Below are 415,065 nucleotides of genomic sequence, written 5' to 3'. Positions count from 1 at the left end.
CAAGGGGGCGGAGCTCACAAAGACGAGCGAAATCCCTGCGATCCCGCCCCATCCAAACATCCCCGGTTACTGCGCAACAGGCCCCTTGTGGGAGAAGGTGTCGCCGAAGGCGACGGATGAGGGGTGTTCCAGGGAACGCCAGCCTCTCACTCCGCTGGAACGCCCCTCATCCGTCTCGGCGCTGCGCGCCGATCCACCTTCTCCCACAAGGGGAAAAGGGAAGGCGCGCCAAGGCTATGCCAACCCCTCGCTGTGGCTGATCTCGACGCCATGCTCGGCGGCAGCGTCGAGCATCGTGTGCCACAGGCTTTCCGCGAATGTCGCGAACACCAGAAGATTGAACACCGCCTGCCCATCCGGCCGGTCATTGCCACGCCAGAGATTGATACTGGTGTGATCGACCGCGGTCGCCGCAGCGGTGCCGGCCGGGAACGCCGCCGGGTGCAGGTCTAGTGACAACAATTTCGCCAACATCGAGCGCGCCTTGGCTCCCGAGACGCTGATCAAGGCGCGCGCATGCGACTGATCGGAAAGCGAGGCGGACTGCGAGAACGCCTGGCTCAGCTTCTCCATCGCGTGAATGCCGCCCTTCGACAAGACGAGGAACTGATCCGGTCCCGACCAGATCAGCGTGGCGTCGGGAACTCGGACCGTGTTGGGCGCATTCGGGGCGGCAACGCCGAAGCGGGTTTCGGCAGCCTTCGCCAGTTCTGCCGCCTTGCCGCGCCGCGCCATCACCTGGATCAGGTCGAAATTGCGGATCTCGGTGAGCGATACGCCGGCCGCCGTGCCGCGCGCGCCGTAGCCGCCGACAACAAGCGCTTTCTCCAGCGGACTGCGGGCAATCCAGGAAAACTCAGCCACGCTGGCGCCCTCCATCCGGATCGTAGAAGACAGGACTGCAGAGCTCGACATCGTAATCTTCGCCACGCAGCGGATCGTGCGCATGGACGATCTCGCCGATGCGCTCGCGGCCGCGCTCGACCAGCCCAAGCCCGATCCACTGGTCGAGCATCGGCGAAAAGCAGACCGAGGTGACATAGCCCTGGTCATTGTCGGGACCGGGCGTCTCGCCCTTCGGGATAATATGCGCGCCGGAACGCAGGCGGCGCGTCTTGTCGACCGGCTTGATGCCGACGACGACCTGGCGGTCCGGCGCGACCAGCGCCTCGCGCCCGGCCATGACGCGGCCGACGAAGTCTTTCTTGGTCGACATCATCTTGCCGAGGCCGAGGTCGGCGGCGGTCGTCGTGCCGTTCAACTCCGGTCCGGCGACATGGCCCTTTTCGATGCGCATGACGCCGAGCGCCTCGGTGCCGTAGGGCGTAACCCCGAATGGCTTGCCGGCCAGCATCAAATTGCGCACCAGCGCGTCGCCATAGCGGGCGGGAACCGAAATCTCGAACGCCATTTCGCCGGAGAAGGAGATGCGGAACAGCCGCGCTCTGATGCCACCGCGCAACGCGACTTCGCGCGCCCCCATGAACGGGAAACCTTCGTTCGACAAATCCTCGGATTCATCAACGACCTGTTTCAGCAACTCCCGCGCGCTCGGCCCGGCGATCGAGAATTGCGCCCACTGGTCGGAGACCGAGGTCAACTGCACGTCGAATTCCGGGAACAGCACCTGCCGGCAGAATTCGAGATGCTGCATCACCAGCCCGGCCTTGGCCGTGGTGGTGGTCAGGAAATAGTGGTCCTCGGCCAGCCGTGACGTCGTGCCGTCGTCATAGACGATGCCGTCCTCGCGCAGCATCAGCCCGTAGCGGGCTTTGCCGACGGCGAGACTGGAGAAGGTGTTGATGTAGACGCGGTCGAGAAAGGCGCCGGCATCCGGGCCGTGCACGTCGATCTTGCCGAGCGTCGAGACGTCGCAGAAGCCGACGCCTGAGCGCACCGCCTTGACCTCGCGCGTCACCGATTCCAGCCAGTCCTTTTCGCCGGCGCGCGGATACCATTGCGCCCGCTTCCACAGGCCGGTGTCGACGAACACCGCGCCCTGTTCGGCTGCCCAGTGATGCGACGGCGTCAGTCGTGTCGCGTGGAAGTTTTCGTCGCGATGATGGCCGGCGAAGGCGCCGATGGCGACCGGCACATAGGGCGGGCGGTAGATCGTCGTGCCGGTCTCGGGAATGGACTTGCCTGACAACGCAGCCATGATGGCGAGGCCGGCGACATTCGAGGTCTTGCCCTGGTCGGTGGCCATGCCGAGCGTCGTGTAGCGCTTGAGATGCTCGACCGATTCAAAACCTTCGCGCTGCGCCAGTTCGATGTCGGACGCGGTGACATCGTGCTGGTAGTCGACAAAGGCCTTGCCCTTGCCGGCGACGTGCCAGAGCGGGGTCAGCGAAAAGGCTTCTTCGTCGGCGACCGGCGGCGTGCCGGCATTGCCGCCGCGGCCGGCGCTTTGTGCTGCTGCGGATCCGGCGGCAAAGCCCTGGCGCAGGCAGTCGCCTAGGCCGAAGGCGCCGTTGGCGGCGCCGGCGGCCACCATGCCGGGCGGCGCGCCGTCCGGCACGAAGGCTGCGATATCGTCCTGCCATTTCGGCCGGCCGCGATGATAGGAGGTCAGCCCGACCGCCGGATTCCAGCCGCCCGAGACGGCTAGCCCGTCGGCCTCGACCTCGGCGCGCGCCCCACCGGTGAGCGATACCGCGATTTTCCGGACCCCGTCCTTGCCGCCCTCGACCCCACTGACGAAACCGTTGAGCACGGCAAAGCCGCCTTTGGCGGCAAGCGCGCGACGTTCGGCGGATACGTCCGGGCGTGCATCGACGACCGCTGCGATCTGCAATCCGGCGCCAAGCGCGGTCTCGACCGTGCGCCAGCCATCCTCATTATTGGTGAACAGCGCGATCCTCTTTGCAGGGGTAACCGCGTAGCGCGCGACATAGGTCCGCATTGCCGAAGCCATCATCACGCCGGGCGTGTCGTTGCCGGCAAAGACGATCGGCCGCTCGATGGCGCCGGCGGCGACGACGCAGCGCTTGGCCACGATCCGCCACAGCCGCTGGCGCACCTGGTGCTCGGGCGGCGAGTGCAGGTGGTCGTTGACCCGCTCGATGGCGCCATAGGTGCCGCCATCATAGACGCCGAACAATGTCGTGCGGGTCATGATGCGGACATCGGGCAGTGCGGCGAGTTCGGCCAGCGTGCGCGTAATCCATTCGGCCGCCGGCGTGCCGTCGATCGTGCCGCCGTCGGCAAGCAGGCGGCCGCCAAGCGCGAAATCTTCCTCGCACAGGATGACGCGGGCGCCGCCGCGCCCGGCCGCCAGTGCCGCAGCCAGCCCGGCCGGGCCGGACCCGGCGATCAGCACGTCGCAATGCGCCCACGCCTTGTCGTAATGGTCGGGATCGGCGACGCCTGCAGCGCGACCGAGGCCGGCGGCGCGGCGGATCGCCGGCTCGTAGACCGCTTCCCAGAATTTCGCCGGCCACATGAAGGTCTTGTAGTAAAAGCCGGCGACGAAGATCGGCGCAAACAGCTGGTTGACCGCCATCAGATCATGGCGCAGCGACGGCCAGCGGTTCTGGCTGGCCGCTTCCAGACCGTCATAAAGCTCGGCCGTGGTCGCCCTAGTGTTGGGCTCGCGTCGCGCTCCGCTGCGCAGTTCGACCAGCGCGTTGGGCTCCTCCGAACCAGCGGTCAGGATGCCGCGCGGCCGATGGTATTTGAACGAGCGGCCGACCAGCTTGACGCCATTGGCGATCAGCGCCGAGGCCAGCGTGTCGCCTTGGAAGCCGGCAAAGCTCTTGCCGTCGAAGCGGAAGCCCAGTGGCGCGGCGCGATCGATGAGACCGCCTGATACGAGACGATAGGGCTGGCTGGAGGTCACGATCGCCCGCCTTCCGTCGCTGTGGCCTGATGAGCGCTGACCTGGACAGAATTCATCTTGCAGCCTGCTTCGCACCAACGCCGGCCGCCGGCCCGACGGAGGAAATCTCATGCGTAAGCGTGTTGCGGGCGACCTTGAGCCAGGCCCGGCAGCCGCCGCCATGGTACCAGTATTCGCTCATCGGCCCGGCGATGTTGTCGCGCAGATAGACGTAGTCGAACACCTCGTCTTCGGAGGCGCCGGCTGCCGGGCGCGCCGGCTTGGCGTCGCCGAGATAGGTGAACTCGCCGAGTTCGCGTTCGCCGCAGAAGGGACAGACAATGCGCATGCTTCTTCAGCCAGCCTTCAATGCAGGTTCGGTTGGGCGCCCTGGCCCTTTTCGTCGATCATGGCACCTCGCCGAAAGCGGTCGAGGCGGAAGCGGGCAGCCTCCTTGTGCGGCTCGTCGCGCGCCAGCAGATGGGCAAAAACCAGGCCGGAGCCGGGCGTCGCCTTGAATCCGCCATAGCACCAGCCGGCGTTGAGATAGAGCCCGTCGACCGGTGTCTTGTCGATGATCGGCGAGCCATCCATCGACATGTCCATGATGCCGCCCCACTGACGCAGAAGCCGTATCCGGCCGATCATCGGCATCAGCGCCATGCCGCCTTCGCAGACATCTTCTATGACAGGCAGATTGCCGCGCTGGGCGTAGGAATTGTAGCCGTCTATATCGCCGCCGAAGACCAGCCCGCCCTTGTCGGATTGGCTGACGTAGAAATGGCCGGCGCCGAAGGTCATGACATTGGGGATCAGCGGCTTGATCGCCTCGGAGACGAAGGCCTGCAGCACATGGCTTTCGATCGGCAGCCGCATGCCGGCCATCGCCGCGACGCGCGACGAGGAGCCGGCGACCGCCATGCCGACCTTGGCGGCACCGATCCTGCCGCGCGATGTCTCGACGCCGGTCACCTTGCCGCTGCCGTCGCGAACAAAGCCGATCACCTCGCAATTCTGGATGATGTCGACGCCGAGCGCGCTCGCCGCATGCGCATAGCCCCAGACCACGGCGTCGTGCCGTGCCGTGCCGCCGCGTCGCTGCAAAAGCCCGCCCTGCACCGGAAAGCGCGCATTGTCGAAGTTCAGGAACGGCATCATCTTCCTGACCGCGGCGAGGTCGAGCAGTTCGGCATCGATGCCGTTGATGCGCATGGTGTTGCCGCGCCGCGCATAGGCGTCGCGCTGCGCGTCGGAGTGGTAGAGGTTGATGACGCCGCGCTGGCTGACCATGGTGTTGTAATTGAGGTCCTGCTCCATCCGCTCCCACAGCTTCATCGACAGCTCGTAGAAGCCTGTATTGCCGGGCAGCCCGTAATTGGAACGGATGATGGTGGTGTTGCGGCCGGCATTGCCGGAGCCGATCCAGCCTTTTTCCAGGACGGCGACATTTCTGATGCCGTATTCGCTGGCGAGGAACCATGCCGTCGCCAGGCCATGGCCGCCGCCGCCGATGATCACCACGTCGTAGTGGCTCTTCGGGGTGGCGTCGCGCCAGGTGCGCTGCCAGTTCTTATGGCCGGAAAATGCCGCCCGGGCGAGGGAGAAGATCGAGTATTTCATGAACCTGTTTCGCGCGGGCGTGCAACAATCCGGATCAGATGTCGAGCGTGTGGTCGCGCTCCCACTGGGTGAAGTGGGAAGCATAGGAATTCCATTCCTGCTGCTTGAGCTTTAGATAGGCCGACGAGAATTCCTCACCCAGCGCCGCCTTGAGCGATTTGTCGTTGTCAAACTCGCGCAACGCGTCGAGCAGGTTGAGCGGCAGCTTCGGCGCGCCCTCGACCGTATGGCCGAACTGGTACATGTCGATGTCGTAGCGCCTGCCGGGATCGGCCTTCGAGCGGACGCCGTCAAGGCCGGCGGCGATGATGACGGCCTGCAGCAGATAGGGGTTTGCCGCGCCGTCGGGCAGGCGCAGCTCGAACCGGCCTGGCCCAGGCACGCGCACCATGTGGGTGCGGTTGTTGCCGGTCCAGGTCACCGTGTTCGGCGCCCAGGTGGCGCCGGAGATGGTGCGCGGTGCGTTGATGCGCTTGTAGGAATTGACCGTCGGGTTGGTGATCGCGGCAAGGGCGGAAGCATGTTTCATGATGCCGCCGAGGAAGTTCCGGCCCTTTGCCGACAGGCCGAGCTCCATCGCATTGTCGGCAAAGACATTGGTCTTGCCGTCCCTGTCCCACACCGAGATATGCGCATGGCAGCCATTGCCGGTCAGGCCCTGGAAGGGTTTAGGCATGAAGGTTGCGCGCAGGCCGTGCTTTTCGGCGACCGATTTCACCATGAATTTGAAGAAGGAATGCTTGTCGGCGGTCGCCAGCGCATCGTCGAAGGCCCAGTTCATCTCGAACTGACCGTTGGCGTCCTCGTGGTCGTTCTGGTAGGCGCCCCAGCCGAGCGCCAGCATGTGGTCGCAGATCTCGGCGATCACATCGTAGCGGCGCATCACCGCCTGCTGGTCGTAGCAGGGCTTCGACGCCGTGTCATATTCGTCGGAAATCGTCTTGCCGTCCGGCGAGATCAGGAAGAACTCGGCCTCGACGCCGGTCTTGATGTGCATGCCGTCGCCAGCGGCCTCGGCGATCAACCGCTTCAGCGTGTTGCGCGGCGCCTGCTCGACCGATTTGTCGTCCATGATGCAGTTGGCGGCAACCCAGGCGACTTCGGGCTTCCAAGGCAACTGGATCACCGAGGCCGGATCCGGCACCGCCAGCATGTCGGGATGCGCCGGCGTCAGGTCGAGCCAGGTGGCAAAGCCGGCAAAGCCGGCACCGTCCCGCTGCATGTCGGCGATCGCCTGCGCCGGCACCAGCTTGGCGCGTTGCCCACCGAACAGGTCGGTGTAGGATATCATGAAATATTTGACGCCCTTTTCCTTGGCGAAGGCGGCGAGATCGTTCCCCATTATAGTTCCTCGCTTGCTGGCATTTGGTTTGTTTTAGAAGCCGTTCTTGCCCGGTATCCAATTGGTGCCGGCCAGCGGCACGCCGGCCATGGCTGCGGCTTCGATCGTCAAGGCCACAAGATCCTCGGGCTCGAGATTGTGCAGGCTGTTCTTGCCGCAGGCGCGGGCGATTGTCTGAGCCTCAAGTGTCATCACCTTAAGATAATTCGCCAGCCGTCGTCCGGCCGCAATCGGATCGACCCGTTTCATTAGCTCGGGATCCTGCGTGGTGATGCCGGCCGGGTCGCGTCCCTCATGCCAGTCGTCATAGGCGCCGGCGGTGGTGCCGAGCTCGTTGTATTCCGCCTCCCAGCGCGGATCATTGTCACCGAGCGCGACAAGCGCTGCCGTGCCGATCGACACCGCGTCGACGCCGAGCGCCAGCGCCTTGGCGACGTCGGCGCCGTTGCGTATGCCGCCCGAGACGATCAGCTGCACCTTGCGGTGCATGCCGAGGTCCTGCAGCGCCTGCATCGCCGGCCTGATGCAGGCAAGCGTCGGCTGGCCGACGTTCTCGATGAACACTTCCTGGGTTGCCGCGGTGCCGCCCTGCATGCCGTCGACGACGACGACGTCGGCGCCTGCCTTCACCGCAAGCGCGGTGTCGTAATAGGGCCGGGCGCCGCCGACCTTGACGTAGATCGGCTTTTCCCAGTCGGTGATTTCGCGCAGTTCCAGGATCTTGATCTCGAGATCGTCCGGCCCGGTCCAGTCGGGGTGGCGCGAGGCCGAGCGCTGGTCGATGCCTTTCGGCAGCGTGCGCATTTCCGCGACGCGGTCGGAGATCTTCTGGCCGAGCAGCATGCCGCCGCCGCCTGGCTTGGCGCCCTGGCCGACGACAACCTCGATCGCGTCGGCACGGCGCAGATCGCGCGGGTTCATGCCGTAGCGCGACGGCAGATACTGGTAGACCAGCGTCTTCGAATGGCCGCGCTCTTCCTCGGTCATGCCGCCGTCGCCGGTGGTCGTCGAGGTGCCGGACAGCGTCGCGCCACGGCCGAGCGCTTCCTTGGCCGGGCCGGACAGCGAGCCGAAGCTCATGCCGGCAATAGTGATCGGGATTTTCAATTCGATCGGTTTTTTCGCGTAGCGCGAGCCGAGCACGACGCTGGTGTCGCAGCGCTCGCGATAGCCTTCGAGCGGATAGCGCGAGATCGAAGCACCGAGGAACAGAAGGTCGTCGAAATGCGGCAGCTTGCGCTTGGCGCCGGCGCCGCGGATGTCATAGATGCCGGTCGCCGCGGCGCGGCGGATCTCGGAAAGCGTGTAGTCGTCGAAGGTCGCGGATTTGCGCGGCGTCGTCGGCGGGTTGCGATAGGTCATTGAGCCTCAATACGCGTCGGCGTTGTCGATATTGAAATTGTAGAGGGTACGAGCCGAGCCATAACGCTTGAACTCCGCCGCCTTGACGCCGGTCACGCCGGCGCGGTCGAGTAAGCCTTGCAGCAATTCGAGATGCTCGGGCCGCATCTCCTTGGCGATACAGTCGGCGCCGAGGCTTTCGACCTTGCCGCGCACGAAAAGCCGCGCCTCGTAGATGGAATCGCCGAGCGCATCGCCGGCATCGCCCAGCACCACCAGATTGCCGGACTGCGCCATGAAGGCCGACATGTGGCCGATATTGCCATGGACGACGATGTCGATGCCTTTCATCGAAATGCCGCAACGCGATGACGCGTTGCCTTCGATGACCAGCAGCCCGCCGCGGCCGGTGGCGCCGGCATACTGGCTGGCATCGCCTTTGACGACGATCTGGCCGGACATCATGTTTTCGCCGACGCCGGGCCCGGCCGAGCCATGCACGGTGATGGTGCCGCCGTCGTTCATGCCGCCGCAATAATAGCCGACGCTGCCGCGCACATCGATGGCGACCGGCTGGTCGAGGCCGACGGCGACCGAATGGCTGCCTCGCGGGTGGAGCACCTCCCAGGCGGTCTCGTTCGAACCGGGCGCCAGATCGTGCAGCGCCTGGTTGAGCTCGCGCAGCGACATTTCGGCCAGGTCGAAGACCCGCGATGCCTGGCCCGGCTCACGCGCCGCCTTGGAGAGGTTGATTGCCGGCATCAGCTCAATGCTCCCAGAAATAGACGGTTGCGGGCTCGGGTTCCCAGACTTTCGCACTGTCTATGCCGGGCAGTTTGGTGAGCGCACGATATTCCGAGCCGAAGGCGACATACTGGTCGGTTTCGGCCATCACGGCGGGCTTGCAGGCGATGGGGTCGCGCACCACGCCGAAACCGTTCTTGGTGCCGACGACGAAGGTGAAAAAGCCGTCGAGATCGCTCAGCGTGCCTTCCAGCGCCTCGCCGAGGTTCTTGCCATGCGCCATCTGCGAGGAGAGATAGGCGGCGGCGACCTCGGTGTCGTTCTCGGTCTCGAATGTCATGCCTTCACGGATCAGCTCGCGGCGGACATTGTTGTGGTTGGACAGTGAGCCATTATGCACCAGGCACTGGTCGGCGCCGGTCGAGAACGGATGCGCGCCCATCGTCGTCACCGCCGATTCGGTCGCCATGCGGGTATGGCCGATGCCGTGCGTGCCGGTCATCTCGCGGACGCCGAAACGGTCGACGACCGCTTCCGGCAAGCCGACTTCCTTGTAGATCTCGACGACGTCGCCGGCGCCCATGATGCGGATGTCGGGGCGCAGCGTCTGGATCGCCTCGCGGGCTTCTTCGATCTTGGCAGGCATCGTCCGGACCACGGCATGCGTCGACTTCGCAGCAATGCTCACCGGCGCGCCGATTGCCTTGGCGAGTTCGGCGTCGAGGCCGCGGAAATCGCGCTCCGGCTTGGCCGACTGGATGGTGATCTTGGCTTCACTGGAGGGCGCGCCATAGATGGCGATGCCGGCGCTGTCGGGACCGCGATCGCTGAGCGAGATCAGCATCTCCGACAGCATCGCGCCAAGCTGGGGCTCGAGCGACTTGTCCTTCAAAAACAGTCCGACGATTCCGCACATGTCAGGCTCCGCGAGTTTGTTCCTCCGAGATGTATCGAATGAGTCCCGGGAATTCAATTGGTATGAAAAAAATTTTCCTGTCGTTATATATCGGTTGAGGCGCCGTCGGCCGCACTATCGCTACGCTGGCCGCCATTGTGAAGCCATTTGGCATAGCGGATGCGGGCGATCTTGTAGGCATCCAGCATCGACAGGGCATAGATCAGGACGCCGCCGGCATGGCGGCCGATGAAGCTGGCATCGGGCGGCGCGATCTTGGCGGTGACCCAGGCCAGGACCACCATGAAGAACAGGAATTGCAGGCCGCGCACCGGCACGCCGAGCACGACATGCCCGCTCGCCGGCAAGACGATCGCAGCGCCGAGAACCAGATAGGGGCTCGGTGGTGCGGGGGAGGTGCTGATCTGGCTGGTCATGCCGCCTGCCGTTCGCTTTGATTGATGGCATCGCGCAGCGCCGAAGCCGACGACAGCAGCCTCTCGATCAGCCCCGGATCGAGCCTGACCGTGCCGAATTCGGCTTGCCGGAATACGCCGTAGCGCGCCCGCTCGGCCTCGGCCAGCAGCCAGACGATGCGCACGCCGTTTGGTGTGATCAGCAGTTCCTTGGCGCGCTCCTCGGCAAAGATATCGAGGTGGTCGGCGATGACGGCTTCGGGGAAGCGCACGCCCTTGCGGTCGCTCCGCAGCACCGCCTCGGCTGGAAATCCGGCGGCCTTCGGCAGTGTATGGACGAGATGATCGAAATTGGAAAAAGTCGTCGGCGATCCCGGCCGCATCATCATGTCGAAAGTGCCTGGTATCACGACCTTTTCGGTGATCGAAACGCTCAGCCAGCGCGCCGGCAGCTTCCTTATCGCCAGCGTGTCGACGATGGTCCGCACCTGCACCCGCCGGCCGTTCCACGAGCCGGCGAAGGTGACGACGCCGGTGGTGCCGTCCGAGGCGTTGGCCGCGTCGGGGATGACGGCGCGGACGTCGGCTTCGTCGGCGGCAAGCCCGGTCGAAGCCTTGGCGCGGCTGGCCCGCGCAAGCCAGGTTATGTGGAGGACGAGAGCCAGGGCAACCGCCCCGGCGAGCAATGCTGAGATCACCTAACGCACCTCGTCACGCAAATGCCTGCCCAGACCGGGCGCGCCGTCAGTACCCCTGTGGTTTCGGCCACGGCATGGTGAACTGGGCACCGCGGCGCACGAATTTGTAGCGGTAGAAGTGGAACCACAGCGAAATCAGGAAGTAGAAGGCGACCATGGCGATCAGCTGCGAGCCGAAGCCGAGGAAGATCGCAAAGAAGGTGACCACGCAAAGGCAGAACAAGACGATCGCCGGCAGCGGATGGAAGGGATGGGTGTAGCCGCGGCGGATCGAGCCGAGCGGCCACTTCTTCCTGAACATGATGATGTTGATGCTCATGAAGGTGTATTGCAGCACGCCTGACAGGATCGAGAAGGTGATCGCCTGGTTGAGGTCGGCGATGAAGGCGAAGGCGAGCGCGATCGGCAGCAGGAACAGGATCGAGCGGTAGGGTGTGCGGTATTTCGGATGCACCGCCGAGAACCAGGTCGGCAGATAGCGGTCGCGGCCGAGCGAAAACCAGGCGCGCGCGGCGTCGTTGATGCAGCCATTGGCGGAAGCAAGTGCAGCAAGCAGCGTCGCGATGAACAACAGGTTCTCCAGCAGCGCACTGCCGGTCAGTTTGCCTGCGTCCCACAGCGGATAATAGGTGATGCCGAGATATTCCCAGGGCATCAGCGAGGCGCAGACATACCAGGTCATGGCGGCCGCGATCAGAAGCGTGATCATGCCGGCCATCGTGCCGTAAGGCAGCGAGCGCGCCGGCGAGCGTACTTCCTCGGCCGCCTGCGTGGTGCCCTCGATGCCGAGATAGTACCAGATGCCGAACTGGAAGGCGGCGATGACGCCGATCCAGCCATAGGGCAGGGCGTTGCCGGGGGTGACCAGCTCGTTCAGCTTCAGCACGGCGCCTTGCGTCCACGGGCTGACCGAGAAGAACAGGATGACGATCGAGACATAGGCGATGGCGGTGATGACGAAGTTTACGTTGAGCGTCATCAGCACGCCGCGATAGTTCAGCCATGCCAGCACCACGATGGTCGCGGCGATGAAGGAATTGTGGTTGAGTCCCTCGACGCCGGCCTTGGCGACAATGGTGTCGCCGAGCAGGATCGCGTCCGACACTTCGAGCATGGTATAGGCAAAGACCAGGAAAAGCGCGACGTTGAAGGCCATCAGCGGCCCGACAATGTGCTTGGCCTGCGCATATTGGCCGCCGGCGGCGGCAACCGTCGAGGTGACTTCGGAATCGATCATCGCGACCGATGTGTAGAGCAGTCCGACGATCCAGCAGACGATCAGCGCCGCCAGCGCGCCGCCCTTGTCCGCCGCGAAATTCCAGCCGGTGAATTCGCCGACCAGAACGATGCCGACACCGAGCGCCCAGACATGGGCGGGGCCGAGCACCCTGAGCAGTGAAACCCTGTCGCCTTGCACTTGCACCGCTGGTTCAGCCGCGATCGTCATCGTTCAATCCCCCACTCAGATCCGGTGTTTTTCGGACACGGCTTCAAGTTCGCCTTCCCTGGACGAGGTCAGCATCTCTTCGGAATAGGTCGTGTCGATCTTGAACCAGTCGTAGAGCATCCACAGCGCGAGCACGATCGAGATGCCCCAGCATGCGTAAGAGAGTGCCACCCACATGACGATGCTTCCCTATCTATTTGTCGCCGAACTTTTCGTCGATGACGTCGCGGTATTCGCGGTCCGATGCGCGGAACAGAAAGATGAAATAGCCGATCAGTACCGCGGCCATGATGATCAGCGTCGGCCAGTCGATGATGTAGTGGAACCGGTTCTGGATGATGTCGTGCGCGGTTTCCGGCGTGTAGCCGAGCTTTTCCCAGATCGAGGCCATGGTCGGGTTCTGGCCGAGCGCTTCCCACGTCTTGGCGTCGAGCGCGTCGATGGATTTTGCCGCCCCTGCCAGGCCTAGTTTCAGCGGCAGCCACAGCGCGACGAAAATTGCGACCACGACGACGGCGATATCGAAAACCTGTCCGGCCTTGCTCTGTTCGGGCGGTGTATAGCGGGCCATGCGTCTCCCCCCTCAGGACTTGCGGTTGCGGTAGGCGTCGGCATTCTTGATGTCGAGGCCGTAGATGAAGTCCTTGTCTTCCTTGTAGTGATTGACCATCGCCAGGATGGCGGCCGTGTTGAAGATCAGCACGGCGGCCGCGGCGACCGCGACGACGAGCTTGATGCCGGCATCGGGGATGTATGGCCATGTCATGAACAGGACAAAGAGGATCGTCGCCCACAGGCAGACGATCAGGAGCATCGATCCACGCACGTCGGAACGGTACAACGCTTCCACGCGCTGTTGCAGGTCGGACATCGGCTTTCCCCTTTTTCAACGCCGGTCCGGACTGGCCGGTCATTGCCCTCTTTCAAGAGAGTGAAATTTTTTTCATAAAATCCGGCCGAATTCTGGAATTGTCAAGACGATTTTACGCGACGTTAACTGTTTGTTTGATCCGCCGAATTTTGCCTGACAATGAAATTATTTGCTTGCGGGTATTGCAGGCTCCCGGCGTTTGCGATCAATATTCGGGCAACGCTCCCGCCGCTGTGCAGGGAGCAGGGGAAGCAAACGTTTTTCGAAACGGAGGACAAGCGGATGACGGCATCCTGGAGATTTTCGGCGCTTGCGGACCGCCATCGCGCGCTCGGCTCGAAGCTCGAGGACTGGAGCGGCATGGGCACCGCCTGGACCTACGACAAGGACGCCGACGAAGAGTACATCGCCATCCGCACCAAGGCCGGGCTGATGGACGTGTCCGGCTTGAAGAAAGTCCACATCACCGGGCCGCACGCCTCGCACCTGATCGACCTGGCGACGACGCGCGACGTCGAAAAGATCTATCCCGGCAAGTCGGCCTATGCCTGCATGCTCAACGAGGCCGGCAAGTTCACCGACGACTGCATCCTCTACCGCACCGGCCCGAATTCCTGGATGGTCGTGCATGGCTCGGGCACCGGCCATGAAGAGCTGCAGCGCGCTTCCGTCGGTCGCGACGTGTCGCTGCGCTTCGACGACAATCTGCACGACCTTTCGCTGCAGGGGCCGCTAGCCGTGGATTATCTGGCAAAGCATGTGCCCGGCATTCGCGACCTCAACTATTTCCACCACATGCAGACGCAGTTGTTCGGCTTTCCGGTGATGATCTCGCGCACCGGCTACACCGGCGAGCGCGGCTACGAGATCTTCTGCCGTGGCCAGGACGCCGGAACGATCTGGGACAGGATCCTCGACGAGGGCAAGAGCGCCGGCATCATCCCGTGCCGCTTCACCACGCTCGACATGCTGCGCGTCGAGAGCTACCTGTTGTTTTACCCCTACGACAATTCGCAGAAATATCCGTTCGAGAATGAGGGGCCCGGCGACACGCTGTGGGAGCTTGGTCTCGACTTCACCGTCAGCCCGGGCAAGACGGGCTTTCGCGGTGCCGAGGAGCACTACCGCCTGAAGGGCAAGGAGCGCTTCAAGATATTCGGTGTGCTGCTCGAAGGCAGGGAGCCGGCCGACGAGGGCGCACCGGTCTATCGCGACGGCAAGAAGGTCGGCGTGGTGACCTGCGCCATGTATTCGCCGCTGGTCAGGAAATCGATGGCCATCGCCCGGCTCGACGTTGACTGCGCGGTCCAGGGCACCCGGCTCGCGATCCGCAACAGGAGCGGCGCCATCGGCGCAACCGCCGAGCCGCTTCCGTTCGACGACCCGAAGAAGACCAAGCGCACGGCGAAAGGCTGAGGCATACTGCGGGTATGGCAGCAAAAAGCATCATCAGCCGCCCGGTCTATGGGACCCTGTCTCCACAGCCCGGCAAGCACCATCTTTTCGTAGCGGACGCAGAGGGAGCGCTGGCGATTACCGATCTGGCTGCCAAGGCACCGGCGGATTTCTTCGGCGGCGCCCACATCATCTTCATTCCCGGCCGCGACGGTAAATACGCCGAGGCGGTCGAAGCACTGAAGCCGGCGCAGCTCTACCTCGGCCATTCCTTCGCCAGTGCCCTGCCGCGGCTGAAGCAGACGCTGGCCAACGCCCATATGGGCCTCAGGCTCTACCTTGCCGGCACCGAAGGGCTGATCGGCCAGGCCATGCAGGCGGCGCTCGAAGCCGGCATCGACCACACCTCGATCCAGACCGAGCATCGCGGCTCGCTGGCGCGCCGCGTGCAGTGCGTCCATTGCAAGGGCATCACCGAGAACGTCACGACGCAGCCGGCAACCTGTTCGCATTGCGGCCTGCTGCTTCTGGTGCGCGACCACTATTCGCGGCGCCTCGCCGCCTTCCAGGGCGTCTGCATCAACGCCGAGGACCGCAGCGAAATTCCTCCGATCGAGGAGGTCTTTCGATGAGCACCGGCACCACCAAACTCGATGTCGTCGTCAGCGATGTCGTCCCGGTCAACGAGTTGGTGACGCGCTTTCATTTCCGCAGGCGCGACGGCCAGCTTTTGCCGACCTTTTCCGGCGGCGCCCATGTCGTCGTCGAGATGCGCGATGGCGAACGTACCAGGCTCAATCCCTATTCGCTGATGGGCTCACCGCTCGACACCCGCGAATACACCATCTCGGTGCGCCGCGACGATGCTGGTCGCGGCGGCTCGCTGTTCATGCACAGGCAGGTCAGGCCGGGCACGGAGATGGTGGTGAGCTACCCCGTCAATCTGTTCTCGCTCGATCTTCGGGCCAGGAAGCATCTGATGCTGGCCGGTGGCATCGGCATCACCCCGTTTATGGCGCAGACCGCGCAGCTGGCGGCGCAAGGCGGCAATTTCGAATTGCATTACACCTGCCGCACCGCCTCGCTCGGCACCTATGCGGACCTGCTGAGAGAGCGCTACGATCGCCGGGTCAGGCTCTATCACGACGACCGCGACGAGCGCGTCGATCTCGACCGGCTGTTGTCGTCGCAGCCGCTCGGCACGCATCTCTATGTCTGCGGGCCGTCCGGCATGATCGGCTGGGTGCGCGAACGCGCCGCTGCCCTCGGCTGGCCGCCAGAGACCGTGCATTTCGAGCATTTCGCCGCACCCCAGCCCGGCGCGCCCTTCGACGTGACGCTGGCGCTCAGCGGCAAGACGATCCGTGTCGACGAGCAGCAGAGCCTGCTGGAGGCGATCGAGGCGGCCGGCGTCGATCCGCCCTATCTGTGCCGCGGCGGCGTCTGCGGCCAATGCGAGACCAACGTGATTTCGCATGACGGCAAATTCATCCACAACGACCACTGGCTGAGCGAGGAAGACCACCGTTCGGGTTGCAAGATCATGCCTTGCGTCTCGCGCTTCGAGGGCAGGTCGCTGGTGCTGGAAAGATAGGAGGCGAGCTTGGGCATCACCTTTCGCAAGGAAACGTTCCGCGACGACTTCACCTTCAGGAACAGCCCCGAACACATCAGGCGGTTCCCGTTCCCGTTCCATGAAGACAGCTACATGTATGCGGTCAACATCGAGCCGCATGTCGTCGGGCCGAGGGGCAGCGTGCTGGAGAATTTGATCGACGTCGACGAGCACTATGTCGCCGAGATGCAGGACCGCGCTTTGGTGCTGACCGAGGATCCGCTGCGCTGCCAGTCGCTGCCGCACATGACGCTGGCCGGCTGGGATCTGCTCGAACTCCTGATGGAGCAGCAGGCGCTGGGCTATCCCGAGCATTTCACGCTGATCCGCGACGGCGATCGCTGGCGCTGGATCAACCGGCCGCTCGGCATCGACGACAGCTTCACCTTCGGCGACGTCTCGACGCTGCCCTATGGACCGATGGAATATATCACCCGCCAGAGCCAGGGCGATTTCTGCATTCTCGACCAGCGCGACGGCAATCTGTGGATGGATGCCGGCATGGTCACCACCCAGGCCGACTGGTCGCTCGATTTCGACATCGGCATGAACTTCTTCGAATGGCACGCGCCGGTGCCGCTGGCGCATGAGAAGGGGATCTTCGTCCGGGCGCTGAAATTCCTCACCAACATACAGCAGGGTAAGCCGGCGCGCCGGCTGAACTGGACGATGACCATCAATCCGCGCCTCGACACCAGCCCGGAAAATTACCACAAATGGGGTCCGGACCGCGCCACGGTGACGCCGGAAAACGTTGGCGAAAAAGTGCATCTGCGCGTCGAACTGCAGAGTTTCTGGCGGCTGCCGCGCTCGAATGCGATCGTCTTCCCGATCCGCTGTTACCTCATCAAGATGGACGAACTGGTGACGCAGCCGAAATGGGCACGCCGCCTGCACCGCGTCATCCGCGACCTGCCAGACGAACTCGCCAATTACAAGGGCCTGACGCGCTATCGGCCGACGCTGGTCGAATGGCTGTCGAAATTGGATGATGGCAGCTCGACAAGCCCAGGCTTTGGGCCGGATTAAAGCTGCCCGCGAAGCTGCTAATCTCCCCCACGAGGGGGGAGATTGGCCAACTCACCCCGCGCTCTGCGGGTAGCAGATGATCGACAGATAGCGCATCGGCAGAACGCTCAGCACTTCCGGTCCGTGCGGCGCATCGGCGTCGAAGAACAGGCTGTCGCCGGGCTTCATCGGATAGAGATTGCTGCCGTGCCGGTAAACCACTTCGCCTTCGAGCATATAGAGGAATTCCATGCCCTCGTGCTGGAAGGTCGGGAACACGTCGGAATCCTCGGTCAGCGTGATCAGATAGGGTTCGACGACGACGCCGCTGGTGTTGGAGCCGATATGGCCGAGCAAATTGTACTGGTGGCCGGCGCGCGTGCCGCGGCGTTCGACGTCGAGGCCTTCGCCGGCCTTGACGAAGACGGCACTGCGCTCCTCCTCGAAACGGCGGAAGAAGGCGGTGACCGGAACGCCGAGCGCCCGCGACAGCGCCTGCAACGTGGTCAGCGATGGCGAGGTGATGCCGTTCTCGATCTTCGACAGCATGCCGAGCGAAATGTCGGTGGCGGCAGCCAGATCGGCGACGGTGATGCCGAGCTTTTTGCGGAATGCCCGCACCTCGCGGCCGATCGCGACCTCAAGCACTTTTTCGCGGGTGTCGCGAATGGCGTGAGGGTTCTGGGTGAGCGGCACGCGTATCTTGCGCGGCTCGATCGCGGCGGGTTTGGCTTTGCCCGCCACGGCGCCGGCATCATGCTTCAGACTGGATGCTTTTTTCGCCATTTCGCCACCCCGGACCTTGCCGATTCATTTCACTCACGGTGAACATATTCGGTGCCGATACAGAAGCGCAACTCTCACGACAAGCCGAATTGCGCAATGACCGGATTTCGCCCGAGCTTCCACGTCGTTTAGAAATCCAGCTCGGCGAAGCGCGGTTTCGCGACAAGCCCTGTTGACAGCATCGAAGGGGCAATTACTGTCCTGTCAGTGAAATTTGTTTCGTTAGAGAAATGAGATTGGGAGGCCCGCATGAAAGATCGTGTTGCCGTCATCGGAGCCGGGCCGTCCGGCATGGCCCAGCTCCGGGCCTTCAAGTCGGCCGCCGACAAGGGCGCCGATATTCCCGAGATCGTCTGCTTCGAAAAGCAGTCCGACTGGGGCGGCCTGTGGAATTACACCTGGCGCACCGGCCTCGACGAGCACGGCGACCCGGTGCATGGCTCGATGTACCGTTACCTCTGGTCGAACGGGCCGAAGGAATGCCTCGAATTCGCCGACTACACGTTCGAGGAGCATTTCGGCCGGCCGATCGGCTCCTATCCGCCCCGTGCCGTGCTGTGGGACTACATCAAGGGCCGCGTCGAAAAATCGGGTGTGCGTCAATGGGTGCGCTTCAACAGCCCGGTGCGCATGGTCACCTTCTCCGACACGACGAAAAAATTCACCGTCACCGCGCATGACCGCACCAACGACGTCACCTATTCGGAAGAGTTCGACAATGTCGTCGTCGCTTCGGGGCATTTCTCCGTGCCCAACGTTCCCTATTTCGAGGGCTTCTCGACCTTCAATGGTCGCATCCTGCACAGCCACGATTTCCGCGACGCGATGGAATTCAAGGGCAAGGATATCTTGATCATCGGCCGCTCCTATTCGGCCGAGGACATCGGCTCGCAATGCTACAAATACGGCGCCAAATCGATAACCTCGAGCTACCGCTCGAAGCCGATGGGCTTCAAATGGCCGGAGAACTGGAAGGAAGTGCCGCTGCTGCAGAAGGTCGTCGGCAAGACCGCGCATTTCAAGGATGGCAGCACCAAAGACGTCGACGCCATCATCCTGTGCACCGGCTACCTCCATTCCTTCCCGTTCCTCACCGAGGATTTGAAGCTGAAGACCGCCAACCGTATGTGGCCGGACGGGCTCTACGAGGGCGTCGTCTGGGAGAAAAACCCGAAGCTGTCCTATATCGGCATGCAGGACCAGTTCTACACCTTCAACATGTTCGACGCGCAGGCCTGGTTCGCCCGCGACGTCATCATGGGCCGTATCGAGCTGCCCTCGGCCGAAGCGATGGCGGAGCACGGCCGGAAATGGCGGGCACGCGAGGAGACGCTGGAAGACGCCGAGCAGATGATCTGGTTCCAGGGCGACTACACCAGGGAGCTGATGGAGCAGACCGACTATCCGGGCTTCGACGTCGAGGCCGTCAATCGGACCTTCATGGAGTGGGAGCACCACAAGGCGGAAGACATTATGGGCTTCCGCGACCATGCCTATCGCTCGCTGATGACCGGAACGATGGCGCCTTTGCACCATACGCCGTGGCTGCAGGCGATGGACGATTCGATGGAGAGCTATCTCGAGGTGAAGGGCGTGGCGGCGGAGTAGCAGTCAGAACGGCGATGACTTGCCTCAGACAACCTCCCGCGCCGGATCGGCTGCCAGCGCCAGGGAATTTGCGGCGTGCTCGAGGTACTCCTCGCTCAGGATGCTGGTCGCGACGCGCACGGCGCTGGTCTTTCCGGTCGAAAACTTCGCCCCGGCATGGGCCGCGATGCCGTGGGCGGCCAGCGTGACCATCGCGTAAGGTTCCGAAGCAACCGGAATGAGGACGCTGAGACCGTGTCCGGCGTCGATATCGACATTGCGTTTGGCCAGTTCGCCGGCGAGCCGTTCGCGACGGCCGCGGTATACCTCCTTCGCCTGCTCCACCAGGGCGGCCGTGGCCGGGTCTTGCAGCAGCCAGGCGGTGGCTGCCTGCAGGATGCGGCTGGTCCATCCCGAGCTGAAGCTGCGGTAGGACTGGATCTGCTCGACGATCGTCGCCGATCCGGACAGCACGGCGAGCCGCAGATCCGGGCCATGGGTCTTGGAATAGGACAGGATATGGATGACGCGATCGGGAAAACGCCGGCCAAGCGAAATGCGCGACGCCGAGGCAATATCGCCGACGCCGTCATCTTCGACAATCAGCACGTCGGTGCCGGCGAGCAGGTCGCCGATGACTTCCAGCCGCGCCGACGACATGCAGGCGCCGGTAACCGAATGGACGCGCGGCTGGAACAGGAACGCGGCGGGCCGCTGCCGCAGAGCGTTGGCAAGTGCATCCGGCAAGGGACCGTCGCTGTCGCAATCCACGGGGATGATCGGCACGTCGAGATCCTCGAGAATGTCGAGCAGGCGAAGCGCCGTCGGGTTCTCGATGGCCACCGGCGCCCCCGGCGGGACCAGCGCATGCAGCAAGGTGTAGATGGCGTTGTAACCGCCATTGGTGGCCAGGAACGCGCCGGGATCGTACGGCCATGACGGGCGCACTGCGGCCTCCAGCTCGGGCAGGATGCGCACCCGCTCGTAGCTGTTGAGCTTTTCGGCGCGCGCACCATGCGCCAGCGCGATGTCGAGCGGCGGCAAGAGCCTCACATCGGGCTCCGCGATCGCCAGGTTCAGAATATCCTGTCCGTAATTGCCGCCGCTCATGTGGCGCTCGGGCCGGGCGGCAAAGCGGTTGCCCATGATCCAGGTGCCGTTGCGTCCGCGGCCGCCGATGATCTTGTAGCGCCGCAACTCGCTCCACGCCTGCGAGACCGTCGCCGGGCTGACGCCAAGCAAATAGGCCAGATCGCGCACCGGCGGAAGCTTTGCGCCGACAGGCAGCGCGCCGCTTCTGATCAGCGCACTGGTCTCGCGCGCGATGCCGCGCATCGTGCGGTCGCCAAGGCGATCAGCGAACCATCCTGCATCGAAATCCATCGGCACCCGCGACCATTAAAGCTAATGTTCAATAACATAATAACATTTGATCGGCCAAAATTAAACATTTACCAATCGCCGGTCAAACATAGCGTTGAAGTTCATGCCGATGCCCGTTTCCATCACTGTAGCCACCCGCGATTGGGACTATCTCACCCCTTTGGTGCTGGGTGACGTCACTTCGAGCCGCTTGTCGGTGAAGGTTGATCGCGTCGCCACGCTCATTCCGGACCTCGGTACCGATCCGAACTACGATGCGGCGGAGGTCTCATTCAGCCGTTATGTGTCGGCCATGGCTTCGGGCGTCGATACCGTGGTTGGATTACCGTGCTTCATCATGCGCGGCTTTCGCCATCGCTGCATCATAACGGTCGAGACCAGCCCGCTGGAACGGCTTTCCGACCTTGCCGGCAAACGCATCGGCGTGACCGGCTGGCGCGATTCCGGTAACACATGGACGCGCGCGGCGCTTCGCCGGGTAGGCGTCGGCGTCGAGGATGCCTATTGGTTCGCCGGCAGGCTGACATCGGGGCACCCGATCGCCGACCGCCTCGACGGATTCGGCAGGCCGGGGCGCATCGAAGCAGCACCGGGCGAGCGCCCGATGATGGAGTTGCTGGCGCAAGGCGAGCTCGATGCCGTTTTCACGCCCTTCATGCCGGACGGCTTTTTCGGCCCGGCTTCCGGCTTCCGGCAAGTGCTGCGCGATTTTCGCGCGGCCGAACGCGCCTATTTCGCCGACGTCGGTTATATCCCGGGCATGCATCTGGTCGCCGTCAAGGCCGCCCTGGTCAGGGAGCACCCCTGGCTGCCGCAGGAACTCGCCAGGCTGATCGACGAAAGCCAGCGCGTCTGGACGGCAAAGCGCCGAAAATATGCCGATACCTCGCCCTGGATCCTCGAGGAGCTGCTTCATGCGGGGCGCGACCTGCCTGCCTCCTGGAACGCCAGCGGCCTGCCGGCCAACCGGCGCATGATCGAGGATTTCGTCACCGAGCTCCATGCCCAGGGCATTCTGGCGGAACCGATTTCCGCCGAAGCCTTGTTTCCTTTCGAGGCCAGATCGCGGGCCACCGCAGCCTGACAACGCACAACGAAGAACACGAAGGAGAATGCCATGAGGACAATCAGCTTCATATTCGCCTCGCTCGTCACCATGCTGGCGCAGGCCAGCTTTGCCCAGGATATCCAGAAGCAATCGGTGAACGAGGATTTGCAGGCCCGGCTGCCGGAAGAGATCCGCACGGCGGGAAAGATCACAGCCGTCAACAACGGCTCGTTCCCGCCCTATGAGATCGTCACCGGCACCGAACTGTCGGGGGCGACCAGGGACATTTCCGACGCCATCGGCCAGCTGCTCGGTGTCGAGATCGATCATGCCTCGGTCGCCGGCCTGCCGGCTTTGCTGAGCGGCATCAATGCCGGCCGTTATCAGTTCGCGATGGGGCCTGTCGGGGACTATCCCGACCGGCAGAAATCCAACGACTTCATCGATTGGGTGCGCGAATACGTCGTCTTCGCCGTCGAGAAGGGCAACCCGCAAGGCATCACCTCGCTCGACACCGCGTGCGGCAAGCGCATCGCCGTCATGTCGGGTGGCTCGGCCGAAAAGGTCATCAAGCAGCAGGCGCAGAAATGCACCGAGGGGGGCAAGCCGGCCGTCGAGGTGCAATCCTTCACCGACCAGCCGAGCTCGATACTGGCCGTCCGGTCGAAACGCTCCGACGCATTCTTCTCCTCGCAGGCGCCGCTGACCTATTTCGTCGAGCAGGCGAAGGGCCAGCTGGAACTCGCCGGGGTCGGCCAGGCCAACGGCTTCAAGGACATCTACCAAGGCGCCGTCGTCAAGAAGGGTTCGCCGCTGGGCGGCGTGCTGCTCGACGCCTTCAAGATCCTGATGAAGAACGGCACCTACGCCGCGGTGATGAAGAAGTGGGGCCTCGAGAAGAACATGATCGACGCGCCCGGCATCAACCAGGGCCAGTAGAGGCTGCCATGACCGACGCGACCGCTGCCTACGCGGCCGGGCTGCCGCGACGTCCCGACGACGCGCTGCGCGACGTCAAACGAGCCCACCGGCCATTCCCGCTCGTCCGGCTGGCGCTCTGGGCATTCACCGTCGCCGTCGCCGCCGGCTTCGCCTATATCGTCGCGGTCAACCCGAATTTCGGCTGGCCCGTGGTCGCCCAGTATTTCTTCGATCCGACGGTCATGCAGGGGCTTTCCGTAACGCTCGGCCTGACGGTCGTGGCGATGATCCTGGGCATCGTGCTCGGCCTGCTGCTCGCCATCGCGCGTATGTCGAACGACAGGCTGGCATCCTTTCTCTCCGGCCTGTTCATCTGGTTCTTCCGCGGAACGCCGCTGCTGGTGCAATTGATCCTGTGGTACAACCTTTCGACGCTGTTTCCGCGCATTTCCCTCGGCTTCGCCAGCTGGAATACCAACGACCTGATCACGCCTTTGACGGCCGCCGTTCTTGGTCTGGCGCTGAACGAGGCCGCCTACATGGCCGAGATCATTCGTGGCGGGCTGCTGTCGGTGGACAAGGGACAGGCCGAAACGGCTGAAGCCTTCGGCATGACGCGCGCGCGGGCCTTGCGGCGAATCATCATCCCGCAAGCCATGCGGTCGATCGTGCCGCCGACCGGCAATCAGCTAATCAGCATGATCAAGGCGACGTCGCTTGTCAGCGTCATCGCCATGGCCGACCTGCTCTACTCGGTGCAGTCGATCTACAACCGCACCTTCGAAATCATTCCGCTGCTGATGGTTGCAGTGCTGTGGTACCTACTGATCACCTCGGTCCTCAATGTCGCGCAAGGCGCGATCGAACGCCACTACAGCCGCGGCGACCGCGGCGCGCGTGAGAAGACGGCGACCGCCACACTGGAGGCCGCCAATGAGCGCGCATGACACGCCCCTGGTCAGGGCGCGCAACGTTCACAAGGCGTTCGGCCCGCTCGAGGTGCTGAAGGGCATCGACCTGGACGTCGCGCCTGGCGAGGTGGTGGTCATTCTCGGACCGTCCGGCTCCGGCAAATCGACCTTCCTGCGATGCATCAATCATCTGGAGGCGATCGATCAAGGGTCGATTGAGGTGGACGGCGAGCAGATCGGCTACCGGCTGCACAACGGCCGGCTCGACAAACTCTCCGACCGGGCGATCGCCGCGCAGCGGCGCAAGATCGGCATGGTGTTCCAGCAGTTCAATCTCTATCCACACATGACGACCCTGCAGAACGTCATCGAGGCTCCGGTCGGCGTCCACCGGGAGAACCGCAAGGAGGCGATCGGCTACGCCCGCGAACTGCTGACCCGTGTCGGTCTCGCCGACAAGATCGACGCCTATCCGCGCCAGCTTTCAGGCGGCCAGCAGCAGCGCGTCGCCATCGCCCGCGCGCTCGCCATCCGCCCGAAATTGATGCTCTTCGACGAGCCGACGTCGGCGCTCGATCCGGAACTGGTCGGCGAGGTCCTCGCCACCATGCGCGATCTCGCCAGGCAGGGCTTGACCATGATCGTGGTCACGCATGAGATCGGCTTCGCGCGCGAAGCCGCGGATCGGGTGGTGTTCATGGACGACGGCAATGTGATCGAGGCCGGGCCTCCGGACGAGGTTCTGGCTAACCCCAGGCACCCGCGCACGCGGGCCTTTTTAAGCCGTTTCATCTGACAGCAAAGCCGGCACGATTACGTGCTCGGCAAAGGACCTTCGATGCCAAAGACCTCCAACCAGTTCGCCGACATTTCCGACTTCGCCGACAAGGCCGCCGAGCTTGCGGCGGTTCGCCAGCACCTGCACGCGCATCCCGAGCTTTCATTCCAGGAGCACGAAACGGCTGCATACGTTGCCGAACGGCTCGAAGGCTGGGGCTACGAGGTGACGCGCAATGTCGGCGGGCTCGGCGTCGTCGGCCGCTTGCGCCAGGGCAGCGGCCGCAGCATCGCCATCCGCGCCGACATGGACGCCTTGCCGATTACCGAAGCGACCAATCTCCCTTATGCCAGCCAGGCCAGCGGCAAGATGCACGCCTGCGGCCATGACGGCCACACCACGATGCTGCTCGGCGCCGCCGAATACCTGGCGCGCACGCGGCATTTTAACGGCACCGTGAACCTCATCTTCCAGCCGGCCGAGGAAGCCGGCAAGGGAAGCGGGGCGCAGGCGATGATCGCCGACGGCCTGTTCGAGCGCTTTCCCTGCGATGCGATATTCGGGCTGCATAACCATCCGGGCGCGCCGACGGGTTCGTTCCTGATGCGCGCCGGGCCGCTGATGGCGGCGAGCGATACCGTCACGATCAAGATAACCGGGCGTGGCGGCCACGCCTCGCGTCCGCACCTGACGGTCGACCCGATCGTCGCTGCCGCCAACACCGTCATGACCCTGCAGACGGTGGTGTCGCGCAACGTCAACCCCATCGAGACGGCTGTCGTTACCGTCGGCACGATTCACGGCGGCACGGCCTCCAACGTCATCCCGGAACACGCCGAAATCACGCTGAGCGTCCGCTCTTTCTCGGCCGAGATTCGCGACACGCTCGAGCAGCGTATTCGCAATATCGCAGCACTTGTGGCGCAGGCGCATGGCGCAACGGTCGAGATCGATTACGAGCGCGGCTACCCGGTGGTGATCAATTCCGAGGGCGAGACGTCCTTCGCGACAGACGTCGCTGTCGAGCTCGTCGGTCAGGACAAGGTGTCTGTCTGCCCGTTGATCCCCGGCAGCGAAGATTTTTCTTATTTCCTCGAACACAAACCCGGTTGCTTCCTGCGCCTCGGAAACGGCGAGGATTCAGCCATCCTGCACAGCCCGAAATACGATTTCAACGACGGCAATCTGACCGTCGGCGCAGCGCTCTGGGCTCGACTGACCGAGAGATTCCTGGCCGTGTGATCCATACCTGCGGCTTGGATTGTCGATCGGCCGGTCTAGCATAATTGGGCGACCGGCCGCGCGACTATCGTGCACGAACTCTCACCGCATTCCAGCTCCTTCGAAAAGGGTAGGTGTTCATTCTCTCAGACGAACAAAAAGTCACTTGTTGTCAGCGTGTTCGTAAAGTTTGCGAGAGTAACTTGATCGACTCCCGCGGTAATGATGGTGTCGGTTCCAGTTTGCGCAATAGTGAGATCATCGAACGATTGCACGCCCTCCACGCCACTAAACACGATAGTGTCGCCTTGGGTCTGGCTGAAATCGTAGATGGTGTTTTGGGTTCCGACCGTCATGGAACCATCGTCCTTGAATATGAATTGGTCTCTGCCGCCCTGAGCGAACTCGCTCAGTTGCCCGTCGCCCCACATGTCATTGATGACCGTGCAGCCGGGTGCCGCGCTCCCGGCGTACAGGGTATCGTTTCCGCCCTTGGCCGAACCGGACATTTGCACAGCGTCGCCGCACAGGAAGTTACGGACCTGGCCGCTTTCGCTGTTGTGGCCCCCGGTAAGAATGTCGTTGCCCCCCTGGGCGGAACCGGACATAGAGCGCGCGTCGCCGTATAACTCGTTTAGAACATCAGGAAAGGCGCTTTTGTCCCCGCCAGTCAGGGTATCATTGCCGCCCACAGCGCTGCCGAGCATCGTGACCGCATCGCCATACCCCAAATTATGAGTGCCTTGCAGCACGGCCACGTCGTCGCCCCCCAGCGCGTGGTCGAACATACTGCCGCCCGCGTCCCCGTAGAAAGTTATCTCCGAGCCACCCGCGCTCGTGAAAGTGTCGTTGCCGCCCGCGGCGAAACCGGAAAGATCACCGCCCGCATCGCCATAAAGAGTTTTGCTCCCGATCTCCCCACCCAGGTCCGTATAGTGGTCGTCGCCGCCCTGAGCATGGTCAGACATGTTGCCGCCGGCGTCGCCGAAGAAAGTGTTGGTGGAAAAGAAGCCACCCGTGAAGGTATCGTTGCCACCCTTGCTGTAGGCCGACATATCGCCGCCGGCATCGCCGTAGAAAGTGTTGAAGGAGTCGGTCCTGCTCGTGAAATTGTCGTCGCCGCCTTGCGCATTGCCGGACATGTTGCTGCCCGCGTCACCGTAGAAAATGTTATTGGCTTCTATCGAGCCCTGGAAGGTGTCGTTGCCGCCCTTGCCATGGTCGGACATCTCGCCGCCCGCGTCACCGTAAAAGGTGTGATCGGCTCCTTGTCGAGTGCTGGTCACGAAAATGTCGTCGCCGCCTTGAGCAAAGCCGAACATGTTGCCGCCGGCGTCACCGTAGAACGTGTTGTCTACCCGTCTACCCACTTCACTGCTCAACGTATCGTTGCCGCCCTTGCTGTGGTCCGACATATCGCCGCCGGCATCGCCGTAAAAAGTGTTGAAGGAGTCGCCCTCGGCTCTAAAACTGTCGTCTCCGCCCAGAGCATGAACGAACATGTTGCCGCCGACGTCACCGTAGAAGACGTAGGTGCCCAGCGAGGCGCCTGTGAAACTGTCGTCGCCGCCCTTGCTGTGGTCCGAGCTATCCTCGCCGGCATCTCCGTAAGCAGTGGTGGTGGAGGATGGCGATCCCGTGAAGATGTCGTTGCCGCCCCTCGAGAAATCTAGCAGGCTGCCGCCAGCATCGCCGATTAAGGTGTTTGTATTTAGATCGCCTGCGAGGACGTCATCGGTGCCCCGTTGACGATCTACTAGATCACCGGGAGTAAAGGGAACGCGTATAGCCATTGTTCGCTCTCCTGTTAAGCCTGCCCGTCCGATGACAGCCGTACGATGTGAGGTAACAGCGAGCAATCATCCCGAATGGCTATATCTTTAGGCGTAGGGATCGGTGCCTCGTTAACGGCGCGCTTGGCGGCAGCTTCCTGAGGCCGTCCTATTCCGGACTATCCCAGCCTTGCGCGAGCCTTCGCCGTCCAGGCGTTGAACAGCCGGTCGGCGACGATGCCGATGAAGGCAATGGCCAGGCCGGCGACGATGCCGCGGCCGGAATCGGCCTTGGACAGGGCGATGAACACCTCCTGGCCGAGATCGCGGGTGCCGACCATGGCGCAGATGATGATCATCGCCAGTGCCATCAGGATCGTCTGGTTGACGCCAAGCATGATCTCTGGAAGCGCCAGCGGCAGCTGCACGCGAAAGAAGGTCTGGCGCCTGGTGCAGCCCGAAACCTTCGCCGCCTCGATCAGCGCCGGTGGCACCTGCCGGATGCCGTGATTGGTGTAGCGGATCGCCGGCACCACGGCGAAGGCGACGGTGGCGATCATCGCGGTGACGTCGCCGACCCTGAACAGCATCACCACCGGAATGATGAAGCAGAACGACGGCAGCACCTGCAGTGTGTCGATGACCGGCGTGACGGTCTTTTCGAAGCGGTCGCTGCGCGATGCCATCAGCCCGATCGGAATGCCGATGAGGCAAGCGATAAAGGCCGAGATGCCGCACAAATAGACCGTCGCCATGGTCTTTTCCCAAAGGCCGGTGACGGCGCAGAACGCTGTCAATGCCGCGACCAGGGCGGCGAGGCGGAAGCCGCCGAGCTGGTATCCGGCAAGGCCAAGGAGACAAACCGCGCCCAGCCACGGAAAGCCCTCGCAGAAGGCGCGCACCGGGTTCAGCACGTTGAGGATAAGCGCCACGCGGAACGCTTCGATCGTGTCGAAGAAGTTGATGGTGATCCAGTTCACCGCCGCCTTCCACAAAGGCGCGGTGGTGAAGGTGATCGCTTTCGGCACCGCGGCGAAGGCCGGCACGAACAGGCCGAGCAGCGTGGTGACGGCGAGAATGGCGACGGCCAGCGTCAGGTTGGGATAACGCCGCCAGAAGCTGGTGCCGGCCTGATGGCGGACATTGCCCTTGGCGTGATTGTGCGCGATCGCCTGGCTCAGCCGGTCGAGTGCAATCGCCAGTGCGACGATGGCGAGGCCAGCTTCCAGCGCCTCGCCGACCTTGAGCGCGCGCAACGCCAAAAGCACATCATAGCCGAGCCCACCGGCGCCGATCATCGAAGCGATGATCACCATATTGAGCGCCAGCATGATGACCTGGTTGACGCCGACCATCAATGTCGGCCGCGCCGACGGCAACAGCACCCGCCACAGCTTCTGCCGTGCCGTGCAGCCGGCCATCTCGCTGAAATCGTCGATCTCCGACGGCACCCGCGACAGGCCGAGCATCGTCGCCCGCACCATTGGCGGCGTCGCGAAAATTGCCGTCGCGATCATTGCCGAGACCGGGCTGTTGCCGAACAGAAGCAGCATCGGGATGAGATAGGCGAAGGTCGGGATCGTCTGCATCAGATCGAGGGCAGGGGAGATCAACAGCCTCTCCGCCCAGGGCTTGCGCCATGCCCAGATGCCGGCGAACAGCCCGGTGACAATGCAAAACGGCACAGCGATCGAGATTAAGCCCAGCGTCAGCATGGCGCTGGTCCACTGCCCGAACAGCGCGATGTAGAGAAAACAGCCGCCGGCCAGCGCACCCAGCTTCCAGCCGCCGGCGGCGCGTCCGGCAAGGTAGGCGGCAGCGCAGACGCCGACCCAGGACAGGCGCGGCAACACGACCATATCGGCGCCATGGCCGATCTTGAAATTCTTGGCCAGAAGAGCGAGCGCGAAATCGAGCGGCACGCCGAGCACCGCGGTGATCGAACGGGTCAGCCAGGAGAAATTCGACTTCACCCAGTTCATCAGTGCACCGACCCAGTCTGCGACAGGAACGATCGCGCCGGCCGGGTAATCGACCGCCCAGGGCAGGCTTTCCTGCAGCAGGAAGACGACAAGCACGGCGGCGAGCGCACAGGCCCAGATCGCCAGCCAGGTTTGAACCGGCCGGGGCCTCGCTGCGCTGGCGCTTGCCGTGACGGTCATGCGCCGGCCCCACGACGTTCTATGCCGGCCAGAAGATCGATCACCGCCTGCGGTGTGACTAAGCCGATCGGCTTGCCGGTGCCGTTGACCACCGCGAAGGGCTTGCCGGCAGAGACGATATCAGCCGAAAAACTTGATATCTTGGCATCGGGCGCGACCGTGCCGCCGTACTCGGCGCCGTCGCAGGCGCGCATCAGGCTGCGCGCCGATATCACCTTGGCGCGATCGACATCGCGGGTGAATTCGGCGACATAGTCGGTCGCCGGATTGACCACCAGCTCTTCCGGCGTGCCGATCTGGATGACCTCGCCGTCCTTCATGATGGCGATCCGGTCGGCCAGCCGGATGGCCTCGTCGAAATCATGGGTAATGAAGACGATCGTCTTGTGCAGCATGGTCTGCAGCCGCATCAACTCGTCCTGCATCTCACGGCGGATCAGCGGATCGAGGGCCGAGAACGGCTCGTCCAGGAACCAGATTTCCGGCTTCGTGGCGAGGCTGCGGGCGATACCGACACGCTGCTGCTGTCCGCCGGAAAGCTCGCGCGGATAGAAATGCTCGCGGCCGCGCAAGCCAACCAGCTCGATGACTTCACGGGCTCGCTTCTCGCGCGTCGGCCGGTCCTGCCCCTGGATGCCCAAGGGAAAGGCGATGTTCTCCAGTACGTTGAGATGCGGCAGCAAGGCAAAATTCTGGAACACCATACCCATGCGATGGCGTCGCAGCTCGATCAGCGCGGCATCGGAAATCTTGAGCAGGTCCTTGCCTTCAAACTCGACCTTGCCGTGGGTCGGCTCGATCAGCCGCGACATGCAGCGCACCAGCGTCGACTTGCCTGACCCCGAAAGTCCCATGATGATGAAGATCCCGCCCTGGCGGATTTCGAGATCGACGGCGCGCACCGCCCCAACCAGTCCGGCCGCGGCGATGTCCGTCATGCTGGCCTTGCCGTCGCGCCGGCGGATGAAATTGGCCGCGTCCGCGCCAAACAGCTTCCAGACATTGCGGCAGGCAAGCTTTATCGGGCGTGCATCGTTGCCCGCTTTCGCCGCCTGTTCAATCGTATCGCTCATTCAATCGTCCTTCTGGAATAGGGGACCGAGACCCGGCCCTGAATGGCCGGGTCGTCGCGTTTCCAGTCAGACGGTCACTCGGCCCAGGCTTTCCAGTCGGCTTCGTGGGCGGCGATCCAGGCGGCGGCGACATCTTCCGGCGTCTTGCCTTCGAGATCGATCTCGCCGCTCATCTTGTTGAGCTCGTCGGTATCGACCGTGTAGTTTTTCGCGACCTTGTAGGCGACCGGCCATTTGTCCTTCATGCCGGCCCAGGAATATTTCCAGATCTCGCCATGCGGCTTGCCGCAGTCATATTTGGCGTCGGGGTTCACGCCCCATTTCGGGTCGTTGTAGCATTCCGGCGTATAGTCGGGGAATTCGACCCATTCGCCCTTGTATTTAGCCGGCGCCCAATGCGGCGAATAGATCCACAGCATGATCGGCGCCTTGCGCTGATAGGCCGAGTCCAGTTCGGCGAACATCGCCGCATCGGTACCGGCATGGATGACGGTGAAGGGCAGTTTCAGCGCCTCGACGCGTTCGTCGTCAAAACCTTCCCATGTTACGGGGCCGCCGAGATAACGCCCCTTCGGCGCGGTTTCGGCGGTCGAGAATGCTTCGGCGCATTTCGGGTCTTTCAGCGCTTCCCAGTTCGGCAGGACGGGGCATTTCTCTTTCATATATTCGGGAAACCACCATTCTTCCTTGGCCTTGGGTCCGAGCTTGCCGAGGCGTTCGGTCTGGCCGGTCGCGTCCGAGGCCTTCATCGCCTCGCCGGCCGTCGTGTCCCAGAATTCCAGGCCGACATCGATGTCGCCATTGGTCAGGCCGGTGGTCAGGCTGGAGAGATAGTCGGCGGTCGGATACTCGACGGTGTAGCCGAGCTTTTCGAGGATGCCGCCGAGGATCTTGGCGTTCAGATTGACGCTGGTCCAGTCGAACAGCGCGATCTTGATCGGGTCGTTGGATTCCGGCGCTGCCGCATGGGCCGAAGACGTCAGCGCGCTCGCCGCGGTAAGTATTAAGGCTCCCATTGAGAAACTCGAAATCATGTTCCGAAGTGACATGCTTGTTCTCCTGTCAAGCTCTGGTGAAGTTATCGTTCGTTCCCTTCTTGCGTCTTTTTTTGATTGTGTTGGAAAAGCTGGTCGTTGCGCAAGGGCGTTGGCGCCAGATTGCTGCCGGCGCTGAAGCGGCGCAGAGCGGATGATGCCCAATTTTGTGAAGATGTGCCGGAGGGGACCGTGTCATGGCTGCTGATGGATTGCTGCCAAGGCAGTCCGCGGATCGATCGCCGGTCTGGCGGCGCTCTGAAAGGTGCGAGCCATCAAGGTCCCATGATCTCAGCTGTCGGCCTGGCGAACCCATCTCGCCAGAGCCGTTTCATGGGATGAAATTATATATACCAACATTCATGTCTCGCAACGCGTAATGCCGTCACGGTCATGCAATTCGGACAGGGCACTGGCGCCCGAGTATCCTCACGACATGATCAGGCCGCCATCGACATTGATGGTCTGCCCGGTGATGTAGGCTGCATCGTCGCTGGCGAGAAAGCTGACCAGGCCGGAGACATCCTCGCCGCTGCCGGCGCGGCCCATCGGGATGTTCTTCACCCATTCGGCCATCAGTTCGCCGGGCTTGTAATCGCCCATCAGCTTGCCCCACGCCGCGTCGTTATAGGCCCACATGTCGGTGTCGATGATGCCGGGGCAGATCGCGTTGACGGTGATCTTCTCCTTTGCCACTTCCTTGGCCAGGCTCTGGGTGATGCCGACGACGCCGAATTTCGAGGCCGCATAATGCGGCGTGTAGATAAAGCCCTGCCGCGCCTGGCCGGATGCGGTGTTGATCAGCCGGCCGCCGTCGCCGTGCTTGCGGATGCGCGCGATCGCCTCCTGGCAGCACAGGAACACGCCCTTGGTGTTGACCGCCATCACCTTGTCCCATTCGGCCTCTGTCATCGCCTCGATCCTGGCGATGGTGATGACGCCGGCATTCTGCACGGAGATGTCGACGCGGCCGAACTCTTGCTCGGCCAGGTCATAGAGGGCGACGACCTCGTCCTTCCTGGTCACGTCCATGCGCAGCGATGCGACCCTGGCGCCCGCAGCCTTCAGGTCGGCGGCAACCTCATCGACGCGCGCGTCGATGGCGCTGACGACGACCGCCGCACCTTCCGCGGCGAAGCGCCTGGCCATTGCCGCCCCAATGCCGCCGCTGGCGCCGGTGATGACCGCCGTTTTTCCCTGGAATCGCTTCTGCATCTTTTCTCCTACCAGCAGACGAAGCCGCCATCGACGATCAGGTCGATGCCGGTGACGAAACTCGAGGCGCGGCTGGCCAGGAACACGGTCGGGCCGACCATTTCTTCCGGCGCCGCCATGCGGCCCATCGGCGTGTCGCGCTCGAAGATTTTGACCTGGTCGGCGACCTCAGGTCGCTTGTTCATCGGCGTCAGCGTGTAGCCGGGGCTGACGACATTGACGCGCAGGCCGCGATCGGCCCATTCCATGGCCAGGCTCTTCGACATGTGGATGACCGCGGCCTTCGACGAATTGTAATGCGCCTGGGTCAGGCCGCGATTGACGATCGAGCCCGACATCGAGGCGATGTTGATGATCGAGCCTTTGCGCCGCGTCAGCATGGCGCGGGCCTCGGCCTGGCAGGACAGGAACACGCCGCTGACATTGACGTCGTAGAGCTTCTGCCATTTCTCCAGCGACAGCGTCTCGGCCGGCTCAGCTCCGGCGACGCCGGCATTGTTGACGGCGACCGTCAGCGCGCCGAGTTCCTTCTCCGTACGCTCGATCGCGGCCGCAAGATCGGCCTCTGAAGTCACCGTGCCGTTCAGCACCAGCGCCTTGCGGCCAAGTGCCGTGATCCGGTGCGCGGTCTCCTCCAGCCCGCCTTTGGAGGCGTGGCCGAAGCAGGCTATGTCGGCGCCGGCCCCGGCCAAGCCGATGGCGATTGCTTGGCCGATGCCGCTGCCGGCGCCCGTAACAAGTGCCACGTCACCATGAAGTTCGAATAGTTTCATCGTCGGTCCCTCTGTTCCAACCGCCGTCCTCCGGAAATAAAGGGGCGCCAACTCTGTTGCTGGCGCCCCGCGCGGTCTGGTGCCCGGGAGGATACCACCTGCTGCGCTTTGTTTCGATGGGCCGTCCTAGCTCGTGGCGAGTTCCATCACGGCGACATTGCTCGCTTCGCTGCGGTCGAGAATGCCGCGTTGCCGGCCGCGGCTCAGCACCAGCACGCGATGCGACAGGCCGAGCACTTCCTCGAGATCGGAACTCACCACCACCACCGCCATGCCGGAACGGGCAAGGTCGGCGATGACATCATAGATCGCGGCGCGTGCACCGACGTCTATGCCGCGCGTCGGCTCGTCCAGGATGAACACCTTGGGCGGGCGCGACACCCATTTGGCGATGATCACCTTCTGCTGGTTGCCGCCGGAGAGCTTGCTGACCGCCTGGTTCGGCCGGCCCTTGACGCCGAGCCGGCGAATGCCGGCCTCGGCGAATTTCTGCACCGCCTTCGGGAACACCCAGCCATTCGGCGCGACATGGTCGAAATTGCCGATCGCCAGGTTCTCGCCGATCGTCTGATCGAGCACCACGCCTTGCGCCTTGCGGTCTTCCGGTACGAGAACGACGCCGGCCTTGATCCCCGCCGCCGGGCCATTGAGGTGCACCGGCTTGCCGGCGACGCGCACCGAACCCGATGAGATCGGATCGGCACCGGCGATCGCCCGCACCAGCTCCGTGCGTCCGGCGCCGATCAGCCCGGCAATGCCGAGGATTTCGCCGGCCCGCACTGAAAAGCTGACATTTTGAAAGCTGCGTTCCGGCGAGGACAGGTTCTCGACTTCGAGCAGCGTGTCGTTGCCCGGCGCCGATACCGTAGGGAACATCCGCTCGACGCTGCGGCCGACCATCTGCTCGACCACGGTGCGCACCGGAATGTCGGCGCGCTCGTGCCGGGCGACGATGCGCCCGTCGCGCATCACCACCACGCGGTCGGCGATTTGGGCGATCTCGTCCAGCCGGTGGCTAATATAGATGAAGGACATGCCTTCCGCCTTGAGCTTGCGGATTTGCTGGAACAGGAGCTCCGTTTCGTCGCCGCCAAGGGCGGCCGTCGGTTCGTCGAAGATCAGCAGCTCGGCATTGAGCGTCAGCGCCTTGGCGATTTCGACCTGCTGCTGGGCGGCGATACGCAGCGTGCGCACTTTGCGCTCGGGCGGGACATCGAGGCCGAGGCGCTTCAACTGGGCCGATGCCCGTGCATTCATTGCCGCGCGGTCGATGCGGCCGCCGCGCATCGGCAGGCGCCCCACATAGACGTTTTCGGCGACCGACAGATCGGGCAAGAGCTTCAGCTCCTGGTGGATCATGCCGATGCCGGCGTCGATCGCCGCGGCAGGATTGGCGGGGGAATAAGGGTTCCCCCGCCAGGTGATGGTGCCGGCATCGGGTTTCGTCGACCCGGCGATGATGTTCGAGACGGTCGACTTGCCGGCGCCGTTTTCGCCAAGCAGCGCCACGACCTCGCCCGGCCGCACCTCGAAGCTCGCATCGGCCAGGACCTGCACCGGCCCGTAGCTCTTGCAGAGGCCGCTGACGACGAGCCCGTTATGGGGGCTGTGCGTATGGCGAGGATCGGTGGACATCGTTGCGCTCGTTGACTGCCGGACTGGTCTCAATCAGGGATGCTTGGCGATGAACTGCTCGACATTGTCCTTGGTGGTCAAAGTCGCATCCTGCAGCTGTTCGGCGGGAATGGTCTCGCCGGCCACCAGCTTGATTGCCGCGTCGACGGCAAGCCGGCCCATGCCTTGCGTCTGCTGCGTTGCCGTCACGTCGAAGACGCCGTCCTTCAGTGCCTTGAGCGCCGCCACGTCGCCGTCGAAGCCGGCAACCCAGACCTTGTGGCCAGGATTGGCGACCTTTACCGCCTGCGCCGCACCGAGCGCCAGCGCGTCGGCCTGGCCGATGACGATCGACACATCCGGATGCGACTGCAACAGATCCTGCGTCAGCTTGAAGCCTTCGTCCTGGTGCCAGCCTTCGCTCCACAATTCGCCGACCACCTTGATGTCGGGATAGCCCTTCAACGCTTCGCCGCAGCCCTTCGAGCGATCGACCTCGGGCGTCGTACCCTTCTGGCCGTGGATGATGATCAACTCGCCCTTGCCGCCGGCCTGCTTGGCGATGTAGTCGCAAACCGCCTTGGCCGATGCCACGCTGTTGGTGGCGATGAATGTGTCGCCGGGTGCGCCGTCGGCGTTGCGATCGACATTGATCACTGGGATGCCGGCCGCCTTGGCCGTCTTGGTCGGCACGGTGGCGGCGGTGGCGCCGGCCGGAATGTAGATCAGCGCGTCGATGTTTTGCGTGATCAGGTCCTGCACTTGGCTGACCTGGGTCGCCGAATCGCCCTTGGCATCGACGGTAACGACCTCTATGCCCTTTTCCTTGCCGTAGGCTTCGACGGACTGCTTGATCTGGTTGAAGAAGTCGGCCTGCAGATTGGCGACGGCGAGGCCGAGCTTCTTGGCCTCCTTGGCCGAGGCCATATCGGACAGGCCAAGCAGCGGGATGACGGCCGCGGCGGCAAGCAGCAATGAACGTTTGGTCAGCATGTTTATTCCTCCGTTGATGTTCAATCTGTCCTGCCCGCGCATCGCGGCGCCCCTTGGCCGAACAACTCCCAGTTTCGGATCACCGATCCGTTTTCGCCCGAATATCAGGGCGAATCTCATTGAGCCCAATTCTTCATTGTGCCCATTCTTCATTGTGCCCATTCTTCATTGTGCTCGGCGCCGCCAGGTGTCGGTGGCCACCGCCAGCGCGATCACCACGCCGATAACCACTTGCTGGATGAAGGGCGAGACACCGAGCAGGTTCAGCCCGTTGCGCAGCACGCCGATGATGAGGACGCCGATGGCGGTGCCGCCGATCGAGCCGACGCCGCCCGACAGGCTGGCGCCGCCGATCACTACCGCCGCGATGGTGTCGAGTTCGTAGCCGAGGCCGGAGCTCGGCTGGACGGAATCGAGCCGCGCGGCAAGCACGATGCCGGCGAGGCCGGCCAGCACGGCGCAGATCGCATAGACCCAGTTCGTCAGCGACTTGACCGGTATGCCGGACAGCCGGGCGACTTCGGCACTGCCGCCGATTGCGTACAGGCTACGGCCGGTGGCGCGGTAGTTCAGGAAGATTGCGAAAATGACGGCAAGCACGATCATCAGCCCGACGGTGATCGAGAGGAAGCCAAAATGGCGGATGATCGACAGGCTGGTGAACCAGTCGGGAAAGCCGACGATCTGCGAGCCGTCGGTGATCATGTTGGCGAGACCGCGCGCCACCGACATCATCGCCAACGTGGCGATGAAGGGTGGCAGCTTGGTGATCGTGACCAGCAGGCCCGAAACCAGGCCGCAAAGACCGGCGACGACGAGGGCCGCGGCGATGCCGGCGGGCAGGCCGAGATTGAGATAGTCCGGATGGGCGACGAAGCCCATCACCATGGAAGCCAGTGCCAGCACCGAGCCGACGGACAGGTCGATGCCGCCGATCAGAATGATCAGCGTCATGCCGATCGCCATGATGCCGAGCACGGTGACCTGGTCGAGCACGTTGAGGATGTTGCGGATGGTCAGGAACGTGTCGGTAGTCAGCGAGAGCGCCAGGCACAGCAGAACCAGCCCGATCAGCGGACCCATGGTTCCGGCAAAGACAGCTGAAAACCTTGCGCCCGCCGTAGCCTGCGCGCCAGAGCCTGCCTTCAACTCGCCTGCCTTCAAATTGCTTGTGTCGTTGCTCACAGCCACTTTGTCTCCTCCACAGCAATCCGGCGCTGCATCACCGCGCCACTTTGCTCACCAGGCTCCTCCCTGTGAACAATTTATCTTTAACATGCAATTTTGTTCAGCTAAACTGTTCGTGGGAAAATTGTCAAGGCCTGCCGCTTCATTCGAGGACGGGTTTGCGCTGTCCGCCGGTTTGGCTTACGCAAGGTCTCCGAAATCTTGGGCATTTCGAAGTCGCCGCATTGGAATTTCATGAGCAGAGCCGGCGGCTGCGGCAAGGCAAACAGATGACGATCGTGGAGAACGAAAGAGCCTCGCGCTTCCCCGACGCCGAACTCAAGGCCCGCGCCGCTTGGCACTATTACGTCGAGGGTCTTACACAGGAACGGATTTCCGAAATTCTCGGCGTCGGCCGCATCAAGGTGCATCGCATTCTCTCCGCCGCCCGCGAAGAGGGGGTCGTCCAGTTTCGCATCCGTGACAGCGTCGTCGAATGCGTGATTTTGGAGGAAAGCCTGAAGCAGCGGTTCGGGCTCAGCCAGGCCGTGGTCGTGCCGTCGGCAGCCGACCGAAGCAATGCGCCGCTGATGATCGGCCACGCCGCTGCCGCCTACCTGGCCGACCATGTGAATGCCGGCGATGTCATCGCGCTGGGCTGGGGGCGGACACTGAAATTCGCCATCAATGAATTGCCACGGCGGCCCATCGCCAGGACGACGGTGGTTTCGATGCTTGGCGGCCTCACCCATGCCCAGCCGCTCAACCCGACAGAAAGCGCCTGGGATTTCGCCGAAAAGATCGGTGCGGAATGCTTCCTGCTGCCGGTGCCGGTCTATGCCGACAGGCCGGAGCAGCGCGACGCCTTCATGAGCCAGCGCAGCGTTCAGGACGTCGTCTTCCGCGCACGCCGGGCAAACATCGCCGTGCTCAGCGTCGGCTCGTTTTCCAACGACAGCCCGATCGCCAATTATGGCTTCATCAAGCCAAGCGAACTGGAGGAATTGCAGGCGGCCGGTGCCGTCGGCGATATTCTGTGTCATTTCATCGACGCCAAGGGCCGCCCGGTCGACCACGAGGTCAACCGCCGCGTCTGCGCCTATCCGCTGCAGGATCTGTCGGATATCCCGAGCATCATCCTGGTGTCGGGAGGCAGCGAGAAGGTTGCGGTGATGCGGGCTGCGCTCGCCAACACCAAGGTATCGGTTCTGATTACCGACGAAGACGCGGCAAAGGGGCTGCTCAACCGCTAGATTTCGCGGAGAGCGCCGAGGCGGGCGTGGATATCGCGCGTCGCCTGGTAAAGGTCGCGGTAGATTGCCTTGCGGTCGCGATAGGCGGCGACAAGCCCGTCGACAGGATCGACATGCCTGGCGGGAGCGGCAGCCATTGCCTGCGCGGCGGCTTCCGGCGAGGCAAACCAGCCGACAGCCGCTGCCGCCAGCATGGCAGCGCCGAGCGCGGCGGCTTCGTTGACCGGCGAGACCGAGAGCGGCCGCTCGAGCACGCTTGCCATGATCTGCATGAGCAGCGCGCAATTGGTGCCGCCGCCCGCGGCAATCATCGCCGCCGGTCCGCCCGCCCGGGCTTCCATGGCCTCGGTGGCGACGGCCTGCTCGAACGCGATGCCTTCCAGGACAGCGCGGAAGAGATGCTCCGGCCGGTGGTCGAGCGACAGGCCGACAATGGCGCCGCGCGCCGCACCGTCCCAATAGGGGCTCATGACGCCGGCCCAATAGGGCATGATGAGCAGGCCCTCGCTGCCCGCGGCAACATCCAGCGCAGCCTTCTCCAGCGCTGCCACCGACGGCGAACCGGTCGTGCGAACGATCCAGTCGACCAGCTGCATGCCCGAGCGCAGCACGGTCTCGAGCATGAAACCGGAGCCGGTCGGCGAGACCAGCGTTCGAAAAGCGTCCGAGGTTTTCACCTTGCCGGAATAGCAGCCGCTGACCACGCCGGAGCCGAGCGAGAGATAGCTCTTGCCCTCGCCGTAGACGCCCATGCCAAGGCCCATAGCTTGGCCGTCACCGGCGCCGGCAACAACCGGCGTGCCGGCCTTCAGGCCGGTCAGCTGCGCTATGCTTGCGGAAAGATTGCCGCAGACCACGCCCGGCGCGACCAGCTCGGGCAATTGCTCCAGTTGCAGCCCCGCCGCCGCAACGAGCTCTGGACGCCAAGTGCCCTTCTCGACGTCGAGCAGCCCGAGCGGATCCGCACTTGCGGTGCTGGTGACCAATCGCCCGGTCAGCCGCTGGACGAAGAATCCATGCACGTCGACCAGCGCCGCTGCTTGGCGAAGCACTTGAGGCTGGTGCTCGGTAAGCCAGGCGACGGCGTAGAGTGCCGGCGTCGGGTCCGGCGGCTTGCCGCTCCAGTCGCGGATCGCCTCGCGGCCGAGTTCGGCCGAAAGCCTGATAACCTGCGGACGGGCGCGTTCGTCCAGCCACAGGATCGCCGGGATGAGTGCTTTGCCGGCGCTGTCCACCAGCGTGAAGGTCTCGCGCTGATGAGCGATGCAGATCGCCGCCACCCGCGCAGCGCCGACCGCCTCGGTGACCTGCTTCAATGCGCCAAGCAGCGCCGTCCACCAATGTTCGGCGTCCTGCTCGAAATGGCCGGGCTTCGGATTTGAAAGCGGGTACGGCTCGCGCGCCTGGAACAGCTCCTCGCCGTCGCGCGAGAAGGCAATTGCCTTCACGGCCGTGGTCGAGGCGTCGATCCCGATTACGACATCTTCCATCAGGCGGAGATCCGGCGGGGTCAGGCCGCGTTGGTGGCGAACCGTCCGTCTGACTGGTCGAGACGGCGGCGGATCTGGGTTATCACCATCGAATCGTCGGGTACACAATTTTCATAGGTCAGGAAGTCGCCGGTCTTGAGCGGCTTGACCACCTTGGCGCGTTCAGCAAGGCCGAGCGGCAGGGCGCCGCGGGCGCGCGCATCCTCCCAGGTCATGGCGAAGCCACGATAGTCGTTCTCGCCGATCATGCCGAGAGATTGGCCAACGCCGAGATCGCTCTTGGCAACCGCCACCGCCTCGGCGACCGGATGGTCGAGCGGCTCCATGTCGGCACGCTTGTAGACGACCGCGCGCGCCGCCGACAGCGGCACTTCCAGGCTGGTCAGATGATAGGGCCGGAAGATCGTGAAATAGGGGCCTTGGCCGACCTTGAGGTCGATCATGCGCTCCAGCACACGCGGATGCCGGGTCTCGATGATGCAGAACACGCCGGGCGCCACACCCTTGCCGATCGAGTAATCGACAACGCCCTTGCGGTGCAGCACGCCGCCATCCTCGCGCGGGCAAAGCACGCTTGCCAGCTCCTCCAGCGTCGCGGTCGGGCCGTGCATGCCCGGCACATCGGGCACCAGGCCGGTCGCATTGGCGATTGCCACCATTTCGATCGCCGTCTTCGAGCCGTCGACGAATTCGACCAGCATGCGCGCATTCATGTTGCGCTCGGCCGCCTCCTTCTCGTAGTCGGCCGGCATGGCGTCGATCTTCAGCGGATTGTTCTTGCCCTTGCCGGCGGCGATGATGTTGAAGCCGAGGCTTTTAGCAAAGCCGATGATCTCCAGCGTGCAGGCGGGCTCGTCGCCGGCGGCACCGGTATAGACGACGCCGGCCTTGCGTGCCTCCTCCTTCAGGAAGCGGCCGATGGTGATGTCGGCCTCGACATTGAGCATTACGATATGCTTGCCGTTCTTCATTACTTCGAGCGCAAACAGCGTGCCGATATTGGGATTGCCCGTTGCGTCGATGATGACGTCGATCCGGCCGGCCGCCGCCAGCGCATGCAAATCTTCGGTCACCGCGATCTTGCCCGCCTCGATGGCGCGGTCGATCGCCGCGGCATTGCCGGCCTGAACGATGTCGGAATGGTCATGGCCAGCGAGCAGCGCCGCGTCGATCGCTGCCTGCGGCCTGACTTCAGAAATGGCGCCGATCCGCATGCCCGGCATCAGCGCGACCTGGACGACGATGTCGGTGCCCATCTGCCCGGCGCCGGCAAGCCCGATGGTGATCGGCCCCTGCTGTTCAGCGCGCTGCAGAAGTTCCGCTGCAAATTGCGGATGGGACATGTCGCTTCCTCCAGTTCCTGACGCGCCGCAGCGTCCAAATCAACGTTTTGAACATTTCTATTTGCAAATGAAAAATATTTCAACCGGCAATTGGGCATTGCCGCTCTGCAATCGGTCGAAGACGATTGGATGAGCGGTCAATCCACACGGCCGTGCCTCCGCAGTCAGAAGGACGCGGCATATTCAGGTTGATTCGGTGCAGCCTTATTGCAGTTCAGCTGCCGATTTCGAAGAAGGGCGCACCGAGCAGGCCGGGAACGACATCGATGCCGAGGCCCGGCCCATCCGGAATGCCCATACGGCTTCCCGAAACCGGCGGCATGTTGGATGCGGTGCGCACCGTCACCCATTCGTGAAAGGCGATGGCGTGCAGCCGGCGCTCCTCCGGCGTCGACAGCGACAGATGCGCCATGGCCGATGTGTCGATCTCGGCGCCGCCAGTGTCCTCGACCGTGATCATGAAGCCGAGGTCGACGGCAAGGTCGCGGATCTGGCGCGTTTTGGTGACGCCGCCAAGGCGTGAGATCTTCAGCGTCAGCCCGTCGGCGGCCCCCTTGCGATGGATGTCGAGCATATCGTCCAGCGAGGCGACGGATTCATCGAGCACCATCGGCTTGTCGAGCGAGCGGCGCACCGACAGGCATTCGTCGATCGTCGTGCAGGGCTGCTCGAACGTGTAGTCGATGTTGCGCGTCGCATCGGCGAACTGGCGCGCCTGGTAAGGCGTCCAGCCGGCATTGGCGTCGCAGAAGATGACGGTGCCCTTCGGCACGGCGGCGGCGACGGCTGTGACGCGTTCGATGTCGTCATGGACGTTGCCGCCGACCTTGACTTGCAGCCGATGAAAACCGTCGTTGACGATGCGCTTGGCGAGTGCGGCCATCGCGTCGACGGTGCCGTGGGTGACGACCCTGTAGAGTTCGGCCGTCTCGCTCTCGCGTCCGCCAAGCAGCGTGACCAGCGGCACGTCGGCGGCGCGCGCCGCGAGATCCGAGCATGCCATGTCGAGCGCCGACTTGATGTAGGGATGGCCCTTGAACACCGTATCCATCAGCCTGTTGATACTGGCAAGCCCGCGTGGGTCATGGCCGATGAGATGCGGCGCGATCTCGACGACGCCGGCGCGCGTGCCGGCGGCGAAGGCAGGCGAATAGAAGTTGCCGAGCGGCGCCATCTCGCCCCAGCCGGTGAGCCCGCTATCGGTGGTGACGGCGACGATCACCGCGTCGAACGCATCGGCGACGCGCCCCTTGGACATGCGGTAAGGCCCGTCAACGAAGGGCTGGACGACATGGTAGGCCTTGATGGTTTTGATCTGCACGTTTTCTGTCCGTTGCCTATTTTCCGGGATGACCACCAGAATTGTCTGGCTCAACGGCCTTTAGGCGGCCGGTACGATTGGCGTCGGCGCCCTTTGAGCCCCGTTGTTCCAGCCCGCGCGCATAGGCGAGCAATGCCTCGAAATCGAAATCGATGTGCTCCTTGGCGTGGCGCTGGGCAGCGCGCATGTCGCTGCCCTTGAGCAGCCGCACATAGGTCTCGTGAGCATCTTCGGCAGGCACCGGCTCGTTGCGCGCCCGCTGGTGCAGCGCGAAATACATCTGCAGCCGGCTGGTCAGCCGCTGCCAGGTTTCCAGGAGCACCGAATTATCGGCCCATTCATGGATCAGGCCATGCAGTTGCAGCGCCGTTTCGATCTGCCGCGTCGTGTCCAGTTCGCGCGTCGCCTGCTTCACCGCCGCATGGCGCCGGTCCAGCTCGTCGAAGAAGCGCTGGTCGCGAAGCGGCCAGGTCCGCGCGATGGCGAATTCGTCGAGCACCTTGTTGAGCGAATAGACATCGTCGATATCCTTCGCGGTAACGTCGATGACGAAGGTTCCGGCGTAGGGGATGCTGGTCAGGATGCCTTCCTGCACCAATTCGCGCATCGCCTCGCGCAGCGGCGCGCGGCTCACCCGCATCTGCTCGGAAATCCTGAGTTCGTTGAGTTTCTGCCCCGGTTCCAACTGGCCGGTCAGGATCGCCCGCCGGAGCAGCGCCACGATCTCGGCGCGTCTTGTGGTGTCGGCGATCGGACTGAAATCCAGCGTTGCCATTCCGGCTGCTCCAGCAAACCGAAAGGAAAAACAGATTGTCGACAATCTTACAAGAGGCGGGTCGTGGATTTCTTGACTTCCGCTTGGCCGGCGGCTTGCGGCGCAGGCAAGGCCGTCAGGCCGCACGGCCGCAAAAACCGACCCCGCTGAACATCACGCCGGCTTCTCGAAGCCGGCGTATGTAGCGCTTTCCCCAAGGAATTGCGTAAAACGAAACATAGCAAAACGGCGCCCTTGGCGTGGGAGCCGAGGGCGCCGCGGGACCGGACCTGATGGGGGTTATCAGGTGGCCGGTTTCTCGGGCAGCGGCGAGACCGGCATTCCCGGGCCGATCTTCTGCAGATTGCCGGTAATGACCCGGTCGCCTTCGGCCACACCGCTCAAGATGGCGACCTGATCGCCATTGGTCGGTCCGAGCGAAACGATACGCTGGTCGACCGTGTTGTCCTTGCCGACGACATAGAGGTATTTGCCGAGCTGGCCTGAGCCGAGTGCCGTCTGCGGTACCATCAGCGCATCGGGCTGCTCTTTGACGTGCAGCCGGACGCGAACATATTGGCCGGGGAGCAGCGTGAACTTGGCGTTGCCGATCGTCGCACGTGCCGTGATCGTGCCGGTCGAGCGATCGATCGTGTTGTCTACGAAGGTAAGATCGCCCTTCTGGCGCGGTTCCGTTTCACCGGGAAGCAGGACGTCGACGCTGATCGGTCCTGCGGCCCGGGCTTCCTCGATCTGTGTCAGGTCCGTTTCGCTCGGATTGAAGGTGACGTAGATCGGATCGAGCTGCACCAGCGAATTGAGCACCGTGCCGGCAACGCTGACCAGCGTTCCAACGGATGCTTGGCTGCGTCCGATGCGTCCCGCGAACGGGGCGCGGATTTCGGTATAGCTCAAATTGAGCTCGGCGGTCCGCAAGGCGGCCTGGTTCACGGCGAGCGAGGCCTGAGCCTCACGCAAGGTGCTGGTGCGCTGGTCGAACACGTCCTTGGCGAGATAGCCGCTTTTGGCGAGCTCGCTGCCGCGCCCGAGATTGGAGCGCGCATAGTCGAGTGTTGCCGTGTCGCGTTGGATAAGCGCCTTCGCCTGCTCAAGGGCAGCCTGGAAATCCTCAGGGGCGATCTTGTAGAGAAGGTCGCCCTTCGCAACGTCACTGCCGTCGATGGCGACCTGCTCCTGCAGGTAGCCCGGCACGCGCGCCTGCAGCGTGATGCTGCGGATCGGCTCCACCCGGGCGGCGTAGTCGAGATAGATCGGGATCGTCTTCTTGACGACGCTCACCACCGGCACCGGCATGACGAAGGCTTCCGGCTTGGGTGTTGCCGCCCCGGCTGTGCCGGCGTTGAGGCTGAGGCTGCCCATGTCGAGCAGGTGAACGCTCGCCACCGAAATCGCCCCAAGGGCGACGGCCGTTCCCAGCGCGATTTTCCATTTACGCATGATCAATTCTCCAGTCCTATTCAGCCGCTTCGGCCAGGGGCTCGAAGGCGGGTTCGGCAGTTGGTTGTTCGGTCGCTTCGGAAACCGGTTCGCTCTCGCTGCGGCGCTCGCGCAGCTGCTCGATCACCGCATAGAAGACCGGCACGAACACCAGCGACAGGATCGTCGCCGCGACCATGCCGCCAAAGACGGTGGTGCCGATCGACTGCCGGCTTGCGGCACCCGCACCTGTGGCGAACATCAGCGGCAGCACGCCGAGGATGAAGGCGAAGGCGGTCATCAGGATCGGTCGCAGCCGAAGCCGCGCCGCTTCCATTGCGGCGTCGACGATGCTGAGGCCTTCTTCGCGCCGGCGCCGGGCAAACTCCACGATCAGAATCGCGTTCTTGGCCGCCAGTCCGATCAGCATGACGAAGCCGATCTGCGAATAGACGTCGATCTGCATGCCGCGCAGCCACAGCACGACGAACGCACCGAACAATGCGAGCGGCACCGCCAGCAGCACCATGAACGGCATCGCCCAGCTCTCATACTGCGCGGCGAGGATCAGGAAGACAAAGACGATTGCAAGGCCGAAGACGACGGATGCGATCGATCCTGCCTTGAGCTCCTGATAGGTGATGCCGGTCCATTCGTAGCCGAAATCTCTCGGCAATGCCGTGGCAGCGGCACGCTCCATTGCCGCCACCGCCTGGCCGGACGAAAAGCCGGGGGCGGCGCCGCCATTGATCAGCGCCGACGCATTGTTGTTGTAATGCGGCACGGTCTCGGGGCCGACGATCGGCACAAGCTTGCCCAACGTGCTCAACGGCACCATGCCACCCGACGCATTGCGGACATAGAGCCGCGATATGTCGGCCGGACCGGCGCGAGAGTCCTTGTCGGCCTGGATCGTCACCCGGAAGGTGCGGCCGAACAGGTTGAAATCGTTCACATAGAGCGAGCCGAGATAGATCTGCAGCGTGTTGAAGACGTCCGGCAGGTTGAGCCCGAGCAGCTTCGCCTTGGCGCGATCGAGATCGTAGTTGAACTGTGGCGTCGAGGTCGAGAACGACGAGAACAATTGCTGCGGGTTGAGCTCCGGCTGCTTGCGCGCCTCGGCAATCACGGCTTGCGTCGCATCGTTGAGCGCCACGCTGCCGCGGCCGGTCAGGTCCTCGACCTGGAACTCGAAGCCACCAGTGGTGCCGATGCCCGGGATCGACGGCGGGTCGAAGCTCAGCGCAAAAGCCTCCGGAATTTGCAGCAGCTTGTTGCGCACCTCGGCGACGAGCTTCGAGGCGCTCTGGTCGGGGCCGCGTTCGTCCCATGGCTTCAGGATCGCGAATTCGACCGCCGAATTCGACTGCGCGGCACTGGTCAGGAAATTCAAGCCGCTGATCGAGCCGACGATGTCGACGCCGGGCGTGTTTTGCAGGATGTCGCGCGCCTTTTTCGCCACTGCATCGGTGCGTTCCAGCGAGGCCCCGTCGGGGAGCTGGATGACGACGAAGAAATAGCCCTGGTCCTCGACCGGAAGGAAGGTCGACGGCAGGCGCTGCCAGACGAAATAGGTCGCGACAAGTCCGGCCGCGAACACGCCGAGCATGATCCAGCGCAGGCGGATGAGAATGCGTACGCCATTCGCATAGGCATGCGCCAGCCGTTCGAAGCCTGTGTTGAACCAGCGGAACAGCACGAACTGGGTTTCCGGCCGGTGGCGCAGGAAGGCGGCGCTGAGCGACGGGGTAAGCGTCAGCGAGACGAAGGCCGAGATGCCGAAGGAGATCGCGACGGTCAGGGCGAACTGGTTGTAGAGTCGGCCGGACACGCCGGGAATGAAGGCGACCGGCACGAACACGGCCATCAGCACGGCGGTCGTGGCGATGATCGGGCCCGTGACCTCGGCCATCGCCGTGCGCGTGGCAGCCAGAGGTTTGAGGCCGGCCTCAAGTTGGCGTTCGACATTCTCGACGACGACGATGGCGTCGTCGACGACGAGGCCGATCGCCAGCACCATGCCGAGCAGGCTGAGCATGTTCAGCGAGAAGCCAAGCATATGCATGACGGCCAGCGTCGTTACCAGCGACACCGGAATTGCGATCGTCGGGATGATCGTGGTGCGCCAGCTTTGCAGGAAGATGAACACCACGGCGACGACCAGGACCAGCGCTTCGCCGAGCGTGATCAGCACGTCGTGCATTGAGGCCGAAACGAAACGTGTCGTATCGTAATGCATGGCGTAGCTGACGCCCTTCGGGAAACGGGCCGACAGCTCCTGCATCTTGTCCTTGACGCGCTGCTGCAGATCGAGCGCGTTGGAGCCCGGCATCTGGTAGACCGCGAGCACCACCGTCGGGTCCTTGCCGAAGAAGGCCGACGACGAATATTGCAGCGCACCGAGTTCGATGCGGGCAACGTCGCGCAGCCTGACCAGCGAGCCGTTGGCGGTATTGGCCCGTACGACGATGTCGCCGAACTCCTTGGGATCGCTCAGCCTGCCGACGGCGTTGACCTGCATCTCGAAGGCAGTGCCGGCCGGAGCCGGTGATTGCCCGATCTTGCCGGCCGCCACCTGGACGTTCTGCTCGGCGACGGCGTTCTGCACGTCGACGGCAGTAATGCCGAGATTGGCGAGCTTGTCGGGGTCGAGCCAAATGCGCATCGAATAGCGCCGCTCGCCGAAGATCTGCACGTCGCCGACGCCGGGCAGGCGCTTCAGCGGATCGACCACCTGCAGATAGGCGAGATTGCTCAGCGCGACCGGATTGACGGAACCGTCCGGCGAGGTGAGGTCGACGATCAGGACGAAGTTCGGGTTCTGCTTCTTGATCGTCACGCCGCCCTGATTGACGATGGCCGGCAACGAGGAAGCCGCCTGCGAAACGCGGTTCTGGACGTCGACGGCCGCCGTGCTCAGATCGTAGCCGACGTCGAAGGTGATGGTGATCGTCGACGAGCCGTCATTGGAGCTCGACGACGACATATAGATCATGCCTTGGACGCCGTTGATCTGCTGTTCGAGCGGTGTCGTCACCGTGTCGGCGACGACCTGCGCGCTGGCGCCCGGGTAGTGAGCGCTGACCACGACCTGGGGCGGCGTGATGTCGGGAAATTGCGAGACCGGCAGAAGAAAATAAGAGATTCCCCCGGCGAGCACCATGATGATGGCGATCGCCGACGCAAAGATCGGACGATGGATGAAGAAGTTTACCATGAGATGCATGCCTCGCCCGATGCTCTGGCCCGGCCGAAGGCCTTGGCCACCCTGGACAGCCGCCGGCTGCGCGTTGAGCCGGAATCTTCGAGAAAGCCGAAATCTTGCAGGGGACGACGCGGCGCATTGCGGCGCTCGGCCTGCTCGTCCGCCAGCGCACGCAGCATCGCCTCGAAAGACCGCGGGTCGACGCGGTCGGCTTTCATCAGCATGCGGATCATCGGATCCCTCACGACTTCATCGATCGTCAGATCATTGCGCTGCGACATCGAAGCGGCTCCTGGTTTTGACGATCCGCGGCAAGCCGCGGATCTGGTGTTCTCTTGCTCGCCGGCCGAGGCCGTGAGGTGCGGTTCGTCCCCTTGCCGATCGGGGCGGGGCTGATGACCGGCACTTGCGAATTTGACATAATGCAATGCGGGTGTTACAGGTAAGTAACATCTCTAACGTTACAGACCGGTAACACCCTAGTCAAGAGGTGCACCGAGGGAATTTCGGAAACGCAATCACGGAGGTTTTGATGACAGACGGTGTTGTGGAGCGTGTTCGCCCCCGGGACAGGATCCTGGAGACGGCACGGGACATGTTTCACAAGCATGGCATTCGCGGCGTCGGCATCGACGCCATCACCGAGGCCGCCGGCACCAACAAGATGACGCTCTACCGGCATTTCGAGTCCAAGGACGACCTGATCATCGAATGTCTGCGGGCGACCGCCTGCAGCGCCAACGCGATGTGGGAGAAGTTCGAGGCGGAGAATCCGGGCGACAAGCTGGCGCAGCTGCACGCCTGGGTCCGGATGGCGGCCGATTGCCTGATGTCGGATCGCCGCGGTTGCGACATGGCCAACGCCGCCATCGAGCTGAGCGAGGCCGATCATCCGGCAAGGCAAGTGATCAAGGAACTCAAGGAAGCGCAGCGCGAGCGTCTGGTCTCGCTGTGTCGCGATGCGGGTATCGGACAGGCCGAGCTTCTCGCCGATACGCTGTCGCTTCTGCTCGAGGGCGCCCGCGTCAGCCTGCAAAGCGTCGGCGCCGAGGGCCCGAGCGCGCAGTTCGTCCGCATGGCGGAAGGCCTGATCACTTCTTTCAGGGCCAGATAATCTCGCAAGCGGCGAAACGATCCGCGGCGTTTCGATTGCGCGCCGTGCCGCCGCGTGATGTCTCGTCCCATCGCGATGTGCCATCTCGCGTCTCCCTTGCCGATCCTCCGCAGCAGCATTGCTGGCGCGGCGTTGTTTGCTGGTCGCGAGGCAGGATAGGGCCGCTGGCGAACCGGTGAGAGTGACAAGTGTGACAGGATTCCGCCCCGATAAGCCGCGGCAGTCGCAGCGAAGCTCATCGATCCGCGGATCAGCAATCGTGTGCGGTGCCAGTCACGATCCCAGCATCGCCCGCTATCCCGGCGCCGGAACAAAAAAAGCCCGCTGCCGGGAGGAGGTGGCAGCGGGCTCGATTTCGAATACGGCACGGGAGGAGGTGTACCGCACTCAGCGTCGGCATCGCATCTGGGAGGAGTAGATGGCCGACACCTGCGAAACTATCAATTGCCCAATGATTCGGCAACCAAAAAAGTTGCATAGGTGATGTGCAGATTTGCGGTATCAACCGAATCTTAACGATCGAGGCCCGAGCGACCATCGCCCCCGCACGACATCACTGCACCGGGACATTTTCCTTGAAGATCAGGCGCGGCTCGATGAATTTCCGCGTCAGATAGGGCGCCGACGAGGCGATCGAGCCGAGCAGGCGAATGACCGACTGTTCGGCGATCAGCCGCGCATTCTGGTCGATGACGACGTCGAGCAGATCGTCGACCAGATAGCCGCGCGTCTCGCGCGTCAGGTCATGGCAGATGAACACCGGCTTCGTCCGCGGCCTGGCTTCGAGCAATGCTTTTGCCACGCCCGAGCGCCCGGCGCCGATACAGTAGATGCCGAGCAGCTCCGGCTCGTTGTGCAGCGCCTTCATGGTCGCGGTATAACTGACCTCCGGCTCGTCGTTGATCTCGACGGCGCTGGTGACGGTCAGATTGGGGAACTCCTCGCCGAGCACTGAGCGAAAGCCCATTTCGCGTTCCTCGTGGCCGCGATAGGAACGTGAGCCGACCACCATCGCCAGATGGCCCTGGCGGCCGCCGAGGAACCGTCCCATCAGCAGCGCCGCGGTGCGGCCGGCCACTCTGTTGTCGATGCCCACATAAGCTGAGCGCGGCGCGCCGGGAACGTCGGACACCAGCGTGACCAGGCGGATGCCGGCCTCGACGATCTCGCGCAAGATGTTGCGCGTTCTCGGATGGTCGATGGCGATGACGCCGACACCGTTCGCCTTGAGAGAGAGGTTTTCGACGGCCGTCTGCAAGGCACTCGGCGAGATGCCGGCGAGCTTGTGGATGCGGCAGGAGGCGACCAGCGGCAGGCGCGCCGCATAATCCTCGATGTGCCTGGCCAGATCGGCCATGAAGGCATTGCTGCCCATCGGCAGGAAGAATTCGAGATGTGCCGGCCGCGAGGGCAACGCGACCTGGTCGACGACCGGCAGATAGCCGAGCTGCTTGGCCGCCTCCATCACGCGCTGCCGGTTGGCGGCACTCGCCCCCGGCCGGTTGTTGAGCACACGGTCGACCGTCGCGGTCGACAGGCCGCAGCTCCTGGCAATATCCGAAACGGTGGCTTTCATGTCGCAACCATGTGGCGATGCGATCCAGTGCCTCGACGATAAGCCCGGCCCGGCTGCTCACCCGGGCCGTTGCGTGCCCTCGGCCAGCGCGTCACGGATCTCCTTGTCCGACATGCCGGTGATGACGCGCTCGACTTCGGCGACGCTGGTCTTCTTCGGGTCGATATCGTCGGCGACCACCTTGCCGCGGCGCATGACGACGATGCGGTCGACCACCTGGAAGACATGATGGATGTTGTGGGCGATGAAGATGCAGGAATGGCCGGAATCGCGGGCACTGCGCACGAAGCTCAGCACCCCTTGCGTTTCGGCGACGCCGAGATTGTTGGTCGGCTCGTCTAGGATGATAAGGTCGCTGTCGAAATGCATGGCGCGCGCAATCGCCACCGCCTGCCGCTCGCCGCCGGAGAGTGAGCCGATCGGCGTCGTCGGCGGGATGTTCTTCGAGATGCCGACCTGCTTGAGCAGGTCACGGGCAACCACGTTCATCGCCTCCTGGTCCATGCGGTTGAGGAAACGCGGCGGCTTGATCGGCTCGCGTCCGAGGAACAGGTTACGGGCGATCGACAGCTGCGTCACCAACGCGGAATCCTGGTAGATCGTCTCGATGCCATGGGCGATGGCGTCGCTGGTACTGCGCAAATTCACCTTCTTGCCGCCGATAAAGATGTCGCCGCTGGTCAGCGGGACCGCGCCCGACAGCACTTTGATCAGCGTCGACTTGCCGGCGCCGTTGTCGCCGAGCAGTCCGACGATCTCTCTTTCGTTGACATGGAAATTGGCATCAACCAGCGCCTGCACGCGCCCATAGGACTTGCGGATATTTTCCATGCGGACAAGCGGTTCGGCCATGGTTCAAGTCCCTGCCTGATGCCGGCGTTCCAGCCATGAGTGGAGCGCCATCATGCCGAGGATGATGGCGCCGATGAAGATGTTGTACGCAAGGCCCGGCACACCGATCAGCACGATGCCGTTGCGCATCACGCGCAGGATCAGGATACCGAGCACCGTGCCGATGATTGTGCCGCGCCCGCCGGTCAGCGCCGTGCCGCCGATCACTACCATGGCGATGACTTCGAGCTCGTAGCCGGTGCCGCTGTTGGGGTTGGCCGCCGAGGTACGCAGCGAGGAGATGACGCCGGCGAGCGAGGCCAGGATCGACGACAGGATGAACAGGCCGATCTTGACGCCGCTGACATTGACGCCGCGCGCCCTTGCGGCACTCGGGTTGCCGCCGGCCGCCTGGATCCAGTTGCCGGTCCGGCTCTGCGTCAGCACGTAGCCGAGCGCGATTGCGGCGGCGATGAACCAGAACAGCGACATATAGATACGGAACGGCCCGATGAAGAAATCGCCGACCAGGGCTTCCGCCAGCCAGCTGCCCTCGGCGCTCCAGGTCCGCTGCGGAAACCCGCTGGTGACGAACAAAGCGGTGCCGCGCACCACCAGCAGCATGCCAAGCGTCACCAGGAAGGACGGGATCTTGAGCTGCGTCACGAACCAGCCATTGACCAGTCCGATGAAGGCAGCGACCACCAGCGCAACGACGAAGGCGGCTTCGAGCGAGGCGACGCCGCTGTTGAACAAGGTCCACATCAGGACCGGCGATAAGCCGAACACCGAGCCGACCGAGAGGTCGAATTCGCCTGATGTCATCAACAGCGTCATCGCCAGCGCGATCAGCCCGAGTTCGACCGTGAAGGCCAGCGTGTTCGAGATGTTTTGCGGCGACAGGAAGTCGTGGTTGATGCCCCAGAACACGGCGATCTCGATGACGAGCAGCACGAACGGCCCGAACTCAGGCCGCGCGATCGAGCGTTGGATAAGAGAACGATTTTCCACCTTGGACCCGCGATAGGATTGGATTTGGCCGAGACCGCAAGCGGTTCGGCGGAATGATGAGACGGTCACGGCCGCCGAAGCGGCCGTGACCAACTCGATCGCGGACCTATTTGCCGGACAGGATCTTGTCGTATACCGCGGCGGTGTCCTTCTCGTAGAGCGCGCCGGTGATCACGTCGAAGCCTGGCGGGATACCGCTTGCCGCCATGTTGGCGAGCGAGAGCGCGACGTAGCTGGTCGCCTGCGGATCCTGCCACTGCGCGGCATTGACGTAGCCGTTCAGCACTTCCTGAGTGGTGTCGAGCGAGTTGCCCCAGCCGACGACCGGGATTTCGCCCGGCTTGACGCCGACCTGGTCGAACACTCGCTTGATCGAACCGGTGACCAGGTCGCCGAGGCCGATAACCGCCTTGACCTTGGCCCTGTTGGCGGTGAGGTAATCGACCATGCGGTTGATCACTTCGGCCTGGTCGAGCGTCGCTTCGGTGATTTCGTAGGTGATGCCGAGCGGCTCGAACACGCTCTTGATGCCTTCCTCTTCCTGGACGCCATAGGTGGCGCCGGGAATCTCGACCGGCATCCAGACGAAGTCGCCCGTCTTCACCAGGCCCTTGTCGACCAGATACTGCGCCCAGTGCTTGCCGAAGGTGACGTTGTCGCCGCCGACATAGGCGTTGAAGTCCGCCTTCGGGTCGGGCGTGTTGAAGTTGATGATCGGGATGTTCGCCGCCCGCGCTTCCTTGACGATCTCGACAAGGCTGCCCGGATCAGGGCTGGTCGTGGTGATGCCGTCGGCCTTGGCGGAAATCGCGGCGCGAATAGCCTCCTGCTGCGACGCCACGTCGCCATTGTGGAACGATGTGTTGACAGTGTTGCCGGTGTCCGCCGCCCATTGCTTGGCCCCGGCAAGGAAGTAGGTCCAGACCGGATCGGCCGGGCCGCCATGCGAAATCCAGTAGAACGTCTTGGCCTGTGCCGCGGCCGGAATGGCCAGCGCCACTACCAAGCCAAGTACAAGCAGTCTTAGCCTCGTCAGCATGTGATTTCCTCCCATTTGAACCGAACTCCTCCTCCGACGACGATCACCGCGAAAGGCCGTGCGCGGCCAAAACGGTGGTGCGCATTTTGCCAGCGTCGACCTGGGCGCATTAGAGCATTCCCTTTTTCGATCGATGGCAAGCCTCCATCCGCCAATGGACGTTGGCGCAATGCACGACGCCATCAGCAATCCCATCAGATTGCATCAGTTTGGCTGATATTTTCCAGGCGGCCGACGATCGGCCCTGCGACCGTCACGCAATGCCGCGCGGCGGCGCGCCGAGCACGGATTGCTCTAGGTCGATAAGCGTCCCGGTCATCAGCCCGGAGGCGTCGCTGAGCAGGAACAGCGTTAGCTGGGCGACTTCGTCCATGGTCAGCAATCGACCAAGCGGCAGGCCGGCGGCGGCGATCTTTGCCCAGTTTTCGCCCTTGCCCAGCGTGCGCGCCTGCATCTCTTGTTCGGCCGGCGTCGCTACCCAGCCCATGTTGATGCCGTTGACGCGGATGCGATCGGAAAGATGCGCGTTGGCAATGTTTCTGGTCAGCGTCGAAAGCGCGCCCTTGGTGGCGGAATAGATGGCAAGGTCCGGCGCACCGCAATGCGCATTCACCGACAGTATGTTGACGATGGCGCCCGCCGCCTGCCGTGTCTTCATGTCGGCTACGGCCGCTTGCATGAGGAAGAACGGCGCGCGCGCATTGACGGAAAACAACCTGTCCCAGTCGTCGATTGTGCCAGTTTCCAGCGAGGCCCGGTCGGTGAGGGCCGCAGCGTTCACCAGACAATCGATGCGGCCGAGTCTTTTGATCGCTTCCGCCATGACAGCTGCAGGCGCGGCCGGATCTCCAAGCTCGGCCTGGATGAAGACGACGGGCCGGCTTGGTCGTGAAAGCTCTTCGGCGATGCGTGCGCCACGCTCGGCATTGCGGCCGACAATGGCGATCCCTTCGCCGCCGCCGGCTGAGGCCAGCCGGGCGATGGTCTCGCCAAGCCCTTGCGTCCCGCCGGTAACGACAAGGGTCTTGCCCTCAAGAGCGACGATCAATGGACTCTCCCGAATGCCGACGAGCAGGTAATTTCCAATCAGAGAATTCTAGATCTATCGGATGTGAGGCTGGGGGACTAGATGAGGTCGGCCCTTGCGAGGTCACGCATCAGATGGCTGGCGCCGTAGGTCCAGTGTGGGCAGTCGGGTGACAGCCGCACGCGGTTGACCAAGGCACCGAACTTCTCCGACGATATGGTGACGATGTCGCCGACCTTGTGGGTAAAGCCTTTGCCTGTTTCGCCGCGATCCTTCGACGGCACGAACATCGTGCCGAGATAGAGTGCCAGCCCGTCCGGGTATTGATGATGTGGCCCCATGGCGGCGGCGACCAACTCTTCTGGCGAGCGGCTGATCTCGGCCATCGAACTGGCGCCCTCCAGCGAGAACCCATCCTCGCCTTCGACTTTCAACCGTACGATCGCCTGCTTCACGTCGCCGATGGAAAATGTCTCATCGAACAGCCGGATAAAGGGGCCAAGTGCTGCCGAAGCGTTGTTGTCCTTGGCTTTGCCGAGCAGCAGCGCCGAGCGCCCCTCGACGTCGCGCAGGTTGACGTCGTTGCCGATCGTCGCCCCGACGATCCTGCCGCTGCTCGCAGCAATCATGGCGATCTCCGGCTCCGGATTGTTCCATGTCGAAACCGGATGCAGGCCGACATCGGCGCCGAAGCCGACCGAGGCCATCGGCTGGCATTTGGTGAAGATCTCGGCATCGGGGCCTATGCCGACTTCCAGATATTGCGACCAGGCGCCGCGCGCAATCAGCTTGGCCTTGATCTCCATCGCTTCCGGCGAGCCGGGCTTGAGCTTCGACAGGTCGTGGCCGATCAGCCCGGCGATGTCGGCGCGAATGGCGTCGGCCTTTTCCGCCGAACCGCGCGCCTGCTCCTCGATCACCCGTTCGAGCAGGCTGACGACAAAGGTGACGCCAGACGCCTTGATCGCCTGCAGGTCGACGGGGGACAGCAGGTACGGTTTCCCCGGATCGCGCGCTGTCTCGAAACTGTTGGCCGCAATGGCATCGAGCGGGCCGATCGGCCGCCCCTTTGCCGAGCGGACGTGCGCTGCCGGATCCGGCAATTCGCAAACGTCGCGTACGGTCGGTGCCACATTTGACATGATGTCGAAGACCGTGCCGTCACGCACCGTGACCACCAGCGGATGGGAAGCATCGCTCGCCCGGGCGCGGCCCACGAAGAGGCCTTCGGCGGGCAAATGTGTGGCGTTCGTCATGGCTTGTATTTCCTGTTGTCTTGTCCTTCGGCCGCGGCACTTTCAACAAATTCCCGCCAAAGGTCTATCCCGCTTGCAGGGCGAGCTTTGTCAATTCTTTGGGTCTTCGCATCGCTGGACCTTGATCGAGCCTGACGTGCGCCAACGGCGACGGAAAACGCTCTTTCAAAATAATGAAACCGTCGCTAGGGTTTTTCACCTACTGAAGTCTCCAGGTGACGCTTGCTCTTACGGTTTTCCGACCCAATCTGGCAGAAGCCGCGGACAGCCACCGCGTTCCAGTCGCTTTTTCCAGCCGGCCAATGCGTCGATGTCGTCATCGTCGGCGGCGGCATCATGGGGCTGTCAACGGCCTTGCACGCTGCCCGGCTCGGCCTTGCGGTCCAGGTGCTGGAGGCCGGCGAAATTGGCAATGGCGCGTCCGGTCTGAACGGCGGTCAGGTTATTCCTGGCCTGAAATACGATCCGGACTGGCTGCTGGAGCATTTTGCTCTCGAACGCGGTGAGGCGCTCGTCAACTTTGCCGCCTCGACGGCGGACGCCGTCTTCGAATTGATCCGCGACGAAAAACTGGCGGTGCCGTTCGTTCGCAATGGCTGGATTCAGGCCGCGCACACCGAGACCGCGCTGATAGCGGCGGCGAATCGGGATCGGCAGTGGCGGGCGCGGGGCGCCGATGTCCGGTTGCTGAGCGGGACGGAGATCGCGACGATGACCGGCGCGCAAGGCTATCTCGGCGGCTGGCTCGATCGCCGTGCCGGCGTCATCGATCCGCTCGCCTACACGTCGGAACTGGCGCGCGTCGCTGCAGCGGCAAGCGTAAAGATCGCCGAGCGCCAGAACGTGATGCAGATCAGCAAGGATGCTGGTATTTGGCACGTTGCCACGGAAAGCGGCGCCGAACTCAAGGCCAGGGCGGTCGTCCTGGCGACCAACGCCTATACTGGCGGCCTGCTTCCCGGCCTCGCCGAGACGATCGTCCCGCTGCATTCCTTTCAGATCGCGACAGCGCCGCTATCGTCCAATCTCGCGGCGGCGATCCTGCCGGAGGGGCAGGCGGTTTCGGATTCGCGCCGCATCCTCGTCTATTACCGCAAGAGTGCCGATGGTCGGCTGGTGCTTGGCGGACGCGGCCGCATGGCCTTGCCGAACGGCCCGGCCGACTGGGCGCATCTGGAACGCGCGCTGCTGCGACTCTACCCGGCGCTGTCCGACGTGGCCATTGAAAAGCGCTGGTTCGGCCGGGTTGCAATGACGCCGGACCATCTCCCGCATATCCACGAGCCAGAGAAGGGTCTGCTGGCGGTGGTTGGCTGCCAGGGCCGCGGCATCGGCCTGATGACCGCCCTTGGCGAGCGCATCGCCTCCTACCTGTCGAGCGGCGACACCAGGCAATTGCCGTTCCCGATCTCGCCGATCCGGCCGATTCCGTTTCACGCCTTTCGGCAGGTCGGCGTTGCCGCGACCATCGCCTGGTACCGAATGCTGGACGCCTTCGAACGCTGACGTTCATTCCCGAACGTGAAACAGCTTGACAGCTTCACGAATATGAAAAAAGCTTAGTCGATTTCAAATACCATAGGCAGTCGATGTCGACCATCGCCGCAACCCAGCCGCTGCCGGAAACCCGGTCTTCGCCGGGTTTCCGTTTCGCCATGCTGCTGCCGGGCGGGCTCGTCACCTTTGTGCTGATCCTTTTCGCCCTTGGCCTTGTGTTCTTCCTCGCCTTCCGCGGCAATGACGGCTCGCTGCTGGGGGCTGGTTTCACCCTTGCTAATTTCGTCACCGTGGCAACCGATCCGCTGTACTGGACGGTGACGCTGCGCTCGCTGGGTATCGCCGGCGTGGTGACGCTGGCAACGGTCGTCACGGCGTATCCTGTCGCCTACTATCTGGCCTTTCATGCCGGGCGGCGACGCGGGCTGCTGCTGTTCCTGCTGACCCTGCCGTTTTGGACCAGCTATCTGCTGCGCGTCTTCGCTTGGAAGATCGTGCTTGCCTATAATGGCGTGCTCAACTCGGCGCTGATCGAAAGCGGCATCTGGTCGGAGCCGACATTGGCCTTTCTCAACACACCGGCAGCGGTCGTCGTCACGCTTGCCCACGCTTATGCCCCGTTCGCCATCCTGCCCATCTATGTGGCGCTGGACACGATCCCGAAATCGCTGCTCGAAGCCGCTTCCGATCTCGGCGCAAAACCGTTCACCAGCTTCCGCCGCATCGTGCTGCCCAATTCGATGCCGGGCGTGCTGGCGGCGGCCCTCGTCGTCTTCGTGCCGACCGTCGGCGACTATGTCACCCCGGCGTTGGTCGGCGGCCCGGCCAGCACCATGATCGGTACGCTGATCCAGGCCGAGTTCGGCAAGGCAAATGACTGGCCGTTCGGCGCCGCACTCGCCGTCGCCGTCATGCTGGTCATTCTCGCCGTGGTGCTGGTGGTGCGCTTCGCCGACCGCCGATACGGCAGCCGCACATGAACACGGCGCGTATCGATGCAAGGCAGGGCGGCGGCTGGCTGGGAGCCTACGTCCTTGCCTATCTGGTGTTCCTGTATCTGCCGATATTGCTGATCCCGCTGTTTTCCTTCAACGATTCGATCCAGGCGGCGTTTCCGCTGCAAGGCTTCACGCTTGAGTGGTACGGCACGCTTTACGGCAATTCGGCGCTGTCCAGCGCGCTTGCCACCAGCCTCGTCATCGGCGCAACTGCTGCCACTGGCGCAACACTCTGCGGCGTGACCGTGTCCTATATGGACCTCTACGGCCGCTCGCCGCTGGCCGCCACGATCAGTGCTATAGCGCGGCTGCCGATCCTGATCCCAGGCGTCATCGTCGGCATATCGCTGCTCATCCTGGTCAACCTCGCCGGCTTGGGGCCGTCGCGCATTGCCATTGTGCTCGGCCATGTGTTGGTGGCGCTGCCGACGACGGTGGTGGTCATGCGCAGCCGCTTCGCCGCCATCCCGAAGACCATCCGCGAGGCAGCGCTCGACCTCGGCGCTTCCGACTGGACGACCTTCAGACGGGTGATGCTGCCGCTCAGCCTGCCGGCCATTATTTCGGCGTTCATGCTGGCCTTCCTGACCTCCTTCGACGAGTTCATCGTCGCCTTCTTCCTTGCCGGCACCGAGCCGACGCTGCCGCTTTATATCTGGAGCCAGCTGCGCTTCCCGAAATCGCTGCCGACCGTCATGGCGCTCGGCACCGCGATCCTGGCCGTGTCGTTTCTCATCGCCGCACTCGCCGAAATGCTTCGCCATCGCGGGCTTGCTGCCACCCGGCGGTCAGCGCGCGCCAACCTGTCAAAACCAGAAGAAACCGAAGGAGGAGAACTGCAATGGCATTCGACCTGAAATCGATAACGGCAAAGACAGCGAAAACCGGACTGGCTGCCTTCGCGCTGGCGCTTGCGTCGACTGTCGCCTTTGCCGGGGACAAGCTGCAATATTTCACCTGGTCGGGTTATGAACTGCCCGACTTCAACAAGAGCTTCCTCGCCGCGCACCCCGATGGTGTCGAAGCTTCGATGTTTGGCGACGACGATGACGCTTTCACCAAGGTCAAGGCCGGCTTCCGCCCCGATATCGCGCACCCATGCTATGACAAGGTGGCGCGCTGGAACAAGGAAGGCCTGCTGCAGCCGATCGACACCAAGCGCATCAAGAACTGGGATTCGATCTTCCCGGTCTTCAAGAACCTGCCCGACCTGCAGGCCGGCGACGGCAAGGTCTGGATGGTGCCGTGGGACTGGGGCAATACCGCGATCCTCTATCGCACCGATCTGGTGAAGAACCCGGAAGCCAGTTGGAACCTGCTTTGGGACAAGCAATATGCCGGGCGGATGGCGACCATCGATGCCGTCCACGACACACCGGTGGTGGCGGCCCTTCTCGCCGGCGTCAATCCATTCGACATGACACCGGAACAGATGGACAAGGTGGCAGAAAAACTTCGCGAGCAGCGCCCGCTGCTCTCGAACTACACCACCGACATGACCTCGGTCGAGCAAGCATTGGCGAGCGGGCAGCTGGTCGCGGCCATGACCTGGAACGCCTCGGCCACCTCGCTGAAGAAGCAGGGCGTGCCTGTCGAGTTCATGAAGCCGAAAGAAGGCATGCTGACCTGGGCTTGCGGCTTCGTCATGCTCAAGGACGCCAAGAACGTCGACCTAGCCTATGACTTCATCAACAGCCGGCTGGAGACGGATTCCGGAAAGTATCTGATCCAGGCCTACGGCTATGGCAGCTCGATCAGCTCGGCTTTCGCCGCCGTGCCGAAGGAGGAGTTGGAGAAACTGCAGCTGCCTTCCGATCCCGAGGTGATGCTGAAGACCACGATCTTCACCGGGCCGATGAAACAGAATGACGAACTCGCCAAGATGTTCGAGAAGGTCAAGGCGGGCGGCTGAGTTCGTACTTCCTTCTCCCCTTGCGGGAGAAGTGTCGCCGAAGGCGACGGATGAGGGGTGTTCCAGATGGCACCGACGGCACTCCGGCCAACACCCCTCATCCGTCTCGGCGCTTCGCGTCGATCCACCTTCTCCCACAAGGGGAGGGAAAACCTTACCAAATAAGGACGAACGAATGGACATGCTGGACGAAGCGGCTGAGAAGCCGAAGGATGACGCCGACGTCAGGGTCGGCCGGCGCGTGCGGGCGCTCAGGCTGGAGCGCAATCTCTCCCTGGCCGAACTCGCCGCCAAAGCCGGCGTCTCGATCGGTGCGCTGAGCCAGATCGAGCGCGGCATGTCGTCATTGCGGGTGCGAGTGATCTGGCCGCTTGCCGCCGCCCTCGACATCGAGCCGTCGGCGCTGATTGTTGATGGCAACGATGCCGGCAACGATCTGTATTGCGTTCGCGCCAACAGCCGGCGTCAGATCCCGGTCAAGTCGGAAGGCATCGCCAAGGCGCTGCTGTCGCCGCCGGCTGCCACGCTGACCGGGATGCTGGTGACGGTGGAAGCCGGTGGCGGCACCGCCGAAGCCTACGCCCATGCCGGCCATGAATTCGGCTTCGTCCTGTCGGGCGAGGTCGAGCTGGTGGTCGATTCGACCAGATACGGGCTGAAGGCCGGTGACAGCTTCGCCTTCAAGAGCACCTTGCTGCATGCCTTCCGCAATCCGGGCAGCGAGCGCTGCCAGATCCTGTGGGTCAACACCACCAAGCCGTCCGAGGTTCGTGATGGCGCCTGATCCGCTCGTCCGGCTGGACAAGGTCTCCAAGATTTTCCCCGGCGGCATCGTCGGGCTCGACACTGTCGATCTCAATATTTCGCGCGGCGAGTTCCTGACCCTGCTCGGACCGTCCGGCTGCGGCAAGACCACCAGCCTGCGGGTCATCGCTGGTTTCGAAGGCCCGTCGAGCGGCAGGGTCCTGCTCGAAGGGCGCGACATCACGGGGCTCAGGCCCTTCGACCGCCCGGTCAACACCGTATTCCAGGACTACGCGCTGTTTCCGCACATGAACGTCGCCGAAAATGTCGGCTTCGGCTTGTCGCTGCGCAAGCTCGCCGGTGCCGAACAGGCGAAGCGCGTCGGCGCGGCGCTCGACATGGTCGGCCTTGCCGACAAGCTCGGCGCCCGCGTGTCCGAACTGTCGGGTGGCCAGCGCCAGCGCGTCGCGCTTGCCCGCGCCATAGTCTGCGAACCGCGCGTGCTGCTGCTCGACGAGCCGCTGTCGGCGCTCGATGCGCATCTGCGCGAACAGATGCAGGTCGAGTTGAAGCGCCTGCAGTCGCGCCTCGGCACCACTTTCGTCATGGTCACGCACGATCAGACCGAGGCGCTGTCGATCTCTGACCGCATCGTCGTCATGAACAAAGGCCGCATCGAGCAGACCGCGCCGCCGGCGACCCTCTACGACCGGCCCGCAACCAAATTCGTCGCCAGCTTCATCGGCACGATGAACCTTCTGCAGTCGCGCTTTGTCGGCCGCGACGGCGAGCGCTTGCGGTTCGCCGCCGGCGCCCTGCCGCTGGAAGCGGTTTCGGAGACGGGCGAACTGCCTGGCGAGGGCACGGTGCGCACCATCGGCGTGCGTCCGGAGGATCTTTTGGCGACGACCGAGGCCACGGCCGGCACTGTACCGGTGCGGGTGAACAGCATCGTCTTCCACGGCCGCACCTTGCGCCTTCATGCAGAGCTGGGGCAGGGGACACAGGTGGTGATCGACGCGCCACGCCCGACAGAGGGTTCTCAATTCAGCGTCGGCGATGTGGCGCATATCAGCCTGCGCCGCGGCGCCAACTGCCCTATGCTGCCCAGCTAGTCTGATTTTCAACTTCCAGAAAACCGGAGTGTTCCCACACTATCGGCAACGGGGCGCAGAGTTCGAATTCCTGCTCGGCAGGGCTTCCTCGACAGCTGAAATCGCGGGTGTTGGCGCGGAAAGCATTCAGCGCCCGTTGCGTTTCCATTTGACGAGTTCTCTGTTTGTTCTAAATTTCTCGGTCGGATACAATTTGCCGGACGAGAGATCAATTATGAGTGGGCAACCTGCATTCGGAGCCGCGAACAACGGCCAGACCTTTTTCCGATGGGAGCGGTCCAAGCGACGTTTCGACGACCGCATATTCTTCGCCATCTTGGCTGAGAGCGCGGTCGCTGGTCCCTTGGCGCGAAAGGCTATCGCCTTGAATCGAGAGTTAGGGCTGCAAGGCTGGTTTGTTCCGGAAAAGCACATCCATATCTCGCTCGTCGGCCTCGGTGACCATGATGGGTATCCGGAAGAGCTGGTTGAAATCGCTCGGCATATCGGCTCGATGATCGTTGCAAAACCGTTCGATGTTTCTTTCGATCGCCTGACGGCTTTTGGTGGTGGTTCGCTGGTTCTGCGCAACGGTGACAGCAATCCAGCGCTCCAAGAATTCTGGCGCAATCTCACCGCTCTGATTTCCGACAGCCCGCTAAAGCTCTTTCTCACGAAGTCCATTGAACCGCATGTTACGCTGCTTCGTGACGAAGTCCGTGTCCCCAGGATTTCGCGAACGGTCGATTGATCCAATTGGCTGGACAGTCCGGGATTTTGTGCTGATCCACAGTGTAATCGGCAAGGGGATTTACCGCGAGCGCGCACGTTGGCAATTGAACGGCCAAGACGATGCCTTGGCCGGGATGTAGAGCCCCCGCACGATATTCATCATCCTGACATGGCATGTCAGCTGTCTCGGGATTGACGATGGCAGGCCAGCACGCGACCCGCTACTTCCAATGCGTCTTAACAGGAGGAACCCCCATGACGATCACGGAAATTGCCAAGGATTTCACCGAGCTCCTCAAGCAGGGCGATCACCAAGGTGCTGCTGAGAAGTACAATGCCGACGACGTCGCCAGCTACGAAGCCATGGAGGGGCCGATGGCCGTCTCCCGTGGCAAGGAAGCTCTGAAGCAAAAGAACCAGTGGTGGCAAGAGAACAACGAAGTGCATGGCGGTTCGGTCGAGGGCCCATATGTCAACGGCGACCAGTTCGCAGTGCGCTTCAAGTTTGACATAACGCCCAAAGCTACCGGCGAACGTGCCACCATAGATGAGGTTGGTCTGTACACGGTCAAGAACGGCAAGATCACAGAAGAGCGGTTCTACTATTGAGGCCGGAAATACCACCGGCTTCCGGGAGCCGCTGCAAGGTTGAACAATAAGCATGGCGGCCGGGAGGATGACCTGGCCGTCTTCGAGAAGCTCAGATCGTTTTGACGTAACCCGCCAACTGATCCGCCACCGTGCCCCAGCCGTCGTAGAAGCCCATCTCCTCGTGGCTGTTGCGCGTGGCTTCGTCGCGGTGGATGGCGGTCGCGGTGTAGCGCGTCGCCTCGCCCCGCGATTGCAGCGATATGACGGCTGTAATGAACGGGTCGCCTGACGGCCGGTAGCCTGGCAGCAGCGCATCGGTCCACACCAGCCGCTCGTCCTGGACGATCTCGAGGTAGCAGCAACGCCTGTCGTTGACCTCCTTGCCGTCGGGCGACTGCATGCGGGTGCGGAACAGGCCGCCGGGCCGCAGGTCGATCTCGCAATCGGTGATGATCCACGGCTTCGGCGTGAACCATTGGCGGACATGCTCGGGCTTCGTCAAGGCCATCCACAGCAGTTCGCGCGGCGCCTCGATCGACCGTTCGAGCACGAGGTCGAGCTTCGGATCGGGTTGGAACAACGGAGCCATGTTCATCTGTCTTTCTCCTTGAGTTTCAGCACGTAGTCGTCGAACTGGTCGAGACGGCGCTCCCACAGCGCTCGCTGCTCGGCCAGCCAGTTTTCCGCGAGCTTCAGCGGCTCCGGCGCGAGCCGGTAGGTCCTGACGCGGCCTGCCTTCTCCGAATGCACCAGCCCGCAGCCTTCCAAAACCCTGAGATGCTCGATGAACGATGGCAGGGCCATCTCGAACGGCTGGGCAAGCTCGCTGACCGAGGCGGGGCTTCGGTTCAGTCGCTCGACCACGCGTCGCCGGGTCGGATCGGCGAGCGCCCGGAAAATGCCGTCGACGGGCGGGGGGCTTTCGGTCTGCAGGCTCGTCATAGTCGTTTCCTTGCCTCGGCCATTCCGCGTGACCAGAGTTGGCTTAGAAACACTTAGGGAAATTCCTTACTATTGGCAAGGGCGAAAATCATGGATGCCCGGCAAGGCCGCTGGAAAACTGCGAGGTGCGGTTTTAGGGTGCCGTCAGATTCGACCGGTCCGAGGATCCGTTTTTGACGATCACCATGTATGGCATCACCAATTGCGATACGATCAAGAAGGCCCGTTCCTGGCTGGCGAGCCATGATGTTGCCTATCGCTTTCATGACTACAGGGTCGACGGGCTGGATGCGGATCGGCTGAACGGCTGGTCAGGCAAAGTCGGCTGGGAAATTCTGCTCAACAAGGCGAGCACGACGTTTCGCGAACTGTCGGGGGAGGACAGGATGGGCCTGGATGAAAGGAAGGCCAAGGCGCTGATGCTGGCAAAGCCGACGATGATCAAGCGTCCGGTGCTGGAACTTGGCGATCGCATACTGGTTGGCTTCAAGCCTGATGTTTATCAAGAGGCGATCGGTAGGAAGTAGAACCGACCGACCGCGATCCGTCGCGCCCCCCTCTGTCCTGCCGGCATGAATATCGATCGTATCAGACGCTTGTGGTTTTCCCATGCAAATAGCTCGCCAGCGCGACCGCATTATTATGGGCCTCGTCATGCGCGCCGTAGAGCAGCGTCACCTTGCCCTCACGCAGCAAGGCGCGCAGTTCCGCCACCGCCTCGCCGTTCCGGTCGAGCTCATCGCTGTATCGCCGCTGGAACTCCGCCCAGCGCGCCGGCTCATGGCCAAACCATTTGCGCAACGCGTCGCTTGGCGCGATGTCCCTCAGCCATAGCGTCAGCGCCGCGTCCTGCTTGGCGATGCCGCGCGGCCATATGCGGTCCACCAGCACCCGCTGCCCGTCATCGGGCGACGGCGGCTCATAGATGCGCTTGACCGCGAGTTCCATTGCCAACCCCGCATGCGTCACCGGCGCGGCTGCGTGCTGGTGCTCTTAAACCCACTCGCCCTTGCGCATCACCGGCACGCGGCTGCTGTCCTTGTGGACGCCGTCTATATCGATCTTGTCCGAGCCAATCATCCAGTCGATGTGGATGAAACTCTTGTTGCCGCCGCGCGCCGCGATCTCGTCCTGGCTGAGCGAGGCGCCGTCGACAAAGCACTTCGAGTAGCACTGGCCAAGCGCGATGTGGCAGGCGGCGTTCTCGTCGAACAGCGTGTTGAAAAACAGCAGCCCGCTCTTGGCGATCGGCGAGGAATGCGGCACCAGCGCCACCTCGCCGAGACGGCGCGAGCCTTCGTCGGTATCGAGCACCTTCTGCAGCACATCCTCACCTTTCGAGGCCTTGGCCTCGACGATGCGGCCCGCCTCGAAACGCACCGCAATGCCGTCGATCAGCGTGCCCTGGTAGGACAGAGGCTTGGTGCTCGTGACGTGGCCTTCGACGCGCCTTGCATGCGGCGTGGTGAAAACCTCTTCGGTCGGGATGTTCGGGTTGCAGGTGATGCCGTTCTTGGCGGTCGAGGCGCCGCCCATCCACTCGTGGCCGTCGGCCAGCCCGACGGTCAGGTCGGTGCCGGGGCCGGTGAAATGCAGTGCGTGGAAATTGTGGCCGTTCAGCCATTCGGTGCGGCTCTTCAACGCCGCATTGTGCGCCGTCCAGTTGCCGATCGGGTCTTCGACGTCCACCCGCGAGGCGGCAAAGATGGCATCGGCGAGCTTGGCCACGGCGACGTCTTCGGCATCGTCCGCGAAAACCTGCTTGGCCCACGCCTGATCGGGATAGGCCACGATGTTCCAGTTGATCTCGAAGCCGGTGATCTTCTCAAGCGCCGGCTGATAGGCCATCGAATTTGCCTTGTTGGCACGCGCCACCTTTGCCGGGTCCTGAGACGAAAGCAGCGAGGGATCCTCGCCGCGCACGGCAAGCCTCGCCGCATTGTCGGCGAAGGCTTTTGCCATGCCTTCATAGAGCCAGCCGGCGGCGCGGTCAAAACCGGCGTCGGCGCCGTAGCGGAAGCGCGCGAGAGTGATCTCGTCGTCGTTGAAGATCGGCGTCACCAGGCCGGCACCTGCCTTGTAGGCGTGCTCGACGATCCGCCGCGTCAGAGGCAGCGCGGCGATAGACGAGGTCAGCACCAGATCCTGACCCGGCTGCAATTGCAGCCCGACCTTGACGGCGACCTCCGCCAGCCTGTCGAGCTTCACCGGGTCGATGGTTGCGGAAACGCCGCGCGAATGTGTGGTCATGATCCTGCCTGCCGTGATTGGGGACTGCGTCTTACATAGACCGGCGTTACCGACCTTTCCACTCTGATGACGCCGGCAGGTCTAGCTGACGCTCTCGAGCGACCTGAACTGCGCCATCGTCGCCTCGATCTCTTCGCGCACCCAGATCTTGAAATCCCTGACCTTGCGGCTTTCGCCCTTGCTGGCCGAAGTCACCAGCCAATAGCCGAGCCCGCTCTGGGCGCGTATGCCGAACGGCGCAACGAGACGGCCGTCGACCAGCGCGTCGGCGGCCAGCAATTGCCAGCCGAGCATGACGCCGTGACCGGCAATCGCCGATTCCAGGCACAGCATCGGATCTGTGAAGCGCGCGCCTTTCATGAAGGTGACCGGCTCCACCCCGGCCGCTTCGAACCAGCTCTCCCAACTGATCATCGATCTTTCGTCTGTGATCGCACAAGTCAAAGCAAGGTCCTCGATCGATTTCAGCTTGCTGGCGATCACCGGTGCACAGACCGGAAACACCTCTTGCGCCAGCAGCAATTCGGCCCGCCCGCCCGGCCATTTGCCGTCGCCGAGCCGGATGGCGACGTCGATGTCCGAACGATCGAAATCGGCAAGCCGCACCGAGGCATCGATGCGCAGGAGCACGTTCGGATGCCGGGCAAAATGCCGCGATAGCCGCGGCAGCAGCCATTTCGAGGCGAACGCCGGCGCCACCGAAACCACCAGCGTGCACTCCGAGCTTTCATCGGCAAGCGCCACCGCCTGTGCGAGTTCGCGAAACCCGGCGCTGAGCCGCGCGGTAAAGACGGCACCGAATTCCGTCGCCACCAGGCCAGCTGGCGTTCGTTCGAACAGCGCCCGGCCGAGCTGCTTTTCTGTCCGGTTGATCTGCTGGCTGACGGCGCTGACCGAGACGTTGAGCTCGCCGGCCGCCGCCGCAAGCGAGCCCAGGCGGGCAACGGTTTCCACGGCGCGCAAGCCGTTGAGATGGACGCGGTTCAGAGTAGCCATACAGTTTTTCTAAACTCGAGCGGCGGAAATCTCAATTGCCAGACGCTAACGAACGGCGGATTCTAAGTGGGTTACGCAGAGTGAGGAGGCAAATCCGATGAAGATTTTATCATGGCTCGGCGCCTTTTCCTCGATCGGGACGCAGCCACACCGGCACGACAGCGAGGCCATCAGCTGGGTGACCGATCCGCTGTCGCATCCGGTGCTCGACACCATGTCGGAGCGCGAACTCGCCGACATGCCGTTCAGGCTGACCGCGCGTCGCACTCGCTTCGAGACGGCCTCGACAAGAACCTGCTGCGGTTGAGTCTCCTGAAGAAGCACCTCGGGCGAGCCAACCGCCGACGCGGCTGCGCAACCCTTCTGGCCCAACAAAAGGCGGATTGTCTCACCGGCAGGCGCACTTATGGTGCACTGCAATGAACATCGCTTCGCCCTTGCGCCTGGCAATCGCCGGCATGATTGCCCTGGCCGTCGCCATGGGCATCGGCCGCTTCGTCTATACGCCGATCCTGCCCGGCATGATGGAAGAGCTTCGCCTGTCGCCGGCCGATGCAGGCTGGATCGCATCGGCCAATTATCTCGGCTACCTCGTCGGCGCGCTTGCCGCCACCGGCGGCTGGGCGCAGGGCCGGGAGCGCCAGCTGATGCTGGCCGGCCTTGCCGCCACCGCGATCCTCGCCGGGCTGATGGGCCTGACCGGTACCATGACCGGCTTTCTCCTCATCCGCTTTCTTGCCGGCCTCGCCAGCGCCTTCGTGCTGGTCTTCATGACCAGCATCGTTTTCGGTCATCTCGCCGCGGCCGGGCGAAACGACCTGCAGGCGCTGTATTTCGGCGGTGTCGGCCTCGGTATCGCGGCATCCTCGGGGCTGTTGGCGCTCCTTGTCACCGAACACGCCGGCTGGGCGGCGGGCTGGCTGTGGTCCGCGGCGATTTCGGCCTGCGGCTTTGCCGCCGTCGCCTTGCTGGCTGCCGGCACCTCGACCGCGAACAGCGTTGCCGGGCCCGAGCCGGCACTGCCAAAAGACCGGTCGCTGGTGAAGATCATTGTCGCCTACGGCCTGTTCGGCTTCGGCTATATCGTCACGGCAACATTCCTGGTCGCCATCGTCCGCCAGGGCGGCGGCGGCCGGATCTTCGAGGCCGTGGTCTGGATGGTCACCGGCCTTGCCGGTTTCCCCTCGGTCTGGCTGTGGCAGAAGCTTACGGCCAGGATCGGGCTCTATGCCACCTATGCCCTGGGATGCCTCGTCGAAGTGATCGGCGTCAGCGCCAGCGTCGCCATGGGCGGGCGCACCGGGCCGCTGCTCGGCGGCCTTCTTGTCGGCGGCACCTTCATTGCCATCACCGCGCTTGGCCTGCAGGCCGGCAGGCAGCTTGCTCCGCAAGCACCACGCCGGATGCTGGCGGTAATGACGGCCGCCTTCGGCCTTGGCCAGATCATCGGCCCGATCGTCGCCGGGCTGCTCGCGCAGGCCTCAGGTAACTTTTTCCTTGCCTCGATCGTTGCCGCCGCCGTCCTGCTCGCTTCCGGCGCGATCGCCTGGTCGGCTGCGCCAAAATCGCCATGATTATGGTCTTGCTCGGCGCCGGGCGTCGGGCACGGGCATTTTCTTTCCCACTAATGTGTGACTTTATGCCCGCTGACCAACGCCGCTGATTTGCGCCGACCGAGGATTTCGCCACAGTGTTCGTATCGTTTTTTCCGCAGCCGAAGCTGTTTTTCACCTCGGTCGCCGTCTGGAGCCTTCTGCTCGTTGTTCTTTGGTTTTTCGGCGGCGAACACCTCGGCACGATGCTTGGCATGCCGCCAGTCGATCCGCAGGCAGCGCCTGTCATAAGCCCAGTGAGATTCCTGACGGCGTCATTCCTCTGGTTCTACGGATATTTCTTCGCCGGTATCGGCATATTTTACCTTTTTTGGGCGCTGTACGCCCCCCATCCCTGGCAGAATTGGTCGATCCTTGGTTCTGGTTTGGTTGTTTTTGTCACTAATTTCATCGTCCAGATAAGTGTGGCGCTGAACGATTGGCGTGGCATGTTCTACGACATGGTGCAGAGGGCCCTGACCACACCCGGCTCCGTCACGCCTGCCGAGCTTTACTACGGAGTGTGGCAGTTCCTCTCTTTGGCGCTGGTCTATATGACCATCGCGGTTTTGAACGTCTTCTTCGTCAGGCACTATGTCTTCCGCTGGCGGACGGCCATGAACGACTATTTTACCGCCTATTGGCCGAGGCTACGTCATATCGAAGGGGCGTCGCAGCGCGTTCAGGACGACACGATGCGCTTCTCGAGCACAATGCAAGGGCTGGGAGTGAACTTCATCGATTCCGTTATGACCCTCATCGCATTCCTGCCCTTGCTGGCAGCTCTGTCTCGTCATGTCCCAACCCTTCCTATCGTCGGAGCGATTCCCTATCCACTGGTAATCGCCGCAATCGTGTGGTCGTTGTTCGGCACTGGGTTGTTGGCCGTGGTCGGGGTCAAGCTTCCTGGCCTGGAATTTCGAAATCAACGGGTTGAAGCCGCTCTGCGCAAGGAACTTGTCCTTGGTGAGGACGATATGGCAAGAGCGCAACCGCCAACCCTAGCTGAGCTGTTCGCGAATGTTCGGAAGAACTATTTCACCCTCTACGCTCATTATGTCTACTTCGACATGGTCCGGTATCTCTATCTCCAGGTAGACAACGTTTTCGCCACACTTATTCTTGTTCCGACTCTCGCTGTAGGCAAGATAAGCTTCGGCATTTTTCAGCAGGTCGTCTCCGCCTTTTCCCAAGTCGCCAGTTCGTTCCAGTATCTCGTCAATTCCTGGCCTACTATCGTCGAGTTGATTTCTATCTACAAACGTCTGCGCGCGTTCGAAGCGACCCTTGAAGGGGCACCGCTGCCGGTAATCGATCAGCACTATCTGGAACGGGAGCAAGCTGGCCTGCGCCCTGAGGATCAGCCAGCAAGCTAAGAAAATCGGGTGGCGAGCGCTTCCGCTCAGCCGCCCACCGCCGCCTGCCGTTCGCCTCGCTGCGATAGATAATCGCGAAAACTGATGCACTCGACGTCGGCCTTGATGCAGACCTCGCCGGCAAAGCGTTCCAGCGCGTTCCAGTAGGCGCCGTCATTCATCAGCGTGAAGTGGAAGCCGAGCTCAAGCGGAATGCGCTTGCCCCGGTATTGCGCATCGAAGGCGGCGCGGAACGCGTGATAGGTCCGGTCAGCGAACTCTTCCGCCATGCTCGGCCGCTCGAAGCCGCCGGAATGCCTGACATAGAGATTGTAGTCCATGGCGATCACCCGCCTTGAGCTCGGCCCTTCCGGGATCTGCGGCAGCGAAAAGCGCGTGATGCCGCTGACGGTCGGTGGCTCAACCGGCTCACGCGAGACGCCGCTTGCGTCGAGCAGGAAACCGGCCGCGGGCAGCGCCTCGTAGAGCGCCTTGTTTGCCGACAGGTAGGGCGCGCGAAACCCGACCACCGATTTGCGGGCGAAATCGCGCCAGTCCTTCGGTTCAGGAGCAATGCCGTTGATCGAATAGGCGTTTTCGAGAATATGCTTGAACGAGCCGAACTCGCTCAGCCAGTCGGCTTTGCTCCAGTCCTTGCCATCGAAATGACCACAGCCATGGCTGCCGATGTCGTGGCCTTCCCTAGCGGCGAGGTTGATCTGCTCGAGCCGCTCGGCGACTTCCTGTTTGGAGGCAGCGAAGCCGATATTCGATTTGCCTTCTGTCTTGCCGGGCGCGGTGTATTGCTTGCGTGTCTCGGGCGACAGCAGGAACACGCAGGAGACAAAATAGGTGAAATGCGCGCCTGTGCGCCGGGCCAGCGCCCGGCTGCGCTGCCACTGCGAAATGTCGCGGGCGCTGTCGAATGAGATGATGACGATCTGCTTCGGTTTTGTCGGCGGCGGCGGCGGGTCGGCAAATGCCGCGCCGGTAGCAAGCGCGGCAATCGAAAACGCAACAACGCGGGACAAACGGGGCAAAGGCATCTGACCGGATCAAGGAATGTAGAAGCGACGCCTACCGCTGAAATATGGCACGGGTACGATCGACCTGTACGGCCGCCGTTGGCGGCGACTGCCTCGTGAATAGGCGATTTTCCTGCCGAACCCCTTCCATGCCGGCAAAATTTCGCTAAAACGCGGGCTCATCAACCGCCCCGCCCGGGGCATGAATGGTTTTGATCCATGTCGGACGACAGTTTTATCCGCGAAGTCAACGAAGAGATTCGTCGCGACCAGGCGCATGCGCTGTGGGACCGTTTCGGTCCCGCCTTGCTCGTGCTGGCCGTGCTGGTGGTGCTCGGCACTGCTGCTGTCGTCGGCTACCGCTATTGGGACGAAACTCGCGCCAACCGCTCGGGCGATGCTTTTTCGCAGGCGCTCAAGCTTGCCAATGACGGCAAGAACGACGAGGCGCTTGCCGCTCTGGAGGCGTTGGAGAAGGACGGCTACGGCGCCTATCCGCTGCTCGCCCGCATGCGCGCGGCAACCGTCAAGGCGGACAAGGGCGACGTCGACGCCGCCGTCAAGGATTTCGACGAGGTCGCCGCCGACACCAAGATACCCTCCGGCATTCGCGACATGGCTCGGCTCAGGGCAGCGCTGCTTCTGGTCGACCACGGCTCTTTCGCCGATGTCTCCAGTCGCGTCGAGGCGCTCACCGCCGAGACCAACACGCTGCGCCATACGGCGCGCGAGGCGCTTGGCCTTGCCGCCTGGAAGGAAGGCAAGGCGGCGGATGCATTGAAGCTGTTCGACCAGATCGCCGCGGATGATGGCGCCCCGCGCAACACGCGCGAGCGGGCGACTTTGATGTCCGAGCTGATCCGCGGCTCGGGCGGCGTGTCGTGATAGTCCATGACCTTCAAAGTCGCCATCATCGGCCGGCCTAACGTCGGCAAATCGACCCTTTTCAATCGGCTGGTGGGAAGGAAGCTGGCGCTTGTCGACGATACGCCGGGCGTCACCCGCGATCGCCGCGTCCATGCCGCAAAGCTCTACGACCTGCATTTCGACGTCATCGACACCGCCGGCTTCGAGGATGCGGCTGCCTCGACGCTGCCCGGCCGCATGCGCGCCCAGACCGAGATCGCCATCCGCGAGGCCGACCTGATCTTTTTTACGATCGATGCCAAGTCCGGGCTGATGCCCGACGACAAGACCTTCGCCGAGATCGTGCGCAAGTCCGGCAAGCCGGTTGTCGTCGTTGCCAACAAGGCTGAGGCGCGCGGCGCCCAGGGCGGCATGCTGGAGGCCTGGGAGCTCGGCCTTGGCGAACCGATCCCGGTCTCGGCCGAACACGGCCAGGGCCTGCCCGATTTGCGCGACGCGGTGATCGCAGCACTTGGCGAGGCGCGCGCCTTCGGCGAGGACGAAGAGGCCGGCGAGGATGAGGTCGCCGCCAGCGAGGTGCTAATCGGCGAGGACATCACCGACCCGGACGCCGAGCCGAGCTATGACGACACCAAGCCGATGCGCATCGCCGTCGTCGGCCGCCCCAACGCCGGCAAGTCGACGCTGATCAACGCACTAATCGGCGAGGAGCGGCTGTTGACCGGCCCTGAGGCCGGCATCACTCGCGATTCCATCTCGGTCGACTGGGACTGGCATGGCCGCCGCTTAAAATTGTTCGACACCGCCGGCATGCGCCGCAAGGCCAGGATCCACGAAAAGCTCGAAGTGATGTCGGTGCAGGACGGCTTGCGCGCCATCCGCTTTGCCGAAATCGTCATCATCGTGCTCGACGCCACCATTCCCTTCGAGAAGCAGGATCTGCAGATCGCCGACCTGATCATCCGCGAGGGCCGTGCCCCGGTGATCGCCTTCAACAAATGGGACCTTGTCGATCATCCCCAGGAGTTGCTGGCCGAGCTGCGCGAAAAAACCGAGCGGCTGCTGCCGCAGGCGCGCGGCATGCAGGCGGTGCCGGTGTCGGCCGAGACCGGGCGTGGCCTCGACAAGCTGATGGATGCTGTCATCAGGACGCATCGAGTTTGGAACAGCCGTGTGTCGACCGGCAAGCTCAATCGCTGGCTGGAAGGCATCCTGGCGCATCATCCGCCGCCCGCTGTCGCCGGGCGTCGGCTGAAGATCAAATATGTCACGCAGGCCAAGACGCGGCCGCCGGGCTTCGTCGTCTCCTGCTCACGGCCGGATGCGATGCCGCAATCCTACGTCCGCTATCTCTCGAACAGCCTGCGCGAGGCTTTCGACATGCCCGGCGTGCCGATCCGCATCGCCTTGCGCACCTCGGACAATCCTTTCGCCGGCAGGGCGAAGAAGCGCCGCTGAGCTGCGCGTCTTCTGGGCGCCAGCATCAGGCTACGCTCGGCAGGCCGCTCGCGGGCAGCGCCTGCACATTTTCGGGAAGGCGATTCCACCGACACCTGCAGCAGGATGTCGGCAAGTCGCGCCGCCACCGGGTCTGGCTCGGCCTTCCTTGCGATGCGGCAACAGGCCCATCTCAGGCAGTGCGGGCAGCCCGGCGATCTCCGGCGTCATCGCCCTGACGGTGGCCGGCGCGAGTGGGGCAGCCTCTGCACCTAATGGGCGGTGTAAGCTCCGTCCACCAGATGGTAGCTCCCAGTGATAAAGCTGGCCTGGTCGGACAAGAGGAAGCATACAAGAGCCGCTACCTCTTCTGGTTTCCCGCGCCTGCCCATCGGCTGAAGACCTGCCATGCGCCGGCTGGCTAATGCCTCCATTTGCTCCGACAAAAGAGGCGTTTCGATCCAGCCGGGGCCGACTACATTGATCCGGATGCCCATCCTGGCATATTCGATCGCCGCAACTTTGGTTAGTCCAACGACTCCGTGTTTCGCTGCCGTGTATGCGGACGCAGTTGGCAAGCCGACGGAACCGAGGACGGAGGACATGTTCACGATGGCGCCTCCGCCTCGATCCAGCATCGCGGCGATTTCGTACTTCATGCTGTAGAAAACGCCATTTAGATTGACGTTTATCAGCTTGTGCCAGTTGTCGAGCGGATAGTCTGCCGTGGCTTTTCGAATGCCGTCGATACCTGCATTGTTTACCGCCATATCCAGTCCGCCGCATTTCTGGACAGTGAACTCGATCAGCTTTTCCACGGCTGCCGCATCCGTGACATCTACCGCAAAGTCGTAGGCCCTGCCGCCTTGCGAGCTTATTTCGGCGGCTCTGCAGTGCGCGGCCTCGGCATCAAGGTCGGCGACAACAATCTCGGCTCCTTCTTGCGCGAGTTGCCGTGAAACAGCCGCCCCTATTCCGGAGCCTGCGCCGGTCACAATCGCGACTTTACCATGGAAGTCAGGCTTCATCGTCTCTGTCCTATGCCAATTTTGACATAACCGAACAGAGGCAGACGGTTATCGCAAGAAGTTTCGCTCCAATTCGCTTGTCAATCCTGTGAATTCATTTTGCCACCACACAGCGAGACTTGGCGCGCAGGCCTTGGAATGGTAGAGACGAGGGCGGCGGTAGATGACCAGTTTCCTAGCAGGTACAAATGGAAGAACACCACATTGCGCGCCGGGGGCTCGTGCTGGGTAGTCTGGCTCTGATGGTCTCCGGATGTACGTCGATTTCATCCGCGTTCGGACCAAGGCGTGGCCTGAATCCTCGTTACCGACGACAGCACGTGCGGTACGACGGAAACGAGCCGGCCGGAACGATCGTCGTCGATACTTCGCAACGCTTTCTCTATGCCGTCGAGACGGACGGGTGGGCGACGCGCTACGGCGTTGGCGTCGGCGAGCAGGGACTTTCGTTCAAGGGTACAGCGACCGTCGGCCGCAAGGCGGACTGGCCGTCGTGGACACCCACCGCCAGCATGATGCAGCGCAAGCCGCGCCTGGTGAAGTATGCAGGGGGGGTCCCTGGCGGACCAAACAACCCGCTTGGTGCGCGTGCCCTTTATCTCTATCAAGACGGGCGCGACACCCACTTCCGGATACATGGTACAAACGAGCCATGGACGATAGGCACAGCGGTATCGAACGGGTGCATCCGTATGATAAATGACGACGTCATTGACCTCTACGACCGTACTCCTTTGGGCACGACGGTGGTGGTTGTTTGATGGTGGGCAGGCCTGATCTCCGTTGCATGGTGAACCCTGCCAGCACGTCACCGCAAAGGTGCCGCCGGCAACTGGATGCCAACTGTGTCATTTCTGCACTAGGCGTTGGTGTAGATCGCAGCTAACTTGGTGGGGCTGCATATCGTTTTAGTTGTGGCGATTCTATAGGCTATTCCGCCCCCGGGGAAAGGATTGCTTGATGAACAGGATATTGGTTGCAATGGTTGCTGTGCTCGCCGTTGCCAGCCTGAGCGGCTGCGCGAACGACTGGATCGGCAAAGGAAAGGGTAAGGCTCCGGCACCCGCTCCGGTAGAGGAACCAGTGATTAAGTAAGGACCGGCTTGTATGGGGAAGGGGTGCCAAGCCCTTCCCCATACATACGCAGCCGGGGCTTTGGCCGGCTTCATAGCGTCCGGCGCGGTTGGCGGGCATAGGCCGTTATTAGGTCTGTGCATTGTGAAGTTCGGGAATGGACGCGGCGATGACGCTTGTAAGTAGCCGTCTCTTGCTTGTGGCATTGGTGGCCCTCCCGGCAGCGGCATGTCAGACGAAAGACCTGCCGCCCCAGCCGAATTTCGTATCTTATGCCGATGGCGGAGCTGCGCCTAAAAAAAACGACGAGCGGTACTTCATCGAGTTCCGCTCCCGCTACGCCCTAAGCTACGGCCACACCTACGCAGTTTTTGGGCGCCTGGACCGGGCCGGGAGAATGATCGATCCCCAAGTCGCGGGCCTTCACCCGGCTTCGAACAGTGCGGTTCCCTATGTTCTGGGCCATATCGTGCCGGTGCCAGCCGAAACCGGGTGGAGCGACGGTGATCTGGAAGAACCATACAGATCCGCAAGCTGGCGAATCATATTGACCCGGGCCGAATACGACAAAGTCGTTGCCTACATCCGCAAGCTGCAGGCGAGCTCGCATGTCTGGCAGGCGACGGTCTTGAACTGCAACGGCTTCGTGGCGGACATCGCTCATTCCATGGGATATAAGACTCCCGCCATTCAGCTCCGGCCGCAACAATTCATAACCGAGCTTCGGGAGATGAATACATAACCAAGATTCGAGGGATGAATGGGACCGAATGCGATCGGTACTGCCCCTCCGGCTTTCGCGTGTGCGGACTAACTCGGAGAGGATCGCTGCGCCTGAAGGTAGGCCGGTGACGAAATCGAGGCGATGGGTGAAGTGGCCATACTCAGGGGCAGCTGCTACAGTCGCGATCGCAGAAAGGGCGCTGGTGACCTGAAGTGACCATTGCTTTAGCCTCACTTGGCGAGATCATATGGGTGATCGGCATCGTCGCTTGGTACGTGATCCGGTATCCCTTCGAGCGCCGGGCAAGGCGCGTGCGAATAGTAGCTGGCGGCCGCTCAAGTTCCGACACCGTCGGGCTTGCATCGGCTCTCCTTGGCCTGGCGATCCTGCCTGGCTTCTATGTCGCCACCGGCATCCCCGCAGCGGCTGATCATCCGGCCAGCGTGTGGTCGGTGGCGCTCGGAACCATCATCTTCTGCTCAGCGCTGTGGATTTTTCGCTTATCCCACAAGGAACTTGGCCGTAACTGGTCGATTACGCTCGAGATTCGCGAACGGCATGAACTGGTCAGCGCCGGGCCATACGCCTTGGTCCGTCACCCTATGTACACCTCTTTCCTGCTTATGGGGCTCGGCCAGCTCTTTCTGCTGCCGAACTGGGTTGCGGGCATATCGGGTTTGGTTGGTTTCGCAGTCCTTTTCCTGCTGAGAGTGGATAAGGAAGAGCGTATGATGCTGGAGAATTTAGGCTCGCAATACCGTGTCTATATGGAAAGGACCAAGCGAATATTCCCTTATCTTTATTAGAGGTCGTTTTATGCGAGGCCGAGCCCTCAAGCTTTCCGCGCCCCGGCGCCTTGTTGGCGACCTGATGAGGTTTTCGATCGGCGTGCCACGGGTCGCGGTGCAGCGTCAGATGAATCTCGGCCCACTCGTAAGGGCTAGAATGGCGCAGCAGACCAGGCCCTCGTGGACCGCGATCTTCCTGAAAGGGTATGCGCTTCTTGCCCTAGAGACCCCGGAGTTGCGGCGCGCCTATGTCAAGTTGCCCTGGCCGCAGCTTTACGAGTATCCGGCAAGCGTAGCCTCGATTGCCCACGAGCGCGAATATGATGGCGAGCCGGCCGTTCTGCTGAGCTGCATCAAATGCCCGGAGCGCTACTCCATCACGGAACTTGAGCGATCCATCCACGCGGCTCGATCACGGCCGATCCAGGAGGTCCCGGAGTTTCGGCGTGCCTTGCGGATGGCAGGTGCGCCCGCGCCAGTCAGGTGGCTGCTTATGTGGCTAGGGTTGAACATCGCCCGGCAAAGGGCAAATTACTTCGGTACCTTCCAACTGTCCGTCTATTCTGGTCTCGGTGCGGAATCACTCAACCCGCTGACACCACTGACCACCCTTCTAAACTACGGTCCGATCGGCAAAGACGGATCGGTGAATGTCCGCATCCACTACGATCACCGGGTCATGGATGGAGCGAACGTCGCACGAGCACTGGAGAGATTCGAAAAGATTCTGAACGGCACTGTCGCCAATGAAGTGGTGCTGCTCGGTCAAGGTGTTTCCGCTCCTGCAAGACAGAGGAATGCGAAGTGATTTCGCACTGTGAATTCCGGCCAGCTATCGTCGTGATTGGCGGCTCGGGTGGAATTGGCCGGGCGATTGCGAGCGTCGCTGCAAGGGAGCGCGGTGCGGTTGTGCTGGTTGCCCGCTCACCTGAGGGTTTGGCCGCCGCGGCGTCTGAGGTTAGGGAGGCGGGCGGCGAGGCATTCACGCTCGAGTTGGATCTCGTGGCAGGCGATGCGCCAACGCGCCTGGAGGGCTTTCTGTCCGCACACGGCCTGGTCTGTGATGTCCTGGTCAACAGCGCCGGGTACGGCCTGCGGGGCGCGACGACGGCGCTGCCTATTGATGGTCAACTCGGCATCATCGATCTCAATATACATTCCCTCACAGAACTGACCCTTCATTTTCTGCCGGGAATGGTGGCACGCCGACGGGGCGGGGTGCTCAATCTCAGTTCCGTGGCCGGGTTCGTTCCCGGGCCTTATATGGCTCTGTACTTCGCTAGCAAAGCTTTCGTGCGCTTCTTCTCAGAGGCGCTTCACCAGGAATTGCGCCGAACCGGTGTGACGGTCACATGCGTTGCACCAGGCCCGGTGTCCACGGAGTTTCTCGCAAGATCAGGCGCCAATCAGACGGTGCTCTTCAACATCTTGCCCAAGGTGGATCCGAAGTATGTGGCCGAACAGGCGTGGCGAGCGTTCAAATCCGGTCGTCGCCTCGTCGTACCGGGAATCTCGGGTAAGTTGGCTGCCCTTGTGGCAGCGCTCCTGCCTTCCGCGGCGCTGCTGCCCCTGGTCGGCCGGCTGCAACGCGGCGGCAATGATCAATGTCCTTGCGGTTCAGGTATGAAGTTCAAGAAATGCTGCGGTACCCGCCAGATTCAGCTACGCCGGGGCCCTCGGGGAATTATCCCCTGACCGGACCAGCACGTCACCGAAAAACCTCATTGAAACAAGAGACCGCTCGCCGATGACGGGCGTAAAGTAAGCATGTTGGTAGCATAGAGGCGAGGCTTTCGATATGCCCGGCGCGCCGATCCGCATCGCTTGCGCACCTCGGACACCTGTTCGCCGGCCGGGAGAGATTGGCCGTTCCCTCCGCTTTTAGCCAATCTCCGACGCCGAAAGACGGGTGGGACGGCGAAGCTGCTAATCTCCCCCTCGAGCGGCCCTCGAGGGGGAGATATCCGGCAGGACAGAGGGGCGCGCGAGGGATCGCCAGCATTACTGCTTCTTCGACCGACTAAGTTATGGAGCGCCCTGCGCCCCTTTCGGCTCGTCTGCGCTAAGCCGCTTTCCTCAGACCATCCGCGTCGCCACTTCCCGGCAACGCTTCCAGCGCCGCCTGCAGCAGGATGTCGCCAAGCCGCGCCGCTATCGGATCGGGCTCGGCCTCCTTGCGGTGCAGGAACAGCGCCATCTTGGGCAAGGCGGGCAGCCCGGCGATCTCCGGCGTCATCGCCCTGACGCTGGCCGGCAGGCCGATATCGGTGCGGATCGTCAGTCCGAGCCCGGCGGCGACGGCTGCCCAGATGCCGCCAAGGCTGGGGCTGGAGAAGGCCATCCGCCATGCCAGGCCGGCGCGGTCCAGCGTTTCGGTCGCCACGCTGCGCAGCAGGCACGGCGCTTCGAGCGCCACCAGCGGCAACGGCTCGCCATCGCGCAGGCAGGTCTCGATCTGTTTTGCCGGGCCGATCCAGCGCATCTGGACGTCGGCGAGATTCCGGCTGTAGGGCAGCGTCGCGCCATTGTGCCAGGCAAGCGCGATATCGACGCTGCCCGAAATGATCCTTTCGGCAAGCTCATGGCTGCGCGCGATCCTGGCCTCGATCTTGACCTTGGGATGGGCGCGGGCGAAGCGCCCGAGCACATCCGGCAGCACCGCCTCGCCGAAATCCTCCTGTAGCCCAAGCCGTACCCAACCCTCCAGCTCGACATCGTGGATGGCGGAGGCGGCCTCGTCATTGAGCTCGATCAGCCGGCGCGCGTAGCCGAGCATGGTCTCGCCCGCGTCCGTCAGCGCCAGGCCACGCCCAGATTTGCGGAAGATCGGCGTCGCCGCCTGCTCCTCCAGCTTCTTCAATTGCGCACTGATTGCCGACGTCGAGCGGCCGAGCCGGTCGGCGGCCTTGGCGAAGCTGCCCAGCTCCATGCCGGTAATGAAGCTGCGCAGAACTTCGAGATCGAATGTCACGCGTCGCATAGCGATAATCCTGATATTTAGGACATTATGTGAAAAACTTCCTGATATTCAGTACGAAGTTATGGCGGTAGAGAGAGCGCGTCAAGACCCGAACGCAACCAGCGCATGCAGGAGCTGAACCATGTCCGCTGTCGACACACGAGCAGATTGCAAACCGCTTCGCCCGGCCGCCGTTACCACCCTGTCAGAGGCGGCGGTGCTTCGACCCAATCATCGCTGGAAGGTGCTGGGTATCGGCGTCGCCGCCAACGCCTGCTTCTCCGCGACATTCTCCGGCATTCCGGCCACGGCGGTGTTCCTACGCTCGGGCTATCATCTCTCCAATGGCGAGCTCGGTCTGGCGCTTGGCCTTCTCGGCTTGGGCGTGGCGCTGAGCGAATTGCCGTGGGGGCTGCTGACCGATCGCTGGGGCGACCGCCGCGTGCTGCTGACCGGGCTCGGCGCAACCGCGTTGTGGCTGCTCGTCATGGCCGCGCTGGTCGTGCCGTCACCAGCCCAAATTCCCGGCGTCGCGCTTCTCGCCGCTGCCCTGCTGGTCACCGGATTGCTCGGCGGCAGCGTCAACGGCTCCAGCGGCCGCGCCATCATGGCCTGGTTCGGCGAAGGCGAGCGTGGCTTTGCCATGAGCATCAGGCAGACGGCGGTGCCGCTTGGCGGCGGGCTTGGCGCGCTGGTGCTGCCGTCGCTCGCTTCGGCCCATGGCTTCACGGCGGTCTTCGGACTTCTGGCGGCTGCATCCGCCGTCTCGACCTCACTCGCCTGGCGCTGGCTGCATCAGCCGCCGGCGCAGGACCATGCCCATTCGAGCAGCGCGGCAAAGCCGGCCGGCCCCGCGCCGCTGCGCAACCCGGCCGTCTGGCGCATCGCGACAGCCATCGGCCTGCTGTGCTTCCCACAGGTGGCCGTGCTCACCTTTGCTTCCGTCTTCCTGCATGATTTTGCCGGCATGGGAACAGCCGTGATCAGCGCCAGCCTGGGTGCCGTGCAGGTCGGCGCCATGGTCATGCGCGTCTGGAGCGGCCGCTATACCGACCGTCACGGCAACCGCCGGTCGTTCCTGCGTCTGTGCAGCATGCTGAGCGTGGCCGCCTTCGCCGTGCTTGCGGCGCTCGTCTTGTTTTCGGCCCAATTCTTGTCAGGCCAAGCGCCGATGCTGTCGCCGGCGATCGTTGCGATGCTCGTCGTGGCCGGCATCTGCGTCTCCTCCTGGCACGGCGTCGCCTACACCGAGCTTGCGACGCTGGCCGGCGCCAGCCAGGCCGGAACGGCGCTCGGCCTTGCCAACAGTCTGGTCTTCATTGCCTTTTTCCTGGTGCCGATCGCCATTCCGGGGCTTCTCGTGCTCTGCTCGTGGCCAGGCGTCTGGCTGGGTGCGGCTATTTGCGCGCTGATCGCCTGGCCGATCTTTCTTCCGCCAACGGACAGCCGCAAAAGCGCCTGACTTCGACACGAGATGGGAAAACAAGGTTCTAAGCTGTTAACGCCCCATCAAGGTTAATGCATCATTGTAGCTCTCCAGTGGGGTCCGTTGCGTTTCTGGAGAGTTCCGTGCATCGACGTGTTTTGACGCGGCTTGTCGCCGCCGCCGGTGAGAAAAAGCGTTCCTTCCTGTCTCCGTTTATTATTGGCCTTGGCATCTGGATCGGCTTTCCGAGTGTCGTTGCCTATCAGGACATGACAAGCCTGGTCTCCGGTCTTGAGGCGCCGAGCGTCCGCTGGAACGCCTATGTCGAGAAATCCGTCGCCGGCTCCGTTCACGCCGCCGAAATGCCCTTCCTCGATTCCAGCAGCACCGGCTCGCTCTCCGGCTCCGGCGTCCAACTGCCCGGCATCGGCGCCGTCTCGTTTCGCGGCAAGGGCGGCATCGCCGGCACGACGCCGGACGAGAACCGTATCACGCGTGCCGACAAGAAGGGCCGCATCATCGAGGTCTCGCCCGTCTCGCCGCCGAAGAACTTCAACGCCGGCTCGATCTTCGAGCGAACCTCCTCGCTGCTGCGCCCAAGCATGGACAGCGGCCTGAGGATGGCCTTCGCCAAGCCCGAGATCAAAGGCAAGGAAATTCAGATCGCGGCCTCCTTCCACACGCGCGTCGACAAGAAGCCGGATTCCGGCGTGCCGGCGATGCTTGCCGCGCTGGTCAACAACGATCATCCCGACGTGCTGGCGACCGCCTATGCCTCGTCTGCCCCCGATTACGCCAAGGCGTCGCCTTTCGAGGCCTTGCTGCAGGACGAGGACCCGAACGATGGCCGCTTCATTCCGCCCCTGAGCAAGGGCGATCATTCTTGGATGCAGACGCCGCTGCCGGCGAGCGTCTTTTCCAAACCGGAGCAGGCCTGTCTCGCCAACGGCATCTATTTCGAGGCGCGCGGCGAGTCCGTGCGCGGCCAGGCCGCCGTCGCCCAGGTCATCCTCAACCGTGTCCGAAACCCGGCCTATCCGAACTCGATCTGCGGCGTTGTCTACCAGAACGACAACTGGTTCAACCGCTGTCAGTTTTCCTTCGCCTGCGACGGCAGGAAGAAGCGGATCGACAACCCCGCTGCCTACAAGACCGCTCAGGATGTCGCCATGGCCGTCACAGCCGGCAAGATCTTCATTCCGGAAGTCGGCTCGTCGACCCATTATTACGCCAACTACGTCCATCCGGGCTGGGCGCGGACGATGCAGAAAATGACCAGGATCGGCCTGCACATCTTCTACCGCACCTATGGCGGCGGCTGGAGCTAAGCGCTCTGGCGGCCCTTGCATCTTTCCCGCGAGAGCGGCCGATGGAAGACGCATCGCCGTGGGGATTCGGCCGCAGCCCGCCGGAGACCGCGTCGGGCACGATGTCGCACCCAGGCAAGTAGCTGATTCATAACGAAAAAATACTTGAGCTCGAAGGTCCGCCCGTGGCTTGACGGGCGCGGACCCTCTAACTATGTTGCCGGCGACTTTAAGAAGCGGACGGACGGTAACGGTCTGACCGGGCAGGGGGGGTTGCGTGGCCGACAAGAATGGGCCAGACGGAACCGGCAAAACCGGCCGCGGCAAGCAGCATGAAGCCGACATCCGCGACGACGATCTTGAGCGCCGCCGGCGCGACCTTGAAGCATCGCTTGCGACAAGGCGGCCGGATCGGCTCGAGGGGAAAGACGACGCGAAAACGGGCAGTGTGGCCGGGTACGGCCAGGCGCTCAAGCTGTCCAGCGAGTTCATCGCCGGGATAGTGGTCGGTGCGGCTCTCGGCTGGTTTATCGATCGCGTGGCGGGGATATCGCCATGGGGTCTGATAGTCGGGCTGCTGCTGGGTTTTGGCGCCGGCGTGCTCAATGTCCTGCGTTCAGCCGGGCTTGTGTCGGAATTCGGAACGGGCGACAAACCGCGCGATCCGAAAGAATGAATTGAGGCGCCGCATGCCGGCGCATTGAACAGAATGCTGAAGCCGTCTGCGGCTTTGATGGGGATTTAAAGTGGCTGCTGACAAGGTCGATCCGATCCACCAGTTCCAGATCCATCCGATCATTCCGATTCACATCGGCGGCTATGACCTGTCTTTCACCAATTCGGCTCTGTTCATGCTTGCGACGGTTGCCGTCGCGGCGGCGTTTCTCTATCTCAGCACATCGAGCCGCAGCCTGGTTCCGGGCCGCCTTCAGTCGGTCTCGGAAATGGCCTATGAATTTGTCGGCAATATGCTGAGGGACGCCGCGGGCACGCAGGGCATGAAGTTCTTCCCCTTCGTGTTCTCGCTGTTCATGTTCGTGCTTGTCGCCAACCTGCTTGGCCTGTTCCCGTATTTCTTCACCGTCACCAGCCACATCATCGTCACTTTCGGCCTCGCCGCGCTGGTGATCGGAACGGTTGTCGTCTACGGCTTCACCAAGCACGGCGTTGGCTTCCTGAAGCTGTTCGTCCCGCATGGCGTGCCGGTCTACCTGCTGCCGCTGGTGGTGCTTATCGAGGTGATTTCCTTCGTCTCACGTCCGGTCAGCCTGTCGGTTCGTCTGTTCGCCAACATGCTCGCCGGTCACATTACGCTGAAAGTGTTCTCGGGCTTTGTCGTCAGCCTGAGCGCGCTCGGCGCGGTCGGCGTGGCGGGTTCGGTTCTGCCGCTGGCGATGGCCGTGGCGCTGACGGCGCTTGAGTTGCTGGTCGCGTTCCTGCAGGCCTACGTCTTTGCCGTGCTGACCTGCATGTATCTCAACGACGCCCTGCATCCCGGGCACTAACTAGGTTCCGGCATTGCCGCCGGATCGAATTTGCAACGGAATTTTAGATCCAAAGGAGTTGAACAAATGGACGCAGAAGCAGCAAAGTACATCGGCGCCGGCATCGCATGCCTCGGCATGGGCGGCGCGGGCGTTGGCCTCGGCAACATCTTCGGCAGCTATCTGGCGGGCGCGCTGCGCAACCCGTCGGCCGCCGACGGCCAGTTCGGCCGTCTGATTTTCGGCTTCGCCGTGACCGAAGCGCTGGGTATTTTCTCGCTTCTCATCGCGCTTCTCGCCCTGTTCGGCTGAATATTTGTTCGGCTGAACATTGGGAAGAATTGAACAGGCCGGCCGCGATCCTGCGGCGGGACTGAATTTCGGGGATAGTCCATGTTCGTGACATCTGCCTTTGCGCAAGAGTCCGCGCCCGCCGCAACGGAAGCCGACGCGCACGCCGCCACCGGCGTGCCTGCCGAGGCGCACGGCACGTTCCCGCCATTCAATCCGGCAACGTACCCGTCACAGCTGGTGTGGCTGGCAATCACTTTCGGGCTGTTCTACCTCTTCTTGAAACGGGTAGTGATGCCGCGCGTCGGCGGCATCATCGACGTTCGCAACGACCGCATCACGCAGGATCTCGATCATGCTGCCCGGTTGAAAAGCGAGGCCGATGCCGCCGTTGCCGCCTATGAGCAGGAATTGGCGGAAGCCAAGGGCAAGGCCAATGCGATCGGTCAGCAGGCCAACGATGCGGCCAAGGCGGAAGCCGAAGCTGCCCGCAAGACGATCGAGGCAGCGCTTGACCAGAAGCTTGGCGAGGCCGAGGCGCGTATTTCTTCCATCAAGGCCAATGCCATGAAGGAAGTCGGCACGATCGCCGAGGACACCGCTTCGGCCATCGTCGAGGCGCTTGTCGGCGGCAAGGCCAGCAAGGCCGAAATCGCGGCCGCGGTCAAATCCGTGGCCGGGTGAGGAGCGCATCATGGACGCCACATCTCTCGCGACGCTTTGGGCAACGGTTGCCCTCGTAATCTTCCTCGGCATCGCCATCTACATCAAGGTGCCGGGCATGATCGCCAAGGCGCTCGATGCGCGGGCCGACAAGATCAGCTCCGAGCTCGAGGAGGCGCGCCGGTTGCGCGAAGAGGCACAGCAGCTGCTTGGCCAATACCAGCGCAAGCGCAAGGAAGCCGAGCAGGAGGCGGCGGCCATCGTTGCCGCCGCCAAGCGTGAAGCCGACATGCTTGCCGCCGAGGCGCACCAGAAGACCGAGGACTATGTCGCCCGGCGCACCGCCTTGGCCGAGCAGAAGATCGGCCAGGCCGAGCGCGAAGCGATCGGCGAAGTGCGTGCCAGCGCTGTCGACATTGCGGTCGAAGCCGCGCGCGCGCTGCTGGCCGGCAAGATCGACGCCAAGGCCGGCGCCGACCTGTTCAACGCCTCCCTGCAGGATTTGAAGTCGAAACTGAATTAAGCGACTTCGTCGAGAAATTCATCGGAAGCCGCCGGGGAAACCTGGCGGCTTTTTTGTTGGCGAAAGCGGCAGAGCGCATAATCTCCCCCCTTGAGGGGGAGATGTCGCCAAAGGCGACAGAGGGGGGCGGTACGTCCTGGCGCGACGCCACTGGGACGAAAGAGAACGTTGACGCTTCACACGAAGGCGACCCCCTCTGGCCTGCCGGCCATCTCCCCCTCAAGGGGGGAGATTGCGCGCTCAGCCGCTTTCGCCAATCTCAATCCAAACCCGAAAAACCCTCTTCCTCCAGCACCTCGGTGCCGCCGAACCGGAACGGCGCGAAGGAGGCGCGGTGCAGCCGCGCCACCGGCCCGTGCAGATCGATTGCCGTGCGATGGCGCACAGTGGCGTAGCCCATATGCAGTTCGAAGCCGTAACGCGCATGATGGCTGCCGCAGCCGCACATCATTCGGTCGCGCAACACCTTGGCGACGATCGAGGCTGCGGCGATCGACTGCGAGCGCTGGTCGCCCTTGATCAGCGCTTTGCCCTCGCAGGGCAGGCCGGGCGGCACGTCGCGGCCGTCGGCCAGTGCCAGCTTCGGCCGGATTGACAGGCCGGCCACTGCACGGCGCATCGCCTCCAGGCTGGCCCTGAGAATGTTGGAGGCATCGATGCCTTCGGCGCTGACCGAGGCCATCGACACGGCGAGTGAGGAGCCGAGGATTTTCATGAACAGCGCCTCACGCTGCAAATGCGTCAGCCGCTTGGAATCATCGAGGCCGTCGGGGATGTTGGCGGGATCGAGCACCACCGCTGCCGCCACCACCGGCCCGGCGAGTGGGCCGCGGCCGGCCTCGTCCATCCCTGCCACCGGCCAAAGGCCTTCGGCCATCGCTCTCGTTTCGAACGAGAAGTCGGGTTTCTCGACGATTTCGAAGAGAAGCGGAGAATCGGAACGCGGGCGAGCCATGGTGCGGCGAGGTTCGCATCGGCTCCGATTCTCCGCAAGTCCCCTCCGGGTCGGGCGGGGCACCGGACCAGGAGGGGGCTACCGTCTGCAAGCCCGGGGACAGGACAGGCCGGACGGGATTTTTCGCCTTCTGCGGCCGCTTCAAAGCGGCTGGCGCGAGACGCTTTGTCACAGCAGCATCAGCTGCTCGGTTGCCTTGGCAGCGGGGACGAACTGGTCGGTCCTGAGCGAGCGCCGTTCGGCATTGAGGCCGAGCCGTTTGGCGGCGATCTCGAAACGCCGGCCGATCTGCCAGGCATAGGGGCCGGAGCCTTTCATGCGCTTGCCCCATTCCGAATCGTAGTCCTTGCCGTCGCGCATCGAACGGATCAGCGACATGACGTGGCGATAGCGGTCGGGATAGTGGCGCAGCAGCCAGTCCTTGAAGATCGGCGCGACCTCCAGCGGCAGGCGCAGCAGCACATAGCCGGCTTCACGCGCGCCCGCTGCCTGCGCCGAATCGAGGATGCGCTCCATTTCCGGGTCGGTCAGTCCGGGGATGATCGGCGCGACCATCACCGAGGCCGGAATGCCGGCGTCCGAAAGCTGTCTGACCGCCTCCAGCCGCTTGGTCGGCGTCGACGCGCGCGGCTCCATCGTTCTGGCCAGCATCCTGTCCAATGTCGTCACCGACAGCGCCACCTTGGCCAACCCTCGCTCGGCCATGCGCGACAGAATGTCGATATCGCGGATCACCAGTGCCGATTTGGTGACGATGCCGACCGGATGGCCGCGCGCCTCCAGAACTTCGAGGATCTCGCGCATGATCCGGTATTGCTTCTCTATCGGCTGATAGGGATCGGTGTTGGTGCCTATGGCGATGGTGCGCGGCTGGTAATTGTCCCTGGACAATTCCTTGTCGAGCAACCGCGCCGCATCCGGCTTGGCAAACAGCTTCGATTCGAAATCCAGCCCCGGCGACAAGCCCATGAAGCTGTGCGTCGGCCGCGCGAAACAATAGACGCAGCCATGTTCGCAGCCGCGATAGGGATTGATCGAGCGGTCGAAGGAGATATCGGGCGATTCGTTGCGGGTGATGATGGTGCGCGGCTTCTCGACCTGTACCTCGGTCCTGAAGGGCGGCAGCTCCTCCAGCGAATTCCAGCCGTCATCGAACACATGCCGGCTGACCGGCTCGAAACGGCCGGACGGATTGATGCCCGCCGACCTGCCGCGATTGCGGTCCGGACGGACGCGCATGCCGCTCTGCTCGATCATCGCATTCGCCATCTCGGCCCTGCCAGCGCCGAAGGCGGCAATGTCGGCACGCACGATCTGTTCCATTTTGGCCCTTTCCCAGGGACTATCCGCCCGCTGTCGAATCGCTCTGCTCATGAATGTATTCCTATCGCATCGATGAGAACAAAGCAAGAACTTTCTCGCGGCGCGCCGCAAAAACTGGCGCTGCCCACCGCTTTCCGCTATTCGGCTAAACATGCTCAGCGTCCTGATCGAAACCCTGAATGACGAGGAGGGCCTTGCCCGCACGCTCGCCTCGCTGATCGGCGGCGCGGTCGAGGGCGTGGTGCGCGACGTTCTCGTCTGCGACACCGGCTCGACCGATCAGACGCACCGCGTCGCCGAACATGCCGGCTGCCACTATGTCAGCGGCGGCATCGCTGCGGGCATCAGGCAGGCCAAGGGCGACTGGCTGCTCTTGCTGGAACCGGGCGCGCGGCTGGGGGAGGGCTGGATCGACGAGGTCGTCGCCCATACCGCCAGGCAAACCATGGCGGCGCGATTTTCGCGGGCACGCGGCAGCCGCGCGCCCTTCCTGTCACGCGTCTTTGCCGGAAATCGCGCTCTCGCCGAAGGCTTGGTGATCAGCAAGCGTCAGGCCGCCGCGCTATCAAAGAGCGCCCGCAGCGCCGAAGCGATCGCCCGCGGCCTGGCGACCAGGAGGCTCCACGCCGAGATCTGGGTGGCGCCGCGGAAGTGACGGCTTACCATCCCGGCCTAGGGAATGCCGCCCAAGCAAATTTTCTGGCGGGTCGTCGCTTATTGTGCATTGCACAAAATCTGGCCGGGGGTTACCATTCCCTGCGAAACGGGCGAATGGGTTTGGGGTGTGCCGGAGCGGCGGCGACGACTATCGTCGATGCTGTTCCATCGACATTTGAGGACCCCGATGACCCTTTCAAGCCCCGACAAGTCCGGCGCTGCAAGCCTCGAGGCGATCGCACGCAACGGCGGTACGCTGCGCCGCATCGCCGCCCGCATCCCGACCTATCTTTCCGACCTTCGCGAGAATCCGGCATGGCTGCCGATGTTCATGCTGGCCCGCACCATGCCGGCGCGGCGCCTGCACTGGCGCGGTGCAAAGCCCGTTCCGCCGGCGCGCAATGTCGGTGAAACGATGTTCGCCGGCGTCGATCGCGATGCCGTCGTCGGCGCGCTGCGGACGGAGGGGCTCTATTCGGGCCTGATGCTGCCGGCCGCCATCCATGAGGAGATTGCCCGCTTCGCCGAGCGCACGCCATGCTTCGGCAATTTCGACCGCCGGCTGGAATTCCTGCCCGAAAAACACGCCGATGCCGAAAAGCATTTCGGCCGCCCGCTGCTCAGCGGTCACTATTTCGAACGGGTCCTCGACTGCAACGCTGCGGTCGCCGTGCAGCGCGATCCGCTGCTTCTCGATATCGCAGCGCACTATCTCGGCAGCCAGGCCAAGCTGATCACCACCCGCGTCTGGTGGAGCTTTCCGACCGGTGGCGTCTCGGACGCCGACAAGAACATGGCCTCGCTCGGCAAATACCATTTCGACCTCGATGACTGGCGGATGCTGAAGTTCTTTTTCTACCTGGTGCCGGTCGACAACGACACCGGGCCGCATGTCTATGTCCGCGGCTCCCACAACCGCCGCATCCTGAAGCATCAGCTGACGCTGCTTGTCGGCCATTCGGCGGAGGAGGTGCTGGGCGTCTATGGCGAGCAGAGCCCGGTCACGCTGACCGGGCCGGCCGGCCTCGGCTTTGTCGAGGACCCGTTCGGCTTCCATATGGGCACCGTGCCGACGCGCACGCCGCGGCTGATGATGGAGGTCGGCTTCGGCGTGTCGCCGCCCTCGCGCCGCCGTTTTCACGGCGAGCCGGTCATTCGCTAAACCGAGGTCGCTTGGCTGATACCTTGGCTCGCCTCAGCCGCGCCGCAAATGCTCGTCCAGCCGCGGCATGATCTCGACGAAGTTGCAGGGCATGTGCCGGTAGTCGAGCTGCGGCTTCAAGATGCCGTCCCAGGCGTCCTTGCAGGCGCCGGGCGAGCCCGGCAGCACGAAGACGAAGGTGGCGTTGACGACGCCGCCGGTTGCCCGGCTCTGGATCGTCGAGGTGCCGATCTTGTCGTAGGATATGCGGTGGAACACTTCGGAAAAGCCGTCCATGCGCTTTTCGAAGATCGGCTCCAGCGCTTCCGGCGTCACGTCGCGGCCGGTGAAGCCGGTGCCGCCGGTGGTGATGACGACATCGATCGCTTCGTCCCTTGACCAACCTAGGACCGTGTCGCGGATCTTGTCGCGGTCGTCGGTGACGATGTCGCGGGCGGCGAGGATGTGGCCGGCCTCGGCAATACGGTCGGCCAGCGTCTGCCCGGATTTGTCGTCGACGAGGCTGCGCGTATCGGAAACGGTCAGTACCGCGATGCGCACGGGAACAAAGGGGCGGCTCACGTCAATCCTGGCCATGGGCATCAGCCTCCGATCTCACGCTTCGCGTCGCCGCGACAAACCAGTCGGGATGGCGGCCGCGGATATCGACGGCCGCGCGCTTGGCCACGTTGCCGGTCTCGAACAGCCCGAAGCAGGTGGCGCCGGAACCCGACATCCTGGCAAAACCGGCTCCGGCCTTGTTAAGCACGGAAAGCGCCTTGCCGATGGCGGGCTGGATTGCACGCGCCGCAGGTTCGAGATCGTTGCGGGTGATCTCCAGCCAGTTGCGGATGCTGTGGAAGTCGAGGCTGTGCGGCAGCGGCGGCAGCGCCGCATTGTCGCGGCGGCCAAGCGCCTCGAACACGTCGGCCGTCGAGACGGCAGTGCCGGGATTGACGAGCACCAGACCCAGCGCCGGGAAATCCGGCACGAGTGTCAGCTCGTCGCCGACGCCGCGGGCTATCAGTGGCTTAGCAGCGAGGCACATCGGCACGTCGGCGCCGAGCGACAGGCCGATCCGCGCCAGTTCGGCATCGTCAACATCAAGTCCCCAGGTCTGGATCAGGGCGCGCAGCACAGCCGCCGCGTCGCTCGATCCGCCTCCGACACCGGACGCGACCGGCAGGTTCTTTTCGAGCCGGATGGCGACAGCCGGCGCGTGTTGGGAACCGGCCTCGCGACGCAGTGCGTCGCGCGCTCTCACCACCAGATTATTGTCGTCGACCGGCACCGCGGAGGCGTATTTGCCGGACACGGAAAACCCATCGCTGTCGGCAAGTTCTGTCTCGATGCGGTCGCCGAAGCGCGTGAACACAGCCAGGCTTTCGATCATGTGATAACCGTCGGCGCGCCGGCCGGTGACGTGCAGCGCGAGATTTATCTTGGCGTGCGCATGCAATGCCCGGAGGCTGGCCTCGGCGTTGATTGGCTCGGCCGCGAGGGGGACGACGGTCAATCCTTGGCCAGACGGTATTCGCCGGTCTTCGGATCCTTGACCAGTGTTCCCATCGTCCCGTTGGCCGTCTGCTTTTCGGCCCGACGTACCTTGGCGGTCACCCGCTCGGCTTCCCTGACGAAGGAGCGGTAGCCGAAATAGGCGGCAATGCCGACGACGGCGAAGAAAATGATCTGCGGCATGTCAAACTCCTCCCTCGCAAGGCCGGCAAGGCCGCCGGTCGGGTCGGTTGATGATTTATGCTAGACGCTTTCACCGGCTTTTCAAAGCCCGAAGCGCGCCCACAGCGCGCGCTCTTCCGCCGCATCGATGACGCCGCTTGCCGCGGCGGCAGCGATGTCGGGCGCCGACAAGCTCGAGCCGAACAGGCCGAAGCGGCCGAACAGGCCGCGCGGCGCGGTGATCAGCTTGAGCTGGGTTTTCGGCCCGAAACGGCTCTTCAGCACGCTGCGCATGTCGCCGAGCGCATCGACCAGCCCGAGTTCAAGCCCCTTCTTGGCCGTCCAGAACAGGCCTGTGAACAGGTCGGGATCGTCCTTGAGCTTGCTGCCGCGCCTGTCCTTGACGAGGTCGATGAAGGTCTCGTGGACCTCCAGTTGCAGCGCCTTCAGGCGCTCGACGTCCTCCTTCTTTTCCGGTTTGAACGGGTCGAGCACCGCCTTGTTCTGGCCGGCGGTGTGGACGCGGCGCTCGACGCCGATCTTCTTCAACAGCTCCGGAAAGCCGAACGAGGCCGACACCACACCGATCGAGCCGACGATGGAGGACGGGTCGGCAAAGATCTCGTCGCCCGCGACCGCAATCATGTAGCCGCCCGATGCCGCCACGTCCTCGACGAAAACCAGGACTTTCTTGTTCTTCTCGCTCGCCAGGTCGCGGATGCGCCTGAAGATCAGCCGCGACTGCACCGGCGAGCCCCCTGGCGAATTGATCGAGATGGCGACCGCCGGCGCATCGAAGGAAAACAGCTTTTCGAGAAGACCGGCGGTGGAAGCGAGCGACAGGCTCGGCCGGAACTGGCCGCCGCCGGGCATGATCGTGCCGTGCAGCCGGATGACCGGAATGGTGACGACGGTGGAGCGCCAGGATTTCGGCAGCAGGCGGTTGAAAAGGCGTTTCACGAGGGGGCGGTCTCCGGTCGATTTGCTTGAGGCATGTAGGAATTCGCCGGCCAACGGCAATGCCGTCACCCCGGCAATCAGAATGGATCAGTCTCCGAACAGCGACGCCAGCCCGTTATTGATCAGCTCTGCCCGCTCCGAAGGGCCATTGCCTGAGTAGGCATGCAGCATCAGCGGTGGCTGGATCGACAGCTTGCCGCGTGCGCCGAGTGCTGCCCGGACGACGATGCGGATCGCTGCCGCCTCGGGGCGAGGATGGACGGCCAGCATCTCGGCGTCGCCGAAGCGGCCGGCAACGGCATCGAGGATGGCGCCGAGCTGTTCCGGCCGGGCGATGACGGCCAGCCCGCCGCCCGGCCTCACCACCGCGGCCGCGCTGCGGATCCAGCTGTCGAACAATCCATCCTCCGAGACATGCGCGGCCTTTCTCAGCGGATCGGGCGTCGCGCGATCCTCGGCGGCATTGAACGGCGGGTTCATGATGACGAAATCGAAGCTGTTGTCCTCGAGGCCGGCGGCCGTTCGCGCCCGGCCCGACAGCGCGACATCGGCGACGAGCACCGAGGCGCGGTCGCTGAGATGCGCATTGCCGGGATGGGCAAGCGTGGTGGTGGCGAAGGCCGCCATTTCCGGGGAACGCTCGACAAGCACGGCCGCGGCAGCGGGGCAGCGCGACAGCACCGCCAGGCCCGCGGCACCGGCACCCGCGCCAAAGTCGGCCAGCCGCCCGGCGAAGGAGGACGGCACGGCAGCCGCCAGCATCATCGCATCCATGCCGGCGCGGTGGCCGGCCTTTCTCGGCTGCACCAGCCAGAAGCGACCACGATGGAAGGCATCGACCGTGTGAGTCGGCATGTCCGGGACAAGGGCAGCGGGCGACGCGGACATTATTTTTGGCGGATCTCGTTGGCGATGCCGGCATCCGTCAGGATGCGCCGTGCCGCATCGGCCTTGTCGGCGTCCACCATGACACGGCGGGGCAGGATGCCGATCGAGCCGTCGAGCACGCTCATGTTCTGGTCGGCGACGAAACAGCCGATACCGGCATCGCGCATCAGCGATTCGACAAACGAAATGATGACAGCGTCGTTGGTGCGGATGAGCTCTATCATCGGATGAAACTCGCAGTTTGCGGCGTTGATGTAAACGTAGGCGTGATCATGTACCAGAGCCGGCGCGCCAATTCGCCTCTTGCCGCACCGGTGGGTGACACCCTAGAGTCTGTCCAGGGACCATGTTGCCGTCGTGCATATCGAGGTTGGGAGTTTTGCCGTGGGTGTCGTTCTCAACATTGAAAACGGGAAGCGCGAAGCCGCCTCGATAAAGGACCTCATCGACCTGACCGCGGCCGACATGGGGCGCGTCAACAAATTGATCCTGTCGAAGGCCGGCTCCGATGTCGAGATGATCCCGGAGATCGCCAACCATCTGATCTCGTCCGGCGGCAAACGGCTGCGGCCGATGCTGACGCTCGCCGCCGCCCAGATGTTCGGCTATTCCGGCGACGGCCATGTCAAGCTCGCCACATCGGTCGAATTCATGCACACCGCGACACTTCTCCACGACGACGTTGTCGACGAAAGCGGCATGCGGCGCGGCAAGAAAACGGCGCGCATGATCTGGGGCAACCAGGCCAGTGTTCTGGTCGGCGATTTCCTGCTCGGCCAGGCCTTTCGCATGATGGTCGATGTCGCCTCGCTGGAAGCGCTCGACATCCTGTCGAGTGCGGCCTCGGTGATCGCCGAAGGCGAGGTGATGCAGCTTGCCGCCGCCAAGAACCTCGAAACCACCGAGGACGAGCATTTCGCCGTGATCAAGGCCAAGACCGCGGCGCTGTTCTCAGCTGCCGCCGAGGTCGGCCCGGTCATCGCCCAGGCGACGCGCAACGATCGCGCAGCACTCCGCTCCTACGGCATGAATCTCGGCCTTGCTTTCCAGCTGATCGACGACGCGCTGGATTATGGCGGCACCAGCAAGGATCTCGGCAAGAATGTCGGCGACGATTTCCGCGAGGGCAAGGTAACGCTGCCGGTGATCCTCGCCTATCGGCGCGGCACCAAGGCCGAGCGCAGCTTCTGGAAACGCGCCATCGAGGACAATGCCGCCGACGATGCCGGGCTGGAAAAGGCAATCGGCCTGATGCTCCGCCACAGGGCGATTGCGGACACCATCGGGCGCGCCCGCCATTTCGGCGAGATCGCCCGCGACGCCCTGGCGCCGCTCGAAGCGACGCCGCAGAAGTCTGCACTGATCGACGTCATCGATTTCTGCATCAGCCGGGTGAATTGACAGCCATCGGCGCCCGCGCCGTTCTCATCGCGCCTTTGCCGGAAGAACCATTGCTGCGAGCAGGCTGACGACGATGCCCGCCGCCGCGAACCAGAAGGCGACCTGGATGCCGTCGGCGACGGCAATTTTCAACGCATCGCCGGACAATTCGCCGATTTGGCTGTTCGCAATCGCGATCAGCACGGCCATGCCGATGGCGTTGCCGACATTGAGTGTCGTCGAAGCCATGCCCGAGGCGACGCCTTGCTGATCATGGGCAACGCCGGAAGCGGCGGCAATCCACATTGCGGTCCAGACGATGCCTTGTCCGACGCCGGAGACGATCAGGCCGGGTACGAGGGACAGATAGCTGCTCTCCGCGGTTGCGCCTGATACCATCAATGCAGTGCCGACCGCGCCGACGATCATGCCGCCGACCAGCGTGCTGCGCGTGGAAAAGCGCGTCGCCAGACGCTCGCCGGCTTGCGTGCCGGCGGCGATGGCGACCGACGGCACGAGAAAGGCGAGGCCCGTCTGCAAGGCAGTGAAACCGTGCACGTTCTGCAGCAGCACGGTGAGGAAGTAGGGCAGCGCTCCGAAAGTCGCCATGTAGAGGAAGGTTATCGTCATGCCGGCGACGAGGCTGCGGTTGTAAAACAGGCGCAGCGGCATCAGCGGATCGGCGCTCTTCGCCTCGATCATCGTGAAGGCGATCAGGAAGAATGCCGCCAGTGCTGCGCTGACGATAATTGCGGTCGATCCCCAGCCATATTCAGGCCCCTGAACCAGGGTGAAGACAAGCAGCGTCGCCCCGGCGGTGACGGTCAATGCGCCCGGCAGATCGAAGCTACGGTGCTCGTGCCGCTTGCGATCGCGCGGGATGATGGCGAAAGCCGCGATGATGGCGATCCCGGCCAGCAGCACGTTGACGTAGAAGACCGACGGCCAGCCAAAGGCGCTGGTCAGAAACCCGCCGGCAAGCGAACCGAACGTCAGGCCGCTGGCGCCTGCGCCGCCCCAGACGGCGAGCGCCCGGTTGCGTTCCGGTCCTTCGGCGAACAGACGGTTGATCAGCGACAGCGTCGCCGGAAACAGGAATGCGGCGCCGATGCCTTGGACCGCGCGTGCCGCAATGATGATTTCCGGTGACCATGCCAGGCCGCCGACAAGCGAAGAAAGCGCGTAGAGCCAGAGTGCGAAGATGAAGACGCGGCGCTGGCCGATCAGGTCGGCGGCCCGGCCGCCGAACAGCAGGAAGCCGCCGGTAAAGACCGTGTAGGCGCTCACCACCCATTGCAGGGTCTGACCGGAAAATCCGAGGCCGGCGCCGATCTCCGGCAGCGCCACGAAGACGATGTTGAGGTCGAGCGAGATGATGAGCTGCGCGAAGGCGAGCAGCGCCAGCGTTACGCCGCGCTTCACACCGGTCGTCCCTTGCGCTGCGATTGCGCCGAGCGGCGCGCGTTGATCCAGTGAACTCATGTCGGTCTCCTTGTCGACTATTATTTAATGATCGACAAAGAATCGGGATTTGCAATCCGAAGTCAAGAGGATTATTTGTTGATCGACAAAAATTGGAGGTCGCAATGGCGGGAAGGCCAAGGGAGTTCGACCGCGACCAGGCGCTGGAGAAAGCCCGGGACGCTTTCTGGAGACGTGGCTACGAGGGCACCTCGATGGCCGATCTCGTTTCGGCGCTTGGCCTCGCATCGGCGCGCATCTATGCCGCCTTCGGCTCGAAGGAGGATCTGTTTCGCGAAGCGGTGGCACTTTACGAGGCCAATGAGGGCGGCTTTGCCACGCGCGCGCTGCAGGAAGAACCAAACGTCCGGCGCGTCATCGAGCGCATGCTTCGCGACGCCGTCGAAATCTATACGCGGCCGGGGCAGCCGCAGGGCTGCATGGTGGTGACGGCCGCCACCAATTGCGCCGTCGAAAACGACGCCGTGCAGCAATGGCTGGCGGAGCACCGGCTGGCGCGTACCGCATCGATCGTCGAGCGGTTGAAGCAAGCGGTGCGCGATGGCGAATTGAAGCCGGGTACCGACGCCGAGACGTTGGGTGATTATTACGCCACGCTGATGCACGGCCTTTCGGTGCAGGCACGCGACGGCGTGCCGAAAAAGCGGCTGCACGATCTTGTCACCGTCGCCATGCAGGCGCTCGACGCAAGCCTTTCGCAAACGTCCTGAGTTCCAGGCCGTGACGCCGGTTTCCCATTGTCGGATTGTCGCAATGCGGTCGTACGACCTCTTTCGGCATGGTTTATTAGTTGCTTGACCCGATTGTGAATTCGGGCCGGGTTGAAGCGTGACCCCAAAAAGGCCATGCTTTACCTGTAAAGATCGAGTCTACGGCGATCCCGCTGACGCGGAGATGGCGTTTGGCTGAAAGGGATATGATGCGGCAAGGATATGCGCGCTGGCTGACGGGGCTGGCAATCGCGACGGGCATGGCGATCTCGGCTTTGCCGGCGCATGCCAGACAGACCGCCGAGCCGGTCAGGATCACATCCTTCTCGGGAGCCTATCTCGCGGCGCGGATTGCCGAAGGCGACAACGACCTCGACAGCGCCATTTCCTATTACAAGCAGGCGCTTGCGTTCGATCCGAACGATACGGGACTGCAGCAAAGCCTGATGCTGTCGCTGATCGCGCAGGGGCGCTTCGACGAGTCCCTGGTCTATGCCGACAAGCTCAAGGCGATTCCCGACGTCGAGCGCTTCTCGCGCCTGGCGCTGGCCATCGATACCTTCCACAAGAAGGATTTCTCCAAGGCCGAATACTGGCTCAAGCTTTCGCTCGAATCCGATCTCGACCGGCTGATCTCCGGCGTCATGACCGGCTGGGCCAAGCAAGGTGAGGGCGACGCCGGCGAGGCCATGGCTTCCATCGACAAGCTGCAGGGCCCCGACTGGTTCAGCCCGTTCAAGTCGTTCCACCGTGCCTTGATTGCCGACGCCTCAGGCCTGCCCGACAGGGCGGATGCGCTCTACACCGCCACCCTGCAAGACACGGCCGCTGGCGGTGCGGCCCCCGAAACGTGGATGCGCAACGCGCAGGCCTACGCCTCTTTCCTCGCCCGCAGAGGCGACAAGGCCAAGGCGCTGTCGGTGCTCGACAAGGCCGAGGCGTTTGCGCCCGGCAAGGTCGAGATTGCATCGCTTCGCGACAAGATCAACAAGGGCGAAAAGATCGAACCATTCGTTGCCGGTCCCTCGGACGGCGCCTCGGAGATCCTGCTCGATCTCGCCACCGCGCTCAACCGCGGCGGCGGCGAGCCGTTCGTGCGGCTCTATCTGCGATATGCCCTGGCGCTGCGGCCCGGCAACGACGCGGCGCTCGTTCAGCTTGCCGCCGTCGCCGAGCAGTTGAAAGACGGCGAGGGCGCCATCGCGCTCTATCGCCGCATTCCCGCCGGCTCGCCGCTGAAGGAGCTTTCGGACCTGCAGCTTGGCCTCAACCTTGCCGATCTCGACCGCAATGACGAGGCGATCGCTCACCTCAAGGCCATCGTCGATGCGCATCCAGACGACATGCGCGCCTATCTGGCGCTCGGCGGCGTCTATTCCGCGAAGGAGGACTTCCGCTCCGCCGCCAATCTTTACGACAAGGCAGTCGAGGTGCTGAAGACGCCGACCGCCGCCAACTGGAACATCTTCTACCAGCGTGGCATCGCCTATGAGCGACTGAAGGAATGGCCGAAGGCCGAGCCGAATTTCCGCAAGGCGCTGGAGCTCTACCCCGACCAGCCGCAGGTCCTGAACTATCTCGGCTATTCCTGGGTCGACAAGAACATGAACCTCAAGGAAGGCCTCGCGATGATCCAGAAGGCCGTCGACCTGAGGCCGAGCGACGGCTACATCGTCGACTCGCTGGGCTGGGCCTATTACCGCCTTGGCCAGTTCGAGGACGCGGTGCGCGAAATGGAACGCGCCGTTTCGTTGAAGCCGGAGGATCCGGTGCTCAACGATCACCTCGGCGACGCCTACTGGCGCGTCGGCCGCAAGCTGGAAGCCACCTTCCAGTGGAACCAGGCCCGCGACCTGAAGCCGGACCCGGATGTGCTTGCCGCCTTGCAGCAAAAGCTGATGAAGGGCCTGCCGCCGATCGAATCCAACACGGCGCAGGAAACCCCCAAGGTGAAGCCCGAGCCGGCGCCCGCCCCGAAGGGGTGACCCCATCGCCTTGACGGTCGCCGAGCGGCACTCTACGAGGTGCCGCATCCCGCCGGAGGCCGCCGTGACCGTTGATATTCCTGCCGACATGCATCCCAGCCGCTCGTTCCAGGGGCTGATCCTGACCTTGCATAATTATTGGGCGGACTATGGCTGCGTCGTCCTCCAGCCTTACGACATGGAAGTCGGCGCCGGCACATTCCACCCGGCCACGACATTGCGCGCGCTCGGCCCAAAACGCTGGAACGCCGCCTATGTCCAGCCCTCGCGCCGCCCTAAGGACGGCCGCTATGGCGAGAACCCGAACCGGCTGCAGCACTATTACCAATACCAGGTGATCCTGAAGCCCAATCCGCCCAATCTGCAGGAGCTTTACCTCGGCTCGCTGGCCGCGATCGGCATCGATTCGCTGCTGCACGACATCCGCTTCGTCGAGGACGACTGGGAAAGCCCGACGCTGGGCGCCTGGGGGCTGGGCTGGGAGTGCTGGTGCGACGGCATGGAGGTGTCGCAGTTCACCTATTTCCAGCAGGTCTGCGGCATCGAATGCGCACCGGTAGCGGGCGAGCTCACTTACGGGCTGGAGCGGCTGGCCATGTATGTGCAGGGCGTCGACAATGTCTACGACCTCAATTTCAACGGCCGCGAAGGCGCCGATAAGGTGACCTATGGCGACGTCTTCCTGCAGGCCGAGCAGGAATATTCGCGCCACAATTTCGAATTCGCCAACACCGCGATGCTACTGCGCCATTTCGAAGACGCCGAAGCCGAGTGCAAGGCGCTGCTACAAGCCGGCGCCCCTGTCTCCCCCCTTGAGGGGGAGATGCCCGCGAAGCGGGCAGAGGGGGTCATCTCAGAAGGCACCTCAAGTCAAGCGTCGAGCACTGTGCGGGCGACCCCACCCGGCCCTTCGGGCCACCCTCCCCTCAAGGGGGAGGGTTGTCACCGCATGGTATTCCCAGCCTACGACCAGTGCATCAAGGCCAGCCACGTCTTCAACCTGCTCGACGCACGCGGCGTCATTTCGGTCACCGAGCGCCAGAGTTACATCTTGCGGGTGCGCAATCTGGCCAAGGCCTGCGGCGAGGCGTTTCTGCTGACCCAGGCGGGCGGAATGGCGGCTTAAAGCGCGTCGCGTTCGACCGGCCTCATGCGACGCGCTTTAAGTTCTTGTTTTGATGCATGTCGTTATCGCAAAACCGCTGCACACTTTTGCGCGACATGCACATTAGCTCCAGGCGATTTCGACAGGAGCGCTGATTGGCAACGTACCTTGGCCGCTTGCACCGGCTATTGTCCGCAGCGCTTGCCTGACGCCGGGCATCGAGAACGTGCCATGCACCTGTGCTGTAAAACAGGCGCTGAGCGCGAGGATCTGCAGGAATGTCGATGCCGTTTTCATTCGTTTAGCCAATAGTTCTCTGCCTGAGCGTCGGTCGCTTCAGCGCTGCGTTCGGTTGATGGAAATCTTTGACCCAAGGACGGGCGGACCGCTTCGTGTCCGACAGGCGGATGAATTTTTTCGGAAATCGCCGTTGGATGCCGCGATCGTGCAGGCCCGACTTTGCTGGGAAGGGTGACAGCGGCCGGCCGAGTTGCTATGCCCCGCCCGGACCATTTGCCGCGTGAGCACACTCAATGCCCGACCTGCTTTTAGAACTCCGTTCGGAAGAGATTCCTGCTCGTATGCAGAGAAAAGCTGCCGGCGACCTGAAGAAGCTGCTGACCGACGGTCTGGTCGAAGCCGGGCTGACTTATGAGGCGGCGCGCGAATATTGGACGCCGCGCCGGCTGGCGCTCGACATCCGCGGTCTGACCGCCCGCTCGAAGGACATAAACGAGGAGATCAAGGGCCCCTCGACCAAGGCGCCCGAGCAGGCGGTGCAAGGTTTTCTGCGCAAGGCCGGCCTTGCCTCGATTGCCGACGCGCATGTTCATTCCGATCCGAAGAAGGGCGACTTCTATGTCGCCCATATTGCCAGGCCGGGCCGGCCGGCCGAGCAGATCATCGCCGAGCTGGTGCCGGGCATCATCCGCAACTTTCCCTGGCCGAAATCGATGCGCTGGGGGCCGGCTTCGGCCAAGCCCGGCTCGTTGCGCTGGGTGCGGCCGCTGCAATCGATCCTGTGCACCTTCGGCCCCGAAACCGAGGAGCCGGTGGTGGTCGATTTCGAGATCGACGGCATCCGCTCGGGCAATGTCACCTACGGCCACCGTTTTCATGCGCCGGGCGCCATCACGGTGCGCCGCTTCGACGATTATGTCGCCAAGCTTGAGGCGGCCAAGGTCGTGCTCGATGCCGACCGACGCAAGGAGATCATTCTTGCCGATGCCAGGAACCTCGCCTTCGCCAGCGGGCTCGACCTCGTCGAGGACGACGGGCTGCTGGAGGAAGTGTCGGGCCTGGTCGAATGGCCGGTCGTGCTGATGGGCGAATTCGAGCAGGACTTTCTGACCATTCCGGCCGAGGTGATCCGGCTCACCATCCGCGCCAACCAGAAGTGTTTCGTCACGACGCGCCAAATCTCCCCCCTCGAGGGGGAGATGTCGCCGCAGCCGACAGAGGGGGTCGCCTCGCGTGGATCGGCGGCATCCCCTGTCCGCGATAGGGAGTCGCGTCAGGTTGTGCCGACCCCCTCTGGCCTACCGGCCATCTCCCCCTCAAGGGGGGAGATCAGCCAGTCGCCGCTCTCCAACCGCTTTATCCTGACCGCCAACATCGAGGCCAAGGACGGCGGCAAGGAGATCGCCCACGGCAACGGCAAGGTGGTGCGCGCGCGCCTGTCCGACGCGCTCTATTTCTGGAAGACCGACCAGGGCGACCTGCCGGATCTCGACCAGTTGCAGGCATCGGCGCAAAAGTTCGGACTTGATCTCAAAAAGCCGCTCGACCAGCGCATGGCCCGCCTCGACCACCTCAATGTAACGTTTCATGCCAAGCTCGGCACGCAAGGCGAGCGGGTGGAGCGGATTGCCAGGTTGGCCGAAGAACTGGCACCAATCGTGGCGCAGTCGATCTCCCCCCTCGAGGGGGAGATGGCCGGCAGGCCAGAGGGGGTCGCCTCGCGTGAAGCGCCGGCGTCCTCTGTCCAAAATAGGAAGCCGCATCAGGACGTGCCGACCCCCTCTGTCGCCTTCGGCGACATCTCCCCCTCGAGGGGGGAGATTACCGCGCTCGCACGTCGTGCTGCCGTCCTCGCCAAGGCCGACCTCACCACCGAGGTGGTCGGCGAGTTCCCGGAACTGCAAGGCGCCATGGGCCGCAAATACGCGCTGCTGCAAGGCGAGCATCCTTCGGTCGCCGCCGCGATCGAGGAGCACTACAAGCCGCAGGGCCCGTCCGACCGCGTGCCGACCGATCCGGTATCGGTCGCCGTGGCGCTCTCAGACAAGCTCGATACGCTGGTCGGCTTCTGGGCGATTGATGAAAAGCCGACCGGATCGAAGGACCCCTACGCGCTGAGAAGGGCGGCGCTGGGGGTGATCCGGATCTTGGTCGAGAATGAGGTGAGGATAAGCCTTTTGGCGTCGTGGCACGACAACTGGCTTGCAATTGCTAAGCACCTATACGGCAATAAGATTGGCCATGAGTTTGAGGCTTTGAGATCGACCGGATCGTTCCTTGAGCCACGAACACTTCGTCGGACCTTGAACGAGTACATCGCAACAAAGAGATCTGAGATTGCGGACGCCGCGCCCGCGTTGGGCGAATCTTTGACGAACAAAGAAGATAACCTCCTCGCCTTCTTCCACGATCGCCTAAAGGTCTATCTCCGCGACCAGGGCGCGCGGCATGATCTGATCGACGCGGTGTTGGCGGCAGGTTCGCGCCCAATCTCCCCCCTAGAGGGGGAGATGTCGGCGAAGCCGACAGAGGAGGGCGCTGTCCCGCCAGCCTCTCATTCTGTCGCGCCCCCCTCCGCCCTGCCGGGCATCTCCCCCTCTAGGGGGGAGATTGGCCTATCGCAAAACGACGATCTCCTGCAGATCGTCCGCCGTGTCGAGGCCCTTGGCTCCTTCCTCGACACCGAGGACGGCAAAAACCTGCTTGCCGGCACCAAGCGCGCGGCCAACATTGTGGCTGCCGAAGAGAAGAAGGGGACGGCAATCGCAAGCCGCGTTGAGCCGGCTCTGTTCCGGGAGAACGCCGAGAAAACCTTGTTTGCGGCGGTCAATCAGGCCGAGAGGCAAGCCGGCGAAGCAATTCAAAACGAAGACTTTTCCGCCGCCATGCTGGCGCTTAGCGTGTTGCGCGAGCCAGTTGATTCATTCTTTGAGAAAGTCCTGGTAAACGATGAGGACCAGGCGGTGCGCGCCAATCGCCTGGCATTGCTCGCCCGCATCCGCGCGGCGACGGACCGGGTCGCCGATTTCTCGAAAATAGCCGGCTGACATCCGCGAAAAAATCATCGCTTGTGCTTCAGGCCCTATTTGGGCTGGTCGGGAGCTCCTGGCGGCGCAGGCTGCGGCGCGGCCGGCTCAGGGGTTTTGCTGGCGACCTTTGGATCGGCCTTGCTGTTCGCGGCGGGCGCGGTAGCGGTGGCCGGCGCGGCTTTGGGCGCGGGCGTTGCAAAGGCATCGCCGACGATACCGCCGCGAATGATCATCGGGCTTCCGTCGAAGCCATGACTCGGCTGGCTCGGGATTGCCGCGACCTTTTCATCGGTGACGTTTTCATTGACGTCAGGCAACTTCTCGCCGAGCGCGACGATCGACGGTGTTTTCGCCCGTTCGAGCGCGCTGGCACTTACCACCGACGGCGTTGCCGTCGTCTGCCCGACAAAAACGAGCGATGAAGCCTGCGCCGTGCCGGCCATAACCGCCAGGCCAAGCGCACCAACGATACGCATCGAAAGCATGATAGTTCCCCTTGTCCAAGAAGACGGCACCCTAGCCGAGGGCAATTGATGCCGGCTTGCGAGGAAACATAGCATTTTAGCGATTTGCGATTCGCCGACGCCTGGGCTTGCCCGCCCGGCGTCGCCGTATTAGGCACCCGCATCCGTGAGGTGGCGACAGTGGCTGAAATTCGTGCCGTGGGCGAGGCGATGGAAAGGGCGTTGGCGCTGCTCGAGAGCGGCGATGTCGTCGCCATCCCGACCGAAACCGTCTATGGGCTGGCCGGCGACGCGACCAACGGCGTTGCCGTGGCTCGTATCTTCGAAGCCAAGGGCCGACCTCGCTTCAACCCGCTGATCGCCCATATTGCCGATCCGGCGATGGCCGAGCGCATCGCGCTGTTCGATCCGCTGTCGGAAAGATTGGCGCAGGCATTCTGGCCGGGGCCGCTGACGCTCGTCCTGCCGCAACGGCCCGGCAACGGCATTCATCCGCTGGTCACCGCAGGGCTGGACACCATCGCGCTGCGCATGCCGAAAGGCTTTGGCGGCGAGCTGATCGCCAGGTTCGGTCGCGCGCTGGCGGCGCCCAGCGCCAATTCCTCGGGCAGGATCAGCGCCACGACGGCGGAAGCCGTGGCCGCCGACCTCGGCCCCAGGATCAAGCTGGTGGTCGATGGCGGCGCGACGACGGTCGGGCTGGAATCGACCATCCTCAAGGTCGAAGCTGGAAAGCTGCGGCTGTTGCGGCCGGGCGGTATTGCCGCCGAAGAGATCGAAGCAGTCGCCGGGGTGAAGTTGCTGCGCGGCGCTTCGGCCGTCGAGGCGCCCGGCATGCTCGCCTCGCACTATGCACCAGGTGCGGCGGTACGGCTCAATGCTGCGGAGGTCGCACCGGGCGAAGCCTTGCTGGCCTTCGGCCGCAGCCGTGCCGAAGGCTGGCACGATGCAGCCGCACTGCGCAATCTGTCGGAGACCGGCGACCTGCGCGAGGCAGCAAGCAATCTCTTCGCTCATCTGCAGGATCTCGATCGCAGCGGCGCCAAAACCATCGCTGTCGAGCCGATCCCGTTCGACGGCTTGGGCGAGGCGATCAACGACAGGCTTTGGCGCGCCGCCGCCCCGCGTGACAAGATCGCCCCTCGTGACAAGATGGATTGGGCACCATAGTTTCCACACATGAATGACATTTCCCCAGGTCTCGACCCCGCCGTCGTCGCGCGCTTTGCGACAATCGTCGGCGACAAATATGCGCTGCGCGACCAGCAGGACATCGCGCCTTACCTCGCCGAGCGGCGCGGACTTTGGCACGGCAGGACGGCGCTGGTGCTGAGGCCGGGGACCGTCGAGGAGGTCAGCCGCATCATGCGACTGGCGACCGAAACCGGCACGCCCATCGTGCCGCAAAGCGGCAACACCGGGCTAGTCGGTGCCCAGGTGCCCGATGCTTCCGGTCGCGAGATCGTGCTATCGCTGTCGCGGCTGAACCGCATCCGCGAAATCGATACGCTGTCCAACACGGTGACGGTCGAAACCGGCGTCATCCTGCAGACGCTGCAGGAAGCGGCCGATGCCGCCGACCGGCTGTTTCCGCTGTCGCTTGCCGCGCAAGGCTCCTGCCAGATCGGCGGCAATCTCTCCTCCAACGCCGGCGGCACCGGCGTGCTTGCCTACGGCAATGCGCGCGAGCTGTGCCTCGGCGTCGAAGTGGTGCTGCCGACCGGCGAAGTGTTCGACGATCTGCGCAAGCTGAAAAAGGACAATACCGGTTACGATTTGAAGAACCTGTTCGTCGGCGCGGAAGGCACGCTCGGCATCATCACCGCCGCCGTGCTCAAGCTTTTCCCCAAGCCGAAGGGGCGCGAGGTGGCGTTTGCCGGCCTGTCATCGCCGGAGGCGGCACTGTCGCTGTTCAGCCTGGCGATGGATCGTGCCGGGGCAGCGCTCACCGCCTTCGAGCTGATCGGCCAGAGGCCCTACGACTCTACGCTTGCCCACGCGCAAGGCGTGGTGCGGCCGCTGGCCGGCGATTGGCCGTGGTATGTGCTGATGCAGATCTCGTCGGGCCGTTCGGCCGACGATGCCAGGGCCCTGATCGAGGAGGTGCTGGAGGCAGGCCTCGAGCAAGGGATCGTCGGCGATGCGGTGATCGCGGCAAGCATGGCCCAGGGCGACGCGTTCTGGAATTTCCGCGAGGTGCTGCCCGAGGCGCAGAAACCGGAAGGTGCCTCGATCAAGCACGACATCTCGGTGCCGGTAGCATTAATCCCGCCATTCATCGAAAGCGCCGCCGGCGCCGTGCAGTCGGTCAGTCCCGGCGCACGCGTCGTCTGCTTCGGCCACATGGGCGACGGCAACCTGCACTACAATATCTCCCGGCCGGTCGACGGCGATGACGAGGCGTTTCTCGGCCTTTACCACGTCATGAACAAGGCCGTGCACGACGTCGTGCGCTCGTTTCATGGCTCCATCTCGGCCGAGCACGGCATCGGCCAGTTGAAGCGGGACGAATTGATCGCGACGGCGCCGCCGATGGCAATCGAGCTGATGCGCAGGGTGAAGGCCGCGTTCGACCCGGCCGGCATCATGAATCCCGGTAAGGTTATCTGATCCTTTCGCCGGCCTGCGCCGGTTCGCAATCCGATAACCATCCGCCCCGGATCAGCAAAATTTAACCGACTTTCTTAAGCGCGAGGATAAGAAGCTCGCGCTAATGTTTCTCCACAACGAGGCTGGGAAAACCGGCCCGGAGAACCGGAAACACCGGCTCTCAGGAGAAACAGGAAAGGCACAATATGAACACTGGACTGAAGCCAGTCTGGGCCGGGCGCAATATGCGCCTTGATCCATTCCGCCTGCCGCAGGTGGTGAGCTACGCCACGCGCGACGACTATGGCGACGTTACCTTCACCATCGACCAGCGCGGCGCGTTTATCCGCCGCACGCTGGAGATGAGCGGCGTGCCGGCGATCATCGCTCTGCCCGCCAACGCGTTTCGCGGCGTCGCCGCCCGCGCCATGGAGGATCCGGATGGCAATGTCACAGTGACACTCGAGCTTCTGCACAACGACCCGATGCTGTCGGTGCCGCTGCTGGTCGCCGACGATCTCGATGACGTCGCCGCCGACTGGCGCGCCTGGGCCGACGCCTACCGCCTGCCCATGCTGCTGATCGAGGCCGACGGCATTGCCCGCACGCTGGAAGAATCGCTCGGCGCCGCCATCAAGGCGCTGCCGGCGCAGGACCGCCGCAAGGGTCGCGTCTCGACCATGCGCCGCCCGCGCTTCCTCGCCCGCCGCCGCGCCGGCGATCTCGGCCTCAGGCTGGTCATCGGCGGCGAGGAGCTTATTTCGCGGGAGTAGCTAAACCAGCGGCTTCAGCGTCACCCAGGCCGCGCCGCCGATCAGGCCGAGGAAGATCAGCCAGCCGACCTGGTTGTTCGATCTGAACAGCCTTAGGCACTGGTCCGGATTGTCGATGTCGAGCACGGCGATCTGCCGGGTCATATGCGCGCCGGCGGCGATCAGCCCGGCGAGCGCCGGCACCGGTGCCTGCGCCGAGGCAAAGGCAATGGCGAAGCAGACCAGCGCTCCGCCATAAAGCCCGGCCAGCCAGGCTCTGGTGTTATCGCCGAACAGGCGCGCCGTCGAGCGCACGCCGACGATGGCGTCGTCTTCCTTGTCCTGATGCGCATAGATCGTGTCGTAGCCGATCACCCACAGGATCGAGCCGATGTAGAGCATGATTGCCGGCCCATCGAGATCGCCGAACTCGACCGCCCATCCCATCAGCGCTCCCCAGGAAAAGGCAAGGCCGAGAACCAGTTGCGGCCAATTGGTATATCGCTTCATGAACGGATAGATGGCGACGATGGCCAGCGAGCCGATGCCCAGCGACATGGCAAAGCTGTTGAACTGCAAAAGCACGGCGAGGCCGACCAGTGCCTGCAGGGCAACAAACATCCAGGCCTGTCGGCGCGTGACCTTGCCGGCCGGCAGCGGCCGCGAGCGCGTGCGTTCCACCTGGTTGTCTATGTCCTCGTCGACCAAATCATTGTAGGTGCAGCCGGCGCCACGCATGGCGAACGCACCGAGAAAAAACAGCAGCAGGTACCACGGCGACGGCAGCAGCGAGAGCAGCGGATCCGTCGGACGCGGATAGGCGCTCGCGGCAAGTGCAGCCGACCACCAGCATGGCCACAGCAGCAATTGCCAGCCGATCGGCCGGTCCCACCGGGCAAGCTGCGCATAGGGCCACAACCCCCGCGGCAGCGCGCGATAAACCCAGTGGCCGCTCGGCGCATCGGCGACGCGGCCTTGGGCCGCTTTCGACTGGACGGTTTCCATTTTGCTGAAGTGGCAGCAGAGGCGAATGCCGTCAAGCGTCAAGCAGCCCCCGCAGGCTCGCCACGCGCAATCGGCGCTTCGGCAGCCAAATGTCTTGACCCGTCGGGCGCGGCGCAATAGCGCAGTCCTGGTCTTGGAATGACGAGGAATCTGGGCATGCGTGTTTTACTGATCGGCTCCGGCGGACGAGAACATGCGCTGGCATGGAAGATGGCGGCGTCACCGCTGCTGACCAAACTCTATGCGGTGCCCGGCAATCCGGGGATCGGCCGCGAAGCCGAGCTGGTGAGGCTCGATATTGCGGATCACACGGCGGTGGCCCGGTTTTGCCGCGAGAATGAAATAGACCTCGTCGTGGTCGGGCCGGAAGGGCCGCTGGTCGCCGGCATTGCCGACGACCTGCGCGCCGAGGGCATCCGCGTCTTCGGCCCGTCAAAGGCGGCGGCACGGCTGGAAGGATCAAAGGGTTTCACCAAAGACCTCTGCGCCAAATACGGCGTCCCGACCGCCGCCTATGGCCGCTTCGGCGATCTGGCTTCGGCCAGGGCGTATGTCGAGAAGACGGGTGCGCCGATCGTCATCAAGGCCGACGGCCTAGCTGCCGGCAAGGGCGTCACCGTCGCCATGACGCTTGACGAGGCGCGGACCGCGCTCGACGCCTGTTTTGATGGCTCTTTCGGCCAAGCCGGCGCGGAAGTGGTGGTCGAGGAGTTTCTCGTCGGTGAAGAAGCAAGTTTCTTCTGCCTGTGCGACGGCACCACCGCGCTGCCCTTTGGCACGGCGCAGGACCATAAGCGCCTCAGTGACGGCGACACCGGCCCGAACACCGGCGGCATGGGCGCCTATTCGCCGGCGCCGGTGATGACGCCGGAGATGATCGACCGAACCATGCGCGAGATCGTCGAGCCGACCATGCGCGGCATGGCTGAAACAGGCGCTCCGTTTTCCGGCGTGCTGTTCGCCGGGCTGATGATTACTGACAAGGGGCCGAAGCTGATCGAATACAACACCCGCTTCGGCGACCCGGAATGCCAGGTGCTGATGATGCGGCTGAAGGACGATCTGCTCGTCCTGCTCAACGCCGCCGCTGACGGCCAACTGGCGCACACCTCGGTGCGCTGGCGCGACGACGCGGCGCTCACCGTGGTGATGGCGGCCAGGGGTTATCCCGGAGCGCCGGAAAAGGGCTCGGTCATCCGCGGCGTCGAGGCGGCGGCGGGCGAGGGCGTCGAGATATTTCATGCCGGCACCGCCATAAACGGCGGTGCACTCGTCGCCAATGGCGGTCGCGTGCTCAACATCACGGCGACCGGCCGCACCGTCGGCGAGGCGCAGAAGAGGGCTTACGCCGCGCTCGACAGGATCGACTGGCCGCAAGGCTTTTGCCGCCGTGACATTGGCTGGCTGGCACTGGCGCGCGAGCAGTCGAACTGACGCTTCAGGCGGCCTCCGGCTTCAGTGCAGGCCGCGGTCAAATTCGGTCGAGACGGTGCTGACCGCACCGGCGGTGGGGGCAATTGCGGACACCGAGGCCGCACGCTTTTCGTTTCGCATCCAGGCGACATATTCGGCAATCCCGCGGGGAAGGCTCGGCGTCGTCTTCGCAGCCGGCATTTGAAAGCCGCTGCTGAAGCTGGCCAAGCGCGCCCTGAGTACCGCGACCAGTTGCTCGAGGCTCGGGGGTGCTGCCACGGTGGCGTAGGTCATGGCAGTGCCGGCGAGCCCCGCCTCGCGTGAGAGCGGCACCGGTATCAAGGCGAGATAATCCGGCTGCACGTCGATCAGGCCGCCGAACGGCCACTGCGCGCGCAATTCCGTCGCGTTCATCGGCGCGACGCTGACGTCGATATCGTTAGGTGTGCCCGCGACCCGGTAGGGACAGCGGAACCGGCCGCAATTTGCTCGCGCCGAAAACTGCCAGAGCGCATACCCCTGCCAGTTGCCCATCGGAAAATGCAGGCCGATGTCTGGCTTGTAGCGCGCATACCACAGCGGCAGCCGGGACAGGAGCGGGTATTTATACTTGTTGTCGGCGATATGCCGGGCTGTCGTGCCGTTGGTGTAGAGCACCGGAAAGCGGCCAACCCGACGATGCACATGGCGCACGAATTCCTCGGCATCCTCGAGCGACATCCATTGGGTGGGATCATCGTCCTCGATATCGAGGGCAAGCAGGTCATCCGGCCCGGGTTTCACGAAATTGATGAAATTATTGGCCTGTCCCACGGGGTTGCCGGGGCGGGCGAGATGATAGGCACCCCATTTCAGGCCCAGTGCCTTGGCCACCACCTTGCGCGTCTGGAACAGTTCCTGTGCCATCGCATGGCGTTTCCAGAGCGTCTTGCACAGCCGCAGCTCGGTCTCGTCGCCGAAACAGAAATAGGGTGGCGGCATTCCGTCCGATGCCTTGTTGATGAAGCCGACAAGACGCTTGTCGTCGGCTAGCCGGGTCCAGTCGATGGAATTGTATTCGTAGGCGTCGACGACCAGTGCCCGGTCCGCATCCTTCCACGGTTCGGAGAAATCCGAGGCCTTTGCCGGCTTCAGCGCCAGGGTCATCGCGGCCGCGACAAGGAGAAGCGCTGAGCGGACAAGGGGGCGCGCCGGCGTCTTCAAACAGCAGATCCTTGCTGGCCAAAGCCATATCCTGAACGGCCATGGTTAAGGAAATGCTCTCGATCGCGGCCCGGGGACGCCACGGCTCGGACAGCTTCTCCGTCGATGGTTTTGATGGTCGTCAATGTCGAGAGCGGGTTTGAAACGGGTCGGGCGCCGGCACTTGCGACAGCGTTCCCGCCGTCTCGCGCTTACGGTGACGGGCGAGCGAGCATTGCGGCGAGCACAATATGCCGCGATCAGACCAATAGCCTGCTCCGTTCTCCATCTTACCTTCGTGATAGCAAAAACCGGTCGCCCGGTAGGGCAGGCCGCATTCGATGCAGCGATAGGCGTCAGGTCTGGCGAGCACGGGCGGTCCGATCCGGTATTCCTGATTCCGCCGGTCGAACTTATCCCGGCTTTTGGCGAATTTAGCCTGCGTCGCAGCAATTGGCAAAATCCGCGTGACAAAGTTTGACGTTTACGTAAAAAGAAGATCGCCAGGGAAGCCGAAAGCAGATGATTTTGCCTCGGCACGGGTCTTAAGTAGACCTTCCGGACTGAGGGCGGCCGGACGGAGGAGGAGCGAGCGCCATGTATCGGGCACCGGTCGAGGAAATCGCCTTCACCCTGAAGCATGTCGCCGGCTTGAAGCCGGCGCTCGATGCCGGCACCTTTGGCGAACTCGGTGAGGACCTCGTTGACGCCATTCTGGCCGAGGCCGGCCGCTTCGCCAGCGAGGAGGTGGCGCCGCTCTACACGATCGGCGACCAGCACGGCGCGGTGCTCAACGGCGCTGCCGTCACTACCCCGCCGGGCTGGAAAGAACTTTATCGCCGCTGGATCGGCGGTGGCTGGAATGCGCTGTCGGCGCCGGAAGCGTATGGCGGCCAGGCGCTGCCGGCCATGCTCGGCGTCGCCGCGCTTGAAATGTGGAACTCCGCCTCGATGGCGTTCGGCATCGCCCCGACGCTGACCATGGGCGCGGTCGAAGCACTCGACAAGCATGGCTCGCAGGCGCTCAAGGCCAAATATCTGGAAAAACTGGTCTCCGGCGAATGGATGGGCACCATGAACCTGACCGAGCCACAGGCAGGCTCGGACCTGAATGCCTTGCGAACCCGCGCCGAACCGGTCGGCGACGGCAGCTACCGCATCTTCGGGCAAAAGATATTCATCACCTATGGCGAGCACGATTTCACCGACAACATCATCCATCTGGTGCTGGCGCGGCTGCCGGACGCACCGCCCGGTACGCGCGGCCTGTCTTTGTTCCTGGTACCGAAATTCCTCGTCGGCGACGATGGCGCGCTGGGCGCACGAAACGACGTCTTCTGCTCCGGGCTGGAGCACAAACTGGGCATCCACGCTTCGCCGACCTGCACGATGATCTATGGCGATGGCTTCGAAGGCGCTGCGCCCGGCGCGATCGGTTGGCTGGTCGGCGAGGAGAACAAGGGCCTCGCCTGCATGTTCACCATGATGAACAACGCGCGCCTTGCCGTCGGCATGCAGGGCGTGGCGGTCGCCGAGGCGGCGATGCAAAAGGCGCTCGCCTATGCAAACGACCGCCGGCAAGGCAAGGCGGCGAGCTATCGCGGTGCCGGCATGGCGCCGATCGTGCATCACCCCGACATCCAGCGCAGTCTTCTGACCATGAAGGCGCTGACCCAGATTGCCCGCGCCATCTGCTATTCCTGCGCCCACGCCATCGATCTCGCGTCGCGGAGCGAGGATGCAAAGCACTGGCAGGAGCGCGCCAATCTCTTGACGCCGCTGGCCAAGGCGTTTTCCACCGATGTTGGCGTCGAGGTCGCCTCGCTTGGGCTGCAGGTGCATGGCGGCATGGGATTCATCGAGGAGACAGGGGCAGCGGCGCTTTATCGCGACGCGCGCATTGCACCCATTTACGAAGGCACCAATGGCATCCAGGCGATCGATCTGGTGACGCGCAAGCTGCCGCTCGGCGGCGGTCAGCATGTGCATGGCTACATCGCCGAGCTCAAGGCCGTCGCCGATGCGGTGCGAGCGTCGAACCTTGAGGGCTTTGGCCGCACCGCCGATCGCCTCGACCAGGCGCTTGATGACCTGTCACAGGCGAGCCGTTCCCTGCAAGACCTGCAGGCCGAAGGCCGTCCGGACCAGGCGTTGGCCGGCGCCACACCTTATCTCAGGCTGATCTCGCTTGCCGCCGGCGGCGCCTATCTGGCGCGCGGCGCGCTTGCCGACCAAAGCCGCATCGCGCTGTGTCGGTTCTTCGCCGAGAACCTGCTTGGCGAAGCGGGCGCGCTCAAGGAGCGCGTCATCGGCGGCGCCGACAGCCTTGCCGTTGCCGGCAAAGCGCTGATTTCAGCCTGACGTTCGCACGCGCCGAAATTCACAAAGGCCCGAAATTCACAAAGGACCAATCCGTGACAGACCACATCCTCGTCGAACGCCAGGGTGCCATCCAGATCATCCGCATGAACCGTCCGGACAAGAAGAACGCCCTGACCCGCGCCATGTACGCGACGATGTCGGCGGCTCTTGCCGGCGGCGACGCCGATCCGGCAATCCGCGTCCATGTCTTTCTCGGCGTGCCCGGTGCCTTCTCGTCCGGTAACGATCTTGCCGATTTCATGGTCGTCGCCTCGGGCGGCGAAGGCGGTACCGAAGTCTGGGATTTCCTGATGGCGCTGGCCAAAGCGGAGAAGCCGATGGTTTCCGGCGTCGACGGCATTGCGGTCGGTATCGGCACCACGCTCAACCTGCATTGCGACCTGACCTTCGCCACGCCGCGCACAATGTTCCGGACGCCCTTCGTCGATCTCGGCCTTGTGCCGGAGGCAGGATCGAGCCTGCTCGCACCGCAGATCCTTGGCCGGCAAGGCGCCTTCGCGCTGCTTGGCCTCGGCGAGGGCTTTTCGGCCGAGCGCGCCAAGGCCGCCGGGCTGATCTACGAGGTGGTCGAGGAAGAGGCACTCGAAGCATCGGTATTGGCGGCGGCGGGCCAGATCTCGGCCAAACCGCCGCAAGCGCTAAGGATCGCGCGCGACCTGATGCGCGGCTCGCGCGACGACCTTGTCGAGCGCATCGGCAAGGAAAGCCAGCATTTCCGCGAGCGGCTCAAATCCGAGGAGGCCCGCGCAGCCTTGACGGCCTTCATGGCCAGGAAAAAGGCCTAGACCCTGGCCTTGTCTCGCATCGTGGACCCGCCGGCAGCGACCGGCGGGCGGTTTCGCCACGCTCTCTTTGTCACATCGCCATTTTCTTACATTCGGCCTGAGCCTTTGCCGAAGACGTGTCGATCATGAATGTCTTGCCTTTGGCGTCGGTCATCAACATCATGCAATGCTTGATCGGTTTCGCCATTTTCATCATTTCGGCGCTCATCTTCGCGTCGGGCATCATGGTGCCCATATGCCCATCGGGCATGATCGCCATGACCTCCCCACCCTTCATCATCGTCATTGTCCCCATCGTGTCTTCCGCAAAGGCCTGCGAAGCGAAAAGGCCGACGAGACCGGCCATCGTGACCAACCTGAGTGAATGCATTGCGTCCTCCTGAATTTGCGCCAGCGGCGCGTTGAGCCCTTTCCTGGTTCGTTGCGGCAAGCTGGAACGTTTCACGCACACGAGATCGTGATCGTGGGATTGGAAACGCCAGGTCTCTATAGCCCGGCATGGGTCGCGCAGGAGCCTGATCTCCTGTGTCTCGATGCGACTTACATGGCCTGCGGCTAGCGCTGCGCGGCGTGCATGACGGTGAGGATTTCGACAGTTTCGCCGTCGATGGGACAAGGGACGATATACGGCACATCGACCAAGACGAGTTCGCGTGTCCCCTTGATGCGCCCGATGCGCCCCATCGCCGGCTGTTCGGTGAGATGTTCCGCCGCCGTTACGATGCGCGCAATGATCCTCGCGGCCGCCTCGGGATTGTCTTTCTCAACATGCGTGCCGATTTCATCAAGCCGCCGCAACGCCCGCTTGGTCCAGCGGATTCGCTTATGGCTCATGCCTGGCGGGTGGATTTAACGTATTTTCTAACGACAGCCTCTACGTCGCTGGCACCCGCAAAATCGCCTTGCGAGGCTTCAGCCAATCCTGCCTCTATCTCGGCGAGTTGCCATTCCTCACGGGCTACAAAATCCTCAATGGCCTTCGCAGCCACGTAGGAGCGCGAGCGGTCGAGCTTCTCGGCAAGCCGGTCTAGCCGGTCTGCAGTTTCGTCACGAACGCGCACGGTAAAAGCCGTCATGGCCACATTCCTCTGGTTCACTATGATTATTAGTGAACCAAAGTGGTTCGTCAAGGATTGCCGCATCGTCCTCTACGGATAAAGCCTCACCTTGTCCCAGCCGCCCTCGGCGTTGCGCGAAAAGACGACACGGTCGTGCAGCCGGAACGGACGGTCGTGCCAGAACTCGATGGTCTGCGGCACGATGCGGAAGCCCGACCAGTGTTTTGGCCGCGGGATGTCGCCGATCGCGTGGCGCGCCGTGTATTCGGCGACCGCCTTTTCCAGCGCGAAGCGGCTTTCCAGCGGCCGCGACTGCTTGGACGCCCACGCGCCGATGCGGCTGCCGCGCGGGCGCGTCGCGTAATAGGCATCGGCTTCGGCGTCGGTGACGATCTCCACCGGGCCGCGCGCCCGCACCTGCCGGCGCAGCGATTTCCAGTGGAAGCACATCGCCGCTTTCATGCTGCCCAGGATCTCGCGGCCCTTGGCGCTCTCGAAATTCGTGTAGAAGACAAAGCCGCCCTCATCGAAGCCCTTGAGCAGCACCATGCGCACATTCGGCATACCCTCGGCGTCGACCGTCGCCAGCGCCACGCTGTTGGGGTCGTTGATCTCGCTCTTCGTCGCGTCGTCGAGCCACGCCGCAAAAAGCCGGAACGGCTCCGCTGCCTCGGTAAAGTCACCGCTTGTTAACCCGGTTTCGCTCATAGTTTTCCCAAATTTGTCGCCGGCTGGGGAGATTGCCGATTGTCGCGTATCGCGCAAGCTTTTGACAGTGGGCAATGGAGCGTTATCGCTTCGGCCAGTGCCAAAGCCATGATCGTGACAATCATCCTGCCGCTTGCCGCCTGTGGCGGGGGCGGCTTCAGCCTGGAGCAGACGGAGGTCGACCGCTCGATACTGACCTCGAGCACGCCGGTCTCGGTCACGCCGCTCGATCAGGACCGCGCCTCCGACCAGGCCACGATCCGCAACGCCGTGTCCTCCGCCGACGTTGAGCAACTGGCCGGGCAGGCCGTTCCGTGGGCAAATGCCGATACCGGCTCGCGCGGCTCCATCACCGAGCTCGCGGAATTCAGGGCTAACGGCGAGACATGCCGTCGCTTCACCGCTTCACGCGAGAGCTTCGACGGCGTCGCGCTGTTCAAAGGCGAAGTATGCCTGGCCGGCGGCAGCGCCTGGCGAATGCAGGATTTCAAGGCGCTCTGATTTTCCGCCGGAGACATAGTGGTAAGCCACTGGAATTTCTTCCTATGCAAGCGCATATAGGAGGCGATCATGGAACCACTCCTTCTCCAGGGCAGTAAGCATGCGCGACCCCTATGAGGTGCTGGGCGTTGCCAAGAACGCATCGGCCAAGGACATAAAATCGGCGTACCGAAAGCTCGCCAAGAAGTATCATCCGGACCAGAATCCGGATCCCAAGGCAAAGGAGCGTTTTGCCGCCGCCAACCAGGCTTACGAGATCGTCGGCGACGAGAAGAACCGGGCGGCTTTCGATCGCGGTGAGATCGACGCCGAAGGCAAACCGCGGTTCCAGGGTTTCGAGAGTGCGGCCGGCGGCGCCGATCCTTTCGCCGGTTTCCGCCGGCAGCAAGGGCCGGGCGGCGCGCATTTCGAATTCCGCACCGGCCGTCCCGGCGGTGATCCGTTCGACGGCAACAGCGACATCTTCAGCCAGATCTTCGGCGATGCTTTCAGCCAGCAGCGCGGAGCCGGCATGGGCGCCGGCCGCCGGATGCCGACCGCAGCCGACCTCAACGTCACGCTGGACGTGACCATCGAGGAGGCCGCAACCGCCGAGAAAGTGACGGCGATGTTCCCCGACGGCCGCAAGATGGCGGTCAAGTTGCCGGCCTATGTCGAGGACGGTCAGACCATCCGGTTGAAAGGCCAGGGTGAGCAAGGACCGGGGCAGCCGGGCGATGCACTGGTCAAGATCCGTTTCCGCCGGCATCCGCGCTACCGCGTCGAGGGCCGCGACCTGCATGTCGACCTGCCGGTGGAACTGGCCGATGCGGTGCATGGCGCCAAGGTGGCGGTCGAAACCCCGACCGGCAGGATTGCGGTCAACGTCCCCCCTTGGTCGAGCTCGGACAAGGTTCTGCGGCTGAAGGGCAGGGGCCTGCCGGAAAAGGCCGGCGGTCACGGCGATCTCTACGCGCATGTGCGGCTGATGCTGCCGGAAGGCGGCGACGCCGAGCTAGAGGCGCTGATGCGCCGGCGAAAGAGCTGACGGTCGAAAAGGCCGGCGCTTGATACCATGTGTGAAAAGCGGGCATGAGTGGTTTCATGCCGTCGGTTATCGACATGAAACGAGCAACCAGCGCCACTGGGCTGGCCGACCACAACTCGCGATCGGCCATGCGCGCACTAGACTAGCGTCTATCAGTCGCCAAGTCTTCCCCCGCGGTGCCCCATCATCATTCGGGACGCGTACATTGTGGGCGAGCTTTTGCCCGGTAGATTCGCGTCAAGAACAATCTGCTCGACGAAACCCTGATTCACTTCAATCTCCACGCATTTGTCGAGCTTATCAACGATCCAGACGGCGTATCCTTCACTCTCCTTGGATTTATAGTTGGAGTCGTCTTCAGGAATATCTGCCTCCGGATTTGCTGGAATTAACATTACCTTGGGCTTCGGGAGATCATAAGTATGACCCTCGTAGGCATATCCAAATATTATACCGCAACTAAGTATTTCTTTATCACCATTTGCTGGGTTTATATCAATCGCCCCAAGCATAAGCATAAACCTATTTACGATCGAATTAACAAACACATAACTGCTATTGTTAGGTGGGGTTTTACTAAGATATTTCTTAAACCGTAAAATTCTTTTGTCATCAGGATCGCCGTCATCAAGTATCTTTGCTATTATTATAGAATGATTCTTGTATTTTCCTGTTATTGGCTCCAGTGTCTTTTTCTTTTTGCTTGATATAGGAAGACCAAGACCAGGTATTCCATAGAGGCGCACTTGTGTGGCGTTAAATGCTCCATGGGGATCTTTCGTGGTGTAAGTCGGTCGATGAAAATCGTCGCTCATGTTGTTACCCTCCGTTGCAATCACCAATTCATAAAATTTCCCGCCACCTGAAATTCTCTTCGAAGCTTGCCGCTATGGCCGGGCGGATGCGGTCGGACACTTCGATGATGGTGGAGGCTGCGACTGCGAATGTGAGATGATCGGCATCGAGGCGTGTCCACGCGCGCGCAAGCCCAAGCGCGACATCGTCGCGCGCCTTGATTAGCTCGGTCTTAAAAAGGAACGGACGGGCCCGGAATGCATCGCCCGTGAAGTCGGAGATGTGCCGCATGTCGGCTTCGCCAACCTGCCTGATGTCGAAGCCAAGCAGGCGCTCGTCGGCCAAGCCCTGCCGCACCAGGCCGGCATGGTAGAGATCGACCAGAGTATCGAACACCGCTCCCGTGAATGGGCGAGACCGGTCATGAATCTCTTCGGTCACTTCCGTCATCTTGCGCGAGTTACTGGCAAGGCGGATCTGGCGGTCGCCCGTCAGTTCGGCGATGCGGTTGAGCTCGTTGAGGACAAGCAGGTTTGCCTGGCTGTGCCGTAACAATCGATCCATCCCGCTGTCGAAATGCAGGAACGAAAGCAGCGAAATAAGATCGGCGTTGGCTTCGTGGAACGGCCCGAAGTCGCCGTCCTGCAGGCCTTGCGTGGGCACTCCGAAGAGAGAAAAGAGTATGGCGTGACCCATTTCGTGCGCGATCACGTCGAAGTTGAGGGCGTACGGATGGCCGCGCCCGTCGGCTCCACGCTCGCGGCCAAGCTCCAGATATCCAAACCCCGATTGCGCATTCTCCCAGTCAAGCCAGGGAATGATCTCAAGCCGCTCGTATGTTTCGGCGAAGTACCAGACAATCGGCTTGCCCAGATAGCTTTCCCAGATGTCCAGCACCCGGCTCGCGGCCGCGAACGCATGCGCTGCCAGGAACTGGCGCGACTGAAGAGAGAGGTGGTCGAAATGACCATCAAGGCCGGGTCCGGCTGGTGGGAAATACGCGCCAACAAAGGGCGGCAGGTAAGGATACTCGTACGGCTGCTTGTCCAGCACGGGATCACGCACATATATGCGATGATCCTCCGGGCCCGGATGGATCAAACCAGGCGATGTTGAAATCCAGACCGCCTCGGGTTTCTCGTACCCAGAAACGTGAGGCGCTTGTGGGTATAGCAGGAAGCGCGTTCCAGCCGACATCCCCGCCCGACCGGCGACATCGAGCGCGTTCAACTGCGCGGCCCCTCTCATAGTCGGCAACACTAGCACGAAGCCTGCACTTCGTAAATTGCACCAGGTATCACCGGCAACTCTGTCGTCAGATTGCTAAGCCGGCGTCCTCCAAATCCTGGACAAACGCGACCGTCATTCTGAAATTCTTCAATTCCGCCGGCACCAATGCCTTTTCTCTCATAAGTTGCAGAGCCGACAGTGCGTCGCGTTTCTTTTGCTGAACGAAAGCTCCTGCGAGAATTTGCCGGCAGGCTTCGATATCATGGTCACCGGCTTCCGGTAATGTCTCGCGGACCATTCGCGACAGCGTACGTTCCCTAAAATTGAGGTTCCGGGCCGTATTCCCAAGCTTTCCTGACAAATCGGTGGAGATCAGGTTCCGCCTCCAAGCGGCGCGGACGGTTATTCGCAAATCAACCAAAGCGTGCGTTAGTGGCGAAAAATTCACCGCCTTCGGACCGTACAGCACTGCCACTGCGTCATCAGGCAGGAAAGCGAAGCGGCGATACCATCGATAGATAAGGCCAACGCCGTGCATGTACGGGTAAAGCTCGGCGGCTCGCAAGGCTCCCATGCTTCCCGCACCAATTACCGGGATGGCCTGGCTGATCGCCCACAGTATCTCCTTGTGCCTCACTGCCGGCTCAGCCTGGAAAGCGCCGTCTATGATGACAATTGCAGCCGGGTCATAACGCTGCACCGCGGCTATGATCGAGCCTTGTACCGCGGGCGCCAGGCAGATCACGTCGGCCACCTGCTGTGCCTCTGGATGCGATAGCGTGGGGCCGGTGAAAACGAGCCGAGGTCGCATCCGGTCACTCCACTAAAGGGTACAATTGCGGGATAACTATCCTGACGGCCGACAGTCGGTTCCAAGGGCTGGTGTTGAGGCGGATCAGATACACCGCGCTGATTCCGCTTTCCTCCAGTCGTGCGAGAAGGCTGCCACGCAAGGTCTGCCCGCTCGCCGCTCGATCGGCAGGCTGGCGGGCGAAACTCACGTCCTTGCGGCCGCCGGTGATCAGCTGGCGGTGCGCCTCGATAAGCTGCCAGTCGGGATATTTCGGATAAGACGCCCGGGTCATGTCGTCGCGCGCACCCGAGATCGCCGCAAGCCGCGCCTGCGCCGCCTCATGGATCGCTTGGACGGCAGCTGCCGCCGGATCGAATGCAGCGGCCGAGCCGTCGGCCGGCAGATGGAGCAATGCCGTCTCTCGAGGATTGCTCTCAATCAGATGGCACCAAATCACAGGCAGGCCAACAGGCGACGGCGCGAGCCAAAGGCCGACGATCATGTCTTTTCGTGCGAGTTCATCCAATAAAGCCAAGACCCTTGCGTCATCGATGGTCGCTGGATCGATTCGCTGGTGTTGCAGAAAACCATGCGTCTTGAGAGCGCGGGCGATCGCATCGCGTTCGACGCATTCCAATATGCCGTGTGTGATGGCGTCTGCTTCATCAAGCGCGGCCGCCAGTCCGGTTGTGGTTGGCGTGAAAATTCCGTCACAGGGGCTGGGCGGTACGAGATAGGCCGTGTGCACCAATTCCAGCGGAACGAAGTCGCGGCCGCCGCCCAGCAGGTTCTCCGCCTCCATCCAAGCGATTTTTCGGCCGCGCCAATCAGCAGGGGCGGGCTCTCGCAGCCACGTCTCAAATCGCCCGTAGGGTATGCCGAGTAAAGTGGCCGAAGCGTAAGCTGCATCAAGATATTCGATGCGCTCGGCGAAAAAGCTCTCAGCGGATTCCAAAATGGCCGATATGGCAGCGCGAGCCAGGCTGGCACCCTTTCCCTGCGCGACCGCGTTTGAAAACGAGAACGGCCTCGTTGCCTGCACGACCGGGATGCCGACACGGTCCAGGCCGGTAATGTCCGCAATACGGGTGATGCCCAACGCTTGTCGCATCGACATCAGATACGTCAGCGCTTCGTCTGCCGGAGGACCAAGGCGCTCATATTGTTCCACTATCGGCTGGCCCGCAGTTCCGGCTCAGGGTTGACGATCAGCGGTTCGCCGGGCTCAACCGACTTCCTTGCCGCTTCGATACGGTCGTTGTAGCTCCGAAGCAGGACGGGCGAGAGATTTGACACGCTGAGCGTCTCGTAGGCCGCGATGAGGATGGGCACGGCATTTTGCTCGGCTGCAGTATTGAGGCTCTTCTCAAGGGCAGCTGCCACCTGGCCAGCTGCCGCGCCGTCAAGGACGAGAAGTTGTGCAATTCGCCGATGTAGTTCCGCCAGCCAATATCGACTGCCACCCGCCTCGGCCTGCGCCACCGCCGAATGAAGCAGGGCAAGCGCGCCACTGATCTCACCCGAGCGCGCGAGAAGTTCCGCCAGCATGCCGCAATAGACGGCCTCGTCCTCAGGTGTCTGCACTTGTCCATGCAGGCCGAGGGCCTCACGCATCTTGTCCTTGCCCCGCTCGAGGTGGCCAGCGTTGCCATCGCACCAGCCCTCGAAGATTTGTGCCGAGACGACTAGCGAAGGCAGGTGATGAAGCGCGGTCAGCTGCCGCAGATCCTCAATCACGTCACGCAACGAAGCGAAGTCGCGGCGATAGCAACTCAGCATCGCGCCGTTGATACAGGCATGCGCGATGCTGCTGACATGGCCAGTCTGCTGAGCCCAGCGGCGGGCCTCCGACATGGAGCGGAGAGCGCTCGTTGCACGTCCCGAGAACCACAGCGACAGTGCACGATGCGCCAAGCCGCACACGCGCGCGTCGTGCCCCCCAAAACGCGTGGCATTCGCGTGCCCCTGGCCCACGTCATAGTGCGGCAATCCAGCATCAACCGCGGCTATGCATCCACCATGGTCTCCGCGATTGAAATCGACTGCCCACAAGCAGTGCCTAGCCTGAAGCTGAATCTCGGGGTCGTTAACCTCCTTTAGATCACTGACGACGGCCTGCGCCCGCTCGCCATCAACGACCGAACCCGTGAACCACCAACCCCAATAGATCGGGAACCACTTGGCGCGCTCCGCTATCGGCCGACGCCGTGCGATATTTACGCCTTCGTCGTAGAGCCTGCGGGCGTGCTCGGAATTTGGCCCTTCGACAGCGGTCAATATCGGCCCGAGCGCCACCATCGCCGAGAGCCGCAGCGCATCCCGTTTGTCATGATCAGAAACCTGCCCGCAAAGCGCAATGGCATGCTCGAGCAGCTGCCTTGCCTCAGCCATAGCCGAGCGGGACGAGCTTTCCATGCCGGCATTGACGAACTCGCCGATCGCTTCGTCAAGCAGGCCACCTCGCTCAGCATGATCGGCAAGAGCTGCCGTTGTTAGCCAGCCAACGAGGCTGCGGTTGCCACTAGCCACCGCATAAAGACGCTGATGCAGGGTCCGGCGCCGTTTCCGTAGTGTTCCACTATAGATCGTTTCTTGGATAAGCGCATGCCGAAACGCGTACACTGTTGCTGCTGCATGCCTGGCGCGTACGAAGCCAGCCTCGGCCAGGGCATTGAGCGCCGCAGAGATTGTGCCCGGGTCAAATTCCGGCAAGAGCGCCGACAGCAAGTCCAGGCTGAATCTGTTGCCGGCGACGGCGGCCGCGCGCGCCACCTCGCGGGCGCGGCCGAGAGGCTCGAGCCGGGCGTCCAACACTGTTTCCAACACCGCCGCGCGGCCGAGCGAAACACCCTGTGGCAGGTGCTCAGTACCGCTAGCGGCATTCTCCGCCATCCATTGGCAAACCTCCTCGATGAACAGGGGTACACCGCCGGTGACGCGCTCGACCAACTCTATCAGCTCAGGCGCGGGCGCTCGCTTGCCCTGAGGCCACATCGTCGCGATTGCCCGCAAGGTGTCGGCATGCTCAAGGGGAGCGAGCAGGACATGCTTGCTTTTTTCATCCAGCCAGTCGCCAGATCCCGGCCTCGTCGTTGCGATCAAGAGCACGGGGCAACTAGGAACCAGTTTTGCAAGTTCACCCAGCAGTTGCTTCGACGTAAGGTCGATCCAGTGAATATCCTCAGCGATCAAGATCACTGGGCCACTGGCGCACGTTGCTTGTAACGCATGGCGCGCAGCCCAACCGGCTTTCTCTCGGATCACTTCCGGATCCATCTCATGGAAACCGGACCTCGCGCCTTCCACGCCGAGCAGAAAAGAAAAGATGTCGACGACTTCGGCGTCGTGAATGTCATGTGCTGCGAACACCTCTGCTACAAGCGCAGGGGTGAGTGCACGCTCGCCGTCGTCGAAATTGCCCAGCATCGCCTGCCGCAGTGGATACAGCGTCGAACGCGAGTCGCCTGGCATACATTGGAAGAGGAGCAACCTGTTGCGTTGGAAGCGCGTTCGCCGGCGCACCTCGTGTAGGATGCGCGACTTGCCAATGCCGGCCTCGCCCTCGATCACTACGACTTGGCCACGTCCCGAAACGGCCTCATTCCAACATTCGTGGATCAGCTCGGCCTCATCCGTACGGTCGACCAAGGGGCTGGTGAGGCGTCCGAACGCGGAGAAACGGTCTACCCCCCGCTTGTGACTCAGCGCCTGCCAGACCTGCTCGGGTTGCGCGAAGCCTTTGATGACGTGAGAACCGTAGAAGCTAAATACGTGTGAGCGCCGTGCCAGATTACGCGTCTCGTTGCACACGACGACGGTATCCGGCCGGGCAATTGCCTGCAGCCTGGTTGCCAGCGCAAATGCAGGGCCGGTTACCGTGTCCTGCGCTACAGCGGTGTCGCCCTTCAGGATTAGCGTCATCGAGGTCGCCACGCCTACCCTTACATGCAGGTCGCTCCTCCCTTTCTCCGCGGCAAGGAGCTTGCACGCCCTGACGATCCCAAGCCCGGCGCTGATCGTCAGCGACGCCGCATCCTTCGCACCCAGATCGACTGGGAACACAGCGACGCCGCCGTCGCCGACCTCGACCGTCACGGTTCCGGAGCACGATACAATCGCTTCCTTGGCGGCCATTTGAAACGCCAAGATAAGTTCCTCAAAATCTTCGATGCCGAGCAGGCCCAGCAGCTCGGTGGAGCCTACGAGATCGTAGCAAAGAGCGGTTAGTATGCGCCGTTCGTGACGGGTCTCGACACCGTCATCCATCAACCCTTTGCCGATCGGAAGGCGCGAGCCAGTCCCCGCCTTCGGAACATCAACTCGGCTCTTATGCGACATGTCACCCTCGCTGACAGGGCATACTATCAAAAGTATGACAGAGCACAAATTACTGAGCGGCGATCGCCGGAAGGTGCGACGGCTGCTCAGGACCTCTCGCCTGTGGGTTGGCGGACTCAACGTCAAATTTTTTGTCCAAAGGCAGACATTCGACGGCCTAAGCCCAGACGTCCGCTCCCGGCGCACCGCAAAGCGGTCGTCCACGGCCCAAAGTATGGAAGTCGGCTCGGGGTCATGACCGTGGCTTCGGCCGCCGGCCAACGAAACTTCTGCCAAAGGGTCATCTTCCGCCGTGACACCGATACTGGCGTCGGATTTTTCCACTGGCCCGCCACTCCAAGGTCAAAGCGCTACAGCGTCCTTTGCGCGCCCAAAAGGACTCGCGGCTCTGTAGACCAGCGGCTTTGTCCCCCGAACTGTCCGCTTTGAACGCTTGAAGGGGCACTGTGGCTGTGCGATAGGCACTCCACAAAGCAGAGAACCTTGCGGAGAGCGCTGACATGGCGGGTGAACGGGGCCTTATGGCCGGCAAGCGCGGCCTTATCCTTGGCATCGCCAACAATCGCTCGATCGCTTACGGCATCGCCAGGGCCTGTGTCGATCACGGCGCCGAGATCGCGCTGACTTATCAGGGCGAGGCGTTCAAGAAACGTGTCGAGCCGCTCGCGGCGGAACTGGGCGCGCATGTCGCCGGCCACTGCGATGTGACCGACCCGGCCAGCCTCGATGCGGTGTTCGCCGATATCGCCAGCCATTGGGGCAAGCTCGATTTCCTCGTCCACGCTATCGCCTTTTCCGACAAGGACGAGCTGACCGGCCGCTATGTCGAGACGACGCGCGATAATTTCCTGCGCACCATGGATATTTCGGTCTATTCCTTCACGACCATTGCCAAACGTGCCGAGGCGCTGATGACCGACGGCGGCTCGCTGCTGACGCTGACCTATTACGGCGCGGAAAAGGTGATGCCGCACTACAACGTCATGGGTGTCGCCAAGGCGGCACTCGAAGCCAGCGTGCGCTATCTGGCCGTCGATCTCGGCGCCAAGAAGATCCGTGTCAACGCGATCTCCGCCGGCCCGATCAAGACGCTTGCCGCATCCGGCATCGGCGATTTCCGCTATATCCTGAAATGGAACGAATACAATTCGCCGTTGAAGCAGACGGTCACGCAGGAGGAGGTTGGCGATTCCGGCGTCTATTTCGTGTCCGACCTTTCGCGTGGCGTCACCGGCGAGATCCATCATGTCGATTCCGGCTATCATGTTGTCGGCATGAAGGCGGTCGACGCGCCGGATATTTCGACGGTCAAGGACTGACGCCACCGCCTGACCTCCTCCGGAAGACCTGATGTACCCGCTCGTCTATATCGTGCGCCACGGCCAGACGGCGTGGAACGCCGAGGCCCGGCTGCAGGGGCAGGCCGATACCGACCTCGACGAGCTTGGCCGCGAGCAGGCTAGCCGCAACGGGCGCAGGCTGGCCGAACTCATCGACAAGCCCGAAGATTTCGACTTTGTCGCCAGCCCGATGCGGCGCACGCGCGAGACGATGGAGCGCCTGCGCGCGGCGATGAAGCTCGATCCGCACGCCTATCGTACCGAGCCGCTGCTCGTGGAATTGAGCTTTGGCGACTGGCAGGGTTTCACCTTTGCCGAACTCGAGGCGAACAATCCTGGTTCGACCAGGCGCCGCCGGCTCGATAAATGGAATTTCCAGCCGCCCGGCGAAGGCGCCGAAAGCTATCAGATGCTGCTCGAACGGGTGAAGCCGTGGTTCGACGCGCTCGATCGCCAGACGGTCTGCGTGACCCATGGTGGCGTCATGCGCGTAATGTTCCGCTTGGTACTGGGGATGTCCGAACAAGATGCGGTCAGCATGGACGTGCCGCAGGACCGCGTGCTCAGACTGGACGGCCGGCGCCTGGAGTGGCTTTGAGACCGATGACGCAGCGTATGTTGAGATCAGGTCGGGCCGGCATCAGCTGAATGTCGACGCGTCCTACTCGGTCGATCCGGTGTCCGGCAGTTCCATATCGGTGACGACATTCTCGCCATTCGTCACGTCATAGGCGAGGACGATGTCCATGCCTGGCTTCAGCGCATCGAGGTCGGTTTCGGCGTTCAGCTTGTAGGACTTGCCGTCGTCCAGCGTCAGCGTCAGCGCATCCTTGTCGACCTTCTTGATCAGGCCTTCGGTCTGGCCGGCGAAGGCGGCGGTGGAAATCAACAGCGTGGCGGCAACAGCGCCAATCAGGATACGCATCATCGTCCTCTTTAATCATTGCCGGTACAGCGGCTCGGTCCAACGGAACGGAACTGAGCAGAAACCAATCGAATGTGTCAAAACTAAATCCGCCGGATCACAGTTTGACCACTGTGGAAAACGCCAATAGAAGGCAGGCGACAGCGCCGCGCGTCCTCCTGGACGCGCAAAGGACGCTGTAGCACTTTTGATTTTGTGCATGATCCTTTCCGAAAATCGCTCCGATTTTCGGGGTTATGCGCTAGGCCGGCTCCGACGCCGGCAGGGCTGGTTCCATGTCGCACAACACGTTCGGCCATCTTTTCCGCGTCACCACCTGGGGCGAAAGCCACGGGCCGGCGTTGGGCTGCGTCGTCGACGGCTGTCCGCCAGGCATCCGCTTCACTCGCGACGAGATCCAGGCCGAACTCGACAAGCGCCGCCCCGGCCAGTCACGTTTTGTGACGCAACGTCGCGAACCGGATGAGGTGAAGGTCCTGTCCGGCTTCGTCCTCGATGAGGACGGCGAGACGATGATCACGACCGGCACGCCGGTGTCGATGCTGATCGAGAATGTCGACCAGCGCTCGAAGGATTATGGCGACATCGCCCGCCAGTTCCGGCCGGGCCATGCCGATTACACGTACGAGGTCAAATACGGTCTGCGCGACTACCGCGGCGGCGGCCGCTCCTCGGCGCGTGAGACGGCGGCGCGGGTGGCGGCCGGAGCGCTTGCCCGGAAGGTCGTGCCCGGCATGGTGGTGCGCGGCGCGCTGGTGTCCATGGGCGATAAATCGATCGATCGCGCCAATTGGAACTGGAATTTCGTCGGCGACGCCGAAAACCCGTTCTTCACACCTGATCCGGCGTCCGTCGCCGTCTTCACCAAATATCTGGACGGCATCCGCAAGGCGGGCTCCTCGGTCGGTGCGGTCATCGAGATCGTCGCCGACGGCGTTCCGGCCGGGCTTGGCGCGCCGATCTATGCCAAGCTCGACCAGGACATCGCCGCCGGCCTGATGTCGATCAACGCCGTCAAGGGTGTCGAGATCGGCAACGGTTTCGAGGCCGCCCGCATCACCGGCGAGGAGAATGCCGATGAGATGCGCATGGGCAATGACGGCAAGCCGGTCTTCCTGTCCAACAATGCCGGCGGCATTCTCGGCGGCATCTCGACCGGCCAGGCGATCGTCGCGCGTTTCGCCGTCAAGCCGACCTCGTCGATCCTGACGCCGCGAAAGTCGATCGACAAGGACGGTAACGACGTCGAGATCATGACCAAGGGCCGGCACGATCCGTGCGTCGGCATCCGCGCTGTACCGATCGGCGAGGCGATGGTTGCCTGCGCCATTGCCGATCATTATCTGCGTCATCGGGGACAAACGGGAAGGCAGTAGGGAGTAGAGTAGGGGAGTAGGTTACGCAGCTCCCACGACAGCATTTTTTCCTTTTCTCTACTCCCGTACTGCCCTACTCCCCTATTCCCTGCGAGCGAAGCGAGCACTTATGCCTTACGACCAGAAGAAGATCGTCGAAGCCCTGCGCGCCTTCGAGCGCGGCGAGATCGTCGTCGTTATGGACGATGACGGCCGCGAGAACGAGGGCGACCTGATCGTAGCCGCCGTCCATTGCACGCCGGAAAAGATGGCGTTCATCGTTCGCAACACGTCGGGCATCGTCTGCACGCCGATGCCGCGCGAGGAAGCCAAGCGGCTCAACCTGTCGCCGATGGTCGCCGACAATGATTCGGCCCACACCACCGCCTTCACCGTCAGCGTCGATTTCAAGCACGGCACCACGACCGGCATTTCGGCGGACGACCGTACTCTGACTGTCCGCAACCTCGCCAACGGCAATGTCGGCGCCTCCGATTTCGTCCGGCCCGGTCACATCTTTCCGCTGATCGCACGCGAAGGCGGCGTGCTGATGCGTTCGGGCCATACCGAGGCCGCTGTCGACCTCTGCAAGCTCGCCGGCCTGCCGCCGGTCGGCGTGATTTCCGAGCTGGTCAACGATGACGGCACCGTCATGCGTGGCCCGCAGGTGCAGGCCTTCGCCGAAAAGCACGGGTTGAAGCAGATCTCGGTTGCCGACCTCATCGCCTACCGGCAGCGCAAGGAAACGCTGGTCGAGCGTGTCGCCTGTTCCGACATTGAGACGGCAGGCGGCAAGGCACAGGTCTTCACCTACACGCTGCCCTGGGATTCGATGCATCATGTAGCGATCGTCTTCGGCGACATCCGCGACGGCGAGGAGGTGCCGGTGCGCCTTCATTCCGAGGACGTGGTCAGCGACGTGTTCGGCACCAGCCACAGACTGGACGCCATCATGAAGACGATGGGCGAGCGTAAGCGCGGCGTCATCGTCTATCTGCGCGAAGGCTCAGTCGGCGTCGCCCATCAGGAGCGCAAGCGCCCGGCTGCCGGCGACCGCGAGGATCACGAAGAGGCTCGCCGCCGCGAAAACGAATGGCGCGAGATCGGCCTCGGCGCGCAAATCCTCAAGGATCTCGGAATTTCCTCGATAAATCTGATCGCCTCGCGCGAGCGCCATTATGTCGGCCTCGAAGGTTTTGGCATCCACATCGCCAAGACCGAGATTCTTTAGGCCATTCTCACGGTGCTGGTATGCGTCCGGCCCCGGCTCGGGGCCGGACGCACCGGAAACTATTCCGCAGCGACCGCGGCTGCGTCGCATGCCGCCATGTCGCAGTTCGGCGCGGCAAGGCTGCGCTGGCCGGCGAGCACGATGGCCAAAGCGATTGTGCCCGATGCCACCGATACCCAGAACCCGTTCTGCGCGCCGAAAGCGTCCACCACCCAGCCGGCGGCGAAGGAGCCGAGCGCCATGCCGATGCCGATGCCGGTCATCACCCAGGTCACGCCCTCGGTCAGCACCGCCTCCGGCACGCGCCGCTCGATCAGGCCGAATGCCGTGATGAAGGTCGGCGAGATTGCCACGCCGCTGACGAAGACGGCCAGTGCCAGCAGCGGCACGGTGTCGGCGACGAGCAGCGGCAGCGTGGTGAGCGCAATGATGGCGATTGCGATGGCAAGCTGAATCTGCAGCGGCACTTTCAGGTTCAGGGCGCCGATGACGATGCCGACGACGAACGATCCGAGCGCGTAGACGCCGATGACGAAGCTGGCGGCGCCCGGCTGGCCAAGCTCCTTGGTGATCGCCACGGTGCTCACCTCCGTGGTGGCGAAGGTCGCGCCGATGAAGATCAGGGCCAAGGTGATGATCTGGACCGGCCGCAGGCGGATTGCCGAGCCGCCCGAACCGTGTTCCACCGGTCGCGCTCGCGGTTCGGTCGAGCGCTGCAGGATGAAGGCCGTCGAACCGAAGGCCAGGAACAATGTGCTCGCGAGCACTCCCGCTTCCGGGAAAAGCGCGACACTCAGTCCGACCGACAGCGATGCGCCGGCGATGTAGACCAGTTCGTCCGCCGCCGACTCGAAGGCGAACGCCGTGTTCAACTCGGGGCGGTTGCGGAAGATTTCGGTCCAGCGTGCGCGCACCATTGCCGGGATGCTGGGCATGACGGCGGCGAGCAGCGCCGAGACGAATAGCGTCCATATCGGCCAATGCTGATTGGTCGCTGCAATCAGGATCGCGAAGGCGAGCGCGGAAATCATGGTGGTCGGCACCACAATCCGCGTCTGGCCGAGGCGGTCCACCAGTCGCGATACCTGCGGGGCGACGAAAGCGTTGGCCAGCGCATATGTCGCGGAAACGGCACCGGCCAGCCAGTATTGGCCATCGGTCTGCGACAGCATTGCGACGATCCCGATCGGAGCCATGGCCATCGGCAGCCGGGCAACGAACCCGGCGGCAGCAAAGCCCTTGGCGCCCGGCGCGCGAAAGATCTGGGAATAGGGATTTTGCATGGTCTGGCTCCTCGACAACGGCCGGTTCGGCGATTACATACGTAGCGTATGAGTTTAAATAGATCATACGTGGCGTATGTCAATTGGCATGCGAAGCGTATGTTAATAGGGCCAGTGCATGCACAAACCACGCAAGGAGATGATTGCCGAGACCCGCGCCAAACTGATTGCCGCGGCGCGCCAGGCCTTCGGCACGCTCGGCTATGCCGAAGCCTCGATGGATAACTTCACGGCATCGGCCGGGCTGACGCGCGGTGCGCTCTATCATCACTTCGGCGACAAGAAGGGCCTGCTCCAGGCGGTTATCGCCGAGATCGACGCCGAAATGGCAGCCCGGCTGAAGGTCGTTTCGGCCAAGCCGGACAATCTCTGGCAGGGCTTTGTCGACGAATGCACCGCCTATATCGAGATGGCGCTGGAGCCGGAGATCCAGCGTATCGTGCTTCGCGACGGGCCGGCGGTGCTCGGCGATCCATCGCAATGGCCAAGCCAGAGCACATGCATCCGCTCGATGACAGAGAGCCTGCAAAGACTGAGCGACGAGGGGACAATTCTCGCCGTCGATCCCGAAGCCGCGGCAAGGCTGGTCAGCGGCGCCTCGCTGCATGCGGCGCAGTGGATCGCAAATTCGAACGATCCCGAAGCGACGTCGAAGAAGGCAGTGAAGGCGTTCAAGGTTCTTCTGGAGGGGCTGCTCAATCGCACCGGCAGGCTGCATCAACCTGATCGACCGTCAGCGATGCAGCCCGAGGTTGACCGATCACCGGCCTGAGATCATCTTTTCGCCAATCCCAGGCGGCTCGCGGTGGGCTCGGCCGACGCCGGTTGCCTAAACCCTGTTGAACATCGCGTCACCAGCGCGCGAAAACATGGCCAAAGCGGTAAGGCGCGCCTATATCGGGGCATGGTCACGAGACTTTACACGCATCCGATTTTCCTCGAGCACATAACACCGCCCGGTCATCCGGAGCGGCCGGACCGTCTGCGCGCCATAGAGCGTGTGCTTGACGACGAGGCCTTCGCGGCGCTCGATCGCGTCCAGGCGCCTGAAGGCGACGAGGCAACCATTCTCTACGCGCATCCGCCCGAATTCGTCGAACGTGTCCGTGCAGCGATACCGGACACCGGCATCGCCCGTATCGACGCCGATACCACCGCCAGCCCGAAGAGCTGGCAGGCTGCCGTGACCGCGATCGGAGCTGCCAACGCCGCGGTCGATGACGTCTTCACCGGCCGTGCCGAGAACGTCTTCGTCGCCGCACGGCCGCCCGGCCATCATGCCGAAAAGACCACCTCCATGGGTTTTTGCCTGTTCAACACCGCGGCGATCGCGGCACGCTACGCGCAGAAGAACCATGGCGCCGGCCGTGTCGCCGTCGTCGACTGGGATGTGCATCACGGCAACGGCACGCAGGACATCTTCTGGGACGATCCGTCGGTGCTCTATTGCTCGACACACCAGATGCCGCTTTACCCGGGAACCGGCGCCGCGAGCGAAACCGGCGCCGGCAACATCGTCAACGCGCCGCTGGCGCCGCAGAGCGGCAGCGATGTTTTCCGTGACGCCTTTCTGTCACGCATCCTGCCGGCGCTCGACAATTTTGCGCCCGATCTCATCATCATCTCCGCCGGTTTCGACGCCCACCACCGCGATCCGCTGGCCGAGATCAACCTGACCGAGGATGATTTCGACTGGGCGACCGGCCAGTTGCTCGAACGAGCCGGGCGCCATAGTCGCAACCGGCTCGTCAGCGTTCTCGAGGGCGGCTACGATCTGCAGGGATTGGCATTTTCGGTCGCCGCCCATGTCGGGCGGCTGATGAAGGGATAGATGATGGCTGGTGAGACCAACGAGGACGTCAAGGCGATGAGCTTCGAGCAGGCGCTCGAGGCGCTGGAACGGATCGTCGACGATCTGGAGCGCGGCGACGTGCCGCTCGACCAGTCGATCCGCATTTACGAGCGCGGCGAGGCGCTGAAGGCGCATTGCGACCGGCTGCTGAAAGCGGCCGAGGACAAGGTCGAGAAAATCAGGCTGTCGCGTGACGGCAAGCCGGTGGGGACAGAGCCGCTGGATGCGGACTGAGGCGCGGCCTCGAACGACGATTGTGCTTACCGGCTTTGGACATCATCACGATTGAGGGTAAAACTCATCCCGTTTGAAACGGCTCCAGGACGAGAGGAGATTGCGAACGATGTGCAGAAACATCAAAACCCTGTTCAATTTCGATCCGCCGGCAACCAATGACGAGGTCCGCGATGCCGCACTTCAGTTTGTCCGCAAGCTGAGCGGAACGACACGGCCGTCGAAACAGAACCAGCATGCGTTCGACCATGCCGTCGAGGCCATTGCCGCCTCGGCGCGTGAATTGCTCGACAGCCTCGAGACGACGCAGCATCCGCGCAATCGCGAAGAGGTGGCGGCCAAGGCGAAGGCCAAATCTGCACTTCGCTTCGCCTGAGGGGACCGCGTGAGCTTCTTTCCCGGAAACGATCCGCAGATGGGCGATGCCTTCGCCAGCGATCAGATCGAACTGATGGTCATTCCGAATGCCAAGGACATCGGCGGATTTCAGGTTCGCCGCGCCTTGCCGACGGCCAGGCGCCGGCTGGTCGGACCCTTCATCTTCTTCGACCGCATGGGTCCAGCCGTTCTGCGGGCCGGCCAGGCGCTCGACGTGCGCCCGCATCCGCATATCGGCCTGTCGACGGTGACTTACCTGTTCGACGGCAAGATCAGGCACCGCGATTCGCTCGGCACCGAGATGGTGATCCAGCCCGGCGACGTGAATTTGATGACCGCCGGCCGCGGCATCGTCCATTCGGAGCGCACGCCGGAAGAACTGCGCGGCTTGCCGATGTCGGTTTCCGGCCTGCAGACATGGCTGGCGCTGCCGGACGGCAAGGAAGAGGTCGCGCCGGTCTTCGAAAACACCGCGGCCCTGCGCCTGCCCGAAATCGATGCAGAGGGTGTCAGCGGCCGTATCGTCATCGGTGCATTGTCCGGGCTGCGCTCCCCGGTCGCCACCGCTTCGGACACGCTCTATGCCGATCTCAGGTTGGCGCCGGGTGCCAGCGTGAAGATCCCGGCCGACGCCGAGGAGCGCGCCATCTATACGCTGGCAGGCGAGGTTTCGATATCCGGTGACCGCTTCCCGGCCGAGCGGCTGCTGGTTTTCCGGCCCGGCGATGAGATCGTTGTTTCATCGGAGGGCGGCGCCCATTTCATGCTGTTTGGCGGCGCTTCGCTCGGTTCGAAACGTTATATCTGGTGGAATTTCGTATCGTCCTCAAAGGAACGCATCGAGCAGGCGAAAGAAGAATGGAAGACGGGCCGCTTCGATATCGTTCCTGGAGACGAGCAAGAGTTCATCCCGCTGCCCGAAAGCTGATGCGCGTTACCGCCACATTTACATTCGCCGGCCAGCGGCATATTTCACGATGAACAGAAAATCTGACCAGGCTCGCAAACAGTGAACGCAAAGCCCGATACGCCGCTTCTCGACAAGGTCCGCGTCCCAGCCGATTTGCGCACGCTTGCCGAAGCCGACCTGCCGCAGCTGGCGTCAGAGCTTCGCGCCGAACTGATCGACGTCGTTTCCCACACCGGCGGCCATCTCGGCGCCGGCCTCGGCGTGGTCGAACTGACTGTCGCGCTGCACTACGTCTTCAACACGCCGGACGACCGGCTGATCTGGGACGTCGGCCACCAGGCCTATCCGCACAAGATCCTGACCGGCCGCCGCGACCGCATCCGCACGCTGCGGCAGGAGGGCGGCCTGTCCGGCTTCACGCGTCGCGTCGAGAGCGAATACGATCCGTTTGGCGCAGCCCACTCCTCAACCTCGATTTCAGCCGGCCTCGGCATGGCGATGGCGCGCGATCTGTCCGATGGCCGCAACAATGTCATTGCCGTCATCGGCGACGGCGCCATGTCGGCCGGCATGGCCTACGAGGCGATGAACAATGCCGGCGCACTCGATGCCCGGCTGATCGTCATCTTGAACGACAACGACATGTCGATCGCCCCGCCGACCGGTGCGATGAGCGCCTATCTGGCGCGGCTCGCCTCAGGCAAGACCTATCTTGGGTTGCGCGATTTCGGCAAGAAGCTGACGTCCTATCTTGGCGAGCGCGCCGATCGCGCCATCAAGCGCGCGGTCGAGCACGCGCGCGGTTACGTCACCGGCGGCACGCTGTTCGAGGAGATGGGTTTCTACCACATCGGTCCGATCGACGGTCACAACCTCGAGCACCTGATCCCGGTGCTGAAGAACGTCCGCGACAATGCCGACGGCCCGGTGCTGATCCATGTCGTGACCCAGAAGGGCAAGGGCTACGCCCCGGCCGAGGCCGCGGCCGACAAATATCATGGCGTCAACAAATTCGACGTCATCACCGGCGCCCAGGCCAAGGCGCACGCCAATGCGCCGAGCTATACGAAGGTGTTTGCCGAAAGTCTGATCCAGGAGGCCCGAGAGGACGACCGCATCGTCGCCATCACCGCCGCCATGCCGAACGGCACCGGGCTTGACCTGTTCGGCGAAGCGTTTCCGGCGAGGACCTTCGATGTCGGCATCGCCGAGCAGCATGCGGTTACCTTCGCCGCCGGCCTTGCCACGGAAGGCTTCAAGCCTTTCGCCGCGATCTACTCGACCTTTCTCCAGCGCGCCTACGACCAGGTCGTCCACGACGTGGCGATCCAGAAATTGCCGGTGCGCTTTCCGATCGACCGCGCCGGCTTCGTCGGCGCCGATGGTGCCACCCATTGCGGCGCCTTCGACACGACCTTCCTGGCGACGCTGCCCGGTTTCGTCGTCATGGCCGCGGCCGATGAGGCCGAGCTGCGCCACATGGTACGCACCGCTGCAAGCTTCGATGACGGCCCGATCGCCTTCCGCTACCCGCGCGGCAACGGCGTTGGCGTCGAGATGCCGCAACGAGGCTCGGTATTGGAGATCGGCAAGGGCCGGATCGTCAGGGAAGGCACCAAGGTTGCGCTGCTTTCCTTCGGCACCAGGCTGCAGGATTGCCTTGCCGCGGCCGAGGAGCTTGGCGCGGCCGGGCTTTCGACCACGGTCGCCGATGCCCGTTTTGCCAAGCCGCTCGACGAGGACCTGATCCGGCGGCTGGCCCGTTCGCACGAGATCCTGGTGACGGTGGAAGAGGGCGCGGTCGGCGGCTTCGCCAGCCATGTGCTGCAGTTCCTGGCCCATGAAGGGCTGCTGGAGAGCGGCTTGAAGGTGCGCCCGCTCGTGCTGCCCGACGCCTTCGTCGACCATGCCAAGCCGGAAAAGATGTATGCCGATGCCGGGCTGGACAGCGCCGGCATCGTGCGCACTGTGTTCGTGGCGTTGGGGCATACCGCGCAGGCCCAGCGCGCCTAGTTTTTAGACGCATGTCCCGCGACGCCGAAGCGATTCAACTTGGCTGCAAGATGCCGGTCTGAATCAAAATCTCAACTGCTTGAATCAAATTGCCGGCGAACAGTCGTAACGTGCTGTTTACGCTGCTGGTTTCCGGCCGCGCACGCAGGTGTCCGGCGACAGCAGCGACGGTCTGACGCCGGCCGTCGAACGGCGGGTTTCGCGGAAGATATTCTAAAGCATGATCCCGAAGAGACTCTAGAAACTAGAACCACATATCCCGCACGCAGCGACCATCTCTCGGCAAATCCTCGAATGTATCGAGACCATCGAAATGGTCGATCGGGAGATCGGCGACGGCCTCGGGCGGCGCAAGCCTCACATTGACGGCGATGCGGTAGCGCCCAGCCGCATCGGGACGCAAACCGCGCCAGGCCAGGACGCAAGCGCACGTTGGACAGAAGAGAATCTCAAGTGAAGGATGAGCCTTTCCGACGCGACTATAGGCGCTTACGGGCCCGGCAAGGCGGATGCGTTCGTCGATATAGTCGTAAGCCCAGAGCGTGCCGTAGCGGCGGCAAAGTGTGCAGTTGCAGGCAGTGACCGAACCGGGATCGCCCTCCAGGGTCCAGCGGGCGGCACCGCAGTGGCAGGTTCCCGTCAGCATTTCCTCCTCCGCGTTTCGACCACAAAACGGCATCTCGTTCTTAGCATTGCGTCGCGCCTGGCGCGAGGTTCGACTGGTAGCGGAGCGGCTTGATGCGTTCACCGCTTTTCCAGCCATGCCTTGTCTCATCGCCAATATCCTTGCCATCATCGTTGGCATTCGCCATGAAGGCCGATGACTTCCCTTCCGCCAGCCAGCATACGCCAGAGGCTCGACGAATTGCTCGTCCACCGCGGCCTGTTTGCCAGCCGCTCGCGTGCCCGCGATGCCGTGGCGCGCGGCACCGTGACGGTCGATGGCATCGTCGCCCGCAAGCCAAGCCAGGCCGTTCTGCCTGAGTGCAACATCGTCGTTGACGATCCGGCGCAAGGTTACGTGTCGCGCGCCGCACTGAAGCTGAAGGCTGGTCTCGACCATTTCGGCCTCGACCCCACCGGCAGCGAAGCCCTCGATGTCGGCGCCTCGACCGGCGGCTTCACGCAGGTGCTGCTCGAACGCGGCGCGGCGCATGTCACGGCGATCGATGTCGGGCACGGCCAGATGCACTCCGATGTTGCCGGCGATCCGCGCGTGACGGTAATTGAAGGCCTGAATGCGCGCGAACTGTCGGCAGCCGATCTCGGCGGCCGTGTGCCGGATTTCATCGTCTCGGACGTCAGCTTCATCTCGCTGAAACTGGCGCTGCCGCCGGCGCTTGCCTTGGCCGGGAACGGCGCAAAGGCTGTGTTTCTGGTCAAGCCGCAGTTCGAGGCCGGCCGCGAGGCGATCGGCAAGGGCGGCCTGTTGAAGGACCCCTATGATGCGGCGCGCATTGCCGGCCTGATGCAGGACTGGCTCGATGCCATTCCCGGCTGGCGCTCGCTGGGGCTGCATCTGTCGCCGATAGAAGGCGGCGACGGCAACCGCGAGTTCCTACTCGGCGGCATCAAGGACGTCGAGACCCAGAAGCGATGAGCACCCGTTTCACGATCGCAAGGTTGGGCTCGCAGGGCGACGGCATCGCCGAGACGGAAACCGGCGAGGTTTTCATTCCGTTCGCGCTGCCGGGAGAGGTCGTCACCGCCGCGCGGGAGAAAGATCGCGCCACCTTGATGTCGGTCCTTGAGGCTTCGCCGTTGCGGGTCGATCCGCCGTGCCGGCATTTCGGCGCATGCGGCGGCTGCGCCGTCCAGCATCTCGAGACTGAAGCCTACCACCGGTGGAAGCGCGAAAAGGTCGTGCATGCGCTGAAGAGCAAGGGCATCGCTTGCGATGTCGGCGCGCCGGTGCCGTGCGCGCCGCACACGCGCCGCCGCGTCGTCTTCACCGCCGGGCGGAGCGAGGCGGGAATGCAGTTCGGTTTCGTTCGCGCGCTGTCATCCGAGATCATTTCGATCGAGGAATGCCCCATCTCGCTGCCGCAGATCGTCGCTGCGCTCGACCGTTTGAGGATGCTTGCCGGACTGATCTGCGCCACGACCAAATCGTTCCACATGGCGGTGACGGTGACCGGTTCCGGCCTCGATGTCGCGGTTCACGATTCCGGCAAGCTCGGCGAGAACCAGCGCCGCGTCGCGTCCAACTTCGTCGTGGCCGAGGGGCTAGCCAGGCTGTCGATCGACGGCGAGATCATTATCGAACCAAAGAAACCGGTCGTCCTGTTTGATGGCGTCGCCGTCGCAGTGCCTCCGGGCGCTTTCCTGCAGGCAACCGAGGCTGCCGAACAGGCGATGGCCAACATTGTCGGCCAGCATTTCGCGCGCGCCAAAAAGGTCGCCGATCTCTTCGCCGGCTGCGGCAGCTTCGCGCTGCGCCTGGCCGCAAGATCGGAGGTTCACGCGGTGGAAGGCGATGCGGCAGCACTCGCGGCGCTCGACCGGGCATTCCGTTTCGCCAGCGGCCTGAAGCGGGTGACCGGCGAACGTCGCGACCTGTTCCGGAGGCCGCTCACATTCAAGGAGTTGAATGCCTTTGACGGCGTAGTCTTCGACCCGCCCCGCGCCGGCGCCGAGGACCAGTCGAAGCAGATCGCGCGCTCCGACGTGCCGCTGGTCGCCGCGGTGTCCTGCAATCCGGCAACGCTGGCGCGGGATCTTCGCATCCTCCTCGATGGCGGTTACGCCCTGAAGAGCGTAACCCCGATCGACCAGTTCCTGTGGTCGCCACATGTCGAGGCAGTGGCATTGCTGGAGAAGCCCAAGAGAAGGCGCTAGCAGCATTTATCGGGCGTGAAATGCGCACTAAAAAAGCGCATTTGAGCGTACGCCGGTCAAATATTCTAGGAAATTTATAATGAGCCAAAGCCTTTGATATTTCGGCATCGCGCTGCGGCGAGGAGCGGACGCCGTTTCTCTCGTCGAAGCGGATGGCTGAACTGCTCGGGAACTGGCGGGCCTGAGCGGCATCGCCCGCGACACGTTTGCCGCTAAGACCGGAGCGCGCAAGGTCGACGCCGCATTGAGCCCCATCATTCGTATTCTGGCGACGGCCGGCGAGATGACCGGCGATCAAGTGCGTGCAGCGATCTGGTTCAAACATCAGCCGATCCCGGCTGGGTGGGAAAGACCGCCTATGATCTGGTTCGCGAAGGCAAGACGGATAAGGTTCTCGCTTACCTGCAGGCCGCTCGTTCCGGTATCTATGCCTGAACGGTCGCCTTCATGCCAGGCTGGGTGGCCATAAACTGCTATGCTTCTTGCACGCCGTCATATCCAGCCGCCTGCGCTGCCGTGACGAACTTACGATCAAAAGTCGCGAAGCCAACGCAGTGAGCAGATTTGCCCAGATGCAGCGCATCAGCGAAATCCAATCCCCTTTCCGAGAGGTCGAGCGCGGACGACACGACCGTCCCGTCTTCCACCTCTACCGTAGGGAGCCCGCTAAACGCCCGTAGCGTGCGGGCGATTTCGAGCGGTGCCAAACCGTAGGCGCTGCGCAACACCCACTCGACCTCCAGCATTACCGTGACGGCGACAAAGACTGGCTGGCTATCGATCAACGCGCGGGCGCGGGAAGACTGAGTCGGGTGATCGTCCGTCAGGTAGCGGACGATCAGGTTGGTATCAATCGCGAGCATGGCGCCGCCGCGCTTCGGCGAGCACGCCCGCGTCCATTTCTTCCAACGTCTTCGGTCTGCCGCTATAGCGCAGCGATCCAAACACGTCCTCTGGCCGCGTCTCGGCGAAGACTGGCGCAGGCTTCAGTAGCACTCCCTCCGGGGTATCTTCGACCAGAAGGCGTGTGCCGGCGTCCCATTCTCTCCGTTTCCGGATCGAACTGGGCAGGATGACCTGTCCCTTGGTCGAGACGGTGGTCACGAGCTTTTCCGCGGCAGCCATGATGGCGCTCCTCTGGATGTAAGACGAACGTAAGATAAGTGAAGATCGCGCCCAATTCAAGGCTCGAATAGCTCAATGGGACGACAGGACGGACAGGGTGTTCGAAACAGCGATGCCGGACCGCCGGCCGCATCAAACCCTGGTGCCGCCGACCGTCATCTGGTTCATCCTGAGATGCGGCTGGCCGACGCCGACCGGCACGCCCTGTCCGGCCTTGCCGCACATGCCGATGCCGGTGTCGAGCGTCATGTCGTTACCGATCATCGCCACACGATGCATGGCATCCGGCCCGTTGCCGATCAGCATGGCGCCCTTGATCGGCTGCGTTACCTTGCCGTTCTCGATCATGTAGGCCTCGGTGCAACCGAACACGAACTTGCCCGAAGTGATGTCGACCTGGCCGCCGCCGAACGACACGGCATAGATGCCGTTCTTGACCGAGGCAATGATTTCCTCCGGCTCCATGTCGCCTGCGGTCATGTAGGTGTTGGTCATGCGCGGCATCGGCTCGTGTGCGTAACCTTGGCGCCGCCCGTTGCCGGTGGCTTTCATGCCCATCAGACGCGCGTTCTGGCGGTCCTGCATGTAACCGACCAGCTTGCCATCGTCGATCAACACGTTGTGGGCAGAAGGCGTGCCTTCATCGTCGACGGTCAGCGAACCACGCCGTTCGGGAATGGTGCCGTCGTCGACGACGGTGACGCCTTTCGCCGCCACCTGCTGGCCAAGCAGGCCGGCGAAGGCAGACGTCTTCTTGCGGTTGAAATCGCCTTCCAGCCCGTGGCCGACGGCCTCGTGCAGCATGACGCCCGGCCAGCCGCTCGACAGCACGATGTCGAAAGTGCCGGCAGGCGCGGGAACCGCTTCGAGATTGACCAGTGCTTGCCGCAGCGCCTCCTTGGCCGCATGCTTCCAGCTGTCCTCGATCAGGAACTCGCCAAAATCCTTGCGCCCGCCCATGCCGTAGGAGCCGCTCTCCTGGCGGTCACCGTCGCCGACCACCACCGACACGTTGATCCTGACCAGCGGGCGGATGTCGCGGACCATCTGGCCATCAGCGCGCACGATCTCGACATGCTGCCAAGAGGCGGCGAGCGACGCCGTCACCTGCCGGACGCGCGGGTCCTCCGATCGCAGCCAGGCATCGATTTCCTGAAGCAGCTTGGCCTTGGTCTCGAAGGAAGGCGAGGGGATAGGGTTTCCGTCACCGTAGAGATGGCGGTTGGTGCGGGCGGGAGCCGCAGCAAGCCTGCCGGAATAGCCGCTCTTCACCGTCGAAACCGCGTCGGCGGCGCGCAGCAGCGAGGCTTCGGAGAGATCACTGGAATGGGCGTAGCCGCTGGCCTCGCCGGCGACTGCGCGCAGGCCAAAACCCTGGTCGGTGTTGAAATTGGCGGTCTTCAGCTTGCCATTGTCGAACATCAGCGCTTCGCTTTCGCTGTATTCGAGAAACAGTTCACCGTCGTCGGCGCCGTTTATAGTCTCGGCGACGATCTGCTTGATGCGATCGTCGGAAATGTCGAATTGGCCGATCAGGCTGTTCATGGCGCTGGCCTCTTGAGAAGTGATTTACGGCATGTAGGCGCCTGGGCGCCGTTCGGCAACTTCACGGTGGAACACCACGACCTAAGTCAAGCGGCGTGCCATCATGATTTCGTCGATCTCCCTGCCTTCATGAAGAAAGCCGGCCGGTATGCAGCCTACTTCGTGAAAACCTTCTCGTTGATAGAATCGTATGGCCGCTGGATTTTCAGCACTTACAGCCAGCTCGACCTGCCTTATGCCCAATGCTCGGGCGTGATCGAGCAGCAGATTGAGCATCTTGACGGCGTATCCGCCGCCACGCTCGCTGCCGCGCAAATAGACCATGACGATCGTCGCGCGGTGCGCCATCTTGCTGGCCGGCTGGCGCATCAGGCCCATTATGCCGACAGGTTCCCCGCTCCGAAAGCTGACGACAACCAGGTTGTTCGTCAGGCGCCGCCGCCATTCCTCGTCGGGAAGTTGCTCCCATTCCGCTGCGCTGCTGGCGAAGGCTTCGGGCGCAGCGCGCAAAGCCTCCAGGCGAATTCGCCTGAATATCTCGAAGTCGTCCGCATCGAGCAGTTTCAGCGTCAACGTGCAGCCTCAAGGCAGGGCGGCAAAGCCGTCGGCGAAACCCTTGAGGTCGACGGGAATGCCGATGCCCTCCTCCGGCGTCTGGAAGACGATGAAGGTGGCGGACGTACCGGTCTTCAGCGTGTCGAGCAGCGGCTTTTCCAGGATGACCTCGGCGTAGCAGCCGTCCTGGAAACAGCGCACGAAATAGGCGCGGCCGATATCCTTGCCGTCGACATTGAGGCCGAGCCCGTTGGGCAACAGCACGCCGAGCGGCGCCAGCACGCGAAGGATTTCGGCCTTATTGTCGGCTGTACGCAGCACGACGACGGAAAGACCCATTTCCGGGCGGTCCTCGGCGACGACGTTCTGCATCATCACGCATTGTTCGGACGTAGCACCGGCCGGCGTATCGCAGATGATCGACCACGCCCCATGCGTCGACTTCACCGTGCCGCTTGGCTGCGCGGCATTGGCCAGGCCGGCGCCGGGCAAGGCTATTGCGGCGGCAACAAGGATGACCTTCGCCAAGGTTCTCGAAAGCCAAGGGTTCATGACGGCTCCATTGCGAATCACGGCACTTTAAGCCGCACTAAACCCAAGTAAAGGACGAGACCCCGGCGATCTGCCCCGACACAGGCGACAATGCGCTTTTCAGTGCCAATTTCGCCCTAATTGCGACGGTTCCGCGCGCCGCGCGGCTCATTCTACTCGGATGCCGCTCTGGTGATTCGCGGCGAGCCATCACCGCACGAAGCCAGCGCCGCGCTTGCGCGCAAAAATGCCGCACGGGTTCCGGCGCTCCTTTCTTGCGGAGGCAAATAGAGTATGGTTTGAACCAGCCTTGAATTGTCCGGGATTCCCGTCCCGGCATTGTTCGACATTCTTGCGGTCCGATCGCGAGGAACTGGGAGATAACGAGGGCGATGAGAAAATTCCTGGCAACCGCCAAAATCGTAGCTAGTGCCGCCGCCACGTTGTTTGCCGCTGCATCGGCTCGTGCAGCCCAGCCCCAGCCTTGGGAAACCAGTTTTCAGCCTGCGGCGACCGACATTATGAGGCAGATCGAGTGGTTCGGGAACTACTCGTTCGCGTTCATCATTGTGATCACCGCCTTGGTGCTTTTCCTGATCGCCTACTGCATTTTGCGGTTCCGGGCGAGCGTCAACCCGACCCCGTCGCGCACCAGCCACAACACGCTGATCGAGGTCATCTGGACTGTCGGTCCCGTCGTGATCCTGCTCTGTCTCGCCATTCCCTCGTTCCAGCTGCTGACCGCGCAGTACACGCCGCCGGAAGAAGCCAAGCTGACCGTCAAGGCGACCGGAAATCAGTGGAACTGGGACTACGAATACCAGGTCGACAATACGCTTTCCTTCAATTCCGCGATCCTTCAGGATGCCGACAGGGCTGCTGCCGGCAAGGAAGATCGCGCCGCGTATCCGCGCCTGCTCGCCGTCGACAATGAGATGGTGGTGCCGGTCAACACCATGACCCGGGTGCTGGTGACGGCGACCGACGTCATTCACGCGTTTGCCATGCCGTCCTTCGGCATCAAGACCGATGCGGTGCCGGGCCGCATCAACGAGGTGTGGTTCAAGGCCGACAAGGAAGGCCTCTATTATGGCCAGTGTTCCGAACTCTGCGGCAAGGACCACGCCTTCATGCCGATCGCTATTCGCGTCGTCTCCGATGCGCAATACAAGACCTGGCTGGCGGCAGCCAAGACCGACCTTCCCGGCGCCAACAAGGCGCTGATGGCCGAGGTCGATGGCACGAACAAGGTAGCGGCCGCCGGCAACTGATGCCGCGACCAGAAAAGATTCAGGGAACGGAGCCGATCATGGCAGACGCTGCAGTTCACGACGACCACGACCACAAGCCGTATCATGGCTGGGTCCGGTGGGTGTATTCGACCAACCACAAGGACATTGGCACGCTTTATCTGATCTTCGCGATCATGGCGGGCTGCATCGGTGGCGCCTTGTCGGTCGTCATGCGCATGGAATTGCAGGAGCCGGGCATCCAGATATTCACTGGCCTGGCGCAGATGGTCTACGGCATGAATGGTGACGCCGCTATCGACGGCGGCAAGAGCATGTACAATGCTTTCACCACGGCGCATGCGCTGATCATGATCTTCTTCATGGTGATGCCGGCGCTGATAGGCGGTTTTGCCAACTGGATGGTGCCGATCATGATCGGCGCGCCGGACATGGCCTTCCCGCGCATGAACAACGTCTCGTTCTGGCTGCTGCCGCCGGCTTTCATCCTGCTGATTATCTCCGCCTTCGTCCCGAGTGCGCCCGGCGCCTACGGCGTCGGCGGCGGCTGGACGCTTTATCCGCCGCTATCGACATCGGGCCAGCCCGGACCGGCCATGGACCTGGCGATCCTTTCAATCCACATCGCCGGCGCCTCCTCGATTCTTGGCGCCATCAACTTCATCACCACCATCTTCAACATGCGCGCGCCCGGCATGACCATGCACAAGATGCCGCTGTTCGCCTGGTCGGTGTTGATCACCGCCTTCCTGCTGCTTCTGTCGCTTCCAGTGTTGGCCGGCGGCATCACCATGCTGTTGACCGACCGCAATTTCGGCACCACCTTCTTCGCCCCGGACGGCGGCGGCGATCCGATCCTGTTCCAGCACCTGTTCTGGTTCTTCGGCCATCCGGAGGTCTACATTCTGATCCTCCCGGGTTTCGGCATCATCAGCCACATCATCTCGACCTTTTCGAGGAAGCCAGTGTTCGGTTATCTAGGCATGGCCTATGCGATGGTTGCCATCGGCGCAGTGGGCTTCATCGTCTGGGCCCACCACATGTACACGACGGGCCTGTCACTCGACACACAGCGCTATTTCGTCTTTGCCACCATGGTCATCGCGGTGCCGACGGGTGTGAAGATCTTCTCGTGGATCGCCACTATGTGGGGCGGGTCGATTTCGCTCAAGACGCCGATGCTGTGGGCGATCGGCTTCATCTTCCTGTTCACTGTTGGCGGCGTCACCGGCGTGCAGCTGGCCAATGCCGGCCTCGACCGCCCGCTGCACGACACCTATTTCGTGGTCGCGCACTTCCACTACGTGCTGTCGCTGGGCGCGGTCTTCGCCATCTTCGCCGGCTGGTACTACTGGTTCCCGAAAATGACCGGCTACATGTATTCGCCGGTGATCGCCAACACCCACTTCTGGGTCACTTTCGTCGGCGTCAACCTGGTTTTTTTCCCGCAGCACTTCCTCGGCCTTTCCGGTATGCCGCGTCGCTATATCGACTATCCGGATGCCTTCGCCGGCTGGAATATGGTGTCGTCCTACGGCTCGTACATCTCGGCTGTCGGCGTCGTCATTTTCCTGTTCGGCGTCTTCGAGGCGTTCCAGAAGAAGCGTGTCGCCGGCGCCAATCCTTGGGGCGAGGGTGCGACCACGCTGGAATGGCAGCTGCCTTCGCCGCCGCCGTTCCACCAGTGGGAACAGTTGCCGAAGATCAAGTAGGCGGTTGCCTCCTTTAATACGGAACCGCCGGCCGACCGGCGGTTTTGGCCAACGGAATGATGGACTTTAAGTACGCATGGCCCTTGCCGAAGACAGACTGATTGACGAGCCAGGCTTCCGCATGTCGGAAGCGACGGCGGGCGATTTCTTCGCCCTGCTGAAGCCGCGCGTCATGTCGCTGGTGGTGTTCACCGCGTTTGTCGGCATGGTCGCCGCTCCGGTGACCATCAATCCGCTGCTGGCGGTGATCGCGATCCTGGCTATTGCCATTGGTGCTGGCGCGTCCGGTGCGCTCAACATGTGGTACGACGCAGACATCGATGCGGTGATGACGCGCACCGCCGGCCGTCCCGTGCCGGCCGGCCGCATCCGGCCAGGCGAGGCATTGAGTTTCGGGCTGGTGCTTTCGGTTCTGTCGGTGATGACGCTCGGCGTGCTGGTCAACTGGTTGGCCGCATCGCTTCTGGCCTTCACCATCTTTTTCTATGCTGTCATCTATACGATGTGGCTGAAGCGCCGGACGCCGCAGAACATCGTCATCGGCGGTGCTGCCGGCGCCATTCCGCCGGTCATCGGCTGGGCGGCGGTAACCGGATCGGTCAGCCTCGAAAGCTTGGTGCTGTTCCTGATCATCTTCCTGTGGACGCCACCGCATTTCTGGGCGCTCGCGCTGTTCAAGTCGGAGGACTACGCCAAGGCAGGCATTCCGATGATGCCGAATGTCGCCGGCCATCCCGCGACCAGGCGCCAGACCTTTGCCTATGCGCTGGTCCTCGCGCCAGTTGGCGTGCTGCCATGGGTTCTTGGCTTCACCACGCCGGCCTATGGCATCGTTGCATTGCTGCTCGGCGCCGGCTTCGTCTGGTATGCGTGGAAGGTGCTGCAAATGGCCGATGACGACAGGGCGATGAAGCCGGCCAAGGCCTTGTTCGGCTATTCGCTGCTTTATCTCTTCGCTATCTTCGCCACCTACCTTGGCGATTGCGTCGTCGCGCGCGCGCTGACCATCGGCGGAGCATGAGCATGGCCGAAAAGCAGCTTGAACTGGTCACACTGACCGAACGTCAGCAGAAGGCGCGCCGCAATCGCTCGGCCGCAATCGGTTTGGCGCTGGCGGCGCTGGTCGTCATATTCTACGTCGCGACCATCGTGAAATTTGGCCACAGTTTCCCTGGCTCGATGTGAGCTGACGATGACCAGGCAAACAGTCACCGATCCTACGAAGAAGAATACGAACCGCGTCGTCGCTGCCGTCTGCATCGCGTTCTTCGGCGGCATGATCGGCATGGCCTACGCCGCGGTGCCGCTCTATGCGATGTTCTGCCAGGCGACAGGCTACGGCGGCACCGTCAAACGGGCGACCCAGCAATATGCCGATCGGGTGCTCGACCGCGACATCACCATCCGCTTTGATGCCAACACCGCCGGCGTTCCCTGGCAATTCCAGCCGGTCGACCGCTCGATCACCATCAAGATCGGCGAGACCGCCGAGGCGCATTTCAGCGCGACGAACAAATTCAGCCGGCCCATCACCGGACGCGCCACCTTCAACGTGCAGCCGGAACTGGCCGGACCTTACTTCAACAAGGTCGAGTGTTTCTGCTTCACCGACACGACGTTGAAGCCGGGCGAGACGCTGGACATGCCGGTCGTGTTCTATGTCGATCCCGACATCGTCAACGCGCCGGAATTGAAGGATTTGAGGACGATTACCCTGTCCTACACGATGTTCCCGGTCGACAAGACCAAGCCGGTCGCATCATCGGTGCCGGCCGACGGCCGCCGCAACAAGATTTCAGATACCGAAGCAAGCCTCGGGGGTTGATATGGCAGACGCACACGCAAAACCACAGCATGACTATCATCTCGTCGACCCGAGCCCGTGGCCTTTTCTGGGCTCCGTCGGGGCGCTGGTGACCGCGATCGGCGGCGTCTGTTACATGCAGTATCTCAAGGGCGGCGATTTCCCGATCTTCGGTTTCAACATTGCCAATCCGTGGCTGTTCTTCATCGGCCTTTTGATCGTCATCTACACGATGTTCGCCTGGTGGTCCGACACCATCAAGGAGGCGCATGAGGGTCGCCACACCCGCGTCGTGTCGCTGCATCTGCGCTACGGCATGATCATGTTCATTGCCTCCGAGGTGATGTTCTTCGTCGCCTGGTTTTGGGCCTTCTTCGACGCCAGCCTGTTTCCGGGCGAGGTCCATCAATACGCCCGCACCGCCTTCACCGGCGGCGTCTGGCCGCCCAAGGGCATCGAAGTTCTCGACCCCTTCCACCTGCCGCTCTACAACACCGTCATCCTGCTTCTGTCGGGCACCACGGTGACATGGGCGCATCACTCGCTCATCCACGGCGACCGCAAAGGCCTGATCAATGGCTTGGTGCTGACCGTCGGCCTCGGCATGCTGTTCACCATGGTGCAGGCCTACGAGTACATGCACGCGCCGTTCGGCTTCAGGGATTCGATCTACGGCGCCACCTTCTTCATGGCGACCGGCTTCCACGGCTTCCACGTCATCATCGGCACGATCTTCCTGTTGGTCTGCCTGATCCGCGCCATGAAGGGCGACTTCACGCCCAAGCAGCATTTCGGCTTCGAGGCCGCCGCCTGGTACTGGCACTTCGTCGACGTGGTGTGGCTGTTCCTGTTTGCCTCGATCTACGTCTGGGCATCGAACGGCGCGATGATCGAACCGCATTGAGATCGACCTGAGGAAATCGACAAGGCGGCTGCGGCGACGTGGCCGCCTTATCTTTTGCGGCAAATGCTCCTAGGATGATCCGATGAGCGACGACAAGGCGATCTGGCCACCAATCGATCCGATCCCGGCCGGCCTGCATGGCCGCTGCCCGCGCTGCGGCGAGGGCAAGCTGTTTTCTGGATTCCTCACGGTCGGCAATCGCTGCACCAATTGCGGCCTCGATTATTCCTTCGCCGATGCCGGCGACGGGCCGGCGGTGTTCGTTATCCTGATCATCGGCTTCATCGTCGTCGGCCTGGCGTTGTGGACGGAGGTGACGCTCAATCCGCCGCTCTGGCTGCATCTGCTGCTGTGGATTCCGCTGACGCTGGTGCTTTGCCTGGCGGCGCTCCGGCTGATCAAGGGCGTGCTGCTGACGCTGCAATACCGCAACAAGGCGGCCGAGGGCCGGCTGGACCGCGGCGAATGAGCGAGGCATCAGGTTTGGTGGCCGGCCGGTCGCGGCCCAAGCGCGCATTGGCACTCGGCCTGGGTATCATCGTGTTTTTGATCCTGCTGGCGCTCGGCACCTGGCAGGTTCAGCGCCTGCACTGGAAAGAGGGCCTTCTCCAGACGATAGACCAGCGCACGCATTCGGCGCCTGTGCCATTGGCCGAGGTCGAAAAGCGGTTTGCTGCCACCCGCGACGTGGACTACACGCCGGTAACGGTGACCGGCACTTTCCTGCATCAAGGCGAGCGGCATTTCCTCGCCACCTGGGAAGGCCAGTCCGGTTTCGATGTCTTCACGCCGCTGCAACTCGACGATGGCCGTTTCGTACTGATCAACCGCGGCTTCGTGCCTTACGATTTCAAGGACCCAGCCAAGCGGCCGCAGGGGCAGGTAACGGGCGAAGTGACGGTGACGGGGCTCGCCCGCAACCCGCTGCCGGCCAGGCCCTCGATGATGCTTCCCGACAATGATCCGCAGAAGAACATCTTCTACTGGAAGGATCGTGATGCGATGGCCTCGAGCGCCGGCCTGCCGGCAGGTGCGGCGCTGGTGCCGATCTTCATCGATGCGAACGCCACGCCCAACCCCGGCGGGCTGCCGGTCGGCGGCGTCACCGTCATCGACCTGCCGAACAGCCATCTGCAATATGCGATAACCTGGTACGGCCTTGCCGCCGCCCTTGCCGGTGTCCTTATCTCCTGGCTCCGCCGCCCGGCGAAAGACCAATGATCGCCGCCACTACCCTTGACAGGGCAGGGCCGCGCACCTCATTTCGCGCCTAGAGCTCAGAAGTCACAGTCCGATCAACCGGCCTACAATCAGCGTAAGATGCAATCATGCTTCACACAAAGCCACCGCTGACCATCCGGCTTTGCCAGCCGCGCGGTTTCTGTGCCGGCGTCGACCGTGCCATCCAGATCGTCGTGCTGGCGCTGAAGAAATACGGCGCGCCGGTCTATGTCCGCCACGAGATCGTGCACAACCGCTACGTCGTCGAAGGGCTGCAAAGCCTCGGCGCGGTGTTCATCGAGGAGCTCTCCGAAATCCCGCCCGAGCATCGCCAGAGCCCGGTCGTCTTTTCGGCGCATGGCGTGCCGAAATCGGTGCCGGCCGACGCCCAGTCGCGCAACCTCTTCTATCTCGACGCGACTTGCCCGCTGGTTTCGAAAGTCCACAAGCAGGCAATGCGCCATCAGCGGCTTGGCCGCCACGTGCTTTTGATCGGCCATGCCGGGCATCCCGAGGTGATCGGCACAATGGGCCAGTTGCCGGATGGCGCGGTCACTCTGATCGAGACCGAAGCCGACGCCGCAAGCTTCGTGCCTGCAGACCCGCAGGCGCTCGGCTTCGTGACCCAGACGACGCTGTCGGTCGAGGACACCGCCGGTATCATTCGCGCCCTGCAGCAGCGTTTTCCCGAGCTGCACGCGCCGGCGGCGGAATCGATCTGTTATGCCACCACCAATCGCCAGGAAGCGGTCAAGGAAACAGCGGCCGGCGCCGATCTCTTCCTCGTTGTCGGCGCACCTAACTCCTCCAACTCGCGGCGCCTGGTCGAAGTGGCCGAGCGCGCCGGCGCCTCGATGTCGCTTCTCGTGCAGCGCGCCTCCGAAATTCCGTGGAATGAGATTGCCGGCATTTCGACGCTCGGCCTGTCGGCGGGCGCCTCGGCGCCGGAGATCATCGTCGACGAGATCGTCGATGCGTTCAGGCAGCGCTTCGACGTGACCATCGAGCTGGCCGTAACGGCGACGGAGACGGAGGACTTTCCGGTGATGCGGGTGTTGCGCGATGTCGAACTGACGGCCGCCGACATGGCCTTCGTCAACGGGGCCGCGTAACAACGATGGCGGTCTACACCGACGTCAACGAGGGCGAGCTCGGCGCATTCCTCAGGAACTATCCGGTCGGCGACCTCCTGTCCTACAAGGGCATCGCCGAAGGCACCGAAAACTCGAATTTTCTGCTGCACACCAGCAGCGGCTCCTACATCCTGACGCTTTACGAGAAGCGCGTCGACAAGGCTGACCTGCCGTTCTTTCTCGGCCTCATGGCCCATCTCGCCAGAAAGGGCATTTCTTGTCCGCTCCCGGTCACCGCACATGATGGCAGTGTGATCGGAACACTTGCTGGTCGGCCGGCGGTCATCATCACCTTTCTCGAAGGCCTGTCGCTGCGGCGGCCGACGGCTGCGCATTGCGGCGAGGTCGGCAAGGCACTGGCGGCACTGCATCTGGCCGGCGCGGATTTTCCGATGACCCGCCTCAACGCCCTTGCCATCGATGGCTGGCGCAAGCTGTGGAATGCCGCCCGCGCCCGCGCCGACGAGGTCGAGCCGGGACTGGCGGCCGAGGTCGATGCCGATTTCGCCGATTTCGAGCGGAACTGGCCGAGCGGTCTGCCGCAAGGCATCATCCATGCCGATCTTTTCCCGGACAATGTGTTCTTCCTCGGCGAGAAACTGTCCGGGCTGATCGACTTCTATTTCGCTTGCAACGACCTCTACGCCTATGACGTTGCCACGTGCCTGAACGCCTGGTGCTTCGAGAAGGATTTTTCCTTCAATCTGACCAAGGGCACGGCGCTGCTTGCCGGCTACCAAAGCGTGCGGCCGTTGAGCAGTGACGAGAAAGCTGCGCTGCCGATGCTGGCGCGCGGCTCGGCGCTGCGCTTCATGCTGACCCGGCTCTACGACTGGCTGACGGTTCCGGATGGCGGCATGGTAATGAAACGCGACCCGACCGAGTATATCCGCCGGATGCGCTTCCACCGGGCGATCCACTCTCCTTCCGAATATGGACTGACATGACCAAGCGCGTTGAAATCTTCACCGATGGTGCCTGTTCGGGCAATCCCGGGCCTGGCGGCTGGGGCGCAATCCTGCGCTTCAACCGCGCCATCAAGGAGCTCCATGGTGGCGAGGCTCTGACCACCAACAACCGCATGGAGTTGTTGGCGGCGATCTCGGCGCTCAACGCGCTCAAGGAGCCTTGCGTCGTCGACCTTTATACCGACAGCAACTACGTCAAGGACGGCATTTTCGGTTGGATCGATGGCTGGAAGCGCAACGGCTGGAAGACCGCCGCCCGGCAGCCGGTGAAGAATGCCGAGCTGTGGCAGCAGCTCGACGCGGCGCGCAACCGCCATCAGGTCACCTGGCATTGGGTCAAGGGCCATGCCGGCCATCCTGAGAACGAGCGCGCCGACGAATTGGCGCGGCTCGGCATGGCGCCATTCAAGACGAAGTCGGCGAAACCCGTGCTCGCGTCCGTGCCGCCGAAGGAAGGCACCCGGTCCAGGCAATCGGCGGCCAAGAAGGTTCGGCGCTCGACCCAGAGTTATTGATCCGGTTGAACTGGCGTGTCAGCGGATCAGGAGGGCGGTGCCGAACAGTCCGATGGCAAACACCGTATGCGACACAAGATTGAGGGCGCGGACCTGCATCGGATTGGGCCGCTTCGAAGCGGCCCAGCCAGCACCCATGCCGGGCGCCAGCAGAAACCACCCGGCGCCGACGGTGACGATGCCGAGGATAAAGGCCGGCAGGAAGGTCGGCGCGGTGAGCCAGGCCGTCCCGGCCAGCACGACCAGTATGATGCCGTAGACGATACCGACAGCATAATGAAAGGCCCAGCCAAGTACTGATTCATGTGGGTAGGGCGAGGCCTCGCCAATGTCATCATGGAAGACCTTGCCTTCCCTGAGATGCCAGACCCAGCGGCCGACCAGCCCCCAGTTCGGGCGCGGTTGGGCAAAGGCCTTGTTCAGGAAAATCGCCCAGAAATCCATAAGCGCGGTTGCGCCGATGCCGATCGCGACGCTGCGCCACAAGATGTCAGACATAATCGAGATCCCCAAAAGCAACCAGTCCCGAAAGGCCGACACATGGCCCCGAAACCGGGTCGGCTTTCGGAAGGATCATGCGCCGATGCAAAAGTCAGCGTCCTTTGGACGTTGAGCGCTAGAAGGCGCCCTTTGCCGTGCCTGGCCTAGGCTGTCGCCAGGACGGAAAGCTGTCCGAGAATGTGAGCCGCACCGGACTCGTCGACGCCGGGCTTTGTCTCGACATTGAGTGCGGTGACCTTGCCGTCATCGACGATCATCGAAAAACGCTTCGAGCGCAGCCCCATACCGCCGCTGGAGAGGTCGGCGTCGAGGCCGACCGATTTGGCGAAATCGCCATTGCCGTCGGCAAGATAAAGGATTTTGCCTTCACCGCCGCTGAAGCGGGCCCAAGCCCCCATGACGTGAACATCGTTGACCGAGACAACGGCGATAGTGTCGACGCCGCGCGCCAGGATGGCGTCATAATTGTCCAGGTAGCCGGGCAGATGATTGTTGCTGCAGGTCGGCGTGAAAGCGCCTGGAACACCAAACAGCACGACCGTCTTTCCTGAGAATATCTCGCCCGTCGTGATCGGCTTTGCACCGTCGGCGGTCATTGTCTTGAAGGTCGCATCGGGCAGTTTGTCGCCAACGGAGATCGTCATGATGGTCCTCGTTTGGAATGGAAGGGAGTGTCCTTGCGATAGCGAATTAAGGCGCGCCCGGCAACAGTCCAGACGTTGGCATCACGGGAATGGCAACAGGCCTTCGACCGCGCCTGCGGCACTTGTCAGTGTGTAGTGCAGGCCGCCATCGGTTGGCGTTGTCGACGGCCTGTCGAGGATCGGCACAGTAAAGATCAGCTTGCCATCCTTTTCGCTGCGTGCCGGGGCACCGAACATGTAGTCGCGTTCGCCGGCAACGAAGAAGTCGGCGCCCTCGGGGCTGCCCGGAAAGCTCGCTTCGACAATCAGCGTTTCGTGGTCGCCCGGCAGTACGTTTATGCCGAAATCGGGCGTTGCCGTGGCGGGCAGGGTGGCAAGGCCTGCCTTGACCAGTGCCGCATCCTCGGCGTTGTCCGGATCGGCGCCGGGATCGACGGTCAGCCTTGTTTGCACCGGGATGCAGATGGTTTCGCAGATGCCGAGGAAAATGTCCGCATCGATGACGGCCGGCTGGCCGGGCGTGGCAAGCGTGAACGTCACCGGCAACGAAACCGGGTGGTCGTAGCCGGCCCATTTGCCATAGCCGTCGTCATGGCGCTGCGGCGGCGGAAACAAAAGCGTCGCGTCGGCAATGTTGGTGCTGGCCGAGACGTCGATCTGTGGCGGCACGCCCGCATCGCCCGGATCGCGCCAATAGGTTTTCCAGCCGGGCTTCAGCGCAATGTCGAGGACGCCCTGGAGACGTCCGGCCTCGTCGGCTTTGCCGCTCGTCACCAGCCTCACCCTGCCGCCTTCGCTGTTGTACCAGGCCGACGAGGAGGCTGAGGCTGGGAGGCCGGTCGCCGATCCAATGGCCACACCAAGCAGCAGGATTTTCAAGCTTTGCATGACGGTGATTTGATCGTCCGTTGATGGCCGCACAATGATTTCATGACGCGGCCGGCATCATATTTGCGTGACCTTCGATTTACGAGCCTGATCAAATCGAGCGCCGCCCATCTTTTCGAGGCTTCGGAAACGCGTTACGCTGTGGCCATGGATTTGTTGCGCCATAAAAGGACGGCCACAGGCCCCGGCTTTCTCGACGACCAGTTCCTGATCGCCATGCCCGGCATGAAGGACGACCGCTTCACGCGCTCTGTCATCTACATTTGCGCGCACAGCGACGAAGGTGCGATGGGGCTGATCATCAACCAGACGCAGCAGATGCTGTTTCCGGACCTGCTCGTGCAACTTGGCATCATGAATGAGATGGAGGCGATCCGTCTGCCGGCGCCGGCGCGCGACTTTGTCGTGCGCAATGGCGGACCGGTGGATCGCAGCCGCGGCTTCGTCCTGCATTCGGGCGACTACCGGGTGGAATCCTCGCTCGCCGTGTCCGACGACGTCTGCCTGACCGCGACCGTCGACATTTTGCGCGCCATCTCCTCCGGCCGCGGACCCCGGCGGGCGCTGATGGCTCTCGGCTATGCCGGCTGGGGTGCGGGCCAGCTTGAAAACGAGATCGCCGAGAATGGATGGCTGACTTGCCCGGCAAGTGCCGAGCTTCTGTTCGACGCCGACATCGACCGCAAATACGACCGGATCCTTGCCTCGATCGGCATCGATCTCGCGCATCTCAGCCTGGCTGCCGGTCACGCCTGAGCCCTCATCACGTCCCAGAAACTTGTCACGCTTGAGTGAGCGGATACTGTTCCTTCAGCGTCTTCAGCACCTGGTCGCCGGGCATCGGCGCGCCGAACATGAAGCTCTGCACGTATTCGCAGCCCATCTGCCGTAGCTCCAGCGCATCGCTTTCGTCCGAAATCCCTTCGGCAACGACCGACAGGCCGAGCTCATGCGCCATGTTGACCATCGATTTGAGCAGCACCGCGCGTTTCGGCGTCGCGTCGTCGACGAAGCTCTTGTCGATCTTGATGGTGTCGAAAGGAAAGCGCGTCAGATAGGCCAGCGATGAATAGCCGGTGCCGAAATCGTCCAACGACAGGCCGATGCCAAGCTGCTTCAGCTTGGTCAGCACATGGGCGGTCTGCTCGGGATTGTCCATCACCAGCGATTCGGTGAGTTCGAGCCGGAAGCAGCGCGGTTTCAGGTTGGCTCGCGCGATCACCGAGCGGACGTCGCTGACCAGGTCGCGGCGGATGAGCTGACGGCTGGACAGATTGACCGAGACCGACAGCGGCGCATCGCCGATCTGCTTTTGCCATCCGGCCAGGTCTTCGGCAGCCTGCTGCATGGCGAACAGCCCAAGCTGCACGATCAGGCCGCAGTTTTCGGCAACCGGAATGAAATCCGCGGGCGGGATCATGCCGCGCCGCGGATGGTCCCAGCGCAGCAACGCTTCGAAGCCGGCAACGCTGCCGTCCTCGAGCCGCACGATCGGCTGATAGGCAAGCGTGAATTCACGTCGCTCGATGGCGCGGCGCAGGTCGGACTCGAACTGCAGCCGGTCGGTGCCGACCGTGCGGAAGGCGGGCCGGAACGGCTCGATCCTGTCGCCGCCGAAGCGCTTGGCCTGATGCATGGCAAGCTCGGCATCCTTGACCATGTCCTCGGCCGAGGTCTGCGTGGACGTCCAGGTGATCAGCCCGATCGAGGCGGTCAGCACGATCTCGCGCTTGGCGAAGGTGATCGGGTTGTTGATGGCGTGCTTGATGGCATCGGCGATGGCCGCGATGCGAGCCGGATCCTGCTCCGACAAAAGCATCAGCGCGAACTGGTCGCCGGCAAAGCGCGACAGCGAATCCTTCGGCTTGAGCAGCCGGTGCAGCCGCCGCGCTATGGTCAAAAGGATGGTATCGCCGGCCGAGATGCCGAGCCCGTCATTGACCTGCTTGAAGCGATCGATGTCGATGACGAAGACGGTCGGGCGCACCTTCTCTTCGGTGCGGGCGATCGAAATGATCGCCTCCAGCCGGTTCATGAACAGCTCGCGGTTGGGCAAGCCGGTCAGATTGTCGTGCACGGCGTCGTGCAGCAGCCGTTCCTCGGACTTCTTCTGCTCCGTCACATCGACCATGGTGCCGACGCAGCGGATGACCTCGCCGTCCGAGCCGATCACCGGCCGGGCGCGCAGCGCAAACCAGTGATAGTGCCCATCGGCGCCGCGCAGGCGGAAGTTTTGCGACACCCGGCCACGCCGGTGCTCGAGCACCACGTCGAGCGTCGTGCGAAACGTGTCGCGGTCGTCGGCATGCAGCACCGGCAGCCAGTTGCGGGCGGGACCGCCGAGACTGTTGGGAGCAAGGCCGAGCTGAATGCTGACGTCGGGACGAGTGACGACCCGGTCGCGCAGCACGTCCCAGTCCCACACAGTATCGCCCGATCCGGCAACCGCCAGCGCCTGCCGCTCGAGATCGGAGAACAGGCCCTGATGCAGGGCGCCGCCAGCAAAAGCGTGCTGCATCACCGTGAAGCCGATCAGCAGGATGATGAGGATCAGCCCGCCGCCCAGCGCCGGCTGGGCGATATCGTTGTCCAGCATGCCGGTGATCGCCATCCACGATCCGCATAGCCACAGCAGAACCATCACCCAACTGGGCACGAGCATGATGGCGCGGTCGTAACCGCGGATACCGAGGAAGATGATCAGGCCGAGCCCGGTCAGTGCGGTGGCGGCGAAGGACAGCCTGGCAATGCCGGCGGCAACCGCCGGATCGATGATGGCGACGCCGGCGATCAGCACCAGCCCGAGAATCCAGACCAGCGCGCCGTAGCTGAAATGGCCGTGCCACCGGTTGAGGTTGAGATAGGCAAACAGGAACACCACGAAGGTCGCCGCAAGCGCCACCTCCGTTCCGGCGCGCCACATCTGCTCGTTGCCCGGGGATATTTCTATGATCTTGTTAAGAAAGCCGAAATCGACGCAGATATACGCAAGCACCGCCCAGGCAAGGGCCGCCGTCGCCGGAAACATCGAGGTCCCCTTGACGACGAAAAGAATGGTCAGGAACAGCGCCAGCAGGCCGGCGATGCCGATGACGATGCCACGAAACAGCGTGTAGGAATTGACCGAGTCCTTGTAGGATTCAGGATCCCACAGATAGACCTGCGGCAGCTTGGGCGAGGCGAGCTCGGCGATGAAGGTGATCACCGTTCCGGGGTTCAACGTCACCCGGAACACGTCGGCGTCGGGGCTGGTCTGGCGGTCGAGCGCAAAGCCTTCGCTGGGCGTGATCGCAGCGATACGGGTCGAGCCGAGATCCGGCCAAAACAGGCCGGAATTCACCAGCCGGAAATGCGGTGCTACAATCAGCCTGTCGAGCTGCTGGTCGGTGGTGTTAGCGAGCGCGAACACCGCCCAGTCGCCGGTCGAGCGCGCGTCATTGGCCTCAACCTCGATGCGCCGTACGATGCCGTCCGGGCCGGGTGCCGTCGAGACCTGGAAATTCTCGCCTTGGTTGCGGTAGATTGCGACGGCGCCCGAAAGGTCGAGCGCCACGTCGTCGCGGGCGATCTTGATCGGTTCGACCGCAAACGCCGACGATGCCGCGCAGAGCGTGACGATTGCAGCCAGCATAAAGGCAAGCAGCGACCCGTTGCGCAGAAAATTCGTCAAAAATCAGTCCTTTGTTCCAACGCCCGGCGGATCGTCCGCGATTCGGGCGTATAGGTAATGGTCCTGCCAGATACCGTTGATCCTGAGATAGGATCGTAGCAGTCCTTCGCGCCGGAATCCGGCTTTTTCAAGCACGCGGATCGACCGGGCATTATCGGGGATACAGGCAGCTTCGATCCGGTGCAACCGCAGCGTTTCGAAGGCGAAACGCGTCACCACCTTGACGGCATCGGTCATCAGGCCGCGTCCGCTGAAGCGCTCGCCGATCCAGTAGCCGATATGGCCGCTTTGGGCGACCCCGTGGCGGATATTGCCGAGGGTGATACCGCCGGCCAGCTTGCCGCTGCTTTTCTCGAAGATGAAGAAGGCGATCGCCGTCCCCTGCGCGTAGTCCTCGCGGTAGCGGCCGATACGGTGCCGCCACGCCGTGCGGTCGAGCTCGTCAGGCGTCCATCGCGGCTCCCACGGCTCGAGGAAGGCGCGGCTTTCACTGCGCAGCACCGACCACTCGCGATAGTCGTTGGTCAGCGGCACGCGCAGCGTGACCAGCTCGCCCTTCAGTGCCGGCAGGTCGCGGCGAAAGAAAGGGAGCGCGAACACGATGCTCGAATGGGCTTAGACGGCAAGCTTACGGGCAGTGGTCTGCGTGCCCGAAAGCGAATCGAGGATCGCCTCATAGGGCGCGAGCGTACCCACCGGCCCGACAGCTGTAAGCGTCGGCTTGGTCGAAAAAAGCCGGGACGACAGATCCGTCAGCCGCTCGACAGTCAACGCCGACAGGCGCTCCATCAGCTCTTCCTTGGCGATCGGCCTGCCGAACAGAAGCAACTGCCTGGCGATCTGCGAGGCGCGGCTGGCCGGGCTCTCGGCCGACATGATCAGCCCGGCGCGGTACTGGGCACGCGCCCGGTCAAGCTCCTCCTGCAGGATGTTTTCGCCGGCCTTTTGCAGCTCGTCGATGATCACAGGCACCAGCTCGGCAATATCGCTTTGTCCGGTCGCGGCATGGACCCCGAAGACGCCGGTGTCGGAAAAACCCCAATGGAAGGCATAGACCGAATAGCACAGGCCGCGTTTTTCGCGGACTTCCTGGAAAAGTCGCGACGACATGCCGCCGCCCAGGATCATCGACAGGACCTGGGAGGCATAGAAATCGCGGACGTGATAGGCGCGGCCCTCGAAACCCAGCACGATCTGGGCGTCCATCAGGTCGCGGTCCTCGCGAAAATCGCCGCCGACATACTGCGCATATTGCGGGATGGTGCCGTCGGCCTTGCCGCGGAAGCTGCCGAGCCGCTTTTCGACCTCCCGCACGAAATCGTCGTGCTTGATATCGCCGGCCGCCACCATCACCATGTTCTCGGCACCGTACTGTCGCTCGATGAAGTCGTGCAACTGCTTCGAAGTGAAGGATTTGACGGTTTCCGGCGTGCCGAGAATCGAGCGGCCGATAGTCTGGTGGCGAAAGGCGGTCTCGGTAAAGTGATCGAAAACGACGTCGTCGGGCGTATCGTGCGCGGCGCCGATCTCCTGCAAAATCACATGCTGCTCTCGTTCCAACTCCTGCGGATCGAATTCGGAGTCCTGCAGGATGTCGGAAAGAATATCGACCGCCAGCGGCACGTCGTCGCTAAGAACCCTTGCATAATAGGAGGTCGTCTCGACGCTGGTGGCGGCATTGATCTCACCGCCGACGTCCTCGATCTCCGAGGCAATCTCGAAGGCGCTTCGCCGCCTGGTGCCCTTGAAAGCCATGTGCTCGAGCAAGTGCGCCATTCCGTGCTCTTCGTCACGCTCGTTGCGTGCGCCCGACTTGACCCAGGCGCCAAGGGCAACAGATTCGAGGCTTGGAAGGGTTTCGGTGGCGACTGTCAGGCCGTTCGACAGACGGCTTACCTCAACACCCATATGGCAATTACTCCCTAACGCGCCGCCCGCGTGTGGCGGCCGAGATAATCTTCCACCATTTTCAGGTCGGATGGAAGTACCGTGTATTTTTCCTCGGCGCTCATCAACCCGCCTAGCCATGCAGGCAGGGCAGGCGACACGCCACTGGCGGCTTCGACCGCGGCGGGAAACTTTGCCGGGTGCGCAGTGCCCAGCACCACCATCGGCACCTCACCCGCAGCCTTGCCGGCGGCCACATGCACGGCCGCGGCCGTATGCGGGTCGAGCAGATAGCCGCTCGCCGCTAGTGTGGTGCGGATGGTGGCGGCGACCTCGTCCATGGTGGCGCGGCCGGCGTCGAATTCGGAGCGGATCTTGGCGATTTCGCCAGCCTCGATGGTGAAGGCGCCGGACTGCTTGAGCCCGTTCATGTAGCGCCGCACGGTCGAGGCATCGCGGCCGGACGCTTCGAACAGCAAGCGTTCGAAGTTCGAAGACACCTGGATGTCCATCGAGGGCGACGTGGTCGAAAAAACCCCCTTCATGCGGTATTCGCCTGTCGCCAGCGTGCGCGCCAGAATATCGTTGTCGTTGGTGGCGATGATCAGCCGTTCGATCGGCAGCCCCATCTTCTTGGCGGCATAGCCGGCAAAGATGTCGCCGAAATTGCCGGTCGGCACGGTGAAGGAAACCGGTCTGTCGGGCGCGCCGAGCGACAGCGCGGAGGAGAAATAATAGACGATCTGGGCCATGATGCGGGCCCAGTTGATCGAATTGACGCCCGACAGCGATACCCGGTCGCGAAAACCGTGGTCGTTGAACATGTCCTTCACCAGGCCCTGGCAGTCATCGAAATTACCTTCGATCGCCAACGCATGGACGTTTGCGGCGGTCGAGGTCGTCATCTGCCGCTGCTGTACCGGCGAGACGCGGCCATGCGGGAAAAGCACGAAGATGTCGGTGCGGTTGCGCCCGGCAAAGGCATCGATGGCGGCCCCTCCGGTGTCGCCGGAGGTGGCGCCGACAATGGTGGCGCGCTGGTCGCGCTCGGCCAGCACATGGTCCATCAGCCGTGCAAGAAGCTGCATCGCCACGTCCTTGAACGCGAGCGTCGGGCCATGGAAGAGCTCGAGCACGAAGCTGTTCGGCCCGGTCTGCACCAGCGGGCAGACGGCCTCATGGCGGAAGCTCGCATAGGCTTCGCGCACCAGCCGTTCGAACACCGGCGCCGCGATCTCGCCGCCGAGGAACGGCGACAGCACCCGGATAGCAAGATCGGGATAGGCAAGGCGGCGCATGGCGCGGATCTCGGCTGCGGAAAAATGCGGCCAGGCGCTCGGCAGGTAGAGCCCGCCGTCGCGCGCCAGTCCGGCCAGCACCGCGTCGGAAAATCCCAGCGCGGGCGCTTCCCCGCGGGTACTCACATATTGCATCGTTACGGTTCCATTGCTGCCGGGAATTTTGGCCCGCCGCGAGGTGGTGGATTTCTGCGCTGGCTCAGTCGCATTTTTGCCGCGCGGTTGATATACGTCACCGGCTTTGCGAGAGGGAAGTGCAGTTCATGGCGTTTCATTCATTCAACGGTCGTTTTGTCGCGGGTCTGGGGCTCGCCGGCTTTATGCTTGCCGCCGCAGGCTGCCAATCGAGCGACAATGGTATTCTCGGCTTCGGCAAGAAGGACACGACGCCGCCACCGCCACCCGATCCCAAGGTGCTTTCCAGCCAGCTGCAGGCCTATTGTCCGAAAGTGACGTTGCGTGACGGCACCGCTTTCTTCAATACCTACGCCAAGAGCGGTCCGAAGCCGAAGAAAAAAACCGATGTTGCCGCCGAGGAAGCCGCGCAGCCGGCAGCGGACGCGGCTGGCGTCGATCAGCCAGACGATTCCGCCAAGATCATCTATCAGGCTTCGATCACCGATGTGACCCGCGACTGCAGCCGCGCCAACGGCTCCTTGTCGATGAAGATAGCCGTCGCCGGCAAGGTCGTGCCTGGCCCGATGTTCACCCCCGGGACCATCACCATGCCGATCCGCATCGCGGTGATGCACGGCACCGAAGTTCTCTATTCGCAGCTTCACTCCTATCAGGTCCAGGTTACCGATCCTTCGAGTGCCACGCAGTTCGTCTTCACCGATTCCAACGTCGTCGTTCCGGAGCCGACGGCGAAGGACTACCAGGCATATGCCGGGTATGACGAGGGCGCTCCGAAAGTAGCGACAGACAAGCCGAGGAAGAAGAAAGCCGCCGCGACCAACTAAGCCGCTGCATTCGCGCCACGGCGGCTGGAGGCGGCCTCTCACGCGTCCGCCGACCATTCCGACAGCGCGGCGATCACGCTTTTCAGTTCCGCCCAGCGGCGGATGACCGTTTCCGCGCCGGCCTCGGTCAGCGCATCGGCGTGGCCGGGATAGCTGTGCGCCGCGCCGGTAAAGCCGATGACACGCATTCCCGCCGTCTTGGCGCCGGTGACGCCATGCACCGAATCCTCGATGACAAAGGTGTTCGCAGGATCGGCCTTGAGCTTTTCCGCGGCGAACCGAAACACGTCCGGCGCCGGCTTGGTTTTCCCGGTCGGGGTTTCCAGCGAGGAAAAGATCCGGCCGGCAAAGAACGGCAAAAGCTGCACCTTCTCCAGCATGAATTCGATCCGCTCAGAACGCGAATTCGAACAGACGCAGCGCGGCACTGCTACCGCGGCGACAGCTTCGTGCGCTCCGTCGATGGCACGCACGTCGCTGCGCAGCCTACGATCGACAAGCTGTTCCTCCTTGTCGATCAGGGAGGCCTGGAACGGGATCCGGGACTTTTCCTCGACCCGCATCATGATGTCCTTGAAAGTCAGCCCGGCATAGACCTCGGAAATCTCCTCGGCCGATATCTCGTAGCCAGCCGAGGTCAAAAGCTCGGCATCGATACGCGCGGCGATGATTTCGGAATCGACGAGCACGCCGTCGCAATCGAAGATGACAAGATCTGGCTGGGGCATGGTGATCCGGGAAGCGGGATGAGGGGAATGCCGAGAGGGCCTTTGGTCAAAACGGCTCAGGCGGCGCGGCATACACCAACAGGCCGGGCTTCGCAAATTCGGCGTGCTGCTTCACTGAATATTTACGCTGATCGGTAACCATAACGGACAGTAAACAGTAACGCGTGCCTTGGGTGTCACAATGTCTGCCGTGCGTCTTCTCGACGACCTTTCCGATGCTCCCCAGCAATCCGAGTGGCTGGATACGATCCTGAAGGGCGACTGCGTCGCCGCGCTCGAACGGCTGCCGGAAAAGTCGATCGACGTGATCTTTGCCGATCCGCCTTACAATCTGCAGCTCGATGGCGATCTGCATCGGCCCGACCAATCCAAGGTCGATGCCGTCGACGACCATTGGGACCAGTTCGACAGTTTTGAGGCCTACGACGCCTTCACTCGCGCCTGGCTGCTGGCGGCGCGCCGCGTGTTGAAGCCCAACGGCACGATCTGGGTCATCGGCTCCTACCACAATATTTTCAGGGTCGGCGCCAAGATGCAGGACCTGGGCTTCTGGATCCTCAACGACGTCGTCTGGCGCAAGACCAATCCAATGCCCAATTTCCGTGGCCGCCGTTTCCAGAACGCGCATGAGACGATGATCTGGGCATCGCGCGACCAAAAGGGCAAGGGTTACACATTCAACTACGAGGCGCTGAAGGCGTCGAATGACGACATTCAGATGCGTTCCGACTGGCTATTTCCGATCTGCACCGGCGGCGAGCGCCTGAAGAACGACAATGGTGACAAATTGCATCCGACGCAGAAGCCGGAAGCGTTGCTTGCCCGCGTCATGACGGCATCGACCAGGCCGGGCGACATCGTGCTCGACCCCTTCTTCGGTTCAGGTACCACCGGGGCTGTGGCCAAGCGGCTTGGCCGCCACTTCGTCGGCATCGAGCGTGAGCAGGCCTATATCGATGCCGCCATGGAACGTATCGATGCGGTCCGGCCGCTGGAATGCGCCAATTTGACGGTGCTGACCGGCAAGCGGGCTGAGCCGCGCGTCGCATTCGTCACGCTTCTCGACAATGGCTTGGTGGCGCCCGGCGCCACGCTCTACGACGCCAAGAAGCGCTGGGCGGCAAAAGTGCGTGCCGACGGCACGCTGGCGATCGGCGACAATGCCGGGTCGATCCACAAGATCGGCGCACACGTGCAGGGGCTGGACGCCTGCAACGGATGGACCTTCTGGCATTATGAGCGCAGCGGCGGTTTGACACCGATCGACGAGCTTCGCCGCATTGCCCGCCTGGGCATGGAGCGGGCAGGGGCCTGAGGCTCCGAGTTGCGATAGATCGGTTATGCGAAGGCTCACCCAACCTCTGGAAGTGATTCAAATCACACTTTGATCCCAAGGCGCTCAAGGTCCGCCTTGAGCGTCTGGGCGTCGGTGAACAGCACAGCCTGCCAACCGGCCGCCTTGGCGCCGTCGACATTCTTCTGGCTGTCGTCGATGAACAGCGTGGCTGCCGGATCGAGGCCGAACGCGGCGACGTGGTGATCGTAGATGGCGCGATCCGGCTTGATCTGGCGGATGTCGCCCGACACGGTCACGCCGCGCGGCCTATTGAGGAAATCGAACCGCTCGCGGGCCTCGGCAAGCGTATCGGCCGCGAAATTGGTAAGCATCGTCACGTCGTGGCCGCTCTCGATCAGCCCGATCATGATGGCGACGCTGTCCTCATAGGCATGAGGCACCATCTCGTGCCAGTACCGGCGGAAATTGCGGATGTTTTCGGCATGGTCGGGATATTGAGCGATTGCTAGCGCTTCGGCCTCTTCCCAACTGCGGCCGCGGTCCTGCTCGATGTTCCAGTCGTGCGTGCAGACATTGTCGAAGAACCATTTCCGTTCGTCGGGATCGGGGATCAAGCGGCTGAAGGGCAGGTTCGGATCATAGTGGATCAGCACTTTGCCGATGTCGAAAACGATGTGGCGGATTTCGGACATTCTTCTCTCTTTCAATGCGGCCGCTGCTTTTTCGTCGCGCCCGGTATCGCCGCTTCGATTACCTTTTTCATGACGCTCGGCAGCGCCTCCCCGGAAATTTCATGGGCCAGCGACCAGAAATGCCCGGCCGGGGCGGCACTGTCGGTCTCCGCCTTGAACACGTCGAGTTCAAGCGCAAAATGGGTAAAGATATGGCCGATGCGTCCGGCCTGCCGCCAGTCGCCGGGGAACGGGGCTGCCGCCGCCGTGGTGGCGCCATCGATCCGCGCGGTCCAGCCGGTCGTCGGCACTTCGGTCATGCCACCCAGCAGGCCTTTATCCGCGCGCTTTCGCAAAAGGATGGCGCCGTCGCCCCTGACTGCGACGAAGGCGGCGCCGCGGCGCCAGGGTTTCTCGGCCTTGGGCAGGCGGACCGGAAAGCGCTCGGGATCGCCCGAGATTGTGGCGCTGCAATCCTGCCTGACGGGGCAGAGCATGCAGCGGGGCCGGCGCGGCGTGCAGATCGTCGCGCCCAGGTCCATCATCGCCTGCGCGAAGTCGCCGGGCCTTGTCGAGGGAACCATGTGTTCGACCTGGCCGCGTATCTCGCCCTTGGCGTCGCCTAGAGGCGTGGCGATCGAATACAGCCGTGAGACGACCCGTTCGACATTGCCGTCGATGACCGCGGCTGGTCGGTCGAAGGCGATCGCCGCGATCGCTGCCGCCGTATAGGCGCCGATGCCGGGCAGTTCCCTCAAGCCGGACTCGCTGTCCGGAAAGCGGCCGCCTTGCCGCGCGACGAGATCGGCACAGGCTTTGAGGTTACGGGCGCGGGAATAATAGCCGAGCCCGGCCCAGGCCTTCATGACGTCTTCGGTCGGTGCCGCCGCCAGTGCCTCGACAGTTGGCCATTTCTGCACGAACGCCCGGAAATAGGATTTTACCGCCTCGACCGTGGTTTGCTGCAGCATCACCTCGGAAAGCCAGACCAGATAGGGATCGGGCTGGGCGCCTGCCAGCGCGCGCGGCGGAACGCGCCACGGCAGCTCGCGGTGATGCGCGTCGTACCAGCCAAGCAGCCGGAACGCGATCTCGCCATTGTCTCCGGATACGGCCTTGCGGGTCTGGTCGTGCAGTGCCATTGATCGAGGGTCGGCCCTAATCCACTGGTGCTGAAGCTGGAGAACGCACATGGCAGGGAAAAGGCCCTTCGGCAATCCCGTTCCGGTGAGCGATCTCGCAACCGAGATCCTCGACCCGGTGCTGCGCAAGCGGGCCGGCATGTCGATCGGGCTGGTCCAGTCGTGGGAAGAGATTGCCGGACCGCGGCTTGCCGGCCGCTCGCGCCCGGAAAAGATCCAGTGGCCGCGCCGCATGCACGAGGACGATCCGTTCGAGCCGGCCGTGCTGGTAATTGCCTGCGAGGGTGTGGCAGCACTGCATCTGCAGCACGAGACCGGCGAGATCATCAACCGGGTCAATGCTTTTCTCGGTTTCAATGCGATCGGCCGGATCAGGATCGTGCAGAAGCCGGTAATGGCGGGCAAGGAAAAGCCGAAACCCAGTTTGCGGCCGCTGACCGTGGCGGAGAAGGCGAAGCTGTCGGGCACTGTCGGTTTGATCGAGGACGACGGGCTGCGCGCCTCGTTGGAGCGGCTTGGCGCCACCATTCTTGGTCAAAAGAAGCCGTGATCTCGCGCTATCGTGATGGTATGCCCGGATTTGGCGATTGGAATAGGGCCGGTAATGCCTTAATTCGCGCCAACTCTCGCTTTTTGTAGCCTTTGCATTGCAAAATCCAACTATTGCCCAGGTGATTCGTATGCTTCGTTCGTTTTCCCGCAGACACCTTTTGACTTCGCTGGCCGCAATACCAGCGGCGGCCCTGCTTGCCGCCTGCAGCGACTCGGGCGAGAAAGCCGAGGCGCAGGATGTGAAACCTGCGGCTCCGGCGGAACCTGCCAAGCCGGCTGCTCCGGCCGCCGCCAAAGCGCCTGAAGCTCAGGGCACGGTGGATATGGCAGCCTTGTTGAAGCCCGGCGCGCTGCCCGACATGCAGCTCGGCAAGGACGATGCAAAGGTCACCATCGTCGAATATGCGTCGATGACCTGCCCGCATTGCGCGCATTTCGCCGAGACCACTTTTCCGGAGCTGAAGACGAAATATATCGACACCGGCAAAGCCCGTTACATCCTGCGCGAGTTTCCGTTCGATCCCAGCGCCGAGGCCGGTTTCATGCTGGCGCGCTGCTCCAAGGACAACTATTTCCCGATGGTCGACGTTCTGTTCAGGCAGCAGGCCAACTGGGTTGGTGTGAACAATACCAAGGACGCACTGCTGCAAATCGCCAAGCTTGCCGGTTTTACACAGGAGTCCTTCGAGGCCTGCTTGACGGACCAGAAACTTCTAGACGATGTGAGATCCGTCCAGAAGCGCGGCGCCGACGAATTCAAGGTCGATTCCACACCGACCTTTTTTATCAACGGAAAGACCTACAAAGGGGCGATGTCGATTGCGGAAATGTCGGCCATCATCGACCCTCTGCTCTGACGTTTCGGCAGCGCCGAAGCGGCGTCGCTTCGGCGTGCGCACTTCTTTGTTTTGCCGCGGGTTCTCCTTGCAAAACCCCGGAACAGTGTTGCGAAACTTGGCTATGGGCCGGCGCGAATGAAGTTCTCGCGCCTTCGCCTGCTCGGCTTCAAATCCTTCGTAGAACCCGGCGAGTTCGTCATCGAACGCGGCCTGACCGGCATCGTCGGGCCGAATGGCTGCGGCAAGTCGAACCTGGTCGAGGCGCTGCGCTGGGTTATGGGCGAAAGCTCCTACAAGAACATGCGTGCGTCCGGCATGGACGACGTCATCTTTTCTGGTTCCGGAACACGACCGGCCCGCAACACCGCTGAAGTCACGCTTTTTCTCGACAACAGCGACCGTAGCGCGCCCTCGGCCTTCAATGATGCAGACGAGTTGCAGGTTTCGCGCCGCATCGAACGCGAGGCGGGTTCGCTCTACCGCATCAACGGCAAGGAAGCCCGCGCCAAGGATGTGCAGCTGCTCTTCGCCGACCAGTCGACCGGCGCGCGTTCGCCGTCGATGGTCGGGCAGGGCCGCATCGGCGAGCTGATCCAGGCAAAGCCGCAGGCGCGGCGCGCGCTGCTGGAAGAGGCAGCCGGAATTTCCGGCCTGCACACACGGCGCCACGAAGCCGAGCTGCGGCTGAAGGCGGCGGAACAGAACCTCGAAAGGCTGGACGACGTCGTCGGCGAGCTGGAAAGCCAGATCGAAAGCCTGAAACGCCAGGCCCGCCAAGCCTCGCGCTTCAAGAACCTGTCGGCCGACATCCGCAAGGCCGAAGCGACGCTGCTGCATCTTCGCTGGACGCTGGCCAAGACGCAGGAAGGCGAAGCGCGTTCGGCGCTGGCGATTGCCACCGCGCTGGTCGGCGACCGTGCCGCCGCCCAGATGGCTGCCGCCAGGGAACAAGGCATCAACGCCCACCGGCTGCCGGACCTGCGCGATGCCGAAGCCGCTGCCGCCGCAGCCTTCCAGCGTCTGTCGATCGCCAAGGCGCAGATCGAGGATGAGGCAGGCCGCATCCGCGCCCGCCAGGCAGAGCTCGACCGCCGACTGCAACAGCTTGATGGCGACCTTGCCCGCGAGGAGCGCATGGTCCGCGACAATGCCGATATCCTCGAACGTCTCGCCGCCGAAGAAGCCGTGCTCAACGTCGAAAACGCCGGCGCCGCCGAGCGCGAGGCCAGCACCCGCGCGGCTGTCGAGCAGGCGGCATCGACGCTTGCCTCGAGCGAGGCCAAGCTCGCCGCGCTGACCGACGAACGGGCCGAGGCCGCCGCCTCGCGCAACCAGATCGAACGGACGCTGCGCGACGCCGCTGAGCGCCGCGACCGCTTTGCCCGCCAGCTCGCCGATGTCGACCGCGAATTGTCGGAGATTGTCTCCAGGGTCGCCGGCCTGCCCGATCCCGCCGAGAAGCGGCTGCTGGTCGAACAGGCGCTGGCACTGCTCGAAGGGGCCGAGGCAGCAGCGATTGCAGCCGAACGGGCGGTCGCCGAGGCGCGTGCGGGCGAAGGTGCTGCCCGCCCACCAGTTCAGGACGCAAAAGCCGAGCTGGCGCGGATCGAAACCGAGGCCCGCACGCTTGCCAAGATCCTCAATGCTGCGAGCGGCGACTTGTTTCCCTCGGTACTGGAGCAGATCAGCGTCGAGCGCGGCTACGAGACGGCGCTGGGTGCCGCACTTGGCGAAGATCTCGACGTGCCGCTCGACCGCAGCGCGCCGGTGCATTGGGGCCAGAGCGAAATCCAGCCCGGCGACGCCGCGTTGCCCGAAGGCATAAAGAGCCTCGCCAGCGTGGTGCGCGCGCCGGCGCAGCTGGCCCGCCGGCTGGCCCAGATCGGCATTGTCGAAGCCGCCGACGGAAGAAGGCTGCAGACGCTGCTTGCTCCCGGGCAGCGATTGGTCAGCCGCGAAGGCGCGCTGTGGCGCTGGGACGGCTTTACCGCCAGCGCCGATGCGCCGACCGCTGCCGCGCAGCGGCTGGCGCAGAAAAACCGGCTGGCCGAACTCGACGCCGAAGCCGTCCATGCCACCCGCATCCTGCGCGACGCCGAACAGGCTCTTGCCCGGGCCGAACAGGTGCTTGCCCAGGCGAGCGAAGCCGAACGCTCCGCTCGACAGGCCGGGCGCGACGCCCAGCACGGGCTGGACGCCGCTCGCAATGCGCTGGCCGAGGCCGAAAAGGCCGGCGGCGAACTGTCGAGCCGGCGTGCAGCACTTGACGAGGCGCGCGCCCGCATTGTCGACAGCCATGAGGAAACGGCGACAGCATTCGTCGAGGCGGAAATGCTGCTGCAGGACGCGCCCGATCTCGGCGATCTGCAGTCGCAACTCGACCAGTCGGCCGCCAACGTCGCCCGCGACCGCGCCGCCCTTGCCGATGCGCGCGCCGTTCACGAGGGCCTGAAGCGGGAAGCCGAGGCACGTGCGCGCCGGCTCGACGCCATCGGCGCGGAACGGCGCAACTGGGTGGAGCGCGCCGAAAACGCGTCGACGCAGATCACAGCGCTCGGCGAACGCAAGGCCGAGGCCGAGGCCGAGCGCGAGCGGCTGGCCGACGCCCCCGACGAGATCGACGCCAAGCGGCGCGCCTTGCTGTCGCAGCTCGCCGAGGCCGAAAGCCTGCGCAAGGCTGCCGGCGACCGCTTGCAGGAAGCGGAGAACCGGCAGTCCGAGCTGGACAAGGCTGCGACCGCTGCCATCCAATCGCTCGCCGAAGCGCGCGAAACGCGTGTTCGCGCCGAAGAGCGGCTGACCGCCGCCGACGAGCGTCGGCTGGAAGTCGAAGCGCGCATCCAGGAAACGCTGAACACGCCGCCGCATCTGGTGATCCGCCACACCGGCCTCGAACCCGACAGCCCGATGCCCGAAATGGCCGAGATCGAGCGTCAGCTCGACCGGCTGAAGGTCGAGCGCGAACGGCTGGGCGCCGTCAATTTGCGCGCCGAGGAAGAGCAGAAGGAACTGTCGGACCGGCTGGAGACCATCGTCTCCGAGCGCGACGACATCATCGAGGCGATCCGTAAGCTGCGGCAGGCGATCCACAGCCTGAACCGTGAAGGCCGCGAGCGGCTGCTCGCTGCCTTCGAGGTGGTCAACGGCCATTTTCAACGGCTGTTTTCGCATCTGTTCGGCGGCGGCACCGCCGAGCTGCAACTGATCGAGTCCGACGATCCGCTCGAAGCCGGGCTCGAGATCCTGGCGCGACCGCCCGGCAAGAAGCCGCAGACGATGACGTTGCTGTCCGGCGGCGAGCAGGCGTTGACGGCGATGTCGCTGATCTTCGCCGTGTTCCTGACCAACCCGGCGCCGATCTGCGTGCTCGACGAAGTCGACGCGCCGCTCGACGACCACAATGTCGAACGCTTCTGCAATCTGATGGACCAAATGGCCGCAACCACCGAAACGCGCTTCGTCATCATCACACACAACCCGATCACGATGGCGCGCATGGACCGGCTGTTCGGGGTAACCATGGCCGAGCAAGGCGTCAGCCAACTGGTGTCGGTTGACCTGCAGGCGGCCGAAGCCATGCGCGAGGCAAGCTGACGCATCAGCTTAGTGGTGGTCTCCACCTCGGCTTTCGACTATAGCACGACGAAATGGGCTGGATCTGCCGCTCCAGATACCCGTCAGGCTGTGCACGTGGAGAAGCTTGTTGCCTATACTTGTCACCGGAGCCGCGGGGTTCATTGGCAGTCACGTTTGCCATCATCTGCTCGACCGGGGAGAAGCGGTCGTCGGCGTCGACAACATGAACGACTATTACGACCTGGCGCTCAAAAAGGGGCGGCTTGCCCGCCTTCTGCCCCGCAAGGATTTTTCGTTCCACCAGCTCGATATTGCCGAACAGGGCGCGCTTGCGGCTGCTCTGGCCGGGCAAGGCATCGTCAGGATCGTGCATCTCGCCGCGCAGGCCGGTGTGCGCCACTCACTCGACAATCCGCGGCTCTATGTCCGCTCCAATGTCATGGGCCACCTCGAAGTGCTCGAATTCTGTCGCGCCGAACCGGCATTCGAGCATCTGGTCTATGCCTCGTCGAGCTCGGTGTATGGCGGCAACCGCAGCGTGCCGTTCAGCGAAGCCGATCAGGTCGACAAGCCCGTTTCGCTCTACGCCGCCACCAAGAAAACCGATGAGTTGATGAGCCACACCTACGCTCATCTGTTCGGCATACCGCAGACCGGCCTGCGGTTTTTCACGGTCTATGGTCCCTGGGGCCGCCCCGACATGGCCTATTGGATGTTCACCCGGGCGATGCTCGAGGGCAAACCGATCCGGGTTTTCAACAATGGCGAAATGTGGCGCGATTTCACCTACATAGACGATGTAGTCAAGGCGGTCGTCGCCGTGCTCGACAAGCCGCCGTCAGCTGACGTTCCGCCGAACAGGCTTTACAATGTCGGCAACAACCGGCCGGTGCGCCTCGGCGACTTCATCGACATTCTGGAAAGGCTGCTCGAGGTCAAGGCAATCCGCCACAACGAGCCGATGCAGGCGAGCGACGTCGAGAAGACTTACGCCGACATGACCGCGCTGGAGCGGGATTTCGGCTTCAGGCCTAGCGTTTCGATAGAGGACGGGCTGAAGAAGTTTGTCGACTGGTACCGGCCGTACTCGAAGCAGTGATTTGCACCACTCGCCGTGATGCCTTCAAGCGGGACACCTGCAGTGGGCACAAGTCGGTCCGCAAAAGCATCATTTTGTCCTAACATCCTGTTAACCACATGCTCGCTGAAAGGTATCCGATTAACCTTTGAGGCGCTTATGACCGCTATGTTTCGTGGCTTGCTGTTCAATATGAGCTGTGTGGATGTGCGGATTCGGGGGCTATTTCGGTTCAGTCCGGGATGCGGAAGCTTTGCTTGCGCGCATGACGTCCGCGATCGCCCATCGCGGACCGGATGAACAAGGCAAATTCGTAGCGCCCGAGGCTGGACTTGGGCATGCGCGGCTGTCGGTGATCGGGATTGGTGATGGCCAGCAGCCGATGTCCGACGAAACCGGCAGTTTGACGATTGCGTTCAACGGCGAGATTTTCAATTACGTGGAATTGCGCGAAGGGCTGTTGGCCAAAGGCCGACGCTTCCGCACGTCGAGCGACACCGAGGTTCTCCTGCAGCTGTATGATGAGATGGGCGAAGACTGCCTGCCGCTCCTGAACGGTGATTTCGCCTTCGCGATTTGGGATAACCGGCGGCGGCGGATGGTGCTTGCAAGAGACCGCATGGGTGTTAGGCCGCTGTTCTACACCAGCAAGGACGGCGTGCTCTACTTTGCGTCCGAGATAAAAGCCCTGCTGAAGGTACCCGGCATCTCTGCCGAAATCGATCCGATTGCACTCGACCAGATCTTTACGCTGTGGGCGCCGATCGCTCCACGCACGGCTTTCCGCGATATCCACGAGCTGGAGCCGGCAAGCGTGATGATCGCGACAGAGGGGCAAGTGACGGTCAAACCATACTGGCATCTGGACTATCCTCATCGAGATACGCCATCGAAGATCACCAATGAGGACAACGCTGCCGAAGAACTGCAGGCCCTGTTGACTGACGCGGTGAGGCTTCGCATGCGCGCCGACGTGCCGGTCGGTTCTTACCTTTCGGGCGGGCTCGATTCATCCCTCGTTTCGGCACTCGCGGCCGGTATGACTCCTCTTAAGCTGCAGACATTTTCCGTAACGTTCGACAGCGCCGAGCATGACGAAAGCGCCTTCCAGACCGAAATGGCGTCAGCACTTGGCACGCGCCATCGAACCATAGCCTGTCGTGCCGGTGATATCGCCGGCGTGTTTCCCGAAGTCATCCGCTTTACCGAGCGGCCGATCATCCGCACCGCCCCGGCCCCCCTCTATCAACTGTCCGGCCTCGTTCGCCAGGCCGGTTTGAAAGTGGTGCTGACAGGCGAAGGCGCCGACGAAGTCTTTGCCGGCTATGATGTCTTCAAGGAAGCGCGGGTTCGCCGTTTCTGCGGACGACAGCCGGCATCGCGCATAAGACCACAGCTGTTCCGGAAGCTTTATCCCTATCTGCCAGGTCTGCAGCAGCAGTCCGTAGAGTACCTGGCCGCGTTCTTCGGCACCGGCAGCGCAGCCCTGGACGATCCGCTGTTCTCGCATCGGCCGCGTTTCAAGACCACATCAGCGGCCAAGATGTTTTTCTCCGGTGACCTGCGTGCGACATTGAAGGGCTACGACGCAGCCGAGGAACTGGCCGGCCGGTTGCCTGAGGCGTTTTCCCGGTGGCATCCGCTGCATCAAGCGCAATATCTCGAAACCCGCTTTCTCCTGCCGGGCTACATCCTCTCCAGCCAGGGCGATCGCATGGCCATGGCGCACGGTATCGAAGGGCGTTTCCCCTTCCTTGACCATCGCTTGGTGGAGTTTGCGGCAAGACTCCCGCAGGAGATGAAGCTCAAGGGACTGGTGGAAAAACACATACTGCGCAAAGTTGCCAAGCACCTGCTTCCGACGGCCATCAGCGAGCGCACCAAACAGCCTTACCGGGCGCCGGAAGCCCGCTCCTTCGTTGGACCCGGAGAACTGGACTACGTACGCGACTCGCTGAGCGAGGCGAGCATCGCCGCCGGAGGACTATTCAACGCCAAGGCGGTGGCGAACCTGCACGAGAAATGCCGCTTGCAGCCCGCGTCCGGATTCCGCGACAATGCGGCTTTCGTCGGCATTTTGTCGACGCAGCTGTGGCAGAAGATTTTCACCGGCGAAAAGGTCGGTGCAGCACGAGCGGCCTGAGAAATCGAGGGAATGAAAAATCATGGTAGCAATCAAAGACAAGGTCAAAACCTTTATCGTCGACAACTTCTTGTTCGGCGACACGTCCTACGAGCTTGCGGACTCCGCATCACTGATCGAGAACGGCATCATCGATTCGACGGCCGTGTTGGAGCTCGTGGCATTCATAGAGGATGATTTCGGCATAGCGATGGTCGATGCCGACATCGTACCGGCCAATCTGGATTCGATTGACCGCATCTCAGCCTTCATCAAGGCAAAAGCAGAAGCGCTGGCAGCGTAGGCGCCATCGGCGAGGAGCGTCCGTGCGGATCGAACATTTTCTGACGGCGAAAGCCGCTGCCCATCCAGCCAAAACGGCATTGATCACCGAGCACAAAAGGCTGTGCTACGAAGAGCTGGACGATCTCTCGAGCCGCCTGGCCGCCGCCCTTTTCATGAATGGCGTCAGGCGCGACGACCGGGTGCTGATCTTCATGGACAATTGCTGGGAGGCTGCGGTTTCGATTTTCGCGGTTCTTAAAGCAGGCGCGACTTTCAGTCCGATCAACGCATCCACCAAGGCCGAAAAGCTGGCCTACATCATCACCGATTGCGATGCGGCCGGGATTCTCACGCAAGCAAGACTGATGCCCGTGGTCACCGAGGCGTCCGAATACTCCGGCAAGACCGGTATCTTCGTGGCTTCCACCGTTGCTGCCGATAACCAATGCCCGGCAGGAGCCACATCCCTGGCGGATTGCTTGACGTTTCAAGCCGGGGAGATTGACCATCGCGGCATTGACGTCGATCTTGCGATGTTGATCTACACCTCGGGCTCGACCGGCCGGCCCAAGGGTGTGATGATGACGCACCGCAATTGCGACGCGGCGGCCGACTCCATCACCACCTATCTGCGCAACTCGCCCGACGACATCATCTTGAATGTTCTGCCGCTCGCCTTCGACTACGGCCTCTATCAGTTGCTGATGGCCGTCAGGCTCGGCGCCACGCTCGTGCTCGAGAAGTCCTTCGCTTTTCCCCAGGCGGTCTTTGAACGCATCCGCCAGGAACGAGTGACCGGGCTTCCGCTCGTGCCCACGATGGCAGCGATGATCCTGCAGATGCGTGACCTGGCGCCGGGCTTCCTGCCCAGCCTTCGCTATATTTCCAACACGGCGGCTGCCTTGCCGCCCTCTCACATAGAACGCCTTCGCTTCCTTTTCCCCGGTGTCAGGCTCTATTCGATGTATGGCCTGACGGAATGCAAGCGCTGCACCTATCTGCCGCCCGAGGAGGTCGACCGCCGGCCGGGCTCGGTCGGAATAGCCATTCCGAACACCGAAGCCTTTGTCGTCGACGACCACGGGCAACGGGTGCCGCCGGGCGTAGCAGGCGAGCTGATCGTTCGCGGGCCGCACGTCATGCAGGGTTATTGGCGAAACGAAGCTGCGACGGCACGAGCCCTGCGCCCGGGTCCGAACCCTTGGGAGAAGGTTCTCTACACCGGCGATCTGTTCAGGGCCGATGAGGAAGGCTTTCTTTATTTCGTCGGCCGCAAGGACGACATCATAAAGTCGCGGGGGGAGAAGGTGGCGCCCAAGGAAGTGGAAGCCGTGCTTCACGCTCATCCGGGCATCGCGGAAGCGGTGGTTGTCGGTGTCCCGGATCCCGTGCTCGGGCATGCGATCGGCGCAGTTATCGTACGGTCCGACCCGGCGCTTAGCGAAAAGGATATAATCCGTCACTGTGCACGCCACCTTGAGGACTTCATGGTCCCCAAGGTCATCGAGTTCCGCCGGGAACTGCCGAAGACCGATACCGGCAAGGTCAGCCGTCGGCTTGCGGCAGAAACCATGGAGGCCGCGCAATGAATGTTCGCCCGACCGAGGATGCGCGGACCTTTCTGGCGCAGGCTCTGGCAATCGACCTGATCACCGAAACGGACCGTATCGTAACGGCCTTGCGCCAGCAGTTGCGCGGGCTTCGCAAGCGGGGCCTTGTGCTCGGTCTTTCGGGCGGGATCGATTCGAGCGTGTCGGTCGCGTTGGCGGCACGAGCCGTCGGGCCCAAGAATGTGCTTTGCCTGTTCATGCCGGAAAGCGATTCCGATCCTGAAAGCCTGCGGCTCGGCCGCCTCGTCGCCGAAACTTTCGGTGTCGAGGCTGTGACGGAGGATATCGGGCCGATCCTGCGCGCAATGGGCTGCTACAAGCGTCGCGACGCCTTCATCCGCGAAGTGGTCCCGGAATACGGCGAAGGCTGGGCCTCGAAGATCGTCATCGCGAACGCGCTCGAGGGCGGGGGTTACAACATCTCATCCCTGGTGGTGCAGGATCCGGACGGCAAGCAGACGAAACTGAGAATGCCGCTGCCTGTGTATCTCGGCGTCGTCGCCGCTACCAATATGAAACAACGCACCCGCAAGCAGATTGAATACTACCACGCCGACCGCCTGAATTTCGCCGTTCTTGGAACACCGAACCGGCTGGAATACGATCAGGGTTTCTTCGTGAAGAACGGTGACGGCGCCGCGGACGTCAAGCCGATCGCCCATCTCTATAAAACGCAGGTCTATGCGCTTGCGGCCCATCTCGGTGTTCCGGAGGAAATCCTTAACCGGCCTCCGACCACCGATACCTACTCGCTGGCGCAGACCCAGGAGGAGTTTTACTTCTCGCTTCCTTATGACCGCATGGATCTGTGCCTTTACGGTCTCAACAACGGCGTGGCGGCTGAGGTAGTGGGGCAGGCGGCGGGGTTGGCCGCCACACAAGTGGAAAGCGTCTGGGCCGATATCATCGCCAAACGCAGGGCGACGCGTTATCTGCACCAGCGTCCGCAACTCGTTGATGTCGTCGAGGAAATCGGCACCTGACAAACAGGTAGAGCGGTGTGCACGGTTCGATTTGCATGCATCCCGCTCTAGCTGAAACGGGTGCCGATCAGCCGGCTCCATTGCTCGCCCGCAAGCCCGTTCAGGAAAACTTGCGAGTTCTTCATGGCGTCCAACAGCTCTGGATCACGTGAATGCACCACCGTTGAAGCAACGGTCAGGAAAGCGATCCGTCGTCCAAGCATCGCCTCTAGAAGTGCAGGTTGAACACGTCCGCGCAGGCCGCTGACGCCGCGCGCGGCGGCATGATCGATCAGGCAGTCTATCACGGAGCCCGCCTGGCCGGGCAGGGCGAGGATCTGCAGCACGCGGCCAATTTCATACTTCCGTGCGTAATAGGCGAAAGCGCCGACATTGGTGCCGACTGGCGACGTCACGCAAACGTAGACAAGCTCGCCCAGATCCGGCTTTTGTGCGGCATCGGTCAGGATGTGGTTGAGTTGGTCTTCCGTCCATTCCGGGCGTAGCGCGAAACGCGCGATAAACGGCTCGATTAGCTTGGCAAATGTGTGGCTGTCGATTTCGGACATGCGAAATCCCCCGTGACCTGCCCCGTCCGCCGCCACACCCGACCAGCGTCGTTCGCTGGACGTCATCCTCCTGCAATAGAATCGGTCGACGGCACGCGCCAACGGATTGAGCACTCGGGCAAGCTCCATGCGATTGGCGGAAAGGCTGAGCATGAAGGTCGCTGGCCGCATCACACGCACCCAGTCGAGGCTGTATTGCGGCAGGACCACGCCGCGCAGCCGGGTCCACAATTTCACCGAGATATCGTTGGCCGTCTCGCTGAAGGAGATGTCCTGCGGACCATCCAGGTAAGCTTTCAGCAAGCGGGCGCCGGCCAGCGGGTCGTGCTCATGGTCCTCGACCATGAGCGAGCTACAGATGGCGGCGCGTACTTGACGGCCGTTGAACGTCATCGGCAACACATGAACACCGACAAACCCGGAGACACGACCGGCGTCGTTGACGTGGACAAGCGACCGGAGGCTATCTCCGCAACCGGGCGCATCCAGATAAAACCGTTTCATGTATTCCACGAGAGAGGCCGGCGCTTCGGTCCTTTCCTTCAGCAGCACGCGTTGAAACATGTTCGCGACTGCTGGGAGATCGGCGCCTTGCAAGGCGCGAATGACGCTCAAGCCCGGCTCCCGCCACCAAAGTTCCACCCACCGAGCTTCCGGGCCAAGGCGACACGAGGCACGAGAACATCGGGCGCGCGTTCCAATTCGGCGCCCATGAAGCCGTGGAACCTCGGCCAGTTGCGATCGCCCGGGTGACCGAACGGAATGCTGAATTGCTGCGGCAAGGTGAACCCTTTGCTTGACCGACGAAAAACCGGCGTCATTGCTGCTAGCAGATTCAGGTAAACCGATATTAAAGTCGTTGCTTTGAATGGTAGCGAACCTGGTTGTCCGGGCTCATACCTGGGCATCAGCAATTTTGGTTCCTGGCGGACTCCATACGACCGGCGTGAGTTGCGTGCTCCACGTCGAACCGTTGCGGCTAGCCAAAGTTTCGTGCGGCGGCTCTTGACTGGGAGCGCGGGCGGAATACGGTGAGGACAAATACCGGCTCTGGCCGCCGGGCGGCAAGAATGCCTCGTATGCCTCGCCTTGCGGCGGTGGCTGCGGGGCATTGTCATTTTGAGGCTTTGCTTGAAACGGCATATCGAGATCGGCATTCTCTATTCGCGGTCCGGCAACTACCGGCTGGTGTCCGACTCCTGCCGCGCGGGCGCGGTGAACGCCATCGCGGACGTCAATGCCGATCCCGCTGTCCCCTTCGAATTCGTCCCGGTTGAGCGCGACCCGCAGGGCAACATCGATCGGTATGCAAGCGGCTGCGCGGACATTCTCGCCAACAGTGGCGCGCGTCACATCATTGGCTGCGTCACCTCGTGGAGCCGCAAGGAGGTCATTCCAATCCTGGAAAGGGCAGGCGGCACGCTGTGGTACGCCTGCCCGTACGAAGGCTTCGAAGCCAACGAGCACGTCGTCTATACGCACGCCTGCCCCAATCAGCATCTCGTACCGCTGCTTGCCTATGTCGTGCCTCGTTTCGGCGCCGACGGCTTCCTGCTCGGTTCCAACTACATCTGGGGTTGGGAGACCAACCGTGTGGCGCGCGACCTGATTGCGGACGCCGGCGGCAAGGTGCTGGGCGAACGCTATCTGCCACTCGGCGAGGTCGACGTTGCGCGGCTGATCGCGGAGGTACAGGCGACGAGACCTGATTTCATTCTGAACAATCTCATCGGCCCTTCGTCCTATGCCTTTATCGCCGCCTATGCCGAGCTTGGCCGGCGCGACCCGCATTTCAGGCCGGAGCGTTGCCCGATCCTGTCCTGCAATCTCACGGAATGCGAATTGCCGGCGCTCAACGGGGCAGGCGATGGCCATCTTTCGGTTGGGCCCTATTTTCACGACATCTCAGGCGCGGATCGCGGAGCGGCTTCAGTGTCTTCCGTTATGCCTGCCTCATCCTTCGAGGCGGCGGCTTATGCCTCGGTGCGTACGCTCGCAGAGATACTCACCCGCAACCCCGGTGCACAATGGATGGACCTTCCCAAGGTCTTTGCCGGAACATCATTTCGAACGCCGCTGGGCGACATCGCCATCGACCCGCAAACCCAGCATGCTACGTTGCCGGTGCAGATCGGACGTATCGATGGAACATCGTTCAAAACGGTCACGCTGACGAAGGGCGTGGCACCCGATCCCTACCTTTCCCGCTATGACCGGACGGAGACGTTCGGGCGGCCACGCCTGCGGGTGGTGTCGTGAGCAAGATGGCGCGTATCCCGAACCTTGGAGGTGCCAGGGCTTTTGTCCTGCATCGTCCACATCCGACCGTGCAGGCGATCACAAGGCAATTGTCGGCCATCGGCCTTGAGGCGATTGGCTTCTGGCCGGAACTGCCGGCCGAAGCCTTGGCGGCGGACTTCGTCTTCTTCGACGTCGACCTCGGCTTTGACGAGCAATTTCCGTGGAAGCCGGGCGAGGCCCCGATGCCGCTGATAGCGCTGATCGGCTCCGAGGCGCCGGGGCGTGTCGAATGGGCACTGTCGCACAAGGCCGATGCCCAATTGCTGAAACCGGTCGGCAATGCCGGCGTCTATAGCGCGCTTTTGATCGCAAGGCAGAGTTTCGAGGCGCGCAAGCTTCTGGCCGGCGAGATCGCCTCGCTTCGTCAGCGGGTCGCGGAGCGCCAGACCATCGTACGCGCGGTGGAGGCCTTGTCGAAGGGCGCCGAGGACGGCCGTGCCTATGCGCAGCTCCGCTCGCTGGCGATGAGCTGGCAAATCAGCGTCGAGGAAGCCGCGCGCAGGATCGTGGCGATGACACAAGAAGAAGGCGACGATGACCAATCCGATCGCGCCTGAGCTTTCAGCTGCCGGGCGTATGCCAGCCAAGCCTCGCGCCGGCGTTTGGCGACGTCTGCTAAAACGGCCTCTCGCTTTGCTCGGCCTCGGGATTATTGCCCTTGTCTTGGCCGGCGCCATTCTTGCACCGTGGCTGACAGGCTACGATCCGAACGAGCAGATGTTCGACGGGCTCACGCTTGAAGGCGCGCCACTGCCGCCGGGAGCCCAGTTCTGGCTAGGCACCGACCTGCTTGGCCGCGACCTGCTGACGCGTCTCCTATTCGGCGCGCGCACGTCGCTGATCATCGGCATCGTCGCCAATGGCGTGGCGCTTCTGATCGGCACGCTGGTCGGCATCACCGCCGGCTATTTCCGCGGCTGGATCGGCAGCGCGCTTATGCGCTTCACCGATTTGATGATGGCTTTCCCGGCGCTGCTGCTCGCCATCTGCCTGGCGGCGGTGCTCCAGCCGAGCCTGTGGATCGTCGCCATGGTGATCGCATTGGTGAACTGGGTGCAGACCGCCCGCGTCATCTATACCGAGACAAGTTCGCTCTCCGAGCGCGAGTTCATCGATGCCGAGCGCACCATCGGCGCAAGCGCTCCACGTATCCTGTTTCGCCATATCCTGCCCCACCTTTTGCCGACAATCATCGTCTGGGGCACGCTCGGCATCTCGACGACGGTACTTCTGGAAGCGACGCTCAGCTATCTCGGCATCGGCGTGCAACCGCCGACTGCTTCCTGGGGCAACATGATCTTCGAAAATCAAACCTATTTTCAGGCAGCGCCCTGGCTTGTTTTCTTTCCGGGTGCGGCGATCCTGGCGCTGGCGCTAGCCTTTAACCTGGTCGGCGACGCGCTGCGCGACATCCTCGATCCGACGCAAAGGGGGCGGGCATGATCGCCTATCTCGGCCGCCGCGTTGTCCAGTCGGTTCTCATCTTGCTCGGCGTCTCCCTGATCACCTTTGCGCTGCTCTATCTGCTGCCCGCCGATCCTGTCCGCCAGATCGCCGGCCGCAGCGCAACGCCCGAGACGGTCGAGAGCATCCGCCGGCAGCTCGGTCTCGACCAGCCCTTTGTCGTCCAGTACTGGCACTACCTGACCAGCCTTCTCAGCGGTGATCTGGGGCGCTCCTACATTCAGCGTTCGGAGGTCACGGAGCTTATCGTCTCGCGGCTGCCGGCAAGCCTGCTGCTGATGGTCGGCGCCATTGCTTGCGAAGTCATGATCGGGCTGACGATGGGCCTCATCGCCGCCATCAAGCGTGGCACCGCCACCGACCAGTCGCTGATGGTCGCCTCCTTCGTCGGCGTCTCGGCACCGCAGTTCGTCGTCGGCCTGCTGCTGCTTTATGTATTCGCGGTGCAGCTCGGCTGGTTCCCGATCGGCGGTTACGGCACCTGGCGTCATCTGGTGCTGCCGTCGCTGACCATGGGAATTCTTGGCGCCGGCTGGTACGCCCGCATGATGCGCTCGTCGATGATCGACGTGCTGCGCCAGGATTACGTGCGTACCGCGCGTGCCAAGGGTCTTGCACGCAGCGCCATTATCTTCCGGCACGCGCTGCCCAACGCCATCCTGCCGGTCATCGCCATGATCGGCATCGACATCGGCATCTTCATGGGCGGCATCGTGGCTGTCGAAAGCGTGTTCGGCTGGCCAGGCATCGGCCAGCTAGCCTGGCAGGCCATTCAGCGCATCGACATTCCGATCATCATGGGGGTCACCCTGGTTTCGGCCTTTGCCATCGTGCTCGGCAATCTCCTGGCCGACACTGTCGCACCGTTCATCGACCCACGCATCAAGCTCAGATGAAAACCAAGAACACCAGAGAAAGGGAACATGACATGAGAAGATATCTGATATCCACCGTGGCAGCATCGGCGCTTGCGCTGGTGCTTGGCATGACGAGCGTACGCGCCGAAGACATTGTCGATCCGAATGCCAAGCAGGGCGGCGCGATCACCATCACCTACAAGGACGACGTCGCCACGCTCGATCCGGCCATCGGCTATGACTGGCAGAACTGGTCGATGATCAAGAGCCTGTTCGACGGGCTGATGGACTACGAGCCGGGCACCACCAACCTGCGGCCCGACCTTGCCGAGAGCTACGAGATTGCGCCTGATGGCAAGACCTTCACCTTCAAGCTGCGCCATGGAGTGAAATTCCACAACGGCCGCGAGATGACCGCCGACGACGTGAAATATTCGCTCGACCGGGTCACCAATCCAAAAACACAGAGCCCGGGTGCCGGCTTCTTCGGCTCGATCAAAGGCTATGACGATGTCGCTGCCGGCAAGGCGGAAAGCCTGGCCGGCATAACCGTCGTCGATCCCTACACGATCAAGTTCGAGCTGACCCGGCCCGACGCCACCTTCCTGCATGTCATGGCGATCAACTTCTCGCACGTCGTGCCGAAGGAAGAGGTCGAAAAATACGGCGCGGATTTCGGCAAGCATCCGGTCGGAACCGGCGCTTTCAAGCTCGCCGAATGGACGCTCGGCCAGCGCGTGGTCTTCGAGCGCAACCCGGATTACTGGCACAAAGGTCTGCCGCATCTCGACAAGATCACCTTTGAGATCGGCCAGGAGCCGATCGTGGCGCTGCTGCGGCTGCAGAAAGGCGAGATCGACGTTCCCGGCGACGGCATTCCCCCGGCGAAATTCCAGGAGGTGATGGCCGATCCCGAGCAGAAGGCCCGTGTCGTCGAGGGCGGCCAGTTGCACACCGGCTATATCACCATGAATACCACCATGGCGCCCTTCGACAATGTGAAGGTACGGCAGGCGGTCAACATGGCGATCAACAAGGACCGCATCGTCCAGCTGATCAACAACCGTGCGGTGCCGGCCAATCAGCCGTTGCCGCCGTCGATGCCTGGCTACGACAAGGAATTCAAGGGCTATCCCTATGACGTGAGCAAGGCCAAGGCTTTGCTTGCCGAGGCCGGGCATCCCGACGGATTTGACACGCAGTTGTTTGCCATGAACACCGATCCCAACCCGCGCATCGCGCAGGCCATTCAGCAGGATCTGGCGGCGGTCGGCATCAAGGCCAGTATCCAGTCGCTAGCGCAGGCCAACGTCATCGCCGCCGGCGGCGACAAGGCCGGTGCGCCGATGATCTGGTCCGGCGGCATGGCCTGGATCGCCGACTTCCCCGATCCGTCGAACTTCTACGGCCCGATCCTCGGCTGCGCTGGTGCCGTCCCGGGCGGCTGGAACTGGTCGTGGTATTGCAACAAGGACCTCGACGCCAAGGCAGCCGAAGCCGACTCCATCGTTGACCCGGCCAAGGCTGGCGAGCGCGCCAAGATGTGGAGTGAGATCTACGGCAAGATCATGGAAGACGCGCCTTGGGCACCGGTGTTCAACGAGCAGCGTTTCACCATGAAATCAGCCCGCATGGGTGGCGCCGACAACCTCTATGTCGACCCGGTCCACATCCCGATCAACTACGACAATGTGTATGTGACCGATGTGCAATAACTGCGACTACACCATCCACGGGCGCCACCATCATTTCGGCTGGGACAATTCCTTTGTCCCGGCCGAACGAGTGGCGCCAGGGTCGAGGATCGAGTTCCAGTGCCTGGACTCGTCCGGCGGGCAGCTGACGATGGAGAGCACCGTCGACGACGTTGCTGTGCTCGATTTTGCCAAGGTGAACCCGGTCACTGGGCCGATCTATGTCGACGGGGCGGAGCCGGGCGACGCCCTGAAAATCACTATCGAGGCGTTCAAGCCGTCCGGCTTCGGGTGGACGGCAAATATCCCGGGATTCGGTCTGTTGGCGGATGACTTCACTCAACCGGCACTGAATATCTGGAAGTACGACGCCGCCTCGCTCGAACCGGCGCTGTTCGGCAGGAGCGGCCGGGTGCCGCTGAAGCCCTTCGCCGGCACCATCGGCAATGCCCCGGCTGAGCCGGGTCTGCATTCGGTGGTCCCGCCGCGGCGCGTGGGCGGCAATCTGGACATACGCGATCTCGCTGCCGGCACGGTGCTCTACCTGCCCGTAGAGGTCGCGGGAGCGTTGTTCTCGGTCGGCGACACGCACGCCGCGCAAGGCGACGGCGAGGTCTGCGGCACGGCAATCGAGAGCCCCATGAATGCCGTGCTGACGCTCGATCTGGTCAAGGATGCCCGGCTGCGGACGCCGCGTTTCACAACGCCCGGTCCGGTGTCGCGGCATCTCGACGCCAAGGGCTATGAGGTGACAACCGGTATCGGGCCGGATCTGATGGACGGCGCCAGGAGCGCCGTCTCCCAGATGATCGACCTGCTCTCCGGCCGCTACGGCATGGATCCGGTAGATGCCTACATGCTCGTCTCGGTTTGCGGTGACCTGCGCATCAGCGAGATCGTCGACATGCCCAACTGGGTGGTTTCGTTCTACTTCCCCCGCTGCGTCTTTGAATGAACGTGGAGGACATCAAACGATCCGGGCAGGCCGCCGCGGAGAGTGGCTCCATTAGGCCGGTACTCAGCGTCTCAGGTCTGAGCGTCGCCGTGCGTGGCGAGGAGGGCGAGCGCGACGTCGTTTCCGACCTGACATTCGGCCTGATGCGCGGCGAAACGCTTTGCATCGCCGGCGAGTCCGGTTCCGGCAAGTCGATGACGGCGCTGGCCATCATGGGCTTGCTGCCGCAGCCGGCCGCACGCATCAGATCAGGCTCCATCCGGCTCGGCGATCAGGATCTCGCGGCTCTCAGCGAGAGCGGCATGCGCCGCATCCGCGGCAACCGTATTGCAATGATCTTTCAGGAACCGATGACATCGCTCAATCCGGTTCTTTCCATCGGCCGTCAGCTTACGGAGGCGATCGAGGCACACACCTCGCTGTCGCGCTCCGACTCGCGGTTGAGGGCGCTCGAGGCGCTGAAGGCAGTCCGAATTCCGGATGCCGAACGGCGGCTCGAGCACTATCCGCACGAACTCTCAGGCGGCATGCGTCAGCGCGTGATGATTGCCATGGCTCTGGCCCTGAACCCGGATGTGCTGATCGCCGATGAGCCGACGACCGCCCTCGACGTCACGGTTCAGGGCGAGGTGCTGGAGCTGCTGCGCGACCTGCAGCGCGAGCACGGCACCAGTGTTATCCTGATCACGCACGACATGGGGGTCGTCGCCGAGATGGCGGACCGCGTCATTGTCATGCGCGACGGCCGGATGGTCGAGCAGGGCAGGGCGGCTGACATCTTCAATCGCCCGCAGGCCGACTATACGCGCGAGCTTCTGGCCGCCGTGCCGCGTATCGGCGGCGGACGGATGGCCGAAGACCGACAAGATGCCGCCAACATGCCGGCCGAGCTTGTACATGTCGGCGATCTTCACGTCCGCTTCGACCTGCGTGGCGGCTTCTTCGGCCGCGTTGACCGCAGGGTGCACGCGGTCGAAGGCGTCAGTTTCTCGATCGCGCCGCACGAAACCCTGTCGCTGGTCGGCGAATCGGGCTGCGGCAAGTCGACGACGGCCAAGGCGATCGCCGGGCTGGTGCCCTACATCGGCAGCATTTCAATCGGCGGCCAGGACTTGTCGGCACTCAGCCGAAAGGAGCGCAAGGCTGTCCGCCGCAATGTGCAGATGATCTTTCAGGATCCCTTCGCGTCCCTCGACCCGCGTATGCGAGTAGGCGATCTCGTCGCCGAGCCTCTGCTGATCCACGGCCTTGGCGACAGAGAGCAACGGCGTGCCCAGATCGCCGCCCTATTCGAACGCGTCGGCCTCTCCGCTGACCAGATGGAGCGCTATCCCCACGAATTCTCCGGCGGGCAGCGCCAGCGAATCTGTATTGCAAGGGCGCTGGCGCTGCGACCGAAGCTGATCATTGCCGACGAGAGCGTCTCTGCTCTCGACGTGTCGGTGCAAGCGCGCGTGTTAAGATTGCTGAAGGAACTGCAGCGCGAATTTGGCGTCGCATATCTCTTCATCTCGCACGACATGGCGGTGGTAGAAAACATCTCGGATCGCGTGGCGGTAATGTATCTGGGGCAGATCGTCGAGATGGGCACCCGCGACCAGATCTTCTCCAACCCGTGCCATCCTTACACAAAGCGGCTGATCGAAGCCGTTCCGGTTCCCGATCCAGGCCGCCGGCGCGCCCGGTTCGCCCGCTTGGACAGCGAAATTCCAAGCGCTGTGCGGCGCATCGGTGACGAGCCCCGGAAGCTCAAGCTTGAAGATGTTGGCGACGGCCACCTCGTCGCCACTTGAGCGAGCTTAGGCTACCTCGTCCAGCCAATCCGCAGAGGCTCGGGGACAGCAGCCTATGTGATGCTCAGACGCGGGAAATGATCGGCGATGGCGTTGCCGCGGCAGCGCCAGTCGGCGATGCCGATCGCCAGTTTACATCTGACATGTTAGTGTGCTAACACTACGTGCACATTGATTTCAACGGAGTTCGTATTGGCTTTCCGCTTTGGTCTTTCGGTTGCCCTAACCACACCCTTCGACCCGTCGGGGCAGATAGCGCTCGCGCCGATGATCGCGCATGCCCGAGCCTGCCTTGGCGCCGGCTGCAGCAGTGTGACGCTGTTCGGCACCACCGGCGAAGGTGCCTCGGTCGGCACCGACGAGCGGCGGATCGTGATCGAGGCCATGCTGGCGGCCGGTATTCCGGCACATCAGCTCGTTACCGGCGTGCTGGTCGATGCAGCCGAAGATGCCGCCGATCAGGCCCGGCACGCTTTGCAGCGCGGCGTTCGCAACATTCTGCTGGCTCCGCCGAGCTACTTCAAGAATGTCGGCGAGGACGGGCTGTTCGGATGGTTTTCCGCCGTCTTCGCCGCACTCGGTCCGCTGGCGCGCGACGTGCTCCTCTATAACATCCCCTCAGTCACCATGGTGCCGCTCCCGCTTGGGCTGATCGGCCGGCTGCGCACCGCTTTTCCCGCCGCGGTGGCCGGGGTGAAGGATTCCGGTGGGGACTGGAGCTACAGTGAGGCGCTGCTTGAAGCGCACGGCGATCTGGTGATCCTCATCGGCGACGAACGGCATCTGGCGAGAAGCGTGCGCCGCGGCGGACAGGGTGCGATTTCCGGCATGGCTAATTTTGTTACCGGCGAAATCCGCGCAATGGTCGAAGAGGGCCGCGACGACTCACGCGTCGAGGACTTCGTGCTCGAATTGCTCAAATACCCAGTCACGCCGGCGGTGAAGGTTATGGTCGCGCGCAAGATCGGCGACGAGCGCTGGCTGGCGGTTCGCCCGCCCCTGGAGGCGATCGGCCCGCAAGGACAGCGGCAGCTTGCTGCTGCATACGACAGGCTGTTTGCGACAGAGGCGGCCTGACCGACAAGGCCGGGCTGACCGACAAGGAAGCGAGCTGAAGTGGAAGACGGCAGCGAACCGATTACTCTCCGGGAGAAAGCCTATGCCAGCTTCACGCGGCATTTGCTGGCCCGTGATCTGCGGCCGGGGCAGTTCGTGTCACAGCGCGAACTGGTCGCTTTCACCGGACTGCCGCTGGGTGCCATTCGCGAGATCGTCCCGCGTCTCGAGGCTGAGGGACTGCTGACCACCATCCCGCAGCGCGGCATGCAGATCGCGCATATCGACATCAATCTGATCCGCGAGGCGTTTCAGTTTCGGTTGTTCATGGAACGCGAGGCAGTGGCGCTATTCACGGCCAGCGCTTCTGATGCCGAACTTGCCCGCATGCGGCGCGAACATGAGGAGATGCTGGCTCAAGCTCTGGGACAGGCGCCGACGCCGGAAATGGAAGCCAAGGCCCAGAACATCGACTGGGCCATGCACGACACCTTCATCAATGCGCTCGGCAACGAGATTATCGCCAAGGCCTACCTGGTCAACTCGGTGAAAATCCGGCTGATCCACCAGGAGCGTTTCCGCATCGACGGACGTGTGGTGCCGGTGATGCGCGAACATTTGGCGGTCATCGAAGCCATGGAGAGCCGCAATCCGCAAAAGGCGGTTGAAGCGATCAGTCTGCATATCGACAATGCGCGCCGGCTGGCGCTCCAGATCTGAGGAAATATAGCCGCGCTGCGGGTTCGCGGCGCATCCACAACGACAGCAACCGGGAGGAAGAAATGTCGTCCAATCTGTTCAACCCAACCAGGAGGCAACTCCTTGCCGGAACCGCAGCGCTAACCGCTGCCGGCCTTGTGGGGCTTCGCCCCGGCTTTGCCGCAGGCGTCGACTGGAAACGCTTTGCCGGGACGACGCTTGACGTCAATCTGGTGAAAAGCCCGCGCAGCGACACCATCCTGAAATATCTTGCCGAGTTCGAGGAACTGACCGGCATCAAGGTCAATGCCGAGGCAACGCCCGAGCAGCAGCAGCGCCAGAAGACGGTGATCGAGTTGAGCTCGGGCAAGCCGAGCTTCGATGTCGTGCATCTGAGCTACCACGTGCAGAAGCGCCAGTTCGAGAAGGGCGGCTGGCTGGCCGACATCGCCGGCTATCTCGCCGACCCGTCGCTCACCGATCCGGCGCTGGTCGAAAGCGACTTCGCCGAAGCCGGCATGCTGTTTGCCAAGGACGGCCAGGGCGTGCTGCGCTCGCTACCCTTCTCGGTGGACTACTGGATCCTCTACTGGAACAAGGAGCTGTTCGAGGCCAAGGGCCTCAAATACCCCGAGACCTTCGAGCAACTGGTGGCCGCCGCCGAAGCGCTGACCGACCCCTCGACCAATACATACGGCTTCGTCGCCCGCGGGCTCAAGAACGCAAACACGCCGGTGTGGACGTCGCTGATGCTCGGCTACGACATGACGCCGCTCGATGACAAGGGCAAGCTGCGCACCGAGGCTCCCGAGGCGGTCGAGGCTGCCAAGCTCTATCAAAGATTGATGACCAAGTCCGCCCCTCCGGGCGTCACGGGGTTCAATTGGGCCGAAGCACAGTCTGCCTTCCTGCAGGGAAAGATCGGCATGTGGTTCGACGGTGTGGGTTTTGCCCCGCCGATGGAAAACCCGGAAAAGTCGAGGGTAGTCGGTAAGGTCGGTTATGGCGTCATGCCCAAGGGTCCCAAGGCGCATGCCTCGGGCACCTTCGGCGACGGGATTGGCGTTACCGCCGCCAGCGAGAAGAAGGAAGCTGCCTATCTGTTCTGCCAGTGGGCGGTATCGCCAGCCATGGGCGCGCGGCTGTTGCAGGCCGGCGCTGGCGTTCCGTTCCGCAAATCAGTGCTGGAGGATCCCAAGGTGCGCGAAGGCGTAACCATGCCGGCAAGCTGGCTCGATGCCGTGGTCGGCTCGGGCAATATCAGCCGGCTGGCGCTGCCGGTCATCATCCCCGTCACCGAATTCCGCGACATCTATGGCGTGGCGCTGACCAACATGATTGCCGGCGCCGATCCCGCCGCGGAGCTGAAGAAGGCCACCGAGCAGTTCCAGCCGGTTCTCGACAGGAGCGAGCAGGGCTGATGTCGGCCACCACCCCAGAACAGACCGGGGTGACGATGCCGGTTATCGACGGGAGCCAGACCATCCGGCTGGCTCCCAACTACTGGCCTTTCGTTGTCCCCGCACTCGTCGTCGTCGGCGCCGTCATCGTCTTCCCCTGGGCTTTCACCCTGTGGATGAGCGTCAACCGCTGGACGCTCGGCCAATCGCGGAGCTTTGCCGGGATGGAAAACTATCTCCGCCTGGCAAGCGACCCACGTTTCTGGGAATCCCTTGTTCATACGTTGACCTACACCTTCCTCTCGGTTGCAGCGCCGATGCTGCTGGGCACTCTGGCCGCCCTGATTTTCGACGCCAGGTTTCCGCTGCGCGGCTTGCTGCGCGGCGTCTTCGTCATGCCGATGATGGCGACACCCGTTGCCGTGGCACTGGTTTGGACAATGATGTTCCATCCTCAGCTTGGCGTGCTCAACTACCTGCTGTCGCTGGTCGGCATCCCGGCTCAGGAATGGATATTCAACGCCAACACGGTCATCCCGTCGCTGGTTGCGGTCGAGACCTGGCAGTGGACGCCGCTGGTCATGCTGATCGTGCTTGGCGGGCTGGCCTCGGTGCCGCGCGAGCCCTTCGAAAGCGCCGAGATCGACGGCGCGAATGCCTGGCAGCAATTCCGCTATCTCACTCTGCCGATGATCGCGCCGTTCCTGATGATCGCGGTCATCATCCGCACCATCGATGCGTTGAAGAGCTTCGATATCATCTACGCGATGACTCAGGGCGGGCCGGGCACGGCGTCGGAGACCATCAACATCTATCTCTACAACACCGCCTTCTCCTACTACGATATCGGCTACGGCTCGGCCATGGCCGTGGTGTTCTTCGTTGTCATCGTGGCCCTGTCTTTTGCCCTGCTGATGCTGCGCCAACGCTCGCAGTGGATCGATACGGAGGGCAAATAGATGAGTTCACGGCTGCTCAACCAGATCGGTCTGTTTTTCGCTGCCCTGGTTTTCGTCTCGCCGGCGATCCTGTTCTTCCTCTGGATGATCTCGTTGTCGCTGAAATTCGAAATCGATAACGGTGCCTATCCGCCGATCCTGATCCCCGAACGTTTCGCCTGGTCGAACTATGTGAAAGTGTTCGAGGAGAACAATTTCCTGCTGTATCTCTGGAATTCGGTTCTGGTCACCGGCACGGCGACCTTGCTGGCGCTGTTGATCGGCGTACCGGCCGGCTATGGCATCGCACGGCTCAAGGCTGAACGATCGGCGGTCCTCATCATGATAGCCCGCATGACGCCCGGACTATCCTATCTTATCCCGCTGTTTCTGCTGTTCCAATGGATCGGGATCCTCGGCACGCTCTGGCCGCAGATCATCATCCATCTGGTGGTGACGGTGCCGATTGTGGTCTGGGTGATGATCGGCTATTTCGAGACCACGCCGATGGAACTGGAGGAGGCGGCCAACATCGACGGCGCCAGCTCCTGGCAGGTTTTCCGGCTGGTTGCCCTTCCCATCGCCAAGCCGGGCATCGTCGTCGCCTTCATCCTGTCCGTTATCTTCTCGTGGAACAATTTCGTCTTCGGCGTAGTGCTCGCCAGCCGTGAGACGCGCACACTCCCGGTCGCCGTCTACAACATGCTGTCCTACGAGCAGGTCAGCTGGGGGCCGCTCGCCGCGGCGGCGCTGGTGGTGACGCTGCCGGTGCTGATCCTGACCATGTTCGCGCAAAGGCAGATCGTCGCGGGGCTGACCGCCGGCGCCGTCAAGGGCGGCTGAGGGCGCGTCCCGACATCACTCTTTTCCAGGAAAGATCCAATGGCATCGGTAACAATCAACAACGTGCAGAAGGCCTTCGGGGCCACCAAGATCATTCACGACGTCAGCGTCGACATCGCCGACGGCGAATTCGTCATCCTGGTCGGTCCGTCGGGATGCGGAAAATCGACGCTGCTGCGCATGATCGCAGGCCTTGAAACGATCTCCGGCGGAAAGATCGCCATCGGCGAACGTATGGTCAACAATCTGCGCGCGCGGGACCGGAACATAGCCATGGTGTTCCAGAATTATGCGCTCTATCCGCATATGACTGTTGCCGACAATATGGGCTTTGCCCTCAAGATCAAGAAAGCCGATCCGGCCGACACCGCTGGCCGGGTCCGGAAAGCAGCCGGCATTCTTGGCCTGGAAAAGTTGCTTGACCGCTATCCGCGCCAGCTTTCTGGCGGCCAGCGCCAGCGCGTCGCCATGGGCCGCGCGATCGTACGCGACCCACAGGTCTTCCTGTTCGACGAGCCGCTCTCCAACCTCGATGCCAAATTGCGCGTCCAGATGCGCGGCGAGATCAAGGCCCTGCACCAGCGGCTGGGTACCACGACGATCTATGTCACGCACGACCAGATCGAGGCCATGACCATGGCCGACAAGATCGTCGTGCTGCATGACGGCCTGGTCGAGCAGATCGGCGCGCCGCTGGACCTCTACGACCATCCGGCCAACCTCTTCGTTGCCGGTTTCATAGGCTCGCCCGCCATGAACTTCATTGCCGGCCGCATCGAGGAGGGTGTGTTCCGCAGCGCCGGCGGGTTGATCCTGCCGTTGCCGGAAGGCGCCCAGCCGGCGGATGCCGCAGGACGCGAACTCGTCTACGGCATTCGACCGGAACATATCCGGGCGACCGGGCAGGGCGTGCCGGGCACGATCACGCTTCTCGAGGCGACCGGCTCGGAAATCTTCGCCAGGGTCGACTGCTCCGGTGAAGAAATCTCCTGCCTCTTCCGAGAAAGGCTTGCGCTCAAGCAAGGCGAAGGGGTGCGGATCGAAATCGACCGCGCATGTGCGCATCTGTTCGACGCAGCAACCGGTCGGCGCATCTGACCCGATGGTTTGGTGAATGCGTGGTTGGCCTTAGGTCGGCAATGCGAATTCACCGGCGAGTTCGATGGCGCGGCCTTCGCGGGCCGATCTCTCGGCGGCGAGGCCCATGACGACGGCCCACCAGCCGTCTTGCAAGGTCACTTCCACTTTGCCTTGTCCGCGCACGGCAGCGGTGAAGCAAGCGTGCTCGAAAAAGGTCGAACCGTTATGGTCGCCTGCCTCGAGCAGCCAGGGGTCGACGGGAATCTCCAGCAGTCGTGGTCCAGGCGGATTGCGCGGGCTGACGATCAACTGGGGCACTGGCGCAGGGCCAAGGTGGGTCGGCCAGAAACGGCCTGGTCCGGGCACCAGACATTCGATCTTTCCCCCGCCGCCGACAGCGCAGAGTTCCTCCTGGTAGCGGCTGCCCTCGGCAAACATGCACAGTTCCAGCATGGCGCGCGCGCCGCTCGCGAAATCAACCAGCACATACCCATGGTCAAGGATATCCGGCCTCTCACCGCCATAGCGTTCGTCGAGATGGTTTACGGCCTGTCCAGCGCTCGCCATCACGCGGACGGGGTCGGACCCGAGGATCAGCCGCATCAGGTCGAAGAAGTGGCAGCACTTCTCGACGAACGTGCCGCCGGTGTTGCGGTTGAAGCGGTTCCAGTCGCCGACTTTGGCCAGAAACGGGAAGCGGTGCTCGCGGACCGTCAGCATGCGGATGCCGCCGGTGGCATGGCGCGCCTGCTCGACGAATGCGGCGACGGGCGGCATATAGCGGTATTCCATGGCCACCCAGACGAGCGGAAGCCGTGCTTTCAACACCGCGATTCGCCCCTCGTCGGCGGCCGCGGTGAAGAGCGGCTTTTCCACCAGCACCGGCAGTGGTCGAAGTGCGGCGATCTCCTCCATCTGACTGAGGTGATGGTGGTTGGGGCTGGCAATCAAGATGCAGTCCACCTCGTCCATCGCCAGCAGCTCGGCGATCGATGCCGCCGATCGCGCGCCCGACGCCGTCGTCAGCGACGCCGCCAACATGCCGGGGTCCGGCTCGAAGATCGCGGCCACATGCGCGTCGGGCAACAGAGCGATGTTGCGGATATGCTCGCGGCCCATCATGCCGCAGCCGATGATGCCGTAGCCGATCGATGATCTGGTCACGCTGCGTCTTGCTCCGGCCTATCTGAAACGTGTGACGTACCGCGCCGCGCCCGGATCGAACCAGCTGCGGGAATATTCTGCGCTGGCGCCATCGCCAGCCCAGGCGATACGTTCTATGAAACCCACGACCGTCCCCGGCGGTGGCCTGAACTCGAGCGGGGCCCAGTCCGGCACAGGCGCGACGGCGACATGGTCTTCGGCGCGAACGATCGAAAAGCCGAGCGCGAGCCGGTAGTGGAGATAGAGGGATTCGGACAGGTCCTCGCGCTTGAGCCTCTCGGCGCGGCTGACATCGAGCCAGATCTCTTCGACCGCGGCCGGCTCGCCGTCGAGCCGCCGCAGCCGGCGTATACGATGGGCTTCGCCGGCGCTGCCGAATTGCGGCAGGTCGGCTGGTTTGGGCAGTCGCTCGACGGATAGCACGTCGGCGCTCGGCAGGCCGCCGCCACCGATACGCTCCAGGCGAAAGAAAGCATAGATCCCGAGCAAGTCGCCGCGCGCCCGCACATAGTTACCCGAGCCCTGGATGCGGTCGAGAAGGCCCTTTTCGGTCAAATCTGCCAGCGCCCGCCTGAGCGTGCCGACGGCAATCCCGAGGCTCGCGGCCATCGCGCGCTCGGGCGGCAGCCGCGCCCCGTCGGCCAGCCGTCCGGCCGCGATTTCGCGGATCAGCATTTCGCTGGTCTGCAAGTGCACAGGCAGGGGGCCGCGCATCTGGCTGGATCGGTGGCCGGGGTCCGCCCTTGTCAAATGCATCCGGTGTTCCAATCGCATCCTGGTTTAGGGCTTGGCTCCAAAATTGATACAGTATTGATCCACACCAAAACGAATGCTACGCAAGCCCTATTCGCAGCTCCGGAGGTCATTGAAGAGTGGCCCGGACGTCTTTTTCTGAAGAGTGGCAATGAGCATCGTCCCAATCACCTCGCCGGATCTCGATGCAGCCGAAGTCTCGTGGTTCGCCGCACTCTGCTCGGACGACTATTACTATCTCGGCGTTCCGGACGACGCGCTGCGCTCGAGCTGGGCGCATTGCTCCGAGATCGTGAAGACGTCCGAGGAACTCGGTTTCCGCAACATCTTGTGTCCGTCGTCCTATCAGGTCGGCCAGGACACGCTGAGCTTCGTTGCCGGCTGTGCGCCGGTCACCTCGACGATCAATCTGCTTGCCGCTGTACGTTGCGGCGAGATGCAGCCGATCATGCTGGCGCGCACGATTGCGACGCTGGATCACATGCTGGAAGGCCGGCTGACGGTAAACATCATTTCGTCGGACTTTCCGGGCGAGGCGGCCGACAGCGCCTACCGCTATCAGCGTTCCCGCGAGGTGGTGCAGATACTGCGCCAGGCCTGGACCAGGGACAGCATCGATTTCGAGGGCGAGGTCTATCGTTTCAAGGGGCTCTCGACGGCACCGGCGAAGCCCTATCAGCAAAATGGCGGTCCGCTGCTCTATTTCGGCGGTTATTCGCCCGACGCACTCGAGCTTTGCGCCGAACAGTGCGACGTCTACCTGATGTGGCCTGAAACCAGGGTGGAACTTGCCGGCCGCATGAAAGCCGTCCACGAACGCGCCGAGCGCCATGGGCGGACGCTCGACTACGGGCTGCGCGTCCACATGATCGTGCGCGACACCGAGGCCGAGGCAAAGGAATATGCCCGGGAGCTGGTTTCGAAGCTGGACGACGAGCAGGGCAGGGCGATCCGCGAGCGCGCGCTCGACGCCCGATCGCTCGGCGTATCGCACCAGGCCAGGAACCGCCAGATCGCCGACGCCGAAGGCTATGTCGAGCCGCATCTGTGGACGGGCGTCGGGCGAGCGCGCTCTGGCTGCGGCGCGGCGCTGGTGGGCTCGACCGATCAGGTTCTGTCGGAAATCGAGGCGTATATGAAGATGGGGATCCGCGCCTTCATCTTTTCCGGCTACCCGCATCTCGACGAGGCGCGCCATTTCGGCACCAAGGTGCTGCCCCAGCTCAAGACATGCTCGCTCCCCCACGCCTATGGCCGGGTGCCGGACCGGATTCCAGCGACACCACTGGGAACGGGGGAGCGCCGCTGATGGAGCATGTCGTGTGCGATCGACGCCTTTTGCGCAATGCCTTCGGGCGTTTCGCCACCGGCGTCACGGTCGTCACCACCGGCACGGCCGACGGCCCGGTCGCAATCACTGCCAACAGCTTCTCATCCGTGTCGCTCGACCCGCCGATGGTGCTCTGGTCAATCGGCCGCCACTCGCGCCGGTTCGAAGCCTTCGCCAATTCCGCGCACTACGCCATTCACGTGCTGGCGGAAGATCAAATCGATCTGTGCTGGCGTTTTTCGAAGTCGGGCACGGACTTTGCCGATCTTGACCTGTCGTGGAGCGAGCACGGCGTGCCATTGCTGCCGCGCGCACTGGCGCGGTTCGAATGCAGCGTCGCCGACCGCTTTCCGGCTGGCGACCATATGATCCTGCTTGGACGTGTCCTTGAACTGGAGACGCAAGAGGGTTTGCCGCTGCTCTTTGCTGGCGGCAAGTCGCGCGCTCAAGAGACCAGTTGATGACCGCCGGCGACGCTCCGGGCTGGTGCCGTCGACTGGCGCACCACGAGATTGCAGGCAAGCTCGACGCGGCGCGGCGGCGACCCCGAATGGGCCATGTCGTCGAGCAGCAGGCTAAGTGCTGCCGATCCGATCTCGCGCATGGGAATGTGCATCGCCGTCAGCGGCGGGTTGCAGAAGGCAGCGAGCGGCAAGTCGTCCATACCGACCACGGACACATCGCCAGGCACCGAATATCCGGCCTCCTGGACGCCGGCGATGGCACCAAACGCCAGGCTGTCGCCGGCCGTCAGCACGGCGCTGAAATCGAGGCCGCGGGCCGCGATGCGCTCGGTCACGGCTCTGCTCGCAAGTTCCGGCAGCCAGTCCTGCACCTCGACCACGAAGTCGTCGAACCCGGCAATGCCGGCCGTGATCAGCGCGTCGCGCCAACCTTCATAGCGCCGCTCGATTGTGCGCCGGCCACGCCGCATCAGGAACAGGATGCGGCGGTGGCCGAGGCCGATCAGATGCTGCGCGGCAAGCATGGCGGCAGAGCGATTGCAGGGCGTCACGCTCGAATGGCGCATCGAGGGATCGTCGCCGTTGACGAGCACGATCGGCTTGGCGAAGCCGGCTGTCAGCGTCAGCACATCGTCATCGTCCAGCGTCAGAAACAGGCAACCGGCGACGCTGTCGTCGCGCTCGGATTCACGCAGCAGCGCGATTTCGTCCTCGGGCGCCGAAACTGGCCGGGTCACCAGTTCGACGCCCAGCAACCGGGCGCGCTCGTTGAGTCCATCAAGGACATGGTAGGTGAACTGATTGCGGGCACTGTCCACCATTGCCACGCTGCTTGCGGCCAGGATGACCTTGCGGCCGGCAACCGAGGCGGGAATGGCGTAGTTCATCGACTTCGCTATTTCGATGATCCTGGTGCGAAGCTCATCCCTCACGCCGCCGACGCCGCTCAGCGCACGGGAGGCGGTGCTGACCGACACGCCGCAACGCGCCGCGATCTCCTCAAGTCGAATGCGGCGGCTGGGGCGGCCGCGCTTGCCCTGGATATTCATCCGCTTCGTCATCTCCGGCAAAGTCATCCGATTAATGCAAAAAATTTTCAGATTGCGCAAGAAAAATAGCTGTGAAACAGTTCTGATGAAGCGGGAGAAACGGGAGGAGTGATGCCGCTATCGGCCGAACGCCTGAATTCCGCGCTTGCCAGCCTCGTGGCGGGCATGACCGGCTTGCGTCATGACGGGCGCTTCCATGAGCCGAATCTCGACGGCACGCCGGGCGACTATGTCAGCTTCGATAGCTGGGAATGGCCGCAAGGCGTCGGGCTCTACGGGCTGGTTCGGCTGTGGACGCAGACCGGCGACGATCGGCTGCTGCAGACGATCGAGGCCTGGTATGACCGACGCATCGCTGCCGGTCTCCCGGCGATGAACGTCAACACCACCGCGCCCCTTTTGGCGCTAAGCGAATTGTGGCGGCGCCGGCGCCAGCCGCGCTTCGAGCCGGTGCTGCGCGAATGGGCCGAGCAGATAGTCACCGCCTTGCCGCGGACACCCGAAGGCGGTTTCCAGCATGATGTTTCGGACCGGGTCAACGACGACGAATTGTGGGACGACACGCTGTTCATGGTGGCGCTGTTCCTCGCATCGTATGGCCAGGCTGCCGGCGAGCGTCGCTTCGTCGAGGAAGCAGAAAGGCAATTCCTGGTTCACGCCCGTTATCTCGCTGACCCGGCATCAGGGCTGTGGTTTCACGGCTGGACGTTCGCGGGACGGCACAATTTCGCCCGTGCGCGTTGGGCGAGAGGCAATGCCTGGATTACCGTCGGTATCCTCGACCTGGTGGAGTTCGCCGAAATTGCGCCTTCGGTTCGGGCCTATCTGCTCGGCGTGCTGGAGACGCAGATCAACGCCCTGCTCGAGGTGCAGGCGGGTTCGGGCGCCTGGCACACTCTGCTCGACGACCCGACGTCTTACGAGGAGATTTCCGCCACGGCCGGCTTCGGCTACGGCTTGATGAAAGCCGCGCGGCTCGGAATCGGCTCGACAGAGTGCCGTGCCGCCGGGCTCCGCGCCTTGGAAGCCGTGGTGGCGAACATCGATGACAAAGGTGTGGTTGCGAACGTGTCCTATGGCACACGCATGGGCGCCGACCTGCAGTTCTATCGCGATATACCCATCCATCCGACGGGCTACGGGCAGGCGCTGGCCATTCTGTGCCTGACCGAAGGCGCGCGGCATCTGCAGTCGAAGGTGGAGGCGGCGTGATGCGGACGCTCTATGGCGCGTCGCCGGCCGATATTGCCGGCATGGACACGGACCGGCTGAGGGCCGAGTTCCTCGTCGACGGCTTGTTCCGGCCTGGCGCGATCGAATTCGTCTACACCCATGTCGACCGCATGATCGTCGGTGGCGCGGTGCCGCTGGCCAACCGGCTGGCATTCGGCAACCGGGCCGAAGTCGGCACCCCGCTCTTCTTTGACGCGCGCGAGATGGGCATCGCCAATCTCGGCGGCAACGGCGCGGTCGCGGTGGACGGCCGGCGCTTTCACGTGGCTAACCGCGACATCGTCTATGTCGGACGCGGAGCGCGTGAGGTGACGCTGGAGAGCGACGATCCGGAGAGGCCGGCACGCTTCTACATGAACTCGGTTCCGGCCGGCGCCGATATTGCGCATCGGCTTATCGTCAGCAGCGAAGCCAAGCCGCTTGTGCTCGGCGAGGAGGCCCGTGCGAACAGGCGCACGCTGCGTATGTACATCCATCCCGAAGTGGCCCCGTCCTGCCTCTTGCTGATGGGGATCACCGACCTCGCGCCGGGCAGTGTGTGGAACACCATGCCGCCGCATCTGCATGAGCGGCGCATGGAAGCTTATTGCTATTTCGACCTCGCCGAGGCCGACCGTGTCATCCATCTGATGGGCCGGCCAGACAAGACGCGCCACCTGATGGTCGCTGACGGCGACGTCGTCCTGTCGCCTGCCTGGTCTATCCATATGGGTGCCGGCACCGGCCCCTATGCTTTCGTCTGGGGCATGACCGGCGAGAACCAGGCCTATACCGATGTCGATCCAGTTGCCGTGAAGGATTTGCGATGAGCGAGGCCGCGCAAGGCGTTCGGACGGACTTTACGCTGCGCCGGCCGCTCACGGCGGGGCAGCCTATCGTCTATTGGCGGCTCGGGTCCATCGCCGGGCAGCGCTACGACGTGGCCGACCAGCCCATGCAAGGCGAGATGGATCCCTTCTTCTTCCTGACCAAGCACAAGAATTTCATTCCGCATGAATATCCGTGCCGTACGCAGTTCGCAGCGGAACGCCGCGGCAAGCGACCACAGGTCAGCGCCGAATTCGGCGCCGAGCGCACCTGGCTGCCCTTCGCCTCACCACGCATCGACCTGTCGGGCTTCTGGTTTCGGCCGACGGTGCTTGGAACCTGGGCCGAGACCACCATCGAGGCGGCCTCGACTGGCGAGGCGCTGGTGCGGCTGCGCACATGCGGCGGCGCCATACTCTTTGCCAACGGTGGGGAAGCCGGCTGGATGGCGCCCTACGGCCGCAATCTGGAAAGTGCCGCGCATTTCAAGATCGCGCTGAAGGCCGGCCGTAACGACATTCGCGTGTGGTTCGACGATCTCGCCGAGCGCGACGCCCGCTACTATTTCCAGCTCGACTATCTATCCGGTCCGGCTGCTTCGGTGGCACTGCCGATCGAAGTCGAGAGCGGCGTTGCCGATGCGATGGAAGCAGCCCTCGACGACATGCATTTCGAGCGTCCCGCCTATGACGGCGGCGAGGTGGCGCTCGTCACCGGCGTGGCCCTGTCGCGCGAGGCGCAAGTCGAGGTCGAGATCGAAGGCGATTTCATGTCGATCGAGGCGCCGGTGCGCTTCGCCTTCGATCTGCCGGCGGGCCAGGCGCGGCTGCCGATCGCCGATACCGAGCAGCTGCCGGCCGACTTTCGCCATTTCAAGGTGACGCTGAAGGTCGCCGACCATGCCGTATCGCGTGTCTTCGGCGTCGAGATATGCCACGCGCGCCGTCAGGGCGATGCGCCAGAAACGCTTGCCGCGCGTATAGATGAAGCCCTGCGCGAGGTCGCCGGTCACGCCGAGGCCGACACCGTGCGCGCTCTGGCGCGCCTGGCGATCGGACAGCAGGGCGCCGAGACCGACGCCATGATCGCCGGCACGCTGCCGGCGATCGAGGATTGTCACGATTGCGCCGACTTCATCCTGGTGCCGCTGCTGTGGTGCCGCACGGCCTATGGCGATCGGCTGGAAGCGAGCCTGCGTGCGCGCGTCGACAACGCCATCCTCGGCTATCGCTACTGGATGGACGAGCCCGGCAATGATGTACAGTGGTACTTCTCCGAGAACCACGCGCTGCTCTTCCACACCGCCGCCTATATTGCTGGGGGTCTGTTGCCTGATATGCGGTTCGTGCGGTCGGGCCGCCTTGGCCGCGAACAGTCCGCGGTTGGAGCCGCGCGTGTACGCGCCTGGCTCGACCATTTCGAGGCATGGGAGATGGCCGAGTTCAACTCGGCGCCTTATTTCCCGATCGACCTCAAGGGCCTGTGCGCGCTCTACGCGCTGGCCCCGGACAAGGACATCGCCGAACGTGCCGGCAAGGCAATCATACGCCTGCTTGAAATCGTCGCGCGCTCGGCGCATCGCGGCATCCTCACCGGGGCGCAGGGCCGCTCCTATGAGCACACGCTGCGCGCCGCGCGTTCCCTGGAATTATCCGGCATCTGCCGCATGCTATGGGGCAAGGGCAATTACGGCATGCGCTTTCACGCGCTGCCGCAGCTGGCACTCTGCCTGCGGGATCACGATTTGAGCGTTCCCGATGGGTTGGCTGCAATTGCTTCCCTCACCGACGATACGGCGTGGGAATGGACTTTCGCGCAGGGACAAGACCGCTTCGCGCGGCTCTACCACTACAAGACGCGCAACCATGCGATGGGCAGCGCCGCTGGCTACCGCTGGAACCAATGGGGTTATCAGGAGACCGTCATTCACGCCCGGCTGGGCAAGAACCCGGATGCGCAGATCTGGATCAACCACCCCGGCGAAGTGCTGCAGTCGGGATATGGCAGACCATCATATTGGGGCGGCTCAGGCACTTTGCCCCGGCTTCACCAATACCGCGACCTCGCAATAGTCAGCTTCTCCTGCTCGGATGAACAGCCCGACTTTACACACGCCTGGTTCCCCGCAAAAGCCTTCGATGCCGTGCAAGTGGGTGGCGATCGGGCGTTCGCGCAATCTGGCGACGCCTTCGTTATGCTGAAGACGGATGTTCCGCTCACGCAGGTCGTGGCCGGCCCGACCGCCGGCAACGAGTTGCGGGCGCCGGGACGCAGGACGACATGGATCGTCCGCCTCGGTGATCGGAATGCCAATCTGCCGGCGCTCGACGCCTGGGCGGGCGCCTTTGCCGGCCTGTCTGTGCGGTCGGGTCCCGACGGCGAGTTGACCGTCGAGGATCCGGAGTACGGCACGGTGCATTTCCTGGCCGACGCAAGGATCGTGGCTGAGGGACGCACACTCGATCCGGCCAATTGGATCGTGCGCGGTGAGGCGATGCGCATGAAGCAAGGAGGATAGGGAGGAAATCGGCTGCGACGCTCAAGAGGAGAGGGCGTGGCCGCTTGAACCATCGGGGCGCCGCCCCGCTAAAGGAGGAGACGAAGCATGAATAAGACCCGCACTTTGCTGGCCGCGCTATCGGTCAGTCTGCTCGCATCGACCAGCGCGTTTGCCGGCGACGTGCGCATCATGTGGTATTCGGACGGCGTCGAGGGCGATGTCATCCAGGACATTCTGAACCGCTTCTTGAAGGACAATCCCGACATCCACGTCACGCTCGACAACGTCGCCTACAAGGTGATCCAGGAGCAGCTGCCCATCCAGCTCGAAGCCGGCCAGGGGCCGGACATCGCCCGCGTCACGAACATCAAGGAGCTTGCCCAGCACTGGCTCGATCTCAGGCCACTGGTGGCCGATCCGAAATATTGGGAGGCCAATTTCGCTGACACGCTGGACTGGATGCGCCCCGATGGCTCCAACGCCATCCCGGGTTTCATGACCCAGCTCACGCTCACTGGCGGCTTCGCCAACAAGACGCTGTTCGAACAGGCCGGCGTGCCGCTGCCCGGTGACAAAGCGACCTGGGACGACTGGATCGCCGCCGCCGCCGAGGTGGCGAAGAGCCAGCAGCTTCCGGCTGCCTTCGCCATCGACCGTTCCGGTCACCGCATTTCGGGTCCGAATGTCTCCTTCGGAGCGAACTATATCGGCCCCGATGGCATGCCGGCGAAAGTGGACGACGGCACCAAGGCGTTCGTCGGCAAGCTCGTCGACTGGACCGCCAAGGGCCTGATGCTGAAGGATACCTGGGTGTCGGCGGCAGGCTCGACCTATCGCGCGGCCGCCGACGACTTCATCAACGCCCAGATCCCGTTCTACTATTCGGGCAGCTGGCAGGTCGCCAATCTGTCGACCAAGATCGGCGATAGTTTCGACTGGGTGGCAACCGGCTCGCCCTGCGGTACCGCAGGATGTTCGGGCGTGAAGGGCGGCGCGGCGCTGGTTGCCATCAAATACACCAAGAATCCCAAGGACGTCGCCAAGGTCATGGATTATCTGGCCCGTGAAGACGTGGTGAAAGAATTCAGCGAGCGCACGCTGTTTCTGCCCGCGCACAAGGGCGTCGTAGACAAGGGCGGGCTGAAATGGGTCTCGGCCGACAAGAACGTCGGTCCGGCGCTCGACAAGTTCGTCAAGGCGGCGGGTGAAACCCTGCCGGCGGCCGATGCGCTGCCGCCGTGGAAGTGGGCCAACGCTTACTTCGCCGCGCTGGTGACGCGCGTCAGCCAAGTGATGGCCGGCGAACTCAGCCTCGACGATGCCTGGGGCAGAATCGACCAGGATATCGCCGACAAGGTTGCCGAGGCGAAGTGACCGCCGCCGCGACACTAAAGGCATGGACTGGCGCCGCGCTCGCGGCGCCAGTCGTCTGGCTGGCATCGATCGTCAACGTGCCGCTGAAGTTCTGGCAGCGCGCGACGGGCACCGGTGGCATGGCCGCGTTCTTCCTCGCGCCAAACATGGCGATCTTCGGCATTTTCGTCCTGGTGCCGATGATCATCAACTTCTTCTATTCGGCCACGTCGGGAACGGCCTACTTCCTGCAGGACCGAACCTATGTGGGGCTCGAGCAATACCGCCGCCTGCTCGATTGCGGCAACTACCTGGACACTGCCACTTGCCACGAGGATCTCTTCTGGAAGGCCGTGCACAATACGGGCCTGTTCGTCGTCGTGCAGGTGGCGCTGATGACGGCCGTGTCGATGGCGACAGCGCTGATCCTCAACCGCGAGATCGTCGGGCGCAGCTTCTGGCGCGCGGTGTTCTTCTTTCCGGTGCTGCTGTCGCCTGTCGTCACCGGCCTGATCTGGCGTTGGATCCTGCAGCGCCAAGGCCTGCTCAACCTGATCGTCCATGATCTGGGCGGCGAGCCGCACAACTGGCTGACGGACCGTTTCTGGGCTTTCACCGCCGCCGTCAGCGTTTCGGTCTGGGCACATATGGGCTTTTACACGCTCATCCTGCTTGCCGGATTGCAGGCGATCCCGCGCGACCTTTACGAAGCGGCCGAGATGGACGGCACGAAGCCGGCGCGGGTGTTCTGGCGCATCACGCTGCCGCTGCTGATGCCGAATCTGCTTGTCGTCATCGTACTGACGCTGATCCGCGCCGTGCAGATCTTCGACGAAGTCTATGTGCTGACGGGTGGAGGGCCGGGAACCTCGACCCTCTATATCACGCAGTACATCTATGAGATCGGCTTCGCCTCCCTGTTGCGCAATCCGGGGCTGGCTTCGGCGGCTTCGATCCTGATGGGGTTGGTGCTGGTCGTGCTCACCTTGGTTCAGCTGCAGGTCGGACGCCGGGGTGAGCGGAAAGGAGCCCGCGAATGAGCCGGGTCGTGACATTCCTGACCCGCCGGCGCGGCGGTCGCGGCTGGCACTGGACGGATATCGTGAGCTGGCTGTGGCTGCTCGGCGGTGTTGTCATCATGTTCGGCCCGGCCGTCTGGCTGGTGGGTTCGTCATTCAAGACGCCGGCACAGCTCGCCGAGTTCCCGCCGACCATAATGCCTTATGTCAGCCAACAGGCGACGGTCGAAGGCTACGACAAGCCGCTGGCCCTATACAGGGTGAAGTTGCCGGATGGTTCGACCAAGGTGCTGGCCGAGGTGCGGCGCATCGGCATCATGGCGCAGATGGTGGACCCGCAGGCGCCGAACGATGTCGTCAAGATCAACATCGCCGACCGGCAGCCGGTGCGCGAAATCGGCTTCGCGACGGAGAACTACACCGAGCCCTTCGTCCATTTCGACTTCCTGCGCTATCTGCGCAATTCGATTTTTGTGACGGCAATGGCGACGCTGATCACGCTGCTCACCAATTCGATGGCCGCCTTCGCCTTGTCGAAATACAAGTTCCGCGGTCGCGATCTGACGATGCTTGTTATCGTCGGTACGCTGATGGTGCCGCTGTCGGTCATCCTGGTGCCGCTCTATTCGGTGGTGGGCGCCGTTGGGCTGCTCGATTCGCTGTGGGGCGTGATCTTGCCGACCGTGGCGACGCCAACCGGCGTCTTCCTGCTGCGCCAATACATGCTGACCATCCCCGACGAGCTGCTCGATGCGGCGCGCATGGACAACGCTTCCGAATGGCAGATCTACTGGCGCATCGTGTTGCCGCTTGCAGCACCGGCGCTCGCCGTGCTGGCGATCTTCTCGGTCGTCTGGCGCTGGAACGACTTTCTGTGGCCGCTGGTGGTGCTGTCGCGCAAGGAACTCTACACACTCCAGGTCGGCCTCAATACCTATGCCGGCCAGCTAAACGTGCAGTGGCACTACATCCTGGCGATGACCGTGGTGACGATGATCCCCGTCGTCCTCGTCTTCGTCTTCCTGCAGCGTTACATCACTTCCGGCATTGCCGGCACCGGGCTGAAGTGAGGATGTCATGGGACGGATAACGCTGACCAACATCGATCGCGCTTACGGCAAGATGAAGATCTTGCACGGCATCAACCTCGACGTCGGTGACGGCGAGATGCTGGTCCTCGTCGGCCCGTCGGGTTGCGGCAAGTCCACGTTGCTGCGGCTGATTGCCGGGCTCGATCGACCGACCGACGGCAAGATCGAGATCGACGGGGTCGACGTCACCAACGTTTCGGCCGCACAGCGCGGTCTGGCAATGGTGTTTCAGTCTTACGCGCTCTACCCGCACATGAGCGTGCGCCAGAACCTCGCCTTCGGCCTCGAAAACATCCGTATGCCCAAAGCCGAGATCGACGCGCGGATCACGGAAGCGACGCGCATGCTGGAAATCGCTCCCTATCTCGACCGCCGGCCCGGTCAACTGTCGGGCGGCCAGAAGCAGCGCGTGGCGATCGGCCGTGCGGTGGTGCGCAATCCGACCGCCTTTCTACTCGATGAACCGCTGTCCAACCTCGATGCCGAACTGCGCATCACCATGCGCGCTGAACTGGCGGGCCTGCACCGGCGGCTGGCAACCACGATGATCTACGTCACCCATGACCAGATCGAGGCGATGACGCTGGCGGACCGCATCGTGGTCATGCGCTCGGGGCGGATCGAACAGGTCGGCCGGCCGCTCGATCTCTACAACGCGCCGGCCAACCTGTTCGTCGCCGGCTTCATCGGCGCGCCGCGGATGAACCTGCTGCCGGTGAAGGTGCGTTCGGCAAGCGGCGCCGAGGTGCGTGTCGAAGGTCCAGGCGGGCTCTCAGCCTCGATCCCGGCCGATGGGGTCGCGCTGAAACCGGGAGACGACGCGACGCTTGGCATCCGGCCACACGACATCCAACTTTCGAATGGCAGCAAGGGATCGGTGGAAGCGCGGGTAACGCTGGCCGAGGCGTTGGGACCGGAAACCGTTGTCCACGCCACCATTGCCGGCGACAGCAAACTGATCGCCGTTCTCAAGCAGCAGGGCGTTGAAACGCAAGGGCCGCCGATCAACCTCGCTCTGCCGCCGGAGCGCATGCATCTCTTCGATGCCGCCGGGCTGCGCGTTCCACCGCGTTAGCCTCACGCAAGGCCATCGTTAGGGGCCTCGTAGCGGCGATATCTCCGCGCAATACATGGATTTCCATGAGATGCAGCCGAGGCATGGCGGAACTAGATTTAGGCGGTGAGTTCGCCTGTCCAGATATTGAAAACAAGTGCTATATCAAGCGCTGACCCTCCCCAGGCTTTTTTGTCCGACAGGAGAAGCCAATGACAGCAGCATCCGACTCACTTGGCGAAATCGACCCCGAAGCAACGCTCGCGCTGCAAATCATCGAGAGCATGCCCGGCAACGCGTGGGCAGCCGATGCCATCGGAAGGTTCACCTATGTCAGCCCAAATACCCTGGCGTTCATGGGCAACACGCATGAAGGTCTCAACACCTCCGAAGACAACGATGAGTTCAGCTGGTGTCGAGCTGTCCATCCCGACGATTATGATCCTGTAGCCGCCAGATGGCGGCATTGCCTCGAAACCGGCGATCCCTACGATACCGAGCATCGCCTGCGGCGCGCCGATGGCGTCTATCGCTGGTTTCGAAGCTCAGGACGACCTTTTCGCGACAGCCAGGGGCGCATCATTCAATGGTACGGCACGACAATAGACATTGAGGACCAGAAGCGGGCCGAGTCAGCATTGCGCGACCGGGAGCGGGAACTCTCGCAGCTCGTGGATATGGTCCCGAGTCACATCTGGCGGCTCGATCCCGACGGCGAGCCGATCTTCTTCAATGGGCGCATGGTTGACTTTCTTGGCCTCGACGTAGCGGATCTGGACCGACCGGGCATGAGCCGGCTGGCGGCGATGATACAGGCCGCCGTTCATCTGGACGACGCGGCAGCATTCGGCGATGCACTCCGCGGTTGCTTCACTACCGGTGCGAGCTTCGCCATGCGCTATCGCCTGCGCCGTGCCGATGGCGTCTATCGCTGGATGTCGAGCCGGGCGGAGCCGATGCGCGATGACGCCGGCCGCATCGTCCAGTGGTACGGCCTCTGTCACGATATAGACGATCAGATGCACGCCGAAGCGGCGTTGCGGCAGAGCGAGCAACAACTTCGGCACATGATCGACGCCGTGCCGGTCCGTATCTGGAGCGTGATGCCGACCGGCGGGCCGGTCTACTTCAACAAGCGATACCAGGACCATTTCCGCTCCGTTATCGCCAACTTTGACGCGCTCGGCGAGCCGGGAATCGAAACGTTGCTGTACGAGGTGATTCATCCCGAAGATGCTCCCGAGGTGCAGCGCACGTTGCTGAGTTGTTTCGAAACTGGCGGCGGCTCCGCGATGCGGTTTCGCTGGCGCGAAAAAGACGGCACCTATCGCTGGGCTGAGTGCAGGGTCGAGCCGCGGCGCGATGACGACGGAACGGTTGTGCAGTGGTACGGGGTTTCTCTCGACATCGACGATGAGGTGCGTGCGCAGGCGGCGTTGCGCAAAAGTGAGCGGCGCCTTCAGCAGCTTATCGACACCGTGCCCGCTTTGATCTGGAGTACGACACCGGAAGGGACGCCATCCTACGTCAACAAGCGGTTCACCGATGTAACCGGGGCCACGCTCCATGACATCACGGCCCCGGACGGCTCGCCGTCGCTGAGCGTCATCCATCCAGACGATATCGACACCGCACGGCAGGCGATCCGCCATTCATTCGCAACGGGCGTGCCTTACGTTCAGAGATATCGCCAACGGCGGGCCGACGGCGGCTATCGCTGGACCGAGACTCGCGCCGAGCCGCTGCGCGACGAAGATGGCAGCATTCTCCAATGGTACGGTGTGAGCGTCGACATCCATGACCTGGTGACCACGCAAGCGGCTTTGCACGACCGGGAACGAGAGCTCTCGCAACTCGTCAACATGGTTCCGAGCTACCTCTGGCGGCTGTCCCCCAACGGTGAGCCGACCTTCTTCAACAAGCGCCTGATAGATTTTCTCGGCCTGGACATAGCGGACGCGGAAAAGCCGGACACGAGCCTGCTGGCGGCCTTCATTGCCACCGTCGTCCATCCCGACGATGCAGCCAGCCTGAAGGAAGCACTCGACAGCTGCTTTGCCACCGGCGAGCGCTTCTTCATGAGGTATCGCCTGCGCCGTGCCGATGGCGTTTATCGTTGGATGGAGGGCCGCGCGGAGCCGCTGCGGGATCACGGCGGACGCATTGTCCAGTGGTACGGTCTTACGCACGACATCGACGATCAGCTGCGCGTCGAAGCGGCGCTGCGCGAGAGAGAACGCGCTCTCTGGCAGCTCGTTGAAACGCTGCCGGCAATGATCGATTGCGCCGCGCCGGATGGCGAACCGATATACCGCAGCCAGCAGCTCCGCGAATTCCTCGGATACAATCTTGAGGAATTGGACGAAGCGGGAAAGTCGCGGCTGGCTGGCACACTCGACGCCGGTGTTCATCCCGACGACCTGACAGGTGTCAAGGAAAGATATGCCCATTGTCTGTCCACAGGCGAGCCGTATGCGCGACGGCACCGTCTGCGGCGCTTCGATGGTGAATATCGCTGGGTCGAGACGCGTGCCGCGCCGATGCGCAATGCTGAAGGCGCCATAGTGCAGTGGAACGTTATCTGCCTCGACATCGAAAATGAGGTGCGGACACAAGAGGAGCTTCGACTGGCACAAGAGAGACTGGCGCGTGCGAGTCAGGCGGCGAGCCTTGCCGAACTCTCCGCATCCATCGCTCATGAGGTGAACCAGCCGCTGGCCGCCATCGTCGCCAACTCGAACGCATGCCACCGTTGGCTGTCCGCCGAGCCCCCGAACGTCGAGCGCGCGAAGATCACGGCCGAGCGCATCATCCGCGACGCCAACTCGGCGGCGGATGTCGTCAGCCGCATCCGTGCCTTGTTCAGACCTTCGCTTGAAATGAGAACCAGTACGCCGATCCCCAGCGTCGTTGCGGAAGCCCGTGACCTTATGGCCGAGGAAGCCATGCGGCGTCGCGTTCGCATGGACATCGACGTCGAAAGCAACCTTCCGCTGGTTGCGTTCGATCGCGTCCAGATCCAGCAGGTCCTGGTCAACCTCATTCGCAACGGCATGGAGGCGATGGACACCACCGCGGGCGACAAGGTTCTTGGGATGCGCGTGCACCGGATAGAGGACACGATCCAGACCGAGGTCAGCGACCGAGGCCCGGGTATCGAACGTCCTAACAAGATATTCGAGCCGTTCTTTACAACGAAAGGAAACGGGATGGGCATGGGGCTCGCGATCTCCCGTTCGATCATTGAGTCTCACGGCGGACGCCTTTGGGTGGAAAATAGCGTGCCGCGTGGGGCGACATTCATCTTCACTCTCCCGGTTGAAGCGAAAGCTGCGCAATAAGTCGGGCGACACCTCGGCCACCGGCGGCGCTCAGTAAGCGCTTGGTTTTTCGGCTCTCGGTGAAGGGGCGCCGCCGCCGCGTGCAATGCATGGATTTCCATGAGGTGCGGTTGGGGCATGGCGGGATTAGGGTGGCGACGTGAGTCCGTCCGCCCAGTCCAGCTATCAAGAACAAGTGCTACACGAAGCGCCGACAATCTCCAGATTTTGTTTGTCCGTCAGGGGCACCCGATGACGATAGCGCCCAACTCACTTGGCGAGACCGATTCCAACGCAACGCTCGCGTTAACGCATGAGTTGGACCGATCCGGACCGGGAAGTGGCCGACCTTTCGCGACGAATGAACCGGGCCTGATTCGCGGCAACATGATCAGCGATCTTGAAAGAGGCAGGTTGTCGCGCGTCTGGTCGCACCGTCCTCAATTCTTGCATCTGGGGCTTTTTATTACGGCCTATGTCCTGGGCTGCGGCTTCGCCCAGTCGCTCGCAATCATACCTGGAACAGGGATTTCCATTTGGCCTCCGAGCGGGCTTTTCATCGCTACGCTTGTCTTCGCCTCCAGGTATAGCTGGCCGTGGTGGGTGCTGGGGGCCTGTGTGGCAGAACTGTTCAGCAACTTCTTGTGGTTCCACACTCCGCTGCCCGCGGCCTTCCTGATCTTTGCCGGCAACGCTCTTGAAGCGGTGACCGGCGCATGGCTTGTGAACCAGACCTGCAAGCGCCCAGTTCGGCTGGAAACGTTGCGGGACGTCCTCGCATTCGTCGTACTGGCCGCTGGAGTTGCGCCGGTTGCAAGCGCCACGGTCGGAAGTGCGGCGCTTGCGTGGTTTGGCATACAATCGCAAAGCTTTGCGACGGCTTGGCCGCTGTGGTGGATCGGAGACGCGACAGGAGTCCTGATCGTAGCGCCACTGGCGCTGGTCGTGTTCCAGAACTGGCGCGGCAAGGCGCAGCTCTCGGCAGCGCGGTGGATGGAAGCTTGCGTCCTAGGGCTGATCTTTCTTGGGATCGCCGCCCTTTCCTTGAGCGGCTATCTGCCGTTCGCCTACATCATCATGCCGCCTCTTCTTTGGGCCGCGGTGCGCTTTGAGTTCCGAGGCGCCGCCGTAGCATTGACCGTTCTCGCTCTGATCACGGCAGTATTCACGATATCCGGCGCCAGCCAATTTGCCGGCGATCCCGAGTCCCAGAAGCACAACCAGATCATGCTGCAGCTTTTTCTGGGCATCTCTGCATTTTCGGCGCTCGTCGTGGCCGCCATTTCCAGGCAGCATCAGGCGGCGGTGCTCACTTTGCGCCAAAGTGTGGAGACCTTGCGGGAGCGGGAGCGAGAACTCTCGTTGCTGGTCGAAATGATCCCCGCTCACATTGCCCGCATGGCGCCCAACGGCGAACCAACCTTCTTCAGCAAGCGCACGACAGACTATATCGGCCTCAACGACATCGCGGGCTGGGACAAGCCGGGCACGAGCCGCCTGGCGACCGTAGTCGCGGCAGCCGTCCATCCCGACGATGGACCCAGGATGAGAGAATGGCTCAGCCGCTCACTCGCCACCGGCGAACCCTATCCCATACGGTATCGCCTGCGTCGCGCTGACGGTGTCTACCGCTGGAGGGAGGGCCGCGCCGAGCCGCTGCGGAACCAGAGTGGAGCGATCGTCCAATGGTACACGGCCAGCATCGACATCGACGATGAGGTGCGCGCGCAGGAGGCATTGCGCGACCGGGAGCGGGAGCTCTCGCAGCTTGTCGACATGGTTCCGAGCCACGTTTGGCGCCTGACGCCGGACGGCGAGCCGACCTTTTTCAACAAGCGAATGGTCGACTTTCTCGGCCTTGACGTAACGGATTTGGACAAACAGGGCATCGGCCGGCTGGCGGCGATGATAGCGGCCACCGTCCATCCGGACGACGCAGCAGCATTCGGCGACACGCTCAGTCACTGCCTTGCTACCGGCGAGCGCTTCTCCATGAGGTATCGCCTGCGCCGCGCCGATGGCGTCTATCACTGGATGTCGAGCCGGGCAGAGCCGATGCGCGATCACGCTGGCCTGATCGTGCAGTGGTACGGCCTCTGTCACGACATAGACGATCAGATGCAAGCCGAAGAGGCGCTGCGGCGGAGCGAATTGCAGCTTCAGCAGATGATCGACGCTGTGCCGGTCCGCATTTGGAGCGCGGTGCCGACCGGCGGGCCGGTCTACTTCAACAAGCGATACCAAGACCATTTCCGCGCCGTCATCGCCAATGTCGAAACACTCGGAGAGCCGCGCATCGAGGAATTGCTGCAAGAACTGGTTCATCCCGAAGATGCTCCCGAGGTGCTGCGCACGTTGCTGACTTGTTTCGAAACAGGCGGCGGTTCCGCGATGCGGTTTCGTTGGCGCGAAACAGACGGCTATCGCTGGGCGGAGTGCAGGGTCGAGCCGCGGCGTGATGAAGACGGGGCGGTTGTGCAATGGTACGGGGTTTCCCTCGACATCGACGAAGAGGTGCGCGCGCGGGAAGCGCTGCGACAAGCCTCCGACAAACTCGCGCAAGCCACTCAGGCTGCAAGTCTCGCCGAGCTTTCCGCTTCGATCGCGCACGAGGTGAATCAGCCGCTGGCCGCGATCGTCGCCAATTCCCATGCATGCCACCGTTGGCTGGGCGCCGTCCCGCCGAACGTCGAACGCGCGAAGATTACGGCCGAGCGCATTATCCGGGACGCCAATTCGGCGGCGGACGTCGTCGGCCGCATCCGCGCGCTGTTCAAGCAATCCACCGAGACGAGGACCAATGCCGCGCTCAGCAGTGTCATCGCAGAGGCACGCGACCTCGTGACCGAGGAAGCGATGCGGCGGGGCGTTCGCATCAGCGTTGATGTCGAAAGCGACGTTCCGCTAGTCGCGCTCGATCGCGTCCAGATCCAGCAGGTTCTGGTCAATCTCATTCGCAACGGCATCGAGGCGATGGACTCTGGTGCGGATGACGGAGTTATCAGCATCCGCGTGCGCCATATCGGGGATGTTGTCCAGGCCGAAGTCAGAGATCGCGGCCGGGGCGTCGAGTTTCCCGACCGGATATTCGAACCGTTCTTTACCACGAAAGAGCAAGGGATGGGCATGGGACTGGCGATCTGCCGTTCGATCATCGAGTCGCACAGCGGGCGTCTATGGGTCGAGAAGAACGAACCACGTGGAGCGACGTTTATCTTCACGTTGCCGGTTGAAATGGAAGCGGCGTCATGACGACGGACGGCCAAATTGTCTTTATCGTAGATGACGATGAACGCATCCGGGAGGCGCTTAGTGAACTGCTGGCCGCACATGGCCTGCGTGCCACAGCGTTCGGATCGGCGGGCGATTATATCCGCGCTGACAAGCCGGACGTCCCTGCCTGCCTCATCCTCGATATCGAGTTGCCGGATATTAACGGCCTCGATCTGCAGCGACAGATTGCCGAGGGCGATCATCCGCCGATCGTTTTCCTGACAGGACATGGCGATATCCCGTCCTCGGTGCGTGCGATCAAGCACGGCGCCGTGGATTTCCTGACCAAGCCCTTCAGCGATGCAGACCTCATGGCCGCAATCCATGCGGCGATTGCCCAGGATCGGGTACAGCGATCGGAGCGCGCCGAGCTGGGCGTGTTGAAGCAACGTTATCTTGAGCTGACGCCGCGCGAACGTGAGGTGCTGCCGCTGGTGGTCAGCGGCCTGCTCAACAAGCAGGCCGCCGCTGAACTAGGGATCAGCGAAGTTACGCTGGAAATTCATAGAAGGAACGTCATGCAGAAGATGATCGCGGCGTCGCTCGCCGACCTAGTGCGCATCGCCGAGCGATTGGGAATACCGATCACGCACTCGCGCCGGGCAGGGGGGAGCTGAGGGTGAGCAAGCGGAGGCCTGTCGTTGCGATTGTCGACGATGACCCAAGACTGCTCGAGTCGCTGGAGGACCTCTTGGAGTCCGCCGGCTATGTGGCCCGCAGCTTCTCGTCGCCGGGGGCATTGCTGGTCAGCGGCCTGTCTGGATTGGACATGCTCATCACCGACATCGGGATGCCCGGCATGGACGGCTTTGAACTTCGTGACCTGGTCAAGAAGGCGCGTCCGGACCTGCCTGTGTTCCTGATCACCGGTCGCCACGAGATAGTGGATCAGCACCGCGCCAAGGGCATTGGGGGCGGGCTTTTCTGCAAGCCCTTCGATGGCCAGGCCCTGCTTGCGGCGATCGGCGATGCTTTACGCAACCCAAAAACGGAGCCTAAACATGACAGTTGACCAATTGCCATTACGGAGATCGACGCCGTCATCACAGCAGCGGAGGGCTGAAGCCGAGCAGCCGCTGGTCATTATTGTTGATGATGATGCCTCTGTTCGGGAGGCGCTGTCGGAATTGATCCTGTCGGCGGGTTTCCTGCCGGTCAGCTTTACCTCGACCCGCGAATTGCTTGACGCCGATGTGTTGGAAAGTCCCGGCTGCTTGATCCTCGACGTGCGCATGCCAAGGACGAGCGGTCTCGATCTGCAGCACCATCTTGCGAAAAACGGCAACCCCAAACCCATCATCTTCCTGACCGGGCATGGCGATATCCCGATGACTGTCCAAGCGATGAAGGCCGGCGCCGTGGACTTTCTCACCAAGCCGGTGCGGGATCAAACGCTGCTTGACGCCGTGATCACGGGCATTGCGGTGGACGCCAAGCGGCGGGCGGATGCGGTGATCGTCAAGCGCAATGTAGAGCGGGTCGAGACGCTGACGCCGCGCGAGCGCGAGGTTCTGCGAGAAGTGGCGCGCGGACGCCTCAACAAGCAGATCGCCTTCGACCTCGGGATCAGTGAAGTGACGGTCAAGCTGCATCGCGGCAATGTCATGCGCAAGATGGAGGCCGCTTCCATCGGTGAGCTGATCAGGACATGGGAAACGCTGCCCGCGCCGATGCGCCAGGCCTAGAATTTGGCACAAGCCGATCCATGCCCCATCCAATAGGATCGCCCGGCGCGCCCGGCTGCTTCAGGCTGCGGGAAATTGCTTCCTCTGCGCGCCCAGGCCTTCCTGCTGTCGGTACGCTCGTGCTGATGCGGGTGATCCTGATGTATATCGGTGGTCCTGTTGGGTGTTTCGCGGCAAGGCCCGCGCCAACATCGGTTACCATTGAGCGGCGCTCCCTGGCGGCCCCAGCCTGACCGACAAACTCGCAACATTCCATGCAACAACAACTGACGCCGGCCATGCCGCGTCGGTCCCCGCGCCGCTACCCAAGCCTAAATTGACGTCTGTCTATAAGAGCTTGCCTTAGCCCGCCCCTATCCTCGGCGTGCCTGCCCTGCACCTTGGCATCGTATGACAGATGCTTCCGTAGAATAGGTTCGCGGCCCGGATCGGTGCATCCTGTTCCTCGCAAGCCATCACGACCGTCGCGTTTCTACCGCTCCTCGCTCGCTCCTCCCCGAACGCGACCGCACAGGCCGACTCGACGGTCGTGATGGTGAGCATGATGTTCAAAGCACATGGATGGACATGATGAACAAAGACGGACTTTTCTCCGTCGGCGGATCTCGCCGCGATGTCTTGTTGGCAGGCCTGATCTCTACGGTAGCCGCCGGACTGCCCCGCGCTGCTTCGGCAACGAGCCGAAAACAAAAGCTTTCCTCTTCCCCCCTCAATCAAAGGAACCAAGACGATGAGCACCATCACGACCAAGGACGGCACCGAAATCTACTACAAGGATTGGGGCAAGGGTCCTGTCGTCACATTTTCGCACGGCTGGCCGCTGAATTCCGACGCCTGGGACGGCCAGATGCTCTTTCTTGCCCATAACGGCTTTCGCGTCGTTGCGCATGACCGGCGCGGCCATGGCCGATCGAGCCAGGCGACTTCCGGCAACGACATGAACGGCTATGCGGACGATCTTGCAGCCGTGATCGAGGCGCTGGATCTCCGGGACGCCACGCTGGTCGGCCATTCCACCGGAGGAGGCGAGGTTGCTCGCTATATCGGACGGCACGGGACGAAGCGGGTGGCCAAGGCTGTTCTTATCGCCGCTGTTCCGCCGATCATGGTGAAGACGCCGGCCAATCCGGAAGGCCTGCCGATCGAGGTATTCGACGGCATAAGGGCTGGCCTCGTCAAGGATCGTTCGCAGTACTACCGGGACCTCGCACCGTTGTTTTATGGCGCGAACAGGCCGGGCGCTAAGGTTTCCCAGGGGACTCTGGATCAGTTCTGGCTCTGGAGCATGCAGGCGGGTCTCGTCAACGCGTACGAAAGCGTCAAGGCGTTCTCCGAGACCGATTTTACCGAGGACCTCAAAAAGTTCGACGTACCAACCCTGGTCCTGCATGGCGAGGACGACCAGATCGTCCCCGTCAAGGACTCGGCAGTCAAGTCGGCCCGACTGATCAAAGGCGCAAAGGATATCTACTACCCCGGCGCGCCCCACGGGATCACGGCCACGCACCAGGATCAGGTCAATGCTGACCTGCTCGCCTTCATCAAAGGATAGTACGCCCTCAGACACGACCGCATGTTGTCCGCACTTCCTTGGAGCCGCCGATGACCACCTTTGGCAATATTTCGCGCGCCCTGAACAGCATTTCAGGTGGCGCGCTAGGTCAAACCTTGTGCGCTCGCATAGCCGAGCGGTGGCCTGAATGCCGGTCTGTCGGCTCATGTCCCGGATTGTGGAACCGAACCACTGCGCCATCGAGTTGGAGCGCTGGCAAAGGCGGCAAACATATGCTGCGACAGGGCTGCCATTTCGGGCAACTGCGCCTGTGCAGCGCGGAGGCGATCGCCGGGGTTTGACACTACGTCGCACTGTCGGGGGTCGCCGCCGCGCCTTGAAGGCCAAAGCGCTCTCGAGGTCGTCAAACTGGCTAATCGCCGGGAGTTTATCAATCGGTAGCCGTTTGCGATTGCCGCTCATTTTGGCGGTCTCAATTCGGCGTGAAATTTTCTTGGCCAGCAGTTGCGACCATCGCAGCAGCACCGGCACAATTTTTCGAAGGCAGGAACGACATGGGCGCACTCTCAGGCAAGATCGCGGTGGTCACCGGCGGAAACAGCGGGATCGGACTATCGGCTGCAAAAATCTTTGCGGCCGAGGGCGCGCAAGTCGTCATTACCGGCCGCCGGCGGCAGGCGGTCGAGGAAGCGGTCGCACAGATCGGGGCAGGCGCGCTGGGCATTCAGGGAAATGTGGCCGACGTGTCGCACCATGACGAGGTAGCGCAGCAGATCCGCCAGAGGTTCGGGGCGCTCGACATCTATATGGCGAACGCCGGCATAAACACCATCACGCACTCGGCCGATGTCTCCGAGGCAGAATATGATGCGCAATTTGCCGTTAACACGCGAGGCGTCTTCTTCGGCGTCCAGAAGCTGATTCCGATCATGCGGAACGGCGGCGCAATCATCCTCACAGGCTCGCTCGCCAGCGAGAAGGTCCTGGACGGTCATGCTGTATACGCGGGCTCGAAGGCGGCCATAAATGCCTTTGCGCGCGCTTGGGCGATCGAACTGAAGTCTCGCGGCATCCGGGTCAACGTGCTCAGCCCAGGTCCGGTGGATACGGCTATTCTCGATAAGCTAGGCATACCGTTTGAGCAGCGCGGGCTGTTTGAAAAGGCGATGGCGGAGGCAATACCCCTGGGCCGGATGGGGCAGCCGGAAGAGCTGGCAAAAGCTGCTCTGTTCCTTGCCTCGGACGCGAGCAGTTTCGTCACGGGCATCAATCTGCGGGTGGATGGCGGGATGGCAGTGCTCTGAGCCATGACTGCGAGATCGCGCCAATAGACTGCCGGTTATCGGCTGAGCAATCGGTCTTCCTCACGAAAATTTTTTGGGAAGCTGCCGCACGAGTCGCGCCAAATAGGTCGGAGGCGACACGTTTTGTCGACGTGGCGCAAATTGAGCCACGTAAATAGCAAGTCGCATTGCAGGGATCGACGCGCAAGAGAAGTCGGATCGCCAGGTCTCGCCACGGCGGCAGCGGCGTCTTGCAAACACAGCTCTCCGGCCGCGCGCCCTCAGTGTCTGTTCCGGCGTCCGCCGACAATGCACACCCGGCATAGATACCTCAATTATGCTGCAGGGCACCTGATCTCCCCGGTGACCTACCCTGCACCTTGGCATTGTATGACAGACCCTTCCGCACAATAGGTTGGCGGGCAGCGTCGGCGCATTCTCTTGAGCATTGGTCACCACAGGCCACACGGGAGAAAGCAAATGCGAAACATAACTCGAGCCCTGGCGCTCACCGCAGCGCTGGCCGCGTCGGGCGGCGGGATGGCGCAGGCCGCCAATTCTCAGCCCAAGCCGACGATCGTACTGGTGCACGGCGCCTTCGCGGAATCGTCGAGCTGGGACGCAGTCATCACCAAGCTCAGCAAAGACGGTTATGTAGCGATAGCCGCAGCTAATCCGCTCCGCGGCGTTGCCAGCGATGCGAAAGCAGTCTCAGCCATCGTCCGGTCGGTTTCCGGGCCGGTCGTGCTGGTGGGGCATTCCTACGGCGGGCCTGTCATCACCGAGGCCGCCAATGGCAATCCCAATGTAAAGGCGTTGGTCTACGTGGCGGGCTTCGCGCCGGATACCGGCGAATCGAGCCTTACGTTGTCCAGCATGTTTCCCGGCAGCACCTTGGGGAGCGCGCTTGCTCCGGTAGCGTTGCCGGACGGCGGGCAAGACCTCTTCATCGAGCCGGCCAAGTTCCGCGCCCAGTTCGCCGCCGACGTTCCGCAAGAGCAGACTTTGCTGATGGCTGCCACTCAACGTCCTGTTGCTCAGGCGGCTCTGACTGAAACCTCGGGCGTCGCCTCATGGAAGACGCTGCCGTCCTACATGATCTACGGCTCGGATGACCGCAACATCCCGGCAGCCGTCATGAGCTTCATGGCCAAGCGTGCGCACGCGGTAAAGACCGTCGTCATCGAGGGTGCGTCCCACGCGCTCATGGTTTCGCACCCCGACGAGGTCACGTCACTCATCGAGGATGCTGCTGCATCGGTCAGTCAATAGCAGGCTGGAAGCGCCTGCATCCGATCGAGCAACGAAAATAGACACGCAACACCAGGAGACCAGACATGAAGATCGTCGTCATCGGCGGAACCGGGCTGATCGGTTCAAAGACCGTGGAGAGGCTGCGAAACAAAGGACACGACGTGCTGGCGGCGTCGCCGAATTCGGGCGTCAACACCGTTACGGGAGAGGGTCTGGCGTCCGCGCTTGCCGGTGCGCAGGTCGTCGTCGACCTGGCGAACTCGCCGTCGTTCGAGGAAAAGGCTGCCCTGGAGTTCTTCGGGGCATCCGGGCGTAATCTTTTTGCCGCCGAAACGGCCGCCGGCGTCCGTCATCACGTGGCGCTGTCCGTCGTCGGTACCGACCGGCTGCAGGGCATGGGCTATTTCCGCGGCAAGTTGCTTCAGGAAAAGCTGATCAGGGAGTCCGGAATTCCCTACACCATCGTTCACGCCACTCAGTTCTTCGAATTCACAGCCGCCATCGCAAACACGGGTGCCGTCGGAGATACCATTCATATGTCGCCGGCCTACTTCCAACCCATGGCGGCTGATAATGTTGCCGATGCGATGGCGGACGTCGCGCTTGCCGCGCCGTTGAACGGCATGATCGAAATTGCCGGCCCGGAGCGTGTTCGCATGAGCGAACTTGTCGAGCGCTTCCTGAAGGCCACCAACGACCCGCGCAAAGTCGTCCCGGATCCCGGCGCGCTCTACTACGGCCAAGTGGCAATCGACGACCGAACGCTGGTGCCCGGCGAGAATGCGCGCATCGGCCCCGTGCGTTTCGATGATTGGCTCAGCCGATACACGGCACCGAAATAAGCAATCATCGGATAGGCCATTCTCACAACAAGGAGACCAGACATGATCAGAACACTTCTCTGCGCCGCGCTCACCGCCGCTTCCGTCACCGCAGCAATGGCCAATGACGCCGCCAGCGTGAAGCTTGTCTACGACCAGGCCCTTCCAAACGTGCCCGGCAAGAGCATGAAGGCCGTGCTCGTCGAGTACGCGCCGGGGGGTACGTCGCCGGCCCATACCCATCCCAAATCCGCGTTCATCTATGCCACGGTTCTGGAGGGGGCGATCCGAAGCCAGGTCAACGATGGGCCGGTGAAGACTTATCGCGCCGGCGAGAGTTTCTCCGAATTCCCGGGCGACCGTCATGCCGTCAGCGAAAACGCCAGCAAGACGGAAGGCGCTCGTCTGCTTGCTATTTTCGTCGTTGACACCAGCGAGACGGAACTGACGACGAACGCGAAATGAAATCGCGGCCCCCGGACCATCGTATGCGAAAGGACGGTCAGTGACATGAATTCGATCGCCAGCCGCACACTTGCAGGGATTTCGGTCCCCGATACACCGCTTGTTGGCCGAGCGATCGAACATGCCCGCCAGCGATGTGAACCCTACTTGTTCAACCACGTTGTCCGATCCTGGCTTTTCGCGGCCCGGATCGGACAGATGCAGAATATCCAGCACGACGCGGAGGTTGTTGCCGTTGCAACCCTGTTGCATGACATCACGCTCAATGAGGACTTCGCCGGGCCGCGCCGTTTCGAAGTGGAAGGCGCCGATCTTGCCCGCACCTTCGTTCGGGAAGGTGGCTTCGACGAGCGGCGCGCCCAATTGATCTGGGACAGCGTCGCCCTCAATTCGACGCCGTCGATCGGCCTCTACAAGGAGGCTGAGGTGGCGCTTTGCACAGCCGGCATCTGTCTCGATGTCGTCGGCTTGCAATACAGCCTCATTTCGTCAGCCGAGATTGCAAAGATCATCGGTGAGTTTCCGCGCCTCGGGATGAAGCGGCGGATGACGCGATGCTTTTGCCATATCGCCGAGATCAGGCCCGAAACCACCTACGACAACTTTGCCCGGGACTTCGGCGAGCGCTTTGTTTCAGGCTACAAGGCGACTTCAGCAGTTGATCTTGTGATGAACGCTCCCTTCGAAGAGTGAACGCAGTTTCGATCCAGGTCTCTCGATCGACGCCGGCCAGCTCAGCCGAGCCCTTCATATGACCCAAAACGCTGTGCGCCTGTCGCATGCCTGCGGCAAAGCGAATTGCCGAGGGCAGCGTTCAGGTGTCAATTCCACCGCTTCCTATACTTCGGTTTAGGCGCGCCGACCTATTGAATGGCAATACATATCATCGGGCACGATAGCAACAATTTGGCTCACAGGTCATCCTTACGCGGCAATGGATTGCAAACACCTCAAGGAGATAAAGTAATGAATATTGCAGCGTCACCGGTCGCTCCGAAAGGAAAAGCCGCCGCCCAACGCGCGAGTTATGCTGAGCAGTCGCCCGAACTTCTGAAGAAATTTATTGAATTTCTTGGTGCGACGCGAGAGGGGTCGATCGAAGAGCCAATCCGGGATCTTGTTGCCGTCCGAGCCGCGCAGATGAACGGGTGCACCTTCTGCCTCGATATGCACGTCAAACAGGCGAAGATTCATGGCGAGCGCGAACTGCGCCTTTACCACCTGGCAGCCTGGCGGGATTCAACCTTGTTCGTTCCTCGCGAGCGTGCCGCCTTGGCATGGACGGAAGTCTTGACGAAGTTGCCCGAGCAGGGTGTCCCGGACGAGATCTACGATCGCGTCAGGTCGCAGCTTTCCGAGAAGGAAATCTCCGATCTGACCTTCGTTGTCATGGCGGTCAACTCTTGGAACCGTCTGAACATCGGCTTCAAACCCGTCCCGGGCTCGGGCGATGCGAAGTTTGGCCTGAGCAAAGCAGCACTGAGCTAATCTTTGGAATGGGTTAGAATGGCGCTTGTTTGTGAGCCATTCTGAGCGGCCGGGCAAAGTCGCCGAGCTCGGCGACCAACACTGGAACCGATCTCAGCCTCCCGGCCGCGGCCGCGAGGCGCTCTCAGGAGGGCGTCATGCGCATTGACAGTCTGCATCCAGTAATATCGGCCCGTCTTATGGTGGTCGATGTCGACGCTCCACTCCGCAGTGCGGCACTCTCACTTTCCAGGCCCGCAATAGGCCTGGTCGTGGTGTGCCACGGCAGTGGGGAGGCGGCAGGCGTGCTGAGCAAGTCCGACCTTGTCCGCCATCTGGCCAATTCAGGGCCAACAGAAGCGCCGATTGCGGCATTGATGAGCCGGTCCATCGTGTCCTGTGGTCCCGATGATGATCTTCATTCAGTCTGGCAGACGATGGCCGCGCAAGGCCTGCAGAATGTGCCGGTGCTCGGGGCTGACTCGAAACCGCTAGGCGTCCTAGATATCCGTGATGCGATGAAGGCGCTCTTTAAACAAGAGGAACTGCAGGAACGGCTGCTTGCCAACTACATCAGCGGGATCGGCTACCAATAGAGCATGGTCTCGCGATTGAATATATACGGAAGTATGAATCGGCGTCTTCTTAGACATAATATAAAATAAAGGTCGTAAATTATAGCGTATTGAAGCAAATAGGTGACGACTTAGCCAGCGGGGAATGAAATGTTTCGTCCGGACATAAAAGAAGATGTCTTCGACGGCCCGCCCGATGGCCCTGGAAGTGGTATGTCCGTGCAAATGTCGACGGCCGGCATCGTCCATGACCTGGGCAATCTCATTCAGGTCGCCTCGTCGGCGTTGAACCACCTGGCCCGCGATCCGAGCATCCAAGCGGCTCCGGCGCTTGGGCCTGTAATTGCCGGCGCCAAAACGGCTTTGGAGCGGGCCGGGGGCCTTGTCCGGCAAACCATCAGCCTGGCCCGAGAGAGCCACGCTGAAATCGAATACACAAACGTAGGTGCTTGCCTGGCTGAGATCGAAACCCTCGTACGGAGCGCCTTGGATGCCAATATCGGTCTTGAGCTTCGGGTCGGGTCCGACCTGCCTTTGGTGCGATGCGATCGCTTTGGATTGCAAAATGCGGTTCTGAATCTTCTGTTCAACGCGCGCGATGCAATGCCTGACGGCGGTTTCATCTCGATCGATGCCGGCTTGGCCTCTGCAAACTCCGCCGCCAGTCAGGTAGATATCCGTGTCGCGGACAACCGTATCGGGATGACCAGCGAGACGATGGTCTGCGCCTTCGATCCGTTCTTCACCACCAAAAGCGAAGGCCTCGGCGGCGTCGGTTTGCCGATGGTGAAGCACTTTGCCGAGCAATCAGGCGGAAGCATCGATATTCAGAGCACACTTGGGGCAGGCACGACCGTCACTCTGCGGTTGCCTGCGATGCGATAGCGGCCCGCCAATCTGCCTCCGGTGATAAACGTGACATACAATCGAGAGATAAAGATGGATGCACAACTCGTCGAAAACGTCCAACAGCACCGTTTCGAGCTGCCGATCGCCGGCGATATGTTTGCGGCGGCCTATTATCGGCTCGAAGGCGGGAAGGTTGCGCTGATACACACCGAAGTCCCGTCGGAATTTTCCGGACAGGGGATCGCGTCGCAATTGGCCCAAGGGACCTTCGAACTGCTCCGCAAAACCGGCCGTAAAGCGATCTTGAAATGTCCCTTCATGAGCCGCTTTTTCGCCAAGCACCCGGACTATGCAGATGTCGTCGGCGGCTAGTCATTGGCACGAATGTTGAGGGTTTCCCAAGGATCTATCCAAATGCCTGACGAGTATGATTTGCAGAGGTTCGTCAGCGCACAGGATCCGGTCTACGACGACGCGCTGGCCATTCTACGTCGAGGGATGATGTGCACTCCCTACATGGAGTTCATCTTCCCAAGGTTGGCCACAAGGCGAAGTGGTGCAGCGCCTGAGCCATATGCAATCACATCGCTCGACGAAGCCAGCGCCTATCTCTCATTTCCGATCCTCGGAGGCCGTTATCGGGAATGCGTTGGCACCATGCAACGGCTCTCCGGCCTGAGCGCTCGCGCTGTCTTCGGTGAGGTTGATGCGAAGAAGTTGCACGCGTCCCTCACGCTGTTTTCCGAAGCAAGCAACGAGGAGTTCCTGCTCGAGACAATCTTCGACGTCTGGTTCAACGGTTTGCTCGACGAGGAAACGATGAACGATCTCTACTTGATGTCGTAGTGGTCTGCTCGTGCCAGCGGCGTAAAGCCGTCGCGGCGCAGAGGTCACCATCCGCTGCCTTATCATGCGGTGCCATTTCGAAACCGTGACCTGCGTCGAATATAGCGGGGCCGAAATGGTCGAACAGGACGAAGGGCCCGATCATGAGGCGATTCGAGGAGGGCAATACGCGCCCTACCTTCAGTCCGTCCGCAAAATCACAGATAGCCGGCTGGATCGATGCCTGTGATATCGCTTTGGCGGATGGTCATGGATCTCTGTCCTTCTGCATGCCTTGTCAGCCAGGTGCTCGAACGCGCTTGAACGGAGCGGCTCGAAAGACTGTCTGAATGGCTTTGAGGAGCGCGAATTTGGAGCTCGCGTGGTGCTGTCCCGCGATGCCGCTTTCATTAGAAGCCGACACCCTCATCGACAGGATCGCGGCAAGATCTTCGGCCATTTCGGGCCGGTCGTGCAGCAGCGGTGCAAAGCTTTCCTGGTCTATCTCGTAAACCGCGACAGGGGTCATTGCCCGCAAACTCGACATCTCGCCAATGCCGGCGAGCAGGCCGGTCTCGCCGAAGAAATCGCCAGGTGCAAGCCGGCCGATCTCCTGCAGTTGATCGTCGTCCTCGCCAATTTGCCGGACGATGACGCCCGTCCGTACGATCATGAGCGACGGCAGCATCTCTCCCTGTCGTGCGATGATCTCGCCCTTATGGTAGGTGCGAACCGAGGCCGCTTTGGCGAGCGCCTCCTGCTCGGTACCCGTCAGTGCCGAGAATACCGGTATGGAATTGATGAGTTCGATCGGGGTGAAGCCTTGCGAGGCTGCCGTCTCGTCGCTCGGCTGGTTGGTCATGGCAATCGAGCCCGAAAGTGGCTGCGCCAGCAGCAGGCCGGTCGACTTTGAATGGCGATAAATGAGATCGAAGATGTCGTTCCGAGCGGCACTTCGCTGGTCAATACTTGCGACGCGAAACGTCAACTCGATCTCGATAGCTGCAGCATCCAGGCTTCTGATGGTAACCGAGGGCGAAGGGTCCTGGAGGATTGAATTGCAGCTCAGCAAGACAGTGCGCATGAGATCTACGATGATCGCCGGCGTCTTCGTTGGCGCCACCTTGACGGTGACGGCAAGTCCATGGCTCTCGTCCGGACCGCTTAAATTTGTTACCCCGATCTTGGCGAGAAGGCTGTTTGGCAGCGCGACGACATTGTGGGTCGGGGTAAGGAGTTGAGTCGACCGCCAGTTGGTCTCGACAACGCGGCCTTCGGTTCCGTCGCCCAGAATGATCCAGTTTCCAAGCACGTAAGGGCGGCCGAGGTTAAGCGCGATCCCAGAAAATACGTCACCAAGCGTATTCTGGAGCGCCAGTCCCAGCATGACGGCAAACACGCCCGACGTGGCAATGAGCGTTCCGACCGGCACTGCAAAGACGAACGCCAGGATCGACAGGAACATTCCAGCATAGACGATGCCGACCACGACGTCCTGCAGGAGACGTGCCTCGCGCGGCTTTCGCTCAAAGACGAGATAGATGCGGACAAATCCGATCAGCGCCCAGGCTAGGTGAACCCACCAGAGCAGCTTGACCGAGCCGATGAGGATCGCTCCTTCGGTTGTCTCGGCGTCCCCTGCGGCCTCGTATGGCACGACGCGCAGGTGGAGAACCATGGCCGACATCGCGAGGAAAAAGCCAAGTTGGACGACCAGCTTCGCATTGGCGAAGCGTCTGGGGATGAGAGACCAAACGACGATCCCGGCGAGGCCGAGCAACACGATGTAGACCAGAGGAGAGTTCCACCAGTTCATGAACGATCACCGCAATGCCCAGTTCAATGTTTGGTCTCCGGCCCGGCGATCGGGCCTCTGCCGCTGGCCTTGTCTTTTTCGAGCACTGCTTCGGTGATCGAATTCGGCAGCCGTCGCGGCTTTTCGATCAGCCCGAGCACCGGCATGGCGATGATGAAGAACGCGAAATAGTAAAGCGTCGCCAGTTGGGACATGACGACGTATGCGCCTTCCGCCGGCCGGGAGCCGAGCCAGCCGAGAAAGAGGGCATTGGCAACGAATAGCCAGAAGAGCACCCTGTACCAGGGGCGATAGACCGCCGAGCGCACTTTCGAGGTGTCGAGCCACGGCACAAGGAACAGCACCGCGATCGAGCCGAACATCGCGAGCAGGCCGCCGAGCTTGGAATCGATCGGCCCGATATTGAACGTGATGGCCCGCAGGATCGCGTAGAACGGCAGGAAGTACCATTCCGGCACGATGTGGGCCGGCGTCTTCAGCGGATTGGCGATGCTATTGTTGTCGGGATGCCCGAGATAGTTCGGCAAGTAGAAGACGAAGTAGGCGAAGAAGAACAGGAACACGAGGATGCCGAAGGCATCTTTGACGGTCGCATAGGGCGTGAAGTCCACGACATCGGTTTTCGATTTGACCTCGATGCCGGTCGGATTGTTCTGGCCGACGACGTGAAGCGCCCAGATATGCAAGGTCACCACGCCCGCAAGCACAAATGGCAGCAGGTAATGCAGCGCAAAGAAGCGGTTCAGCGTCGGATTGTCGACCGCGAAGCCGCCGAGCAAAAGCTGCTGGAGCCAGTCGCCAACCAGCGGAATGGCCGTGAAGAAGTTGGTGATGACAGTAGCGCCCCAGAACGACATCTGTCCCCAAGGCAGCACGTAGCCCATGAAGGCCGTCGCCATCGTCAGCAGGAGGTTGGTGCAACCGAGCACCCACAGCAGTTCACGCGGCGCCTTGTACGAACCATAGTAGAGCCCGCGGCAGATATGGATGTAGACGGCAATGAAGAAGAACGACGCGCCGTTGGAATGGAGATAGCGCAGCAGCCAGCCCGAATTCACGTCGCGCATGATCTTCTCGACCGAATTGAAGGCCAGCCCCGTATCAGGAGCGTAATGCATCGCCAGCACGATACCGGTCAGGATCTGTGAAACCAGCATCATCGTGAGGATGCCGCCGAACGTATAGGCGTAGTTCAAGTTGCGCGGGACGGGATAGACGATGAAGCTGTCATAGACCAGCCGCGGCAGCGGCAGGCGGGCGTCGAGCCAACGTTCGATTCTCGTTTTGGGCGTATAGGTCGAGTATTTGTCGCCGCTCATCGAAATGCCCCTGCCTCAGCCGATACGGATCTTGGTGTCGGAAACGAATTGGAACACCGGTACCGCCATGTTCTCGGGTGCCGGCCCCTTCCGGATGCGGCCGGCGGTGTCGTATACGGAACCGTGGCATGGGCAGAACCAGCCGCCGAAATCGCCTTCCTGGCCGAGCGGGATGCAGCCGAGATGGGTGCAGACCTGGATCATCACCATCCAGGCTTCCTTGCCCGGCACAGTTCGGTTCGCGTCGGTTGCCGGCGCATCGGCCGGCAGGTTGGCGTTGCGGGCGATTGGATCCTTGAGTTCGGCGAGATTGACCGCCTCGGCGTCCTTCCTCTCTTTTTCGGTGCGGTTGCGCACGACCACCGGCTTGCCGCGCCACTTCACGACGAGCGACATTCCTGGCGTCAACGACGAGACGTCGACCTCGATCGCGGCGGGCGCTTCGACGCGCAATGTGTGCTCGGCTGTGGAGGTTTCGGAAAGGTCGGCCATGATGGCGACTCCTGTTGTTGGAAGCTGCGTCATCGCGTTGGTGGCAATCGAGCAAAAGCAGGCCACGGCTTTCGCCTTTCCAGTCTGCTCATGCCGCGCCGAATATGCCGGCCGTGGCCGGGTGTGAGCCATCGTGCCAACGGCACGCGCGTCCAATACTTTCGTTTAGGATTTCCTGAGCGAAGGACTGGCCGGGCTGGCGATGATGCCATCATGGAAGGTTCTGGATTCCTCCAGATAACCGATATGCCCCGGCATTGCGCACGGCGATCCCAAACTTCAGCCCGACCATACCTCGGCATAGGCATGTCTAGCTGTCGGTGTCGTAGTCGTCGTCCCCGCCAAGTGCGAGTTCTTGGAGCGGTTGTCTCGCGTGGCAGGTTTTCCGCCCGACGACGACCAGCGCGATTCAATCGGGTTCAGAAAAGGGAAAAGCGGTGAAACTCTACTACAGCCCTCTCGCGTGCAGCCTTGCGGACCACATCGCGCTGGAGGAGGCTGGTGCATCCTTCGAGCGCGAAACCCTCAATCTCAAAACCAAGCGGACGGCCTCGGGGGATGATTTCACCACCGTGACGCGCAAGGGGTATGTTCCAGCCCTCGTGCTGGATAGCGGCGAAACGCTGACGGAAAACATCGCCGTCCTCGATTGGCTCGCGTCGCGATATCCGGCACTGGGAGTGGAAGGGCCGTTGGGCCGTACGCGCGTTCTCGAAGCGCTGACCTATGTCTCGACTGAAATACATCGAAGCTTCAAGCCGATGTGGCACCAAAGCAGCGATGCTGAAAGGCCAAGGCGAGCGCGACGATTACGAGCCAACTCGAGTTCTTCGCAGACGGGCTCAAGACCGACTATCTGTTCGGCGACAAACCCAGCGTCGCGGATTTTTATCTTTTCGTGATGCTGCTTTGGGCGGCCCGCTTCCACGTCCCTGTTCCCGTGCCTTTGCAAGCGCTCCGCGCCCGAATGGCTGCCCGACCGGCTGTGCGCGTCGCAATGGATCGTGAGGGCCTTGTCTGAAGCCGGGGTGGCCCGAGCATAAGATCAGACGCAACATATTCTCTCGCCCCAACAGAAGATCAGGAGTCATTCTCATGCTGCCGTTTCTGCGGATGCTACATCCTGCCGCTTCCAAGCGCGGGGACGGCCTACATCTCGAATTTCTCCGAAGGGAAATCGAGGAAACGCTGGACCTTACGGACATTCCGTCAGAGCTCGCCGCACTGCCCCCTGGCCGAGTGGTTGCAATACTGGATTCGCGGCAGTCACCATCGAAATAAGCGCAATATTTCTTGTCGGCCGATGAGGCGGGCGAGTCTGGTCGTTCCCGCTCGTTGGTCGTCATAGAGGCTTCATCATGAATGCGAGTAAGGCCCCCGACACGGTTGATCATCGCCGCCGGCGCATTGTCGGTGCGACAGCAATGACGTTCGCCGCCACCGAACTCGGCTTGAGCGCGCCGGCAGCCACTTGGTGGTTGAGGCGAGGGCGTCCGCGACGCAAGCCAGGCCGGAATCATTCGGCTCGCTCAGACAGGTCAATGCGGAAAACTGAGCGTCGGATATGCGGAGCTGGGGCCTGCCGAAGGTGCTCCAGTGATCCTGCTTCATGGCTGGCCTTATGACATTCACACCTACACCGACGTCGCTCCCCAGCTTGCCGCAACGGGTTACCGCGTGATTGTGCCCTACCTGCGCGGCTACGGCACTACGCGCTTCCTGTCGGACGACACGATACGCAACGGCCAGCAGTCGGCGCTCGCCGCGGCTGCGATCGCCCTGATGGATGCACTGGGGATCGAAAAGGCCACGATCGCCGGCTGCAACTGGGGCGCTCGAACGGCCAGTGTCGTTGCCGCGCTCTGGCCTGAGCGTTGCAAGGCGACCGTCTCGGTGAGCGGCTATCTCATAGGAAATCAACAGGTCGGCAGGGTGCCGCTGCCACCGGAGACAAAGCGCCAATGGTGGTATCAGTATTACTTCATTACTTCGCCACGGATCGCGGCCGCGCCGGCTACGAGAAATACACGCGCGATTTCGCCAAACCCAGACCCGCGGCATCGACATCGGCGCCAAGGCGGAAATCTATCGCCTGATCGACGAACTCGCCGCCAGCGGCATCGGCATAATCCTGATTTCCTCGGAAATGCCGGAACTGATCGGGCTGGCCGACAGGGTGCTTGTCATGGCTGGAGGCCGGATCACGGCCGAACTTTCCCGCCCCGACATCGACGAGGCGACGATCCTGAAGCACGCAATGCCGCAATCTGTACCATCGCTCGGAGGACAAATTCAGTGAACAGCCTTGAGCTCAGGACAGCAACAGCACAAACCGACAAAAGGCGCGCGTCCTTACGCATCGCGGAGCGCATCGGCATTCACAACATAAGCCTTCTGGTTGCTCTCGCCATCCTCGTGCTCATCTTCGGCACGATCAGAGGCGATGTGTTCTTCTCCAGCCGAAACCTGCTGAACATCGGCCTCGGCATCACCATCCTGGGCGTTCTGGCGATGAGCCAGACGGTGGTCATTGTCGCGGGCGGACTTGATATCGCCGTTGGCGCAATTGTTGGTCTGACCACTGTATCGACGGCAATGGCCATCCAGTCGACGGGCTCGCCTGCGGTGGGCATTGTTGCCGGCCTGGTCCTGGGCGGTCTTGCCGGTCTTGTGAACGGCATCATCATCACCTATGGGCGGGTCAACGCAGTCATCGCGACTCTCGGTACGATGGCGATCTTCCGCGGCATCGCATTCATCATGTCCGATGGGCAATCGATCGCGATCTTCAGCGACACGTTCCGCTTCATCGGGATCGGACGAATCTTCGGCCTGCCTCTGCTGATCTGGATTCTTTTGCTGACCGCGATCGTGTTCCATCTCTTCCTTGCCCGCTCGATCGTTGGCCGTAACATTTATGCCTTGGGCGGCAATCCCGTTGTAGCGCGCTTCTCCGGCATCAACATCAACCGCTACCGCGTCGGCATCTACATCATGAGTGGCGTGGCGGCCGGATTGGCCGGGATTCTGTTGGCTGCCCGTACCGGCTCGGGGCAGCCCGTATCCGGTTCCCAAGGTCTGGAACTCGAGGCCATCACAGCGGCCGTGCTGGGTGGCTGCGCCTTGCAGGGCGGGAAGGGTACGATCATCGGCGCGCTGCTGGGCGTCGCCATCATTGGCGTCCTCAACAACGGAATGATACTGACGTCAGTGCCAACCTTCTATCAGTTGCTTGCCAAGGGCTCGCTGCTGATACTTGCTGTGGTAATTGCCGAGTACCACTTGAACAGGACATGACGATGGACGCGGCGATCGCTTCGACTAGCCAGGGTAAGCAGGACATTCCTGCCGCAGATGGCACCACGTCATCGCTCAAGGATCGCATCGCACGCGATCTAGGACAGCGCATCCTCGCCGGTTCCTACGCGCAGCATTCCGTGCTGCCAACGGAAGCCGAACTTTGCGTCATCTACGGGGCGAGCCGCACTGCACTTCGCGATGCTCTTCTGACGCTTTCGGCGAAAGGACTGATCGAGGCACGCAAGCGGGCCGGGACGCGTGTGCGCGCGTCGAGCGAATGGAACAGGCTGGATGCACAGGTTCTGGAATGGATGCGCGATATCGAGCCCGACCTCGATTTCGTCCGCGGATTGATCGAGGCGCGACTGGTCATTGAACCCGCTGCCGCCCAACTTGCGGCCAAGATGGCGACGTCAGGCGATCTCGCAGTCATCGAAGCGGCCTATGAAGCCATGCGCATTGCTCCGCAGGACGATCTCGCTGCGTGTCTCGATGCCGACGTCAGGTTTCATACCGCCATTCTTCGTGCCAGCCGCAACCCGGTGTTCGCCAATCTCGGCAATATGCTCGCGGCCGCTCTCAGCTTCTCCTTCCGCTTGACCACATCGGCCACCGCCAATTACCAGCAGACGCTCAGCGCGCATGGCGACGTGCTGGAGGCAATTAGGATGCGCAGGGCCGACGACGCTCACGATCAGATGAAGGCGCTCATCGGGATCGCGTCGAACGACCTTCTTGCAGTGGCTCGCAAAGGCCGCCGTCAACAGCCGATCGCCGCTGCCAAGGCCGACACCGTCCGAAACTGATGGTCCGGACGATCAAGATCAGAAGCGGAGACCTGTCCGCTGAAATTGTCCCATCGCTTGGGGCAGGCCTTGCGAGACTGGACTATGGGCGCGTGCCGCTCTTCCGGCCATGGCCGGATGGCGGGAGCAGCAACCCGTTCGACCTTGCCTGCAACCTGCTTTTGCCGTGGTCGAATCGCATCTCGGGCGGCGGGTTCACATTCGACTCCAAATTCCACGAACTGCCTGCCAATGTTGCAGGCGAGCCATTTCCCATCCACGGCAACGGATTTTCCAGCGAGTGGGACGTCGACAGCGCAGCGCAGGACAACGCGAAGCTGTCCCTCATCAGCAACGGGCCCGGCCCATACCGATATCGCGCCGAGGTGAGCTACGCGCTGGCCGGACAGGGGCTCGAGTTGAAGCTTCGCATCGTCAATCAGGCATCGATCAGATTGCCGTTCGGGCTTGGCATCCATCCGTGGTTCCCGAGAACGGCACGAACCGCGCTTCATGCGCTGGCCTCGCAGGTTTGTCTCGAACTGCCCAGCCATCTCCCCGAACGATTTGTGGATGTCAAAACCCATGCCGATTGGGATTTCGGCGCCCCAGTCGTATTGTCGAGTGGATGGATAAACAATCTGTTTGCCGGTTGGAGCGGCGTCGCCACCATATCGTGGCCGGAGCACAGTTGCAGCCTGCGGATTGAAGCTTCATCGCCCTTGAATTTCTACCTGGTCTATTCGCTATCGGACGAGAGCGACTTCTTCTGTTTTGAACCGGTCAGTCATGCTGTCGATGCCCACAATCGTGGTTCGATCGACAAATGGAATGGACTGTCGGTGCTTGCGCCTGGCGAGGGCCTGGTAGCCCGTTGCAGCTTTGCCGTCACTTAGGCGGACCTCAGCTGCGCCCTCGAATTGGCGGATCTCGGCCAGGGCTAGCCGTCGGCGATCCAATCCGAGAGGCTGCGGGCAAAACTTCGCGGCACGATAAGTTCGCACGCGGTCTCGCCGGTGCGCAGGAAGAGCACGGACACGTGATGGAAGGATGTCAGCACGGCGCGGCCCGGAGCGGCGGCCGGCGCGTGCCAGTCGACGGCAATGCAGCCGGACAGAAGCCTTGCGATACCAGGGCCGGCCATTTTCAAACGAACACGACCTTCCTCGAGGGGAACGGAACAGCCGAGATCGGGGTCGACGGCAAGCGCAGGCGCTTGCGTGCCTTCGTCTAGAGCCAGCCAGAGGCGGCGAGGTGCAACGCGGATAATTAGAAGCCCCTTGTGGCGAACCGTCTCTCCGACCGAAGCTGGAAGTTTCTTGCCCAGCGGCGCCGAGACGCTCTTTTCGAATTGCGTCAATGTCGCGTCCCAGCCCTCTATCTGGATAAGCGGACAATCTGCCACGGACAGGCTGAAATCCCGAGAAGAGGTCAAGCTAGCCATGCAGCCGTTCTCCCTGTGGATCGACGAATACCGGCGAGACAACGCGGGCGCGAACCGTTTCGGCCTTCATCGGATAAACTGCTACGACCTCGCTTCCTTCTGCCGCGACATCACCGGCAAGCAGGGCCAGCCCGACATAATGGCCGCGTTCGGGGCTGAAAGTGACGGAGGTGACGCGACCGCGCCCATGGCCATGGGGTTTCTCATCCGGCAGGAACAGGATGGCGCCGCCGCGCAGGCGTTTTCCGTCCTCAATGCATTCCAGTCCGACCAGGCGCTGTCGGTTGGGGGCCTGGAGGGCAGGGCGCCGTCGCAGGACGTCGCCGACGAAGCCGCTGCGCTTGCCGGCCATGCGGCCGAGGCCGAGATCGTCGAGCGTCGTGCGCCCGTCGATCTCAGGTCCGGCGACATGGCCCTTTTCGACCCGCAGCGCGCCAAGCGCCTCGACGCCGTAGGGCTTCAGCTCGAGCAGTCTGCCGGCTTCGAGCAGACGGCTCCAGAGCTGTTCACCGGCAGTGGCGCCGACATAGATTTCGTAAGCGCGCTCGCCGGAATAACTGAGACGCAAGATGCGGAGCCCACGGCCCTCCCACTCGCTTTCGAGTAGTCCCATGTGCGGAAGTGCCTCATCGGAAACGTCAAGGGCAGGAAAAGCGGCACCGAGGATTGCGCGGCTGTTAGGCCCGGCAACCGACATTGCCGCCCATTCATCGCTGACCGAGGTGACGGCCACACGCAAATCCGGCCAGGCCGTGTCGAGCAGGAATTCGAGACGCGACAGCACATCGGCCGCCCTGGCGGTCGAGGTCGTCATGAAGAACCGGTTTTCCGCCAGCCGCGTCGTGGTGCCGTCGTCGAAGACGATACCGTCGTCGCGCAGCATGATGCCGTAGCGGGCGCGGCCTACCGCCAGTTTGGCAAAGCCGTTGGCGTAGACGCGGTCGAGGAAGATTGCCGCATCCGGGCCCTGGACATCGATCTTGCCGAGCGTGGAGATGTCCATCAGCCCCGCGGCCTGGCGCACATTCCGCATTTCGGCGACATACGCGTCGTTCACGTCACGTCCCGACTGCCGGTAGAAATAGGGCCGCATCCAGAGCCCGACCTCGAGCATCTCGGCGCCGTTCGCCATGTGCCAGTCATGCATCGGCGTGCGGCGGATCGGCTTGAAATGATGGCCGATGGCGCGCCCGGCAAGCGCGCCGATGGCAACCGGCGTATAGGGCGGGCGGAAGGTCGTGGTGCCGGTCTCAGGAATCGTTGCGTTGCGCAGCGCTGCCATCGCGGCAAGTGCGGGAAAATTGCTGGTCTTGCCTTGGTCGGTGCCCATACCGAGCGTAGTGTAGCGCTTCAGGTGCTCGACCGATTCATAGCCCTCGCGATGGGCGAGCTCGATATCCCCGGTTGTCACGTCCATCTGGAAATCGACGAAGGCCTTTGCACGTCCAGCGGGCAGGGCTTCGCGAAGGACGCTCGAGCCGGTCTCACCGAGATCGAGTTTCGATGGAGCGGACACTGGTGCCGACTTGCCGCAGGAGGCTGCCGCTTCGATGCCGGCGCGATGGCCGTCCTCGATGGCAGCGACTGTCGCATAGGCTCCTATCATTGCACCGGCGCCGAACTGGCTGGCTGAAAAGACGCCCGGCACGAAGCCGTCAATGTCGTCGCGATACACAGGTTTGACACCGAGGTGCGAGGTGAGATGCACGGTTGGCGACCAGCCGCCGGAGATGCAGACCAAGTCGCAGGCGGCCGAAGATTGTCCCTCCGGACCATTGAGCGTTACGCGCCTGACGGCATGGCCGCCATGCAGGTCGACGATGCGCGTTGCGGCCCGCACCACCACGCCGAGCCGTGCGGCTTCTGCGGCAAGTGCTGCGGGCGGGACGGGGCGCAGATCGGCAATCGTCACCTCCGCGCCGGCTGCGGCATAGTCGAAGGCGGTGCGCCAGGCACCGTCATTGGTGGTAGCGACGACGATTTTCTTGCCCGGCAGGACGGCGAAACGGTTGAGATAGGTCCGGGCGGCCGAGGCAAGCATGACGCCGGGCCGGTCGTTGTTCGAGAACACCATCGGCCGCTCGATGGCGCCGGTGGCGAAAACGATCGAGCGGATGCGCAACATAGTGACCGTTTGCCGTGTCTCGCCATTCGGCTGCGGATTGGTTGGATCGCGCTGTTCGACCAGTCCAAGGACATTGCCGTCATAGCTGCCGAAAGCGGTCGTCCGCTTCATAAGCGTGATGGTTTCGAAGCCCTCCAACTCGGCCTCGGCCTGCCTCAGCCATGCGGCCGCTGCGCTGTCGGACGGTTCCGCCAGAAGCTGGCCGCCAAGCAGGAAATCCTGCTCGATCAGCGCGACTCGCGCGCCGGCCGCGGCGGCCGCCCGCGCCGCCGACAATCCCGCCGGGCCGCCGCCGACGATGGCGACATCGGCGAAGGCATGACGAACCTCGTAGTGGTCGGGATCCACGCCGGTGCCGGCTCTGCCCAGACCGGCAGCCTTGCGGATAAAGTGCTCGTAGAACATCCAGGCGCGGCGCGTCGGGCCCATGAAGGTCTTGTAGTAGAAGCCGGCGGACAGAAACGGTGCCAACAGCCCGTTGACGCTTTGCATGTCGAAGGTAAGCGATGGCCAGCGGTTCTGACTCTCCACGACCATACCGTCGGCGAGTTCCAGTGTGGTCGCCGGCAGGTTCGGCTCGCGCCTCCCGGCGGTCCCGAGCGTAACCAGCGCATTCGGCTCTTCGGGTCCGGCGGAAAAAATGCCGCGCGGGCGATGATATTTGAAGCTGCGCCCGACCAGCGTGACGCCATTGGCGAGCAGCGCGGAGGCAAGTGTGTCGCCGCGATATCCAGCCAGCTTGCGGCCGTCGAAGGTAAACTCGACCGGCTGCTCGCGAATGATGCGGGCACCCACCGACAGCCGTTTGCGGTTTGAACTCATGCCGGTGACTTCCTGAGAGTTGATTTCCTGGCCCGCAATTTTCTAGCGAAGTCGACGGCTGCGATGGCATGGTTGCGGGTGTCGCGTTCGACCACCAGCCATTGGCGGCAACCGGTCACGTGCTGCCAGAATTCACGGTGCGGGCCGGCCGGGTTTGTCCTGATATAGACGTAGCGGTACCAGGCCTCCGGATCGGGATCGTCATGGGCCGGACTCTTGACCGAGGCATCGCCGCCATAGCGGAACTCGTCATGATCGCGCGGGCCGCAGCAGGGGCATTCGATGCGCAGCATTTTGTCCTGCCTCCTATTGCAGCCAGGCGGAAGGGCCGGCGCCGGCCTCATCGAGCGTGTGGCCGGTGCGGAAACGATCGAGCCCGTAGGCCGCGATCAAGGGATGCGGCTTGCCGGTGGCAATCGTGTGGGCGAAGCACCAGCCGGAAGCCGGCGTCGCCTTGAAGCCGCCATAGCACCAGCCGCCGTTGAGATAGAGACCCTCGATCGGCGTCGGGCAGATGATCGGGCTGGCATCGGGGGTCATGTCCATGACGCCGCCCCAATGGCGAAGCAGACGGACGCGCGAAATGCATGGCATCAATGCAATCGCTGCCTCCGCCACTTCGCGCACGACGCCGAGATTGCCGCGCTGGGCATAGGAATTGTAGCCGTCGAGATTGCCGCCGAAGACCAATCCGCCCTTGTCCGATTGGCTGACGTAGAAATGGTCGGCGCCATAGGCGACGACGTGATCTACCAGTGGCTTCAGCGGCTCGGTGACGAAAGCTTGCAGCACATGGCTTTCGATCGGCAGTTCAAGCCCGGCTTTGGCGCCGAGCACGGACGTGTGGCCAGCGACCGCGAGGCCGACCTTGCCGGCGCCGATCCGGCCTTTCGTCGTTTCGACGCCGACGATCCTGTCGCCGTCACGGACAAAGCCTGTCACCTCGCAGTTCTGGATGATGTCCACGCCATGGCTGTCGGCGGCACGCGCATAGCCCCAGGCGACGGCGTCGTGGCGTGCCGTGCCCGCGCGGCCCTGAAAGATCGCGCCATGGATCGGGAAGCGGGCGGTGTCGGAAAAATCGAGATAGGGCACCAGCCGGCGCACGTCTTCGCGGTCGAGGATGTCGGCGTCGATGCCGTTCAGCCGCATGACGTTGGCGCGGTGGCTGAAACCGTCGAGCTGATCGGCCGAATGCGCCGTGACGAGTTGACCGCGCTGGGAGAACATCACGTTGAAATTCAGCGCCTGAGACATGTCCTCCCAAAGCTTCATCGAGAATTCGTAGAACTGGGTGTTGCCGTCGAGCAGGTAGTTGGAGCGGATGACGGTGGTGTTGCGGCCGACATTGCCGCCGCCGACATAACCCTTTTCGAGCACCGCGACGTCACGGATGCCGTGGTTCTCGGCGAGGTAGAAGGCGGTGGCTAGGCCGTGTCCGCCGCCGCCAATAACGATCACGTCATAGGACGATTTTGGCTCCGCGGCCCGCCAGGCTCGCTGCCAGTTCTTCTGGCCTGACAGCGCGTTGCGGAAAACCGAAAATGCCGAGTAGCGCGCCATGTGTGCAGGCCTATCGAATGATCGGGCCGGCCGGCGTGCGGGTAAGCACTTCGGCGCCCGCATCGGTCAACAGCACCGTGTTGGAGACGAAGTCATTGCCGCGACCCGTTCCCATCAGCCACGACAGGATGTGAAAGCTCATCCCGGTCTCGATCTCGAGGTCGGAATCGTGCCTCAAGCCGGTCACCGAATTGCCGCCGGTCCATGACGGCGGCTGGCCGGCGCCGACAAGGTAACCGCAGTGATGGCGGCGATAGTGGGAAAGACCGGCCTCGTCGGCGACGGCCTGCCAGGCGGCGTAGACATCGCGCGCCTTGGCGCCCGGCCGTAGCGCCTCGACGACCGCGTTGAACGCCTTGGCGGTCACCTCCGCCATTGTGGCGTCTTCATCGCTGATGTGGCCTATGCGAACGAGCCGGCCGAGCGGGGCGTGGTAGCGCGAGATGCACCCGGACAGTTCGACAAAGACGGGCTCGCCCTTGCGGTAGATCCCGTCGCCCCAGGTTGTGTGCTCTTCACCCAGGCGCGCGGCCGGGCGGATGAACGGTCCGAAGCCCGGCGCATGACCGCCGGCGCGGATCATTGCCGCAACACATTGGGCGGCGACCTCCTGTTCGGAAGCGCCATCGGAGATCGCCGCGATCGCGGCACCGGCGGCGGCGTCCGTCACTTGTGCCGCCCGCCGCATCAGCGCCTGTTCTTCGGCGCTTTTCACCCGCCGCATTTTGTCGATCAGACCGGAGACATCGCTCCACTTTGCATCGGCTTTCATCTGGAGTGCCACGGCAAGTCCATGGCTAAGGCCGGCTGTCCAGTATTCGAGGCCGATCCGCTTGCCGGATAGGCCGAGCTCTGCCAGCACCCGCGCGGCAAGGTCGGCCGCCGTTTCGCTGTCGGAATGGCCACGGAATTCCGCTGCCTTCACCTGCTTCTCGATCGTCACCTTCTCCATCGAACGGGTGACCAGAACAGGTTTTCCCCGGAGCGGGACAATCAGCAGGTGAGGGGCAAAATACCCCCAGTGATCAAGCCCGGTGAGATAGAAGACGTTCTCCGGCGAGGCAAACACCGCTGCGTCGAGCTCACGCTCAATCAGTGCAGTACGGACCTTTGCCAGGCGGCCGGCGATTTCGGCTTCGGAAAAAGGATTGCGGTCCATCGGGCGTCCTCGTGCTTGTTGCCGGCTTGCTGGCGGGCATGGTCTTTTCGGCAGCCGGGTTCCCGGCCGCCATGTCAGTCGATGACGATGAGTTCGCGCGCCACATCGCAGAGGCGTTCGCCGCCGCGTTCCGTGACGACGAACGATTCCGAGATGGCGATGCCGAAATCGTCGAGCCAGACGCCGGCCATGAAATGGAAGCACATCCCAGGCTGCATCTCGGTAGTATCGCCCAGACGAAGGCTTGCGGTGCGTTCGCCCCAATCGGGCGGGTATGCGAGCCCGACCGGATAGCCGACGCGGCTGTCTTTCTTCAGCCCGTTCCGTCGCAGGACTGCCTGCCAGGCGGCTTCCACCTGTTCGGCGGTGTTGCCGGGGCGCGCCTTCTCGAGGCCAGCGTCGACGCCCTCGACGATCGCCTTGGCCATGTCGAGGATGGCTTGCGGCGGCTCGCCGAAATGTACCGTCCGGGTCAGCGCCGCATGGTAGCGGCGGCGCACGCCGGCGATCTCCAGAATGGCGAGGCCGCTGTCCGGCAGCGGCGCGTCGGACCACGTCAGGTGCGGCGTGCTAGTGCCCTCGCCAACGGGCATCAGGGGACAGATCGCGGCATAGTCGCCGCCCGCTCCGGGCACGCCCATGATCTGTGCGTGATAGATTTCCGCAATGACATGGTTTTGCGGCACGCCGGGCCGCATTTTCTCGATGGCGTGGTTCATCGCATGCGTGCAGATCGCACCCGCCTCGCGGATCAGCACCAGCTCGGCTTCGGATTTGACCAGCCGCGCCCAGTTGACGAGATCGTGGTTGTTGGCGAAGTGCGCGTCGGGCAGTCCCTCGACAAGGTGGGCGTGGCAGCGCGCAGTGTAATAATGCGCGTCCATCTCGACGCCGATACGGGCCTTTTCCCAGCCGCGCGACCGGATCAGTCGGGCGAGTTCGTCATATGGGTGTTCGACGGGCTGCTGCACCAGCCGCTCCGAGAACGGCACGATGTTTGTCTCCGGCAGGCCGGTTGTCAGGCGCGCGCTCTTGGCGTCCTGCGCCCTGCCGAACCAGATCGGCCGATCCTCCTCCAGATGGACGAGGACGCACTGCGGAACATAGAACGACCATCCGTCATAGCCGGTCAGCCAACACATGTTGGCTGGATCCTGACAGACGATGAGATCGAAGCCGGCTTTTTGCATGCGTGTCTTCACGCCAGCGAGGCGCTGCCCATACTCCGCTTGCGTGAATGTCCCGAACCCGTTCGCAGTCGCCACCGAAATCCTGCCTTCCAGGTACGCCGCTTGCCCTTTGATCAACATGGGCAAACAGGCCAAATTGTGCACAACTCGACGTCAATTTGTTGGCTAACTACGAATTATCGCCGAATTTTCATGGTTTCTATATCTCTGCTTGCGAAATGTCTAGGGCAGTTGTATACGTCTTATCAAGCAGGCGTCGACCTCGAAGAAGGCTGCGCCCTGGGAACCATCCACCGTTGTCCAATGGGAGAAAAGCATGCTCAATTCATCAATATCGCGCCGCATGGTCGTGAAAGCGGCTGCCTGCATCGCGCTCGCCGCGACGTCATTGACATCGCTATCCGCTCACGCGGAAACCACCCTCGAACGGGCCAAGAAGGACGGCTACATCCGCGTCGGTTTCGCCAACGAGGCGCCGTTCGGTTACGCCACGCCAGACGGCAAGCTGACCGGCGAGGCGCCGGAAGTCGCCAAGGCGGTGCTCGCCAAGATGGGCATACCGCAGGTCGACGGTGTTTTGACCGAATTCGGCTCGCTCATTCCAGGTCTCAAGGCCGGCCGCTTCGACATCATCGCCGCCGGCATGTTCATCACTCCGAAGCGCTGCGCCGAGATCAACTACTCCGAGCCGTCCTACGGTATCGGCGAGGCTATGCTGGTGGCAAAAGGTAATCCGAAAGGCATCAAGGATTTTTCCAGCATCAAGGACAATCCGGATCTCAAGCTTGCCGTGATGGCCGGCGCCGTCGAAGGCGGCTTCGCCAAGGAAGCGGGCGTTGCCAGTGGGCAGATTGTCTCCTTGCCCGACCAGTCCAGCCTGGTCGCGGCCGTCCAGTCGGGCCGCGCCGACGCTGCTGCGCTGACCGCTCTTTCGATCGCCGATATGGCCAAGAAAGCCGACGGCGTCGAATCGACCAAGCCCTTCGGCGAGGTTGCCGGCAAATCGGTGAAAGGTCATGGCGGCTTCGGCTTCCGCAAGGAAGACACCGACCTGCAGCAGGCGTTCAACGCCGAGCTGAAGAAGTTCATCGGTTCGCCGGAGCATATTGCGCTGGTCGAGCCGCTCGGCTTCGGCAAGGACTACCTCCCCAACAAGACCACCGCGGAGCTTTGCGCGGGCAAGTAGGTTCCCAACTGCTGGCGGCGCGAAAGCGCCGCCCTTTTTTCTCCGGGGGAATCGCATGGGTATCCGTACGCTCGTTGCCATGCTGGTCATCGCGCTCGTCGTGATCGGCGCCTTGGCAACACAGGAAAGCTATCGAGTGTTCATGCCGGGGCTGCTGCAAGGCGCGGTCCTGACAATCGAGATCGCCGTCCTCGGCAGCCTGCTCGCAATCGTCATGGGCGTGCTTGCAGCACTTGCACGGATGTATGGCCCGGCGCCGCTCAGATGGCTGGCCACGGTCTATGTCGAGATCTTCCGCGGAACGTCGGCATTGGTACAATTGTTCTGGCTGTTTTTCGTGCTGCCGCAATTCGGCGTCACGATCAACGCATTCGTGGTGGCAGTCCTGGCACTCGGCCTGAACGTCGGTGCCTACGGGTCGGAGGTCGTGCGTGGCGCGATCCTGTCGGTCGCTCGCGGCCAGTGGGAGGCGTGTACGGCATTGAACATGAGCCGCCCACAGATGTTGCGCCGGATCATCCTGCCACAGGCCTTTGTCGCGATGATCCCGCCCTGGGGCAATCTGTTCATCGAGCTTCTGAAATCGACAGCGCTTGTGTCGCTGATCACGCTTTCCGACCTCGCCTTCAAGGCGCAGCAAATGAACCAGAATACGTTCAAGACCATTCCGATCTTCACACTTGTCCTTTTGATGTACCTGGCAATGTCGCTGGTTCTGACGATCGGCATGCGGCTTCTTGAAAGGCGGGCATCGATCGGACTGGCGCGAGGGAAGGCAGCATGATTTGGGACTGGGCATTTGCTTTTGAAATCCTGCCGGTGCTCGCCCGCGCGGCCATCGTCTCCATCGAGGCGACGCTGATCGGCTTTGCACTTGCCGCCTCGCTTGGCCTGGTGCTGGCCGTCGTCCGTATCGCCGTGCCGTGGACCGGCTGGACAATTTCGGTGCTGGTCGAACTGATCCGTTCGACCCCGCTGCTTATCCAGATATTCTTTCTCTATTTTGTCTTTCCGAAATTCGGTGTCGTGCTCGACGCCTTCACCGCCGGGGTGCTGGCCATCGGCATCCACTATGCCGCCTATTGCTCCGAGGTCTATCGCGCCGGTTTCGACAACATCCCTCGCGGCCAGTGGGAAGCCTCGATCGCACTTAATCTTTCGGCCTGGACAACGTTCCGCGACATCATCATTCCGCAGGCGATTCCGCCGATCGTTCCGGCGCTCGGCAACTATCTGGTTGCCTTGTTCAAGGAGACGCCATTGCTGTCCGCAATCGCCGTGCTGGAGCTGATGCAGACGGCCAAGATCATTGGCTCCGAAACCTTCCGCTACACCGAGCCGATGACGCTGGTCGGTCTGTTCTTCCTTGCCATGAGCCTGGTTTCTGCTGCGCTCATTCGCTCCCTCGAAGGCCTGCTCAACCGGAGGACCATGCGATGACGGAACAACCGATGGTTCGCTTCGACAATGTATCGAAACGCTACGGCACGTTAACCGTTCTCGACGGGCTTAATCTGGAAATAGCACGCGGCGAAAAGGTCTCCATCATCGGCCCGTCCGGCTCCGGCAAGACGACGGTGCTGCGCATGCTGATGACGCTGGAGACGATCAATGACGGTGTCATCTGGGTTGAAGGCGAGCCGCTGACCCATATGGAGAGGAACGGCAAACTTGTTCCCGCCGATCTCGCCCACATCCGCAAGATCCGCGCCAAGATCGGCATGGTGTTCCAGTCGTTCAACCTGTTCCCGCACATGACGGCGATGCAGAACTGCATCGAGGCACCGATAACCGTGCTAGGCATGAAGCGGGCCGATGCGGAGGCGCGTGCCGCCGAACTGCTCGACATGGTCGGCTTATCGGATAAGAAGGACCACTATCCCTCGCAGCTCTCGGGTGGTCAGCAGCAGCGTGTCGCCATCGCACGCGCTTGCGCCATGCGGCCCAAGATCATGCTGTTCGACGAGGTGACCTCGGCCCTGGACCCCGAACTCGTTGGCGAAGTGCTTGAAGTCATCCGAAAACTTGGTAGGGAGCATGACCTCACCATGCTGATGGTCACCCACCAGATGGGATTTGCCAAGGAATTCTCCGATCGCGTCTGCTTTTTCCACGCGGGCAAGATCTGCGAGCAAGGGCCGCCAGGCGAGTTGTTCGGCACCCCCAAGAACGAGCGGACACGGCAGTTCCTGCACGCTGTCCTGGAGGCTGGATGACGCTTGAGACAGATGCCACGCCCACAGCCGTGACCGCCGCGCCGCCACGTCCGCTGTCGGCCCGGGAGCGATTTGAACGCATTTACCGGATACTGCGCGACCGCATCTGCCTGCTCGATTATGCGCCGGGAAGCCATCTGTCCGAGGAAGAACTTGCCCAGGAATTCGAGATCAGCCGCACGCCGGTCCGGCGTGTCCTGGCGCGTCTCGAATCCGAGGGTCTGGTTCAATCCGTCCACGGCGTCGGCACGATCGTCACCGATGTCGATATCGAGGAATTGCAGCAGGTCTATCATTTGCGCCTGGAGCTGGCGCTCCTCGTCGGCAAGCTTTCGCCGATCCCGCGCACGGCGGACGATCTCGACCGGATACGGGCGCTCATCGCGCGTTGCGATGCCGATATACTCAATCCCGACCAGCGCGCTTTCCTGCGCCTCAACATGGATTTTTTCTACGAGCTCACGGCGATGACCGGCAACCAGCCGCTGCGCGAGATCAGCGAGCGCCTGTATTTTCAGGTCGCGCGCGTCGTCCTGAAGATGATGCCGCAATTGGGCCTTGTCGAGGAGTTCACCGCGTTCCGCCGCGAAATGGAAGAGGTCCTTGCCGCCGCCGAGATCGGTGACTGGGAGTCCATAGGGCACATAAGGCGGGCGCATATCTCAATGAGCTTTCGCCGCATGATGCGTCATGCAGGCGAGGCCAATCTGGATAGAGCAAGATAGTCAGCCCCTCGGGGTTGTGCTGGCCGCCAAGGTCGGCGACAGCGATAGTCACACCGAATGTGCGGTTTCATAGCAGTCTCCTCTGGTCGAAGAACGCGCCGAGAATTCACTGGCAGTGCAGCAGATGATGAATCTGTCGCGGGGTGCTTCCCGTCAGGCGGCGGCTCTCGCGGACAAGATGCGCCTGGTCGGAATAGCCCGCTTCGGCCGCCAGCATGGCGGTGGAGCTGCTGGAGCGGCTCGAAAAGCCGCAGAAAGCGCTGGTAGCGGAGGATACGGTCAAGCGTCTTGGGGCCATAGCCGAAGCTCGTGTCGAAGCGCCGGCGCAACGTCCTTTCGCTCATCTCGAGCGCGCGCATCAACCAAGGGACGAGCGGCGCGTCGGGTGGCGGCCCGCGCTCGATCAAACGATATGCCGCCTGCATGGGAACGTCGGTCGCGGGCGCGGGCACCTCCTCGGCGACGGCCTGTTGGAGAGAGCAGGCCAGATCCTCGAGACTGTCGCTGGGGCGCACGCGGCTGGCGAGGCGGCGGGCTCGCGCCCCCCACAAATCGTCGAGCGACAGCCTCTTGCCGACCAGCTCGATTTGCGGCACGCCGAGCCATGCCGCCGCCGCGGCAGGATGGAAGCGCAAGCCGATCACGACCTCGTCCGCCGCTAGAACCTCGGTCTGCGGTTCCTTGTCAGGGCCGGCAATTCGGAAGCTGCCTCCGATCCATTGCAAATCGATCGTCGTGTCGGGCATGATGACGATTGGCGGTGAGCCCGCCGGGTCCATTCGATGCACCCACACCGAAGCAAAGCTCCCGCGAAGCCGCGCCGACGCTGGACGTTGCTGAAATGAACCCGTTGCCTGCGCTGGGACGGGATCGCTCATCTCGCTCCCCTTCGGATTAGCGGCGGTGAACCTACGGCGCAGCGGCTGCGCCCGGCCGTCGCTCGAGACAACGTCTTCCAATCGAGAACGGTTGCAAGAATCGGTTGTTTTCTTCCGGCCGGAACGAAGAGGGCAGGTGGAGGGCGATGCCACGTGCATCGCCATCGGCAGCGCCGTGTGCGGCTCATACGTCAATGGCCGTTCTGTTCAATAAGGCAAGCGAGATGCGTGCTTATCTTTCGGCGTCGTACATCACATGAGAGGTATGCGTCATGAGCAACAAAAACGACCAACGGATCGACTACGTCGAATTCAACGTGAAAGACATTCAGCGGTCACGCGACTTCTACGGAAAGGCGTTGGGCTGGACCTTCACCGACTACGGCCCGCAATATTGCGAGTTCAACGACGGGCGCTTGTCAGGTGGCTTTGCTGCTGGCCCAGCGAGGTCCGGAGGAGGCCCGCTCGTCATTCTCTATGCCGATGATCTGCCGGGAACGGTCAAGCGTGTCGAGGAAGCGGGGGGCAAGATCGTCAGGCCGATTTATGGCTTCCCCGGCGGCCGGCGCTTTCATTTCGTGGACCCGGACGGTTACGAGCTAGCGGTTTACACCGAAGATGGCAGCAATGAATGATCGCGTTCCTCCCACCTCAGGTTGGTTTTGCTCGGCGGCGTCTTGATCTGGGCGGGCGCCGAGCATGTCCTCAGATTCCGGGCGATTGCAGCGTCCCTGGCCGGGCGGGGCTTCCTGCTCCCAAGCCTCTTCTCGCGGCCGGATCGGTGCTGGAGGTCGCAGGCGGCCTTTGCCTCGCAACGGCCTTGGGTGGACCCTTTCCCGCCGCGGCGTTGGCCGTATCCACCATTGCGGCGTCGTTCATGGCGCTCAACTTCTGGCCTACAGCGGCGATGAACGCGAAGCGCTTCGTACCGGCTTCACCAATGTTGCCGTCTTGGGCGGGTTGATTGTCGCCGCGACCACTAGCCTGTGATCATCATTTCGGGGCGGCGGCTTCGTCTTCATCTGCAATCAGCTGCTGGTCGTTGGTGATCCGGTGTTGTTGCAGCATCCGCCTATCGCTGCCAGAAGGGCAGCTTGGCGATCTCTTCCTCGGCCTGTCGCCTCGTCAGACCGATATCGTCGATCAGATGGGGATTGGTCTCCGCCAATCGGTTGAGATCCCAGCGAAAGCGTGTCGGCTCGCGCCAGGCCGCGATAATGCTTCGCAGCGTCGCCAGGCTGTAGCGCCGAGGCGATGCTTCCGCCGGCCGCGTTGCCTCAAGCGGGGCCGAGGCAAAGGTGGGAATATCGTTCATGGCAACCTCCATGTGGTTTGAGGGGCCCATACGATTTTGGGAGTGTGGGGCCCTCGACCTGAAAGAGGCTGAATTCTGCAGGATACGACCGGCGTCGTAATTAAGCTCTCCCAAATAGTTCTCAAAACTTCCAAACGGGCTATAGATGCGCCGTATGCAGGGACCGCGCTTTGCCTTTGGTCCGTTCGTGCTTGATCCGGGTGCGGGAACGCTCCTTCGGAACGATGTCCCCGTTGCCGTTAGCTACCGCGGGCTAAAGCTGCTTGCGGCGCTCGTCGGACGGTCCGGCGAAATCCTTGAAAAGGCTGAGTTGATGGACGCGGCGTGGCCGGGTACAGCCGTCGAGGAAGGCAACCTAACCGTCCAGATCGCGCTGCTGCGGAAGCTGCTTGGCCCGGCCGCCGACGGCGGTGAATGGATCGCCACGGTTCCGCGCGTCGGCTACCGCTTCACGGGAGCCGTCGAACAGCTCGGCGTCGCGAAGCGAAAACCTTTGCCGCTGCCCGACAAACCATCGATAGCCGTGCTGCCCTTCGTCAATGTCAGCAACGATCCCGAGCAGGAATCCTTCGCGGATGGGTTGACCGAAGACCTGATCACCGACTTATCCAGGATCTCCGGCCTGTTCGTCATCGCACGCAACTCGGCCTTTGCCTACAAAGGAAAGGCGATGGACGTGCGCGGGATCGCTGAGGACCTTGGCGTGCGCTACCTGCTGGAGGGTAGCGCAAGGCGCGCCGCAGGGCACGTGCGCATCAACGCACAACTGGTCGACGCGGTGAGTGGCGATCATGTATGGGCGGAACGCTTCGATCGCAGCCTGGAAGATATTTTTGCCGTTCAGGACGAGGTCACCGGCAAGATCGTCGAGGCGTTACTCGGCCGGCTGCGTGCACCGCCGCCGCGCAATCGGCCCCAAAATCTCGAGGCCTACGATCTCTGCGTGCGAGCGCGCAAGCTGATGGATGATTCGCCGCAGACGGCGCAGGAAGCGCATCTGATGCTCACCCGCGCGGTTTCGCTCGATCCGGAATATGCCGAGGCCTATCGCTGGCTTGCCATGAACCACTGGATGGGATGGGTGCATTCCGGCGGACCAACCGAAACATCCCGTAGCGCTGCTTTGGAACTCGCGCGCAAAGCCGTGGCGATCGACCCCAACGATGCCGGCTGCCGCTGGGTTTTGGCTTACCTGCTTGCCTACGAGCGCAGCTTCGCCGAGGCGGATGCGGAATTCGCCAAGGCGATCGAGCTTGACCCGAACGAGGCCGATGCCTGGGCGGCATTGTCCGACATCGCGGTCCTGGCCGGACGGGTCGAGGAGGGTCTTGAGCACATTCGCAAGGCGTTCCGGCTGAATCCGTTTCCGGCAAGTTGGTATTATCTCGCGCTCGGCCAAGCGCAATATGCAGCCGGCGAATACGAATCCGCTATCAAGACACTGCGCAGGGACGAGACCTATCGTACAAGCTCTCGCCGTTTCCTGGCGGCAAGCCTTGCCCAACTCGGCCGGCTCGACGAGGCGCGCGCAGAGGTCGAACTGTTTCTCGTCGGCAACCCGCATTTCACAACCCGCCACTGGGCGGCGACGGAGCCATTCCGCGACGCTGCGACGCTTGAGCATTTCGTTGACGGCTTCCGTAAGGCCGGCCTTCCGGAGTGACGCGCCGGCGCCGTCGCACGGTTCGTGCGACCTATTCCTCAAAGCGAACCGTGGCGTCACGATCGCGCTCGTATCGTCTCGTGAGCGGAAACGGCGGCAACCAGGACTCGCGACGGATGATCCAGCTTTCGTAAGTTGGCATCAGTTGGTCAGGCGCGTCCAGGGATCCGAGGTTCACTTCGACTTCGTCGGCGGTGCGGGCGAAAACGGTCGAGCCGCAGCGGGGACAGAAAAACCGCCCGGCATAGTCGCGTGTTTCGCCGTCGATCGTCACCGCATCCTGAGGAAATATCGCGGAAGCGTGAAAAAGGGCTCCATGATGCTTGCGGCAGTCGAGACAGTGACAAAGGCCGACCCGGTATGGGCGTCCCGAAGCGACAATTCGGACGTTCCCGCACAGGCACCCGCCGGTGAATCGGTCCATGCTGCGTCTCCTCCAAAATCAAGCGGCCGGAATGGTTACAACGACCGGCACTGTTGTTGCAATCGCCGCGCCGCGGGCGGGGACATGTCGTTCTTCCGTGGCGATGACATTGCAGCCGCCTCTCTATGCCTTATGCGAGCTTGCCGCCGAAAACAGGCTTTGGTTTGTCATATGGAACGAAACGGCGCGTTCCATTGAGCCGCCAACTCGGCGGCCGAGGCGAGCCTGACTCCGCAGTCGGCGAGTATGCGTGCGACCGTCGCTACCGCCTCGGCGTTGGACGAGGCCATGCTGCCGTTCGGAAGGAAAAGGTTGTTTTCGAAGCCGACCCGGACATGGCCCCCAAGCAATGCGGCGGCGGTCGCGCACGCCGCTTCGTTGCGGCCGAAGGCGCAGACGCTCCAATGGTCGAAGCGCGGCATGTTCGCCGCGAGGAATGGCAAGAGATCGGCAGGAACGGACGTCTGTCCCGGCGTGTAGCGGCCCAGCACGTAGAGAACCGGTATGCTTGCCCAAGGGATCAGTCCGCGCTGCTGCATGTCCGAAAGCCTGACGGCCTCCTCGGGCGCATAGAGGATGATCTGTGGCGCAACCCCCTCGGTGTGCAGCCAGGCCATAAAGCGCACGAAGGCGAGTTCCGATCCGGCATCAGGAACGATTTCGCGAAGCGCCAGGGAGACAGCTTGCGGCTTCACATCTTGTACGACGGCCATCTGTTGGGCCGGCGAATAGATACCGAGTGCTTCGGAGGTGATCTGGATTACCAAGCGGTCGCCGGCAGCACCGCGGATGGCGGCGATCGCCTGGCAGTAGGCGTCGGCGTCGAGCAGATGATTGCCGCTTCGGTCGCGGACATGAACGTGGATCATAGCCGCACCGGCATCGGCGCATTCCGCGGCCGTCCTCGCAAGTTCGGCTGGTGTCAGCGGAATCGCCGGATGGTCGGCCTTGCTGCGACGTCCCCCGTTCGGGGCGACGGCTATGGCGATGCGGTCGAGACCATGGGCCGGCTTCATGGGAACGTTCTGCGAGCGACAAGATTCATATGAATCAATCTTTGATCACACTGAAACAGACGTTGCAATCGCTGGTCTGGCGAGCTAGCAATATCCATGGACCAGGAAGAGCTTGCTGGACAGATCGTCACTGCCTTCGACGGCATGTCGGCGCAGCTTCGGTCCGCCGCGCGCTATGTCCTTGATAAGCCGTATGATGTCGCGCTGTTGTCCATGCGCGAGCAGGCCCGGCACGCAGGAGTGCAGCCGGCGACGATGACGCGGCTGGCCCAGCATCTCGGCCTTGATGGCTACGAGGCGGTACGCGATATCTACGCCGCCGCGATCCGGGACGGCGAAATCGGTTTTGCCGGCAAGGCGGGCCTTCAGGTCGCCAGCCAAAAGCTCAAGGGCGACCACGCGCTGGCGGCCGATATTCTGGATTCGATTTCCAGCCAGCTTGCCCATCTCGCCGAAGGCAGGTCGATCGACCGTCTGGTCGAGACGGCCAGGGCGCTGAGTGCGGCAAGGCGCGTCTATTGCCTCGGCCTGCGCTCGAGCCACGCAGTGGCCTGGCATCTGCATTACATCCTGTCGCTGATCGGCGAGAAATCGGTGCTGCTGCACGGCATCGGCGGAACCGATGGCGACGCTCTGGCCCATGCGACCAGGGACGACGTGCTGATCGCCGCCAGCGTCCTGCCCTACACGCGCTTCACCATCGAGCTTGTCGAGTACGCTGCCGGCCGCGGCGTACCGGTCATTGCGATCACCGACAGCGGGGTAGCGCCCTTGGCGCTGCTTGCCGATCACCTGGTCGTCGTGCCGACCGGCAGCCCGTCCTTTTTCCACACCATGACGCCAGCTTTCATCGTTGCTGAGGTCCTGGGTGCTCTTGTCGCAGGGCAGGCAGGCGAGGGCGCTGTTGAGTCGCTGCGACGTTTCGATGAGCAGGGCGCCGCCCTCAAGACCCATCTGAACCAGCGTCCGCCGAAGAAAATGCCCATGAGGGACCGTCGATGACACACATTCTTCATCGAACCATCCACTCGACGCTGCCGGTCGCCGCTCGCGGCCAAGGCATCGAACTGTTCGATGCCGAGGGCAAGTCCTATATCGACGCGTCGGGCGGCGCCGCCGTGTCCTGTCTCGGCCACGGTCATCCCGACGTGATCGCCGCGCTGCACAACCAGCTTGACCGCATCGCCTACGCACACACCAGCTTCTTCACCACCGAGGTGGCGGAGCGCTTGGCGGATCGGCTGGTCGAGGACGCGCCGAAAGGGTTGGACCACGTCTATCTGGTCAGCGGCGGCTCGGAGGCGGTCGAGGCCGCGCTCAAGATGGCCAGGCAATATTTCGTCGAGAAAGGGGAGCCGCAACGGCGCCATCTCATCGCACGCCGGCAGAGCTATCACGGCAATACGCTCGGCGCTCTCGCCACCGGCGGCAACGAATGGCGGCGCGCCCAGTTCAGGCCGTTGCTGATCGAGACCCACCATATCGACCCCTGTTACGCCTATCGCTATCAAAAGCATGGCGAAAGCGACGAAGCCTATGCGGCGCGCGCCGCTCAGCAGCTCGAAGACAAGATCCTTGAACTCGGCCCGGACGAGGTCATCGCCTTTGTCGCCGAGCCGGTGGTGGGTGCGACACTCGGCGCCGTGCCGTCGGTCGCCGATTACTTCAAGCACATTCGCGCGATCTGCGACCGCTACGGCGTGCTCCTCATTCTCGACGAAGTGATGTGCGGCATGGGCCGTACCGGCACGCTGCATGCGTGCGAGCAGGACGGCATCGCTCCCGACCTGCTGACCATCGCCAAGGGGCTCGGCGGTGGTTACCAGCCGATCGGCGCGGTGCTGCTTGGCCGGCATATCTTCGAAGCCTTTGCCCAGGGCTCGGGCTTCTTCCAGCATGGACATACCTATATGGGGCATCCAATGGCGGCGGCGGCTGGCCTCGCCGTGCAGGAGGTCATCCGGCGCGACCGCCTGCTCGACAACGTCAGCGCAATGGGCGCGCAGCTCGACGAGCGCCTGCACCAGCGCTTTGATAATCACCATCACGTCGGCGACATTCGCGGACGAGGTCTGTTCAGGGGAATCGAGCTGGTGGTCGATCGCGCCAGCAAGGAACCGTTCGACCAGAGATTTGAACTCAACGCTCGCATCAAGCGCGAAGCAATGGCCCGCGGCCTGATGATTTATCCGATGGCCGGGACGATTGACGGTGTGCGGGGCGTTCATGTGCTTGTGGCGCCGCCTTTCATCATTTCCAGACAGGATATCGATCGGATCGTCGAACGGCTCGGTGAGGCGATCGACGCTGCGATCGCCTCAGCGGCCTGACCCGCACGACGCGGACCGCCTCAAACCAGTTCCAACGCGTCATCGGCGATGGGCCGGGACACCCACCAGAGAGGTAGCAACCATGTACAGTTCGATGAAAACCCTGATCGGCGCGGCGGCTTGCATGCTGCTGGCGCTGCCGTCCGTCGGAGCCGAGCAGCGCTTCGTCACGGTCGGCACCGGCGGGGTCACCGGCGTCTACTATGCCGTCGGCGGCGCCATTTGCCGGCTGATGAACAAGGACCGGCAGAAAACCGGCATCCGATGCTCGACGGAGTCGACCGGCGGTTCGGTCTTCAACGTCAACTCCATCCAGACCGGCGACCTCGATTTCGGCTTGACCCAATCGGACGTCCAGTACCAGGCCTATGAGGGGACCGGAAATTTCGAAGGCAAGCCGTTCAAGGATCTGCGGGCCGTCTTCTCCGTCCATCCCGAGCCGTTTACCGTGCTGGCGCGGCCCGATGCCGGCGTCACCAAATTCGAGGACTTCAAAGGCAAACGCTTCAACGTCGGCAACCCCGGGTCAGGCACCCGCTCGTCGATGGAGGAGTTGCTGAAGCAGATGGGCTGGACGCTCGGCGATTTCTCGCTTGCCGCGGAGCTGAAGGCGGATGAGCAGGGCAGCGCGCTGTGCGACAACAAGATCGACGGTTTCTTCTACGGCGTTGGTCATCCTTCCGCCGCGATCCAGGATCCGACCACGGCCTGCGGCGCCAAACTCATCCCGCTGACCGGTCCGGCAGTGGACGCGCTGTTGGCAGCTCATCCGTACTATTCAGTCGCCACCATCAAGGGTGGCATGTACGCCAACAACCCGGACGACGTGAAGACATTCGGCGTCCGCGCCACCGTGGTGACGAATGCCAGCACGCCCGATGAGGTGGTCTACGAGCTGGTGAAGTCGGTCTTCGAAAATTTCGACGACTTCAAGAAACTGCATCCGGCTTTCGCCAATCTCGATCCCAAGGAGATGATCAAGACCGGTCTGTCGGCGCCACTACATCCGGGCGCGGAGCGCTATTACAAGGAGAAGGGCTGGCTCTGAGGCCTTCAATGCGAGGCGCCAAGGGCGCCTCGCATCGCAAATAATTGTGGGGAACGATGACAGATCAAAGCCAGCGGGCGGCAGCGCCTGACCAACCCGTTATCGACATCGACAAGCTCAGCGAGATCGTCGCGGAAGCCGACACCGGTGGGCGCAAGCCGACCGGCCGCACCGCGAAGCTGATCCTCGGCGTTTCGCTTGCATGGTCGCTGTTCCAGCTCTGGTATGCCTCGCCCCTTCCGTTCATGCTCAATTTCGGCGTTGTCAGCGACGGCATCGCCCGCTCCATCCATCTGGCCTTCGCCCTGTTCCTGGCGATGCTGACGTTTCCGGCCTTCAAGACCTCATCGCGCAGCCGGGTGCCGCTACCCGACTGGGTGCTAGGCATCGCCGGGGCGGCGTCCGCCCTCTATCTGCTGGTCTTTTATAGCGATATCGCCCACCGGCCGGGTCTTCCCACTACAGCTGACCTGGTCGTATCGATCGCCGGCGTCCTCATCCTGCTCGAGGCCGCCCGTCGCGCCGTCGGGCCTGCCATCACTGTCATCGCGGCGATCATGCTGATCTATATTTTCGCCGGGCCTCACCTTCCTGGCCTGCTCGGCCACAAGGGCGCGACGTTATCGCGCGCAGCCTCGCAGATGTGGCTGACGTCCGAGGGGGTGTTCGGTGTCGCCCTCGGTGTGTCCACCAATGTCGTCTTCATGTTCGTTTTGTTCGGAACATTGCTGGAGCGCGCCGGCGCCGGCGGCTTTTTCATCCAGCTTGCCTTCTCGCTGCTCGGCAAATACCGCGGCGGTCCGGCCAAGGCCGGTGTCGTGGCTTCCGGCCTGACCGGCATGATTTCCGGCTCTTCGATCGCCAATGTCGTGACCACCGGAACCTTCACCATCCCGCTGATGCGGCGGGTCGGATATTCTGCGGTGAAGGCGGGCGCCATCGAATGCGCAGCCGGCGTCAATGGTCAGCTGATGCCGCCGGTGATGGGCGCCGCCGCGTTCTTGATCGCGGAATACGTCGGCATCTCCTATGCCGAGGTAGTCAAGCACGCCTTCTATCCGGCGCTGCTGACCTATGGATCGTTGTTCTACATCGTCGATATCGAAGCGATGAAGACAGGGATGAAGGGCCTGCCGTCACGCCGCACGCACTCCGCATTTCAGGGTGCACTGCGCGGGCTGATGGGCATATGCGGCTTCATCGTCCTCGCAGGGCTTGTCTATTACGGCATTGGCTGGACGAAGATCGTTTTCGGCGCGGCCGCGACCTGGATGATCACTGCCGCGCTGATCGCCGTTTACATCGGCCTTGTCGCCTACCGGGCGCGCTATCCCGACCTGCCGCTCGAGGATCTGGAGGGCGAGATCGTCAGGATTCCGCACTTCGGCGAGACGGCGCGCACCGGATTGCATTTTCTGCTGCCGGTGATTCTGCTGATCTGGTACCTGATGGTGGAGGAGCTCTCGCCGGGCCTCTCGGCATTCTGGGGCGTTGTCGCCCTGATGGCGCTGATCGTCACGCAACGGCCGCTCACCGCCTTTTTCCGCAAGGACCGGGCGCTGGCACGGCATTGGCTTCACGGTTTCGACGATCTGGTCGGTGGCCTGTCCGCCGCTGCGCGCAACATGACGACGGTCGGCATTGCCACTGCGACGGCCGGCATCATCGTCGGCACGGTCCTGCTCACCGGCATCGGGCTGGTGATGACCGAGCTCGTCGAATTCATCTCGGGCGGCAGCTTCATCGTCATGCTTTTGTTCACCGCGGTGATCTGCATCATTCTCGGCATGGGCATGCCGACCACCGCGAGCTATGTCGTCGTCGCCACCTTGATGGCGCCGGTCATCGTCGATTTGGCGGCGCAGAACGATCTTGCCGTGCCGCTGGTCGCCGTCCACATGTTCGTTTTCTATTTCGGGCTGATGGCGGACGTGACGCCGCCGGTGGGGCTGGCGGCTTATGCTGCTGCGGCAATTTCAGGCGCCGATCCGGTGAAGACCGGGATTCAGGGCTTCAAGTACGAGATCCGTACCGGCCTCTTGCCATTCATCTTCATCTTCAACACCGGACTGCTGATGATCGATCTCGAAGGGCCGTTCGACTTCGTTGCGATGGTCGTGACATCGACGCTGGCCATGGTCTCGTTTGTAGCAGCGACGCAGAATTGGATGCTCGTGCGCAACCGCTGGTACGAGACGATTGCGTTGCTTCTGGCCTGTTTCATCTTGTTCAGACCGGGATTGTTGCTCGATCAGGTGAGCGAACCTTATCGGGCAGTGCCTGCCTCCGAACTCAGCCGTATCGTCGACGAGACAGCCGAAGGCGGAGCGGTTCGCCTGCGCCTGACGACACTGAACCTCAACGGCGATGAGATATCGAAGCTGGTTCGGCTACAACTCGGGCCCGCAAATTCATCGGCCGAACGCCTGAAGGCTGTGGGGCTGGACGTCAGCGCGCTCGGCGACAGCGTGACGGTCGGCGTGGTGCGACTGGGCAGCCAGGCGGCCAAATTCGGCCTGCAGCCCGGCGACGAAATCAACCAGGTGCTAGTGCCCGCGGAGCGGCCGTCGCGCTATTGGTTCGCGATTCCAGCCCTGCTGTTGCTCGGTCTCGTCTTCTGGGTTCAGAAGCGGCGAAGGCGGACAGTCGGCCCGTAAGCGTCTTGTGAGCGGAAGAGGCTCGCCAGCATGTCAGTAACAAGAGAACCAAACGGCGCCGCGGAACCGGCTAATGCGGAAATGCGCATGACGACGCGCGACCGCCCCTTCGAACCCGTCGACTACGGGCTTTACGCGCTGACGGTCATTGCCTGGAGCGCATCGTGGTTCGCGATCGAACTTCAGGTCGGCAGCGGCGTGTCGAACGAGGTCAATCTGGTCTGGCGCTTCGCCATCGCCACGCTGCTGATGTTTGCCTGGGCGGCTTTTTCCGTTCGGCGGCTCCGCTTTCCGATCACCGATCATTTGCGCTTTGCTGTGCTTGGCATCCTCATCTTCTCGTCGAACTTCCTGTTTTTCTATTATGGCGCCGGCTATCTCGTCAGCGGCTTGCTCTCGGTCGTCTTCTCGCTCGCCTCGGTCATCAACATGCTGCTCGGTGCCTTGGTCATCGGCGAGCGCCCGGCGCCCGCATTCTCGCCGGCGGCATCATCGGCTTCGCCGGCATAGCGCTGATGTTCTTCCCCGAAATCGCTGCCAACGGGCTTTCCGGCGGGACGTTGGTGGGCCTTCTTCTGTGCCTCTGCGGCACCCTGAGCTTCTGCGCCGGCAATCTCGTCTCCGTCGCAAACCAGCGCCGCGACCTGCCGCTCGTTTCAACCAACGTCTGGGGCATGCTCTACGGCACTTTGTGGTCGGCGTTCCTGGCCTTCCTGCTCGGTGAGCCGTTCGTGTTCGCGACGACCGCCTCTTATATCGGCTCGCTGGTCTTCCTCGCCGTCATATCGACGGTCGTGGCTTTCGCCGCCTACCTGACGCTGCTCGGACGCATTGGCGGCGCCCGCGCCGGTTATGCGACCGTCATATTTCCCGTCTTTGCGCTTTTGATCTCCACGGCGCTGGAAGGGTATGCCTGGACTGCGTACGCGATCATCGGGCTCGTCCTCGTCGCCGCCGGAAACGTCCTGGTCATTCGAGGAGGACGACGCTGACCCATGCAATGCCGCTGCGCGGCCCCCGCCACATAGGTGCACCGATAGATCGGGCGGGGCGCCTTCTTTTTCTGTCTGTTTACCCAGCTTGACTCTCTGGGTCGTCAGTTTAGGCTGTGGTCAATGGGTCAGACCAATGTACCAGGGCGGCCGGGGAGGGGAATTAGACGCGCATGCCGATCCAGGCTGTTGAACCTCGCCGGCTATACCGACAGGTCGCCGATCAGCTCAGGCAGCTGATCGATGCCGGCGAGTTTTCCGTCGGCGACCGTCTGCCGACCGAGCGGGATCTGGCCGACCAACTCGGAATTTCCCGCCCGACGGTCCGTGAAGCGCTGATAGCGTTGGAGGTCGAAGGCCGCATACGCATCCGCGTCGGCTCGGGTATCTACGTCACCGATCCGCCGAGCGCCGCCGCCTCCGAACCCGAAGTCGAGGAAGGCCCGTTCGAGCTGTTGCGCGCGCGCGAATTCGTCGAAGGCGCGATCGCCGCCGAAGCGGCCATCCATGTCCGGCCTGCAGACATCGAACGGCTCGACGACGTGCTGCGCCGGATGGAGGCCATGCGTCACCCCAACAAGATGACCATTGCGCTCGACCGGGAATTCCATACCGCGGTCGCCGGCATTCTCGAGAACGCGGTGCTGGTGCGCTTCATCGGCGAGCTTTTCGACCAGCGCATGAACCCGTACTTCGAACGCCTGTCGATCTATTTCGAGACCAGCGATTCCTGGCAGGTCGCGGCAAGGGAACATCGTGCCGTGCGCGATGCAATTGCCGCGCGCGACCCCGAGCGGGCCAAGGCCGCCATGCAGCAGCATCTGCGCCAGTCGCAAATCAGATTCTCACGCAATTTCGATGAGAGAGCCGCAGCCAAGGAGGTTGCGGAATAGCAGTTGGCCTGGGGGAGATCCGGCCGTCAAGTTCAACCAGGGAGGAATTAGATGCTGAGAAAATACGCAGTTCTGCTCGGTGCGATCGCCGCAATTGCCATACCCATGGCGTCGGCCTCGGCGGAAACGGTCCTGAAATGGGCACATGTCTACGAGACGACGGAGCCCTTCCACACCGAATCCGTGTGGGCTGCCGACGAAATCAAGAAGCGCACCCAGGGCCGCTATGCCATCGACGTCTATCCGGCCTCGCAGCTTGGCAAGGAAGCAGACATCAACCAGGGCCTGATGCTCGGCACCGTCGATATCATCATTTCCGGATCGAGCTTCGCGGCGCGCGAATATCCACCGATCGGCGTCACCTATTTCCCGTACACTTTCCGCGATGCCGACCATCTGCTGAAATACACCAAAAGCGACGTCTACAAGGCCCTGACCAAGGGCTATGAGGACAAGACCGGCAATCACATCGTCGCCACCACTTATTACGGGACGCGGCAGACCACCTCGAACCGGCCGATCGCCAAGTGCTCCGACATGCAGGGCTTGAAGATGCGCGTCCCCGACGTGCCGGCCTATCTGGCCATGCCGCGTGCCTGCGGGGCCAACACGGCGCCGATTGCCTTCGCCGAGGTCTATCTGGCTCTGCAGAACGGCACGGTCGAGGCCCAGGAGAATCCGCTGACCACCATCGAGGCGAAGAAATTCTACGAGGTGCAGAAGAATATCGTGCTAACTGGCCATATCGTCGATCATCTCAACACCATCATATCGGCGTCGCGCTGGGCCTCGCTGTCCGACGAGGACAAGAAGATCTTCACCGAGGTGATGCAGGAGGCTGCCGCCCGCGCCACTGCAAAGATCGTCGCCCGCGAAAAGGAACTGGCGCAGGTATTCAAGGACCGCGGCATCACCGTAACGGATGTCGACCGTGCCGACTTCGAGAAGAATGTGTTGGAGAAGGTCACCTTCGAGGAGTTCGGGTACAACAAGGCCGATTGGGAAGCGATCCGCGCTATCAAGTAGAGCATCGGAAACTGGATGCTCAATCAAGAGGATAGAGCGGCAATCGGATTCGCCGCTTTAACCTGCCCATCCGTCGGGCTTCAAATTGCGCCGGACGGGCCTTCCAATCCTTGACGATCCACCAGCTTCGGGAGTGCGCGCCAATGGCCGAGGAACACCACACCGAGATCACCGTCGAAGAGATTGCGCATGCCTTCGAGGAAGTGCCGATACGCGTCGACCTGTCGGACCACGGTATCGAGGACTGGGTCACGCTTGCCGTGTTCTGGGGCATGGTCGTCTGTGTCTTCCTGCAGTTCTTCACCCGTTATGCCCTGAACAACAGCTTTGCGTGGACCGAGGAGATCGCCATCAACGCGCTCGTCGTCGTTGTCTTTCTCGGCGCCGCCATGTGCGTGCGCCTTTCGCGCCATATCCACGTCGACGTGCTTTACCACTATCTGCCGGAGCGTGTCGGCCGCTGGCTGGCGCTCGCCGTCGATATTATCCGCATTGCATTCTTCGCCTACGGATCCTGGCTGATGTGGCGCTACGTCACGATCGTGGCGCATGAGCGCATGGTCACCGTCAACCTGCCGCGGCGCTGGTTCTTCTACGCCGTACTGGCCGGCTTCGTGCTGATGCTTCTGCGCTCGATCCAGGTCTTTATCGGCAATTACCGGCGCGGCTATTCGGTGCTCGAGCGTCCTGGTGCGTTCGAGACGGCGGGGGTCTGAGCGATGCTGCTTCTGGTCGGGGGCTTTCTTGTCCTGATGCTCATCGGCGTGCCGGTTGCTGTTTCGATGGCGGCCGCCTCGATCCTTTACCTCGTCATCTACGGCGTGGCGCCCGACATCATCGCAGCCCAGCGCATGATCGCCGGGGTGGAGAGCTTTCCGCTGCTCGCCGTGCCTTTCTTCATCCTGGCCGGCAACCTCATGAACATCGCCGGCGTCACCGGGCGTATCTATTCCTTCGCCCTTGCCCTGGTCGGCTGGATGAAGGGCGGCCTGGCGCAGGTCAACATCATCGGATCGGTGATCTTTTCCGGCATGTCGGGTACCGCGCTCGCCGACGCCGCCGGTATCGGCACCATCGAGATCAAGGCGATGAAGGACCACGGCTATCCGATCGACGCTGCGGTTGGCGTCACCGCCGCTTCCGCCACGCTCGGGCCGATCTTTCCGCCCTCGCTGCCCTTCGTCATCTACGGCATGATGGCCAATGTCTCGATCGGCGCGCTGTTCATGGCCGGCATCCTGCCCGGCGTGGTCATGACCATGCTGATGATGATTACGGTTGCCATCTTTGCCTACAATCGCGGCTGGGGCTCCGACACGCCTTTCGAGCTTCGGCGGCTCGCCGAAGCGGCGGGCGAGGTGCTGGTGGTGGCTGCCTTTCCGATTGGCTGTTACGTGCTTGTGCAGCTTGGCCTGTCGATCAACGTCGCGGTCGGCATCGCGCTGCTGCTGCTGATCGCCGCGGACTGGTATTTCGATTTCTCCGCGGTCATGGCGCTGATGACGCCGGTCATCCTGATCGGCGGCATGACGATGGGCTGGTTCACGCCGACCGAGGCGGCAATGGCGGCTGTGATCTGGTCGCTTTTCCTCGGGCTGGTGCGCTACCGCACGATGACGCTGCGTTTGCTTGCAAAGGCCAGCTTTGACACGATCGAGACGACCGCCTCTGTACTGTTCATCGTTACCGCCGCATCGATCTTCGCCTGGCTGCTTACCGTCAGCCAGGCGGCACAGCTGTTTTCGAACTTCATTTTCGCCCTCACCGAAAACAAGTGGGTCTTCCTGATCCTGGTCAACATCCTGATGCTGGTGGTCGGCTGCTTCCTCGATACGATCGCCGCGATCACGATTCTGGTGCCGATCCTGCTGCCGGTCGCCGCCGTCTACGGCATCAACCCGGTGCATTTCGGGCTGATTATGACGCTCAATCTGATGATCGGGCTTTTGCACCCGCCGCTCGGCATGGTGCTGTTCGTGCTGTCACGCGTCGCCAAGCTCTCGGTCGAGCGCACCACCATGGCGATCCTGCCGTGGTTAGTGCCGCTTATCGTGGCGCTGCTTCTGATCACCTTCATACCCGCCATCACGCTTTGGCTGCCGACCGAGATGGGCTTGATCCGGTGAGTGGCCAGGTGATCGCCGCAACGCTGTTCGGCCCGCAGGACCTGCGCGTCGTGGAGCATCCGCTCGAACCGCTCGCACCAGGCATGGTGCGTGTGCGCTTCGGGGCCGGGGGCATCTGCGGCTCCGACCTGCATTATTTCCGCCATGCCCGCACCGGCGACTTCGTTGTGACCTCGCCGCTTGTCCTCGGCCATGAAATCTCCGGCGAAATCGTCCAGATCAACGGCGCGGCACCCGGCCTGGGCGTCGGCGACCACGTCGCGGTCAATCCGTCACGCTGGTGCGGGCATTGCGCGCGATGCCTGGAAGGCCGCGCCAATCTCTGCGAAAACATCTACTTCATGGGCTCGGCATCGAAGACGCCGCATATGCAGGGCGGCTTCGCCAGTCTGTTCGACGTCACGCCCGCGCAATGTTTCAAGGTTCCATCTGATGTGGCCTACCAGGCGGCCGCACTTGCCGAACCGCTGGCGGTCAGCCTGCACGCCGTCGCGCGGGCCGGCGACATCAGGGGCCGCAACGTCGTCCTGTTCGGTGCCGGTCCCATTGGCCTCTTGACCATGCTCGCGGCCAGGCTTGCCGGCTGCGCTGAACTGATCGTCGTCGATATCGCCGCCGCGCCGCTCGCCTTCGCCCGCAGGTTGGGCGCCGACAGGACGATCGACCTTGCCAGCGGGGACGCCGAGATCCAGTCGCTCGCGGCCGGCGGTTCCCTTGATGTGGCGTTCGAGATTTCAGGCACTGCCGCAGGCCTTGCCGCGGCAATCGCCAGCGTCCGGCGCGGCGGCACGGTGGTCCAGGTCGGCAATCTTCCCGGTGGCCAGATCCCGCTGCCCGCCAATGCGGTGATGGCCAAGGAGATCGACCTCAAAGGCACCTTCCGCTTCGGCAGCGAGTTCGGTCGCGCAGTCGACCTCATTGTGTCACGGGAGGTGGACGTCCTAAAGCTGGTGACGGCGGAGCGCACGCTTTCCTCCGCCCCCGATGCCTTCCGACTTGGCGCCGACCGCGCTCAAAGTGTCAAGGTTGTGCTGACCGCGGACTGATTGAGGATTCGCAACGTCCCTGTTTTTTACGAGCCCATTGGCGCTTCACGGTGCAGGTACAAACAGAGGATGTGCGACGGAGCGGCCTCGCGCCTTCCAAACGTGGCGTGTGGGCCATGCCGGCGCGCGCGAAGATGCTGGACAGATTCGAACGACCAGGAGCGATTCGTACCTGATTCTATGTTCCTTTCACGACTCTCGGCTTAATCGGCCGGCGGGATTGGGCCGCGCTCTCGAGTGTCAAGGCCAACCGCTTCTCGTCTTCGATGGCGCGATCGACTGCCTCGATTTCCTCTTGGAGGGCCTTCAGCTCGACTCCGTAGCTGGAGCCGTCGCTGTCGCCAATTTGAAAGCCACTTGCCCGCATTGCGTCGCGAGTATGGTGCACGTTACGGACTCCTTCGCGTCGAGTCGCGACCAGAATTTCCCTGAATTCTCTAAGACGTTCAACGTGATTGCGAGCCATTTGCGTTCTCCTATTTCGTCGTCATCGTCGCTGACGGCGATTCAGCCCGACAAAAACCTACGGCGCAGAAGGTTTAAGCGCCTCTAAGAGATACGCTCGACAGAGCATGAATGCGGAAGGTCAAATTTGAACGTCTTGCAATAGTTTGAAGCACGGCAGCTGGAGAGACGCTTCGACTGAGCGCCTCTGCTGCTCGGCGCTCTTGCTGGTTCCTCCGGCTTCAGGATTGCGAGGGTCGATCTGTGAGCGTGCATGGTCTCATGTCTGGTAAGCGGCGCAGTCACGACTACAGTTGGCAGATCGCCGGATTGGCCCATCACTCCCAACGGCGCGCCTGAGATCGCCCGCGCTCGGTTTTATTGGTCCGAAAACCTCACGCTCACGCCGCGCTGCCGAAAATAAGCCTGCATCAACTTGCGGCCCGAGCGATTGTTCTGCGCCAACTTGGTCGGATCGAACACCGCCTGTTTTATCCCCTCTCGTGTGGGCGCTGCCTTGAGCGTCGCGATACCTGCGTCGATGTCGGCATTGCCCGCCCGGAGCGAGGCATAGATACTTTCGGTCGCCTCGGCCACGGTCAGTTCGCTCACAGATGTCGTCCTTTCATACAGGGCGGCGGCTTAGCATGGATTCGCGGCTCGCCGATACCGATGAGACCGTCATTGGAATCCTGTCGGCGGCGCTGAAGTAGCGGTATTACTCGACCGGCGACGACGGCGTGCTGCGGCTCGGCGTGATGACATACCTTTATGGGGACCTAGTCTAACTGCGTGAGAGATCGAACAGACCCTCCACGCCAGCAATTTACCCCGAACCAACAAATCACTGAGGAGACAATTCCCATGAAAGCGATCGTAGTGACGGACCAGGCTGCAGGAACGGCCGGAATGAAGCTGGGGCAGCGGCCCGAACCACAGGCGGCAATAAACGATGTCGTCGTACAAGTTCATGCGGCGGGATTCGTCAACACCGAACTGGAGTGGCCTTCGACCTGGGCCGATCGGGCCTTCCATGACCGGACGCCGTCGATCCTCGGCCATGAGCTGGCCGGTGTGGTCACGGCCCTCGGCTACGGCACCACGGGGCTTTCGATCGGTCAGCGGGTGTTCGGCCTCGCCGACTGGCATCGCGACGGCACGCTCGCCGAGTATGTCGCCATGGAGGCACGCAATCTCGCACCGCTGCCCGGCGACGTCGACTTCACGGTTGGCGCAAGCTTGCCGATCTCCGGCCTGACCGCGTGGCAGGGACTGTTCCAGCACGGCCGCCTTCGGGCGGGGCAGAGCGTTCTCGTGCATGGCGCGGCCGGTGCCGTCGGTTCGATGGTGGCGCAGCTTGCAAGGGAGGCCGGAGCTTATGTCATTGGCACCGGACGCGCCGCTGACCGCCAGAAGGCGCTCGACTTTGGTGCAAATGAATTCATCGATCTCGGGAATGACACCTTGGAAGAGGTCGGCGGTGTCGATCTGGTGTTCGATGTCATCGGCGGCGATATTCAGAAACGGTCCGCAACGCTGGTCCGGGCCGGAGGGACGCTTGTGACAGTCGTCGGACCAACGGATATTCGACCTGCAGATGGCCTGACGGTTGACTTCGTCGTCGAGGCTGATCGAGCCCAGCTTTCGGAGATAGTTCAGCGGATCCGGGATGGACGACTGCGGACGAACATCGGCAAGGTCTCGAGCATGGATGATGCCGTCGCCACCTTCAACTCAACCGAGCGACGCACGGGAAAGACAGTCATCAGCGTTCGTCCGTAAGAACTCGGGGAGAGAGGGCGGCTCCTCTCTCCTCGTCTACTCCCGTCAGCAAGATACCATTAGCAAGATAATTGCCTCGGCCATGCCGGTCTTCGTCGCTTAGACTCTCCGTGTCGCTCGGTGTATTGGCGCTGTTCCCCTCCGCGAGGCCCCGCGATGGCTGCAGGACTATGCGCCGGACCTCCAGTCGGCCGTGTCGGTGAGCGCAGGGGGGGAGCGTCTTCGCGAGGGAGGACGGAGCGGTCTACAACACCTACCGCCGCTATCCACCGCTTGTGGGGCCGCCCTACGCGCCGTTGCTCGAGTTCGTGCCAAAGCCGTGACATCCGCAACTTGCGCGCCTGCCTTGGCGAAGCGGGCATTCGCCGATAGAGAGCGTGTCATGCAAGCACGTGACCGCTTCTTATCGCGGGGATGTTCCTAAGGCGGAGGCCCTAAAATCAGCCGCGAGCGAAGAAGACGCAGATGCGGAATTAGCGTGCCGTCCTCGCCGCTTCCGCCTCGGCAGCGCGAGCAAGGTCTTCGACCCACTGCTGATGATAGCGGTAGAGCCCACCGGGGTGCTTGTGTCCGAGCACGTCGAGGAACCAAGGGCCCTGCTGCGTCTCTTCCGTCAGCACATGGCAACCCGTGTCCTTGGGAGTGATGACCCAACCGTGATAGGCGGTCGAGCCGGTCTCGTCGCCGTCGACCACCGTTTTCCACGCGAGCCTGTGGCCGGGCTCGCACTCCGTCACGACAAGGCTCATCGGAAATCCAACCGTCACCCGACTGAATCTGGTTCCGAGCGCCAGTTTAGGTTCACCGGTCAGGATCTTGACCTGATCCTCTGGAGGAAAGTAGCTCGACCAGTTCTCGGCGTCGACCAGCAGCTCCCACACCACTTCAGGCGGCGCTTTCACGTCAATGTCATTGAGCGCGTAGATCGACGAAATCTTCGGGTCGAAATGGTCAGGCCATTTTACACGATCATACATGGCTCAAGCCTGCTTCTTGAAGAGATCTTTGAAAATTAAAGGCGCCCAGGTGTTTCCTCGCGCCTGAATGAGCAGCCCACCCTCTGCGAGCCTTCCAAGGTTGACCGGTGCATAGCCGAGTTGCTCGACCAGCGTGGACACCACCGGAAGGGCGCTGTCATTGTCGCTGGAGAGAAAAACCACTCGCCGCCACCGCCGATGGAGGGCTCCTGAGCAAGGACGCCTGCAGGCAGGTGGTTGAACGCCTTGACAAGCGCGGCAGCGCCAAACGCCTTGGCGATTACGGCCGAAGACGGGAGGCTGCCCAAATCGTTTGGTGAGACGCCGTAGGCGTTCGTCACATCGATAATGATCTTGCCCCGCCAGTCCTTGGCAGTGTTCGCAATCTCCCCGTGCGCCCAGAACGGAACAGCCAGCAGGATAATGTCGGCCTTGAGCGCTTCGTTCAGGGAGCTGGGGATGACCGTGGTTCCGATGGCCGTTGCGAGCGGCGCGAGCGCCTTGGGCGCACGTGTGCTTGCTATGGCCACTTCGATACCCTTGCGGGCGAACCTTTTCGCGAGCGCCTGACCGACGGCCCCGGCGCCTATGATTGCGTAAGTCATTTCATATCTCCAGATCGGCGAATTGCCGGTACGTCCTGGAGCTTAGCTAAGGTCGTGGAGCCTCAACCGGGATTGACGATTTCTCAACAGCGGCTGTGCATCGGCGCACCATTCACGGATTGGTCGCGCTTCGGCGTCCCAGTGGAGCTCGACACCCGTGGCCAGGGACAGCGAACTCGAGGACTCCCTCACCCGCATCCGTGAGACGATAGCCTGAGGGTAGCTTCTCGAACAGGTACGCGCCGAGGCGGTGTTCCCGTTGGGCAATGCGTCGCAGCACAGTCGAGTGGTTTACCTTGAGGCGCTCAGCGGCGGCCCGAACCGAACCTTCGCGCGAGATGACAAGAAAGTAGCGAACGTCGTCCCAGTCGATCATGTGGTGCAACCTTGCACCGCAAGGTGCGGTGTTGAAACACGTATTAAATAGCATGAATGGTGCGAACCTCTTCGTCGACCTCCACAGTTCTAGTTTCGCTGCAGCTCCCATACCTCGGCAATCGGCTATTCTGCGGCATTCGCAGCCAGTGCGAACACCATCCCCTGGGGACAGGCGGTGCGCCAACGCACAGCCGCTGTCGAGAAATCGTCAATCCCGCCTGAGCGCGTTCGATCCCATTTGCTTGCGAGGGGGCGAGATGATCGTCGACCCTGGACAAAAAAGGAAAACCGGAATGGGCCGACTTGATGGGCGAATAGCCGTTGTCACAGGTGCGGCAAGCGGCATCGGCCTTGCCACCGCGAAGCGGTTTGCGGCCGAGGGCGCAGTAGTCGTGATGGTGGACCAGCACGGCGAGAAGGTTCGACGTGCCGCGCAGGCGTTGGGGCGGGGCCTGGATCCGGTCCTCGCCAACATCACGAAGATGGCAGATCTCGCTGCTCTTCGCGACCACGTCGCCAAGACCTACGGCTTCGCCGACGTCCTGTTTGCCAACGCCGGCGTCGCTACGTTCGCGCCGGTCGGCGAAGTGAGCGAAGAAGCGTTCGATCGAACCGTCACGACCAATTTGAAGGGCACATTCTTCACCGTGCAAACGCTGTTGCCGGTGCTCCGCGACGGCGCCTCGATCATTCTCACGTCGTCCGTGTCGGGCTCGAAGGGCGCTCCGGCTTTCAGCGTCTACTCGGCCACCAAGGCTGCGGTCCGCTCCCTCGCGCGGACCCTCACCTCGGATCTGAAAGCGCGTCATATCCGCGTAAACGCGCTCGCCCCCGGCAACACCGAAACGCCTGTCGGCATAAATGCCGGTCTGTCCCAGGAGCAGAGCGATGCCTTTTTCGCGCACACTGCCCTCGACACGCCGCTGGACAGGAACGGTCAAGCCAACGATATCGCTGCGGCCGCGCTCTACCTCGCGTCCAACGACAGTTCGTTCGTGACCGGCATCGAGCTGACCGTCGACGGGGGCTTTGCGCAGGTGTGAACCCGGGCCGCTGGCGCTGAGGGGCCGCCGCCAATTTAGGCATCGGCCGACCACTTCGCGCAGGCAGGTACGGCACTTTTCTCGCTTTTTGTCCCAACACGGAGAACAAACATGTTCGAGGCGATCAAATGGCCGGCAGACCTGACGCCCAGCCGATCCCCGATCCATTTCACCAACGAACTCGAGGTCGCGGCCTCTGCTGAAACGATCTGGTCGTTGCTCGTAGATCCCGCCGCTTGGCCTGGTTTCTACCCGGGCGTCGAACACGTGCAGTTGCTTGATGGGCACGAATCGCTTCGCCTTGGCACACGGTTCGAAACCAACCTGGCCGGCCAGGACGTCTTCGCGTCAGTGCAGGAGTTCGAGCCCATGACGCGCATCGCGTGGGGCGGCTACCCCAAGGCGGCGGTGACTTCGAAGGCCTATCACGCATGGATTATCACACCCACGGCGAATGGATGCCACCTCTGGACCGAGGAGACGATGCAGGGCCCGTTCTGGATCGAATTGGCCAAGAAAGCCCCCGATGTTTTTTGGCGCACGCACGAAAAGCTCCTTGAGGATCTCGCCAAGGTCGCAACCGAACGCACTGCCTCACACATCAAGTAAAACAGCCGTCGCTGTCGCAGTCCGAAATTGAAGGAATAGACTCATGAACATCGATCTTAAGGGCCGCAAGGCCGTTGTAACGGGCTCCACGGCGGGCATCGGTCGCGCCATCGCCGAAGGACTGGCGCGCGCGGGCGCTTCGGTTGTGATCAACGGCCGTGGCGAGGAACGCGTTGCGACAGCGCTTCGCGAGATTCGCGAGCTTTTCCCACAGGCTGATCTGACGGGCGTTGCGGCTGATCTGGAGACAGCCGAAGGGGCCGGAGCTCTGTTCGCACAGGCGCCCGATGCGGATATCCTCGTCAACAATGTGGGGACAGCGCGCCCAAAGACCTTCTTCGATCTCACCGATGACGACTGGCTAAGCCTCTTCCAGCTCAACGTCATGAGTGGCGTTCGCGCCGCACGCCACTATGTGCCGAAGATGACAGCGCGGGGTTGGGGACGGGTCGTATTCATCAGCAGCGAATCCGCCCTCAACGTCCCGAAAGAGATGATCGACTATGGCATGACCAAGACGGCGCAACTCGCTATTTCGAGGGGGCTTGCCGAAGCGGTCGCCGGAACGGGTGTGACAGTTAACGCGGTCCTCCCCGGCCCAACGAGGTCCGAAATCCTGTCGAATATGATGAATGAGCTGGCGCACTCGCAAGGCATCAGCCAAGAGGAAGCGGAGCAAGTGTTCTTGACGACGATGCGCCCGACAACACTGATCAATCGATTTGCGACGACCGAAGAAGTTGCCAACATGGTTGTCTATGTTTGTTCGGAGCAAGCGTCAGCGACGAGTGGCGCCGGTCTGCGCGTCGACGGCGGTGTACTTCGGTCAATCGTCTAAAAGTGTACGGATTATAAACCAGCTTCCCTAGCGCGAGTCGACGTCGCCGGTGAGTTCCGTCGCGGCCGAGATCACTTTCACCATCTCGCATCCGACCCTGCAGGCGCTCCGATGACGGGTTACGGAGTGTGTTGCGGTGGACACCGTCAACTGGGCCAGGTTGGCCACCTTCACACCCAGTGCCTGCGACAGGTGCTTCGGCGAGATATAAAGCGTGCGCGGCTCCTCAAGGCTATCGACAAAGCCTGAAACCACCGTGGAATGTGCGAGCTGTGCTTGGCAAGTGAACAGAGGCCTGACGCCTTCCAGCGCACTGCTGTCCGTCCTCATCCGTAGCGGTTGTTAGCGCACCACTACCACACTGCGGAACTCGACCAGTGCGCCATCGCCTGTGCGCTTGATCAGGCGTCCGTTGTGGACTGCGATGGTCGGGTCGATCAGGTCGCTGCGCAGTGCCCGCGACCTGGCCAAAGTACGGTCTTCATCCGCGCTCGCCAGCCGGCTGTACCCGACCACGTCGGCGGCGAGGATCGCGGCTAACTTGCGGTTCTCGCTCATAGGGGGGCATCTTCTCGTGTCCATAATAACGGGAAGACACGTGATTACTGAAGGCCCGCTTCTGATAATCCGAGCCTCGAAGCTGCCAATCCGCCTCCGGCTCCAAATCGAGACCCTCCTTGCTTGTCGCGAAGTATCGTCAATGCGCCATGCGACCTTCCAACTTGAGACTGAAACACATCATGGCCCTCTCTTTTCCGTTAACGGTGAGCGAGGCGTTTGATCGGGTGGAATCTAGCGCCGTAGATAGGACAAAACATCGAAAAACATTGGAATTGAATGCCGCGAAGCCCCAAACGTCGTCCGGGCCCACCATTACCATTATTTATCAATGCTTTATAGCATGGTCGCCACGAGGTTCGCCGATTCGTTCAGGCCTCTACTACTATTGTCGGCGCGCCGGGCCTGGCATGGCCGATGATGCGAGCCGAAGGGTAGCCGTCCGCGACGATCCTCTCGACGAGCGCGGCTGCGCAGTCGGTCTCGCAAGCAACCAGCAACCCGCCCGAAGTCTGTGGGTCCGTGAGAAGGTGGCGTCGCCACTCGGGCATGCCGGGAGGTAAGCTTACCGCGTCGCCATAACTCGCCCAGTTGCGCCAGGATGCGCCGGTAACGTGGCCGTCGACCGCGAGCGAGGCAGCCTCGGAAAACAGCGGCACGTCGCGGCTGCAAATTATCAGCGTGCACCCGGAACCGCGTGCCATCTCGAGGGCATGTCCGAGCAAGCCAAATCCGGTCACGTCGGTGACCGCGTGGACGCTCGCGTCCTGCGCCAGCTCCGCTCCGATCCGGTTGAGAAGGGTGGTGGAGGCGATCATTTCGCGATAGCCGCTCTCGGAAAGCGCCTGCATCTTGATGGCGGCGGAATAGATGCCGACACCGAGCCCTTTCGTCAGGATCAAGGTGTCGCCTGGCCTGGTATCAGAATTGCGTCGGATATCCTCGGGTCGGCATGTGCCGATGACTGCAAGGCCGTAAATCGGCTCCGGCGAGTCGATTGAATGGCCGCCGGCAACCGGGATTCCGGCGTTGGCGCAGACAGCTTCGCCACCTTTCAGGATTTCGCGGACCATGAGCGTCGGGATCTTGTCGAGAGGCATGCCGAGTATGGCCAACGCCATGATCGGCCGGCCACCCATCGCATAGATATCGGACAGGGCGTTGGTTGCGGCAATCCGGCCGAAATCGTAGGGGTTATCTACCATCGGCATGAAGAAGTCGGTGGTCGCAATGACGCAAGTCGCGCCGTCGAGCTGCCAGACTGCCGCATCGTCGCCGGTCTCCGTGCCGACGAGAAGCTGATGATAGGGACTGGCAGCCGCCGGATCGGCGAGAAGCTGCTGCAGCACTGACGGCGCCAGCTTGCAGCCGCAACCGCCGCCATGGGCGAGGCTGGTCAGGCGCACAACGGGCGCTTCCGTGACTTCAGGCGAGAGGGCGATTGCCATGGTCGTCGAGCCTCCTCTGCTGCCACGCTTTAGTAGGGATCAAAGTCAACCGGAATGGAAAATACGATCGCCCGACGCACGGCACGTTTGGAGCACGCTTACTCTCAGCGGATTTTGTTGAGTTAGGAAAGGCAAGGACCGTATCCAGCGTGCGAGGCACCGCCGTCATTGGGTATAGATCGAAAGGCGCCCCGACCCGCGGGAGCTGTTTCATCGCCACGCTTTACTTTATGATAATACGTTCGTTTTCGTCAATCGCAGTCGCGGTCACGAAAACAAGACAAGAAATTCGACAATAATACACAGTGCCGATTTGCGGGCACGAACCTGCTGCGAAGGCCGTTCGGAGGGCACTTTTGCTGCACCGTACGCACCTCGTTCTTTGGCATTGATTTTATTTGGTCCGAGACTAGTTACCCGGATTGAACCGTTGGTTCGAGTTGCCTTGTGGGGCATCGGCTTCGGGAGGAAACCATGAACATCGATCTTTCTCGACGCGCGTTCCTGCAAACAGCAGGCGCGGGTCTCGCCGGTACTACGCTCGGAGCCCTCGGCTTCGGCGATAGCGAGGCCGCACACGCGGCGGCCATACGGTCCTTCAAGCTCGCGAACACCATCGAAACACGCAATACCTGTCCATACTGCTCGGTGGCTTGCGGCATAATCTTGTATTCGAAGGGTGATCTCAGAAAGGGCGAGCCAGCCGAGATCACCCATATCGAGGGTGACACTGATCATCCGACCAATCGCGGCACCTTGTGCCCCAAAGGGTCGGCCCTGCTCGGATTTGTCAAGTCGCCGACCCGTCTGCAACATCCGATGATCCGCAAACCGGGCTCGGACAAGTTCGAGCCGATAAGCTGGGAAGACGCACTCAGCCGCATCGCCCGCCTGATGAAGGACGATCGCGACAAGAACTTCGTCGCGACAAACAATGACGGCGTGACGGTCAACCGGTGGATCACCACCGGCTTCCTCGCCGCCTCGGCTTCGACCAATGAAACCGCGTTCGCGACCTACAAGGTGGTCCGCAGCGCGGGCATGCTGGTGTTCGACAACCAGGCACGTGTCTGACACGGCCCGACGGTGGCGAGTCTCGCCCCAACATTCGGCCGCGGCGCAATGACGAATTCCTGGACCGACATCAGGAACACGGATCTCGTCGTCATCATGGGCGGCAATGCCGCCGAAGCGCATCCTTGCGGCTTCAAATGGGTCACGGAGGCGAAGGCCAACCGCGGCGCCAAGCTCATCGTCATCGACCCGCGCTTCACGCGCTCGGCTTCGGTATCGGATCTTTACGCGCCGATCCGCCAGGGAACGGACATCGCCTTCCTGCTCGGGCTGATCAACTACTGCATCCAGAACGACAAGGTGCAATGGGACTATCTGAAGGCCTTCACCAACGCGACATATGTTGTCAAGGAGGGCTTCACCTATCAGGATGGCCTCTTCTCGGGCTATAACGAGGCGAAGCGAGACTATGACAAGTCCAGTTGGGACTATGACATAGGCTCGGACGGCTTTGCCGTTGTCGACGCGACATTGGCCAATCCCCGCTGCGTCTGGAATCTGCTCAAGAAGCATGTCGCGGTCTACACGCCGGAGATGGTCGAGCGCATCTGCGGGACACCGAAGGACCGGTTCCTGAAGGTGGCCGCGATGGTCGCCGAGACGTCGTCTCCGACCAAGGCGATGACCTCGATGTACGCACTCGGCTGGACGCAACACTCGAAGGGCTCGCAGAACATCCGCGCCATGGCGATGCTGCAGCTTGTTCTCGGCAACATCGGTATACGCGGCGGCGGCATGAACGCGCTTCGCGGTCACTCCAACATCCAGGGGCTGACCGACCTCGGGCTGATGTCGAACCTGCTGCCCGGCTATCTGACGCTGCCGACTGAGAAGGAGGTCGATCTGGCAGCCTACATGTCGACCCGGGGCTTCAAGCCGCTCCGGCCGAACCAGATGAGCTACTGGCAGAACTACAGGAAGTTCTTCGTAAGCTTCCAAAAGTCGATGTGGGGCAATGCCGCAACACCGGAGAACGATTTCGCCTATGACTTCCTGCCGAAGCTCGACCTGCCGGGCTACGATCTGCTGCGGGCTTTCGAGCTTATGCACCAGGGCAAGATGAACGGCTATTTCTGCCAGGGCTTCAACCCACTACAGGCAGCTCCGAACAAGAAGAAGGTGATCGAGTCCCTCTCGAAGCTCAAATACCTCGTCATCATGGATCCGTTGGACACGGAGACGGGCCGGTTCTGGGAGAACCACGGGCCGTACAACGATGTCGATCCGTCGCAGATTCAGACGGAAGTCTACCAGCTTCCCTCCACCTGCTTCGCCGAGGATGACGGCTCGCTGGTCAATTCGGGGCGCTGGCTGCAGTGGCATTGGGCCGGCGGCACGCCCCCCGGCGAGGCCAAACGCGATACCTGGATCATGGCGCAGCTCTATTTGCGCCTGAAGGAGCTCTACACCAAGGAAGGTGGTGCCTTCGCCGATCCGATCGTCAAGCTCAATTGGCCTTATGCCGATCCCGGCGATCCGAAGGCCGAGGAGCTCGCCCAGGAGATCAATGGCAGGGCGCTCGCCAGGGTAACCGATACGGCCGACCCGACAAAGGTGCTGGCCGAGGCCGGAAAGCTCTTGCCGGGCTTCGCCGCGCTGCGCGACGACGGCTCCACCTCCTGCGGCTGCTGGATCTATTCCGGCTGCTTCAACGAAAACGGCAACAACATGGCCAGGCGGGACACCACCGATCCTGACGAAACCGGCGCCTATTCCAAATGGGCGTTCTCATGGCCCGCCAACCGCCGCATTCTCTACAACAGGGCGTCGGCTGACCTCGCCGGAAAGGCTTGGGATCCAAGCCGCAAGGTGATCGAATGGGACGGCACGAAATGGTCGGGCTACGATGTCCCCGACATCTTGCCAACGGCAAAGCCCGATCAAGTAGGCCCGTTCATCATGAATCCGGAAGGCGTCTCGCGCCTCTTTACCCGGGGCATGATGCGCGACGGACCATTCCCGGCGCATTACGAGCCATTCGAGTCGCCCATCGCGAACCCGATAGCTCCCAAAGTCCGCGGCAACCCCGCAGCGCGGGTGTTCGAAGGCGATATGGCCCAGTTCGCCGAATCGGCTTCGCAGGAGTTCCCCTACGCGGCGACCTCCTACCGACTGACCGAGCATTTCCACTTCTGGACCAAGCACGTCATCACCAATGCGGTGATGCAGCCGGAGTTTTTCGTGGAAATTTCGGAACAGCTTGCGGCCGAGAAGGGCATCACCAAAGGCGGCTGGGTGCGCGTCTGGTCGAAACGCGGTTCCGTTGTGGCGAAGGCCATGGTGACCAAGCGGATCAGGCCGCTCACCTGCGATGGCAAGACCGTCCACATCGTCGGGATACCGCTGCACTGGGGCTTCACGGGAGCGGCGAAGAAAGGCTTTGGCCCGAACATGCTCACCCCCTTTGTCGGCGACGCCAACATCGAGACGCCGGAATACAAGGCGTTCCTTGTCAACATCGAGCCCATCGCCGGGCCGGTAGCGTAGGAGGCGTAAGCGATGTTTCCTCCACTTCCAAATCCTTCGACGACAGATACCGCACCGCGTTTTTCCGACAAGGACCTCATCCGCCGCTCTGCCTCGAGGGTTCCCGCACCCGAGCAGCACTTGACGGAGGTCGCCAAGCTCATCGATGTTTCGAAATGCATCGGCTGCAAGGCGTGTCAGACGGCCTGCATCGAGTGGAACGACACGCATCCGGAGATCGGCTTCAATGCCGGCGTCTATGAGAATCCTGCCGATCTCACGCCGGACATGTTCACGCTGATGCGCTACAGCGAATGGGACAATCCCGAGACGAACGAACTCGAATGGCTGATCCGCAAGGATGGCTGTATGCACTGCGCTGACCCGGGCTGCCTCAAGGCTTGTCCGGCGCCGGGCGCCATAGTGCAGTATTCGAACGGCATCGTCGATTTCGTCCATGAGAACTGCATCGGCTGCGGCTATTGCATCAAGGGTTGCCCGTTCAACATTCCGCGCATCTCCAAAGTCGATCACACGGCCTACAAATGCACGCTCTGCTCCGACCGCGTGGCTGTCGGCCAAGGACCAGCCTGCGCCAAGGCCTGCCCGACCCAGGCGATCGTGTTCGGCACGAAAGACGAGATGAAACAGCACGCCGACGGCCGCATCAAGGACCTGAAATCGCGCGGCTATTCGAATGCCGGCCTCTACGATCCGCCCGGCGTCGGAGGGACGCATGTGATGTATGTGCTGCACCATGCCGACCAGCCGGAACTCTATTCTGGTCTGCCGAAGGAGCCGAAGATCAGCCCGCTCGTGGAGGCGTGGAAGGGCGTGACCAAATATGCCGGCCTCACCATTCTCGGCGTGGCGGCCGGCGTCGGCCTGCTTCACCATCTGGTCATGGGACCGAACAGGGTCTCCGAGACGGATGAGGAGCATGCCGAAGAGCTGACGGAAGGCGACTACGATGGCCGCGTATGACGTGAAGCCGAACGAGCAGGTACATCCCGGCAAGCCAGTGATCGTGGACCGCTACACGGTTGGCGCGCGGATCAACCATTGGATCACGGCGGCCAGCCTGATCCTGCTCGCCTTGTCCGGCCTTGCCATGTTTCACCCGAGCCTGTTCTTCCTGTCGGGGCTGTTTGGCGGCGGCCAGTTCACGCGCTTCATTCACCCGTGGATCGGCGTCTTGCTCTTCTTCAGCTTCCTTGGGCTTTTCCTTCGGTTCTGGAAGGCCAATTTGTGGAGGCCCGAGGACGGAACGTGGCTCGCACGTTTCCGTGACGTATTGTCCAATCACGAGGACAACGTCCCCGAAGTCGGCAAGTACAATGCCGGCCAGAAGCTCGTCTTCTGGTCAATGTCGATCCTCATCATCATCCTGATTTCGAGCGGCATTGTCATCTGGCAACAATATTTCGCCGCTTACACCGCGATCAGTCAGCAGCGGGTGGCGCTGCTTGTTCATTCGATCGCTGCCGTGGCGATCATCGGCGTGTGGATTATCCATTTCTATTCGGCCATCTGGGTACGCGGCACCATTCCAGCCATGACGCGCGGACGGGTGACCGGCGGCTGGGCTTGGCGGCATCATCGCAAATGGCTGCGTGAACTGATCGCACGCAAACCGGACGGACGTTCGGGATCGAATCCCGCCGAATGAGCGGGCATTATTTTTACGCAATTCCGGACGGAAAGCCGTTATACTTTTCGTGGAATTGCTCTGGAGCAGTATCAAGCCGACCACGTGGCCCGTGAGGTTCGTGAGGTTGAAATGCCAAAGCAACAAGATCCGTCACGCCCTGACCCGACTGTAATCGGCGAGGTCTCGGCCCCACCCTTTGCGCGCCTGCCTGATCCGCGGACCTTGTTCATTCGCCGCTCAGAGCGATTGAATGTGTTGGCGGATGACCACCAGCTCGGCCCCTATCTCCGCTTCCTCGCTGCACTGGCGGATGCGCAGCACCGCATCCAGGACGGATTGCCGGATGTCGAATTGCCGACCGCGGAGGCGCGCGAGCGCGCACGAACCTTCAGTATGCCGCCGCTCGATCGCAACCAATTCACTTCGGATGCCGCCCTTGCAATGACGCTCGGCCGTCTGTTCGAAGTGGCAGCCACGATCGAAAAACCCGAGGCGGCCGCAGCCGCCTTGGACAGGCTCGCGAATATCGATGCGTTCGGGGTCGAATCCATGGTGCGCAATGTGCTCACCGATGCGATCCCAATGAACGCGCTTGCCGAGCATGTCTATGTCGCGGCCGCGCTGCAGGTTCACTTCGCCCGCCTCGCGGCATGTCTCGACAGCTCGAAGCTGGTTCCGGTTGCCGACGGCGCCTGTCCGGCCTGCGGTGGGCCGCCCGTATCCTCGATCATCGTCGGTTGGCACGGCGCACACGGGGCGCGGTTCTGCGCCTGCGCGCTGTGTGGAACATTGTGGAACCACGTCCGCATCAAATGTACGCTGTGCGGCTCGACCAAGGGGATAGGCTATCAGGAAATCGAGGGAGGCTCTGGCACGGTCAAAGCCGAGACCTGCAATGCATGCGGCAGCTATGTAAAGATCCTATCCCAGCACAAGGATCCGGCTCTCGATCCGGTCGCCGACGACGTGGCGACGCTCGGCCTCGACCTGCTCGTCCGCGAGGGTGGCCATCGCCGCGGATCGTTCAATCCGTTCCTGGTTGGCTACTGACAATACGATGACTGCTTCATCCGCAAACCCTTTACGCAATCTTCCGTCGGTCGACCAAGTGCTGAGGACCCCGCTGGCGGTGGCCGCAATCGAGCGCTTCGGACGGCAGGCCGCGACGGAGGCCATTCGCCGAGCCGTCGCCGATGCGCGAATGGCCTCCCGCAATGCCGGAGCGATCGTGCCGGAGGCAAACGATCTTGCCGGCGACGCACTTTTGCAGCTCAGGGATGGCGAACGACCTTCCCTGCGCCCCGTTTTCAACCTGACCGGAACGGTGCTGCATACCAATCTGGGACGTGCCCTCCTTGCGAAGGAGGCGGTCGATGCTGTTCGGCTGGCAATGAGCGAAGCGGTGGCTCTCGAATTCGATGTCGAGAACGGCGGGCGCGGCGAACGGGACGATCATCTTCGATCGCTCGTTTGCGAGCTGACCGGAGCCGAGGATGCAACCGTCGTCAACAACAACGCGGCCGCCGTCCTTCTCGTACTCAACACGCTGGCGCTCGGTCGCGAAGCGATCGTTTCGCGGGGCGAGTTGATCGAGATCGGCGGCTCTTTCCGAATGCCCGAGATCATGACGCGCGCCGGCGCCAGGCTTGTCGAGGTCGGCACCACCAACCGCACCCATCGCAAAGACTATGTCACGGCGATCGGCCCGGAGACCGGGCTCATCCTCAAGGTGCACACATCGAACTACCGGGTCGAAGGATTCACGGCAGAGATCCGGGCCCCCGAGCTCGCTGCAATCGCCAAGGCGCATGGGATGCCGCTGGTCCATGATCTCGGTTCGGGCACGCTGGTCGATCTAGCCCGCTACGGCCTTGGGCGCGAGCCGACCGTGCGCGAGGCGGTCGCCGACGGCGCCGATCTCGTCACATTCTCCGGCGACAAGCTGCTCGGCGGTCCGCAGGCGGGTTTCATCGTCGGCTGCAGGGACCTGCTCGCAGCGATCCGCCGCAACCCGATGAAGCGGGCGCTCAGGGTCGACAAGCTTCGTTTGGCCGCGCTCGAAGCGACGTTGAAGCTCTACCGCGACCCAGACCGCCTGGCCGAGCGCCTGCCGACGCTAAGGCTGCTCTCGCGCTCGGTGAGGGAGATTGCAGCGCAGGCAAAGCGCCTTGCTCCCCTGGTTGCTGACGCCGTGGGCGAAGCCTTTGCGGTCGACACGGTGGAGTGCCGGAGCCAAGTCGGATCCGGCGCGCTGCCGCTCGAAACCGTGCAAGCGCCGGGCTTGCTCTCAAGTCGCGCTCAGGGAGCGGCCGGGCGCTCGAAGCGCTTGCGGCTGCGCTGCGTGGGCTGGGCGTCCCCGTGATCGGGCGCATCGAAAACCAGGCGCTCGTGCTCGATTTGCGCTGTCTGGAAGACGAGGCGAACTTCATCGCCAATCTAGCCGGCTTAAATCCGGGAGGAACCGATGCGCTGGCGTGACCGCCTTGCGCGCCGCCCAGCCGAGACGCCTGTGGCCGCACGCATGACCGAGGCCCTCGAAGCCGCGCGGCGAGGCGACCATGCCGTGGCTCTCTCCATATGGGAGCCGCTGGCTCACCGGGGCGTGGCCCGCGCTCAGAACAATATCGGCGCCTGCTTCGCCGAAGGGCTCGGCGTCGAGCGCGATGCGGAAATGGCCTTTCGCTGGCTGGCGCTCGCCGCCGAGGCAGGGGATCCTGTCGGGCAAAGGAATCTGGCGTCGCTTTATTTCCGCGGCGAAGGCGTCGAGCAGGACTTTCGCCGGGCGGCCGAGCTCTATCGGGCCGCAGCGGAAACTGGCGACGGACCGGCGCAGGATATGCTGAGCTGGATGCTGCTGGAGGGCGAAGTGATGCTTCCCGATGTCGGCGAGGCGCGACGCTGGGCGCTTGCCGCGGCCGATCAAGGCATCGCATCCGCGATGACCCGGATCGGCATGCTCTATCACAATGCGCTCGGCGTGCCGCGCGATCCGGACGAGGCTGTCCGCTGGTGGCGCCGTGCTGCCATGCGAGGAGACGCCGAAGGGCAGGCAATGCTCGGTGCCGCCTGCCATCTTGGCACGGGCGTGCCTGCTGACGCGGTCGAGGCGCTGGTTTGGCTCCTGCGTGCCCAGGCAGGCGGCAGCGCCCTTGCCAGCCGCTATCTGGCTGCGGTGCGGGCCGAATTGAGCGCGGGCGATGCCGCCGAGGCCGAGCGTCGCGCCGCCGCGCCGTGGCCGGAGGCCGCATCATCATGATCGTTGGCACGGCGGGACATGTCGACCATGGCAAAACTGCGCTGGTGTATGCGCTGACCGGTATAGACACCGATCGTTTGCAGGAGGAAAAGACACGCGGCATGACGATCGATCTGGGCTTCGCCTATTTGCCGGTGCCGGGTGGGGATAGCATCGGTTTCGTCGATGTTCCCGGGCACGAGCGTTTCGTACACACGATGCTGGCCGGCGCCAGCGGCATCGACTTCGTGTTGCTCGTGGTGGCCTCCGACGACGGCGTCATGCCGCAAACCCGGGAGCATCTCGCCATCGTCGATCTGCTCGGTGTCAAGCGCGGCGCCGTCCTGCTCACGAAATGCGATCTGGCCGGTCCCGAGCGCCGCACTGCGGTGGCGAACGATATCCGCTCGGTGCTTGCCGGGACGATGCTTGCCGAGGCCCACCTGATTCCCGTCTCGGTCCTTACGGGCGAAGGTATCGATGAACTCAGGTATCTCTTGTTCGAGGAGGCGTCGCATCTTGCCCGGCGTACAGATTCGGGCCGTTTTCGATTAGCGGTGGACCGCTCGTTCACGCTGCGCGGCGTGGGCACCGTCGTGACGGGCACCGTGCTTTCGGGTTCTCTCGGTATTGGGGACAACGTGGTCGTAAGCCCGTCGGGATTGCTTGCGCGGGTTCGATCGATCCACGCCCAGAACCGGCCGGCCGAACGTGGTCGGGTGGGAGACCGGTGTGCGCTCAATCTGACCGGCGAAAGGGTTTTCAAGGAGGCGATCCGGCGCGGCGACGTGATTGTCGATCCGGAGCTTCACGCGCCGTCGGGCCGGATCGACGCAAGCCTTCGCGTTCTGCCGGGGGAACGCAAGCCGATCGGCCAATGGTTTCCGGTGCGGCTCCACCATGCCGCGACGGAGGTCGGGGCACGCATCGTACTCCTCGGAGACGAACCGATCGGGCCTGGCGGCACGGCCAATGTTCAATTGGTGCTGGACAGTCCGATCGCGGCCGCTGCCGGCGACGTTTACGTGGTGCGCGACACCTCCGCGCAGCGAACCATCGGCGGCGGACATTTTCTCGATCTGCGGGCGCCCAGCCGCAAGCGCCGCGTGCCGGAACGGCTGATCCAACTCGATGCCCATGCGCTATTGGCGCCCGAACTGGCCGCCGCCGCACTCCTTGATGCGCCGCCCCACTATTTCGACCTGAAGGCTTTTGCGCGCGACAGGGCGCTTAGTGACTGCGAGACGAAAGGTCTGATCGATCAACTCGGGCTTGTCCGTTTTACCGTCGGAGAAATGCTTCTCGTGCTGTCGCCGGAGCGCTGGTTGCGATTTAAGCGCGACTTGGCCGCGACCCTGGTGACCTTCCATGCCGACAATCCGGATTTGCCCGGTGTAGGAATGGAGAGACTGCGTATTGGGCTTGATCCACGTCTGCCGGCCTCCTCTTTCATAGCAGTTCTGCGGAGCCTTTCGCACGTTGGAGAAGTTGCCTTGGACGGCGCCTGGGTGCGGCTACCCGGTCATGAGGCGCACTTGACGGCAAAGGATGAAACTCTCTGGCTGCAGATCCAGCCTCTCATTGGCGGACCCGAACGATTCCATCCGCCGAGGGTGTGGGATATTGCCGAGGTGCTGGGCTCGCCGGACACCGAAATCCGGCGGCTTCTGAAGCTTGCCGGCCGCATGGGGAAGGTCCACGAGGTCGCTCATGACCACTTCTTCCAGCGCGAGGCATTGGCGCAGATCGTCGAGATCGCGCGCGACCTTGCTGCGTCGATGCCCACAGGGCAGTTCACCGCTGCTCAATTTCGCGATCGCGTGGGCAGCGGACGCAAGGTCGCCATCCATGTCCTCGAATTTCTCGATCGGCACGGCGTGACGCTGCGGCGGGGAGACTTGCGCCGTCTGAACAGGCGCAGGCTGGACCTGTTCCGCCTGACAGGCGAGGGTGAGCCGCCGATGGCGCAAATTTCTGGAGGAGCATCGTCCCCGGTGGGGCGTCCGGACTTCAAATCCGGGAGGGGCCGCGAGTCGGTCTCTGGTGGGTTCGACTCCCACTCTCTTCCGCCATCCTAGTGAGCCAAGATGAACCCGACGGCTTCCTTTCTGAATGACCTGAAAACGACGGCTGAGACCGCCAGGACAACCGAGGCAAGCTTCAGGCGACAAGCGTCCAATCAGATCGCGGTTCTGGAACAGGAGCGCGCTTTCGCCTTCAGGCGGCTCAACCTCATGCAGGATATCTCCGACGCCGTGGCCTCAGCCGAAAGTGAGGAGATCGCCGTGGCCAACGCTTTGGCCGTCTTGCGCTTGCGGCTGGGCTGGAATGCGGACAGCGAGGCGCGCACGGAAGCGATCACGCATTTTGGACCGGTTGCGCTTGCGTTGTTCCAGGCCGCGAAGTTGCCCGACGACGAACCCGCCACCAATATCGGCGAGGCCCTTGCGATTTTTGAGCATTGGTACTCCGAATCCCGGGGATCGCCGTTCTGGGCGCTGTTCGAGCACCAGATCGTTGACACGCCGCTGGTCGACTTTTGACCGAGCGGACTTTTCGGCATACCCGGACGTGAGCGCAGAGAGCGCAATGTCGCTTTTTACCGACAAGATGCGGTAACCGGCGCCTCGGCCACCGCCGTAAGCAGCTGCTTTGGGCGCGGATGCCGGAAGGCGTTCCCTCCCATGACAGAGGCGGCGTAGCGCGGTCGTGTGGCCAAACGGCCATGCCGGTGGCGAAGGACATCGGCCGCTCCCAGTTATATCAGCATGAGAGCGGCGTACTGCATGGTCAGATCGAAGCCTCCACCCGAAGCCAGGGCGAGCGATACCGCCGCCGCCGAATCGCCCAGCGGCAAGCGCGTCTATGATACGGCCCCAGACACCAGCCCGACCCCACCTAACGAAGTGGTTGTAGCAAGTGGCGATATCCCGCTCCTTGGGTGATGAGCACAGTTACATATATAGCAGCATAACCAATATCATCTGGACCCCTTGAGGGGGCTGCGCTGGATGCACGTTGGCAGCGGGGCATTCGCGTCGGATTCGCCGATGAACAGATAGCTTCAGAACGCGGCTATCTGCGTAGCTCCGTCACCAGCGCGTCCCAATGACAGCCGGGCGGATGCCGGCAGTGCCGCCGACGCTATCCCTTGATCGCCGAGCCGACGATCGAATCCACGAAGAAGCGCTGCAGGAAAACGAACAGCACCAATGGAGGCAGCACGGCAAGTGTGGCGCCGGCCATCACCAGTCCAGTATTGAGGGCGCCTCTGTTGTAGCTGAGCAGGCGGCTGAGGCTGATGACGATCGGATAGTCGTGTGCATTGCCCTGTAGAACCGTCAGCGGCCAGAGATAGCTGTTCCAATGATAGACGAAGGCAAACAGCGCCAATGCCGCGATTGCCGGTGCCACGCTCGGCGCGACGATCTTGAACAGGATCAGGAGTTCCGACGCCCCATCCATCCGTGCTGCGTCGATCAAATCGTCCGGCACGCCGGCGATGAACTGGCGCATCAGGAAAATGCCGAAAGCATTGGCGAGGTTGGGAACGATGATGCCGGCAAGGCTGGCATTCAGGCCGATCGATCCGACGAGCCGGTACAACGGGATCAGCGTGACGATCGGCGGCAGGAACATTGTGGCGATCAGCACGGAAAACAGCAACGAGCGGCCGGGAAAGTGATGCTTGGCGAAGGCGTAGCCAGCCATCATGCTGGTGACCAGAATGCCGGCGGTGGTGATCGTGGCGATCACGAGCGAATTCCACATTGAGCGGCCGACATTGATGACGCTGGAGACTTTCTCGTAGGCTTCGAGGCTCGGCGTGCGCGGTATCCACACCGGCGGCACCTGCATGGTTTCGGCCGGCGTCTTCAGGCTGGAGAGCACCATCCACAACAGCGGGAAGGCGGAGGCCACGGCAACCAGCAGCATCAGCGTGGCGAGCAGCGCTCTGCGGCCGGCCAAGCGTTTGCGCGCCAACCGGCTCGATCCTGAGCGGCCCCGCGCGCTCATTGGTCATCCTTCCGGTTGGCAAATGCAAACAGCGCGCACACAACGACGATCAGCGCCAGCATCAGCATCACTGCCATGGCCGAGCCCAATCCGCCTTGCGCGCGCTCGATGCCGACACGGCGGATGTGATAGGTCAGCACGTTGGTCGAGCCGACCGGCCCGCCTTGGGTGATCAGCGCGACCGGCTCGAATATCTGCACGGCGTTGATGATGGCGATGACGGCGCTGAACAGAAGCGTGCGCCGCAGCAGTGGCAAGGTGATGAAGCGGAACTGTTCGCGCCGGTTGGCGCCGTCCAGAGTCGCCGCCTCATAAAGACTGCCCGGGATCTGGGTCAGCCCGGCAACGGCCAGCACCGTAAAATAGCCGATCTGCTGCCAGACATTGAGCACGACGATCGAGATCAACGCCGATCTTGGCGAGGACAGCCAGGGTTGCGGGCCGATGCCGGCGAGGCCGAGCATCTGGTTGAGCGGCCCTTCGCTCGGCGAATAGAGCTTCGACCAGACCAGCGTCACGGCGATCATCGGCACCATGTAGGTGGAAAACAACACGGTCCGCAGCGCCGTGCCGCCTGCGACATCGCGCTGGTAGACCATCAAGCCGAACGCTACCGAAAGGGGCAGGATGAGCATCACCGACAATGCCGTGTAGATGGCGGTATTGAGCAGCGCTCGCTTGAAATCCCGCCCGACCGAGGTCGGTCCGAATATTTCGCGAAAATTGTCGAAGCCGATGAAGCTCGCACTGGAAAAAGGTGTTTGCGTTGACCAGTCCTGGAATGACAGCCAGATGGTGAGCAGCATCGGCAGCAGGATGAAAACGCCGATCAATGTCACGGCGGGCGCCAGCATGATGCCCGCCGAGGCACGATAGGTCTTGATCATCGCTCTGCTTCCAAAGCGTCGGGCTCACGAAACGGCGCCTTCGCTATTTGGCGGCACGCTCCAGGATCGAGACGGCATCGGCCTGCGCGTTCGCCTGCGCATCCTTGGCCGAGAGCTGCCCATACTGCAATGCCTCGAGCGTCTGCTGGAGCGATTCGCTGAACTCCTGCCCTCCCGGGACGACAGGGAAGGGCTTGGCGTCGGCAAGCACGCTGACATAGCCGGACAGGAACTCGGAACCGAGGTTGTCCTTGTGGGCTTCGATGTCGGAGGTCCGCGTCGGCAGGATGCCCATCGACATCAGAATATCCGACATTGCCGAGGCGCCGTTCTTGCCGGACTTCGGACTGTTCAGCCATGCCAGGAAATCCCATGCCGCTTTTTGCTCGGCCTGACCGGCATTGGCGTTGACGACGGTCATCCACGAATAGGAGATCGAGTGCGGCTTGTCGCCGCTCGGACCGACCGGGATGGGTGCGGTAGCGATATTGGAGAACTTGTCGCCCATGCCACTCTTCAATGCGCTTTCCCACCAGTTGGCCATGATGATCATGCCGGTCTTGCCGGAGACGAAATTGTCCAGGAAGGGGCCGGTGGTGTTGGCGTCGGCGGTGGCCATCGCCGGATCGCTGGCGCCGGACTTGATCAGATCCTCGTAGAGCTGGAAAGTCTCGCCGGCTTGAGGACTGTCGAGCATCGGTTTGCCGTCCTTGACCAGCTCGCCGCCATTGGAGACCAGCAGCGAGGCGAACGGGTGGACGACGCCCGCGGCCCAGGAATTGATCATGCCGAAACCTTGCTGGCCGGCATCTTTCCTGGTCAGCTTCTGGGCCGCATCCTTCAATTCGGACCAGGTCTTCGGTGCGGCCGTAATGCCGGCCTGCTTGAATAGCTCCTTGTTGTAGTTCAGCGCATAGACGTCGATCTCGTTTGGAATGCCGTAAAGCGTGGCGCCAACAGAGGCCGCACTGACGACACCGGCCGGCCACGCACTCTTGACCTCGCCGGCAACCGTATCGGGGGCCGGCGCGACCAGCTTGTCTCGCGCCAGTTCGGGCAGCCACAAATCGTAGATACCGCCGATCGTCGGCCCATCGGAACTGCCGCCCTGGGAACGCAGTGTGGTCAGGAGGTCGCCGAAGGGGACGGCGCGGATGGTGACGATCACATCCGGATTGCTCTTGGCGTAGTCCTTGGCCGCGGCGTCCAGCAGAGCGACCGTTTCGGGCGACCAGTGGGTAAGATAGGAGATGCTGACCGATTGCGCCCATCCAGCGGTGGGCGAGGCTAGCAGCCCTGCAGCCAATGCCAGTTTCGAAATCCAAGCCAAAGACATCCGGGATCCTCCGCGTGGGCGCACAGCGATATGAACGACGTTATGACAACTTGAAGCAACGATGCAAGGGCTATCTTCGCGGAGAGTTCCTGGCCGGCGCCGTTGGCGATTTCTTATCTGGCCTATGAGGGCAGAGATGTGTCATTGAAAACAGATAATTAGCTGCGATCGCTAAGGTTGTTTATCACTGCCGGAAATGCCCAAACGTGCCGCAAAGCTCTTGCGAACAAAGTCATGTCGTTATAATGATACTTACCCCGCCGCAAAGGAAGCCGATGTCGAATGAGAGACTGATCATGGTTCATCGACGCGCTGCGCTCAGCCTGATTGGCGGCTTCGCCGCCGCGTGCACCGGGGTCTGTATCGCACTGCCGACCAGAGCCGACGACACCGTGAGGAACTGGCGCGCCGAGGACCGGGCGGCAGCCAGTCGGAGTCGCTCTCGATGACACGCGTTCTGGCCATCGATCTTGGCGGCACCAATTTGCGCGCCGCAATCCATACCGGCGATGTTCGCTGGCTGGAGATGCTCAGCCGCGAGCCTGCGCCGGCAAGCCTTGATGCCTTCGTCGCCCGTATCGGCGCGTTGCGCGCCGAGGCCGGTCCGGTCGAGGCACTTGGCCTGGCGGTGCCGGGGCTTGTAGAAGGCTCGGTCTGCCACTGGGTTCCGAACCTGTCCTATCTCGACGGTGTCGACATCGCGGCGTTGTTTCCTCGTCTGCCTGTTGCCATTGGCAATGACGCGCAGATCGCCATGCTGGCCGAGGCGGTCGAAGGTGCTGCAACAGGCTTGTCCGATGCCATCCTGCTGGCGATCGGCACCGGCATCGGCTCCGCCGTTCTGGCCAATAATCGCATCGTCGCCGGCGCACGTGGCGGCGCCTGCTCATTCGGCTGGGCCTGCGCCGACATCGAGGATGAAGGCGAGGACCGCAGCGGCTGGCTGGAGCGCTTCGCTTCCGGGCGGGCGTTCGACGCCGCGGCGCGCCAGATCGGGCTGGCCAATGGCGGCAGGCTGGTCGAGGCCGCCCGGGCCGGCAAGACGGCCGCCCTTGACGCATTGGAGTTGCCGGCGCGCCGGCTGGGCACCGCCCTTGCGAGTGCGGTCGCGCTGCTCGATCCCCAGGCAGTCCTGATTTCCGGCGGCCTTGCCGATGCGCTGGACGTGGTGGGGCCGCCGCTGCTTGCGGCATTGCGGCGTCAGCTGCCGCCGCATCTGCGCGGCGTCGTTCTGCGGTCCGGCGAATTCGGTTCCCGCGCCGGTCTCGTCGGCGCCTCGCTGGCCGGTCTCGCCGGAGCACAGTGGAGGCAGATAAGATGAGCGAGCCGAGCTTTCAGCAACCGGACCGCAAAAGGCCCGAGCCGCTCTGGTATCAGGTGGAAGAGGCCATCCGCGCCATCGTCAAGAGTGGCGAGTGGGCGACTGGCGACCAGATTCCGGCCGAAGACAGACTGTGCGCCCTGTTCGGGGTGAGCCGCATCACGCTGCGCCACGCGCTGCGCAATCTGGAGGAGCACGGGCTGCTCAGGCGCGAACATGGCCGTGGCACCTTCGTGCGCTCCACCACGCTGGTCGCCGGCACCCGCGAACTGACCAGCTTCACGCAGGAAATGGGCAATATGGGCGTGGTCGCGGGCTCGCGCTTGCTCGACTGCAGCCTGACCACCGCCAATGCCGCCGCGGCCGGAGCGCTGGAGATCGAGGAAGGCGACCCGGTGGTGCGCGTCCGCCGGCTCAGGCTCGGCAACAACGAGCCGATCGGTATCCAGACGGCGCAGCTCTCGGCCGCGCGCGTGCCCGGCTTTCTCGATGCCGGCCTGCTGCAGGGCTCGCTCTACGAAGCGCTGGAGCGCCATTACGGCATCGTGCCGGTCGCGGCACGCGAAAACTACCGTGTCGGTGCGGTCGGGGCGGCGGATGCCGAGTTGCTCGATCTGCCCGCGGGGAGTCCCGCTTTCGTGGTCGAGCGCATCACCACCGACGAGCGCGGCCCGTTCGAATTCACCGTCTCGGTCATGCGTGGCGACCGCTACGAAATCCGCTCGACGCTGCGTGCCGGTCGCGCCGCGCCAACCGCAAGAAGCTGAGCCATACCCAAGCCGACCCATAACAGGAGTACCGACGTGTCCGATCTTTACATACCTCGCCTTGCCGCCCTCATCGAACAGGCCTCGAAAGCCAATGCCGAAGCTTTTGGTGAGGCGGCCAGCCGCTTTGCCGACACACTCGAGAGCGGTGGCTTGGTTCATCTCTACGGCTCTGGCCACTCGGTGTTGCCGGTTCAGGAAGTGTTTCCGCGCTACGGCAGCTATGTCGGCTTCAATCCGCTGACCGACCCGCGTGTCATGTGGCATAATGTGCTCGGCGCCGGCGGCGTGCGCGAACTTCTGTGGCTGGAGCGGACCGAGAAATACGCCGAGAAATTCCTAGATCACCAGCCGCTCAACAAAGGCGATTCGATCATCATCTTCGGCCACAGCGGCCGCAATTCGTCCGGCATCGACACCGCGCTTTACGCGAAAAAACGCGGCATCTTTGTCGTTGCGGTGACCAGCAAGAACAATCTCGACAAGCCGGCGACGCACTCTTCCGGCAAGCGGCTTGCCGATGCCGCCGACCTTGTCATCGACACCTGCTCGCCGATCGAGGATGCCATCGTGCCGGTCGAGGGCTGGAGCCGGCCGGTCTCCGGTTCGTCGACCGTGCTTGCCATGATCCTGGCGCATGAGTTGATCGCCCGCACCGCCGAGGCGCTTTCGAAGCGCGGCATCGAGCTGCCGGTTTTTGCCTCGCCGACGATTGCCGGCGTCACACTGCACGACACCGACGTCATCTATGGCGTCTATCGCGAGAAAATGCTCGAGGCGCAGAAGAAGCACCTGCCCACCTTCCAGGCGACCATGCGCGGCGAATAACCGGGGAGGGCACGCAAATTTGCGAGGCCTTCCGAAGGGCGTAGTCAGGTCACGAGGCGGCGACACCCCCGCGCACCGCTGGAGCCGATCAGTTTCGGAGTGCAGGATCAGGAGGAGCTGTTTTTGGGGACAGCGGTGAACCGTCGACCAGGTCTGGGCCGCCAGATTGCCCGCCATTCTGAATCGCTTGTTCGCGGCTCGTATCATGGTGCAGCTCCGGAACGGTGAAAACCGGCACCTCACCCTTGAAACCCTGGAGCTCAAAGGCGCCCGCCTGGACGACTGGCATCGATGCTCCCTTCGCAAAGCCGGGACCAAGCACCAGGGGGATGCGCAGCTTCTTGGTCGTCGATTCGAGCCGTGCCGTGCGGTTCACCGGCGAGCCGATCGCGGTGTAGTCGAAGCGCCGCTCGGAGCCGAAATTGCCTACCGAGCAGATGCCGGTCTCGATGGCGACGCCGATTGCGATAGAGGGGTGGCCGTCGGCGGTGAAAGCAGCGTCTTCGCGCTTTACCCGTTCTATCAGGGCTAGCCCCGCGTCGAGCGCGCGCTCGCGATGATCCGGCTGATCAAGCGGCGCGTTCCAGAAGGCCAGCACGGCATCGCCCATAAATTTGTCGATGGTGCCGTCGCGCTTGAGGATCTCATCGGTCGCAATGCCGAGGAAGTGGTTGACCACCTTTGCGATTTCCTGGGTATCGAGTTGTTCGCTCATCGTCGTGAAGCCGCGTATGTCGCTGAGCAGGATTGTGATCTCGCGCTTCTCGCCGGACAGGATGGCTTCGGTGTCCGAGCTTGCGAGGCGCTGCACCACGGAAGGCGACAGATACTGGGAGAACTGCCGTGCCAGGGTGGACCGGCGCTGCTCGCTGCGCCTGTAGAGGACATAGCCTTCGAAGCTGGCTACCAGGATCGTCGCAAGCGCCGGCTGCAGCGGGTCATAGAGTGTACCCTGCATATTATATTCGAGAGCACCGAACACGAACGGCGTGACGGCCAGCAGCGCGAGAGCCAGGGCACCAAGCACGACACGTTCGGCGAGCATTCCGGAAAGCCCGATGAACATGATGGCAGTGAGGACAAACCAGAGCCGCTCCACCGTGCGCGCGTGCATTGGCTCCGCCAGGTAGCGCCCGGCAAGCAACTGGCCGATTGCATCGGCGTGGATGTCCGCGCCTGGTCGCGCTGGACGTGTCGGGGTGGGCAGGTACTGCGTCAGTCCCACGGCCGACAGATCCACAATGACAATGGCATCCCGCAGCCGCTGATCGCTGTCGCCCGAAAGGATAGTGCTGGCAGATATGCGTGGCGTATCGGTGCTGGTTTCCCAAAGGCGGATGGTCCCCTCCGGCTCGAGCGGCACGATGGCGCCGGCCATCCTGAGCGCGTCGAACCCGGCGGCATTCAGGCGGGCTATGTAGCCGTCCTGTCCGGCATAAAGGCGCAGGAGTTCGAGTGCGAAGGACGGCCACAGCTGCACGCCTTGAGCGGTGTTGCGAAGCCAAAGCAGCGGCACATGGCGCAGTACGCCGTCTGGATCTGGCAGGGTGCGAATGACGCCGAGGCCCGCGGCGGCGTTCGAGAATTGGGCAAGCGAGCCGGTCAGGCCGGTGAAGCCGGGAAGTGTGTCGGGTACCTGCCCGACGATCGACCAGCCGGCTTTGGGCTCTGCTTCTGAAACTGTCGCCTCGTTGCCCAGGCTGACGGCAAGCGCCGTTCGGTTTTTGGCCAGCGCCGCTGCCAGGCGCTTGTCTCCGGCGATGCCCTCAGGCGAGGTGTCGGCCTCGGGCAGCACCAGCGCAAGCCCGATCACCGCGGCGCCGGATGCGGTGATGCCATCGACCAGATCGGCCAGGAGGCCACGGTTCCAGGGCCATCGCCCATGTGCCTTGAGGCTGGCGTCGTCTATCGAGACGATCACGACAGGATTGCTCGTCGCTTGGCGCGGGGCGAGAAACTGGTAGAAGTCGTATGTGCGTTCGCGGAGGCGCGACAGCGGCCCGTCGAAAGCCAAATGGCAAGCGAGCAGCAGGAGCACGACCGCAAGACCGGATATTTTGCGCCTGCCAGCTTGCCGCCAATCAGCCCAGCGCCAACCGACCAAGAGGCTCATGTCGTGCGGCCAGGCCTAATTGCAGTAGTAGCAGCAACCTTCACCCTCACACTCGCCATCATCCTTCACCCCGCCGCCCACAGGTGGCGTTAGGCTGTCGGGGAACTCCATGACCACTCCCGGTAATGCGCCGTCGGTGGACTCGCAGACTTTGAGCGAGCCGCCGAGTGCCGACGCACAAATCGCGCTTACATCCAGTCCAGGACCCGGTGCGCCTGGCAGGCCGGTGCCGGCTATCCGGTCGATGCTGTCCAATATCGGGAATGTGTCGATGCCGCCGTAGCCGGTCAGCAGCTTGCCATCGTCCGATGTGCAGGCGTAGCCCGGGTTTGTGATGACCAGCCGTTTGCCATTGATCGTGCAGGTCATGCGGCCGGCGCGCAGTATGCCGACGGTCTGGCCGGCTGCCACCAGCACTTCGATGATGCCGCCTCTGGCGCCGAGCACCATATGCGGCGTCGCAACCTGCATGACGCCGCCTTTCGAAACCTGGCCGCCATAAAAACGGGCCAGGCCGCTGTTCATCCCGATGTCGATTTTTCCAGATACGGAGCCCGGATTGTAGACGAATTCATCGATCGTCAGGCTGGTGTTCGGACCAATCTTGGCGCTCGATTCGTCCCGGAACACCAGCATTCCAAGACCGGTGGGATCGCTGCGCAACTGATCGCCGAGTTCCACGCCGGCACCGACGTTCATTGTCCCGCCGTTGTTGCGGACGATGTTGGTCTGGTAGGCCGTCATCGACCCGATCGTTTCAGCGGCGGATGGTGCCGCGAAGGCAAGGCAGGCGACAAAAATGGCGATCTGACGGTACGGGGTCCTCATCGCGGCCTCTTTCAATTGAGCGTCAACGTGTAGCTCATGAGCATTTCGAACGATTTCCGGTCGCGGTTGGCGATGTCGAAGTTGGTTTCGCGATAGGCGAGATCGACGCTGATCTTCTGCGACTCCGTCAGCTGAAAATCGCTTTCCGAGGCAATGCGCCAGAAGTCGCTCTTGATATTTGTGCCGATGCCAACGGACAGATCGGGAGTGTTGCTGTGGCCGGCCGAGAACGCGACCTGGTGCGACCATGCGAAAAGATCCGGTACGGTCATCAACAGGCCGCCATAGCGGATCTCGCCCGTGTAGCTGTGGCCGATTTCGCCAGATCCGGAGGCGAAGTCATTTGACCCGACAAAGCGCAGTCCGAGCGCCTGGCCATTGCGGAAGCGGTAGCTGCCGCCTGCCTCATAGAAAACCCTGCTATCGGCGAAAATGCCTTGCGAGGCGCTTAGATCGATGTAGCCGCCGCCTGCAAAAAGCGTCGTCTCGACCGTCGGGCGCACAAGAAAGCGTCCACTGAGGCCGATGCCGGTTTCTTGGATATCGCTGTCGAAACGATCTGTAACAGTAAACGCCGAAAGCAGCAGGCGCAGCGAATCGATCCCACTATTGGGCAGCCCCTTGTCCCAGGTGATAGCGGCGTTGCCGTGGACGAAAGTCTCCTTGCTACCCGGAACCGACAGGTCTTCCGTGAAAAAGCGCTGTGTCGCAGTCAACGACCCCGAAAGGACCAGGGCGTCGGCGCTTGGCGTGCCGAGGTCCCATCGCACAAAGCCTTCCGCCCGCCCATAGGGCGAGACGAAGCTGTCGTCGTCCTGCGCCCCGCCGGGCTCAAAATCGGTGAATGCGCTGAACACGCCGCCGGTCAGAGCGAGTTCCCAGGTGACGCCACGCAAGGCGCGCTCGATGCGGGCGAGCAGGCGAACAGCTTCCTGCTGCTCGCTCGCCGACAGGCCGCCGACTTCGATGCCGTACTGCACCTGCCGCCGGGCCAATTCGTAGGAGCCGACATGATAGTACAACCGGCTGGCCGCCAGCCGGGCGCGCGCATCGCGGGGATATTTGATCAGATACTGCTCGATCGAGGAGATCGCCTGATCGTATTGTCCTGCATTGACGGCAACCGTGACGAACTGGGCGAGCGTTCCGTTGTCGGCCGGACTGGCGATGCGGGCTGAAAACGCATCGTCATAGGCCGAAAAAAGACCCTGCGCGCCAGCCGGCAATGCGCTGCTACAAAGCAGCGCCGCGGCGCAGCCGACGATTGTTCGAAACGAAGATTGCATGCCGAGAACCACCCCAAACCCGACCAGTGCGAAGGACTTAGCACGACCACAAGAAAAAAGGCGACTGAACTTTGGCGAAATCGTCCGAGTTTTCAACAGCTGTTGCAGCCGCGCAACAAACTATCGGGTCCATTCGTATTTCGGCTGCGCTGGTTGTCAAAACATCTTCTCAGCGTTTCTGTAACAATGGAAGTATTCGTCACCAGCCGCAACTAATTCAATCATCACCAATCGTGGATCCCACACCCGACAAGATTAATATTCTCTGCGCGTATCTGGTCACCGCCCGACACATATAGCTCATCCAAAGGTCTTCCTTGGGCGTTGCGCAAGCGGTCGGAAGCTGCAGGGCCGATGCTTGTCGCAACGGCCTGTGCGATTGCGGGCTGGTCTTCGCAATTTCGTCCGCCGCCGACGTAGTCAGCTTGTAGGAACCCATCTCCCAGGGAATGCGTCACCGGAGGCGCCCTGCTACAGCACGAGCATGGTGGCCAGCCCCAGCATCAGGCCCATGCCTACGATATCTGTCACAGTGGTGAGAAAGATCGCCGAAGCGACCGCCGGATCGGCGCCGACCCGGCGCAGGCCCAGCGGGATCAGCACGCCGGAGATTCCGGACATGAGGCACGATCCGGACATGGCGAGCAGGATGACAAGCGCCAGCATGGGCGCCTGGGCTGCCGACTCCGGTTGCCGCGAGGCGTAGAACCACATCGCCGCACCCGCAACAAGGCCGACGAGCACGCCGTTGGCAATCCCCAGCGCGCCCTCCCTCATCACCAGGTGCAGCTTCGATCGTTTGTCCACATCGCCAAGGGCAAGGCCACGCAGCGTCATAGCCAGTGCCTGGCAGCCGGTGTTTCCGCTCTGCCCGGCCAAGACCGGGAGGAATGCCGCCAGGGCGACGATCTTCTCGATCGTGCCTGTGAACGAGCTGACCACGAAAGCGGCCATGAAGGCCGTCAGTAGGTTGAGCTGCAGCCACGGATGCCGCTTCAAGAAGGCTGAAAACAGCGGCGTAAAAGAACGCTCCTCCTTCTGGACACCCACCATCTGGCCCGACTGGGCAGAAATCTCGATGATTTGCTGCTCGAACAGCCGCCAGCCGCGGACCTGCCCGAGCAGCCGGTTCTCCGCGTCCACCACGGGATAGACAGGGTAGTGACGGCGTACCGCCGCCTTGCATGCGTCGCTCAAAGAGAGATCGGCGGGGAGGGCGAACGGCTTCGGCAGCATGATCTGATCCACCGTGGCGTCCGCTTCGCTCAGCATCAGATCGCGCAGGACCACGAGGCCAACCAGTTTATCGCCCTGGTCGGTGATGTAGAGATAAGTGAGCTCGGTCGGCACCGGGGTGCGTCTGACGGCCTGCACTGCGGCGGCTACTGTCGTGCCGACGGGAACGCTGGCGGGAATCGGGTCCGTCAGTTCGATGAGCGACTCGGGGACCGCGACGTCCTTGCCATCGCCATGAGGCTTGACGGGCCGCATATGCGGCGGCAAATGCTCCGCCACCTTGCGGGCGTGCCGGTCTGGCAACAACTTTAGTGTGTCCCGGATGAACTCGGGAGACTCTCGGGCCAGCAATACCGCCGCGTCATCAGGTGCTCGAGCACGCAGCGTGCGTACCAGCCTCTCAACGTCGTTCTCTTCCTTCATCTGTTCCCCCAATTGCGAGTGTCTTGCCTCTGACGGTATGACACGGATCGGATCGCTCTGTCCTGGCGCAGTGGCCCATGCGCCTCGATCCGGAAACTTCGCCTCTTTGGGCGCCGAGTGGACCGAACCGAGACAGATCTGAGCCATTGCGGGGTGCATACAGGCGGGCTGTAACGTCAGAGTGTCGCCGAGAATTTGACGTGTTGCGAACTTCACCGGTCTTCCGGGCTTTGCGATCACGCCGCAGCAATAAGACTTAAACCCGGAAATTCTGCAGAGGCAGGATCGCGGGCGTTCGAACCTGATTGCCTCATCCGGCGCATCTTGCCAGGTTCACCAGCTATTGACGCCACGGCCGGTTAAGATCTGCGACTGCTTGCACACAAGGATGTGGAGCACGAGCTCCTTCGAGGACGATTTCATGACGGTCTTGCACCAAACTTCGGCAAGTTCGTTGCGTCTTCATGCACTATGATCTCGGATACATCGACTTGGAACAGAGGACCTTGCAGACCATCGACAACCCATTCGGCACGAGGTTGTCACCCATGTCTTAGGTACAAACTGTTCCCTATGTCTCCGGGCCGTACACAGCTGACGCTTGGCTGGGGCGCCAGGATTCGAACCTGGGAATGTCGGTACCAAAAACCGATGCCTTACCACTTGGCGACGCCCCAACAGCCGGAGCGTGCCCGCTGTGCGCGCGGCCTTATAGGACGAGCCGCGAGAAAGCTCAATGCCGACATATCGACTATGCGCGACCGACCCGCTAGTTTTGCAGTCGACGAAATGGAACCGCCTGCCGCCGGGGAATGAAAAGATCGTCTTGACCACGGTGCCGCCGGCATTCTCGACGGCGCTTAGTGTTTCCTCCAGCCTTTCGGAATAGATCACGCGCAGCGGCTTGGCCGGCGCATCTTGGCCATCCGCCTGAAAACCGCCGTCCAGCCCTTCGGCAAAAGCTGAATAGGTTGGCCCGTAATCGGTGAACGACCATGAGAAGGCTGCACTGTAGAAGGCCTTCACGCTGTCCAGCGTTCCGCCTGTCGCTGGCATTTCCAGATAATCGAGCTTTCCGGCCATTCTCATCGTTCTGCCTTTTGTTCTCGTTATGTTCTACAACAAAGCTTTCCAGAAAGCAAGTCTTTTCTGTGCCGCTTTCTCTTAATCGATTGTAGAGGCCGGCGGGCACTGCCAACGGCTTGCCTTTCGCACTGCAGCATCATATCGCTCGATTTGTCAGTATTTCCAATCTCCTGCAACCGGGGAGCAAGCATGACCAAGTGGGTCTACACCTTTGGCGATGGTGCTGCGGAAGGCCGTGCCCACGACCGCAATCTGCTCGGCGGCAAGGGCGCCAACCTGGCCGAAATGTGCAGCTTGGGCCTGCCGGTGCCGCCGGGCTTCACCATCACCACCGAGGTCTGCAACGCCTATTACGCCAACGACCACGCGTATCCGGCCTCGCTGGAAGCGGACGTTGCGGTCGCGCTCGACCATATCGGTCGGCTGACCGGACGCCGTTTCGGCGATCCCTCGAAACTGCTTTTGGTGTCGGTTCGCTCAGGGGCGCGCGCCTCGATGCCAGGCATGATGGACACCGTGCTCAATCTCGGCCTGAACGACGAGACGGTTGAAGCACTGGCCGCCGATTCAGGCGATCCGCGTTTTGCCTACGACAGCTACCGCCGTTTCATCCAGATGTATTCCGATGTCGTCATGGGCCTCGACCATGAGGTGTTCGAGGAAATCCTCGAGGACCAGAAAGGCGGCCTCGGCCATGAGCTCGACACCGAGCTGACGGCGATCGAATGGCAAGGCGTGATCGCGCTCTACAAGGCCAAGGTCGAGGAGGAGCTTGGCAAGCCCTTTCCACAGGATCCGCACGAGCAGCTCTGGGGCGCCATCGGCGCGGTGTTTTCCAGCTGGATGAACAACCGCGCCATCACCTACCGGCGCCTGCACGATATCCCCGAAAGCTGGGGCACAGCGGTCAACGTCCAGGCCATGGTCTTCGGCAATATGGGCGACACTTCGGCCACCGGCGTCGCCTTCACCCGCAATCCGTCGACCGGCGAAAAGCAGCTCTATGGCGAGTTCCTGGTCAATGCCCAGGGCGAGGATGTCGTTGCCGGCATCCGCACGCCGCAGAACATCACCGAGGCTGCGCGGATTGCCGCCGGCTCCGACAAGCCGTCGCTGCAAAAGCTGATGCCGGACGCCTTCCAGGCTTTCGTCAGCATCTCGGACCGCCTGGAACAGCATTACCGCGACATGCAGGATCTCGAATTCACCATCGAGCGCGGCAAATTGTGGATGCTGCAGACCAGGTCCGGCAAGCGCACCGCCAAGGCGGCGCTGAAGATTGCCGTCGACATGGCCAGGGATGGACTGATTTCGAAGGAGGAGGCCGTCGCCCGCATCGACCCGGCCTCGCTCGACCAATTGCTGCATCCGACCATCGATCCGGAGACCGCGCGGGATGTGATCGGGGTCGGCTTGCCGGCCTCGCCGGGCGCTGCCACCGGCGAGATCGTGTTTTCCTCGAACGACGCCGAGGAGGCCAAGACGCAAGGCCGCAAGGCGATCCTGGTGCGCATCGAGACCAGCCCCGAAGACATCCACGGCATGCATGCGGCCGAAGGCATCCTGACGACGCGCGGCGGCATGACCAGCCACGCCGCCGTGGTGGCGCGCGGCATGGGCAAGCCTTGCGTTTCGGGCGCCGGCTCGCTGCGCGTCGACTACAAAGCCGGCACGCTGATGGCGATGGGCGCGACCTTCCGCAAGGGCGACATCATCACCATCGACGGCGGCAACGGCCAGGTGCTGAAAGGCGCTGTGCCGATGCTGCAGCCGGAACTCTCGGGCGATTTCGCCGCCATCATGGAATGGGCCGACGGTGCGCGCCGCATGAAGGTGCGCACCAATGCCGAGACGCCGCTCGATGCGCGCATGGCGCGCTCCTTCGGCGCCGAAGGCATCGGGCTTTGCCGCACCGAACACATGTTCTTCGACGGCGACCGCATCGTTGCCATGCGCGAGATGATCCTGGCCGATACGGAAAAAGACCGGCGGACGGCGCTGGCCAAGCTGTTGCCCATGCAGCGCTCGGATTTCCTCGAACTGTTCGAGATCATGGCCGGCCTGCCGGTGACGATCCGCCTGCTCGATCCGCCGTTGCACGAATTCCTGCCGAAGACCGAGGAGGAGGTGGCCGAGGTCGCCGCTGCCATGAACGTATCGCCGGACAAGCTCAGGCGGCGCACCGACGCGCTGCACGAGTTCAATCCGATGCTCGGCCATCGCGGCTGCCGGCTTGCGGTCTCTTATCCAGAAATCGCCGAGATGCAGGCGCGCGCCATTTTCGAGGCGGCCGTCGAGGCCGGCAGGAAGGCCAGCGCGCTGGTGGTCCCGGAGATCATGGTGCCGCTGGTCGGGCTGGCGAAGGAGCTCGAATTCGTCAAGGCGCGCATCGATGCCGTCGCCAAGAGCGTGATGGAGGAAACCGGCGTCAAGATCACCTATCTGACCGGCACTATGATCGAACTGCCGCGCGCCGCGATCCGCGCTCATGTCATTGCCGAGGCGGCCGAATTCTTCTCCTTCGGCACCAACGATCTGACCCAGACCACCTTCGGCATCTCGCGCGACGACGCGGCCTCGTTCCTCGAGACCTACCGGCAAAAAGGCATCATCGAGCAGGATCCGTTCGTGTCGCTCGATATCGAGGGCGTCGGCGAACTGGTGCGTATGGCGGCCGAAAAAGGCAGGGCAACGCGGCCGGAGATCAAGCTCGGCATTTGCGGCGAACATGGCGGCGATCCAGCGTCGATCCATTTCTGCGAGGAGGTCGGCCTCGACTATGTCTCGTGCTCGCCCTATCGGGTCCCGATTGCCAGGCTGGCCGCCGCACAGGCGGCAGTGAAGGTTGCAAAGAACGGCCGCGGATAGGAGTTGGAGTCCACCGGCATCTGACCTTACCGATTTGTAACCAAATTCACGCGAACGTGCGGTGACGGCTCCAAATCCCGACATCGTTTCTGCCCAGTTTCCGGCCCCCGAACCCGCCCCGGTGCCAGAAACAGATGCTGCAGAACCCGCCCACGCACGTCCGCTCGATTCTCATCCTCCAGACGAAATTCATCGGCGATCTTGTCCTCGCCTCGGCGCTCGCCAGAAACCTGCGCCTCGAATATTCAAAGGCCAGGATCGTGTTCCTTTGCGAGGCGAGCTTTGCCAGTTTCCTGACGGCTCATGGCATCGCCTCGGACGTGGTGGCGTTCCGGCGCGCCCGGATGCGTGGCACCCCACTGGAGCGTGGCCGCGAACTTTACGCGATGGTGCGCGCTCTGCGCCGGTTCCGGTTTGACCTGACCATCGACCTGGCCGATTCCAGAACCTCACGCATCATCGTGAGATTCATCAACGCCAAGACCCGCGTCGGATATGATCCTCCTGAAAAACCGTTGCGCTGGCTGGAACGCCAGCCCGCCAACGTCCTGGCCAAGCCGTTTGGCTTTGGTGGCCGGCATTATCTCCACCGCTATCTATCGCCGCTTGAGGCGCTTGGCGTAGAGTTGCGTGCGCCGGTCCCAACGATTGAGCCGCTGCCGCAGGAGACCGCCAAGGCATTGGCGCTTCTCGACCGGCATCATCTGCGGCGTAACGCCTTCATAGCCGTTCATGCGGGAGCGAGCTTCCGGGGCCGGCAATGGCAACCGGAACGTTTTGCGCTGGCGATCGACGAGCTCTCGCGACAGACCGGGTTGGACTTCCTGCTTGTCGGCGGCCCCGGTGAACAGGCATCTGCCGAGCGCATCGTCGCCAAGGCCGTTTCGCCGGTCGTCAATTTGGTCGGGGCGCTGTCGCTGGCAACGCTGCTGGCGGTCCTCGGCCAGGCACGCCTGTTTCTGGGGAACGAGAGTGGCCCGATGCACATGGCGGCCGCCGCCGGAACGCCGGTTGTCGGCCTCTTCGGCCTGACCGACCCCGCCGTCTGGGGTCCTGTCGGCGTGGCCAGTGTTACGCCGCGGCCCTCCATGCCTTGCGAGTGCATAGCCAGGGACCTGTGCCGCCGTCCCGATCCGAGCAAGGCTTGCTGCGTCTGGCGACTAGAGGTTAAAGCGGTTGTCGACGCGGTGCGCGCGATCCTTTCACGTACGGTTAAGGACGTCGAGCACGCATTGTGACCTCGTGCTTGCCAAAGGTCAGGCCGGTGGTCAAATTGCCGCTGCCGACGCTTTTGCAGGGGCATCGTCCCGATTTCCGCCTTGATGCCGGTCTTGGGGTCGCCGCTTCAACTTTGATCCGGCGACCTGGAAATAGTCAATGCGCCTGTTCCAAAAGCATTTTTGCGCCATTGCGATATCGCTGTGGGCTGCTTCTCCCAGCAACGCCCAGTTGCTCGTCGAACCGACGCTGCACATCAAGGCCGAGGCGGGCGGCGGCCGCGTCGCGCTGACGCTCGATGCCTGCGGCGGGCGGACCGATACAAGGATTCTCTCGGCGCTGGTGGAAAACAAGATTCCCGCCACCATTTTCGTCACCGGCATCTGGCTGAAACACAACGCCGCCGCCGTCGAGATCATGCGGGCGCATCCCGAACTGTTTGAATTGGAAAACCATGGCGGCCGCCACGTCCCGGCCGTCGACACGCCGCAAAAGATCTACGGCATTCGCAGTGCCGGCAGCCCGCAGGCCGTGCTGGCCGAGGTCGAATCAGGTGCTGCCGCTCTTGCCGCGACCGGCGAACCCGCGCCGAAATGGTTTCGCGGCGCAACCGCCGAATACAGCCCGTCGGCAATCGCGATGATACGCAAGCTTGGTTTCAAGATCGCCGGATTCTCGATCAACGGCGACGGCGGCTCATTGCTCGGTCCAAAAGAGACCGCCCGGCGCATTGCGGCGGCAAAGGACGGCGACGTCATCATCGCTCACATCAACCAGCCGACCCATGCGGCCGGCGAAGGCGTGGTGCAGGGACTTCTGGCGCTGAAGGCGAAGGGCCTCACCTTCGTGCGGCTCGACGAGGCCGACGGCGTCGGCGATGAAGGCACCACCGACTGATCAGCCGGGCGTGGCCTCGATCGTCACCTTGTTTGGATAGAACGCGCCGTGATCGCGGATACCGGCCATCTCGTCGAAGGGCCGTTCATAGGCCCACATCGCGTCCTTGCCGGCATCGCCGGCGGGCAGCACGCTCCAATAGCTGGCATCGCCCTTGTAGGGGCAATGGGTCGAGTGTTCGGTCTTGCCAAGCTGTTTGAAGTCGATGTCGTCGAACGGAATGTAGAAAACCGGAGGGTAGGGCGATTCGGCCAGCACTTTGACCTTGCGGGACGAGGCGATGACGGCATCGCCGGCGCGCACCGTCACGGTGCCCTTATAAGGCTTGACGGTAATGACCTTGTCCGGATTGCGTTGAAAGCCTGGTGCCGGGTTTGCGATCTGGTCCATGTCGGGTCTCCTTGCCTCAACCCAAGATGTGTCTGGCAAGAGCCTCGCGCAAGAGCTGCCTCCCACCAGGCGGGGTCGCCCGCAGTTGGCAAGTCTTGCGCTCGCCTCCGGTAGCCCGCCTGGAAATCAGGCCGCGGCCTGGAATGCGTCCATCAGCCCGGCATAGGCGGCGGCAATGCCGGCCACCGGATTGGTGCTTTTCGCGGTGGTCTCGACCTTCAGCGCACCACCGCTGGCCGGCAAGGTGAGCAGCAGGAACTGACGATTGCCGCCGTCGCCGACGCAGGCGGCAGCGACATGCTGGCTTTCGCCCTCGTTCTCGACGCACATCTTGAACAAGAGCGTGCCGCCGACCGCTTCGAGGGCGCCACCGACGACCTCGACGAATTCATCTTCGGAAACGGTTTTGGCGTCGGGCACCAGATCGGCCTGCGCGACGTCGGCGGCCACCAGATCGGCCAGACTTTCAGCAAGCGTATTTTCGAGGGCTTCGTCGTCGAGCTGCGCGTCCATGCGACACCTCTTTCATTAGCCAATCGCGCCCCGCCCGTTAATCAACGTTAACGCCGAGGATGGCCGGATTGTGGCGAATTCGGCCTCATTTCGCCCTATGCACCGCTCCAGCCCGGTCACCGCTGGACAATTCGCCGGTTCGTCCCACAATGGCGCAAACGGGAGGAACAAGATGCTCGGGTTGATGCAGGAATGGCCGCTGCTTTGCCATAAGCTGATCGACAACGCCGAGAGGCAGCACGGCAGACGCGAGATCGTGTCGCGCTCGATCGAGGGGCCGATCGTGCGCAGCACATACGCCGAAATCCATCATCGCGCCCTGAAGGTCGCCGAGCGGCTCGATCGTGACGGCTTCGGGCTTGGCGACCGCATCGCCACCCTGGCCTGGAACACCGCGCGCCACATCGAGGCCTGGTACGGCATCATGGGTGTCGGCGCGATCTATCACACGCTCAACCCGCGGCTCTTTCCCGAGCAGATCACCTGGATCATGAACAATGCGGAGGACAAGGCGATCTTCGTCGACCTGACCTTCCTGCCGCTGCTCGAAAAGATCGCCGGCGCGGTCAAGTCGCTGAAGCAGGTTATTGTGCTGACCGACACGGCGCATATGCCGGAGACTGCGCTGTCCAATGTGGTTGCCTATGAAGAATGGCTTGCTCAAGCCGACGGCAACTTCGCCTGGAAGACATTCGATGAGAACACCGCCGCCGGCATGTGCTACACCTCGGGCACGACGGGCGACCCGAAGGGCGTCCTCTACAGCCATCGTTCGAACGTGCTGCATGCCATGATCGAAGCGATGCCCGATGCCATGGGCCTGTCGTCGCGCGATACCATACTGCCGGTCGTGCCGATGTTTCACGCCAACGCCTGGGGCCTTGCCCAGAGCGCGCCGATGATTGGCGCCAAGCTGGTCATGCCCGGCTGCAAGATGGATGGCGCCTCGCTCTACGAGCTGCTCGACACCGAGAAGGTGACCTTCAGCGCCGCTGTGCCGACGATGTGGATGATGCTCCTCCAGCACCTGGAAGAGACCGGCAAGAAACTTCCCTATCTCCAGAAAGTCGTCATAGGCGGCGCGTCTTGTCCACGCGCGATCACGACGAAGTTCCAGGACAATTACGATGTCCAGGTCGTCCACGCCTGGGGCATGACCGAGATGTCGCCGCTCGGCACGCTGTGCACCCTGAAGCCGGACTACGCCGGGCTGAAGGGCGAGGCCCGCCTCGGCGTCCAGCAGAAGCAGGGCTTTACACCGTTCGGCATCGAAATGAAGGTGACGGACGACGCCGGCAACGAACTGCCATGGGACGGCAAGACCTTCGGCCGGCTCAAGGTCCGCGGGCCGGCCGTCGCGCGAGCCTACTATGGCGGCATCGGATCCGAACAGTTCGATCAAGACGGCTGGTTCGATACCGGTGACGTCGCGCACATCGATCCCTGCGGCTATATGCAGATTACCGACCGCGCCAAGGATGTGATCAAGTCGGGCGGCGAATGGATCTCGACCATCGAGCTCGAGAACGTCGCGGTCGGCCATCCCGATGTGGCAGAGGCCGCCGCCATCGGCATTCCGCATTCCAAATGGGGCGAGCGGCCTTTGCTCGTGGTCGTCCGCAAGCCGGGCAGGGAGCCGACCAAGACGGACATTCTCGCCTTCATGGACGGCAAGGTGGCGAAGTGGTGGATGCCGGACGACGTCGCCTTTGTCGGCGAAATCCCGCATACCGCTGCCGGCAAGATCCAGAAGATTACCTTGCGCCAGCAGTTCCAGGATTATCACCTGCCGACGGATTGACCGGAGATGCGGCGTCTTTGCGCCTTCAAGCCGCCGCTGAAAGGCACTATGCCTTTGTTCGGGTTGGGGCAGCGCGGAAAACAATGACGGGAATTCCCGAGCGACAAACGTCGAGGGCTGCCGGTTGGTCGCGGCGCGCCGGCGCGTTTTCGGCAGTCCTGCTGCTGACCGCTCTCGTCGGCCATCGCTATGACTTCGTCGAGACCCCAGCTTTCCTATGGGTGCTTGGCATTGTCGCCTTGCTGGCCGCATTTGCGCTTCTGTTTGCCGGATTTGCCTTTGCGCGATTGTGGAATTTCGGCGATCGGGGCGGCCACGACCTGACCGCCGGCGCCTTGCTGGCGCTTCTGGTGCTCATTCCTTACGGCGTCGCGGCCTATTGGGCGGCGACTTATCCGCCGCTGCGCGACATCTCGACGGATCTGGACGACCCGCCGGTGCTCGATATTTCTACCCGATCAAAGGACATGAACGAGCTTTTGCCGCCGACGCCCGGCGAGCAGCGCCTGCAAATCGAAGCTTATCCGCTCGTTACCGGACGCAGCTACACCTTGCCTTTCGATCGCGTTCTGGAGGCGGTCAAAACCGTGCTCGATCGGCGCGGCTGGCAGCTCACGGCGCCATTCCCCGACGCAGCAGGGCAAAGCGACGTGACGGTCGATGCGCTGGCCAAGAGCTTGCTGCTCGGCCTTCCCGCCGATGTCGCCATCCGCGTGACCGACGACGGCGACGTGGTCATCGTCGATATGCGCTCGGCCTCGCGTTACGGCCGCCATGATCTTGGCGACAATGCAGCGCGCATCACGGACTTCCTTGCCGAACTCGACCAGGAAGTCGCCGGCCAGGTGGGCGTGGCGCCGGCGGAATGATATCGGGAGGGTACTACTTTACCGGCGAATAGATGCCGTCGATAGCCGGCGCGCCGTCGGTGTGGACCAGGCCGCGCGCCACCAGGTCTTCCAGATGGGCAAGTACCGACAGGCCGGCCGCGCCATGCAGGCGCGGGTCGGTGTCTCGATAGATCACCTCCACCATGTCCTTGATTGCCCGGTCGCCGCTGTTGATCCGCTCCAGAATTGCCCGTTCGCGCATTTTGCGATGCGTTTTCAATCCGCGCATGAAGTTGCGCGGCTCGGTCACCGGCCCGCCATGGCCGGGCAGCAGCAGCCGGTCGTCGCGTTCGATCAGCCGGTCGAGCGATGTCATGTAGTCCGCCATCGCGCCGTCCGGCGGCGCGACGATCGTGGTTGCCCACGCCATGACGTGGTCGGCCGAGAAAAGGATGCCGGTTCCCTCCAGCGCAAAGGCTGCGTGGTTGGCGGTATGGCCGGGCGTCAGCACCGTCCGGATCGCCCAGCCGTCGCCGTCGATCACCATATCGTCTGGCAGCGCGATGCCAGGAGCAAAGTCGGTGTCGGCGCTGGCATCGAGCGGACTGACCTCGCCGGTACGCAACGGCCGCGCCGGACGATGTCGGCCTTCCGCCAGAACCGCCGCACCCGTATGCTGCTTCAGCCGCGCCGCCAGCGGCGAATGGTCGCGATGCGTGTGGCTGACGAAGATATGGCTGACCGGCCTGGTCCCGATCGCTTCGAGCAGTGTTCTAAGATGTGCCTCGTCATCCGGTCCGGGATCGATCACCGCCAGTGTCTCACGTCCGACGATATAGCTGTTGGTTCCGTGAAAGGTGAACGGGCTTGGGTTCCTGGCGGTGATCCGAAGGACGTCGGGTGCAACGGCTACGCCCTGGCCGTAGGCAGGGTCGAAGTGTGTGTCGAATTTCAGTGCCATGCGAACGTCGCGACCTTTTTTGGGGCGAGGGCAAAACCGATTGCCGCTTAGCACGGAAGCCAATATAGGAAAACGCAAGGCCGCGTTCGGCGGCAATCCGGAACGGGGAAGACCATGGCAATTGCAACGACGATGCGTCCGCTCATTTCTCTCGCTTTGCCCGAAAAGGGCGCAGCCCGCCTGGCGGGACAGCTTCTGCTGGCGTTCGCCGGAACGCTGCTGCTGGTCTTGTCGGCCAAGACCAAGGTCATGCTCGGTCCGGTCGATATCTCAATGCAGACGCTCGCCGTCTTCCTGATCGCTGCCTCCTTCGGCATGCGCCTCGGCGTCGCAACGCTGCTTCTCTACATGGCTGAGGGCGCGATGGGCTTTCCGGTCTTCCAGAGCACGCCGGAAAAAGGCATCGGCATCGCTTACATGCTGGGTTCGACCGGCGGTTATCTAGCCGGCTTCGTCGTCATGGCGGCGATCGTCGGCTGGGCTGCCGACCGTGGCTGGGATCGCCATCCTATCAAGCTCTTCAATGCCATGCTGGTGGCCGAGATCGTCATGATGGCAATGGGCTTTGCCTGGCTGGCGCTGTTGATCGGCCCGGAAAAATCCTGGCAGTTCGGGGTGGTGCCCTTTATCGTCGGTGATCTGATCAAGGTTGCGCTGGCCGCGAGCCTGGTGCCAGCTGTCTGGTCGCTGCTGAAGCGTTCGTGAAGCCGGTCGAGCGGAACTTAAGTCAAAAACGGACCTGCATGTTGCATCGCTGTCGCCATGTTATTGCCTGAAGCCCCATGACTCGATGGTGACCCGTTCTGCGCGAAAATCTGCCGAATGGTTTTCGCCGTAGTTGGTGCGGCCGTGCAGGATCTGTGTCGCTGGCGGCAGGCTTGTGCGCGACGCCATCCGTCACATTAGCTTCAAGTCGACGGACTAAGTACCAGAACCAACGGGCGATTCGTCACGACCAGCGTAACCAAGCACTTCCGTATGGAAATAAATTGCTCGACATAGCATCTCAGCCAGCTGAAAAAGAAAGCGGCTCGGTGATTATTTAGGCACAGCTAAATTTCTGGGCAATGTGTAGGAAATTCTTAACCCAACCGCCTTGACTCTAGTGGCTTGGTTGTTTGCTGGTATCCACACACTGTCGTAACCGTTGAGCTGAGATCATGCCGCCGACCGCCGAAGGGAGACACGTGAGTAGCGCGGAAAAAACAACGAGCAAGGCAACAATCCCGTCGCCTGAGCCGACCGCCGCGCCGGCAACCCGCTGGTATGCGGCCAGCGTCTTTCCCGGAAAGGAGCACGTTGCCGAGCGGCATCTCCGGATCCAGGGGTTCCAGCCCTTTGTGCCTCGCTGCGAGAAAACCGTGCGTCATGCCAGGCGGCTCGAAACACGAGTTGCGGCTTATTTCCCCGGTTACATGTTCATCGCCCTTGACGTCGCGCTGCAACGTTGGCGCTCGATCAACGGAACGTTCGGTGTGCGCTCCCTCGTCATGCAGGGGGACCGGCCTTTGCCTGTCCCCTCCGGTCTGGTAGAGCGCTTCATTGCATTGACCGGCAGGCATGGCCTGCTTGATTTCAGCGGCGGCCTCGCAGCCGGCGCTTCGGTTCGGATCCTTTCCGGCCCTTTCGCAGAAATGATCGGTCGCCTTGACCGGCTCGATCCAGCCGGAAGAGCTCGGGTTCTGGTTGCCATCATGAATGGCGAGATACCTGTCGATCTGGATACCAGGGATCTCGTCGCCATCGCATAGCCGTAAGCACCGAGGTGCGGCGAGGCGATGCAAATTGTTGTAGGATCGGCTCTCGGGTTTTTCACCCGGGAGTGCGGTAGCCGTTCTTCGGTGGGACTAGGCGCTGTGTGGCGAGATCGTCTCGTCGGCGCTGATTGAGGGTGCGCGGTATGCGAATAACAATGATTGGTGCCGGCTATGTAGGGCTCGTCTCGGGCGCCTGTTTCGCCGACTTTGGCCATCAGGTCTGCTGCGTCGACCGGGATGCGGAAAAACTTGCCATGCTCAAACTAGGCAAGATACCGATCTACGAGCCAGGGCTTGACGACCTCGTCACCACCAACGCCGCGCAAGGCCGCTTGCGTTTCGACGACAACCTGGCCGACGCCGTTTCTCAATCGGATGTCGTCTTCATTGCCGTAGGCACGCCATCACGGCGTGGCGATGGCCATGCCGACCTGTCCTTCGTCTATGACGCGGCCGCCGAAGTTGGTCGCGCGCTCAAGGGGTTTACGGTCGTGGTGACGAAATCGACCGTCCCCGTCGGGACCGGCGATGAAGTGGAACGGATCATCCGCGAGCAAAATCCCACCGCCGATTTTGCGGTGGTCTCCAATCCGGAATTTCTTCGCGAGGGATCGGCGATCGAGGATTTCAAGCGGCCCGACCGCATCATTGTCGGCACCGATGCCGACCGGGCCAAAGCCGTCATGGGCGAGATCTACCGCCCGCTCTCGCTGAATGTCGCGCCGATATTCTACACGAGCCGGCGTACGGCTGAGCTTACGAAATATGCCGGCAACGCATTTCTGGCCATGAAGATCACCTTCATCAACGAAATAGCCGATCTCTGCGAGCGGTTGGGAGCCGATGTGCAGGACGTCGCGCGTGGCATCGGCATGGACAACCGCATCGGCGCAAAGTTTCTTCATGCCGGGCCGGGCTATGGCGGTTCCTGTTTCCCGAAAGATACGCTGGCACTGGTCAAGACCGCGCAGGACGCGGCAAGCCCGGTGCGGCTGATTGAAACGACTGTCTCGATAAACGACCAGCGCAAACGGGCGATGGCGCGCAAGGTGGTCGAGGCCTGCGGCGGCTCGGTTCGCGGCAAGACCATCGGTATCCTGGGCCTTACGTTCAAGCCGAACACCGACGATATGCGCGATGCCCCCTCATTGGCCATCATTCAGGCCCTCAAGGACGCCGGCGCCTCGATCAAGGCCTATGATCCGGTCGGCATGGAGCAGGCACGCAAGATGATAGAGGGCATTGAATTCGGAGAGAGCGCTTACGCGGCGGCCGAGGGCTCGCATGCGATCGTCATCGTCACCGAGTGGAACGCGTTTCGGTCACTGGATCTGAAGCGGCTCCGCGCACTCATGGCGACGCCGGTAATGGTCGACCTGCGAAACGTCTACCGCGGCGAGGACGTCGTGAAGGAAGGCATAGCCTATTCGAGCGTCGGCCGAGAGCGGCATGTTGTCAGGTGAACGTCCAGCAACTTGGAGTTCGAGTTGCCAGGGTTGTGCAGAGAACAATGAAAGCAGCCAAAACGCATTTGGAAGAAACTTAGATCCAGTAGCCCGCAAGAGAGCGTTTTAACTTGAACATAGTCATGATGAATCGGCCGAGACAGCGGCACCTTGTGCACAGGGTCAGGTTTCAACTCCTGGGCGGTTTGGCGTTCGCAATCCTGCTTCCCGCGCTGATCCGGATTCTGGTTGACCCATCCCTTGCGTATTATACAAACCTGCAGATTACGATCTTTGCGGGCATCGTTGCTCATACAATAGGTTACTTCTCTTTTCGGCGCATAGGTAATTTTCCGGGTATTGCAGCTTCTGGTTATATCTTTCCGACATTTGCATTGTCGTATGGGTTTGTTTATTTGGTCATTTTCTTAGCGAGAATTGAATATAGTGGCTTCCAGGCGGCCAGCAGCTTGACGTTGTCAATTCTCTGGTACTTTGTGCTGACCATCATAAGCCGGCGTCTTGACCCTTACAGTCTTGCTGTGGTTCCAGGCGGCGCCGTTGGTCGCCTAGAGGAGATAGGTGGGGTAAACTGGCATTGGCTTGTTTCCCCTGACATGATCATTGAACGCGTCAACGGCGTCGTTGCCGATCTGCGGGCGGATCTGTCCGACGATTGGGAGCGCTACATAGCCGATCGGGCACTTGCGGGAGTTCCGGTCTACCATGTCAAGCAAATCACCGAATCGCTGACTGGCCGCGTCGAAATCGAGCATTTATCCGAAAACACGCTAGGCTCGATTAATCCCAACCAGGCCTATATCAAGATCAAACAGGCGATCGACTGGGTCTGTGCGCTGTCGGCGCTGGTCGTGCTGGCGCCTTTGCTATTGTTGATCGCGCTGATGATCAGGCTGGAATCTCCCGGACCCGCCATATTTCGCCAGGAGCGCCTGGGCTTCGGCGGAAAATCATTTACGGTCTACAAGTTCCGGACGATGACCGTCAGTGAACCTGAGGCGGCAAACGTTCGCAGTCTCGCCGTCACCAAGCCAGGTGACAGCAGGGTTACCCGGCTCGGTCGCTTCCTTCGCAGAAGCAGAATTGACGAACTGCCGCAGTTGATAAATATCGTTCGTTCGGAAATGAGCTGGATCGGGCCTCGCCCCGAGGCGACAGTGTTGTCATCCCATTATTCGGTAGCGTTGCCATTCTACCGCTACCGAAATATCGTCCGTCCCGGAATTTCCGGGTGGGCTCAGGTGAATCAAGGATATGTCTCGGAGGACGACGACGAGACCGAGAAGCTGCACTATGATTTCTACTACATCAAGAATTTCTCGCCGTGGCTTGATTTCGTCATCGTGTTGAGAACGTTGAAAACTCTGCTAAGTGGGTTCGGATCTCGATAGAGACCGTGCTGAATTTTGCCTCCATCAAAATTTATCTGTCGAACACAGCGCCAGGACAATGCGTGGCCATCATGTGTTTAAAGCTGCCGAAGGGTATGAAATGAGCCGAAAAACCGCGCTAATTACAGGCATCACCGGCCAGGATGGTGCCTACCTCGCCGACCTCCTGCTCGCCAAGGGATATGCAGTCCACGGCATCAAGCGGCGTTCGTCGTCTTTCAATACGGGCCGTATCGATCATCTCTATCAAGACCCGCATGAAACCGGCGTCAATTTTTCGTTGCACTATGGCGACATGACCGATGCGACGAACCTGATCCGCATAATCCAGGAAGTGCAGCCTGACGAGATCTACAATCTCGCCGCGCAATCGCATGTCCAGGTGAGCTTCGAGACCGCAGAATATACGGCGAATGCCGACGCAATCGGCACATTGCGGCTTCTGGAAGCCATCCGGCTGCTTGGCCTGACAAAAAAGACGCGGTTCTATCAGGCATCGACCTCCGAGCTCTATGGCAAGGTGCAGGAAGTTCCGCAGACGGAAACGACGCCTTTTTACCCTCGCTCGCCCTATGCGGCCGCAAAGATCTATGGCTACTGGATCACGGTGAACTACCGCGAAGCCTATGGCATTCACGCCTCCAACGGAATTCTGTTCAACCACGAGAGCCCAATGCGGGGCGAAACATTCGTGACCCGCAAGATCACCCGAGCCGCCGCGGCGATCAGCCTCGGCCTTCAGGACAAGCTTTATCTCGGCAATCTCTCCGCCGAGCGCGATTGGGGACATGCGCGCGACTATGTCGAAGGCATGTGGAGGATCCTTCAGCAGGAAACCCCGGACGACTATGTGCTGGCCACAGGGATCAAGAACTCCGTTCGGAAATTTGTCGAACTCGCCTTCGCCGAAGTTGGGGTCCGCATTCAGTGGAACGGTTCCGAGGTTGACGAAAAGGGTGTCGACACGAAAACCGGCCGAATATTGGTCGAGGTCGATCCGCGCTATTTCCGGCCGACCGAGGTCGACCTGCTGCTCGGTGACCCTTCGAAGGCCGAGCGGATCCTTGGCTGGAAGGCGACGACGTCACTAGATGAGATGGTGCGCGAGATGGTTCAATCCGACCTCAAGGTGGTGGCGCGCGAATTCGAGCATCGCCGGCTTGACGAAGAGCACAATCGCAAAGCGGCCCGGTAGCCGCGACGAGCCCCCCCCGCGAAGATGAAGATTTCCGTTCTAACGGTCTGCTGGAATTCGGCGGCGACGATTCGTCATACGCTCGACAGTTTCTTTGCCCAGGATCACGAGGACAAGGAACTGATCGTCGTCGACGGTGCCTCGACCGACGAGACGCTCGCGATTGTCCGCTCCTATACTGGGCAAGGATTGCAGGTCATCAGCGAGCCCGACCGCGGCATGTATGACGCGTTGAACAAGGGGCTGGCGCTTTGCACGGGGGAGGCGATCGGGGCCCTTAACGCGGACGACGCATTTCACGATGCTTCCGTGCTCGGCAAGATCAGCGAGGCGCTTGCTGAAAGCGATATCGTCCACGGCCACCTCGACTTCGTTGAAAATCATGAAAGCAAGCGAGTGGTCCGCCGCTGGCGAGCAGAGCCAAGACCCAGTGACGGGTTCCGCTCCGGCTGGATGCCTGCCCACCCGACCTTCTATGTCCGCCGCGCCGTTGCCGAAAAGAACGGGCCGTTCGATCTGACGCTCAAAGTCTCCTCGGACTACGACTGGATGCTGAGGGCCGTCGAGCTCCATGGCTTCAGGATCGCGACAATCGATCAGGTCCTCGTCGACATGATGGTCGGAGGCGCCAGCACAAGGAGCTTCCGTTCGCATATCGGGCACAACCTCGAAGCGTTGCGTGCCAGGCGCCGTTGGCTCGGCTCCGGCGCTGTCGACTATGCGCTCATCGCCAAACCGGCGCGGAAAATCCGGCAGTTCGTTTTCGCGCGGCGAGGCTAGGCCACAATACAGGCAACATAGGCGCCCTGAACCTTCTACCCTGTTGGGCGAGCGTGTTTGGGCGGCCATCAAGTCATGGTGGACGCGACGCTATCTGCGAGTAAGACCCGTGTAGAAAGGGGAAACGGTGGTTCTCAAGAGGTTTATTGGTTGGAACAGGAACGCCGCAGCGTGGCTCGAACGTCGCTTTTCTAAGGTTTTCGGCGCCCCGTCCTACAAGGCGGAGTTGGAGCGTCGAATTGCTAAGGACGTTGCTCGTCTAAAACCGTCGGCGATCCTTGAGGTCGGCGGGATCGATCGACCGCTTCTCCGGCGGGATATGGGTTTCACGTATATCGGGCTCGACATAGAAGAAAAACCAGATTGCTATCTCATCTACGATCGCTTTGTTGTCCAGTCGATTGAACAGCAAGTTGAGGTCGAGGCAGATATGCTTATCTCGATCACGCTGATGGAACATGTGCCGAACAACAAAGCGGCAGCGCGCTCGATGTTTTTAGCGCTGCGGCCGGGCGGCGTGATGCACCATTATATTCCTTCGAAATGGCATCCCTATTCGGTAGCGCTGCGGCTCGTGGGGCCGGCTCTTCAAAAATGGCTGATCCCGCACCTGCGACCGTCGGCCGTCGGCGTTACTGGCTATCCGGCGTTTTTCGACCATTGCTCTCCTTCGGAGATGGCGGAGTTGTTTCGCAGTCAAGGGTTCGAGCAGGTCGACGTTATGTCATTTTACCGCGCTAGCGACTATTTCGCTTTCTTCCTGCCTGCCTACCTTTCCGTCGCTTTGTTCGAGAATCTTTGTGCGGCCTTGAACTGGCGCCTTTTCTGTTCCGGCTTTGTCATTAGTGCTGTAAGACCTAATCTGGCGGTTTGACTCCGATCACTCGTTCCCTGACGGCTAACTATCATTGCATAACCCCAAAGAAAATTTGATCTACGCTGTTGCGACCAGTGGCCATCGACAGTCGTATCTCGACACGCTGAGCGAGCTTTTCTCATTCGAGCCTATATCGGAATCAATGAGCTTTCCGGTTTTTCGCCGACTCTTGGCTGCGGAGCGCCTGCTGTTCGCCACTCTTGACGACAACATGATGTCTTTTGGGATGATCGCGGTCGTCCGCAGCATACTCGGCCGTCCGACTGCCGGGCTGTTCTTGCGCGCACAGAAATGTTTCGAGAGTGATCGCTGGTATTACGCACTCAAGCGCCATGCCTTTCGCGCGTTGCGGTGGCTTCCGGGCCTGACGATCGCGTCTATAACGCCGTTCGATGTAGCGCCGCGCCATGCTGAGGTTGCGCATTGCGGAGTGTTCGATCCTCAATACTGGGATTTGCATGATGGGGAAGCCATTCGTCGGCCGGGAAGAACCGCCCTGTCGGAGGAGATTCTGGCCCGCGCAGGAGGAAGGCAAATCTTGTGTGCCGTTGGCACGCTTGGGGCGAACAAAGGGCTCGCCCTCCTTGCCGAAACGCTGGAGCGTTACCCCGATATCGCCAAGAGCACCCTCGTCGTCGGAGCAGGTCGGGTGGCGGCAGAGTCCGCCGCTCTCGCGGCGCGGATGACAACTGCCGGAGCTATGATTTACGACAGCTTTATCACAGACCCAGAACTCGAAAGCCTTTACGGTGTTGCCGACATGATCTGGGTCTGCTATGCGCCGGCCTATGATCAGGCATCCGGCGTGTTCGGCCGCGCGATGCAGTTCGGTGTAGAGCCGATCGTACGCGAGGGGTCGATGATCGCCGCTTTCGCCACTCTAAACGGCATCGACCATCTTCCAGTTACCTATGGAGACCACGAGGCGCTAGCCGGGCTGTTGCGCAGCCGTCTCGGGCGATCAGGACCGACCAAATCCTCGTTTCAAGTTGCTCGTTGCATACTCATCGGCGGCTGGAGACGGCAGTTCGTTAGGACAATCAGCGGTGCGCTGGGCGTAACCCCTTTCGGTAAAAGAGGCGATCGAGAGGGGCATGTCACAGAGAATGAGTCATACCAACGGGGTCGAACAGATTCATGCTAAACTTATTGTCTGAGCTAAGCGGCAAACGAAAAACAATGCTCCGAGAGTTGGGGCGTAAGGTTGGATTAGAGGTCAGGCTCAACGCACTCAATGCTCGTAACGATCTGCGACTTGCATATTTTCTAAAGGTCTTCAATATTGATCTAGTCTTGGACATAGGAGCGAACAGAGGGCAATTCGCGCAAGAGCTGTTCAACACAGGCTACTCCGGGCGGGTCGTGTCCTTTGAAGCACTGCCAGACGCTCACAAACGGCTGAAAGAAGCCGCTGAACGACAGAAGTATTCATGGATAGTCGCGCCTCGTGTCGCCCTAAGTGATCAGCCCGGCACTGCGCAATTTCACGTTACCGAGGCTGACACTTCAAGTTCCTTGTTCGCGCCAAAGGAGAGCTTTGTTGCCTCAACCCCGCAAGCTCGTCCAGTCGAGGTGATCGAGGTTCCGACCGCCCGGCTCGATGATATTGTTGGAGAGATCGGGCTATCTGTTGAAAACTGCTTTCTTAAGATGGACGTTCAAGGCGGCGAGTCCCTGGTGTTAGCGGGCGCTCCCAATGTCCTTGGCACTGCCAAGGGGTTGATGACAGAATTGTCGTTGAGACCCCTGTACGACGGCCAGCCCTCGGCACAGCGTTTGCTTGAAGCCATCTACGAAGCCGGGTTCGAGATTTGGGATGTTTGGCAAGGGTATCGCGATCCGCGAAGCCATCGACTTAACCAGATCGATATCGTTTGTTTTAAGCCTAACAAGACGAGCTCCCTTGCATGATCTGGCTCGCACAGTTTCAAGCTCGCACCATACTGCTCGGATCGGAAAGCCCATGATCGTTGCGAGCGTGCGCAGTCTTCCTGCCCGTTTTACTCCAGGTAGCCTCTCTCGCAACAGCCTGTTCGCCCTCGGGCAGAGCTTGACAGTAGGGGTGTGCGTGTTTCTAGCCTACCGGCTAGTGATTACCCATGCCGGGCTCGAACGGTTTGGTTTGTGGTCGCTGCTTCTCGCGGGATCTTCGATGGCCCGCATAGGTGATATTAGCGGCGGCGGTGCTCTTGCGCGTTTCGTCGCTGCCGCTTTGCGAGGCGACGACCCGCAACGCTCAAGTTTCGTCGTGCATACCGTGATTCTGACCAGCCTTGCGCTCAACGCAGCCATCGCCTTGGCAGTGTGGGTTGCCGCGCCACTCGCTCTGCCGCTTTTCGTTGCCCCAACTCTTCTGGTCGAGGCTCATGCGCTCATGCCTTATGTCGTCGCCTCAATGGTGCTCTCGGCATTGGCGGCCGCCGTCACCTCGGGCATTGATGGCGCCCAGCGTGCTGACCAGCGGGCATTGGTCGTTGTCGCGGGGGCGCTGGTTTTTTTTGGAGCTTGCATTTTGCTGGTGCCGCGCCAAGGCGTCTTTGGCTTTGGCGTCGCGCAGGTGCTGCAACAGGCGACGGTAATCGTGCTCGGTTGGTTGGTCTTACGCCGGCATGTCGCCGACCTGGGTTGGCTACCGCGGCGCTGGCGGCGCGACGCCTTTGCTGAGACCACCGGTTATGCCGTAAAGTTAAACGCCATCGGCCTGACCGGACTGATGTTTGAGCCGTTGGCCAAGTTCGCGTTCAACCATGCGGCTGGACCGGGTCTTGTCGCATTGTACGAGCTTGCTTCGCGCCTTGTCGTACAGGTTCGGGGACTGGTGGTTTCGGCGGCAATGCCGCTCGTGCCTGCCTTCGCTGCCCGGACGGGGACCAGCGATCCCGCTTTCCAGCAAATGCTAGAGAGGGCGACGCGGATCGCGAATCCTGCCGCTATCGGCACGGCTGTTGTTACGCTTGCCGGCGCGCCCGTGATGAGCCTTGTCGTGTTGGGACGAATTTCGCCCGACCTTCTTGCCATGAATGCAGCACTGACCGCCGGATGGTCGATCAATATTCTAGTTGTGCCGATCTATTTCGCCGCGCAAGGGCTGGGCATTTTGCGCTGGAATTTTGCAAGTCACGCTGCCATCGCACTGTCGGTGCTAATAGGGACGTTTCTTCTCGTTCCGGCATTCGGTCCCCCAGGACTTGTTAGCGCAATCGTTATGGGCCTTACCTCGAGCATGCTTATAGTGCTATTTGGTAACGCACATGCTTTCGATGCGATGGGCATGGTGAGGAGATGCGGCGTGCACTTGCTGGGGGGCAGCGTCACAATTGCGATGCTGTGTTCGGTGGCATTGGTACTTGCTCTGCTGACGAGAGTTTAAAATGACGAGGTTGCTCATTAAACCAGCACTCTTGTCGCGTCGACATGGTGCGTCGGTTCCGCCCCGCCTTAGATTTCTTCCGGAAGATATTCCAATACGGCAGAGCAAGGTTTGATCGGCCTTTGAACGACCTCGGCGGTTCATTGTTCTCCATATGTCCGTCGCTGCTCTCCTTGTAAAATGTCAGCAAGGGCTACACATGCGAATTTTTCAAAATTCTGGGCTCTCGACGAGCTATCGCTCCCGACTCGCAGATCTTGTGGCGGGGGTTCGTGGATTCGAGCAGCAAAGACAATTGTTTCTGAACGATCGCTACGGGGCGGCACATATTCTCTTTCCGATACTCGAAGGCCGCCAAGAAGCCTTTTTTACGAATGGCGACGACGAATCGTTGCAGCGCGCGTGGGCACGCGAAAACGGGCTGAACCCACATACGCCGCTGGCCGACATCCTTCTTGCCCAGATAGAGCATCACAACACGGACGTTTTCTATAATCTCGATCCATATCGTTATGATGCGTCTTTCGTGGGTCGCTTGCCGGGGCATGTGAAGCGAAAAATTGCATGGCGAGCCGCACCTGGCAAGATTGATTTCTCAGGCTATGACCTCGTGCTTTGCAACTTCCCATCCATGCGAAAGCTTTGGGAGGAGCAGGGCGCCAGGACGGCTCATTTCTTTCCCTCACATGATCCGGAACTCGATACCCTCGCCGCGAACCGGCATAGGGACATAGATGTCCTTTTCTTCGGTGGCTACAGCCGTCACCACCAGCGTCGGCGGCAGATCCTGGAAGCTGTCGCACGTCTTTCCAATCACCGCCGCGTTGTTTTCCATTTGGATCTATCACGCTACACGCCGCTTGCCGAGACGCCGCTAGGCTGGTTCGGTCCGCTGAAGGCGGTGCGCCGTCCGCCTGCGATCCGCAATATCAGCGCGCCTCCCGTATTCGGTCGCGCCATGTACGAACAACTTGGAAGAGCCAAGGTCGTGGTCAACGCCTCGATAGACATGGCGGGCCCGGATCGTGGCAATATGCGCTGTTTTGAAAGCATGGGTGCAGGCGCTCTGCTGGTTTCTGATTCTGGTATCTATCCAGCACCGATGCGCGATGGGGAAACCATGATCGTCTATGACCAGCCGCAAGACGTATCGAAAACAATCGAACGGCAACTGGACAAGGGGAGCTGGGATAGGATCGGTTGGGCGGGTAACCGTGCGATTCGCGAGGAATACAGCAAGAAACGCCAATATGAGCGGTTTCTAGAACTGGCATAGCGTCGCGCGATCCGCGTTCGTTTGCGTCCTGCGGCAACATCCTGCGATCCGGAATTTCTTGCGCACTGAACAGTCCCTGCAGCAAACTCGCTGGCCGGCTTTGGGTAATGCGCATTGGCCTGGCTAATGCCAGCCCGTTGTCTCGTCGGGGCGAGGCATGGTATTGAAAGTGCCAGTTTCAACCGGCGCCGTCATCTTCATGCATGCCAATAAACACGTTCCGATCTACAAGGACTTGTGGGCCTGGAGCTTTGCCTTGGCAGTTGCCGGCTATCCGCTGGTCGGACTCCTTTCATCTGTGACCGGGAGAGAAGATGAAAAGTTTTCAATTATTTTTCGCATTCTAGTGGTTGGCCTCTGTGGGCTCTCATTCTTGATTTCGGACCGGCAAAAGGGCTGGCGGTTCGGTGACGTATGGCTATTTTCTTTTTTTGGGCTTTACATAATGAAGCTCGGCATCGATGTGAGCTACAGCATTGATGGGGCGTCGGATGCCCTTGTATTTGCCACTGTCACCTCGATCGTACCTGCGGCTTTTCTGGCCCTGTCAACCAACACATGGTCAGAGGTCAATGTAGCATGGGCGCTTTTTGCTGTCGGGACATTGACCGTGGCGGGTATCATTTGGCTTCAGTATAGCGGCTCCAATGCAGTGCTGATTGATAACACCGATCGCGTTTATTTCGAGAGGTTGAACCCTATTTCTGTGGGCCATGCCGGCCTAACTGCCCTTATCTCGTCATATGCTTTGATAAGAATACCTCAAAGGACAAGCGTCAGGATGCTCATCCTAACTGTAGTTGCCGGAGCTGCAACCACTATTTATCTGGCGTCCGCTCGCGGCCCACTTGTCACCTTGGCATGTTGCATCATTTTGCTTCCTGCGCTCCGTCCTAAATTTACGACCATGTTACTGTCTTTTTTGTTCCTTGCGAGCGCCGTGTTGGTTTTGGCGATCACAGACATAACACCATTGCTGGACAAGTTCCATTTGACGGTGATTGGAAAGGACAATTCAACGACCGAACGGCTGGGATCGATTTCGTTGTCGTGGGACCTGTTTCAACAAAACCCGCTGTTTGGCTACGGAACGCAACTGCCGTTGTTCCTCTACCCCCACAATATGTTAGTGGAGATCCTTCAGGCCATGGGGCTTCTCGGCATGACGATCTTCGCGATGGTTTTCGCGAAGATAGGAGTGGCGGTAAAGTTTTTGGCCGACAGGCGTTTGGTGCTTTTGCCATTGTTGACCGCGCAAGCCATCGTAGGAGCGCAATTTTCCGGGTCGCTATGGGGCTCGGCGTCCCTTTGGATTATCGTCACGGTCTTGATGTTTCGCGTCAACGCAATGAGACAATTTGATTTTTGGGCACATCGACGTGCGATGTGGCGCCCCTATGCCTCTGGTGAGGCGCCCAGCGGGGCTAGATAGCTGGACATGTGGTGCTTAGCAGCGAAAATGCATCGCCATGCAAGGCCGTTAATACTATTCGCCAACAGTTAACGGGTTCCGTTAAGCTCGCTGAGGAATCTCAACGTAGCCTGCCACCACTCGGCTTTTTCGTCCCATTTCGCAGGCCCATCGCTTGGACCGCCACGCATCGTGCCCCAGATGACGATCCCGTCGGCCAATCTTCTGCAAGTGTCGAGTTGAGCATACCAGAAATCGCCGGGCAGGAAGGCGAGGGTCTTATGCAACTGCGGCCATAGGAAGCAGTAAACCGGCTTTCCTTGGGCGACCCGTCGGGCTTCACCGATGTTGGCTTGCGCATAGGCTATCCAGGCATCCTGATCCCCGTAAAACGTGTAGAGGGATGGAAACAGCGCGTCGACGTAGGGGACAAGGGCGGAGGCGATCCTGGTGTTTTGCTGCTTCCAGTCCTCCTGAGCCGCAGCACCATCATGGCCGATCGCCCTCCAATGATCCCTGATCGGCATGACGCCGTAGAAGCCGAGCTTGACGTTCGGGTCTGCCCTTCTGAAAACGCTCAAAGTTTGTTGATATTTAGCAATTGAAGATGCTTGATCCGGGCCTTCCAACGGCCAGTTTTCGATGTCGATCACCAGGAAATGGTTGCTTCTTGGCAGTTCTAGAGCTTGCCGCACCTGGTTGGCATTCGGCACGTCCAATCCCAGGACGTGTGGATCCGCAATCGTGAGATGGTCCAGGCCGAACGAGCGGAAATCTTTTGGCCCGTTCTCAAACAGCAAAGTCTCGAAGACCTTGAACGGTTCGCGCGTCTGCGACGTCGCGGGCCACGTGCCGGCCAAAAGGCACATCACACAGGACATCGTCTTGAAAAACGAGACGTTGCGCATCCGGCCTCGCCAATTCGCGAACGTTTGCGCTGGTGAAAATCGCATGGATTGAATTCCTCATGACCTGAACTTGACGAGTCAAGAAACGGTAGCGTAGCTGGAAAATTCGAACAACGTCCTGGTGAAAGAGGGGTTGCATTGTCGCAGGGTGACAGGGGCAGGCCGTGCTTCTTAGCAGCCGGAAATTATCCACGGTGGAACAGTGGACGAGCGAAGCACGCAAGCCTATGACCGAGGCGCTGCTGCACGCGCCAATCTGGGCTCGCCGCGGCTGTTGTGGACGCATCTGACAAATCTGACGAGGAGATCGAGATCGCTGTGACCAAGAACGTGCCGCCTCACGCCGTTGCCGAACATCCGGCGCGGATCATTCAGCGCGTGGTTTCTCTCGATGCCTGAAATGGCCATGACTTGGGAAGATGCCGTCCGCTGGTGCATGAACGAGCCTTCGATGAAGGATCTCGCCCGCGCCGCCTATTTCGATGATCCGGTCGCCGCGGCGCAGCGTTACCACGAAAGTGCGGAGTTTCAGGCGGTTCGCGGCATGATCCCGCGCAAGCCGGGACGTGCTCTCGATCTCGGCGCCGGCAATGGCATCCTCTCTTATGCCATGGCGCGCGAGGGCTGGTCGGTAACCGCTGTCGAGCCCGATCCCAGCGCGCTCGTCGGTGCCGCTGCAATCCGGACACTTGCCGAAAAGACCGGCACGCGCATCGATGTGATCGAAGCGTTCGGTGAAGCGATCCCATTGAGCGCTGCAGGCTATGATCTCGTCGTCGCCCGGCAGGTGCTACATCATGCGCATGACCTGCCGGCGTTCTGCCGTGAAGTTGCGCGTCTGTCCCGCGATGGCGCGACGTTCCTGTCGTTGCGCGACCATGTGATTTCCGGACCGAAACAACTGGAACCGTTTCTGCGCGCTCATCCGTTGCATCATCTCTACGGCGGGGAGAATGCCTTCACGCTGGCAAGCTACCGCGCTGCTCTCGAAGGGGCAGGGCTGACGATCGATCGTGAAATGAACTCTTTCCAATCGGTTGTGAATTATGATCCGATGACAGCATCCGAAATTCGCGAGAGGCTCGCTGCGGCCTTCGGTCCCCTGTCGGGGCTCGCGCGCCTGACTTTGTCCCCACTGCCCTTCAGTGCCGTTGCCGCGGCAGCGGCACTGCTTGACCGCCGGCCCGGGCGGCTGGTCTCTTTCCTTTGTCACAAGTAGGGGAAGGGCTGATTTGGTGGCGAAGTTGAACGAGGCGAAGCCTGTCTGGGTGACTGGAGCCGGTGGCTTCATCGGCCTGCACCTGTCGCGATTTCTTGCCCAGCAGGGCCAGGTTGTCCTTGGCTTCGGCCGAAGCGAAGCGCCTGGGTTCGCCATCGCAACTGGCGGCGCTTTTTTTTCCGGCGGCGTGACCGCGGAAACGATGGGCGCTGCTCTGGCCGCATATGGTCGCCCGGCGGCCGTATATCATCTGGCAGGCGGCTCTACGGTAGGCCGGTCGATTGCCGAGCCGCTGAAGGACTTTGAACAAAGCGTCGGTTCCACGGCTTGTGTCCTCGATTTCCTGCGTCGCCACGCACCCGGGGTCTCCGTCGTTCTCGCATCGTCCGCCGCCGTCTATGGCGGTGGCCATTTCGGCCCGATCGGTGTCGATGCAGCGCTCGACCCCTATTCCCCTTACGGCTATCACAAACGCATGGTGGAGGAGTTGGGCCGGTCATATTGCACGACATATGGGCAACCGGTCTCGGTTGCACGGCTTTTCTCCGTCTACGGCGAGGGGCTGCGCAAGCAACTTCTCTGGGACCTCTGCGGCAGACTCGCGGCCGGCGAAACCGACATTGTGCTTGGTGGCACCGGAGCGGAAATGCGGGATTGGCACCATGTCTCGGATGTCGTGCGATTGATCCATCGCGTCTTGCCCGCCAATGCAGCAAGCTTCGCTGTCTATAATGGCGGTGCGGGCGCCGCCGCGTCCGTCAGCACGATTGCCGGGATGGTCCTGGAAGCCTGGGGCGGGAAGCATCGCCTCTCCTTTTCAGGAGAATCCCGGCGGGGCGACCCTGTCAACCTGATCTCGGATCCGTCGGGTGTCCCGGAGGGGCTTCGGCTGCAGGTGCCGCTCGGCCAGGGCATTGCGGGATATGTCGATTGGTACCGCGCCGAGGTTCTCGGCGAGCCGGTCGGCGATTTGCGACGCTTCGCGCCTTGATCACCGTCGGCTTCACACTCATCGGCCGCGGAACCTGGTCAGGCGGCGAGTCCTATCTACGCAATATGCTGAGCGTCATCGCCTCCGAGCTGGGCGGTAAGGTTCAGGCGAAGCTGTTTTTGACGCCCGAGCAGCGCGCGAGCGTTGGCGCATCCTTTGATCACATGTTGGCCGCGCCGGCTATCGTCGACGACCGGGTCACGGGCGCCGGGCTTGGCAAGCGAGGGCTGATCGCTTTCGCTGGCGGAACTGACCGCCCTTTTGCCGATCTTATGGTCGCACACGCCGTCGATCTCGTATTTGAAGTCGCTCAGTGGTTCGGCAACCGATTTCCACTGCCGGTCATTTCCTGGATTCCGGATTTTCAGCACCGTCGCCTGCCCCACCTCTTTCCGCGTCGCGCCTGGTGGCGCAGAGATCTCGGCTTCCGTCTGCAGACGTCCGGCAATCGCACGATAATGCTCTCCAGCGAGGATGCGCTTGCCGATTGCGGAACATTCTACCCGGCCTCGCGCGGCAAGACTGCCGTGGTGCGCTTCGCCATCGATGTCGATCCAGGCGCCGTCATGGCGCGCACCGAAGCCGCACGCCGGGCGCACGATCTGCCCGAGCGCTTCTTTTTCCTGCCCAACCAGCTTTGGATCCACAAGAATCACGGACTGGTTGTCGACGCGTTGAGGCATGTAGACCGGCTTGGGGCGTTGGATTCAGTGCCACCGATAGTCCTCACGGGGCGCACGACCGACCCACGCGATCCGACCTTGTTCAAGCGTCTGATGGGCCTTGCGCAAACGTATCGGGTTGAGAGCCGTTTTCGACACCTCGGATTGATCCCTTATGACGACGTCGTCGCCCTGATAGGTGCAACGGACTGTTTGATAAACCCGTCCCATTTCGAGGGGTGGTCGACCACCGTTGAAGAGGCGAAATCGCTGGGCGCGCCCATGTTGCTGTCCGACATCCGGCTGCATCGCGAGCAGGCTCCGGACGCGCTCTTCTTCCCGCCGGACAACGCAGAAATCCTGGCGCAGCGGCTCCTTGAAATCGGGCGGCAGCCGACTGTTGTCCGCGACAGTGTCACTGTGCTGCAAGGCCGGCAACAGGTCCGCCGACGGGGTTATGCAGCAGCACTGCTTGCCTTGTTTGAAAAGACCAAAACCGCCGCGCGTTGATTGTTGAATCGGGAGTGAGGAATTGTCGATCGGGAAGATGGTCGTACTTGCATTCATAGCGTTGGCGTTTGCGGGCGGCTTTCTTTTCATCGCTATCAACAAGGGAACGAATATTCGCGCACAGGCGTCGAAGCCGGTGGACGTCCCCACATCGTTCGATGGCAAGCTTGACGTCCAGTCAATCGACGATCTGCGGGTCGGTGGCCGCAAGATCGTGCTGTGCGGCGTCGCATTTGCTAAGCCCCAGTCAATGCGGGTCATGGTCACCGAAGCCATGCGCCGGGGCTATCAAGGACTCGCTTTGACATGCAAACCCGTAGGCTTGGGGACACCGTGCGACGGCAATGTCGCGCCAAAATTTCGTGACGCCGTCGTCGTGCAGTGCCTCGCCTCCGACGGCGCGGATCTGGCTGCGAAGCTCGTCGAGGCAGGCATTCTGTGCGGGCAGCCCGCGCAGGCGGGCTCGACCTATAAACCTTGCGCGCCGGGCTCGTAGCTCCTGCGGACCCGTGGCGTAGCCGTCGAAACGAAGGTGACGCCAGCGCCCCAAGGAACGCCGGATTGGCTCGCTGGCAAACGCGCTCTATTGTGGCCGACAGTAAAGATGATACATTTCGATATTCTAATGGTGTGTTCAATCAACCACACCGAAACCAAAAATTATCTCGCATTTGCGAAATGGGTTGGAATTGGCGCAGAAAGCTGTTACGCGCTTTTGAGTACCTTAGCGGTTGGGTGGGCCTCAGGTAACGTGGGACAGAAGGATTGATGCGGATGAATCTAGTTGTTAAAAGTGCGTTGGCCGGAGTTGTTGTGTTGGCCGGCTTCGCCCCGGTGTCGTCTTTCGCGCAGGATGGGTCGTGCACCTGTGCAACCGCCTATAACGGCGTAAATCCGATTGGATCGCTCGGCAGCGTCAATGGCGACGTGATGATCTCGCAGGTGGCTGGCTATGGCCCGGCGCAAGCGGGCGGCGCGCTTGATTTCGGCAGCCGTGTCGTGGTTGGCGCCAAGGGCTCGGCTTCGGTTCAGGTCGGTGGCTGCAATGTGAAGGTCCCGGCGAATTCGACGCTCGATATTTCGCGTGTCGAGAACAAGATTTGCCTCAATGTCCTAGGCTCTGAGAAGACCGCCCAGACGGGCAATCCTAACACAAACACCAATAACACGCCGCTCTTCATTTTTGGCGGCATGGCTCTTGGGGCTGGTGTTCTGGCTGCAACGGCGGATAAAGATCACGGCCACGCCGTTAGCGACTAAGTTGACCGCGTAGTAAATAACGCAACGGCAGCAGCGGCGTGTGACGCTTCTGCTGTGTTTGTGTTGGCGACAGAGCGAGCTTGGCGTGTATGCTGGTATCGCGCTGCCGCATCGGTCGGATCGCCTAAGCCAAGGCGACATGCGGATGTCTGAGGCTGGCGAACATGCCAGGATGAGGGGCGAAGCGCCAGTCTATCCAGGCAAATTTGTTGAATCGCAATCTTTTGCTGCTGCAAGTTGGTACAAGTTTCGGATACGAACGCGACGGTCAAGATCAATCCTGCGGAGGGCGGCATGTGTGTAGCGCTCGAAACATCAGGCGCAGCTTTTGCCGCTGTTGTGGCGCTGATCATCGGCCTGCATGATGACGACGACTCTGTCCGCCAGTAACCGGGACCTACCATCTATCGTATCGCATGAACTTGACAAATGCGTCATTCGCTGTCTTGCGGATGACGCATTTATACTTTTTGGGGATGACGTCGCCACGTTGCTTCGCTGCAGTCACAAACGCCCATGATCGATCTACATTCCCATATCTTGCCCGGCCTCGACGACGGCTCGCCCAGTCTTGTAGAATCACTGGAAATGGCTCGACTGGCGGTGGCCGACGGAACGACCCATATGGCGTGCACGCCACACGTGACACCCGGCGTATACGAAAACGGAACATCGAACATCGTTCGGGCGGTACAAGAGTTGCACCAGGCGCTGCGTAGCGCCGCAATACCACTTGCTCTCTACGTCGGTGCAGACGTTCACATAGCGCCGGATCTTCCGGACCAATTGGCGGCGGGCAGCGTGCCAACCTTAAATAGGTCGCGTTATTTTCTGTTCGAACCGCCGCATCATGTTCTACCTCCACGAATGGAGGATCTTGCCCTACGCCTGATAAACGCCGGCTTTATCCCGATTCTTACTCATCCGGAGCGTTTGACCTGGATCAAAACGAATTACGACGTTATCGAGAGGTTGAATGCGGTCGGCTGCCTCATCCAGCTTACCGCGGACTCGATTGTTGGTGCTTTTGGACGCACGGCGCTCTATTATTCGGAGAAGCTGATTGACGAGGGCAGGGTGGATATCATCGCATCGGATACTCATAGCGCAACGCGCCGCCGTCCGGGGCTTTCCAAGGCGGTTGCTGCTGCTGCCAAGCGATGTGGGGAAGACGAGGCCCGCAACATGGTGTTGAAACGTCCAGGCGAAATATTGGCGAACCGGCCCCTTGAGCCGATCGGAAAAGCACGTCCGAAAAACCCAACCGCCGGTAACGCCGGCCGTTTTGGAGGATTGGGCCGCCTATTCAAGGGCGGGACCGCGTGATGGGCATTTTTCATTTGGTAAAAAGCCACATAGGCATGGCACTCGTCTTGCTGGCTTCGCTTGCAACGTCGGCATGCACGAGCACCTCGTCGACGACACCTACTTCCTCGAGTGCGGTGGATGCGCTGCAATTGACGTCGTCATCGACGCCACTTTCAGGCGGCGGCGCGCTGAAAGTGGTGAAGGACCTGCCTCCGCCGCAGAACACCCAGAACGGCAACGAGCAGCCTTTGTCTCCGAACGATGTGCTCGAAGTGAATGTATTCCAGGTCGACAATTTGAGCCGAACAGTTCAAGTCGACTCCAGCGGCCAGATATCGCTTCCGCTTATCGGAACCATTACCGCGGCAGGCAAAACCGTTCGTCAGCTGGAGCAAGAGATCGAGACGGCCTACGGCGCCAACTACCTGCAGTCACCCGATGTGACGATCTTCGTAAAGGAGTCAATTGGGCAGCGCATAACAGTCGATGGCGAAGTCAACAGGGCCGGTATCTTTCCGGTAACGAGTAATTCCTCGCTTCTGGACGCGATCGCTCTGGCAGGAAATTTCAGCCCAGTTGGGGACGCAAGCAAGGTCTTCGTCTATCGCAATATCGGCCAGAATACCTTGGTCGCAAATTACAACGTGGAGGAAATTCGTGCCGGCAAGGCCCGTAACCCGCGGATCTACGGTGGGGACAAGGTCGTCGTCTTTGCTTCAAAATCGAAGATTGCCGTGAACAATCTCAAGGACGCGCTAGGCATAGCCTCCAGTGCCGCGCGAATTGCCGTCATCCCTGGGATATAGTTCGTAGCCGGTCAGTCGAATAGGATCACTCCGCACCATGCTCGATCGAAACAGGCAGCATCAAATTGCAGGTCCAGGACATGGCCAAGCCTTGTCCGCCGACCTCTATTATGACGGCGGGCAAAACTACAGCCCTTACGGTCGGGATTATTCGGAGCAGGAACAGGGCTTCAATCCACTCAAGCTGCTCTTCTACGTCGTCCAGTATCGGTGGCTGTTCGTCATTATGGCGGCAGCCGGGCTTGTCGCCGGTGTCATCATCACGATGATGCAGACGCCGAAATACCAGGCAACGACGCAATTGGAAGTGCTGGTCCCTTCGGCCAAGGTCTTCCAGGACATCGAGGTAGTTTCTGAAAATGCGGACGTGCGGGCTTTCCTGACCGCACGTGAAAAACTCAAGAGCCGCGCATTGGCGCAGCGTGTTGTGTTTCAACTGGGTCTCAGCGAAAAGCCGGATTTCCTTTTTCCCACGCCAGCCTTTTCCCTCAGCAATATTTTCTATCGCGCGTTCGGTATCTCCAAATCGCCTTCCTTTGAGGAGAAGACCCCAGAGGAGCGCGAGGAAATTGCCATCAAGCGTGTTTTGGACGACCTCACGGTCAACCTGGTCACCAACACGAGCCTGCTATCGATCACCTTCGTCGATCAGAAGCCGAAATATGCAAGCGATATCGCAAACCAGGTCGCGCAAAGCTTTATTGACCAACGCCTCGACCAGACCAGCGAGACATCCGACCTTGCACGACAGTTCATCCAGGAACAGGTTCTGCAGGTGAAGCAGAAGCTCCAGAAATCGGAAGAGGATCTGGTCGCTTACGCGAAGGATGCCGGCATCACGATAACCGGCGACGACAAGTCGCTGATAGGATCGAACATCGAGGCGCTGAATACCGCCCTTGCGACAGCGATCCAGGACCGTCTCGACGCAGGACGTGTGGTGGACCAGATCGATAAAGGCCGCGGTTCGAGCTTGGCCCCCGTCCTGGAAAGCGAAGGTTTGCAAAAGCTGAGTGAAAAGCTGGCGGATTTGACCAGCCAGTACCAGCAGAAGCTGGGCATTCTCAAGCCCGGTTTTCCCGAAATGCAGCAGCTTCAGTCCCAGATCAAGGAGTTGCAGCGGCTCTATAACAACGGCGTGCTTGCTATAACGGATTCACTGCGGCTGAAATATCAGGAGGCGCAGAACAAGGAGGCCGATCTCAAGTCTAAACTTGCTGAGATGGAAAAGCAGCAGGTCATCTTCAACGACAAGAACATTAAATACACAATTCTCAAACGCGAGGTCGATTCGAACCGATCGCAATATGACAATCTTATCGCCAAACTGAACGAAGTTGGTGTCAGCTCCGAGCTCAAGACGCAAAGTGCCGCAATCGTCGATTTCGCGTCACTGCCGGATCGGCCATATTCCCCGCGCTTGAGCATCAATCTTGCAATCGCGCTGGCCCTTTTCATGGCTCTGAGCGCGTCTGTCATTTATGTTATCGAACTGCTGAACAACACCTTCACCAATCCCGAACAGGTTGAAAAGGAGCTCGGCTTGGCGATGCTCGGCATCTTACCGCTCGTCGATGACCGGGAACTCATGGCCAGTATTGCCGATCAGAAGTCCGGCCTGTCGGAAGCCTATCGTTCGCTTCGAACATCGCTACAGTTTTCCGGTGCGGAAGGTGCCCCACGATCGCTGGTCGTCACGAGTTCGGAGCCTTCGGAAGGCAAATCGACCACATCGTTTAAACTCGGACAAGATTTTGCAGCACTCGGCGCAAGGGTTCTCATTGTCGACGGCGATCTCCGTAAACCAAATCTTCATCGCTTGTTTGGTCTCGACAATACGATCGGGCTAAGCAATCTGCTGACAAATACCGTGCGCAAGGAGGATCTGGCGAGCATCTTCAGGGCGACGAAATATCCCAACGTGACCGTTCTGACTTCGGGAACAATCCCTCCCAATCCTGCGGATCTGCTCTCCTCACCGAAGATGGCTCTGATAGTAACCAATCTCGGCAAGCGCTTCGATCTTGTCATTATCGATGCGCCGCCGATTGTCGGTCTTTCTGATGCTCCTATTCTCAGCCGACTGGCGGAGGGCACATTGATGGTCATCTCTACAAATCAGGTGACGCGCAAGTCGGCCAAGACCGCGTTGAAGCGCCTGCGAGCTGCTGGCGCGAACGTGGTCGGAGCCGCGATGTCAAAGTTTGCGGTGAACAAGTTCGACTACAATTACGCCTACAAATATATGAACTATCAGTATTATAACTACGGGACGGACACGAATACTCCCAAGATTGAGGGCAAAGTCGATGATGGAGCAAGCCAGCCCGCTTATGCTAAGTCTCCGACATTCAGTCGTTTGGTTCGTCGCATCCGTTCTAGTGTTGGTGGCTTCCTCGATCGGGCTAAGTCGATTTCTTGAAACAGAAACACCGGCTGTTTCTCTTGTGCTGGACCCGCTCAACACCGACGCATTGACAGCTGAAATCAGCAGTGACCTGAACGATACGAATAATGCTACCGATCTTGGTGCCTTGCTTGCCAAGGCCAAGCGCGCGCTCGCCTTCGATTTGGCCGATGCACGTCTCTATAGCCTGATTGGTGAGATCAAATACCGGCAAGGCGAAAAAGACGAGGCCTACCAGCTCTTCGATCAAGCCCGAAAATTGTCCAAGACAGAGATCCATGCGCTACAGAGGTCAATTGGCCGCAACATCGAAGCAGGTGATTTGCCCAAGGCCGTTGGCGAGATCGACATTTTGCTGCGCCGCTGGCCGGACCAATTTCCGGCGATCGCCGAGGGCATGCCGCCAATTCTCTCGAACCCCGATGGCTATCAAGCCGTGCTGACGGCCATCAGGGCGCAAGCGCCCTGGAGAGCCAGTCTGATCTACGCTCTTATCAAAACTCCTGAGCAGATCAATTTCGCAAATCGGCTGCTGCTCGATTTGACCGGATCAAGCGCACCACCGAATTCGAGTGAACTCACAGCCGCGATCAGCGGCTATATTCGTCAGAAGCAATATGAACCAGCCTATCGGCTGTTTCTTTTCACCCTGTCCGAGCAAGAGCGAAAATTAGGCGGATACATTTTTAACAGCACGTTCGAGCCGGTCCCCAGCGGCAAGCCCTTCGATTGGCAGGTTCCTGGTCAATCGGGCTTGGAAGTGACATTTGCAGCATCCCAGGATGCTGTGGAGGGCGAGGGTGGGGCAACGGTCCGGTTCTTGAACACCCCGGTCAAGAACACTGCCCTCCAGCAATATGTTCAATTGCCTCCAGGCTCGTATAAGATTTCCCTCGTTGCCTCTGCGCGAAACCTGAAGCTTCCAAAGGAATTGTTCTGGTCGATCAAATGTTTGGGGCCGGCTGGCGAAATAGCACGGTTCAACATCCCCGAGGGCACATATAACCGACAAAAGCTGAGCCAGGACTTCTCGGTTGTACCGACTGGCTGCCCCATGCAACTATTGACGCTGCAGACCGCCGCCATTGCCGAGAGCTGGCGATTTCGATATGTCGGCACCTTGATAATGCACAAATTGAGCGTTGAGAGACTTCCATCTTGAACGACCGGCCGTCGGAATGGGATAAATATCTCCTCGGCACGGTCTTGTTTGTATCGCTGCTGATCGGTGGTGGTACTGCGAGCGGCCTTTACACAGACACTCTGATCGAGGTCGCGGCGATAGTTTCGGCCGCGGCCGTCTTTTCGCAACCCCCCGGCCAGAGAATCGCCCGGCCTGTTCTGTGGCTGCTGGTCTTCGCCATGGCGTTGATCGTTTTGCAAATCGTCCCACTGCCGGCAGCCATATTCAACGGGTTGCGGCCGGAACTGTTGCTCGGAGATCCCTGGGTTGGAGAAAGCCGATTTCGCTTCATCAGTGTTGGGGTCGGCCGCACGGTCGAATGTCTGCTTTATCTTCTGGCCGCCGCAGCGTTTTTTTTGGCCGTATTGCGTTTGCGTGCCGAGCAGGTCAGCGCGCTCCTTCCGTTTTTCTTCATGGGTGTTATCTGCAATGGTTTGGCGGGAGCGATTCAATATTCGCTCTCCGACGACGTCGCTATTGTCGGGCTGTTGCCTTTTACGATCAATGCCGGCCTTTTTGCTAACGTAAATCATTTTTCGGCGTTGCTTTTTGTGTCTATTCCCTTCGTCGTCTATTATGGTCTGTTCCGCGGACATCTTTTGTCCGGATCCTTCGGCTTGATCGCCCTTTTGCTGCTTCTTTTGGCTGCCGGTTCTCGCGCCGGCGTCCTGATCGGTTTGGCGATCACCGTATTGTCTGTGGTCTTTCTCTCAGCTCGTTCGAGGGCGAGTGGGTTCGGCGTTCTCCTGATTTTTATCGCGCTTTCGATCTACACGATAAGCGCCTGGACCAAGCTGGATGCACAGGCGCTTGATCCGGCGTTCGGGCGAGGAGAATTTGCGCGAACCACAATCGAGGGCATCAAAGACAATTGGGCGACAGGCATTGGATTCGGGAATTTCCAGAAGGCCTATCAGATATACGAAAGAGCAGGCATGATTTTCAGGGAGTATGTGAACCATGCTCACAATGAATACCTTGAAATAACCTTCGAAGGCGGAGTTCCGGCTATCCTGCTGATGGTAGGGTATTTCGTGTTGCTTCTGGCTGCATTGGCTAGGGTTCGCCGTGACCCACTGCAGAAAGCGGCATTCCTCTCGGTATCTTTTCTTCTCATTCACTCGCTGGTTGACTATCCGTTGCGAACCGGTGCGCTGGCGATGACCTTTGCCTATATGAACGCCATCATCTTCCACAAAGGATTTGCGGAACGCTTGAGCCGCAAAAGCGAGATGATGGAGATCGATCACAACGGTGACAAGTTGCTTGTCCCCATCGGCACTTCGTCTTAACGACATCGTTGCCACGGCTGGTGTCGCCAGAACGTGGCGGACCGCTGTGAGGGGAGCCGGTCCTGGCTCTCGGGTTCCGAGGCTCAGGCAACATTTTCCTGCCCCTACCAAGTGCAATCGCTCGCTGAGCAGAAATTTCCCGAATTTATCGGCTGTATGGAAAAATCATTCTCGAACCATCCGCCGCCGGCTTGTCTTGCATTGTTCTGGACAGGAACGATCTGCTAGAACGCCCGCACGAATAGATTGTCCGGAAGTGCAGTCTGGCCCTTCCGTGGATCGGTACGAAAGAACGCTCACAGTCCATGAACATCGCACTTACGCACCTTCAGCGGCTTGAGGCCGAATCCATCCATATTTTTCGCGAGGTGGCTGCGGCCTTTGCCAAGCCGGTCATGCTCTATTCCGTCGGCAAGGATTCGTCCGTGCTCATGCACCTGGCGATGAAGGCATTCTATCCAGCCAAGCCGCCCTTTCCCTTTCTCCATGTCGACACGACCTGGAAATTCCGCGAAATGATCGCCTTTCGCGACCAGATGCAGCAAAAGCTCGGCTTCGACCTCCTAGTTCATGTCAATGAAGACGGCGTGCGCGACAACATCAATCCGTTCGACCACGGCTCCAACACCCATACGCATGTGATGAAGACGGTGGCGCTGCGGCAGGCGCTCGACAAATACGGGTTTGACGCTGCTTTCGGCGGCGCCCGACGCGACGAGGAGAAGTCGCGCGCCAAGGAGCGTATCTTCTCTTTCCGCAACGCCCAGCATGTCTGGGATCCGAAGAACCAGCGGCCGGAGATGTGGAAAATTTTCAACACCCGCATCGCTGCCGGTGAATCGATCCGGGTGTTCCCGTTGTCGAACTGGACCGAGCTCGACATCTGGCAGTACATTCTCCAGGAAGACATCCCGATTGTGCCGCTGTATCTGGCCAAGGAGCGGCCGGTCGTCGAACGTGATGGCATGCTTATCCTTAGGGATGATGAGCGCATGCAGCTGCGGCCCGGCGAAACAGTGGAGAACCGGATGGTGCGGTTCCGCACGCTCGGCTGCTATCCGCTAACCGGCGCGATCGACTCGGACGCCGACACGCTGGAGGCGATAGTCGGCGAAATGCTAACCGCGCGCACGTCCGAGCGGCAAGGTCGCCTGATCGACCGCGACGAAGCCGGCTCGATGGAAAAGAAGAAGCGCGAGGGGTATTTCTGAGTATGCGCCACATCATGGCCAAGAGCCTCGCCCCAACCGACGGCGTCCGCGACTATCTGGCGGCGCAGGAACGAAAGTCGCTGCTGCGCTTCCTGACCTGCGGCTCTGTCGACGACGGCAAGTCGACGCTGATCGGGCGCCTGCTTTCCGACACCAAGCAGATTTTCGAGGACCAGCTGGCCACGCTCGAGCGCGATTCACGCAAGCACGGCACCACCGGCGACGACGTGGACTTCGCGCTGCTGGTCGACGGCCTCGAGGCCGAGCGCGAGCAAGGCATCACTATCGACGTCGCCTATCGCTTCTTCGCCACGCCAAAGCGCAAGTTCATCGTCGCCGACACGCCCGGCCACGAACAATACACGCGTAACATGGCGACGGGTGCATCGACGGCGGATCTCGCCATCGTGCTGATCGATGCCCGCCAGGGCGTACTGCGTCAGACCCGCCGACATTCGATCATTGCGTCGTTGCTGGGCATCCGCCATATCGTGCTCGCCGTCAACAAAATCGATCTTGTCGGCTTCGATGAGGCGGTTTTTAAGCAGATCGTCGCGGATTACGGGCAGTTCTCTCGTGAGCTCGGCTTCCAGACGATCGTGCCCATTCCGATATCGGCCCGCTACGGTGACAACGTTACTGGCCGTTCCGATAGGACAGACTGGTATTCCGGCCCGACGCTGATCGAACATCTCGAAACCGTCTCGGTTGACGAGGCCGCGGTCGAACTGCCGTTCCGCTTTCCCGTCCAATATGTGAACCGTCCCAACCTCGATTTCCGCGGTTTCGCCGGCACCATCGCCTCCGGCTCGGTTGCGCCGGGCGACGAGGTGGTCGTCGCCAAATCCGGCAAATCCTCGCGTGTCAGGCGCATCGTTTCGCACGGCGGCGACCTTCAGCAGGCTATCGCCGGCCAGGCCATCACCGTTGTCCTCGACGACGAGGTCGAGATCTCGCGCGGCAATATGCTGGCATCGCCGGCAGCGCGGCCACAGGTCGCCGACCAGTTCGCCGCCAACATCGTCTGGTTCGATGAACATGCTCTGCTGCCCGGCCGCTCCTATCTCCTGCGCACCGAGACCGACCAGACCAGCGCCACCGTCACCGACCTGAAATACCGCGTTAACGTCAACGACTTTGCCCATGAGGCGGCCAAGTCGCTTGAAATGAACGAAGTGGGCATCTGCAACATCTCGACGCGGTCGCCGATCGCCTTCGATCCGTTTGCCGAAAACCGCACCACCGGCGCCTTCATTCTGATCGACCGCATTACCAATGCCACGGTCGGTGCCGGCATGATCCTGCATTCCCTGCGTCGCGCCGAAAACATCCACTGGCAGTCCCTCGATGTCGGCAAGCGCGCCCGTGCCGATATGAAGAACCAGCGGCCGGCCGTGTTCTGGTTCACCGGGCTTTCGGGTTCGGGCAAGTCGACCATCGCCAATCTGTTCGAGAAGAAGCTGTTCGCCACCGGGCGCCATACCTACATTCTGGATGGCGACAACGTTCGTCACGGCCTCAACCGCGATCTCGGCTTCACCGACGCCGATCGTGTCGAGAACATTCGCCGCGTCGCCGAAGTCGCGCGCCTGATGGCCGACGCCGGGCTGATCGTCATCGTGTCGTTCATTTCGCCGTTCAGCGCAGAGCGGCGCATGGCGCGCGAACTGATGGCCGACGGCGAATTCATCGAGGTGTTCGTCGACACACCCTTCGAGGAATGTGCCAGGCGCGATCCGAAGGGCCTCTATGCGCGGGCGTTGAACGGCGAAATCAAGAATTTCACCGGCGTCGATTCACCGTATGAGGTGCCGGAAAAACCCGAAATCCATCTCAAGACACTCGGCAGATCGGCCGAGGAGATGGTGGACGCCCTGGAACACTGGCTGAACGAGCGGGACATTGCCGAAGACCAATATGACAGCGGCGGCGGTATCTGACGACGAAGCAATGCTCGCCGTCTTCGAGCACCTTGCCTTGGCGGCGGGACGCGAGGTGATGCGCGTCTTTCGTGCCGGCTGTGCGGTCGACAGCAAGTTGGACAGTTCGCCGGTGACGGAGGCTGACCGCGAGAGCGAGAAGATTATTCTTGCCGGGCTGCGCGCCGCATTTCCCGAGATTCCGTGCGTGGCCGAGGAAGAAGCTTCGGCCGGCATCATGGCACCGGATCTCGGTGACGCCTTCTTCCTGATCGATCCTCTCGACGGCACCAAGGAGTTCGTCAACCGCAGGACCGATTTCACTGTCAACATAGCGCTGGTTCGCGATGGCGTGCCGGAGATCGGCGTTGTCTTCGCGCCTTGCACCGGCCGCTTCTTTTCCGGCCGGCCGGGCAAAGCGGAAACGATCAAGATTGATGACAACTATGTGATCGTCGATCGCCAACCGATTTCGGCAAGGGCCGGTATGATGCCGCTGACCGTCGTTGCCAGCCGCTCCCACAACACGCCGGAGACCGACGCCTATATCCGCGCGCTTGGCGCGGCCGAGATCGTCTCGGTCGGCTCGTCGCTGAAATTCTGCCTTGTCGCCGGCGCCGAGGCGGACGTCTATCCGCGCTTCGGCCGCACTATGGAGTGGGATACGGCCGCGGGTGACGCGGTGCTACGCGCTGCCGGCGGAATGACGCGCACGCTGGATGGTGCGCCGCTCGCCTACGGCAAGCGTAACCAGAGCGACGACGAGGATTTCGCCAACCCGCATTTTATCGCCAGCGGCAAGGCGGCTGGATCTGGCTAGACGATGACTGCGCAACCAAAGGAACGCGTCAGACCTGTCAGCGTTCCTCTCGCACGACTTGTCGCGACGTAAGCGCAGTTCCAGCCCCATGTGTGAAAGCGAATGTGTTACAGTGACTTATGACCGCGATCTCAGGTGCTGACCGAGGCGTGTAAACACCACGATAACGCTCCCCATCCGGCCTGGGGGCGACGTCAGCGACCACATCAAGCTAAAGGCGTCTGCAGCATGGCACGACCAGTCATGATCAAGTCCTTGCGGGCCTCGTCGTATTTTTCGTGATACCAGCCGGGTGCGTCAATACCGGCGGCGCATGAGGGCGGCTTCGAACCCGACTTATGTGGCTGGCCACGGTCCAGATTGCATCACGTTCAAGACCCTAAAATGCGGCGGGCTTGCTTCGGATGGATAAGGCTAGGAGCGCCTCCGAAAGTCTTTTCTTCGCCCGCTCGACCCCATTCTCGTCGATTGCCTCAACATCGAGGAACAAGTCGAGGCCAGTCGCGTGCTCGCTGATGACCTGAGGGCGCTGGGCCAGTTCACCCAGGAGGCCCTCGACTTCGTAGGGGACAACCTCCCGGCTAATCCCCTTCATCGCAATCGGTGCCAACGGACGCGCCCGGACAAGGTCGCGCACGAGCGCGTAAGTCTCATAGCTGAGGCAGATGCCGCCGGGCTCGGCAATCGACTGCAGCCGGGCCGCCAAGTTCGCTTCGGCCCCAATGATCGTGTAGTCCATCCGATCGTCGGAACCGAAGTTCCCAACATTGCAATAGCCCGTGTTGATGCCCATGCGAGCTCGGAAGGGCCGTTCAACTCCGCGGTCATGCCACACCCTGTTCAACTGCTCCACCCGACGCTGCATGTCGACAGCCATGCGCAAGCAGGCTCTCGCGTCTTCCTCGACGCCTTGCGTCTCGGGGTCGCCGAAGAACACAAGAAGCGCGTCGCCGATGAACTTGTCCACAGTGCCGCCGTGTTTGAGGGCGATCGCCGACATCTCGGTGAAGTACTCATTGAGGAGAAGCGTCAGGTCCTCGGGCTGGAGCCGTTCCACGATCGCGGTGAAATCCTTGACGTCGGAGAAAAAGATCGTGAGCTTCTTGCGCTCGGTCGCGATGGTGACGTCCTTCTGGCCGCTGAAGATGCTTTTGTAGATTTGAGGCGAAAGGTATTTGGCGATCTTGAATGAAATCGCGGCCAGGAAGTCGTTTGCCTCCGAAAGCTCCTTGTTGATGCCCTGAATCAACGCGGACTGCCGACGCTGCAGGAGAATGAACGTCAGGCCCGCCGCCGCCGCGAAGGCGAAATATACGAGCAGATACTTGAAAGTGAGGATGTTCGCAGCGATAGGCTGATTGACTGATATCTCCTGGATCCCTCGGACATCCCCTACCTTCCAATCCGTCTTGGGGCTGTCCGGGTGTGAGTTATGGCAGGTCACGCAGACTTGTCCCATTACAACAGGGGCCGCGGCGCGGACCTGCCGGTCAAACAGTGAACCCGAGACTTCGATGATCGGCTCCTTCGGGTTGGCGCGCAAAGCCAAGATTGCATTCCGCTCGAATACATCGAGCTGGTGGGGGGCGCGACCTTTGAAGGGCAGATCCGAGACGAACCGATATTTGACGGACCCGTCGTGAACGCTGATGCGCTTGCCGAGTTCAATCGAGAGGGTTGCTGGAATAGGGATCGCACCCGGCACGTCCCGGTAGTTGTGCGTCGCAGTCACGGCGCCGTTTGCTTGCAGCACGCGTCCCACGACGTCGCTGCCGTAGAATCCGCGCATTTCGTCGATGATGCGGCTGATTTCGCTGGCTTGCCTGCGCAGCATCCGTTCCGATAGGTCTCGGAGGTCGAGCCAGGCTGCGACGGGCAGACCGATAAGGCCGATGACCACTGCCGCCACCAGGAGCGGTCCCATGGTGCGCTGCTGACGCGCAATCTGTTCGCCCAGTCCAGCCATTGTGCAAGCGCCCGGCCGTCTTAGTATGTGAACTATAGCTCATTCCCGGCACGGTACCAGAGTCAGTCTTGGCTCGATGAAAACACGTCAGCCCTGCAAGTCGGACCGACCTTGAGCGGTTGTTGCTAAGCCCCGACGCTCACAGCGGATTTCGCATTCTGCCGCAGACGGACAGTGAATCAGTGAAGGGATGTCGCAACGTCGGTTGTGGCCGGAATGCGCTCCGAGATAACCGCTCAGGGGTCAAAAATTCACCTCTAGCAAGGTCGAGACTTCGGTCGGAGAGCACGTCGGAAAAGAAAGCGTCCCGCGAAACGTGTCCGCGCTTCGGTCGCATTATGGAATGGGACACCGCGGCGGGGTGACGCGGTACTGCGCGCTGCCGGCAGCATGACGCGCACGCTGGACGGTCAGCCGCTCGCCTGCAGCGCAACCAGAGCGACGGCGAGGATTTCGCCAATCCGCATTTCATTTGCCAGTGGCAAGGGCTGCCACGGCCGCTTAGCCACCATGATGAACTCGGATCCCATCCCGGCTCGTCCCCCCAAATGACACCGTCGCGCATGCGACGCCTCGGTGAAACATTTATTCTCGGTCGAACCGTTGCGAGGAATAACCCTACGGTGTGGATCGTGGCAGCGGCGCTTTCGCGTGTTAAACTGCTTGCATGGAGATCGACACCGACAAGATCGACGATGCCGTTATGGGCCTGCTTTGGCTGACGCTGCATGAAGAGAGGCGCGCCTGGAAGGGGTTGGATTGGAATGCTCTGGATCGCTTGCACCAGAAGGGGCTGATCGCGAATCCGGCAAACAAGGCGAAGTCAGTGGTTCTGACAGATGTAGGACTGCGGCGTGCTGAGGAGCTATTCCGAACCCTGTTCACTCGCCCGGCGCCCTGAGCCAGAGCGCTGGACGGGCGCCTGCGAGCTGATAGCGCATATGGCTGAATTTCGACACCGGCGGCGCGCTGACCCCAGGCGGGACGGCGATGCTCTCGCCATGGCGGCCAAATTCGTCACCTACGCCAACGGGGGCATCCTGTCTGTCAAGGCAGCGGCAGAGAACACCGCAGCCGCGACTCTCCAACGTCAACGGCATTGGCGCGAAGTCCAGCCGCGAGATGTTCTCCCGGCGAATCGGCGCCCAACGCGCTGAGTTGCAGCCAGCAGCGGGTCTGTGCCGCTGCTGACACATGGGATGTTAGTGGGGCAGATTGCCACTGGCGATGCGAAATCTCTATGGCTGTCGATTTCCGAAGGCAGGTTTCTCAAGCACGAGCACATGACTACCAAGGGGCGATGTGTGAGTGCTCTTGACCTGGAACCCCTCGTCAGAAAGCGTTTCGATGAATTCGCCATCCGTTCCAGGCGGAACGCGGGCAACGACGTTTGAGGTGCGCCTCACAATATTGGAAAGCACCCTTCGCGCCTTGCCTGGGCCGATGTTGCGCTGCATGTGCTGATAGACGGCCAGCAGCAGGACGATATCGTATTTCGGTAGAAGGATATTGCCGAGGCGCCGGCTGCCAAGATTCAGGCGATCGAACCGGGCATGTACCGGGGAGCCGCTCAACAACATCTTTGCAGTCTCGATATGCGGCTTGGCAATGTCGATCCCATGGATCGAACTGGGTTTCAGCTTGGATATCTCATAGGCGACAACCCCCATATTGCAGCCAACATCGAGAATGGATTTTCCGGCGTAGTCGACCTTTGCGGAGAATAGCCCGTCAAGTCTGTCGTCCCACGTTCCTGCAAAACCCCTTTTGAATCTTGACCACCACAAATCATCAGCTCCTTTGGGAAGAGCCCCCTTGAGCGGCTCCTACCACGAGAGAATTAACGGTCGATACCCTTTCAACTGGAATTGATCCCATTGACGAACCAAGGCAGGGACGTGTGCGGCGGCGTCACAACCCCATCACCTTGAGTGCCGCGGGAACCACGTAGCGGCTGCCGTCATAGCGCAGCCGGTAGGTCCGCTTCACAGGCTTGCCGGGATGGGACTGGCATTCGCCATTCTGGTCGGGGGAGGGATTGTCGGTATTCGACCGCTCGACCGCAATGATGTCTCGATAGCCGTGGTGGCGCGCCGGGCTCATCGCCAGGCTGACCTGGCTGGAATGAAACGATCCAGCGCAACTGGCATCGCCTTCGCCGCCATGGCCAGCCACCACGAGGCCGTCGAGCACCAAGCGCAGCGCATCGCTGGCGACGGTATAGAGCCGCAGGTCGGTTTCAGTGAAGGGAGTAGCCTGCGAATGGTTTGCCATTTCGATGCGCAGGCCGAAGGCGGTGACCTCAGGGGCCAGTGCATAGCGGCCGGTGTCGAATTCCACCTTACGGATCGCGATGGCATCATCGGTCATCAGTCCAGGCTGGAGCAGGCGCTGGCGCACCCGCAGGCTCTTTCTATCGACCACCAGTAGCTCGATGTCACCGACATGCAGGTGGTCGCCGTTAGCACTGTCGATCAGCGGTACCGCGACCAAAAGCAGGTCGTCATGAGCCGGCCAGATCTTGCAGGCCAGGCCGAATGGCGCATCGCTCTCCGGGAGCGTTGAGGCGATGCTCGTATGGGGTACAAGCGTGAACGACGCGCCGTCGGCGCTCTTTTGGGCCTTGGGATAGGCCTGCTGCACCAGGGCGGCGGCATCGCCGCAATCGCCCGACGCGGCTCGGGCGGGCGACAGGCTGGTCAGGCAGAGGAAGAACACAGGCAACAGGATTCGCATGAGGTTCTCACGTCGCAGCGCCGGATGCCGGCAGGCATGTCTACGCGAGATTGGTGGCGGCGCACAGGGGTGCGCGGAAAGTGCGGCTAACGACGCCTCGATGGCCGCCAGAGGAACAGGCCCGCCGCTCCGACACTCCCATTGTGGCCTGCAGATGCACGATGGCTTCGCGCTTGGCGGCGGGCCCTACCATTTTTTTGAAAGAAGCTCGCGCAGTGCCGACGCTTCCAAACCTCGAACATGAGGCAGGGTGGGCTCTAACCGAACGCCGCGACGAAGGTGGTGGAGCGCACATCGACATTGCCGACGATCGCGTTGCCAACGGTTCCGTAAGACGCGGCCAGAAAGCCGCTGACATCTAGCCCAATAGAGCATGAAGCGCTCGCGTCGCATCATTGCAAATTACGGCCGGAGTGATGGATGAGGCCGAACTGCTTTCGACTTCGAAGCTGCCGCTGGGCCGATAGAGCTCGCTGCTTCACCTCGGCTGACCGGCCTTCAAGCGCGCAGCTGGCAAAACTGGACAAGTCTCCTGGCAGCCATTCGATCAGGCCAGCACATCAGCCAGGCTGCTGGATCGCGGCGAGCTTCCACTCAGCGCCGTTCTGGCGCGCAAAGGTCCACAGTTCGATTGTCTCCGTCGGCCGATCGGCTTGACCCTCAACGATCTTGCCGCTGATGCGATCGCGGGTTACGTCGCGAGACTCATAGCGCAAAGCAGCCGTCGCGTAGTCGCGGTCACCCTCCCGCCAACTTTCCGCAATATCGGCCTCCAATAGGTTGACGTCCGACACGTCGTTCCTGACGCCCTTTTTGGCATTGTCGGCAAGTTCCTCGGACAGATAGGAGACCATCTCGGGCGTCGCCAACCGGCGCAAAGCAGCATGATCTTCGCGCCCGAATGCCTCCTGAACTTCCGTCAGCCGTTGCTGGAACGTGTCGAGGTCGGCTTGCGTGAGTGCGATCTCATCGGCACTGGCTTGGGAAGGATTGCCTTGGCTCGTTCCGCCAAATCCTGACCCGATGCCTGGAATGGGGAAAGCTGTAGCGTTGCTCGGCTCGGGCCCAGCTGCTGCGTTTCGCCCAAAGGTCCCGATGCCCCGCGAGGCACCGGCCGTAGCGGGCGCTGGGTTGTATGCCGATTGCGAGCGGAAAAAGCGGATCGCCAGCATGATCACGCCGCCGATCAGCAGTACTTGGAGCAAAAGACCCAACATGCCGGCCAAGCCGCCGAAACCGTGGCCCAGAAGAACGCCGATCAAACCGCCGAGAAGCAGCCCCCGCATCATTGATCCGCCGAGGCCGTTGAAGAAGCCGGGGCGCTGGAATGCCTGCGGCTGACGGGCCGCATTGTTCGTTGCCGCATTAGGCGTCATCGAGCGCTCGACCGGTGCGGCCGGTTGCGGCGCGACTCTGGTCGGCGGGACCGGCTGGAAAGTGCGCATGCCGCGACTGCCGAAGCTGCCGCCACGGCGCGCATCGGCGTGATCCACAGCGACCATGGAAAATGCCAGGAACAATCCGGCGAACAAAACTGCAAACCGTCCCCAACGCGAAATCATAGGCCAATCCTTACGACGCTCTTTCCGCTCATATGGGGTGCGCCGATTGAAATATCACTGACCGGCACCTCCACTTCAACGGGCGACACGCTGTTTTGCTCAGCCGCGTCTTCGCGGAGCGATGACGCGATGCGCACCAGCGCCAAAAGGCATGAGCGTTATCCGTTTTGCGCAGGCACGGCAGATATCGCGCGGTCCAGCTTGGCGCCATTCAGGTGCGAGACAATTCCCCGCCGTCTGCGCTACGGCTTTTGCGCAAGGATCGCCTCAGCGGTTTTCTCGTCGGTGATCAGCACATCGACGACTCCCAGACGCAACACGGCGCGCAGCACCGGAACCTTGTCGAGGCCACCGGAGGGGACGATCACAGTGTCGATGTCGCGCAGATGTTCCGGCGCGAGGCCGATAACGCGATTGTTCAGCGGGTGATCGACGAGTTGTCCGTCGGCGCCGATCCAGTGGCCGCAAATATCGCCGACGGCTCCCGCTTCGCGGAGCGATTTGAGATCATCATCGCCTACCAGTCCGATCCGAAAGATGGTGGCGTCCTTGTGCACCGCGCCCACCGAAACGAAAGCGGCGTCAACGTCGCGGGCATGGGTGAAGGCGTCTTCCAGAATGGACTGGCGCATAAGCAGATCGCGCGTGGCCTCCGTGTCCGTGAACACCGGTGCTGCGATGTAGAAGCATTCCGCATCGAAAAGCGCCGCGAGCCGCGAAGCGATCTCATAGATGTTGATCGCCGATCCGCGCGTGAGCCCACCAAGCAGGGAAACGACCGACATTCCTTTGACCGGGCGTACGGTCACTGACCGCAGACTAAGCTGGAGCGTCCGTCCCCATCCCACGCCCACCGATATCCCGTCGCGGATTCTGAGCGACAGGGCCTCACCGGCGGCGGCTGCGATGACCTGTGGCACCAGCGCAGGATCGGGTGGTGTCGGAACCACGATTGGATCCGAGACACCATAGGCGTCCCGCAGCCGGTGCTCCAGCTCGATGCAGTTCGCCACCTTCGAATTGATGCGAATCTGAACGATCCCCCGCTGGCGCGCATGCGCCAGCATCCGGTTGACGCGAAGGCGGGTCAGGCCAAGAGACTTGGCAATTTGCGCCTGCGTGAGGTCACCGACGTAAGCAAGCCAGGCGGCGCGCACGAGCAGCCCTTCCTCACGATCAGCCGTGACCGAACTCGTTACAGCTTGGCGGCCGTCGCGCTTCTTTCGTGCGGGTTTCTCCATCAGATCATCCTGTCCACTCCGCGGCAGCGGGTCCAGAGCGGGCTCGGCCGAGCCATGTGCTCATCGATATGAGGCATCAATCGAGTTTCCCCGGCTCCGCTAGCCTCGATGATAGCGGTCGAAGGACAAAACCAGCGGAGCATCGTGACAAACCGCGTCGATGATGGCCCTCGTCAGCGGCAGGCGATCATGGGGAAGTACACCCCGGGCCATCATATTCTTCAAAGTCGGACCAAGGTCCAGCGCCAGTTGCGCTCCCTCGACCGTGTCCGAACTCATATGTTCGCGCTTCGCCACGGAATAGGGCAGGCCGCGGCCAAGCAGGCGCCCCATGCGACCGTTACGGCCCGCCTGGCAGGTCACATAAAGATCGCCGGAGCCTGCCAGCCCCAGCACTGTTTCGATTTTTCCGCCCAGAGCATCGACCAGAATCGCCATCTCCGCGAGGGACTGCGAGAAAAGTGACGAGGCAAGATTGTGCATGAGCGCACCATTGGGCGCCTTGCCGTCGCGCTCCAGCAGTCCGACGGGAGCCCCAACTGCGAGTGTGTAGAAATTCTTGAAAGCAGCGCAGATCTCGACGCCGACGAGATCGGATGACGATCGCGCATGATAGAAAGGCGCGCGCAGAATGCGCGACGCCGCGGCCACCTGGTCGGGATCGTGTCCGGCAACGATCACAGACGTATCGCGCTGTGCCGCCAGTTCGCCGGCAATACACGGTCCGCCGACGGCCATCACCGGGACTGACAAGCCGGTGCGTTGCTCGATCTCGCGGGCAAGCAGATGTGGCAGGATTTCCACGCCTTCGTCGCTTGCGGCAAGTCCTTTCGTAATCATCAGTATCGGCAGGGGCGACTTGATGCTTTCTGCAATTCGCTCGATCGCCCAAGGAATGCCGGCCGACGAGACGCCGAGTACAAGCAGATCGGGTCCATCGTTCATCGCTGCCCCGAATTCGGTCCAGGAACAGGCGGTCACCACATCAGGCAGAGTGATGCTGAGGCGTGGGTGATGACTTGTGCTGGCCACCGAGCCGACGATCTTCTCATCGAGATGGGTCCCGACAAGAGTGATGCGGTTACCAGCGTAAGCGGCCGGAAGCGTCATGGCAGAGCCCATGACGCCGGCGCCGAGGATGATGATCCGCGCCATTCAGGTTCTTCCCTTGTCCAGCCGCTCGCCGCTATCTTCGTCGAACAGGTGGATTCGCTCAGGCGCCGGCTCCAAATGGATCACAGCTCCAGGAGAGGGCTCCATGCGGTCATGCAGCACCGAGCAGATCGCGGTGTTGCCCATGCTGGCAAAGATGTGGATTTCAGGGCCGGTCGGCTCGACAACCGTAATCCTCGCCGGGATGCCGCGCCCGTCGGCCACGGGTCGAAGATGTTCGGGGCGAATGCCGTAGATCACCTTTTGGCCGGGCCGGACCGCAGCCCCTCCTGGAAGTGGGAGGGATAGCTCGTCGGTCCGCACCACCCAGGCGTCGCGCTCGGAAGCCACCTCGCCATGGAACATGTTCATTGCGGGCGAGCCGATGAAGGAAGCGACGAAGAGGTTTGCCGGGTGATCGTAGACATCGAGCGGGCGCCCGATCTGCTCGATACGGCCGTCGCGCATGATGACGATGACATCGGCCATGGTCATGGCCTCGATCTGGTCATGCGTGACATAGACCGTGGTGGTCTTCAGTCGCTGGTGGAGTTCCTTGATTTCGGTGCGCATCTGCACCCGCAGCTTGGCATCGAGGTTGGACAGCGGCTCGTCGAACAGGAACACAGTTGGGTCCCGCACGATGGCGCGGCCCATGGCGACGCGCTGCCGCTGGCCGCCCGAAAGCTGGCGAGGGTACCGTTCCAGATAGGGAGTCAGGTTGAGGATCGATGCCGCCCACCCGACCTTCTGTTTGATTTCTTCGTTGGGGCGCTTCTTCAACTGCATGGAAAAGGCCATGTTGTCGAAGACGGTCATGTGCGCATAAAGCGCGTAATTCTGGAAGACCATCGCGATGTTGCGGTCTTTGGGGTGAAGCGTGTTGACGACCCTGTCGCCTATGGCGATCTCACCGGACGTGATGGGCTCGAGACCGGCTATCATGCGCAACAACGTGGACTTGCCGCAGCCGGACGGCCCCAACAGAACGACGAACTGGCCATCCTCGATCGAGAGATCTAGTCCATCGATAATCGAGAGGGCGCCATAGTCCTTCTTTATGTTGCTGATGGTGACAGACGCCATAAATTCCTACCCTTCGATTGCCCTTGCCGGTTGGATCTCATTTTCGCCATGCGAGCCATTGGCGATCGGATGCGCTCTCACCATTGGCTGTCCAGAAATTCTTCCAGGAGTCCTGCATCGGCGGCCAGATTGACAAAGGACCAGCGGCCGCGGATTTCTCGCGAATAGCGAATGGCATCGTGCCAAAGCGCGCGCGGCAGGCCTAGTTCCGCGCCGGTGACCGGCCCCCCCGCAGCCTTCAGGGCTGCCTCCATGCGGGCAACCGGCATTGCCATTGGCCGAACCTCCTGGCGCAGGGCCGGCCAGATTTCCGCGAGTTTCCGGTTGAAGATTTCCGTCTGGCTGGCGTCGAGTGCTGTCTTCCGCATCTCGGCAATGCAAAGTGGTCCAAGCTGCGCTCCATAGCGGGCCAGCATCGCCGCCTCGTCGATGACGGTTGGCTTTGCCTGCGGCGGCTCTTCCATGTCCAGCAGCCGCGCTTGCAGACGCGCCATGACCAGCGAGGCAACCCCGACCTGCTGGCCGTGCGTGGTGCCTGGATGATGCGCTTGCGCGAACATGTCGACCCAATGGGAGATCTGGTGCTCCCCCATGGACCCGGGATGGGAAACGCCGGCAAAGCACACGCCCATCGAGCACAACGTCAGGACGCGCTGGAGATGCCCGACGGCGGTGATGTCGTGCCTGGCAAGGCGAGGCGCATGGGCCAGCATCGGTTCCTCATCGCCCGCCTGAAGCAGATAAGGCACCTCGGAATAGTAAGTGCCGAACAGCCGATGCGAAGCCCACCAGTCGATCTGGGCGGTGGAGCGGCAGAGGCTGTCGCCAAGCCCGGCGGCGCTGAGCCAGCTGGGTGCAGCAGCCGACACGCCAAGGTCCAGGAAGATGCCTCGCGGAGCATGCGAGGGCAGCGAGATCTTGAGCCCTGAAGCCAACGTCACCGACGCTGTCGAGGCGCCATAGCCATTCATCGAGGCCGCCGTGCCGAAGACGGCATAGGGCCGCTGGTCGAGGAAGGTTGCATGCTTGCAGCTGTCGTTGAGGACGCCGGACCCGACGGCCACGACGCCTTCGGCGTGACGCGTCTTCTCCCTGACCATCTGGATCGTTGCCTCATCGCAGTCGAGGCCGTCAGGCAGCACGATTTCGTCGATTTCGGCGATGGCACGCAGCGCCTTCGCGACGCGCCTGCCCATCACATCGACGGTGTTGATGTCAGAGACCACGGCGATGCGGCTGCCTAGCGCCAGAGGCGCAACGAGATCCCCCTCGCGGCCCTCCGTCGTCTCCAGCAATTCGATTGTCTGGAACGGCAGGACCGCGGCTGCGCCTGTCTTGGGATCTGTCCAGCGTCCTGCGACAACGTCCTCGATCAAGGCGTTCCAGTTGCTCGCTTCAGCCATGATCGGTCTCCATGAAGGCCGCGAGACGCTGGTTCCAGGTTGAAAGCGTTGGCCAAAGATCGGCATGGATCGCAAGAAGTTCGGCGTAGAGCGCGGCCCGTTTCGCGTCTGGTTCGAAGGTTTTGGCCGGCTCGCTGGCCATTGCCAGCGACGCTTCGGCGATGGTGGAAAACCAGCCCACGCCCTTTGCCGCCGCCATCGCCGCGCCAAGCGAGGAGGCTTCCACCGTCGTCGAACGCTTTACGGGACGATCAAGTGCATCCGCCAGAATCTGCATCCACAGGTCGGACTTCGCCCCTCCGCCGATGGCTATGAATTGGCCGATGGTCTGGGCGGCAGCTCCAGCGGCCCGCTGACTTGTCGCGGCCTGATGCAGCGCTATGCCTTCCAGCACGGCACGATAGATGTCGCCGCGGCTGCTCGAGCCGGACAGCCCGGCAATCACACCACGGGCCGTACTGTCCCAGTGCGGGTCCATGACGCCCTGCCAGTAGGGAAGAAGCATTATGCCGCCTGCGCCGATCGGGCTGGCAGCGGCTTCGGCCTCGAGCGCTGCCAGGCCGCTTGCGCCATGCAGATCGACGCCAAGCATCTCGCGCGCCATCCAGTCGACGAGAAAAGTGCCGGCGCGAAGGCACGTCTCGTAGATATAGCCATCATCGGCGACCGCCGTCTCGGTGCGGAAGGCCTGGTCATGGACGTAGTCCGTGCCAAAGCTGCCGGAGACGACCGCCGTGCCGAGATTGATGTAAGCGCATCGCGGCTGCAACACGCCAGCGCCCGTTCCAGCGCATTGACCGTCGCCGCCGCCGGCGACGATCGGCGTGCCCTCCCGCAGGCCCGTCGGTATGGCGGCTTCCGAAGTCAGTTGGCCCAGAACCGTGCCGGGCCTCGCCAGGTCCGGCATCATTCCCCGCGCCACGCCCGCGGCGTCCAGTATTTCGTTCGACCAGTCCATAGCTCGCATATCGAGTATGCCCATAGGGTCGGCGGATGCGGTGGATGTCACCCACCGGCCGCTCAAACGAAAGACCAGATAGCCATGGACTTCGGCCATTCGCTCCACGCGGGCAAAAATCTCGGGCTCTTCCTCGCGAAACCAGATCATGCGGTAAAGGCAAGGAATGACGTCGAGCGGCTTGCCGGATATTGCGTGGACACGTGCCGCGCCGAAACTCTCGCCGAAGCGCCGTGCTTTCCCACGGGCGCGCTCATCGAGCCAGAGCGTCGCCGGCCCGACCGCTTGGCCCTGCTCGTCGAAAAGGCCGAAGCTCTCGCGCTGGTTGGCAATCGCAAGGGCGGCAATGCGTGCCGGCGAAACTGTTGCCGCGACAGCACGAAGCGCCGCAACCGTCGAGGCCCACCACTCGGCCGGATCCTGCTCGAAATAGCCCGGACGCGGGTTGGACATTGCAAGCGGTGCACGACCTTCAGCCACGGCCAGCCCATTGCGGTCCCAGGCGATCGCCTTGGTTGCCGAGGTCGAGGAATCGATGCCGATGACGAGATCCGGAACCATTGCCGCCACATTGCCAAAGGGCGAGGGCGGTGGAAGCCGCCTTCGCCCAAATCACCGACGAGTCGCTAAAGACCGGCGTCCTTGACTTTGCCGTCGACAATGCCGGCAATGGCATCGAGGCACGCCTTGGCATTGCCGCCATAGTCTTGGCCCGTAAGCAATTTGCCGAGCTCAACCGGAATGTCGTTGTTCGACAGATCCGCCCAGATCGGCATGTCCGGCTCCGATCCCATCTGGTTGTCGATCGTGTATTTGATCGCGTCGAAGTGGCGTGTCGTTCCAGGCCCGACGACGGCCTTCGCCTTCACGCGAGGATCGGTGAAGGAAGAATTGCGCATCGGCGAGGCGCCGCCGCCGAGCGTCGATACCCGCGCCATCACATCCTTCGAGCAGACCCACTGCATGAACAGCCATGCCGCTTCCTTGTTCTTGGAATATTGCGACAGCGAAATCGTCGAGCCGCCCTGGTGACCAACGGCCGGGATTTCGTTGAAGCCGCAATCGGCGGCGGCGCGACGACCGGGAACCTCCTTGGGCGCGGGCAGGGCCTCGAACAGGCCTTTGACCTTGGAATCGTTGGCGTCGAAGCCGGGGAAATCTTCGCCCCAGGTGATTGCCATCGCCGCCTGACCCTGTGTCAGTGCCTGTCCCTGACCGTCCCAAGTCCATGTCGTCGCGGAGGGCGGCGAGTTCTTGACCAGCTCCTGATAGAATTGCAGCCCGGCCACGCCGCGCTCGTCATTGCCGACAAACTTCTTGTCTTTGTTGAAGATCGAACCGCCATGGCCCCACAAGGCGAAGGTCCAGTCGCATTCCAGCGAATAATGGCCGGACTTCGCCTGGCACGCGGTGCCGAAGATGCCGTTGCTTTTTTCTGCCTCAGTGAGCGCCTGCACGGCCTTGAGGTAGGCGTCGAGGTCTGTCGGAAGCGCAATGTTGTGTTTGTCGAAAAGATCCTTGCGGTACATCAGGATGAAGATCGGAATATCGAATGGGATTCCGCACTGTTTGCCGTTGTACATGGCAATGCCGTCGACCAGCGGCTTGGAGAAATCGTCCCAGTCGAAGTTGGGCATCGCCAGGTCTTTGTTCTGGTCATAGTACTCGCGCGGATCGACGACGTCCTGTGCAAACGTCGCCATCCAGGACTGGTCGAGATAGTAGACGTCGTAGGTGCCAAGCTGGCCCTGCACGTCTTGCGTCGCCTTGGCGAGAACCTGCTCCAACGGCACGATCTCGACTTCCACCTCAATGCCGGTGGCCTTGGTGAATTCACCCGCGACAAGCTGGTTGGCGACGATCGTTGGCGGCGTCGCTTCCGAAGTGTAGCGGATTTTGGTGCCGGCATACGGTTTGCCGACATCGGCCAGCCACTTCAGCATATCAGCGTCCTGGGCGCGGGCCTCTTCAACCCCGAGGCCCAGGATCCCGCGATTGGTGCGGCCGCCACCTAGCATGGCTGATCCGAAGGCAGAAAAGCCGACACCGGCGAGCGCCATCTTCCTCATGAAGTCGCGTTTGGTTATTCGGCGCGCCGTAAAGTCGTTGCAGGTATCGGCGACGAATGTCTTCTTGTCGTGTTCTCTGAAGCTCATGATCGTTCCTCCGTTGCTTTTTTGTCGTCGTTCTTCTCGCCTGCGCCTCACTCCTTCAGGGACCCGAGGGTGAGGCCGCGGACCAGATGCCGTTGAACCAGCAGGATAAAGATGAAGCTGGGTATGATCGCGGACGTGCCGAGCGCTGTGATGTAGCCCCACTCGGTTGCGGTCGAGGTGACAAAGGTCGAAATCTTCACCGGCACGGTGCGGATCGACGTCGTCAGGAACAGTGAGAGCAGGAACTCGGTCCACGAAAAGATGAAACACAGCACAGCCGTCGCAGCGATGCCGCCCTTGACCATGGGAAGGACCACGCGCCGGAACGTCTGCCAGCGCGTCGCGCCGTCGATCAGCGCCGCCTCATCGACCTCGCGCGCAACATCGTCGAAGAACGACTTCAAAAGCAAAACCGCCAGCGGCAGGTTGATCAGACTGTGGACGAGGATGAGGCCCGTATAGGTATCGCGCAAGCCGAGATCGCGGAACATGAAAACGATCGGAATGACGATCGCGATTGGCGGCATGAAGCGCTGCGAGAGAATCCAGAACAGGAAGGACTGCTGGCCGCTGAACTGCATTCGCGACAAGCAGTAGGCGGCCAGAGTTGCGAGCAGCAGCGTCAGCGCCGTCGATCCGACGGCTATGATGGCACTGTCGAGCAACGACTGGCGGGAATCATAGGAACTCGCGCCCCCCTTGATGACCCCGGCCGCTTCGCCGCCCTGTTCCATGCCGATGTCGACGCGCGAAACGCCAAGCAACGTCACGCGGTAATTGTCCGGCGTCGGCGTGAAACCGGTGTAGACCGGCCCGCTGCGATCGAAGATCGCCGAATAGGGTTTGATGGACGACAGGGCCCACCACGCGATCGGGAACATGAAGATCGCCACCACCAAAACGGCGAGCACGTCACGGGCGATCGTTTGGGCGCGCGACGACTCCATCAGAACCTCACCTTGAACAGCCTGACGAAGAGGTTCGACACGACGATCAAGGCGACGAGCACGATCAGCGACAGGGTCGCGGCATAGGGGAAGTCTCCGGTGAAGTAGATTCGCCCCGCGTAGAATGAAAGCGTCTCGGTGGCCGTGCCTGGCCCGCCAGCGGTGATGATGTAGACGTAGTCGTAGATGCGAAAGAGATCGACGCCGCGGATCAGCACCGCAACCGCTATCACCTTGCGCAGCATCGGCAATGTGAGCCGCCAGAACGTCTGGATCCCGGTGGCGCCGTCGATCGCCGCTGCCTCGAAAGGTTCCTTCGGCAGTGCCCTGAGCCCTGCCAGGATGATGAGCACCATGAACGGCGTCCACTGCCATATGTCTGCCAGCAGGATCGCCGCCAATGCGGTTCCGGGCTGCGTCAGGATCGGCTGTGCCGGCGAGATCAGGTCGAGGGCATAGAGGTAAAACGATAGGACGCCGAAAGAGCCGTCCTGCATCAGCAGGAACATCATTCCGGTCACCGCAGGCGGCACCACCAGCGGCAGTGTCATCAGCGCCCGAAGCACCCCGTAACCTTTGCGATCGGTGTCAAGCAGAAGCGCGATGAGGATGCCGAGCGCAAGCTGAACCGCAAGCGCGACGAAGGTGTAGATCAGCGTGGTTTCCAACGAATGCCACATACGCGCATCCGAGAAGGCGCGCGTCCATTGGTGGAGCCCGGCGAAGTCAAGTTGCCGGGAGACGACATTGCGTTTGTGGAACGACAGCCAGACTGAATAGGCGAGGGGGTAGATACCGAAAACGAGAAGCATCACCGTGATCGGCGCGAGCCAGGGGAAAGGATGCTCGGCCGTCATGAACCGGGGCAGGGCCCATCTGGGCGTTTCGCGGGTCACGGTCATCGTGCTCACGCGCAAATCTCCGCTCGGTCACAGAGATGCATCGGCCTTCTCCCTATCGGCCAGATTGTGCCAACTTGAACTTTTGTAAGTTTGTTGTGCCTTTTGTTAAGAGCGTGTCGGACGGCCGCCGATTTGTCAAGTGTCGGTTCCCTCAGCACTCAAGGGATTTGCTCGTGGTCCCAGAGGATCCCGTCATCGCCGGGTGTGGAGTTGTTTTTGGAGGGAGCGCCGCCGATAAATGCCGTGTGTCAGCACCAAAAGCGCTCAGGGCTGCCGTCAGCCAGCCTTGGCGGCCCAAGAAGCTACGCAACGCACAGGAGATCGGGAGGGCAGCCCGGGGGATTTGGAACTCGCCTTAATCCGGCAATTGGATCTGAAGCTTTACGTCCGCCGGCCGGGCTTCGACCGCGCGATCAAATGCGGTGATGGAGTCTTCGAAGGGGAAGGTCGCCGAAATCAATGGTTTGAGATCGACCCGACCCGATCCCATCAGTGCGATCGCCCGGTCATATTGGTGGGCATAGCGGAATACCGTCTCGATGCGAATTTCCTTGGTAGAGGCCGTAGCGATGTCGAACGCCACCGGCGCGACCGGCAGGCCGACCACCACCACGGTACCACCGGGCCGCGGCAGATCGAGCAGGGTCTCCCATGCCTTGGACGAGCCCGAGCATTCAAACACCACGTCGGCGCCCCAGCCATCGGTCAGGCGCTTGACCTCCGCCGCCAGGTTCTTGTCGCGGACGTTGATCGGGATCACACCCTGGTAGCCGGCGGCAATGTCGAGCTTGGGTTGGGCGAGATCTGCTACAACGGCGCGGGCGCAGCCGCCGGCGAGCGCGGCGATCGCCACCATCGTGCCGATCGGCCCGGCGCCAATCACCACCGCGGTGTCACCCGGCGCAATCTTCGCTTTGGCCGCCGCCTGCATGCCGACAGCGAAGGGCTCCACCATCGCGCCCTCGGCGAAGCTGACATTGTCGGGCAGTTTGAAAGTGTAGTTGGCGGGGTGGACGACATAGGGCGTCAGCACGCCGTGGATCGGCGGCGTTGCCCAGAACCTGACCGCTGGATCGATGTTGTAGAGGCCGAGCCGGCTCGCCCGCGAATTGGGATCGGGGATACCCGGCTCCATGCAGACGCGGTCGCCGACCTTCAGATGCTCGACGCCTTCACCCGTTCCGACGACGGTGCCGGCGGCTTCATGGCCCAAGACCATCGGCGCTTCGACCACGAACGGGCCGATGCGGCCATGTGTGTAGTAGTGCACGTCGGAGCCGCAGATGCCGACAGTGTGGATTTTGATGCGAACTTCGCCCGGGCCGACGGTCTGTGGCAGATCGATGTCACGCAGCTTGAGTTCGTGTTGGCGTTCGAGGACAAGGGCGCGCACGTTCGTCATCGACGTAGTCTCCTCTAAAGCCGATCGTAGGGGCCTTTAACCCTCTACGGGTATACACACCGTCCATCTATGCATCATTGTTCTCCGGGCTGGCGCTGTGGCCCCGATAGACGCGATCGAGCGCAGGCAGGTTCAGTTGGTGCTGGTTGTGGGGGTGAACCCGCACTGCTTCTGTTCCATATCGATCTGTTTCGTGATGCGGACGGCGTTCTGCGCGTAGGCCTCCGTCACTGAGCCACTATTCACGGTCTTGCCCTTCAGCGGACTCACGCCTGCGCAGAGGTGGAAAACATGCGGCTCGGCGGACTTCGCGGCTCCGGGTTCCGGCGCGATCCAGTAGACGACATCCTGACCGGCGGGGTGGCTCGCGTCCCGCGTCGCCGCCGTTACCGCGGCGGTGTCCGTCGCGATCGCCTGCGCCTGAGCGGCGACATCGGGCGAACAGGCGGTGGTGGGCTGCCCCGACTTGATCTGGGCTGCGCATGCGTTCATATCCTGGGTGTACTGTTCGACCGACGGGGGGTTGAAACTGATCCCCATGACCGTCGCGAGCACGGCCAGCGCAGCGCCGACGCCGCCGGCAACCTTCTTGGTCCGCGGATCCATGTTTTTGTCGGTGAGGATCAAGAAAACCAGCGGGAGGAAGGCAATCAGCGTGATGATTGCGCCGAGCTGGTTTTGGAAGAAGAACCTGGCCGCGTCGGATGCACGGGCCGGATCGTGCCTGTTGGCCGCCTTCCACAGCAAGTTGCCGGCGATTGCGAAAATCGCGATGCCGACCAGAAGGCCGATGACCAGCGGCAGGTGTGCCTGGTCGAACTTGTTCTGGCGAAGCAGCATGATTCCGTAGATCTCGCCGCCAATGGCGACGATCCACGAGAGTGCGGCGAAAAGGCGAAGACGCGTGGCGGAGGACTTCTGGCCCTGCGTCGCTTGCCAATCCTTGGTAACGTCTGGCTTGTTGTCGGTCATTGACCAGATCCCCTGATATCGACACTTCTGCGGGCAGCGTTAGACCAGAAGGCCAACCGCCCGGCGCAGCAGCATTGAACGAGCGCCACCTGCCTTAGCGACACCGCGAAAATGTGATCGCCACGGCAGGCCTCATCTCCATTGATAATTCATATTGCGCATGAGTGGGTCCGTCCAGACCCACGCAGGCACACGCTATGCGGCGATGGCTCCGTTCTTCTCAATCTCCGGCTCGACCTTGACGTAGCGGACTGACAACTTACGGCCAATAAATGCGACTTAGAGTATCTGCTCGGCAAAGAGGGCTCCTGTACAACTCCGACGTCGCAGGGGGCAGATCAACCGGTTCGGCCAACATCAGAATCAGTCGAACGAGGGGGCGAGCGCGAATCCACGATGCCTGACGGCTTTCTAAAAGGCATCAATGCCATTCAGTCGCCGCATGGACGCCAAGCTTTGGCCCCCCGACCATCTGCATTGATAATAATGCAGATTTGCATGATCTTATCGCGAGAACAGGAATGTTTAACATGGCAACGTTGACAGTGACGACAAGGGGACAGGTGACGTTCCGCAATGACGTGCTGCAACATCTGGGCATCAAACCGGGCGAGAAGATCGAGCTTGATCTGCTGCCCGACGGTCGGGCGGAATTGAGGGCTGCACGGGCGAACGGGTCGTTCCGGGACCTCCACGGCTTCCTCAGAGGCAAGACGAACGGCCGGGTGCTCAGCATCGAGGAGATCAACGAGGCGATAGCGGAAGCGGGCGCGGCGGCCGGGTCCGGCAAGAAATGAGGGTGACGGCCGACACGAATGTGCTGCTGCGCGCCTATGTCGCCGATGATGACGCGCAGGCCGCCATTGCCGTCGACCTGCTGGCCAAAGCGGACATCGTGGCCGTGAGCTTGCAGGCTTGTGCGAGTTCGCCCGGGTTCTGGCCCGGCAGTACCAGACAGAGCGCGAAAATATTGCCGCGGCGATCCGGGCGTTGCTGAACACCGCGAATGTTGTCGTCAACCGGCCGGCAGTTGAGTCAGGGCTGTCAGTCCTCGATGCCGGCGGCGATTTCGCGGACGGCGTGATCGCTTTTGACGGCGGCTGGCTTGGCGGGGAGACTTTCGTCTCGTTTGACCGGAAGGCCGTCAAACTGCTCTCGGCGCAGGGACAATCCGTACAGCTTCTTTTCTAAGTCTCTTTCCGCGGTGGTCTTTCGCCCTGTGCTGTCGCGTCTTTAGAGGCCGCTGCGAGCAATCGGATTCTGTCTGCGCTACGGATGTCAGATCAGAATGGCGGGGTGGGAGCCGACGATCGCCGATAGATGGTTGTGGAAATCGTTAGAATTCCCCAACTACCAGGCCGACTTGGTCGCGCAAATCGCGTAGCGATGCTGCGTCGAGCGTTCCAGCGCCCTGAGGAAGTTCATGTGCCGCGCCTGCGCACGATGAGTTGCGCCGAGCCGGGTGTCGACCACGGGCATCTCAAAGCCAGCCTCAACCAGAAGCGCGCAGACCTCGTCCGCTTTGGCGCCGCGCGAAAAGTGCAGCCGTGACAGGATGCTGCGATGGCGGTCCGCCATCACCTGATCCAGTTCGTGGACCGGCCCGACCGTCCGGCCAACCGCCCTTTCCAGGACTTGTCGCAGAGGGGTTAGCCAGGTCGTACTGACGAAATCACCATCAATAATCAGCAGCCGTCCGCCCGGCTTGAGCAGCGAGAACCATTCGGCGAATGCCGCTCGCGGATCCACCAACGTCCAGACGAGATGACGAGTGACGAGGACGTCGTAGCTTTCTGCTTTTTCAAGGGTTCGCTCGGCGTCACCGATCAGAAACCGGATGCCGCTTTCCCTCTGCGTCGCCTTTGCACGCGCGCGGGCAAGCATGGCCTCTGACCAATCGAGCCCGGTCACGGCATAACCCAGGTCGTGCATGAGATGGGATATGACCCCGGTGCCGCAAGCGAGGTCGAGAGCGCGACGCCCATCCCCGCGCCCCAAGTGCTTGAGTATCAGCCTGTGCCAGGCCAGGCGTTCCCGCTGTGAGAAGATTTCATGCCCCACCGAAAGGTCGAATGTTCCGGCGCGCGTCGACCAATAGTCGCGTATCTCGTCCCGCAGCGAATAATTGGGCTCGCCCGCCATTCCAGACCCCTTGTCGTCGTACCAGTCTGGAATGGCTCTAAAAGATATTTCTTGAGAATTGAAGTCATCTTTTATAAGCCACCTCCGGCTGATCCATTTCAAGAGAGGGCGCGATGAATTTCGGAAAGATCCCAGCAGCGACGATGGCGGCCGCTATCGTCGCTCTGTCGATGACGCTGGCCGCCAGGGCCGAAATGGTTGCAGTGACTGACATCACGGGCCGCCAGGTCAAGGTGAACGTGCCTGTCGAGAGGGTAATCCTGGGTGAGGGCCGGCAGGTCTATCTCGTCGCGGCGCTCGACACCGAGGATCCGTTCAAGCGCATCGCTGGCTGGCGCGAGGATTTCAGCCAAGCGGATCCGGACAACTACGCCGCCTATCTGGAACAATTCCCAAGGATGGCGAATATCCCCACATTCGGCGGTTTCAAGGACGGCACTTTCGACGTCGAGCAGGCGATATCGCTCAAGCCCGACGTCATCGTGATGAACATCGAGTCGAAGCAGGCCACGGAAGACGCCAAGTATATCGAGAAGCTCACCGCTGCCGGCATTCCGTTGGTTTATGTCGATTTCCGCGAGCGTCCCTTTACCAACACCGAACCCAGCATGCGCCTGTTTGGCAGGCTGTTCGGCAAGGAGGAGCGCGCCGAGGAATTCATCACCTGGCGCGCCGCCGAGATCGCGCGCGTTACCGACGTAATCGAGAAGGCCAAGCCGGAAAGGCCCAAGGTCTTCATCGAACGCGCCGGCGGCTATTCAGACGATTGCTGCATGAGCTTCGGCGACGACAATTTCGGCAAATTCGTTGAGATGGCAGGCGGTGACAACATCGCCAAGGACATCATCCCCGGCACCTTCGGCACACTCAATCCCGAACAGATCATCGCCTCCGACCCGGATCAGATCATCGTCACCGGCGGCTCGTGGGACGCCTATGTATCGGGCGGTGCCTGGGTGGGCGTCGGCCCCGGCCGTGATGAGGCGGAGGCGGTGCGCAAGCTGAAGGCGCTGACCGAGCGGCCGGCTCTGACCGGCGTGAAGGCCGTCGAGGACGGCGCGGTGCATGCCATCTGGCATCAGTTCTACAACAGTCCTTATCAGTTCGTGGCCGTCCAGCAGATGGCGAAGTGGCTGCATCCCGATCTTTTCGCCGACCTTGATCCTGAGGTGACCTTCAGCGAGTTGCACAAGAAATTCCTGCCCATCGCATACAGGCCCGGCCACTGGGTCTCGCTGACCGATGTCGATTGAATCGGCGGCCGTCAGCACCGCGCTCGACAGCACCGATGGACGAGGGCGTTACCGCGCTCTCGTCTGGCGGCGGCAGTTGATCCTTGCCGGCCTCGGCGCTGCTCTGCTCTTCAGCCTGTGCGTCGACCTTGCGGTCGGTCCCGCCCGCTACGACCTCGGTGAGGTCGTGCGGGCCCTTGTGTTCCCCGACACCGTGCCGCAGCAGGTGCGCGTGGTGCTCTGGGACATCCGCATGCCGGTGGCCCTGATGGCGATTGTCGTAGGGGCGGCGCTCGCCGTGGCCGGCGCGCAGATGCAGACCATCCTCAACAACCCGCTGGCGAGCCCCTTCACGCTCGGCATATCCGCCGCCGCGAGCTTCGGCGCCGCGCTTGCGCTTGCCTTCGCGGTGAGGCTTGTCCCCGCCGCAGTCGAGTATGTAGTGCCGATCAACGCCTTCGTGATGGCGATGCTGGCGGCCTTCCTAATTCACGTGCTGAGCGTCAAGCGCGGCGTCAGCGCGGAGACCATCGTGCTGCTCGGCATCGCGCTGGTTTTCACCTTCAACGCCCTGCTCGCGCTCGTCCAGTTTTTCGCGTCGGCGGAAGCGCTGGCGGCGGTCGTCTTCTGGACAATGGGCAGCCTCACCAAGGCCACCTGGCCTAAGCTTGCGGTCACCACATTCATTCTCCTCGCAGTCTTACCCATTTTCGCCCGGCGCGCCTGGGCGCTGACTGCGTTGAGGCTCGGTGAGGACAAGGCGGCCAGCTTCGGCGTCAAAGTCGGTCGCCTGCGGCTCGAGACGCTCATCCTGGTGAGCCTCCTCGCCGCCATTCCCGTCGCCTTCGTCGGCACCATAGGTTTTATCGGCCTCGTGGGCCCGCACATCGCGCGCATGGTCATCGGCGAGGACCAACGCTTCTTCCTGCCCGCATCGGCCCTCGCGGGCGCGCTCATCCTGTCGGCCAGCTCGGTCGTCAGCAAGTCGCTTATCCCGGGGACGGTCTTCCCGATCGGGATCGTCACCTCGCTGATCGGCATTCCCTTCTTCATCTCGCTCATCCTGTCCAGCACGAGGCGCTCATGGTGACGATCCGGCTTGAGGCGCTCGGCGCGCGCTACGGCACGAGCCTCCGGCTTCGGGATGTGACGACGCCAGCGTTCGAGGGCGGAGACATTGTGGCCGTGATCGGTCCGAATGCCGCCGGGAAGTCGACGCTCTTCAGGCGAATCGCCGGCCTCCTGCACGGACCGGGAGCAATGCATGTCGAGGGGGCCATTCGCGGGACGAGCGGCATCTGCTACATGCCACAGGAAACGTCCGCCAACGCGGTGCTCACCGTCTATGAGTCAGTGTTGCTCGCCCGCAAGCAGGGTATGGGCTGGTCCGTGGGCGACGATGATCTGGCTCGCATCGACGAGATCCTTGCGGCGCTCGGCATCGCCGACATCGCTTTCCGCAACATTGGCGAGCTTTCCGGCGGCCAGCGGCAACTCGCCAGCCTGGCACAGACGCTGGTGCGCGAGCCGGAGGTCCTGCTGATGGACGAACCGACATCAGCACTCGATCTGTCGCGGCAGGTGGAAGTGCTCGGTCTCATGCGCGAACTTGCCAGGGCGCGAGGCATGGTCGTGCTGATCGCCCTGCACGACCTCAATCAGGCCCTGCGCTTCAGCGATCAGACAATGGTCATCGCGGACAGCCGGCTGGTCGCATGCGGGCCAACGCGGGACATCATCACCTCACATCTGCTGCGGGACATTTATCATCTCAACGCGCGCATCGAGCCGTGCTCGCGCGGCATCGGCCATGTCATCGTGGATGGCGTGGCGGATGGGCGTCGGACGCTCACAATGCCGGCAGCGGAGACCGAATCCGGGCTTCGGAGCAGATTCGAGGCGGCAGCCGTTCCGGCCGCGTGACGGCAACGGCATTAAGCCGGTTGATCGACGCCCGCACTGATCGACCTGGTCCTCTAACCGCTGGTTGAAGGCGACAGCGTGCTGCATTCAACTCAAGGCGTGGCCGGCCAATCCATAGACCCAAGGCCCATTGTCTTCCCGGTTCAGAAAGCGGCGCCCCTTGGACATGGTCGTAACGGTCTCGGCAATGCCGAGGCCGCACTGCTGGAGAAACGCGGCAAACACGCCATCCTTCTCGCGGGTGTCGACACGGGCAAATCGTCCTGCCAGTCCGTTCAGATGCACGGCTGTAAGATGGACCGCGTCGAGATCGTTTCGCGCGACCATCGGGCCGATCACGTGACCACGCCCGAACTCGCGACACATGGAATAGCCGACGATCTCGCTGCCGCGGCTCAAAGTGCAGATTGAGGCATCGGCCGCGAGCAACGTGAGCAGCCTCTCGCGGTTTGTCCCAAACGCGCGGGTGTCCAGCGCCGTGATCTCCTTTAGCCTGTCGCTCGACAGCGCCTGCAATTGACCGTCCAGGGACGGCACTGTTGGGAGGATCGGTGGGACTTCCCCCTGGCGCATGTATACAGTCGCCTCGGTCGTGAAACCGAGTGAGACATAAAGAGGATAGGCAGCATGGGTAGCATTGAGTGCCAAGTTGCGATCGCCGCACTGCTCGAGGACTAGGTCCATGAGCCATCGGCCGCCTCCTTGCGCTTGCGTGCGGGGCGTTGTGATCACTACGCCGATGGTGGCGAAATCGTCCCCGTGAGGAAACCACATCGCGCTGCCGAAAACGCGCCCAATACCGTCAACGGCAACGATGCCCTGGCCGGCGCGACGCAGTAGGTTCCAATCCTTCGGCCGATGAGGCCAGCGGACTGAGATCGACAGCGCGTGCAGCAGCTCAACGTCGACATCATTGATGTCCCGCGCGACCAGTTCGAAGGATTTCAGGCGTACTGATCTCTGCATCTCAGTCGATCCTTCAACAAATGCGCAAGGCACGCGGTGTGACGTTGTGATCGATCGCCATGTCGCGACATGCCTCTTTTGCCGTAGCATTATACGGGAAAGCCAGCAGGTTTCGCTGGTTCGAGGTGCTTTTTCGCAATCTTCGGCCAAAGCATGACGCAATTCGGCAGGGAACTCTGCTGCCTGCGGATACGCTGGTTGCACCCGGTGATAATGTGCGATTAGAGCGGACCGCCATGAACGTGGATGAAATCCTCGCGACGCTGATTGGATTTCCCTCTGTTGTGGGCACGCCAAACCGCGCGATCGTCGATTGGATCCGCGACTACTGTCAGGCAGCCGGAGCCGAGGTGACGGTTCTGCCCGGTCCCGAGGGCGACCGGTCCAACCTCTTCGTGACGATCGGCCCGCGCCAGGGTCGGGGCTACATCATCTCCGGACATATGGATGTCGTGCCGGCCGGCGAGCCGGAATGGAGCTCGGATCCGTTCGTCCTGCGCCGCGAGGGCGGCAGGCTATACGGCCGCGGCACCACCGACATGAAGGGCTTCCTCGCCTGCGCATTGGCCGCGCTCCCAGGACTTGCGGCGATGAACCTGCGGCAGCCAGTTCATCTCGCATTCTCCTATGACGAAGAGGCGGGGTGCCGTGGTGTGCCGCATCTCCTGGCCGCGTTGCCGAGCTTATGCGAGAGGCCGCTTGGCGCCATTGTCGGCGAGCCGAGCAGAATGCAGCCTGTGCGCGCGCACAAGGGGAAGGCCGCCGCGCGGCTCGAGGTGATCGGGCGATCCGGCCATTCCTCACGCCCCGATCTCGGACTCAATGCTGTGCACGCCATGGCCAGCGTCATCACATACGCCGTGGTCTACGGCCAGTCCCTCGCCGACGGGCCGCTCGATGAAAATTTCGAGCCCCCATATTCTTCCTTGCAGGTGGGCGTCATCGCCGGTGGACAGGCGGTCAACATCATCCCTGGCCAATGCACAGCCGATATCGAGGTGCGCGCCGTGCCCGGCGTTTCTCCAGCCTCCCTGCTTGAGCCTGTCAAGACCCGGCTTTTCGCCCTGCGAGACAGTGGCTTCGATGTGGCGTGGCACGAGTTGAGCACCTATCCCGCCCTCGCGCCCGCGAACGGGAGCGCGCTAGCGGCCGTTCTGACCGAGCTGACGGGGCAGGAGCCGCTCACAGCCGTCAGCTTCGGCACGGAGGCCGGGCTTTACCAGCAGGCCGGCATCGACGCGATCATTTGCGGTCCTGGCGACATCGGCCGTGCCCATCGTCCCAATGAGTATATCGAGATCGGTGAACTCGCCGCTTGCCGGAAGATGATCGAGGGGCTTGGCGCGCGTCTTGCGGCCTGAAGGAAGGGCGGTCGCCATGGCGTTTCTTTTCAATTCCGATGCGGCGCGTGCTGCGGTCTTCCGCGAGATATTCGCGCGCGAGCTCCCGGATCTGGATTTCTTCCATTCCGGAGATGAGATGGAGCCGGAGAAGGTGCGCTATCTCATCACCTGGACGGTGCCGGACGAGATCTCGCGCTACCGCAATCTGGAAGTGCTGTTTTCCATCGGCGCGGGCGTCGACCAGTTCAAGCAGGACGTGGTGCCAAGCCATGTGAAGCTTGTGCGCATGGTCGAGGACGGCATCATACGCATGATGCAGGAATACGTTGCGCTCGGCGTGTTGGCGCTCCACCGCGAGATGCCCGCTTATCTTGAGCAGCAGAAAAGATGCCTCTGGAAACCGATTGCCGCTCGACAGGCGGCCGAACGCCGGGTTGGCTTTCTCGGCCTTGGCATGCTGGCCCGCGCGGCTATCGAGCGTTTGAAGCCGTTCCAGTTTCAGCTTGCCGGGTGGAGCCGCAGCGAAAAGCGGATCGAGGACGTCGCCTGCTTTCACGGCACGGACCAACTCGCGGGCTTTCTGAAGCAAACGGATATTCTCGTCTGCCTGCTCCCGCTCACGGAACAAACGCACGGCATGCTCGACGCGGAGTTCTTCCACTTACTGCCCGCCGGGGCTCAACTGCTGCATGTCGGCAGGGGTCCGCAACTGGACCAGGCCGCGCTGATCGACGCGCTCGACACCGGTCACGTATCTGCGGCGATGCTTGATGTCACCGATCCAGAACCGCTCCCGGAAGACCATCCGCTGTGGTCGCATCCGAAGGTGATGATAACGCCGCACATCGCCTCGGTGACGCAACCGCATACGGCGGCACAATCCGTCGTCGACAACATTCGGCGCCACCGCGCCGGAGAAGAACTGATCGGCCTCGTCGATCGGACACTCGGCTACTAACCAGGAATCATCACATGTCACTTCTGATCACGATCGACACAGTTCCAGACTTTGCGCCGAAGGAGGCATTACCGGCTCCGGAGCGGCTCATTTCCGGCAATCCATCCTTCAAGACTTGGGCGCAGGATGCCTCGAAAGGTGAGAAGGTTCTGACCGGCGTCTGGGAGGCGACGCCCGGCGAGACGCATTCGATCAAGGGCACTATCTACGAGTTCTGCCACATCGTCTCGGGTCTCGTAGAAATCGAGGAGAAGGGCGGTGAGACCAAGACCTACCGCGCCGGCGACAGTTTCGTGATGAAACCCGGTTTCGTCGGCGTCTGGCGCACGATCGAGACCGTACGCAAGATCTACGTCTGCGTTTATGACTGAGTTCAGTGCTCAAGGTCCGGCCGAATAGCGCGCGGCGGTTCCAGAACAATCGGCTTTTCAGGTTCCGCCTGACGCGATTCGACGCCGTCGGAGGCATAAACCTCGACGGAAAATGCGGCGGGCGGTCGACTACTGTTCGGGCGACGCCAGTGCGAATGAGGACCTCCATCCATGAAGACCTACAAGATAGCGCTGATCCCCGGCGACGGCATCGGCAAGGACGTGACGCAGGCGGCATGGCAGGTGCTGCAAGTGGCGGCTAAGCAGGGCGGTTTCGTCCTTGATGACATAAGATTCCCGTGGTCGTGCGCCTACTACCTGGAGACCGGTGCAATGATGCCGTCAGACGGCATCGATACACTCCGAAAATTCGATGCGATCTATCTCGGCGCTGTGGGCTGGTCCGCGGAAGTGCCCGACTCAGTATCGCTTCACGGACTGCTCCTGCCGATCCGGAAAGGCTTCACGCAGTACGCCAACATACGACCGCACCGGCTGTTGCCGGGCGTTCAGGGGCCCCTCCGCTCCGATGGTTTCGATATCCTGTGCATCCGTGAGAATACGGAAGGCGAATATTCCGGCGCCGGTGGGCGCGTTCATTCCGGCACGGCCGATGAGGTCGCGGTTGAGACTGCGATCTTCACGCGTACGGGTGTCGAACGGATCATCCGTTTCGGTTTCGAACAGGCGCGGGCGCGTCGCAAGAAGCTCGCATCTGTCACCAAATCCAACGCGCAGAAGCACTCCATGGTTTTCTGGGATGAGGTCACGCGCGAGGTGGCGAAAGACTATGCCGATGTGGAGGTCTCGCACTACCACATCGACGCCATTGCCGCCCGTATGGTCCTGGCGCCGGAAAGCCTCGACGTAATCGTCGCATCGAACCTTTTCGGCGACATCCTCACCGATATTGGAGCGGCCATTCAGGGAGGGCTGGGTTACGCCGCCTCCGCCAATATCAATCCCGATCGCAGCGTGCCTTCCATGTTCGAGCCGGTCCATGGTTCGGCGCCCGACATCGCGCATCTCGGCGTCGCCAATCCGATCGCCGCGATCTGGTCCGGTGCCATGATGCTCGAGCATCTGGGCGAGGGGCACGCTGCGGCGGAAGTGATGTCGGCAATCGAGTCCGCAACCGCGCGGGGGATTGGCACGATCGCAGGCAAGGACAGGACTGAAACGATCGCGCAGGCCGTGCTGGCAGGATTAAGTTGAAAGGGAAGAGGAAAAGACCATGAATGCGATGACGAAGGTTGGCATGTTCAACGATTCCGACCTTTTTCGCCAGCAGGCGCTGATTGGCGGTGTCTGGCGGGATGCGGAAACGAAGGGCGCGGTCGATGTCATTGACCCTGCCAGCCAAATTGTTCTCGGCACCGTTCCCGCAATGGGGGAGAACGAGACGAGAGCGGCAATCGATGCCGCGGCCGAGGCCTTCAAAGGCTGGAAGAAAAGGACGCATGCCGAGCGTGCAGGATTTCTGGAACGCTGGCACGACCTCATCCGCCAGCACGAACAGGATCTCGCGCTCCTGCTGACGCTGGAACAGGGCAAGCCGCTTGCCGAGGCATTGGCGGAAATCCATTACGGCGCCTCCTTCGTGAAATGGTTCGCCGAAGAAGCTCGCCGGATCGGTGGCTCGACCATTCCGTCACCCACGGCCGATCGCCGCATTCTGGTGCTGAAAGAACCCGTCGGCGTCTGCGCCATCATCACGCCGTGGAATTTCCCCAACGCGATGATCGCACGCAAAGTAGCACCGGCGCTGGCCGCAGGTTGTACGGTTGTCATCAAGCCGTCGGAATTTACGCCATTCTCGGCGCTGGCGCTCGGCGTTCTGGCGGAACGGGCAGGTATCCCTGCAGGCGTGATCAACATTGTGACCGGCATGCCCGTCGAAATCGGCAACGAACTGATGGCCAATCAGACGGTGCGCAAGATCTCGTTCACCGGTTCGACCCGCGTCGGTGCGCTGCTCATGCGCGGCGCGTCCGATACCATCAAGCGGCTGAGCCTGGAGCTTGGCGGCAACGCACCCTTTATCGTCTTTGACGACGCCGATCTGGATAAGGCAGTTGAAGGGGTGATCGCATCCAAGTTCCGCAATGGCGGTCAAACCTGCGTCTGCGCGAACCGGATTCTTGTGCAGGAAGGCGTTTACGACGCTTTCGCCGAAAAGCTGAGCCGGCGCGTCACGCGGATGAAGGTTGGCGCAGGGACCGATGAGGGCACTGAGATCGGCCCGATGATCAACGCAGCCGCGATCGACAAGATCGAGCGTCACATCGCCGATGCTCAGGCGAAAGGCGCGCAGATCATCGCCCAAAGCGAGACGATGCCGGAGGGTAAGCAATATGCACGGCCCGTCGTGCTGGGAGAAGCTACTGCGGGGATGCTCCTGGCATCGGAAGAGACGTTCGGTCCAGTGGCGCCGCTTTTTCGCTTCGAGACGGAGGAAGAGGCCATCGCCATTGCGAACGGTACGCCGTTCGGCCTTGCCGCCTACTTCTACACCGACAACCTCAAGCGCTCATGGCGTGTTGCCGAGGCGCTGGAGTTCGGTATGGTCGGGCTCAACACAGGCATGATCTCTACCGAGGTTGCGCCTTTCGGCGGTGTCAAGCAATCGGGAGTGGGGCGCGAAGGATCGCAGCTCGGCATCGAGGAATATCTCGAGGTCAAGGCGCTTCATGTTGGCGGGCTTAACTAGTTATCTTGCACGCAGGTGGAAACACTTGCAGCCCTAAAGCGTTGGAACCACAAGAAAGGGGCGGTGAAAACCGCCCTTTCTCTATCGCGACCAGTGATTATTAACGTCTGGGAGTGCCTCAGCCTGGTGCGACTGCGCCAGCAAACAAAGTTAGGCGAATTCCCGAACAGGCTCCAGCCCGACGGCGCCGGCCAAACCGCCGATATCCTTGATTTCGGTATATTCGTAGAAGGGGTTCGCAGGTTCATGGCCGCGGTTCACCCAGACCTTGCTCTTGATGCCAAGATCATAGGCGGTCATGAGATCGTAGCGGAATGAAGACGACACATGTGTGATGTCCTCCGGGCCGCAGCCTAGCTTCTCGAGCATATATTCGAAGCCCTTCATCTGCGGCTTGTAGGCGCCGGTCTCCTCGGCCGTGATGACCATGTGAAAGGGTGCGCCGAGTTTCTCCACATTCGACATGATCAGGCTCTTCATGGAGTTCGACAGGATCACCAGCGGAATCTCCTTGGCGACCTTGGCCAGGCCCGCCGGGACATCCGGGTGCGGACCCCATGTCGGCACTTCCGCATAGATGCGTTGGGCATCTTCGGGCCGGAATGCGACGCCGTTGCGCTTGCAGGTCCGTTCCACGGAATTGTGCACGACCTCGCTGTACGGCTTCCAGGCGCCAAGAACCTCGTCGAGGCGATAGGCCGAGAAATCCTTGATGAACTGCGCCATCCCAGCTGGGGAGAGCTGCGCGCCGTATACGCGTCTCGCCGCACCGGCCATGTCGAAGTTGGTCAGCGTACCATAGCAGTCGAAGGTGATGTATTTCGGTCTGAACTGGGTCATGGGCGTCGATCCTTCCAATCCTGTCGGCACCGCGTGCCTTTAACAGCAAGGATCATAATGAGGACCGCAGAAGACTAGTCGCCGCATTCGATGCGCCCTGAAGCAGATTGTTTTGTATTGCGTGAGAGCTTTGGCAGAGAGTTGCGCCTGAGTTCGTTTCGAGCTTCGGCGGAGCGCGATCCTTCAGCCGCGCGTCGGCATAAGATGCGGCGCCGGCGACAAAGGAAAGTCAAAACGCCCATCGCTCAGGTTCTGGTCGGGAGGAACTGCTGTCCGCGGCGGGCTATCTTCGGCCTAGGCGAATTCAGGCCCGAAATGAACCGTGACCGCGCAGCAGATCACGCTGGAAAACGAGCTGAAGGACGAAACCGCACCACACCGGACTTACGCTCTCGTAAGTCAGGCACTACGCTGAATCGGAGGAAGCAAATGCTGGCAAACTCACTGATCGAACTCGATCGCGCACATCTGGTTCACCCGTTTTCATGCTATCGGAGCCACGAGGAGACGGGCGTGCGGGTGCTCAAATCCGCCAAAGGCGCAACCGTGACCGATGCAAGCGGGAAAACCCTGCTGGACGGATTCGCCGGTCTATGGTGTGTAAATATCGGATATGGCCAGGAAAGCGTCATTGAAGCAGCGACAAAGCAGCTAAGAGAGCTTCCCTATGCGACGGGATATTTCGGGTTGGGATCCGAGCCTGCCATTCGCCTTGCTGCCAGGCTTGCCGAGCTGGCGCCCGGCGATTTGAACCATGTCTATTTCACGCTTGGCGGCTCCGACGCAGTCGACAGTACGATCCGCTTCATTCGCTATTACTACCATGCCAAGGGTACGCCGCAAAAGGACCAGTTCATCTCCGTGGAGCACGGCTACCATGGATCCTCGACGGCAGGGTCAGGTCTGACCGCGATCCCGGCTTTTCACGCGGGTTTCGGCGTGCCTTACGACTGGCAGCACAAGATTCCCTCGCACTACGCCTATCGCAATCCAGTCGGTTCCGATCCGCAGGCGATCATCGGCGCATCGGTCGCGGCCCTGCGGGCCAAAATTGCAGAACTCGGCGCGGGCCGCGTTGCGGCCTTCTACGCCGAACCCATCCAGGGTTCGGGCGGTGTCCTCGTTCCACCGACAGGTTGGCTGAAGGCTCTGCACGCCGTGTGCAAGGAACACGACATTCTGTTCATTGCCGACGAAGTTATCACTGCCTTTGGCCGCACAGGCCCTCTCTTCGCCTGTGAGGAAGACGAGGTCGTGCCGGATTTCATGACCACGGCGAAGGGACTGACCTCGGGCTACGTGCCGATGGGCGCCGTCTTCATGTCGGACCATGTGTACAATACGATCGCGGACGGAGCCGGCAAAGCGGCTGTCGGCCATGGCTATACCTATTCGGCCCATCCCGTGAGCGCGGCGGTCGGGCTCGAATGTCTGCGTCTCTATGAAGATGGCCTGCTCGAGAATGGGCGGAAGGTGGGGAAGCGGTTGATGGAAGGCCTTCGCTCGCTCGCCGACCACCCGCTGGTTGGCGACATTCGCGGTCGCGGCATGCTGGCAGCAATCGAGTTGGTCACCGACAAGGCACGCAAGACACCGCTGCCGGCGGCGGCCGATCCGGGGCGCCGCATCTTCGAGCGCGCGTGGGCAAACGGCCTTGTCATCCGTGCCTTCAACAGCGGCATCCTCGGCTTTGCGCCGCCGCTCTGCTGCACCGAGGACGATATTGATGAAATCCTTGAACGCACGCGGATGACGCTGGACCAAACCCTCGAAGATAAGGACGTGCGGGCAGCGATGAAGGGGTGATCATTGCCATCACCGAACCGACCTGAGTCAATGCGGTAGACGCCTGGCGCCCCGAAGCAATCCTCAGGTGATGCCGCCGTCTGCCAAGTGCAAAGCAAGTTGCCGGTATGTGGAATCTCTTGCCGTTGCACAAGCGCAGCGAAAACAGCAAGAAGGAGCGCTGGCGCGCGGCTCTCCAGATCCGAGACTGCGGAGCTGCATTCTCATTTGTCGAAAATGATGTCGAGAGGCAAATGGGATTTCACGATCGGTGACTTCAGCACGACGAAGCTGAAATATTTGTCGATTCCGATATCCAATTCGATCATGCGCTCCATTATCGTCTGGTACTCGCTGATGCCCGCTGTGACGAACTTCACAAGATAGTCGTAACCGCCTGAAACCAGATGGCATTCGATGACCGAATCGACTTTCTGAATTGCGGTGAGAAATCTCGCGAAGTCGTTCTGTTGATGGTGCTTGAGCGTGACTTCGGTGAAGATCGTTAGAGTCTGTCCGAGCTTGGACACATCGATCTGGGCGGAATAGCCGGTGATGAAGCCTTCCGCCTGAAGCTTCTTCACCCGCATCAGGCAAGGGCTCGGCGAAAGGTTGACAAGGTCGGCAAGCTCGACATTCGTGACTCGCCCGTTCTTTTGCAGTTGGGATAAGATCTTGATGTCGATCTTGTCGAGCTTCATTGGAAACCTGTCACATGTTCGAACCGCGGATCGCTCGGCAGACGGCGTCCGTCACTTCCTGCGTGGTCGCTGTCCCTCCCACGTCCGGCGTCAGCACGCCTTCACTCGTCACCGTTTCCACAGCGCTCATCAACCGCACGGCCGCTGCGCTCTCGCCCAGATGTTCGAGCATCTGGGCAGCGGTCCAGAAGGTGGCGACCGGGTTGGCAATACCCTTGCCGGCGATGTCGAATGCCGAGCCGTGAATTGGCTCGAACATCGAGGGATAGCGACGCTCGGGATCAATGTTGGCGGTCGGTGCAACGCCGAGACTGCCCGCGAGCGCGCCTGCAAGGTCCGACAATATGTCGGCGTGAAGATTGGTGGCGACGATCGTATCGAGGCTCCGAGGTTTCAACGTCATACGCACTGTCATAGCATCGACTAGCATCTTGTCCCACGCGACGTCAGGGAACTCTTGCGCCACCTCGGCTGCGATTTCGTCCCACATTACCATCCCGTGACGCTGAGCGTTGGATTTCGTAACCACGGTCAGGAGCTTTCGCGGCCGTGACTGCGCCAGCCGGAATGCATAGCGCATGATGCGGGTGACGCCGACGCGCGTGAAGATCGCGACCTCGGTTCCGACCTCCTCGGGGAGGCCGCGATGGGCGCGGCCGCCGTGGCCCGAATACTCGCCCTCGGAATTCTCCCGCACGATCACCCAATCCAGATCGCCAGGGCCAACACCCGCCAGAGGCGAAACAATCCCGGGCAATATTCTTGTTGGCCGCACGTTCGCGTATTGATCAAAGCCTTGGCAAATCGGCAGCCGGAGGCCCCAGAGCGTGATATTGTCGGGCAAGTCGGGAGCGCCTACCGCGCCAAAGAAGATGGCGTCGAAGCGCTTCAGTTGCGCCACGCCATCTTCGGGCATCATCCGACCATGGGCCTTGTAGTAATCCGAGCCCCAGTCGAAGTGCTGGACGCGCAGCTTGAAGTCGCCGCAGCGTTGCTGCAGCGCCTCAAGCGCCTGGAGACCTGCGGCAATGACCTCTGGCCCGATCCCGTCGGCAGGAATGGCGGCAATCTCATATTCGCGCATCGTCAGTTCCCTGTTTTTGGTGCTGGCCGCATCGTGCCTCAATCTCGTGTGCGACCGATTGTACCTTGGCAAGACGGTCTTCTCAGAATTCAGCGACCTTGCCCCACGCAGCGGTCTTCAGACGCTCGGGCCTATAAGGACGCGGATCGACAATAGGCTCGCTGCCTGCGATGATGTCGGCGATCATATGCCCCGCACCGGGGCCAATCCCGAAGCCGTGACCGCTGAATCCCGCCGCCAGGATGAAGCCCGGAATCCCCTCCACTTCGCCGACTGCGGGAATGCCGTCGGGTGTACTGTCGATATAACCCGCCCACACATCGGAGATCGCCACCCGTTGGAGTTCGGGGATCAATTCGCAGGCTCTCCGATATGTCAGCCGAATCTGCCCCATGTCGGGCTTCGGGTCGAGAATCCGGTTCCGTTCCATTGGCGTGATGTCGTCGAGGGTCCATTTGCGCAGGCTTTCGTGGCCCTGACGCCAGCCCTCGAAGGCGCCCGGGGCGAGATTGCGCCAGCGGCGGGCGAACATAGGTACAAACTCGCGGCTGAACCTGAACTGTTGCGGCGTTGGATCGACACGCGCCCGCCCGCTGATCGCCAGCGTGTATCCACCGTTGCTGCGCCGCGTCAGAGAGATGCGAGCGGTATGCAGGGCATCTGGCAGACCGTTTGCGCCTGGCGCCACGGCCAGAATGGACTGACGCACGGCAGCTTGCGGAAAACGCACACCGAGCTGGTTGCAGAAGGAAGACGCCCACGCGCCCCCGGCCATGACCACGGTCTTTGTCCGGATGCTACCCGCTTCGGTCACGACAGCGCTCACCCGGCCGGCGCTCAATTCCAGCCCGCGCGCCGCGCAGTGCTGATGTACGGTGCCTCCCGCCGCCATGATGCCGCGCGCTGCAACCGGCACTGCCTTGGAAGGGTCCGCCGTTCCGTCGGTTGGCGAGAACACGCCACCTTTCCATTTGCGGCGCGTCGCTCTGCCCCGTTCGGTGGCTTCTTCCGCGCTCAGCATGTGCGTGGTGACGCCGACCGTTCTCGCAAAATCGCGCCACTTCGCCCAGCCTGCCAGCTCATTTTCGTCTTGTGAGAGATAGAGGAGCCCGCAGCGGCGAAAGCCGGTGTCTTGGCCGGTCTCCTGTGCTACCTTCTCCCAGAGGTCGAGGCTCTTGGTCGCCATCGGCAGCTCACGCGCATCGCGGTTCTGCTGGCGGCACCAACCCCAGTTGCGGCTGGACTGCTCGGCCGCGATACGCCCCTTCTCGACCAGGGCGACCTTGAGGCCGCGGCGCGCCAGATAGTAAGCGCTGAACACGCCCACCACCCCGCCGCCGATGACGACGACGTCCGCCTCGCGAGGGAGGGAAGGGCTGCAGTCGATGTGCATGAGCGGCGCGGGCATGGATGGGACTCCGGTAATTTGAACCATCCTAACCTGCCGCCCGCAGAGGCAGACTGCGGAGTTTGTGCCTGGACGGAATTTCCTGCGTTTAGCAGCCCCCAGGACAGGCAATTATTGCGCTAAGAGCTCGCTGCGTGGGCAAGCTGAAGTACATTTCATGCAGTCGCGTCATCTGCGGCATGGGCGGCATACGGCGCAGTCGTCGACCTTGATCGGCAGCGCCTTGGCCGACATTGCGATGGGCCGCACGGTCACCAATCCGTTTGGGCGCCATGGCCCGCAAATGGTGTCGATGTACACCGGAAATCTTTGGTCCTATCCCTCATGGCCACGTATTGCCGAATAAAGGATATGGTTGCCTGATCCCGGTTTCCGCGCCGAAACGGGAACAGAGTGAAATGCCGAACTGGATGTTCTTTTCAGAAGTTCCTGCCGCGCGAGGGCCAAGTTTCGAAGACTCTGCGGAAACAGAACAGTCAGACTGGCTGCAAGAACGGAGCAACCCTTCCTTTTGGCAGGCAGGCTCCAGAGGACATTCGACAGGCAAGGCTTGCTCCTTCGGAGAGTTCTCCAAGAAAAAGGGAACAGAGTCCGGTACACGGATCGGATTTCATAAGGGAGCCGCTAGGATGAGCAGAACCCGTCTCTCGCAGCCTCAGCGCGCGAAGCGTCGAGAAGGCGGGACTACGGCCGCTAGGGTGAGGCGCTTCTGCTCAAAGGGCGATGATGCGGTCCGCAACAGGGTGGACGCGCTCGGTTGAAAGGGGAGGTGATCTCGATGATCGCAAGCATCCAGGCTGTAGCCCCCCACGATGTGGCGCTTTCGGTGCGCGACCTCACAGTGAATTTGCCGCAAGGCATGGAACGGACCCATGCTGTCAAGGACATTTCCTTCGATCTGAAACGCGGCCAGATCCTTTGCATCATAGGCGAGTCCGGATCGGGTAAGTCGGTGACGGCGAACGCGATCATGGGGCTTCTGCCGAAGGTGATCCGCCTCTCATCGGGTGTCATCCAGCTGGAAGGGATGAACATCGTTGGCATGTCGCCAGACAAGCTGCGCAACCTGCGTGGACGGGTCGTGTCGATGATCTTTCAGGACCCGCTCTCGGCGCTCAATCCCCTGATGACGGTGGGCGCGCAGATTGACGAGGTCATGGCCGCGCACGGCTTCGGCACGCCACAAACCTGTCGCAACCGCGCAATCGAACTGCTCACTGAAGTAGGCCTGCCAGATCCCGAACTCATGTATTATCAGTACCCGTTCCGGCTTTCGGGCGGGCAGCGGCAGCGCGTCATGATCGCCATGGCCTTGGCGCTCGAGCCGACGGTGCTGATTGCGGATGAGCCGACCACCGCGCTCGACGTCACCACCCAGGCTCAGATCCTGCAACTGATCCGTGACATTCAGCGGCGCAAGGGCATGAGCGTGATGTTCATCACCCATGATTTCGGCGTGGTGGCCGAGATCGCCGACAGCGTCGTGGTGATGGAAAAGGGTCATGTCGTCGAACAAGGCAGCGCCGAGCAGGTGTTGAAGTCGCCCAAGCACCCTTATACCCAGCGCCTGATTGCAGCCGTACCGCATTTGACCGGCGAAGATCGCCCCCGTCCGGACGCTGCCAGCAAGGAGCCGATCCTGAAGGTTGAGGGTCTGGTGAAGACCTATCGCGGTGGCAGCGCGCTGTTCGGCGCGCAACGGACTGTGACAGCGGTCAACGAGGTTTCGTTCGAACTGGCGCCCGGCCGCACGCTTGGGGTCGTAGGCGAGAGCGGTTCGGGGAAATCGTCGCTGGGCCGGCTGCTGATCAAGCTGCTGGACAGTGACGGCGGCGGGATCTTGTTTGAGGGCTGTGACATAGCCAAGCTTTCCGAAGCGAAGTTCCGCCCGCTTCGACCGCGGATCCAGATGATCTTCCAGGATCCCTTCGCTTCTCTGAACCCACGCTCGACGGTCGGTCACATCATGACGGTAGGCCCGCTGGCGCACGGGATGCCTTATGTCCAAGCGCGCGATGAAGCGCGTGCGCTTCTGGCCCATGTCGGTCTCGATGCCGGCGCTTTTGGCCGCTACCCGCACGAGTTCTCGGGTGGGCAACGCCAGCGCATCGGCATCGCTCGTGCGCTGATGTTCAAGCCGAAGCTGTTGATTGCCGACGAGGCGGTCTCCGCACTCGACGTGTCGATCCAGGCGCAGATCCTGCAGCTTCTGGACAAGATCCAGCGCGAGACGGGCGTGTCGATGGTCTTCATCACGCACGACCTGCGCGTCGCCAGCCAGATCTGCGACGAAATCGCAGTGATGCAGACGGGCCGGATCGTCGAGCGCGGACCGCCCTCACAAATATTCCTGAACCCGCAAGCAGCCTACACGCGCCAACTGGTAGCGGCGATTCCAGGAGAGCGGCCGGGCAATGCCGGTCCAGTAGCAGCAAACGCATAAGAAATAACAAGAGAGGAACTACCATGACCAAAAATTCATCGACTACGTCCAACTACTCGAGGCGCGAAGCGCTGCGACTGATGGCGATAGGTGGGGCTGCAGGCCTCATCGCGCCCAATCTGTTGGGCAAGCCCGCCTTCGCCAAGACCCCTCCTGCAGGGCCGGCCGGGCGCGTCGTCGTCGGCCTCTCCCAAGAGCCGACCGTGTTCAATCCGCTGATGGCGCATATCGAGGTCGATGACGCGATCCATTTCTCGGTTTTCGACGCGCTGGTCCGCATGGATCCCCAAGGCGGCCTACATCCAAACCTCGCGGCCGAGGTGCCAAGCCAAAAGAACGGCGGCATTTCGGAGGACGGTCTCAACTGGCGCGTCCGGTTGCGTGACAATGCCCGCTGGCACGACGGTGAGCCCTTCACGGCCGAAGACGTGAAATTCACCCTTGAGCTCATCACGAACCCGAAGTTTCGGGCTTGGCGCACGAGCGGCCATTCGCTCGTGCAGGACATCACAGTGGTTTCGCCCACCGAGATCACATGGCGGATGAAGGAGGCCTTCGCGCCCTATCTTTCGTTCTTGGCCGAAACCTTCATCGTGCCGAAGCACATTCTGGGGAAAGAAGCCGATCCGAACACAGCCGCGTTCAATCAGGCGCCGGTCGGCACCGGAGCATTCAAATGGGGCCAGCGTGTTGCGGGCGATCATATCGAGCTCGTCGCCAATCCTGAGTACGCCGGCGAAGGTCCCTATGTCGAGCAGCTCATCTTCAAATACATCCCCGACATGACCGTGCTCTACACTCAGTTCAAGAGCGGCGACGTGGACCTGGTCGATCAGTCGTTCATCACCGCCGACCATTATACTGAAGCCCGCGAACTACCGGACCGCGTGGTGACACTGGAGACAGGGGCATCCCTGGAGTCGATCTACCTCAATTTGGGCCGCCCGCAGTTCAAGGACCTGGCAGTGCGCCAGGCGCTCTACGCCGCGTTGGACAGGAAGGCGATTGTCGACACGATCTATTACGGCGTGGGTACCCTCACCGAGACCTTCATGCCGAAGGAGTCCTACTACTATGACCCGAACCTGCCGGTTCAGGAGTTCAATCTGGACCGGGCGCGCCAAATCCTCGATGAGGCCGGGTGGGTGCCGGGACCGGATGGAATCCGCGCCAAGGATGGGGTGCGACTGTCCTTCTCCAACTCGACAACTTCCGGCAACAACCTGCGGGAGCAGACGCAGCAGTTCCTGCAGCAGACGTTTGCCGAGATCGGCGTCGAGATGACGATCTCGAATTTGCCGGCTGCAGTCATGTGGGGCGAGTTCTGGCTGAAATCGCAATTCGACACCGCCATGGTGGGCGTCACCTATCTGATTGCCGCGGACCCCGACGCCACAAACCGGCTCCATACGAAGGCAATCGCCGCTCAAGGCGGACACGGTTCGAACACCGGGCAATATTCCAATCCTGAGGTCGATGCCCTGCTCGAAAAGGGTGCTCGCAGCTTCGATCCGGAAGAACGGCGCGCGATCTATAATCGTGTGCAGGAAGTCGTGCGCCACGATCTGCCCTTCCTGCCGCTGTTCGCGTACACAATCGTCCTCGGGCGCAAGAAGGGGCTGGACGGCTTCGAGCCCAACGCCAACACCCGCACCGCGTCGTGGAATGCCGCCGCCTGGAAGTGGAAGGCCTAGACGCAGTTGCCGCCGCCCAGCCCGATTCCGCCGCGGCGGCGGCAACAGACTAAAATCATCAACCCACAATGGAGGGACTCGAATGCGCGGCTTCCTGCTCAATCGCCTCTTGCAGAGCCTGGTGCTGCTTGTGATCGTTTCGATCATCGGCTTCGGCATTCTGAACCTCCTTCCCGGCGGCCCGCTGGCCCAATTCGGGCTTGATCCCGGAATGACCCAGCAGGATATCGAGCGTCTCAAGGGGCTGCTGGGCCTCGATCGCCCTATATGGATCCAATATCTGGACTGGGCATGGCGGCTGCTGCGGGGCGACTGGGGTCACTCCTTCCGCGACGGAGCGCCGGTCTTGGAGGTCATCGGCAGCCATCTCTTTGCCACGCTGCTGCTGATGGGTTCCTCAACCGTGATTGCAATCTCCATTGGCGCCTGGATTGGAATCCGAGGCGCCACGCGCCGCTACTCGCTGTTCGACTATGTCGCAACCGTCGGGGCCATGGTCGCATTGTCGGTCCCCACCTTCTGGTTCGGACTCGTCGGCATCTACGTCTTTTCCCTGAAGCTGGGCTGGCTGCCCGCGGGCAATATGTCCGAGATCGGCGATGCCTCGATCCTGGGCTATCTCCACCATCTGATCCTGCCAAGTATCGTGCTGTCGCTGGTCCATGTCGCGATCTGGAGCCGCTACATGCGGACGGCGACTCTCGACGCCATTAGCCAGGACTTCGTCAAGACGGCCCGGGCCAAAGGGTTGAGTGAACGCCGGATTCTGATGAAGCATGTCGTCGGCAACGCACTTTTGCCGATGATTACCTTGGCCGGGGTGCAGCTTCCCAGCGTCCTCACCGGCGCGCTCGTGACCGAAACCGTCTTTACCTGGCCAGGAATGGGACGGTTGTTCCTCGATAGCCTTGGTTACAGCGACTATCCGGTTGTGATGGGGCTGCTGATGTTCTCCGCCATCCTCGTTCTGCTTGGAAACCTGATCGCCGACATTGTCGTCGCTATTGTCGATCCGCGCATTCGCCTGGCGTGAGCGCGCAACTTCCCGACAGGAGACAGCCGATATGACCGCTCTCACCGCAAATGCAGCTCCAAGCCGATGGAGTAACAAGCGCGCGGCACGTCGTTTCATGCGTCATCGCTTGGCCCTGCTTGGGTTGGCGATGATCATCTTCCTGAGCCTCGCTTGCGTCCTCGGCCCCCATCTCCTGCCTTATGACTCACTGTATATCGATCTGCGGGCCCGCTTTGCCCCTCCGCTGACGGGCTACCACTTTCTAGGTACCGATCCGCTTGGCCGCGACGTGGCGGCAAGGCTTTTGATGGCGGGACGAATCTCGCTGCTGGTGGGTTTCTTTGCCATGGTTTTGTCGACGCTCATCGGCACGCTGGTCGGCGTAATTGCCGGCTATCGCGGGGGCTGGGTCGGGGCCACGCTGATGCGCACGGTCGATGGTTTCCTGTCATTCCCATCGATCTTTCTGCTGCTGGCGCTGGCTGCCGCACTGAAGCCCAGTCCTGTGATGATCACCGTCATTATCGCCCTCACCAGTTGGATGGAGGTTGCCCGCATAGTCGAAGCGGAAGTCCGCTCCTTACGCGAACGCGAGTTCGTCCTGGCCGGGCGAATGCTGGGATTGAGTGGCACCCACATCATGTTTCGCGAGATACTGCCCAACGCCATGGGGCCGATTATCGTTGCTTCCACCTTGACGGTCGCGCGCGCCATTCTCATGGAAGCCTACATCAGTTTCCTCGGCTACGGGATCCAGCCGCCACTGCCCAGCTGGGGCAACATGCTCAATGGCGCCCAGCAATATCTGGGCAGCGCACCCTGGCTGGCAATCATTCCCGGAGCTGCAATCACGATCGCGGTAACCAGTTTCAACTTCATCGGTGACGGGCTGCGTGATGCGCTCGACGTCCGAGACGACCACATCTGAAGTTTCACCGACCGTAGATCACCCCAGCGAGAAGTCAGCCCCGTGCAAGAGCCTCATATCGCCGACAAGAACACGCCCTACTGGTGGGAAGCAGCGCCCGTCATGCCGCTGCCGCGGCAGCCCCTCGCAAAGAAGCTTGACGTGGCAATCGTCGGCGCCGGTTATGCCGGTCTTTCGGCCGGGCTTTTGCTGGCGCGCGAAGGACGCTCGGTCGCAGCTTTTGATGCAATGAATCCGGGCGAGGGTGCTTCCACCCGCAACGGCGGGATTACGAGCGCGAGCATCCGGCCCGACTATGCCACGATCACCCGGCGCTTCGGGGAAGAGAAAGCCATGGCGATCGAGGCCGAGGGAAAGGTCGCACGCGAATTCCTCTACGACTTCATCAAGACCGAAGGGCTCGACTGCGACTTCCGACTGGTTGGCCAATTCAAGGGCGCTTTCGGATATGAACAGTATGAGAAGATGGCGCGCGGCGCCGAGACGCTGGCGAAGAAACTGGGGATCGAGTCCTACGCGGTTCCGCATGCCGAGCAGCGAAATTATATCGGCACCGACTTCTACCGCGGCGGAACCGTTCGGATGGACATTGGCGGGCTGCACCCCGCAAAATTCCATGCTGAGCTCCTGCGGGTGGCGCTCGCATCCGGGTTGACGGTCCATTCGCATACAGTGGTCAAGTCGATCGAGAGGAACGGTTCGGGGTTCCGCGTCGCGACTTCGGCGGGGACGGTGGACGCACGGCAGGTTCTGGTCTGTACCAACGGCTATACCGACGGCGCTGCTCCCTTCCTGCGCCGCCGCCTGGTTCCGGTCCGCAGCCGGATCATCGTCACCGAGGAACTTGCGCCCGATGTCATGGCGCAACTGATGCCGAAGCTGATGACGGTCACCGAGAACCGGCAACTCGGTTTCTATTATCGTCCCTCGCCCGACGGAAAACGTATCCTGCTGGGGGGCCGTGACAGTTCCCGCGTCGGCGATCCGGCGGCGCCGAAACTTCTCCTTCGCAAGGGCCTGGTGAACCTTTTCCCGGAGTTGGAGAACGTGCGCCTTTCGCATTGCTGGTTCGGCAATGTGGCGATGAACCGAGACATGCTGCCCCGCATCTTCGAGACGGACGGCGTGGTCTATGCAACGGGCTTCTGCGGTTCGGGCGTGGTCTGGGCGCCATGGATTGGCATGCGTGCGGCCCACAAGTTGATGGGGCATGGCGAGCAGTCGCGCACTGCGTTCGACTTTCGACCGCCTTCGGCCGTCCCCCTCTATCGTGGCAATCCGTGGTTCATGCCGGCGATTATCCAGGGCTATCGGTTGCAGGACCGCCTCGCCTTCTGGCGCGCCAGACGCTAGTCGCCGACATCGGGGGCGATCCGTGGTTCATGCGGGCAACTCTTTGGCGCGCCCGCCGCTGATACGACTGCAGGATCGCGCGCGGCCACCTTGTTGCCGTGTCGAAAAATCTGTCGGGACTGGGGCCTTGGTGCGAAAACTGATCAGCGGTGGGACGCCTTTGCGCGGATCAGCGCGTCGGCCATGTAGAGGTCCTGCAGGGAGATGCCGGAACTGTCGAAGACGGTGATCTCATTGTCGAAGTGGCGTCCGAGCGCACGCCTTTCAATAACGTCGCCGATTGGTGTTACCGCAAGCACGCCGGCGTCGATTTCGTCGCGCACGTGTTGGAACTCGCCGATCTGGACGGACTGGGAAAGCAGATCACAAAACAGACGTGCCTTGGGAAACAATTCGCTCGGCAATTCGCGTTTGCCCGGAGCATCCGACCCGATGCTGACGATATGGGTTCCGGGTCCCACCCAAGCGGCATCGAACAGCGGTTCGCGTGCGGGTGTCGCCGTCACCACGATGTCGGCCGTGCGCACGGCTTCTTCCGGCAAGGCAGCGCGCGCCTTCAGTCCCCTTTCGCCGATCTGATCGACAAAAGCGTCGCGCCGCGGCGAAGGCCGGGCCACGACCAGCAATGTTTCGATTGGGCGGATGCGTGCCAGCGCCATCACTTCGAAGCTCGCCTGGTTGCCGGCCCCGAAGATCGCCAGAACCTTGGCTTGCTTGCGCGCAAGAAGATCGGCCGCAACCGCGTCGGCGGCGGCCGTCCTGTAGGCGTTGACCTTCCCGGCCTCGACTACGGCACCGAGCCGACCTGTATGCTGATCGAGCAGCACGATGGTCGAGTTGTGGCGGGGAAGGCCACGTGCCGGGTTGCCCGACCAGAAGGAGCCAATTTTCACGCCGGTCAGCTCGCCCGACGAACCGGATTTGATTGAGAAGGTATTGGTCACCTCCTGTGTGCGCCCGAGAACAGCCGGAAAGACCCAGCTCTGCCGCGATGCTGCCGCCACGAGAGCCTCGCGCGCCGCCTCGAAAGCAAGTTCATGCGTGACGAGGGCGGCTGACTCCTCTTCGCTGATGTAGATCATCCAAAATTCCTCCTGGGCATCGCCGATCGGGCAACCACGAAGCGGCGATTCAAGGTGCCAGGTATTCCTCGCCCGATTTGCACGATTTGGCATGCCGAGGAACTGCATAAAACGAATAATACCGCTGATTTGAAGGCACAAAACAGCAGCGAAATCTGTCCGCCGGGCGCGACCCTAAGATCCGACGTCAATCCGACTCTGGATCAACTGACAGCGTTGCACCTTATGGCCTTTGAGCATGACAGAGATATCGTCAGCGCCCCGATCGAGCTGATGGAATTGGAAACCCGCCATTTGCCGGGCGCACTGAAGCTGTCGCAGGAGATGGCCTGGCCCTACCGTCAGGAGGATTGGGAATTTGCCCTGATGGTCGGCAATGGCCTGGTCCTTGAGCGGGCAGGACAGGTGATTGGCACGGCCATGTCCTGGAATTACGGACAGTCCTATACCTCGGTCGGGATGATCATAGTTACTGGCTCCGCGCAAGGCGGTGGCAACGGGGCCCGGCTCTTTGATGGGTTGCTCGAGGCGACACACGGTCGCAACCTGCTGCTCAACTCAACCGAAGAGGGGCTGGCGCTCTACAAGCGACGCGGCTTCACTGCCTGGGGCACGGTGCTCCAGCACCAGGGCTCGCTGGCTGTCGCCGTGACGCGGAGTACCAGCGACGACATCCGTCAAGCGACAGCCTCTGACCTAGCGGCGATCCAGGCCTTCGACGAACGGGCCACGGGCATGCCCCGGCTGGCGATGGTGGCTGCGCTCGCCGATGTGGGCAACGCATTGGTCATCGAGCGTAGGGGACGGATTGCAGGCTACGCTGTCGCGAGGAGGTTTGGCCGCGGCTATGTCGTCGGCCCTTGTGCAGCCGAGAGCGACCACGACGCGCGGCTTCTGATCCTGGCCCAGCTTTCGAAGCTTCACAATCAATTCGTTCGCATCGACGTCTATGCCGAGGATGGATTGGGCGACTGGCTTGCGAGCCTTGGCCTGCAGCGGTCCGGCACTGCGACCGCCATGGTCAAAGGACAACGACCCGTCGCCGAGGGGCCAGCCCATATGTATGCGTTGGCAAACCAGTCGTTCACTTAGGAAACGAGATTATGAACAAGGTGGCCGCAAACCTGGCAGTGAGCGAGACGGCTAGGACGATCGACGCCTTGGTCACGCCGGCGCTGCTTCTCGACCGTGGGCGGCTCGGACGCAACATTCAGCGCTTGGCTGAGCGCGCCAGGAAGCTTGGCGTGGTGCTGCGCCCGCATATGAAGACGGCCAAGAGCATCGATGTCGCCCGATACCCGCTTCACCGCGAACCCGGACCGATCACGGTCTCGACCATCGCCGAGGCGGAGTATTTCGCGGGCCATGGCTTTCGAGACATGACCTATGCGGTCGGCATCTCGCCGGCCTCGGCCAAGCGGGCCATGGAGCTTTGTCGCCGCACCGGCGCTGGTGTGAAGCTGTTGCTCGATTCGGTCGAGCAGGCCGATGCCCTAGCCAGCGTCCGCGAAGCCACCGGTATGACCCCATCTGTTTTCATCGAACTGGACTGCGATGACCATCGCGGTGGCTTGAGGCCGGACGACCCGAAGTTGCTCGACGTGGCCGGCAGTGTCGTCGCGGCCAGTGCCAAACTCGTCGGCGTTCTCGCCCATGCAGGCGAATCCTATGGCTTGAACACGCCCGATGCGCTGGTCAAGGCAGGCGAGAACGAGCGTTCAGCCACGGTGCGCGCCGCTGAAATCCTGCGCGCCCATGGCCATGCCTGCCCGATCGTCAGCGTCGGCTCGACGCCGACAGCGCATTTCGCCAGCAATCTTGAGGGGGTCACGGAGCTGCGCGCCGGGGTCTACATGTTCTTCGACCTGGTCCAGCACGGCGTTGGGGTGTGCGAACTCGACGACATCGCGATTTCCGTATTGGCCACGGTGATCGGGTCCAAGCCGGAAAAGGGATGGGTGCTGGTCGACGCTGGATGGATGGCGCTTTCGCGCGACCGGGGAACCGCAAACCAGCAGATCGACCAGGGTTACGGCGTGGTCTGCGACGAAAAGGGGCGGGTGCTTGAAGATGTGATCGTGGCCCAGGCCAGCCAGGAACACGGTATCCTCGCCATTCGCGCCGGTTCTGGAAAGTCCATGCCCGAGCTGCCGCTCGGGACTCGGGTCCGGATTCTGCCCAACCATGCGTGTGCGACGGCCGCCCAGCATGATTTCTACAGCGTCGTCAACGGGGCCAGCCCCAAGATTGAAGCACGTTGGGAGCGGATGCGCGGCTGGTAGGCGCGCGACTAGGCTCGGATGTCGCCCCACTCAAATCAACACCGGTGGTCAAGAAAATGAAGTTTACCTCTTACTGGCTGGATACGTCTCAGCCGTTCAATGAAGGGTCGTCCAAACCGCTCGAAGGCCACTACGACGTGGCCATTGTGGGCGGCGGCTTGACCGGCTCCTCCGCCGCGCTGGCCCTTGCCAAAAAGGGCGCCCGGGTTGCCCTGTTGGAGGCCGAAACGATCGGCAATGCCGCGTCCGGCCGCAATGGCGGCATGTGCAACAACGGCTTTGCCCAGAACTATGCAATCATGGCTGGCAAGCACGGCAAGCCTGCCGCAAATGCGCTCTACAAGGCTTTCGACGCCGGCGTCGATATGGTCGAGCGGTTGGTGCAGGAAGAGAAGATCGACTGCAGCTTCTCCCGCGTCGGCAAGCTCAAGCTTGCCGCCAAGCCCGAGCACTACGACATGCTGGCGCGCAGCCAGGAACTACTGGCTGCCAATGTCGATCCCGACACCAGGATGATCGCGCGCGAGGACCTGCGAACCGAAGTCAGCACCAACCGCTACCATGGCGGGCTGCTCTTTCCCAAGAGCGCGGCCATGCATGTCGGCCGGTTCGTCCGGGGCCTCGCGACCGCCGCTGCCCGGCGTGGCGCAGAGGTCCATGAACGCTCGCCCGTCACTGCGATGCGAAAGGTTTCAGGCGGGCATGAGGTAACGACGCCAAAGGGCAAGATCGTCGCGCGGCAGGTCCTGTTGGCAAGCGGCATTTCCCAGGTTGGCCCGCTCGGCTGGATCCGCCGGCGCATGATCCCGGTCGGCGCATTTCTGATCGTGACCGAGCCGCTGTCGCCTTCGCAACTCGAGCGCCTCATGCCGACCCGTCGCAATGTCGTCGACACGCGCAATCTCGTTGTCTACTGGCGGCTCACGCCGGACAATCGCCTTCTGTTCGGCGGGAGGGCGCGCTTTGCCGTGTCCAACCCTCAATCCGACGAAAAAAGCGGCCGGATACTCAAGGCGGCGATGGTCGAGGTCTTTCCGGAACTGGCCGGCACCCGCATCGACTACTGCTGGGGCGGCATGGTCGATATGACCCGCGATCGTCTGCCGCGCGCCGGAGAGCGCGATGGCATCTATTACTCGATGGGCTATAGCGGACACGGGACCCAGATGTCGACGTTGATGGGCACCATCATGGCCGACGTCATGGACGGGCGCCCCGAGCTCAATCCCTGGAAGGATTTCGACTGGCCAGCGATCCCCGGTTATTTCGGGCGCCCCTGGTTCCTGCCGATTGTTGGCGCCTATTACCGCATGAAGGACCTTGTAGGGTGATGACGCCTCTCGAACACCTGGCCCGCAACGGCCACCTGGAGAAGTTCTTCATCGACGGTCAATGGGTTGAGCCGAGCGGCACCGCGACGGGCGTCGTCGTCAATCCCGCCACAGAAGAGGTTGTGAGCCAGTTTCCGCTTGGAAATGGCAAGGACGTTGACGCGGCCGTTGCAGCGGCCCGCCGGGCATTCGCCACCTGGAGTCGGACCACGCCAGAAGACCGCGCGGGTCTGCTCGATCGCCTGCAAGCGCTGCTCGAGGCGCGCGGCGAACTGCTGGCTCAATGCCTGAGCCTCGAAATGGGCGCGGCGATCGGCTATGCGCGCAGCGCCCAAGTGCCGCTGGCGATCACGCATGTTAAGGTCGCTCGCGATGTGCTGACAGACTTTCGCTTCGTCAAGCAACGGGGGCAAACCGCCGTCACCCACGAACCGATCGGTGTCTGCGCCCTGATCACGCCGTGGAACTGGCCACTTTACCAGATCACCGCCAAGGTTTCGCCGGCGCTCGCTGCAGGCTGCACGATCGTGCTGAAGCCGAGTGAGCTTTCTCCCTTGGACGCCCTGCTATTCACCGAGGCAATCGAGGAAGCCGGCTTCCCTGCCGGGGTTTTCAACCTCCTGCAAGGTGATGGTCCAGGCGTGGGTATGGGTCTCGCCTCCCATGCGGATGTCGACATGATCTCCATTACCGGGTCCACCCGCGCGGGCATTGCGGTGGCCCAGGCGGCAGCGACGACTGTCAAGCGTGTCGCGCAGGAGCTGGGCGGCAAGTCGCCGAACGTGATCCTGCCGGACGCAGATCTCGATCGCGCCGTTTCTCTGGGCGTAGCCGCCGCCTTCCGCAATCTCGGCCAGTCATGCAGTGCCCCGACGCGCATGATCGTGCCACGCCCGCGGCTCTCCGAGATCGAGGCAATCGCCAAAAGGGCCGCAGCCCAGATTGTCATTGGCGATCCTCTTTGCGAAGCCACTACTCATGGTGCAATCGCAAACCGTGCCCAATTCGACCGCATCCAAACCATGATCGGCGTCGGCATTTCTGAGGGCGCCAGGCTCCTCACCGGCGGACCGGGCCGTGCGCACGATCTGAGCGTCGGGTTCTATGTGAGGCCGACCATCTTTTCCGACGTGCGCACGACCATGCGCATTGCCCAGGACGAGGTCTTCGGGCCAGTTCTCTGCATCATCCCCTACGACACAGTCGAGGAGGCCGTCACCATCGCCAATGATACGGTCTACGGTCTGGGGGCTCATGTGCAGGGCCAGGATGTGGACGCCGTCAGGGACGTGGCCTCGCGGATCCGCTCCGGTCAGGTGCATCTCAACTACCCGGCCTGGGATCCGCACGCCCCGTTTGGCGGTTTCAAGCAGTCTGGAAACGGACGCGAATATGGGATCGAGGGCATGTTGGAGTATCTCGAGGTAAAATCCATCCTCGGCTATTTCTAGGCGACATCTTCGCCCAGCGCAGGGGGCGCCCGTGGGCCGAGCCGAGCTCCTGGACCGGGCTCGCGTACGTACCTGGCAATTTGACATGGCTCTGCAGCGCGCTAGCCATCTGCTGAGAAACCGGTCGAGGCCGCTAGCCAGGCTTGGTCGATCCCGAATGCCGTCGAAATTAGAGATGTCTGGCCGTAGCGGTCCAGCCGATCGAGTGTGTACGTTTTCGTACATCGAATTGGAACACAACCATGGATAGAGTATCATCCCTATGGGCAGCTATGGGGAGGGTTGGATGAGTAAGGTGCAGAGGGTCAGTCCGGTAGTAGAGCAGGCAATCGCCGCAGTCCTCAATAGGGAGGATCGTGGTGACACCATCTCGATCACAGCGACATTAAACGCAGCACGGCAAGCCGCCCCTTATCTGGTCGCATCCGACGAAGAGCTGACCGAGGCGATCGTCGAGGCAGCAACTGCCCTGGGCCTATCCGTGGCTTTCGACGCTCGGAAATAGCCGTCGGCTCACAGGGTGGCCAAGAGTCGGAAAGTTGGTGTCGTGCTTAGGAGCCCTCCTATGAGGAGGTAACTATCACCCGCAACACTTTCTTGCTCGGTCCCTGGTCACGCATGCTGCGAACCCACGCGATGACCCGTGCGTGCTCGTCCGCCATAGCCGCGTCGAACCTGCTGTCGCCGCTGAAAGCCACGGTGCATTTGCGCAGAGCTCGTCCTCCCGGAAGCATTGCTGAGGTACTGGGCAGTGGTGGCCATCCCGGCTCCGATCAAGAGCCCTGCGCGCCAGCCAGCCCACCAAGGTTGCCGCGACCGCCCACGACGTCGTAGAGGCTATGGTCGGCGGTCAAAAAATTGGCGGAGAAGAATATATGCCAGAGCACCTGAAACTCGTCTCGACTGCCAAGTCGCATGGCGGTGCCCAGCACGTTTACTCTCATCTGTCGACGAGCTGCTCGTGCGAAATGACGTTTGCCATTTTCGTGCCTCCCCAGGCGCGGGAAAGGCGTTGCCCCGTGGTGTGGTACCTCTCCGGACTCACCTGCACGCATGCGAATGTAATGGAAAAAGGCGAATACAGACGTATTGCCGCCGAACTTGGCTTCATCGTCGTGTGTCCCGACACCAGCCCGCGTGGTGCCGGCATTCCAGATGAAAAGGACAATTGGCAGTTCGGCACCGGCGCCGGTTTCTACCTCGACGCCACGCAAGAGCCGTATGCCAAGAACTATCGCATGTATTCCTATATCGTCGAGGAACTGCCAGCCGTAATCGGGCGCGAATTTCCCGCCGATATGGCGCGCCAGTCGATCTTCGGCCATTCGATGGGCGGGCATGGCGCGCTGACGATCGCACTGAAAAATCCCGCGCGTTTCAGAAGTTGCTCGGCCTTCGCGCCGATCGTGCAACCAAGCACAGCCGGCTGGTCGAAGCCGGCTTTCCAAAAATATCTCGGCCTGGATGAGGCCTCGTGGCGGCGCTACGATGCCACTTCGCTCATCGAGGATGGATACCATTTCCCGGAATTCCTGGTCGATCAGGGAACGTCAGACGGTTTCCTCAAGGAGGGCCTCAGGCCTTGGCTGTTCGAAGACGCGTGCTCCAAGGCAGGCATTCCGTTGAAATTGCGGATGCAGGATGACTACGATCACTCCTATTTTTTCATTTCGACATTCATGCAGGACCATATGACGTGGCATGCCGAACGGCTTTCACGAGGCTAGGGCCGTAGGAATAGGTCGGCAGTCAGGCCGGCTCGGTGACGACGCCGATACGCCGGTAGACGAACAGTTCGTCCTTCGAAGGAACCGTCGCAGCGCGCTGGGCTTCGTCGATCAGCATTGCCATGCGCGCATGGATCGGCGATTTCGCGCAAGCCGGGTCCGTCACGGCGGCATCGCCGGCGATTGCCATCGCCTGGCAGCGGCAGCCGCCCCAGTCGATCTCGCGCCGCTCACAGTTGCGGCAGGGCTCCTGCATCCAGTCCGTGCCTCGAAAGGCATTAAATGCCGGGGAATCGGTCCAGATCGCGGCCAGGCTGCGAGGTCCAAAACGCTCGAAGCTGAGCGACGGGATGGTCTGGGCGGCATGGCATGGCAGTACGGTGCCGTCTGGCGTCACCATAAAGGCGTCGCGCGCCCAGCCGCCCATGCACGGCTTGGGATAGATGGCGAAATAATCCGGCGTGACGAAATCGATGTTCATGATGCCGGTGAGCCGTTCGCGCGCCGCCGCAACGATCTCCGCCTGCCGATCGACGGCAGCACGCTCGGGCATCAGTTGATCGCGATTGGTCAGCGCCCAGCCGGCGTACTGCACGTTGGCTATCTCGAGACGCTCCGCATCCAGCGAAAGGGCCAGATCGATGAATTCCGGTACCTCCTCGATATTGTGGCGATGGATCGGCGCGTTGATGGTAAGCGGCAAGCCGGCCGCGCGGGCGCGGCGTGCCGTTTCCAGCTTCTTTTCGTGGCTGCCCCTGTGATTGCCGATGCGCTCGGTGGTCGCCGGCCGTGCGCCTTGAAAACTCAATTGCAGATGGTCGAGCCCGGCTTCGGCAAATGCCTCGATGCGGCCATCCGCAATGCCGACGCCGGCGGTGATCAGGTTGGTGTAGACACCGCGCGCCGAAAGCCCGGCGATCAATTGCTCAAGATCGCGACGCAGCGTCGGTTCACCGCCAGACAGATGCACCTGGAGAACGCCAAGATCGGCCGCCTGCAAGAACAAGTCGAGCCAGCTCTGCGTGTCGAGTTCGCGATTGGCCTTCAGCAATTCGAGCGGGTTGGAGCAATAGGGGCATTGCAGCGGGCAGCGATGCGTCAGTTCCGCCAGCATGCCGATCGGGGGGAGAGGGGGCTCGCTCATAGCTTCACCAGCAGCTTGTCCGACCATTCCTGCAGGAAGGCAATGACATCGGCCGCCACAGCCTCCTGTTCGGCATCATAATCTGCGGCAAGGCCGGCAATGATGTGGCCGACCGTGGACCGCCCATCGCAGCGGCGCAATATGTCGAGGCTGATGTCGTTTGGCCAAAACACCTTTTCAGGCGAAAGCACGGCGAACGCCTGGCGCACGGGGTCATACTGTATGCGCACGTGCTTCGGCAGCGATGGAACCGACTGCGGCGACACCATGGCTCTTTCGCGCAGTGCCATCATGGGGCCTCCGGACGGAAGGCGCCGGGCGGGATATTGCCCGGCTCGCCATAGGCGTGTTGAAGCGCGTCGAGCATGGCCCAGAGTATATCGCATTTGAACACGAGTGCATCGATCGCCCGCTGCTGGCGTTCCGCCGTGTCGGCCTGTTCGAGCACATAGGCAAGAGCGAAGTCGGCGTCGCGTGAGGCCTGTTCGGGCCGTCGGCTGAAATAGGTCAGCGTGTCCTCGGTGATATAATCGTACCTGGCCAGCATCGCGGGCACCCGCTCGCCGATGATGAGCGGCGAAAACATCTCGGTCAGCGACGACGCGACCGCCTCCAGCAGGGTCCGGTTCGTGCAAAAAGAGAGGTAAGCGCCAACCGCAAAACGTGTCGCCGGCAGGGCCAGCCTCTCGGTCTTCACCGCTTCGGCATCCAGACCGAGCGAGGTCGCCAGGTGCAACCAGCGCGCAATACCGCCGCTCCAGCCGTCCTTGCCGTCATGATCCTCGATGCGTTTGCGCCAGGCGGCGCGAAACGCCGGATCCTCGGCATGCGCGAGGATCATGGCATCCTTGCGCGGAATGACAGCCTGATAGCAATAGCGGTTCAGCGCCCAGGCCTGCATCTCGGTCCTCGACAACGCACCGCTGGTCATCCTGTGATGGAAAGGATGGCGGTTGTGATAGCGCTCGGCACCGACCTGCCGCAGCACGGCTTCGAGCTCTCTGGAGGACAGGCCGTTGCTGGCTGCGTCGTGGAAATCACTCAAAGTTCCATCTCCATCCCGTCGCGGGCCACTTCCCAGCCAGCCGCTGCGACTGCTGCATGCTCGGGAGAATTCTCGTCCAGAACAGGATTGGTGTTGTTGACGTGGACGAAGACACGACGGCCGATCCTCACATCGGCCAAGCCGGCGATCGACCCTGCGTCTCCCGACATTGCCAGATGCCCCATGCGCGCACCGGTCTTTTCGCCGACGCCGGCAGCAATCATCTCGTCGTCGGTGAAGACCGTGCCGTCGAACAGAAGGCATGCGGCATCGGCTAGACGCGTGCGCAGGGTCGCATCAATGCGGGCGCAGCCGGGGATGTAGAAGACGGAGCCGCGACTGCCGGCACCGGCGATACGGACGCCGATCGTGTCGCCGGCGTCAGAGCTGAAATTCGCATCCGGCTGACCTCTTTCTTCGAGATAGAGCGCTATCTTCCCAGGCACGGGAAAGCTCTCGACAGCCACGCCGGTGTCGTGGCCGTCTGCGTCGCAGATCGCCAGTTCTTGCGCCAGTGGCAAGATGCGTCGCGGCACGAGCGCCGGATCGAGGACATTGAAAATCGAATTCGCCTCCAGCGTCGCCAGAACCTGTGTCGTTGCATAGATAGCAAAAGGCTGCCGTTCACGCAGGCTGAGCAGGCCGGCGATATGATCGACATCGGCATTGGTCAGTACCACCGCGCGAATGGGCGTCGAGCGCAGCGGCGCATCGTGCGCGGGCTGCAATTCAGGCGTTGCCGCGATCTGCTGGCGAATGTCGGGTGACGCGTTGAACAGAACCCAGCCGAGCCCATCCGCCGACGCGGCGACACTTGATTGGGTTCGTGAATGCACGCCAGCCATCCCGGTGCGAGCCGCACGGCTCAGACGATAATTGCAGTTCCACTGCGGAAAGCCACCGCCGGCCGCCGATCCGATGATTCTCAAGCGCATGAAAACGCCCGCCCCGCGGCTTCTCTGACCACCAGCAGCCAATTTGCAGCCGCAAAAAACGTCCCGCTCGCTTTGCGTGCCTCAAGATCTTTCACGAAAACCCATGCGGCAAGGGGATGCGTGCCCCTGTTGCCAGGGACACGCACCTCTGCGGCCTACTTCTTGGGAGTAATCTCAGCAGGCAGATACCGCGAAATTTCAAAGCCCGCAGCAACCTGACACATCGTCGGTTTTGTCCAGCTCTTCTTCATAACATTTCTCCTCTTCTACCAGCCCAAAGGGGCCGATCCGGTGGTTAGCCAACCATTGCAGCGCACCGAAGCAATGGCTCGTCCATCACGTCTCAAATGGACAAATGAAACACAAGGTTTTGAAAGGCCGAAAAACAAAACGATCGAAAGTAGCCGTAATCTTTCTCTTCAATTTTCATCGCGCAGGTTTGTCCTCCTCCTCACCCATCCCGACTATTGCGTAAATCGGATTATCGTGCTCGTCGATCAGCGGCACATTATAACCCAGCAGGAGCTTGGTGATCTCCGCCTGGTTCTCCCTGATCACCCGGTTGAGCGTCCGCTTCCATTCCTGGTCGGACGGACGTACGCCCATGGTGATGCGGTAGGACATGCGCGAGCCTTTCTTTTCCTTCAGCAGCGGAACAATGGTGATGTCGGCTCCGAGTTCCCTGGCATAGTAACCTGCCATCGGCCCCCACAGGACCGCCGCGTCAATCTTGCCGGCCAGCATGTCCTTGATCATGACCTCCCCCATCGAAGGAGTGACGCGCGTATCCACCGTGAGTGGATAGATCTTGGCGGTCCGCAGAAGCTTGTTGGCGGCCATGTTGGCGGTTGGCGGCGTGCTTTCGACGACGCCGATTCTCTTGCCGGAAAGTTTCGGGTCTTCGATCGTCTCGATGCCTTCCATACCGTTGCCTTTGGAGTATACGAGCACATAGGCGGAGCGATAGTAGGCGTTGGTGTTCTGCACCAGTTCGTCGCCTTGGGCGTAGCCCATGATGATGTCGCATCGATTGGCCCCCAACGTGTTGCGCACAAAGCCGGTGACAGTGGGAAACCACGTGTAAGCGACTGATTTCCGCCCCGTCTTCTTGGCAACCAGTTCAGCCAGCTTGTTTTCGAAGCCTTGGCCGTTCTTGTCGGTAAAGGGCATATTCGAGGGATCGGCGCAGACGCGCAGAATGTCGGGATCCACCAGTTCGCCCGCAGCGCCAAGCCCGGCATTTTGCGCCAGAACGTTCGACGGCAGCAAGGCGAGCGCGCCGAGGATCGGCAGAACGACGCGCAGCTTCGATGCAGTGCAGCCGGTCATATCATCCACCCATGCAGGATGCTTCGGCATCCTTGGCTGCCTGAGCCTTGTTTTCGTGCTTGGGCGGCCTGCCGCGGGGCGCCGCGCCATCGGCGCGCGCGCGCAGATAGACGTAGAGATCGTCCAGGTAACAATAGACGTTCTTGTTGTCGCCAAAGGCAGGCATGACGTTTTCCTTGCCGCCGCCGACATTCTTGCGGCCCTCGGCGACGATCGAGAGGAACGTGGCGTAATCCATGGTTTTCAGACTATTGACCAAGGCAGGCGCATAGCTCGAACCTGTTGCGTCCTGTCCGTGGCAGACATGGCAATCGGAGTGATACCGACGGTACCCGCTGAAGGTGTACCAATCGACGGTTCCGTTTTCGATCTTGTAGGTCGGATTTCCGTCCGCATCTAAATATTTGCCCCCTTCTTGCTTCACCGCCTTGGCTTTTTCCATGCTGTCTTCGGCCCTTGCCAGACTTGAGCTGGCCAGAGGCAGCAGGACCAGAGCGAGAGCGGAAACTGCAATGCGAACGATCATTCAGACTCTTCCTTCATTTGCCAGGGACACTGGCTGCCGTCGTGCAGCGGCATTGATCGGTGTTTGGGTGCGCGGGTAATCGAGAGCCCGTTCCCGGCTTCCCGGTGACCCGGGCTCTCGTTTTCGAACCTAGCCGTAAGGCTCTTCCCGGTTATCAGTCCGGGAGGCCGAAGACGGTGAGCTGGCCGCCCAGCGTCGTATAGTCGGCGAGTGCCGCGTAACCGCCGACGGCACCCAGACCGGCGGTTCCAACCACTGCGGCCTGGTCGCCCTGCGCACGGCCCTGATCAACGGCGCCATGCCAGGCAGCGGCGTTATCGGGCGAAAGCAGCCCACCTGCCAGACCGATACCGGCCCACCCACCGACGCCGGACAGAACGGCGATGTACTGCTTGCCGTCATGCTCGTAGGTCGTGATGTTGCCGATGATGCCGGACGGGGTCTTGAACTTGTAGAGTTCCTTGCCGTCCTTATCGACCGCCTTGATGTAGCCTTCGAGGGTACCATAGAAGACGACGTCGCCATCTGTCGCCAATGCGCCCGACCACACCGAGAACTGCTCGGGCTTCGACCAGACGATCTCACCCTTGGCTGCATCCCAGGCAATGAAGTTGCCCATGTTGCCGTCACCGCCCGGCGCCGCATACATCGACACGGTGGCGCCCACATAGGGCTGACCGGCGGTATAGCTCACTTTGTAAGGCTCATAGTCCATGCAGACATGGTTGGTCGGCACGTAGAACAACCCGGTCTTCGGCGAGTAGGCGGCCGGCTGCTGGTCCTTGGTTCCAAGCGCGGCCGGGCAGATACCGGTCGAGTTGGTGTCTTCGCCGTTCTGCTGGGTCGAATACTTGGCGACGACCTGCGGGCGGCCGTACTGGTCGCTCTTGGGATCCATGTTGACTTCCGTCGCCCAGTTCACTGCCGGATCGTATTTTTTGGCGACGAGAAGTTCGCCGGTGGCGCGATCCATCGTGTAGGCAAAGCCGTTGCGGTCGAAATGCACCAGCACGTCGTGCTTGGCGCCGTTGACCTCCATGCCATCGACGAGAATCATCTCGTTGATGCCGTCATAGTCCCACTCGTCATGCGGGGTCATCTGGTAGAGCCATTTGGCAACACCGGTATCGGCGTCGCGAGCCATGATTGTCATGGACCAGCGATTGTCGCCTGGGCGCTGGACCGGGTTCCACGTCGAGGGATTGCCGGTGCCGTAATAGACCAGGTTCAGCTTGGGATCATAGGAATACCATCCCCATGTCGTGCCGCCGCCCGTCTTCCACTGTTCGCCTTCCCAGGTGTTGGTGCCGGAATCCTTTCCGACGGGCTTGCCGAGATGGGTCGTCTTCTCGGGATCGAGAAGGGTGTCTGCATCAGGACCTTCCGAATAGGCTTTCCAGGCAAGCTTGCCGTCTTTCAGATTGTAGGCGGCCAGCCAGCCGCGAACACCGAATTCAGCACCGGAGACGCCCACGAGCACCTTGTCCTTGATGACTACGGGTGCCGACGTGCCGGATTCGCCCTTTCCGCCGTCGGTCTGGTCGCCGTTCTTGACAGACCATACGACCTTGCCGGTCTTGGCGTCGAGCGCGACGACGGTGGTGTCGGCCTGGTTGAGAATGATCTTGCCGTCGCCATAGGCGACACCGCGATTGACCGTGTCGCAGCACATGATCGGAATGACGTTCGAGTCCTGCTTGGGCTCGTATTTCCACAGGATCTTGCCGTCGTTCTTGAGGTCGAGAGCATACACGTTGTTTGGGAAAGGCGTGTGGACATACATCACATCGCCGATGATCAGCGGCCCGCCTTCGTGACCGCGCAGCACGCCGGTGGAAAAGCTCCATTTGACCTGCAGGTTCTTTACATTGTCGGCAGTGATCTGGTTGAGTTTGGAATAGCGGGTGTTGGCGTAGTCGCCCGTCTGCATCGCCCAGTTCTTCGCATCCGATGCGAGCTTTGCAAGGTCTTCATTGGCCGAAGCCGTATAGGCAGCGCCTAGCGACAAAAAAGCCGCGGTCGTCAGTATGTAGGTAGTTTTCGCAAGTACACGCATCCGACATCCTCCCGAGGTTCACAGTGACGAATCGACCGTCAAGCCCACAAGGGGCCTGCCCAAGCGATTCATGTGGGGAAGTAATTTCCGGCAGCTGTCACGACCTACCCCGACAAGCAGAGGGCACGTTATTGCCCGCCCCACTTGGCCTTCGAAAGACTGCCACCGCTCCCTGACAATGGCGCTCTTGAAGCCGGAAACACGGAAAAAGCTATGTCATCGCTAAAGGCCAAGCAAGGAAAAACCCTGAGGTGATATTGCGGTGCAATATCTATTATGGTGCGTCGCAGTATAAAGACACAAACAAGAGAAGTATCCTGCGCGGAACTATTGAGAGAATGGCTGGCAGCGACGACATATATAATATCCATATCGTTGTTGTATTGTTGATGTAATTCGTTTTGGAATTTATTTCCATGTAATTTACAAGATCGCTTCGAGGTAAGTATGCGTGCGTCTGGTTGGTTGCCGATAGTGGGCGAGGCATGAAATGACCGCTGGAAGCGGGGTGCGCAGCGGGCCGTGAATCCAACTTTTGCCGGTCGACAGGGCATTCCTCCTTTGGTCCTATAAGCAGGCCATGGGAGCTTGACTGGCTTTGCGGTACGTCACCAATTGGGGCGATAATCCTGTCCGGATACATCGTGTCCAGGCCAACTGGAGGTTCCCTCATGATCAGATCTGTTGGGTCTTTTATCCTACCGCTGGTCTTTTCGGCGACACTGGCCTTTGCGAACCCGGCCAGCGCCGCGGGAGACTACCCGACGGCAACGATTGCCGATTACGTGCTCGGCTGCATGCAAACAAATGGCCAGACACGTCAGGCGCTTGAAAGCTGTTCCTGCTCGATCGATGTTATCGCCTCGATCCTTCCCTACGATCACTATGAGAGGGCGGAGACCTTCAAAAGCATGTCGCTGACGACAGGGGAGGCGGCAGGGTTGTTTCGCGAAAGCGCGCCAGCGAAGGCGGCGCGCACGGAACTGAAACGCGCGCAGGCTGAAGCCGACGTACGTTGCTTTTAGTCAGGCGGAACAGGCACGCGTGGCGGTGCCTCACAGTCTCGCCGTTTCTATTGGCCATTGGCTGCGAAATAACTTGCAATCCGCATTCGAGCCGTAAAGCGATCAGGTCACGCCCGGAAGGTTTTGGTGGAACGACAGCAAAAGGTCGCTCTCACAACCGGCTTTGAGGCGAGGATGGCGGCTGCCCCCACAGCCGCCAAGCGCAGTGTCGCGCGCCGCGAAATCATCATGGCGTCTCCCCTTTCAGGGCCGTCGACGAACCAGGAATGCCTATCAAATCGCTCGTTCCTTGCTCGGAAAGGCACATTTCCAGCGCACGACCCTGAGCCTCGGATTTTCCTGCGACCATTTTGCGATCTCGGCGGGCGCCAGGAACATGCATTGGAACAGAGAGCCGCGGCTCTCGAAATAGAGATGCTCATCTCGGCAATTGCCCGGATTGGCGCTAAGGCACACCGTTAATATGAGATCGACCATGTCCATTTGGCACTTATCGTCGCCTGCGCGGCGAACTCTCCAGAGTTCGTGCTTTGGAGTTGCGCGGATTCCTGAAGGTGCCCAAACAGCAAACCGGTTGGAGTGAGGCTACTCGTTCGGCCAATAGGCGTCAATGATGTGGACCGCCTGTCGCTACACCCTTCGCGCAGTCGGGAAACGAAGCAGGACCTTTGTACGATTGACTTCCTTCATCGGCAGTCTAGCTTTTCGAGGCGTGTAGGTGCTGCCGGTCCCGGGGGAAAGGACGAATAGTTCGCTCTCCCGCACAAAAACGGATGCCGGCGGTCTAGGCATCGACACGCGTAAATTATCCAGGGCACTCACACGATCAATGAGGAAATGCCATGCGCGCAGTCGCATTTTTCGCCGCCGTGTCCGTCGCTACCTTTGTCACCACCCAGTCCCAGGCACAGGATGCGGCGGCGGGTGAGAAGGTGTTTGCCAAATGCAAGGTCTGCCACGTCGCAGACAAGGACCAGAACAAGGTCGGTCCGTCGTTGAACGGCGTCATCGGCCGAACGGCCGGGACGCATCCGGGGTTCAGCTATTCCAAGGCGATGACCGAGGCCGGCAAGTCGGGTGTCAAATGGGACGAAGCCACGCTGACGAACTATCTTCGCGATCCCAAGGCGATGGTCAAAGGAACGAAGATGGCGTTTCCCGGCCTCAAGAAGGACGAGGACATCGCCAATGTCATTGCCTATCTGAAGCAATTCTCCAAATAACGCGGTACCGCCGGCCATTTGGAGTGCGCCCGGCCGGCGTTGGCTTGGGCTTTGCGCTTGGGGGTCACGCAGCGTCTTGCAGCGTCTGCATCGCGGACGGCAGATCGAACAGGCTGTCGCAAACGAGGTCGGCGCCAAGCTCTTCAACGGGAATTTGGCTGTATCCGCCACGCAGCAGAACGACTGCCATGCTGGCCGCGCGGGCGGCGGCCACGTCGGCGCTGCTATCTCCGACCATCAGCGTATCACGAGGTTCGACCTGAAGCTGGTCGAGCGCCAGCAATAGCGCGTCTGGCGCGGGCTTCAAGTATGTCACCGCGTCTCCGCCGACGATCGCGCCGAGATAGTCCGTCAGCCCAAAATGCAGCAGGATTTCGCGTGCCGCCAACTGCGGCTTGTTGGTTACCACGCCCATGGCTATTCCGCTCAAATGCAAGTGCGTGAGAACCTCCCTGACGCCAGGCATCAGCCTTGTGCGGCCGGTCAGATGCCTGCGATAGATCGGCGCCATGACGCGGTTGGCCTCATCGAGCGCGCTGCCGAGGAGCGGCGTGCCTGAAGCCGCGAAAGCTCGCTCGACCAGTTTCCTGATGCCGCCGCCGATCATGGCCTTGACCTGATCCAGGCGCAGCGGCGGCAGATCGCGGCCGGCCAGCAATTCGTTGACGGCCGCCGTTATATCAGGCGCCGAATCGACCAGCGTACCGTCGAGATCGAACAGGATCGCCCTAGGCGATCGAAACGGCCTGCCTGCGCCGACGTTCATGCAGCATCCTTCCATTTGATCGAACAGCCGATCGAAGCGATCTGGTCCAGCGGTCCGTCGCCGGTTCGGGCAACCTGCTTCATCGCCTCGAACAGATCGCGCCTGAGGCCGGGCAATTCGGCGTCGCGTCGCGACGCGTCAAGCCGGCCGCGATATTGCAGCGTCAACTCGTTGTTGAGCCCGAAAAAATCCGGAGTGCAAACGGCGCCGTAGGCACGCGCCACCGTCTGGTGCTCGTCGTGGAGGTAGGGGAAAGTGAAGCCGTTCGTCCTGGCGAAAAGTTTCATGTTGTCGAAGGAATCATCAGGGTAGGCGTTGGCATCGTTTGGGTTGATGGCGACAAAGCCGACGCCTTCTGCCTTGAGGTCGTTGGCATCGCGCACCATGCGCGGAATCACCGCCTTCACATAGGGGCAGTGGTTGCAGATGAAAGCCACCACCAAGCCGTTCGGGCCGGCGTGGCTGAAGATCGAATGCGATTTGCCGTCGACGCCGGGCAAAACGAAATCGACGGCTTGCCAGCCGAAATCACAGACAGGTGGGATTGCCCCCATGTTGCCCTCCGATGAGATGGTTTTACGCGGCTTTCTGGAGCGCCCCGTCGGCCGCCTGCCTGATGGCGCCGATATTGGCCCGATAGGCAGCCTCGGTGCCACCCTTGAAAATGGCCGAGCCGGCGACCAGCACATTGGCGCCGGCCGCGGTGACCAGCGGAGCGGTCTCGGGCGTGACGCCGCCGTCGATCTCGATGTCGATCGGACGTTGGCCAACCAGCGCCTTGACCCGCCTGACCTTGTCGACGACAGCCGAAATGAATGCCTGGCCGCCGAAGCCCGGATTGACCGTCATCAGAAGCACAAGATCGAGCCGGTCAAGCACATATTCGATCACGCTTTCCGGCGTTGACGGGTTCAGCGACACGCCGGCCTTCCTGCCGAGATTCCTGATTGCCTGCAGCGAACGGTCGAGATGCGGCCCGGCCTCGGCGTGCACCGTGATGACGTCGCAGCCGGCATCGGCGAAGGCGGCGAGATAGGCGTCGGCCGGCGCGATCATCAGATGGCAATCGAAGACCTTGTCCGTCCGATCACGGATCGCCTTGACCACCGCCGGACCGAAGGTGATGTTGGGCACGAAATGGCCGTCCATCACGTCGAGATGGATCCAGTCGGCACCCGCCCGGACGACTGCTTCGACCTGGTCGCCGAGCCGCGAGAAGTCCGCAGAAAGCACCGAGGGCGCGATGATTGTCTTGGTATCCATGATCGTCGACTCCCATTCTGTCGTCCGTTTCCGGTCGCTGCGCACCAACCGCCGTCATCTTGTCAGCGCGCCTTCGTCTCTGGTTCGCCTTCGAGCTTACCTTCCGCGAACACGCGGCTGCCGCGAATATCGGATTCCTCGATGGTGATAAGATCGGTTTTCGTCAACGCCCGGTCGCGCGACGTGAAAAGCCGGTTGGCCTGGCGAAGCCGCGCACGGTCGAGCCCATTGCGGACCGAGCGGGCGTTGGAGAAATGCGGCAGCCGCATGCGGATCGGGAGATACTCTTCGAGCGCCTTGGCCGCCGCTTCGCTGAGACGGTAATTCTGTTCCGCCAGCATGATCTCGGCGATCGATTTAAGTTCGCTGACGCCGTAGTCGGGAAAGTCGAGGTGGTGGGCGATGCGCGAGCGCATGCCGGGATTGCTGTCGAAGAAGCGGTCCATTTTGTCCTTATAGCCGGCAAGAATCACAACCAGATCGTCACGGTTGTTTTCCATGCACTGCAGCAGGATTTCGATCGATTCCTGACCGTAGTCGCGTTCGTTCTCGGGCTTGTAGAGATAATAAGCCTCGTCGATGAAAAGCACCCCGCCCATGGCGCGCTTGATCACTTCGCGGGTTTTGGGCGCGGTGTGGCCCACATATTGGCCGACGAGATCGTCGCGCGTCACCGCGACCATGTGCCCTTCGCGGACATAGCCGAGACGATGCAGGATTTCTGCCATTCTGAGCGCCAAGGTGGTCTTTCCGGTCCCGGGATTGCCCGTAAAGTTCATGTGCAGCGTCGGCGCGCCCGAGGTCAGGCCGAACTTGCGGCGAAGCCGGTCGACCAGAAGCAGCGCCGCGATCTCGCGGATACGGGTCTTGATGGGTTTTAGACCAACGAGTTCGCGGTCGAGCTTATCCATCACCTCGTCGATGTTGGATGCCTCGAACTCGGCCTGCAGATCAACCGATTCGCCCTGCGCGGCAGCGCGCTCTGCTATCGCGTCCAGCATGGTTTCGCCTAGCTCCGCTCGCCTTCGGGCCTGTCGGTCGCATAAGGGACGATCGAATAGCCCTGGCTGCGGCCATCGCGCTCCTGGCGCAGCAGCCGGAAGCCGGGTTCATTGGGTGGCCGGTTGACGATGAATGACATGCGCGGCGCTTCCCAGCCCTTGGTCGAATCGAAGGCAGTGACCCTGACATACATGTTGGGCATGGCTTTCCGGCAATTGTTGACTTCAAGCAGGATGCCCGCCGGGTCCCTCAGGTCGAACATCGGGTTGCCGTACATTTCCCAATAGGTGTTTCGCGGATGCGGATCGTCCGTGTATTCGACGCTGACCGCCCAGTGGTTTTTCAGCGCGTATTTGATCTGCGCCGAAATCTGCTCATCGGTTAGCTCGGGCAGGAACGAAAACTGTCCCTGCGTGACCTTGTTTCCCGGATTGGTCATCATGGCGACGGTTCCTTTCGTCTAGAAGCTCGGCGTTGCGGTTGGCACAAAATCGGCCGTGTCGGTCGATTCGTAGTTGAAGGTGACGTCCTTCCACGTCTCCAGGGCCGCCTTGAGCGGCGTGCACCATCTGGCCGCCTGTTCGAGGATCTTGGTGCCTTCGCGCAGATAGTCGCGGCCCTCGTTGCGGGCGAGGATCATCGCCTCCAGCGCGACGCGATTGGCCGTCGCGCCGGCCTGGATGCCGTCCGGATGGCCGATCGTGCCGCCGCCGAACTGCAGGATGACGTCCTCGCCGAGATAGTGGATCAACTGGTGCATCTGGCCGGCATGGATGCCGCCCGAGGCGACGGGCATCACCTTGTTGAGCGAGGCCCAGTCCTGATCGAAGAACAGCCCGGTTTCGAGGTTCTGCGGCGTGCGCTCCTCGCGCAGCGTGTCATAAAACCCCTTGATCATCAGCGGGTCGCCTTCCAGCTTGCCGACTACCGTGCCGGCATGGATGTGATCGACGCCGGCCATGCGCATCCATTTGCAGATGACGCGAAAATTCATGCCGTGGTTCTTCTGGCGCGAATAGGTCGAGTTGCCGGCCCGGTGCAGGTGCAGGATCATGTCGTTGCGGCGTGCCCACTTGGCCATCGACTGGATCGCCGTGTAGCCAATGACGAGGTCGATCATGACGATGCAGGAGCCAAGCTGTTTTGCGAATTCGGCGCGCTCGTACATCTCCTCCATCGTGCCGGCGGTGACGTTGAGATAATGGCCCTTGACTTCGCCGGTGGCGGCCGACGCCTTGTTCACAGCCTCGATGCAGTAGAGGAAACGGTCGCGCCAATGCATGAAGGGCTGCGAGTTGATGTTCTCGTCGTCCTTGACGAAGTCGAGGCCACCCTTCAGCGCCTCGTAGACGACGCGGCCGTAGTTGCGGCCTGACAGGCCAAGCTTCGGCTTCGTCGTCGCGCCGAGCAGCGGCCGGCCGAACTTGTCGAGCCGCTCGCGTTCCACCACGATGCCGGTCGCCGGGCCCTGGAAGGTCTTGAGGTAAGCCACCGGAATGCGCATGTCTTCGAGCCGCAGGGCCTTGACGGCCTTGAAGCCGAACACGTTGCCGATGATCGATGCAGTCAGGTTGGCGATGGAGCCGGGCTCGAACAGGTCGAGGTCGTAAGCGATATAGGCGAAGTACTGTTGCTCGATCCTGGTGCCTGGACCTGTGTTCGGCACCGGCTCGGATTTGAATGCCTTGGCGCGGTAGAGCTCGCAGGCGGTCAGCCTGTCGGTCCACACCACGGTCCATGTCGCGGTAGAGGATTCACCGGCGATAGCGGCGGCCGCCTCCTCGTGGTCGACGCCGGGCTGCGGCGTGATCCGAAACATGGCAATCAGGTCGGTCTCCTTGGGTCGGTAGTCGGCCTCCCAGTAGCCCATCTTCTTGTAGGGGATGACGCCCGACCTGTAGCGCTCCTTGCCTTCCTTGAGCGTGCCTGCTGAAGGCATGTCGATCTTGTTCATGGCAGGTCTCCTGTTTGCCGCTCAGGCGGCTTTCGCGGTTGCGATATGCGGGTCGAGCTTTCCTGCGGCGTAACGTTTCGCCATCTCATCCATGGCGATCACCCTGATCTTCGACGCGTGGCCTGCGGTGCCGAAGCGTTCGAAGCGATCGCGGCAAAGGTCGCGCAGCGCGTCCATGGCGGGTTTCAGGAATTTACGCGGATCGAATTCGCGCGGGTCCTGCGTCGCGACGCGGCGGAACTGCCCGGCCATGGCCATTCGGCAATCGGTGTCGATGTTGACCTTGCGCACGCCGGAGCGGATGCCGCGCTCGATTTCCTCGACCGGGACGCCAAAGGTCTGGGGCATCTCGCCGCCATAGTTGTTGATGATGTCCTGCAGTTCCTGCGGCACGGAGGAAGACCCATGCATGACCAGATGCGTGTTGGGCAGCTTTTCGTGGATCGCCTCGATCACCTGCATGGCCAGGATGCCGCCGTCAGGCTTGCGGCTGAATTTATAGGCACCGTGCGAGGTACCGCAGGCGATCGCCAGCGCGTCGACCCGGGTGGCGGTCACGAAGTCGACCGCCTGATCGGGATCGGTCAAAAGCTGGTCATGGGAAAGCGCACCTTCGGCGCCGTGCCCGTCCTCGGCCTCGCCCTGGCCGGTTTCCAGCGAGCCGAGCACGCCGAGCTCGCCTTCGACTGAAGCGCCGACCCAATGCGCCATGCGTGCGACACGTTCGGTGATGGCGACGTTGTACTCGTAGCTCGCCGGCGTCTTGGCGTCCGCCATCAATGACCCGTCCATCATCACCGAGGTGAAGCCGTGGCGGATCGCCGACAGGCAGGTGGCTTCGTTGTTGCCGTGATCCTGATGGATGCAGAGCGGAATGGCCGGATGGATTTCGGTCAAAGCCTCCATCATCTTGGCCAGCATGATGTCATTGGCATAGGAGCGGGCGCCGCGCGAGGCCTGGATGATGACCGGCGCGTCGCAGGCCCTGGCCGCCTCCATGATGGCGAGGCCCTGTTCCATGTTGTTGATATTGAATGCCGGCACCCCGTAGCCGTGCTCGGCGGCATGGTCGAGAAGCTGGCGAAGGGTGATGCGGGCCATGGGTCGTCCTCCTAGATGATGAGCTTCAGCGCCGCTGCCGCGACGGCTTCGGGCGTGATGTCGAAATGCCGGTAGAGATCCGGGGCAGGGGCGCTGGCGCCGAAACCAGCCATGCCGACGAAAGCGCCGGTGTCGCCGATCCAGCGGTCCCAGCCGAGCCGTGCTGCGGCTTCGATGGCGATGCGCGGCGCCGAGCCGAGGACGGCCTTGCGGTAGTCCGCGTCCTGTTCCTCAAAGAGCTCCCAGCACGGCATCGAGACGACCGCGGCGGCGATGCCGTGCTCGGTCTCCAGCCGTTCGGCGGCGGCAATAGCAATCTCGACCTCCGAGCCGGTGGCGATCAGCGTCACGGCGCGGTGCCGGGCTGGCTCGCGCAGGATGTAGCCGCCACGGCTCGACCGGTTCTCGTCGCCGTGCCCCTGGCGCAGCATCGGCAGGTTCTGGCGCGAGAGCACCAGCACGCTTGGCCGGTTCTCGCTTCTCAGTGCCAGTTCCCAGCATTCCGCCGTTTCGATGATGTCGGCCGGACGGAAGACGTTGAGGTTTGGCGTCGCCCGCAGCATCGCCAGGTGCTCGACCGGCTGGTGGGTCGGGCCGTCCTCGCCGAGACCAATGGAATCGTGCGTCATCACATAGATGACGCGCTGGCCCATGAGCGCCGAGAGCCGCATCGCGCCGCGCGCATAGTCGGCAAAGCACAGGAACGTGCCGCCATAAGGCACGAAGCCGCCATGCAGCGCGATGCCGTTCATGGCCGCGGCCATGCCGTGCTCACGGATGCCGTAGTGAATGTAGCGGCCGGCATAGTCATTAGGCGCTATGCGATCCATCCCCTTGGTGATCGTCAGGTTCGAATGCGTCAGATCGGCGGAGCCGCCGACGGTCAGTTCCGTTGCGGAGTTGATTGCAGCGAGCGCCATTTCCGAGGCTTTTCGCGTCGCAACCTTGGTCGCCTTTTCGACATGCTCCTTGCGGAAAACACCGAGCGCTTCGAAGATCGCCTCGGGCAGGGCGCCGGCGACCGCGATCTCGAAGGCCCCACGCTGCGGCGAGGCGGCAAGCCGCTGCTCCCAGGCGCGCCGCACCGCTTGACCGCGGCTGGCGATCTCGCGCCAGGCGAAAAGGATATCGTCCGGCACCTCGAACGGCGCGTAGGCCCAGCCGATGTTCTCGCGCGTCGCGGCGATCTCCGCATCGCCAAGCGGCGCGCCATGCGTCTTTTCCGAACCGCCCAGGTGGGGCGCCCCCTTGCCGATCACCGTGCGGCAGGCGATCAGAGACGGTTGGTCCGATTGCTGCGCCGCTTCGATTGCCGCCGCAACGGTTTCGATGTCGTGGCCGTTCACCGACTGGACATGCCATCCAGCGGCTTTGAACCGTACCGGCTGGTCCATCGATGTCGACAGCGAAGTCGGTCCGTCGATCGAGATCGCATTGTCGTCCCAGAAGACGATCAGCCGCGAAAGCTTCAGGTGACCGGCAAGATCGATCGCCTCGTGGCTGATGCCTTCCTGCAGGCAGCCGTCGCCGGCGATCACGTAGGTGAAATGGTCGACGAGATCGGCGCCGTGGCGGGCAGCAAGCATGCGCTCCGCCAGCGCCATGCCGACCGCGGTCGAAATGCCTTGTCCAAGCGGACCGGTCGTCGTCTCGATGCCGAGCGCATGGCCATATTCCGGATGTCCGGCGGTGCGGCTGCCCAGCTGGCGAAACCGCTGCAGCTCCTCGATCGGCATGTCCTCGTAGCCGAGCAGGTAATGCAGCGCATATTGCAGCATCGAGCCGTGCCCGGCCGACAGCACGAAGCGGTCGCGATCGGGCCAGTTGGGCGCCGACGGATCGATGTTGATGAAGCGGCTGAACAGCACCGTTGCGACATCGGCCATGCCCATCGGCATGCCCGGATGACCGGAATTGGCCTTTTGGACGCTGTCCATCGCCAATGCGCGAATGGCGTTCGCCATGTTGCGCTCCGAGACGGCGGCGACGGGCTTCAATGCTGCTGCCTGGCTGTTCATGGCGTCCTCCTCACGACACACGGTTCTTGCGTTCGATCAATTGCAGGATGAGCGGCGTCAGGATCAGCTGCATGGCAAGGTCGAGCTTGTTGCCGGGCACCACTATGGAATTCGGCCGCGACATGAACGAGTCGTGGATCATCGAAAGCAGGTAGGGGAAATCGATGCCGCGGGGATTGGCGAAGCGGATGACCAGCATCGATTCGTCGGGCGTCGGAATCCAGCGTGCGATGAACGGATTGGACGTGTCGACGATCGGCACGCGCTGGAAGTTGATGGCGGTCTGCGAAAACTGCGGGACGATGTAGCGGACATAGTCCGGCATGCGCCGCAAGATCACGTCCATCACCGCCTCTGTGGAATAGCCGCGCGTTGCGCGGTCGCGGTGGATCTTCTGGATCCATTCCAGATTTATGACTGGCACCACGCCGATCCTAAGGTCAGCGTGCCTGGCCAGGTTGATCTTGTCGGTGACGACGCAGCCATGCAGGCCCTCGTAGAAGAGCAGGTCGCTCGGCGGAAATTCGCGCCATTTGGTGAAATGTCCCGGCGGCGTGCCGTACTGCTTCTCCTCATCCTCGTCATGGATGTAGGTGCGGGTCTTTCCGGTTCCCCGGCGGCCATATTCCTCGAATACCTCTTCTAGGATTGCCAATTCATTGGCCTCGGCATGGAAGTGGGTGAAGTTCGGATTGCCCGCCTTTTCCTCCTCGGCCACCTTCGCCTTCATCGTGGCGCGGTCGTAGCGATGGAAAGCATCGCCTTCGATGAAGGCGGCCCCGATGTTCTCGCGCCGGAAGATCAGTTCGAAGATGCGCTTGACAGAGGTGGTGCCTGCGCCCGACGACCCGGTGATGGTAATGATGGGGTGCTTTGCCGACATGGTGTTCAGGCCCTGAAAAGGCCGCGGCGGCTGAACAGCGGCGCGCGTTCGCCGATGGCGCTCGGTTCGGTGTGGTAGCGGGTGACGCGCGCGACTTCGCGCGCCGATCCGAAAACCATGGGCACGCGCTGGTGAAGGTTCTCTGGTTCGATTTCGAGGATGCGGGTGATCGTATCGGTGGCGGCACCGCCCGCCTGTTCGACGAGATAGGCGATCGGGTTTGCCTCATAGACGAGGCGCAGTCGCCCCTGGCGGTGAGTCTTGCGCTTGTCGCCCGGATACAGGAATACGCCGCCGCGCATCAATATGCGGTAGCAGTCCGCGACCAGGGAGGCGATCCAGCGCATGTTGAAGTCCTTCTCGCGTGGGCCTTCGGTGCCTTCAAGGCAGTCGTCGATGTAGAGCCGCACCGCCTCGTCCCAATGCCGGTAGTTGGCGGCATTGATGGCGAACTCCTGGGTTCGCTGTGGGATGATCCGGCTCTCGTAGGCCTGGACGAAGGTGCCGAGCCGGGTCGAGAGAACGAAGACATGGGTGCCGCTGCCGAGCGACAGAACCAGCGCCAACTGCGGCCCGTAGATGAAGAAACCGGCGCCCAGCTGGTTCACGCCTGCCTGCAAAAACGAGGCGGCCGGATTCCTATCCGGCGCACCAATTGCAGGGAGGAGCGAGAAGACCGTTCCGATCGACACGTTGGTGTCGATGTTGGATGAGCCATCGAACGGGTCGATGGCGATGGCAAGAGCCGCTTGCCTGTCGAGCAGCACCGGCTGCTCCAGTTCCTCGGAAGCGTAGAGCGCGACCGGAGCGTGGCGCATGGCGTCGAGGAAGATGTCATCGGCAAAGACATCGAGATCCTTCTGGATGTCGCCGTCAGCATTGGCGCCGCGGGTTCCGGCAAAGGCCGTGCCGAGCACCCCTTGATTGATGGTGTTGCGGATCGTGGTGGCCGCCTGCGTCAGCTGACGGATGGTCGCTACGACCGCGGAGCGCGGTTCGTCCGGCTCGCCAAGATAGGAGTTCAGAAAAGCGTCGAGCGTTGCCGCTGGCATCGTAACCTCCCGATCCAGCCGCCTCTCCTGGGGTCGGCCGGATTGGGAAAGGAGAACAAACGACGCTGGATAAGTAAAATTCAATAACTTTACTCCGGCAGTAAAAAAATTTTAGTATGCCATATGAGAAACCTCACGCTTAAGCAATTCAAGACCGTTCAGGCAATCATCAGCCACGGAAAAATCGTCAGCGCGGCCAAGGCGTTAGGCCTGTCTCCTCCAGCGGTGACGATCCAGTTGCGGCAGGTGGAGGAGGAGTTCCAACTGGCCTTGTTCGACCGGACGTCGGATGGCATGCGTCCCACTGCCGCAGGTCTGGCCTTCGTCGAGACGGCACAGGCCATCGAGGAGCGGCTTCGTCTGCTCGAAGACAAGATGGATGCGATCAAGGGCGTGCGCGCCGGCAGCTTGCGGCTCGGCGTCGTTTCCACGGCCAAATATTTCGCGCCGCGGCTGATGGCCGCCTTCATGAAGGAACATCCCGATATCGACATGCACCTTGCCATCGGCAACCGCGCCGAGACGATTGACAATCTGAAGAACCACGACATCGATATCGCGCTGATGGGACGCCCGGCCAAGGAAGTCCCGGTGCGTGCTTCGGTCTTCGGCGATCACCCGCTGGTCATCATCGCACCACCCGACCACCCGCTGGCGTCGGCACGCGACATTTCCAAGGAGCGGATCGCCGAGGAGCATTTCCTCATTCGCGAGCCCGGCTCCGGAACGCGCATCTCACTGGAAATATTCCTGAGCGACGTGCCCGGCCGCATCGACGATCTCGGCGTCGAGATGGACTCGAACGAGACCATCAAGCAGGCGGTGATGGCCGGGCTCGGCATCGCGTTCATCTCTGCCCACACCATCGCTGCCGAAACCGAAGCCGGCCGGCTGGTTATCCTCGACGTTGTCGGCATGCCGATCCGCCGGCAATGGTTTTCGGTGATGCGCAGCGATCACGCGATCTCGCCGGCGATGGCGACCTTCCACGATTTTCTGATGCGCAAGGGCGCGATGTACCTGCCCCTGTTCGGCAAGCTCTATCCGCACGAGGAACCGAACACTGGAGGTCGCGCGAGTTAGGGCGCGCGGTGCAGGCAAAACGCTTGCCCCAAACTTATTAGATGGCGTGATCGAGGCACCGTGTGGCGACTCGCGCGGACGCGAGAGCCAACGGCCAGCAGCACGCAGGTTGCGGTCTGAACTTCGGCTCAGCGCATTGTCGCGTCGGCTCGCAGATGCATGTCGGTCCCGGTCGAGACCGTCACCTCATCCCCGGACCTTGAGAACGTGTAGAGCGAGCCCTGGTGACCCGGCATGGAAAAGGCCACGGAGTCGTCGTCGGCGAGACCCATTACGACGCGCAGCGGATCGCCCTCGGTCTTCGGCGCGAAGGTGGCGGTGACCTCCAAGAGGTCGCCGTCGGCCGGGACGTAGTAGACCACCATGTCAAGGTGTCCCTCGTGCAGGCTGCCGCCCTCGATCGGGCGTCCGATGGTGGCCTCCTCGGCAAAAGCCGGGGTCGCGAGAAACAGCGCGGCCAGGAGCGATGCGCTCAGGGTATTGCGGATCATCTCATATCTCCTTTTTTAGATTGCGTTCGACCTCTATATGATTTATAGATTACGAATGCAATCCAAAAAGGAAGCTAACGATGCGCGTAAGTCGTACCCAGGCCGCGGAAAACCGCGAAACCGTAATCAACGTGGCAAGCCGCCTTTTTCGGGAGCGCGGGTTTGATGGTATCGGTCTTAAGGATCTGATGAAGGGTGCCGGACTGACCCAAGGCGCGTTTTATAAGCAGTTCGCATCCAAGGACGACCTGGCGGCGCAGGCGTCCAGGCGGGCGATGGAGAGCGCCTCGCATCGATGGTCGGCCGCGACTGCGGCAAACCCTGATGATCCGCTTGGCGCGGTGATCGCGTTCTACCTCAGCATGGACCATCGCGGAGAAAAGATGGACGGCTGCCCGATCGTAGCGCTGGGTTCGGATGCCGGCAGACAGGGCAAGGACGTGAAAGCGCCGTTCGAAGCCGGGATCAAGGAGCATCTCAAGATCCTCGGCGGTTTCATAGCTGGGACCGGTGGCGGGGATTCCGATGGCAAGGCCATGGCCATTCTCTCGACGATGGTCGGTGCGTTGATGTTATCGCGCGTCGTCAACGATCCCGACCTCGCGCAGGCCTTTCTGGATGCGGCGACCGATCAGGTTCGCGAAGCAGCCGGCGCTTGAACGGCGTGGTAGCGCCGGCGGCGCACCCAAACTGATAGGAAAATAGATGCGACGGATTGTTGTAACAGGCATGGGCGCGGTCACGCCTCTTGCTGCCGATGTCGAAGCGTCCTGGTCGCGTCTCCTGGCCGGCCGCTCGGGCCTCCGGAGGCTTCCGGATGATGTGGTGGGAGACCTGCCGGCGAAGATCGGAGGGGTGGTTCCCTCGCTGGACGAGGATTCGGATGCTGGTTTCGATCCGGGTGCCGTCTTTCCGCCGAAGGATCAGCGCAAGGTAGATCGGTTCATTCTCTTTGCGCTGGCGGCTGCACAAGAGGCACTCGCCCAAGCAAGATGGGCACCCGTCTCGGAAGCAGGTCGCTTGCGCACGGCCACGATCATCGCCTCGGGCGTCGGCGGATTCCCGGCCATAACCGAGGCGGTGCGCACGGTCGACCGACGCGGCGTCCGCCGTCTATCACCTTTTACGGTGCCGTCGTTCCTGGTGAACCTCGCGGCAGGCCACATCTCGACCCGCTATGGCTTCAAAGGTCCGCTCGGTGCACCGGTGACGGCGTGCGCGGCCGCCATTCAGGCGATCGGCGATGCGGCTCGCCTAATTCGCGCCAACGAAGCCGATATTGCCGTGTGCGGCGGGACGGAAGCATGCATGAATATCGTGAGCCTCGGTGGGTTTGCCGCGGCACGCTCTCTTTCGACCTCCTTTAATCACCGTCCGGATGAGGCCTCCCGACCGTTCGACAAGTCGCGGGACGGCTTCGTCATGGGCGAAGGAGCCGGCATGCTGGTCATCGAAGAATTGAGCCACGCCCTGGCGCGCGGCGCAAGACCGCTGGCCGAGCTTGTCGGCTACGGCACGACGGCCGATGCTCATCACGTCACCTCCGGTCCCGAGGACGGCGACGGTGCGCGCCGGGCCATGGAGATCGCAATCGCCCAAGCAGGGATTTCGCCCCGCGAGGTTCGTCATCTCAATGCCCATGCGACCTCCACGCCGGTGGGCGACCTGGGTGAGATCGAAGCGATCAAGAGCGTGTTCGGGCGCGATTTCGCGATAGCTGTCAGTGCAACGAAATCGGCGACCGGACACCTGCTCGGAGCCGCTGGCGGGCTCGGAGCTATCTTCGCAATTCTGGCGCTCAGGGATCAGATGGCACCGCCGAGCCTCAATCTGAGCGCTCCCGATCCGGCCGGCGACGGGATCGACTTCGTCGCAAACCAGGCCCGGCCGATGGCGATGGACTACGCAATCTCCAATGGCTTCGGCTTCGGAGGCGTTAATGCCAGTGCGCTGTTCCGGCGCTGGACGGATGATCTGGCCGGCGCGAGCACCGGAGGCGCTCATGATTGACGCCTTCCGCTCCGACCTTTCGCGCTTCTCCCCCGCCGGTCCAAACACGAAGAAGGATGTGACCTCCATGAACAAGACCAATCTAGGCGTCGCCCTGGTGACCGGGGCATCCAGCGGCATCGGGCACACAACGGCCAAAGCCCTGAAGAACGCGGGTTTTCGCGTGTTCGGAACCAGCCGTCGCGCAGTCGCCGAACGATCCGACGGCATTACCATGCTGACCGGCGACGTGACCGATGACGCGTCCGTGGCGAAACTTGTACAGGACGTGCTGGCCGAGACCGGGCGCATCGACCTGCTCGTCAACAATGCCGGCGTTGGCCTGCTTGGTGGCGCGGAGGAGTCTTCGATGGCCCAGGCCAAGTCGCTGTTTGACGTGAACGTCTTTGGCATTATGCGAGTAACCAAAGCGGTCCTGCCGACAATGCGCCGTCAAGGCAAGGGCAGAATCGTCAATTTGAGCTCGGTGCAGGGGTTCATCCCAGCTCCCTATTTCGCGCTTTATTCGTCGACCAAGCATGCCGTTGAAGGCTATTCCGAATCGCTCGACCACGAACTGCGTCCTTTCGGTATTCGCGTCGTCTTGGTGGAGCCCGCCTATACCCGCACCTCATTTGAAGAAAATCTCGCCAGGCCGGATCAGTTGCTTGATATCTATGACTCTGCGCGCGCCGGCATGAATGCAGCTGTGCGCAAAGCGATGGAAAAAGGCGATGCGCCGGAAGTGGTGGCCAGGACCGTTTTGGCGGCTGCGACCGATCCCGCTCCGAAGAGGCGCTATGCGGCTGGAACAATGGCGCGCCAGGTCAGTTTCCTGCGCCGTTTCGTCCCCGCATCCGCATTCGACAACAGCCTGCGAAAGCAACTCGGGCTGCCGGTTTGATGACCTCGACGAAATCCCGTGAAGCTCGGAATCATCGACGTTGGACCATCGTCACCACATTGGCGCGGCGCAACCTGACGCGATTGCTCTGGAGAACGCCCTGCGGTCGTTGGCGTTAGATTAGCGGTATGTTATGTTGCGGCGCGAAAGAGCGGGGGCCACGTCCTTTCACACCCGTAAGCGATCTGTATGTGCGACCTCTGCAGACGGGTCGGTATCACGGAAACCTCCCGGCATGGAGTTCGGGATTCGATGGGGACAAGGGGCAATGCTTTACACGCTCGTTATGATGGTCTGCCTGACGGCTGTGCCGCAGACCTGTGAACAACGCGAACAGATGGTGGACGGCCTGGCGATGAATCCCGGGACCGCGTTCATGCAGGCGCAGCCGCTGGTGGCTCAGTGGATCGAGACGCATCCCGGTTATTTCGTGCAGCGCTGGCGCGTGCTGCCCGGCCGGGGTTCGTGATATCCGCCGCGACGATCGAATGGGGTTCTATTTCTTCGCGCCGAGCGCTTCCGAGACGACCTTGGACAATTGATAAAGCCGCTGCTCGATTATCGTCGGCACTTCACAGACGTAAGTCAGTGATTGGACGCGTTCATTGAAAATTCGCGTTGCGAATTTCAGCTCTTCGGTTCGCCGATCGATCTCTTCGGGATCTGCATCCGGCTTGGCCCGCAACGCATCGACATCGGACCCTTCCTTGCGCAACGCGGCGGCCATTTCGAGCTGCTTGTGGGCGTAGCGGGAAATGCCCGAAATCACCTGCGAGCGCTCGGCGTCCAGGTGATCGAACATGCCTTGCACCAGCATCGCCATTTTGGGTGCAAGCTGTTCTGCCGGCAAGGAAGCCGCGAAATCCCTGATCTTCTTTTGAGCTTCCGCAATCGGCATCCGGCGAGCTGCCACTTCCTCGATCAGGGCGGAGATGGTGGGGTCCTTCGACCAGTCCTTCGCCGCTGAAGGAAGGTCCCGTCCGTTCCAGATCTGGCCGAGCGAGAGTTGCGGCACCTTGCGCTGCATGCAGGGCCAGTCCGGATCGGGGTTCGCCGCCATGGCGTTGATGCCCGGCGCGAGCATGGCAACCAGAGCCAGGCCGCGAACAAGGCTCATTCGTGCCATCAGGTATTTCCTCCCGTGTCCTGTTTGCGGGTCATCAGGCCGCGCGAAGGGTCGTAGGCGATGATGGCGGCGGCAAGGAACAGCAGCGTGCAGCTGGCAACGACGGCTAGCGACAGCCACTCAACCTGGCCGTAGAAGGCGAAGCGGATCAGTTCGACGGCGTAAGTAAAAGGATTGGCGAGGCAGATCTTGTAGAGCAGGGGGCTAGCCTCCTGGATACGCCACAAGGGATAGAGTGCCGGAGAAGCGAAATAGCCGGGAAAGATGACGAAGTTCATGATGCCAGCGAAGTTTTCGAGCTGCTTGATCATCGAGGACAAAAGCATGCCGAGCGCGCACAGCATCATGCCTGACAGGAACAGCGCAGGCAGTACGGTGAGATAGCCAAGCGGCGGCGCCTTGACGCCCCAGAACCAGGCAACGATAAGGAACGCGTAAACCTGCGCGATCGACACGGCGACACCGGCGAGCATCTTCGAGATCAGTAAAAACCAACGCGGGAAGGGGCTGACCAGCAGGGTGCGCATGTTGCCCATTTCGCGGTCATAGACCATCGACAGCGAAGACTGCATGCCCGAAAACAGCAGAATCATGCCGCACAGGCCCGGCGTGATGTAGACCTCGTAGAGCACGTAGGTCTTGTAGGGCGGGATGATCGATACGCCGAGCACCTGCCGGAATCCGGCGGCAAAGATGAACAGCCAGACGAGCGGCCGAACCAGCGAGGAAATGAAGCGCTCGCGCTGATGCAGGAAGCGCAGGCACTCCCGCACGACGATCCCTTTGAGGCAAATGAGGTAGTGACGGAGCCCAAATTGTTCGAAACTCACCGGCGTGAGGGTCGCGACTTTTGCGGGCATTGCGGGAGCGCTCACGGCGACATCTCCGCGATGCCGCTTGTTTCGATGCGGTTGAGCTTGGAAAAGGCGTCGCGGATCGAACTGGCACCGCTCGTCGCAACGACGTCGGCCACCTTACCCTTGGCCACCAGGTCGCCCTGCCGCAGCACGACGACATGGTCGCCGTCGTCGACCTCATCGATCAGATGCGTCGCCCACAGCACGCCGATGCCCTCGGTTTCGACGAGCTTGCGGATGGTGCCCAGAATGCCCGCACGCGACTGGATGTCGAGACCGACCGTCGCCTCGTCGAGCAGCAGCAGGGAAGGGCGGTGGAGCAGCGCCCGCGCGATCTCGATGCGCCGCATTTGGCCGCCGGAAAGACTGCGTGCCTTGTCATGCTGACGGCCCTGCATGTTGACTGTATCCAGCAGCGCGGCAATGCGCTGCCGGGCATGGTGTCCGCCGATGCCATGCAATGAGGCGTGGTAGGAGAGGTTCTGGTGGACGCTGAGGTCGAGGTCGAGCGTGCGTGCCTGGAACACGATGCCGACACGCCTGAGCGCTTCGCCCGAAGCGCGGCTGACGTCATGGCCGAAGATGCGGATCGATCCGCGGCGGGTGCCGTAAAGATGGCTGATCAGTGAAAACAAAGTTGTCTTGCCGGCGCCGTTGAGGCCGAGCAGAACGGTGAAAGTTCCCGGCGCGATCGAGAATGAGACATCGTTGAGCGCCCGCTTCGGACCATAGGAATGGCTGACGCCGGCAACATCGAGCGCCGCCACCTCGTCTCCAGCTCCGCTTGTCCTCACATGCTGCATGCCGCTGGCTCCTTCGGGGCGCGCTGGTTATCTAGTGCACGTGCAACATCCCCGCGGCAAATATTCATCACGTCGGCCTCCCTGATCATTGCTGCGGTCTAGTGGGGCGATATGGCCACGCCCCAAGGCTGCTGGCCCACCGTAACCGATTGAACCGGCTCGTCCGTCGCCGTGTCGATGAAGGTGATGTCATTGGAATTGCCGTTGGTGGTGATCAGCGTCTTCTGATCGGGGGTGAAGTCGAGATGCCAGACGCGCTGGCCGACCAGGATGTATTTTTCCACCTCGTAGGTTTCGGTATTGATGACGGCGACATGATTCGCCGGGCCGAGCGCGACATAGGCTTTCTTGCCGTCGGCGCTGATCGCGATGCCCACCGGCTGGATGGTTTCGGGCCGCAGTCCCGCAATCGCGAACTGGATCTTCTTCACCACCTCGCGCTTGAGACTATCGATGACGCTGACGGTGCCGCCGATTTCGGCGCTGACCCAGATCTGTGATCCGTCGGGCTTGAATTGCGCAAAGCGCGGACGCGTGTCGACCAGGACATTGTCGGTCACCTCATGGCTGTCGGTGTCGATAAAATGCGCCATGCTGGTGGTTTCGGAGGTGTTGACCATGGTTTTGCCATCGGGACTGATAGCCATGCCTTCAGGCTCCACCCCAACGGGAATCTCGGTCATGACCTGCTTGCTCTCGATGTTGATCGCGGTGACGAGATTGTCGTCCTCGTTGGCGACGTAGAGCGTGGTCCCGTCGGGCGAAAGCACGAACAGTTCGGGATCCGGGCCGGATGGCAGCGTGCCCACAATTTGCAGCGTCTCGCTATCGATGATTTCGATCGTATCGTCATCGCTGGCGCACAAATAGATGAACTTGCCGTCATGCGAGATGGTGATACCGCGCGGCCTCTGGCCGACTTCGACGGTCTTCACCACTTGCATCGTCGCCGTGTCGACGACCGTTATCGTATTGTCTTTCTCGTTGGAGACATAAACGGTGTAAGCCCACGCCGGATTGGCCATGACGCCGGTTGCGAGAATGGCGAGTGCGCAAGCTCGTCTCTGCACGAAGATTCCTCCCGATTGGTTCTACTTAAGTACGCATTTCGTTTCCGGCTGATCGATACCGAGCGTATCGAGCTCGGAGATTTGGTGGAGATAACCCTCCTGTGGCGATGTCGAGATGACGGATTTGGTGTCGCCGAGCAGGATTGGCTGGCGAAGCTGATGGTTCCACTTGCGGAAGGTCAGCTTCTGTCCCTTGAAGGCGGCGACCGAGAAATCGTCCGAGCGGATGTAGTCGCCGATCTTCTTCGGATCGTCGCCATTGGTCCGCGTGCTGGCTTCGCCCACCACCCGCACCGCCGTCCAGGCCGACATGTCCTTGGACAGCATTCGCCGACCGGTCGTCCTCAGGAAACGGCTCTGCATCTGGATGCCGCCCCATTGCTCGCTCGCGGGATGCCAGGACGACGCGACAAGGCCCGCCGTGCCGGCGACCAGCCGCGGTGTCCAGGTGCGGTAGGGCACATAAGTTCCGAACACCTCGCTCTCATCGGCGACAAGCACCACGTCATGCTCCGGCAGATCCTGCGTGAACACGGAAATCTGCTGCTGTATCTGCGTGGCGCCGGTGTCGGTGCGGCGCGCCGTGCCGGTGTCTTTGAACTCCTTCTCGGCGACGATCTGACCGCCGAAGCGGGCCGCCGCGCGGCGCAACGCGTCCGCGTAGAGATGATCCTGCTCATGCGAACCGTAGAGCAGCACCCAATTCGGCCATTTCTTTACCACGAGATACTGGGCCAGCGCGTCAGCCAGCATGCTTCGCGTCGGCGCGATATGGAAAATATTTATGCGGCAGTCTTCCTCGCGCAGGCTGTCGTCGGTGGCACCGACATTGAAGACCAGAACGCCCTTGTCGCGGGCGATGTCTGCGATCGACAGCAATTGCCTAGCCGAGAGGTCCGCGACAACATAGCGGTCACCTTTGGCAATCAGATCGTTGAAGGCTTGTACCGCGTCGGCGTCCGGCTTGATCTCGGTTATGTCGAGGCTGAATTTCTGGCTGAGGAACTTTCCTGTCGTATTGTTGTCGCCGATCGCCACATTGGCGCCGGCAACACCTTGGTCGCGTGGCGGCAGGTCCAGCAGGGAAAGCGCCAGTTGCGGCGCGTAGGCCCGCAAATAACCTATTCTGATTTCGGTTATCTTTCTTTCCGGCCTGTCGGTTGCGACCGGTTGCTTGCCCATCACTTCCTGGGCCATCACGTCCGCAATGTCGGCGGTCTGGAAAAATAGGTACAAAAAGGCCGCGAGTGTGCCTGGCACCGCGCTCGTCATCGATAAAACTGCCTGTTCTTGCACTAAAGTCCGATTGTTCCCGGACCAGCGCGAATTCAAGGTGCCCGCAATGAGCTTAGCGGACCCCACAAGATTTATCAAAGCCCTGCAAGTGGACTTGCGTGTCTGCTTTAGTCCTATGCCTTTTCGTGGGAATACGGCGGTGAATGAGCGTGTTGCGGTCTTCGACTCCGAGATGATCCGCAGCAATGCCGAATGTGAAACTCTATGGGTTGTCTTGGGAGGATTGCCTGATGAAAACGCGCGCCGCTGTTGCTGTCGCCGCCGGAAAGCCGCTGGAGATCATGGAGGTCGACCTC

The 415,065-nt window shown here is 62.1% G+C and carries 385 protein-coding genes, 2 tRNA genes and 12 pseudogenes; 229 read left to right on the top strand and 170 right to left on the bottom strand.

Annotation, left to right across the window (positions count from 1 at the left end):
* Nucleotides 1-234: 234 nt before the first annotated feature.
* From NKI63_RS04100 to NKI63_RS04035, 14 genes are all read right to left on the bottom strand, one after another.
* The gene (locus NKI63_RS04100) at nt 235-864 is read right to left on the bottom strand and encodes a sarcosine oxidase subunit gamma (protein ID WP_352820548.1); all 630 of its coding nucleotides are present in this window, start codon (nt 862-864) and stop codon (nt 235-237) included.
* Nucleotides 857-3,838: a sarcosine oxidase subunit alpha gene (locus NKI63_RS04095; protein ID WP_352820546.1), complete on the bottom strand. Its 2,982-nt coding sequence runs from the start codon at nt 3,836-3,838 to the stop codon at nt 857-859. Before NKI63_RS04095 ends, NKI63_RS04100 begins: the two co-directional genes overlap by 8 nt.
* 52 nt (nt 3,839-3,890) lie before the next feature.
* Nucleotides 3,891-4,166: a sarcosine oxidase subunit delta gene (locus tag NKI63_RS04090; protein ID WP_352820544.1), complete on the bottom strand. Its 276-nt coding sequence runs from the start codon at nt 4,164-4,166 to the stop codon at nt 3,891-3,893.
* A gap of 17 nt (nt 4,167-4,183) precedes the next feature.
* Nucleotides 4,184-5,437, bottom strand: a complete 1,254-nt coding sequence (locus NKI63_RS04085) for a sarcosine oxidase subunit beta family protein (protein ID WP_352820542.1) — start codon at nt 5,435-5,437, stop codon at nt 4,184-4,186.
* 34 nt (nt 5,438-5,471) lie between these two features.
* Nucleotides 5,472-6,779: a type III glutamate--ammonia ligase gene (glnT, locus tag NKI63_RS04080; RefSeq protein ID WP_352476570.1), complete on the bottom strand. Its 1,308-nt coding sequence runs from the start codon at nt 6,777-6,779 to the stop codon at nt 5,472-5,474.
* Nucleotides 6,780-6,812: 33 nt separating this feature from the next.
* Nucleotides 6,813-8,141, bottom strand: coding sequence for an FMN-binding glutamate synthase family protein (locus NKI63_RS04075; protein ID WP_352820540.1), 1,329 nt, complete (start codon nt 8,139-8,141; stop codon nt 6,813-6,815).
* A 6-nt stretch (nt 8,142-8,147) separates the two neighbouring features.
* Nucleotides 8,148-8,882: a GltB/FmdC/FwdC-like GXGXG domain-containing protein gene (locus NKI63_RS04070; RefSeq protein WP_352505307.1), complete on the bottom strand. Its 735-nt coding sequence runs from the start codon at nt 8,880-8,882 to the stop codon at nt 8,148-8,150.
* A gap of 4 nt (nt 8,883-8,886) precedes the next feature.
* Complete coding sequence (locus NKI63_RS04065) at nt 8,887-9,780, bottom strand: class II glutamine amidotransferase (RefSeq protein WP_352505306.1); 894 nt, start codon at nt 9,778-9,780, stop codon at nt 8,887-8,889.
* 83 nt (nt 9,781-9,863) lie between these two features.
* Nucleotides 9,864-10,196, bottom strand: coding sequence for a hypothetical protein (locus NKI63_RS04060; RefSeq protein ID WP_352505304.1), 333 nt, complete (start codon nt 10,194-10,196; stop codon nt 9,864-9,866).
* Entirely contained in the window at nt 10,193-10,873 is a 681-nt protein-coding gene (locus NKI63_RS04055; protein WP_352820538.1) for a hypothetical protein, read from the bottom strand. The genes NKI63_RS04060 and NKI63_RS04055 overlap by 4 nt, the downstream gene beginning before the upstream one ends.
* 46 nt (nt 10,874-10,919) lie before the next feature.
* Nucleotides 10,920-12,320, bottom strand: a complete 1,401-nt coding sequence (locus NKI63_RS04050; RefSeq protein ID WP_352738560.1) for an APC family permease — start codon at nt 12,318-12,320, stop codon at nt 10,920-10,922.
* A gap of 15 nt (nt 12,321-12,335) precedes the next feature.
* A complete protein-coding gene (locus NKI63_RS04045; RefSeq protein WP_023673991.1) occupies nt 12,336-12,497 on the bottom strand; it encodes a hypothetical protein in 162 nt (53 codons plus the stop codon).
* A gap of 16 nt (nt 12,498-12,513) precedes the next feature.
* Nucleotides 12,514-12,891: a hypothetical protein gene (locus tag NKI63_RS04040; protein WP_023673992.1), complete on the bottom strand. Its 378-nt coding sequence runs from the start codon at nt 12,889-12,891 to the stop codon at nt 12,514-12,516.
* Between the two features lie 12 nt (nt 12,892-12,903).
* Entirely contained in the window at nt 12,904-13,191 is a 288-nt protein-coding gene (locus NKI63_RS04035) for a hypothetical protein (protein WP_352476575.1), read from the bottom strand.
* 282 nt (nt 13,192-13,473) lie between these two features.
* Between NKI63_RS04035 and NKI63_RS04030 the strand changes: the two genes are divergently transcribed.
* Genes NKI63_RS04030 through NKI63_RS04015 form a run of 4 tightly spaced genes read left to right on the top strand, consistent with a single transcriptional unit; the run spans nt 13,474 to nt 17,230 of the window.
* A complete protein-coding gene (locus NKI63_RS04030) occupies nt 13,474-14,607 on the top strand; it encodes an aminomethyl transferase family protein (RefSeq protein WP_352820535.1) in 1,134 nt (377 codons plus the stop codon).
* Nucleotides 14,608-14,621: 14 nt separating this feature from the next.
* Complete coding sequence (locus tag NKI63_RS04025; RefSeq protein WP_352505300.1) at nt 14,622-15,218, top strand: dimethylamine monooxygenase subunit DmmA family protein; 597 nt, start codon at nt 14,622-14,624, stop codon at nt 15,216-15,218.
* Nucleotides 15,215-16,180, top strand: a complete 966-nt coding sequence (locus tag NKI63_RS04020; protein WP_352505299.1) for a PDR/VanB family oxidoreductase — start codon at nt 15,215-15,217, stop codon at nt 16,178-16,180. Before NKI63_RS04025 ends, NKI63_RS04020 begins: the two co-directional genes overlap by 4 nt.
* Nucleotides 16,181-16,189: 9 nt before the next feature.
* A complete protein-coding gene (locus NKI63_RS04015; RefSeq protein WP_352505298.1) occupies nt 16,190-17,230 on the top strand; it encodes a heme-dependent oxidative N-demethylase family protein in 1,041 nt (346 codons plus the stop codon).
* Between the two features lie 51 nt (nt 17,231-17,281).
* Here the strand turns inward: NKI63_RS04015 and NKI63_RS04010 are convergent, their stop codons facing one another.
* On the bottom strand, nt 17,282-17,995 hold the full coding sequence (locus tag NKI63_RS04010; protein ID WP_254820747.1) for a helix-turn-helix domain-containing protein: 714 nt from the start codon (nt 17,993-17,995) through the stop codon (nt 17,282-17,284).
* Between the two features lie 249 nt (nt 17,996-18,244).
* On the opposite strand from NKI63_RS04010, the gene NKI63_RS04005 reads away from it, so the two are divergent.
* Nucleotides 18,245-19,603: a trimethylamine monooxygenase gene (locus NKI63_RS04005; RefSeq protein WP_352505297.1), complete on the top strand. Its 1,359-nt coding sequence runs from the start codon at nt 18,245-18,247 to the stop codon at nt 19,601-19,603.
* Between the two features lie 24 nt (nt 19,604-19,627).
* Here the strand turns inward: NKI63_RS04005 and NKI63_RS04000 are convergent, their stop codons facing one another.
* Nucleotides 19,628-20,965, bottom strand: a complete 1,338-nt coding sequence (locus NKI63_RS04000) for an aminotransferase class I/II-fold pyridoxal phosphate-dependent enzyme (protein ID WP_352820532.1) — start codon at nt 20,963-20,965, stop codon at nt 19,628-19,630.
* 109 nt (nt 20,966-21,074) lie between these two features.
* Between NKI63_RS04000 and NKI63_RS03995 the strand changes: the two genes are divergently transcribed.
* The 5 genes from NKI63_RS03995 (at nt 21,075) to NKI63_RS03975 (ending at nt 25,865) form a co-directional block, all read left to right on the top strand.
* Nucleotides 21,075-22,049, top strand: a complete 975-nt coding sequence (locus NKI63_RS03995) for a substrate-binding domain-containing protein (RefSeq protein WP_352505295.1) — start codon at nt 21,075-21,077, stop codon at nt 22,047-22,049.
* A 72-nt stretch (nt 22,050-22,121) separates the two neighbouring features.
* Nucleotides 22,122-22,952: an ABC transporter substrate-binding protein gene (locus tag NKI63_RS03990; protein WP_502900459.1), complete on the top strand. Its 831-nt coding sequence runs from the start codon at nt 22,122-22,124 to the stop codon at nt 22,950-22,952.
* 8 nt (nt 22,953-22,960) lie between these two features.
* Nucleotides 22,961-23,881 carry an amino acid ABC transporter permease gene (locus NKI63_RS03985; RefSeq protein WP_352505293.1) on the top strand — a complete coding sequence of 307 codons (921 nt, stop codon included), beginning with the start codon at nt 22,961-22,963 and terminating at the stop codon, nt 23,879-23,881.
* On the top strand, nt 23,868-24,641 hold the full coding sequence (locus NKI63_RS03980; protein ID WP_352505292.1) for an amino acid ABC transporter ATP-binding protein: 774 nt from the start codon (nt 23,868-23,870) through the stop codon (nt 24,639-24,641). The genes NKI63_RS03985 and NKI63_RS03980 overlap by 14 nt, the downstream gene beginning before the upstream one ends.
* Nucleotides 24,642-24,683: 42 nt before the next feature.
* Nucleotides 24,684-25,865, top strand: coding sequence for a M20 aminoacylase family protein (locus NKI63_RS03975; protein WP_352505291.1), 1,182 nt, complete (start codon nt 24,684-24,686; stop codon nt 25,863-25,865).
* Between the two features lie 125 nt (nt 25,866-25,990).
* Here the strand turns inward: NKI63_RS03975 and NKI63_RS03970 are convergent, their stop codons facing one another.
* From NKI63_RS03970 to NKI63_RS03930, 9 genes are all read right to left on the bottom strand, one after another.
* Nucleotides 25,991-27,637 (bottom strand): hypothetical protein, encoded by a 1,647-nt coding sequence (locus NKI63_RS03970; protein WP_352820529.1) that lies wholly within the window; start codon nt 27,635-27,637, stop codon nt 25,991-25,993.
* A 158-nt stretch (nt 27,638-27,795) separates the two neighbouring features.
* On the bottom strand, nt 27,796-29,778 hold the full coding sequence (locus NKI63_RS03965; RefSeq protein WP_352505288.1) for an ABC transporter permease: 1,983 nt from the start codon (nt 29,776-29,778) through the stop codon (nt 27,796-27,798).
* Nucleotides 29,775-30,851, bottom strand: a complete 1,077-nt coding sequence (locus NKI63_RS03960; protein WP_352505287.1) for a quaternary amine ABC transporter ATP-binding protein — start codon at nt 30,849-30,851, stop codon at nt 29,775-29,777. Before NKI63_RS03960 ends, NKI63_RS03965 begins: the two co-directional genes overlap by 4 nt.
* A 74-nt stretch (nt 30,852-30,925) precedes the next feature.
* Nucleotides 30,926-31,900 carry an ABC transporter substrate-binding protein gene (locus tag NKI63_RS03955; RefSeq protein ID WP_352505286.1) on the bottom strand — a complete coding sequence of 325 codons (975 nt, stop codon included), beginning with the start codon at nt 31,898-31,900 and terminating at the stop codon, nt 30,926-30,928.
* Nucleotides 31,901-32,314: 414 nt separating this feature from the next.
* Nucleotides 32,315-33,100 carry an SDR family oxidoreductase gene (locus tag NKI63_RS03950; protein ID WP_352505285.1) on the bottom strand — a complete coding sequence of 262 codons (786 nt, stop codon included), beginning with the start codon at nt 33,098-33,100 and terminating at the stop codon, nt 32,315-32,317.
* An 8-nt stretch (nt 33,101-33,108) separates the two neighbouring features.
* Complete coding sequence (locus NKI63_RS03945; protein ID WP_352505284.1) at nt 33,109-33,873, bottom strand: SDR family oxidoreductase; 765 nt, start codon at nt 33,871-33,873, stop codon at nt 33,109-33,111.
* Between the two features lie 126 nt (nt 33,874-33,999).
* Complete coding sequence (locus tag NKI63_RS03940; RefSeq protein ID WP_352505283.1) at nt 34,000-35,508, bottom strand: sugar ABC transporter ATP-binding protein; 1,509 nt, start codon at nt 35,506-35,508, stop codon at nt 34,000-34,002.
* A gap of 33 nt (nt 35,509-35,541) precedes the next feature.
* Nucleotides 35,542-36,480, bottom strand: a complete 939-nt coding sequence (locus NKI63_RS03935) for a sugar ABC transporter substrate-binding protein (RefSeq protein ID WP_254820381.1) — start codon at nt 36,478-36,480, stop codon at nt 35,542-35,544.
* Between the two features lie 165 nt (nt 36,481-36,645).
* Nucleotides 36,646-37,629 (bottom strand): ABC transporter permease, encoded by a 984-nt coding sequence (locus tag NKI63_RS03930; RefSeq protein ID WP_502900458.1) that lies wholly within the window; start codon nt 37,627-37,629, stop codon nt 36,646-36,648.
* A gap of 308 nt (nt 37,630-37,937) precedes the next feature.
* Between NKI63_RS03930 and NKI63_RS03925 the strand changes: the two genes are divergently transcribed.
* Complete coding sequence (locus NKI63_RS03925; RefSeq protein ID WP_352505281.1) at nt 37,938-38,900, top strand: sugar-binding transcriptional regulator; 963 nt, start codon at nt 37,938-37,940, stop codon at nt 38,898-38,900.
* On the opposite strand, the gene NKI63_RS03920 is transcribed toward NKI63_RS03925, so the two are convergent.
* The 7 genes from NKI63_RS03920 to NKI63_RS03890 all read right to left on the bottom strand — a co-directional run bounded on the left by NKI63_RS03920 (nt 38,897) and on the right by NKI63_RS03890 (nt 48,731).
* Nucleotides 38,897-40,390, bottom strand: a complete 1,494-nt coding sequence (locus NKI63_RS03920) for a xylulokinase (protein ID WP_352505280.1) — start codon at nt 40,388-40,390, stop codon at nt 38,897-38,899. The genes NKI63_RS03925 and NKI63_RS03920 overlap by 4 nt on opposite strands.
* 20 nt (nt 40,391-40,410) lie before the next feature.
* On the bottom strand, nt 40,411-41,733 hold the full coding sequence (locus NKI63_RS03915; RefSeq protein WP_254820384.1) for an NAD(P)H-dependent oxidoreductase: 1,323 nt from the start codon (nt 41,731-41,733) through the stop codon (nt 40,411-40,413).
* A 214-nt stretch (nt 41,734-41,947) separates the two neighbouring features.
* A complete protein-coding gene (locus NKI63_RS03910) occupies nt 41,948-43,054 on the bottom strand; it encodes a mandelate racemase/muconate lactonizing enzyme family protein (RefSeq protein ID WP_352505279.1) in 1,107 nt (368 codons plus the stop codon).
* A 16-nt stretch (nt 43,055-43,070) separates the two neighbouring features.
* Nucleotides 43,071-43,829, bottom strand: coding sequence for a GntR family transcriptional regulator (locus tag NKI63_RS03905; protein WP_352505278.1), 759 nt, complete (start codon nt 43,827-43,829; stop codon nt 43,071-43,073).
* A gap of 282 nt (nt 43,830-44,111) precedes the next feature.
* Complete coding sequence (locus tag NKI63_RS03900) at nt 44,112-45,266, bottom strand: efflux RND transporter periplasmic adaptor subunit (protein ID WP_352505277.1); 1,155 nt, start codon at nt 45,264-45,266, stop codon at nt 44,112-44,114.
* 16 nt (nt 45,267-45,282) lie between these two features.
* Complete coding sequence (locus tag NKI63_RS03895) at nt 45,283-48,462, bottom strand: efflux RND transporter permease subunit (protein ID WP_352505458.1); 3,180 nt, start codon at nt 48,460-48,462, stop codon at nt 45,283-45,285.
* On the bottom strand, nt 48,456-48,731 hold the full coding sequence (locus NKI63_RS03890) for a hypothetical protein (RefSeq protein ID WP_352476600.1): 276 nt from the start codon (nt 48,729-48,731) through the stop codon (nt 48,456-48,458). The genes NKI63_RS03895 and NKI63_RS03890 overlap by 7 nt, the downstream gene beginning before the upstream one ends.
* 251 nt (nt 48,732-48,982) lie before the next feature.
* Between NKI63_RS03890 and NKI63_RS03885 the strand changes: the two genes are divergently transcribed.
* Entirely contained in the window at nt 48,983-49,564 is a 582-nt protein-coding gene (locus tag NKI63_RS03885) for a TetR/AcrR family transcriptional regulator (RefSeq protein WP_031211029.1), read from the top strand.
* A gap of 553 nt (nt 49,565-50,117) precedes the next feature.
* On the opposite strand, the gene NKI63_RS03880 is transcribed toward NKI63_RS03885, so the two are convergent.
* The 6 genes from NKI63_RS03880 to NKI63_RS03855 form a co-directional block, all read right to left on the bottom strand.
* On the bottom strand, nt 50,118-51,140 hold the full coding sequence (locus NKI63_RS03880; protein WP_352505276.1) for a LacI family DNA-binding transcriptional regulator: 1,023 nt from the start codon (nt 51,138-51,140) through the stop codon (nt 50,118-50,120).
* A gap of 57 nt (nt 51,141-51,197) precedes the next feature.
* Nucleotides 51,198-51,992: an ATP-binding cassette domain-containing protein gene (locus NKI63_RS03875; protein ID WP_352505275.1), complete on the bottom strand. Its 795-nt coding sequence runs from the start codon at nt 51,990-51,992 to the stop codon at nt 51,198-51,200.
* Between the two features lie 3 nt (nt 51,993-51,995).
* Entirely contained in the window at nt 51,996-52,982 is a 987-nt protein-coding gene (locus NKI63_RS03870; protein WP_352820522.1) for an ABC transporter permease, read from the bottom strand.
* A gap of 106 nt (nt 52,983-53,088) precedes the next feature.
* Nucleotides 53,089-54,021 (bottom strand): sugar ABC transporter substrate-binding protein, encoded by a 933-nt coding sequence (locus NKI63_RS03865; RefSeq protein ID WP_352820520.1) that lies wholly within the window; start codon nt 54,019-54,021, stop codon nt 53,089-53,091.
* A 253-nt stretch (nt 54,022-54,274) separates the two neighbouring features.
* A complete protein-coding gene (locus NKI63_RS03860) occupies nt 54,275-55,069 on the bottom strand; it encodes an SDR family oxidoreductase (RefSeq protein ID WP_254820394.1) in 795 nt (264 codons plus the stop codon).
* Nucleotides 55,070-55,146: 77 nt separating this feature from the next.
* Nucleotides 55,147-56,304, bottom strand: a complete 1,158-nt coding sequence (locus tag NKI63_RS03855; RefSeq protein WP_352505273.1) for a fumarylacetoacetate hydrolase family protein — start codon at nt 56,302-56,304, stop codon at nt 55,147-55,149.
* Nucleotides 56,305-56,526: 222 nt separating this feature from the next.
* Between NKI63_RS03855 and NKI63_RS03850 the strand changes: the two genes are divergently transcribed.
* The 8 genes from NKI63_RS03850 to NKI63_RS03815 all read left to right on the top strand — a co-directional run bounded on the left by NKI63_RS03850 (nt 56,527) and on the right by NKI63_RS03815 (nt 63,890).
* Nucleotides 56,527-57,810: an NAD(P)/FAD-dependent oxidoreductase gene (locus NKI63_RS03850; protein WP_352505272.1), complete on the top strand. Its 1,284-nt coding sequence runs from the start codon at nt 56,527-56,529 to the stop codon at nt 57,808-57,810.
* 83 nt (nt 57,811-57,893) lie between these two features.
* Nucleotides 57,894-58,781, top strand: a complete 888-nt coding sequence (locus NKI63_RS03845; RefSeq protein ID WP_352505271.1) for an ABC transporter permease — start codon at nt 57,894-57,896, stop codon at nt 58,779-58,781.
* Nucleotides 58,778-59,656, top strand: a complete 879-nt coding sequence (locus NKI63_RS03840; RefSeq protein WP_352505270.1) for an ABC transporter permease — start codon at nt 58,778-58,780, stop codon at nt 59,654-59,656. The genes NKI63_RS03845 and NKI63_RS03840 overlap by 4 nt, the downstream gene beginning before the upstream one ends.
* A complete protein-coding gene (locus NKI63_RS03835; RefSeq protein ID WP_352505269.1) occupies nt 59,641-60,711 on the top strand; it encodes an ABC transporter substrate-binding protein in 1,071 nt (356 codons plus the stop codon). The genes NKI63_RS03840 and NKI63_RS03835 overlap by 16 nt, the downstream gene beginning before the upstream one ends.
* A gap of 175 nt (nt 60,712-60,886) precedes the next feature.
* Nucleotides 60,887-61,495 carry a cupin domain-containing protein gene (locus tag NKI63_RS03830; protein WP_254820400.1) on the top strand — a complete coding sequence of 203 codons (609 nt, stop codon included), beginning with the start codon at nt 60,887-60,889 and terminating at the stop codon, nt 61,493-61,495.
* Nucleotides 61,485-62,570, top strand: a complete 1,086-nt coding sequence (locus NKI63_RS03825; RefSeq protein WP_352505268.1) for an ABC transporter ATP-binding protein — start codon at nt 61,485-61,487, stop codon at nt 62,568-62,570. The genes NKI63_RS03830 and NKI63_RS03825 overlap by 11 nt, the downstream gene beginning before the upstream one ends.
* Before the next feature lie 28 nt (nt 62,571-62,598).
* Nucleotides 62,599-63,300, top strand: coding sequence for a 2'-5' RNA ligase family protein (locus NKI63_RS03820; RefSeq protein ID WP_352689760.1), 702 nt, complete (start codon nt 62,599-62,601; stop codon nt 63,298-63,300).
* A 236-nt stretch (nt 63,301-63,536) separates the two neighbouring features.
* Entirely contained in the window at nt 63,537-63,890 is a 354-nt protein-coding gene (locus NKI63_RS03815) for a SnoaL-like domain-containing protein (RefSeq protein WP_352505266.1), read from the top strand.
* 91 nt (nt 63,891-63,981) lie between these two features.
* Here the strand turns inward: NKI63_RS03815 and NKI63_RS03810 are convergent, their stop codons facing one another.
* Complete coding sequence (locus NKI63_RS03810; RefSeq protein ID WP_352505457.1) at nt 63,982-64,461, bottom strand: SRPBCC family protein; 480 nt, start codon at nt 64,459-64,461, stop codon at nt 63,982-63,984.
* 2 nt (nt 64,462-64,463) lie between these two features.
* The gene (locus tag NKI63_RS03805) at nt 64,464-64,814 is read right to left on the bottom strand and encodes an ArsR/SmtB family transcription factor (RefSeq protein ID WP_254820403.1); all 351 of its coding nucleotides are present in this window, start codon (nt 64,812-64,814) and stop codon (nt 64,464-64,466) included.
* A gap of 173 nt (nt 64,815-64,987) precedes the next feature.
* Here NKI63_RS03805 and NKI63_RS03800 point away from each other — a divergent pair, with 173 nt between their 5' ends.
* On the top strand, nt 64,988-65,341 hold the full coding sequence (locus tag NKI63_RS03800) for an ArsC family reductase (protein ID WP_352505265.1): 354 nt from the start codon (nt 64,988-64,990) through the stop codon (nt 65,339-65,341).
* 61 nt (nt 65,342-65,402) lie between these two features.
* Here NKI63_RS03800 and NKI63_RS03795 read toward each other — a convergent pair whose 3' ends face one another.
* The 3 genes from NKI63_RS03795 to NKI63_RS03785 all read right to left on the bottom strand — a co-directional run bounded on the left by NKI63_RS03795 (nt 65,403) and on the right by NKI63_RS03785 (nt 68,060).
* Complete coding sequence (locus tag NKI63_RS03795; RefSeq protein WP_352505264.1) at nt 65,403-65,768, bottom strand: DUF488 domain-containing protein; 366 nt, start codon at nt 65,766-65,768, stop codon at nt 65,403-65,405.
* A 39-nt stretch (nt 65,769-65,807) separates the two neighbouring features.
* Nucleotides 65,808-67,064 (bottom strand): aminopeptidase, encoded by a 1,257-nt coding sequence (locus NKI63_RS03790; protein ID WP_352505263.1) that lies wholly within the window; start codon nt 67,062-67,064, stop codon nt 65,808-65,810.
* 81 nt (nt 67,065-67,145) lie between these two features.
* Nucleotides 67,146-68,060 carry a LysR substrate-binding domain-containing protein gene (locus NKI63_RS03785; RefSeq protein ID WP_502900455.1) on the bottom strand — a complete coding sequence of 305 codons (915 nt, stop codon included), beginning with the start codon at nt 68,058-68,060 and terminating at the stop codon, nt 67,146-67,148.
* A gap of 97 nt (nt 68,061-68,157) precedes the next feature.
* Between NKI63_RS03785 and NKI63_RS03780 the strand changes: the two genes are divergently transcribed.
* The 3 genes from NKI63_RS03780 (at nt 68,158) to sbmA (ending at nt 71,028) form a co-directional block, all read left to right on the top strand.
* Nucleotides 68,158-68,367: a hypothetical protein gene (locus tag NKI63_RS03780; protein ID WP_352505262.1), complete on the top strand. Its 210-nt coding sequence runs from the start codon at nt 68,158-68,160 to the stop codon at nt 68,365-68,367.
* Nucleotides 68,368-68,479: 112 nt separating this feature from the next.
* Complete coding sequence (locus NKI63_RS03775; RefSeq protein ID WP_352505261.1) at nt 68,480-69,634, top strand: YbfB/YjiJ family MFS transporter; 1,155 nt, start codon at nt 68,480-68,482, stop codon at nt 69,632-69,634.
* 116 nt (nt 69,635-69,750) lie between these two features.
* Nucleotides 69,751-71,028 (top strand): peptide antibiotic transporter SbmA, encoded by a 1,278-nt coding sequence (gene sbmA / locus NKI63_RS03770; protein ID WP_352505260.1) that lies wholly within the window; start codon nt 69,751-69,753, stop codon nt 71,026-71,028.
* A 26-nt stretch (nt 71,029-71,054) separates the two neighbouring features.
* Here the strand turns inward: sbmA and NKI63_RS03765 are convergent, their stop codons facing one another.
* Nucleotides 71,055-72,047, bottom strand: a complete 993-nt coding sequence (locus NKI63_RS03765) for a polysaccharide deacetylase family protein (RefSeq protein WP_352505456.1) — start codon at nt 72,045-72,047, stop codon at nt 71,055-71,057.
* A gap of 204 nt (nt 72,048-72,251) precedes the next feature.
* On the opposite strand from NKI63_RS03765, the gene NKI63_RS03760 reads away from it, so the two are divergent.
* Both NKI63_RS03760 and der read left to right on the top strand, forming a co-directional pair.
* Nucleotides 72,252-72,917 (top strand): tetratricopeptide repeat protein, encoded by a 666-nt coding sequence (locus NKI63_RS03760; RefSeq protein ID WP_352505259.1) that lies wholly within the window; start codon nt 72,252-72,254, stop codon nt 72,915-72,917.
* A gap of 6 nt (nt 72,918-72,923) precedes the next feature.
* On the top strand, nt 72,924-74,357 hold the full coding sequence (der, locus tag NKI63_RS03755; RefSeq protein WP_352505258.1) for a ribosome biogenesis GTPase Der: 1,434 nt from the start codon (nt 72,924-72,926) through the stop codon (nt 74,355-74,357).
* A gap of 251 nt (nt 74,358-74,608) precedes the next feature.
* Here the strand turns inward: der and NKI63_RS03750 are convergent, their stop codons facing one another.
* Nucleotides 74,609-75,364, bottom strand: a complete 756-nt coding sequence (locus NKI63_RS03750; RefSeq protein ID WP_352476622.1) for an SDR family NAD(P)-dependent oxidoreductase — start codon at nt 75,362-75,364, stop codon at nt 74,609-74,611.
* Nucleotides 75,365-75,552: 188 nt separating this feature from the next.
* Between NKI63_RS03750 and NKI63_RS03745 the strand changes: the two genes are divergently transcribed.
* The 6 genes from NKI63_RS03745 (at nt 75,553) to NKI63_RS03720 (ending at nt 79,645) form a co-directional block, all read left to right on the top strand.
* Nucleotides 75,553-76,125: a L,D-transpeptidase gene (locus tag NKI63_RS03745; RefSeq protein WP_352505257.1), complete on the top strand. Its 573-nt coding sequence runs from the start codon at nt 75,553-75,555 to the stop codon at nt 76,123-76,125.
* A 199-nt stretch (nt 76,126-76,324) separates the two neighbouring features.
* Entirely contained in the window at nt 76,325-76,459 is a 135-nt protein-coding gene (locus NKI63_RS03740; protein ID WP_254820414.1) for an ABC transporter, read from the top strand.
* A gap of 148 nt (nt 76,460-76,607) precedes the next feature.
* Nucleotides 76,608-77,180, top strand: a complete 573-nt coding sequence (locus NKI63_RS03735) for a hypothetical protein (RefSeq protein ID WP_254820425.1) — start codon at nt 76,608-76,610, stop codon at nt 77,178-77,180.
* A 200-nt stretch (nt 77,181-77,380) separates the two neighbouring features.
* On the top strand, nt 77,381-77,968 hold the full coding sequence (locus tag NKI63_RS03730; protein ID WP_254820426.1) for a protein-S-isoprenylcysteine O-methyltransferase: 588 nt from the start codon (nt 77,381-77,383) through the stop codon (nt 77,966-77,968).
* Between the two features lie 10 nt (nt 77,969-77,978).
* The gene (locus NKI63_RS03725; RefSeq protein WP_352689759.1) at nt 77,979-78,758 is read left to right on the top strand and encodes a hypothetical protein; all 780 of its coding nucleotides are present in this window, start codon (nt 77,979-77,981) and stop codon (nt 78,756-78,758) included.
* Nucleotides 78,755-79,645 (top strand): SDR family NAD(P)-dependent oxidoreductase, encoded by an 891-nt coding sequence (locus NKI63_RS03720; RefSeq protein ID WP_352505256.1) that lies wholly within the window; start codon nt 78,755-78,757, stop codon nt 79,643-79,645. Before NKI63_RS03725 ends, NKI63_RS03720 begins: the two co-directional genes overlap by 4 nt.
* Before the next feature lie 367 nt (nt 79,646-80,012).
* Here the strand turns inward: NKI63_RS03720 and NKI63_RS03715 are convergent, their stop codons facing one another.
* On the bottom strand, nt 80,013-80,930 hold the full coding sequence (locus NKI63_RS03715) for a LysR substrate-binding domain-containing protein (RefSeq protein WP_352505255.1): 918 nt from the start codon (nt 80,928-80,930) through the stop codon (nt 80,013-80,015).
* A 121-nt stretch (nt 80,931-81,051) separates the two neighbouring features.
* Between NKI63_RS03715 and NKI63_RS03710 the strand changes: the two genes are divergently transcribed.
* The 7 genes from NKI63_RS03710 to NKI63_RS03680 all read left to right on the top strand — a co-directional run bounded on the left by NKI63_RS03710 (nt 81,052) and on the right by NKI63_RS03680 (nt 86,603).
* Nucleotides 81,052-82,371: an MFS transporter gene (locus NKI63_RS03710; RefSeq protein ID WP_352820515.1), complete on the top strand. Its 1,320-nt coding sequence runs from the start codon at nt 81,052-81,054 to the stop codon at nt 82,369-82,371.
* Nucleotides 82,372-82,478: 107 nt separating this feature from the next.
* The gene (locus NKI63_RS03705; protein ID WP_352505253.1) at nt 82,479-83,663 is read left to right on the top strand and encodes a cell wall hydrolase; all 1,185 of its coding nucleotides are present in this window, start codon (nt 82,479-82,481) and stop codon (nt 83,661-83,663) included.
* A gap of 256 nt (nt 83,664-83,919) precedes the next feature.
* Complete coding sequence (locus NKI63_RS03700; protein WP_352505252.1) at nt 83,920-84,318, top strand: AtpZ/AtpI family protein; 399 nt, start codon at nt 83,920-83,922, stop codon at nt 84,316-84,318.
* A 70-nt stretch (nt 84,319-84,388) separates the two neighbouring features.
* On the top strand, nt 84,389-85,147 hold the full coding sequence (locus NKI63_RS03695; protein ID WP_352505251.1) for a F0F1 ATP synthase subunit A: 759 nt from the start codon (nt 84,389-84,391) through the stop codon (nt 85,145-85,147).
* A gap of 66 nt (nt 85,148-85,213) precedes the next feature.
* Nucleotides 85,214-85,438, top strand: a complete 225-nt coding sequence (locus NKI63_RS03690; RefSeq protein ID WP_254820421.1) for a F0F1 ATP synthase subunit C — start codon at nt 85,214-85,216, stop codon at nt 85,436-85,438.
* 81 nt (nt 85,439-85,519) lie between these two features.
* The gene (locus tag NKI63_RS03685; protein ID WP_352505250.1) at nt 85,520-86,101 is read left to right on the top strand and encodes a F0F1 ATP synthase subunit B; all 582 of its coding nucleotides are present in this window, start codon (nt 85,520-85,522) and stop codon (nt 86,099-86,101) included.
* Between the two features lie 10 nt (nt 86,102-86,111).
* On the top strand, nt 86,112-86,603 hold the full coding sequence (locus NKI63_RS03680) for a F0F1 ATP synthase subunit B (protein WP_352505249.1): 492 nt from the start codon (nt 86,112-86,114) through the stop codon (nt 86,601-86,603).
* A 259-nt stretch (nt 86,604-86,862) separates the two neighbouring features.
* Here NKI63_RS03680 and rnhB read toward each other — a convergent pair whose 3' ends face one another.
* Complete coding sequence (gene rnhB, locus NKI63_RS03675; protein ID WP_352505248.1) at nt 86,863-87,558, bottom strand: ribonuclease HII; 696 nt, start codon at nt 87,556-87,558, stop codon at nt 86,863-86,865.
* Between the two features lie 168 nt (nt 87,559-87,726).
* Nucleotides 87,727-88,881: a PA0069 family radical SAM protein gene (locus NKI63_RS03670; protein ID WP_352505247.1), complete on the bottom strand. Its 1,155-nt coding sequence runs from the start codon at nt 88,879-88,881 to the stop codon at nt 87,727-87,729.
* A 151-nt stretch (nt 88,882-89,032) separates the two neighbouring features.
* Here NKI63_RS03670 and NKI63_RS03665 point away from each other — a divergent pair, with 151 nt between their 5' ends.
* Together NKI63_RS03665 and NKI63_RS03660 are read left to right on the top strand one after the other, a co-directional pair.
* Nucleotides 89,033-89,536: a glycosyltransferase gene (locus NKI63_RS03665; protein ID WP_023716858.1), complete on the top strand. Its 504-nt coding sequence runs from the start codon at nt 89,033-89,035 to the stop codon at nt 89,534-89,536.
* A 189-nt stretch (nt 89,537-89,725) separates the two neighbouring features.
* Nucleotides 89,726-90,700, top strand: a complete 975-nt coding sequence (locus NKI63_RS03660) for a phytanoyl-CoA dioxygenase family protein (RefSeq protein ID WP_352701642.1) — start codon at nt 89,726-89,728, stop codon at nt 90,698-90,700.
* Nucleotides 90,701-90,733: 33 nt separating this feature from the next.
* Here NKI63_RS03660 and moaB read toward each other — a convergent pair whose 3' ends face one another.
* The 6 genes from moaB to NKI63_RS03630 all read right to left on the bottom strand — a co-directional run bounded on the left by moaB (nt 90,734) and on the right by NKI63_RS03630 (nt 94,428).
* On the bottom strand, nt 90,734-91,276 hold the full coding sequence (moaB, locus tag NKI63_RS03655; RefSeq protein WP_352505245.1) for a molybdenum cofactor biosynthesis protein B: 543 nt from the start codon (nt 91,274-91,276) through the stop codon (nt 90,734-90,736).
* Entirely contained in the window at nt 91,263-92,165 is a 903-nt protein-coding gene (locus NKI63_RS03650) for a 4-(cytidine 5'-diphospho)-2-C-methyl-D-erythritol kinase (protein ID WP_352505454.1), read from the bottom strand. The genes moaB and NKI63_RS03650 overlap by 14 nt, the downstream gene beginning before the upstream one ends.
* A 26-nt stretch (nt 92,166-92,191) precedes the next feature.
* The gene (locus NKI63_RS03645) at nt 92,192-92,377 is read right to left on the bottom strand and encodes a hypothetical protein (RefSeq protein WP_292665400.1); all 186 of its coding nucleotides are present in this window, start codon (nt 92,375-92,377) and stop codon (nt 92,192-92,194) included.
* Nucleotides 92,378-92,458: 81 nt separating this feature from the next.
* Nucleotides 92,459-93,316 carry a S49 family peptidase gene (locus NKI63_RS03640; protein WP_352505244.1) on the bottom strand — a complete coding sequence of 286 codons (858 nt, stop codon included), beginning with the start codon at nt 93,314-93,316 and terminating at the stop codon, nt 92,459-92,461.
* An 87-nt stretch (nt 93,317-93,403) separates the two neighbouring features.
* Nucleotides 93,404-94,204 carry a tRNA1(Val) (adenine(37)-N6)-methyltransferase gene (locus NKI63_RS03635; RefSeq protein ID WP_352505243.1) on the bottom strand — a complete coding sequence of 267 codons (801 nt, stop codon included), beginning with the start codon at nt 94,202-94,204 and terminating at the stop codon, nt 93,404-93,406.
* A complete protein-coding gene (locus tag NKI63_RS03630; RefSeq protein WP_023674082.1) occupies nt 94,204-94,428 on the bottom strand; it encodes a putative signal transducing protein in 225 nt (74 codons plus the stop codon). Before NKI63_RS03630 ends, NKI63_RS03635 begins: the two co-directional genes overlap by 1 nt.
* A gap of 160 nt (nt 94,429-94,588) precedes the next feature.
* On the opposite strand from NKI63_RS03630, the gene NKI63_RS03625 reads away from it, so the two are divergent.
* A complete protein-coding gene (locus tag NKI63_RS03625; RefSeq protein WP_352505242.1) occupies nt 94,589-95,605 on the top strand; it encodes a polyprenyl synthetase family protein in 1,017 nt (338 codons plus the stop codon).
* Between the two features lie 24 nt (nt 95,606-95,629).
* Here the strand turns inward: NKI63_RS03625 and NKI63_RS03620 are convergent, their stop codons facing one another.
* The gene (locus NKI63_RS03620; protein ID WP_352505241.1) at nt 95,630-97,066 is read right to left on the bottom strand and encodes an MFS transporter; all 1,437 of its coding nucleotides are present in this window, start codon (nt 97,064-97,066) and stop codon (nt 95,630-95,632) included.
* A gap of 104 nt (nt 97,067-97,170) precedes the next feature.
* On the opposite strand from NKI63_RS03620, the gene NKI63_RS03615 reads away from it, so the two are divergent.
* From NKI63_RS03615 to NKI63_RS03605, 3 genes are all read left to right on the top strand, one after another.
* Nucleotides 97,171-97,776 (top strand): TetR/AcrR family transcriptional regulator, encoded by a 606-nt coding sequence (locus tag NKI63_RS03615; RefSeq protein ID WP_352505240.1) that lies wholly within the window; start codon nt 97,171-97,173, stop codon nt 97,774-97,776.
* A 209-nt stretch (nt 97,777-97,985) separates the two neighbouring features.
* Nucleotides 97,986-99,761 carry a tetratricopeptide repeat protein gene (locus NKI63_RS03610; RefSeq protein WP_352505453.1) on the top strand — a complete coding sequence of 592 codons (1,776 nt, stop codon included), beginning with the start codon at nt 97,986-97,988 and terminating at the stop codon, nt 99,759-99,761.
* Between the two features lie 64 nt (nt 99,762-99,825).
* A complete protein-coding gene (locus NKI63_RS03605; RefSeq protein WP_352505239.1) occupies nt 99,826-100,887 on the top strand; it encodes a glycine--tRNA ligase subunit alpha in 1,062 nt (353 codons plus the stop codon).
* Nucleotides 100,888-100,989: 102 nt separating this feature from the next.
* On the opposite strand, the gene NKI63_RS03600 is transcribed toward NKI63_RS03605, so the two are convergent.
* On the bottom strand, nt 100,990-101,163 hold the full coding sequence (locus NKI63_RS03600; protein WP_023674088.1) for a hypothetical protein: 174 nt from the start codon (nt 101,161-101,163) through the stop codon (nt 100,990-100,992).
* A 236-nt stretch (nt 101,164-101,399) separates the two neighbouring features.
* Between NKI63_RS03600 and NKI63_RS03595 the strand changes: the two genes are divergently transcribed.
* Nucleotides 101,400-104,153: a glycine--tRNA ligase subunit beta gene (locus NKI63_RS03595; protein ID WP_352505238.1), complete on the top strand. Its 2,754-nt coding sequence runs from the start codon at nt 101,400-101,402 to the stop codon at nt 104,151-104,153.
* Nucleotides 104,154-104,188: 35 nt separating this feature from the next.
* Here the strand turns inward: NKI63_RS03595 and NKI63_RS03590 are convergent, their stop codons facing one another.
* The gene (locus NKI63_RS03590) at nt 104,189-104,578 is read right to left on the bottom strand and encodes a hypothetical protein (RefSeq protein WP_352505237.1); all 390 of its coding nucleotides are present in this window, start codon (nt 104,576-104,578) and stop codon (nt 104,189-104,191) included.
* Between the two features lie 201 nt (nt 104,579-104,779).
* Here NKI63_RS03590 and NKI63_RS03585 point away from each other — a divergent pair, with 201 nt between their 5' ends.
* The 3 genes from NKI63_RS03585 (at nt 104,780) to NKI63_RS03575 (ending at nt 107,961) form a co-directional block, all read left to right on the top strand.
* Nucleotides 104,780-105,769 carry an L-threonylcarbamoyladenylate synthase gene (locus NKI63_RS03585; RefSeq protein ID WP_352505236.1) on the top strand — a complete coding sequence of 330 codons (990 nt, stop codon included), beginning with the start codon at nt 104,780-104,782 and terminating at the stop codon, nt 105,767-105,769.
* A gap of 9 nt (nt 105,770-105,778) precedes the next feature.
* On the top strand, nt 105,779-107,209 hold the full coding sequence (locus NKI63_RS03580; RefSeq protein ID WP_352505235.1) for an FAD-binding oxidoreductase: 1,431 nt from the start codon (nt 105,779-105,781) through the stop codon (nt 107,207-107,209).
* Between the two features lie 185 nt (nt 107,210-107,394).
* Nucleotides 107,395-107,961, top strand: a complete 567-nt coding sequence (locus NKI63_RS03575; RefSeq protein ID WP_352689752.1) for a DUF6101 family protein — start codon at nt 107,395-107,397, stop codon at nt 107,959-107,961.
* Here the strand turns inward: NKI63_RS03575 and ubiA are convergent, their stop codons facing one another.
* On the bottom strand, nt 107,962-108,945 hold the full coding sequence (gene ubiA / locus NKI63_RS03570) for a 4-hydroxybenzoate octaprenyltransferase (RefSeq protein ID WP_352820507.1): 984 nt from the start codon (nt 108,943-108,945) through the stop codon (nt 107,962-107,964).
* Nucleotides 108,946-109,101: 156 nt separating this feature from the next.
* On the opposite strand from ubiA, the gene purD reads away from it, so the two are divergent.
* Nucleotides 109,102-110,379 carry a phosphoribosylamine--glycine ligase gene (purD, locus tag NKI63_RS03565; RefSeq protein WP_352689750.1) on the top strand — a complete coding sequence of 426 codons (1,278 nt, stop codon included), beginning with the start codon at nt 109,102-109,104 and terminating at the stop codon, nt 110,377-110,379.
* 21 nt (nt 110,380-110,400) lie between these two features.
* Here the strand turns inward: purD and NKI63_RS03560 are convergent, their stop codons facing one another.
* On the bottom strand, nt 110,401-111,561 hold the full coding sequence (locus NKI63_RS03560; protein ID WP_352689749.1) for a glycoside hydrolase family 25 protein: 1,161 nt from the start codon (nt 111,559-111,561) through the stop codon (nt 110,401-110,403).
* Between the two features lie 121 nt (nt 111,562-111,682).
* On the bottom strand, nt 111,683-111,913 hold the full coding sequence (locus NKI63_RS03555; RefSeq protein WP_352689748.1) for a hypothetical protein: 231 nt from the start codon (nt 111,911-111,913) through the stop codon (nt 111,683-111,685).
* A 224-nt stretch (nt 111,914-112,137) separates the two neighbouring features.
* Here NKI63_RS03555 and NKI63_RS03550 point away from each other — a divergent pair, with 224 nt between their 5' ends.
* Together NKI63_RS03550 and NKI63_RS03545 are read left to right on the top strand one after the other, a co-directional pair.
* Complete coding sequence (locus NKI63_RS03550) at nt 112,138-113,901, top strand: acyl-CoA dehydrogenase family protein (protein ID WP_352689747.1); 1,764 nt, start codon at nt 112,138-112,140, stop codon at nt 113,899-113,901.
* A gap of 53 nt (nt 113,902-113,954) precedes the next feature.
* Entirely contained in the window at nt 113,955-114,707 is a 753-nt protein-coding gene (locus NKI63_RS03545) for a crotonase/enoyl-CoA hydratase family protein (RefSeq protein ID WP_352689746.1), read from the top strand.
* Between the two features lie 70 nt (nt 114,708-114,777).
* Here the strand turns inward: NKI63_RS03545 and NKI63_RS03540 are convergent, their stop codons facing one another.
* From NKI63_RS03540 to pdxH, 4 genes are all read right to left on the bottom strand, one after another.
* Nucleotides 114,778-114,993, bottom strand: coding sequence for a hypothetical protein (locus tag NKI63_RS03540; RefSeq protein WP_352476647.1), 216 nt, complete (start codon nt 114,991-114,993; stop codon nt 114,778-114,780).
* Between the two features lie 269 nt (nt 114,994-115,262).
* Nucleotides 115,263-115,541 (bottom strand): type II toxin-antitoxin system RelE/ParE family toxin, encoded by a 279-nt coding sequence (locus NKI63_RS03535; protein WP_352689744.1) that lies wholly within the window; start codon nt 115,539-115,541, stop codon nt 115,263-115,265.
* The gene (locus NKI63_RS03530) at nt 115,538-115,783 is read right to left on the bottom strand and encodes a CopG family ribbon-helix-helix protein (RefSeq protein ID WP_352645874.1); all 246 of its coding nucleotides are present in this window, start codon (nt 115,781-115,783) and stop codon (nt 115,538-115,540) included. Before NKI63_RS03530 ends, NKI63_RS03535 begins: the two co-directional genes overlap by 4 nt.
* Before the next feature lie 72 nt (nt 115,784-115,855).
* Entirely contained in the window at nt 115,856-116,473 is a 618-nt protein-coding gene (gene pdxH, locus NKI63_RS03525) for a pyridoxamine 5'-phosphate oxidase (RefSeq protein ID WP_292663882.1), read from the bottom strand.
* A 39-nt stretch (nt 116,474-116,512) separates the two neighbouring features.
* Between pdxH and NKI63_RS03520 the strand changes: the two genes are divergently transcribed.
* The gene (locus NKI63_RS03520) at nt 116,513-116,974 is read left to right on the top strand and encodes an RT0821/Lpp0805 family surface protein (RefSeq protein ID WP_352689743.1); all 462 of its coding nucleotides are present in this window, start codon (nt 116,513-116,515) and stop codon (nt 116,972-116,974) included.
* Nucleotides 116,975-117,074: 100 nt separating this feature from the next.
* A complete protein-coding gene (locus NKI63_RS03515) occupies nt 117,075-118,001 on the top strand; it encodes a DnaJ C-terminal domain-containing protein (RefSeq protein ID WP_352689742.1) in 927 nt (308 codons plus the stop codon).
* A gap of 152 nt (nt 118,002-118,153) precedes the next feature.
* Here NKI63_RS03515 and NKI63_RS03510 read toward each other — a convergent pair whose 3' ends face one another.
* The 5 genes from NKI63_RS03510 to NKI63_RS03490 form a co-directional block, all read right to left on the bottom strand.
* Complete coding sequence (locus tag NKI63_RS03510) at nt 118,154-118,816, bottom strand: hypothetical protein (protein WP_352689741.1); 663 nt, start codon at nt 118,814-118,816, stop codon at nt 118,154-118,156.
* 28 nt (nt 118,817-118,844) lie between these two features.
* Nucleotides 118,845-120,026: a gluzincin family metallopeptidase gene (locus NKI63_RS03505; protein ID WP_352689740.1), complete on the bottom strand. Its 1,182-nt coding sequence runs from the start codon at nt 120,024-120,026 to the stop codon at nt 118,845-118,847.
* 85 nt (nt 120,027-120,111) lie between these two features.
* Nucleotides 120,112-120,780, bottom strand: coding sequence for a TfuA-like protein (locus tag NKI63_RS03500; protein WP_352505228.1), 669 nt, complete (start codon nt 120,778-120,780; stop codon nt 120,112-120,114).
* Between the two features lie 61 nt (nt 120,781-120,841).
* The gene (locus NKI63_RS03495) at nt 120,842-121,990 is read right to left on the bottom strand and encodes a YcaO-like family protein (protein WP_352689739.1); all 1,149 of its coding nucleotides are present in this window, start codon (nt 121,988-121,990) and stop codon (nt 120,842-120,844) included.
* The gene (locus NKI63_RS03490; RefSeq protein ID WP_352689738.1) at nt 121,990-125,157 is read right to left on the bottom strand and encodes an ATP-binding protein; all 3,168 of its coding nucleotides are present in this window, start codon (nt 125,155-125,157) and stop codon (nt 121,990-121,992) included. The genes NKI63_RS03495 and NKI63_RS03490 overlap by 1 nt, the downstream gene beginning before the upstream one ends.
* A 500-nt stretch (nt 125,158-125,657) precedes the next feature.
* On the opposite strand from NKI63_RS03490, the gene fabI reads away from it, so the two are divergent.
* Both fabI and NKI63_RS03480 read left to right on the top strand, forming a co-directional pair.
* Nucleotides 125,658-126,476: an enoyl-ACP reductase FabI gene (gene fabI, locus NKI63_RS03485; protein WP_352777192.1), complete on the top strand. Its 819-nt coding sequence runs from the start codon at nt 125,658-125,660 to the stop codon at nt 126,474-126,476.
* A 31-nt stretch (nt 126,477-126,507) separates the two neighbouring features.
* Nucleotides 126,508-127,095, top strand: a complete 588-nt coding sequence (locus tag NKI63_RS03480; RefSeq protein ID WP_352476657.1) for a histidine phosphatase family protein — start codon at nt 126,508-126,510, stop codon at nt 127,093-127,095.
* Between the two features lie 63 nt (nt 127,096-127,158).
* Here NKI63_RS03480 and NKI63_RS03475 read toward each other — a convergent pair whose 3' ends face one another.
* A complete protein-coding gene (locus NKI63_RS03475; RefSeq protein WP_023716902.1) occupies nt 127,159-127,422 on the bottom strand; it encodes a DUF1344 domain-containing protein in 264 nt (87 codons plus the stop codon).
* Between the two features lie 275 nt (nt 127,423-127,697).
* On the opposite strand from NKI63_RS03475, the gene aroC reads away from it, so the two are divergent.
* Together aroC and ribB are read left to right on the top strand one after the other, a co-directional pair.
* Nucleotides 127,698-128,798 carry a chorismate synthase gene (aroC, locus tag NKI63_RS03470; RefSeq protein WP_352505225.1) on the top strand — a complete coding sequence of 367 codons (1,101 nt, stop codon included), beginning with the start codon at nt 127,698-127,700 and terminating at the stop codon, nt 128,796-128,798.
* A gap of 109 nt (nt 128,799-128,907) precedes the next feature.
* The gene (gene ribB / locus NKI63_RS03465; RefSeq protein ID WP_254818438.1) at nt 128,908-130,008 is read left to right on the top strand and encodes a 3,4-dihydroxy-2-butanone-4-phosphate synthase; all 1,101 of its coding nucleotides are present in this window, start codon (nt 128,908-128,910) and stop codon (nt 130,006-130,008) included.
* Nucleotides 130,009-130,067: 59 nt separating this feature from the next.
* On the opposite strand, the gene NKI63_RS03460 is transcribed toward ribB, so the two are convergent.
* Nucleotides 130,068-131,291 (bottom strand): MFS transporter, encoded by a 1,224-nt coding sequence (locus tag NKI63_RS03460; protein WP_352505224.1) that lies wholly within the window; start codon nt 131,289-131,291, stop codon nt 130,068-130,070.
* A gap of 118 nt (nt 131,292-131,409) precedes the next feature.
* On the opposite strand from NKI63_RS03460, the gene NKI63_RS03455 reads away from it, so the two are divergent.
* The 6 genes from NKI63_RS03455 (at nt 131,410) to dxs (ending at nt 136,678) form a co-directional block, all read left to right on the top strand.
* Nucleotides 131,410-132,063 (top strand): TetR/AcrR family transcriptional regulator, encoded by a 654-nt coding sequence (locus NKI63_RS03455; protein ID WP_352505223.1) that lies wholly within the window; start codon nt 131,410-131,412, stop codon nt 132,061-132,063.
* Between the two features lie 132 nt (nt 132,064-132,195).
* Nucleotides 132,196-133,122 carry a histone deacetylase family protein gene (locus NKI63_RS03450; protein WP_352476662.1) on the top strand — a complete coding sequence of 309 codons (927 nt, stop codon included), beginning with the start codon at nt 132,196-132,198 and terminating at the stop codon, nt 133,120-133,122.
* A gap of 3 nt (nt 133,123-133,125) precedes the next feature.
* Entirely contained in the window at nt 133,126-133,377 is a 252-nt protein-coding gene (locus tag NKI63_RS03445; protein WP_031211056.1) for an exodeoxyribonuclease VII small subunit, read from the top strand.
* Nucleotides 133,378-133,486: 109 nt separating this feature from the next.
* The gene (locus tag NKI63_RS03440) at nt 133,487-133,753 is read left to right on the top strand and encodes a DUF2277 domain-containing protein (RefSeq protein ID WP_023716908.1); all 267 of its coding nucleotides are present in this window, start codon (nt 133,487-133,489) and stop codon (nt 133,751-133,753) included.
* Between the two features lie 9 nt (nt 133,754-133,762).
* Nucleotides 133,763-134,683: a pirin family protein gene (locus NKI63_RS03435; RefSeq protein WP_352505222.1), complete on the top strand. Its 921-nt coding sequence runs from the start codon at nt 133,763-133,765 to the stop codon at nt 134,681-134,683.
* An 81-nt stretch (nt 134,684-134,764) separates the two neighbouring features.
* Complete coding sequence (gene dxs / locus NKI63_RS03430) at nt 134,765-136,678, top strand: 1-deoxy-D-xylulose-5-phosphate synthase (protein WP_352777194.1); 1,914 nt, start codon at nt 134,765-134,767, stop codon at nt 136,676-136,678.
* Nucleotides 136,679-136,922: 244 nt separating this feature from the next.
* Here the strand turns inward: dxs and NKI63_RS03425 are convergent, their stop codons facing one another.
* Nucleotides 136,923-137,324, bottom strand: a complete 402-nt coding sequence (locus NKI63_RS03425) for a GFA family protein (RefSeq protein ID WP_352505221.1) — start codon at nt 137,322-137,324, stop codon at nt 136,923-136,925.
* Between the two features lie 174 nt (nt 137,325-137,498).
* Here NKI63_RS03425 and NKI63_RS03420 point away from each other — a divergent pair, with 174 nt between their 5' ends.
* The 3 genes and pseudogenes from NKI63_RS03420 to NKI63_RS03410 all read left to right on the top strand — a co-directional run bounded on the left by NKI63_RS03420 (nt 137,499) and on the right by NKI63_RS03410 (nt 139,951).
* Nucleotides 137,499-138,278 carry a TlyA family RNA methyltransferase gene (locus NKI63_RS03420; RefSeq protein WP_352505219.1) on the top strand — a complete coding sequence of 260 codons (780 nt, stop codon included), beginning with the start codon at nt 137,499-137,501 and terminating at the stop codon, nt 138,276-138,278.
* Nucleotides 138,275-139,516 carry a class I SAM-dependent RNA methyltransferase gene (locus tag NKI63_RS03415; RefSeq protein WP_352820499.1) on the top strand — a complete coding sequence of 414 codons (1,242 nt, stop codon included), beginning with the start codon at nt 138,275-138,277 and terminating at the stop codon, nt 139,514-139,516. Before NKI63_RS03420 ends, NKI63_RS03415 begins: the two co-directional genes overlap by 4 nt.
* A 98-nt stretch (nt 139,517-139,614) precedes the next feature.
* Nucleotides 139,615-139,951: pseudogene (locus NKI63_RS03410) on the top strand (antitoxin Xre/MbcA/ParS toxin-binding domain-containing protein).
* Between the two features lie 38 nt (nt 139,952-139,989).
* Here NKI63_RS03410 and NKI63_RS03405 read toward each other — a convergent pair.
* From NKI63_RS03405 to NKI63_RS03385, 5 genes are all read right to left on the bottom strand, one after another.
* Nucleotides 139,990-140,379, bottom strand: a complete 390-nt coding sequence (locus NKI63_RS03405) for a type II toxin-antitoxin system VapC family toxin (protein ID WP_352505217.1) — start codon at nt 140,377-140,379, stop codon at nt 139,990-139,992.
* Nucleotides 140,366-140,641 carry an AbrB/MazE/SpoVT family DNA-binding domain-containing protein gene (locus NKI63_RS03400; protein ID WP_254818449.1) on the bottom strand — a complete coding sequence of 92 codons (276 nt, stop codon included), beginning with the start codon at nt 140,639-140,641 and terminating at the stop codon, nt 140,366-140,368. Before NKI63_RS03400 ends, NKI63_RS03405 begins: the two co-directional genes overlap by 14 nt.
* 132 nt (nt 140,642-140,773) lie before the next feature.
* On the bottom strand, nt 140,774-142,186 hold the full coding sequence (gene tldD, locus NKI63_RS03395; protein WP_352505216.1) for a metalloprotease TldD: 1,413 nt from the start codon (nt 142,184-142,186) through the stop codon (nt 140,774-140,776).
* Between the two features lie 81 nt (nt 142,187-142,267).
* Nucleotides 142,268-142,759 carry a GNAT family N-acetyltransferase gene (locus NKI63_RS03390; protein ID WP_352505215.1) on the bottom strand — a complete coding sequence of 164 codons (492 nt, stop codon included), beginning with the start codon at nt 142,757-142,759 and terminating at the stop codon, nt 142,268-142,270.
* A gap of 9 nt (nt 142,760-142,768) precedes the next feature.
* Nucleotides 142,769-143,293 (bottom strand): invasion associated locus B family protein, encoded by a 525-nt coding sequence (locus NKI63_RS03385; RefSeq protein WP_254818452.1) that lies wholly within the window; start codon nt 143,291-143,293, stop codon nt 142,769-142,771.
* 371 nt (nt 143,294-143,664) lie between these two features.
* On the opposite strand from NKI63_RS03385, the gene coxB reads away from it, so the two are divergent.
* From coxB to rnhA, 11 genes are all read left to right on the top strand, one after another.
* Complete coding sequence (gene coxB / locus NKI63_RS03380) at nt 143,665-144,543, top strand: cytochrome c oxidase subunit II (protein WP_254818655.1); 879 nt, start codon at nt 143,665-143,667, stop codon at nt 144,541-144,543.
* 38 nt (nt 144,544-144,581) lie between these two features.
* Nucleotides 144,582-146,234: a cytochrome c oxidase subunit I gene (gene ctaD / locus NKI63_RS03375; protein ID WP_352476671.1), complete on the top strand. Its 1,653-nt coding sequence runs from the start codon at nt 144,582-144,584 to the stop codon at nt 146,232-146,234.
* A 76-nt stretch (nt 146,235-146,310) separates the two neighbouring features.
* Complete coding sequence (locus tag NKI63_RS03370; protein WP_352505214.1) at nt 146,311-147,255, top strand: heme o synthase; 945 nt, start codon at nt 146,311-146,313, stop codon at nt 147,253-147,255.
* Nucleotides 147,252-147,419 (top strand): cytochrome c oxidase system small membrane protein, encoded by a 168-nt coding sequence (locus NKI63_RS03365; protein ID WP_502900450.1) that lies wholly within the window; start codon nt 147,252-147,254, stop codon nt 147,417-147,419. The genes NKI63_RS03370 and NKI63_RS03365 overlap by 4 nt, the downstream gene beginning before the upstream one ends.
* 7 nt (nt 147,420-147,426) lie before the next feature.
* Nucleotides 147,427-148,059 carry a cytochrome c oxidase assembly protein gene (locus tag NKI63_RS03360; protein WP_352476673.1) on the top strand — a complete coding sequence of 211 codons (633 nt, stop codon included), beginning with the start codon at nt 147,427-147,429 and terminating at the stop codon, nt 148,057-148,059.
* Nucleotide 148,060: 1 nt separating this feature from the next.
* Nucleotides 148,061-148,942 carry a cytochrome c oxidase subunit 3 gene (locus NKI63_RS03355; protein ID WP_254818455.1) on the top strand — a complete coding sequence of 294 codons (882 nt, stop codon included), beginning with the start codon at nt 148,061-148,063 and terminating at the stop codon, nt 148,940-148,942.
* Nucleotides 148,943-149,024: 82 nt separating this feature from the next.
* Nucleotides 149,025-149,411 carry a DUF983 domain-containing protein gene (locus NKI63_RS03350; protein ID WP_352505213.1) on the top strand — a complete coding sequence of 129 codons (387 nt, stop codon included), beginning with the start codon at nt 149,025-149,027 and terminating at the stop codon, nt 149,409-149,411.
* The gene (locus tag NKI63_RS03345) at nt 149,408-150,163 is read left to right on the top strand and encodes an SURF1 family protein (RefSeq protein ID WP_352505212.1); all 756 of its coding nucleotides are present in this window, start codon (nt 149,408-149,410) and stop codon (nt 150,161-150,163) included. Before NKI63_RS03350 ends, NKI63_RS03345 begins: the two co-directional genes overlap by 4 nt.
* A 107-nt stretch (nt 150,164-150,270) precedes the next feature.
* Entirely contained in the window at nt 150,271-151,275 is a 1,005-nt protein-coding gene (gene ispH, locus NKI63_RS03340; RefSeq protein WP_254818458.1) for a 4-hydroxy-3-methylbut-2-enyl diphosphate reductase, read from the top strand.
* A 5-nt stretch (nt 151,276-151,280) separates the two neighbouring features.
* Nucleotides 151,281-152,243 (top strand): homoserine kinase, encoded by a 963-nt coding sequence (locus NKI63_RS03335; RefSeq protein WP_352505211.1) that lies wholly within the window; start codon nt 151,281-151,283, stop codon nt 152,241-152,243.
* Nucleotides 152,240-152,779 (top strand): ribonuclease HI, encoded by a 540-nt coding sequence (gene rnhA / locus NKI63_RS03330; RefSeq protein WP_352505210.1) that lies wholly within the window; start codon nt 152,240-152,242, stop codon nt 152,777-152,779. The genes NKI63_RS03335 and rnhA overlap by 4 nt, the downstream gene beginning before the upstream one ends.
* Before the next feature lie 18 nt (nt 152,780-152,797).
* Here the strand turns inward: rnhA and NKI63_RS03325 are convergent, their stop codons facing one another.
* The 3 genes from NKI63_RS03325 to NKI63_RS03315 form a co-directional block, all read right to left on the bottom strand.
* Nucleotides 152,798-153,277 carry a DUF2938 domain-containing protein gene (locus tag NKI63_RS03325; RefSeq protein ID WP_352505209.1) on the bottom strand — a complete coding sequence of 160 codons (480 nt, stop codon included), beginning with the start codon at nt 153,275-153,277 and terminating at the stop codon, nt 152,798-152,800.
* A 146-nt stretch (nt 153,278-153,423) separates the two neighbouring features.
* Nucleotides 153,424-153,924, bottom strand: coding sequence for a peroxiredoxin (locus tag NKI63_RS03320; protein ID WP_292657494.1), 501 nt, complete (start codon nt 153,922-153,924; stop codon nt 153,424-153,426).
* A gap of 81 nt (nt 153,925-154,005) precedes the next feature.
* Nucleotides 154,006-154,812, bottom strand: a complete 807-nt coding sequence (locus NKI63_RS03315; protein WP_352505208.1) for a protein-disulfide reductase DsbD domain-containing protein — start codon at nt 154,810-154,812, stop codon at nt 154,006-154,008.
* Nucleotides 154,813-154,959: 147 nt separating this feature from the next.
* On the opposite strand from NKI63_RS03315, the gene NKI63_RS03310 reads away from it, so the two are divergent.
* A complete protein-coding gene (locus NKI63_RS03310; protein WP_254818656.1) occupies nt 154,960-155,568 on the top strand; it encodes a YqgE/AlgH family protein in 609 nt (202 codons plus the stop codon).
* Nucleotides 155,569-155,593: 25 nt separating this feature from the next.
* On the opposite strand, the gene NKI63_RS03305 is transcribed toward NKI63_RS03310, so the two are convergent.
* From NKI63_RS03305 to thrC, 4 genes are read right to left on the bottom strand one after another with little or no spacing between them, the layout of a single operon-like run.
* Nucleotides 155,594-158,482 (bottom strand): EAL domain-containing protein, encoded by a 2,889-nt coding sequence (locus NKI63_RS03305; protein ID WP_302895658.1) that lies wholly within the window; start codon nt 158,480-158,482, stop codon nt 155,594-155,596.
* A 3-nt stretch (nt 158,483-158,485) separates the two neighbouring features.
* Entirely contained in the window at nt 158,486-159,082 is a 597-nt protein-coding gene (locus tag NKI63_RS03300) for a GNAT family N-acetyltransferase (RefSeq protein ID WP_254818464.1), read from the bottom strand.
* A gap of 15 nt (nt 159,083-159,097) precedes the next feature.
* The gene (locus NKI63_RS03295; protein ID WP_352476680.1) at nt 159,098-160,390 is read right to left on the bottom strand and encodes a M16 family metallopeptidase; all 1,293 of its coding nucleotides are present in this window, start codon (nt 160,388-160,390) and stop codon (nt 159,098-159,100) included.
* Between the two features lie 14 nt (nt 160,391-160,404).
* Nucleotides 160,405-161,802, bottom strand: coding sequence for a threonine synthase (gene thrC, locus NKI63_RS03290; protein WP_352820495.1), 1,398 nt, complete (start codon nt 161,800-161,802; stop codon nt 160,405-160,407).
* 128 nt (nt 161,803-161,930) lie between these two features.
* Here thrC and NKI63_RS03285 point away from each other — a divergent pair, with 128 nt between their 5' ends.
* Nucleotides 161,931-162,629 carry a hypothetical protein gene (locus NKI63_RS03285; protein ID WP_352476682.1) on the top strand — a complete coding sequence of 233 codons (699 nt, stop codon included), beginning with the start codon at nt 161,931-161,933 and terminating at the stop codon, nt 162,627-162,629.
* A 38-nt stretch (nt 162,630-162,667) separates the two neighbouring features.
* Here the strand turns inward: NKI63_RS03285 and NKI63_RS03280 are convergent, their stop codons facing one another.
* A complete protein-coding gene (locus NKI63_RS03280) occupies nt 162,668-163,357 on the bottom strand; it encodes an HAD family hydrolase (protein ID WP_254818468.1) in 690 nt (229 codons plus the stop codon).
* 181 nt (nt 163,358-163,538) lie between these two features.
* Here NKI63_RS03280 and NKI63_RS03275 point away from each other — a divergent pair, with 181 nt between their 5' ends.
* The gene (locus NKI63_RS03275; RefSeq protein ID WP_352688962.1) at nt 163,539-164,672 is read left to right on the top strand and encodes a site-specific DNA-methyltransferase; all 1,134 of its coding nucleotides are present in this window, start codon (nt 163,539-163,541) and stop codon (nt 164,670-164,672) included.
* Nucleotides 164,673-164,734: 62 nt separating this feature from the next.
* Here the strand turns inward: NKI63_RS03275 and NKI63_RS03270 are convergent, their stop codons facing one another.
* Together NKI63_RS03270 and mutY are read right to left on the bottom strand one after the other, a co-directional pair.
* Nucleotides 164,735-165,346 (bottom strand): HAD family hydrolase, encoded by a 612-nt coding sequence (locus NKI63_RS03270; protein ID WP_352688959.1) that lies wholly within the window; start codon nt 165,344-165,346, stop codon nt 164,735-164,737.
* A gap of 11 nt (nt 165,347-165,357) precedes the next feature.
* Entirely contained in the window at nt 165,358-166,467 is a 1,110-nt protein-coding gene (gene mutY / locus NKI63_RS03265) for an A/G-specific adenine glycosylase (RefSeq protein WP_352820492.1), read from the bottom strand.
* Between the two features lie 49 nt (nt 166,468-166,516).
* On the opposite strand from mutY, the gene NKI63_RS03260 reads away from it, so the two are divergent.
* From NKI63_RS03260 to nadE, 8 genes are all read left to right on the top strand, one after another.
* The gene (locus NKI63_RS03260) at nt 166,517-167,017 is read left to right on the top strand and encodes a DUF721 domain-containing protein (RefSeq protein ID WP_254818472.1); all 501 of its coding nucleotides are present in this window, start codon (nt 166,517-166,519) and stop codon (nt 167,015-167,017) included.
* Nucleotides 167,018-167,147: 130 nt separating this feature from the next.
* Nucleotides 167,148-167,876, top strand: a complete 729-nt coding sequence (locus tag NKI63_RS03255) for a DsbA family protein (RefSeq protein WP_352820489.1) — start codon at nt 167,148-167,150, stop codon at nt 167,874-167,876.
* A 117-nt stretch (nt 167,877-167,993) separates the two neighbouring features.
* Nucleotides 167,994-171,452 (top strand): chromosome segregation protein SMC, encoded by a 3,459-nt coding sequence (gene smc / locus NKI63_RS03250; protein ID WP_352820487.1) that lies wholly within the window; start codon nt 167,994-167,996, stop codon nt 171,450-171,452.
* 109 nt (nt 171,453-171,561) lie between these two features.
* Nucleotides 171,562-172,533: an NAD-dependent epimerase/dehydratase family protein gene (locus NKI63_RS03245; protein ID WP_352701592.1), complete on the top strand. Its 972-nt coding sequence runs from the start codon at nt 171,562-171,564 to the stop codon at nt 172,531-172,533.
* Nucleotides 172,534-172,717: 184 nt separating this feature from the next.
* The gene (asnB, locus tag NKI63_RS03240; RefSeq protein ID WP_352820558.1) at nt 172,718-174,655 is read left to right on the top strand and encodes an asparagine synthase (glutamine-hydrolyzing); all 1,938 of its coding nucleotides are present in this window, start codon (nt 172,718-172,720) and stop codon (nt 174,653-174,655) included.
* 19 nt (nt 174,656-174,674) lie between these two features.
* Nucleotides 174,675-174,938, top strand: coding sequence for an acyl carrier protein (locus tag NKI63_RS03235; protein ID WP_254818658.1), 264 nt, complete (start codon nt 174,675-174,677; stop codon nt 174,936-174,938).
* A 22-nt stretch (nt 174,939-174,960) separates the two neighbouring features.
* Nucleotides 174,961-176,508 (top strand): class I adenylate-forming enzyme family protein, encoded by a 1,548-nt coding sequence (locus tag NKI63_RS03230; RefSeq protein ID WP_352820485.1) that lies wholly within the window; start codon nt 174,961-174,963, stop codon nt 176,506-176,508.
* A complete protein-coding gene (gene nadE, locus NKI63_RS03225; RefSeq protein ID WP_352505198.1) occupies nt 176,505-177,512 on the top strand; it encodes an NAD(+) synthase in 1,008 nt (335 codons plus the stop codon). Before NKI63_RS03230 ends, nadE begins: the two co-directional genes overlap by 4 nt.
* A gap of 47 nt (nt 177,513-177,559) precedes the next feature.
* On the opposite strand, the gene NKI63_RS03220 is transcribed toward nadE, so the two are convergent.
* On the bottom strand, nt 177,560-178,675 hold the full coding sequence (locus NKI63_RS03220) for a hypothetical protein (RefSeq protein WP_352505197.1): 1,116 nt from the start codon (nt 178,673-178,675) through the stop codon (nt 177,560-177,562).
* Between the two features lie 516 nt (nt 178,676-179,191).
* Between NKI63_RS03220 and NKI63_RS03215 the strand changes: the two genes are divergently transcribed.
* From NKI63_RS03215 to NKI63_RS03155, 13 genes are all read left to right on the top strand, one after another.
* A complete protein-coding gene (locus tag NKI63_RS03215; RefSeq protein WP_352505196.1) occupies nt 179,192-180,319 on the top strand; it encodes a transporter substrate-binding protein in 1,128 nt (375 codons plus the stop codon).
* Complete coding sequence (locus NKI63_RS03210; protein ID WP_352476692.1) at nt 180,316-180,918, top strand: ANTAR domain-containing response regulator; 603 nt, start codon at nt 180,316-180,318, stop codon at nt 180,916-180,918. Before NKI63_RS03215 ends, NKI63_RS03210 begins: the two co-directional genes overlap by 4 nt.
* Before the next feature lie 19 nt (nt 180,919-180,937).
* Nucleotides 180,938-181,804: an ABC transporter permease gene (locus tag NKI63_RS03205; protein ID WP_352820557.1), complete on the top strand. Its 867-nt coding sequence runs from the start codon at nt 180,938-180,940 to the stop codon at nt 181,802-181,804.
* The gene (locus NKI63_RS03200) at nt 181,801-182,721 is read left to right on the top strand and encodes an ABC transporter permease (protein WP_352505195.1); all 921 of its coding nucleotides are present in this window, start codon (nt 181,801-181,803) and stop codon (nt 182,719-182,721) included. The genes NKI63_RS03205 and NKI63_RS03200 overlap by 4 nt, the downstream gene beginning before the upstream one ends.
* Before the next feature lie 32 nt (nt 182,722-182,753).
* Nucleotides 182,754-184,397 (top strand): ABC transporter substrate-binding protein, encoded by a 1,644-nt coding sequence (locus tag NKI63_RS03195; protein ID WP_352737044.1) that lies wholly within the window; start codon nt 182,754-182,756, stop codon nt 184,395-184,397.
* Nucleotides 184,387-185,331: an acetamidase/formamidase family protein gene (locus NKI63_RS03190; protein WP_352820481.1), complete on the top strand. Its 945-nt coding sequence runs from the start codon at nt 184,387-184,389 to the stop codon at nt 185,329-185,331. The genes NKI63_RS03195 and NKI63_RS03190 overlap by 11 nt, the downstream gene beginning before the upstream one ends.
* Nucleotides 185,328-187,124, top strand: coding sequence for an ABC transporter ATP-binding protein (locus tag NKI63_RS03185; RefSeq protein WP_352737043.1), 1,797 nt, complete (start codon nt 185,328-185,330; stop codon nt 187,122-187,124). The genes NKI63_RS03190 and NKI63_RS03185 overlap by 4 nt, the downstream gene beginning before the upstream one ends.
* A 192-nt stretch (nt 187,125-187,316) precedes the next feature.
* Nucleotides 187,317-188,201 (top strand): dihydrodipicolinate synthase family protein, encoded by an 885-nt coding sequence (locus NKI63_RS03180; protein WP_352476696.1) that lies wholly within the window; start codon nt 187,317-187,319, stop codon nt 188,199-188,201.
* Nucleotides 188,202-188,240: 39 nt separating this feature from the next.
* Nucleotides 188,241-188,900 (top strand): GntR family transcriptional regulator, encoded by a 660-nt coding sequence (locus NKI63_RS03175; protein ID WP_352505190.1) that lies wholly within the window; start codon nt 188,241-188,243, stop codon nt 188,898-188,900.
* 62 nt (nt 188,901-188,962) lie between these two features.
* On the top strand, nt 188,963-190,300 hold the full coding sequence (locus NKI63_RS03170; RefSeq protein WP_352476697.1) for an ABC transporter substrate-binding protein: 1,338 nt from the start codon (nt 188,963-188,965) through the stop codon (nt 190,298-190,300).
* A 35-nt stretch (nt 190,301-190,335) separates the two neighbouring features.
* Nucleotides 190,336-191,238 carry a carbohydrate ABC transporter permease gene (locus tag NKI63_RS03165; RefSeq protein ID WP_352505451.1) on the top strand — a complete coding sequence of 301 codons (903 nt, stop codon included), beginning with the start codon at nt 190,336-190,338 and terminating at the stop codon, nt 191,236-191,238.
* Complete coding sequence (locus NKI63_RS03160) at nt 191,239-192,060, top strand: carbohydrate ABC transporter permease (protein WP_352505189.1); 822 nt, start codon at nt 191,239-191,241, stop codon at nt 192,058-192,060.
* A gap of 39 nt (nt 192,061-192,099) precedes the next feature.
* Entirely contained in the window at nt 192,100-193,158 is a 1,059-nt protein-coding gene (locus NKI63_RS03155; protein WP_352505188.1) for an ABC transporter ATP-binding protein, read from the top strand.
* Between the two features lie 30 nt (nt 193,159-193,188).
* Here NKI63_RS03155 and NKI63_RS03150 read toward each other — a convergent pair whose 3' ends face one another.
* Nucleotides 193,189-194,262 (bottom strand): Gfo/Idh/MocA family protein, encoded by a 1,074-nt coding sequence (locus NKI63_RS03150; protein WP_502896024.1) that lies wholly within the window; start codon nt 194,260-194,262, stop codon nt 193,189-193,191.
* 60 nt (nt 194,263-194,322) lie between these two features.
* A complete protein-coding gene (locus NKI63_RS03145) occupies nt 194,323-194,979 on the bottom strand; it encodes a GntR family transcriptional regulator (RefSeq protein ID WP_352476701.1) in 657 nt (218 codons plus the stop codon).
* Between the two features lie 229 nt (nt 194,980-195,208).
* Here NKI63_RS03145 and NKI63_RS03140 point away from each other — a divergent pair, with 229 nt between their 5' ends.
* Together NKI63_RS03140 and NKI63_RS03135 are read left to right on the top strand one after the other, a co-directional pair.
* Entirely contained in the window at nt 195,209-196,366 is a 1,158-nt protein-coding gene (locus NKI63_RS03140; RefSeq protein ID WP_352505185.1) for an LLM class flavin-dependent oxidoreductase, read from the top strand.
* On the top strand, nt 196,366-196,848 hold the full coding sequence (locus tag NKI63_RS03135) for a flavin reductase family protein (RefSeq protein ID WP_352737042.1): 483 nt from the start codon (nt 196,366-196,368) through the stop codon (nt 196,846-196,848). Before NKI63_RS03140 ends, NKI63_RS03135 begins: the two co-directional genes overlap by 1 nt.
* Here NKI63_RS03135 and NKI63_RS03130 read toward each other — a convergent pair.
* The gene (locus NKI63_RS03130) at nt 196,833-197,912 is read right to left on the bottom strand and encodes a LacI family DNA-binding transcriptional regulator (RefSeq protein WP_352505183.1); all 1,080 of its coding nucleotides are present in this window, start codon (nt 197,910-197,912) and stop codon (nt 196,833-196,835) included. The two genes, NKI63_RS03135 and NKI63_RS03130, sit on opposite strands and share 16 nt — an antisense overlap.
* A 99-nt stretch (nt 197,913-198,011) precedes the next feature.
* On the opposite strand from NKI63_RS03130, the gene bglB reads away from it, so the two are divergent.
* The 23 genes and pseudogenes from bglB to NKI63_RS03015 all read left to right on the top strand — a co-directional run bounded on the left by bglB (nt 198,012) and on the right by NKI63_RS03015 (nt 224,308).
* Nucleotides 198,012-199,112: a beta-galactosidase BglB gene (gene bglB, locus NKI63_RS03125; RefSeq protein WP_352505182.1), complete on the top strand. Its 1,101-nt coding sequence runs from the start codon at nt 198,012-198,014 to the stop codon at nt 199,110-199,112.
* Nucleotides 199,112-199,942, top strand: a complete 831-nt coding sequence (gene kduI / locus NKI63_RS03120; protein ID WP_352505181.1) for a 5-dehydro-4-deoxy-D-glucuronate isomerase — start codon at nt 199,112-199,114, stop codon at nt 199,940-199,942. The genes bglB and kduI overlap by 1 nt, the downstream gene beginning before the upstream one ends.
* Nucleotides 199,939-202,458: a hypothetical protein gene (locus tag NKI63_RS03115; RefSeq protein ID WP_352505180.1), complete on the top strand. Its 2,520-nt coding sequence runs from the start codon at nt 199,939-199,941 to the stop codon at nt 202,456-202,458. The genes kduI and NKI63_RS03115 overlap by 4 nt, the downstream gene beginning before the upstream one ends.
* Nucleotides 202,459-202,545: 87 nt before the next feature.
* Nucleotides 202,546-203,814 carry an ABC transporter substrate-binding protein gene (locus NKI63_RS03110; RefSeq protein ID WP_352505179.1) on the top strand — a complete coding sequence of 423 codons (1,269 nt, stop codon included), beginning with the start codon at nt 202,546-202,548 and terminating at the stop codon, nt 203,812-203,814.
* Nucleotides 203,811-204,833 (top strand): carbohydrate ABC transporter permease, encoded by a 1,023-nt coding sequence (locus tag NKI63_RS03105; RefSeq protein WP_502896023.1) that lies wholly within the window; start codon nt 203,811-203,813, stop codon nt 204,831-204,833. Before NKI63_RS03110 ends, NKI63_RS03105 begins: the two co-directional genes overlap by 4 nt.
* A complete protein-coding gene (locus NKI63_RS03100) occupies nt 204,830-205,882 on the top strand; it encodes a carbohydrate ABC transporter permease (protein ID WP_352505178.1) in 1,053 nt (350 codons plus the stop codon). The genes NKI63_RS03105 and NKI63_RS03100 overlap by 4 nt, the downstream gene beginning before the upstream one ends.
* 7 nt (nt 205,883-205,889) lie before the next feature.
* Nucleotides 205,890-206,978 (top strand): ABC transporter ATP-binding protein, encoded by a 1,089-nt coding sequence (locus NKI63_RS03095; protein WP_352505177.1) that lies wholly within the window; start codon nt 205,890-205,892, stop codon nt 206,976-206,978.
* Nucleotides 206,979-207,169: 191 nt separating this feature from the next.
* Nucleotides 207,170-210,298 (top strand): PAS domain-containing protein, encoded by a 3,129-nt coding sequence (locus tag NKI63_RS03090; protein WP_352820474.1) that lies wholly within the window; start codon nt 207,170-207,172, stop codon nt 210,296-210,298.
* Nucleotides 210,299-210,691: 393 nt separating this feature from the next.
* Complete coding sequence (locus NKI63_RS03085) at nt 210,692-213,529, top strand: sensor histidine kinase (protein ID WP_352505449.1); 2,838 nt, start codon at nt 210,692-210,694, stop codon at nt 213,527-213,529.
* Nucleotides 213,526-214,167: a response regulator transcription factor gene (locus NKI63_RS03080; RefSeq protein WP_352505175.1), complete on the top strand. Its 642-nt coding sequence runs from the start codon at nt 213,526-213,528 to the stop codon at nt 214,165-214,167. The genes NKI63_RS03085 and NKI63_RS03080 overlap by 4 nt, the downstream gene beginning before the upstream one ends.
* Nucleotides 214,168-214,169: 2 nt before the next feature.
* A complete protein-coding gene (locus NKI63_RS03075; protein WP_352701574.1) occupies nt 214,170-214,562 on the top strand; it encodes a response regulator in 393 nt (130 codons plus the stop codon).
* On the top strand, nt 214,552-215,235 hold the full coding sequence (locus NKI63_RS03070) for a response regulator transcription factor (protein ID WP_352820555.1): 684 nt from the start codon (nt 214,552-214,554) through the stop codon (nt 215,233-215,235). The genes NKI63_RS03075 and NKI63_RS03070 overlap by 11 nt, the downstream gene beginning before the upstream one ends.
* A 570-nt stretch (nt 215,236-215,805) precedes the next feature.
* Nucleotides 215,806-216,787, top strand: a pseudogene (locus tag NKI63_RS03065) (alpha/beta fold hydrolase).
* Between the two features lie 515 nt (nt 216,788-217,302).
* Nucleotides 217,303-218,052 (top strand): glucose 1-dehydrogenase, encoded by a 750-nt coding sequence (locus NKI63_RS03060; protein ID WP_352505173.1) that lies wholly within the window; start codon nt 217,303-217,305, stop codon nt 218,050-218,052.
* Nucleotides 218,053-218,511: 459 nt separating this feature from the next.
* Nucleotides 218,512-219,303 carry an alpha/beta fold hydrolase gene (locus NKI63_RS03055; protein ID WP_352505172.1) on the top strand — a complete coding sequence of 264 codons (792 nt, stop codon included), beginning with the start codon at nt 218,512-218,514 and terminating at the stop codon, nt 219,301-219,303.
* 65 nt (nt 219,304-219,368) lie between these two features.
* A complete protein-coding gene (locus tag NKI63_RS03050; RefSeq protein ID WP_352505171.1) occupies nt 219,369-220,127 on the top strand; it encodes an SDR family oxidoreductase in 759 nt (252 codons plus the stop codon).
* Between the two features lie 42 nt (nt 220,128-220,169).
* On the top strand, nt 220,170-220,571 hold the full coding sequence (locus NKI63_RS03045; RefSeq protein WP_352646006.1) for a cupin domain-containing protein: 402 nt from the start codon (nt 220,170-220,172) through the stop codon (nt 220,569-220,571).
* A 198-nt stretch (nt 220,572-220,769) separates the two neighbouring features.
* Complete coding sequence (locus NKI63_RS03040) at nt 220,770-221,264, top strand: hypothetical protein (RefSeq protein ID WP_254818506.1); 495 nt, start codon at nt 220,770-220,772, stop codon at nt 221,262-221,264.
* Between the two features lie 273 nt (nt 221,265-221,537).
* Entirely contained in the window at nt 221,538-222,059 is a 522-nt protein-coding gene (locus NKI63_RS03035) for a carboxymuconolactone decarboxylase family protein (RefSeq protein ID WP_352505169.1), read from the top strand.
* Nucleotides 222,060-222,196: 137 nt separating this feature from the next.
* Nucleotides 222,197-222,634 (top strand): CBS domain-containing protein, encoded by a 438-nt coding sequence (locus NKI63_RS03030; RefSeq protein WP_352455793.1) that lies wholly within the window; start codon nt 222,197-222,199, stop codon nt 222,632-222,634.
* Between the two features lie 129 nt (nt 222,635-222,763).
* The gene (locus tag NKI63_RS03025) at nt 222,764-223,498 is read left to right on the top strand and encodes a sensor histidine kinase (protein WP_352820470.1); all 735 of its coding nucleotides are present in this window, start codon (nt 222,764-222,766) and stop codon (nt 223,496-223,498) included.
* A gap of 54 nt (nt 223,499-223,552) precedes the next feature.
* Entirely contained in the window at nt 223,553-223,834 is a 282-nt protein-coding gene (locus NKI63_RS03020) for a GNAT family N-acetyltransferase (RefSeq protein WP_352505167.1), read from the top strand.
* A 42-nt stretch (nt 223,835-223,876) separates the two neighbouring features.
* Nucleotides 223,877-224,308, top strand: coding sequence for a DUF1810 domain-containing protein (locus NKI63_RS03015; protein ID WP_352820468.1), 432 nt, complete (start codon nt 223,877-223,879; stop codon nt 224,306-224,308).
* Nucleotides 224,309-224,585: 277 nt separating this feature from the next.
* Here the strand turns inward: NKI63_RS03015 and NKI63_RS03010 are convergent, their stop codons facing one another.
* Genes NKI63_RS03010 through petA form a run of 3 tightly spaced genes read right to left on the bottom strand, consistent with a single transcriptional unit; the run spans nt 224,586 to nt 227,914 of the window.
* Nucleotides 224,586-226,103, bottom strand: a complete 1,518-nt coding sequence (locus NKI63_RS03010) for a mechanosensitive ion channel family protein (RefSeq protein WP_352820467.1) — start codon at nt 226,101-226,103, stop codon at nt 224,586-224,588.
* A gap of 23 nt (nt 226,104-226,126) precedes the next feature.
* Nucleotides 226,127-227,422 (bottom strand): cytochrome b, encoded by a 1,296-nt coding sequence (locus tag NKI63_RS03005; protein WP_352820465.1) that lies wholly within the window; start codon nt 227,420-227,422, stop codon nt 226,127-226,129.
* Nucleotides 227,423-227,437: 15 nt separating this feature from the next.
* The gene (petA, locus tag NKI63_RS03000; protein WP_352751017.1) at nt 227,438-227,914 is read right to left on the bottom strand and encodes a ubiquinol-cytochrome c reductase iron-sulfur subunit; all 477 of its coding nucleotides are present in this window, start codon (nt 227,912-227,914) and stop codon (nt 227,438-227,440) included.
* 437 nt (nt 227,915-228,351) lie between these two features.
* Between petA and NKI63_RS02995 the strand changes: the two genes are divergently transcribed.
* The 7 genes and pseudogenes from NKI63_RS02995 to NKI63_RS02965 all read left to right on the top strand — a co-directional run bounded on the left by NKI63_RS02995 (nt 228,352) and on the right by NKI63_RS02965 (nt 232,895).
* Nucleotides 228,352-228,816 (top strand): glutathione S-transferase family protein, encoded by a 465-nt coding sequence (locus tag NKI63_RS02995; RefSeq protein ID WP_352820463.1) that lies wholly within the window; start codon nt 228,352-228,354, stop codon nt 228,814-228,816.
* Entirely contained in the window at nt 228,723-228,935 is a 213-nt protein-coding gene (locus NKI63_RS02990) for a glutathione S-transferase C-terminal domain-containing protein (RefSeq protein ID WP_352751145.1), read from the top strand. Before NKI63_RS02995 ends, NKI63_RS02990 begins: the two co-directional genes overlap by 94 nt.
* Before the next feature lie 337 nt (nt 228,936-229,272).
* Nucleotides 229,273-229,959 (top strand): annotated as a pseudogene (locus NKI63_RS02985) (alpha/beta fold hydrolase); the annotation flags it as partial.
* Between the two features lie 101 nt (nt 229,960-230,060).
* A complete protein-coding gene (locus NKI63_RS30690; protein WP_502900446.1) occupies nt 230,061-230,213 on the top strand; it encodes a hypothetical protein in 153 nt (50 codons plus the stop codon).
* Nucleotides 230,210-231,211: an ABC transporter permease gene (locus NKI63_RS02975; RefSeq protein WP_352751013.1), complete on the top strand. Its 1,002-nt coding sequence runs from the start codon at nt 230,210-230,212 to the stop codon at nt 231,209-231,211. Before NKI63_RS30690 ends, NKI63_RS02975 begins: the two co-directional genes overlap by 4 nt.
* Nucleotides 231,212-231,213: 2 nt before the next feature.
* The gene (locus tag NKI63_RS02970; protein WP_352751011.1) at nt 231,214-232,020 is read left to right on the top strand and encodes a FadR/GntR family transcriptional regulator; all 807 of its coding nucleotides are present in this window, start codon (nt 231,214-231,216) and stop codon (nt 232,018-232,020) included.
* Entirely contained in the window at nt 232,020-232,895 is an 876-nt protein-coding gene (locus NKI63_RS02965; protein ID WP_352751009.1) for an aldose 1-epimerase, read from the top strand. The genes NKI63_RS02970 and NKI63_RS02965 overlap by 1 nt, the downstream gene beginning before the upstream one ends.
* Nucleotides 232,896-232,939: 44 nt before the next feature.
* Here NKI63_RS02965 and NKI63_RS02960 read toward each other — a convergent pair whose 3' ends face one another.
* The 6 genes from NKI63_RS02960 to NKI63_RS02935 all read right to left on the bottom strand — a co-directional run bounded on the left by NKI63_RS02960 (nt 232,940) and on the right by NKI63_RS02935 (nt 240,422).
* Nucleotides 232,940-233,443 (bottom strand): sarcosine oxidase subunit gamma family protein, encoded by a 504-nt coding sequence (locus tag NKI63_RS02960; protein WP_352751008.1) that lies wholly within the window; start codon nt 233,441-233,443, stop codon nt 232,940-232,942.
* On the bottom strand, nt 233,436-236,390 hold the full coding sequence (locus NKI63_RS02955; protein ID WP_352751006.1) for a sarcosine oxidase subunit alpha family protein: 2,955 nt from the start codon (nt 236,388-236,390) through the stop codon (nt 233,436-233,438). Before NKI63_RS02955 ends, NKI63_RS02960 begins: the two co-directional genes overlap by 8 nt.
* The gene (locus NKI63_RS02950; RefSeq protein WP_352751004.1) at nt 236,387-236,683 is read right to left on the bottom strand and encodes a sarcosine oxidase subunit delta; all 297 of its coding nucleotides are present in this window, start codon (nt 236,681-236,683) and stop codon (nt 236,387-236,389) included. The genes NKI63_RS02955 and NKI63_RS02950 overlap by 4 nt, the downstream gene beginning before the upstream one ends.
* A 13-nt stretch (nt 236,684-236,696) precedes the next feature.
* Complete coding sequence (locus tag NKI63_RS02945) at nt 236,697-237,953, bottom strand: sarcosine oxidase subunit beta family protein (RefSeq protein WP_352751002.1); 1,257 nt, start codon at nt 237,951-237,953, stop codon at nt 236,697-236,699.
* A 10-nt stretch (nt 237,954-237,963) separates the two neighbouring features.
* Nucleotides 237,964-239,112: a M24 family metallopeptidase gene (locus NKI63_RS02940; protein WP_352751001.1), complete on the bottom strand. Its 1,149-nt coding sequence runs from the start codon at nt 239,110-239,112 to the stop codon at nt 237,964-237,966.
* A 74-nt stretch (nt 239,113-239,186) separates the two neighbouring features.
* On the bottom strand, nt 239,187-240,422 hold the full coding sequence (locus NKI63_RS02935) for a M24 family metallopeptidase (RefSeq protein ID WP_352751000.1): 1,236 nt from the start codon (nt 240,420-240,422) through the stop codon (nt 239,187-239,189).
* Between the two features lie 196 nt (nt 240,423-240,618).
* On the opposite strand from NKI63_RS02935, the gene ehuB reads away from it, so the two are divergent.
* From ehuB to NKI63_RS02910, 5 genes are read left to right on the top strand one after another with little or no spacing between them, the layout of a single operon-like run.
* Nucleotides 240,619-241,488 (top strand): ectoine/hydroxyectoine ABC transporter substrate-binding protein EhuB, encoded by an 870-nt coding sequence (ehuB, locus tag NKI63_RS02930; protein WP_352476741.1) that lies wholly within the window; start codon nt 240,619-240,621, stop codon nt 241,486-241,488.
* 55 nt (nt 241,489-241,543) lie between these two features.
* Nucleotides 241,544-242,272, top strand: coding sequence for an ectoine/hydroxyectoine ABC transporter permease subunit EhuC (gene ehuC, locus NKI63_RS02925; RefSeq protein WP_254818529.1), 729 nt, complete (start codon nt 241,544-241,546; stop codon nt 242,270-242,272).
* Nucleotides 242,269-242,928: an ectoine/hydroxyectoine ABC transporter permease subunit EhuD gene (gene ehuD / locus NKI63_RS02920; RefSeq protein WP_254818530.1), complete on the top strand. Its 660-nt coding sequence runs from the start codon at nt 242,269-242,271 to the stop codon at nt 242,926-242,928. Before ehuC ends, ehuD begins: the two co-directional genes overlap by 4 nt.
* Nucleotides 242,925-243,704 carry an ectoine/hydroxyectoine ABC transporter ATP-binding protein EhuA gene (gene ehuA, locus NKI63_RS02915; RefSeq protein WP_302895675.1) on the top strand — a complete coding sequence of 260 codons (780 nt, stop codon included), beginning with the start codon at nt 242,925-242,927 and terminating at the stop codon, nt 243,702-243,704. The genes ehuD and ehuA overlap by 4 nt, the downstream gene beginning before the upstream one ends.
* On the top strand, nt 243,701-244,429 hold the full coding sequence (locus tag NKI63_RS02910; RefSeq protein WP_352750999.1) for a GntR family transcriptional regulator: 729 nt from the start codon (nt 243,701-243,703) through the stop codon (nt 244,427-244,429). Before ehuA ends, NKI63_RS02910 begins: the two co-directional genes overlap by 4 nt.
* On the opposite strand, the gene NKI63_RS02905 is transcribed toward NKI63_RS02910, so the two are convergent.
* Nucleotides 244,393-245,307: a DUF6597 domain-containing transcriptional factor gene (locus NKI63_RS02905; protein ID WP_352750997.1), complete on the bottom strand. Its 915-nt coding sequence runs from the start codon at nt 245,305-245,307 to the stop codon at nt 244,393-244,395. The genes NKI63_RS02910 and NKI63_RS02905 overlap by 37 nt on opposite strands.
* 272 nt (nt 245,308-245,579) lie before the next feature.
* Here NKI63_RS02905 and NKI63_RS02900 point away from each other — a divergent pair, with 272 nt between their 5' ends.
* The gene (locus NKI63_RS02900) at nt 245,580-245,942 is read left to right on the top strand and encodes a VOC family protein (RefSeq protein ID WP_352750995.1); all 363 of its coding nucleotides are present in this window, start codon (nt 245,580-245,582) and stop codon (nt 245,940-245,942) included.
* 437 nt (nt 245,943-246,379) lie between these two features.
* Here NKI63_RS02900 and NKI63_RS02895 read toward each other — a convergent pair whose 3' ends face one another.
* Nucleotides 246,380-246,622, bottom strand: a complete 243-nt coding sequence (locus NKI63_RS02895; protein WP_352750993.1) for a DUF1127 domain-containing protein — start codon at nt 246,620-246,622, stop codon at nt 246,380-246,382.
* A gap of 154 nt (nt 246,623-246,776) precedes the next feature.
* Here NKI63_RS02895 and NKI63_RS02890 point away from each other — a divergent pair, with 154 nt between their 5' ends.
* Nucleotides 246,777-248,285 carry a winged helix-turn-helix domain-containing tetratricopeptide repeat protein gene (locus NKI63_RS02890; protein WP_352751144.1) on the top strand — a complete coding sequence of 503 codons (1,509 nt, stop codon included), beginning with the start codon at nt 246,777-246,779 and terminating at the stop codon, nt 248,283-248,285.
* Nucleotides 248,286-248,316: 31 nt separating this feature from the next.
* On the opposite strand, the gene NKI63_RS02885 is transcribed toward NKI63_RS02890, so the two are convergent.
* Together NKI63_RS02885 and NKI63_RS02880 are read right to left on the bottom strand one after the other, a co-directional pair.
* Complete coding sequence (locus NKI63_RS02885) at nt 248,317-248,709, bottom strand: GFA family protein (RefSeq protein WP_352750991.1); 393 nt, start codon at nt 248,707-248,709, stop codon at nt 248,317-248,319.
* A gap of 167 nt (nt 248,710-248,876) precedes the next feature.
* A complete protein-coding gene (locus tag NKI63_RS02880; protein ID WP_352750989.1) occupies nt 248,877-249,725 on the bottom strand; it encodes a beta-keto acid cleavage family enzyme in 849 nt (282 codons plus the stop codon).
* A 96-nt stretch (nt 249,726-249,821) separates the two neighbouring features.
* Here NKI63_RS02880 and NKI63_RS02875 point away from each other — a divergent pair, with 96 nt between their 5' ends.
* The 11 genes from NKI63_RS02875 (at nt 249,822) to NKI63_RS02825 (ending at nt 261,843) form a co-directional block, all read left to right on the top strand.
* Nucleotides 249,822-250,727: a MurR/RpiR family transcriptional regulator gene (locus NKI63_RS02875; RefSeq protein WP_352750988.1), complete on the top strand. Its 906-nt coding sequence runs from the start codon at nt 249,822-249,824 to the stop codon at nt 250,725-250,727.
* A complete protein-coding gene (locus NKI63_RS02870) occupies nt 250,724-252,055 on the top strand; it encodes an aspartate aminotransferase family protein (protein WP_352750986.1) in 1,332 nt (443 codons plus the stop codon). Before NKI63_RS02875 ends, NKI63_RS02870 begins: the two co-directional genes overlap by 4 nt.
* Nucleotides 252,056-252,149: 94 nt before the next feature.
* A complete protein-coding gene (locus NKI63_RS02865) occupies nt 252,150-253,103 on the top strand; it encodes a TAXI family TRAP transporter solute-binding subunit (RefSeq protein ID WP_352751143.1) in 954 nt (317 codons plus the stop codon).
* 56 nt (nt 253,104-253,159) lie between these two features.
* Nucleotides 253,160-255,760: a TRAP transporter permease gene (locus tag NKI63_RS02860; RefSeq protein WP_352753062.1), complete on the top strand. Its 2,601-nt coding sequence runs from the start codon at nt 253,160-253,162 to the stop codon at nt 255,758-255,760.
* A gap of 87 nt (nt 255,761-255,847) precedes the next feature.
* Nucleotides 255,848-256,270 (top strand): EamA family transporter, encoded by a 423-nt coding sequence (locus tag NKI63_RS02855; RefSeq protein ID WP_352750983.1) that lies wholly within the window; start codon nt 255,848-255,850, stop codon nt 256,268-256,270.
* A gap of 5 nt (nt 256,271-256,275) precedes the next feature.
* Complete coding sequence (locus NKI63_RS02850) at nt 256,276-256,752, top strand: EamA family transporter (RefSeq protein ID WP_352750981.1); 477 nt, start codon at nt 256,276-256,278, stop codon at nt 256,750-256,752.
* Between the two features lie 173 nt (nt 256,753-256,925).
* On the top strand, nt 256,926-257,645 hold the full coding sequence (locus NKI63_RS02845; RefSeq protein ID WP_352750979.1) for a FadR/GntR family transcriptional regulator: 720 nt from the start codon (nt 256,926-256,928) through the stop codon (nt 257,643-257,645).
* Nucleotides 257,646-257,696: 51 nt separating this feature from the next.
* Nucleotides 257,697-258,671 (top strand): sialic acid TRAP transporter substrate-binding protein SiaP, encoded by a 975-nt coding sequence (locus NKI63_RS02840; RefSeq protein WP_502900445.1) that lies wholly within the window; start codon nt 257,697-257,699, stop codon nt 258,669-258,671.
* Nucleotides 258,672-258,814: 143 nt separating this feature from the next.
* Nucleotides 258,815-259,387: a TRAP transporter small permease gene (locus NKI63_RS02835; protein WP_352508693.1), complete on the top strand. Its 573-nt coding sequence runs from the start codon at nt 258,815-258,817 to the stop codon at nt 259,385-259,387.
* Nucleotides 259,388-259,390: 3 nt separating this feature from the next.
* Entirely contained in the window at nt 259,391-260,797 is a 1,407-nt protein-coding gene (locus NKI63_RS02830) for a TRAP transporter large permease (RefSeq protein WP_254818544.1), read from the top strand.
* Nucleotides 260,794-261,843 (top strand): L-idonate 5-dehydrogenase, encoded by a 1,050-nt coding sequence (locus tag NKI63_RS02825; protein WP_352820457.1) that lies wholly within the window; start codon nt 260,794-260,796, stop codon nt 261,841-261,843. The genes NKI63_RS02830 and NKI63_RS02825 overlap by 4 nt, the downstream gene beginning before the upstream one ends.
* Nucleotides 261,844-262,021: 178 nt before the next feature.
* On the opposite strand, the gene NKI63_RS02820 is transcribed toward NKI63_RS02825, so the two are convergent.
* Both NKI63_RS02820 and NKI63_RS02815 read right to left on the bottom strand, forming a co-directional pair.
* Nucleotides 262,022-262,309: a hypothetical protein gene (locus NKI63_RS02820; RefSeq protein ID WP_352750975.1), complete on the bottom strand. Its 288-nt coding sequence runs from the start codon at nt 262,307-262,309 to the stop codon at nt 262,022-262,024.
* 356 nt (nt 262,310-262,665) lie between these two features.
* Complete coding sequence (locus tag NKI63_RS02815) at nt 262,666-262,899, bottom strand: hypothetical protein (RefSeq protein WP_352750973.1); 234 nt, start codon at nt 262,897-262,899, stop codon at nt 262,666-262,668.
* Between the two features lie 252 nt (nt 262,900-263,151).
* On the opposite strand from NKI63_RS02815, the gene NKI63_RS02810 reads away from it, so the two are divergent.
* Complete coding sequence (locus NKI63_RS02810) at nt 263,152-264,069, top strand: NADP-dependent oxidoreductase (protein ID WP_352480611.1); 918 nt, start codon at nt 263,152-263,154, stop codon at nt 264,067-264,069.
* 473 nt (nt 264,070-264,542) lie between these two features.
* Here NKI63_RS02810 and NKI63_RS02805 read toward each other — a convergent pair whose 3' ends face one another.
* The 3 genes and pseudogenes from NKI63_RS02805 to NKI63_RS02795 all read right to left on the bottom strand — a co-directional run.
* Entirely contained in the window at nt 264,543-265,046 is a 504-nt protein-coding gene (locus NKI63_RS02805) for an SRPBCC domain-containing protein (RefSeq protein WP_352750972.1), read from the bottom strand.
* Between the two features lie 3 nt (nt 265,047-265,049).
* Nucleotides 265,050-265,651, bottom strand: a pseudogene (locus NKI63_RS02800) (NADPH-dependent F420 reductase).
* Between the two features lie 169 nt (nt 265,652-265,820).
* Nucleotides 265,821-266,027: pseudogene (locus NKI63_RS02795) on the bottom strand (helix-turn-helix domain-containing protein); the annotation flags it as partial.
* A gap of 259 nt (nt 266,028-266,286) precedes the next feature.
* Between NKI63_RS02795 and NKI63_RS02790 the strand changes: the two are divergent.
* From NKI63_RS02790 to NKI63_RS02780, 3 genes are all read left to right on the top strand, one after another.
* Entirely contained in the window at nt 266,287-267,072 is a 786-nt protein-coding gene (locus tag NKI63_RS02790) for an SDR family oxidoreductase (RefSeq protein WP_352750970.1), read from the top strand.
* A gap of 111 nt (nt 267,073-267,183) precedes the next feature.
* A complete protein-coding gene (locus tag NKI63_RS02785; protein ID WP_352750968.1) occupies nt 267,184-267,681 on the top strand; it encodes an SRPBCC domain-containing protein in 498 nt (165 codons plus the stop codon).
* A gap of 43 nt (nt 267,682-267,724) precedes the next feature.
* A complete protein-coding gene (locus NKI63_RS02780; protein ID WP_352750967.1) occupies nt 267,725-268,519 on the top strand; it encodes an SDR family NAD(P)-dependent oxidoreductase in 795 nt (264 codons plus the stop codon).
* Nucleotides 268,520-268,558: 39 nt separating this feature from the next.
* Here the strand turns inward: NKI63_RS02780 and NKI63_RS02775 are convergent.
* The 3 genes and pseudogenes from NKI63_RS02775 to selD all read right to left on the bottom strand — a co-directional run.
* A pseudogene (locus NKI63_RS02775) lies at nt 268,559-268,849 on the bottom strand (hypothetical protein); the annotation flags it as partial.
* Nucleotides 268,850-268,873: 24 nt separating this feature from the next.
* Nucleotides 268,874-269,077 (bottom strand): annotated as a pseudogene (locus tag NKI63_RS02770) (adenylate/guanylate cyclase domain-containing protein); the annotation flags it as partial.
* A gap of 371 nt (nt 269,078-269,448) precedes the next feature.
* A complete protein-coding gene (selD, locus tag NKI63_RS02765; protein WP_352701538.1) occupies nt 269,449-270,525 on the bottom strand; it encodes a selenide, water dikinase SelD in 1,077 nt (358 codons plus the stop codon).
* A gap of 474 nt (nt 270,526-270,999) precedes the next feature.
* On the opposite strand from selD, the gene fdnG reads away from it, so the two are divergent.
* From fdnG to NKI63_RS02720, 9 genes and pseudogenes are all read left to right on the top strand, one after another.
* Nucleotides 271,000-274,086 (top strand): formate dehydrogenase-N subunit alpha, encoded by a 3,087-nt coding sequence (fdnG, locus tag NKI63_RS02760; protein ID WP_352701537.1) that lies wholly within the window; start codon nt 271,000-271,002, stop codon nt 274,084-274,086.
* 12 nt (nt 274,087-274,098) lie between these two features.
* Nucleotides 274,099-275,049: a formate dehydrogenase subunit beta gene (fdxH, locus tag NKI63_RS02755; protein ID WP_352701536.1), complete on the top strand. Its 951-nt coding sequence runs from the start codon at nt 274,099-274,101 to the stop codon at nt 275,047-275,049.
* Nucleotides 275,036-275,734 carry a formate dehydrogenase subunit gamma gene (locus NKI63_RS02750; protein ID WP_352750963.1) on the top strand — a complete coding sequence of 233 codons (699 nt, stop codon included), beginning with the start codon at nt 275,036-275,038 and terminating at the stop codon, nt 275,732-275,734. The genes fdxH and NKI63_RS02750 overlap by 14 nt, the downstream gene beginning before the upstream one ends.
* A 111-nt stretch (nt 275,735-275,845) precedes the next feature.
* Nucleotides 275,846-276,766: a formate dehydrogenase accessory protein FdhE gene (fdhE, locus tag NKI63_RS02745; RefSeq protein ID WP_352750960.1), complete on the top strand. Its 921-nt coding sequence runs from the start codon at nt 275,846-275,848 to the stop codon at nt 276,764-276,766.
* 7 nt (nt 276,767-276,773) lie between these two features.
* Nucleotides 276,774-278,194, top strand: a pseudogene (gene selA, locus NKI63_RS02740) (L-seryl-tRNA(Sec) selenium transferase).
* Nucleotides 278,181-278,972, top strand: coding sequence for a tetratricopeptide repeat protein (locus NKI63_RS02735; RefSeq protein WP_352750958.1), 792 nt, complete (start codon nt 278,181-278,183; stop codon nt 278,970-278,972). Before selA ends, NKI63_RS02735 begins: the two are co-directional and overlap by 14 nt.
* Nucleotides 278,969-280,804: pseudogene (gene selB / locus NKI63_RS02730) on the top strand (selenocysteine-specific translation elongation factor); the annotation flags it as partial. The gene NKI63_RS02735 and the pseudogene selB, both read left to right, overlap by 4 nt.
* Nucleotides 280,805-280,927: 123 nt before the next feature.
* A tRNA-Sec gene (locus NKI63_RS02725) sits at nt 280,928-281,023 on the top strand.
* 15 nt (nt 281,024-281,038) lie between these two features.
* The gene (locus tag NKI63_RS02720; protein WP_352820453.1) at nt 281,039-281,494 is read left to right on the top strand and encodes a hypothetical protein; all 456 of its coding nucleotides are present in this window, start codon (nt 281,039-281,041) and stop codon (nt 281,492-281,494) included.
* 601 nt (nt 281,495-282,095) lie between these two features.
* On the opposite strand, the gene NKI63_RS02715 is transcribed toward NKI63_RS02720, so the two are convergent.
* The 3 genes from NKI63_RS02715 to NKI63_RS02705 are packed head-to-tail and all read right to left on the bottom strand — an operon-like array spanning nt 282,096 to nt 285,191.
* The gene (locus NKI63_RS02715) at nt 282,096-282,968 is read right to left on the bottom strand and encodes a carbohydrate ABC transporter permease (protein ID WP_352750952.1); all 873 of its coding nucleotides are present in this window, start codon (nt 282,966-282,968) and stop codon (nt 282,096-282,098) included.
* Nucleotides 282,965-283,855 carry a carbohydrate ABC transporter permease gene (locus NKI63_RS02710; RefSeq protein WP_352750949.1) on the bottom strand — a complete coding sequence of 297 codons (891 nt, stop codon included), beginning with the start codon at nt 283,853-283,855 and terminating at the stop codon, nt 282,965-282,967. The genes NKI63_RS02715 and NKI63_RS02710 overlap by 4 nt, the downstream gene beginning before the upstream one ends.
* A 43-nt stretch (nt 283,856-283,898) precedes the next feature.
* Complete coding sequence (locus NKI63_RS02705; RefSeq protein WP_352750943.1) at nt 283,899-285,191, bottom strand: ABC transporter substrate-binding protein; 1,293 nt, start codon at nt 285,189-285,191, stop codon at nt 283,899-283,901.
* Nucleotides 285,192-285,636: 445 nt separating this feature from the next.
* Here NKI63_RS02705 and NKI63_RS02700 point away from each other — a divergent pair, with 445 nt between their 5' ends.
* The 3 genes from NKI63_RS02700 to NKI63_RS02690 are packed head-to-tail and all read left to right on the top strand — an operon-like array spanning nt 285,637 to nt 288,107.
* Entirely contained in the window at nt 285,637-286,512 is an 876-nt protein-coding gene (locus NKI63_RS02700; protein WP_352750940.1) for an ROK family protein, read from the top strand.
* Entirely contained in the window at nt 286,509-287,279 is a 771-nt protein-coding gene (locus tag NKI63_RS02695) for a GntR family transcriptional regulator (protein WP_254820103.1), read from the top strand. Before NKI63_RS02700 ends, NKI63_RS02695 begins: the two co-directional genes overlap by 4 nt.
* Nucleotides 287,280-287,315: 36 nt before the next feature.
* Nucleotides 287,316-288,107, top strand: coding sequence for a sugar isomerase domain-containing protein (locus NKI63_RS02690; RefSeq protein ID WP_023678721.1), 792 nt, complete (start codon nt 287,316-287,318; stop codon nt 288,105-288,107).
* 88 nt (nt 288,108-288,195) lie between these two features.
* Here the strand turns inward: NKI63_RS02690 and NKI63_RS02685 are convergent, their stop codons facing one another.
* The 6 genes and pseudogenes from NKI63_RS02685 to NKI63_RS02660 all read right to left on the bottom strand — a co-directional run.
* Nucleotides 288,196-290,220, bottom strand: coding sequence for a CHASE2 domain-containing protein (locus tag NKI63_RS02685; protein WP_352777317.1), 2,025 nt, complete (start codon nt 290,218-290,220; stop codon nt 288,196-288,198).
* A 15-nt stretch (nt 290,221-290,235) separates the two neighbouring features.
* On the bottom strand, nt 290,236-291,048 hold the full coding sequence (locus NKI63_RS02680; RefSeq protein ID WP_352750934.1) for a FecR family protein: 813 nt from the start codon (nt 291,046-291,048) through the stop codon (nt 290,236-290,238).
* Between the two features lie 11 nt (nt 291,049-291,059).
* Entirely contained in the window at nt 291,060-292,334 is a 1,275-nt protein-coding gene (locus NKI63_RS02675; RefSeq protein WP_352820450.1) for a tetratricopeptide repeat protein, read from the bottom strand.
* Nucleotides 292,335-292,805: 471 nt separating this feature from the next.
* On the bottom strand, nt 292,806-293,993 hold the full coding sequence (locus NKI63_RS02670; protein WP_352820449.1) for a magnesium transporter: 1,188 nt from the start codon (nt 293,991-293,993) through the stop codon (nt 292,806-292,808).
* A gap of 602 nt (nt 293,994-294,595) precedes the next feature.
* Nucleotides 294,596-294,670: transfer RNA gene (locus tag NKI63_RS02665), tRNA-Gln, on the bottom strand.
* A gap of 103 nt (nt 294,671-294,773) precedes the next feature.
* Nucleotides 294,774-295,082: pseudogene (locus NKI63_RS02660) on the bottom strand (VOC family protein); the annotation flags it as partial.
* A 186-nt stretch (nt 295,083-295,268) separates the two neighbouring features.
* On the opposite strand from NKI63_RS02660, the gene ppdK reads away from it, so the two are divergent.
* The 3 genes from ppdK (at nt 295,269) to NKI63_RS02645 (ending at nt 300,062) form a co-directional block, all read left to right on the top strand.
* Complete coding sequence (ppdK, locus tag NKI63_RS02655; protein ID WP_352820448.1) at nt 295,269-297,947, top strand: pyruvate, phosphate dikinase; 2,679 nt, start codon at nt 295,269-295,271, stop codon at nt 297,945-297,947.
* A 134-nt stretch (nt 297,948-298,081) separates the two neighbouring features.
* Entirely contained in the window at nt 298,082-299,185 is a 1,104-nt protein-coding gene (locus tag NKI63_RS02650; protein ID WP_352820446.1) for a glycosyltransferase family 9 protein, read from the top strand.
* Between the two features lie 139 nt (nt 299,186-299,324).
* Nucleotides 299,325-300,062: a polysaccharide deacetylase family protein gene (locus NKI63_RS02645; RefSeq protein ID WP_352820444.1), complete on the top strand. Its 738-nt coding sequence runs from the start codon at nt 299,325-299,327 to the stop codon at nt 300,060-300,062.
* On the opposite strand, the gene NKI63_RS02640 is transcribed toward NKI63_RS02645, so the two are convergent.
* Both NKI63_RS02640 and NKI63_RS02635 read right to left on the bottom strand, forming a co-directional pair.
* A complete protein-coding gene (locus NKI63_RS02640) occupies nt 300,063-300,452 on the bottom strand; it encodes a DUF427 domain-containing protein (protein WP_352820442.1) in 390 nt (129 codons plus the stop codon).
* A 126-nt stretch (nt 300,453-300,578) separates the two neighbouring features.
* Nucleotides 300,579-300,965, bottom strand: a complete 387-nt coding sequence (locus NKI63_RS02635; RefSeq protein ID WP_352646135.1) for a hypothetical protein — start codon at nt 300,963-300,965, stop codon at nt 300,579-300,581.
* Between the two features lie 172 nt (nt 300,966-301,137).
* Here NKI63_RS02635 and NKI63_RS02630 point away from each other — a divergent pair, with 172 nt between their 5' ends.
* Nucleotides 301,138-302,766, top strand: coding sequence for a fatty-acid--CoA ligase (locus NKI63_RS02630; protein ID WP_352820441.1), 1,629 nt, complete (start codon nt 301,138-301,140; stop codon nt 302,764-302,766).
* 83 nt (nt 302,767-302,849) lie between these two features.
* Nucleotides 302,850-303,635: a DUF1499 domain-containing protein gene (locus NKI63_RS02625; protein ID WP_352777326.1), complete on the top strand. Its 786-nt coding sequence runs from the start codon at nt 302,850-302,852 to the stop codon at nt 303,633-303,635.
* 13 nt (nt 303,636-303,648) lie between these two features.
* Here NKI63_RS02625 and NKI63_RS02620 read toward each other — a convergent pair whose 3' ends face one another.
* Nucleotides 303,649-304,557, bottom strand: coding sequence for an MBL fold metallo-hydrolase (locus tag NKI63_RS02620; protein ID WP_352701510.1), 909 nt, complete (start codon nt 304,555-304,557; stop codon nt 303,649-303,651).
* Nucleotides 304,558-304,671: 114 nt separating this feature from the next.
* On the opposite strand from NKI63_RS02620, the gene NKI63_RS02615 reads away from it, so the two are divergent.
* The 12 genes from NKI63_RS02615 (at nt 304,672) to NKI63_RS02560 (ending at nt 318,101) form a co-directional block, all read left to right on the top strand.
* Nucleotides 304,672-305,262 (top strand): biotin transporter BioY, encoded by a 591-nt coding sequence (locus NKI63_RS02615; protein WP_352478465.1) that lies wholly within the window; start codon nt 304,672-304,674, stop codon nt 305,260-305,262.
* 455 nt (nt 305,263-305,717) lie between these two features.
* The gene (gene nusG, locus NKI63_RS02610) at nt 305,718-306,308 is read left to right on the top strand and encodes a transcription termination/antitermination protein NusG (protein WP_352777328.1); all 591 of its coding nucleotides are present in this window, start codon (nt 305,718-305,720) and stop codon (nt 306,306-306,308) included.
* Nucleotides 306,309-306,457: 149 nt separating this feature from the next.
* Complete coding sequence (locus tag NKI63_RS02605; RefSeq protein WP_352820438.1) at nt 306,458-307,777, top strand: UDP-glucose dehydrogenase family protein; 1,320 nt, start codon at nt 306,458-306,460, stop codon at nt 307,775-307,777.
* A gap of 113 nt (nt 307,778-307,890) precedes the next feature.
* On the top strand, nt 307,891-309,171 hold the full coding sequence (locus NKI63_RS02600; RefSeq protein WP_352820437.1) for a sugar transferase: 1,281 nt from the start codon (nt 307,891-307,893) through the stop codon (nt 309,169-309,171).
* A gap of 100 nt (nt 309,172-309,271) precedes the next feature.
* On the top strand, nt 309,272-310,366 hold the full coding sequence (gene gmd / locus NKI63_RS02595; RefSeq protein WP_352820435.1) for a GDP-mannose 4,6-dehydratase: 1,095 nt from the start codon (nt 309,272-309,274) through the stop codon (nt 310,364-310,366).
* A gap of 24 nt (nt 310,367-310,390) precedes the next feature.
* Nucleotides 310,391-311,146: a glycosyltransferase family 2 protein gene (locus NKI63_RS02590; protein WP_352820433.1), complete on the top strand. Its 756-nt coding sequence runs from the start codon at nt 310,391-310,393 to the stop codon at nt 311,144-311,146.
* Nucleotides 311,147-311,273: 127 nt separating this feature from the next.
* The gene (locus tag NKI63_RS02585; protein WP_352820432.1) at nt 311,274-312,020 is read left to right on the top strand and encodes a methyltransferase domain-containing protein; all 747 of its coding nucleotides are present in this window, start codon (nt 311,274-311,276) and stop codon (nt 312,018-312,020) included.
* Between the two features lie 34 nt (nt 312,021-312,054).
* Nucleotides 312,055-313,167: a hypothetical protein gene (locus NKI63_RS02580; RefSeq protein ID WP_352820430.1), complete on the top strand. Its 1,113-nt coding sequence runs from the start codon at nt 312,055-312,057 to the stop codon at nt 313,165-313,167.
* A complete protein-coding gene (locus tag NKI63_RS02575) occupies nt 313,161-313,934 on the top strand; it encodes an FkbM family methyltransferase (protein ID WP_352820428.1) in 774 nt (257 codons plus the stop codon). Before NKI63_RS02580 ends, NKI63_RS02575 begins: the two co-directional genes overlap by 7 nt.
* 52 nt (nt 313,935-313,986) lie before the next feature.
* Nucleotides 313,987-315,393: a lipopolysaccharide biosynthesis protein gene (locus NKI63_RS02570; RefSeq protein ID WP_352820426.1), complete on the top strand. Its 1,407-nt coding sequence runs from the start codon at nt 313,987-313,989 to the stop codon at nt 315,391-315,393.
* Between the two features lie 295 nt (nt 315,394-315,688).
* On the top strand, nt 315,689-316,669 hold the full coding sequence (locus NKI63_RS02565; protein ID WP_352820424.1) for a glycosyltransferase family protein: 981 nt from the start codon (nt 315,689-315,691) through the stop codon (nt 316,667-316,669).
* A 157-nt stretch (nt 316,670-316,826) separates the two neighbouring features.
* On the top strand, nt 316,827-318,101 hold the full coding sequence (locus tag NKI63_RS02560; protein ID WP_352820422.1) for an O-antigen ligase family protein: 1,275 nt from the start codon (nt 316,827-316,829) through the stop codon (nt 318,099-318,101).
* Between the two features lie 68 nt (nt 318,102-318,169).
* Here NKI63_RS02560 and NKI63_RS02555 read toward each other — a convergent pair whose 3' ends face one another.
* A complete protein-coding gene (locus NKI63_RS02555) occupies nt 318,170-318,988 on the bottom strand; it encodes a hypothetical protein (RefSeq protein ID WP_352820420.1) in 819 nt (272 codons plus the stop codon).
* Between the two features lie 406 nt (nt 318,989-319,394).
* Here NKI63_RS02555 and NKI63_RS02550 point away from each other — a divergent pair, with 406 nt between their 5' ends.
* The 13 genes from NKI63_RS02550 to cysQ all read left to right on the top strand — a co-directional run bounded on the left by NKI63_RS02550 (nt 319,395) and on the right by cysQ (nt 334,576).
* Nucleotides 319,395-320,207: a class I SAM-dependent methyltransferase gene (locus tag NKI63_RS02550; RefSeq protein ID WP_352820418.1), complete on the top strand. Its 813-nt coding sequence runs from the start codon at nt 319,395-319,397 to the stop codon at nt 320,205-320,207.
* Between the two features lie 16 nt (nt 320,208-320,223).
* Complete coding sequence (locus tag NKI63_RS02545; RefSeq protein ID WP_352777350.1) at nt 320,224-321,198, top strand: NAD-dependent epimerase/dehydratase family protein; 975 nt, start codon at nt 320,224-320,226, stop codon at nt 321,196-321,198.
* The gene (locus NKI63_RS02540) at nt 321,195-322,370 is read left to right on the top strand and encodes a glycosyltransferase family 4 protein (protein WP_352820416.1); all 1,176 of its coding nucleotides are present in this window, start codon (nt 321,195-321,197) and stop codon (nt 322,368-322,370) included. Before NKI63_RS02545 ends, NKI63_RS02540 begins: the two co-directional genes overlap by 4 nt.
* Before the next feature lie 22 nt (nt 322,371-322,392).
* A complete protein-coding gene (locus tag NKI63_RS02535; RefSeq protein WP_352820414.1) occupies nt 322,393-322,866 on the top strand; it encodes a hypothetical protein in 474 nt (157 codons plus the stop codon).
* A 278-nt stretch (nt 322,867-323,144) separates the two neighbouring features.
* Complete coding sequence (locus NKI63_RS02530; RefSeq protein WP_352820412.1) at nt 323,145-323,630, top strand: hypothetical protein; 486 nt, start codon at nt 323,145-323,147, stop codon at nt 323,628-323,630.
* Nucleotides 323,631-324,146: 516 nt separating this feature from the next.
* On the top strand, nt 324,147-324,956 hold the full coding sequence (locus NKI63_RS02525; RefSeq protein ID WP_352777357.1) for a tyrosine-protein phosphatase: 810 nt from the start codon (nt 324,147-324,149) through the stop codon (nt 324,954-324,956).
* Nucleotides 324,956-325,744, top strand: a complete 789-nt coding sequence (locus NKI63_RS02520) for a polysaccharide biosynthesis/export family protein (protein ID WP_352692408.1) — start codon at nt 324,956-324,958, stop codon at nt 325,742-325,744. Before NKI63_RS02525 ends, NKI63_RS02520 begins: the two co-directional genes overlap by 1 nt.
* 37 nt (nt 325,745-325,781) lie before the next feature.
* Nucleotides 325,782-328,166: a GumC family protein gene (locus tag NKI63_RS02515; RefSeq protein ID WP_352777360.1), complete on the top strand. Its 2,385-nt coding sequence runs from the start codon at nt 325,782-325,784 to the stop codon at nt 328,164-328,166.
* Nucleotides 328,132-329,313: a tetratricopeptide repeat protein gene (locus NKI63_RS02510; RefSeq protein ID WP_352820410.1), complete on the top strand. Its 1,182-nt coding sequence runs from the start codon at nt 328,132-328,134 to the stop codon at nt 329,311-329,313. The genes NKI63_RS02515 and NKI63_RS02510 overlap by 35 nt, the downstream gene beginning before the upstream one ends.
* Nucleotides 329,310-330,626, top strand: a complete 1,317-nt coding sequence (locus NKI63_RS02505) for an O-antigen ligase family protein (RefSeq protein ID WP_352820408.1) — start codon at nt 329,310-329,312, stop codon at nt 330,624-330,626. The genes NKI63_RS02510 and NKI63_RS02505 overlap by 4 nt, the downstream gene beginning before the upstream one ends.
* A 305-nt stretch (nt 330,627-330,931) precedes the next feature.
* Complete coding sequence (gene cysD / locus NKI63_RS02500; RefSeq protein ID WP_352478514.1) at nt 330,932-331,837, top strand: sulfate adenylyltransferase subunit CysD; 906 nt, start codon at nt 330,932-330,934, stop codon at nt 331,835-331,837.
* A gap of 2 nt (nt 331,838-331,839) precedes the next feature.
* Nucleotides 331,840-333,777: a sulfate adenylyltransferase subunit CysN gene (gene cysN / locus NKI63_RS02495; RefSeq protein ID WP_352820406.1), complete on the top strand. Its 1,938-nt coding sequence runs from the start codon at nt 331,840-331,842 to the stop codon at nt 333,775-333,777.
* Nucleotides 333,778-333,787: 10 nt separating this feature from the next.
* A complete protein-coding gene (cysQ, locus tag NKI63_RS02490) occupies nt 333,788-334,576 on the top strand; it encodes a 3'(2'),5'-bisphosphate nucleotidase CysQ (RefSeq protein ID WP_352702058.1) in 789 nt (262 codons plus the stop codon).
* A gap of 379 nt (nt 334,577-334,955) precedes the next feature.
* Here cysQ and NKI63_RS02485 read toward each other — a convergent pair whose 3' ends face one another.
* A complete protein-coding gene (locus NKI63_RS02485; protein WP_352752827.1) occupies nt 334,956-336,542 on the bottom strand; it encodes an adenylate/guanylate cyclase domain-containing protein in 1,587 nt (528 codons plus the stop codon).
* Nucleotides 336,543-337,209: 667 nt separating this feature from the next.
* On the opposite strand from NKI63_RS02485, the gene NKI63_RS02480 reads away from it, so the two are divergent.
* The gene (locus tag NKI63_RS02480; protein ID WP_352752825.1) at nt 337,210-337,443 is read left to right on the top strand and encodes a DUF6429 family protein; all 234 of its coding nucleotides are present in this window, start codon (nt 337,210-337,212) and stop codon (nt 337,441-337,443) included.
* Between the two features lie 337 nt (nt 337,444-337,780).
* Here the strand turns inward: NKI63_RS02480 and NKI63_RS02475 are convergent, their stop codons facing one another.
* The 14 genes and pseudogenes from NKI63_RS02475 to NKI63_RS02410 form a co-directional block, all read right to left on the bottom strand.
* Nucleotides 337,781-338,329 carry a class I SAM-dependent methyltransferase gene (locus NKI63_RS02475; protein ID WP_352752823.1) on the bottom strand — a complete coding sequence of 183 codons (549 nt, stop codon included), beginning with the start codon at nt 338,327-338,329 and terminating at the stop codon, nt 337,781-337,783.
* Between the two features lie 124 nt (nt 338,330-338,453).
* Complete coding sequence (locus tag NKI63_RS02470; protein ID WP_352752821.1) at nt 338,454-339,278, bottom strand: PA3715 family protein; 825 nt, start codon at nt 339,276-339,278, stop codon at nt 338,454-338,456.
* Nucleotides 339,279-339,393: 115 nt separating this feature from the next.
* Nucleotides 339,394-339,509 (bottom strand): annotated as a pseudogene (locus NKI63_RS02465) (IS3 family transposase); the annotation flags it as partial.
* Nucleotides 339,510-339,838: 329 nt separating this feature from the next.
* A complete protein-coding gene (locus NKI63_RS02460) occupies nt 339,839-340,840 on the bottom strand; it encodes a Tim44 domain-containing protein (protein WP_352752819.1) in 1,002 nt (333 codons plus the stop codon).
* Nucleotides 340,841-341,082: 242 nt separating this feature from the next.
* A complete protein-coding gene (locus tag NKI63_RS02455) occupies nt 341,083-342,081 on the bottom strand; it encodes a sugar-binding transcriptional regulator (RefSeq protein ID WP_352752817.1) in 999 nt (332 codons plus the stop codon).
* Between the two features lie 99 nt (nt 342,082-342,180).
* The gene (locus NKI63_RS02450) at nt 342,181-343,236 is read right to left on the bottom strand and encodes a hypothetical protein (protein WP_352820402.1); all 1,056 of its coding nucleotides are present in this window, start codon (nt 343,234-343,236) and stop codon (nt 342,181-342,183) included.
* The gene (locus NKI63_RS02445; protein ID WP_352820400.1) at nt 343,237-344,319 is read right to left on the bottom strand and encodes an ABC transporter ATP-binding protein; all 1,083 of its coding nucleotides are present in this window, start codon (nt 344,317-344,319) and stop codon (nt 343,237-343,239) included.
* A 77-nt stretch (nt 344,320-344,396) separates the two neighbouring features.
* Nucleotides 344,397-345,722: an iron-containing alcohol dehydrogenase gene (locus tag NKI63_RS02440; protein WP_352820398.1), complete on the bottom strand. Its 1,326-nt coding sequence runs from the start codon at nt 345,720-345,722 to the stop codon at nt 344,397-344,399.
* On the bottom strand, nt 345,715-347,241 hold the full coding sequence (locus NKI63_RS02435) for a xylulokinase (protein ID WP_352820396.1): 1,527 nt from the start codon (nt 347,239-347,241) through the stop codon (nt 345,715-345,717). The genes NKI63_RS02440 and NKI63_RS02435 overlap by 8 nt, the downstream gene beginning before the upstream one ends.
* Before the next feature lie 65 nt (nt 347,242-347,306).
* Complete coding sequence (locus NKI63_RS02430; protein WP_352646222.1) at nt 347,307-348,836, bottom strand: ABC transporter substrate-binding protein; 1,530 nt, start codon at nt 348,834-348,836, stop codon at nt 347,307-347,309.
* Between the two features lie 47 nt (nt 348,837-348,883).
* Entirely contained in the window at nt 348,884-349,783 is a 900-nt protein-coding gene (locus NKI63_RS02425) for a carbohydrate ABC transporter permease (RefSeq protein WP_352820394.1), read from the bottom strand.
* The gene (locus NKI63_RS02420; RefSeq protein WP_352820553.1) at nt 349,783-350,685 is read right to left on the bottom strand and encodes a carbohydrate ABC transporter permease; all 903 of its coding nucleotides are present in this window, start codon (nt 350,683-350,685) and stop codon (nt 349,783-349,785) included. Before NKI63_RS02420 ends, NKI63_RS02425 begins: the two co-directional genes overlap by 1 nt.
* A gap of 355 nt (nt 350,686-351,040) precedes the next feature.
* Nucleotides 351,041-352,087 carry an NAD(P)-dependent alcohol dehydrogenase gene (locus NKI63_RS02415; RefSeq protein WP_352777382.1) on the bottom strand — a complete coding sequence of 349 codons (1,047 nt, stop codon included), beginning with the start codon at nt 352,085-352,087 and terminating at the stop codon, nt 351,041-351,043.
* A gap of 132 nt (nt 352,088-352,219) precedes the next feature.
* Nucleotides 352,220-353,059: a succinate dehydrogenase/fumarate reductase transmembrane subunit gene (locus tag NKI63_RS02410; protein ID WP_352820392.1), complete on the bottom strand. Its 840-nt coding sequence runs from the start codon at nt 353,057-353,059 to the stop codon at nt 352,220-352,222.
* Between the two features lie 530 nt (nt 353,060-353,589).
* Here NKI63_RS02410 and NKI63_RS02405 point away from each other — a divergent pair.
* Nucleotides 353,590-353,856: an AbrB/MazE/SpoVT family DNA-binding domain-containing protein gene (locus NKI63_RS02405; RefSeq protein WP_352701474.1), complete on the top strand. Its 267-nt coding sequence runs from the start codon at nt 353,590-353,592 to the stop codon at nt 353,854-353,856.
* Nucleotides 353,853-354,250: pseudogene (locus NKI63_RS02400) on the top strand (type II toxin-antitoxin system VapC family toxin). Before NKI63_RS02405 ends, NKI63_RS02400 begins: the two are co-directional and overlap by 4 nt.
* Before the next feature lie 159 nt (nt 354,251-354,409).
* Here the strand turns inward: NKI63_RS02400 and NKI63_RS02395 are convergent.
* A complete protein-coding gene (locus tag NKI63_RS02395) occupies nt 354,410-355,201 on the bottom strand; it encodes a class I SAM-dependent methyltransferase (RefSeq protein ID WP_352701473.1) in 792 nt (263 codons plus the stop codon).
* Nucleotides 355,202-355,344: 143 nt separating this feature from the next.
* Here NKI63_RS02395 and NKI63_RS02390 point away from each other — a divergent pair, with 143 nt between their 5' ends.
* From NKI63_RS02390 to NKI63_RS02380, 3 genes are read left to right on the top strand one after another with little or no spacing between them, the layout of a single operon-like run.
* Entirely contained in the window at nt 355,345-356,454 is a 1,110-nt protein-coding gene (locus NKI63_RS02390) for an ABC transporter substrate-binding protein (protein ID WP_352702051.1), read from the top strand.
* Complete coding sequence (locus tag NKI63_RS02385) at nt 356,444-357,523, top strand: FecCD family ABC transporter permease (RefSeq protein ID WP_352646232.1); 1,080 nt, start codon at nt 356,444-356,446, stop codon at nt 357,521-357,523. The genes NKI63_RS02390 and NKI63_RS02385 overlap by 11 nt, the downstream gene beginning before the upstream one ends.
* The gene (locus NKI63_RS02380) at nt 357,517-358,356 is read left to right on the top strand and encodes an ABC transporter ATP-binding protein (RefSeq protein ID WP_352701472.1); all 840 of its coding nucleotides are present in this window, start codon (nt 357,517-357,519) and stop codon (nt 358,354-358,356) included. The genes NKI63_RS02385 and NKI63_RS02380 overlap by 7 nt, the downstream gene beginning before the upstream one ends.
* Before the next feature lie 87 nt (nt 358,357-358,443).
* Here NKI63_RS02380 and NKI63_RS02375 read toward each other — a convergent pair whose 3' ends face one another.
* Complete coding sequence (locus NKI63_RS02375; protein WP_352820551.1) at nt 358,444-359,322, bottom strand: GNAT family N-acetyltransferase; 879 nt, start codon at nt 359,320-359,322, stop codon at nt 358,444-358,446.
* Between the two features lie 236 nt (nt 359,323-359,558).
* Between NKI63_RS02375 and argE the strand changes: the two genes are divergently transcribed.
* The 5 genes from argE to NKI63_RS02350 all read left to right on the top strand — a co-directional run bounded on the left by argE (nt 359,559) and on the right by NKI63_RS02350 (nt 364,704).
* Nucleotides 359,559-360,683: an acetylornithine deacetylase gene (gene argE, locus NKI63_RS02370; protein ID WP_352752796.1), complete on the top strand. Its 1,125-nt coding sequence runs from the start codon at nt 359,559-359,561 to the stop codon at nt 360,681-360,683.
* 16 nt (nt 360,684-360,699) lie between these two features.
* Nucleotides 360,700-361,623, top strand: a complete 924-nt coding sequence (locus NKI63_RS02365; protein ID WP_352752794.1) for a 2-hydroxyacid dehydrogenase — start codon at nt 360,700-360,702, stop codon at nt 361,621-361,623.
* Nucleotides 361,624-361,637: 14 nt separating this feature from the next.
* Nucleotides 361,638-361,994 (top strand): cupin domain-containing protein, encoded by a 357-nt coding sequence (locus tag NKI63_RS02360; protein WP_023678793.1) that lies wholly within the window; start codon nt 361,638-361,640, stop codon nt 361,992-361,994.
* Between the two features lie 171 nt (nt 361,995-362,165).
* Complete coding sequence (locus tag NKI63_RS02355) at nt 362,166-363,209, top strand: tartrate dehydrogenase (protein WP_352777389.1); 1,044 nt, start codon at nt 362,166-362,168, stop codon at nt 363,207-363,209.
* Nucleotides 363,210-363,228: 19 nt separating this feature from the next.
* Nucleotides 363,229-364,704, top strand: coding sequence for an NAD-dependent succinate-semialdehyde dehydrogenase (locus NKI63_RS02350; RefSeq protein ID WP_352777390.1), 1,476 nt, complete (start codon nt 363,229-363,231; stop codon nt 364,702-364,704).
* Nucleotides 364,705-364,854: 150 nt separating this feature from the next.
* On the opposite strand, the gene NKI63_RS02345 is transcribed toward NKI63_RS02350, so the two are convergent.
* Nucleotides 364,855-365,544 (bottom strand): haloacid dehalogenase type II, encoded by a 690-nt coding sequence (locus NKI63_RS02345; RefSeq protein ID WP_352752789.1) that lies wholly within the window; start codon nt 365,542-365,544, stop codon nt 364,855-364,857.
* Nucleotides 365,545-365,973: 429 nt separating this feature from the next.
* Here NKI63_RS02345 and NKI63_RS02340 point away from each other — a divergent pair, with 429 nt between their 5' ends.
* The gene (locus tag NKI63_RS02340; RefSeq protein ID WP_352820549.1) at nt 365,974-367,350 is read left to right on the top strand and encodes an aspartate aminotransferase family protein; all 1,377 of its coding nucleotides are present in this window, start codon (nt 365,974-365,976) and stop codon (nt 367,348-367,350) included.
* Nucleotides 367,351-367,553: 203 nt separating this feature from the next.
* On the opposite strand, the gene NKI63_RS02335 is transcribed toward NKI63_RS02340, so the two are convergent.
* The 3 genes from NKI63_RS02335 to NKI63_RS02325 form a co-directional block, all read right to left on the bottom strand.
* The gene (locus NKI63_RS02335; protein WP_023718597.1) at nt 367,554-368,030 is read right to left on the bottom strand and encodes an Lrp/AsnC family transcriptional regulator; all 477 of its coding nucleotides are present in this window, start codon (nt 368,028-368,030) and stop codon (nt 367,554-367,556) included.
* A gap of 10 nt (nt 368,031-368,040) precedes the next feature.
* The gene (locus tag NKI63_RS02330) at nt 368,041-369,114 is read right to left on the bottom strand and encodes a tartrate dehydrogenase (protein WP_352507721.1); all 1,074 of its coding nucleotides are present in this window, start codon (nt 369,112-369,114) and stop codon (nt 368,041-368,043) included.
* Between the two features lie 82 nt (nt 369,115-369,196).
* The gene (locus tag NKI63_RS02325; protein ID WP_352507722.1) at nt 369,197-370,522 is read right to left on the bottom strand and encodes an NAD(P)/FAD-dependent oxidoreductase; all 1,326 of its coding nucleotides are present in this window, start codon (nt 370,520-370,522) and stop codon (nt 369,197-369,199) included.
* 157 nt (nt 370,523-370,679) lie between these two features.
* Here NKI63_RS02325 and NKI63_RS02320 point away from each other — a divergent pair, with 157 nt between their 5' ends.
* The 6 genes from NKI63_RS02320 (at nt 370,680) to NKI63_RS02295 (ending at nt 377,955) form a co-directional block, all read left to right on the top strand.
* Complete coding sequence (locus NKI63_RS02320; protein ID WP_352507723.1) at nt 370,680-370,868, top strand: hypothetical protein; 189 nt, start codon at nt 370,680-370,682, stop codon at nt 370,866-370,868.
* Nucleotides 370,869-371,300: 432 nt separating this feature from the next.
* Nucleotides 371,301-372,965 carry an ABC transporter ATP-binding protein gene (locus tag NKI63_RS02315; RefSeq protein WP_352752786.1) on the top strand — a complete coding sequence of 555 codons (1,665 nt, stop codon included), beginning with the start codon at nt 371,301-371,303 and terminating at the stop codon, nt 372,963-372,965.
* A 23-nt stretch (nt 372,966-372,988) separates the two neighbouring features.
* Entirely contained in the window at nt 372,989-374,659 is a 1,671-nt protein-coding gene (locus NKI63_RS02310) for a peptide ABC transporter substrate-binding protein (RefSeq protein ID WP_352478671.1), read from the top strand.
* Between the two features lie 82 nt (nt 374,660-374,741).
* Complete coding sequence (locus tag NKI63_RS02305) at nt 374,742-375,692, top strand: ABC transporter permease (RefSeq protein ID WP_352777392.1); 951 nt, start codon at nt 374,742-374,744, stop codon at nt 375,690-375,692.
* Between the two features lie 31 nt (nt 375,693-375,723).
* Nucleotides 375,724-376,602 carry an ABC transporter permease gene (locus NKI63_RS02300; RefSeq protein WP_352777394.1) on the top strand — a complete coding sequence of 293 codons (879 nt, stop codon included), beginning with the start codon at nt 375,724-375,726 and terminating at the stop codon, nt 376,600-376,602.
* A 102-nt stretch (nt 376,603-376,704) separates the two neighbouring features.
* Nucleotides 376,705-377,955, top strand: coding sequence for an NAD(P)/FAD-dependent oxidoreductase (locus tag NKI63_RS02295; RefSeq protein WP_502900457.1), 1,251 nt, complete (start codon nt 376,705-376,707; stop codon nt 377,953-377,955).
* Between the two features lie 143 nt (nt 377,956-378,098).
* On the opposite strand, the gene NKI63_RS02290 is transcribed toward NKI63_RS02295, so the two are convergent.
* On the bottom strand, nt 378,099-379,037 hold the full coding sequence (locus NKI63_RS02290; protein WP_352820386.1) for an ornithine cyclodeaminase family protein: 939 nt from the start codon (nt 379,035-379,037) through the stop codon (nt 378,099-378,101).
* Between the two features lie 54 nt (nt 379,038-379,091).
* Here NKI63_RS02290 and NKI63_RS02285 point away from each other — a divergent pair, with 54 nt between their 5' ends.
* The 6 genes from NKI63_RS02285 to fghA all read left to right on the top strand — a co-directional run bounded on the left by NKI63_RS02285 (nt 379,092) and on the right by fghA (nt 385,828).
* On the top strand, nt 379,092-380,129 hold the full coding sequence (locus tag NKI63_RS02285; RefSeq protein WP_352820384.1) for a GNAT family N-acetyltransferase: 1,038 nt from the start codon (nt 379,092-379,094) through the stop codon (nt 380,127-380,129).
* An 11-nt stretch (nt 380,130-380,140) separates the two neighbouring features.
* Nucleotides 380,141-381,319 (top strand): alanine racemase, encoded by a 1,179-nt coding sequence (locus NKI63_RS02280; protein ID WP_352507730.1) that lies wholly within the window; start codon nt 380,141-380,143, stop codon nt 381,317-381,319.
* A 56-nt stretch (nt 381,320-381,375) separates the two neighbouring features.
* Nucleotides 381,376-382,650 carry an NAD(P)/FAD-dependent oxidoreductase gene (locus NKI63_RS02275; protein ID WP_352507731.1) on the top strand — a complete coding sequence of 425 codons (1,275 nt, stop codon included), beginning with the start codon at nt 381,376-381,378 and terminating at the stop codon, nt 382,648-382,650.
* Nucleotides 382,647-384,101 carry an aldehyde dehydrogenase family protein gene (locus NKI63_RS02270; protein ID WP_352820383.1) on the top strand — a complete coding sequence of 485 codons (1,455 nt, stop codon included), beginning with the start codon at nt 382,647-382,649 and terminating at the stop codon, nt 384,099-384,101. Before NKI63_RS02275 ends, NKI63_RS02270 begins: the two co-directional genes overlap by 4 nt.
* A 286-nt stretch (nt 384,102-384,387) precedes the next feature.
* The gene (locus NKI63_RS02265) at nt 384,388-384,606 is read left to right on the top strand and encodes a hypothetical protein (protein WP_254819794.1); all 219 of its coding nucleotides are present in this window, start codon (nt 384,388-384,390) and stop codon (nt 384,604-384,606) included.
* A gap of 370 nt (nt 384,607-384,976) precedes the next feature.
* Nucleotides 384,977-385,828, top strand: coding sequence for an S-formylglutathione hydrolase (gene fghA / locus NKI63_RS02260; RefSeq protein WP_352820381.1), 852 nt, complete (start codon nt 384,977-384,979; stop codon nt 385,826-385,828).
* A gap of 22 nt (nt 385,829-385,850) precedes the next feature.
* Here fghA and pqqE read toward each other — a convergent pair whose 3' ends face one another.
* The 7 genes from pqqE to NKI63_RS02225 all read right to left on the bottom strand — a co-directional run bounded on the left by pqqE (nt 385,851) and on the right by NKI63_RS02225 (nt 392,863).
* Nucleotides 385,851-386,972, bottom strand: coding sequence for a pyrroloquinoline quinone biosynthesis protein PqqE (pqqE, locus tag NKI63_RS02255; protein WP_352820379.1), 1,122 nt, complete (start codon nt 386,970-386,972; stop codon nt 385,851-385,853).
* Nucleotides 386,969-387,265, bottom strand: coding sequence for a pyrroloquinoline quinone biosynthesis peptide chaperone PqqD (pqqD, locus tag NKI63_RS02250; protein WP_352739106.1), 297 nt, complete (start codon nt 387,263-387,265; stop codon nt 386,969-386,971). The genes pqqE and pqqD overlap by 4 nt, the downstream gene beginning before the upstream one ends.
* Nucleotides 387,262-388,017: a pyrroloquinoline-quinone synthase PqqC gene (pqqC, locus tag NKI63_RS02245; protein WP_352820377.1), complete on the bottom strand. Its 756-nt coding sequence runs from the start codon at nt 388,015-388,017 to the stop codon at nt 387,262-387,264. Before pqqC ends, pqqD begins: the two co-directional genes overlap by 4 nt.
* Nucleotides 388,014-388,952, bottom strand: a complete 939-nt coding sequence (gene pqqB, locus NKI63_RS02240; RefSeq protein WP_352820375.1) for a pyrroloquinoline quinone biosynthesis protein PqqB — start codon at nt 388,950-388,952, stop codon at nt 388,014-388,016. The genes pqqC and pqqB overlap by 4 nt, the downstream gene beginning before the upstream one ends.
* Nucleotides 388,953-389,378: 426 nt before the next feature.
* Nucleotides 389,379-390,281 carry a substrate-binding domain-containing protein gene (locus NKI63_RS02235; RefSeq protein WP_352820373.1) on the bottom strand — a complete coding sequence of 301 codons (903 nt, stop codon included), beginning with the start codon at nt 390,279-390,281 and terminating at the stop codon, nt 389,379-389,381.
* 1 nt (nt 390,282) lies between these two features.
* On the bottom strand, nt 390,283-390,807 hold the full coding sequence (locus NKI63_RS02230) for a c-type cytochrome, methanol metabolism-related (protein ID WP_352622911.1): 525 nt from the start codon (nt 390,805-390,807) through the stop codon (nt 390,283-390,285).
* A gap of 154 nt (nt 390,808-390,961) precedes the next feature.
* Entirely contained in the window at nt 390,962-392,863 is a 1,902-nt protein-coding gene (locus NKI63_RS02225; RefSeq protein WP_352808177.1) for a methanol/ethanol family PQQ-dependent dehydrogenase, read from the bottom strand.
* 671 nt (nt 392,864-393,534) lie between these two features.
* On the opposite strand from NKI63_RS02225, the gene NKI63_RS02220 reads away from it, so the two are divergent.
* Nucleotides 393,535-393,888, top strand: coding sequence for a hypothetical protein (locus tag NKI63_RS02220; protein ID WP_352690117.1), 354 nt, complete (start codon nt 393,535-393,537; stop codon nt 393,886-393,888).
* A gap of 842 nt (nt 393,889-394,730) precedes the next feature.
* Complete coding sequence (locus tag NKI63_RS02215; protein WP_352690120.1) at nt 394,731-395,111, top strand: c-type cytochrome; 381 nt, start codon at nt 394,731-394,733, stop codon at nt 395,109-395,111.
* A gap of 64 nt (nt 395,112-395,175) precedes the next feature.
* Here NKI63_RS02215 and gph read toward each other — a convergent pair whose 3' ends face one another.
* The 10 genes from gph to NKI63_RS02165 all read right to left on the bottom strand — a co-directional run bounded on the left by gph (nt 395,176) and on the right by NKI63_RS02165 (nt 405,150).
* Nucleotides 395,176-395,877, bottom strand: coding sequence for a phosphoglycolate phosphatase (gene gph, locus NKI63_RS02210; protein WP_352701446.1), 702 nt, complete (start codon nt 395,875-395,877; stop codon nt 395,176-395,178).
* Nucleotides 395,874-396,431, bottom strand: a complete 558-nt coding sequence (locus NKI63_RS02205) for a thioredoxin family protein (protein ID WP_352701445.1) — start codon at nt 396,429-396,431, stop codon at nt 395,874-395,876. Before NKI63_RS02205 ends, gph begins: the two co-directional genes overlap by 4 nt.
* A gap of 22 nt (nt 396,432-396,453) precedes the next feature.
* The gene (gene rpe / locus NKI63_RS02200; protein ID WP_352701444.1) at nt 396,454-397,140 is read right to left on the bottom strand and encodes a ribulose-phosphate 3-epimerase; all 687 of its coding nucleotides are present in this window, start codon (nt 397,138-397,140) and stop codon (nt 396,454-396,456) included.
* A 62-nt stretch (nt 397,141-397,202) separates the two neighbouring features.
* Nucleotides 397,203-398,141 (bottom strand): CbbX protein, encoded by a 939-nt coding sequence (gene cbbX, locus NKI63_RS02195; protein WP_352701443.1) that lies wholly within the window; start codon nt 398,139-398,141, stop codon nt 397,203-397,205.
* 8 nt (nt 398,142-398,149) lie between these two features.
* Nucleotides 398,150-398,584 carry a ribulose bisphosphate carboxylase small subunit gene (locus NKI63_RS02190; RefSeq protein ID WP_023678835.1) on the bottom strand — a complete coding sequence of 145 codons (435 nt, stop codon included), beginning with the start codon at nt 398,582-398,584 and terminating at the stop codon, nt 398,150-398,152.
* Between the two features lie 18 nt (nt 398,585-398,602).
* Nucleotides 398,603-400,096 carry a ribulose-bisphosphate carboxylase large subunit gene (locus tag NKI63_RS02185; RefSeq protein WP_502900440.1) on the bottom strand — a complete coding sequence of 498 codons (1,494 nt, stop codon included), beginning with the start codon at nt 400,094-400,096 and terminating at the stop codon, nt 398,603-398,605.
* A 21-nt stretch (nt 400,097-400,117) separates the two neighbouring features.
* Nucleotides 400,118-401,197: a class II fructose-bisphosphate aldolase gene (gene fba / locus NKI63_RS02180; RefSeq protein WP_352701442.1), complete on the bottom strand. Its 1,080-nt coding sequence runs from the start codon at nt 401,195-401,197 to the stop codon at nt 400,118-400,120.
* An 11-nt stretch (nt 401,198-401,208) separates the two neighbouring features.
* Nucleotides 401,209-403,215: a transketolase gene (tkt, locus tag NKI63_RS02175; RefSeq protein ID WP_352777410.1), complete on the bottom strand. Its 2,007-nt coding sequence runs from the start codon at nt 403,213-403,215 to the stop codon at nt 401,209-401,211.
* 10 nt (nt 403,216-403,225) lie between these two features.
* Nucleotides 403,226-404,098 carry a phosphoribulokinase gene (locus tag NKI63_RS02170; RefSeq protein ID WP_352777411.1) on the bottom strand — a complete coding sequence of 291 codons (873 nt, stop codon included), beginning with the start codon at nt 404,096-404,098 and terminating at the stop codon, nt 403,226-403,228.
* Between the two features lie 5 nt (nt 404,099-404,103).
* Nucleotides 404,104-405,150, bottom strand: a complete 1,047-nt coding sequence (locus NKI63_RS02165; protein WP_352777412.1) for a class 1 fructose-bisphosphatase — start codon at nt 405,148-405,150, stop codon at nt 404,104-404,106.
* 123 nt (nt 405,151-405,273) lie between these two features.
* Here NKI63_RS02165 and NKI63_RS02160 point away from each other — a divergent pair, with 123 nt between their 5' ends.
* A complete protein-coding gene (locus NKI63_RS02160) occupies nt 405,274-406,233 on the top strand; it encodes a LysR family transcriptional regulator (protein WP_352690137.1) in 960 nt (319 codons plus the stop codon).
* A gap of 128 nt (nt 406,234-406,361) precedes the next feature.
* On the opposite strand, the gene NKI63_RS02155 is transcribed toward NKI63_RS02160, so the two are convergent.
* Complete coding sequence (locus NKI63_RS02155) at nt 406,362-406,724, bottom strand: hypothetical protein (RefSeq protein WP_352701439.1); 363 nt, start codon at nt 406,722-406,724, stop codon at nt 406,362-406,364.
* Nucleotides 406,725-406,804: 80 nt separating this feature from the next.
* Between NKI63_RS02155 and NKI63_RS02150 the strand changes: the two genes are divergently transcribed.
* The 4 genes from NKI63_RS02150 (at nt 406,805) to NKI63_RS02135 (ending at nt 410,086) form a co-directional block, all read left to right on the top strand.
* Nucleotides 406,805-407,383 (top strand): TetR/AcrR family transcriptional regulator, encoded by a 579-nt coding sequence (locus NKI63_RS02150; protein WP_352701438.1) that lies wholly within the window; start codon nt 406,805-406,807, stop codon nt 407,381-407,383.
* A 46-nt stretch (nt 407,384-407,429) separates the two neighbouring features.
* On the top strand, nt 407,430-408,734 hold the full coding sequence (gene fabF, locus NKI63_RS02145) for a beta-ketoacyl-ACP synthase II (protein ID WP_352777415.1): 1,305 nt from the start codon (nt 407,430-407,432) through the stop codon (nt 408,732-408,734).
* A gap of 67 nt (nt 408,735-408,801) precedes the next feature.
* Complete coding sequence (locus NKI63_RS02140) at nt 408,802-409,617, top strand: oxidoreductase (protein ID WP_352702048.1); 816 nt, start codon at nt 408,802-408,804, stop codon at nt 409,615-409,617.
* 268 nt (nt 409,618-409,885) lie between these two features.
* Nucleotides 409,886-410,086 carry a hypothetical protein gene (locus tag NKI63_RS02135; RefSeq protein ID WP_352507759.1) on the top strand — a complete coding sequence of 67 codons (201 nt, stop codon included), beginning with the start codon at nt 409,886-409,888 and terminating at the stop codon, nt 410,084-410,086.
* Between the two features lie 27 nt (nt 410,087-410,113).
* Here the strand turns inward: NKI63_RS02135 and NKI63_RS02130 are convergent, their stop codons facing one another.
* The 5 genes from NKI63_RS02130 to NKI63_RS02110 form a co-directional block, all read right to left on the bottom strand.
* Nucleotides 410,114-410,743, bottom strand: coding sequence for a hypothetical protein (locus NKI63_RS02130; RefSeq protein ID WP_352690143.1), 630 nt, complete (start codon nt 410,741-410,743; stop codon nt 410,114-410,116).
* Nucleotides 410,743-411,603, bottom strand: coding sequence for a lanthanide ABC transporter permease protein PedC (locus tag NKI63_RS02125; RefSeq protein WP_352690156.1), 861 nt, complete (start codon nt 411,601-411,603; stop codon nt 410,743-410,745). Before NKI63_RS02125 ends, NKI63_RS02130 begins: the two co-directional genes overlap by 1 nt.
* An 11-nt stretch (nt 411,604-411,614) precedes the next feature.
* Nucleotides 411,615-412,403, bottom strand: a complete 789-nt coding sequence (locus NKI63_RS02120; RefSeq protein ID WP_352690145.1) for a lanthanide ABC transporter ATP-binding protein PedB/LutE — start codon at nt 412,401-412,403, stop codon at nt 411,615-411,617.
* A gap of 98 nt (nt 412,404-412,501) precedes the next feature.
* Entirely contained in the window at nt 412,502-413,473 is a 972-nt protein-coding gene (locus NKI63_RS02115; protein WP_352690147.1) for a YVTN family beta-propeller repeat protein, read from the bottom strand.
* 21 nt (nt 413,474-413,494) lie between these two features.
* The gene (locus NKI63_RS02110; protein ID WP_502899791.1) at nt 413,495-414,655 is read right to left on the bottom strand and encodes an ABC transporter substrate-binding protein; all 1,161 of its coding nucleotides are present in this window, start codon (nt 414,653-414,655) and stop codon (nt 413,495-413,497) included.
* Nucleotides 414,656-415,065: the final 410 nt, after the last annotated feature.

Origin of the sequence: Mesorhizobium sp. M0410 (assembly GCF_040321435.1) — a bacterium.
GTDB lineage: Bacteria > Pseudomonadota > Alphaproteobacteria > Rhizobiales > Rhizobiaceae > Mesorhizobium.
The sequence above is the reverse complement of the archived record's forward strand: the minus strand, read 5'-3'. Positions and strand labels throughout refer to the sequence as shown.

Bases quoted from the DNA above. Each gene is read 5' to 3' on its own strand.
- NKI63_RS02970 (WP_352751011.1), top strand. From the start codon at position 231,214: ATGGACGCGGCGATCGCTTCGACTAGCCAGGGTAAGCAGGACATTCCT.
- NKI63_RS04030 (WP_352820535.1), top strand. From the start codon at position 13,474: ATGACGGCATCCTGGAGATTTTCGGCGCTTGCGGACCGCCATCGCGCG.
- NKI63_RS02405 (WP_352701474.1), top strand. From the start codon at position 353,590: ATGGCAACGTTGACAGTGACGACAAGGGGACAGGTGACGTTCCGCAAT.
- fabI (WP_352777192.1), top strand. From the start codon at position 125,658: ATGGCGGGTGAACGGGGCCTTATGGCCGGCAAGCGCGGCCTTATCCTT.
- NKI63_RS02120 (WP_352690145.1), bottom strand. From the start codon at position 412,403: ATGCAGCATGTGAGGACAAGCGGAGCTGGAGACGAGGTGGCGGCGCTC.
- NKI63_RS03660 (WP_352701642.1), top strand. From the start codon at position 89,726: ATGACCCTTTCAAGCCCCGACAAGTCCGGCGCTGCAAGCCTCGAGGCG.
- NKI63_RS02645 (WP_352820444.1), top strand. From the start codon at position 299,325: ATGCGCCTGTTCCAAAAGCATTTTTGCGCCATTGCGATATCGCTGTGG.
- NKI63_RS03205 (WP_352820557.1), top strand. From the start codon at position 180,938: ATGCCAGCCAAGCCTCGCGCCGGCGTTTGGCGACGTCTGCTAAAACGG.
- NKI63_RS03130 (WP_352505183.1), bottom strand. From the start codon at position 197,912: ATGACGAAGCGGATGAATATCCAGGGCAAGCGCGGCCGCCCCAGCCGC.
- NKI63_RS03360 (WP_352476673.1), top strand. From the start codon at position 147,427: ATGACCAGGCAAACAGTCACCGATCCTACGAAGAAGAATACGAACCGC.
- NKI63_RS02365 (WP_352752794.1), top strand. From the start codon at position 360,700: ATGGCGTTTCTTTTCAATTCCGATGCGGCGCGTGCTGCGGTCTTCCGC.
- NKI63_RS03150 (WP_502896024.1), bottom strand. From the start codon at position 194,262: ATGATGGGCCGCGAGCATATCCGCAACATCGCTCTGTTGCCCGACGCG.
- NKI63_RS03200 (WP_352505195.1), top strand. From the start codon at position 181,801: ATGATCGCCTATCTCGGCCGCCGCGTTGTCCAGTCGGTTCTCATCTTG.
- asnB (WP_352820558.1), top strand. From the start codon at position 172,718: ATGTGCGGATTCGGGGGCTATTTCGGTTCAGTCCGGGATGCGGAAGCT.
- NKI63_RS03725 (WP_352689759.1), top strand. From the start codon at position 77,979: ATGCGAGGCCGAGCCCTCAAGCTTTCCGCGCCCCGGCGCCTTGTTGGC.
- NKI63_RS03445 (WP_031211056.1), top strand. From the start codon at position 133,126: ATGGCTGGTGAGACCAACGAGGACGTCAAGGCGATGAGCTTCGAGCAG.
- NKI63_RS03670 (WP_352505247.1), bottom strand. From the start codon at position 88,881: ATGGAACAGATCGTGCGTGCCGACATTGCCGCCTTCGGCGCTGGCAGG.
- NKI63_RS03025 (WP_352820470.1), top strand. From the start codon at position 222,764: ATGTTTCGTCCGGACATAAAAGAAGATGTCTTCGACGGCCCGCCCGAT.
- pqqB (WP_352820375.1), bottom strand. From the start codon at position 388,952: ATGCGCTTGAGAATCATCGGATCGGCGGCCGGCGGTGGCTTTCCGCAG.
- NKI63_RS03980 (WP_352505292.1), top strand. From the start codon at position 23,868: ATGAGCGCGCATGACACGCCCCTGGTCAGGGCGCGCAACGTTCACAAG.
- NKI63_RS02150 (WP_352701438.1), top strand. From the start codon at position 406,805: ATGCGCGTAAGTCGTACCCAGGCCGCGGAAAACCGCGAAACCGTAATC.
- NKI63_RS02960 (WP_352751008.1), bottom strand. From the start codon at position 233,443: ATGGCTAGCTTGACCTCTTCTCGGGATTTCAGCCTGTCCGTGGCAGAT.
- NKI63_RS02225 (WP_352808177.1), bottom strand. From the start codon at position 392,863: ATGCGTGTACTTGCGAAAACTACCTACATACTGACGACCGCGGCTTTT.
- NKI63_RS02870 (WP_352750986.1), top strand. From the start codon at position 250,724: ATGACACACATTCTTCATCGAACCATCCACTCGACGCTGCCGGTCGCC.
- NKI63_RS02385 (WP_352646232.1), top strand. From the start codon at position 356,444: ATGTCGATTGAATCGGCGGCCGTCAGCACCGCGCTCGACAGCACCGAT.
- NKI63_RS02840 (WP_502900445.1), top strand. From the start codon at position 257,697: ATGCTGAGAAAATACGCAGTTCTGCTCGGTGCGATCGCCGCAATTGCC.
- NKI63_RS02750 (WP_352750963.1), top strand. From the start codon at position 275,036: ATGGCCGCGTATGACGTGAAGCCGAACGAGCAGGTACATCCCGGCAAG.
- NKI63_RS02205 (WP_352701445.1), bottom strand. From the start codon at position 396,431: ATGGGGGCAATCCCACCTGTCTGTGATTTCGGCTGGCAAGCCGTCGAT.
- NKI63_RS02680 (WP_352750934.1), bottom strand. From the start codon at position 291,048: ATGAGGACCCCGTACCGTCAGATCGCCATTTTTGTCGCCTGCCTTGCC.
- NKI63_RS02860 (WP_352753062.1), top strand. From the start codon at position 253,160: ATGACAGATCAAAGCCAGCGGGCGGCAGCGCCTGACCAACCCGTTATC.
- NKI63_RS04025 (WP_352505300.1), top strand. From the start codon at position 14,622: ATGGCAGCAAAAAGCATCATCAGCCGCCCGGTCTATGGGACCCTGTCT.
- ehuD (WP_254818530.1), top strand. From the start codon at position 242,269: ATGATTTGGGACTGGGCATTTGCTTTTGAAATCCTGCCGGTGCTCGCC.
- NKI63_RS03830 (WP_254820400.1), top strand. From the start codon at position 60,887: ATGGACATGCTGGACGAAGCGGCTGAGAAGCCGAAGGATGACGCCGAC.
- NKI63_RS02310 (WP_352478671.1), top strand. From the start codon at position 372,989: ATGACCAAAAATTCATCGACTACGTCCAACTACTCGAGGCGCGAAGCG.
- fabF (WP_352777415.1), top strand. From the start codon at position 407,430: ATGCGACGGATTGTTGTAACAGGCATGGGCGCGGTCACGCCTCTTGCT.
- NKI63_RS03835 (WP_352505269.1), top strand. From the start codon at position 59,641: ATGGCATTCGACCTGAAATCGATAACGGCAAAGACAGCGAAAACCGGA.
- cysD (WP_352478514.1), top strand. From the start codon at position 330,932: ATGAACATCGCACTTACGCACCTTCAGCGGCTTGAGGCCGAATCCATC.
- ehuA (WP_302895675.1), top strand. From the start codon at position 242,925: ATGACGGAACAACCGATGGTTCGCTTCGACAATGTATCGAAACGCTAC.
- NKI63_RS02670 (WP_352820449.1), bottom strand. From the start codon at position 293,993: ATGAAGGAAGAGAACGACGTTGAGAGGCTGGTACGCACGCTGCGTGCT.
- NKI63_RS02555 (WP_352820420.1), bottom strand. From the start codon at position 318,988: ATGCGCAACGTCTCGTTTTTCAAGACGATGTCCTGTGTGATGTGCCTT.
- NKI63_RS03255 (WP_352820489.1), top strand. From the start codon at position 167,148: ATGCTTCGTTCGTTTTCCCGCAGACACCTTTTGACTTCGCTGGCCGCA.
- NKI63_RS03600 (WP_023674088.1), bottom strand. From the start codon at position 101,163: ATGAAAACGGCATCGACATTCCTGCAGATCCTCGCGCTCAGCGCCTGT.
- NKI63_RS03920 (WP_352505280.1), bottom strand. From the start codon at position 40,390: ATGGAAGATGTCGTAATCGGGATCGACGCCTCGACCACGGCCGTGAAG.
- NKI63_RS02885 (WP_352750991.1), bottom strand. From the start codon at position 248,709: ATGGACCGATTCACCGGCGGGTGCCTGTGCGGGAACGTCCGAATTGTC.
- NKI63_RS02950 (WP_352751004.1), bottom strand. From the start codon at position 236,683: ATGCTGCGCATCGAATGCCCCTGCTGCGGCCCGCGCGATCATGACGAG.
- NKI63_RS02720 (WP_352820453.1), top strand. From the start codon at position 281,039: ATGAACCCGACGGCTTCCTTTCTGAATGACCTGAAAACGACGGCTGAG.
- NKI63_RS03750 (WP_352476622.1), bottom strand. From the start codon at position 75,364: ATGAAGCCTGACTTCCATGGTAAAGTCGCGATTGTGACCGGCGCAGGC.
- NKI63_RS02810 (WP_352480611.1), top strand. From the start codon at position 263,152: ATGAAAGCGATCGTAGTGACGGACCAGGCTGCAGGAACGGCCGGAATG.
- NKI63_RS02470 (WP_352752821.1), bottom strand. From the start codon at position 339,278: ATGCGAATCCTGTTGCCTGTGTTCTTCCTCTGCCTGACCAGCCTGTCG.
- NKI63_RS03050 (WP_352505171.1), top strand. From the start codon at position 219,369: ATGAAGATCGTCGTCATCGGCGGAACCGGGCTGATCGGTTCAAAGACC.
- NKI63_RS02160 (WP_352690137.1), top strand. From the start codon at position 405,274: ATGAGAAACCTCACGCTTAAGCAATTCAAGACCGTTCAGGCAATCATC.
- ribB (WP_254818438.1), top strand. From the start codon at position 128,908: ATGCCTTACGACCAGAAGAAGATCGTCGAAGCCCTGCGCGCCTTCGAG.
- NKI63_RS02230 (WP_352622911.1), bottom strand. From the start codon at position 390,807: ATGATCGTTCGCATTGCAGTTTCCGCTCTCGCTCTGGTCCTGCTGCCT.
- NKI63_RS02845 (WP_352750979.1), top strand. From the start codon at position 256,926: ATGCCGATCCAGGCTGTTGAACCTCGCCGGCTATACCGACAGGTCGCC.
- NKI63_RS02830 (WP_254818544.1), top strand. From the start codon at position 259,391: ATGCTGCTTCTGGTCGGGGGCTTTCTTGTCCTGATGCTCATCGGCGTG.
- NKI63_RS03080 (WP_352505175.1), top strand. From the start codon at position 213,526: ATGACGACGGACGGCCAAATTGTCTTTATCGTAGATGACGATGAACGC.
- NKI63_RS03020 (WP_352505167.1), top strand. From the start codon at position 223,553: ATGGATGCACAACTCGTCGAAAACGTCCAACAGCACCGTTTCGAGCTG.
- thrC (WP_352820495.1), bottom strand. From the start codon at position 161,802: ATGCAATATGTGAGTACCCGCGGGGAAGCGCCCGCGCTGGGATTTTCC.
- gph (WP_352701446.1), bottom strand. From the start codon at position 395,877: ATGAACGTCGGCGCAGGCAGGCCGTTTCGATCGCCTAGGGCGATCCTG.
- ubiA (WP_352820507.1), bottom strand. From the start codon at position 108,945: ATGGAAACCGTCCAGTCGAAAGCGGCCCAAGGCCGCGTCGCCGATGCG.
- NKI63_RS03070 (WP_352820555.1), top strand. From the start codon at position 214,552: ATGACAGTTGACCAATTGCCATTACGGAGATCGACGCCGTCATCACAG.
- NKI63_RS02855 (WP_352750983.1), top strand. From the start codon at position 255,848: ATGACGACGCGCGACCGCCCCTTCGAACCCGTCGACTACGGGCTTTAC.
- NKI63_RS02605 (WP_352820438.1), top strand. From the start codon at position 306,458: ATGCGAATAACAATGATTGGTGCCGGCTATGTAGGGCTCGTCTCGGGC.
- NKI63_RS04020 (WP_352505299.1), top strand. From the start codon at position 15,215: ATGAGCACCGGCACCACCAAACTCGATGTCGTCGTCAGCGATGTCGTC.
- NKI63_RS03915 (WP_254820384.1), bottom strand. From the start codon at position 41,733: ATGTCCCATCCGCAATTTGCAGCGGAACTTCTGCAGCGCGCTGAACAG.
- NKI63_RS03385 (WP_254818452.1), bottom strand. From the start codon at position 143,293: ATGAACCCTTGGCTTTCGAGAACCTTGGCGAAGGTCATCCTTGTTGCC.
- NKI63_RS03550 (WP_352689747.1), top strand. From the start codon at position 112,138: ATGTATCGGGCACCGGTCGAGGAAATCGCCTTCACCCTGAAGCATGTC.
- NKI63_RS02320 (WP_352507723.1), top strand. From the start codon at position 370,680: ATGCAGTCGCGTCATCTGCGGCATGGGCGGCATACGGCGCAGTCGTCG.
- NKI63_RS02345 (WP_352752789.1), bottom strand. From the start codon at position 365,544: ATGACCCAGTTCAGACCGAAATACATCACCTTCGACTGCTATGGTACG.
- NKI63_RS03970 (WP_352820529.1), bottom strand. From the start codon at position 27,637: ATGGCTATACGCGTTCCCTTTACTCCCGGTGATCTAGTAGATCGTCAA.
- pdxH (WP_292663882.1), bottom strand. From the start codon at position 116,473: ATGAGCGAAACCGGGTTAACAAGCGGTGACTTTACCGAGGCAGCGGAG.
- NKI63_RS02110 (WP_502899791.1), bottom strand. From the start codon at position 414,655: ATGGGCAAGCAACCGGTCGCAACCGACAGGCCGGAAAGAAAGATAACC.
- NKI63_RS03420 (WP_352505219.1), top strand. From the start codon at position 137,499: ATGACTTCCCTTCCGCCAGCCAGCATACGCCAGAGGCTCGACGAATTG.
- NKI63_RS02155 (WP_352701439.1), bottom strand. From the start codon at position 406,724: ATGATCCGCAATACCCTGAGCGCATCGCTCCTGGCCGCGCTGTTTCTC.
- NKI63_RS03320 (WP_292657494.1), bottom strand. From the start codon at position 153,924: ATGACGATCTCCGTTGGCGACAAACTGCCCGATGCGACCTTCAAGACA.
- argE (WP_352752796.1), top strand. From the start codon at position 359,559: ATGAACGTGGATGAAATCCTCGCGACGCTGATTGGATTTCCCTCTGTT.
- NKI63_RS03310 (WP_254818656.1), top strand. From the start codon at position 154,960: ATGGATTTGTTGCGCCATAAAAGGACGGCCACAGGCCCCGGCTTTCTC.
- NKI63_RS02480 (WP_352752825.1), top strand. From the start codon at position 337,210: ATGGAGATCGACACCGACAAGATCGACGATGCCGTTATGGGCCTGCTT.
- rnhB (WP_352505248.1), bottom strand. From the start codon at position 87,558: ATGGCTCGCCCGCGTTCCGATTCTCCGCTTCTCTTCGAAATCGTCGAG.
- NKI63_RS03815 (WP_352505266.1), top strand. From the start codon at position 63,537: ATGACGATCACGGAAATTGCCAAGGATTTCACCGAGCTCCTCAAGCAG.
- NKI63_RS03040 (WP_254818506.1), top strand. From the start codon at position 220,770: ATGCAGAATATCCAGCACGACGCGGAGGTTGTTGCCGTTGCAACCCTG.
- NKI63_RS03155 (WP_352505188.1), top strand. From the start codon at position 192,100: ATGGCATCGGTAACAATCAACAACGTGCAGAAGGCCTTCGGGGCCACC.
- NKI63_RS03260 (WP_254818472.1), top strand. From the start codon at position 166,517: ATGGCAGGGAAAAGGCCCTTCGGCAATCCCGTTCCGGTGAGCGATCTC.
- fdxH (WP_352701536.1), top strand. From the start codon at position 274,099: ATGTTTCCTCCACTTCCAAATCCTTCGACGACAGATACCGCACCGCGT.
- NKI63_RS03135 (WP_352737042.1), top strand. From the start codon at position 196,366: ATGGAGCATGTCGTGTGCGATCGACGCCTTTTGCGCAATGCCTTCGGG.
- NKI63_RS03115 (WP_352505180.1), top strand. From the start codon at position 199,939: ATGAGCGAGGCCGCGCAAGGCGTTCGGACGGACTTTACGCTGCGCCGG.
- NKI63_RS02615 (WP_352478465.1), top strand. From the start codon at position 304,672: ATGGCAATTGCAACGACGATGCGTCCGCTCATTTCTCTCGCTTTGCCC.
- NKI63_RS02295 (WP_502900457.1), top strand. From the start codon at position 376,705: ATGCCGCTGCCGCGGCAGCCCCTCGCAAAGAAGCTTGACGTGGCAATC.
- pqqD (WP_352739106.1), bottom strand. From the start codon at position 387,265: ATGATGGCACTGCGCGAAAGAGCCATGGTGTCGCCGCAGTCGGTTCCA.
- NKI63_RS03775 (WP_352505261.1), top strand. From the start codon at position 68,480: ATGAACATCGCTTCGCCCTTGCGCCTGGCAATCGCCGGCATGATTGCC.
- NKI63_RS03940 (WP_352505283.1), bottom strand. From the start codon at position 35,508: ATGTCCACCGATCCTCGCCATACGCACAGCCCCCATAACGGGCTCGTC.
- NKI63_RS03325 (WP_352505209.1), bottom strand. From the start codon at position 153,277: ATGTCTGACATCTTGTGGCGCAGCGTCGCGATCGGCATCGGCGCAACC.
- NKI63_RS03590 (WP_352505237.1), bottom strand. From the start codon at position 104,578: ATGGCCGGCACGGCGCAGGCTTCATCGCTCGTTTTTGTCGGGCAGACG.
- NKI63_RS02890 (WP_352751144.1), top strand. From the start codon at position 246,777: ATGCAGGGACCGCGCTTTGCCTTTGGTCCGTTCGTGCTTGATCCGGGT.
- NKI63_RS02170 (WP_352777411.1), bottom strand. From the start codon at position 404,098: ATGTCGGCAAAGCACCCCATCATTACCATCACCGGGTCGTCGGGCGCA.
- NKI63_RS02360 (WP_023678793.1), top strand. From the start codon at position 361,638: ATGTCACTTCTGATCACGATCGACACAGTTCCAGACTTTGCGCCGAAG.
- NKI63_RS02735 (WP_352750958.1), top strand. From the start codon at position 278,181: ATGCGCTGGCGTGACCGCCTTGCGCGCCGCCCAGCCGAGACGCCTGTG.
- NKI63_RS02700 (WP_352750940.1), top strand. From the start codon at position 285,637: ATGACACGCGTTCTGGCCATCGATCTTGGCGGCACCAATTTGCGCGCC.
- NKI63_RS03090 (WP_352820474.1), top strand. From the start codon at position 207,170: ATGACAGCAGCATCCGACTCACTTGGCGAAATCGACCCCGAAGCAACG.
- NKI63_RS03030 (WP_352455793.1), top strand. From the start codon at position 222,197: ATGCGCATTGACAGTCTGCATCCAGTAATATCGGCCCGTCTTATGGTG.
- NKI63_RS02515 (WP_352777360.1), top strand. From the start codon at position 325,782: ATGCTCGATCGAAACAGGCAGCATCAAATTGCAGGTCCAGGACATGGC.
- NKI63_RS03635 (WP_352505243.1), bottom strand. From the start codon at position 94,204: ATGTCCGCGTCGCCCGCTGCCCTTGTCCCGGACATGCCGACTCACACG.
- NKI63_RS03425 (WP_352505221.1), bottom strand. From the start codon at position 137,324: ATGCTGACGGGAACCTGCCACTGCGGTGCCGCCCGCTGGACCCTGGAG.
- NKI63_RS02955 (WP_352751006.1), bottom strand. From the start codon at position 236,390: ATGAGTTCAAACCGCAAACGGCTGTCGGTGGGTGCCCGCATCATTCGC.
- ispH (WP_254818458.1), top strand. From the start codon at position 150,271: ATGCTTCACACAAAGCCACCGCTGACCATCCGGCTTTGCCAGCCGCGC.
- NKI63_RS02805 (WP_352750972.1), bottom strand. From the start codon at position 265,046: ATGTATGATCGTGTAAAATGGCCTGACCATTTCGACCCGAAGATTTCG.
- NKI63_RS04085 (WP_352820542.1), bottom strand. From the start codon at position 5,437: ATGAAATACTCGATCTTCTCCCTCGCCCGGGCGGCATTTTCCGGCCAT.
- NKI63_RS03880 (WP_352505276.1), bottom strand. From the start codon at position 51,140: ATGAAAGCCACCGTTTCGGATATTGCCAGGAGCTGCGGCCTGTCGACC.
- NKI63_RS03195 (WP_352737044.1), top strand. From the start codon at position 182,754: ATGAGAAGATATCTGATATCCACCGTGGCAGCATCGGCGCTTGCGCTG.
- NKI63_RS03905 (WP_352505278.1), bottom strand. From the start codon at position 43,829: ATGGCAACGCTGGATTTCAGTCCGATCGCCGACACCACAAGACGCGCC.
- NKI63_RS02705 (WP_352750943.1), bottom strand. From the start codon at position 285,191: ATGTCTTTGGCTTGGATTTCGAAACTGGCATTGGCTGCAGGGCTGCTA.
- NKI63_RS04050 (WP_352738560.1), bottom strand. From the start codon at position 12,320: ATGACGATCGCGGCTGAACCAGCGGTGCAAGTGCAAGGCGACAGGGTT.
- NKI63_RS03515 (WP_352689742.1), top strand. From the start codon at position 117,075: ATGCGCGACCCCTATGAGGTGCTGGGCGTTGCCAAGAACGCATCGGCC.
- NKI63_RS02395 (WP_352701473.1), bottom strand. From the start codon at position 355,201: ATGGCGGGCGAGCCCAATTATTCGCTGCGGGACGAGATACGCGACTAT.
- NKI63_RS03285 (WP_352476682.1), top strand. From the start codon at position 161,931: ATGGCGTTTCATTCATTCAACGGTCGTTTTGTCGCGGGTCTGGGGCTC.
- NKI63_RS03540 (WP_352476647.1), bottom strand. From the start codon at position 114,993: ATGACGATGATGAAGGGTGGGGAGGTCATGGCGATCATGCCCGATGGG.
- ehuC (WP_254818529.1), top strand. From the start codon at position 241,544: ATGGGTATCCGTACGCTCGTTGCCATGCTGGTCATCGCGCTCGTCGTG.
- NKI63_RS03760 (WP_352505259.1), top strand. From the start codon at position 72,252: ATGTCGGACGACAGTTTTATCCGCGAAGTCAACGAAGAGATTCGTCGC.
- NKI63_RS02575 (WP_352820428.1), top strand. From the start codon at position 313,161: ATGCTAAACTTATTGTCTGAGCTAAGCGGCAAACGAAAAACAATGCTC.
- NKI63_RS03580 (WP_352505235.1), top strand. From the start codon at position 105,779: ATGAATGACATTTCCCCAGGTCTCGACCCCGCCGTCGTCGCGCGCTTT.
- NKI63_RS03785 (WP_502900455.1), bottom strand. From the start codon at position 68,060: ATGGCTACTCTGAACCGCGTCCATCTCAACGGCTTGCGCGCCGTGGAA.
- NKI63_RS03510 (WP_352689741.1), bottom strand. From the start codon at position 118,816: ATGAGCGACGATTTTCATCGACCGACTTACACCACGAAAGATCCCCAT.
- kduI (WP_352505181.1), top strand. From the start codon at position 199,112: ATGCGGACGCTCTATGGCGCGTCGCCGGCCGATATTGCCGGCATGGAC.
- rpe (WP_352701444.1), bottom strand. From the start codon at position 397,140: ATGGATACCAAGACAATCATCGCGCCCTCGGTGCTTTCTGCGGACTTC.
- NKI63_RS03045 (WP_352646006.1), top strand. From the start codon at position 220,170: ATGATCAGAACACTTCTCTGCGCCGCGCTCACCGCCGCTTCCGTCACC.
- NKI63_RS02790 (WP_352750970.1), top strand. From the start codon at position 266,287: ATGATCGTCGACCCTGGACAAAAAAGGAAAACCGGAATGGGCCGACTT.
- rnhA (WP_352505210.1), top strand. From the start codon at position 152,240: ATGACCAAGCGCGTTGAAATCTTCACCGATGGTGCCTGTTCGGGCAAT.
- NKI63_RS02895 (WP_352750993.1), bottom strand. From the start codon at position 246,622: ATGAACGATATTCCCACCTTTGCCTCGGCCCCGCTTGAGGCAACGCGG.
- NKI63_RS03950 (WP_352505285.1), bottom strand. From the start codon at position 33,100: ATGCAGAAGCGATTCCAGGGAAAAACGGCGGTCATCACCGGCGCCAGC.
- NKI63_RS02865 (WP_352751143.1), top strand. From the start codon at position 252,150: ATGAAAACCCTGATCGGCGCGGCGGCTTGCATGCTGCTGGCGCTGCCG.
- NKI63_RS02945 (WP_352751002.1), bottom strand. From the start codon at position 237,953: ATGGCGCGCTACTCGGCATTTTCGGTTTTCCGCAACGCGCTGTCAGGC.
- NKI63_RS02415 (WP_352777382.1), bottom strand. From the start codon at position 352,087: ATGACGAACGTGCGCGCCCTTGTCCTCGAACGCCAACACGAACTCAAG.
- NKI63_RS02190 (WP_023678835.1), bottom strand. From the start codon at position 398,584: ATGATGACCAATCCGGGAAACAAGGTCACGCAGGGACAGTTTTCGTTC.
- NKI63_RS02695 (WP_254820103.1), top strand. From the start codon at position 286,509: ATGAGCGAGCCGAGCTTTCAGCAACCGGACCGCAAAAGGCCCGAGCCG.
- NKI63_RS03450 (WP_352476662.1), top strand. From the start codon at position 132,196: ATGGTCACGAGACTTTACACGCATCCGATTTTCCTCGAGCACATAACA.
- NKI63_RS03895 (WP_352505458.1), bottom strand. From the start codon at position 48,462: ATGGTAAACTTCTTCATCCATCGTCCGATCTTTGCGTCGGCGATCGCC.
- smc (WP_352820487.1), top strand. From the start codon at position 167,994: ATGAAGTTCTCGCGCCTTCGCCTGCTCGGCTTCAAATCCTTCGTAGAA.
- NKI63_RS02940 (WP_352751001.1), bottom strand. From the start codon at position 239,112: ATGGACCGCAATCCTTTTTCCGAAGCCGAAATCGCCGGCCGCCTGGCA.
- NKI63_RS03925 (WP_352505281.1), top strand. From the start codon at position 37,938: ATGACGATCGTGGAGAACGAAAGAGCCTCGCGCTTCCCCGACGCCGAA.
- NKI63_RS03490 (WP_352689738.1), bottom strand. From the start codon at position 125,157: ATGTCGCATAAGAGCCGAGTTGATGTTCCGAAGGCGGGGACTGGCTCG.
- NKI63_RS03845 (WP_352505271.1), top strand. From the start codon at position 57,894: ATGTCGACCATCGCCGCAACCCAGCCGCTGCCGGAAACCCGGTCTTCG.
- NKI63_RS03810 (WP_352505457.1), bottom strand. From the start codon at position 64,461: ATGGCTCCGTTGTTCCAACCCGATCCGAAGCTCGACCTCGTGCTCGAA.
- NKI63_RS03015 (WP_352820468.1), top strand. From the start codon at position 223,877: ATGCCTGACGAGTATGATTTGCAGAGGTTCGTCAGCGCACAGGATCCG.
- cysN (WP_352820406.1), top strand. From the start codon at position 331,840: ATGCGCCACATCATGGCCAAGAGCCTCGCCCCAACCGACGGCGTCCGC.
- NKI63_RS02440 (WP_352820398.1), bottom strand. From the start codon at position 345,722: ATGGCTGAAGCGAGCAACTGGAACGCCTTGATCGAGGACGTTGTCGCA.
- NKI63_RS03875 (WP_352505275.1), bottom strand. From the start codon at position 51,992: ATGGCCGAACCGCTTGTCCGCATGGAAAATATCCGCAAGTCCTATGGG.
- NKI63_RS04070 (WP_352505307.1), bottom strand. From the start codon at position 8,882: ATGCCGGCAATCAACCTCTCCAAGGCGGCGCGTGAGCCGGGCCAGGCA.
- NKI63_RS03035 (WP_352505169.1), top strand. From the start codon at position 221,538: ATGAATATTGCAGCGTCACCGGTCGCTCCGAAAGGAAAAGCCGCCGCC.
- cbbX (WP_352701443.1), bottom strand. From the start codon at position 398,141: ATGCTGGACGCGATAGCAGAGCGCGCTGCCGCGCAGGGCGAATCGGTT.
- coxB (WP_254818655.1), top strand. From the start codon at position 143,665: ATGAGAAAATTCCTGGCAACCGCCAAAATCGTAGCTAGTGCCGCCGCC.
- NKI63_RS02125 (WP_352690156.1), bottom strand. From the start codon at position 411,603: ATGCCCGCAAAAGTCGCGACCCTCACGCCGGTGAGTTTCGAACAATTT.
- NKI63_RS03985 (WP_352505293.1), top strand. From the start codon at position 22,961: ATGACCGACGCGACCGCTGCCTACGCGGCCGGGCTGCCGCGACGTCCC.
- NKI63_RS03890 (WP_352476600.1), bottom strand. From the start codon at position 48,731: ATGTCGCAGCGCAATGATCTGACGATCGATGAAGTCGTGAGGGATCCG.
- NKI63_RS03160 (WP_352505189.1), top strand. From the start codon at position 191,239: ATGAGTTCACGGCTGCTCAACCAGATCGGTCTGTTTTTCGCTGCCCTG.
- NKI63_RS02835 (WP_352508693.1), top strand. From the start codon at position 258,815: ATGGCCGAGGAACACCACACCGAGATCACCGTCGAAGAGATTGCGCAT.
- NKI63_RS03060 (WP_352505173.1), top strand. From the start codon at position 217,303: ATGGGCGCACTCTCAGGCAAGATCGCGGTGGTCACCGGCGGAAACAGC.
- NKI63_RS02455 (WP_352752817.1), bottom strand. From the start codon at position 342,081: ATGGAGAAACCCGCACGAAAGAAGCGCGACGGCCGCCAAGCTGTAACG.
- glnT (WP_352476570.1), bottom strand. From the start codon at position 6,779: ATGGGGAACGATCTCGCCGCCTTCGCCAAGGAAAAGGGCGTCAAATAT.
- NKI63_RS03945 (WP_352505284.1), bottom strand. From the start codon at position 33,873: ATGAAACTATTCGAACTTCATGGTGACGTGGCACTTGTTACGGGCGCC.
- NKI63_RS03990 (WP_502900459.1), top strand. From the start codon at position 22,122: ATGCTGGCGCAGGCCAGCTTTGCCCAGGATATCCAGAAGCAATCGGTG.
- NKI63_RS02375 (WP_352820551.1), bottom strand. From the start codon at position 359,322: ATGCAGAGATCAGTACGCCTGAAATCCTTCGAACTGGTCGCGCGGGAC.
- NKI63_RS03685 (WP_352505250.1), top strand. From the start codon at position 85,520: ATGTTCGTGACATCTGCCTTTGCGCAAGAGTCCGCGCCCGCCGCAACG.
- NKI63_RS02410 (WP_352820392.1), bottom strand. From the start codon at position 353,059: ATGACCGACAACAAGCCAGACGTTACCAAGGATTGGCAAGCGACGCAG.
- NKI63_RS03350 (WP_352505213.1), top strand. From the start codon at position 149,025: ATGAGCGACGACAAGGCGATCTGGCCACCAATCGATCCGATCCCGGCC.
- selD (WP_352701538.1), bottom strand. From the start codon at position 270,525: ATGGCAATCGCCCTCTCGCCTGAAGTCACGGAAGCGCCCGTTGTGCGC.
- fba (WP_352701442.1), bottom strand. From the start codon at position 401,197: ATGGCCCGCATCACCCTTCGCCAGCTTCTCGACCATGCCGCCGAGCAC.
- NKI63_RS03415 (WP_352820499.1), top strand. From the start codon at position 138,275: ATGAGCACCCGTTTCACGATCGCAAGGTTGGGCTCGCAGGGCGACGGC.
- NKI63_RS02560 (WP_352820422.1), top strand. From the start codon at position 316,827: ATGGTATTGAAAGTGCCAGTTTCAACCGGCGCCGTCATCTTCATGCAT.
- NKI63_RS03690 (WP_254820421.1), top strand. From the start codon at position 85,214: ATGGACGCAGAAGCAGCAAAGTACATCGGCGCCGGCATCGCATGCCTC.
- NKI63_RS02315 (WP_352752786.1), top strand. From the start codon at position 371,301: ATGATCGCAAGCATCCAGGCTGTAGCCCCCCACGATGTGGCGCTTTCG.
- NKI63_RS04045 (WP_023673991.1), bottom strand. From the start codon at position 12,497: ATGTGGGTGGCACTCTCTTACGCATGCTGGGGCATCTCGATCGTGCTC.
- NKI63_RS04005 (WP_352505297.1), top strand. From the start codon at position 18,245: ATGAAAGATCGTGTTGCCGTCATCGGAGCCGGGCCGTCCGGCATGGCC.
- NKI63_RS02640 (WP_352820442.1), bottom strand. From the start codon at position 300,452: ATGGACCAGATCGCAAACCCGGCACCAGGCTTTCAACGCAATCCGGAC.
- NKI63_RS03805 (WP_254820403.1), bottom strand. From the start codon at position 64,814: ATGACGAGCCTGCAGACCGAAAGCCCCCCGCCCGTCGACGGCATTTTC.
- nadE (WP_352505198.1), top strand. From the start codon at position 176,505: ATGAATGTTCGCCCGACCGAGGATGCGCGGACCTTTCTGGCGCAGGCT.
- NKI63_RS04090 (WP_352820544.1), bottom strand. From the start codon at position 4,166: ATGCGCATTGTCTGTCCCTTCTGCGGCGAACGCGAACTCGGCGAGTTC.
- NKI63_RS03995 (WP_352505295.1), top strand. From the start codon at position 21,075: ATGCCCGTTTCCATCACTGTAGCCACCCGCGATTGGGACTATCTCACC.
- NKI63_RS03825 (WP_352505268.1), top strand. From the start codon at position 61,485: ATGGCGCCTGATCCGCTCGTCCGGCTGGACAAGGTCTCCAAGATTTTC.
- cysQ (WP_352702058.1), top strand. From the start codon at position 333,788: ATGCTCGCCGTCTTCGAGCACCTTGCCTTGGCGGCGGGACGCGAGGTG.
- NKI63_RS02900 (WP_352750995.1), top strand. From the start codon at position 245,580: ATGAGCAACAAAAACGACCAACGGATCGACTACGTCGAATTCAACGTG.
- NKI63_RS03620 (WP_352505241.1), bottom strand. From the start codon at position 97,066: ATGAGTTCACTGGATCAACGCGCGCCGCTCGGCGCAATCGCAGCGCAA.
- NKI63_RS03935 (WP_254820381.1), bottom strand. From the start codon at position 36,480: ATGCTGACCAAACGTTCATTGCTGCTTGCCGCCGCGGCCGTCATCCCG.
- fghA (WP_352820381.1), top strand. From the start codon at position 384,977: ATGCCAGAGCACCTGAAACTCGTCTCGACTGCCAAGTCGCATGGCGGT.
- NKI63_RS02355 (WP_352777389.1), top strand. From the start codon at position 362,166: ATGAAGACCTACAAGATAGCGCTGATCCCCGGCGACGGCATCGGCAAG.
- aroC (WP_352505225.1), top strand. From the start codon at position 127,698: ATGTCGCACAACACGTTCGGCCATCTTTTCCGCGTCACCACCTGGGGC.
- NKI63_RS02550 (WP_352820418.1), top strand. From the start codon at position 319,395: ATGACTTGGGAAGATGCCGTCCGCTGGTGCATGAACGAGCCTTCGATG.
- NKI63_RS03455 (WP_352505223.1), top strand. From the start codon at position 131,410: ATGCACAAACCACGCAAGGAGATGATTGCCGAGACCCGCGCCAAACTG.
- NKI63_RS02965 (WP_352751009.1), top strand. From the start codon at position 232,020: ATGGTCCGGACGATCAAGATCAGAAGCGGAGACCTGTCCGCTGAAATT.
- NKI63_RS03630 (WP_023674082.1), bottom strand. From the start codon at position 94,428: ATGATAGAGCTCATCCGCACCAACGACGCTGTCATCATTTCGTTTGTC.
- NKI63_RS02350 (WP_352777390.1), top strand. From the start codon at position 363,229: ATGAATGCGATGACGAAGGTTGGCATGTTCAACGATTCCGACCTTTTT.
- NKI63_RS03680 (WP_352505249.1), top strand. From the start codon at position 86,112: ATGGACGCCACATCTCTCGCGACGCTTTGGGCAACGGTTGCCCTCGTA.
- NKI63_RS02485 (WP_352752827.1), bottom strand. From the start codon at position 336,542: ATGGCTGGACTGGGCGAACAGATTGCGCGTCAGCAGCGCACCATGGGA.
- NKI63_RS03610 (WP_352505453.1), top strand. From the start codon at position 97,986: ATGCGGCAAGGATATGCGCGCTGGCTGACGGGGCTGGCAATCGCGACG.
- NKI63_RS04075 (WP_352820540.1), bottom strand. From the start codon at position 8,141: ATGACCTATCGCAACCCGCCGACGACGCCGCGCAAATCCGCGACCTTC.
- tkt (WP_352777410.1), bottom strand. From the start codon at position 403,215: ATGAACAGCCAGGCAGCAGCATTGAAGCCCGTCGCCGCCGTCTCGGAG.
- NKI63_RS30690 (WP_502900446.1), top strand. From the start codon at position 230,061: ATGCCGGAACTGATCGGGCTGGCCGACAGGGTGCTTGTCATGGCTGGA.
- NKI63_RS02710 (WP_352750949.1), bottom strand. From the start codon at position 283,855: ATGATCAAGACCTATCGTGCCTCGGCGGGCATCATGCTGGCGCCCGCC.
- NKI63_RS04040 (WP_023673992.1), bottom strand. From the start codon at position 12,891: ATGGCCCGCTATACACCGCCCGAACAGAGCAAGGCCGGACAGGTTTTC.
- NKI63_RS02185 (WP_502900440.1), bottom strand. From the start codon at position 400,096: ATGAACAAGATCGACATGCCTTCAGCAGGCACGCTCAAGGAAGGCAAG.
- NKI63_RS03475 (WP_023716902.1), bottom strand. From the start codon at position 127,422: ATGCGTATCCTGATTGGCGCTGTTGCCGCCACGCTGTTGATTTCCACC.
- NKI63_RS02450 (WP_352820402.1), bottom strand. From the start codon at position 343,236: ATGGCGCGGATCATCATCCTCGGCGCCGGCGTCATGGGCTCTGCCATG.
- NKI63_RS03595 (WP_352505238.1), top strand. From the start codon at position 101,400: ATGCCCGACCTGCTTTTAGAACTCCGTTCGGAAGAGATTCCTGCTCGT.
- nusG (WP_352777328.1), top strand. From the start codon at position 305,718: ATGCCGCCGACCGCCGAAGGGAGACACGTGAGTAGCGCGGAAAAAACA.
- NKI63_RS03960 (WP_352505287.1), bottom strand. From the start codon at position 30,851: ATGAGCGATACGATTGAACAGGCGGCGAAAGCGGGCAACGATGCACGC.
- NKI63_RS02570 (WP_352820426.1), top strand. From the start codon at position 313,987: ATGATCGTTGCGAGCGTGCGCAGTCTTCCTGCCCGTTTTACTCCAGGT.
- NKI63_RS03840 (WP_352505270.1), top strand. From the start codon at position 58,778: ATGAACACGGCGCGTATCGATGCAAGGCAGGGCGGCGGCTGGCTGGGA.
- NKI63_RS03100 (WP_352505178.1), top strand. From the start codon at position 204,830: ATGAGCCGGGTCGTGACATTCCTGACCCGCCGGCGCGGCGGTCGCGGC.
- ehuB (WP_352476741.1), top strand. From the start codon at position 240,619: ATGCTCAATTCATCAATATCGCGCCGCATGGTCGTGAAAGCGGCTGCC.
- NKI63_RS02630 (WP_352820441.1), top strand. From the start codon at position 301,138: ATGCTCGGGTTGATGCAGGAATGGCCGCTGCTTTGCCATAAGCTGATC.
- NKI63_RS02875 (WP_352750988.1), top strand. From the start codon at position 249,822: ATGGACCAGGAAGAGCTTGCTGGACAGATCGTCACTGCCTTCGACGGC.
- gmd (WP_352820435.1), top strand. From the start codon at position 309,272: ATGAGCCGAAAAACCGCGCTAATTACAGGCATCACCGGCCAGGATGGT.
- NKI63_RS02335 (WP_023718597.1), bottom strand. From the start codon at position 368,030: ATGAAGCTCGACAAGATCGACATCAAGATCTTATCCCAACTGCAAAAG.
- NKI63_RS04060 (WP_352505304.1), bottom strand. From the start codon at position 10,196: ATGACCAGCCAGATCAGCACCTCCCCCGCACCACCGAGCCCCTATCTG.
- NKI63_RS03955 (WP_352505286.1), bottom strand. From the start codon at position 31,900: ATGTCACTTCGGAACATGATTTCGAGTTTCTCAATGGGAGCCTTAATA.
- NKI63_RS03710 (WP_352820515.1), top strand. From the start codon at position 81,052: ATGTCCGCTGTCGACACACGAGCAGATTGCAAACCGCTTCGCCCGGCC.
- NKI63_RS02910 (WP_352750999.1), top strand. From the start codon at position 243,701: ATGACGCTTGAGACAGATGCCACGCCCACAGCCGTGACCGCCGCGCCG.
- tldD (WP_352505216.1), bottom strand. From the start codon at position 142,186: ATGAACAGCCTGATCGGCCAATTCGACATTTCCGACGATCGCATCAAG.
- NKI63_RS02820 (WP_352750975.1), bottom strand. From the start codon at position 262,309: ATGGCTCGCAATCACGTTGAACGTCTTAGAGAATTCAGGGAAATTCTG.
- NKI63_RS03170 (WP_352476697.1), top strand. From the start codon at position 188,963: ATGTCGTCCAATCTGTTCAACCCAACCAGGAGGCAACTCCTTGCCGGA.
- NKI63_RS02300 (WP_352777394.1), top strand. From the start codon at position 375,724: ATGACCGCTCTCACCGCAAATGCAGCTCCAAGCCGATGGAGTAACAAG.
- NKI63_RS02520 (WP_352692408.1), top strand. From the start codon at position 324,956: ATGGGCATTTTTCATTTGGTAAAAAGCCACATAGGCATGGCACTCGTC.
- NKI63_RS02140 (WP_352702048.1), top strand. From the start codon at position 408,802: ATGAACAAGACCAATCTAGGCGTCGCCCTGGTGACCGGGGCATCCAGC.
- NKI63_RS02235 (WP_352820373.1), bottom strand. From the start codon at position 390,281: ATGACCGGCTGCACTGCATCGAAGCTGCGCGTCGTTCTGCCGATCCTC.
- NKI63_RS03295 (WP_352476680.1), bottom strand. From the start codon at position 160,390: ATGGGTGTTGAGGTAAGCCGTCTGTCGAACGGCCTGACAGTCGCCACC.
- NKI63_RS02265 (WP_254819794.1), top strand. From the start codon at position 384,388: ATGAGTAAGGTGCAGAGGGTCAGTCCGGTAGTAGAGCAGGCAATCGCC.
- NKI63_RS02420 (WP_352820553.1), bottom strand. From the start codon at position 350,685: ATGACCGTGACCCGCGAAACGCCCAGATGGGCCCTGCCCCGGTTCATG.
- NKI63_RS03575 (WP_352689752.1), top strand. From the start codon at position 107,395: ATGAACACTGGACTGAAGCCAGTCTGGGCCGGGCGCAATATGCGCCTT.
- NKI63_RS04065 (WP_352505306.1), bottom strand. From the start codon at position 9,780: ATGTGCGGAATCGTCGGACTGTTTTTGAAGGACAAGTCGCTCGAGCCC.
- NKI63_RS02460 (WP_352752819.1), bottom strand. From the start codon at position 340,840: ATGATTTCGCGTTGGGGACGGTTTGCAGTTTTGTTCGCCGGATTGTTC.
- ctaD (WP_352476671.1), top strand. From the start codon at position 144,582: ATGGCAGACGCTGCAGTTCACGACGACCACGACCACAAGCCGTATCAT.
- NKI63_RS03790 (WP_352505263.1), bottom strand. From the start codon at position 67,064: ATGACCACACATTCGCGCGGCGTTTCCGCAACCATCGACCCGGTGAAG.
- NKI63_RS02165 (WP_352777412.1), bottom strand. From the start codon at position 405,150: ATGCCAGCGGCAACGCTCGACGCTTTTCTGAACTCCTATCTTGGCGAG.
- bglB (WP_352505182.1), top strand. From the start codon at position 198,012: ATGCCGCTATCGGCCGAACGCCTGAATTCCGCGCTTGCCAGCCTCGTG.
- NKI63_RS03715 (WP_352505255.1), bottom strand. From the start codon at position 80,930: ATGCGACGCGTGACATTCGATCTCGAAGTTCTGCGCAGCTTCATTACC.
- NKI63_RS03275 (WP_352688962.1), top strand. From the start codon at position 163,539: ATGTCTGCCGTGCGTCTTCTCGACGACCTTTCCGATGCTCCCCAGCAA.
- NKI63_RS02425 (WP_352820394.1), bottom strand. From the start codon at position 349,783: ATGGAGTCGTCGCGCGCCCAAACGATCGCCCGTGACGTGCTCGCCGTT.
- NKI63_RS02620 (WP_352701510.1), bottom strand. From the start codon at position 304,557: ATGGCACTGAAATTCGACACACACTTCGACCCTGCCTACGGCCAGGGC.
- NKI63_RS02290 (WP_352820386.1), bottom strand. From the start codon at position 379,037: ATGATCTACATCAGCGAAGAGGAGTCAGCCGCCCTCGTCACGCATGAA.
- NKI63_RS02715 (WP_352750952.1), bottom strand. From the start codon at position 282,968: ATGAGCGCGCGGGGCCGCTCAGGATCGAGCCGGTTGGCGCGCAAACGC.
- NKI63_RS02340 (WP_352820549.1), top strand. From the start codon at position 365,974: ATGCTGGCAAACTCACTGATCGAACTCGATCGCGCACATCTGGTTCAC.
- NKI63_RS02675 (WP_352820450.1), bottom strand. From the start codon at position 292,334: ATGCAATCTTCGTTTCGAACAATCGTCGGCTGCGCCGCGGCGCTGCTT.
- NKI63_RS03005 (WP_352820465.1), bottom strand. From the start codon at position 227,422: ATGAGCGGCGACAAATACTCGACCTATACGCCCAAAACGAGAATCGAA.
- NKI63_RS03740 (WP_254820414.1), top strand. From the start codon at position 76,325: ATGAACAGGATATTGGTTGCAATGGTTGCTGTGCTCGCCGTTGCCAGC.
- NKI63_RS03965 (WP_352505288.1), bottom strand. From the start codon at position 29,778: ATGACCGTCACGGCAAGCGCCAGCGCAGCGAGGCCCCGGCCGGTTCAA.
- NKI63_RS03440 (WP_023716908.1), top strand. From the start codon at position 133,487: ATGTGCAGAAACATCAAAACCCTGTTCAATTTCGATCCGCCGGCAACC.
- NKI63_RS03355 (WP_254818455.1), top strand. From the start codon at position 148,061: ATGGCAGACGCACACGCAAAACCACAGCATGACTATCATCTCGTCGAC.
- NKI63_RS03460 (WP_352505224.1), bottom strand. From the start codon at position 131,291: ATGCAAAATCCCTATTCCCAGATCTTTCGCGCGCCGGGCGCCAAGGGC.
- NKI63_RS02880 (WP_352750989.1), bottom strand. From the start codon at position 249,725: ATGAAGCCGGCCCATGGTCTCGACCGCATCGCCATAGCCGTCGCCCCG.
- fdhE (WP_352750960.1), top strand. From the start codon at position 275,846: ATGCCAAAGCAACAAGATCCGTCACGCCCTGACCCGACTGTAATCGGC.
- NKI63_RS03535 (WP_352689744.1), bottom strand. From the start codon at position 115,541: ATGAGCCATAAGCGAATCCGCTGGACCAAGCGGGCGTTGCGGCGGCTT.
- NKI63_RS02685 (WP_352777317.1), bottom strand. From the start codon at position 290,220: ATGAGCCTCTTGGTCGGTTGGCGCTGGGCTGATTGGCGGCAAGCTGGC.
- NKI63_RS03735 (WP_254820425.1), top strand. From the start codon at position 76,608: ATGACGCTTGTAAGTAGCCGTCTCTTGCTTGTGGCATTGGTGGCCCTC.
- NKI63_RS02330 (WP_352507721.1), bottom strand. From the start codon at position 369,114: ATGCGCGAATATGAGATTGCCGCCATTCCTGCCGACGGGATCGGGCCA.
- NKI63_RS02380 (WP_352701472.1), top strand. From the start codon at position 357,517: ATGGTGACGATCCGGCTTGAGGCGCTCGGCGCGCGCTACGGCACGAGC.
- NKI63_RS02220 (WP_352690117.1), top strand. From the start codon at position 393,535: ATGATCAGATCTGTTGGGTCTTTTATCCTACCGCTGGTCTTTTCGGCG.
- der (WP_352505258.1), top strand. From the start codon at position 72,924: ATGACCTTCAAAGTCGCCATCATCGGCCGGCCTAACGTCGGCAAATCG.
- NKI63_RS03365 (WP_502900450.1), top strand. From the start codon at position 147,252: ATGAGCATGGCCGAAAAGCAGCTTGAACTGGTCACACTGACCGAACGT.
- NKI63_RS03055 (WP_352505172.1), top strand. From the start codon at position 218,512: ATGCGAAACATAACTCGAGCCCTGGCGCTCACCGCAGCGCTGGCCGCG.
- NKI63_RS03095 (WP_352505177.1), top strand. From the start codon at position 205,890: ATGGGACGGATAACGCTGACCAACATCGATCGCGCTTACGGCAAGATG.
- ppdK (WP_352820448.1), top strand. From the start codon at position 295,269: ATGACCAAGTGGGTCTACACCTTTGGCGATGGTGCTGCGGAAGGCCGT.
- NKI63_RS03110 (WP_352505179.1), top strand. From the start codon at position 202,546: ATGAATAAGACCCGCACTTTGCTGGCCGCGCTATCGGTCAGTCTGCTC.
- NKI63_RS02635 (WP_352646135.1), bottom strand. From the start codon at position 300,965: ATGGACGCGCAGCTCGACGACGAAGCCCTCGAAAATACGCTTGCTGAA.
- NKI63_RS03645 (WP_292665400.1), bottom strand. From the start codon at position 92,377: ATGCCGCAGATCATTTTCTTCGCCGTCGTCGGCATTGCCGCCTATTTC.
- NKI63_RS02590 (WP_352820433.1), top strand. From the start codon at position 310,391: ATGAAGATTTCCGTTCTAACGGTCTGCTGGAATTCGGCGGCGACGATT.
- NKI63_RS02275 (WP_352507731.1), top strand. From the start codon at position 381,376: ATGAAGTTTACCTCTTACTGGCTGGATACGTCTCAGCCGTTCAATGAA.
- NKI63_RS02130 (WP_352690143.1), bottom strand. From the start codon at position 410,743: ATGGCACGAATGAGCCTTGTTCGCGGCCTGGCTCTGGTTGCCATGCTC.
- NKI63_RS03270 (WP_352688959.1), bottom strand. From the start codon at position 165,346: ATGTCCGAAATCCGCCACATCGTTTTCGACATCGGCAAAGTGCTGATC.
- NKI63_RS03140 (WP_352505185.1), top strand. From the start codon at position 195,209: ATGAGCATCGTCCCAATCACCTCGCCGGATCTCGATGCAGCCGAAGTC.
- NKI63_RS02445 (WP_352820400.1), bottom strand. From the start codon at position 344,319: ATGGCGTCTGTCACCATCAGCAACATAAAGAAGGACTATGGCGCCCTC.
- purD (WP_352689750.1), top strand. From the start codon at position 109,102: ATGCGTGTTTTACTGATCGGCTCCGGCGGACGAGAACATGCGCTGGCA.
- NKI63_RS02785 (WP_352750968.1), top strand. From the start codon at position 267,184: ATGTTCGAGGCGATCAAATGGCCGGCAGACCTGACGCCCAGCCGATCC.
- NKI63_RS03010 (WP_352820467.1), bottom strand. From the start codon at position 226,103: ATGAACTGGTGGAACTCTCCTCTGGTCTACATCGTGTTGCTCGGCCTC.
- NKI63_RS03370 (WP_352505214.1), top strand. From the start codon at position 146,311: ATGGCCCTTGCCGAAGACAGACTGATTGACGAGCCAGGCTTCCGCATG.
- NKI63_RS02435 (WP_352820396.1), bottom strand. From the start codon at position 347,241: ATGGTTCCGGATCTCGTCATCGGCATCGATTCCTCGACCTCGGCAACC.
- NKI63_RS03335 (WP_352505211.1), top strand. From the start codon at position 151,281: ATGGCGGTCTACACCGACGTCAACGAGGGCGAGCTCGGCGCATTCCTC.
- NKI63_RS03400 (WP_254818449.1), bottom strand. From the start codon at position 140,641: ATGGCTGCCGCGGAAAAGCTCGTGACCACCGTCTCGACCAAGGGACAG.
- NKI63_RS03185 (WP_352737043.1), top strand. From the start codon at position 185,328: ATGAACGTGGAGGACATCAAACGATCCGGGCAGGCCGCCGCGGAGAGT.
- NKI63_RS04000 (WP_352820532.1), bottom strand. From the start codon at position 20,965: ATGGATTTCGATGCAGGATGGTTCGCTGATCGCCTTGGCGACCGCACG.
- NKI63_RS03345 (WP_352505212.1), top strand. From the start codon at position 149,408: ATGAGCGAGGCATCAGGTTTGGTGGCCGGCCGGTCGCGGCCCAAGCGC.
- NKI63_RS02625 (WP_352777326.1), top strand. From the start codon at position 302,850: ATGACGGGAATTCCCGAGCGACAAACGTCGAGGGCTGCCGGTTGGTCG.
- NKI63_RS03190 (WP_352820481.1), top strand. From the start codon at position 184,387: ATGTGCAATAACTGCGACTACACCATCCACGGGCGCCACCATCATTTC.
- NKI63_RS03865 (WP_352820520.1), bottom strand. From the start codon at position 54,021: ATGCTGACGAGGCTAAGACTGCTTGTACTTGGCTTGGTAGTGGCGCTG.
- NKI63_RS03615 (WP_352505240.1), top strand. From the start codon at position 97,171: ATGGCGGGAAGGCCAAGGGAGTTCGACCGCGACCAGGCGCTGGAGAAA.
- NKI63_RS02430 (WP_352646222.1), bottom strand. From the start codon at position 348,836: ATGAGCTTCAGAGAACACGACAAGAAGACATTCGTCGCCGATACCTGC.
- NKI63_RS04035 (WP_352476575.1), bottom strand. From the start codon at position 13,191: ATGTCCGACCTGCAACAGCGCGTGGAAGCGTTGTACCGTTCCGACGTG.
- NKI63_RS02905 (WP_352750997.1), bottom strand. From the start codon at position 245,307: ATGAGCGATCCCGTCCCAGCGCAGGCAACGGGTTCATTTCAGCAACGT.
- NKI63_RS02780 (WP_352750967.1), top strand. From the start codon at position 267,725: ATGAACATCGATCTTAAGGGCCGCAAGGCCGTTGTAACGGGCTCCACG.
- NKI63_RS03855 (WP_352505273.1), bottom strand. From the start codon at position 56,304: ATGACGAACGCCACACATTTGCCCGCCGAAGGCCTCTTCGTGGGCCGC.
- petA (WP_352751017.1), bottom strand. From the start codon at position 227,914: ATGGCCGACCTTTCCGAAACCTCCACAGCCGAGCACACATTGCGCGTC.
- NKI63_RS02850 (WP_352750981.1), top strand. From the start codon at position 256,276: ATGTTCTTCCCCGAAATCGCTGCCAACGGGCTTTCCGGCGGGACGTTG.
- NKI63_RS03975 (WP_352505291.1), top strand. From the start codon at position 24,684: ATGCCAAAGACCTCCAACCAGTTCGCCGACATTTCCGACTTCGCCGAC.
- NKI63_RS02935 (WP_352751000.1), bottom strand. From the start codon at position 240,422: ATGTTGATCAAAGGGCAAGCGGCGTACCTGGAAGGCAGGATTTCGGTG.
- NKI63_RS03885 (WP_031211029.1), top strand. From the start codon at position 48,983: ATGACAGACGGTGTTGTGGAGCGTGTTCGCCCCCGGGACAGGATCCTG.
- NKI63_RS03145 (WP_352476701.1), bottom strand. From the start codon at position 194,979: ATGCTGATCCGCGAAATCGCGGCCGGACGGCTGGCCGACGGGGCGCGG.
- NKI63_RS04010 (WP_254820747.1), bottom strand. From the start codon at position 17,995: ATGGCGAAAAAAGCATCCAGTCTGAAGCATGATGCCGGCGCCGTGGCG.
- NKI63_RS02390 (WP_352702051.1), top strand. From the start codon at position 355,345: ATGGCGGCCGCTATCGTCGCTCTGTCGATGACGCTGGCCGCCAGGGCC.
- moaB (WP_352505245.1), bottom strand. From the start codon at position 91,276: ATGGCCAGGATTGACGTGAGCCGCCCCTTTGTTCCCGTGCGCATCGCG.
- NKI63_RS02530 (WP_352820412.1), top strand. From the start codon at position 323,145: ATGAATCTAGTTGTTAAAAGTGCGTTGGCCGGAGTTGTTGTGTTGGCC.
- NKI63_RS02215 (WP_352690120.1), top strand. From the start codon at position 394,731: ATGCGCGCAGTCGCATTTTTCGCCGCCGTGTCCGTCGCTACCTTTGTC.
- NKI63_RS02325 (WP_352507722.1), bottom strand. From the start codon at position 370,522: ATGCCCGCGCCGCTCATGCACATCGACTGCAGCCCTTCCCTCCCTCGC.
- NKI63_RS03280 (WP_254818468.1), bottom strand. From the start codon at position 163,357: ATGCCCCAGCCAGATCTTGTCATCTTCGATTGCGACGGCGTGCTCGTC.
- NKI63_RS02280 (WP_352507730.1), top strand. From the start codon at position 380,141: ATGAACAAGGTGGCCGCAAACCTGGCAGTGAGCGAGACGGCTAGGACG.
- NKI63_RS03530 (WP_352645874.1), bottom strand. From the start codon at position 115,783: ATGACGGCTTTTACCGTGCGCGTTCGTGACGAAACTGCAGACCGGCTA.
- NKI63_RS03900 (WP_352505277.1), bottom strand. From the start codon at position 45,266: ATGCGTAAATGGAAAATCGCGCTGGGAACGGCCGTCGCCCTTGGGGCG.
- NKI63_RS02135 (WP_352507759.1), top strand. From the start codon at position 409,886: ATGCTTTACACGCTCGTTATGATGGTCTGCCTGACGGCTGTGCCGCAG.
- NKI63_RS03780 (WP_352505262.1), top strand. From the start codon at position 68,158: ATGAAGATTTTATCATGGCTCGGCGCCTTTTCCTCGATCGGGACGCAG.
- NKI63_RS03405 (WP_352505217.1), bottom strand. From the start codon at position 140,379: ATGCTCGCGATTGATACCAACCTGATCGTCCGCTACCTGACGGACGAT.
- NKI63_RS03480 (WP_352476657.1), top strand. From the start codon at position 126,508: ATGTACCCGCTCGTCTATATCGTGCGCCACGGCCAGACGGCGTGGAAC.
- NKI63_RS03665 (WP_023716858.1), top strand. From the start codon at position 89,033: ATGCTCAGCGTCCTGATCGAAACCCTGAATGACGAGGAGGGCCTTGCC.
- NKI63_RS02525 (WP_352777357.1), top strand. From the start codon at position 324,147: ATGATCGATCTACATTCCCATATCTTGCCCGGCCTCGACGACGGCTCG.
- NKI63_RS02650 (WP_352820446.1), top strand. From the start codon at position 298,082: ATGCTGCAGAACCCGCCCACGCACGTCCGCTCGATTCTCATCCTCCAG.
- NKI63_RS02305 (WP_352777392.1), top strand. From the start codon at position 374,742: ATGCGCGGCTTCCTGCTCAATCGCCTCTTGCAGAGCCTGGTGCTGCTT.
- pqqE (WP_352820379.1), bottom strand. From the start codon at position 386,972: ATGAGCGAGCCCCCTCTCCCCCCGATCGGCATGCTGGCGGAACTGACG.
- NKI63_RS03315 (WP_352505208.1), bottom strand. From the start codon at position 154,812: ATGCAAAGCTTGAAAATCCTGCTGCTTGGTGTGGCCATTGGATCGGCG.
- mutY (WP_352820492.1), bottom strand. From the start codon at position 166,467: ATGGCACTGCACGACCAGACCCGCAAGGCCGTATCCGGAGACAATGGC.
- NKI63_RS03165 (WP_352505451.1), top strand. From the start codon at position 190,336: ATGCCGGTTATCGACGGGAGCCAGACCATCCGGCTGGCTCCCAACTAC.
- NKI63_RS03745 (WP_352505257.1), top strand. From the start codon at position 75,553: ATGGAAGAACACCACATTGCGCGCCGGGGGCTCGTGCTGGGTAGTCTG.